At 64.8% G+C, this 373017-nt stretch carries 325 protein-coding genes, 2 tRNA genes, 4 pseudogenes and 1 riboswitch (1 of these 332 cut by a window edge); of the genes and pseudogenes, 133 read left to right on the top strand and 198 right to left on the bottom strand.

All coding sequences use genetic code 11. The annotated features are described in order from the left end of the window. On the top strand, positions 1-263 hold the 3' portion of the coding sequence (locus BMY71_RS07300) for an ArsR/SmtB family transcription factor (RefSeq protein ID WP_011503812.1). Its footprint begins 55 nt before the window's first position; 263 of the gene's 318 nt are visible here — the last part of the coding sequence; the start codon falls outside the window, past its left edge; it ends in the stop codon at positions 261-263. A gap of 96 nt (positions 264-359) precedes the next feature. Beyond that, a complete protein-coding gene (locus BMY71_RS07305) occupies positions 360-1175 on the top strand; it encodes an arsenite methyltransferase (protein ID WP_011503813.1) in 816 nt (271 codons plus the stop codon). A 70-nt stretch (positions 1176-1245) separates the two neighbouring features. Here the strand turns inward: BMY71_RS07305 and BMY71_RS07310 are convergent, their stop codons facing one another. Further along, a complete protein-coding gene (locus BMY71_RS07310) occupies positions 1246-2694 on the bottom strand; it encodes a tryptophanase (RefSeq protein WP_092682742.1) in 1449 nt (482 codons plus the stop codon). A 271-nt stretch (positions 2695-2965) separates the two neighbouring features. Here BMY71_RS07310 and BMY71_RS07315 point away from each other — a divergent pair, with 271 nt between their 5' ends. Beyond that, positions 2966-3664, top strand: a complete 699-nt coding sequence (locus BMY71_RS07315) for a L,D-transpeptidase (RefSeq protein WP_011503815.1) — start codon at positions 2966-2968, stop codon at positions 3662-3664. Positions 3665-3874: 210 nt separating this feature from the next. Continuing rightward, positions 3875-5410 (top strand): DUF4403 family protein, encoded by a 1536-nt coding sequence (locus BMY71_RS07320; protein WP_092682744.1) that lies wholly within the window; start codon positions 3875-3877, stop codon positions 5408-5410. Positions 5411-5545: 135 nt separating this feature from the next. Here the strand turns inward: BMY71_RS07320 and BMY71_RS07325 are convergent, their stop codons facing one another. Together BMY71_RS07325 and BMY71_RS07330 are read right to left on the bottom strand one after the other, a co-directional pair. Further along, a complete protein-coding gene (locus tag BMY71_RS07325) occupies positions 5546-6079 on the bottom strand; it encodes a PRC-barrel domain-containing protein (protein WP_092682746.1) in 534 nt (177 codons plus the stop codon). Between the two features lie 359 nt (positions 6080-6438). Next, positions 6439-7926, bottom strand: coding sequence for a hypothetical protein (locus BMY71_RS07330; RefSeq protein ID WP_092682748.1), 1488 nt, complete (start codon positions 7924-7926; stop codon positions 6439-6441). Between the two features lie 212 nt (positions 7927-8138). Next, a riboswitch (TPP riboswitch) is annotated at positions 8139-8279 on the top strand. Here BMY71_RS07330 and BMY71_RS07335 point away from each other — a divergent pair. The 6 genes from BMY71_RS07335 (at position 8268) to BMY71_RS07360 (ending at position 14136) form a co-directional block, all read left to right on the top strand. Next, on the top strand, positions 8268-9377 hold the full coding sequence (locus BMY71_RS07335; protein ID WP_244526004.1) for an FAD-dependent oxidoreductase: 1110 nt from the start codon (positions 8268-8270) through the stop codon (positions 9375-9377). It overlaps the preceding riboswitch by 12 nt. Continuing rightward, a complete protein-coding gene (gene thiS, locus BMY71_RS07340) occupies positions 9368-9565 on the top strand; it encodes a sulfur carrier protein ThiS (protein WP_041805403.1) in 198 nt (65 codons plus the stop codon). The genes BMY71_RS07335 and thiS overlap by 10 nt, the downstream gene beginning before the upstream one ends. 294 nt (positions 9566-9859) lie before the next feature. Next, the gene (locus BMY71_RS07345) at positions 9860-10642 is read left to right on the top strand and encodes a thiazole synthase (protein WP_092682752.1); all 783 of its coding nucleotides are present in this window, start codon (positions 9860-9862) and stop codon (positions 10640-10642) included. Then, on the top strand, positions 10629-11237 hold the full coding sequence (locus BMY71_RS07350) for a thiamine phosphate synthase (protein WP_092682754.1): 609 nt from the start codon (positions 10629-10631) through the stop codon (positions 11235-11237). Before BMY71_RS07345 ends, BMY71_RS07350 begins: the two co-directional genes overlap by 14 nt. A gap of 261 nt (positions 11238-11498) precedes the next feature. Continuing rightward, positions 11499-13424, top strand: a complete 1926-nt coding sequence (gene thiC, locus BMY71_RS07355) for a phosphomethylpyrimidine synthase ThiC (protein WP_092682756.1) — start codon at positions 11499-11501, stop codon at positions 13422-13424. A 208-nt stretch (positions 13425-13632) separates the two neighbouring features. Continuing rightward, positions 13633-14136: a hypothetical protein gene (locus BMY71_RS07360; RefSeq protein WP_092682758.1), complete on the top strand. Its 504-nt coding sequence runs from the start codon at positions 13633-13635 to the stop codon at positions 14134-14136. A 1218-nt stretch (positions 14137-15354) separates the two neighbouring features. Here the strand turns inward: BMY71_RS07360 and BMY71_RS07365 are convergent. After that, on the bottom strand, positions 15355-15780 hold the full coding sequence (locus BMY71_RS07365) for a hypothetical protein (RefSeq protein ID WP_092682761.1): 426 nt from the start codon (positions 15778-15780) through the stop codon (positions 15355-15357). Positions 15781-15980: 200 nt separating this feature from the next. Here BMY71_RS07365 and BMY71_RS07370 point away from each other — a divergent pair, with 200 nt between their 5' ends. The 3 genes from BMY71_RS07370 (at position 15981) to BMY71_RS25215 (ending at position 19168) form a co-directional block, all read left to right on the top strand. Next, positions 15981-16364: a RidA family protein gene (locus tag BMY71_RS07370; RefSeq protein WP_092682763.1), complete on the top strand. Its 384-nt coding sequence runs from the start codon at positions 15981-15983 to the stop codon at positions 16362-16364. A gap of 380 nt (positions 16365-16744) precedes the next feature. Then, complete coding sequence (locus tag BMY71_RS07375) at positions 16745-17755, top strand: hypothetical protein (RefSeq protein ID WP_244526005.1); 1011 nt, start codon at positions 16745-16747, stop codon at positions 17753-17755. Positions 17756-17986: 231 nt separating this feature from the next. Beyond that, positions 17987-19168 (top strand): cytochrome P450, encoded by a 1182-nt coding sequence (locus BMY71_RS25215; RefSeq protein ID WP_092682765.1) that lies wholly within the window; start codon positions 17987-17989, stop codon positions 19166-19168. Here BMY71_RS25215 and BMY71_RS25220 read toward each other — a convergent pair. After that, positions 19162-19242 (bottom strand): annotated as a pseudogene (locus BMY71_RS25220) (DUF2277 family protein); the annotation flags it as partial. The gene BMY71_RS25215 and the pseudogene BMY71_RS25220 sit on opposite strands and share 7 nt — an antisense overlap. A 146-nt stretch (positions 19243-19388) precedes the next feature. On the opposite strand from BMY71_RS25220, the gene BMY71_RS07385 reads away from it, so the two are divergent. The 4 genes from BMY71_RS07385 (at position 19389) to BMY71_RS07400 (ending at position 21607) form a co-directional block, all read left to right on the top strand. Continuing rightward, the gene (locus BMY71_RS07385; RefSeq protein ID WP_092682767.1) at positions 19389-20015 is read left to right on the top strand and encodes an SOUL family heme-binding protein; all 627 of its coding nucleotides are present in this window, start codon (positions 19389-19391) and stop codon (positions 20013-20015) included. Between the two features lie 67 nt (positions 20016-20082). Further along, complete coding sequence (locus tag BMY71_RS07390; protein ID WP_092682769.1) at positions 20083-20328, top strand: DUF2188 domain-containing protein; 246 nt, start codon at positions 20083-20085, stop codon at positions 20326-20328. Between the two features lie 156 nt (positions 20329-20484). Then, positions 20485-20943: a DoxX family protein gene (locus BMY71_RS07395; protein WP_092682771.1), complete on the top strand. Its 459-nt coding sequence runs from the start codon at positions 20485-20487 to the stop codon at positions 20941-20943. Between the two features lie 205 nt (positions 20944-21148). Further along, positions 21149-21607 carry a hypothetical protein gene (locus BMY71_RS07400; RefSeq protein ID WP_244526006.1) on the top strand — a complete coding sequence of 153 codons (459 nt, stop codon included), beginning with the start codon at positions 21149-21151 and terminating at the stop codon, positions 21605-21607. Positions 21608-21649: 42 nt separating this feature from the next. Here BMY71_RS07400 and bfr read toward each other — a convergent pair whose 3' ends face one another. Continuing rightward, positions 21650-22132 (bottom strand): bacterioferritin, encoded by a 483-nt coding sequence (gene bfr, locus BMY71_RS07405; protein WP_092682775.1) that lies wholly within the window; start codon positions 22130-22132, stop codon positions 21650-21652. A gap of 140 nt (positions 22133-22272) precedes the next feature. Next, positions 22273-22677: a (2Fe-2S)-binding protein gene (locus tag BMY71_RS25500; protein WP_347336023.1), complete on the bottom strand. Its 405-nt coding sequence runs from the start codon at positions 22675-22677 to the stop codon at positions 22273-22275. 249 nt (positions 22678-22926) lie between these two features. Here BMY71_RS25500 and BMY71_RS07415 point away from each other — a divergent pair, with 249 nt between their 5' ends. Further along, positions 22927-23235 carry a hypothetical protein gene (locus tag BMY71_RS07415; RefSeq protein WP_092682779.1) on the top strand — a complete coding sequence of 103 codons (309 nt, stop codon included), beginning with the start codon at positions 22927-22929 and terminating at the stop codon, positions 23233-23235. Positions 23236-23455: 220 nt separating this feature from the next. Beyond that, complete coding sequence (locus BMY71_RS07420) at positions 23456-23740, top strand: hypothetical protein (RefSeq protein ID WP_092682781.1); 285 nt, start codon at positions 23456-23458, stop codon at positions 23738-23740. Positions 23741-23858: 118 nt separating this feature from the next. Here the strand turns inward: BMY71_RS07420 and BMY71_RS07425 are convergent, their stop codons facing one another. The 4 genes from BMY71_RS07425 to ettA form a co-directional block, all read right to left on the bottom strand. Next, complete coding sequence (locus BMY71_RS07425; protein WP_244526012.1) at positions 23859-25124, bottom strand: lytic murein transglycosylase; 1266 nt, start codon at positions 25122-25124, stop codon at positions 23859-23861. A 43-nt stretch (positions 25125-25167) separates the two neighbouring features. Continuing rightward, positions 25168-25761, bottom strand: coding sequence for a TIGR00645 family protein (locus BMY71_RS07430; RefSeq protein WP_011503840.1), 594 nt, complete (start codon positions 25759-25761; stop codon positions 25168-25170). Between the two features lie 119 nt (positions 25762-25880). Beyond that, the gene (tam, locus tag BMY71_RS07435; protein WP_092682783.1) at positions 25881-26651 is read right to left on the bottom strand and encodes a trans-aconitate 2-methyltransferase; all 771 of its coding nucleotides are present in this window, start codon (positions 26649-26651) and stop codon (positions 25881-25883) included. Positions 26652-26946: 295 nt separating this feature from the next. Next, the gene (ettA, locus tag BMY71_RS07440; RefSeq protein WP_011503842.1) at positions 26947-28596 is read right to left on the bottom strand and encodes an energy-dependent translational throttle protein EttA; all 1650 of its coding nucleotides are present in this window, start codon (positions 28594-28596) and stop codon (positions 26947-26949) included. Between the two features lie 233 nt (positions 28597-28829). On the opposite strand from ettA, the gene BMY71_RS07445 reads away from it, so the two are divergent. After that, a complete protein-coding gene (locus tag BMY71_RS07445; protein ID WP_011503843.1) occupies positions 28830-29036 on the top strand; it encodes a hypothetical protein in 207 nt (68 codons plus the stop codon). Positions 29037-29131: 95 nt separating this feature from the next. Here BMY71_RS07445 and BMY71_RS07450 read toward each other — a convergent pair whose 3' ends face one another. After that, entirely contained in the window at positions 29132-30364 is a 1233-nt protein-coding gene (locus BMY71_RS07450; RefSeq protein WP_092683145.1) for a L,D-transpeptidase family protein, read from the bottom strand. A 483-nt stretch (positions 30365-30847) separates the two neighbouring features. On the opposite strand from BMY71_RS07450, the gene BMY71_RS07455 reads away from it, so the two are divergent. Next, the gene (locus tag BMY71_RS07455; RefSeq protein WP_092682785.1) at positions 30848-31798 is read left to right on the top strand and encodes a hypothetical protein; all 951 of its coding nucleotides are present in this window, start codon (positions 30848-30850) and stop codon (positions 31796-31798) included. A 57-nt stretch (positions 31799-31855) separates the two neighbouring features. On the opposite strand, the gene sseA is transcribed toward BMY71_RS07455, so the two are convergent. The 3 genes from sseA to BMY71_RS07470 all read right to left on the bottom strand — a co-directional run bounded on the left by sseA (position 31856) and on the right by BMY71_RS07470 (position 34471). Further along, a complete protein-coding gene (gene sseA, locus BMY71_RS07460; protein ID WP_092682787.1) occupies positions 31856-32713 on the bottom strand; it encodes a 3-mercaptopyruvate sulfurtransferase in 858 nt (285 codons plus the stop codon). Between the two features lie 113 nt (positions 32714-32826). Beyond that, positions 32827-33249: a rhodanese-like domain-containing protein gene (locus tag BMY71_RS07465; protein WP_092682789.1), complete on the bottom strand. Its 423-nt coding sequence runs from the start codon at positions 33247-33249 to the stop codon at positions 32827-32829. Positions 33250-33295: 46 nt separating this feature from the next. Further along, a complete protein-coding gene (locus BMY71_RS07470; protein ID WP_092682791.1) occupies positions 33296-34471 on the bottom strand; it encodes a vWA domain-containing protein in 1176 nt (391 codons plus the stop codon). 166 nt (positions 34472-34637) lie between these two features. On the opposite strand from BMY71_RS07470, the gene BMY71_RS07475 reads away from it, so the two are divergent. The 3 genes from BMY71_RS07475 (at position 34638) to BMY71_RS07485 (ending at position 37876) form a co-directional block, all read left to right on the top strand. Beyond that, entirely contained in the window at positions 34638-36572 is a 1935-nt protein-coding gene (locus BMY71_RS07475) for a sensor domain-containing diguanylate cyclase (RefSeq protein WP_092682793.1), read from the top strand. Positions 36573-36674: 102 nt separating this feature from the next. Further along, positions 36675-36929, top strand: coding sequence for a GlsB/YeaQ/YmgE family stress response membrane protein (locus tag BMY71_RS07480; RefSeq protein ID WP_011503851.1), 255 nt, complete (start codon positions 36675-36677; stop codon positions 36927-36929). Positions 36930-37033: 104 nt separating this feature from the next. Beyond that, positions 37034-37876, top strand: coding sequence for an AAA family ATPase (locus BMY71_RS07485; RefSeq protein ID WP_011503852.1), 843 nt, complete (start codon positions 37034-37036; stop codon positions 37874-37876). Positions 37877-37975: 99 nt separating this feature from the next. Here the strand turns inward: BMY71_RS07485 and BMY71_RS07490 are convergent, their stop codons facing one another. From BMY71_RS07490 to BMY71_RS07505, 4 genes are all read right to left on the bottom strand, one after another. Beyond that, positions 37976-38308 (bottom strand): hypothetical protein, encoded by a 333-nt coding sequence (locus BMY71_RS07490; RefSeq protein WP_244526007.1) that lies wholly within the window; start codon positions 38306-38308, stop codon positions 37976-37978. Between the two features lie 67 nt (positions 38309-38375). Next, positions 38376-38990 carry a GNAT family N-acetyltransferase gene (locus tag BMY71_RS07495; RefSeq protein WP_092682795.1) on the bottom strand — a complete coding sequence of 205 codons (615 nt, stop codon included), beginning with the start codon at positions 38988-38990 and terminating at the stop codon, positions 38376-38378. A 166-nt stretch (positions 38991-39156) separates the two neighbouring features. Beyond that, entirely contained in the window at positions 39157-40086 is a 930-nt protein-coding gene (locus tag BMY71_RS07500; protein WP_092682797.1) for an SMP-30/gluconolactonase/LRE family protein, read from the bottom strand. Positions 40087-40238: 152 nt separating this feature from the next. Continuing rightward, entirely contained in the window at positions 40239-40589 is a 351-nt protein-coding gene (locus BMY71_RS07505) for a hypothetical protein (RefSeq protein WP_092683147.1), read from the bottom strand. A 116-nt stretch (positions 40590-40705) separates the two neighbouring features. Between BMY71_RS07505 and BMY71_RS07510 the strand changes: the two genes are divergently transcribed. After that, on the top strand, positions 40706-40987 hold the full coding sequence (locus tag BMY71_RS07510; RefSeq protein ID WP_092682799.1) for a GIY-YIG nuclease family protein: 282 nt from the start codon (positions 40706-40708) through the stop codon (positions 40985-40987). A gap of 647 nt (positions 40988-41634) precedes the next feature. On the opposite strand, the gene BMY71_RS07515 is transcribed toward BMY71_RS07510, so the two are convergent. The 6 genes from BMY71_RS07515 to BMY71_RS07535 all read right to left on the bottom strand — a co-directional run bounded on the left by BMY71_RS07515 (position 41635) and on the right by BMY71_RS07535 (position 46167). Next, entirely contained in the window at positions 41635-43413 is a 1779-nt protein-coding gene (locus BMY71_RS07515) for a B12-binding domain-containing radical SAM protein (RefSeq protein WP_092682801.1), read from the bottom strand. Between the two features lie 57 nt (positions 43414-43470). Beyond that, positions 43471-43611: a hypothetical protein gene (locus BMY71_RS24850; protein WP_175557629.1), complete on the bottom strand. Its 141-nt coding sequence runs from the start codon at positions 43609-43611 to the stop codon at positions 43471-43473. Between the two features lie 74 nt (positions 43612-43685). Further along, positions 43686-43955: a DUF3297 family protein gene (locus BMY71_RS07520; protein WP_011503859.1), complete on the bottom strand. Its 270-nt coding sequence runs from the start codon at positions 43953-43955 to the stop codon at positions 43686-43688. Continuing rightward, positions 43952-44428: a glutathione peroxidase gene (locus BMY71_RS07525; RefSeq protein ID WP_011503860.1), complete on the bottom strand. Its 477-nt coding sequence runs from the start codon at positions 44426-44428 to the stop codon at positions 43952-43954. Before BMY71_RS07525 ends, BMY71_RS07520 begins: the two co-directional genes overlap by 4 nt. Before the next feature lie 16 nt (positions 44429-44444). Then, positions 44445-45842, bottom strand: coding sequence for an amidase family protein (locus BMY71_RS07530; protein ID WP_092682803.1), 1398 nt, complete (start codon positions 45840-45842; stop codon positions 44445-44447). A 67-nt stretch (positions 45843-45909) separates the two neighbouring features. Beyond that, positions 45910-46167, bottom strand: coding sequence for a DUF6894 family protein (locus BMY71_RS07535; protein WP_011503862.1), 258 nt, complete (start codon positions 46165-46167; stop codon positions 45910-45912). Between the two features lie 122 nt (positions 46168-46289). Here BMY71_RS07535 and pip point away from each other — a divergent pair, with 122 nt between their 5' ends. From pip to BMY71_RS07570, 7 genes are all read left to right on the top strand, one after another. After that, positions 46290-47279 (top strand): prolyl aminopeptidase, encoded by a 990-nt coding sequence (pip, locus tag BMY71_RS07540; RefSeq protein WP_092682805.1) that lies wholly within the window; start codon positions 46290-46292, stop codon positions 47277-47279. A gap of 385 nt (positions 47280-47664) precedes the next feature. Further along, complete coding sequence (locus BMY71_RS07545) at positions 47665-50517, top strand: bifunctional transaldolase/phosoglucose isomerase (RefSeq protein WP_092682807.1); 2853 nt, start codon at positions 47665-47667, stop codon at positions 50515-50517. A 63-nt stretch (positions 50518-50580) separates the two neighbouring features. Next, positions 50581-51621 (top strand): phosphogluconate dehydrogenase (NAD(+)-dependent, decarboxylating), encoded by a 1041-nt coding sequence (gnd, locus tag BMY71_RS07550; protein ID WP_092682809.1) that lies wholly within the window; start codon positions 50581-50583, stop codon positions 51619-51621. Then, positions 51618-53129 (top strand): glucose-6-phosphate dehydrogenase, encoded by a 1512-nt coding sequence (gene zwf / locus BMY71_RS07555; protein WP_011503866.1) that lies wholly within the window; start codon positions 51618-51620, stop codon positions 53127-53129. Before gnd ends, zwf begins: the two co-directional genes overlap by 4 nt. After that, the gene (gene pgl / locus BMY71_RS07560) at positions 53130-53876 is read left to right on the top strand and encodes a 6-phosphogluconolactonase (protein ID WP_092682811.1); all 747 of its coding nucleotides are present in this window, start codon (positions 53130-53132) and stop codon (positions 53874-53876) included. Positions 53877-53901: 25 nt separating this feature from the next. Then, complete coding sequence (locus BMY71_RS07565) at positions 53902-54405, top strand: gluconokinase (protein ID WP_092682813.1); 504 nt, start codon at positions 53902-53904, stop codon at positions 54403-54405. Beyond that, positions 54405-55217, top strand: coding sequence for a Cof-type HAD-IIB family hydrolase (locus BMY71_RS07570; RefSeq protein ID WP_092682815.1), 813 nt, complete (start codon positions 54405-54407; stop codon positions 55215-55217). The genes BMY71_RS07565 and BMY71_RS07570 overlap by 1 nt, the downstream gene beginning before the upstream one ends. A 118-nt stretch (positions 55218-55335) precedes the next feature. Here BMY71_RS07570 and BMY71_RS07575 read toward each other — a convergent pair whose 3' ends face one another. Next, positions 55336-57141, bottom strand: coding sequence for a glycoside hydrolase family 15 protein (locus BMY71_RS07575; RefSeq protein WP_092682817.1), 1806 nt, complete (start codon positions 57139-57141; stop codon positions 55336-55338). Continuing rightward, complete coding sequence (gene malQ / locus BMY71_RS07580) at positions 57131-59104, bottom strand: 4-alpha-glucanotransferase (protein ID WP_092683149.1); 1974 nt, start codon at positions 59102-59104, stop codon at positions 57131-57133. Before malQ ends, BMY71_RS07575 begins: the two co-directional genes overlap by 11 nt. A 188-nt stretch (positions 59105-59292) precedes the next feature. Here malQ and BMY71_RS07585 point away from each other — a divergent pair, with 188 nt between their 5' ends. From BMY71_RS07585 to treY, 6 genes are read left to right on the top strand one after another with little or no spacing between them, the layout of a single operon-like run. Then, positions 59293-61248, top strand: a complete 1956-nt coding sequence (locus BMY71_RS07585) for an alpha-1,4-glucan--maltose-1-phosphate maltosyltransferase (protein ID WP_092682819.1) — start codon at positions 59293-59295, stop codon at positions 61246-61248. A gap of 11 nt (positions 61249-61259) precedes the next feature. After that, the gene (gene treS / locus BMY71_RS07590; RefSeq protein WP_092682821.1) at positions 61260-64562 is read left to right on the top strand and encodes a maltose alpha-D-glucosyltransferase; all 3303 of its coding nucleotides are present in this window, start codon (positions 61260-61262) and stop codon (positions 64560-64562) included. After that, the gene (glgB, locus tag BMY71_RS07595) at positions 64559-66709 is read left to right on the top strand and encodes a 1,4-alpha-glucan branching protein GlgB (protein WP_092682823.1); all 2151 of its coding nucleotides are present in this window, start codon (positions 64559-64561) and stop codon (positions 66707-66709) included. The genes treS and glgB overlap by 4 nt, the downstream gene beginning before the upstream one ends. Positions 66710-66711: 2 nt before the next feature. Beyond that, entirely contained in the window at positions 66712-68790 is a 2079-nt protein-coding gene (gene glgX / locus BMY71_RS07600; RefSeq protein WP_092682825.1) for a glycogen debranching protein GlgX, read from the top strand. Continuing rightward, positions 68787-70550: a malto-oligosyltrehalose trehalohydrolase gene (gene treZ, locus BMY71_RS07605; RefSeq protein WP_092682827.1), complete on the top strand. Its 1764-nt coding sequence runs from the start codon at positions 68787-68789 to the stop codon at positions 70548-70550. Before glgX ends, treZ begins: the two co-directional genes overlap by 4 nt. Further along, the gene (gene treY, locus BMY71_RS07610) at positions 70550-73339 is read left to right on the top strand and encodes a malto-oligosyltrehalose synthase (RefSeq protein WP_092682829.1); all 2790 of its coding nucleotides are present in this window, start codon (positions 70550-70552) and stop codon (positions 73337-73339) included. The genes treZ and treY overlap by 1 nt, the downstream gene beginning before the upstream one ends. A gap of 207 nt (positions 73340-73546) precedes the next feature. Here the strand turns inward: treY and BMY71_RS07615 are convergent, their stop codons facing one another. Continuing rightward, the gene (locus tag BMY71_RS07615) at positions 73547-73855 is read right to left on the bottom strand and encodes a polyhydroxyalkanoic acid system family protein (RefSeq protein ID WP_011503878.1); all 309 of its coding nucleotides are present in this window, start codon (positions 73853-73855) and stop codon (positions 73547-73549) included. A 176-nt stretch (positions 73856-74031) separates the two neighbouring features. Here BMY71_RS07615 and BMY71_RS07620 point away from each other — a divergent pair, with 176 nt between their 5' ends. Further along, positions 74032-74196, top strand: coding sequence for a DUF3309 family protein (locus tag BMY71_RS07620; protein WP_011503879.1), 165 nt, complete (start codon positions 74032-74034; stop codon positions 74194-74196). Positions 74197-74213: 17 nt separating this feature from the next. Here the strand turns inward: BMY71_RS07620 and ligD are convergent, their stop codons facing one another. After that, positions 74214-77021, bottom strand: coding sequence for a DNA ligase D (gene ligD, locus BMY71_RS07625; protein ID WP_092682831.1), 2808 nt, complete (start codon positions 77019-77021; stop codon positions 74214-74216). A gap of 140 nt (positions 77022-77161) precedes the next feature. Between ligD and ku the strand changes: the two genes are divergently transcribed. After that, a complete protein-coding gene (gene ku, locus BMY71_RS07630) occupies positions 77162-78046 on the top strand; it encodes a non-homologous end joining protein Ku (protein WP_092682833.1) in 885 nt (294 codons plus the stop codon). Positions 78047-78287: 241 nt separating this feature from the next. Here the strand turns inward: ku and BMY71_RS07635 are convergent, their stop codons facing one another. Both BMY71_RS07635 and BMY71_RS07640 read right to left on the bottom strand, forming a co-directional pair. Beyond that, the gene (locus BMY71_RS07635; RefSeq protein WP_092682835.1) at positions 78288-78614 is read right to left on the bottom strand and encodes a DUF6496 domain-containing protein; all 327 of its coding nucleotides are present in this window, start codon (positions 78612-78614) and stop codon (positions 78288-78290) included. A gap of 63 nt (positions 78615-78677) precedes the next feature. After that, a complete protein-coding gene (locus BMY71_RS07640; protein WP_092682837.1) occupies positions 78678-78926 on the bottom strand; it encodes a sulfurtransferase TusA family protein in 249 nt (82 codons plus the stop codon). Positions 78927-79034: 108 nt separating this feature from the next. Between BMY71_RS07640 and mobA the strand changes: the two genes are divergently transcribed. Beyond that, positions 79035-79667 (top strand): molybdenum cofactor guanylyltransferase MobA, encoded by a 633-nt coding sequence (gene mobA, locus BMY71_RS07645; protein ID WP_092682838.1) that lies wholly within the window; start codon positions 79035-79037, stop codon positions 79665-79667. On the opposite strand, the gene BMY71_RS07650 is transcribed toward mobA, so the two are convergent. The 18 genes from BMY71_RS07650 to BMY71_RS24330 form a co-directional block, all read right to left on the bottom strand. Continuing rightward, positions 79668-80720, bottom strand: a complete 1053-nt coding sequence (locus tag BMY71_RS07650) for an alcohol dehydrogenase (RefSeq protein ID WP_011503885.1) — start codon at positions 80718-80720, stop codon at positions 79668-79670. A gap of 78 nt (positions 80721-80798) precedes the next feature. Continuing rightward, entirely contained in the window at positions 80799-81764 is a 966-nt protein-coding gene (locus tag BMY71_RS07655) for an NAD(P)H-dependent flavin oxidoreductase (RefSeq protein WP_092683151.1), read from the bottom strand. 200 nt (positions 81765-81964) lie between these two features. Continuing rightward, positions 81965-82696, bottom strand: coding sequence for an urease accessory protein UreF (locus BMY71_RS07660; protein ID WP_092682840.1), 732 nt, complete (start codon positions 82694-82696; stop codon positions 81965-81967). Further along, positions 82683-83330 (bottom strand): urease accessory protein UreE, encoded by a 648-nt coding sequence (locus BMY71_RS07665; RefSeq protein ID WP_092682842.1) that lies wholly within the window; start codon positions 83328-83330, stop codon positions 82683-82685. Before BMY71_RS07665 ends, BMY71_RS07660 begins: the two co-directional genes overlap by 14 nt. Before the next feature lie 141 nt (positions 83331-83471). Next, a complete protein-coding gene (locus BMY71_RS07670; RefSeq protein ID WP_092682844.1) occupies positions 83472-83771 on the bottom strand; it encodes a putative quinol monooxygenase in 300 nt (99 codons plus the stop codon). Between the two features lie 27 nt (positions 83772-83798). Then, positions 83799-84098 carry a putative quinol monooxygenase gene (locus BMY71_RS07675; protein ID WP_011503889.1) on the bottom strand — a complete coding sequence of 100 codons (300 nt, stop codon included), beginning with the start codon at positions 84096-84098 and terminating at the stop codon, positions 83799-83801. A 352-nt stretch (positions 84099-84450) separates the two neighbouring features. Beyond that, on the bottom strand, positions 84451-86163 hold the full coding sequence (gene ureC / locus BMY71_RS07680; protein WP_011503890.1) for an urease subunit alpha: 1713 nt from the start codon (positions 86161-86163) through the stop codon (positions 84451-84453). A gap of 13 nt (positions 86164-86176) precedes the next feature. Beyond that, positions 86177-86569, bottom strand: a complete 393-nt coding sequence (locus tag BMY71_RS07685) for a type II toxin-antitoxin system VapC family toxin (protein ID WP_011503891.1) — start codon at positions 86567-86569, stop codon at positions 86177-86179. Next, the gene (locus BMY71_RS07690) at positions 86566-86850 is read right to left on the bottom strand and encodes an AbrB/MazE/SpoVT family DNA-binding domain-containing protein (RefSeq protein ID WP_011503892.1); all 285 of its coding nucleotides are present in this window, start codon (positions 86848-86850) and stop codon (positions 86566-86568) included. Before BMY71_RS07690 ends, BMY71_RS07685 begins: the two co-directional genes overlap by 4 nt. Positions 86851-86895: 45 nt before the next feature. Continuing rightward, on the bottom strand, positions 86896-87210 hold the full coding sequence (locus BMY71_RS07695) for an urease subunit beta (RefSeq protein ID WP_092682846.1): 315 nt from the start codon (positions 87208-87210) through the stop codon (positions 86896-86898). 9 nt (positions 87211-87219) lie between these two features. Beyond that, positions 87220-87522: an urease subunit gamma gene (locus BMY71_RS07700; protein WP_092682848.1), complete on the bottom strand. Its 303-nt coding sequence runs from the start codon at positions 87520-87522 to the stop codon at positions 87220-87222. 65 nt (positions 87523-87587) lie between these two features. Further along, positions 87588-88439 (bottom strand): urease accessory protein UreD, encoded by an 852-nt coding sequence (locus tag BMY71_RS07705; protein WP_092682850.1) that lies wholly within the window; start codon positions 88437-88439, stop codon positions 87588-87590. Positions 88440-88475: 36 nt separating this feature from the next. Beyond that, positions 88476-89171 carry an urea ABC transporter ATP-binding subunit UrtE gene (urtE, locus tag BMY71_RS07710; protein ID WP_092682852.1) on the bottom strand — a complete coding sequence of 232 codons (696 nt, stop codon included), beginning with the start codon at positions 89169-89171 and terminating at the stop codon, positions 88476-88478. A gap of 193 nt (positions 89172-89364) precedes the next feature. Further along, entirely contained in the window at positions 89365-90129 is a 765-nt protein-coding gene (gene urtD / locus BMY71_RS07715) for an urea ABC transporter ATP-binding protein UrtD (protein ID WP_092682854.1), read from the bottom strand. Next, a complete protein-coding gene (urtC, locus tag BMY71_RS07720; RefSeq protein WP_092682856.1) occupies positions 90126-91319 on the bottom strand; it encodes an urea ABC transporter permease subunit UrtC in 1194 nt (397 codons plus the stop codon). Before urtC ends, urtD begins: the two co-directional genes overlap by 4 nt. Before the next feature lie 238 nt (positions 91320-91557). Beyond that, the gene (urtB, locus tag BMY71_RS07730) at positions 91558-93186 is read right to left on the bottom strand and encodes an urea ABC transporter permease subunit UrtB (protein ID WP_092682860.1); all 1629 of its coding nucleotides are present in this window, start codon (positions 93184-93186) and stop codon (positions 91558-91560) included. A gap of 154 nt (positions 93187-93340) precedes the next feature. Then, complete coding sequence (gene urtA, locus BMY71_RS07735) at positions 93341-94663, bottom strand: urea ABC transporter substrate-binding protein (protein ID WP_092682862.1); 1323 nt, start codon at positions 94661-94663, stop codon at positions 93341-93343. Between the two features lie 155 nt (positions 94664-94818). Then, the gene (locus tag BMY71_RS24330) at positions 94819-95043 is read right to left on the bottom strand and encodes a hypothetical protein (RefSeq protein ID WP_139202612.1); all 225 of its coding nucleotides are present in this window, start codon (positions 95041-95043) and stop codon (positions 94819-94821) included. A 121-nt stretch (positions 95044-95164) separates the two neighbouring features. On the opposite strand from BMY71_RS24330, the gene BMY71_RS07740 reads away from it, so the two are divergent. From BMY71_RS07740 to BMY71_RS07750, 3 genes are all read left to right on the top strand, one after another. Further along, positions 95165-96613 carry a DEAD/DEAH box helicase gene (locus BMY71_RS07740; protein WP_092682864.1) on the top strand — a complete coding sequence of 483 codons (1449 nt, stop codon included), beginning with the start codon at positions 95165-95167 and terminating at the stop codon, positions 96611-96613. A 23-nt stretch (positions 96614-96636) separates the two neighbouring features. Next, entirely contained in the window at positions 96637-96921 is a 285-nt protein-coding gene (gene infA, locus BMY71_RS07745) for a translation initiation factor IF-1 (RefSeq protein ID WP_011503902.1), read from the top strand. Positions 96922-97205: 284 nt separating this feature from the next. Further along, complete coding sequence (locus tag BMY71_RS07750) at positions 97206-97418, top strand: cold-shock protein (protein ID WP_011440687.1); 213 nt, start codon at positions 97206-97208, stop codon at positions 97416-97418. A 139-nt stretch (positions 97419-97557) separates the two neighbouring features. Here the strand turns inward: BMY71_RS07750 and BMY71_RS07755 are convergent, their stop codons facing one another. From BMY71_RS07755 to BMY71_RS07765, 3 genes and pseudogenes are all read right to left on the bottom strand, one after another. Beyond that, positions 97558-98181, bottom strand: a complete 624-nt coding sequence (locus BMY71_RS07755; RefSeq protein ID WP_092682866.1) for a TadE/TadG family type IV pilus assembly protein — start codon at positions 98179-98181, stop codon at positions 97558-97560. An 8-nt stretch (positions 98182-98189) separates the two neighbouring features. Beyond that, positions 98190-98735, bottom strand: coding sequence for a TadE/TadG family type IV pilus assembly protein (locus tag BMY71_RS07760; protein WP_092682868.1), 546 nt, complete (start codon positions 98733-98735; stop codon positions 98190-98192). 190 nt (positions 98736-98925) lie between these two features. After that, positions 98926-99353 (bottom strand): annotated as a pseudogene (locus BMY71_RS07765) (pilus assembly protein N-terminal domain-containing protein). 442 nt (positions 99354-99795) lie between these two features. On the opposite strand from BMY71_RS07765, the gene BMY71_RS07770 reads away from it, so the two are divergent. From BMY71_RS07770 to BMY71_RS07810, 10 genes are all read left to right on the top strand, one after another. Next, positions 99796-99960, top strand: coding sequence for a Flp family type IVb pilin (locus tag BMY71_RS07770; protein ID WP_092682870.1), 165 nt, complete (start codon positions 99796-99798; stop codon positions 99958-99960). Positions 99961-100055: 95 nt separating this feature from the next. Continuing rightward, positions 100056-100193 (top strand): hypothetical protein, encoded by a 138-nt coding sequence (locus BMY71_RS24855; protein ID WP_175557630.1) that lies wholly within the window; start codon positions 100056-100058, stop codon positions 100191-100193. A 95-nt stretch (positions 100194-100288) separates the two neighbouring features. Further along, entirely contained in the window at positions 100289-100813 is a 525-nt protein-coding gene (locus BMY71_RS07775) for an A24 family peptidase (protein ID WP_011503907.1), read from the top strand. A gap of 124 nt (positions 100814-100937) precedes the next feature. Then, entirely contained in the window at positions 100938-101738 is an 801-nt protein-coding gene (gene cpaB / locus BMY71_RS07780) for a Flp pilus assembly protein CpaB (protein WP_092682872.1), read from the top strand. Positions 101739-101751: 13 nt separating this feature from the next. Then, the gene (locus BMY71_RS07785; protein ID WP_092682874.1) at positions 101752-103194 is read left to right on the top strand and encodes a type II and III secretion system protein family protein; all 1443 of its coding nucleotides are present in this window, start codon (positions 101752-101754) and stop codon (positions 103192-103194) included. 19 nt (positions 103195-103213) lie between these two features. Beyond that, entirely contained in the window at positions 103214-103945 is a 732-nt protein-coding gene (locus BMY71_RS07790; protein WP_092682876.1) for a CpaD family pilus assembly protein, read from the top strand. Beyond that, the gene (locus BMY71_RS07795; RefSeq protein WP_092682878.1) at positions 103942-105219 is read left to right on the top strand and encodes a CpaE/TadZ family protein; all 1278 of its coding nucleotides are present in this window, start codon (positions 103942-103944) and stop codon (positions 105217-105219) included. The genes BMY71_RS07790 and BMY71_RS07795 overlap by 4 nt, the downstream gene beginning before the upstream one ends. A gap of 21 nt (positions 105220-105240) precedes the next feature. Further along, positions 105241-106689, top strand: a complete 1449-nt coding sequence (locus BMY71_RS07800) for a TadA family conjugal transfer-associated ATPase (protein ID WP_011503912.1) — start codon at positions 105241-105243, stop codon at positions 106687-106689. 14 nt (positions 106690-106703) lie between these two features. Then, on the top strand, positions 106704-107678 hold the full coding sequence (locus tag BMY71_RS07805) for a type II secretion system F family protein (protein ID WP_011503913.1): 975 nt from the start codon (positions 106704-106706) through the stop codon (positions 107676-107678). Between the two features lie 11 nt (positions 107679-107689). After that, complete coding sequence (locus BMY71_RS07810) at positions 107690-108664, top strand: type II secretion system F family protein (protein WP_011503914.1); 975 nt, start codon at positions 107690-107692, stop codon at positions 108662-108664. A gap of 96 nt (positions 108665-108760) precedes the next feature. Here the strand turns inward: BMY71_RS07810 and BMY71_RS07815 are convergent, their stop codons facing one another. Continuing rightward, a complete protein-coding gene (locus BMY71_RS07815) occupies positions 108761-109555 on the bottom strand; it encodes a tetratricopeptide repeat protein (protein ID WP_092683153.1) in 795 nt (264 codons plus the stop codon). Positions 109556-109679: 124 nt separating this feature from the next. Between BMY71_RS07815 and BMY71_RS07820 the strand changes: the two genes are divergently transcribed. Further along, the gene (locus BMY71_RS07820) at positions 109680-111062 is read left to right on the top strand and encodes a leucyl aminopeptidase family protein (protein WP_092682880.1); all 1383 of its coding nucleotides are present in this window, start codon (positions 109680-109682) and stop codon (positions 111060-111062) included. Beyond that, a complete protein-coding gene (locus tag BMY71_RS07825) occupies positions 111055-111906 on the top strand; it encodes a C40 family peptidase (protein WP_092682882.1) in 852 nt (283 codons plus the stop codon). Before BMY71_RS07820 ends, BMY71_RS07825 begins: the two co-directional genes overlap by 8 nt. On the opposite strand, the gene BMY71_RS07830 is transcribed toward BMY71_RS07825, so the two are convergent. The 8 genes from BMY71_RS07830 to BMY71_RS07860 all read right to left on the bottom strand — a co-directional run bounded on the left by BMY71_RS07830 (position 111890) and on the right by BMY71_RS07860 (position 121220). Continuing rightward, positions 111890-112528 (bottom strand): NUDIX domain-containing protein, encoded by a 639-nt coding sequence (locus BMY71_RS07830; RefSeq protein ID WP_092683155.1) that lies wholly within the window; start codon positions 112526-112528, stop codon positions 111890-111892. The two genes, BMY71_RS07825 and BMY71_RS07830, sit on opposite strands and share 17 nt — an antisense overlap. A gap of 7 nt (positions 112529-112535) precedes the next feature. Next, on the bottom strand, positions 112536-114173 hold the full coding sequence (locus tag BMY71_RS07835; protein WP_092682884.1) for an ABC transporter ATP-binding protein: 1638 nt from the start codon (positions 114171-114173) through the stop codon (positions 112536-112538). Beyond that, positions 114174-114338 carry a hypothetical protein gene (locus tag BMY71_RS24860; protein ID WP_175557631.1) on the bottom strand — a complete coding sequence of 55 codons (165 nt, stop codon included), beginning with the start codon at positions 114336-114338 and terminating at the stop codon, positions 114174-114176. Between the two features lie 38 nt (positions 114339-114376). After that, positions 114377-115555 carry an ABC transporter permease gene (locus tag BMY71_RS07840; protein ID WP_011503921.1) on the bottom strand — a complete coding sequence of 393 codons (1179 nt, stop codon included), beginning with the start codon at positions 115553-115555 and terminating at the stop codon, positions 114377-114379. Then, entirely contained in the window at positions 115555-116664 is a 1110-nt protein-coding gene (locus tag BMY71_RS07845) for a microcin C ABC transporter permease YejB (protein WP_092682886.1), read from the bottom strand. The genes BMY71_RS07840 and BMY71_RS07845 overlap by 1 nt, the downstream gene beginning before the upstream one ends. Next, a complete protein-coding gene (locus tag BMY71_RS07850) occupies positions 116665-118545 on the bottom strand; it encodes an extracellular solute-binding protein (protein WP_092682888.1) in 1881 nt (626 codons plus the stop codon). Between the two features lie 14 nt (positions 118546-118559). Next, positions 118560-120455, bottom strand: a complete 1896-nt coding sequence (locus tag BMY71_RS07855; protein ID WP_092682890.1) for an extracellular solute-binding protein — start codon at positions 120453-120455, stop codon at positions 118560-118562. A 213-nt stretch (positions 120456-120668) separates the two neighbouring features. Continuing rightward, complete coding sequence (locus tag BMY71_RS07860; protein WP_092682892.1) at positions 120669-121220, bottom strand: c-type cytochrome; 552 nt, start codon at positions 121218-121220, stop codon at positions 120669-120671. A gap of 213 nt (positions 121221-121433) precedes the next feature. Here BMY71_RS07860 and BMY71_RS07865 point away from each other — a divergent pair, with 213 nt between their 5' ends. Both BMY71_RS07865 and BMY71_RS07870 read left to right on the top strand, forming a co-directional pair. Next, a complete protein-coding gene (locus tag BMY71_RS07865; protein WP_092682894.1) occupies positions 121434-122171 on the top strand; it encodes a 3-deoxy-manno-octulosonate cytidylyltransferase in 738 nt (245 codons plus the stop codon). Between the two features lie 69 nt (positions 122172-122240). Next, positions 122241-123095, top strand: coding sequence for a prephenate dehydratase (locus BMY71_RS07870; protein ID WP_011503927.1), 855 nt, complete (start codon positions 122241-122243; stop codon positions 123093-123095). Positions 123096-123307: 212 nt separating this feature from the next. On the opposite strand, the gene BMY71_RS07875 is transcribed toward BMY71_RS07870, so the two are convergent. Then, positions 123308-124324, bottom strand: coding sequence for an LLM class flavin-dependent oxidoreductase (locus BMY71_RS07875; RefSeq protein ID WP_011503928.1), 1017 nt, complete (start codon positions 124322-124324; stop codon positions 123308-123310). Between the two features lie 420 nt (positions 124325-124744). Between BMY71_RS07875 and metF the strand changes: the two genes are divergently transcribed. The 3 genes from metF to BMY71_RS07890 all read left to right on the top strand — a co-directional run bounded on the left by metF (position 124745) and on the right by BMY71_RS07890 (position 130078). Next, the gene (gene metF, locus BMY71_RS07880; RefSeq protein WP_092682896.1) at positions 124745-125632 is read left to right on the top strand and encodes a methylenetetrahydrofolate reductase [NAD(P)H]; all 888 of its coding nucleotides are present in this window, start codon (positions 124745-124747) and stop codon (positions 125630-125632) included. Between the two features lie 4 nt (positions 125633-125636). Then, a complete protein-coding gene (metH, locus tag BMY71_RS07885; RefSeq protein ID WP_092682898.1) occupies positions 125637-129518 on the top strand; it encodes a methionine synthase in 3882 nt (1293 codons plus the stop codon). A gap of 170 nt (positions 129519-129688) precedes the next feature. Beyond that, positions 129689-130078 (top strand): hypothetical protein, encoded by a 390-nt coding sequence (locus BMY71_RS07890; protein WP_092682900.1) that lies wholly within the window; start codon positions 129689-129691, stop codon positions 130076-130078. A gap of 479 nt (positions 130079-130557) precedes the next feature. Here BMY71_RS07890 and BMY71_RS07895 read toward each other — a convergent pair whose 3' ends face one another. The 5 genes from BMY71_RS07895 to BMY71_RS07910 form a co-directional block, all read right to left on the bottom strand. Further along, positions 130558-131151 (bottom strand): GNAT family N-acetyltransferase, encoded by a 594-nt coding sequence (locus BMY71_RS07895; protein ID WP_092682902.1) that lies wholly within the window; start codon positions 131149-131151, stop codon positions 130558-130560. A 21-nt stretch (positions 131152-131172) separates the two neighbouring features. Further along, complete coding sequence (gene glpK / locus BMY71_RS07900; protein ID WP_092682904.1) at positions 131173-132675, bottom strand: glycerol kinase GlpK; 1503 nt, start codon at positions 132673-132675, stop codon at positions 131173-131175. A gap of 25 nt (positions 132676-132700) precedes the next feature. Next, on the bottom strand, positions 132701-132898 hold the full coding sequence (locus BMY71_RS24335; RefSeq protein ID WP_139202613.1) for a hypothetical protein: 198 nt from the start codon (positions 132896-132898) through the stop codon (positions 132701-132703). A gap of 121 nt (positions 132899-133019) precedes the next feature. Continuing rightward, positions 133020-133730, bottom strand: coding sequence for a response regulator transcription factor (locus BMY71_RS07905; RefSeq protein ID WP_011503934.1), 711 nt, complete (start codon positions 133728-133730; stop codon positions 133020-133022). Between the two features lie 168 nt (positions 133731-133898). Then, positions 133899-134810: an HD-GYP domain-containing protein gene (locus BMY71_RS07910; protein WP_175557632.1), complete on the bottom strand. Its 912-nt coding sequence runs from the start codon at positions 134808-134810 to the stop codon at positions 133899-133901. A 632-nt stretch (positions 134811-135442) separates the two neighbouring features. Here BMY71_RS07910 and BMY71_RS07915 point away from each other — a divergent pair. Beyond that, the gene (locus BMY71_RS07915) at positions 135443-137143 is read left to right on the top strand and encodes a methyl-accepting chemotaxis protein (protein WP_092682908.1); all 1701 of its coding nucleotides are present in this window, start codon (positions 135443-135445) and stop codon (positions 137141-137143) included. Between the two features lie 199 nt (positions 137144-137342). Here the strand turns inward: BMY71_RS07915 and BMY71_RS07920 are convergent, their stop codons facing one another. The 6 genes from BMY71_RS07920 to BMY71_RS07945 form a co-directional block, all read right to left on the bottom strand. After that, positions 137343-138116 carry an SDR family NAD(P)-dependent oxidoreductase gene (locus BMY71_RS07920; protein WP_092682910.1) on the bottom strand — a complete coding sequence of 258 codons (774 nt, stop codon included), beginning with the start codon at positions 138114-138116 and terminating at the stop codon, positions 137343-137345. A gap of 179 nt (positions 138117-138295) precedes the next feature. Next, positions 138296-139438 carry a pimeloyl-CoA dehydrogenase small subunit gene (pimD, locus tag BMY71_RS07925; protein ID WP_092682912.1) on the bottom strand — a complete coding sequence of 381 codons (1143 nt, stop codon included), beginning with the start codon at positions 139436-139438 and terminating at the stop codon, positions 138296-138298. Positions 139439-139633: 195 nt separating this feature from the next. Continuing rightward, positions 139634-140824, bottom strand: coding sequence for a pimeloyl-CoA dehydrogenase large subunit (pimC, locus tag BMY71_RS07930; protein ID WP_092682914.1), 1191 nt, complete (start codon positions 140822-140824; stop codon positions 139634-139636). A gap of 152 nt (positions 140825-140976) precedes the next feature. Next, the gene (locus BMY71_RS07935; protein WP_092682916.1) at positions 140977-142164 is read right to left on the bottom strand and encodes an acetyl-CoA C-acyltransferase; all 1188 of its coding nucleotides are present in this window, start codon (positions 142162-142164) and stop codon (positions 140977-140979) included. Positions 142165-142188: 24 nt separating this feature from the next. Beyond that, positions 142189-143841, bottom strand: a complete 1653-nt coding sequence (gene pimA, locus BMY71_RS07940) for a dicarboxylate--CoA ligase PimA (protein WP_092682917.1) — start codon at positions 143839-143841, stop codon at positions 142189-142191. 181 nt (positions 143842-144022) lie between these two features. Beyond that, positions 144023-146122, bottom strand: coding sequence for a 3-hydroxyacyl-CoA dehydrogenase NAD-binding domain-containing protein (locus BMY71_RS07945; protein WP_092682919.1), 2100 nt, complete (start codon positions 146120-146122; stop codon positions 144023-144025). A 141-nt stretch (positions 146123-146263) separates the two neighbouring features. Between BMY71_RS07945 and BMY71_RS07950 the strand changes: the two genes are divergently transcribed. The 9 genes from BMY71_RS07950 (at position 146264) to BMY71_RS07990 (ending at position 156385) form a co-directional block, all read left to right on the top strand. After that, entirely contained in the window at positions 146264-147142 is an 879-nt protein-coding gene (locus BMY71_RS07950) for an IclR family transcriptional regulator (RefSeq protein WP_011503943.1), read from the top strand. Between the two features lie 63 nt (positions 147143-147205). Then, positions 147206-148003, top strand: coding sequence for an ABC transporter ATP-binding protein (locus BMY71_RS07955; protein ID WP_092682921.1), 798 nt, complete (start codon positions 147206-147208; stop codon positions 148001-148003). Next, positions 148000-148713, top strand: a complete 714-nt coding sequence (locus BMY71_RS07960; protein ID WP_011503945.1) for an ABC transporter ATP-binding protein — start codon at positions 148000-148002, stop codon at positions 148711-148713. Before BMY71_RS07955 ends, BMY71_RS07960 begins: the two co-directional genes overlap by 4 nt. An 11-nt stretch (positions 148714-148724) precedes the next feature. Continuing rightward, a complete protein-coding gene (locus BMY71_RS07965) occupies positions 148725-149603 on the top strand; it encodes a branched-chain amino acid ABC transporter permease (protein WP_011503946.1) in 879 nt (292 codons plus the stop codon). A gap of 2 nt (positions 149604-149605) precedes the next feature. Beyond that, on the top strand, positions 149606-150616 hold the full coding sequence (locus BMY71_RS07970) for a branched-chain amino acid ABC transporter permease (RefSeq protein WP_092682923.1): 1011 nt from the start codon (positions 149606-149608) through the stop codon (positions 150614-150616). Positions 150617-150840: 224 nt separating this feature from the next. After that, complete coding sequence (locus BMY71_RS07975) at positions 150841-152082, top strand: ABC transporter substrate-binding protein (RefSeq protein WP_175557633.1); 1242 nt, start codon at positions 150841-150843, stop codon at positions 152080-152082. A 181-nt stretch (positions 152083-152263) separates the two neighbouring features. Beyond that, positions 152264-153499 carry an ABC transporter substrate-binding protein gene (locus BMY71_RS07980; protein ID WP_011503949.1) on the top strand — a complete coding sequence of 412 codons (1236 nt, stop codon included), beginning with the start codon at positions 152264-152266 and terminating at the stop codon, positions 153497-153499. Positions 153500-153761: 262 nt separating this feature from the next. After that, a complete protein-coding gene (locus BMY71_RS07985) occupies positions 153762-154991 on the top strand; it encodes an ABC transporter substrate-binding protein (RefSeq protein WP_430715316.1) in 1230 nt (409 codons plus the stop codon). 164 nt (positions 154992-155155) lie between these two features. After that, on the top strand, positions 155156-156385 hold the full coding sequence (locus tag BMY71_RS07990; RefSeq protein ID WP_011503951.1) for an ABC transporter substrate-binding protein: 1230 nt from the start codon (positions 155156-155158) through the stop codon (positions 156383-156385). Between the two features lie 120 nt (positions 156386-156505). Here BMY71_RS07990 and BMY71_RS07995 read toward each other — a convergent pair whose 3' ends face one another. Next, positions 156506-157006, bottom strand: a complete 501-nt coding sequence (locus BMY71_RS07995) for a YciE/YciF ferroxidase family protein (RefSeq protein ID WP_011503952.1) — start codon at positions 157004-157006, stop codon at positions 156506-156508. A gap of 371 nt (positions 157007-157377) precedes the next feature. On the opposite strand from BMY71_RS07995, the gene BMY71_RS08000 reads away from it, so the two are divergent. After that, positions 157378-159369, top strand: a complete 1992-nt coding sequence (locus BMY71_RS08000) for a carbohydrate porin (protein WP_430715321.1) — start codon at positions 157378-157380, stop codon at positions 159367-159369. Between the two features lie 78 nt (positions 159370-159447). On the opposite strand, the gene BMY71_RS08005 is transcribed toward BMY71_RS08000, so the two are convergent. Then, complete coding sequence (locus BMY71_RS08005; RefSeq protein WP_092682931.1) at positions 159448-160620, bottom strand: M20 aminoacylase family protein; 1173 nt, start codon at positions 160618-160620, stop codon at positions 159448-159450. Between the two features lie 154 nt (positions 160621-160774). Between BMY71_RS08005 and BMY71_RS08010 the strand changes: the two genes are divergently transcribed. Then, entirely contained in the window at positions 160775-162394 is a 1620-nt protein-coding gene (locus BMY71_RS08010) for a GMC family oxidoreductase (protein ID WP_092683157.1), read from the top strand. Positions 162395-162586: 192 nt separating this feature from the next. Here the strand turns inward: BMY71_RS08010 and BMY71_RS08015 are convergent, their stop codons facing one another. The 3 genes from BMY71_RS08015 to hpnN form a co-directional block, all read right to left on the bottom strand. Beyond that, positions 162587-163429 carry a universal stress protein gene (locus BMY71_RS08015; protein ID WP_041805418.1) on the bottom strand — a complete coding sequence of 281 codons (843 nt, stop codon included), beginning with the start codon at positions 163427-163429 and terminating at the stop codon, positions 162587-162589. A 154-nt stretch (positions 163430-163583) separates the two neighbouring features. Next, the gene (gene hpnO, locus BMY71_RS08020; protein ID WP_092682933.1) at positions 163584-164975 is read right to left on the bottom strand and encodes an aminobacteriohopanetriol synthase HpnO; all 1392 of its coding nucleotides are present in this window, start codon (positions 164973-164975) and stop codon (positions 163584-163586) included. Between the two features lie 404 nt (positions 164976-165379). Continuing rightward, complete coding sequence (gene hpnN / locus BMY71_RS08025; protein ID WP_092682935.1) at positions 165380-167986, bottom strand: hopanoid transporter HpnN; 2607 nt, start codon at positions 167984-167986, stop codon at positions 165380-165382. Between the two features lie 300 nt (positions 167987-168286). Between hpnN and ispH the strand changes: the two are divergent. Together ispH and hpnH are read left to right on the top strand one after the other, a co-directional pair. Further along, positions 168287-169232: pseudogene (gene ispH, locus BMY71_RS08030) on the top strand (4-hydroxy-3-methylbut-2-enyl diphosphate reductase). 40 nt (positions 169233-169272) lie between these two features. Beyond that, positions 169273-170433, top strand: a complete 1161-nt coding sequence (hpnH, locus tag BMY71_RS08035; RefSeq protein ID WP_011503960.1) for an adenosyl-hopene transferase HpnH — start codon at positions 169273-169275, stop codon at positions 170431-170433. Here the strand turns inward: hpnH and BMY71_RS08040 are convergent. The 6 genes from BMY71_RS08040 to BMY71_RS08065 all read right to left on the bottom strand — a co-directional run bounded on the left by BMY71_RS08040 (position 170362) and on the right by BMY71_RS08065 (position 176568). Continuing rightward, positions 170362-171102, bottom strand: a complete 741-nt coding sequence (locus tag BMY71_RS08040) for a phosphorylase (RefSeq protein ID WP_092682937.1) — start codon at positions 171100-171102, stop codon at positions 170362-170364. The genes hpnH and BMY71_RS08040 overlap by 72 nt on opposite strands. Next, positions 171099-173063, bottom strand: coding sequence for a squalene--hopene cyclase (gene shc, locus BMY71_RS08045; RefSeq protein ID WP_092682939.1), 1965 nt, complete (start codon positions 173061-173063; stop codon positions 171099-171101). Before shc ends, BMY71_RS08040 begins: the two co-directional genes overlap by 4 nt. Positions 173064-173102: 39 nt before the next feature. Then, positions 173103-174359 (bottom strand): hydroxysqualene dehydroxylase HpnE, encoded by a 1257-nt coding sequence (gene hpnE / locus BMY71_RS08050; RefSeq protein WP_092682941.1) that lies wholly within the window; start codon positions 174357-174359, stop codon positions 173103-173105. Beyond that, a complete protein-coding gene (gene hpnD, locus BMY71_RS08055; RefSeq protein ID WP_092682942.1) occupies positions 174359-175198 on the bottom strand; it encodes a presqualene diphosphate synthase HpnD in 840 nt (279 codons plus the stop codon). Before hpnD ends, hpnE begins: the two co-directional genes overlap by 1 nt. Beyond that, positions 175195-176073, bottom strand: a complete 879-nt coding sequence (hpnC, locus tag BMY71_RS08060) for a squalene synthase HpnC (RefSeq protein WP_011503965.1) — start codon at positions 176071-176073, stop codon at positions 175195-175197. The genes hpnD and hpnC overlap by 4 nt, the downstream gene beginning before the upstream one ends. Before the next feature lie 252 nt (positions 176074-176325). Continuing rightward, entirely contained in the window at positions 176326-176568 is a 243-nt protein-coding gene (locus BMY71_RS08065) for a hypothetical protein (protein WP_011503966.1), read from the bottom strand. 39 nt (positions 176569-176607) lie between these two features. Here BMY71_RS08065 and BMY71_RS24345 point away from each other — a divergent pair, with 39 nt between their 5' ends. Next, positions 176608-176904 (top strand): hypothetical protein, encoded by a 297-nt coding sequence (locus tag BMY71_RS24345; protein ID WP_139202614.1) that lies wholly within the window; start codon positions 176608-176610, stop codon positions 176902-176904. Between the two features lie 81 nt (positions 176905-176985). Further along, the gene (locus BMY71_RS08070; protein ID WP_011503967.1) at positions 176986-177483 is read left to right on the top strand and encodes a hypothetical protein; all 498 of its coding nucleotides are present in this window, start codon (positions 176986-176988) and stop codon (positions 177481-177483) included. Between the two features lie 226 nt (positions 177484-177709). Here BMY71_RS08070 and BMY71_RS08075 read toward each other — a convergent pair whose 3' ends face one another. From BMY71_RS08075 to hpaR, 10 genes are all read right to left on the bottom strand, one after another. Further along, positions 177710-180076 carry an efflux RND transporter permease subunit gene (locus BMY71_RS08075; protein ID WP_092682943.1) on the bottom strand — a complete coding sequence of 789 codons (2367 nt, stop codon included), beginning with the start codon at positions 180074-180076 and terminating at the stop codon, positions 177710-177712. Between the two features lie 411 nt (positions 180077-180487). Continuing rightward, the gene (gene hpnP, locus BMY71_RS08080; protein ID WP_092682945.1) at positions 180488-182071 is read right to left on the bottom strand and encodes a hopanoid C-2 methylase; all 1584 of its coding nucleotides are present in this window, start codon (positions 182069-182071) and stop codon (positions 180488-180490) included. A 318-nt stretch (positions 182072-182389) separates the two neighbouring features. Beyond that, on the bottom strand, positions 182390-184093 hold the full coding sequence (locus BMY71_RS08085; RefSeq protein ID WP_011503970.1) for a methyl-accepting chemotaxis protein: 1704 nt from the start codon (positions 184091-184093) through the stop codon (positions 182390-182392). Between the two features lie 64 nt (positions 184094-184157). Continuing rightward, complete coding sequence (locus tag BMY71_RS08090) at positions 184158-184574, bottom strand: cache domain-containing protein (RefSeq protein ID WP_049760780.1); 417 nt, start codon at positions 184572-184574, stop codon at positions 184158-184160. A gap of 262 nt (positions 184575-184836) precedes the next feature. Further along, positions 184837-185715 carry a transglutaminase family protein gene (locus BMY71_RS08095; protein WP_092682946.1) on the bottom strand — a complete coding sequence of 293 codons (879 nt, stop codon included), beginning with the start codon at positions 185713-185715 and terminating at the stop codon, positions 184837-184839. Further along, the gene (locus BMY71_RS08100) at positions 185712-188213 is read right to left on the bottom strand and encodes a circularly permuted type 2 ATP-grasp protein (RefSeq protein ID WP_092682948.1); all 2502 of its coding nucleotides are present in this window, start codon (positions 188211-188213) and stop codon (positions 185712-185714) included. Before BMY71_RS08100 ends, BMY71_RS08095 begins: the two co-directional genes overlap by 4 nt. 24 nt (positions 188214-188237) lie before the next feature. Beyond that, complete coding sequence (locus BMY71_RS08105) at positions 188238-191561, bottom strand: transglutaminase family protein (RefSeq protein WP_092682950.1); 3324 nt, start codon at positions 191559-191561, stop codon at positions 188238-188240. 224 nt (positions 191562-191785) lie between these two features. Continuing rightward, a complete protein-coding gene (locus BMY71_RS08110; protein ID WP_092682952.1) occupies positions 191786-192562 on the bottom strand; it encodes an HpcH/HpaI aldolase family protein in 777 nt (258 codons plus the stop codon). A gap of 145 nt (positions 192563-192707) precedes the next feature. Further along, the gene (locus BMY71_RS08115; protein ID WP_092683159.1) at positions 192708-193793 is read right to left on the bottom strand and encodes a malate/lactate/ureidoglycolate dehydrogenase; all 1086 of its coding nucleotides are present in this window, start codon (positions 193791-193793) and stop codon (positions 192708-192710) included. Positions 193794-193921: 128 nt separating this feature from the next. Further along, positions 193922-194416, bottom strand: coding sequence for a homoprotocatechuate degradation operon regulator HpaR (gene hpaR, locus BMY71_RS08120; protein WP_092683161.1), 495 nt, complete (start codon positions 194414-194416; stop codon positions 193922-193924). Between the two features lie 210 nt (positions 194417-194626). Here hpaR and hpaH point away from each other — a divergent pair, with 210 nt between their 5' ends. The 6 genes from hpaH to BMY71_RS08150 all read left to right on the top strand — a co-directional run bounded on the left by hpaH (position 194627) and on the right by BMY71_RS08150 (position 201261). Further along, a complete protein-coding gene (gene hpaH / locus BMY71_RS08125; protein WP_092682954.1) occupies positions 194627-195433 on the top strand; it encodes a 2-oxo-hept-4-ene-1,7-dioate hydratase in 807 nt (268 codons plus the stop codon). 19 nt (positions 195434-195452) lie between these two features. Continuing rightward, the gene (locus BMY71_RS08130; RefSeq protein WP_011503979.1) at positions 195453-195851 is read left to right on the top strand and encodes a 5-carboxymethyl-2-hydroxymuconate Delta-isomerase; all 399 of its coding nucleotides are present in this window, start codon (positions 195453-195455) and stop codon (positions 195849-195851) included. Further along, positions 195844-197400, top strand: coding sequence for a 5-carboxymethyl-2-hydroxymuconate semialdehyde dehydrogenase (gene hpaE, locus BMY71_RS08135; RefSeq protein WP_092682956.1), 1557 nt, complete (start codon positions 195844-195846; stop codon positions 197398-197400). The genes BMY71_RS08130 and hpaE overlap by 8 nt, the downstream gene beginning before the upstream one ends. A gap of 194 nt (positions 197401-197594) precedes the next feature. Further along, entirely contained in the window at positions 197595-198572 is a 978-nt protein-coding gene (gene hpaD, locus BMY71_RS08140) for a 3,4-dihydroxyphenylacetate 2,3-dioxygenase (protein WP_011503981.1), read from the top strand. Between the two features lie 157 nt (positions 198573-198729). Further along, complete coding sequence (locus BMY71_RS08145) at positions 198730-199605, top strand: fumarylacetoacetate hydrolase family protein (protein ID WP_011503982.1); 876 nt, start codon at positions 198730-198732, stop codon at positions 199603-199605. 30 nt (positions 199606-199635) lie between these two features. Then, entirely contained in the window at positions 199636-201261 is a 1626-nt protein-coding gene (locus tag BMY71_RS08150; RefSeq protein ID WP_092682958.1) for a thiamine pyrophosphate-dependent enzyme, read from the top strand. 185 nt (positions 201262-201446) lie between these two features. On the opposite strand, the gene BMY71_RS08155 is transcribed toward BMY71_RS08150, so the two are convergent. Together BMY71_RS08155 and alkB are read right to left on the bottom strand one after the other, a co-directional pair. Beyond that, positions 201447-202685, bottom strand: coding sequence for an MFS transporter (locus BMY71_RS08155; protein ID WP_092682960.1), 1239 nt, complete (start codon positions 202683-202685; stop codon positions 201447-201449). A gap of 59 nt (positions 202686-202744) precedes the next feature. Beyond that, positions 202745-203398 (bottom strand): DNA oxidative demethylase AlkB, encoded by a 654-nt coding sequence (gene alkB / locus BMY71_RS08160; RefSeq protein ID WP_092682962.1) that lies wholly within the window; start codon positions 203396-203398, stop codon positions 202745-202747. A gap of 352 nt (positions 203399-203750) precedes the next feature. Between alkB and BMY71_RS08165 the strand changes: the two genes are divergently transcribed. Then, complete coding sequence (locus BMY71_RS08165; RefSeq protein WP_092682964.1) at positions 203751-204077, top strand: YkgJ family cysteine cluster protein; 327 nt, start codon at positions 203751-203753, stop codon at positions 204075-204077. Between the two features lie 13 nt (positions 204078-204090). Here the strand turns inward: BMY71_RS08165 and BMY71_RS08170 are convergent, their stop codons facing one another. Continuing rightward, positions 204091-204501, bottom strand: a complete 411-nt coding sequence (locus BMY71_RS08170) for a hypothetical protein (RefSeq protein ID WP_092682966.1) — start codon at positions 204499-204501, stop codon at positions 204091-204093. Positions 204502-204731: 230 nt separating this feature from the next. Here BMY71_RS08170 and BMY71_RS08175 point away from each other — a divergent pair, with 230 nt between their 5' ends. Further along, positions 204732-205118 (top strand): hypothetical protein, encoded by a 387-nt coding sequence (locus BMY71_RS08175; protein WP_092682968.1) that lies wholly within the window; start codon positions 204732-204734, stop codon positions 205116-205118. Between the two features lie 82 nt (positions 205119-205200). On the opposite strand, the gene BMY71_RS08180 is transcribed toward BMY71_RS08175, so the two are convergent. From BMY71_RS08180 to BMY71_RS08190, 3 genes are all read right to left on the bottom strand, one after another. After that, positions 205201-205605 carry a DUF3307 domain-containing protein gene (locus BMY71_RS08180; protein WP_011503988.1) on the bottom strand — a complete coding sequence of 135 codons (405 nt, stop codon included), beginning with the start codon at positions 205603-205605 and terminating at the stop codon, positions 205201-205203. A gap of 325 nt (positions 205606-205930) precedes the next feature. Then, positions 205931-206818 carry a DUF6537 domain-containing protein gene (locus BMY71_RS08185; protein ID WP_092682970.1) on the bottom strand — a complete coding sequence of 296 codons (888 nt, stop codon included), beginning with the start codon at positions 206816-206818 and terminating at the stop codon, positions 205931-205933. Positions 206819-206838: 20 nt separating this feature from the next. Beyond that, positions 206839-207513, bottom strand: coding sequence for a Crp/Fnr family transcriptional regulator (locus BMY71_RS08190; protein WP_092683163.1), 675 nt, complete (start codon positions 207511-207513; stop codon positions 206839-206841). Between the two features lie 330 nt (positions 207514-207843). Here BMY71_RS08190 and BMY71_RS08195 point away from each other — a divergent pair, with 330 nt between their 5' ends. Then, positions 207844-208626, top strand: coding sequence for an enoyl-CoA hydratase/isomerase family protein (locus BMY71_RS08195; RefSeq protein WP_092682972.1), 783 nt, complete (start codon positions 207844-207846; stop codon positions 208624-208626). A 25-nt stretch (positions 208627-208651) separates the two neighbouring features. Here BMY71_RS08195 and BMY71_RS08200 read toward each other — a convergent pair whose 3' ends face one another. From BMY71_RS08200 to BMY71_RS08235, 9 genes are all read right to left on the bottom strand, one after another. Continuing rightward, a complete protein-coding gene (locus tag BMY71_RS08200; protein ID WP_092682974.1) occupies positions 208652-209350 on the bottom strand; it encodes a nitroreductase in 699 nt (232 codons plus the stop codon). A 166-nt stretch (positions 209351-209516) separates the two neighbouring features. Further along, the gene (locus BMY71_RS08205; RefSeq protein ID WP_092682976.1) at positions 209517-210761 is read right to left on the bottom strand and encodes an acyl-CoA dehydrogenase; all 1245 of its coding nucleotides are present in this window, start codon (positions 210759-210761) and stop codon (positions 209517-209519) included. Between the two features lie 182 nt (positions 210762-210943). Beyond that, positions 210944-212191: an acyl-CoA dehydrogenase gene (locus tag BMY71_RS08210; RefSeq protein WP_011503994.1), complete on the bottom strand. Its 1248-nt coding sequence runs from the start codon at positions 212189-212191 to the stop codon at positions 210944-210946. Positions 212192-212201: 10 nt separating this feature from the next. Continuing rightward, positions 212202-213329 (bottom strand): acyl-CoA dehydrogenase family protein, encoded by a 1128-nt coding sequence (locus BMY71_RS08215; protein ID WP_092682978.1) that lies wholly within the window; start codon positions 213327-213329, stop codon positions 212202-212204. A 155-nt stretch (positions 213330-213484) separates the two neighbouring features. Beyond that, a complete protein-coding gene (locus tag BMY71_RS08220) occupies positions 213485-215359 on the bottom strand; it encodes an AMP-binding protein (RefSeq protein ID WP_092683165.1) in 1875 nt (624 codons plus the stop codon). A 58-nt stretch (positions 215360-215417) separates the two neighbouring features. Beyond that, positions 215418-216224 (bottom strand): enoyl-CoA hydratase/isomerase family protein, encoded by an 807-nt coding sequence (locus tag BMY71_RS08225; protein WP_092682980.1) that lies wholly within the window; start codon positions 216222-216224, stop codon positions 215418-215420. 191 nt (positions 216225-216415) lie between these two features. Continuing rightward, the gene (locus BMY71_RS08230; protein WP_011503998.1) at positions 216416-217174 is read right to left on the bottom strand and encodes an SDR family NAD(P)-dependent oxidoreductase; all 759 of its coding nucleotides are present in this window, start codon (positions 217172-217174) and stop codon (positions 216416-216418) included. Positions 217175-217261: 87 nt separating this feature from the next. After that, the gene (locus BMY71_RS25420; protein WP_283804810.1) at positions 217262-217387 is read right to left on the bottom strand and encodes a hypothetical protein; all 126 of its coding nucleotides are present in this window, start codon (positions 217385-217387) and stop codon (positions 217262-217264) included. A gap of 268 nt (positions 217388-217655) precedes the next feature. Next, positions 217656-218345: a TetR family transcriptional regulator gene (locus BMY71_RS08235; RefSeq protein ID WP_011503999.1), complete on the bottom strand. Its 690-nt coding sequence runs from the start codon at positions 218343-218345 to the stop codon at positions 217656-217658. A 130-nt stretch (positions 218346-218475) separates the two neighbouring features. On the opposite strand from BMY71_RS08235, the gene BMY71_RS08240 reads away from it, so the two are divergent. After that, a complete protein-coding gene (locus BMY71_RS08240; RefSeq protein ID WP_092682982.1) occupies positions 218476-219651 on the top strand; it encodes an acetyl-CoA C-acetyltransferase in 1176 nt (391 codons plus the stop codon). On the opposite strand, the gene BMY71_RS25565 is transcribed toward BMY71_RS08240, so the two are convergent. Beyond that, a complete protein-coding gene (locus BMY71_RS25565) occupies positions 219629-219757 on the bottom strand; it encodes a DUF4880 domain-containing protein (protein WP_430715317.1) in 129 nt (42 codons plus the stop codon). The two genes, BMY71_RS08240 and BMY71_RS25565, sit on opposite strands and share 23 nt — an antisense overlap. 53 nt (positions 219758-219810) lie before the next feature. On the opposite strand from BMY71_RS25565, the gene BMY71_RS08245 reads away from it, so the two are divergent. Further along, positions 219811-221355: an acyl-CoA synthetase gene (locus BMY71_RS08245; protein ID WP_092683167.1), complete on the top strand. Its 1545-nt coding sequence runs from the start codon at positions 219811-219813 to the stop codon at positions 221353-221355. 272 nt (positions 221356-221627) lie between these two features. Beyond that, positions 221628-222488 carry a hypothetical protein gene (locus tag BMY71_RS08250; protein WP_175557634.1) on the top strand — a complete coding sequence of 287 codons (861 nt, stop codon included), beginning with the start codon at positions 221628-221630 and terminating at the stop codon, positions 222486-222488. Positions 222489-222716: 228 nt separating this feature from the next. On the opposite strand, the gene BMY71_RS08255 is transcribed toward BMY71_RS08250, so the two are convergent. The 5 genes from BMY71_RS08255 to BMY71_RS08275 form a co-directional block, all read right to left on the bottom strand. Next, positions 222717-223424 (bottom strand): outer membrane protein, encoded by a 708-nt coding sequence (locus tag BMY71_RS08255; RefSeq protein WP_092682986.1) that lies wholly within the window; start codon positions 223422-223424, stop codon positions 222717-222719. 130 nt (positions 223425-223554) lie between these two features. Further along, positions 223555-225183, bottom strand: coding sequence for a hypothetical protein (locus BMY71_RS08260; RefSeq protein ID WP_092683169.1), 1629 nt, complete (start codon positions 225181-225183; stop codon positions 223555-223557). Positions 225184-225316: 133 nt separating this feature from the next. Then, positions 225317-225604: a high-potential iron-sulfur protein gene (locus BMY71_RS08265; RefSeq protein ID WP_011504005.1), complete on the bottom strand. Its 288-nt coding sequence runs from the start codon at positions 225602-225604 to the stop codon at positions 225317-225319. Positions 225605-226192: 588 nt separating this feature from the next. Then, a complete protein-coding gene (locus BMY71_RS08270; RefSeq protein ID WP_244526008.1) occupies positions 226193-228199 on the bottom strand; it encodes a tyrosine-protein phosphatase in 2007 nt (668 codons plus the stop codon). Positions 228200-228796: 597 nt separating this feature from the next. Further along, positions 228797-230584, bottom strand: a complete 1788-nt coding sequence (locus BMY71_RS08275) for an acyl-CoA dehydrogenase family protein (protein WP_092682990.1) — start codon at positions 230582-230584, stop codon at positions 228797-228799. 155 nt (positions 230585-230739) lie between these two features. On the opposite strand from BMY71_RS08275, the gene BMY71_RS08280 reads away from it, so the two are divergent. Next, on the top strand, positions 230740-231228 hold the full coding sequence (locus tag BMY71_RS08280; protein WP_092682992.1) for a CinA family protein: 489 nt from the start codon (positions 230740-230742) through the stop codon (positions 231226-231228). Positions 231229-231234: 6 nt separating this feature from the next. Here BMY71_RS08280 and crcB read toward each other — a convergent pair whose 3' ends face one another. From crcB to BMY71_RS08295, 3 genes are all read right to left on the bottom strand, one after another. Beyond that, a complete protein-coding gene (gene crcB / locus BMY71_RS08285; RefSeq protein WP_011504009.1) occupies positions 231235-231609 on the bottom strand; it encodes a fluoride efflux transporter CrcB in 375 nt (124 codons plus the stop codon). A 161-nt stretch (positions 231610-231770) separates the two neighbouring features. Beyond that, on the bottom strand, positions 231771-232367 hold the full coding sequence (locus BMY71_RS08290) for a superoxide dismutase (RefSeq protein ID WP_092682994.1): 597 nt from the start codon (positions 232365-232367) through the stop codon (positions 231771-231773). 178 nt (positions 232368-232545) lie between these two features. Continuing rightward, on the bottom strand, positions 232546-233781 hold the full coding sequence (locus BMY71_RS08295; protein WP_092682996.1) for an MFS transporter: 1236 nt from the start codon (positions 233779-233781) through the stop codon (positions 232546-232548). Positions 233782-234038: 257 nt separating this feature from the next. Here BMY71_RS08295 and BMY71_RS08300 point away from each other — a divergent pair, with 257 nt between their 5' ends. Both BMY71_RS08300 and BMY71_RS08305 read left to right on the top strand, forming a co-directional pair. After that, positions 234039-235412, top strand: a complete 1374-nt coding sequence (locus tag BMY71_RS08300; protein WP_092682998.1) for an MATE family efflux transporter — start codon at positions 234039-234041, stop codon at positions 235410-235412. A 121-nt stretch (positions 235413-235533) separates the two neighbouring features. Continuing rightward, on the top strand, positions 235534-235977 hold the full coding sequence (locus tag BMY71_RS08305; RefSeq protein WP_092683000.1) for a DUF2147 domain-containing protein: 444 nt from the start codon (positions 235534-235536) through the stop codon (positions 235975-235977). A 122-nt stretch (positions 235978-236099) separates the two neighbouring features. Here the strand turns inward: BMY71_RS08305 and BMY71_RS08310 are convergent, their stop codons facing one another. Further along, positions 236100-237251, bottom strand: coding sequence for a DUF3095 domain-containing protein (locus tag BMY71_RS08310; protein WP_092683002.1), 1152 nt, complete (start codon positions 237249-237251; stop codon positions 236100-236102). A gap of 77 nt (positions 237252-237328) precedes the next feature. Continuing rightward, positions 237329-237463, bottom strand: a complete 135-nt coding sequence (locus BMY71_RS25425; protein WP_283804811.1) for a hypothetical protein — start codon at positions 237461-237463, stop codon at positions 237329-237331. A gap of 225 nt (positions 237464-237688) precedes the next feature. Here BMY71_RS25425 and BMY71_RS08315 point away from each other — a divergent pair, with 225 nt between their 5' ends. Then, complete coding sequence (locus BMY71_RS08315) at positions 237689-238912, top strand: metallophosphoesterase family protein (RefSeq protein WP_092683004.1); 1224 nt, start codon at positions 237689-237691, stop codon at positions 238910-238912. Continuing rightward, positions 238909-242364, top strand: coding sequence for a YhaN family protein (locus BMY71_RS08320; RefSeq protein ID WP_092683006.1), 3456 nt, complete (start codon positions 238909-238911; stop codon positions 242362-242364). The genes BMY71_RS08315 and BMY71_RS08320 overlap by 4 nt, the downstream gene beginning before the upstream one ends. 78 nt (positions 242365-242442) lie before the next feature. Here BMY71_RS08320 and BMY71_RS08325 read toward each other — a convergent pair. Beyond that, positions 242443-242518, bottom strand: a tRNA-Ile gene (locus tag BMY71_RS08325). Positions 242519-242679: 161 nt separating this feature from the next. Continuing rightward, positions 242680-243927: an MFS transporter gene (locus tag BMY71_RS08330; RefSeq protein ID WP_092683008.1), complete on the bottom strand. Its 1248-nt coding sequence runs from the start codon at positions 243925-243927 to the stop codon at positions 242680-242682. A 261-nt stretch (positions 243928-244188) separates the two neighbouring features. On the opposite strand from BMY71_RS08330, the gene flhA reads away from it, so the two are divergent. Next, the gene (gene flhA, locus BMY71_RS08335; protein ID WP_202190199.1) at positions 244189-246324 is read left to right on the top strand and encodes a flagellar biosynthesis protein FlhA; all 2136 of its coding nucleotides are present in this window, start codon (positions 244189-244191) and stop codon (positions 246322-246324) included. Positions 246325-246649: 325 nt separating this feature from the next. Next, entirely contained in the window at positions 246650-246850 is a 201-nt protein-coding gene (locus tag BMY71_RS08340) for a hypothetical protein (protein ID WP_011504056.1), read from the top strand. Between the two features lie 244 nt (positions 246851-247094). Here the strand turns inward: BMY71_RS08340 and BMY71_RS08345 are convergent, their stop codons facing one another. The 4 genes from BMY71_RS08345 to fliI form a co-directional block, all read right to left on the bottom strand. Further along, entirely contained in the window at positions 247095-247994 is a 900-nt protein-coding gene (locus tag BMY71_RS08345; RefSeq protein WP_092683010.1) for an anti-sigma factor, read from the bottom strand. Continuing rightward, positions 247994-248542 carry a sigma-70 family RNA polymerase sigma factor gene (locus tag BMY71_RS08350; protein WP_011504058.1) on the bottom strand — a complete coding sequence of 183 codons (549 nt, stop codon included), beginning with the start codon at positions 248540-248542 and terminating at the stop codon, positions 247994-247996. The genes BMY71_RS08345 and BMY71_RS08350 overlap by 1 nt, the downstream gene beginning before the upstream one ends. Positions 248543-248726: 184 nt before the next feature. Then, positions 248727-249146 carry a flagellar export protein FliJ gene (gene fliJ / locus BMY71_RS08355; RefSeq protein WP_092683012.1) on the bottom strand — a complete coding sequence of 140 codons (420 nt, stop codon included), beginning with the start codon at positions 249144-249146 and terminating at the stop codon, positions 248727-248729. 108 nt (positions 249147-249254) lie between these two features. After that, entirely contained in the window at positions 249255-250580 is a 1326-nt protein-coding gene (fliI, locus tag BMY71_RS08360; protein ID WP_011504060.1) for a flagellar protein export ATPase FliI, read from the bottom strand. A 369-nt stretch (positions 250581-250949) separates the two neighbouring features. Here fliI and ctrA point away from each other — a divergent pair, with 369 nt between their 5' ends. Further along, positions 250950-251651 (top strand): response regulator transcription factor CtrA, encoded by a 702-nt coding sequence (ctrA, locus tag BMY71_RS08365; RefSeq protein ID WP_011442789.1) that lies wholly within the window; start codon positions 250950-250952, stop codon positions 251649-251651. 263 nt (positions 251652-251914) lie between these two features. Here ctrA and BMY71_RS08370 read toward each other — a convergent pair whose 3' ends face one another. The 6 genes from BMY71_RS08370 to chpT form a co-directional block, all read right to left on the bottom strand. Beyond that, positions 251915-252793 (bottom strand): CheR family methyltransferase, encoded by an 879-nt coding sequence (locus BMY71_RS08370; RefSeq protein ID WP_092683014.1) that lies wholly within the window; start codon positions 252791-252793, stop codon positions 251915-251917. Further along, on the bottom strand, positions 252790-253947 hold the full coding sequence (locus BMY71_RS08375) for a protein-glutamate methylesterase/protein-glutamine glutaminase (RefSeq protein WP_011504062.1): 1158 nt from the start codon (positions 253945-253947) through the stop codon (positions 252790-252792). Before BMY71_RS08375 ends, BMY71_RS08370 begins: the two co-directional genes overlap by 4 nt. A 72-nt stretch (positions 253948-254019) precedes the next feature. Continuing rightward, positions 254020-254385, bottom strand: a complete 366-nt coding sequence (locus BMY71_RS08380) for a response regulator (RefSeq protein ID WP_011504063.1) — start codon at positions 254383-254385, stop codon at positions 254020-254022. Positions 254386-254440: 55 nt separating this feature from the next. Then, the gene (locus tag BMY71_RS08385) at positions 254441-254911 is read right to left on the bottom strand and encodes a chemotaxis protein CheW (protein WP_011504064.1); all 471 of its coding nucleotides are present in this window, start codon (positions 254909-254911) and stop codon (positions 254441-254443) included. 23 nt (positions 254912-254934) lie between these two features. Continuing rightward, positions 254935-257712 (bottom strand): hybrid sensor histidine kinase/response regulator, encoded by a 2778-nt coding sequence (locus BMY71_RS08390; RefSeq protein ID WP_092683016.1) that lies wholly within the window; start codon positions 257710-257712, stop codon positions 254935-254937. A 186-nt stretch (positions 257713-257898) separates the two neighbouring features. After that, a complete protein-coding gene (gene chpT / locus BMY71_RS08395) occupies positions 257899-258552 on the bottom strand; it encodes a histidine phosphotransferase ChpT (protein ID WP_011504066.1) in 654 nt (217 codons plus the stop codon). Between the two features lie 131 nt (positions 258553-258683). On the opposite strand from chpT, the gene BMY71_RS08400 reads away from it, so the two are divergent. Continuing rightward, the gene (locus BMY71_RS08400; protein ID WP_092683018.1) at positions 258684-259520 is read left to right on the top strand and encodes a 3'(2'),5'-bisphosphate nucleotidase CysQ family protein; all 837 of its coding nucleotides are present in this window, start codon (positions 258684-258686) and stop codon (positions 259518-259520) included. A gap of 1 nt (position 259521) precedes the next feature. Here BMY71_RS08400 and BMY71_RS08405 read toward each other — a convergent pair whose 3' ends face one another. After that, entirely contained in the window at positions 259522-260028 is a 507-nt protein-coding gene (locus BMY71_RS08405; RefSeq protein ID WP_011504068.1) for a YHS domain-containing (seleno)protein, read from the bottom strand. A gap of 112 nt (positions 260029-260140) precedes the next feature. On the opposite strand from BMY71_RS08405, the gene BMY71_RS08410 reads away from it, so the two are divergent. The 3 genes from BMY71_RS08410 to BMY71_RS08420 all read left to right on the top strand — a co-directional run bounded on the left by BMY71_RS08410 (position 260141) and on the right by BMY71_RS08420 (position 262519). Beyond that, a complete protein-coding gene (locus tag BMY71_RS08410; RefSeq protein ID WP_011504069.1) occupies positions 260141-260737 on the top strand; it encodes a DUF1134 domain-containing protein in 597 nt (198 codons plus the stop codon). 260 nt (positions 260738-260997) lie between these two features. After that, positions 260998-262293, top strand: coding sequence for a coiled-coil domain-containing protein (locus BMY71_RS08415; protein WP_092683020.1), 1296 nt, complete (start codon positions 260998-261000; stop codon positions 262291-262293). A gap of 151 nt (positions 262294-262444) precedes the next feature. Continuing rightward, positions 262445-262519, top strand: a tRNA-Val gene (locus tag BMY71_RS08420). Positions 262520-262896: 377 nt separating this feature from the next. Here BMY71_RS08420 and BMY71_RS08425 read toward each other — a convergent pair. Together BMY71_RS08425 and BMY71_RS08430 are read right to left on the bottom strand one after the other, a co-directional pair. Further along, the gene (locus BMY71_RS08425) at positions 262897-264357 is read right to left on the bottom strand and encodes a DUF1254 domain-containing protein (protein WP_430715322.1); all 1461 of its coding nucleotides are present in this window, start codon (positions 264355-264357) and stop codon (positions 262897-262899) included. A gap of 371 nt (positions 264358-264728) precedes the next feature. Further along, positions 264729-264941: pseudogene (locus BMY71_RS08430) on the bottom strand (IS3 family transposase); the annotation flags it as partial. 91 nt (positions 264942-265032) lie between these two features. Between BMY71_RS08430 and BMY71_RS08435 the strand changes: the two are divergent. Continuing rightward, positions 265033-265350, top strand: coding sequence for a hypothetical protein (locus BMY71_RS08435; protein ID WP_041805434.1), 318 nt, complete (start codon positions 265033-265035; stop codon positions 265348-265350). A 112-nt stretch (positions 265351-265462) separates the two neighbouring features. Here BMY71_RS08435 and BMY71_RS08440 read toward each other — a convergent pair whose 3' ends face one another. Together BMY71_RS08440 and BMY71_RS08445 are read right to left on the bottom strand one after the other, a co-directional pair. Beyond that, on the bottom strand, positions 265463-265897 hold the full coding sequence (locus BMY71_RS08440; protein ID WP_011504073.1) for a DUF5413 family protein: 435 nt from the start codon (positions 265895-265897) through the stop codon (positions 265463-265465). Between the two features lie 105 nt (positions 265898-266002). Continuing rightward, entirely contained in the window at positions 266003-267547 is a 1545-nt protein-coding gene (locus BMY71_RS08445) for an acetolactate synthase large subunit (RefSeq protein ID WP_092683173.1), read from the bottom strand. Positions 267548-267729: 182 nt separating this feature from the next. On the opposite strand from BMY71_RS08445, the gene BMY71_RS08450 reads away from it, so the two are divergent. Continuing rightward, positions 267730-268308: a L,D-transpeptidase gene (locus BMY71_RS08450; RefSeq protein ID WP_092683024.1), complete on the top strand. Its 579-nt coding sequence runs from the start codon at positions 267730-267732 to the stop codon at positions 268306-268308. A gap of 87 nt (positions 268309-268395) precedes the next feature. Then, the gene (locus tag BMY71_RS08455) at positions 268396-269211 is read left to right on the top strand and encodes a DUF2927 domain-containing protein (RefSeq protein WP_092683026.1); all 816 of its coding nucleotides are present in this window, start codon (positions 268396-268398) and stop codon (positions 269209-269211) included. A 225-nt stretch (positions 269212-269436) separates the two neighbouring features. Here BMY71_RS08455 and BMY71_RS08460 read toward each other — a convergent pair whose 3' ends face one another. Further along, positions 269437-270609 (bottom strand): isovaleryl-CoA dehydrogenase, encoded by a 1173-nt coding sequence (locus tag BMY71_RS08460; protein ID WP_011504079.1) that lies wholly within the window; start codon positions 270607-270609, stop codon positions 269437-269439. Positions 270610-270967: 358 nt separating this feature from the next. Here BMY71_RS08460 and BMY71_RS08465 point away from each other — a divergent pair, with 358 nt between their 5' ends. From BMY71_RS08465 to mdlC, 6 genes are all read left to right on the top strand, one after another. Further along, positions 270968-272233 carry a cytochrome P450 gene (locus BMY71_RS08465; protein WP_011504080.1) on the top strand — a complete coding sequence of 422 codons (1266 nt, stop codon included), beginning with the start codon at positions 270968-270970 and terminating at the stop codon, positions 272231-272233. Between the two features lie 31 nt (positions 272234-272264). Continuing rightward, a complete protein-coding gene (locus BMY71_RS08470; RefSeq protein WP_092683028.1) occupies positions 272265-273440 on the top strand; it encodes an acyl-CoA dehydrogenase family protein in 1176 nt (391 codons plus the stop codon). A 172-nt stretch (positions 273441-273612) separates the two neighbouring features. Next, positions 273613-274707: a CaiB/BaiF CoA transferase family protein gene (locus BMY71_RS08475; protein ID WP_092683029.1), complete on the top strand. Its 1095-nt coding sequence runs from the start codon at positions 273613-273615 to the stop codon at positions 274705-274707. 14 nt (positions 274708-274721) lie between these two features. Further along, positions 274722-275588: an HTD2 family dehydratase gene (locus tag BMY71_RS08480; protein ID WP_092683031.1), complete on the top strand. Its 867-nt coding sequence runs from the start codon at positions 274722-274724 to the stop codon at positions 275586-275588. Next, the gene (locus tag BMY71_RS08485; protein ID WP_092683033.1) at positions 275582-275965 is read left to right on the top strand and encodes a DUF2147 domain-containing protein; all 384 of its coding nucleotides are present in this window, start codon (positions 275582-275584) and stop codon (positions 275963-275965) included. Before BMY71_RS08480 ends, BMY71_RS08485 begins: the two co-directional genes overlap by 7 nt. Before the next feature lie 39 nt (positions 275966-276004). After that, complete coding sequence (gene mdlC / locus BMY71_RS08490; RefSeq protein WP_092683035.1) at positions 276005-277627, top strand: benzoylformate decarboxylase; 1623 nt, start codon at positions 276005-276007, stop codon at positions 277625-277627. A gap of 186 nt (positions 277628-277813) precedes the next feature. Here the strand turns inward: mdlC and BMY71_RS08495 are convergent, their stop codons facing one another. Both BMY71_RS08495 and trhA read right to left on the bottom strand, forming a co-directional pair. Further along, on the bottom strand, positions 277814-278617 hold the full coding sequence (locus tag BMY71_RS08495; RefSeq protein ID WP_092683037.1) for an SDR family oxidoreductase: 804 nt from the start codon (positions 278615-278617) through the stop codon (positions 277814-277816). A gap of 119 nt (positions 278618-278736) precedes the next feature. Then, entirely contained in the window at positions 278737-279435 is a 699-nt protein-coding gene (gene trhA / locus BMY71_RS08500; protein ID WP_011504087.1) for a PAQR family membrane homeostasis protein TrhA, read from the bottom strand. Between the two features lie 225 nt (positions 279436-279660). Between trhA and BMY71_RS08505 the strand changes: the two genes are divergently transcribed. The 4 genes from BMY71_RS08505 (at position 279661) to BMY71_RS08520 (ending at position 284615) form a co-directional block, all read left to right on the top strand. Next, positions 279661-281130, top strand: coding sequence for a YcjX family GTP-binding protein (locus tag BMY71_RS08505; protein ID WP_092683039.1), 1470 nt, complete (start codon positions 279661-279663; stop codon positions 281128-281130). Continuing rightward, on the top strand, positions 281127-282221 hold the full coding sequence (locus tag BMY71_RS08510; protein ID WP_092683041.1) for a YcjF family protein: 1095 nt from the start codon (positions 281127-281129) through the stop codon (positions 282219-282221). The genes BMY71_RS08505 and BMY71_RS08510 overlap by 4 nt, the downstream gene beginning before the upstream one ends. Positions 282222-282425: 204 nt before the next feature. Next, a complete protein-coding gene (locus BMY71_RS08515; protein WP_092683044.1) occupies positions 282426-284204 on the top strand; it encodes an adenylate/guanylate cyclase domain-containing protein in 1779 nt (592 codons plus the stop codon). Positions 284205-284372: 168 nt separating this feature from the next. Further along, positions 284373-284615, top strand: a complete 243-nt coding sequence (locus BMY71_RS08520) for a hypothetical protein (RefSeq protein WP_092683046.1) — start codon at positions 284373-284375, stop codon at positions 284613-284615. A gap of 80 nt (positions 284616-284695) precedes the next feature. Here the strand turns inward: BMY71_RS08520 and BMY71_RS08525 are convergent, their stop codons facing one another. Further along, a complete protein-coding gene (locus BMY71_RS08525) occupies positions 284696-285346 on the bottom strand; it encodes a hypothetical protein (protein ID WP_092683048.1) in 651 nt (216 codons plus the stop codon). A gap of 152 nt (positions 285347-285498) precedes the next feature. On the opposite strand from BMY71_RS08525, the gene putA reads away from it, so the two are divergent. Together putA and BMY71_RS08535 are read left to right on the top strand one after the other, a co-directional pair. Beyond that, a complete protein-coding gene (gene putA, locus BMY71_RS08530; RefSeq protein ID WP_092683175.1) occupies positions 285499-288507 on the top strand; it encodes a bifunctional proline dehydrogenase/L-glutamate gamma-semialdehyde dehydrogenase PutA in 3009 nt (1002 codons plus the stop codon). A 164-nt stretch (positions 288508-288671) separates the two neighbouring features. Further along, complete coding sequence (locus BMY71_RS08535) at positions 288672-289877, top strand: CaiB/BaiF CoA transferase family protein (RefSeq protein ID WP_092683050.1); 1206 nt, start codon at positions 288672-288674, stop codon at positions 289875-289877. 45 nt (positions 289878-289922) lie between these two features. On the opposite strand, the gene BMY71_RS08540 is transcribed toward BMY71_RS08535, so the two are convergent. Continuing rightward, complete coding sequence (locus BMY71_RS08540) at positions 289923-291425, bottom strand: hypothetical protein (protein ID WP_092683052.1); 1503 nt, start codon at positions 291423-291425, stop codon at positions 289923-289925. Positions 291426-291540: 115 nt separating this feature from the next. Then, positions 291541-292512: a hypothetical protein gene (locus tag BMY71_RS08545; protein ID WP_092683054.1), complete on the bottom strand. Its 972-nt coding sequence runs from the start codon at positions 292510-292512 to the stop codon at positions 291541-291543. 197 nt (positions 292513-292709) lie between these two features. Between BMY71_RS08545 and BMY71_RS08550 the strand changes: the two genes are divergently transcribed. Beyond that, positions 292710-293321: a glutathione S-transferase family protein gene (locus tag BMY71_RS08550; protein ID WP_011504097.1), complete on the top strand. Its 612-nt coding sequence runs from the start codon at positions 292710-292712 to the stop codon at positions 293319-293321. 121 nt (positions 293322-293442) lie between these two features. Here BMY71_RS08550 and BMY71_RS08555 read toward each other — a convergent pair whose 3' ends face one another. From BMY71_RS08555 to BMY71_RS08575, 5 genes are all read right to left on the bottom strand, one after another. Next, positions 293443-293940 carry a TPM domain-containing protein gene (locus tag BMY71_RS08555; RefSeq protein WP_092683056.1) on the bottom strand — a complete coding sequence of 166 codons (498 nt, stop codon included), beginning with the start codon at positions 293938-293940 and terminating at the stop codon, positions 293443-293445. Positions 293941-293953: 13 nt separating this feature from the next. Then, positions 293954-294850, bottom strand: a complete 897-nt coding sequence (locus BMY71_RS08560; protein WP_092683177.1) for a TPM domain-containing protein — start codon at positions 294848-294850, stop codon at positions 293954-293956. 24 nt (positions 294851-294874) lie between these two features. After that, positions 294875-295489 carry a LemA family protein gene (locus tag BMY71_RS08565; protein WP_011504100.1) on the bottom strand — a complete coding sequence of 205 codons (615 nt, stop codon included), beginning with the start codon at positions 295487-295489 and terminating at the stop codon, positions 294875-294877. 75 nt (positions 295490-295564) lie between these two features. After that, positions 295565-297895, bottom strand: a complete 2331-nt coding sequence (locus tag BMY71_RS08570) for a xanthine dehydrogenase family protein molybdopterin-binding subunit (protein ID WP_092683058.1) — start codon at positions 297893-297895, stop codon at positions 295565-295567. 187 nt (positions 297896-298082) lie between these two features. Continuing rightward, a complete protein-coding gene (locus BMY71_RS08575) occupies positions 298083-298958 on the bottom strand; it encodes a dihydrodipicolinate synthase family protein (RefSeq protein ID WP_092683060.1) in 876 nt (291 codons plus the stop codon). A gap of 128 nt (positions 298959-299086) precedes the next feature. Between BMY71_RS08575 and BMY71_RS08580 the strand changes: the two genes are divergently transcribed. The 3 genes from BMY71_RS08580 to BMY71_RS08590 all read left to right on the top strand — a co-directional run bounded on the left by BMY71_RS08580 (position 299087) and on the right by BMY71_RS08590 (position 303415). Beyond that, positions 299087-301210: a S9 family peptidase gene (locus tag BMY71_RS08580; RefSeq protein ID WP_092683062.1), complete on the top strand. Its 2124-nt coding sequence runs from the start codon at positions 299087-299089 to the stop codon at positions 301208-301210. A gap of 123 nt (positions 301211-301333) precedes the next feature. Further along, positions 301334-302629, top strand: a complete 1296-nt coding sequence (locus BMY71_RS08585) for an O-acetylhomoserine aminocarboxypropyltransferase (RefSeq protein ID WP_092683064.1) — start codon at positions 301334-301336, stop codon at positions 302627-302629. A gap of 3 nt (positions 302630-302632) precedes the next feature. Then, a complete protein-coding gene (locus tag BMY71_RS08590; RefSeq protein WP_092683066.1) occupies positions 302633-303415 on the top strand; it encodes an alpha/beta fold hydrolase in 783 nt (260 codons plus the stop codon). A gap of 156 nt (positions 303416-303571) precedes the next feature. Here the strand turns inward: BMY71_RS08590 and cbbX are convergent, their stop codons facing one another. The 3 genes from cbbX to BMY71_RS08605 are packed head-to-tail and all read right to left on the bottom strand — an operon-like array spanning position 303572 to position 306393. Then, entirely contained in the window at positions 303572-304495 is a 924-nt protein-coding gene (gene cbbX, locus BMY71_RS08595) for a CbbX protein (protein WP_092683068.1), read from the bottom strand. 2 nt (positions 304496-304497) lie between these two features. Next, on the bottom strand, positions 304498-304923 hold the full coding sequence (locus BMY71_RS08600) for a ribulose bisphosphate carboxylase small subunit (RefSeq protein WP_011504107.1): 426 nt from the start codon (positions 304921-304923) through the stop codon (positions 304498-304500). Between the two features lie 12 nt (positions 304924-304935). Further along, positions 304936-306393 carry a form I ribulose bisphosphate carboxylase large subunit gene (locus BMY71_RS08605; RefSeq protein WP_011504108.1) on the bottom strand — a complete coding sequence of 486 codons (1458 nt, stop codon included), beginning with the start codon at positions 306391-306393 and terminating at the stop codon, positions 304936-304938. A gap of 171 nt (positions 306394-306564) precedes the next feature. Between BMY71_RS08605 and BMY71_RS08610 the strand changes: the two genes are divergently transcribed. Continuing rightward, entirely contained in the window at positions 306565-307533 is a 969-nt protein-coding gene (locus BMY71_RS08610) for a LysR family transcriptional regulator (RefSeq protein ID WP_011504109.1), read from the top strand. A gap of 100 nt (positions 307534-307633) precedes the next feature. Here the strand turns inward: BMY71_RS08610 and hemA are convergent, their stop codons facing one another. The 14 genes from hemA to bchF are packed head-to-tail and all read right to left on the bottom strand — an operon-like array spanning position 307634 to position 323483. Then, on the bottom strand, positions 307634-308845 hold the full coding sequence (hemA, locus tag BMY71_RS08615; RefSeq protein ID WP_011504110.1) for a 5-aminolevulinate synthase: 1212 nt from the start codon (positions 308843-308845) through the stop codon (positions 307634-307636). After that, on the bottom strand, positions 308842-309927 hold the full coding sequence (gene puhE / locus BMY71_RS08620) for a putative photosynthetic complex assembly protein PuhE (RefSeq protein WP_092683070.1): 1086 nt from the start codon (positions 309925-309927) through the stop codon (positions 308842-308844). Before puhE ends, hemA begins: the two co-directional genes overlap by 4 nt. 13 nt (positions 309928-309940) lie before the next feature. Next, positions 309941-311044, bottom strand: a complete 1104-nt coding sequence (acsF, locus tag BMY71_RS08625) for a magnesium-protoporphyrin IX monomethyl ester (oxidative) cyclase (protein WP_430715318.1) — start codon at positions 311042-311044, stop codon at positions 309941-309943. After that, positions 311041-311346: a hypothetical protein gene (locus BMY71_RS08630; RefSeq protein ID WP_092683072.1), complete on the bottom strand. Its 306-nt coding sequence runs from the start codon at positions 311344-311346 to the stop codon at positions 311041-311043. Before BMY71_RS08630 ends, acsF begins: the two co-directional genes overlap by 4 nt. After that, the gene (gene puhC / locus BMY71_RS08635) at positions 311343-311834 is read right to left on the bottom strand and encodes a photosynthetic complex assembly protein PuhC (RefSeq protein ID WP_011504114.1); all 492 of its coding nucleotides are present in this window, start codon (positions 311832-311834) and stop codon (positions 311343-311345) included. The genes BMY71_RS08630 and puhC overlap by 4 nt, the downstream gene beginning before the upstream one ends. A gap of 13 nt (positions 311835-311847) precedes the next feature. Continuing rightward, positions 311848-312510 carry a photosynthetic complex putative assembly protein PuhB gene (gene puhB / locus BMY71_RS08640; RefSeq protein ID WP_092683074.1) on the bottom strand — a complete coding sequence of 221 codons (663 nt, stop codon included), beginning with the start codon at positions 312508-312510 and terminating at the stop codon, positions 311848-311850. Further along, positions 312507-313271, bottom strand: coding sequence for a photosynthetic reaction center subunit H (gene puhA, locus BMY71_RS08645; RefSeq protein ID WP_011504116.1), 765 nt, complete (start codon positions 313269-313271; stop codon positions 312507-312509). Before puhA ends, puhB begins: the two co-directional genes overlap by 4 nt. Before the next feature lie 22 nt (positions 313272-313293). Continuing rightward, entirely contained in the window at positions 313294-314727 is a 1434-nt protein-coding gene (locus BMY71_RS08650) for a BCD family MFS transporter (RefSeq protein ID WP_011504117.1), read from the bottom strand. Further along, complete coding sequence (bchM, locus tag BMY71_RS08655) at positions 314724-315425, bottom strand: magnesium protoporphyrin IX methyltransferase (protein WP_011504118.1); 702 nt, start codon at positions 315423-315425, stop codon at positions 314724-314726. The genes BMY71_RS08650 and bchM overlap by 4 nt, the downstream gene beginning before the upstream one ends. Next, positions 315425-316363 (bottom strand): ferredoxin:protochlorophyllide reductase (ATP-dependent) iron-sulfur ATP-binding protein, encoded by a 939-nt coding sequence (gene bchL, locus BMY71_RS08660; RefSeq protein WP_011504119.1) that lies wholly within the window; start codon positions 316361-316363, stop codon positions 315425-315427. The genes bchM and bchL overlap by 1 nt, the downstream gene beginning before the upstream one ends. Continuing rightward, entirely contained in the window at positions 316360-320106 is a 3747-nt protein-coding gene (locus BMY71_RS08665; protein WP_092683076.1) for a magnesium chelatase subunit H, read from the bottom strand. The genes bchL and BMY71_RS08665 overlap by 4 nt, the downstream gene beginning before the upstream one ends. Further along, the gene (gene bchB, locus BMY71_RS08670; protein WP_011504121.1) at positions 320081-321688 is read right to left on the bottom strand and encodes a ferredoxin:protochlorophyllide reductase (ATP-dependent) subunit B; all 1608 of its coding nucleotides are present in this window, start codon (positions 321686-321688) and stop codon (positions 320081-320083) included. Before bchB ends, BMY71_RS08665 begins: the two co-directional genes overlap by 26 nt. 2 nt (positions 321689-321690) lie before the next feature. Continuing rightward, the gene (locus BMY71_RS08675) at positions 321691-322977 is read right to left on the bottom strand and encodes a ferredoxin:protochlorophyllide reductase (ATP-dependent) subunit N (protein WP_011504122.1); all 1287 of its coding nucleotides are present in this window, start codon (positions 322975-322977) and stop codon (positions 321691-321693) included. Then, entirely contained in the window at positions 322974-323483 is a 510-nt protein-coding gene (gene bchF, locus BMY71_RS08680; protein WP_041805437.1) for a 2-vinyl bacteriochlorophyllide hydratase, read from the bottom strand. The genes BMY71_RS08675 and bchF overlap by 4 nt, the downstream gene beginning before the upstream one ends. A gap of 313 nt (positions 323484-323796) precedes the next feature. Between bchF and BMY71_RS08685 the strand changes: the two genes are divergently transcribed. After that, positions 323797-324684 carry a cobalamin B12-binding domain-containing protein gene (locus BMY71_RS08685; protein ID WP_092683079.1) on the top strand — a complete coding sequence of 296 codons (888 nt, stop codon included), beginning with the start codon at positions 323797-323799 and terminating at the stop codon, positions 324682-324684. 68 nt (positions 324685-324752) lie between these two features. Further along, positions 324753-325436, top strand: coding sequence for a biliverdin-producing heme oxygenase (locus tag BMY71_RS08690; protein WP_092683081.1), 684 nt, complete (start codon positions 324753-324755; stop codon positions 325434-325436). A 101-nt stretch (positions 325437-325537) separates the two neighbouring features. On the opposite strand, the gene BMY71_RS08695 is transcribed toward BMY71_RS08690, so the two are convergent. Together BMY71_RS08695 and ppsR (BMY71_RS08700) are read right to left on the bottom strand one after the other, a co-directional pair. Further along, complete coding sequence (locus BMY71_RS08695) at positions 325538-327736, bottom strand: GAF domain-containing protein (protein ID WP_011504126.1); 2199 nt, start codon at positions 327734-327736, stop codon at positions 325538-325540. A 1-nt stretch (position 327737) separates the two neighbouring features. Further along, the gene (gene ppsR / locus BMY71_RS08700) at positions 327738-329105 is read right to left on the bottom strand and encodes a transcriptional regulator PpsR (protein ID WP_092683083.1); all 1368 of its coding nucleotides are present in this window, start codon (positions 329103-329105) and stop codon (positions 327738-327740) included. A gap of 315 nt (positions 329106-329420) precedes the next feature. On the opposite strand from ppsR (BMY71_RS08700), the gene BMY71_RS08705 reads away from it, so the two are divergent. After that, positions 329421-329840, top strand: coding sequence for a c-type cytochrome (locus BMY71_RS08705; RefSeq protein WP_011504128.1), 420 nt, complete (start codon positions 329421-329423; stop codon positions 329838-329840). Positions 329841-329965: 125 nt separating this feature from the next. On the opposite strand, the gene BMY71_RS08710 is transcribed toward BMY71_RS08705, so the two are convergent. From BMY71_RS08710 to BMY71_RS08790, 17 genes are all read right to left on the bottom strand, one after another. Continuing rightward, on the bottom strand, positions 329966-330241 hold the full coding sequence (locus BMY71_RS08710) for a hypothetical protein (protein ID WP_092683181.1): 276 nt from the start codon (positions 330239-330241) through the stop codon (positions 329966-329968). A gap of 41 nt (positions 330242-330282) precedes the next feature. Beyond that, positions 330283-330750 carry a TspO/MBR family protein gene (locus BMY71_RS08715; protein ID WP_092683085.1) on the bottom strand — a complete coding sequence of 156 codons (468 nt, stop codon included), beginning with the start codon at positions 330748-330750 and terminating at the stop codon, positions 330283-330285. 16 nt (positions 330751-330766) lie between these two features. Beyond that, a complete protein-coding gene (locus BMY71_RS08720; protein WP_092683087.1) occupies positions 330767-331969 on the bottom strand; it encodes a geranylgeranyl diphosphate reductase in 1203 nt (400 codons plus the stop codon). A 1-nt stretch (position 331970) separates the two neighbouring features. Continuing rightward, positions 331971-333314 (bottom strand): BCD family MFS transporter, encoded by a 1344-nt coding sequence (locus tag BMY71_RS08725; RefSeq protein WP_092683183.1) that lies wholly within the window; start codon positions 333312-333314, stop codon positions 331971-331973. Positions 333315-333316: 2 nt separating this feature from the next. Beyond that, on the bottom strand, positions 333317-334210 hold the full coding sequence (chlG, locus tag BMY71_RS08730; RefSeq protein ID WP_011504133.1) for a chlorophyll synthase ChlG: 894 nt from the start codon (positions 334208-334210) through the stop codon (positions 333317-333319). Next, the gene (gene ppsR / locus BMY71_RS08735; RefSeq protein ID WP_092683091.1) at positions 334203-335636 is read right to left on the bottom strand and encodes a transcriptional regulator PpsR; all 1434 of its coding nucleotides are present in this window, start codon (positions 335634-335636) and stop codon (positions 334203-334205) included. The genes chlG and ppsR (BMY71_RS08735) overlap by 8 nt, the downstream gene beginning before the upstream one ends. Before the next feature lie 323 nt (positions 335637-335959). Further along, positions 335960-336883: a photosynthetic reaction center subunit M gene (gene pufM, locus BMY71_RS08740; RefSeq protein WP_011504135.1), complete on the bottom strand. Its 924-nt coding sequence runs from the start codon at positions 336881-336883 to the stop codon at positions 335960-335962. 27 nt (positions 336884-336910) lie between these two features. Then, positions 336911-337744, bottom strand: a complete 834-nt coding sequence (gene pufL, locus BMY71_RS08745; RefSeq protein ID WP_011504136.1) for a photosynthetic reaction center subunit L — start codon at positions 337742-337744, stop codon at positions 336911-336913. Positions 337745-337876: 132 nt separating this feature from the next. Further along, complete coding sequence (pufA, locus tag BMY71_RS08750; RefSeq protein WP_011442873.1) at positions 337877-338056, bottom strand: light-harvesting antenna LH1, alpha subunit; 180 nt, start codon at positions 338054-338056, stop codon at positions 337877-337879. Between the two features lie 12 nt (positions 338057-338068). Further along, a complete protein-coding gene (gene pufB, locus BMY71_RS08755) occupies positions 338069-338272 on the bottom strand; it encodes a light-harvesting antenna LH1, beta subunit (protein WP_041805439.1) in 204 nt (67 codons plus the stop codon). 152 nt (positions 338273-338424) lie between these two features. After that, the gene (locus BMY71_RS08760; protein WP_011504138.1) at positions 338425-338649 is read right to left on the bottom strand and encodes a hypothetical protein; all 225 of its coding nucleotides are present in this window, start codon (positions 338647-338649) and stop codon (positions 338425-338427) included. Positions 338650-338725: 76 nt separating this feature from the next. Then, complete coding sequence (gene bchZ, locus BMY71_RS08765; protein ID WP_011504139.1) at positions 338726-340177, bottom strand: chlorophyllide a reductase subunit Z; 1452 nt, start codon at positions 340175-340177, stop codon at positions 338726-338728. Further along, entirely contained in the window at positions 340177-341799 is a 1623-nt protein-coding gene (bchY, locus tag BMY71_RS08770; protein WP_092683093.1) for a chlorophyllide a reductase subunit Y, read from the bottom strand. The genes bchZ and bchY overlap by 1 nt, the downstream gene beginning before the upstream one ends. A gap of 25 nt (positions 341800-341824) precedes the next feature. Beyond that, the gene (locus tag BMY71_RS08775) at positions 341825-342823 is read right to left on the bottom strand and encodes a chlorophyllide a reductase iron protein subunit X (RefSeq protein ID WP_011504141.1); all 999 of its coding nucleotides are present in this window, start codon (positions 342821-342823) and stop codon (positions 341825-341827) included. Then, positions 342823-343761, bottom strand: a complete 939-nt coding sequence (bchC, locus tag BMY71_RS08780) for a chlorophyll synthesis pathway protein BchC (RefSeq protein WP_011504142.1) — start codon at positions 343759-343761, stop codon at positions 342823-342825. The genes BMY71_RS08775 and bchC overlap by 1 nt, the downstream gene beginning before the upstream one ends. A 68-nt stretch (positions 343762-343829) precedes the next feature. Further along, positions 343830-344972, bottom strand: coding sequence for a methyltransferase (locus tag BMY71_RS08785; RefSeq protein ID WP_092683095.1), 1143 nt, complete (start codon positions 344970-344972; stop codon positions 343830-343832). Positions 344973-345112: 140 nt separating this feature from the next. After that, positions 345113-345979: a polyprenyl synthetase family protein gene (locus BMY71_RS08790; protein ID WP_011504144.1), complete on the bottom strand. Its 867-nt coding sequence runs from the start codon at positions 345977-345979 to the stop codon at positions 345113-345115. A gap of 121 nt (positions 345980-346100) precedes the next feature. On the opposite strand from BMY71_RS08790, the gene crtD reads away from it, so the two are divergent. Then, positions 346101-347675: a 1-hydroxycarotenoid 3,4-desaturase CrtD gene (gene crtD / locus BMY71_RS08795; RefSeq protein ID WP_092683097.1), complete on the top strand. Its 1575-nt coding sequence runs from the start codon at positions 346101-346103 to the stop codon at positions 347673-347675. Positions 347676-347681: 6 nt separating this feature from the next. Continuing rightward, positions 347682-348635, top strand: coding sequence for a carotenoid 1,2-hydratase (locus tag BMY71_RS08800; protein WP_011504146.1), 954 nt, complete (start codon positions 347682-347684; stop codon positions 348633-348635). 55 nt (positions 348636-348690) lie between these two features. Here BMY71_RS08800 and BMY71_RS24865 read toward each other — a convergent pair whose 3' ends face one another. The 7 genes from BMY71_RS24865 to BMY71_RS08825 form a co-directional block, all read right to left on the bottom strand. After that, positions 348691-348843 (bottom strand): hypothetical protein, encoded by a 153-nt coding sequence (locus BMY71_RS24865; RefSeq protein ID WP_011504147.1) that lies wholly within the window; start codon positions 348841-348843, stop codon positions 348691-348693. Next, a complete protein-coding gene (locus BMY71_RS25430; RefSeq protein ID WP_011504148.1) occupies positions 348840-348974 on the bottom strand; it encodes a hypothetical protein in 135 nt (44 codons plus the stop codon). Before BMY71_RS25430 ends, BMY71_RS24865 begins: the two co-directional genes overlap by 4 nt. Before the next feature lie 21 nt (positions 348975-348995). Further along, positions 348996-349898: an oxygen-dependent coproporphyrinogen oxidase gene (gene hemF, locus BMY71_RS08805; RefSeq protein WP_092683185.1), complete on the bottom strand. Its 903-nt coding sequence runs from the start codon at positions 349896-349898 to the stop codon at positions 348996-348998. 228 nt (positions 349899-350126) lie between these two features. Then, positions 350127-351176 carry a phytoene/squalene synthase family protein gene (locus tag BMY71_RS08810; protein WP_011504150.1) on the bottom strand — a complete coding sequence of 350 codons (1050 nt, stop codon included), beginning with the start codon at positions 351174-351176 and terminating at the stop codon, positions 350127-350129. After that, positions 351173-352708 carry a phytoene desaturase gene (locus tag BMY71_RS08815; protein WP_011504151.1) on the bottom strand — a complete coding sequence of 512 codons (1536 nt, stop codon included), beginning with the start codon at positions 352706-352708 and terminating at the stop codon, positions 351173-351175. The genes BMY71_RS08810 and BMY71_RS08815 overlap by 4 nt, the downstream gene beginning before the upstream one ends. A gap of 77 nt (positions 352709-352785) precedes the next feature. After that, positions 352786-353676, bottom strand: a complete 891-nt coding sequence (gene bchO / locus BMY71_RS08820; RefSeq protein WP_092683099.1) for an alpha/beta fold hydrolase BchO — start codon at positions 353674-353676, stop codon at positions 352786-352788. 10 nt (positions 353677-353686) lie between these two features. Then, positions 353687-354640: an alpha/beta fold hydrolase gene (locus tag BMY71_RS08825; RefSeq protein ID WP_092683101.1), complete on the bottom strand. Its 954-nt coding sequence runs from the start codon at positions 354638-354640 to the stop codon at positions 353687-353689. A gap of 111 nt (positions 354641-354751) precedes the next feature. Here BMY71_RS08825 and hemE point away from each other — a divergent pair, with 111 nt between their 5' ends. Then, positions 354752-355798, top strand: coding sequence for a uroporphyrinogen decarboxylase (gene hemE / locus BMY71_RS08830; RefSeq protein WP_175557635.1), 1047 nt, complete (start codon positions 354752-354754; stop codon positions 355796-355798). A gap of 161 nt (positions 355799-355959) precedes the next feature. On the opposite strand, the gene BMY71_RS08835 is transcribed toward hemE, so the two are convergent. Genes BMY71_RS08835 through hemC form a run of 3 tightly spaced genes read right to left on the bottom strand, consistent with a single transcriptional unit; the run spans position 355960 to position 359734 of the window. Next, positions 355960-357726: a magnesium chelatase subunit D gene (locus tag BMY71_RS08835; RefSeq protein WP_092683103.1), complete on the bottom strand. Its 1767-nt coding sequence runs from the start codon at positions 357724-357726 to the stop codon at positions 355960-355962. Then, positions 357723-358745 (bottom strand): magnesium chelatase ATPase subunit I, encoded by a 1023-nt coding sequence (gene bchI / locus BMY71_RS08840; RefSeq protein ID WP_092683105.1) that lies wholly within the window; start codon positions 358743-358745, stop codon positions 357723-357725. The genes BMY71_RS08835 and bchI overlap by 4 nt, the downstream gene beginning before the upstream one ends. An 8-nt stretch (positions 358746-358753) precedes the next feature. Next, a complete protein-coding gene (gene hemC / locus BMY71_RS08845) occupies positions 358754-359734 on the bottom strand; it encodes a hydroxymethylbilane synthase (RefSeq protein ID WP_092683189.1) in 981 nt (326 codons plus the stop codon). Between the two features lie 260 nt (positions 359735-359994). Between hemC and BMY71_RS08850 the strand changes: the two genes are divergently transcribed. The 6 genes from BMY71_RS08850 (at position 359995) to BMY71_RS08875 (ending at position 365755) form a co-directional block, all read left to right on the top strand. Further along, positions 359995-361308: a DUF3422 family protein gene (locus tag BMY71_RS08850; protein ID WP_011504158.1), complete on the top strand. Its 1314-nt coding sequence runs from the start codon at positions 359995-359997 to the stop codon at positions 361306-361308. Further along, positions 361308-362909 (top strand): dienelactone hydrolase family protein, encoded by a 1602-nt coding sequence (locus tag BMY71_RS08855; protein ID WP_011504159.1) that lies wholly within the window; start codon positions 361308-361310, stop codon positions 362907-362909. Before BMY71_RS08850 ends, BMY71_RS08855 begins: the two co-directional genes overlap by 1 nt. Then, entirely contained in the window at positions 362909-363397 is a 489-nt protein-coding gene (locus BMY71_RS08860; RefSeq protein WP_011504160.1) for a CIA30 family protein, read from the top strand. The genes BMY71_RS08855 and BMY71_RS08860 overlap by 1 nt, the downstream gene beginning before the upstream one ends. A 63-nt stretch (positions 363398-363460) precedes the next feature. After that, positions 363461-363958: a DUF427 domain-containing protein gene (locus BMY71_RS08865; protein WP_011504161.1), complete on the top strand. Its 498-nt coding sequence runs from the start codon at positions 363461-363463 to the stop codon at positions 363956-363958. Beyond that, the gene (locus BMY71_RS08870; protein ID WP_011504162.1) at positions 363952-365184 is read left to right on the top strand and encodes a Coenzyme F420 hydrogenase/dehydrogenase, beta subunit C-terminal domain; all 1233 of its coding nucleotides are present in this window, start codon (positions 363952-363954) and stop codon (positions 365182-365184) included. Before BMY71_RS08865 ends, BMY71_RS08870 begins: the two co-directional genes overlap by 7 nt. A 106-nt stretch (positions 365185-365290) precedes the next feature. After that, entirely contained in the window at positions 365291-365755 is a 465-nt protein-coding gene (locus BMY71_RS08875) for a PA2169 family four-helix-bundle protein (RefSeq protein WP_011504163.1), read from the top strand. A gap of 79 nt (positions 365756-365834) precedes the next feature. On the opposite strand, the gene BMY71_RS08880 is transcribed toward BMY71_RS08875, so the two are convergent. From BMY71_RS08880 to BMY71_RS08895, 4 genes are all read right to left on the bottom strand, one after another. After that, positions 365835-366272 (bottom strand): hypothetical protein, encoded by a 438-nt coding sequence (locus BMY71_RS08880; protein WP_011504164.1) that lies wholly within the window; start codon positions 366270-366272, stop codon positions 365835-365837. Positions 366273-366377: 105 nt separating this feature from the next. Beyond that, positions 366378-369542, bottom strand: coding sequence for a multidrug efflux RND transporter permease subunit (locus BMY71_RS08885; protein ID WP_092683107.1), 3165 nt, complete (start codon positions 369540-369542; stop codon positions 366378-366380). An 8-nt stretch (positions 369543-369550) separates the two neighbouring features. Further along, positions 369551-370747: an efflux RND transporter periplasmic adaptor subunit gene (locus BMY71_RS08890; RefSeq protein ID WP_092683109.1), complete on the bottom strand. Its 1197-nt coding sequence runs from the start codon at positions 370745-370747 to the stop codon at positions 369551-369553. 323 nt (positions 370748-371070) lie between these two features. Further along, entirely contained in the window at positions 371071-372615 is a 1545-nt protein-coding gene (locus tag BMY71_RS08895; protein ID WP_092683111.1) for a flavin-containing monooxygenase, read from the bottom strand. Positions 372616-373017 lie beyond the last annotated feature (402 nt).

A 373017-nucleotide genomic window follows, 5' to 3' on the forward strand; every position in this document is an offset into this window, starting at 1 on the left:
TCAAGATCTACCGGACGCTGGTGCGCGCCGGTGAGGCCGGAACGCCGGTCGGCCGGCTGCAGGAGCGGCTCAAAATAGCGCCCTCGACGTTGTCGCATCATCTGAAGACGCTGGTTTCCGCTGGACTGATCCGCCAGGTGCGCGACGCAACGACACTGAACTGTCACGCGAATTACGACGTGATGCGCGGCCTGATGGACTTCATGGTGGCGGAATGCTGCGCCGACGCTGTCGAACTGAAGGATACCAAGTCGGCCGCCTGAATTTCTCGGGCGCATTTATTTGATATTTCTAGTTATATCGAAATAAAGACCGCCGCAGTTCGTCGTCTTGCAAAGTCAACCGAGAGGAGACCTCTGATGCCGACCACCGAGATTACCGAAATCGTCCGCGAGAAATATGCCGCGGCCGCCACCCGCGCCGGATCGTGCTGCGGCGCCCCTGCCCTCGACAATGTCAGTCCGATCACCAGCAATCTCTACGACGCTGCGGAGGCCGAGGGACTGCCCGCCGAAGCGATGCTGGCCTCGCTCGGCTGCGGCAATCCCACCGCGCTGGCGGAGCTGAAACCGGGCGAGACCGTGCTTGATCTCGGCTCCGGCGGCGGCATCGACGTGCTGCTGTCGGCGCGCCGGGTCGGCCCGACCGGCAGGGCCTACGGCCTCGACATGACCGACGAGATGCTGGCGCTGGCGCGCGAGAACCAGCGCAAGGCCGGCGCAGAGAACGTCGAGTTTCTCAAAGGCCAGATCGAACAAATCCCGCTTCCGGACAATTCCGTCGACGTGATCATCTCGAACTGCGTGATCAACCTGTCCGGCGACAAGGACCGCGTGCTGCGCGAGGCCTTCCGTGTATTGAAGCCCGGCGGACGCTTCGCCGTCTCCGACGTGGTGACGCGCGGCGAGATTCCGGAGGCGCTGCGCAGCGACATCCTGCTCTGGGTCGGCTGCCTCGCCGGCGCGCTGGACGAGAAGGACTACGCGGCAAAGCTCACAGCGGCCGGCTTCGACGCCGTCTCGATCGAGCCGACCCGGATCTACCAGGTCGAGGATGCCCGCGAGTTCCTCACCGGCAAGGGCATCGACGTCGACGCGGTCGCGCCGCAGATCGACGGCAAGTTCTTCAGCGCCTTCGTCCGCGCGACCAAGCCAGCGTCGCGCTGCTGCGGCTGACAGATCGCCGAAATCATTCGCGCGGGCGCCGGACACAAATCCCGGCGCCCGATGTTGAAATCGCCAGCCCTTACAGGCTGTCGCCGAAGTCCTCGCGGAACTTGGCCACCAGCTTGTTCTGCCAGTCCGACACCGGCTTCAGCAGCCCGTAGAAGAACCGCAGCACTTCCGGCTCCTCGACGAAGGTCAGGCCGCCGATCAGCTTGCGGTTGTCGTACAGCCAGGCGATGCGGTCGACCGCGTATTTGACCTGCGACAGCGTGAACACGCGGCGCGGCAGCGCCAGCCGCACCAGCTCCATATTGGCGAAGATCTCGGTGCCGTCCGGCTCGCGCTGTTCCGACAGCGTGCCGCGTTCCATGCCGCGGATGCCCGAGGCGATATACAGCGCCGCGGCCAGTGCACCGGCCGGATATTGCGACTGCGGGATGTGGTCGACGAAGCGCTTGGCGTCGACGTGGCAGCCGAGGCCGCCGGCCGGGGTGATCACCGGAACGCCGCGCTCGGTGAGCTGATCGACCATGTAGCCGATGAATTGCGGCCCCTGGTTGATCATCTCCTCGTCCATGGTCTCGTCCAGACCGACGGTGAGCGCTTCCATCTCGCGCACCGACATGCCGCCATAGGTGAGGAAGCCCTCATACAGCGGCACCAGCGGCCGCATCTTCTGATAGGTCGCCTGGTCGCGAATACAGATGCCGCCACCGCGGGCGCAGCCGAGTTTTCGCGCGGAGAAGTAAATGATATCGCAGAGGTCGGCGGTACGGCGGGTGATCTCGCGGATCGACAGCGCCTTGCAGTGATCCTCACGGGTCTTGTTGAAGTAGAGGTTGTCGGCCAAAAGGCTGGCGTCGAGCACCAGCGGAATGCCGTGCTCCTTGCAGACGTTGCTGACGTCGGCGAGGTTGGCCAGCGAGAACGGCTGGCCGCCGATCAGATTGGTGCCGCTCTCCATCCGGACGAACGCGATCTTGTCGGCGCCGTGCTTCTCGATCACCGCGCGCAGCTTGGCGATGTCCATATTGCCTTTGAACGGGTTGACGCTGACCACTTCGAGGCCGGCGTCGGTCACCAGTTCTTCGACCGTACCGCCCTGCAGCGTGATGTGCGCCTTGGTGGTGGTGAAGTGATAGTTCATCGGCACCACTTTGCCGGGCGACACCAGCACCTTGGCGAGGATGTGCTCGCAGGCCCGGCCCTGATGCGTCGGCAGGAAGTAGTGCATCCCGAAGATTTCGCGCAGCTTGTCCTCGAGGCGGGTATAGGTCGCGCTGCCGGCATAGGAATCGTCGGCGATCAGCATCGCCGCCTGCTGGCGGTCGCTCATCGCGTTGACGCCGGAGTCGGTGAGCATGTCGAGGAAGACGTCGTCGTTCTTCAGCAGGAAGGTGTTGTTGCCGGCTTCGGTGATCTTCTCGAGGCGGCGCTCGACCGGCGGCAGGCTGAGCTTCTGCACGATCCGCACCTTGTGCATCTCGAGCGGCACCGTTTCATTGCCGTAGAACTTCACTGTCGCCATGTCACACATCCTCCCCCGACCCGCACCACGCGGGGGCTTCGGCTTATCGAGCGGGCCGGGAAACCGAATTGAGCCCGATCAAACGAGCGGCGGGCAGCGTTAACAAATCGGTGCAGGGAGACCGCAGGCGAAACAAATCCCTACCGCGACGAAACCAAATTCGAGGATCGACGAAAACGTCCTGAAACGGATCCCAAGGTACTGATAACGCCAACAAGTCGCCGAACAGGCGCTGGCGAACACAACAGGGCGTTCAAACAGGGGACCGACCATGACCCATTTCAGGCTCTCTCGCCGTGCCGCAGCGATCGCCGCCTTGGCGATCGGCGCGGTCGCATTCTCCGGCGCGGCCGAGGCGACCCAGCCGCTTCCCTTCCCGTTTTTGCCGCTGCTGCCGCAGCCGGCCGCGCTGCAGCCGGCGCCGTTCGTGCCGCAGGTCCAGGCCCTGCCGCAGAGGGACGAAGACGCTGCGCCCGCCGAACTGCCGGCCCGGCTGAAGCGCCAGACCGTCAGTTACGCCACCCATGAGGCGCCGGGCACGATCATCATCGATACGCCGAACACCCATCTCTATTACGTCCTCGGCGGCGGCCGGGCGATCCGCTACGGCATCGGCGTCGGCCGCGACGGCTTCACCTGGTCGGGCACGCAATCGATCACCAAGAAGGCGGAATGGCCGGACTGGACCCCGCCGCCGGAGATGATCGCGCGCCAGCCTTATCTGCCGCGCCACATGGCCGGCGGCCCCGGCAACCCGCTCGGCGCCCGCGCGATGTATCTCGGCGGCACGATCTACCGCATCCACGGCACCAACGCGCCATCGACGATCGGGACGCATGTCTCATCCGGCTGCATCCGGCTGACCAATGAGGATGTGAGCGACCTGTATTCGCGGGTCAGCGTCGGCGCCAAGGTGATCGTGTTGCCGGACAGCCGCCGCGCCGACAACAGCAGCGGCCGCCGCGGTTAGCAGCCGGCGAAAGATCCGATTGGAAATGGCGCGGGTGACCGCGCCATTCTGCTTTTCCGGCCGTTGCCGGCGTGGCCCGTGCGACACAGCGGCGATGCCGAATGGCAAGGTTACCACAATTTCATGGGCGTCTCTTGGTCCGAACCGCCGCGCTGCTGGCGCCTCATGGCGGGCGCCTGTATGGTCCGGCTCGTTTGAACCGGGGAATTGATGCGTTTCAAGCCTGTCCTGATCGCGTTGGCGATCGTCGTGATTTCATTCGTCGTGACGCTGAAGGCGTTCGACTGGTTGTCGCCCCGTGCGCTCAGCCCGCCGACGCTGCAGGCGCTCGCCCCGCTTCCGGCGATCCGTCCGTCCTCGGTGGTGGTGCCGGTGTCGATTCCGCTGACCGCGATCCGCGATCTGGTCGATCGGACAGCGCCGCGCAATTTCGCCGGCAAGGCCGACAACCCGATGCCGCAGCTGGTGCAGAACGCCGACATCAACTGGACCGTGGCGCGCGGCGCCGTTGCCGTGAGGGGCGCATCCGAGCAGGTCTCGGTGACCGCGCCACTGACCGGCACGCTGTCCGCCAAGGGCTCGCTCTCGACCAGCGCGCAGGGGCAGGTCGGCGATGCGCTCGGCAAGCTGTTCGGCGACAAGGTCGCCAAGCAGGTCGGCGTCAATATCAAGTCGTTCAGCGCCAATGGCGAGATCAAGGGTACGATCGCGATCACGGCGAAGCCGAAGGTGCTGCCGGACTGGCATGTCGATCCGAATCTCAGCGCGCAGGTGATCCTGTCCGACTCCAACGTCGCGATCGGCGGCGCGCGCATCAACGTGCCGGCGCAGGTCAAGCCGGTGATCGACAAGGCGGTCAACGACCAAGTCAGCCAGTTGCAGCAGACCATCCGCAACGACGGTGCGCTCGAGCGCAGCGCGCGACGCGAATGGGCCCGGATCTGCCGCTCGATTCCGTTGCAGGGCGCCGGCGTGCCGAACGGCTTCTGGCTCGAACTGCGTCCGACCAAGGCGCTCGCGGCTCAGCCGCAGATCGACGCCGCCACCGTGGCGCTGACGCTCGGCATCGTCGCGGAAAGCCGGATCACCACCGCGCCCACCAAGCCGGAGTGCCCGTTCCCGGCGGCGCTGGAGATGGTCGCGCCCAACAGCACCGGCGTGAAGGTGGCGGTGCCGATCGATATTCCGTTCCAGGAGCTCGATCGCGTCATCGAGCCACAATTCGTCGGGCGCACCTTTCCGGAAAACGGCAGCGGCAATGCCGCCATTACAGTCAAGCGCGTCAAGGTCGCCGCCAGCGGCGACCGGCTGCTGGTGTCGATGCTGGTCGACGCGAAAGAGAAGAGCTGGTTCGGCTTCGGCGGCGAAGCCACGCTGCACATCTGGGGCCGCCCGGTGCTCAACCAGGAGGATCAGACGTTGCGGCTGTCCGACATGCAACTCGCGGTCGAATCCGAGGCGGCGTTCGGCCTGCTCGGCGAAGCGGCCCGCGCCGCTGTCCCCTATCTGCAAAAGGCGATCTCCGATCGCGCCGTGTTCGATCTCAAGGCGGACTCCGCGAACGTGCAGCGCCGGATCGGGGCGGTGATCGCGACCTATCAACGCAACGAGGATGGCCTGCGGATTTCGTCGGAGATTTCCAGCCTGCGGCTGACCGATCTCGCCTTCGACTCCAACATGCTGCGGGTCACGGCCGAGGCCAACGGCATCCTCGAAGTGACGGTCACCAAGCTCAAGGCCCCCTGATCCGACCGCGCGACGCGGCGATCATAGATCAGTCGAAAAGAAACGCCGAGCGGCGGAGAGCCACTCGGCGAAGTCGTCTCTCAAACGGGGCGTCCGGACGCGCAAGGCGTCCGGACGCTTTCTTATGACTTGTTATTACGACTTGCCGTAGGTGAACTCCGGCATCCCCTTCAGCTCGTCCTTGGTGGCGTTGAACACCGCGTGGTCCGGATACCAGCGATCGGCCGTGGTGCTGGTGTTCGCTGCCGAGCCCGTGGTTGTCGTCGTCGTTGCGGTGCCCGACGGAGTCGTGGTGGTCGACTTGTTCATCGCAGTGTTCGACGAGACCGGGGTGTCGACGAACTTGATCTTGTCGAACGCGATCGCGACGTCACGCTGGCCGACGCCGAGGAAACCGCCGACGCCGATCACAACCGCCTGAACGCGGCCGGAATTGTCGAGCAGCACTTCGCTGATGTCGCCGAGCTTCTCATTGGCCTGGTTGTAGACGTTCAAGCCGACGAGCTTCGACGCGCGCCACTGCCCCGCATGCGAGGAGGCTGCAGCCGACGTGGTCGTCGACTTCGACATCGTGGCCGAATTGTCGGTCGCGGCCGGCGACTGCGCGAAAGCGGCGGTCGCGAGCAGCGTGGTGCCGAGCAAGCCGGCCAGAACGGATTTGGTATTCATTTTGTAGTGCCCTCCATGTTTATCGAATGGTCCCTCTCAAACGAGCTGGTCTGCGCACAGTTCCATGGGCGGATCGTTTTATTGGTGTTCGATTCAGCAGGGTGTTTGCGCTCGGCGTCGAAAAGACAAAGCAAATTCCGAACGCAACGCGACCACACGACGCGGCAAAACATCCCCCGCCACGATGTGACGAGGATGCCGGCGTTCTCAACAGCGTCACGCAATCAGTTTGTTAGTTGAGGACAATCGCGAAAAGCGATGCCGGGATACAGGTTCCGCTGGAAATTGTGACTTCACGACGACAATTGTTCGCGTCGCAGAGCTTCGGGAACTGCAGCGCATCGACGTGACGTGCCGTCTCAATTGGTCGAATCGACCTTCGGTTCGGCGGCCTGCGCAGCGCCCGGCTTGCGCACATGGATGGTCGCGATGTCGTCGGCATAGACCTTCCGCCAGCCGTCGAGGTGGTCGAGCAGCCTGGTGGCTGCGTCCCCGGTCCGCAGCAATGTGGCGTCGATCCTGTAATCGTCCAGCATCCGGAACAGCTTGTCCGGCGGCCTCAGCCGCACCGCGGCGTTCTGCTCGACCACGAATTTCTCGCCATAGAGTTCGGTGCGGCCGTCGATGAACGGCGCGACGCCGTTGGCGATCAGATAGCCGCCGAAATCATAATCGTTGAACACACGTTGCCCGCCGAGCTTCTTCAGTTCGGTGACCGCCGCCGCGGGCGAGTTCGCGCGTTGCGGGGCAAACCGATGCAGCGATGTGAACGCCAGCGTACCGCCGATCATCAGCGCCATCGCCGCCGCCACCGCGCCATACGCCGAGCGGGACGCACCGTCGGCGCGGGTCTCGGCGCCGCCGATCTGCCGCGCCAGCGGGGCTGCGATGATCAGCGGCGCGAGCAGCGCCAGCAATTCGAGATTGCGGGCGTGGCTCAGCGCCATGTGGATGAGGCCGAGCAACATCAGAATGCGCAGCGGCGGCAGCGTCACGCCGCGCAACAACGCCAGGCCGAGGCCGCCGAGCAGCGTGATCTCCAGCGCGCCGATGCGGGAGAAATCCGCCGGCGCCCATTCGGTGATCGTCGCAAGCGCCTGGCCGAGCGACAGGATGCGCTGCGATGCGAGGATCGCGTTCCAGCCATAGGGGTTGGCGCAGCTCGCGATCAACGCCAGCACGCCGAACAAAACCCATCGCATCAGCAGCGGGAGGCGGCGTGTCGGCGACGCCGACAGCGCGGCGTCGAGGCCGAGCGGCGCCACCAGCGCGATGCCGAGCACGAAGCCGCCGTGCAGATTCGCCCACAAGGCGATCAGCGGCAGCAGCCACAGCGACGGCGCCTCGCGCCGGTCGGCGGCCGCAATCAGCGCGCCCGCCCAAGCGACCATCACCGGCATCGCCAGCACGTGCGGTCGCGCCAGCATGTGCGGCGCCATCAGCGCGATCGCAACGGTGACGAACACCAGCGTCGTGCCGTCGTTCAGCCGTCGGCCGAGGAACCACGCGCAGAGCCCGAAGGTCAACGCCAGCGCACCGGCCGACAGCACCACCGGCCCGGCCCAACCGGCAAGCGCAGTGCTGCCGGCGGGCAACATCTGGGCCAGCCATTGCGTCGAGATCCATGGCTGGCCGGCCATCGTGAAGGAATAGACGTCGACCTGCGGCACCGCGCCGTTGTCGATGATCCACTGCCCGATCGTCACCTGCCAAAGCGTATCCGGATCGTTCAGCAGACGATCGCCGGCCATCAGCAGGAAGGCGTAGACGGCGGTCGCGATCCACAGCGGCAACAGACGACGCCGCGGACTGCTGAGCGCACGCGAATCGGCAGTGAGGATCGTCATCGGTGCTGTCCGGCCGAAGGTGAGTTCCCGCGATCAGACACGCTGCCGGATAATTTGAAGTAAACCCGATGTCGCACCAAGGCCGCGACAGAAATGCCCACACCACCGCGCAAAGCGCAGTGGTGCGCGCATTCGCGCGGGTTGTGTCAGCCCAACGGAACAAGCCCTCGCCGAAAGGCACGTTGACACCGGGGGCTATCGGCTTACATTGAGCCCGTTCCGAGGGGGGCTCCGACGAGGAGCTGAGATACCGCACGCTCGCTGCTTCGCTTGTCGAAGATCATGCGGGACCGCGGTGACCCTTTGAACCTGATCCGGGTCATGCCGGCGAAGGGACAGGGATGTATCAGACGATCCAAGGCCAAGGCGGGGCCGATTCCGCCGCTCATCAAGCCGCAATTGCACCTGTTGCGCCGGCCCCGGCTGACGCGACCTTGACCGGCGCCAAGCCCGATCTGCGCAAGGACGCGCCGGTCTCGGTGATCGGCGCCGGCATCGCCGGCGCCTGGCAGGCGCTGCTCCTGGCGCGCGCCGGCCGGCAGGTGACGCTGTACGAGCGCGGCGACCGAGAGATGACCCAGGCCACCAGCCATTGGGCCGGCGGCATGCTCGCGCCCTATTGCGAAGCCGAGGCCGCCGAGCCGATGGTCGGCCAGATGGGCCTGCGCTCGCTGGAAATGTGGCGCAAGGAATTCCCGGAGACCGCGTTCAACGGCTCGCTGGTCGTGGCCCATCCACGCGACCGCGCCGATTTCGAACGCTTCGCCAAGATGACCGCGGGCCACCGGCGGCTCGACGCCGATGGCGTCGCCGAGCTGGAGCCTGCGCTCGCCGGCCGCTTCCGCGAGGGCCTGTACTTCCCCGACGAAGGCCATGTCGAGCCGCGGCTGGTTTTGGCGCGACTGCATGAGCGCCTCGTCGAGGCCGGCGGCGCGATCCATTTTGAATCCGAAATGACGCCGGAAGAACTCGACGGGCTGGTGATCGATTGCCGTGGTCTGGCGGCCCGCGACAAGGCGCCGGAGCTGCGCGGCGTCAAGGGCGAGATGGTGGTGATCAAGGCCACCGAAGTGACGCTGTCGCGCCCGGTCCGGCTGATGCACCCGCGCTGGCCGCTGTATGTCATCCCGCGCGAGAACAATCACTTCATGCTGGGCGCGACCTCGATCGAGAGCGAGGACGAACTCGTCACGGTGCGCTCGGCGCTCGAACTGCTCAGCGCCGCCTATGCGGTGCATCCGGCGTTCGGCGAAGCGCATATCGTCGAGATCGGCGCCGGGCTGCGCCCCGCTTTTCCCGACAATCTTCCGCGCATTTCCATCGGCAACCGCCGCGTCGCGACCAACGGCCTGTACCGCCACGGCTTCCTGATGGCGCCGTCGCTCGCCGAGAAGGTGGTGGCCTATGTCGAGCGCGGCGAGATCGACAATCAGGTGATGCGATGCTTGTGACCATCAACGGCGAACAGCGCGACGTCGCCGCCAGCAGCGTTGCCGCGCTGATGAGCGAACTCGACTGCACCGGCGGCCACTACGCGGTCGCGATCAACTACGACGTCGTGCCGCGCGGCAAATGGGACGAAACCCCCCTCGCCGCCGGCGACGAAATCGAGATCCTGACACCCCGCCAGGGAGGGTGATGTGGCGGCCTCGACACCCCCCACATCGTCATCGCCCGGCTTGACCGGGCGACCCAGTATCCCGGAGCGCCTGCGTACAGCATCGATGGCTCTGCAATACGGGATCCCCGCTTTCGCGGGGATGACGAAGGCGCGGACGATGATGGCGGGGATGACGATGAGTGCCCCTTCTCCCCTCCCCCTTGCGGGGAGGGGACGGGGGTGGGGGGCCCCGGGCACCGTGCTCGGCTCGCCCTCACCCCAGCCCTCTCCCGCAAGCGGGAGAGGGAGCGATCAGTGCTCGGAGCGATACGCATGGTGAAATTCTACGACCGCGAGATCTCCTCCCGTCTGCTGATCGGCAGCGCGCTGTATCCGTCGCCGGCGATCATGCAGGACGCGATCCGCGACAGCGGCGCGGAGATCGTCACCGTGTCGCTGCGCCGCGAGACCGCGGGCGGCAAGGCCGGCGATCAGTTCTGGTCGCTGATCCGCGAACTCGGCGTCACCGTGCTGCCGAACACCGCCGGCTGCCGCAGCGTGCGCGAGGCGGTGACCACCGCCAAGCTGGCGCGCGAATTGTTCGCGACGTCCTGGATCAAGCTCGAAGTGATCGCCGACAACGACACGCTGCAGCCGGACGTCGTGGGCCTCGTCGAAGCCGCGCAGATCCTGATCAAGGACGGCTTCGAGGTGTTCCCCTATTGCACCGAGGATCTCAGCGTCGCGCTGCGGCTGGTCGACGCCGGCTGCCGCGTGATCATGCCGTGGGCCGCGCCGATCGGCAGCGCGCGCGGCATCACCAATCGCGACGCCTTGAAGCTGCTGCGCGACCGCCTGCCCGATATCACGCTGGTGGTCGACGCCGGGCTCGGCGCGCCGAGCCACGCCGCCGAGGCGATGGAGCTCGGCTACGACGCCGTGCTGCTCAACACCGCAATCGCCAAAGCCGAAGACCCGGTGGCGATGGCGCGCGCCTTCCGGCTCGCGGTCGACGCCGGCCGTCTGGGCTATCAGGCCGGGCTGATGGGCGCCCGCGATTTCGCCTCCCCCTCAACCCCTGTGATTGGGACACCGTTCTGGCATGCCGTATCCTGATCGCTTCTATCCCGTCGTCGACAGCATCGCGTGGGTGAAACGCCTCGCCGCGCTCGGCGTCGGCACCGTGCAGCTCCGCGCCAAGGACCTCGACGACGGCGCAGCCTTGCAGCTCGTCACCGACGCGCTCGAGGCGCTGCAGGGCACCGACACTAAGCTCGTCGTCAACGACTATTGGCGCGCGGCGATCGTCGCCGGCGCGCAGCATCTGCATCTCGGTCAGGAAGACCTCGCCGAGGCCGACCTTCACGAAATCCGCAGCGCCGGGCTGACGCTCGGCCTCTCCACGCATGACGACGCCGAACTCGAAACCGCGCTGGCCGCAAGGCCCGACTACATCGCGCTCGGCCCGATCTTCCCGACCACGCTGAAGTCGATGCGCTTCGCGCCGCAGGGCATTCCGAAGATCACCGAATGGAAGAAGCGCGCAGGCCGCATCCCGCTGGTGGCGATCGGCGGCATCAAGCTCGAACAGGCCGAGGAGATCTTCGCGGCCGGCGCGGATTCGATCGCGGTGGTCAGCGACGTGACGCAGAACCCCGACCCGGATGCGCGGGTGCGCGCCTGGCTCGACGCCGTCGCGGAGAAAGCGTGATGATTGCCATTGCTGCGACGCGCGGCTTCCCTCACCCCAGCCCTCTCCCGCAAGCGGGAAAGGGAGCGCGCTGCGCTGCGGGGCGAGCGTTCGCGCTTCAATGCAAATCCAGCTCGCTGATCGGCACGGCGCCCTCTTCCCCCTCTCCCGCTTGCGGGGGAGGGTCGGGGTGGGGGCGACGCGCGCCTCAGCGCCCGCGTTGAACACCGTCCGCATAAGTAACAAGCAACGACTCCCGACAACAACACACAGGAGGATCGCATGAACATCAGGTCGAACCCCGACACGACGCGCCCCGCCGTCACCACCGGCGGCCTGCCCTCCTCGAAGAAGATCTACGCGACGCCCGCTGCCGCGCCGGATCTGCGCGTGCCGCTGCGCGAGATCATTCTGTCGGAAGGCGCCGGCGAGCCGAACCTGCCGATCTACGACACGTCGGGCCCCTACACCGACCCGAGCGTCACCATCGACGTCAATGCCGGGCTGTCGCGCGCCCGCACGCAATGGGTCAAGGAGCGCGGCGGCGTCGAAGAATATCAGGGCCGCGACGTCAAGCCGGAAGACAACGGCAATGTCGGCGCCGCGCATGCGGCGAAGTCGTTCACCGCCTATCACAAGCCGCTGCGCGGCATCGGCGACGCGCCGATCACCCAGTACGAATTCGCCCGCAAGGGCATCATCACCAAGGAGATGATCTACGTCGCCGAGCGCGAGAATCTCGGCCGCAAGCAGCAACTCGAGCGCGCCGAGGCGGCGCTGGCCGACGGCGAGAGCTTCGGCGCCAGCGTGCCGGCGTTCATCACGCCGGAATTCGTCCGCGATGAAATTGCCCGTGGACGCGCCATCATCCCGGCCAATATCAACCACGGCGAACTCGAGCCGATGATCATCGGCCGCAACTTCCTGACCAAGATCAACGCCAATATCGGCAACTCGGCCGTGACGTCGTCGGTGGAAGAAGAAGTCGACAAGATGGTGTGGGCGATCCGCTGGGGCGCCGACACCGTGATGGACCTCTCCACCGGCCGCAACATCCACACCACCCGGGAATGGATCCTGCGCAACGCGCCGGTGCCGATCGGCACGGTGCCGATCTATCAGGCGCTGGAGAAGTGCGAAGGCGATCCCGTCAAGCTGACCTGGGAGCTGTACAAGGACACGCTGATCGAGCAGTGCGAACAGGGCGTCGATTACTTCACGATCCACGCCGGCGTGCGGCTGCAATACATCCACCTCACTGCCAATCGCGTCACCGGCATCGTCTCGCGCGGCGGCTCGATCATGGCGAAGTGGTGCCTCGCGCATCACAAGGAGAGCTTCCTCTACACGCATTTCGACGAGATCTGCGACCTGATGCGGAAGTACGACGTGTCGTTCTCGCTCGGCGACGGCCTGCGCCCGGGCTCGATCGCCGACGCCAACGACCGCGCCCAGTTCGCCGAACTGGAGACGCTCGGCGAACTCACCAAGATCGCCTGGGCCAAGGGCTGCCAGGTGATGATCGAAGGCCCCGGCCACGTGCCGATGCACAAGATCAAGATCAACATGGACAAGCAGCTCAAGGAATGCGGCGAGGCGCCGTTCTACACGCTCGGGCCGCTGACCACCGACATCGCGCCGGGCTATGATCACATCACCAGCGGCATCGGCGCTGCGATGATCGGCTGGTTCGGCTGCGCGATGCTGTGCTACGTCACGCCGAAGGAGCATCTCGGCCTGCCCGATCGCAACGACGTCAAGGTCGGCGTGATCACCTACAAGATCGCCGCCCACGCCGCCGATCTGGCCAAGGGCCACCCCGCAGCGCAACTGCGCGACGACGCGGTGTCCCGCGCCAGATTCGATTTCCGCTGGCAGGACCAGTTCAACCTCGGCCTCGACCCCGACACCGCGCAGGCGTTCCACGACGAAACCCTGCCCAAGGACGCCCACAAGGTCGCGCATTTCTGCTCGATGTGCGGGCCGAAGTTCTGCTCGATGAAGATCACGCAAGATGTGCGCGACTACGCGGCGGGATTGGGCGACAACGAGAAGGCGGCGCTGTATCCGGCCGGAAGCGTCGGGATGAGCATCAGCGGTGTGATCGAGGACGGCATGGCGCAAATGAGCGCGAAGTTCAGGGATATGGGCGAGCAGCTGTATCTCGACGCCGAGAAGGTGAAGGAGAGCAACAAGGCGCTGTCGTAAGGCGGCGCGGGCTCCACGCGCACAGCGTCATCGGAAACAAAGCGGCCGGGCGAAAGCCCGGCCGTTTCGTTAGTGGCACCTGTAGGGCGGGTTAGCCGAAGGCGTAACCCGCCTCTTCCGCGCAAGCAGCCGGCGGATTACGCTGCGAATCCGCCCCGGGCTGATCTTTGCGCTTCGCTATCGCATTGGGGTCCGATGGAATGTTGTCATGAGATTTAGCCGCGCCTTGACCATCGGGGCAACCATCATCTTCGTTGGCTCAATTGCTGTCGTGTTATTGGCAGTGGCGTTATTGATATGGGGGCCGGACGATATCACCGACGAAGACAAAAAGTTTACCAGCCGGATCCTGCAAACACGCGATGCTGTGGTCATGTTTAGAGATGTTCATCCCGACCTTTGGGATTATGTCTGCTATATCGAACCATACGCTCTTACGTCAGAAACTCTCAGAAGCAGACTGCCTTTGGCAGGCGTCAAACTCAATTTTTCCCCGTATGACCGCGGGGTCGACGAAGAGCGCTGGGGTGTAGCATTCGTGACCCTCCACACCTCTCAAGCCCGAGTATATCTCATCGCCAAACGAGAGGTCGACCGAATCGAAGGTCCCGCGTGCCTGGCGCGAGAAACCGCCAGTTTCATGGTGGAAACCATTGTGGCAGAAAATATAGCCTACACCCAGCTAACCACGGCGGCAGATCACCCGAGATAGTTCCCGCCGCGATGTCTCTGCAAATCCTTTGGAGTTGTAAATATGAACGCGTTTGTAAACCCTTGAACCGGTGTGCTACGATTTATCGGTCGACACGCTGACGCAGTTTCAAACGGAAATGGCATTACTAATAATCCCGCAAGAAACGCAATTGGTCATACGTTGACCAGCCCGTAGGGCGGGTGAGCGCAGCGTAATCGGCGATTGCGCCGATACAAGCACTGTCGCCGCCCGGCGGGTTACGCCTTTGGCTAACCCGCCCTACGGGCTAAGGGCTCATCCGCCGCATCCCATGCAATCGCTTCCCGGCCGGTACGCCTTTAACTAACTCCGCCCTATGCGACTGCGGCAGCCGAAGAGCAAGCGTAGCCCGCATGAGCGAAGCGACATGCGGGGCATTGCAAGAACCCGCATCTCGCTTCGCTCATGCGGGCTACCAGATGCTACCAGCGCGCCTCCGCCCCGTTTCCGCAGTATCCGGCATTGACTTTATTCCTAACCGATGTATCCTCCGCCCGTCCTGTCCGTGAGGGGCGCTTCGCGAGGCGTCGTTGAGCGGGACAGATCATCTGGCTGGGCAACCAGCCGGATCAATGGCTCGGCGAAACCGGCGCAAGCTGGCGGAGACGGGTTGGATGCGGCGCCCGCGTCTCACGCCTCGCACGCGTGATCCCGGGCGGCTTCGGGCGAGCGGTCCGGGCCCACTACGGGGCTCCGCCACTCCACGATGGCTGTACGCATCCCAGGCGAACGGCGGGAAACCGTCGGGATGGCGAGCGGAACGCTCGCGCCTGGGAGCGGAAGAACCGTCCCGAAGCCGAACAAACGCCGCGGTGGGCGCGCCGAACGAGGCGTTGCGCGCTGACTTCATCTGAAGTCATCGCGAGCACCACCACCATCCGCGCCTTGGCGGCGCGCCCCCGCCCCTCGCTGCGACAGCGACGGGCGCACAGCTCGGGCGCGCTCGGCGCCGCGAGATCAATTCGGCGTGGCTGTTTGACAATCTAGTCCGGCGGGACGCGGCGACGAGCGTCGCTTGCGGCGGAGCTGTTTCCAGGAGTGCGCGATGACGCCGCCCGACACGCGACGAAGGCAAACCGCTCTGTCCACCGGCTTTGGCCGGCGCCTCGGGTCTTGATGGAATCAGAACCGAGGCGCTCGATTGATGTTCTGGGGCGTCGTCCGCGCGAACCGGCGTCCGCTTTGCTCAAAAACGCGCTATCTCAGCCCGATCGCCAAGCCGCTGAGGTCGAGGTCCGCGATTAGGCCGACCTGCCGGCCGGAGAGTTCGAGCACCGCGCCCTTTTCGTTGCGCAGCACGATGGCGCGGGCGCCGACGCCGATCGCAGCGCCCGCGCCGACCGCGCCATAGACGCCGGCGACGTCGCGGGGCGAGCGGATGTTGCTGACGCGCCCATAGAGATCGGCCTTCGAGCCGCCGAACACCAGGCCGTAGGACAGCCCGCCGATCGACAGCGGGTAGCGCCGGCCGTTGAACGTCAGCGTGCCCGAGCCGCCGGAGCCGCCGATGATCCAGCCGCCCTTGAAGATCGTGAGCGAGATGCGGCCTTCGTCGGCACGCGCGGCGGTCGCGCCCGCCATCGCAAGCATCAGCACGAACGCAACTCCGAACAATCGACGCATCGGTCTCTCCTTGGCAACGGCGGCGCGGGATCGCGGACCGGCTGTTTCGCGCGTCGCCGAAGGGCGGGGCGATTCGTGACTTCGACCATAGCAGAGCGCGGGCCGGCGCGGCGGCCATTGCAAGCTCACGGCATGCGGATGTCGATCCACTTTCCGCGTGCTATGCTGCGATCCAAACGACAATCACCAGGAGGAACGCCATGCCGATCCAGCACTTCGCGCCGCCCGCGCATATCCAGGCGCCGCCTTTGTCATTCGCGGCGCGGACCGGCGATCTGCTGTTCATCTCCGGCATTCCCGGCTACGATGACAACCGCCAGTTGCCCGACGATTTCGAAGCGCAGTTCGGCTTTGTCGTCGTCAATATCACCCGCGTCCTCACCGAGGCCGGCGCGAGCCTGCGCGATCTCGTCAAGCTCAACGTGCTGCTGACCCGCGCGGCCGACGTTGCGCCGATGAACAAGCTCTACGCCCAGGCGTTCGGCCCGGCGCCCTACCCTGCCCGCACCACCTGCGTGGTCCAGGCGCTGCCCGACCCGAAGATGCTGATCGAAATCGAAGGCATCGCGTCACTGGCGAAGTAAGCGGTCGACGCTTCGTCGCGGGAGCGAAGTGATTGCGCGGTCCCGATAGGGTGCGAGACTCAGGGGCGCGTTCGCCGCGCCCCTGAGTCCGAGACTGGCTTTTCGCGGCGATCCGGCAAAGCAAGCGTAAGGTTGACGCAGGGGCCAATCGATCGCATGCTGAAGGCCTGTTCCGCCGTCCTGACCGGCGCCTACCCGCTGCGACCCTTTTCCCGCGCCCTGCGTCGTTGATACAGGTCAAAGCCGCGCCGGTGCTCGCGGGAATTTGTAGGCGCTTTGCACCCATGATCGATGGGTAAAACCCGCGTCCAGACGCAGGTCCGGCTTTGAGCGGCGCAGAATTGGCGATAGGTTGCTTATCCATAGTTTCGGGGACCCGCGTGCTGCGCAAAGCTTTCATGAAAGTGTTTTCGGCCCATCCGGTCGAAACCATCGCCGCCTGCACCGGTCTGTTCATGATCGTGCTCGGCTTTGCGCTCGGCACCCAGACCGGCTGGGTCTGGTTCTGGGGCCAGGTTTCGGCGATCTTCGGCGCCAGCCTCGCCACCCTCGCGGTGGTGTGGACCGTCCGTCAGCGCGCCGCCGAGGCGCGGATGGCGGCCAATCTCAACGTGCTGGCCCGCCAGCTCGAAACCTCGATCAGCCAGATCCACAAATCGATCAAGGGCGGTCGCGACGAGTCGCTTCCCGCCGCGGTGTATCTCGCCCAGATCGAGCAGTGCATCGACAATCTGATCGGCGTCACCCATGAGATCGGCGAGATCACCGGGCGGCAATTGCCGTTCGACGTGATCGAGATGCTGACCGCGCGTGAAACGCTGCACATCGAGGCGCATATCACCGACGCCCGCGCCCCCGAGCGCAAGCTCGCCACCGAGACCGAGAATTGCCCGGCCTGCAAGAAGGCGGTCGAATTCCAGATCGGCAGCCTGCCCGGCGACAGCGCCAAGCCGACCTGCCCGCATTGCGGCCAGCGCTTCCACGCCCACCGCTCCACCACCGGCAACATCTTTCTGCGGATGCCCGGCGCTTCGCAATTCACCCGCGCGGTATCGGTCAATTGCCCGGCCTGCGCCAGCAAGATCCCGGCGAATATCGATCAGGGCAAGCAGCAATCGGAGACCCGGTTCTGCTTCTCCTGCGGGGCCAAGGTCAGCATCGATCCGCTCGGGCAGGAATGCACGCTGATCAGCAAGCAGGAGCGCCTGCCCGGTCATCTCAATGGCGCCGGCACGCTGGTCTGCGAGAAGTGCAGCGAGACGGCGATCGTGCTGACCTCGAACAGCGCCGGCACTTACGGCATCTGCCGCAAGGACGATGGCTTGGTGTTCCTCCCCGCCACCACCGCCCCGCAAGCGCAGGCCGCGCCGCGCAGCGACGCCGCCGAGTAGCGCTGCCGCGGAATTTCAGGACTGGAGCAAGATGACTTATCTTCGAGTCGTCATCCTGCTCCAGGTTCTTGTTTGAGCGTGATCTTTTCCGAAAAGCGGTGTCCACTTTTCGGGATCATGCTCTGACAGTGCGGCGCCGAGCCGCGCTGTTTTCAATTTGACAGGCGCGCCGCGCTTGATCACGCTTGCAGTTGCCTCGCAATTTCCTCCCGCACTGCAGCAGATCACCGCATGAGCAACGCTCCGCATTTCGAGATCGACGTCGCTTCGTTCTGGGCCGATCCTTATCCCGCGCTTGCGAGGATGCGCGCCGAGGCGCCGATCGCCTTTGTGCCGCAACTCGGCTCGACCATCTTCACCCGGCGCGACGACATCTTCGTCACCGAGAAGCGCATCGACGTGTTCTCGTCGCACCAGCCGGCCGGCCTGATGAACCGGCTGATGGGCCACAACATGATGCGCAAGGACGGCGACGCGCATATCGCCGAGCGCAGCGCCTTGTTTCCAGCGGTGTCGCCGCGCACCGTGAAGGACGTCTGGCGCGCGCAGTTTCAGGCCCATGCCGATCGGATCCTCGACGAACTCGCGCCGCAGGGTCACGCCGATCTGGTCAAGGCTTTCGCGCTGCCGCTGTCGGGTGAGTGCCTGAAGCACATCACCGGCCTCACCAATATCAGCTATCACGAGATGGATTCGTGGTCGCAGGCGATGATCGACGGCATCGCCAACTACACCGGCGACAAGGCGGTCGAGGATCGTTGCCATGCGGCGACCGCGGGCATCGACGCCGCGATCGACGACATGGCCCCGGTGGTGAGCAAGCATTCCAACCACTCGATGCTGAGCGTGCTGCTCGCCTCGGGCATGGCGATGGACAGTATCCGCGCCAACATCAAGCTCGCGATTTCGGGCGGGCAGAACGAGCCGCGCGACGCGATCGCGGGCTGCATCTGGGCGCTGCTGACGCATCCCGCAGAATACGCCAAGGTCGTTGCGGGGGATGCGAGCTGGCTCGCCGTGTTCGAGGAATACGCCCGCTGGATCGCACCGATCGGAATGTCGCCGCGCCGCGTCGCGCAGCCGTTCCATTATCGCGGCGTCGATTTCGAGCCGGAGGATCGGGTGTTCTTCATGTTCGGCTCGGCCAATCGCGACGAGGCCTGTTTCACTGATCCGGACGCGTTCGACGTCAGCCGCGATCATGCCAAAAGCATCGCCTTCGGCGCAGGTCCGCATTACTGCGCGGGCGCCTTCGCCTCGCGCGCGATGGTCGCCGACGTCGCGCTGCCGAGTGTGTTCGCACGGCTGAAAGCGCTGCGGCTCGACGAAGGCGAGCCGGTGCGGATCGGCGGCTGGGCGTTTCGCGGGCTGCTCAATCTGCCGGTCGCATGGAGCAGCGCCGCGCCGAATTGAGGCGCCGAGGCTCGGATGTCATGCTCGGTCGCCGGCGGTTCGAGATCGAACAGCGTTTCGATATTCCGGCACATGACGCGCCTCCTGATCGTCGTCGGCATTGCGGCCGATGGACACGCCGATCGCACGGCGCATCGCGGAGCTCCCAAACGCACGGCTCTTGTGATCGCCGGCCCAGTGACTAGCTGAGGCTGACGTTCGAACGGCTGCGAGGGTGTCGATGTCGACGATCTGGTACTACACCGTGCTGATATTCGAATCGGCGCTCGGCGTGTTCGGGCTGCGGCTGTACGAACAGCCGGCCTATGCGGTTCTCGACAGCCCCGCCGACAACATCGAGATCCGCCGCTATGCGCCGCGGCTGGCCGCCGAAGTCGCGCTCGACCGCGAAGGCGGCGCCGACGGCCGCGCCTTCACCTTGTTGTTCAACTACATCGCCGGCGCCAATCGCAACACGTCGGGTCAATCGGAGCGCGTCGCGATGACCGCGCCGGTCGACGTCGCCCGGCCGGAGAAAATCGCCATGACCGCGCCGGTGCAGACCGATCGCCGCGACGGCGCGATCCGGATGCGGTTTTTCCTGCCCACGCAACTCACAGCCGACACCGCGCCGGTGCCCGCCGACGATCGGGTCAGGATCGTCAAGGTGCCCGAGGAAACCGTCGCCACGCTGCGCTTCACCTGGACCGGCCGCGACCTCGCCGAACGCCAGCAGCAACTCATCGCAGCGCTCGAGAACTCGCGCTGGCAGCCCACCGCCGCGCCCTACGGCCTGTTCTACGATGCTCCCTTCACCATTCCCTTCCTGCGCCGCAACGAGGCGGCGGTGACGGTCACGCCGCGCTGAGCGCACGCGTGGAACCGCGATCGGGCGCGAACGTTGGCTGCGAGACATCACAACGCGCGAGGCACAGATGACCGAGATCACGTACACCATCGTCGAGCACGACGGCGGCTGGGCCTACAAGGTCAAGGACAGCTTCTCCGAGACCTTCCCGACCCACAAGGCCGCGGCGGCGGCCGCAGCGCGCGCCGCCAACGAACAGCGCGTCCCGGGCCGCACCGAGGTGATCCAATACGAGGACGAAGCCGGCCAATGGCGCGAGGAAACCGCGCGCGGCAACGACCGACCGAACACCTTGATCGTCGACAAGGGTTGAGCCGCGACGACTCTCACGATCACCGGCCGGAGCGACTGGTTGATGTGACACAGATAATAAGACCAGAACGACGAACCGACCGTGGGCGCGTCACGGGCCTTGTCGTCGTCGCAGGTCGTCACCACGGAATTCACCGGATCACAGCACGCATACCCCATGACTGAAGCGCACAGCACTGAAACTCACGCCACTGTCATTTCCACCGACCCCGCGTCCGCTTTGCATCGTGTCGTGATCCGCTGGGTGCTCGCGGCATTCTTCGTCGCTGCCGGCGTCGCGCATCTCGCGGTGCCCGATAAGCTGCTGGCGATGACGCCGGCCTGGGTGCCGTTCGCGCCGCAGGTGATCCTGGTCACCGGCCTGTGCGAATTCGCCGGCGCCATCGCGCTGGTGACGCGGCCGCTGCGCTGGTGGGCCGGCGTAGCGCTCGCGCTGTATGCGCTGGGCGTCTGGCCGGCGAACATCAAGCACGCGATCGACGGCATCGACATTCCCGGGATGCCGAGTAGCTGGTGGTATCATGGCCCGAGGCTGGCGGCGCAGCCGTTGATCATCTGGGCGAGCCTCTACGCTGCCAATGTGATCGACTGGCCGTTCCGTCGCCGCACCAGCTGACGTCCCGCGCCTGGGCCAACCCTTTCGGGCACGCCCCGAACGCCACTGTCCGTAAGTTCGCTTGCGTAACACGCGCCATGGTTGCAGAATGGAACCATGGCGGGAGGCTGCGTTGCGGGGCTTGTTGCGTATCCTGGCGTGTGGTGCGACTGCGATGCTGGCCGGTTGCGTGACCGATGCCGGCAGCATCCGGTCCGGAAGCTGGATGATTGATCAGAAGCCCGACAGGATCACCGGCACGCCGGTCGCGGGCGCGGTCACCAGGACCTGGGGCGCCACCAACAGCAACAACCCGGCGATCCGGAACGCTCTGTTGCAACTCACCTGTTTCGAGAACCGGCCGATTGCGAAGATCGCCTTGGATTTCAAGATCGGCAGCGACCGCAACACCAGCCTCGGCTACCGGTTCGACGACAAGCCCGGGCGCGACTCGGTCGAGTCACGCGTGCTGCTCGGCTACCAAGTGATCGTCATTGAGGATGCCGCGGCGCTGCAGCAATTCGTCGACGACCTGCGCGGATCGAACAGACTGTTCGTCCGGTTTCGCTCGCTCAACGCGGGCAACAGCGCCGTGGAGTTCAAGGTCGACGGGTCGGAGACGGCGATCGAGGCGGCCTATGCGGCCTGCCCGTTGTCGCCGGCGACTTCGCGCCGGACGACCTGACGGCGCGTATCCGCAATCAGGGATACGAGCCGTCATTTTCAATCAGTCGTGGTCGAGTTCGCCGATGTGGTGCTGCTGATACAGCTCGACGCCGATCCGGTTGACCAGATCGATCTGGGTCTCGAGGAAATCGATATGATGCTCCTCGTCCTTCATCAGCTTTTCGAACAGGTCGCGTGACACGTAGTCCTTCACGCTGTGGCAGTAGGTCGCCGCTTCCTGGTAGAGCGCGCGGGCGTCGATCTCGGCCTGCAGGTCGGAGTTCAGCACTTCCTTGACGTTCTGGCCGATCCGAAGCGGATCAAGCACCTGCATGTTCGGGAAGCCGTCGAGGAAAATGATGCGATCGGTGAGCTTGTCGGCGTGTTCCATCTCTTCGATGGATTCCTTGCGCCAGGTCTTGGCGAGGTCCTTCAGCCCCCAATTGTCGAGCAGGCGATAATGCAGCCAATACTGGCTGATAGCCGTCAGCTCGCTGCGCAGACCGCGGTTGAGATATTCGATGACCTTGGCATCGCCCTTCATGACTTCTCCTGTCGCCTTCCGGCGCAAACCGGCAACGCGCCGGCGCCCCGTTTTAGAATTAGAATTGGAATAGTTCTAGATCATAAGTCGGACCGATCGCAATCCCGCGCAAGCGCGCAGGCATCGATCCCTCTCGGGGCTCAGGAGACGTGCGCGTGAGCGTGTCCGGGGGTGCAAGCCGCGTCGGTCATGATCTTTCGAATGGTGTGCATACAACGGCCGCACTGACGGCTGCAGCCGAGGCAACGATGAACCTCGCCGGCGCTGCGCGCATTCCCACCATCGGGATGCAGCGCGCTGCGGACGTCGTGGTCGGTGAGGACGTTGCAGGAACAGACAATCATGGAATTTCGATAGTCCCAATGATGACGATGCGAGTTTTGGAATAGTGAAGAGATAGGATCGACGCAAAAGGAAAAGCGTTGTTTTGAAGCTATTCCAAACTCGACTGGCGGGCTTGATCTCGCGCAAGCGCGCGTCCTGCCGCCTTTTTCGACGCGGCGGCCGCTTGCGCTGCTAGTTTCCGTCAGGTCCGTGAGGCACATCACGGCGGCCGAGCCGCAATCTTCATGCGGCGGCAGACGAGATCGCCCGGATCGGCGAGGCTTCGGAAGCGGTTTCGGCCCATCGGGCCCGGCGCCTGCCGAAGCCGAAACATGGCCACTAGCCGAAACATGGCCACTCTACGAGCCACCCATTCATTATTCGTTCAAGAGAAACGTGGAACCTAGTGGCCTGCGACATTGGCGCACGGACCCGTCGGGGATCGGACGGGAGATCGAAAGGGTGAAGCCATGATGAAACCATTGATGGCGCTGGCTGCAGCGGCGACGCTGGGGATCGCGGCGGTCGGCTTGCCGGCCCCCGCGCAGGCTCATGACGGCTTGGGCGTGGGGCTCGCAGCCGGGCTGCTCGGCGGCGCAATCGTCGGCGGCGCGATGGCCGGCGGCCCGGGTTACTACGGGTACGGACCCGGCTATTATCACAGACCCGCCCCCGCCTATGTGGTCGGCCCGGGCTATTACGGCGACTGCTACTTGCAGCGCCAGCGCTTTTGGGACGGCTATGGCTGGCGAATCCGCACAGTTCGCGTCTGTGAGTGACAGTGAACCTTCGAGTGGCTTCGAACGACTAATCGTTCTCCTCGAACCGCAGCGGATCCGGGGAGCTGGCGCCGTGTGTGCCCGAAAAACACCGTTTTTCAGGCACAGAGATCCGCGGCTGATCTGCGACGATTGACGGCATTGCATTTTTTTGATGCTGTGCGGATGGGTCGAATTTTCGTCAACAAGCGCCGGTCGCGGCGCCACTCTGGAGAGACAAATGAAGAAGACTGTTTCGGTCCTGCTTGCGGTCGCGACCATTGCCGGCTCGCTGGTCACCGCGGTTCCGGGCGCGAAGGCCGATGGCGGCCGGATCGCGGCTGGCGTCGCCGGCGGCCTGATCGGCGGCGCCCTGCTCGGCGGCGCGATTGCCGCCAGCCGGCCGGCCTATGCCGCCCCCGCCCCGGTCTATGTCGAAGAGCCGGAGTGCCGGGTGGTGCGCGAGCGCTTCTGGGACGAGTATCGCGGCGTCTGGCGCTCGCGCCCGGTCCAGGTCTGCGATTGATCGCGATCGCCGATCCTTCCGGATTGCGCGACCGCATTTGCTGAAATTCGAAACCCGGCCGAGCGATCGGCCGGGTTTTCATCTTTCAGGACTACATTCCTGCAGCTTAGTCGAGCGATCAGCGCGCCGCTTCGATCGAGCGCAACACGGCTTCGCTCGGCCAGCAATCGAGCTTCAGCCGAGCTGATTTTTGATAGGCGCCCAAAGCCGACCGGGTCATCATGCCGGCCTTGCCGTCGATCTTGTCGTTGTAGAGGCCGAGCCGCGTCAGCCCGCGCTGCATCGCCTCGACATCGGCGGTGCGGAGCTGCTTTGTCGCCGCCCACGGCGTCGCGAACGGCTGCGGGTTGGTCATCCGGTCGGCGAGATGTCCGACGAACAGCACGTAGAGATCGGAGAAATTGTATTCCTTAATAACGAAGTAGTTCTTCGTGGTCAGGAACGCCGGGCCGTAGATACCTTCCGGCTGCAGCAGCGACGCCGGCTCGGCCAGTTCGCTGGCGCTGAGTTTGTCGTTGCGCGCCAGCGTGAAGCCTTCGCGCAGCCATTGCCCGATCGGCTGGCTGAGCTCCGGTACGCCACGCGTGCAATCGGCATTGCCAGGCGCGCGCACCTCATAGGCCCAGCGCACGCTTGGCTTCCAGCCCTTGTTGACGAGCTGCTGCGCGGCCGAGGCGAGTGCATCCGGCACCGAATTCCAGATGTCGACCTTGCCGTCGCCGTCGAAATCGACGCCGTGCTTGTAATACTCCGACGGCAGAAACTGCGTCAGTCCGGTCGCGCCGGCCCATGACGAGCGCATCCCCTGGCGCGTCACCGCGCCCTCGTCGATGATCTTCATCGCCATGATGAATTCGGTGCGATACTGATCCTTGCGGCGGCCGACATAGGCCTGCGTCGCCATCACGCGGACTGCATCATAGGGCAGCCGGTAGCGACCGTAGTCGGTCTCGCGCCCCCAGATTGCCAGCACCACCGTCGCCGGAACGCCGAAGCGCTGCTCGATACCGCGCAGCGTCGGCTGATACTGCTGGAAGAGCTTCTGGCCGGCCGCGGCGAGACGCGCGATGCTCGCTTCCTTGAGATAGTCGGCCGGCACCTGGACGAACTCGGCCTGCGCCGGCGCGCCGGTTTTCGGCCGCCCCGGCAGGATCAGATCGGGCAGCTTGTAGTCCGGCTCGAGGCCAACCGTGACCGCGTCGAATGTGGCGCGCGAAATGCCGGCCTCTCGGGCCTGCGGCCACAGTTCGGCAAGGAATCTAGCGAAGCCAGGATCGGCCGCGGCCGCCACGCCCGACCACCAGCCGGGCGCCACGCATAAGACCAATGCGAGGATGACGATGTGCAGTTGACGGACCATCACCGGCCAAGGCGTCAGAAGCATTTTCCGCAAGCTAGCACCTGAGCCGAAATCTGTGAACGCCGCCTCAATGATGAGACCCGCCATGTGCTTCCCGCGCCACGGCGTCGTTGGAAAGCTTGTCCACATAAGCGATGCCGATCGCCGACAGGATGAACACGGTGTGGATGATGGTCTGCCACATCACGCCCTCCGCGGTGTAGTTGGTGGTGCGCGTGGCCGAGCCGATGCTGCCGGCCTCGATGAAGGTGCGCAGCAGATGGATCGAGGAGATGCCGATGATCGCCATCGCCAGCTTGATCTTCAGCACGCTGGCGTTGACGTGGCCGAGCCACTCCGGCTCGTCGGGATGTCCCTTGAGATTGAGCCGCGACACGAAGGTCTCGTAACCGCCGACGATCACCATCACCAACAGGTTGGAGATCATCACCACGTCGATCAGGCCGAGCACCACCAGCATGATCTGCTGCTCGCTGAAATCGAACGAATGCGAGATCAGATGCCACAGCTCCTTCAGGAACAGCACCACATAGACCGCCTGGGCCACGATCAGCCCGACATAGAGCGGCAGTTGCAGCCAGCGTGAGCCGAAGATCAGCATCGGGATCGGGCGTAGCCCCAGCCGCTTCGGCGGCTGGGGCGTCTCGGGCGTGATCGACATCAGGAATGCTCCAGGCTGCGTGGATTCGGGATATTCTCAAGTGAGAAAAGCATGTGATTCTGTCGAGACTCCGAGCAGCGACGATTGAGCGCAGCCGGAGACATTGAATGCGCGGACCGCTACTTGATCGCGACGAAGAAGATCCGCGGAAAGCGTAGCAGCACCTTTCCGTCAGCCTGCGGCGGATATGCAGCCGCAACCCGCGCAGTATAGGCGGCGAGATAGGCCTTGCGCTCGTGCAGGTCGAGCGGATCGATGAACGGCCGCAAGCCGGTGCCCTTGACCCATTCGACGATGGCGGTCGCGTCGTCGAGCACGTGGTTGTAGACCGTGTGCCAGATCTCCAGCCGGCTGCACAGCGGCCGCAGCGCGTCGTAATAGACGCCCGGCTTCGGCAGCATGTCGCGCGACTCGGCGGCCTTCGAGAGCTGGTGGCGCCACGGCTCCTCGAACGCCACCTCGCGCATCAGGATGTGCGACGGCTCGTCGAGATTGTCCGGCATCTGCACCGCAAGAGCGCCGCCACTCTCCAGGCCCGACACAAGCCGCTTCAGATGCTTCAGATGATCCGGCACCCACTGAAACACCGCATTGGCGAACAGAACGTCGGTGTCCGGCGGAGGCGCCCAATGCGCGACATTGGCCTCGATGAATTTCTGCTGGGGCAGCCGCTCGCGGGCCTGGCGCAGCATGTCGGCGGAAGTGTCGACGCCGATCACCGCGGCCTGCGGCCACCGCTCGACCAGCAGTTCGGTCGAGTTGCCCGGACCGCAGCCGATGTCGGCGACCTTGCGCGGCGCCAGAACCGGCACCTGCGCCAGGAGCTCACGCGCCGGCCGGGTGCGCTCGTCCTCGAATTTCAGATATTGCTCGGCACTCCAGTCGGCCATCCAACTCCACCCTTACGCCCCCAGGTCGGGTGGAAACCTATTGATCCGTGGGGATTTTGCAATATCCCGCATGGAATCGCCTCCCCTTCAAATCGCCGCGAAGTCGGCAATGGAAGAAGACGCCGATATTGACCTGGTCGCCGCGTATCGCAAGAAGGCCGCGTTCCAACCTGCTCGCCGACTTTGTCGTCGGCGCGCAGGCACTGGTCGCAGGGATCGCGATCTGACCCGCGATCCTCATCGATATCGAACCTATTTCCCAGAGGTCGAGCTGATCACTCCGGAACGACGCGGCTCACCGCGTCAGCTTCTTGTACTTCGCCCGGTGCGGGATCACCGAGTCCTGACCGAGCCGGCGCATCTTGTCCTTCTCGTAATCCTGGAAGTTGCCTTCGAACCATTCGACGTGGCTGTCGTCCTCGAAGGCGAGGATATGCGTGGCGATACGGTCGAGGAACCAGCGGTCATGGCTGATGATCACGGCGCAGCCGGCGAAATCCTCGAGCGCCTCTTCCAGCGCCCGCAGCGTATCGACGTCGAGGTCGTTGGTCGGTTCGTCGAGCAGCAGCACGTTGGAGCCGGACTTCAGCATCTTGGCGAGGTGGACGCGGTTACGCTCGCCGCCTGACAGCGAACCAACCTTCTTCTGCTGGTCACCGCCCTTGAAGTTGAAGGACGAGCAATAGCCGCGTGAATTGACTTCCTTCTTGCCGAGCAGGATCTGCTCATTGCCGCCGGAAATCTCTTCCCAAACGGTCTTCTTGGCGTCGAGGCTGTCGCGCGACTGATCGACATAGCCGAGATGCACGGTCTCGCCGACCGTGATGGTGCCCTGGTCGGGCTTTTCCTGCCCGGTGATCATCCGGAACAGCGTGGTCTTGCCGGCGCCGTTCGGGCCGATCACGCCGACGATGCCGCCGGGCGGCAGCTTGAAGGTCAGGTCGTCGATCAGCAGCTTGTCGCCGAAGCCCTTGGTCAGGTGATCAAATTCGACCACATTGTTACCGAGACGCTCGGCCACCGGAATGATGATCTGCGCGGCCTGGGTCTGCTTCTCGCTGGCCTTGGCAAGCAGTTCATCGTAGCGCTGGTAGCGCGCCTTGGACTTGGCCTGGCGTGCCTTCGGCGACGACGCGATCCACTCCTGCTCACGCTCGAGCGTCTTCTGGTGGGCAGCATCCTCGCGCCCCTCCTGCAGCAGCCGCTTCTGCTTCTGCACCAGCCAGGACGAGTAGTTGCCCTCGTAGGGAATTCCCTTGCCGCGGTCGAGCTCGAGGATCCAGGAGGTGACGTTGTCGAGGAAGTATCGATCGTGGGTGACGATCAGGATCGCGCCCGGATAGTTGCGCAGATGATTTTCGAGCCACGACACCGACTCGGCGTCGAGATGGTTGGTCGGTTCGTCGAGCAGCAACAATTCAGGCTGGTCGAGCAGCAGCTTGCACAGCGCGACGCGACGGCGCTCGCCGCCGGACAGCTTGGTCACGTCGGCGTCATCGGGCGGGCAGCGCAGCGCGTCCATCGCCTGATCGACCTTGCTGTCGAGATCCCACAGCCCCGCGGACTCGATCTGGTCCTGGAGCGCGGTCATCTCGTCGGCGGTTTCCTCGGAATAGTTCATCGCCAGCTCGTTGTAGCGATCGAGGATCGCCTTCTGCTTGGCAACGCCGAGCATGACGTTCTCGCGCACGTTCAGCGCGGCATCGAGCTGCGGTTCCTGTTCGAGATAGCCGACGCGGGCGCCTTCGGCGACCCAGGCCTCGCCGGTGTATTCCTTGTCGATCCCGGCCATGATCTTGAGCAGCGTCGACTTGCCGGCGCCGTTGACGCCGAGCACGCCGATCTTGGCGTCGGGGTAGAACGACAGATGGACGTTATCCAGCACCTTGCGGGTCGGATAGGCCTTGGTCAGGCCCTGCATGAAATAGACGAACTGGCGAGCCATCGTGGTCCTTGAAAGCCGGAGCGTGGGGGGATTGTTGTCGCTGATGTAGCGGTGCGTCCGGCAAAGGGCAACCCGAGCGAGCGCATCGTTAAGCGATCGTTAAGCCTGCCCCCGTACGGCGCCTAGGACCGAACCATTTGCACAAAGTTTTAACGACCTAGGCCAACACTCTCTGCGAAGGCCGCGGCAATGCGCGGTTCGCGTCCGAATGGCGCCGAACACGGAGCAGACCTATGGCAAGCCTCATCTCGACCACGACTGTCCAGCCCGAAGCTGCCAATACGCGCGGCCGTTCCGGACTGATCAATGAGATCCGCGAGTTCTGGAGCCAGTTCTTCGTTCAGGCGTTCAGCCCTTACCGGCCCGAGCTGTACTATATGCGTGGTCCAGGACCGGCCTGGCGTGCAAAGCACGGCCGCAAGCCGGCCCGAAAGGACTGAGATTTCTGCAGCGACAGGCTTGCTCAAAGCCAAGCAAAGCAAAATGCCCGCGCAGATCGCTCTACGCGGGCATTTTCTGATCGAGGATCGCTGCGTCAGCGGATCGTGACGGGCGCCGGCAGCGGCGCGACCATGGTTGGCTGGCTTCCAGGCACCGCGGACATCTGCGGCGGCTGCGACACCGGCGCGGCGGACGCCACCGGCTGCGGCTGCGCACTCGCGGTCGGCGTGGGCGGCGCGCCGCCCGGCAGCACCACAACGCGTGTGCCGACCTTGACCCGTTCAAACAGGTCGCTGACGTCGTCGTTCAGCATGCCGATGCAACCCGACGACACGAACTTGCCGATCGTCGAAGGCTGATTGGTGCCATGGATGCGATACACCGTGGAGCCGAGATACATCGCCCGCGCGCCCATCGGGTTGCCGGGGCCGCCCGCCATGAAGCGCGGCAGATAAGGCTGGCGTTCGATCATCTCGGCCGGCGGATGCCAATCCGGCCATTCCGCCTTGCGGCTGACCTTCTGCACGCCGTTCCAGGTGAATCCGTCGCGCCCGACACGGACGCCGTAACGCATCGCTCGGCCATTGCCGAGAACGTAATAAAGATACGTGTGGCTGGTATCGACAACGATGGTGCCGGCTGGCTCCTTGGTCTGGAACGCAACCTCCTGACGGCGCAGGTTCGGTGGCAGTTGGAAGCTCTGATCGGCCTCCGGCTGCTCTTCCGGCGGCAAGGCGGCCACCTGCAGCGGCCGGCCATCCGCGCCGAGCTGGGGCGCCAACGGCACCGAGCCGGTGGCCTGCTGCGGAACACCGGGCTGTCCGGTGCCGACAACTTCGGGCGGACGCGGCGAACCATCGCCGCGGTTGGAATAGATCACCGATGGCGGACCTGCCGGGCGGCCGTAGCGCGGATCGTCGGGCGACAGCACCGGTCCCTGCGGCATGGGAGCGCGATCGGAATAGACCGGCGGAGCACCCATCGGACGGCCATAGCGCGGATCATCGGGCGACAGCACGGGGCCCTGCGGGGCCGGAGCGCGGTCCGAATAGACTGGCGGCGCGCCGATCGTGCGGCCATAGCGCGGATCGTCCGGCGTCATCACCGGGCCGGGCGGCGGCAGCGCCGCAGACGGCCCGGCCGAAGGACCATCTTCGTCGTCGAGATTATCGAAATCCGGCATTTCCGAGCCGCGGCGATAGTCGCCCGGCGTCGCCGTCGCATAGGAGCCCGGAGCGGAAGGATAGCTCTGCGCGTGCGCCAGGGAGGTTCCAGCCGAGATCGCCGCAACTGTCGCCAACAACGTCAAGATTCGATTGTTCATCATCGCCCGTTTATAAACCGAAGCCGAGACTGCATCGTTAACGGGCAGATGCCGCAGGATCACGGCGCATTCAAGACAAGTCCTGCACAATCACGCCTAAATCGACGATATTCGAGGACTTGTGCTGCATTTGTCTCGCTTTCACAGGACAAGCCCAGACTTCTCAAGACGCCAACGCGGGGTGTTCCCTCGGTCAGATCAATTCCGCTGCGCCGGCCGAGGCGCGGGCCAATCAGCGCCGCGCTCCTTGCTCCGACATCGTCCGCTCCGACATCGTCTGTATCCGCAGCGCAACTGATCGCGCAACGCATCGACGGCTCCGAAAGTTTTCGCGCGGTACTGCGAATCCATTGCGCTATTCTCAACGAGCTCTGATTCGCAGCGCGCGTCGCGTTTTTGCCCGTCGAACAAAGCTCGTGTGATCGCCGCGTTGTTGTTGCTCAAAGGTCTTCGCGCACTCGCCGCCGAAGACGGAATGAACCCGAGATGCTTCCCGGAGTCCGGTTCCTGTTCGCGGCGGTTGCGCTTGCGGTGTCGATGCTGGTGTTTGGGCTTGGCGCCGCGGCGTTGCTGCGCGCAGCTCACGAACAATTCGCCAATGTCAGATCAATCCGGCCTGCACCGGTCTCGCTCGCCATACGACCGGTCGAACCGACAATGCCGACGCTGAGCATGTTGAGGGTCGAGCCGCCCGCGCCCGCGCCCGAACCGAAAATGCAGGACGGCGAGCCCATGGCGCAGCCGCCGTTGCAATCAGCGGATCTCAGCTCCGACAGACGTGTTGACGCGCCTGAGGCAACGCTCGCGGAGGCGAACAGCGCTGAGCCGAAGCTGGTGGCGGAAACGGCCCCTGAAGTGAAATCCACCGAGCCTAAAGCGGCCGAGCCGAGCGAGACGCCAGATGCCAGGCCGCAGCCCGCTCCGGCGCTGAAGTCGGAAGCGCCTCCATCCTCGATCAGTCCCGCCGTCGCCGAGACCGCAACCACGCCCGGGCCCGCCAAGTCGGACGCCCAAACGATGGAAATCGCAAAGCCGGACGGGACGAAAGCCGACGCGTCGACCCCGGAGCGGATGCCGACCGGCCAGTCCCCGGCGGGGCCAACCTCAGACCCGCCAAAACCGGAGCAGGGCAACAGTGCGAACGCAGCGCCCGAGCCCGTGACTGAGGTCGCGGCGCTGACCGGCCCGATCCCGACGCCGAAGCCCAATCCGCGCGCGCGCGCCAAAATCGTGGCGCCCGCCGGCGACCAACCGGTCGCACCCGATGCAGCGGCAGCCACGGATCAGGCCGCCAAGCCGAACGGTTCAGAAGCGACCGCGTCGGTCAGTGAGACAGCGCCGAAAGCGGAACGTCCGTCCGTCGAGAAGCCAAAGGTCACCAAGCGGACGCAAGCGAAGCGCAAGGGCAAGCGCCGCCGTCAGGTCGAAGCGCAGTAGCGGCGGCCGGTTTCGACGCCCTTACCGCTCCGGTTGCACCCGACCTGAAGGACTGGCTTACGCCGGGCCGGTCGCGACCGGCGGGCCGTCCTGCATCCCCCATTCCGACCATGAGCCGTCATACAGCGCGGTGCGACGGACGCCGAGGCGATACAGCGCCAGGGTCAGCACCAGCGCAGACACGCCGGAGCCGCAGCTCGTGACGATCGGACGATCGAGATCGACGCCGGCTCGGGCGAAGGCTTCACGCAACGCGTCGCGCGATTTCATCAAGCCGGTCGCGGCGTCGAACAGCTCGTTGTACGGCAGGTTGCGGCTGCCGGGGATGTGCCCCGCACGCAAGCCGAGGCGCGGCTCCGGGACACGCCCCTCGAAACGGTCGGCGGCGCGGGCGTCGATCACCTGCTCGGCGCCGTTATCGAGATTGGCGACCAGCTGGTACTTGCTGCGCAGGTAGTTCGGGTCGAGCTTCGCGGTGAAAGAGCCGGGCTTCGGCGACGGCTTGCCGGACTCGATCGGCCGGCCTTCCGCCTGCCACTTCTTCAAGCCGCCTTCGAGGATACGGACATTGTGGTGGCCAAACGACAAGAACATCCACCACGCCCGGGGCGCCGCGACCCAGCCGCCGGCATCGTAGACGACCACGGTGTCGCCGGAGGAAACACCCATCGCCGCGACGTCGCCCGCGAACTGCGCGGCGTCCGGATACATATGCGGCCGCGTATCGGTTCGATCGCAGACCTCCTCGACGTCGAAATACACCGCGCCGGGAATATGCGCCGCGAGATAGTCTTCGCTAGGCCGCGGTATGACGCCCGGCATCTTGAACGATGCGTCGAGGAGCTTGACCTGCGGATCGCCCAGATGGGCAGCGAGCCATTCCGTGGAAACCAGCGGGTCGTCGGTGGCGGTCATCGGGTTGTCTCCGGCGCAGCCGAATGAACGGCGGGGACGCCGGAACCGGTCCGGCAGGCCATCGTCATTGAGAAAACCGCGGCGCTGGTCAAGTGCGCACGCCTTGTTACGGATCAGCCTTTCGGCTTCTTCGGCTGCCAGGCCTCGACTGGACCGCCGGCGTCGCGCCAGGCGGCGAAGCCGCCTTCGATATGCGCGACCGGCTTCAGCCCCATGTCCTGCGCGGTCTTGGCCGCCAGCGCCGAGCGCAGCCCGCCGGCGCAATAGAACACGAAAGTCTTGTCGTCCTGAAAGATCGGCTTGGCGTAGGGACTCTGCGGATCGATCCAGAACTCCAACATGCCGCGGGTGCAAGCGAACGAGCCGGGGATTCTGCCATCACGCTCGATTTCGCGCGGGTCGCGGATGTCGACGATCACCACGTCGCCGGAGCCCGCCTGTTGAAGCGCGATCGCGTCGGCGGTGCTCAGGGTCTCGATCGTCGCGTTGGCTTCGTCGAGCAGCGCCTTGATCCCACGGGTGATGGTCTGCGGCATTCCCTTGATTCCCTGATGCTACTTGTTCGTCGAAAGCATGCGCAGGCTAGCGGACCAGTTCCCGCATCGCGCCTTCCAATCCTTCGAGCGTGAGCGGAAACATCCTTTCCGAAAACAGCCGGCGAATGATCGTCGTGGACTCCGAGTAGTCCCAATGCCGCTGCGCCACCGGGTTGAGCCACACCGCATGCGGGTAAGTACGCAGCACGCGATCGAGCCAGACCGAGCCGGCCTCCTCGTTGACGTGCTCCACAGACCCGCCGGGGACCATGATCTCGTAAGGCGACATCGACGCGTCGCCGACGAGCACGATCTTGTAGTCGTGCGGAAACTTGTGCAGCACGTCCCAGGTCGGCGTGCGGTCGGTGAAGCGCCGCTTGTTCTGCTTCCATACGCCTTCGTAGAGGCAATTGTGGAAGTAGAAATATTCCATGTGCTTGAATTCGGTCTTCGCCGCCGAGAACAGTTCCTCGACCTGGGCGATATGCGAATCCATCGAGCCGCCGATATCGAAAAACACCAGAACCTTGACGGCGTTGCGCCGCTCCGGTCGCATATGGACGTCAAGATAGCCGTGATTGGCGGTCTCGCGGATCGTGGTGTCGAGATCGAGTTCGTCCGGCGCACCGGTGCGCGCAAACTTGCGTAGACGACGGAGGGCAACCTTGATGTTGCGGATGCCGAGTTCGACATTGCCGTCGAGATCCTTGAACTCCCGCTTGTCCCAGACCTTCACCGCGCGCTGGTGGCGGCTCTTCTCCTGGCCGATCCGAACGCCTTCAGGATTATAGCCCTCGGCGCCGAACGGCGAGGTTCCGGCCGTGCCGATCCACTTGTTGCCGCCCTGGTGCCGCTTCTTCTGCTCCTTCAGGCGCTCGCGCAGCGTCTCCATGAGCTTGTCCCAGCCCATCGCCTCGATCTGCTTCTTCTCCTCCTCGGTGAGATACTTCTCGGCGAGCTTCTTGAGCCATTCCGCCGGAATATCGGCCTTCTCCATCGCGTCCAGCAGGCTTTCCAGCCCCTTGAAAACGCTGCCGAACACCCGGTCGAACTTGTCGAGGTTGCGCTCGTCCTTCACCAGCGCGGCACGCGACAGATAGTAGAAATTCTCGACGCTCTGATCGGCGAGGTCGGCGTCGAGCGCCTCCATCAGCGTCAGATATTCGCGAAGTGTGACCGGGACCTGTGCGTCGCGCAGCGACGTGAAGAACTGAAGGAACATGCCCGACAGATTGCCCGACCCGTTGCCCCCGTCAAGAGCGGAAACCGCCTCGTTCGCACCTGCGAGATCCCCGGCGCGACGGAACCATGCAAATCTGCCAGCCTGTTATCGGTCGGTAAAACAATTCAACGCAATATCAAGACTCGACCTCAGGCCCGCACGCAAGATGACAGCCAAAACACCCTCCGCACCGAGCCTGATTGGACGCCTGTCCACGCCGTCGCTGATCGTCACGATGTTCCTGCTGGGTATGAGCGCCTGCGTGCTCGGATTGGTGGTCTGGAAGGCGTATGACGCGCGCCGCATCGCATTGGTGCAGAGCGAAACGGAAATCCGAAACCTCGTGCGATCCCTGACGGAGCACGCGTCGCATACGATTCAGTCCGTCGATGTCGTCGTCGACGATCTCGTGGCGCTGTTGCGGTTTCGCGGCACGCCGACCACCGTTTTCAACGATCGGCTGCGTGAGATCGTCGACAATCTCCCACACCTGAGACGATTGGCGGTTCTGGACGAACGGGGCGATTTGCGGTTCGCCTCGATAGCGCAAGTCCCGCACATCAACTATGCCGATCGCAGCTACTTCAATCACCACCGCGACAATCCGCATCGCGAGCTGTTGATCACCGGCCCGCTCCTGCCCCGAACCTCCAGCCAGCCAGTGATCGCTCTGACGCGGCGCATCGAGACGCCCGAGGGACAATTCGCCGGCGTCGTGGTCGCGACGATCGAGAGCGACTATTTTCTCGAATTTTACAAGATGTTCAAACTCGGCACCAATGGCAGCATCAATCTGATCAATGGCGACGGCAACGTGCTGATCCGGTGGCCGGCGCTGTCGACTCAGGTGCGGGACCTGTCCAGGGGCAATCTGTTTCAGAAACGGCTCAAGGACAGCCCGACCGGATATCATCGCATCGTTTCGCCGTTCGATGGCCTCGTCAAATACTACGCTTACGAGAAGAGTGGCCGCTACCCGTTGATCGTCACGGTGTCGCGTAGCGAGGCTTCGGTTCTGTCCGGCTGGTACGAGGAGCTACGTTCCGATATCCTGGTCGCGATCGCGCTGCTCGCCTGCATCGTGCTGCTGGCGACCCTGCTCGGCAGCCAGTTGCGCTATCGCCAACGCGTCGAAAACATCCTGCGCGAGCGTGAGGCGCGCTTCCGCCTGATCGACGCCAACATCGCCGACGTCGTGCTGCTTCTCGACAACAAGGGCGTGCTGGTCTTCGTGTCGCAATCCAGCAAAGCCGTGCTCGGCTTCACGCCCGAGCAACTGATCGGCCAGTCCTGCTTCGATCTGGTGCATCCCGACGACGCAAGCTCTCTGCGTTTGCACAATCTCCAACTTGACCAACCATCAGGGAGCGAACGTCGCGAGTTCCGTCTGGTGCGCCCCGACGGCACTATGATCTGGCTCGAGGCGAATTTCAGGTTTACCAAAAGCGAGCGGACCCGGCGGTGCGACATCGTCTGCACGCTGCGCGACGTCACCCAGCGCAAGCGGATGGAGGACGAAGTCGAGGCGCTCAATTTCCGTCTGGCAGAAATGGCCAAAACCGATGGTCTCACAGGGCTACCCAATCGCCGTTCGCTCGACGACTTCATCAACAACGTTTTCGCCACCCATGCAGATCTCGCGGTGCTGATGATCGACATCGACTATTTCAAGGGGCTCAACGACTGCCTCGGCCATCAGGCGGGCGACGAAGGACTTCGGCAGATCGGCAAGCTGCTGGGCGACGTCGTCGCCAACACCGGCGGCCTCGCAGCTCGCTACGGCGGCGAGGAGTTCGCCGTTATCCTGCCTGGATCCGACGCCAAAGCCGCGATGGCGCTGGCGGAGACCGCGCGGATCAAGATCCGCGACTTGGCCCTCGCCAATCCCGCCGCGCCGAACCAACGCCTCACCGTGAGCATCGGAGTCGCCAGCCGGACCGCAGCAACCCCCGACGCGAGCACGCTGTTTCGCGAAGCCGACATTGCGCTCTACGAAGCCAAGCGCCGCAGTCGCGACTGCAGCGTGGCGGCGCCTGTCTATCTCGGCGATGCCGGGTCGCTGGTCCCGGAGGTTGAGGCCAGGAGCGGCACACCGGCCTGACCCCACTTCTGCGAGTTCCACCGCCTAGACCTCACGGGTTTTTGCACTACACTGCGGTGCCGAACCACAACAGGCAGGTTGGACGGAATTAAGAGGGGCGTCATGGGGATCGATTCCATTATCGTTTGGCTGCTGGTCGGCGCGATCGCCGGCTGGCTCGCAGGCTTGCTCGTTCGCGGCGGCGGCTTCGGCCTAATCGGCAACATCGCCATCGGCATCGTCGGTGCAGTTGTCGCGGGCTGGCTGCTGCCGTTCCTCGGCGTCAATCTCGGCGCCGGCATCTTTCGCGCGATCATCAACTCGGCGATCGGCGCGGTGATCGTGCTGGTGCTGCTGGCCATGATCCGCAGAGCCTGATACGCAGGAACACAGCGATGTGCGGCCGCCGTCTGCGGCCGCGCGCTCACGATAAAAGCAACAAGAATGGCGCGCGCGCCTGATCACGGACGAGGCAGAAACGCATGAAGTTTACCGGCACCAAGGACTACGTGGCGACCGACGATCTCAAGGTCGCCGTCAATGCGGCGATCGTACTCGAGCGGCCGCTCTTGGTGAAAGGCGAACCCGGCACCGGCAAGACCGTGCTGGCCGAGGAAGTCGCCAAGGCGCTCGATGCCCCGCTGCTGACCTGGCACATCAAGTCGACCACCAAGGCGCAGCAGGGGCTGTACGAATACGACGCCGTGTCACGGCTGCGCGACAGCCAGCTCGGCGATCCGCGCGTCTCCGACATTTCCAACTACATCAGGCGCGGCAAGCTCTGGGAAGCGTTCACCCACGGCCAGCGCCCGGTGCTTTTGATCGACGAGATCGACAAGGCCGACATCGAATTCCCGAACGACCTTTTGCTCGAACTCGACCGCATGGAATTTCACGTCTACGAGACCGGCGAGACCATCAAGGCCGAGAAGCGCCCGATCGTGATGATCACCTCGAACAACGAGAAGGAGCTACCCGACGCGTTCCTGCGCCGTTGCTTCTTCCACTATATCAAGTTTCCCGACGCCGACACCATGCAGCAGATCGTCGACGTCCACTTCCCCGGTATCAAGCAGCGGCTGGTGCAGGAGGCGCTCAAGATCTTCTTCGAAGTGCGCGACGTTCCGGGCTTGAAGAAGAAACCTTCGACCTCGGAGCTGCTCGATTGGCTCAAGCTCCTGCTCAACGAGGACATGAGTCCGGAGACGCTGCGCGAACGCGACCCGCGCAAGCTGATCCCGCCGCTGCACGGCGCGCTGCTCAAGAACGAACAGGATGTCCACCTGTTCGAGCGGCTGGCGTTCCTCAGCCGCCGCGAGGTGTGAGGCCGGCGGGTGCGGGTTCCGGTGATCGATACCCGCACCGGGCCGATCAACTCGGCATCCGGGTGGGGTGATGGATCGGGCCGGGCGTGAACGCTGCGCTCAGCGCCAGCCTTCGTGCACGTCGGTCGGCTGGTCGCAAACCCACTCCGGCCGCAGCATCACCTGGCAGCCCTTTTCGAACGGAAGCGCGCAGACTCGACGCTGGTCTTGCATGATCTCGATCGCCCAGGTCAGCGGCACGGTGGGTTGCAACTGCACCAGCCGCTGAATCACGCCAGCCGCGAACAGCGTGGCGTCGATGTCGTCGGCCAGCGCCGCCCCGTCGTGGCCCGGGCCATCGACGCGGTTGATCGGATCGCGAACGTGAAAGCGGTAAAACGGCATTGCAGCAGGATGGCGGCACTGGTCGGTCCGCAAAATGATGTAAATCAAACAGCGGTTGCTGAGCGGATAATTCTTTCGATCAGCAAGCTGGTAGCAATCCCGACCTTGATCGATATCAAATGGAACCAGGTGTTTCCGCCCGTAGTTTACCGGAGAGCTGATAGTTAAGGTGCGCTTTCACCGTCGGCCATTCAGCGGCGATGATCGAATACACCACGGTATCGCGCAGCGTGCCGTTCGGCGCAATCTGATGATTGCGCAGGATACCATCCTGCTTGGCGCCGAGCCGTTCGATCCCGCGCCGCGACTGATGATTGAAGAAATGCGTGCGGAATTCGACGGCGATGCAGTCGAGCGCCTCGAACGCGTGCTGAAGCAGCAACAGCTTGCATTGCGTGTTGAGCCCGGTGCGCTGCACGCGTTGCGCGTACCAGGTCGAGCCGATCTCCACCCGGCGGCTGGCGGCATCGACATTCATGTAGGTGGTCATGCCGGCGATCCGGCCCGCCGCATCCTTCACCGTCCATGGCAGCATCGCACCCTGCGCCTGCAGCGCGAGCCGGCGGGCGATCTCGGCCTCGACCCGGTCCGGCGCCGGCACGGCCGTGTACCACAGCTTCCACAACTCGCCGTCCTGCACCGCCTCGATCAGTCCATCGCGATGCGCCGGCGCCAACGGCTCCAACGTCGCATGGGGACCGCTGAGGGTGATGGGTTCGAGCCAGGGCATTATTGTGCTTCCTTGATAGGTCCTGCAGACAGACGTCCTTACTCCGTGACGAGGCGGCTTGTCCCGACCATCGACGACGAAATGCAGACGCGCAGCTCAAAAACAATCGGTCCGCCCGGGACATGGCCCGGGCGCGATGTCGAACTCTTCGAAGACCAACCGAACACTATTTGTTCAGGAAGTTCAGCGGCAGGCCGGGCCGCGGCCAGTCCATCGCGATCAGCTCGCCCTTGCCGGACAAGGTGATGTAGGCGGTCTTCAGCTCAGGGCCGCCGAACGCGATGTTGGTGGTGACGCGGTCGCCGGTCGGCACCTGCTCGACCAGCGAACCATCCGGCGCGATCACCGAAATGCAGCCCGACACCAGCGTCGCGACGCACACATTGCCGCCCGCCTCGACCGCGAGCGAATCGAACATCTGATAGCCGCCGAGGCCGGCAATCGGCTTGCCCTTCTCGCCGCGATAGATCACATCGCGCGGCTTGATCTCGCCGGGCGCGACGATGTCGTAGGCCCACAACCGCGCCGTCGGCGTCTCGGCGGCATACATTGTGGTCTCGTCCGGCGACAGGCCGATGCCGTTCAGCGGCAGCGTACCGAACACCTGCTCGCTGATCTCTTTCATGCCTGGCTTGATGTAATAGGCGGCGCCGACATCCAAGTCGCGGGCGCGGCGCTTGCCGAGGTCGGTGAACCACAGGCCGCCGTGCCTATCGAACACCAGATCGTTCGGGCCTTTCAGCGGGTGCTCGCCGCATTTGTCGAACAGCGTCTCGACTTTGCCGCTGGTCAGGTCGATCCGCTGGATCGAACCACCGATATATTCGTGGGGCTCCGGCGCGCCGGGCATCATCGTCCCGCGCGACGGAAACCAGCCGAAGCCGCCATTGTTGCAGATGTACATCTTGCCGTCGGGGCCGAGCGCCGCGCCGTTGGGGCCGCCCGGCACCTTGGCGACGACTTCCTTGCGGCCGTCCGGCCAGATCCGCGTGAGCTGCTGCGCGCGGATTTCGACCAGCACAACCGAGCCGTCAGGCATCACCACCGGGCCTTCGGGAAATGCCAGATCGGTTGCGAGAACGCGAATGTTGGACATGGATCCTCCTATGTTTTGTTATTTTTGCAGAGCGGATCGAAGTCCCGCATGCGCAGCGTGTTGATGCGGTGATGTTAGGGCATGTCGGCGCGCATTGCCAAGCCGAGGTACGCGGCGAAATTCCGCGAACCGGCATGCGCGTTCGTTGTCTGCTACTTCGCGTCGGTCTTTGGCGGCGTGGAGTCCTTGGCAGGCGCGGCCGCGGCGGGGTCCGGCTTCTTCTGCGCTGCCTGCACTTGCTCGATGGACTTCTGCATCGCCACCAATGCGCCTTTCAGCGCCTCGATCTGGCGGTTCGCAGAGTCGATCTTCTGCTGCTGATCGAGCCGCGTCTTGTCGAGCGACTTCTGCAAAAAGTCGACATTGCTCTGCAGGCAACTGGTGCGACGCTCCATCGTCTTCTCGACCGTGCAGATCTCGATGCCGGGCACGTCTTGCGCAGCCGCGGCGCCGCCCCAGCCGAGCGCCATCAGCATCGCTATCGTCATCGTTCTGCCGGTCATCGTGATCTCCATTGGCGTTTGATCGAGCCCCAGCCAAGCGGCTTTGGCCTCGGACTGTCAACGCGCGGAAGCCGCGGCGGATTGCCGGACCAAGCGCCGCGTGCAAATTTCGCACGATGCAAGATCATCCCGTCGAAGAATGCTTCGTCTATGTGCTGGGCTGCGTCGGTCCGGGCCGTTATCTGACCTATGTCGGCTGGACGCTCGACCTCGACCGCCGCCTGACGCAGCACAATGCCGGCGCCGGCGCACGCTCGACCCGCGGACGGACCTGGGTGCTGATCCACAGCGAGCGCTTTACCCGAAGGCAGGACGCAATGAGCCGCGAATGGCACTTGAAGCGCGACCGCGCCTTCCGTCGTCGCCTCGCCGCCAAAGCTCAGGGCCTCGGGGTCTGAGCCGGGTGCCAATGCATCGCGTGTCCTAAATTGCGACAACGTTACTGACGTATCTTAACCTTCAGAACGCGACTGGAACGAACAGGGGTCGAATCACTGGCAACCGTTTGTTCCAGGCGTTCACGCACGACATGTCGTGAGTTGCAGCCGCGAGACCCACAAGGAATGCGAGGAGCGTTCTTAGGTGTCCGGCGCGCGGCCTCAAAATGATTAATCCGCCGCCCTGAGCCAGGAGATCAGCGCGGCTTTCGGCGTCATGAACGCCGACGCGCCGTCGAGTCGAGGGATTTCGTGTCGGTTGCCGGATGTGTCCCGCGATGTGACAAGATTGCTGACCGATCTTAACTTCTGGAACGCGGGTGGAACGAAGCGCAGACGAATCACTGCGAATCACCCGCCCCGGCAGTTCAGGCTCTACATATCGACGGTTCTGGCGCGCAAGACACAACACCTGCGGACGGGGCGTCCTCGGATTCGCTGCCAAATCGCCGAAATCGTTAACATGAGGGCGTCCGACAATCGCTGCGGTCAGGCATGGGGCCGCACAGCGAGAGATTGAAGCAGAACCGGGAAGTTCGCGATCGGAGCTGGTTTCTTCAGCGCCGCCGCGCCACCTGCGGATCGCCGCGCGTCGACAGGGCTCCGAGCTAGGCCGCGCCGCGGGTCAGATTCAGCACTTTGTTGCGATGCGCCACCGCCTGTTTCGCCGCGGCTGTATGGGTGAACATCTCGAGCTCGGACTCGTCCTCATCCGAAACCGGCGTCAGCGCCGCGTCGGTGTAGTCGTAGCGCTTCGGATCGCGCGCCACCCGGAATGCAACCTTGCTCAGTCCCCATGCCGTCGACAGGATCACGGTGGTCTTGTGAGCGAGTTCGAAGGCCAGTCGCGGCCAGAATGCGATGGCATTCTCACGCGGCAGGCCGGGCCGCCGCTCCGACGGATGCCGGAGCCGGAACACGCCGCTCTGCAGCGGGTGGACGTTCTCCAGCGACACCGCCAGCGAGAAGGTCAGCAAGAGCTTCACCATGCTGTCCAGCTTGATGCCGGTCTTCGCGGCGCGGCGCAACAATGTCTCAATGTGCGCCGGCGAATAGTAGTGCCGCCAGACCTGCTGATAGACGTCCTCCCACGCCTGCTGCGACATCTTCTGATGCGCGGTGCAGACGTGCTCGATGTCGTATCGGTTGAGGTCGGCGTCCATCGCGATCCCGGCCTTCCACAGCTTCTGGTGATCCTCCGAGCCTGGCAGCGGCGTCAGGCAGAAGAACTCCAGAATGTCGATCGGCAGTTCGCGCTTGATGATGTCGATGTCGGCAAGAATGCTCTCCGGCGTGTCGGCGGGAAAGCCGAGGATGTAGCCGGCCAAGGTGATGATGCCCTGCGCCTTCCACGCCAGCAGCATCGCGCGATACTCGGTGATCTTGTTCTGCCGCTTATTCGCCAGCAGCAAGGTCTCCGGATTGATGCTCTCGAGCCCGAGGAACACCCGGGTGACGCCCGCGCGTTTGGCCTTCTCGATGAAATTCGGGATCTTGTGACACAGCGTGTCGACCTGGATCAGCAAGCCGAGCGGGATGCCCTGCTCTTCCTTCAGCCAGATCAAGCGGTCGAGGATCGCTTCCCAATCCTTGTTGCGCGCGAAATTGTCGTCGGTGATGAAGAATTTCGAGACGCCCTGCTTCCAGTTGGCGCGCACCAGCGCCTCGACATCGTCCGGCGTGCGGTAGCGCGACTTGCGCCCCTGAACGTTGATGATGGTGCAGAACGAGCACTGATACGGACAGCCGCGACCGGCATCGAACGAGGTCGACAGGCCCAGCGTGCGCTTGACGTTGGCGAGCGGCAGAAACGGCACCGGCGTGCCTTCGATGCCGGGCAGATCGTCGAGATAGTTGTACAGCGGCTGCAGACTCCCCTTCGCCGCATCCTGCAGCAGCCGATCGATCCGCCCCTCAGCCTCGCCGGCGAAAATCGAGACGCCGAGGTCGCGGCAGGCGTCGAGATCGACCGCTTGGCCGTCGAGCATCGACAGACAGCCCGAGACGTGAAAGCCGCCGATGACGACCTGCACACCGGCGGCGCGAAACGGCCGGGCAATGTCGAGCGCGCGCGGATACTGATTCGACTGTACGCCGATCAGCCCGACCATGCCGAAATTGCCATGCGCGGCGAGCCGCTTCAACAGCTTGGGAATGTCGATCCTGGTGTTGAACTCGTCGATCGCTTCGATGTCGATCTCGACATCCGGACCGAGCACTTGCCGCGCGGCGCTTTCCTGCGCAATCCCGTAAAGGCTCGCCAGCGAGTTGGACGGGATCATCGCCCGCCACCACCGGATCACGTAGCCATCGTCGCCGTAATGCGACGGCTTGATCAGCAGCAGCTGAAAGCGGCGGCGCTTCGGCCGGTCCTCGGCAATCGACACCAGCCATCCTCCTGCAATCGAAGTCGTGAAACGAAGTCAGATCAGACGGAGAAAAAATCAATTTCGACTGAGATGCTGCCGGGAATGCCGCGCTGCCGCAAGCTCAAACGGCAGGCATTCGAGCCCGGCTCGCGTTGCTGCGGTGACCAGTTGCGGAAATGCCGCAATTTTTCGACCAAAACAGAACACAATCGTCATCGCGGCGTCACCCGGACACGAGGTCAACAGATGCAATCAGCGATATCGCGTTGCGCTCAGCGAAGTTGTGCGGGTCAGCTTCGCGGGCGGATGTAAGGTTCGACGGGTCCGTGAACCTTGATCGCGAGCTGATTGCCGAAGCGGTCCTTCGCCGTGCCGGCGGCCACGCGGACCCAGCCCTCGCTGACGCAATACTCGATCACGTTGTTCTTTTCCTGGCCCTTGAACCGGATCCCGACGTCGAGATCCAGCAGAGCCTCGTTGAAATAGGGGCTGTTCGGCTCGATCGACAGCCGGTCCGGCAGTTCGATGGCGTTGGCGGTGGTCGCAGTCTTGTCGGTCATAGCAGCGTCTCGATATCCTTTGCGAGCGACTCCGGCGTGGTCGTCGGCGCGTGTCGCGATACCACATGGCCGGCGCGATCGACCAGGAATTTGGTGAAATTCCATTTGATCGCCGAACCGAGCAGGCCGGATTTCTCATCCTTCAGAAACTTGTACAGCGGATGCGCGTTCGCGCCATTGACGTCGATCTTCGCAAACATCGGAAAGCTGACGCCGTAGTTGGTCGAGCAGAATTGCGCAATCTCGGTTTCGTTTCCGGATTCCTGCGCGCCGAACTGGTTGCAGGGAAAGCCCAGCACCGAAAAGCCGCGTGGTCCGTAGGTTTTCTGCAGCGCTTCGAGGCCCTTGTATTGCGGAGTGAATCCGCAGGCGCTGGCGGTGTTGACGATCAGCAGCACCTGGCCTTCGAACCGCTTCAACGGAAGCTCCTCGCCCGCGAGTGTCTTGGCCGTGAAGTCTTGAATCGATGTCATTATCGGACGCCCCTGTTCAACGCAGCGGATCGATTGGCGACGCCGGCGTGCCGCCGGCCTCGATCGCCTCGCCGGCCAGCAGGCACAGATCCTCGCGATAGCGGCCGGCAACAATCTGTACGCCAACCGGCGTGCGGCCGACCAGCCCGGTCGACACTGTCAGCCCGGGCAGCCCCATCAACGGGATTGCGACCTGCGGCATCTGCGCCGCCCACACCCGCTCGAACGACGCCTCGTCCTTCAGATCGAGCCGCTGCGGAAACGGCAGTTCGCCCGACACCGGCATCAGCAGCACCGCGTAGCGTTCGAAGAACAGCTGCCAATCGCGCGTCAGTGTCGCGCGGCGGGTCAGGATCTTCGAATAAGCGGCCTGATCGTCGATCGCCTTGTCGCGATTGCCGCCAAGGCAGGCCAGCGCGCCGGGGTCGCCCTCTCGCTCGGCGGCTTCACGCATGGCCTGATAACCGTCGCCGAGCCAGAGCCTGGTCTGCAGGTCGGCGGCTTCGCGCAGCGGCGGCGCGTTCTGCAATTCCTCGACGGTCCAGCCGGCCTTCTCGAGCCGGCGCGCGGCGTCGATGACAGCGTCACGCACCTCGGGAACGACATGGAGGCCATCGGGCGCGATGCACAGCGCCGCCCGCTTCGGCATTGCGGGACCTACCAGCGGCGCCGGCACCCACCACGGGTCGCGCGCGTCCGGCTGCGACATCGCGGCGAGCGCGATCCGAAGATCGCCGATCGTGCGCGCCAACGGTCCCGACACCGCGCTGATCTGCGGACAGATCGATCGCTCCGGCGACGACGCGTTGTAGGCGGCGACCCGGCCGAGCGTCGGCCGCAGGCCGTGCACGCCGCAAGCATAGGCCGGATAGCGCACCGAGCCGGCGATATCGGTGCCATGCGCGATATGGCCGATGCCGGCTGCGACCGCCGCTGCGGCGCCGCCCGACGACCCCCCGGGCGTGATCGAGGGATCGCGTGGGTTCAGCGTCTCGCCGTGTAGTTTGTTGGAAGTGAACCAGCGATAGGAGAACGCCGGCGTATTGGTGCGGCCGACGATCACTGCGCCGGCCTTGCGCAGATTGTCGACCACCGGGCTGTTGGATGCCGCTATCAGGTCGCGCTGCAGCGTCACGCCGTTGGTGGTCGCGAAACCTTGCTGATCGATGTTGACCTTGACGGTGACCGGCACGCCCGCGAGCGGACCCGCGCCATCGCCGCGCTTCAGCGACGCATCGACGGCATCGGCCTGCGCCAGCGCATCGTCCGGGCGATGATCGATCACCGCGTTGATCGCCGGATTGACGGCGTCGAGTCGATCCAGCGCAGCCTGCGTCGCTTCGCGCGCCGAGACCTCGCGTTTGCGGATCAAGCCGGCCAGGTCGGCCGCGGACAGTCGCCAGATGTCTTGCATGGTCCCCCCGGTTGACAATGACGTGATAGCGCGGTGAACGATGCCACGCCACCGCGAATCCAGGGAGTCAGTGCCTGTTCCGCGGCAGCGCCGGCATGTCGACAAGCGCTTCGCTGAATGGGAAATCCAGCACCACGTCACCCTCTTCGTCGGTGACTTCGAGGCTCGCGCGGATCAGGTCTACCTGCGCGGCCTCGGTCTTGATGATTTCCTTGATGGTGGCGCGGGCGACTTGCCAGGCGTGATCGGCATCGCGCAAATCTTCGCCTTCCGGGTCCGGGATCAGCTCTTCACCGATCCGCGTGTTGAAATAATATCTCGGCATTCCAAGGTTTCCGTTTTGCTCCTCTCAAGGTGAGGGCAAGGCACCCGATGCGCAACCCTGTTACCCGCATGACCGATCTTCGTGCGCTCGCATTCGACGCCATTTCACTGTAACCAAATGTGATGGCACCCGACGCGAAGTCCGAGATTCGTTCCGACAGCAACGGCAAATCCACGGCGCCGCTCACCGCGCAGATGCTCGCGGTCGGCGACGGTCACGAGTTGTATGTCGAAACCAACGGCAACCCCGACGGTCTCGCCGCGATCTACCTGCACGGCGGCCCCGGCAGCGGCTGCCAGCCCGATCATCGGCGGCTGTTCGATGCGCAGCGGTTTCACGCCGTGTTGTTCGATCAGCGCGGCGCGGGACGCAGCCGGCCGAAAGGCGGGCGTTCCGCGAACACGCTGCCGCATATGATCGCCGACATGGAAATGATCCGCACCACGCTCGGCATCGAACGCTGGCTCGTAGTCGGCGGATCGTGGGGCGCGACGCTGGCGCTGGCCTATGCGCAGTCGCATCCGCAGCGCGTCAGCGGCATCGTTCTGCGTGCGGCTTTTCTCGGCACGCGCGCGGAACTCGAGGGTGCATTCATGTCGAGCCTGCCGCGGTTCTATCCGGAACTGCACGCGGATTTTCTCGGCGTCCTTCCCGCGGCGGAGCGCAGCGCGCCGCTCGACGCCTATTGGCGGCGCATCCTCGATCCCGATCCGGAGGTGCACGGCCCCGCGGCGCGGGCCTGGGGCGAAACCGAGGCGATCATGTCGCAAATCGGGCCAAAGCGGTCACGGCTCGAAATCTTCAATGAAAACAATACCCGGCCGATCCCGTCGACGCCGTTCATGGAAGCGCATTACTTCGTCCACGACTGCTTCATGCGCCCCGATCAATTGCTGCATGATGCGCCGGCGCTCGCGGGCATTCCCGGCGTCATCGTGCAAGGCCGCTACGATCTGCTCTGCCCGCCGGCCACCGCGCATCGGCTCGGCGCGGTGTGGCCGGACGCCGAACTACGCGTCATCGATGCCGCCGGACATCTGTTGTACGATCCGGGAATCCGCGACGCGGTGATCGCCGCGATCAACGACGTCGCGACCAAGATCAAAGCGTGAGGACTTCGTCGATGCCGCTCGCCGGGCGCCGGACCAGGAGTGCCTCCCCGGCGTCACCAGCCCCGGCCCCCTCAGCGCGACCGGCTCGGAGCTGATCGCGGCCGGCGTCTACACCCTGCTTTGGGATCTGGCCAAGAGCGACCTCGACGGTTGAAGCGCCAACGGATCGGATCGCGTGCCGGCCGTTCTCATGACGGCGGCCGACATCTGCTCATCACATGGTTGGAATAGGTCTTAAGGGGAACCCTTTGGCCGCTTGCGCGTCAATCCGCATTCGGCGACATCGGCCCCGCGCCTGCGGCGGCCAACGACGTGTTGACAAGGCTCCGCTCCCGGACGGAAATGCCCGCGAGGCCTCATCGCACCGAATGAACAGACAAGGCACATGAACCCCGTCAAAGCGCTCGAACAACACGGCCAGGCTGTCTGGCTGGATTTCCTGGCCCGCGGCTTTATCGCCAAGGGTGACCTGAAGAAGCTGATCGACGGCGACGGCGTGAAGGGTGTCACCTCCAATCCGTCGATCTTCGAGAAGGCGATCGGCTCGTCGGACGAATATGACGGTGCGATCGGGGCCGCCCTGAAGCAGGGCGACCGTTCGGTCGGCGAACTGTACGAGGCGGTGGCGGTCGAGGACATTCAGCACGCGGCCGACGTGCTGCGCCCGACCTACGACAAGCTCGAAGGCCGCGACGGCTTCGTCAGCCTCGAAGTTTCACCCTATCTGGCGCTCGACACCAAGGCGACCATCGTCGAGGCCGAGCGGCTGTGGGGCGCGGTCAAGCGCGAGAACCTGATGGTCAAGGTGCCGGCGACCCGGCAGGGCCTGCCCGCGATCAAGCACCTGATCTCGAAGGGCATCAGCGTCAACATCACGCTGCTGTTTTCGCAGAAAGTCTATGTCGAGGTCGCGGAAGCCTATCTCTCGGGGCTCGAAGCCCTGATCGCGAGCGGGGGCGACCCGTCGCATGTCGCCAGCGTCGCCAGCTTCTTCGTCAGCCGGATCGACAGTGCGGTCGACAAAGAACTCGACGACAAGATTGCCAAGGCCAACGACCCCGCCGAGAAGGCGCGATTGGAAAAGCTGAAGGGCAAGATCGCGATCGCCAACGCCAAGCTCGCTTATCAGGACTACAAGCGGCTGTTCTCCGGCGACCGCTGGAAGAAGCTCGAGATTTGCGGCGCCAAGCCGCAGCGGCTGCTGTGGGCCTCGACCGGCACCAAGAACAAGGCCTACAGCGACGTGCTGTATATCGAGGAGCTGATCGGACCCGACACGGTCAACACCGTGCCGCCGTCGACGCTCGATGCGTTCCGCGATCACGGCAAGGCCCGCGCCAGCCTCGAAGAAAACGTCGACGACGCCCGCGCGGCGTTGAAGGACCTCGACGGCGTCGGCATCTCGCTCGACAAGATCACCGACAGGCTGGTGACCGAGGGCGTGCAGCTGTTCGCCGACGCGTTCGACAAGCTGCTCGGCGCGGTCGCATCCAAGCGCGAGACCGTGCTCGCCGGCGGCGTCAATACGCAGAAGCTCGCGCTCGCGGCCGACCTCGCCAACTCCGTCAAGGAGCACAGCGAGGAGTGGCGCAACACCGGCAAGATTCGCAAGCTGTGGGACCAGGACAAATCGGTGTGGACCGGCGCCGACGAGGACAAATGGCTCGGCTGGCTGAATTCCGCCGCAGCGGAAAAGGCCAAGCTCGCCGACTACGCGGAGTTCGCGAAATGGGTGAAGGCGCGCGGCTTCACCGATGCCGTCGTGCTCGGCATGGGCGGGTCGAGCCTCGGCCCGGAAGTGCTGGCCAAGACCTTCGCACAGCAGCCGGGCTTTCCAAGGCTGCATGTACTCGACTCCACGGATCCGGCGCAGGTGCGCTCGCTTGAGAGCAGCGTCACATTGGCGACCACGCTGTTCATCGTGTCGTCGAAATCCGGCGGCACCACCGAGCCGAACGCGATGAAGGACTACTTCGTCGCGCGCGTCGGCGAGACCGTCGGCGTCGACAAGGCCGGCCAACATTTCGTCGCGGTGACCGATCCCGGCTCGTCGATGGAGAAGGTCGCGACCGCAGCGAAATTCGCCCGGATCTTCCACGGCAATCCGACGATCGGCGGTCGCTATTCGGTGCTGTCGCCGTTCGGCATGGCGCCGGCCGCCGCCGCCGGCCTCGATCTCGGAAAGTTCCTCGATCTGACACTCGCAATGGTGCGCTCCTGCGGGCCGGACGTGCCGCCGCAGGAAAATCCCGGCGTGCAGCTCGGACTTGCGATGGGCTGCGCTGGCCTGCAAGGCCGCGACAAGGTGACGATCACCTCCTCCAGGGCGATCGCCGATTTCGGCGCCTGGGCCGAGCAACTGATCGCCGAGTCGACCGGCAAGGACGGCAAGGGACTGATCCCGATCGACGGCGAGCCGCTGGCCGAGCCCTCGACCTACGGCAACGACCGGCTGTTCATCGATCTGCGTATCGAGAGCGAAAGCGACGCCGCGCATGACGGCAAGCTCGCGGCGCTGGAGCAAGCAGGACATCCGGTGGTGCGGATCGTGCTGAAATCGCCCGACGCCATCGGCCAGGAGTTCTTCCGCTTCGAACTCGCCACCGCGGTCGCGGGCGCGATCCTCGGCATCAATCCGTTCAATCAGCCGGATGTGGAATCCGCCAAGATCAAGACCCGCGAACTGACCGCGGCGTTCGAGACATCCGGCGCACTGCCCGCGGAGAAGCCGGCGCTGGCCACCGCGCAAGCCGATCTCTACACCGACGAGTCCAACGCCGCCGCGCTACGCAAGGCCGGCGCCGACGGCACGCTCGGCTCGTGGATCAAGGCGCATCTGTCGCGCTCGCAGGCCGGCGACTACGTCGCGCTGCTCGCCTATATCGAGCGGAATGCCGCGCATATCGAGGCGTTGCAGACGATGCGGCTCGCGGTGCGCGACGCCAGGCATCTGGCGACCTGCGCCGAGTTCGGTCCGCGCTTCCTGCACTCGACCGGCCAGGCCTACAAAGGCGGACCGGACAGCGGCGTGTTTCTGCAGATCACCGCCGACGACGCCGAGGATCTTCCCGTCCCCGGCCAGACCGCCAGCTTCGGCGTGATCAAGGCGGCGCAGGCCCGCGGCGATTTCGACGTGCTGACCGAACGCGGCCGCCGCGCGCTTCGGGTCCACATCAAAGGCGATCTCGGCGCCGGACTGAAAGCGCTCGACGCCGCGATCCGCGACGCCTTGAACTGACGACAACGACGACAACGAGGCTCCGCACCCAAGCGGAGCCCGGCAACATCGGAGATCCTGCGCATGCAACTCGGCATGGTCGGCCTCGGACGAATGGGCGGCAACATCGTTCGTCGGCTCATGAACGGTGGCCACCATGCCGTGGTGTATGATCGGGATCCCAACGTCGTCGAAGCGCTGACGCGCGAGGGCGCGGCGGGCGCGGCCAGCCTGGACGATCTGGTCGGCAAGCTCGACGCGCCGCGCGCGGTGTGGGTGATGCTGCCCGCCGGTCAGATCACCGAGACCACGATCGAAACGCTCGGCAAGCTGCTCTCGCCCGGCGACGTCATCATCGACGGCGGCAACACCTTCTGGCAGGACGACATCCGCCGCGCCAGGACCCTCAAAGAGAACAACCTGCACTACGTCGATGTCGGCACCTCCGGCGGCATCTGGGGCTATGAGCGCGGTTACTGCATGATGATCGGCGGCGACAAACAGATCGTCGACCGGCTCGATCCGATCTTCGCCACGCTCGCGCCGGGCATCGGCGAGATACCTCGCACGCCGGGCCGCGACGGCCGCGATCCGCGCGTCGAGCGCGGCTACCTCCATGCCGGGCCGGTCGGCGCCGGACATTTCGTCAAGATGGTCCACAACGGCATCGAATACGGCCTAATGCAGGCCTATGCCGAAGGCTTCGACATTCTCAAGAACGCCAATATCGACGCGCTGCCGAGCGAGCATCGCTTCGATCTCGACATCGCCGACATCGCCGAGGTGTGGCGGCGCGGCAGCGTGATCCCGTCCTGGCTGCTGGATCTCACCGCATCGGCGCTCGCCAGCAATGCCACGCTCGACACTTACTCCGGCTTCGTCGAGGATTCCGGGGAAGGCCGCTGGACCATCAACGCCGCGATCGAGGAGGCCGTGCCCGCCGAGGTGCTGACATCGGCGCTGTTCGCACGCTTCCGTTCGCGCAAGGAACATACCTTCGCTGAAAAAATTCTCTCGGCGATGCGGGCGGGCTTTGGCGGCCACAAGGAGCCGCAGCAGCACCCCGACCCGGCGCAGCAGGCGGCGCCGGATCATCTCCTGAAACCGAAAGCGGAGCGCGCGTGACCACCCAAGCCAATGCGCAGGTGCCGGATGGCTGCGCTTTCGTCATCTTCGGCGTCACCGGCGACCTCACTCACCGCCTGGTCATCCCGGCGCTGTACAATCTCGCCGAGGCCAATCTCCTGCCGGAGAAATTCTGCGTCGTCGGCATCACCCGCAAGGACATGTCGAGCGAGGATCTGCGCGCCAGCCTGATGCAGGGCTTGCAGAAATTCGCCACGCGCCCGGTGGACCAGGAGATCGCCGACAAGCTGTTGTACTGCGTGACCTCGGTCAGCGCCGATCCGTCCGATCCGGCGTCGTTCGACCGGCTGCGCGAGCGGTTGGAAAAGCTGGAATCCAGCCGCAACACCGGCGGCAACCGGCTGTTCTATCTGGCGACGCCGCCCGACGCTTTCGCGCCGATCTCGGCCGAACTCGGCCGCGCCGGATTGCTCAAAGAAGACGGCAGCGCATGGCGGCGGCTGGTGGTCGAAAAACCGTTCGGCACCGATCTCGCCTCGGCCAAGGCGCTGAACGATCACCTGCTCAGCATCGTCACCGAGCACGAGTTGTATCGGATCGATCATTATCTCGGCAAGGAGACGGTGCAGAACATTCTGGTGCTGCGCTTTTCCAACGGCATGTTCGAGCCGATCTGGAATCGCGATCATATCGATCACGTCCAGATCACCGTCGACGAAAAGCTCGGCGTCGGCCATCGCGGCAGCTTTTACGACAAGACCGGCGCGCTGCGCGACATGGTCCCGAACCATCTGTTCCAATTGCTGTCGCTGGTCGCGATGGAGCCGCCGGCGCATTTCAACGCACATTCGGTACGCTCGGCCAAAGCCGACGTGCTGGCCGCGATTCAGGTCCAGCGCGAAGACGAGGCGCTGCGCAATTCGGTGCGCGGCCAGTATATCGCCGGCAAGGTCGACGACACCGAAATTCCCGATTATCGCAGCGTCAAGGACGTGGCGCAGGGCAGCACCACCGAGACCTATGCGGCGCTGAAGCTGACGATCGACAATTGGCGCTGGGCCGGCGTGCCGTTCTATCTGCGCACCGGCAAGGCGCTCGGCACCAAGCGCACCGAGGTGGCGATCAAGTTCAAGCAGGCGCCGTTCGCGATGTTCCGCTGCACCCCGGTGGAAGAGCTGTCGCAGAACTATCTGGTGATCGGGATCGAGCCGGTCGAAGGCATTGCGCTGCAGTTCAACACCAAGATTCCGGGACCGACGATCGCCATCGACGGCGTCGAGATGACCTTCCGCTACAAGGATTACTTCAAGGTGGCGCCGAGCAACGGCTACGAGACGCTGCTGCACGACTGCATGATCGGCGACAACATCCTGTTCCAGCGCGCCGACGGCGTCGAGGCCGGCTGGCGCGCGGTGCAACCGTTCATCGATGCCTGGGCCAAAGCAGGCGCGCAGGGGCTGCAGAGCTACAAGGCCGGCAGCGAAGGCCCGGAGGACGCCGACGCTCTGCTGACCCGCGACGGCCGCAACTGGCGGGAGCCCGGCTAGATGCGGACCGCTGACGGTCGCCAGATCGTCGTCGCCGCCGACGCCGAGGCGCTGGCGCGGCTCGCGGCGCAGCGCCTGATCGCGCGCATCGAGCTGCATCGCGAGCGCCCGGCGATCTGCCTGACCGGCGGCTCCGGACCGCAGCGGATGTTCGAACTGCTCGCCACCGAATTCGCCGACCGGATTCCGTGGCCGCGCGTGCACTGGTTCATCAGCGACGAACGCTTCGTGCCGTTCGGCGACCCGCTGAGCAACATGGGAACGATCAAGCGCGTGCTGCTCGACGGACGCGCGCCGCCCGAAAATGTTCACGCTATTCCGGCCGGCGACAGCGCCACGCCGGACGAGGCGGCGCGGCGCTATCAACACGAACTACAATCGTTCTACGGCGCGGCGACGCTCGATCGGGCGCGGCCGCTGTTCGATCTGGTGCTCGGCGGCGTCGGACCCGACGGCCACACCGCGTCGCTGTTCCCCGGCTGGCCGCAACTCGGCATCCGCGACCGCTGGGCCGCGGGCGTCGACAACGCGCATGTCGAACCGTTGGTGCCGCGCGTCACCCTCACCTTCCCGGCGCTGGCGTCGTGCGCCGAGATGCTGTTTCTCGTCCATGGCGCGAGCAAGCGCGATATCGTCGGCCGCGTCTTCGCGGGCGACGATCTTCCGGCCGGCCACGCGCGCTCGATCGGCGAGACGGTGTGGCTGATCACGGCGGACGCGCTGCCGGAGACGCTTCGTGACCGATGACCCCGCGCCTCAGGTTCTGATCGTCATGGGCGTGTCCGGCTCCGGCAAAAGCACGATCGGCGAACAGCTCGCGGAGCGGCTCGGCTGGGCCTATCGGGACGCCGACGATTTTCATCCTCCCAGCAATGTCGAGAAGATGAGCGCGGGCCAGCCGCTCACCGACGACGACCGCTGGCCCTGGCTGCGCGCCATCGCCGCCGAGATCGATCGGATTGCCGACAGCGGGGACCATGCCGTGTTCGGATGCTCGGCGCTGAAGCGGGCCTATCGCGACATTCTCGTGCACGGCCGTGACGACGTCAGGATCGTGTATCTCGACGGCAGCCGCGCGCTGATCGCCGAGCGGGTGGCGGCGCGCAAGAACCATTTCATGCCGCCCGGGCTGCTCGACAGCCAGTTCGCGACGCTGGAGAAGCCCGGCCCGGACGAGCGTCCGTTCGTCGTCAGTATCGACGCCTCGGTCGGGCAGATCGTCGACGCCATCGTCGAACAGCTTCCCCGGCCTTTTCCTCAGCAGAGTCTTATCTAATGGGCCGCATCGCACTGGTGGTTTCCGACGTCGACGGCACGTTGGTGACGTCCGACAAACGGCTGACCGACAGGTCCCGCGCCGCGGTGGCGAAGCTCGAACAGGCCGGCATCGGCTTCACCCTGACGTCGAGCCGCCCGCCGGTCGGGATGCGGATGTTCAGCGATCCGCTCGGCATCACGCTGCCGCTCGGGCCGTTCAATGGCAGCTCGATCGTCGCGCCGTCGCTCGAGGTGATCGAGCAGCATCTGATCCCCACCGCCGCGGTGGAGACCAGCCTCGCATTGCTCGATCGCCACGGCATCGATGGCTGGATCTTCACCAACGACAATTGGTACATCCGCCGCGACGACGGCAGATACGTGGCGCACGAGAAGCTCGCCATCCGGTTCGATCCGACGCAAATCGACGACTTCGCGCCGCTGGCCGACAAGGCCTGCAAGATCGTCGGCGCCAGCGCCGATTTCGCGCTGCTCGAACGCTGCGAAACGGAATTGCAGACGATGCTCGGCGACAGCGCGCTGGCGATCCGATCGCAGGACTACTATCTCGACGTCACGCCGCCGGGCCGGAACAAGGGCACCTTCGTGCAGGCGATGGCGAAGCGGCTCGGCATTCCGTGCGCGGCGATCGCCACGCTGGGCGACATGCAGAACGATCTCGCGATGTTCCGGGTCAGCGGGCTGCCGATCGCGATGGGCAACGCCACCGACGACGTCAAGCGGCTCGCCGCGCACGTCACCGCCTCGAACGACGACGACGGCTTCGCCGCCGCGATCGACTTCATCCTCGCGCACAACGACAAGGGCTGACGTTCCGCCTGGAGCTTTTTCGGTTCTGATTGAGTCAGAACCGAAGCTCCAACTTGATGTTCTGACGCGTTTTCTTGACGCGAACCGGCATCCACTTCGCTCGAAAACGCTATCGCATCTATTTCGAGCGCTGCATCGCCGGCTTTTCGGCCGGGGCCTGCGCCGCGCCGAGATTGTTGGCGGTGTTGATCAGTGCGATATGGGTCAGCGCCTGCGGGAAATTGCCGGTCTGCCGCCGCGCCTCGGGGTCGTATTCCTCGGCGAGAAGGCCGACGTCATTGGCGATGCCGACGACGCGATCGAACAGCGCCTTCGCCTTGTCGATGTCCCCGGCCAACATATGCGCATCGGCCAGCCACAGGCTGCATGCGAGGAACGCGCCCTCGGTCGGCAGCGGCTCGTCGGGGGTTTCGCGCGGGTCGTGGCGCAGCACGAAGCCACGATGCATCAGATGCGTCTCGACCGCTTCGAGCGTGCCGCGGACCCGCGGATCGTCGGACGGCAGGAAGCCGACCGCCGGAATCAGCAGCGCGCTGGCGTCCAAGACGTCGGCGCCATAGTGCTCGACGAAGGCATTCTGCCGGGCGTCGAAGCCCCTGGCGCAGACGTCGCGATGAATCGTGTCGCGCAGCGCTCGCCATTTCGCGAGCGGCGCCTTCAGACCGAACGTCTCGGCGCTCTTGATGCCGCGATCGAACGCGACCCAACTCATCACCTTGGAAAAGACGTAGTGCTTGCCGGGTCCGCGGCGCTCCCAGATGCCGCTGTCCGGCTGATCCCAGATCGTCGCCAGATGCTCGAGGACGGCGCATTCCATCGCCCAGGACTCGCCGTCGAGCTCGACGCCTGCCACCCGCCACTGATGGAAGGCGTCGATCAGCTCGCCATAGACATCGAGCTGCATCTGCGCGTGCGCGGCGTTGCCGATCCGCACCGGCTGCGCGCCCTCGTAGCCCGGCAGCCAGTCCGCCTGCCACTCCAGCAGTCGCCGATGACCATAGATCGAATACATGATCTGCAATTTGGCCGGCGCGCCGGCCGCGGCGCGCAGCAGCCAGTCGTGCCAGTCGGAGGCTTCCGCCGAGTAGCCGTTGTTCATCAGCGCAAACAGCGTGAAGGTCGCATCGCGCAGCCAGCAGAAGCGATAGTCCCAATTGCGGGAGCCACCGAGTTTTTCCGGCAGCGACGTGGTCGGCGCCGCGACGATGCCGCCGCTCGGCGCGAAGGTCAGCGCTTTCAGGGTGATCAGCGAGCGCATCACCAAAGCGCGATAGGCGCCGTCATAGGTGCAGCGGCCGGACCAGTCGGTCCAGAACCGCTCGGTGTCGCGCAGCGCGGCGACCGGATCGATCGCCGCAGGCACCGGCAGATGCGACGGGCCGTAGGTCATCACGAACGGGATCGTCTCGCCCTCGCTCACTGAAAACTCTGCGACCGTGGTCATGCCCTCGCCATGGGTCTCGACCGGCGAGCGCAGCACCGTCATGTCCGGCCCGCAGATCGCGAGTAATTCGCCGGGCGTCTGCCCGCGCTTGACCCAGGGAATGTCGACGCCGAAGCCGAACCGCAGCACGAGATGCATCCGCATCTCGACACGGCCGGAATCGCCGCGCACCAGCCGCACGAGGTCGGAGGCCTTGCCGCGCAGCGGCATGAAGTCGATCAGCGTGACGACACCGGTTTCGGTCTCGAACCGGGTCTCGAGAATCAGGCTGTCGCCGCGATAGCACCGGGTCGTCGCGAGGATCGCTGCGGCCGGGCAGATCTGCCAGTGGCCGTGGTTTTCGTCGCCCAGCAGTGCGGCGAAGCAGGCTTCGGAGTCGAACGACGGCCAGCACAGCCAATCGATCGAGCCGTCGCGTCCGACCAAAGCCGATGTCTCGCAGTCGCCGATCAGTGCGTAGTCTTCGATCTTACCCGGCAACGGTCTTGACCGTTGGCCGGCGCGCTGACGTGGCCCCCTGCAGCGCCTGCTGATTGATCAACGAGACGAGCTCGTCGAGCACGTGCGGCAGGCGTCGGCGCCAGTTCGGATGTTCGAACACGGTGCCGGGCACGTTCGGCTGATCGGTCACGCCGAGCAGATCCTCGAGCGAAATCGCCAGCAATCGCGAGCGGGTGCGCGCGAGAAACGTCAGCACGGCATAGATGTCCTCTTGTTCGATGCCGTGATGCCGAAGCGCATCGCCGAGCATCGCCAGCGCGTGACGCCGCGCATCGTCGCTCTCGCCGGGATCGATGCCGACCGAACGCTTGAACTGCAGATCGGTGAAGCTGCGCCAGCCCGAATAGGTGGCGAGGTCGTGGGTGTTGAAGGTGACCAGCGCCTCCGGCAGATAGTGATCTATTCCGTAGAACCAACCCTGGTGGAAATCGCGCTCGAACATCATCACGCGATACGACCACACGCCCCACGCCGCGAGGCGCTCGCGGAAGCCCTCCGGCACGGTGCCGAGGTCCTCGCCGATCACCACGCAGCGATTGGCGACGCTCTCCTGCGCGGTCACCGCCAGCAAAGCCTCGAACGGCATCGTGACATAGACGCCGCTGTTCGCGGCGAAGCCGTGCGGCACGAGATAGAGCCGGTTCAGACCGAGCACGTGGTCGAGCCGGATCGCGCCGGCATAGCGCATCGACGCCCGCAGCATGTCGCGGAACGGCGCGAACCCCGTCAGCTCCAGCCCTGCGGCGTTGAATCCGGCCAGGCCCCAGTTCTGTCCCGCCGAGTTCAACTGGTCGGGCGGCGCGCCGACCGACAGATGGCGCGAGATCGCGACCTGTTCGTTCCAGGCGTCGAAGCCGTCGCTCTGCACGCCGACCGCGACGTCGAGATAGAGGCCGACGTCCATGCCGCACGCCGCGGCAAGGTCGTAACAAGCACGCAACTGATCATCGGCGCACCATTGCACGTATTCGATGAATTCGATCTCGGCGCCGTCCGGCCCGTCGCGCAGTTGCGCGCAGCGGTCATCCTCGGGATGCTGCCATTCGTCCGGCCATTCCCACCACGGCGCGCCGAACCGATGACGCAGCACCTCGAAACAGGCGAACCGTGTGAGCAGCGGCGCGCGCTCTCGCCGGAACGCCTCGAAGGCGGCGCGACGATCGGGCTGCGGCGCGGTGCGAAACCCTTGATAGGCGAGCCGCAGCGCGCGCCATTTCAGCTCGGCCACGGCGCGGTAATCGATCAGCTCGAGATCCCGCAGCGACGCAATCGCCTCGGATGCGCCGGGCAGATCGGCGAGCTTGAATTCGGGCAGTTGTTCGACGTCGATATAGAGCGGGTTCAGAAACAGCCGGCTGTTCGGCGAATAGGGCGAGCAATCGCCCGGCCGGTCGTCGAACAACGCGTGGAGCGGGTTCAGTCCGATCCCGCCGGCGCCCAATCCGGCGGCGATTTCGATCAGGCTCGCCAGATCGGTGAAGTCGCCGATGCCCCAATTGCGCGAGGTGCGCAGCCCGTAGAGCTGGACCGCGACGATCCAGGAGCGCTCGAACGCGCCACCAAACGCGCCCGGCGGGGCGACCAGCAGCGGCGCGTCCTCGGTCCGGCCGTCCGCGTCGGCGAGATGCAGCCGATAGCTGCCGACCGGCAGATGCGACGGCCAGTCGATGCCGCGCTCATGCGCCGCCCCCTCCGCGACGCTGGAATTGCCCGCGACGATTTTCCACGCCACCGGGAGCGCCGCCGCGGCGGTCAATTCCGAGCGGCATGGCTCTCCTGCGCGCAAAACCGCGATCCTGTCGAGCAGCCGATGCGTGGAGCGCGCCGGCATTGCGTCGAGAATGATCTGGAGGGCGGCGGGTGGGGTGACATGTCGACACCCCTGGCCATCGAAGAATTCGGTTTGAATTCCGAGTTCTGCAGCTTTGGTAAATAAATCCATCAGGCACGCTGTCTGCACCGCCGCGCGCTGTGCGCCGCGAATCCGCCAATCCGAACAGGATAGTCGTGTGCAACGCGATTGCGTAGGGTGGGTTCCCGGAACTTTGGCTTTCCAGAAGCTTTGTAAGGGGACCAACGCCCGTTGTTCGATTTCCAGGGAATGGGACTATCGTCCTATACTGCATCACCGTGAACAGATCGACCCAAGTGTTCCAGACCGTCGCGGCAGGCGGTGCTTTCCACATTGAAGATATCTTCCCGATCATCGATAGCGGCCGTTTCCCCGTCAAAAGGGTCGTCGGCGAGCCGATCGAGGTCTGGGCGGATATCTATCGCGACGGCCATGAGGTGATCGCAGCGGCGCTGATCTGGCGGCGCGAGCAGGATCAGGACTGGCAGCGCGCGCCGCTGCGGCATGTCGTCAACGACCGCTGGACGGCCACCTTCACGCCCGACCAGATTGGACGATATGTCTATGCGATCGAGGCCTGGACCGACGAATTCGCGACTTGGCGACATGGCGTCGAGCTGAAGCTGAAGGCCGGCCAGGACGTCACGCTCGACGCGCTGGAAGGCGCAGGCCTGCTGACCAAGGCGCAGCACGGCGGAGCGGAGGCGCTCGCGATCGTCCACCGCCAATGCGACGAATATCTGCAGACCGGCGAGGTCGGCCCCCTGCTCGCGCCCGAGCTGCGCGACGCGATGGGCGAAAGCCAGGCGCGGCTTGATGTCACGCGGTCGGCTCTGCTGCCGCTGATGATCGACCGCGAGCGCGCCCGCAACGGCGCCTGGTACGAGATGATGCCGCGCAGCCAGAGCACCGTCCCCGGCCAGCACGGCACCTTCCGCGATTGCATCGCCCGGCTGCCGGACATCGCCGCGATGGGCTTCGACGTGCTGTATTTCACGCCGATCCATCCGATCGGGCGCGTCAACCGCAAGGGGCGCAACAATTCGCTCAAGGCCGAGGCCGGCGATCCCGGCAGCCCCTATGCGATCGGCGCAGAGGAAGGCGGCCACGACGCGGTGCATCCCGAGCTCGGCACGCTCGACGACTTCCACGCCTTGCTGAAGGCGTGCAAGCTCGTCAATCTCGAGATCGCGCTCGACATCGCCGTGCAATGCTCGCCGGATCATCCCTGGCTGAAGCAGCATCCGGACTGGTTCAAGCGCCGGCCCGACGGCTCGATGAAATATGCCGAGAACCCGCCGAAGAAATACGAGGACATCGTCAATCCGGACTTCACCTGCGAGGACGCCGGCTCGCTGTGGAATGCGCTGCGCGACGTCATCCTGTTCTGGGTCGACCAGGGCGTGAAGATCTTCCGGGTCGACAATCCGCACACCAAACCGCTGCGGTTCTGGGAATGGATGATCCGCGAGGTGCAGCTCCGCCATCCCGACGTGCTGTTCCTGGCCGAAGCCTTCACCCGGCCGAAGCTGATGAAGGGCCTGGCCAAGCTCGGCTTCAGCCAGTCCTACACCTATTTCACCTGGCGGACCCAGAAATGGGAAATCGAGGAATACCTGCGCGAGCTGACCGGATATCCGGAGCGCAACTTCTATCGGCCGAACTTCTTCGTCAACACCCCGGACATCCTGCCCTTCCATTTGCAGGGCGGCGAACCGTGGATGTTCAGGTCGCGCGTGGCGCTCGCCGCAACGCTGTCATCGACCTATGGCATCTATAGCGGCTTCGAACTGCTCGAACACGAGCCGATTCCCGGCAAGGAGGAGTATCTCGATTCCGAAAAATACGAGATCAGGGTGCGTGACTGGGACAAGCCAGGCAACATCAAGCCCTATATCCGCGCGATCAACAGCGCCCGCCGCGCCAATCCGGCGCTTCAGCAGACCAGCAATCTGCGCTTCGTCGACATTCAAGACGCAAACGTGACCGGCTTCATCAAACAATCGCCCGATTTGAGCAACGTCGTAGCTGTCGCCATCGCCTTGTCGCGCGACTTCCACGAATTCTGGTTTCCGCTCGGCGATGTTCAGGTCGAAATCGGCGGCGAGCGGCGCCCGGTCGCGGCCGTCGAGAACCTGCTCACCGGCGAACGGCACGCCGTCGAATGGGGTGGACTTAACCTGCGGATCGACCCGCAACGCGATCCGGCGCTGCTTTTCCGCTGCCTGGCGTGAAGGACGCAGCCATGAATCTGATGTCAACGATCGATGCGACCAATTCCAAGCCCGAGCTCGAGGCGACCGACGAGCTGTGGTACAAGGACGCGATCATCTACCAGCTCCACGTCAAGGCGTTTGCCGACAGCAACAATGACGGCATCGGCGATTTCGCCGGCCTGACCGAGAAGCTGGACTATCTGCAGGACCTCGGCGTCACCACGCTGTGGCTGCTGCCGTTCTATCCCTCGCCGCAGCGCGACGACGGCTACGACATCGGCGATTACGGCTCGATCAATCCCGACTTCGGCACGATGAAGGATTTCCGCCGCTTCATCGTCGAGGCGAAGAAGCGCAATCTGCGCGTCATCACCGAGCTGGTCATCAACCACACGTCCGACCAGCACGACTGGTTCAAGCGCGCCCGGCGCAGCGAAAAGGGCTCGAGCGCGCGCAACTGGTATGTCTGGAGCGACACCGACCAGAAATATCAGGGCACCCGGATCATCTTCACCGACACCGAGAAGTCGAACTGGACCTGGGATCCCGAGGCCGGCCAATACTATTGGCACCGCTTCTTTTCGCATCAGCCCGACCTGAATTTCGACAATCCGCATGTCGTCAGCGCCCTCGTCAAGGTGATGAAGCGCTGGCTCGACACCGGCGTCGACGGCTTCCGGCTCGACGCGATCCCCTATCTGTGCGAGCGCGACGGCACCAACAACGAGAACCTTCCCGAGACCCACGCCGTCATCAAGCAGTTGCGCGCCGAACTCGATGCTTACGCCAAGGGCAAGGTGCTGCTGGCGGAGGCCAATCAATGGCCGGAGGACGTCCAGGAATATTTCGGCCAGAGCGACGAATGTCACATGGCCTATCACTTCCCGCTGATGCCGCGGATCTACATGGCGATCGCCCAGGAAGATCGCTTTCCGATCACCGACATCATGCGGCAGACGCCGGAAATCCCGGCCAATTGCCAATGGGCGATGTTCCTGCGCAATCATGACGAGCTGACGCTGGAGATGGTCACCGACGTCGAGCGCGACTATCTGTGGAAGACCTATGCGGCCGATCCGCGCGCCCGCATCAATGTCGGCATCCGCCGCCGCCTTGCGCCCTTGATGGACAATGACCGCCGCAAGATCGAGCTGATGAACTCGCTGCTGCTGTCGTTCCCCGGCACGCCGATCATCTATTACGGCGACGAAATCGGCATGGGCGACAACATCTATCTCGGCGACCGCAACGGCGTCCGCACGCCGATGCAATGGTCTTCGGATCGCAATGGCGGCTTCTCACGCGCCGACCCGGCGCGACTCTATGCCCCGACCATCATGGACCCGGTCTACGGCTACGCCTCGGTCAATGTCGAGGCGCAGGCGCGCAGCCTGTCGTCGCTGCTGAGCGCGACCAAGCGGCTGATTTCGGTCCGCAAATCCACCTTCGCCTTCGGCCGCGGCACGATGACGTTCATCCGGCCCGCGAACCGCTCGGTGCTCGCTTATGTCCGGCAGTACGAAGACGAAGTGATCCTCTGCGTCGCCAATCTGTCGCGCTCGGCGCAGGCCACCGAACTCGATCTGTCGCCGTGGAAGGACCGCGTGCCGCAGGAAATGCTCGGACGCACGCGTTTTCCGGCGATCGGCGAACTGCCCTACATGATCACGCTGGCGCCCTACGGCTTCTACTGGTTCAAGCTGGAGGAGCGCGATACATCCCAGCACGTCGCGCCCGCAGCCGCCGTGCCCGAGTTCGAAACCCTGGTGGTGCCTGTCGGCGCAACCTGGATGTCACTCGCCCGCACCCGCGGCGTGTTCGAGCGCGACGTGCTGCCGGCGCATCTGTCGCGCACCCGGTGGTTTCCGGAGCGTTCGCCGCGTTCGATCCATCCGCGCGTTACCTCGGCCATTCCATTCTCGAACACCCATGAGAACCGCCCGTGGCTGGCGTTCTTCGAGGCGACCGTGCGCGGCGTCAGTGAGCGCTATGTGCTGCCGATGCAGATCGACTGGGTGCGGTTCGATCGCGAGCGCTACAATCCGCACGCCTTCGCCGCCGTGCGCCAGGGCGCACGCGAGGGCACGCTGCTCGATGTCGCCACCGATGTCGAATTCGTCACCCTGCTGCTCGACAATTTGCGCGAGTCGGTCGTGGTCGAGAATGAGGGCGTCCGACTGCAATTCCGCCCCGGCTCGCGTCTGGCCGAGAAGCCCGCCGTCGCGTATCACGACATCCGTGCGGTCGAGACCGAGCAGTCGAATTCCACGGCGCTGGTCGGCGAACACTACGTCATCAAGCTGTATCGCCGGCTGCAAAGCGGCATCAATCCGGAAATCGAAATGGGCCGCTTCCTCACCGAGGTCGCGGGCTATACCAACACCCCGTCTCTGCTCGGCAGCGTCGAACTGGTCGAGGGCGACAAGGTCAGCGCGATCGCGGTGGTGCATGATTTCGTCGCCAACCAGGGCGACGGCTGGATCGTGACATCGGGTTATCTCGACCGCTATGTCGACGACCAGCGGCTGCTGATCAATTCCGAAGAACAGCACGTCAGCGAGGAGCTGGCGCCGTACCGGCACTACATGCAGCAGACCGGCAAACGCGTCGCCGAAATGCACATCGCGCTGTCAAGCCATCCGGAGCAGCCCGACTTCGCTCCCGCGCCGATCAGCAGCGACGACGCCGAGCGCTGGACCGGTATCGTCACCGAGAACGCCAAGCGGGTGCTCGACGAGTTGCAGCACAAGCGCGAGAGCCTGAAAGACGCCGAACGGGCCATGGTGGACGAGCTGCTGGCGCAACGCGACGGGATTTTCGAGCGGCTGCGCGGACTGTTCGGCAGCGACGGCGGCCTGAACATCCGCCATCATGGCGACTTCCATCTCGGCCAGATGCTGATCGTCAAGGACGACGTCTTCATCATCGATTTCGAAGGCGAGCCGCGGCGGTCGCAGGCCGAGCGCCGCGCCAAGGCGCCCGCCGCGCGCGACGTCGCCGGGCTGGTGCGCTCGATCGACTATTCCACCACCGCAGCGCTGGAGCGCGCGCTGAAAGTCTCGACCGACGAAACCGGCAAGATCGCCGCGGCACTCGATGGCTGGCGGATTCGGTCGACCGAAGCTTTCCTCACCGCCTACCGCGAAACGATGGGCGACAGCCCGGTCTGGCCCGCCGATCGCGCCGCCGCCGATCGGTTGCTGGACTTTTTCCTGATCGAGAAGGCATTGTATGAGATCGAATACGAACTCGCCCACCGTCCCGACTGGCTCCGCGTGCCGCTGGCTGGCATCCTTCGTATCCTGACCCGGCAGCCCGAGGAGATTTCATGACCGTGCAACTGACCGACGAGGCTTACGCGGTCCTGGAAGGCCGCCATGCCGACCCGTTTCAATATCTGGGCCCGCATTCGGAAGATAACCGCGTCGTTGTGCGTGCGTTGCTGCCGGACGCAACGGCGGTCGAGGCCGTCGGCGAACACGGCGAGACGGCGCACCTCGAACGCGTCCACGAATCCGGGCTGTTCGCGGGATCGCTGCCGAACGGATCGCACCGCTACCAGCTTCGCGCCCGGTTCGGCGATACCACCGTCGACCTTGAGGATCCCTATCGCTTTCCGCCGATCCTGACCGACTTCGACCTGTATCTACTCGGCGAGGGCACCGACCAGCGGCTCTACGACAAGCTCGGCGCGCACCCGATGGCGCTTGAAGGCGTCAACGGCGTCGCCTTCGTGGTGCTCGCGCCGAACGCGCGCCGCGTCAGCGTGGTCGGCGATTTCAATTTCTGGAATCCGCGCCGGCATCAGATGCGGGTGCGCGGCAACGGATATTGGGAGCTGTTCGTCCCCGGCGCCGCCGCCGGCGATCACTACAAGTTCGATGTCGTCGGCCCGCATGGCGAGCAACTGCCGCAGAAGTCCGACCCGATGGCGTTCGCCGCCGAGCTGCGGCCCAAGACCGCCTCGATCGTGGTCGATCAGACCCGGCTGCCGCAACCGCGGCCCGCGCCGGCCCAGATCAACGCGCTCGGCTCGCCGATGTCGATCTACGAGGTGCATCTCGGCTCGTGGCGGCGCAAGGACGGCGAGCAATGGCTGAGCTATCGCGAGCTCGCCGAGACGTTGCCGGCCTATGTGCGCGAGATGGGCTTCACCCATGTCGAATTCCTTCCGGTCAGCGAACATCCGTTCGACGGCTCCTGGGGCTATCAACCGACCGGGCTTTACGCGCCGACCAGCCGGTTCGGCACGCCGGAGGATTTCTGTGCGCTGATCGACGCCTTCCACGCGCAGGGCATCGGCGTGCTGCTCGACTGGGTGCCCGGCCACTTCCCCGACGACCCGCACGGCCTCGGCGATTTCGACGGCACAGCGCTGTACGAGCACGCCAACCCGCTGCAGGGCCGGCATCTCGACTGGGGCACGCTGATCTACAATTACGGCCGCACCGAAGTGGTGAACTTCCTCGTGTCGAACGCACTGTTCTGGCTGGAGCGTTACGGCATCGACGGCCTGCGGGTCGATGCGGTGGCGTCGATGCTGTATCTCGACTACAGCCGACCGGCCGACGGCTGGGTCCCGAACAAGTTCGGCGGCCGCGAGAACATCGAGGCGATCGATTTCCTGCGCCGTTTCAACGCTGAAGTGTTCGCCAAATTTCCGCACGCCACCACCGCGGCCGAAGAGTCGACCGCCTGGCCGCAGGTGTCGCGGCCGGTCGAGTTCGGCGGGCTCGGCTTCGGCTACAAGTGGAACATGGGCTGGATGCACGACACGCTGAACTACATCAGCAAGGATCCGATCCACCGCAAGTTCCACCACGGCCAGATCCTGTTCGGGTTGCACTACGCGTTCTCGGAGAACTTCATCCTGCCGCTGTCGCACGACGAGGTCGTGCACGGCAAACGTTCGATCCTCGGCCGGATGCCGGGCGACGAGTGGCAGCGCTTCGCCAATCTGCGCGCGTACTACGCCTTCATGTTCGCCCACCCCGGCAAGAAGCTCATGTTCATGGGCAGCGAGTTCGGCCAGGAGCGGGAGTGGAATCACGACCGTTCGCTGGACTGGCATCTGCTGGACACCCCGAAATACGCCGGCATCCAGGCGCTGGTCCGCGACCTCAACAGGCTGTATCGCACGCTGCCGGCGCTGCATCAGCTCGACTGCGATCCATTCGGGTTCGAATGGCTCGTCACCGACGACGCCGACCGCAACGTGTTCGCCTGGATGCGCAAGGGCGACGACCCCCGCGCGCGCTGCCTGGTGATCGCCAATTTCTCACCCAATGTCTATGAGGACTACCGCGTTCGGGTGCCGTTCCCCGGCCGATGGCGCGAGGCGCTCAACTCCGATTCCGCAGTCTACGGCGGCAGCAACGTCGGCAATGCCGGCGAAGTTCACACCCTTGACGGCTTGGTGCCCGAGCTTAGTTTGACCATTCCGCCGCTCGCCGCGATCTTTCTCACGCCGGAAGACTGAGTATGCGCCTCACTGCCGGAACTTCCTCCCGACTCGGGGCCACCTGGGACGGGCGCGGAACTAATTTTGCATTGTTCTCAGCCAATGCGCACAAGGTCGAACTCTGCCTGTTCGACGCCCAAGGCCGCCGCGAGCTCGAGCGCATCGAATTACCAGAGCGAACCGAAGAGGTCTGGCACGGTTATCTCAACGACGTCTCTCCCGGCCAGCTCTACGGCTATCGCGTGCACGGCCCCTACGATCCCGAACGCGGCCACCGGTTCAACGCCCACAAGCTTTTGCTCGATCCCTACGCCAAGCGGCTGTTCGGTCGGCTGGTATGGAGCGACGCGCATTTCGCCTATCGTCCCGGAAGTCCGCGCGAGGATTTGTCGTTCGACCGCCGCGACAATGCGCGCGGAATGCCGAAGGCCGTGGTGGTCGACGAGACTGGCGGATTCTCGCGCTACGAGAGCCGGCCCGGCATCCCGTGGGAAGACACCATCATCTACGAGGCCCATGTCAAAGGCCTGACGCAGTTGCACCAAGACGTGCCACCGGGCCTGCGCGGCACCTTCGGCGGCCTCGCTTCGCCGACGATGATCGATCATTTCAAGCGGCTCGGCGTCACCGCGATTGAACTTCTCCCGGTCCAAGCGCTTATCGATGACCGAATTCTGGTCGAGAACAAGCTGGTGAATTACTGGGGCTACAATACGATCTCTTTCTTCGCGCCGGAGCCGCGCTACGCGCCGGACAATCCGCTCGACGCGTTCCGCACCACGGTGGCGCGGCTGCACGACGCCGGCATCGAAGTGATCCTCGACGTGGTCTACAACCACACCGCCGAGGGCAATCATCTCGGCCCGACGCTGTCGTTCCGCGGCATCGACAACGCCTCGTATTATTGGCTGATGCCGGACAATCCCCGCTATTACGACGACTTCACCGGCTGCGGCAGCTCGGTCAATCTCAGCCACCCGCGCGTCTTGCAGATGGTGATGGATAGCTTGCGCTACTGGGTCGAGGTCTGCCATGTCGACGGCTTCCGCTTCGACCTCGCCACCACGCTGGCGCGCGGCCCGAACGGCTTCGAGCGCAACTCCGGGTTTTTCACGGCGATCCGACAGGATCCGGTGCTCGCCTCGGTGAAGCTGATCGCCGAGCCGTGGGACCTCGGCATGGGCGGTTACCAGGTCGGCGCTTTTCCGTCGCAATGGTCGGAGTGGAACGACCGCTATCGCAGCGCGATGCGGCGCTATTGGAGCGGCGAAGGCAGCCTGATCGGCGAAGTGTCGCGGCGGATGACCGGCTCCTCGGACATCTTCAATCATGACGGCCGGATGCCGCGCGCAAGCATCAACCACGTCACCGTCCATGACGGCTTCACGCTGGCCGACCTGTTCAGCTACAACGAGAAACACAACCTCGCCAATGGCGAGGATAATCGCGACGGCTCCAACGACAATCACAGCAATAATTGCGGCCATGAAGGCCCGACCGACGATCCGGAGATCGTTGCACTGCGCCGTCAGCTCCGCAAGAATCAGCTCGCCTGTCTGTTTCTCGCCCAGGGCGTTCCGCTGATGCTCGCCGGCGACGAGGTGGGGAATTCGCAGAACGGCAACAACAACGCTTACTGCCAGGACAACGAGATCGGATGGGTCAAATGGGACGGGCTCAATCGCGAAGGTGACGACCTGGTCGACTTCATCGGGCTGATGACCGACGTGCGCAGCCGCTTTCCGCAATTGCGCACGCGTCGCTGGCTGGATGGCCGCCGCGCCGACGGCTCCTACGGCGTGCTGTGGCTGACGCCGTCCGCCGCCGAGATGACCGAGCAGGATTGGGCATTTCCCGACGGCCGTTTCCTCGCTTACGTGCTGAGCCCTTCCGAGCCTTCGGCCGACGCGATCTTCATCGTGCTGAATTCCGGTGTGGAGACGATCCCGTTTCATCTGCCGAGACTGCCCGAATATCAGATCTGGCATCAGTTGTTCGACACCAGCCGGGACACCGTCCAGGTCGCCCCATTGCCATCCGGCAGCCAGACCTCCGCGCCGCCGCGCTCGGTGATGGCGTTCTCCGGAGCGGGCGTATGAGCGGCGGCAGCTTCGGCCCGCGCCTCACCGCGAATGGCGTGGAATTCCGGCTATGGGCGCCGAACGCCAAGCGCGTCGACGTCTTGCTCGACCGCGCGCATCCGATGCAGCGGGAGAACGACGGCTGGTTTAAGGCAGACATCGACGGCGCGCGCGCGGGCGCGCGCTATCGCTTCCGCATCGACGGCGCCGCCGACGTCCCGGACCCCGCCTCCGCCTTTCAGCCCGAGGACATCGCTGGCCCGAGCGAAGTGATCGATCACGCGGCCTACCCGTGGCTCGCCGCCGACTGGCGCGGGCGGCCGTGGCACGAGACGGTGCTGCTCGAGGCGCATGTCGGCAGCTTCACGCCGCAGGGGACCTTCCGCGCCATGATCGACCGGCTCGATCATCTGGTCGAGACCGGCATCACCGCGCTGGAGCTGATGCCGCTCGCGGATTTTCCAGGCCAACGCAATTGGGGCTATGACGGCGTGCTGTGGTACGCGCCCGACAGCGCCTATGGCCGGCCCGAAGACCTCAAGGCCCTGATCGACGCCGCGCATCAGCGCGGGCTGATGATGTTTCTCGACGTCGTCTACAATCATTTCGGCCCCGAGGGAAATTTCATCGGGCAGTATGCGCCGCCGTTCTTCTCCGAATCGCAGACCCCGTGGGGAAATGCGATCAACTACCGTGTCGATCAGGTGCGCGCCTTCGCGATCGAAAACGCGTTGTACTGGCTGCGGGAGTACCATTTCGACGGGCTGCGGCTCGACGCCGTGCACGCCATCCCCGATCAGGGCGAAATCCCGATGCTGTACGAACTCAGCAGACAGGCCGGCAAGCTCGCAGAGGAGACTGGCCGCCACATTCACCTGGTTCTCGAGAACGACGACAACATCGCCGCTGTGCTCGATCCGCTGATCCATCCGCCGCGCGGGCAATATCGCGCGCAGTGGAACGACGACTATCACCACGCCTGGCACGTGGCCCTGACCGGTGAGCGACAGGGCTATTACTCCGACTATGCGGATGCGCCGCTGAAGCACATCGCCCGCGCGCTCGGCTCCGGCTTCGTCTACCAGGGCGAGCCCTCGGAACATCGCGGCGGGCAGCCGCGGGGCGAGCCGAGCGGCGAATTGCCGCCGCTCGCCTTCGTCAATTTTCTGCAGAACCACGATCAGATCGGCAATCGCGCGCTCGGCGACCGTCTGGAGAGCCTCGTCTCTCCGCAGGCGATCGAGGCCGCGCTGGCGATCACGCTGCTGACGCCGACCGTCCCGATGCTGTTCATGGGCGAAGAATGGGGCTCGCAAGCGCCGTTCCCGTTCTTCTGCGATTTCCACGGCGAGCTCGCCGACGCGGTCCGCCAGGGCCGCCGCAAGGAATTCGCCGGCGCCTATGAGAAGTTTGGCGACGAGGTCCCCGATCCGCTGAGCGAGGCGACTTTCAAGAGCGCGACGCTGGATTGGAGCGAGCGCGACGGCGGCCCCGGCGCCAAGCGTCTGGCGCTGGTGAAGCGGCTGCTCGACATCCGCCGCAACGCCATCGTGCCGCGCCTCTCCGGCGCCCGCTTCGGGAACGCGGACGTCGCCGACGACGGCCTGCTTCGCGCCCGCTGGCGGCTCAGCGAAGGCGCAACGCTCGAGCTCGTCGCGAACCTTTCGGATCGCGGCCTCGCATCCAAGGGTCCCCCCCAGGGAACAAATTTGTGGGGCGACGATTGGGACGGCATCATGCCGCCTTGGGCGGTCACCTGGCGCCTCGAAGAGTCCTGATGCCCCCTGCGATCCCGACTGCGACCTACCGCATTCAGCTCACCGCCGATTTCGGCTTCGACGATGCGGCCGCGATCGTGCCGTATCTGAAAGCGCTCGGCATTTCGCATCTCTACGCCTCGCCCTTCACCAAAGCGCGCAAGGGCTCGACCCACGGCTACGACATCGTCGATCACACCCAACTCAATCCCGAGTTGGGCGGCGAAGAAGCATTCGCGCGCCTGTCCGCAGCGTTGAAGAGCCACGATATTGGTCTGATCCTCGACTTCGTGCCCAACCATGTCGGCGTGCACTTCGCCGACAATCCGTGGTGGCTGGATGTGCTGGAATGGGGCCCGGCGTCGCCACATGCGGCGTCGTTCGACATCGACTGGGACATCCTGCCGTTTCGCACCCGCGGCGGCGTGCTGCTGCCGATCATCGGCTCCTCTTACGGCAAGGCGCTGGAAAGCGGCGAGATCGAGCTGCGCTACGATCCCGGCGAAGGCAGCTTTTCGGCCTGGTACTTCGAACACCGGCTGCCGATCGCGCCGCAGCGCTACAGCGAGATTCTGCGCGCCGTCGTGCGCGAGGCCGACGCCGCCGATGATCCTGCCGGCAAGGCGATTCTCGACCTCGCCGCACGCTATCGCGGGCTGCGCCATCCCGACCGCAACGAAGCCCCTGCGTTCAAGGCGGCGCTGAAAGCGATCCCCGGCAGCGCGGCGCTGATCGACAAGGGTCTGCTCGCCTATCGCGCGGGCGAAGGCCGGACCGCGCAGATCCAGGCGCTGCACAATCTGCTGGAGCGCCAGCACTACAAGCTCGGCCATTGGCAACTCGCGGCGAGCGAGATCAACTATCGGCGCTTCTTCGACGTCAATACCCTCGCCGGCCTGCGCGTCGAGGACGGCGGCACGTTCGAGGCGATCCACCGGCTGGTGAAGCGGCTGATCGCGGACGGTCAGCTGCAGGGGCTGCGGCTCGATCACATCGACGGCCTGCGCGACCCCGCGCAATATTTCCAGCGGCTGCGCCGGCTCGCCCGCGATGCGCAGGGAAAAGCCGCCGCGCCGCTCTACATGGTGATCGAAAAGATTCTCGGCGAAGGCGAAGCGCTGCCGCGCTTCGCCGGCGTGCATGGCACCACCGGCTACGAATGGCTGAACGTGATCACCCATGCGCTGGTCGACGGCGCCGGTCTGCAGCCTCTCGATGAAGTCTGGCGGCAGGTGAGCAACACCTCGCCGGATTTCGCGCCGGTGCTGAAGGAAGCCAAGCGCCGCGTACTGCAGACGTTGCTGCTCAGCGAATTCACCGTGCTGACCCGGCTGCTGGCGCGGATCGCCGGCGGCCATTATTCGACGCGGGATTTTTCCGCCGACAATCTGCGCCAGGTGTTCGAACTCTACGTGCTGCACTTCCCGGTGTATCGCACCTACCTCACCGCATCGGGCCCGACCGCACTCGACCGCGAGCTGATCGCGCAAACCATCGAGAAGGCGCGCGCCGACTGGTTCGGCGCCGACGATGGCATCTTCGACTTCCTGCAGGACGCGCTGACGATGGACCTGCTGAAGCCGGGCCGCGCCGCGCACAGCAAGCCGCGGGTGCGCCGCTTCGCGCTCAAGGTCCAGCAATTCACCGGGCCGACCATGGCGAAGTCGCTCGAGGACACCTCGTTCTATCGCTACCACCGCCTGCTCGCGCTCAACGAAGTCGGCGGCGAGGCCTCCGCGCACGCGCTGCCCCCCGACGCGTTCCACCGACAGATGACGCAGCGCGCCAGGGATTGGCCGCACGGCATGACCGCGACGATGACGCACGACGCCAAGCGCGGCGAGGACGCGCGGACGCGGCTGCTGGCGCTGGCGGAAATGCCGGGCGAATGGGCGAGCCTGGTCGCCAAATGGAAGCTGCTCAACGCGCCGCATCTGGTGACCGACGGCGAGAGGCGCGCGCCGTCCGCGACGTTCGAATACATGTTGTATCAGGCCCTGATCGGCGCATGGCCGCTGCAGCCCGACGCGGATTTCACCGACCGGATGCAGGGCTATGCGCTGAAGGCGGCGCGCGAGGGCAAGCAGCAAACCAACTGGATCAACCCGGACCTCGCCTATGAGGAAGGTATCCGCACCTTCATCGACCGCATTCTCGACCCGGCGCAATCCGGGCCGTTTCTGGAATCGCTGCAGAACTTGTCACAGCGCGTCTCGGTGATCGGCGCGCTGAATTCGCTGAGCCAGATGACGTTGAAAGCGACGATGCCCGGCGTGCCGGACTTCTATCAGGGTACCGAGTTCTGGGACTTCTCGCTGGTCGACCCGGATAACCGACGCAAGGTCGATTTCGCCGCACGCGAAACCTCGCTTGCGGCGCTCGCCGAACCGGACTGGGACGCGTTGCTGACGACCTGGAGCGACGGCCGGCTGAAGCTGGCCTGGACGCGGCAACTGCTGAAGTTGCGGTCCGAGCTGCGCGACGTCTTCACCGACGGCGACTACCGGCCGCTTGCCGTCAATGGCCCGCATCGCGACCACGCGATCGCCTTCGCCCGCAGCCGCGGCGCGGACGCCGCGATCATCGTCGTCGGAAAGAACTTTGCGCCGCTGTCCGATCAGGGCCGGCAATGGCCGCGCGGCGACGCATTCGACGCAACGGTGGAGATTTCGGGCCTTGTCATCGATGGCGACGACCGCACCGAGCTGCCTCTCAGCGAGCTGTTTTGCGATTTGCCGGTCGCTATCCGCCGGGCGCGTGTTGTAAACGCGAAGCGGACAGTCAGGACACGCCGCAAGAGCGACGCCTAGCAACATCAAACAGCAGGAAAATAGCAAGGCCGCCCGGGATCTTGGGCCGGACGGCCTGGCGGGTCTCGTGCCGACCAACGCGTCGGTTCCCTCCCCCGCATTGCTATTGTGTTCAGCGAACGGTTACTTGGCGCTTAAGGCGCAACTGCAAAAGAATCAGGTGGCGATACTGTTGCACAGCAACACGCGGCGTCAGCGATGGACGTGTTACTTCTTTTCCAGCAACAGATGACCGCGATTGCGGATCGCATGTTGAGCGACATCGGCGAATTTCTGCAGCAGCCACGGCAGCCGCACTTCCAGCATCACGTGATCGTCGGCGACATCGACATGACCGGCTGCGACCTGACCCAGCGCGCGCACGCGAAACATCATGCGATCGCCCTGCCAGTTTTCTTCCTCCACCTTCAGCACCGGCACATTGACCGCCGCGCGGCTCAGCCCGGCCTTCAAACGACGCGTCGCCTCGTCACGGCCAAGCCGGTGGGGTATCGATACGACAAGCGGAGCTGACATCCGGTATCCTTCCGTCCTGCGTTCATTGCATTCGTTCTCATGTAAGCCGGCCCGGCGGAAATAACAGGGGGCTACGCGGCAACGCGGGTTCAAAAGATGGAACCTTCACTGCTGCAACGTGTTTTTGCACCGACAGGCGGAGCATTCAGGCGACCCGTCGCGACAAGGAGAGCGAGATGTCTATCGGCACAATCATCCTGATCATTCTGATCATTGCCTTGCTGGGCGGGTTCAGCGGCGTCGGCGGCGGTCCGTTCTACGGCACCGGTTACTACGGCGGTGGCGGCCTTGGACTGATCATCATCATCCTGGTGATCCTGCTCCTCCTCGGCAAGATCTGACCGTTTTCTGACCGACCTCAAGCCCTGCTGAACGCGAGCTTCTTGATCGCCGCTTTCAGCGGGGCCGCGGCTTTGTCGTAGTCCGCCCAGGCCTTGGTCTTTGCCAGCAGCGCTGGAACTGTCTCGACCGTGTATCGCTTGGGATCGAGCCCGGCTTTCACCTGCGTCCACGTCAACGGCATCGACACCGTCGCGCCCTCGCGTGCGCGAGGCGACAGCACAGCGACCGCGGTCGACATCCGGTCGTTGCGCAGATAGTCCAGGAAGATCTTTCCCTTCCTCTGCTGCTTCGACATGTTGAGCAGATAGCGATCGGGGCTGTCGTCGGCCATCCCGGCGCACACCGTCTGCGCGAAGATTTTGGCCTGCTTCCAGTCGATATCGTCGCTGGGGACCAGCGGCGTCACCACGTGCAGCCCCTTGCCGCCGGTGGTCTTGCAGAAGCTCGGCAGGCCGATCGCCTCGAGCCGGTCCTTCATTTCACGCGCCGCCACGATCACCGCGTCGAACCCGACTTCGGGCGCCGGATCGAGATCGAACACCAGCCGCCCGGGGACCTCGTACCGACCCGGCGCACAATTCCACGGATGCAGTTCAAGGCCGCCGATCTGCGCCGCAGCGATCAATCCCTCGACCCGGTCGATCTGCACGTAAGGTTTGCGGTCGCCCGCCACTTTCGCAAGCTCGATCAGGTTCGACATCCCCGGCATTGCGTGTCGCTGGAAGAAGTGTTCGCCGCCGATCCCGTCGGGCGCGCGGACGATCGAACACGGCCGCCCCTCGAGATGCCGGATCATCCAATCGCCGACCGCTTCGTAGTAGTGCGCGAGATCGCGCTTGTTGACCGCATCGCCGATCCGGCTCGCGGGCCACAGCTCCTTGTCCGGCTTGGAGATCACCACGCCCATCACCTCGGCGCGACTGGCATGGGTCGCGCGGGTCTTGCTGCGTCCCGCATTCGGCGTTGCGGTTTTTGGCTTGGCCGACTTGGCGTTGGATGAGGGCTTGGCGCGGCGTCCGGGCTTCGGCCGGGCGATATCGACCTTCGCAGGCTCCTCCGCTTCGACCTCCCCGGCCGGCTTGTCCGCGCGCAGTCCCTTGAATGCGGCCTGCCGCACCATGCCGGCGCCGGTGAAGCCGGCGAACTCGATCTCGGCCACAAGCTCCGGCGCCAGCCAATGCACATCGGCGGTCTTGCGCGGCGCGTTCTCGCCGGCAAATGGATTGTCCTTGGCGGCGTGGGCTTTCAATTCCGGCAGCAGTCGCTTCACCACATCCTGCCCGAAGCCGGTGCCGACGATGCCGACATAAGCGAGATGATCGCCGCGATGCACGCCGACCAGCAGCGAACGAAACTTGCCCGCATTGGTCTTCCAGCCGCCGATCACCACCTCGTGCCCGGCCCGGCACTTCGCCTTGGTCCAGTTGTCGCTGCGGCCGGATCGATAGGGCGCATCGAGCTTCTTCGAGACGATGCCTTCGAGCGACAGCTTGCAGGCGGATTGCAGGATCGCGTCGCCGCCGGTGTCGAAATGCTCGACATAGCGGATCAGGCCTTGCTTGCGCCGGCCGCGCGCGGCGGCGAGCAGATCCAGCAGCCGCCGCTTGCGTTCGGATAGCGGCAGCGCGCGCAGATCCTCGCCATCGGCATGGAGCAGATCGAACGCAAAGCAGATCAGATTGTCCGTGTCGCCGTCCGACAGCGCCGCCTGCAGCGCCGCGAAATCCGGGTGGCCGTGCTGATCGAGCGCGACGATCTCGGTGTCGATCAGCGCATCGGGCAGGCCCGCAGCCTGGTCGGCGATCGCCTGAAATCTGGCGGTCCAGTCCAATCCCTTGCGGGTCTTCAGCGTCGCCTCGCCGGCGTCGACGCGTAGCTGCATCCGGTAGCCGTCGAATTTGATCTCGTGACCCCAGCCATCGCCGCCGGGCGGCCGCTCGACCGAGGTGCAGAGCTGCGGCGGAACGAAATCCGGCATCGCCGCGCGCTTCGCCGCAGCCTTGCGCACCGGCTTCGGTTTCGCGACCTTGGCCGTCTTTGGCTTTGCCGTCTTGGACTTTGCAGTCTTCAGGCTGGCGGTGGTCGCCTTCGCCTTGTTCGGCGGCGCCGGCTTCGACGCGGCCGCCCCGCCCGCGCCATTGGCCGCGCGCTCGTCTGCGGCCAGCCCCTCCTTCGAATTCCATACCGCGTCGGCCTTCACGCGCGCCGCCTTGCCGGTCATGAACGGTTTTGGCGCGCGGCCTTTCCCCTGTGCGATCTCTGTCATCGCGCGGCCGGACGCCACCGAGCGGTCCTGATCGAGAATGTCGTTGGCCTTTCCCTCGCGGGCGTCATCGTCGCGATGCTTGATCAGCAACCAGTTGGTGCGTTTGCCGCCGTTGCGATCATGGCGCATCCGCACCAGCACCCAGCTTCCCTGCAGCTTCTCGCCGTCCAGCGAAAATTTGAGGTCACCCTTCTTGAAACCGCGCTCCGGATCGTCGCACTCCCAATAGCCGCGATCCCAGAGCTGCACGGTGCCGCCGCCATATTGGCCCTTGGGAATCGTGCCTTCGAAGTCGCCATAGTCGAGCGGATGGTCCTCGACCTCGACCGCGAGCCGCTTGTCGTGCGGATCGAGCGACGGCCCGCGCGTCACCGCCCACGACTTGAACACGCCGTTATATTCCAGCCGCAGGTCGTAGTGCAGCCGCGTGGCGTCGTGCTTCTGGATCACGAAACGCCGCCGCTTCGACGGCGCGACCTTGCCATCGCCGCGCGGCTCGGCGGTCTGCTCGAAGTCGCGCTTGTTGCGATACAGCGTGAGAGTCTTGCCTGCTGCCATCGTCGTCTCCGCCTCGCGTCACCCGCTGCGCCGGAACCAAAACCCGGCGCCCTGGTTGAAGTTCCCGACCGGCCTCCCGCGCCGGCTATCCGCTCGTCGCATCAACAACACCGGTCGCATCAACAAGATTGGAGAGCATCATGGCTCCGCCCCGCGCTTACTGGAAGGGCTCGCTCAAACTGTCCTTGGTGAGTTGTCCGGTGGCGTTGTATCCGGCCTCGACCAGCGTCGAGAAGACGCGCTTCCACATGATCAACACCGAAACCGGCAACCGGCTGAAGCAGCAGATGGTCGACGAGGGGACCGGCGAAGTCGTCGAGAAAGATCAGAAAGGCCGCGGCTACGAAGTCCGCAAGGGCAAGTATGTCGAGATCGAGAAGGACGAACTCGAGGCGGTGCAGATCGAAAGCACCCACACCATCGAGATCGACAGCTTCGTGCCGGCGGAGGAGATCGACAAGCGCTATCTCAACAATCCCTATTACATCGCGCCGGAAGGCAAAGCCGGCATCGACGCCTTCGCGGTGATCCGCGACGCGATGAAGGACAAGGATCGCGTTGCGCTGGCGCGGATCGTGCTGTCGAACCGCGAGCACGTGATCGCGATCGAACCGCTCGGCAAGGGCCTGCTCGCCACCACGCTGCGCTACCCTTACGAATTGCGGGAGCCGGACGATTATTTCGACGGCATCAAGAGCCCCAAGATCTCGAAGGACATGGTCGAACTCGCCGGGCACATCCTCGATACCAAGGCCGCGCATTTCGATCCGTCCAAATTCAAGGACGACTACGAGACCGCCCTGAAGGCGCTGGTGAAACGCAAGGCCGCCGGGAAGTCGATCAAGGTCGCCGAGCCGGAGGAAAAGTCCGACAACGTCGTCAGCCTGATGGACGCGCTGAAGCAGAGCCTTGAAGGCAAGAAGAGCGGAAAGTCAGCGCCGCGCCGCGCACCGGCCGCCCGTGGCCGCGGTCGTTCCGCTAAAAAGGCACACCGATCGTCGGCGCGTGCCCGCAAGGCGAGTTGATAGATACTCCCCTTTGCCCGAGGAACATTGCACTCGTTGTCATTCCGGGGGCGCGCGACGCGCCAACCCGGAATCGATATCCCACTGTCGTCGGTTGGAGCTTAGGCGTCGCAGGCTGTTCGTCGCAGCCAACTCAACAGTCAGGATTCCCGGCTCTCGCCTGCGCGCCCACCCGGCATGACGAACGTTGTGTTCGCGCTACTGAATGAGCGAACGCACGAACCGTCCGACTGCCGGCAACTCAGGTTTTCTTCGCAGCCTTGCGCTTGGTCGTCCGGCCCGACGCGGTCTTGCGTGACGTCGTCTTCCCGGCCGAGTTTTTCTTCGCTGTCTTCTTCGTTGCTTTTTTCGTTGTCTTCTTGGCCGGCTGCTTCGCCGATTTCTTCGCTGCCGTCTTGCGCGGCGCCTTGTTGCCTTCGGCGCGGGCCTCCGAGAGGCCGATTGCGATTGCTTGCTTGCGGCTCTTCACCGTCTTGCCGGAGCCGCCGCTCTTCAGCGTGCCGGCCTTGCGCTTCTTCATCGCGCGCTCGACCTTGGCCGACGCTGTCTTGGAATATTTCCGGGCCATGAACTCCTCCCTTGGTAACAGGACGAACAATGGTTCCGGGCGATAATTAGTTCCCCGCCGCTTTCAGGCGTCGCCCCGATCCGCCGCGCTCGCCTTCTCGATCACGAACACGATCGTGCCCTCGGGACGTGCGGTGCTCTCGAGGCGGTCGCCGGTCTCCTGGATCATCACCGGAATATCGATCAGCGACATCGGATCGGTGCAATGCACTTCCAGCCGATCGCCGACGCGCAACGTCGTCAGCGCCTTGCGCGCCTTGAGCACCGGCATCGGGCATTTCAGCCCCGTCAGATCGAGAACAATCGTGGTCATGCGGCGGACGATGGCGAAGCGGGACCGCGCCGTCAATCGTCCCGCCCTTCGCCTTATTGCGCAGCAGCGCCGCCGCGGGTTAACGAAGGTGTCCCGAGTTCGTGGATCATGCCGATGGCCGATCATCCCGCCACACCCGCAGTCGTTCTCGCTGGTGGCCTCGCGCAGCGGATGGGCGGCGGCGACAAGCCGCTGCGTGAGATCGCCGGCAGGAGCCTGCTGGCGCGGGTGATCGATCGCCTCGCGCCGCAATGCGACGCGCTGGCGCTCAACGCCAATGGCGATCCGGCGCGGTTCGCGGGGTTTGGTCTTCCTGTGATCGCCGATCCGGTCGACGGTTTTCCCGGTCCGCTCGCCGGCGTCCTCGCCGGGCTCGACTGGATCGCCGCACACAGGCCCGACGCCGAGTGGATGCTCAGCGCGCCGGCGGATTGTCCGTTTCTGCCGAGCGATCTGGTTGTGCGGCTGCATCAGGCCAGACTGGATCAGCAGGCGGACATCGCCGTTGCGGCGTCGGCGGGCCGCTCGCATCCGGTGATCGCGTTGTGGCCTTGCAGCCTGCAGATCGATCTGCGCCGCGCTCTGCTGGCTGACGACATCCGCAAGGTCGATCGCTTCACCGCGCGCTATCCGCGCGCGATCGTCGAGTGGCCGGTGCAGCCGTTCGATCCGTTCTTCAATGCCAACACCCCAGAGGACGTCGCCGAAGCCGAACGGATCGCCTTGCGCGATTCGAGCTGACTACGGCGTCAACACCGCGCGGCCGACCAACCTGCCGTTCTGCAGGTCGATCAACGCGTCGTTCGCCTTCTGGAGCGGCAGCGGCGTCACCGGAATCGGCGCGATCTTCTTGGTGCGCACGAGGTCGAGCAATTCCTGCGTCTCGCGCAGATTGCCGACATAGCTGCCCTGGATTGTGATCGCGCGCATCGGGATGAACGGCAGCGCCCATGGCGCGCCGCCGCCGAACAGCCCGACGATCACCAGCTTGCCGCCCTTGGTGAGACAGTCGAAGCCGAGCTGCGCGGTCTGGGCGTTGCCGACCAGATCGAGCGCACCGCGCACCGGAGCGCCGGCTTTGGCGGCGATCTGCTCCAGCGCATCCGGCGCCGCGCCATCGACCGTCGCCATCGCGCCGGCCTTTTCGGCGGCTTCGCGCTTGCTGGCGTCGATATCGACCATGATTGCGCCCTTGCCGCCCATCGCCTTGAGCAGCGACAGCGCCATCAGGCCGAGCCCGCCGGCGCCGAACATCACGATCGGACCGGCGAACGCGAATTCGAGTTTCTTCAGCGCGCTGTAGGTGGTGACGCCCGAACAGGCGTAGGGCGCGGCCGTCACCGGATCGAGACCTTCGAGGCTGAGCAGATAGCGCGGATGCGGAACGATCAGTTCGTCCGAATAGCCGCCGTCGCAATACACGCCGAGGAAGCGCGGCTTCAGGCACATGTTCTCGTCACCGGCGCGGCAGACCTCGCATTGGCCGCAGCCGATCCACGGATAGACCAGCGCGACGTCGCCGATCTTGGCATCCTTCGCATCCGGACCGGCGGCGACCACTTCGCCGACGGTCTCGTGGCCCATCGTCAGCGGCAGCGATACGCCGCGATCGGCGAGCGACAATTTCTTGCGGCCGTGGCCGAGTTCGTAGCCGCCTTCCCAGATGTGCAGATCGCTGTGGCAGATGCCGGCGGCCTTGACGCGGACCAGCACCTGCGTGCCGGTCAATTCCGGCGTCGGCCGGTTGTCTTCGCTGAGCGGCTGACCGAAGCCGGAGACGCGAAAGCTCTTCATGGCGAGTTCTCCCGATTTTTTCGTTACGTGCAGATATGCCACGGCATCGCATGGCCGTCAACCGGCGTGACGACGCGGTTATCCTGCTGAGCGGAATTCGGATACGGTCTGCTTGACCAGATCCGCGATCGGCACGATGCCGCCGACGCCCGAGGTCGAATGCCCCGCGCTCCAGATATCGCGCCAGCGTTGCGGCCGGCTTTCGCGTGCGCCGATGTCGATGTCCTTGCCGATGTCGATCGCCCCGCGCTGCGGCAGATCATCGGGATCGAGCCCGGCGGCGACAATCGACGGCCGCAACATGCTGGTCTGCAATCCGGTGAACGCTTTCGTCAGCAGGATGTCGTCGGCGGAACTATCCACCAGCATCGCCTTGTAGCGCGGATCGGCCGCGCTCTCCTGCGTCGCGATGAATTTGGTGCCCATGTAAGCGAGGTCGCAGCCGAGCGTCATCGCCGCGCGCAGCGCGACGCCGTCGCTGACGCCGCCGGCCAGCACGACGACGCCGTCGAAGAACTGCCGCACGGCGCGGACGAAGGCGAACGGATTGAGCCAGCCGGTCTGGCCGCCCGCGCCTGCGGTCAACAGCACCAGCCCGTCTGCTCCCGCCGCAACGGCGCGCTCGGCGTGGCGGATGCTGGCGACGTCGGCCAGCACCATGGTTCCGATATCATGCAATTGTTTGATCACCGGCTCCGGCGAGCCGACGCTGGTGATCACGATCTCCGGCCTGTGCATCAGCAGCACTGCGAGATCGTCGGCGAGCCGCGCATTAGAGCGATGCACGATCAGATTCGGGCACCACGGCGCGGCCGCTTTGCCGCTGGTCTGCTCGAGCGTCGCCAATCGTTGCGCGATCGAGGTGAGCCACGCTTCAAGCTGTTCCGTCGTGCGGCAATTCACCGTCGGAAACGACCCGATCACTCCGTTCGCGCAGGCCGCCGCGACCAGATCGACGCCGGACACCAGAAACATCGGAGCCGCGATCAGCGGCAGCTCGAGCCGGCCGCGAAATCGGGTGAGTCGATCGGCTGCACGCGACATCATTCCTCCCTACTTCTGGAAAGGCCGCGACCGGATGGTCGGGTCGTTCGCTATCCCTCTATTCGTCATTCCGGGGCGTGCGACGCGCGAACCCGGAATCTCCCTTCGCCACAACTGCGAGATTCCGGGTTCGCGCAGCGCCGCTGCGCGCCCCGGAATGACACTGTAGATGTTCCGCGCGCTGCGAGCCGGCAAGCAGGCTACGACCGGAACAGCCGCGTGTACTGCGTCTCGTGGCGCAGGCTGGCGAGGTCGGCGCGGAAGGTGGCGCTGCCGAGATCATCGAGTGACGCCTTGAGCGCGCGGTCGCCGGCGGCGATCACCGCGGGCTCCAATGCCGCGAGCACGCGCTGGCTGTCGGTCTGGCCGAGCGGGACCAGCCGCGCGCCGGCGGAGATCCAGTTCGACACCACCGCATGCAGGAAGGCGTGCAGCGTCGCGGCGAGCGGCACGCCATGCGTGGCGCTGACGAGGCCGACGGCGACCGGATAGGCCAGCGCACCGGCGCAGGCGTCGACCGCGCATGCGAGCCCGTCGCTCGGCCAGGCGTTGCGCACGATCTCGATGAAGGCCTTGCCCTGCGCGGTGGTTTCGAGATGACGCTCGGCCGAAGGCACGAACGCAGTCGCCAGTTCGGCGACGTGGCGCAGCGCCGTCTCGTCGGCGGCGGCGACGGCGCGATAGGCATGCGCGAGAAACACGCCGTCGCAGAAGCCAGCGCCATGTTCGAGCATTGCGGTGAGCCAGTCACGCAGGCTCGGTGCGTCGATGACGTCGCCGGCTTCGACCGCCCATTCGAGGCCGCTCGAATAGGAAAACGCGCCGACCGGAAACGCCGGTGACAGCCAGGTCATCAGCCGATACAGCGACGCGCTTTGCTGCGCCGACAGCGGCGCGGCCGAGGTCGTCTCCGGCGCGTTACTTGTGCTCATGCTTGTGCGCATGGCCGTGCGCGTGGTCGTGGGCGCAATGCTCGTCGTGGACATGGTGATCGTGGCCGTGATCATGCTGGCTGTGATCATGGCCGTGATGAGCATGGTCATGACCAGCGTGGCCATGCTGATCATGATCGTGATGGGCGTGCGCGTGTTGCGCGTGATCGTGAGGCCCGTGATGATGCCCGCCGCCCTCGTGCGCAGGCGCATAGGCGCCGCCTTCCGGATCGAACGGCGCTTCGATCTCGATCGCCTTGCCGCCGAGGCCTGCCACCATCTCGGCGATCACGTGGTCGCGGCGGATGCGCAAGGCCTTGGCCATGATCTGGGTCGGCAGATGCCGGTTGCCGAGGTGCCAGGCGAGCCGCACCAGATGCAGCGGGTCCCGGCCACGGATTTCCAGCAGTGGCTCCGGCGCCGCGACCACTTCGACCAGCCGTCCGTCGTCGAGCACCAGCGCATCGCCGCCGCGCAACGCGACGGCGTGCTCCAGATCGAGCAGGAACGACAGCCCGCGGGTGCCGGTCATCGCCATGCGACGGCGGTGGCGATCGTCGAAATCGAGCACGACGGTGTCGGCCGCCGGCTCCTTCCAGTGATATTGCCCGTGGACTTTGCCGGCTCGAATCATGGCGTCTCTCGTTCAGCTTTCAGCGCGTGATAAGCGCTCCTATAGCGTTTTCGAACGAAATGGGCATCGGTTCGTGTCAAGAAAACACGTCAAAAGAACAATTCGAGCTCCGGTTCTGATTCGATCAGAACCGGAAAAGCTCTAGAATGTCTCGACCTTGCCGTCACTGATGATCTCGATCACCGTCGGCGAGGCTTTCAGCGGGGCCGATAGTTCGCGCCACACCTTCATGTGCGGGGCGCGGGCGTGGGCGTTGAGATCCTCTCGGCTTTCCCAGCGCTCGACCACCACGAAAGTGTTCTCATCGTTGATGCTGGTGTGACTGTCATAGGCGATGCAGCCCTTTTCCTTGCGGGTCTCGGCGATGCAGGCCTTGGCGCCCTGAATGAAAGCCTCCCGCGCGTCCGGCTTCACCTGCGTGGTGGCGACGACGTAGATCATGGCGGTCTTCCCTTTTTTTGTTGTTGATTACTTCACGTCGACCTTCTCGGGCGTGATGATCTCGATCTTCGGCGGCGCGGACAGGCACTTCGCAGCGATCCGCCCGAATGCCTTGAAATGCTCCGCCTTGCCGTGCGGGCCGAGCGCCTCGGCGTTTTCCCACTGCTCGACGAACACCATCTTGGTCGGATCGCTGACGCTCTCGTGCATGTCGTAGGCGATGTTGCCGGGCTCCTTGCGGGTCTCGGCGATGCAGTCCTTGGCTCCGGCAATCAGTTCGGCACGCATGTCCGGCTTCACGGTCAAAGTGGCGACGACATAGATCACGAATATTCCTCCCGATGGTTTTTTCTATAGCGTTTTCGAGCGAAGTGGATACCGGTTCGCGTGAAGAAAACGCGTCAAAAATAAAAAGTGAGAGCTCCGGTTCCGATTCGATCAGAACCGGAACCGGAGCTCTGGCGCAAGCGCCGCGCGGACAATAGGCGCTGGGCGCGCGCGATGCAAAGGCTCCCGCGCCGCTGACCACCCGTCATTCCGGGGCGCTCGCGACAGCGAGCGAACCCGGAAGCGAGAGGTTTTTGCGACGGCACGATCAACAGATCGGGATTCCGGGTTCGCGCTACGCGCGCCCCGGAATGACCGGCGAGAAGATTGATGCGCTCGTGGTCTCGCCGTCTCAATACATGAAATAGCGCTGCGCCATCGGCAGCACCTCGGCCGGGGCGCAGGTCAGCAATTCGCCGTCGGCTCGGACTTCGTAGGTTTCGGGATCGACCTCGATGTTCGGCGTGGCGTCGTTGTGAATCATGCTCTTCTTCGAGATGCCGCCCCGGACATTGCTGACCGGATACAGCGCCTTGGCGATGCCGAGGTCACGGGCGAGATGGCCGGCTGCGGCAGCCTGCGAGGTGAACACCACCGACGACGCGGTGAGCGCGCGGCCGTAGGCGCCGAACATCGGCTGGTAGTGCACCGGCTGCGGCGTCGGGATCGAGGCATTCGGATCGCCCATCGGCGCCGCCACGATCATGCCCGCCTTGACGATGCAATCCGGCTTGACGCCGAAGAACGCCGGCGACCACAGCACGAGGTCGGCCATCTTGCCGGTCTCGACCGAACCGATCAGCTTCGACACGCCATGCGCGATCGCCGGATTGATGGTGTATTTGGCGATGTAGCGCTTGACGCGGAAATTGTCGTTGCGGGCGGAATCCTGCGACAGCGAACCGCGCTGCTTCTTCATCTTGTCGGCGGTCTGCCAGGTGCGGATGATGACTTCGCCGAGCCGGCCCATCGCCTGGCTGTCCGACGACATCATCGACAGCGCGCCGAGATCGTGCAGGATGTCTTCCGCCGCGATCGTCTCCTTGCGGATGCGGCTTTCGGCAAACGCCAGATCCTCGGCGATCGACGGATCGAGATGATGGCACACCATCAGCATGTCGAGATGCTCGTCGATGGTGTTGCGGGTGAACGGCCGGGTCGGATTGGTCGAGGACGGCAGCACGTTCTCCAGGCCGGCAACTTTGATGATGTCCGGCGCGTGGCCGCCGCCGGCGCCCTCGGTGTGGAAAGCGTGGATGGTGCGGCCCTTGAACGCCTTGATGGTGTCCTCGACGAAGCCACTCTCGTTCAGCGTGTCGGAATGGATCATCACCTGCACGTCGTGATCGTCGGCGACGGTGAGGCAATTGTCGATCGCCGCCGGCGTCGTGCCCCAGTCCTCGTGCAGCTTCAGCGCGCAGGCGCCGCCCTCCACCATCTCGATCAGCGCGCCGGGCAGCGCCGCGTTGCCCTTGCCGGAAATGCCGAGATTGACCGGGAAGGCATCGAACGACTGAATCATCCGGCCGATATGCCACGGCCCCGGCGTGCAGGTGGTCGCAAAGGTCCCGTGCGATGGCCCGGTGCCGCCGCCGAGCATGGTGGTGACGCCGCTCATCAAGGCATGTTCGATCTGCTGCGGGCAGATGAAATGGATGTGACTGTCGAAGCCGCCGGCGGTGAGGATCTTGCCCTCGCCCGCGATCACGTCGGTGCCCGGGCCGATGATGATATCGACGCCCGGCTGGATGTCCGGATTGCCGGCCTTGCCGATCGCGCTGATCATCCCGGCCTTGATTGCGACGTCGGCCTTGACGATGCCCCAGTGATCGACGATCAGCGCGTTGGTGATGACCGTGTCGGCGGCGCCGTCCTTGTTGGTCACCTGCGACTGCCCCATGCCGTCGCGGATCACCTTGCCGCCGCCGAACTTCACCTCCTCGCCGTAGGTCGTGAAGTCCTTCTCGACCTCGATGATCAGATCGGTGTCGGCAAGCCGGACGCGATCGCCGGTGGTCGGGCCGAACATGTCGGCATAGACGGACCGCGAGATTTTCACCGACATAGCTCGCCCCTTGCTAGGTTTTCAACGACCGGAACGGGAGGGTCCTGGCGGCCTTCTTGTCGAACGTCATGGTCGCATCGCAGCCGAAGGCGAGGTTGAGTTCGCCGATCACACAGTCGGCAAAGTCGGCAAGCCCTTGGCCGTAATGTTCCACCGCGCGTTCGATCGACGCAGGAAACGGCAGGACGAATTCGGGAGCCGCAACGATGCGCTGCAATCGCGCATAAATCGCCCCTCGATCGAGCCCGAACGACGCGCGCAACGCCCAGACGAATTCCACCAGCACCACCGGATTGATGAAGACGCTGCCTTGCGACCGAACGATATCGCGCGCCGCCGCGGTCTGGGCGGCGTTGTCGTCCGCCTCGAAAAACCGCAGCAGCACGTTGGTGTCGACCGCGATCATCCCCGCCGCCTGCCCGCTCGCGGAAATTTCTCGGCGACGGTCGCGGCGATCGCGTCGTCGATATCCTTCCGGGTGCGCGCTCGTCCGCGCGACGGCAATCGCACCTCGTCGAAATTCTCGAAGATGCTGCGCCGCTTGACCGCCGTGACGGTGAGCTTGCCGGACGCCGACAGGTCGAAGTCGAGCCGATCCCCGGCCGTGACCCCGAGCCGCTCGCGGATCGGGGCCGGCAAGGTGACCTGTCCTTTCGATGTCAGGGTCGCGGACGCTTTGTAAGACATCGTTTGATCTCCTTACTTCCAGGGTAATCCTTACCTGGCGGACACTCAAGCCTTGTCCAGCTTGCCCATCACGTCGCCGCGGAAGCCGTAGACGACGCGCTTGCCGGCGAGTGCGACGAGCTGCACCTCGCGGGTCTGGCCGGGCTCGAACCGCACCGCGGTTCCGGCCGCGATGTCGAGACGCATTCCGCGGGCTTTCTTGCGATCGAATTTCAGCGCCGGATTGGTTTCGAAGAAATGATAATGCGAGCCGACCTGGATCGGCCGGTCGCCGGCGTTGGCGACGCTCAGCGTCACAGTGGCGCGGCCGGCATTGAGTTCGATCTCGCCGTCTTCGATCAACATTTCACCGGGGATCATGATAGCACCTCATCGAATCGGCTGGTGCACGGTGACGAGCTTGGTGCCGTCGGGGAATGTCGCTTCGACCTGGATGTCGTGGATCATCTCGGCGATGCCGTCCATGCACTGTTCGCGGGTGAGCACCTCGGCGCCCGCCTGCATCAGCTCGGCGACGGTGCGGCCATCACGCGCGCCCTCGACGATGAAATCTGAAATGATCGCGATCGCCTCGGGATGATTGAGCCTGACGCCGCGCTCGAGCCTGCGGCGCGCCACCATCGCCGCCATCGAGATCAGCAGCCTGTCCTTTTCGCGGGGGGAGAGATTCATAAAAGCACTCGATCGATGACAGAGGACGTTGGGCGATTGAACGACACCTAACTTAGCCGGCGTACCTAACTCAACCAGAGCCGAGGCAGCGCGCGGCCCGCGGCGCGGCGTAGCACCGCCATCATGTCGGCGCGTAGCCGCGCCGCATCTTGGGCGCAGAACCGCGCCATTGCAATTCCATTCCAGGCGGTGATGCCGACCTCGGCGCCGAACAAGTCCGCGTTTTCGCGCAACCGCTCGACGAGTTCGGAATCGCCCGGCGCGATCAGCGCGGTGCCGACCGCGACGCCGCCTTTCGCCACCGCCGGGCGATCCAGCAACGGGCCGATCTCGCCGTCGAGCCGCACGGTCTCGGCGAAAACGAGCTTGCCGCCGACGCGCAGCCGCCAGCGGTCGATGAAGCGGCCGTGCCGCATCGTCTCGCCCATCGCCGAGCGGCCGAAGATCACGGATTCGCACAACAGCAGCGACGCGCGCGGGGCGAGTTCGATGTCGATCCGCCGTTCGACGCGGGCCTGATCGAACAGGATGGTCTCCTGCGGCAGCCAGCCGAGATGGCCATCATCGGCGACCTTCAGCGTGATATCGAGCTGTGCCGACGGCCCGTGCGAGCGATAGATCTTCTCGGCGGCGGCGGTGGTGAGGGTCAGACGCGCGCTTTCGCCGACTGCGATGTCGATGCTGAACCGATCGCCGCCGGCGACGCCGCCCGCGGTGTTGACCAGCACAGCGGACAGGCCCTGCTGCTCCGGCGAGGGAAAGCGCACCCGCAACGATCCGGACTCGTGCAACTTGCCACGTCGCGTCACGTCGTCGACCGAACGCACGTCGAACTGCACAGAGCCCTGCGCGCGATTGGCGGCGAACAGTTGCTCAGTTGCGGCAGCGGCCTCGCGCCGTGACGATTCGGTCTGCATCAATGCCCCCGGGCGAGGCCGCTCGGCCACAAATGATCAGAGCGCCATTTGCCGGCTGATCTCCGCGGGGTCAAGCGTCGCCCGATCGCAGCTGAACTTCACCGCGCCGCGATCCATCACCGCAAAGCTGTCGCCGAGCTCGCAAGCGAAATCGAGATATTGCTCGACCAGCACAATGGCGATGTTGCCGAGGCTGCGCAAATAGGAAATCGCCCGGCCGATGTCCTTGATGATCGACGGCTGAATGCCTTCGGTCGGCTCGTCGAGCAGCAGCAGCTTCGGCCGCATCACCAGCGCGCGGCCGATCGCCAATTGCTGTTGCTGGCCGCCGCTCAGATCGCCGCCGCGCCGGCGCAGCATCGAGTTGAGCACCGGAAACAGCGAGAACACATCGTCGGGGATCGATTTGTCGGCGCGCTTCAGCGGCGCGTAGCCGGTCTTGAGATTCTCCTCGACCGTGAGCAGCGGAAAAATCTCGCGGCCCTGCGGCACCAGCGAGATGCCGCGCCGCGCCCGCTCATAGGGCTTCAGATGCGAGATGTCGGCGCCGTCGAATTGGATCGACCCGGACGCGATCGGCTGCTGGCCGACCATCGCGCGCAGCAGGCTGGTCTTGCCGACTCCGTTGCGGCCGAGCACGCAAGTGACCTTGCCGGGCTCCGCGGCAATCGAAACCCCGCGCAACGCCTGCGCCGCGCCGTAGTACAGGCTGATGTTGTCGACGGTCAGCATGGGACTACCTCAGACTGTGTTGAGCGGACGGCGGCAATCCCATCACCGTTGTCATCCCCCGCGAAAGCGGGGGATCCAGTACGCCGTAGCGTCTCGGCGAGCGTGGAGCGCTCTGGAATACTGGGTCGCCTGCGCGGGCGATGACGGGGGGCGTGTGCGGCAGCCGCGTGAAACATCCTGGGAATACTCATCCTCATCGCCCCAGATACACTTCGACGACGCGTTCGTTGGCCGAGACGTCGTCGATACTTCCTTCGGCCAGCACCGTGCCCTCGTGCAGGCACGTCACCTTGACACCGAGTTCGCGCACGAAGGTCATGTCGTGCTCGACAACGACCACGGTCTTGTCGTGGCTGTTGATCTCTTTCAACAGCTCGGCGGTCTGATGAGTTTCGACGTCGGTCATGCCGGCGACCGGCTCGTCGACCAGCAACAACTTGGGGTCCTGTGCCAGCAACATACCGATTTCGAGCCATTGCTTCTGGCCGTGCGACAGCGAGCCTGCGAGCCTTTCGCGCGCCTCGGTGAGACGGATGATGTCGAGGACGCGGTCGATCCGCTTGCTCTCCGGTTCGCTCCGCCGCCAGAACAGCGTGCCGCGAACGCGATGGTCGACGTTGAGCGCGAGCAGCAGATTGTCCTCGATGGTCTGGCTTTCGAACACCGTCGGCTTCTGGAATTTGCGGCCGATGCCGAGCTTGGCGATCTGCGTCTCGTCGAGCTTGGTGAGATCGGTGGTGCCATCGAACACCACCTCGCCTTTGTCGGGCTTGGTCTTGCCGGTGATGATGTCCATCATCGTGGTCTTGCCGGCGCCGTTCGGGCCGATGATGGCGCGCATCTCGCCGGGCTCGAGCGTCAACGACAGATTGTTGATCGCACGGAAGCCGTCGAACGAGACGTGGACGCCGTCGAGATACAGCATCGCCGAGGTGGTACGGGTCTCCAGTAGGCTCATCGCTTCACCATGGTCGGTTCGATCACGCCGTCCTCGCGCGCGGCGCTTTCGGCCGCGGCGGCGATCGCGCTGTCGCGCTGCGCTTGTCCTCTCTCCTTGCGGCCCTCCCACCAGGCGTTGAAGGTGCCGATGATGCCCTTCGGCAGCAGCAGCGTCACCAGCACGAACAACGCGCCGAGCATGAACAGCCAATACGGCGCCAGCGGCCCGGAGGTGAACACGGTCTTGGCGTAGTTGACGACGACGGCGCCGAGTGCTGCGCCGACCAGCGTGCCGCGACCGCCGACCGCGACCCAGATCACCGCCTCGATCGAATTCGCCGGAGCGAATTCGCCGGGATTGATGATGCCCACTTGCGGCACGTACAGCGCGCCGGCGACGCCGGCCATGCAGGCCGACAGCGTGAACACGAACAGTTTATAGGTCTCGACGCGGTAGCCGAGGAACCGGGTGCGGCTCTCGGCGTCGCGGATCGCGATCAGCACCTTGCCGAGCTTGGAGGTCACCACCGCGCGGCAGATCAGGAAGCCGATCGCCAGCGCCAGACAGCTCAGCACGAACAGCGCGGCGCGGGTGCCGTCGGCCTGGATGTTGAAACCGAGAATGTCCTTGAAGTCGGTCAGACCGTTGTTGCCGCCGAACCCGAAATCGTTGCGGAAGAACGCCAGCAGCAGCGCGTAGGTCATCGCCTGGGTGATGATCGACAGATACACCCCGGTGACGCGCGAGCGGAACGCCAGCCAGCCGAAGCAGAAGGCGAGCAGGCCCGGCACCACCAGCACCATCAGCGCCGCGAACCAGAACATGTCGAATCCGGTCCAGTACCACGGCAATTCCTTGTAGTTCAGGAACACCATGAAATCCGGCAGCACCGGATTGGCATAGACGCCGCGATCCCCGATCTGGCGCATCAGATACATCCCCATCGCGTATCCGCCGAGCGCGAAGAACGCGCCGTGGCCGAGCGAGAGAATGCCGCAATAGCCCCAGATCAAGTCGATCGAGAGTGCGAGGATGGCGTAGCAGACATATTTGCCGAACAGCGAGATCAGATAGGTCGGCACGTGCAGGAACGAGCTTTCGGGAAGCAGCAGGTTCGACAGCGGCAGCAGAATGCCGAGCGCGGCGAGCACCAGCAGGAAGATCGTCGCGCTGCGATTGAGCGAGCGGCTGAGGATGTGCGGGGTCATAGGAGCCTCTCCCGCACCGTGACGCCGCGCGCGTCCCTCACCCATACGGGCAAAGCAATCGCATCGAGAGTTTCGAAAGCCATTGCGCCGGCGCCTTCTTCACCCTCCCCCTCCAGGGGAGGGTGATCCTCGGCCGCGAGCACTGAGCTTGTGGCAAGTGCCCCCACCCCGGCCCTCCCCCGCAAGCGGGAGAGGGAGTTGGGCTGCGGCTCGGAGCAGATTCGATACACAACGCTCCTCATGCTTCCACCGCCCGGCCCTTCAGCGCGAACAGGCCGCGCGGGCGCTTCTGGATGAACAGGATGATCAGCACCAGGATCGCGATCTTGGCCAGCACCGCGCCGGCCACCGGCTCCAGGAACTTGTTGGCGATGCCGAGCGAGAACGCGCCGACCAGCGTGCCCCACAGATTGCCGACGCCGCCGAACACCACGACCATGAAAGAGTCGATGATGTAACTCTGGCCGAGGTTCGGAGAAACGTTGTCGATCTGTGACAGCGCCACGCCGGCGATGCCGGCGATGCCGCTTCCGAGCCCGAAGGTCAGCGCGTCGACCCGCGAGGTGGCGATGCCCATCGACGCCGCCATCCGGCGGTTCTGCGTCACCGCGCGCATCTCGAGGCCGAGGGCGGTGTAGCGCAGCATCGCCAGCAGGATCGCGAACACCGCCAGTGTGAAGCACAGGATCCACAGCCGATTGTAGGTGATGGTGATCTGGCCGAGTTCGAACGCGCCGCTCATCCAGGAGGGATTGCCGACTTCGCGATTGGTCGGGCCGAACAGCGTGCGCACCGCCTGCTGCAGGATCAGCGACAGCCCCCAGGTCGCCAGCAGCGTTTCCAGCGGCCGGCCGTAGAGGAAGCGGATCACGCTGCGCTCGATCAGCACGCCGATCGCCCCCGCAACGAGGAAGGCCAGCGGCACCGCGATCAGCAGCGAATAGTCGAACAGCGCCGGATAGCTGGTGCGGATCACCTCCTGCACCACGAAGGTGGTGTAGGCGCCGAGCATCACCATCTCGCCATGCGCCATATTGATGACCCCCATCACGCCGAAGGTGATGGCGAGCCCGATCGCGGCCAGCAGCAGCACCGAGCCGAGCGACAGCCCGTACCAAGCGTTCTGCACCATCGACCACAGCGACAGATTGCGCTCGATTGCCGCTTTGGCACTTGCGATGCCGCTCGCCACCGCCGCGCTCTGCTCGCCCGGCACGCCGATCAGGAGCGCCATCGCCTCCTGATCGCCGCGGGCCTTGAGGGTGGCGATGGCGTCGAGCTTGTCGACGTCGGAGGCGTCCTGCTTGAACAGCAGGATCGACGCGCGCGCCTCGGCGAAGGCCTGTCTGGCGGCGGCGTTTTTCTCCGCCTTCAGCGCGGCCTCGACCGTCGCCAGCATGGTCTCGTCGTGGGTCTTGAACACCGACTGCGCCGCCTGGATGCGCTTGTTCAGGTCCGGCGACAGCAGCGTCAAGCCCGCCATCGCGCCCGACACGGCGCGGCGCAGCTTGTTGTTGAGGCGGACCGCCTCGGCCCTCGCCGGCAACGCGGCGACGGTTTCGCCGGTCACCGCATTGCTGATCTTGCCGTCGTCGGCCTTGATGAACACGGTCTTCGCGTCGGTGTCGGCGAACAGCCGGCCGTCCTGCAGCGCGACGATGATGGTAGCGGCGCGCGGATTGCCGCTGGCGACCAGCCTGCCGATCGCCTCCTCGGTGTCGGAGAACGAGCCCGCGGAAAACTGCGCCACGGCGTCCTCATAGGGACCGGCCAGCGCCGGCTGGGGCGCGAGATGGACGACAGCGAGTACCACGGCGGCGAACAACAGGCGCGACAGCAAGGCGCGCAGCAAACGGATCAGCGGCACTGAAATGTCCCGACAAGGATGAAGGTGCGGTGCGTAGCTTCGAAGGCGGAGAGGGCGGCGCGCAACCGGCGTCGTCGCCCTCTCCTGTTGGGACGTCAGCGGGTGATCAGGCGCCCTATCAGGTGCCTGATCAAGTGCCTGATCAAGTGCCTGATCAAGTGCCCTGGCCGCCGCACTTCTTGGTCACGGTGTTGTAGTTGCCGCACTTCAGCGTCACCCAATCACCGATCAGGTCCTTGGAGCCGTCAAGTTCCTTGGACCATGCGTCGCCCGGCACCAGACCCGGGGTCTTCCAGACCACGTCGAACTGACCGTCGCCCTTGATCTCGCCGATGAACACCGGCTTGGTGATGTGATGGTTCGGCAGCATTTCCGAGACGCCGCCGGTCAGGTTCGGCGCCTTGGTGCCCGGCAGCGCATCGATCACCTTGTCGGCCTCGACCGACTTGGCCTTTTCGACCGCCTTGACCCACATGTCGAAGCCGATCACATGGGCTTCCATCGGGTCGTTGGTCACGCGCTTGGGGTTCTTGGTGTAGGCCTGCCAAGCCTTGATGAACTCGGCGTTCTTCGGGTCCTTGATCGACTGGAAGTAGTTCCACGCGGCGAGATGGCCGAGCAGCGGCTTGGTGTCGATGCCGGCGAGCTCTTCTTCGCCGACCGAGAACGCCACCACCGGAATGTCGGTGGCCTTGATGCCCTGGTTGCCGAGTTCCTTGTAGAACGGCACGTTGGCGTCGCCATTGATGGTCGACACCACCGCGGTCTTCTTGCCCGCCGAACCGAACTTCTTGATGTCGGCGACGATGGTCTGCCAGTCGCTGTGACCGAACGGGGTGTAGTTGATCATGATGTCTTCGGACTTGACGCCCTTCGACTTCAGATAGGCTTCCAGAATCTTATTGGTGGTGCGGGGATAGACGTAGTCGGTGCCGGCCAGAACCCAGCGCTGCACCTTCTCTTCCTTGGCGAGATAGTCGACCGCCGGGATCGCCTGCTGGTTCGGCGCGGCGCCGGTGTAGAACACGTTGCGCTCGCTCTCCTCGCCCTCGTACTGCACGGGATAGAACAGGATCGAGTTCAGTTCCTTGAACACCGGCAGCACCGATTTGCGCGAAACCGAGGTCCAGCAGCCGAACACCACGGAAACCTTGTCCTTGGTGATCAGTTCGCGCGCCTTCTCGGCGAAGAGCGGCCAGTTCGACGCCGGGTCGACCACGACCGCCTCGAGCTTCTTGCCGAGCACGCCGCCCTTCTTGTTCTGCTCGTCGATCAGGAACAGCACGGTGTCCTTCAACGTGGTTTCGCTGATTGCCATGGTGCCGGACAGAGAGTGCAGAACGCCGACCTTAATGGTGTCGTCGGCAGCTTTCGCGGGCGCAAAGGTCGACAGGCCGATCGCCAGACCGGCGGCGGCGGCCAGCCAGCTGCGACGGCTCATTGGCGTCCTGATTTGAGATTTGGATTCGATACGCATGCGTTGTCATCTCCCTGACGCAGAATGATGTCCGACCACACGGCCGTCTGCGGCAAAGGAATCGCAAGAAGTGTGCCATGCCCGCGAAGGCACTTAACTAACTGATAGAAAAAGGATAACGAGCGTTACTCGAAAACCGCGCCAGACCTACCTGCTTAAAATATGTGCGCTGGAATTGCATCGACGTTGGACACGCAGCCCACGTCGTAGGCAGCGAAATCGCGACTGACGAGAAACTGTCCGGCATATGCGTCGATGCGGCGATGCACTTCGTCCTTGAAAGCGCCGCTTTGATGTTCCATATATGTTTCAAGACCTTGAGAATCATCAGGTCGCCGCGAGCCGCGTGTTCTGATCCCCGCGTTCTCGATATCGTACATTTCGATATCGGATAGCGGTCTCTGGCTCGTCTTTCAGCCGATTAGAGCCGACGCTCCAAACACGCGAGCGTCCCGGTTTGTGCGCGCACCCGACGGAATTCGTCGGGCGCTTGCTTTCACAATGGAAAGAACCAATCTTTTGACCTCGTTTCAGGATTTCGGCCTCGCCGATCCCATCTCCCGTGCGCTTCAGGAAGAAAACTACACCATCCCCACGCCGATCCAGGCGCAGACCATTCCTCTCGCCCTCGCCGGCCGCGACGTCGTCGGCATTGCCCAGACCGGCACCGGCAAGACCGCCTCTTTCGCGCTGCCGATCCTGCACCGCATCCTCGCGGACCGCATCAAGCCGCAGCCGAAGAACTGCCGCGTTCTGGTGCTGAGCCCGACCCGCGAACTCTCCGGGCAGATCCTCGACAGCTTCAACGCCTATGGCCGCCACATCCGCCTCAGCTCCACGCTGGCGATCGGCGGCGTGCCAATGGGCCGCCAGGTCCGCTCCCTGATGCAGGGCGTGGAAGTTCTGGTCGCAACCCCGGGCCGCCTGCTCGACCTCGTGCAGAGCAACGCGCTGCGGCTCGGCCAGGTCGAGTTCCTGGTGCTCGACGAAGCCGACCGTATGCTCGACATGGGCTTCATCAACGACATCCGGAAGATCGTCGCCAAGCTGCCGATCAAGCGCCAGACGCTGTTCTTCTCGGCCACCATGCCGAAGGACATCGCCGATCTCGCCGAGCAGATGCTGCGCGATCCGGCCCGTGTCGCAGTGACGCCGGTGGCGTCGACCGTGGAGCGCATCAACCAGCGCGTGATCCATCTCGATCACTCCGCCAAGCCGGCGATGCTCGCCCAGATCCTGCAGCAGGACGGGGTCAACCAGGCGCTGGTGTTCACGCGCACCAAGCATGGCGCCGACAAGGTGGTGAAGGGCCTGCAGCGCGCCGGCATCACCGCTGACGCCATCCACGGCAACAAGTCGCAGAACTATCGCGAGCGGGTGCTCGCGGCGTTCCGCACCGGTGAGCTGCGCACGCTGGTCGCGACCGATATCGCCGCGCGCGGCATCGACGTCGACGGCGTCTCGCACGTCGTCAATTTCGACCTGCCGAACATCCCCGAGACCTATGTCCACCGCATCGGCCGCACCGCGCGCGCCGGCGCCGAGGGCACCGCGATCTCGCTGTGCGCCGGCGGCGAAGAGGTCGGCTATCTGCGCGACATCGAGAAGCTGATCCGTGTCGCACTGCCGAAGGAAGACCATCGCACGCCGGGCGCCAAGCCGGCCCCGTCGACGGCGCCGCAACGCGGCGGCCAGCGCAATGGCGGCTCGCCCTATCCGGCCCGCGGCGGCGACGCTGCGCCCGGATCGAACGGCCCGCGGCGCCGACGTCGCGCCGGCGGCCCGACGACCGGACGCCATCCGGACGCCCGCCATCCCGAAGCCGCCCGCCACGAACCCGCGGCGCGGGCCCAGCACGGCGGCCAGGCCGAAGGCTTGCAGAGCGTCGCGTTTTTGCAGCGCAAAAATCGTCCCGCCCAAAAGACCACCACTCAACGACCGCAACGCTGATCAAGACCGATCTGGAGATCACGATGGCTAAAGAAGAGCTGATCCAGTTCGAAGGACTGGTGACCGAAATCCTTCCCGACGCGCGGTATCGTGTCCAGCTGGACGCCGGACACGAGATCGTTGCCTACACCGCAGGCAAGATGAAGAAGAATCGTATCAAGACGCTGGCCGGCGACCGGGTGACGATCGAGATGTCGCCCTACGATCTCGAGAAGGGCCGCCTGATCTTCCGGCACAAGGACGAGCGTCCGGGCGGGACCGGCGCGCCGCGCGGCGCGCCGCCGCGGGGTCAGTTCCGGCGCAGGTAAGTCATCTACCGGATACCACACGACATGCGCTTTGCCGTTCCACGGCAAAGCGCCCTCCGTCAAGTTGCGGACCCGCCCCCCGTCCAAAAAATCACGCATGTCAGGATTGTTTTGAGCGCAGGCTTCGCATAATATCGGTTAATCGATTTTCGGCCGGACGACATTAGCTACTACCGGTACAGCCGGTTCAGACGCTGACGACCCTTCCAAAAATTCGATCTCACCAGCCCGCCTGGCAACCAAGTGGGCTCCGACCGTGTCTATATTGAGAAGGGACTACCCCCGTGAGCATGGGAACCGTGAAGTGGTTCAACGCGACCAAGGGCTACGGCTTCATCCAGCCGGATGATGGCGGCAACGACGTGTTCGTTCACATCAGCGCCGTCGAGCGCGCGGGCCTCGGCACGCTGCGCGAAGGCCAGAAGATCAGCTACGAAATCGTCGCCGATCGCCGTTCTGGCAAGTCGTCCGCCGACAATCTGCGCGCTGCCAGCTAAGCAGATCGTCTGGTTGAGGATACCGAGGCCGCGCCGACAGCGCGGCCTTTTTTTGTTTCTGATGCCAGATCAGCGCATCTGATGCCGAGACGACTCGACCGGCGCAATCGCGCAGCGGCGCAAACCCACTTCCATCAGATCATAACGTCGGACAAATTTGGGTGTCGTACAGGACGCAGAGCGACTGGCGCGGCCGGGTGTACGATTCATCGGCCAGCTTGACTCCGGTTTTCGCCAAAAAATAACCGACCGCAGGCGTATACTGATAGTTCACTTCGCTCAGGATCAGATAGGTGTCCTTGACCTTGAGCCCGTCCGGAAGGGTCGTCAACGTATCGCCCGGCTTGCGCTTCGGTGCGGCGAACTTAGCGGTAGGGTTGCCGCCGCTCTGCGCAACGGTCGCTGTCTTGCTCCATTGCACCTTGGCCACGCCGGCCTGGTTCACGTAGATTTCGGAAATCGTCGCCTCCGCCGTATCCGTCGGATAGGGCGCCAGCACGCCATAGCTCGCCAGGAACACGTTCGGCAAATCTTTGTCCGTGACCGAGGTCGCCTGCGATACAAGGTCCGACAGGGTGCGGGACACCAGCGTCACCTTGCGGTCGACCGCCACCCACGTGGAAATTTCGACCGTGGCGAAGAACATCAGCAACATCAGCGGGACGATGAAGGCGAATTCCGTCGCCGCAAGGCCGCTGCGGTCTCTCGCCAGCCGCTCGCCGCAGCGGCGCGCATCGACCCAGATCTTTACCAGCGCTCTCATCGTCGATCCTAATTGCTGTAAGGCTCGTTGCGGAAAGCCGCCGTCGCGGTCAGCAGCCGCTTGCTGCCGGACAGATTGGCAACGTTGTAGCCGAGCCCGGTGACGAACAGCGGCCATTGATAAAACGCGCGCACCACTACGACGTCGCCGGCCTGTCCGGGGGCGTACTTCATGTTGTCGACGAAATTCTTGTTGGCGTCGATCGGCGGCGATATGTCCACTTTCGAGAAGTCAGTTCCGTAGCTCTGCACGTCGACGAAGACACCGCTGCAAGTGAACAATCCACCGAGCCGGCCGCAGACATCGTCGCGAAACTTGGACTGCGAAAAGGAACCGCCCTGCGCCTGTCCGGTGAGGATCAATCGCGCAGAGTCCTGTACCGCGGTCTCCAGCACCTGGCCGGCAAAGAACATCAGCGCGACTTCGATGATCGCGAACAACAGGCCGAAGAAGATCGGCGCGATCAGCGCGAACTCGATCGCCGCTGATCCTCGTCGGTTGCGGCCGAACCGGCGCATCAAAACCGCAGCGCGCGAAACAAACAACGACATCATTGGCGGGTTCTCGGCACCAAGCGGGTTTCTCTCGCCGGAAACCTAATCGAAACTGATTGTGGAAGTGTTTCGCCGGATCGAAACAAAGTCACTCGCGCCGTTGACGTCGGGTTAACCATGATGCAACGCGGCACCGCCCCCGGCGCGCAACCGTGCGCCGACGCCGAGCCCCGTGAGGACCGACGGCTTGTCAGTTGCCCTTGGCGGCCGCGCCCGTCGCCTGGGTGTTGAGCGTGCCGGCTTGATCAATCGTCGATTTGAAGTAGCCCTCCGAGTCGCCGAGCGTGATCCGGCGCTGGCATACGGGCATACAGCTATAGGACTCGCGTTCGACGCCTCGATACACCGTGACGACGTTATCCATCGGGCCTTCGACCTGGATCAGCCGGTCGGCAATCACCGCTCCCTTGCGATCCTGCGATCCATCGCGATCACATTGGTCGCGCCATATCCCTTTCCGGTGACCACGACCATGCCGCCGGGCTGCAACGTGACATCGGCAATCAGCGGATTGCCAACCACCAGCGTCGAGATGTTCTGCGGCAGCCTGATCAGCTTGGCCTGATCGACATTGACGGAAACCGTGTCTTCGCCCGCCGCCATCGCGGCCGACGACATCAGACCGATCACGAATGAAGAGACAACGAGCGCTGCGCGCACCGGGCGCGAGGGGCGGATCAACATACTTTACTCCGGGGCATCAACAGGCCGGCAAAAGCAGATACGCAGCGGAGCCGGCGCCCGACATGGCAAAGGTGCCGTTAATTGATGAATGAACCGCAAACACAGACCATCGAATTCGAGACAGCCTGTCCGATCACGGCGCAACTCGCTCGAAACATGATCAGGATTGGTAACTGATTGCCGCGATCGGTAGAGTTTTCAGCAGTTTAATCCCGCATTTACCGTACCCAAGAAGTGGCCGTTGCCCCCGTGTTTCAGCAATCGAATTAACTGCGCTGCAATTTCCCGACCTTAGGGTGACGCCATGGTCACGGTGCTGAGAACGCCGCCAAGACCACAGTTAGTTCGACAGCCACGTGTACATGGAGCTACCCCGATGAAGAACATCCTCGCACGTTTCGTTAAGGACGAGTCCGGCGCCACCGCGATCGAGTACGGTCCGATCGCCGCCGGCATCGCGCTGGCCATCATTGCCGCCGTCAACGGCCTCGGCACCGCCCTGAACACCCGCTTCGGCAGCGTCACGACTTCGCTCAAGTAAGCGGCGTTTAAGCCTTCAATCAAGGCCTCGGCGAACCGGGGCCTTTTTTGATTCCCGTGGCGGCCGTCGATCGCGACTGATCCGAGAATCCTGTCATGCGTAAACTCGATCCTGCTTCGGCGGCCGACGCGACCAGACCTGAAATTCCGGAGCTCGCGGCCCGACAGGCCGTCTGCGCAGCGCTTGCGCTCGGCATCCTGGCGATTGCGGCCCGTCTCGCGATGATCTGGTGAACGGCCGTCCGCGTTTTCCGATCGTTCACTTCTGCCGGCTAAGCTGACCGCCGCATTCGCATCAGATTTGCCCACCGTCCCGGCGAGATTCGATCATGGTCGCTGACCTCTTGCGCTTGTCGCTGTTCCCGGCCCTGATGGCTTTCGCGGCGGCGAGCGATCTGTTCACCATGACGATTTCCAACCGGGTCTCGCTGCTGCTGGTGGCGGGGTTCATCGTGCTCGCCCCGCTCACCGGAATGGGCCTCTATGAGATCGCGTCCCATTTCGGCGCAGGCCTCGCCGTGCTCGCGGTCGCGTTCGGATGCTTCGCGATGGGCTGGGTCGGCGGCGGCGACGCCAAGGTCGCGGCGGCCGCGGCGCTGTGGTTCGGCTTCGGCCATCTGCTCGACTATCTGGTCTATGCCTCGCTGTTCGGCGGCGCGCTGACGCTGCTGCTGCTGAGCTTCCGGCAATGGCCGCTGCCTTACCAGCTCGCCGGCCAAGGCTGGCTGATGCGTCTCCACGCCAAGGAGACGGGCATCCCCTACGGCATTGCGCTGGCGATGGGCGCCCTTGCGGTTTATCCGCAGACCGAATGGATTCAGGCGGTCGATCTGGCGCGGTTTGCAGCGCATTGAGGCGCGAGAAACAACGCGTTAACGCGATTTAGATACGCCTCATTAACCATGCTTTGACGAATAGCTGTTCAACTCCCGGTACTGCGGCGGGGTGTATCGCCGAGTGATCCGGGAAGTAAAGCGTATGAACACCGCGCGCATCGTCGTCCTGACCATTGCTATCGGCGCTGGCGCCGTTGCCGCCTATCTGGCGAGTGGCGGCGGCAACCAGGAGGCCGCAGGTCCGGCCGCGCCCGTCGCAGAATTGCCGACCGTCGAAGTGCTGGTTGCGAAATCCGATATTCCGCTCGGCCAGCCGGTCGGGCCCGGCGACATGCAGTGGCAGACCTGGCCGGCAGCGACCGCGAGCGCCAACTTCATTCGCCGCAACGAGCGCCCCGAAGCGACCACGCAGCTGGCCGGTTCGATCGCGCGTTCGCAATTCATCGCCGGCGAGCCGATCCGCGAACAGAAGCTGGTCAAGGCGAACGGCTCCGGCTTCATGGCTGCGATCCTTCCGACCGGAATGCGGGCGGTCTCGACTGAGATCTCGCCGGAGACCGGCGCAGGCGGCTTCATCCTGCCCAACGACAGGGTCGACGTCATTCTGTCGAAGCGCGACAAGAATCCCGACCGCGCCGGCGGCGGCGGCGACGTGGTCAATTCCGAGATCATCCTGAGCAACGTGCGTGTTCTCGCCATCGATCAGGCGATCGAGGAGAAGAACGGGCAAAAGGTCGTGGTCGGCAAGACCGCCACGCTCGAACTGAAGCCCGAACAGGCGGAATTCCTGGCGCGCGCGCGGCAGAGCGGCACGCTGTCGCTCGCGCTTCGCAGCCTCGTCGATGCCAACGCTCCGACCGCCACCGAGGAGATCGGGGGCAAACGCGACAGCGTCAACGTCGTTCGCTACGGCGTGTCCACGCCAACGACGATGCAGAAGTGATCAGAGGTCGGATATGAGCTACGGCGCCAATCACCGATTCATTCGGACTCTGAAGGGCACGGCGATGGCGTTGTCCGCCGTCGTCGCGCTGACGCTGTTTCCGACCTTTGCGCCGGTACAGGCCAGCGACTATCGCGAAACGCCGGCTCGAATGGGCAACTCCGGCCTCAACGCGCGGCCGCTCGCGCTGGGAATCGGCAAGTCGGTCGTGATCGACCTGCCGCGCGACATCAAGGATGTGCTCGTCGCCGATCCGAAGATCGCCAACGCGGTGGTGCGTTCGGCGCAGCGCGCCTACATCATCGGCGCCGCCGTCGGCCAGACCAACATCGTGTTCTTCGACTCCACCGGCCAGCAGATCGCCGCCTACGACATCGCGGTGACCCGTGACCTCAACGGCATCCGCACCGCGCTGCGGCAGTCGATCCCCAATGCGGACATCCAGGTCGAGGGCCTCGGCGACGGCGTGATGCTGATGGGTTCGGTGTCGACGCCGATCGAGGCGCAGCAGGCCGCTGATCTCGCCGCGCGGCTCGCAGGCGACGCGAGCAAGGTGGTCAACAACATCGCGGTCCGCGGCCGCGACCAGGTGATGCTGAAGATCACCGTGGCCGAGGTGCAGCGCGACATCGTCAAGCAGCTCGGCGTCGATCTGACCGCCAGCATGAACTACGGCACGTCCGTGGTGAAGTTCAGCAACACCAATCCGTTCACCCAATCCGGTGGGCCGCTGGTGGCGAACAACGCGCTGACGACGTCATTCGGCTCGGGGCCGTCGGTGTCAGCGACGCTGCGCGCGATGGAGAGTGCCGGGGTCGTGCGGACGCTGGCCGAACCGAACCTCACGGCGATCTCCGGCGAGCCGGCGAGCTTCCTCGCCGGCGGCGAGTTTCCAGTGCCGAGCGGCGTGACCTGCACCAACAGCCTCTGCACGCCGTCGGTGACGTTCAAGAAATTCGGTGTTCTGCTCAACTTCACCCCGGTGGTTCTGACCGAGGGCCGGATCAGCCTGAAGGTCTCGACCGAGGTCTCCGAGGTCTCGAGCGACAACTCGATCGTCATCGGCGGCCTGTCGGTGCCCTCGATCAAGACCCGCCGTATCGAAAGCACCGTGGAAATCCCGTCCGGCGGTTCGCTGGCGATGGCCGGTTTGATCCAGGAACAGACCAAGCAGGCGATCAACGGCCTGCCCGGCATGACCCAATTGCCGATCCTCGGCACCCTGTTCCGCAGCCGCGACTACATCAACCGGCAGACCGAACTGATGGTGATGGTGACGCCCTATGTGGTGCGCGCGGTGGCGCAGAAGGATCTGTCGCGGCCCGACGACGGCTTCGCCGACGCCTCCGATCCACAGTCGGATCTGCTCGGCAATATCAACCGGATCTACGGCGTCCCCGGACGCACCGGGCCCGCACAAACCTACCGGGGCCGGTTCGGCTTTATCACCGACTGAGCGGGACGAGGACAGCACGATGACATCCATGAAACCCGCCCGCGCAACCCGCGGCTTCGTCTTCGGGGCCGCGTTGACCTGTGTGTCGCTGTCGCTGGGCGCCTGCACCCACACCCGCGGCGCCGGCGACGACGTGACCGCGAGCATTTCAACCGACTACCGACAGCGCCACCCCATCGCGATCCAGGAAGGCGATCACACCATCGTGGTGTTCGTCGGCAACGGCCGCGGCGGCCTGACGACGACGCAGCGCGCCGACGTCGCCGCGTTCGGACAAGGTTGGCTGCGCGAAGGCACCGGCTCGATCATCGCCGAAGTACCCGCGGATACGCCGAACGCGCGCGCCGCCGGGGAAACGCTGCGGGAGATCCAGTCGCTGCTGGCCGCCGGCGGCGTGCCGCAGCGGGGTGTCATCGTCAAGCCCTATCGTCCGACCGATCCGCGCGCCTTCGCGGCGATCCGCCTGATCTACCCGAAAGTCTCCGCCGTCGCCGGCCCCTGCGGGCTGTGGCCCGAGGACATCGGCCCGTCGATCAAGAACAAGGGCTATCTGGACAACAAGCCTTACTGGAATTTCGGCTGCGCCTACCAGCGCAACCTCGCAGCCATGGTCGAGAATCCGTCGGATCTGGTGCAGCCGCGTCCGGAGACGCCGCCTTACGCCGCGCGGCGTGCGACCACCTTCGAGGCCTATCGGACCACCAAGCCCGAGTCTACCGACAAGGCTAAAGTGAGTAACGTCGGACCATGATCAGCTACGCACGCCAGAACCAGGAAGAGCCCGCGGCCGGCGCCTCGTCGTCCGCCACGACGCAGGACGAGCACATCGCGCCGGCGCCGCGTGTATCAGTGCAGGCGTTCTGCGAATCGGTCGAGACCGCGGCGGCCGTGCAGGCCGCCGGCGAAGACCGCCGTCTCACCAAGGCGCATCTGAAGATCCAGATGGGCGGCATGATCGCGGCGATCGAAGCCTATCGCTCGGCGCCGACCCCGAACGTCATCATCCTCGAGACCGATCCGCGCAACGACGTACTCGCCGGCCTCGATCAGCTCGCCACGGTCTGCGACCCGGGAACCCGCGTCATCGTGATCGGCAAGGTCAACGACGTCACGCTGTATCGCGAGCTGGTTCGCCGCGGCGTCAGCGACTACGCGATCGCGCCGGTCGATCCGATCGACGTCGTGCGCTCGATCTGCAATCTGTTCTCCTCGGCGGAAGCCAAGGCGGTCGGCCGCATCATCGCGGTCGTCGGCGCCAAGGGCGGTGTCGGCGCGTCCACCATCGCGCATAACGTCGCCTGGGCGATTGCTCGCGACCTGGCGCTCGACTCCGTCGTCGCCGACCTCGATCTCGCTTTCGGCACCGCCGGCCTCGACTACAACCAGGACCCGCCGCAGGGCATCGCCGAGGCGGTGTTCTCGCCGGACCGCGTCGACACCGCCTTCGTCGATCGTCTGCTGTCGAAATGCACCGATCATCTCAGCCTGCTGGCCGCGCCGGCGACGCTCGATCGGGTCTATGATTTCGGCGCCGACGCGTTCGACTCGATCTTCGACACGCTACGCGCGACGATGCCCTGCATCGTGCTCGACGTGCCGCATCAATGGACCGGTTGGGCGAAACGCGCGCTGATCAACGCCGACGACATCCTGATCGTCGCCGCGCCGGACCTCGCCAATTTGCGCAATGCCAAGAATCTGTACGATCTGCTGAAGGCGTCGCGGCCGAACGATCGACCGCCGTTATACTGCCTGAACCAGGTCGGCGTGCCGAAGCGGCCCGAGATCAATGCCAGCGAGTTCGCCAAGGCGATCGAGAGTCAGCCGATCGTCAGCATCCCGTTCGATCCGCAGATGTTCGGTTCGGCCGCCAATAACGGGCAGATGATCGCGGAGATCGCGGCGTCTCACAAGACCACCGAGATGTTCCTGCAGATCGCCCAGCGACTGACGGGACGCGGTGAAGCCAAGAAGCCGAAAGGCGGCTTCCTGTCGCCGATTCTGGAGAAGCTGCGGGCCAGATAAGTCGCCCACTGGAGTAACGTCGTGTTCGGTAAGCGTAGCGGTTCAGATCAAGAGGTCCGTATTCCGAAGCCGGCCGGTCCGGCTCCGGAGCCGGCGGCGCGCGCGCCCGAGCCCTCCGCGAAGGTGGCGTCGCCTCCGCTCGCGCCGGCCCGCGCCGCGCCTCCGCCGATCGAGGCGCGCCGTTCCGATGTCTATTACCAGGTCAAGGCGACGATCTTCGGCGCGCTGATCGAGGCGATCGATCTGGCGCAGCTCGCCAAGCTCGACGCTGAATCGGCGCGCGAGGAAATCCGCGACATCGTCAACGAAATCATCGCGATCAAGAACATCGTGATGTCGATCGCCGAGCAGGAAGAGCTGCTCGACGACATCTGCAACGACGTGCTCGGCTATGGACCGCTCGAACCGCTGCTGTCGCGAGACGACATCTCCGACATCATGGTCAACGGGTCCGGCACGGTCTATATCGAAGTCGCGGGCCGGATCCAGCGCACCGGCATCCGCTTCCGCGACAACCAGCAGCTCCTCAACATCTGCCAGCGGATCGTCAGCCAGGTCGGCCGGCGCGTCGACGAATCCTCGCCGATCTGCGACGCTCGCCTCGCCGACGGCAGCCGCGTCAACGCCATCGTTCCGCCGCTGGCGATCGACGGCCCCGCACTCACCATTCGTAAGTTCAAGAAGGACAAGCTGACGCTCGACCAACTGGTCAAGTTCGGCGCGATCACGCCGGAGGGAGCGCAGATCCTGCAGATCATCGGCCGCTGCCGCGCCAACGTGCTGATCTCCGGCGGCACCGGCTCCGGCAAGACCACACTGCTGAACTGCCTCACCCAGTATATCGACGACGACGAACGCATCATCACCTGCGAAGACGCGGCCGAACTGCAACTGCAGCAGCCGCACGTGGTCCGCCTCGAAACCCGTCCGCCGAACATCGAAGGCGAAGGTCAGGTCACGATGCGCGAACTGGTGCGCAACTGCCTGCGTATGCGGCCGGAGCGGATCATCGTCGGCGAAGTCCGCGGACCCGAGGCGTTCGACCTGTTGCAGGCGATGAACACCGGCCACGACGGCTCGATGGGCACGCTGCACGCCAACAACCCGCGCGAGGCGCTGTCACGATGCGAATCGATGATCACGATGGGCGGCTTCTCGCTGCCCTCGCGCACCATCCGCGAGATGATCTGCGCCTCGATCGATGTGGTGATCCAGGCCGCGCGCCTGCGCGACGGTTCGCGCCGCATCACCCACATCACCGAAGTGATCGGGATGGAAGGCGACACCATCATCACCCAGGATTTGTTCATCTACGACATGGTCGGTGAGGACGTGAACGGCAACATCATCGGCCGCCATCGCTCCACCGGCATCGGGCGCCCCAAATTCTGGGAGCGCGCGCGTTACTACGGCGAGGAGAAGCGGCTCGCCGCGGCGCTCGACGCCGCCGAAATCGAAGTCGACGTCTAAAAGGAGCGGAGACCATGCAGATGCAAGCGCTCTCGCTCGGGTTCTTTGCCGCCGTGGCCGTCGGCGGGCTGGCGTGGGTTTTCCTCTATCCGATGTTGTCCGGCGAAAAGCAGGCCGAAAAGCGCCGCTCATCGGTCGCGCGCGTGACGCCCGCCGTGCGGCAGGTCGAAAGAACGCAGCGCTCGCGCCGCGAGCAGGTCGAAGGATCGCTGCGGGACATCGAGGCGCGCAAACAGAAGCAGAAGAACGTCGCACTGAGCACGCGGCTGACCCAGGCGGGGCTCGACTGGACACCGAAGAAATTCATCACAATTTCGGCGGTGCTCGGCGTGTTCGTGTTCGCCGTGACCATGCTGTTCGGCGGCGGACTGACGGCGGCGGCGGGGCTCGCCTTCGCCGCCGGCTTCGGCCTGCCCCGCTGGATGCTCGGCTTCCTGAAGAAGCGTCGGGAAAAGCGATTCCTCAACGCCCTGCCCGACGCCGTCGACGTGATCGTGCGCGGCATCAAGGCCGGCCTGCCGCTGTTCGACTCGATCAAGGTGGTGGCGGCGGACTCGCCGGAGCCTCTGAAGACCGAGTTCAACGCCATCATCGAGACCCAGACGATCGGCATGCCGATCGGCGAAGCCTGCGCGCGCCTCTATGACCGGATGCCCGTGCCGGAGGCCAACTTCTTCGGCATCGTCATCGCGATCCAGCAGAAATCCGGCGGCAATCTGTCGGAAGCGCTCGGCAATTTGTCGAAGGTGCTGCGCGATCGCAAGCGGATGGCCGAGAAAATCCAGGCGATGTCGATGGAGGCGAAGGCCTCGGCGGCGATCATCGGCTCGTTGCCGCCGATCGTGATGCTGCTGGTCTACATGTCGACGCCCGACTACATCGCGCTGCTGTGGACACATCCGACCGGCCGCCTGATGCTGGCCGGCTGCGTGGTGTGGATGGCGGCGGGAATTCTGGTGATGAAGAAGATGATCAATTTCGACTTCTGACGAGGTGACGCATGATCGATTTTCTCGTTGCGAAGCTGCACGACGCCCGCTTCATGACCATGTTTCTGGCGGCGATCGCCGCCAGCGCCACGGTCTACACGCTGGTCATACCGCTGTTCGTCGGCGAGACGTTGGCCAAGCGCATGAAGGCGGTCGGCAGCGAGCGTGAGCGGATCCGCCAGCGCGAGCGCGACCGTATAGCGAAGGCCGAACGTGTGTCGCTGCGGCAAGCGCCGAAGCAGTTCGTCGCCAAGGTCGTCGAGGATCTCAACCTCGGCAAATGGGTCGCCCAGGAAACCGCACGCGACAAGCTGGTGATGGCCGGCTATCGCGGCCAGGCGCCCTATGTCACCTTCCTTTTCTTCCGCATGGTGATGCCGATCGCGTTCGGCATCGCATCGGCCCTCTACGTCTTCCTGCTGTCGAACATGCAGCAATCGACCTCGATCAAGATCGGCATGTGCATCGCCGGCGTGTTTCTCGGTATGCAGGCGCCGATGCTGTTCCTGAAGAACGCCATCAGCAAGCGCCAACTCTCGATCAAGCGCGCCTTTCCCGACGCGCTTGACCTGCTACTGATCTGCATCGAGTCCGGCATGTCGATCGAAGCCGCATTCCGCAAGGTCTCGATCGAAATCGGCACGCAGTCGATCCCGCTGGCGGAGGAGCTGACGCTGACGACGGCGGAGCTGTCCTATCTGCCCGACCGCAAGCAGGCCTACGAAAACCTCGCGATCCGCACCGGCCTCGAGGGCGTCAAGTCGGTCTGCCTGGCGCTGCAGCAATCGGAACGCTACGGCACGCCGCTCAGCCAGAGCCTCCGCGTGATGGCGCAGGAAAATCGCGACATGCGCATGAACGAGGCCGAGAAGAAGGCCGCCGCGCTGCCGCCGAAGCTGACGGTGCCGATGATCGTGTTCTTCCTGCCGGTTCTGTTCGTCGTGATCCTCGGGCCGACCGGGATCAGGGTTTCGGCCATGCAGTGATCGCCGCGCCGCACGGCGCGGCGTAGCGCGATCAGGTTGCGGCGCCCCTCGGAACCGTAACCGCGACCTTTGGACCCGTGATCCCGGATGTGATGATCAGTGGCCGGAGGCCAATACGCCACGGCCGCGACCGCGGGTGTCGGTCTTGCCGTCCAGCATCTGCTTGAGATAGGCGACGTTGGCGGCCGCCTCCTCCGGCGGGAGATCAGCCTGCACGATGCTTTCCGCCTCGGCGAAGCGGCCTTGCAATCCGACGACCAGCGCCAGATTCTGCCGCACCCGCGCATCGGCACGGCCGTTGGCATAGGCCTGCCGCAGCGACTCCTCCGCTTTCGGCAATTCCTTGGTGAGCATGTAGGACAGGCCGAGATTGGAGAGCACGGAAGGCTCGCCCGGCGCAAGCTTCAACGCGCTGGCGTAATAGCGCCGCGCTTCGTCGCTGCGGCCGAGCTGATCGAGCGCCGTGCCCTGTACCGACAAAATTCGCCAATCCGGGTTGTCCGGACTATGCGCATGAGTCAGCGTGTCGAACGCCGCTTTGAAATTGCCGTTGTCGGCGAGCGCGCGGCCATAGGCAGCGAGCACGGTCTTGTTGCTGGGATTGGCCAGCGATGCCTTCTCCAGCATCGCCACCGCCTGAGCGCGCTGGCCGATGGCGCGCAGCGCCTGGCCATAAGCGAGAGCGGCGCCGGCATCCTTGGGATTGGCGCGATAGCGCTCGCCGGCGATCTCGGCGACGCGGTTCGGATCGGCCGGCGCCTCGGCCCGCGCGCCGAGCGCGCCGGTGATGCCGGACATCCCGGCGGTCTGGCAGCCGGCAAGCGCCGTTGCCAGGGCCGCGGTCACGGCCGCGGATGCGAGAAACCGGGCGAGACAAGACAGCTGGCGCATGGCAACTTTACTCACGAAGCCGACCGGAACGAACGAATACGGCTTCAGCAATAGAGCGTTAACCCTAATGTTGGGTTAATCAACGTGGCCCTCGCCGCTCCCGCTTCGATTCGAAAGACCCTGCATGTCCTCGCTGTTCGCCACTGCCCCGGAACCGACCGCGGTTCCGATTTCCTTCGTTACCAAAACCGGCTGGGAGGCGCTGTGCGCGACGCTGCCGGAGGCCGCGCAGCGGTTCGCGCGCGCCAATGGCTACAGCGGCAAGCCGGGACAATTCCTCGCGCTCCCGACGCCTGAAGGCGATGTGAGCCACATTCTGTTTGGCCTCGACGAACCGGACGCGCGCGCTTGCGATCCGTTTCGCGCCGGGCAATTGCCGAGCCTGCTGCCGCCCGGCGTATACCGTTTCGCCAATGCGCCGCACGACACCCGGCTCGCGGTGCTGGCGTTCGCGCTCGGCGCCTACAAATTCGGCCGCTATCGCAAGGCCGAGCCGCCGGCCGTCAAACTGGTCGTGCCGGAGGGCGTCGATGTCGCTGCGATCGAGCGCGCCGTCGCGGCCGCCACACTGGCGCGCGATCTGATCAACACGCCCTCGAACGATATGGGCCCTGCCGAACTCGCCGATGCCGCCCAGGCGCTGGCGCAGCGCTTCGACGGGACGTTCGACTGCATCGTGGGCGAGGAACTGACGAAACAGAATTTCCCGCTGATCCACGCCGTCGGCATGGCGTCGGCGCGTGCGCCGCGGCTGATCGATATCGGCTGGGGCAATCCTTCGCATCCGAAGGTGACGCTGGTCGGCAAGGGGGTCTGCTTCGACACCGGCGGGCTTGATCTCAAGCCGTCGAGCGCGATGCTGATCATGAAGAAGGACATGGGCGGCGCCGCCAATGCGCTGGCGCTGGCCTCGATGGTGATGGACGCGAAGTTGAAGGTCCGGCTGCGGGTGCTGATCCCCGCGGTCGAGAACGCCGTTGCCGGCAATGCGATGCGGCCGCTCGACATCTTCCCGTCGCGCAAGGGGCCGACGGTGGAGATCGGCAACACCGACGCCGAGGGCCGGCTGGTGCTGGCCGACGCGCTGGCGCTCGCCGACGAGGAAGCGCCCGATCTCCTGATCGATCTCGGCACGCTGACCGGCGCCGCGCGCGTCGCGCTCGGACCCGATCTGCCGCCCTACTACACCAACGACGAGACGCTCGCGCTCGATCTGGCGCGCTGCGCCAGGGCCGAGAACGATCCGCTGTGGCGGCTGCCGCTGTGGGCGCCTTACGATTCCTGGCTCGATTCCAAGGTCGCGAACATCAACAACGCGCCGTCCGGCGGCTTCGCCGGATCGATCACCTGCGCGCTGTTCCTGCAGCGCTTCGTCGAGGCGGCGAAGAGCTGGCTGCATGTCGACATCTACGGCTGGACGCCGAAGGCCAAGCCCGCGCGCCCCGAAGGCGGCGAGTGCCAGGCCGCGCGCGCGATCTTCGCGCTGCTGAGCGAACGCTATGGCTGATCCACGGTTGACCCCTGCGCGGCCGGACCTCGCCGCGAAGTATCTCGAAGGCCAGGTGACGGCGACGCGCTTCGTCGAAGGAGAAATCTCCGAGATCAGCTACGGCGTGGCGCCCATGCGGCGCGAGCCGTTTTCCGGCGCGATGCTGCAGACCGAGGCGCTGAAGGGCGAACGCGTCACCGTCTACGACCGCACCGAAGACGGCTGGGCCTGGGGGCAACTCGTCAGCGATGGCTATGTCGGTTGGCTGCCTGATCTTGCTCTGTACAAGCCCGGGGCGGAACCGACCCACACGGTGACGGCGCTGCGCACTTTCGCCTTCCCCGGCCCCTCGATCAAACTGCCGCCGGCGGAGACGCTGCCGCTCGGCGCGCGGCTTGCGGTCGTGCGCGAAGATGCGGGCTTCGCGGTGACGCAGGAAGGATGGTACGTGCCGCGCCGGCACGTCGCTGCCCTCGACATCGGGGAGCCCGATTTCGTCGCGGTCGCCGAGCGCTTCGTCGGCACGCCGTATCTGTGGGGCGGCCGCACCAGCCTCGGCATCGACTGCTCCGGACTGCTGCAGACCGCGCTCGCTGCCTGCGGCATCGCTGCTCCGCGCGACAGCGACATGCAGGAGGTGGCGCTCGGCGCGTCGGTGCCGATCTCCGAACAGGCACAGCTTCGGCGCGGCGATCTGTTGTTCTGGAAGGGCCATGTTGCGATCGCGTGCGGTGCCGACAGCATCGTCCACGCCAACGCGTATCACATGGCCACCGCGATCGAGTCTGCGCGCGAGGCGATCGCGCGCATCGCGGCGAGCGGCAGCGGCAGCGAGCTGACGACGATCAGGCGGCTCGGTTGAAGACGTTCTGCAGCGCGCCGCGATTGAGCGCCAGCCATTGCAGCGCGCTGTAGAGCAACGCGTTGGCGATCTCTCCGCTTGCGAGCGCCGCAAGCGCCGCGTCGATCGGGACGACGAACGGCTGGGTGTCCTCATCCTCGTCGGCGACGCCGCCCCGCGGCGGCACCACAGTGGAGTCGACAAATCCCGCGAAGAAGATGATCTGCTCGTCGGTGAAGCCGGGCGTCGCCAGCACGCTGTACAGCTCGACAAGCCGGTCCGGCGCGATGCCGATTTCCTCGATGCATTCGCGCCGCGCAGCATCCACCGCCGCCTCGTCGGCCTCGACGCGCCCCGCAACAACCTCGACCATGTCGCCGCGCCCTGTGGCCAAGTGAGCCGGCAACCTGAACTGGCGGATCAGTACCACCGCGTCGCGCGCCAGATCGATCGGGATGACCGCTGCGACCCGGCTGGCGCGCAGCACATCCCGCCGCTGCAGCAGCGGCGGCTCGCCGTCGCGCCGCAGCGAGACTTCGTACCGCTCATAGGTCATGAAGCCCCGGCCGATCATCTCGGGCGCGGACACGGTGACATCGGCCTCGCGATCCGCGAGCTGATCAGTCCAGTCGATCTCACTCATCAGACACCTATTGCGCGGCGGCGCCGCCCGGAGCGGTTTCGAGCCGGAACGCGGCGGCAAACAGCGCCCGCGTATAGTCCGTCTTCGGGTGCTTGAACAGCTCCGCCGCTGGGCCTTCCTCCACGACCTTGCCCTGTTTCATCACGATCAGATGACTTGCGAGTGACGCGACGACCCGCAAATCGTGCGAGATGAACATGTAAGTTAGATCGCGCTTGCGCTGCAGCTCGCGCAACAGGTCGACCATCTGCGCCTGAAACAACATGTCGAGCGCGCTGGTCGGCTCGTCGAGCACGACGAAATTCGGCTCCAGCACCACCGCACGCGCGATGCTGATGCGCTGGCGCTGGCCGCCGGAGAATTCGTGCGGATAGCGGAAGCGCGTCGCCGGATCGAGACCGACCTCCTTCAGCGCCTTGATCACCCTCGCCTCGCGCTCTTCTTCCGACAGATGCGGCTGATGCACGCTGAGACCCTCGGCGATGATATCGCCGACCGACATGCGCGGGCTGAGCGCGCCGAACGGATCCTGAAACACGATCTGCATGTCGCGGCGGAACGGCAGCATCTCCTTGAACTTCAGGCCCTGAATGTTGCTGCTGAGGAACACGATCGGACCTTCAGACGAGATCAGCCGCAACAGCGCCAGCCCGAGCGTGGTCTTGCCGGAGCCCGACTCGCCGACGACGCCGAGGGTTTCGCCCTTGCGCACCGCGAGCGTGACACCGTCGACCGCCTTGATGTGGCCCACCGTCTTGCGCATCAGGCCGCGCTTGATCGGAAACCAGACTTTCAGATCGTCGGTGGAGATCACCACCGGCGCGTCCGGCCGTGGCGGCGCCGGATCCGGCTTCGGCTCAGCGGCGAGCAGCGCCTTGGTGTAGGCGTGGGTCGGCGCGGTGAACACCTGCTCGACCGGCCCCTGCTCGACGATCTTGCCGTTGTTCATCACGCAGACGACGTCGGCGATGCGCCGCACGATGCCGAGATCGTGGGTGATGAACAATAGGCTCATGCCGAGCCGGGCGCGGATGTCGGCGAGCAGCGCCAGGATCTGCGCCTGCACGGTGACGTCGAGCGCGGTGGTCGGCTCGTCGGCGATCAAGAGATCAGGCTCGTTGGCGAGCGCCATCGCGATCATCACGCGCTGGCGCTGGCCGCCGGACAATTGGTGCGGATAGCTGGCGAGCCGCGTCTCCGGCTCGGGGATGCCGACCTGCGTCAGCAATTCCAGAATGCGCGCCCGCCCCTTGGTGCCGCGCGGGCCGCCGTGCAGTTGCAGGATCTCGCCGATCTGCGCCTCGATCGTGTGCAGCGGATTGAGCGAGGTCATCGGCTCCTGGAAGATGATCGAGATCTCGTTGCCGCGGATAGCGCGGATGTCGTTCTCCGACATGCCGAGCAGTTCGCGGCCCTTGAACCGGATCTGCCCGGTCGGATGCGACGCCGTCGGATACGGCAGCAACTTCAGGATCGACAGCGCGCTGACCGATTTGCCCGACCCGGACTCGCCGACCAATGCCACGCACTCGCCGCGCCTGATCTGATACGAGATGCGATCCACCGCGAGCGTGGTGCCGCTCTGCTGATGGAAGGCAACGGAGAGATCGGCGACGGAGAGCAAGGGCTGGTTGAGGGCGTCCATTCAGTCTTTTTCCGCGTTGTCTTTTTCGAGCCAGTCGGGAAGCACTTCTTCGTGCTCGACAATGACCGCAACGATAGCGGTCGGATCGAGGTCTTCCCGTAGATCAGGCGGTAACCGGGAAACTGGATAGTTCGTCGTCGTGATCCTGATGAGTTTTGTTCTCATGGCACGTCTCCAAAACCACTAACGACCCTACCACATCCTCACCTGAACGTCTTGCGGGGGTCGAAGGCATCACGGACGGCTTCGCCGACGAAGATCAACAGCGACAGCATGATCGCGACCGCGAAGAAGCCGGTGAAGCCGAGCCACGGCGCCTGGACGTTGGCCTTGCCCTGCGCCAGCAATTCGCCGAGCGAGGGCGAGCCGGGCGGCAGGCCGAAGCCGAGGAAATCCAGCGCGGTCAACGTCATCACCGACGACGACACGATGAACGGCAGGAACGTCATGGTCGCGACCATCGCGTTCGGCAGCAGATGCCGCACCATGATCTTGGCGTTGGAGACGCCGAGCGCGCGCGCCGCCATGATGTATTCGAAATTGCGTCCGCGCAAAAACTCGGCGCGCACCAGACCGACCAGCGACACCCATGAGAACAGCAGCAGGATGCCGAGCAGAACAAAGAATCCGGGCACCAGCACCGAGGACAGGATCAACAACAGATACAGCGACGGAATCGCGGTCCAGACCTCGATGAAGCGCTGGAAGCCGAGATCGACCCAACCGCCGAAATAGCCCTGGATGCCGCCGGCGGCGACGCCGATTACCGAGGAGATGATCGTCAGGCTGAGGCCGAACAGCACCGAAATGCGGAAGCCGTAGATCAGCCGGGCGACGACGTCGCGGCCCTGATCGTCCGTGCCGAGCCAGTTGTATTCGAGATCGCTGCAGCCCTTCACGCCCTTCTTGTCGACCACCGTCTTGCATTCGGCCTCGGTCAGCATCCAGGTCGGCTTCGATGGCGCGGGCGTCGGCAGATCGAGATTGTGCGTGCCGTAGGAATAGCGGATCGGCGCCCAGATCACCGTGCCGTTCTTGTCCGCGATCAGCTTCTGCAGGAACGGATCGCGATAATCGGCGGCGGTCTCGAAATCGCCACCGAACGTGGTCTCGGCATAGTTGACGACGGCCGGGAAGTAATAATGGCCGTCGAATTTAATCAGCAGCGGGCGATCATTGGCGATCAATTCGGCGAACAATGACACCACGAACAGCACCAGGAAAAGCCAGAACGACCAGTAGCCGCGCCGGTTGGCCTTGAAATTCTGCCAGCGCCGCTTGTTCAGCGGCGAGAAGCCGAGGCGGTGGCGGGCGGGCGGCACCGCCTCGCCGAGCGGCGCCTGAATCGTGCTCTCGATCGGCTCGCGTGCGATCAGCGTCATCAGACTTCCCGCGCCTCGAAATCGATCCGCGGATCGATCCACATATAGGTGAGATCAGAGGCCAGATTGACCACGAGGCCGACCAGCGAAAAAATGAACAGCGTGCCGAACACCACCGGGTAATCGCGGTTCAGCACGCTTTCAAAGCCGAGCAGGCCGAGCCCGTCGAGCGAGAAGATGGTCTCGATCAACAGCGAGCCGGAAAAGAACGCGTGGATGAAAGCGCCCGGGAAGCCGGCGATCACGATCAGCATCGCGTTGCGGAAGATGTGGCCGTACAGCACCTGCGTTTCGCTACAGCCCTTGGCGCGGGCGGTCATCACATATTGCTTGCGGATCTCGTCCAGGAACGAGTTCTTTGTCAGCAGCGTCATGGTCGCGAAGGCGCCGAGCACCATCGCGGTCAGCGGCAGCGCCAGATGCCAGAAATAGTCGATGATCTTCCAGTACCAGGGGAACTGGCTCCAGCCGTCGGATGTCAGCCCGCGCAGCGGGAACCAGCTGAAGAACGATCCGCCGGCGAACAGGATGATCAGCAGGATCGCGAACAGGAAGCCCGGGATCGCAAATCCGACGATGATCACCGCCGATGTCCAGGTGTCGAACTTCGAGCCGTCCTTCACCGCCTTGCGGATGCCGAGCGGGATCGAGATCAGATAGGTCAGCAGCGTCATCCAGATCCCGAGCGACATCGAGACCGGCAGCTTCTCCTTGATCAATTGCAGCACGCTGACGTCGCGGAAATAGCTCTTTCCGAAGTCGAACCGCGCGAAATTCCACAGCATGATCGCAAAGCGCTCGGGCGCCGGTTTGTCGAACCCGAACTGTTTCTCCAGGCTCTTGACGAATTCCGGGTCGAGCCCTTGCGCGCCGCGATATTTCGAATTGACCGCATCGGCGGAGGCGCCGGCCTGCGGCCGTCCGCCGAAGTCGCCGCCGGACGACCCGGAGACGCGCGAGGCCGCGCCGGTGTCGGCGCCTGACAGTTGCGCGATCACCCGCTCGACCGGTCCGCCCGGCGCGAACTGCACCACAACGAAGGACACGAACAGAATGCCGAGCAGGGTCGGAAACATCAGCAGGATGCGGCGGGCGATATAGGCGGACATCTATTTTCCCTCGCCTTTGACGTCGCCGCCGGCGGCGGCCGCGGCTTTCGGCTCCGACCACCACAGATCCGGCGCGCCGACGCCGATATATTTCGGCAGGTTCGGCGGATGGCCGAACACGTCCCAATAGGCCAGCCGGTGCGAGGCGGAGTACCATTGCGGCACCCAATAGCGGCCGGCGCGGATCAGCCGGTCGAGCGCCCGCGCGGCGACGACCAGCTTCGCCCGGGTGTCGGCAGCGATCACCTGATCCATCATCGCATCGATCGCGGGATCGGCGATGCCGGCGAGATTGTTCGAGCCCTTGGTCGCGGCCGATTGCGACGAGAAGAAACTGCGCAGCGCATCGCCCGGCACGGTCGAGAAGCCGAAGCGCTCGATCGCCATGTCGAAATCGAAATCGTCACGTCGGGCGCGAAACTGCACCGGGTCGACCAGCCGCAACGTCGCCTCGATCCCCAGGGTGCCGAGGTTCTTGATGAACGGCATGTGGTGCGGCTGGAACGACGGCTCGTCGAGCAGAAACTCGATCCGCATCGGCTCGCCCTGCGGCGTCAGCCGCTGGCGATCCTTGATCGCGAAGCCGGCCTCGGTCAGCAACTGTCCGCCTCTGCGCAGCAGCGCGCGGTCCTGTCCCGAGCCATCGGACGCCGGCGGCAGAAACGGCGCGCCGAACACCTCGTCCTGCACCTTGCCGCGGTACGGTGCGAGCAGCGCCAGTTCGTCGGGCGACGGCGGCCCCACCGCCATCAGATCGGAATTCTGGAACGGCGACACCGTGCGTTGATAGGCGCCGTACATGATGGTCTTGTTGGTCCATTCGAAATCGAACGCGCAGCCGATCGCCTCGCGCACCCGCGGGTCCTTGAACTTGTCGCGCCGCGTGTTGATGAACCAGCCCTGCGAGCCGGACGGGGTCCCGTCAGGAAGCTGCTCGCGCTTGACCCGGCCGTCATGGACCGCGGGGAAATCGTAGCGCGTACTCCAGATCCGCGAGGTGAACTCCTCGCGATACAGATAATTGCGGCCGGAGAAGCCCTCGAAAGCGACGTCGCGATCGCGATAGAACTCGAACCGGACGGTGTCGAAATTGTTCGACCCGACATTGACCGGCAGCTTCGCGCCCCACCAGTCCTTGACGCGATCGAATGTGATGGAGCGGCCGGATTCGAAATGGCCCACCTTGTAGGGGCCGCTGCCGAGCGGCACCTCCATGGTCGATTCGTCGAACGGCCGTTTCGCGTAGTAGGCCTCGGAGAACAGCGGCAGGGAGGCCGTGAACAGCGGTACGTCGCGACCGCGCTTCGGCGCGAACGTCACGACCAGCGTGGCGTCGTCGGTCGCTTCCGCCTTGATGAAGTCGCGCATCTGCTGGGTGATCAGCGGATGGCCCTTGGCCTTCAGGATGTTCAGCGAGAACGCGGCGTCTCGCGCGGTGAGCTTGCTGCCGTCGTGGAAGCGCGCCTCCGGGCGCATGGTGAAGCGATAGGTCAGACCGTCGCGAGAGATCGCCACCGACGACGCCGCGAGGCCGTACATCGCGTCGGGCTCGTCGCCGGCCCGCGCCATCAGCGTCGCGAAAGTGAGGCCCATGCCCTGAGCGCCATCGCCCTTCAGGACGTAGGCATTGAGCGAATTGAACGTGTGAAACGACTGGTTGAAGGCGCGCACCGACGGAATGGTCGAGAACAGCCCGCCCTTCGGCGCCCGAGGATTGACGTAGTCGAAATGCGGAAAATCGGCCCGGTACTTCAGGTCGCCGAAGGCGGACATGCCGTGGGCGACCGTCTCTCCCTCGGCCGCAGCCGCGGGGCAAAGATGCGCCGCGGCCAGCGCGCCGATTCCGAGGCCGAGCACATTGCGGCGGTTGAGCTGCACCATGCGCGGGCGCTTCCTCAAGAACGTCTGCCGATCTTGGCGGCCTTCTCGGCGTCGTACCACCACAGCATCGGCAGGCCGGAGCGCGCGTATTTAGGCAGATCGGCGTGGCTGAAGCGGTCCCAGCGGGCGTAGCGGATGAAGCCGTAGGTGAATTGCGGCACGACGTAGAAATTCCACAGCAGCACGCGGTCGAGCGCGCGGGTCGCGGCGACCAGCGTCGCGCGGTCCTTGGCGAAGATCACCTTGTCGATCAGCGCGTCGATCGCCGGGTTTTTGATGCCGATGGTGTTGCGCGAGCCGGGCTGATCGGCGGCCTGTGAGCCCCAATAATCGCGCTGCTCGTTGCCGGGCGACAGCGACTGGCCCCACAGATCGGTGATGATGTCGAAATCGAAGGCGCGGATGCGGTTCTGATACTGAGCATCGTCGACGACGCGGATCGAGACGGTGACGCCGAGCCGCTCAAGCGACGGCTTGTAGAACAGCGTGATGCGCTCGGCCGACGGATCCTGCACCAGCATCTCGACCGTGACCGGCTTGCCGGACGGGTCGACCAGCTTGCGATCCTTGATGTCGAAGCCGGCTTCCTTCACCAGCTTCATCGCCTCGCGCAGATTGCCGCGAACCGATTCCGGATTGCCGCCGACCGGATTGCTGTAGGGGGTGGTGAACAGCTCGGCCGGCACCTTGTCGCGCACGGTCTCGAGGATCGCGAGTTCATCGCCCTGCGGGAGCCCGCTGGAGGCGAGCTCGGTGCCTTCGAAGTAGCTGTTGATCCGCTTGTACTGGCCGTAGAACAACTGCTTGTTCATTTCCTCGAAGTCGAACGCGTAGTTGAAGGCGCGCCGGATCCGGGCATCCTTGAACATGTCGCGACGGAGGTTGAGGACGAAGCCCTGCATCCGGCCGGAATCGTTGATCGGGAATTCCTCCTTGACCACCCGCTTGTCGGTGACCGCGGGGAAGTCGTAGGCCGTCGCCCATTGCTTGGCAGAGTTCTCGGCGATCCAGTCGGCCTGGTCGGCCTTGAAGGCTTCGAGCGCGACGGTGTTGTCGCGAAAGAATTCGAAGCGCAGCTCGTCGAAATTGTTCTCGCCGATGCGCACCGGCAACTTCTCGCCCCAATAGTCCTTGACGCGCTCCAGCACGATCGCGCGGCCGGCGACGAACTCCTTGATCCGGTAGGGGCCGGAGCCGAGCGGCTTTTCCAGCGTGGTGGCGGAAATGTCGCGCGTGCGCCCGGCGCTGTCGACGCCTTCCCACCAATGCTTCGGCAGGATCATCAGTTCGCCGACAATGGTCGGCAATTCGCGATTGCCGGGCCCATCGAAGGTGAAGCGGATGTCGCGCTCGCCGGTCTTCTCGGCCTTGAGGACGTGGCGGTAATACGACGCGTAGCGCGGGCTGAATTTCTTCAGCGAGTCGAACGAAAAGATCACGTCATCGGCGGTCACCGGCTTGCCGTCGTGCCAGCGGGCGCCGGCGCGCAGCCGATACGCCACCCAGGAAAAATCGTCGGGATGGGTCGCGCTTTCGGCGAGCAGTCCGTAGACGACGCCGACCTCGTCCTGCGAGGCGGTCATCAGCGTCTCGTAGAGGTAGCCGACCGCCGGCGCGATGTTGCCCTTCACCCCGGCGACCGCAATGTTGAAATTGTCGAAGGTGCCGAGCGAGATCTGGCGCGCCGCGCCGCCTTTGGGCGCATCCGGGTTGACGTAATCGAACCGCCTGAAATCGGGCGGGTACTTGACCTCGCCGAACAGCGACAGGCCGTGCCGCCATGCCGGCCCACCCGCCGCGCCCTGCGCTGCGGCGGGGCCTGCCGCCAGCAGGCCGGAGCCGAGACCGAGGGCCGGGGTGGCAGCCGCCCATGCGCCGGCTTGCAGAAGATGTCGTCGGGTCAAATTCACGGTGTCGAATTCCTGTTGGCGTCGGGGCCCAGCACTCAAGCCGCAATATAAGGCGAGGATTCGGCCGATTATGCCGGATTTTCCAAACGATAGCACCCCGCGGCCGACTTCGTTGCGGCGAAACGTCCCGATCAGGACAGAGTGATGACGCGCACAAAAACGGCCGGGAAATCCCGGCCGTTGGTCGACGTGACGTGCTGAAGGGGCGGACCGCTATTTGGCGGCGGTCGGCAGCGCCTCGGGCTTATCGGAATTCTTGTTGAGGTAGGCGATCAGATCGGCGCGTTCACGCTCGTTACCGATCCCGGCGAAGCCCATCGCGGTGCCCGGGATATAGCCCTTCGGGCTGGCGATGAACTTGTCGAGTTCTTCGAAGGTCCATTCGCCGCCCTTGGCCTTCATCGCCGCCGAGAAGTTGAAGCCGCGGCCTTCACCGCGCTTTTCGCCGACGATGCCGTAGAGATTGGGGCCGACGCGATTCGGGCCGTCCTTTTCGAAAGTGTGGCAGGCGGCGCATTTTTTGGCTGCGGCGGTGCCCTTCTCGACGGAGGCGGTCTGCAGCAGCTTCTCGATCGGCTCAGCGGCCGCGGCCGGCGCAGCGTCCTTGCCCTTGGCCGGCTCGGCTTCCTTCACGGCGATGGCGTAGCCCTGCTTCTCGACCTTGCCGGGCGAAAACACCGCCTGCGCGGCGAAGTTCGACAGCAGCAGTACGAGGCAGGTCGCGAGAACTGCGCCGAGAATTTTGTTGAGCTCGAAGGAATCCATGATGCGCTCGCGTTTCCCGTCAGACTCGAGTCTGAAATTGTTTATCGTTGGCATTCGCAAATAGATTTAGCTGTGATGAGATAACGGTTTGCCCCCGCTCTGGCAACCCGTATAAGTGTCGCTATCCGTGACCTTCCAACAGCCTGGTACCGCCCTGGTCGAGGCTCTCGGTCGGCCTGTTGACCATCGCACAGGACTGATCCTGCACGCCCGATGACCGCACCCCTCACGCTCGTTCTGATCCCCGCGCGAATGGCCGCGACGCGGCTGCCCGGCAAGCCTCTGCTCGATATCGGCGGCGTCCCGATGATCGTGCATGTGCTGCGGCGCGCGCTGGCGGCTTCGATCGGCCGGGTCGCGGTCGCGACCGATACGCCGGAGATCGCCGAGGCCGTGATCGCCCATGGCGGCGAGGTGGTGATGACCCGGGCCGACCACCCGTCCGGCTCGGACCGGATTCACGAGGCACTGCAGACTCTCGATCCGGAACGCAAGATCGAGACGGTGATCAATCTGCAGGGCGACTTCCCGACCATCCGGCCGGAGCAGATCGGCGCGGTGCTGGCGCCGCTGGCCGATCCGGCGGTCGATATCGCCACGCTCGCGGCCGAAATCCACACCGAGGAAGAGAGCACCAACCCGAACGTTGTGAAGGTGGTCGGCTCGCCGATCCGAAACAATTTGCTACGCGCGCTGTATTTCACCCGCGCCACCGCGCCCTATGGGGACGGGCCGCGCTATCATCATATCGGTCTCTACGCCTATCGCCGCGCCGCGCTGGAGCGCTTCGTGTCACTGCCGCCCTCGCCGCTCGAGCAGCGCGAGAAACTCGAACAATTGCGCGCGCTGGAGGCCGGGATGCGGATCGACGTCGGCATCGTCGACAGCGTGCCGCGCGGCGTCGACACACCCGCCGATCTGGAAACCGCACGGCGGGCGCTCGGCTTCTGAGGCGATCGCCGATCCCCTCTGGCGAAAACCGCTGCGGCTGATAGAACGCGCGCCAACAGTTTGGAACCGATGACCAAGACCATGAAAATAGCATTTCAGGGCGAGCCCGGCGCCAACTCGCACATCGCGATCGGCGACGCCTACCCCAGCGCCGAAGCGCTGCCTTGCGCCACCTTCGAGGACGCGCTCGCCGCGATCTCCTCGGGTGAGGCCGATCTCGGCATGATCCCGATCGAGAACTCGGTCGCTGGCCGCGTCGCCGACATTCATCATCTGCTGCCGCAATCCGGCTTGTACATCGTCGGCGAATGGTTTTTGCCGATCCGGCATCAACTGGTCGCCGTGCCGGGCGCGAAGCTCGAGGAGATCAGGACGGTCGAGAGCCACGTCCATGCACTCGGTCAGTGCCGTCGTATCATCCGCAAGTTCGGCCTCCGGCCGATCGTCGCCGGCGACACCGCCGGTTCGGCGCGGATCGTCGCCGAGCGTGGCGACAAGAGTTGCGCGGCGATCTCGTCGCGGCTGGCGGCGAAGATCTACGGCCTCGACATTCTTGCCGAAGACATCGAGGACGAAACCCACAACACCACCCGCTTCGTGATGCTGGCGCGCGAGCCGCGCTGGGCGGCGCAGGGGTCGGGCGCGCTGGTCACCACTTTTGTATTCCGGGTGCGCAACCTGCCGGCCGCTCTGTACAAGGCGATGGGCGGCTTCGCGACCAACGGCGTCAACATGACCAAGCTGGAAAGCTACATGGTCGACGGCAATTTCTTCGCCACGCAGTTCTACGCCGATGTCGACGGCCACCCCGAAGACCGCAACCTCGCTTTCGCGCTCGACGAGCTGAAATTCTTCTCGCGCGAATTCCGCATCGTCGGCGTCTATCCGGGCCACCCGTTCCGGGCGACGTTTACCGAGCGGTGAGCGCGACTAATCGACTTGTGACATCCTGAGAGCCTGCCCCCGGACTTGATCCGGAGTGCGTGCCACTTGCGCGCCTTGAAGGATGGGCCGTGCAGCTGTTCGCGGCGGTTACTTGCGGCCGCATCCTTCGAGGCCGCCGCGTCGCGGCGGCGCCTCAGGATGACGACTTTGTCATACGTTGCACGGCTCGCACGTCCCGATAGCGGCGCTCACTACGCCGCAACCCTCTGCCGCTTGAACGCATCCGCGAGCAAACTATACGAGCGCTTGCGGGCGTCGTGATCGTGGGTCGCGGTGATCACCATCAACTCATCGGCCTGGCTGGCGCGGATCAGCGGCTGCAGCGCCTGCATCACCGTCGACGGGCTGCCGACGAACAGCCGCGAGCGGTTGCGCGCGATCGAGGCGCGGTCGGCGTCGGTCAACGGATAGGCCTGCGCCTCCTCGACGCTCGGCAGCGGCACGTAGCGACCGCGATCACGCAGCAGCCGGCTGACGTCCATCGAGAGCGCGAGCCGCTCGGCCTCTTCGTCGGTGTCGGCGATCACCGCCGCCACAGCGAGAATGCCGTGCGGCGTGCTACGCCAGCGGGTCGGCCGGAAACTGGCGCGATAATGCGTCAGCGCTTCGGCGGCGTCGTAGGACGCGAAGTGGTGCGCGAACGCGAAGCCCATCCCGACCTGAGCGGCGAGTTCCGAGCTGTAGTCGCTGGAGCCGAGCAGCCAGATCGGCGGCAGCGGCGCGTCATCCGGCATCGCCACGACGTTGTTGTAGGGATGGCCGGCCGGGAAGCCGCGAGTCTCCCACAGCGTCAGTTCCTGCAGCCGCTCGAGGAAATCATCACCCTCGCGGACATCAAGCCGGCGCCGCAGCGCATGGGCGGTGGCCTGATCGGTACCCGGCGCGCGACCGATGCCGAGATCGATGCGGCCGGGGAACAGCGCCTCCAGCATCTTGAAGCGCTCGGCGACCATCAGCGGCGCGTGGTTCGGCAACATCACGCCGCCGGAACCGACGCGGATGCGCTCGGTCACCGCAGCGATCTGCCCGATCATGATCTCCGGCGCCGGGCTCGCGACCGACGGCAGATTATGGTGTTCGGCCAGCCAATAACGGACATAGCCGAGTTTGTCGGCATGCCGGGCGAGGTCGATCGAGTTGCGCAAGGCCGCCGCCGGCGGCGTGCCGGTGGTGACGACGGAAAGATCGAGGATGGAGAGCGGTAACATCCCATTAAGCTAGCGCTCAACCGAAGGTCGCGCAAAGGTAATTGGCTAGGAAATTCGCCGTAGAGGGTAGCTACGGTTTGCTGGTGGGCAAACCTCGGGGAGGCCCGAGGTCACCCACTCCGCCATCGAGGGAAGGATGCGGAATATTCCAACTTTTCGAGCACATTCTGCGGTAAATGCCTACGAAATGCCCCAGAATGATTGCCTTCCTGCCCACGATCCTTGAGACAACATCAATATTTCTGACGTTGAATTGCGTTGATGGGCAATTTCCCATCGTCATTTCATCCTGAGTGGGCTGGATTGGCAGAACCGATCAGCTTAATTTGTGCAGCCAGGCTGACCGCCTCGCGCCCCAGCGCGGCCGGCGGAAGCGACGACTGCGTCCGGCCTTCGACCTTCCAGCGTGGATGACGTGATATGAGCGACGTGCTGCAGCACATTCCGGCGATCTCCTTCGAGTTCTTTCCGCCGAAGACCGACGAGATGGAGCGCACTCTGTGGCAGGCGATCAGCCGGCTCGCGCCGCTGACGCCACGCTTCGTCTCGGTCACCTACGGCGCCGGCGGCTCGACCCGCGAGCGCACCCACTCCACCATCGCCCGCATCCTGCGCGAAACCCATCTCACGCCGGCGGCCCACCTCACCTGCGTCGATGCGCCTTGCGCGGATGTCGACGAGGTGGTGGAGCGCTACTACGACATCGGCGTTCGCCACATCGTCGCATTGCGCGGCGATCCGTCGAGCGGACTCGGCGGCGCCTACACGCCGCATCCGCAGGGCTATCGCAGCTCCGCCGATCTGGTCGCCTCGATCAAGCGCCGGCATCCCGATATCGAGGTGACGGTGTCGGCCTATCCCGAGAAACATCCGGAAAGCACCGGCTTCGACGCCGACCTCGACATGCTGCAAGCCAAGGTCGATGCCGGCGCGACCCGCGCCATCACCCAGTTTTTCTTCGACAACGATCTGTACTTCCGCTACCTCGATCGCGTCCGCGCCCGGGGCATCGACATTCCGATCGTGCCCGGCATCCTGCCGGTGCAGAACTTCAAGCAGGCCTCGAACTTCGCCACGCGCGCCGGCGCCAGCGTGCCGGACTGGCTGGCAAAGCAGTTCGAAGGGCTCGACGACGATCCCGACACCCGCAAGCTGGTGGCGGCGACGGTCGCCGCCGGCCAGGTCCACAAGCTCGCCAAGCACGGCGTCGACACCTTCCACTTCTACACGATGAACCGCGCGGACCTCGTGTTCGCGATCAGCCATCTGCTCGGCCTTCGGCCGCAGGTCGCACAGAAAGCCGCGTGAATTCATGACCAAGCCGATCTCTCCGAAGCGGACCGAACTGCTGGCGCTGGCCGCCGAGCGCATCCTCGTGCTGGACGGCGCGATGGGCACGATGATCCAGCAATTGCAGTTCGACGAAGCTGCGTTCCGCGGCGACCGCTACAAGGATTTCCACCGCGACCTGCGCGGCAACAACGACCTGCTGATCCTGACCCAACCGCAGGCGATCGAGGACATCCACGCCGCCTACCTGCGCGCCGGGGCCGACATCGTCGCCACCAACACTTTCTCCTCGACCTCGATCGCGCAGGCCGATTACGACCTGTCCGAGATCGCCTACGAGATGAGTTTCGAGGGCGCCCGCCTCGCCCGCAACGCCGCCGCAACAGTGGCAGCCGAGGACGGCAAACCCCGCTTCGTCGCGGGCGCGATCGGCCCGACCAACCGCACCGCCTCGATTTCGCCGGACGTCGCCAATCCGGGCTATCGCGCGGTGACCTTCGACGATCTGCGGATCGCCTATGGCGAGCAGATCAACGGCCTGCTCGACGGCGGCGCCGATCTGTTGCTGCTCGAAACCATCTTCGACACGCTCAACGCCAAGGCGGCGCTCTACGCCATCGCCGAAATCACCGAAGCGCGCGGCATCGACGTGCCGGTGATGATCTCCGGCACCATCACCGACAAATCCGGCCGCCTGCTCTCAGGGCAAATGCCGGAAGCCTTCTGGAATTCGGTGCGGCACGCCAGGCCGATCACGATCGGCTTCAACTGCGCCCTCGGCGCCGAGGACATGCGCGCGCATGTCGCCGATCTCAGCCGCGTCGCCGACGCGCTGGTCTGCGCCTACCCGAACGCCGGCCTGCCCAACGAATTCGGCCAGTACGACGAGACGCCGGCGCAGATGGCGCGCATCGTCGGCGAATTCGCCCGCGACGGCCTCGTCAACATCGTCGGCGGCTGCTGCGGCACCACGCCGGACCACATCGCCGCGATCGCGCAGGCGGTCGCCCCGCACAAACCGCGCGTCGTGCCGGAGATCGCGCCGCGGCTGCGGCTGTCCGGACTCGAGCCGTTCGAACTGACCCCCGACATTCCCTTCGTCAATGTCGGCGAGCGCACCAACGTCACCGGCTCGGCGAAATTCCGCAAGCTGATCACCGCCGGCGACTACGCCGCGGCGCTGCAGGTCGCGCGCGACCAGGTCGAGAACGGCGCGCAGATCATCGACGTCAACATGGACGAAGGGCTGCTCGATTCCGAAGCCGCGATGGTCACCTTCCTGAACCTCGTCGCCGCCGAACCGGACATCGCCAAGGTGCCGGTGATGGTCGATAGTTCGAAATTCGCGGTGATCGAGGCGGGGTTGAAGTGCCTGCAGGGCAAGCCGGTGGTGAACTCGATCTCGCTGAAGGAAGGCGAAGAGAAGTTCCTGCACGAGGCCAATATCGCGCGCCGCCATGGCGCCGCGGTGGTGGTGATGGCGTTCGACGAAAAGGGCCAGGCCGACACCTACGCGCGCAAGACCGAGATCTGCAAGCGCGCTTACGATATCCTGGTCGATCAGATCGGTTTCCCGCCGGAAGACATCATCTTCGACCCGAACATTTTCGCGATCGCGACCGGGCTCGAAGAGCATAATAACTACGGCGTCGACTTCATCGAGGCGACGCGCTGGATCCGCAAGAACCTGCCGCACGCGCATGTCTCGGGCGGCGTCTCCAACCTGTCGTTCTCGTTCCGCGGCAACGAGCCGGTGCGCGAGGCGATGCATTCGGTGTTCCTGTATCACGCGATTCACGCGGGCATGGACATGGGCATCGTCAATGCCGGGCAGATGATCGTCTATGACGACATCGACGCAGAACTGCGCCAGGTCTGCGAGGACGTCATCCTCAACCGCGATCCGGGCGCTTCGGAGCGGTTGCTCGCGCTCGCCGAGAAATATCGCGGCCAGGGCAAGGCGGCGAAGGAGCAGGACCTCGCCTGGCGCGGCTGGCCGGTGGAACAGCGGCTGAGCCACGCGCTGGTGCACGGCATCACCGAATATATCGAGACCGACACCGAGGAAGCCCGCGCGAAAGCGGAACGCCCGCTGCATGTGATCGAAGGCCCGCTGATGGCCGGCATGAACGTGGTCGGCGACCTGTTCGGCGACGGCAAGATGTTTCTGCCGCAGGTGGTGAAATCCGCCCGCGTGATGAAACAGGCGGTCGCCTATCTGATGCCGTTCATGGAGGCCGAGAAGGCCGCGCAGCTTGCCGCCGGCACCCACACCGGCGAGCGCGCCACCGCCGGCAAGATCGTGCTCGCGACCGTGAAGGGCGACGTCCACGACATCGGCAAGAACATCGTCGGCATCGTGCTCCAGTGCAACAATTTCGAGGTGATCGACCTCGGCGTGATGGTGCCCGCCGCGAAGATCATCGAGACCGCGAAGGCCGAGGGCGCCGACATCATCGGGCTGTCCGGCCTGATCACGCCGTCGCTGGATGAAATGAGCTTCCTCGCCGGCGAGATGCAGCGCAACGGCCTCGACATGCCGCTGTTGATCGGCGGCGCCACCACCAGCCGCGTCCACACCGCGGTGAAGATCGACCCCGCTTATCCGGCCGGCAGCGTGGTGCATGTCAATGACGCCAGCCGCGCGGTCGGCGTCGCTTCGTCGCTGCTGTCGCGCGAGCGCGGCCCGGCCTATGCGGCCGAGATCCGCGCCGACTACGCCAAGATCACCGCCGCGCATCTGCGCGCGCAGGCCGACAAGAAGCGGCTGCCGCTCGAGGCCGCGCGCGCCAATGCGACGAAGATCGACTGGTCGGCTGCGAAGCCGGTGAAGCCGTCGTTCCTCGGCGTGCGCAGCTTCACCAACTATCCGCTGGCGGAGCTGGTCGACACCATCGACTGGACGCCGTTCTTCCAGAGCTGGGAGCTCGCCGGGCGTTTCCCCGCGATTCTCGACGACAAGGTCGTCGGCGAGGCCGCGCGGTCGCTCTATGCCGACGCCCGTAAGATGCTGGAGCGCATCGTCGCCGGGAACTGGTTCACTGCAAAAGCGGCGATCGGGTTCTGGCCGGCGAATGCGGTCGGCGATGACATCATCCTGTATGCCGACGACAAGCGGGACAGTTCGATCGGCGCGCTGCACACGCTGCGCCAGCAGCTCGTCAAGCGCGAGGGCCGCGCCAATGCGGCGCTGTCGGACTTCATCGCGCCGCGCGGCGTGCCGGACTATATCGGCGCCTTCGTCGTCACCGCCGGGATCGGCGAGGACGTGATCGCCGACAAGTTCAAGGCCGACAACGACGACTATTCCTCGATCCTGGTCAAGGCGCTGGCCGACCGCCTCGCCGAAGCCTTCGCCGAGCGGATGCACGCCCGCGTCCGCCGCGAATTCTGGGGCTATGCGCCGGACGAGGCGCTGTCGGTCGATGATCTGATCCTCGAAAAGTATCAGGGCATCCGCCCGGCGCCCGGCTATCCGGCGCAGCCCGATCACACCGAGAAGGCGACGCTGTTCAGGCTGCTCGACGCCGAGGTCAATGCCGGCGTGACGCTGACCGAGTCATATGCGATGTGGCCGGGCTCGTCGGTGTCGGGGCTGTATTTCAGCCACCCCGAGAGCGCCTATTTCGGCGTCGGCAAGATCGAGCGCGATCAGGTCGAGGACTACGCGCGGCGCAAGGGCTGGAGCACAGCCGAGGCCGAACGCTGGCTCGCCCCGGTGCTGAACTACATCCCCGAGCCGCAGCCCGCCGGCGCAGCGCAGGAAGCGATGCCGCCGCTGGCGCCGTCGGGCGAATTGCTGCCGGCCGCGAACGACGCCGACACCGAACTCCCCTCACACCCGCCCGGCTGCAACTGCGCGGTGCATCTCGCCTGGCGGAAGCAGAAAGTCGCGGCAAAGTAAGCGCTTCGGTGAGTCCGTCGCGTATAGATCGAATGCCGCGCCGCGGTTGACAGGGTCATGACAAGTCGCGCGTGATGCCCTAGTGTTCGGTCGCCAGAGCGCGCCCAACGAGAAGCGGCTAACAACCGACCTGTGCCGAGCGCTCTGCGCTTGCTCATGGGAGGATCGCGATGTCGATGCGACGATCGGGACTCATTGCGCTGGCGGCGCTGCTGCTGTCGGGGTCTACCGCGCTGGCCCAGCAGCCGGGAAAGCCTTGCGCGGCCGACGTCAAGGCATTGTGCGCCGGGATCGCGCCGGGCCAGGGTCGCATCAAGGCCTGCATCAAGAAGCAGCTGATCGGCCTGTCGCAGACCTGCGAGGAGCGCGTGTTCTCGGTGGCGGTGAGCAGCAAGGTGTGCCGCGACGATGTCACCCGGCTGTGCGCCAGCGCCAAGCGCGGCACCGGCGGCGTCAGGGCCTGCATGAAAGCCAACATCGCCGACGTCAGCGAGCCCTGCAAGGATGCGATGTCCCGCGCCGCCAGCGGCCGCAAACTGCTCCGCGGCGGCGACCTGTGAGCGTGCGATCGTCGCTTGCGGACCGTCGGGAAGATCAGCGCAAAGCGCTTCATCCGCCGACGCGCGCGAAGAAATGGCGGACGACGCTTCGCTGAGCCGCCCTCCGCTCGCTCGTCGTCCGAGCAGACTCTCAGCATGATTGCGCAGCGTCATCCTGAGGTGCACGCGAATAGGCTGGAGCGACATCGATCAGTCGAAAAAACTCACGTTCGTCATTCCGGGGCGCGTAGCGGAGCTACGCAAACCCGGAATCCATACTCCCTGGCCTTGGTGGTTGCCGTGGCGTAGCAACGCTATGGCTCGACGCAAGTCCAGGGATATGGATTCCGGGCCTGCGCTGCTGCGCAGCACATCCCGGAATGACGACGGAGAGGGCTTTGATACGCGCTGAACTCGCGGGGAAGCGAGTGAAGCGTGCCCGCCGCACCGCAAGTCGGCGCGGGCACGGAGCTACGCGCCTTTGCCCACCCTGCGGCTGATCAACCGATAATCGGAATATGCCTGGCCTTGGCGCGCGGGACGGCGCCATCGAGGCGGGGATCGTCTGCAATCTCGATCTGACGGCGGAACGGGACGAAGCCCGCGCGTTGGTAGAAGGCCAGCGCCTTGGGATGATCGAATGTGCAGGTGTGGAGCCAGAGCCGATCGATCGGATGCGACCATGCCGCCTGCAACGCACGGTTCATCAGCCAACGACCGGCGCCGCTGTCGACCAGACCAGCGGTCACGCCGAAGAATGCGATTTCGCACTCGTTTGGCTTTCGAAAGTCCAGTTCGATCAGACCTTCGTCACTGCCCTCACAACCGAGCGCATAGATCTCCACCAGAGGCGAATGAATGGTCCCACGGAGTTCGTCGTCGGACATCCGAACGCGCGAGAACCACAGCCATTCGCTGCCGACGCGATCGAACAGATCGCGGAACCAGCCGACATCCGGATCAGCAACGCGACGCAGCGTCCACGGACCCGCCCGCTCCGGAAGCAAGGATGGTCGCGTCGTCATCTGCAGATGCGTGACCACAGCCGCAATCTTTCCCGGAGGAACGTCGGAATAGCCGTCTGGAAGCAGCATCTGCAACTCCTGCTCGCTCTCCTACTCCCCCTCGTCGCTCGCCAGCAACCCCTTCACCGCCCGTCCCCACCCCGCCAGCTTGCGCTCGCGCGTGGCCGCGCTCATCGCCGGCTTGAAGCGGCGATCGAGCCGCCAGTTGTCGGCGAATTTTTGCGGTTCGGGATAGACGCCGGCGCTGAGGCCGGCGAGATAGGCCGCGCCCAACGCCGTGGTCTCCTGGATCACCGGGCGATCGACCGGGGCGTCGAGCAGATCGGCGAGGCGTTGCATGGTCCAGTCCGACGCGGTCATGCCGCCGTCGACGCGCAGCACCGGAGGGGCCGCATCGGCGTCGGGCCAATCGGCGCGCATTGCCGCCCACAGATCGTAGGTCTGGTAGCAGACGCTCTCCAGCGTGGCGTGGGCGAGTTCGGCCGGCCCGGTGTTGCGCGTCATGCCGAACAGCGCACCGCGCACCCGCGGATTCCAGTACGGCGCGCCGAGGCCGACGAAGGCCGGCACCAGATAGACGCTCTGCATCGAATCGGATTTGTCGGCGAGCGGACCGGTTTCGCTGGCGTGCTTGATGATGCCGAGCCCGTCGCGTAGCCACTGCACCGCGCTGCCTGCGACGAAGATCGAGCCTTCGAGCGCGTAGGAGCGCTTGCCGTCGAGCTGATAGGCGATTGTGGTGAGCAACTTGTTGTTCGAGCGCACCGGCGTCGCGCCGGTGTTGAGCAGCGCGAAGCAGCCGGTGCCGTAGGTCGATTTGATCATGCCGGGGGTGAAGCAGGCCTGGCCGATGGTCGCGGCCTGCTGGTCGCCGGCGATGCCGCGGATCGCGATGCTGCCGCCGAACAGCTCATAGGCGCTGTCGCCGAAATGCGCCGAAGAATCCTTGACCTCCGGCAACATCGAGCGCGGCACCCGCAGCAGCTTCAGCAGTTCGTCGTCCCACTCGCCGGTGTGGATGTTGAACAGCAGGGTGCGCGAGGCGTTGGTGGCGTCGGTGGCGTGAACCGTGCCGCCGCTCAGCCGCCACAACAGATAGCAATCGATGGTGTCGAACATCAGCTCGCCGCGCTCGGCGCGGGCGCGCGCGCCAGGCACGTTGTCGAGCAGCCACGCAACCTTGGTGCCGGAGAAATATGGATCGACGATCAGGCCGGTCTTGTCGGTGATCATCGGCTCATAGCCGTCGGCCTTGAGCCGGGTGCAGACATCCGCGGTGCGCCGGTCCTGCCAGACGATGGCGCGGTGGATCGCCTGACCGGAGACGCGGTCCCACACCACCACGGTCTCGCGCTGGTTGGTGATGCCGATCCCGGCGATATCGCTGGCCCTGGCGCCGGCCTTCTCCATCGCAGCGCGGCAGGTCGACAGCGTCGAATTCCAGATGTCCTCCGGCTCGTGCTCGACCCAGCCCGAGGCCGGAAAATGCTGCGGAAACTCTTGCTGCGCGGACGCCGCGATCGAGATGTCGCCGCGGAACAGGATCGCGCGCGACGAGGTGGTGCCCTGATCGATGGCCATCACGAAAGGCATGAGCGTTGGTCCCGAATTGCGGATGTCAAGGTGGTTGCGCCGCACACCACCCGATCACGGCCGCGCCGTCAATATCGGCAATGCCGCTTGTGTGCCGCACAACCGATGGTTTTCGCCCCACCATCGGAAGCGGCTTGTCCTTGGGATCCGCTCGACCTTCGATGCGCCGGGCTGAGGCGCCGCCGTCGACAGAGAAACTCGTCGCGGCGAATGCGGTGTTCACTCCCAAGCTCTACGACGCCGGGTTGGCACGGCGCCAATGCTGCAGATCGCTCCTGGCGAGGGCATCGGCGAATGCATCGGCACTCATTTCGATCCAGAAATCCCGGGCTATCTGTCGGCGCTCATGAATCGGCGCGAGACGTGCGATCGGCTGAACCCGCATCGCCGCATCGGCGACGCTCGCATTCGCAACACTCATGGCGTGAACCGACGCGACAGCCCGGATTGAGGCCGTTGCCAGTCAAGATGATACGAACCAAATCCGGTAGACTTTTCGCGTGGAACTTTTTGATCAATCGCGACCGGAAAAACTCGATCGTTCGGACGCTGAGACCGAGATGCTCACTGGCTTCCCAGTTCGAATTGCCGGCCACGAACTCCCGCAGCACATCGATTTCGCGACGGGTGAGAGGCCGTTCCAGCAGCGAAACGTCGACCGCACCGGCAGCGATCCGCCACCGCTTGGAATCCGTCGCGACTGCCTCGCCAATCCGCCGAACGACATCGTCGACGATGAAGGGCTTCTCGATGAAATCCACCGCTCCGCCTTTCATCGCCCTGACGGCGACCTCAATACTTCCAGCTTCCGACGTGCAAATGATCGGAACGAGATAGTCAGCCGTGTGCATCCGTTGCAGAACCGACCAGGCCGCGATCTCTTCGACTAATATGCAGGCGGGGCGCTGCGCACGCGCTGTCTTCAGCAGAGCGTGGTCGTCCGCAAAACAGACCGCCCGATAACCGGACCGAAGGAGTGCGGTCGATAGCAAGGCACGCAGGCGACGATCGCGATCGATAATGAAAATATCGCCCCTGGCAAGATCCGCTGTCATGCGCTGCCCCGTTGAAAATCGATACTCGTCTCACCGCAATGAATTTTTCAAATAGTACGATGACTTATCTTCGAATCGTCATCCTGCCGCAGCCTGTTGCTTGAGCATGATCTCGTCAAAGAGGCGGCATCCACCTTTCGAGATCATGATCTAATCGCGCGTTCGCGTTCAACCAACGAAGACTGCCTTTTGGAACTCGTCCAGAATGTCATGATCAAGCTTTCCATTCATGCGACGCATCTCGGCAATCGCATCCGGAACACTCAAGGGACTCTTGTAGGGCCTTCGTTCGATCAGAGCCGATCCGATGTCGCAAATCGTCAACAACCGTATCAGGTCCGGGATCTGGTCTCCCCGGAGGCCTGACGGATAGCCCGTACCATCGAGAAATTCGTGATGATTGCGGACGGCACTTCGAAGTTCGTCGTCCAGCGTGTCCTGTCCCTTAAGCATATCGTAGCCAATCTGGGTGTGCGTTCGCACGACTGCCATCTCCTCACTGCTGAGCCGACTCGGCTTGTTCAGAATCGCCTGAGGGATTAGCGCCTTTCCGATATCATGGAGCAACGCAGCGCCCGTGACACGCCCCCGATCCTTCGAATGAAAGCCCAGCGATACGGAAACTGCGGCCGCAAAACCTGCGACAAGCAAGCAGTGTTGATAAGTATTGTCGTCGTGCTGCAACACCAGATCTAGCCATTGGCGAACACCTGCGCTCTGGATTGCTTCCAGAACGAATTCAGCTCCTTCGAGAAGCAGTCGCTTGTCCAGCGGATGGCCATCACGCACTGCGTCCATCATTTCGACCAGGACCAATCCTGCGCGCGCAGCAAGCTCCCGGGTGTCGTCGCACGCCATCCCAGCCCCACTTGGGCCTGCCTCTTGCAGTAATCGGAGGGCTGTACTGACGAGTTGTTCACGCGAAGCATCGATAGGCAGCACCGCGGTTGCACCCAGGGCGTTGGCCTGCTGGAGCGCGCGATGGGTGACCTCGTGCAGAAGACACAGAAACGGCTGCCCGGATTGTCGGTATTGCGATAGCGCTGATCGCAACAACGACACCTGGACGAAATTATCCAACCTCAAATCACTCACGATGAGTGCATGGTCGGCGCCCCGGCGGAATGGCGCGTGAGGCGTGACAACACGACACCTCCGAACCAGGCCGAGATCTCGTTTGATTCGACCCTCGTCCTGACACCGGTCAGTTAGCAGGAGCATTGCACGTCTCCGGAAAAAGCACTTTCCTAGGAGTCCACTGCGTCTCGACTACTCAGCAATCAACGAATCAATGGCGTGGATTTGACACCTCCTGGATTGCAGCGTCCATGATCACAATCAAAGATTGCCGCGCGCCAGCGCGCTGCACCTCTTAGACACGATCACTACCAAAACGCCTCGTCTCGCCCTACTGAACGGAGGCATATGTCGGGTAGTCGACATATCAATTACTCGACGTGGCTGTCGACATCGGTTTTGCCATCCTGGCGGGACTCTCTTGAAATGAATCTACTGATATCGTTATCGCCACTCATTGGCGAATTGTCTGTACCAGTTACTCTCCGGAACCCGAGGCTTCGTAGTTTTACTCAATCGCCCCTTAACTCCGAACAGAGAGTTGCGGTCGCATCGATGTGTGTACCGGTCCGTCCCGCCGAACAACATTTCGACTCCACCAGCATTTCTTTCATTTAGGCTTCGGAGTACGCAAGATGAATTGGCTCAACAACGTAACAATCTCTCTAAAAATTGCGATCATCGTCGGCTTGTTAGCGATCGTTTGCCTGGGATCGATAAGTTTCGCGACGCTCCAGATGAAACGCATTGATGATTCGTACTCCGATCTTGTCGGTCGCATCGATAAGGGCACGGTCAGCCAGGTCCGCGCCGCCCGGCAAGCAGAGGCCTTCGTATCGGCGGCCTTTCAAATGGCGACTGAAACAACCGATGACGGCGTGTCGCGACTCGCGGCGAGAGTCGCCGAAACCCAACGAGATCTCGAGGCGCGCATGGCGGACATCCTCGTCAAGCTGCCGGAAAAATCAGCCGCGTATGAGCCGATTCTCGCTCAATACAAGCAAGCGTTTCTGGCTTGCGGGCCCGCGGTCGCATTCGCGATGTCGACGCGCTCGCCCGAAGACAATATGAAGGCCGCCGAACGCCTGAAACTCGAGTGTGTACCGAGAATCGAAGCCGCGACCCGTTCGCACGTAAAGATCAATGACGGCATCATTGCGTATGCCGAGAAGGCCTCAGGCGACCTGACGGATGCGACCGATTCGACCATTCAGAATTGCCTGCTGTTCTCGATCGCGGGCCTTTTGTTCGGCCTCATCGTCTCACTGTGGATTGGCGTCAGGGGGCTATCGAAACCGATCGGCAAGCTGAAGGAAGTAATGGAACTGTTCGCCAAGAACGATCTCAATGCCGATATTCCGGGCATCAAACGCGGCGACGAATTGGGCGAGATGGCCCGCGCCGTTGGAGTATTCAAGGCAAGCGCCCTTGAAGTCGAGCGGCTGCGCTGCGGACAGCAAGAAAGCGAACGCCGCATTGCGGAAGAGCGCAAGACGGAGATGCGAAAGCTCGCCGATGAATTCGAAGCAGCGGTCGGTCAGATCGTCGAAACCGTGTCTTCCGCATCGACCGAGTTGGAGGCTTCTGCGAGCACGCTGACCAAGTCAGCGGAACGCACACAGGAGGTCACAACCACCGTTGCAGCGGCGTCCGAAGAAGCCTCGGCCAACGTTCAATCAGTGGCCTCCGCGACCGAGGAAATGGCGTCGTCCATCAATGAGATCAGCCGCCAGGTTCAGGAGTCGGCCCGGATTGCGAATGAAGCCGTTGACCAGGCCCGCAAGACGAACGATCGGGTCGGCGATCTGGCCAAGGCGGCCAGCCGGATCGGGGACGTGGTCGATCTGATCAACAGCATTGCCGGTCAAACGAATCTGCTGGCGCTGAACGCAACGATCGAAGCCGCACGCGCCGGCGAAGCAGGTCGAGGATTCGCGGTGGTTGCATCCGAGGTGAAGGCGCTTGCCGAGCAGACCGCGAAAGCCACCGGGGAGATCGGCCAGCAGATCACCGGAATGCAGGTGGCGACCGACGACTCCGTCAGTGCGATCAAGGAGATTAGCGGGACGATCGCACGCATGTCGGAGATCTCGTCAACGATTGCTTCTGCGGTCGAGGAGCAGGGCGCGGCGACACAGGAGATTTCGCGCAACGTCCAACAGGCCGCACGGGGCACGTCCGAGGTGTCGTCGAACATCAGCGACGTGCGGAGTGGCGCCAGCGAGACAGGCTCGGCCTCTTCGCAAGTTCTTTCGGCCGCGCAATCCTTGTCGCGCGACAGCAACCAATTGAAACTGCAGGTCGGCAATTTCCTGAACAAGGTACGCGCCGCCTAGAGCATGATCCCGAAAAGTGGATACCGGTTTTCGGAAAAGATCATGCTCTAACAAGAACCTAGAGCGGGATGACGATTCGAAGATGAGTCATCCTGCTCTAGGTCCGTCGCACCGATTTGAAAAACCAACCGGTCCAAATTCCGTTTCGTTTGCGCCAGGGCAGGATCTTTTCCGAAAGCCGGCGTCCACTTGACGCCGGCTACACCGACGCGGTGGTGACGCCGCCGTCGATCACGATGGTCTGGCCGGTCATGAAGGTCGATGCGTCGGAGCCCAGATAGGCGACCGCGCCGGCGATCTCGTGCGGTTCGCCGATCCGGCGCAGCGGCGTGCTGGCGGTGCGTCGCTTCAACACCGCCTCGTCCTCCCACAGCGCGCGGGCGAAATCGGTCTTGACCAGGCCCGGCGCGACGCAATTGACCCGCACGCCCCGCTCGCCCCATTCGCCGGCGAGGCTGCGGCACAACGCGAAATCCGCCGCCTTGGAAATCCCGTAGGCGCCGATCACGGTCGAGCCGCGCAGCCCGCCGATCGACGAGATGATCACCACCGAGCCGCCGCCGCGCGCCGCCATCTGCGGCATCGTCAGCGCGCACAGCCACAGATTGCTCTTCACGTTCGAATTCATGATCTTGTCGAACGCCTCGTCGGGGATGTCGAGCAGCGGCCCGTAATAAGGGTTCACCGCAGCGTTGCAGACCAGGATATCGATCTTGCCGTATTTGGCGTTGGCGCCTTCGATCAGCGCCTCGACTTCGGCGCGGCGCGAAATGTTGCAGGCGATCACATGCGCATCGCCGCCCTCCTTGCGGATGCCTTCGGCGACCTCCTCGCAGGCGTCGGCCTTGCGGCTCGAGATCACCACCCTGGCGCCGAGCTTCGCCAGCAATTCCGCCGATGCGCGACCGATGCCGCGCGACGAGCCGGTGATCACGGCGACCTTGCCGGTGAGATCGAACGGGTTGGCAGTCATGGGCGGGGCTCCCTGATTGTTTCTTGTTGTTGGTTGCGTGCCCCGGATGCTGCGCAGCGCGCCGCGCTTGCGGCGTGGTGCGCTGCTGATCCGGGGCCCCGGTTCTGGCGAACCGTAGACCGGGGTCCCGGATCTGCGCAGCGGCATGAAGAATGCCGCAGCGCGTCCGGGACACCAGTTCAGATCAGCCCGCCGGATTCGCTGACGCGGGCGAGGTGATAGTCGGTGTCGCCGAAGCTGCTCTCGATCATGGTCAGCCGCTTGAAGTAATGGCCGATCTTGGCTTCCATCGTCATGCCGATGCCGCCATGGAGCTGGATCGACTGCTGGCCGACGAATTTGGCGGATTTGCCGATCTGCACCTTGGCCGCGGCGATCGCGTTGGCGCGTTCCTTCGCGTCGTCGAAATCCGCCGCCATGGTGGCGAACATCGCCATCGAGCGGGCCTGCTCGGCGGCCACGAACATGTCGGCGGCGCGATGCTGCAGTACCTGGAAGCTGCCGATCGGCACGCCGAACTGCTTGCGGGTCTTGATGTACTCGACCGTGGTGGTGAGCGATTCATCCATCGCGCCGACCGCCTCGGCGCACAGCGCCGAGCGGGCGTCGTCGACCACCTGCTCGATCAGCGGCAGGCCGTTGGCCGGATCGCCGATCGCCGCGTCGGCGCCGACCTCGACGCCGGTGAAGGTGATGTCGGCGGCGCGCTGGCCGTCCTGGGTCGGGTAGCCCTTGCGCGAGACGCCCTTGGCGTTCGCCGGCACCAGAAACACGCCGATTCCGTCGCGGTCACGCTGGCCGCCCGAGGTGCGCGCGGTGACCACCAGCGTATCGGCCGCCTCGCCGTTCAGCACCACAAACTTCTCGCCGTCGATGATCCAGCCGTCGCCCTTCTTCTTGGCGGTGGCGGCGACGTCGCCGAGGTCCCAGCGCGAGTTCTTCTCGAGCTGCGCGAACGCAAACGTCTTCGAGCCATCGATGATGCCGGGCAGATGCGCGGCCTTCTGCTCGGCCGAGCCTGCGCGGCGCAGGAAGCCGCCGGCGAGAATGACCGTCGGCAGATACGGCTCGAGCACCAGCGAATGGCCGAGTGCCTCCATCACGATCATGGTCTCGACCGCGCCGGCGCCGAAGCCGCCGTCCTCTTCCGAGAACGGCAGGCCGAGCAGACCCTGCTCGGCGAACTTGCCCCAGACGTCGCGGCTCCAGCCGTCCTTTTCCTTCGCGTATTTCTTGCGGCTGTCGAAATCGTACGAGGTCTTCAACAGGCCCTCGACGCTCTCCTTGAGCAGCCGCTGCTCTTCCGACAAATCAAAATCCATGGTGATGGCTTTCCTTCAAAGTCCGAAACTGATCTCGCGCGAAACGCGCAAACTTAGTCATTCCGGGATGCGCCCCGTTTGGGGCGCAGGCCCGGAATCCATATCCACCGTCAGGGGTTATGGATTCCGGGTTCGCTCGCTTTGCTCGCGCCCCGGAATGACGGCCGCGGAGTTTTTCGACGTATGCCCCGCGCCTTACAGCCCGAGCACCGCCTTGGTGATGATATTGCGCTGGATCTCGTTCGAGCCGCCGTAGATCGACACTTTGCGGTTGTTGAAGTAGCTCGGCGCGATCTGCGCGGTCCAGTCCATCGTCTCGTTGGAATCGTCGTCGCCATGCGCGTCGTAAGGCGCGGCGAACGGGCCGATCACTTCCATCAGCAGCTCGGTGGTCGCCTGCTGGATCTCGGAGCCCTTGATCTTCAGCACCGACGACGCCGGATTCGGCTTGCCCTTGCCGTGCTTGCCTTCATCGGCGACGACGCGCAGCTGGGTCAGCTCGAGCGCCTTCAGCTCGATCTCGACCGCAGCCAGCTTCTCGCGGAACTTGACGTCCTCGATCACCGGCTTGCCGCCGGACTCGACCTGCGACGCGAGCTCCTTGATGCGGCGGATGCGCTCCTTCGACATGCCGACGCGGGCGATGCCGGTGCGCTCGTTGCCGAGCAGGAACTTGGCGTAGTCCCAGCCCTTGTTCTCCTCGCCGACCAGATTCTCGACCGGCACCTCGACGTCATCGAAGAACACTTCGTTGACCTCGAAGCCGCCGTCGATGGTCTGGATCGGGCGCACGGTGATGCCCTTCGACTTCATGTCGACCAGAATGAAGGAAATGCCCGACTGCTTCTTCGCCGTGGGATCGGTGCGGCACAGGCAGAAGATCCAGTCGGCGTATTGCGCCAGCGTGGTCCAGGTTTTCTGGCCGTTGATGATGTATTTGTCGCCCTTCTTCTCGGCCTTGGTCTTGAGCGAGGCGAGATCGGAGCCCGAGCCCGGCTCCGAGAAGCCCTGGCACCACCAATCCTCGACATTGGCGATGCGCGGCAGGAAGTGCTGCTTCTGCGCGTCGTTGCCGAAGGTGTAGATCACCGGGCCGACCATCGACACGCCGAAGGCGAGCGGCTGCGGCGCCGGCGCGGCCTGCAGTTCCTCGTTGAAGATGTAGTGCTGCACCGAGCTCCAGCCGGTGCCGCCGAATTCCTTCGGCCAATGGGTGACGCCCCAGCCCTTCTTGTGGAGGATGCGATACCACTCCACCATCTCGTCCTTGCTGGGGTGCCGGCCCTCGACCAGCTTCTGCCGCGTCTTCGCCGGCACGTTCTCCTTGAAGAACGCCCGCACCTCGTCGCGAAACGCGATTTCTTCCTTGCTGAAGTTCAGATCCATCGGATCCTCCTTGTGAATACCAATGTCGCTTGCCGTGTCATTCCGGGGCGTGCGGAGCGCGAACCCGGAATCTCGAGCTGTTCATCCGGCCTGAATCTCGGGATTCCGGGTTCGCGAGCTGCGCTCGCGCCCCGGAATGACGTTGTTGGTCGTCAGTGCACGATCTCGAACAGACCCGCCGAGCCCATGCCGCCGCCGACGCACATCGTTACCACCGCGTACTTCGCCTTGCGGCGGCGGCCTTCGATCAGCGCGTGGCCGGTCAGGCGCGCGCCCGACATGCCGTAAGGATGTCCGACCGAGATCGCGCCGCCATTGACGTTGAGCTTCTCCGGATCGATGCCGAGCTTGTCGCGGCAATACAGCACCTGCACGGCGAACGCCTCGTTCAGCTCCCAAAGGTCGATGTCCTCGACCTTGAGACCGTGGCGCTTCAACAGCCGCGGCACCGCGAACACCGGACCGATGCCCATCTCGTCCGGCTCGCAGCCGGCCGAGACGAAGCCGCGGAAGATGCCGAGCGGCTTGAGGCCCTTCTGCGCCGCGAGCTTGTCGCTCATCACCACGGTGGCGGAGGCGCCGTCCGACAACTGGCTGGCGTTGCCGGCGGTGATGGCGAAGCCCTCGCCACGAACCGGCTTCAGGCCTGCGAGGCCTTCGGCGGTGGTCTCCGGACGCGGACCTTCATCCTGCGACAACGTCACGTCCTTCATCGACACCGCGCCGGTGGCCTTGTCGACGACGCCCATCCGGGTCGCGATCGGCGCGATCTCGTCGTTGAACTTGCCGCCCTGCTGCGCCGCCGCGGTGCGGCGCTGGCTCTCCAGCGCGTAGACGTCCTGCGCCTCGCGGGAGATGCCGTAGCGCTTCGCGACGATTTCGGCGGTGTCGATCATCGCCATGTAGACGTCGCCCTTGATCGCCTGCAATTCGGGATCGACGGCGTGGAAGGTGTTCATCTTGTCGTTCTGCACCAAGCTGATCGACTCGCCGCCGCCGCCGACTGCGATCTCGACACCGTCGAAGATCACCGAGCGCGCCGCGAGCGCGATCGCCTGCAGGCCGGACGCGCACTGCCGATCGATCGTGGTGCCGGCGGTGGTCACGGGCAGGCCGGCGCGCAGCAGCGCCTTGCGGGCGATGTTGCCGCCGGTGGAGCCCTGCTGCATCGCAGAGCCCATCACCACGTCCTCGATCTCCTTGGGATCGAGATTGGCGCGCTTGACCGCTTCGCCGATCGCATGGCCGAGCAGTGTTGCGCCTTCGGTGGCGTTGAGCGCGCCGCGATAGGCCTTGCCGATCGGTGTGCGCGCGGTGGAAACGATAACGGCGTCGGTCATGAGCGGGGCTCCCTGTGCGGTTTGCTATTGGCTCTGGTTGGTGGATTTGGAAAGCTGGTTGCGTAGTTCGTGGCGAGACAATTTGCCGACCGGGGTGCGCGGCAATTCGGTGACGAATTCCACAGCGGCCGGATACTCGTGCTTGCCGAGCTTGCCGGCGAGGGCGTCGCGCAATTCCTCGACCGTGAACGGGGCCGCACCGGCGCGCAGCGTGATGAACGCCTTCGCCGCCTCGCCGCGATAAGCGTCGGGGATGCCGATCACGATCACTTCCTGCACCGCGGGGTGTTCATAGATCGCCTGTTCGATCATCTGCGGATAGACGTTGAAACCGCCGGAGATGATCATGTCCTTCTTGCGGTCGACCAGAAAGAAATAGCCGTCCGGGTCCATATAGCCGATATCGCCGGTGAGGAAACGGTCGCCGACAAACGACTCCGCGGTTTCCTGCGGCCGGTTCCAGTACCCTTTGGTGACGTTCGGGCCGCGGATCCTGAGCTCGCCGACTGCGCCCGGCGGAAGTACCTTTTTCGAATCCTCGAGCGCGACGACGTCGATCTCGATTCCCGGCAGCATCAATCCGATCGAGCCGGGCTTATCCGGGCCTTCCGGCGGATGGCCGGTGCCGGGCGAGCAGGTCTCGGTCATGCCCCAGCCGCTCTTGAGTTTGAGCTTGGTCTTGCGCTCGAACAGCCGCGCGACTTCGACCGGTAGCGGCGCGCCGCCGGAGCCCGCCATCGTCAGCGACGACAGATCGCGACTCTCCAGCGACGGATCGTTGGCGAGCGCGATCCACATCGTCGGCACGCCGGGAAACGCGGTGGCGCGCTTCTCCTCGATGTCGCGGAACACCGCGGCGACCTCGAAGCGCTGATGCAGCGAGATCAGGTCGCCCATCTTCAGGCAGCGCAGCAGAATCACCGTCAGCGCGTAGATGTGGAACAGCGGCAACACGCAGATCACGCGCTGGACGCCCTCGCCGCGTACCAGAGTCCAGACATCGTAGATCGACACTGCCGAGGTCAGGTTGGCGTGGGTAAGCATCGCCCCCTTCGGCAGGCCGGTGGTGCCGCCGGTGTATTGCAGCAGCGCGATGTCGTCGGGCGAGACCTCCGGCCAACTGGCGGGCTGCTGCGCGTCCCTGACGAAATCCGCATAGCGCACGACGCGCGGATCGACCGGCAGCGCGGCGTGCGGATTGCCGACCGCGCCCCAATCGTCGTCGGCGCAGACGATCAGGCGGTCGAGCAGACCCTTGTCGAGGAACTTCAGCGCCATCGGCAGCAGCGCCGCGGAGTCGGTGGTGATCAGCACGCGCGCGCCGGAATCGGTGAGCTTGTGCGACAGCGCGCGCTCGCCGTCGAGCGGCGACAGATGCACGATGCGGGCGCCCGCCTTCAGCGCACCGAAGAAATTGATCGGGTGGTCGGGCGTGTTGCCGAGAAACAGCGCGACCGAGGAGCCGGGGCCATAGCCGGCGCGGAGCAGCGCCGCAGCGGCTGTCCCGGCCAGATCGTGGAGCTTCGTGTAGCTGATCTGCCGATCGCGGAACTCCAGCGCCGGCCGCGGCCCGAATTGCTGCGCCGCCTCCGCCAACAGATCCGGCAATGTGCCCTTCGCGATCGGCGCATCCCAACGCACGCCTTCAGGATAGAACTGCTCGCCGGGATGGGTCATGCGGTCACATTCTGCGTTAGAATGAAACGATCAGTTCGTCATTCCGGGGCGCGGATGACGGTGGCGTCGTCTGCTCCCCTCCCCCTTGCGGGGAGGGGTCGGGGGTGGGAGTCCACGAGTCGCAGTGCTTGTGGCGACCCCCGCCCCGACCCTCCCCCGCAAGGGGAAGGGAGAACAAAGATCACGCCGCCGCCTTGGACTGCTGCGCCAGCGACGCGAAGGTCTTGCCCTCCCCGGCGAGACGCTTCAGCAGCGGCGCCGGCTCAAGCGACGGATCGTTGGTGGCCTTGGCGTAGAATGCAAGGCGCTCGGCGATGTGCTTCAGGCCGACCGAGTCGGCGTAGTGCATTGGGCCGCCGCGATAGATCGGCCAGCCGTAGCCGTAAAGCCAGACCACGTCGATGTCGCTCGGCCGCGCCGCGATCTTCTCCTCGAGGATACGCGCGCCCTCGTTGATCATCGGATAGACCATGCGTTCGAGGATTTCCTCGTCGCTGACCTCGCGGCGCTTCAGGCCGAGCTTGGTCAGCGTGTCGTTGATCAGGGCCTCGACCTCGGGATCCGGCAGCGGCGAGCGCGAGCCCTGCTCGTATTTGTAGTAACCCTTGCCGGTCTTCTGGCCGAAGCGGCCCGCCTCGCACAGCGCATCGGCGATTTCCGACTTGATGCCGCGGTCCTGGCGCGAGCGCCAGCCGATGTCGAGGCCGGCGAGATCGCCCATCGCGAACGGGCCCATCGGCATCCCGAATTTGGTGACGACGGCGTCGACCTGCTGCGGCAGCGCGCCCTCGAACAACAGCTTCTCGGACTGCTTGCTGCGGGCCGCGAGCATCCGGTTGCCGATGAAGCCGTCGCAAACGCCGGCCACCACAGGCACCTTGGCGATCTTCTTGGCGATCGACACCGCCGTGAGCAGCGCGTCCGGCGCGGTCTTGGCGCCGCGGACGATTTCGCACAGCTTCATCACATTGGCCGGCGAGAAGAAGTGCATCCCGAGCACGTCCTGCGGGCGCTTGGTGGTCGCGGCGATCTCGTCGACATTGAGATAGGAGGTGTTGGAAGCGAGCACCGCACCGGGCTTGGCGTAGGCGTCGAGCGCGGTGAAGACTTCCTTCTTCACCGCCATCGTCTCGAACACCGCCTCGATGATCAAATCGGCGTCCTTGACGTTCTCGAGGCCGACAACGCCGGTGATCAGACCCATGCGCTTCGCCGGCGCGTCGGCCGGGATGCCGCCGCGCGCCGCCGTGGCTTCGTAGTTCTTCTGCATGATGCCCATGCCGCGATCGAGCTGTTCCTTGCCGGTCTCGATCAGCGTCACCGGAATGCCGGCATTGGCGAACGACATCGCGATGCCGCCGCCCATCGTGCCGGCGCCGATGATCGCGACGCGCGCCACCGGACGCGGCTTGGCGCCGTCCGGCACGCCGTCGACCTTGGCGGCTTCGCGCTCGGCGAAGAACGCGTAGCGCTGCGCCTTCGACTGATCGCTGACCACGAGCTTGAGGAACCCCTCGCGCTCCTTCGCCAGACCCTGATCGAACGGCAGGTCGATCGCTGCGCCGATCGCATCGGCACAGGCGAACGGCGCCTCGAGGCCCCTCGCCTTCTTGGTCATCGACGCGACCGCATTGGTGAAGATCGAACGATCGGCTCGGGCGGCAGCGAGCTTGCTGTCGTCGTCGCGCAGCCGGCGCGTCGGACGCTTCTCGACCAGCACCTTTCGCGCGAAGGCTACGCCGCCGGCGACGCGGTCCTCGACGACCTCCTCGATCAACCCGTGCTTCAACGCATCAGCGGCGCCGATCGGATTGCCGCCGACGATCATCTGCACTGCGAGTTCGGGACCGACCGCGCGCGGCAGCCGCTGGGTTCCGCCAGCGCCGGGCAGCAGGCCGAGTTTCACCTCCGGCAGGCCGAGCCTGGCGTCCTTGACCGCCACGCGGAAATGGCAACCCAGCGCGACCTCAAGACCGCCGCCCAGCGCGGTGCCGTGGATCGCGGCGATCGTCGGCTTCGGCGAATTCTCCAGCGCGGCGATGACGTCGTTGAGGCTCGGCGGCTGCGCCGGCTTGCCGAATTCGGTGATGTCGGCGCCGGCGATGAAGGTGCGCCCCGCACAGGTCAGCACGATCGCCTGTACTTCCGGATCGGCGACGGCGGCGTTGACGTTGTCCAAAATGCCGCGGCGAACAGCCGCACTCAGCGCGTTGACCGGCGGGCTGTCGACAGTGACGACCGCAATCACATCATGCCGCTCGCGCGTGACGACTTCGCTCATTCCAATCTCCTCGGGCTACGTTTCTTGATTGATCCGGATTGATTTCGCACTGCGAAATTTAATTCCACATCTTGACAGCGAGGGTTATTTTGAAGAGCGTCGCTTGTCAACGACGACCATCATCAATCAGTCGTGCAGGGAATGAAACGTCCGACCAAAAAGACAGCGACCGATCGCAGTTTCGTCGTCGCTCTGTCGCGCGGCCTCGAAGTGCTGCGCGCGTTCGGCCCGAACGACGGGTTGCTCGGCAATCAGGAAATCGCGGCCCGGACCAAGCTGCCGAAGCCGACTATCTCGCGGCTGACCTACACCTTGACCAAGCTCGGCTACCTCACCCAGGTGCCGCGATTCGAGAAGTATCAGCTCGCGCCGGCGGCGATGTCGCTCGGCTATGCGGCGCTCGCCAATCTCGGCGTCCGTCACTTGTCACAGCCGTTCCGCGACGAATTGATGCAGCAGACCGGCGGCGCGGTCGCGGTCGGCGCGCGTGACCGGACCAGCATGATCTATGTCGGACAGGCGCGTTCCAGCCTCACCGTCGGCGTGCAGCTCGACGTCGGCTCGCGAATCCCAATTGCAACAACCGCGATGGGCCGTGCTTACTTGTGTGCGCTGCACGGCGAGGAACGCACGTCTTTGCTGCGCGAACTTCGAGAGTACTATGGCAGCCGCTGGCCGCGCATCAAGGATGGAATAGAACGCTCGGAGGAGATGGTTGCGAAATACGGCTTCGCGATTTCCGTCGGCGAATGGCAGGACGATGTACACGCCGCGGCCGTCGCATTGACGCTGAACGACGGTACCGGACCCTACGCGTTCAACTGCGGCGCGCCGGCTTTCCGTTTCACGGAAGATCGACTGATCAACGACATTGGACCTCGTCTCGTGGCGATGGTAAGGAAAATCGAAGCGGTGCTCGGCGGGACAGCGGCGCCGCAAACAAGAAGAACCGAAAAATCCGACAACAAGAAACCAAAAACAGGAGGGAGAGTTGCCCGTGTCATCGAGGGGATCAAGTAGCATGCGCCATCGCGAATATTCGCCGATGAGAATGCTCAGCCGCCCGGATCAGGGCCGCAGCAAATGATGCAGGCACATTCGGGACAACACGGGTCGCCGCTGCTCGCGGTGCGCGATGTCAGCGTCGTGTTCGGCGGCATCGTCGCCTTGAACGGCATTTCATTTGATATGAAGAAGGGGCAGATCCTAGGACTGATCGGCCCGAACGGCGCCGGCAAGACCACGCTGTTCAACTGCCTGTCGCGGCTGTACCAGCCGAGCAAGGGCGACATCCTGCTCGAAGGCGACAGCATCCTCACCCGGCCGGCGCACCGCATCGCGGAATTCGGCATCGGCCGCACGTTCCAGAACGTCGCGCTGTTTCCGAACCTGACGGTGCTCGACAACGTCCGCGTCGGCGCGCATTCGCGCACCAACAGCGACATCGTCTCCGACTCGTTGCGCCTGCCGTGGGTTCGTAACGGCGAAAAGGCGATGAACAAGCGCGTCGACGATATCCTCGGCTATCTCGAACTACGCGACTTCGCTCACACCGTCGTTTCGGGCCTGCCGTTCGGCACCCAGAAGCGGGTCGAGCTGGCGCGCGCGCTCGCGACCGAGCCGAAGATCCTGCTGCTCGACGAGCCCGCCGGCGGTCTTAACCACGAGGAGGTCTACATCCTCGGCGACCTGATCCGGAAGATCCGCGACGATCGCGGCATCACCGTGCTTCTGGTCGAACACCACATGGGTCTGGTGATGTCGATCGCCGACCACGTCGTCGCGCTGAATTTCGGCCGCAAGCTCGCAGAGGGAACGCCTACCGAGGTGCAGAACGACCCGGATGTGATCAAGGCCTATCTGGGGAGCAAGGACCAATGACGGCGATGCTCAACGTTCGCGACCTGCGCGCCTATTACGGCCAGGTCCAGGCACTGCACGGGCTCGAATTCGAGCTGCAGGAAGGCAGCCTGACCACCCTGCTCGGCGCCAACGGCGCGGGCAAGACCACGACGCTGCGGGCGATCTGCAACATGGTGCGCTCCACCGGCTCGATCGAATTCGAGGGCAACAAGCTCGCCAGCCGCTCGACCGAGTCCATCGTCCGGCTCGGCATCGCCCATGTGCCGCAGGGCCGCGGCACCTTCACCACGCTGACCGTGCACGAGAATCTCGAGCTCGGCGCGATCAGCCGCAAGGACCGCAAGGCGATCGCGAGCGACGTCGAGCGGATGTACGCGCACTTCCCGGTGCTGAAGCAGCGTCACACCCAGCAGGCCGGCACGCTGAGCGGCGGCGAACAGCAGATGCTCGCGGTCGCCCGCGCGCTGATGCTGCGGCCGCGGCTGATGCTGCTCGACGAACCGTCGTTCGGTCTCGCGCCTCTGGTGGTGCGCGACCTGTTCAAGATCCTCGGCAAGATCAATCGTGAGGACAAGGTCACCATCCTGGTGGTCGAGCAGAACGCGCAGCTCGCGCTGGAACTCGCCGACCGGGCGCATGTGATCGAAACCGGACGCATCGTGATGTCCGGCAGCGCGGAGGAGATCGCCACCAACGAAGACATCCGTAAATCGTATCTCGGCTACTGAGGAGACCGGCCATGGAACTTCTACTGAATCAGGTTCTGGCAGGCATCGCCACGGGCGCCATTTACGCATGTATGGCGTTGGCCGTGGTGATGATCTATCAGGCGATCGACCACCTCAATTTCGCCCAGGGCGAAATGGCGATGTTCTCCACCTTCATCGCCTGGCAATTGTTGCAATGGGGCGTACCGTATTGGGGCGCCTTCGTACTGACGCTGGCGTTGTCCTTCGCCGGCGGCATCGTCATCGAGCGGGCGTTGTTCAAGCCGCTCGGCAATGCGCCGGTGCTGACCCACGTCGCCGGCTTCATTGCGCTGTTCGCGATCATCAATTCGATCGCGGGCCTGACCTGGGACTTCACCATCAAGCAGTTCCCGTCGCCGTTCGGCTCGTCGCCCTTCCTGGGCAGCCAGCTGATCTCGACGCATCAGGCCGGCATGATCGGCGTCACGCTGGTGCTGCTGCTGCTGCTCTACTTCTTCTTCCAGTTCACCCGGATCGGGCTCGCGATGCGGGCGGCTGCGGCGCAGCCGGAATCCGCCCGGCTGGTCGGCGTCAACACCTCGTGGATGGTGGCGCTGGGCTGGGGCATGGCGGCGGCGATCGGCGCGATCGCCGGGATGCTGATCGCTCCTGTGGTGTTCCTGGAGCCCAACATGATGGGCGGCGTGCTGATCTACGGTTTCGCGGCTGCGGTGCTCGGCGGGCTGTCGAGCCCGTTCGGCGCGGTGGTCGGCGGCTTCCTGGTCGGCATCTTCGAGAACCTCGCCGGGACCTACATCCCCGGCGTCGGCAACGAGCTGAAGCTACCGATCGCGCTGGCGCTGATCATCACCGTCCTGGTCGTCAAACCCACGGGCCTGTTCGGCCGTGCCATCGTGAAGCGAGTCTGATCATGAGCGCCTTGCAGGAAATCGTCGACACCCCGCCGATCGAGACCACGCCGAAGAAGTATATGGCGCTGGGCAACTACGCCTCGGTCGTGGTGGTCATATTGCTGTGCGTCGCACCGCTGATCGCAAAGAACTTCGTCATCTTCCAGATGACGATGGTTCTGATCTACGCCATCGCCGTTCTGGCGCTGAACATCCTGACCGGCGGCAGCGGTCAGTTCTCACTCGGCCAGAGCGCGTTCTACGCGCTCGGGGCCTACACATCGGCGATCCTGATGGAGGTCGGCGGCGTCAACTACGCTTTGACGCTACCGGTCGCCGGCGGGATCTGCTTCATCGCAGGCTATTTGTTCGGACTGCCGGCGTTGCGGCTCAGCGGCATCTATCTGGCGCTCGCGACCTTCGCGCTCGCCACCGCGATGCCACAGCTCCTCAAGCTGCATTATTTCGAAGCCTGGACCGGCGGCGTGCAGGGCCTGGTCATCACCAAGCCCGACGCGCCGTTCGGCCTGCCGCTGTCGCAGGACATGTGGCTGTACTACTTCGTGCTCGCCGTCTCGATGGTGATCTACGTCGCCTCGGTCAACCTGCTGAAGTCGCGCTCCGGCCGAGCCATGATGGCGATCCGCGATAACGAGATCGCCGCCTCGGCGATGGGCGTCGACGTGGCGCTGTACAAGACGCTGGCGTTCGGCGTCTCGGCCGGCATCACCGGCGTCGCCGGCGGTCTCGGCGCCATCGCGGTGCAGTTCGTGGCGCCGGACAGCTACACGATCCAGCTCGCGATCGCGCTGTTCCTCGGCATGGTGGTCGGCGGTGTCGGCTGGCTGCCGGGCTCGATCATCGGCGCGGCGTTCATCGTGTTCGTGCCGAACATCGCCGAGCAGTTCTCCAAGGGCCTGTCCGGCGCGGTCTTCGGCCTGATCCTGATCCTGATCATCTTCCTGCTGCCGCACGGCTCGCGACAGGTCGCCTACACGGTCCAGAGCTGGATCCACAAATTGAGAAAATGATCCGTCATACCTGACGGACGCGACGACAAAGGCCCCCTGCGAATTCTCGCCGGGGGCTTTTTTCGTTTCGGCTCAGTCTCCGGCGCCGAAATACCGCCGATCCAGCCCCTCTGCCGCCGGTGCGGGGCTGCCCCACGATCGCATCATGTGTCGCGCCGCGCGATCGGGCGTATGGAGGGCGGGTTCCGCGCCGCCGGGCGCGGCCCTTCATGCGAGACCCACCAATGCCTTTCTGCTTTTCACGCCGCGCGCTGTTGTTCGCGACGCTCGCCGCACTTTCCGCCGTAGCCCCGATTGCCGTTGCGCCGCCGGCGCTGGCGCAGAAGACCTACGACCCAGGCGCAAGTGACAGCGCGATCCGGATCGGAAATCTGATGCCCTATTCGGGACCCGCCTCCGCCTACGCCATCGTCGGCCGGATCGAGCAGGCCTATTTCAGGATGATCAACGACCAGGGCGGCATCAACGGCCGCAAGATCGAGTTCATTTCCTATGACGACGCCTACAGCCCGGCGAAGGCGGTCGAGCAGACCCGCAAGCTGGTCGAGAGCGACGAGGTGCTGCTGGTGTTCAGCGCGATGGGCACGCCCTCGAACGCCGCGATCCAGAAATATCTCAATGCCAAGCAAGTGCCGCAATTATTCGCCGCCAGCGGCGCGACGCGGTTCGGCGAGCCCAAGGCGTTCCCCTGGACGATGGGCTGGCAACCGCCCTATCAGGTCGAAGGCCGGGTCTACGCCAAGCATATTCTGGCGACCAAGCCCGAAGCCCGCATCGCGGTGCTGTATCAGAACGATGATCTCGGCCGCGATCTGCTGAAGGGCCTGAAGGATGGGCTCGGCGAACAGGCATCGCGGATCATCGCCGAGGAAAGCTATGAGGTGACCGAGCCCTCCGCCGACAATCACATCGCGCGGTTGAAAGCCTCGGGCGCCGATGTGTTCGTCAGCATCACCACGCCGCGGTTCGCTGCGCAGAGCATCCGCAAGGCCGCCGAGATGGCGTGGCGTCCGCTCTATGTGCAGGCGCTGGTGTCGGCCTCGATCGGCGCGGTGATCCGGCCCGCCGGCATCGAGAACGCGCAGGGACTGGTCTCCGCGGCCTACAACAAGGACGCCGCCGATCCGCAATGGATCGGCGATCCCGGCATCAAGCGGTTCCACGCCTTCCTCGATGCCTACGCCCCGGACGTCAATCGCGGCGACAATTCGGTGGTCTACGGATACGGTGCGGCGCAATGCCTCGTCGAAGTGCTGCGCCGCGCGGGCGACACGCTGACGCGCGCCAATGTGATGCGCGAGGCCGCCAACCTCAAAGGCTACGCGCCCGACACGCTGCTGCCGGGCATCGCCATCACCACCGCACCCGACGATTTCCACCCGATCGAACAGCTGCGCATGATGCGCTTCGAAGGCGACCACTGGCAATTGTTCGGGCCGGTGATCGACGCGCAGCTGCGCAACTAAGCGAAACGAACAATCCGCCTTGCGGGATATTTGACGGCATACCGGCGAGACTCTGGAACACGCCCCGGCGACTCTGTCGCCGGGGCTTTTTGTTGCTGCAAGCGCGAGAACCGTGTTCAACTGAATTCGAACTCGACGAAGTTCGAACAAGAAACCACCCACGACCAAGGAGTCTTCCGTAATGCCGACTTTCCGTTCGCGCGCGCTCGTCTTTTCAGCAGCCGTCGCGGTCAGCTTCGCAGCGTTCAACGGCGCTGCCCATGCTCAAAAGAAATACGACACCGGCGCGTCCGATACCGAGATCAAGATCGGCAACGTCATTCCCTACTCAGGCCCGGCGTCGGCCTACGGCACGATCGGCAAGACCGAAGAAGCCTATTTCAGGATGGTCAACGACAAGGGCGGCATCAACGGCCGCAAGGTCACCTTCATCAGCTATGACGACGCCTATTCGCCGCCGAAAGCCGTCGAGCAGGTCCGCAAGCTGGTGGAGAGCGACGAGGTGCTCGTGGTGTTCAACCCGCTCGGCACGCCGTCCAACACCGCGGTTCAGAAATATCTCAACGCCAAGAAGGTGCCGCAGCTGTTCGTCGCCTCCGGCGCGACCAAGTGGAACGACCCGAAGAACTTCCCCTGGACGATCGGCTGGCAGCCGTCCTACCAGAGCGAAGCGCAGATCTACACCAAGTATCTGCTCAAGGAGAAGCCGGACGCCAAGATCGGCATCCTCTATCAGAACGACGATTTCGGCAAAGACTACCTGAAGGGCACCAAAGACGGGCTCGGCGCCAAGGCCGCCTCGATGATCGTCGCCGAGGAAAGCTACGAAATCTCCGCGCCGACCATCGACACCAACATCGTCAAGCTGAAGTCGGCCAATCCCGACGTCGTGCTGATCTACACCACGCCGAAATTCGGCGCGCAGACCATCAAGAAGATCGCCGAGCTGAGCTGGAAGCCGATGATCATCATCACCAACGTCTCGGCCTCGGTCGGCAGCGTGATGCGGCCCGCCGGCTTCGAGAACGCCCAGGGCGTGCTGTCGGCCAACTACGTCAAGGACGCCACCGACGCGCAATGGGACAACGACCCCAAGTTCAAGAACTGGCACGCCTTCGTCGAGACCTACATGCCGGGCGCGGCCAAGACCGACAGCAACATGGTGTACGGCTACGGCGCCGCCCAGACGCTGCACAAGGTGCTCGAGATGTGCGGCGACGACCTGACCCGCGCCAATGTGATGAAGCAGGCTGCCAACCTGAAAAACTTCGAGACCGACACCCTGCTGCCCGCCATCAAGATCAACACCTCGGCGACCGACTTCGCCCCGATCAGCCAGCTCCAGATGATGCGCTTCAAAGGCGAGCGCTGGGAACGGTTTGGCGAGATCATCTCGGGCGACGTCGCCGTCGACTAACCGCCTTCGCGCAAGGGGGACCGCGTTTGCGTCGAGACTCGCTTCCAGGCGTCCAAGGCTTCAGCTCTGATCGCATTGGAACTGAAGCGCTGATCGCATAGCGTCTAAACGCAAGTTCGGACGGCTATCGCCTAAATAATCGGCCCCCGGCAACGCTGTTGCCGGGGGTTCTTTGTTGCTGGTTCCGGACAAACATTGTTCAATCTCCTCACGCCACCCGATCAACGAGGTGGTGATGAAACCGCTCAGGAGACGATCCAAGATGTCCTTTTCCAGTTCGAGACTGGCTGTTCTCTCGGCCGCCGCAATGCTGTTTGCGGCGTCCAGCCACGGCGCCCTTGCCCAGAAGAAATACGACCCCGGTGTCAGCGACACCGAAATCAAGATCGGCAATGTCGAGGCCTATAGCGGTCCGGCCTCGGCTTACGGCGTCATCGGCAAGACCGAGGACGCCTATTTCAAGATGATCAACGATCAGGGCGGCATCAACGGCCGCAAGATCAAATTCATCAGCTATGACGACGCCTACTCGCCGCCAAAGACGGTGGAACAGGTCCGCAAGCTGATCGAGAGTGACGAAGTGTTCCTGGTGTTCAACGCGCTCGGCACGCCGACCCAGACCGCGGTTCAGAAGTATCACAACGTCAAGAAGGTCCCGCAATTGTTCGTTGCAACCGGCGCGAGCAAATGGAACGACCCGAAGGACTTCCCCTGGTCTATGGGCTTCCAGCCGAGCTACCGCGTCGAAGCGCGAGTCTTCGCCAAATACATTCTCAAGGAGAAACCGAACGCCAAGGTCGCGGTGTTCTACGCCAATGACGATTTCGGCAAGGACTATCTGATCGGGCTCAAGGACGTGTTCGGCGCCAACAGCTCGAAACTCATCGTCGCCGAGGAAAGCTACGAGACCTCCGAGCCGTCGATCGACGCCCATATCGTCAAGCTGAAGGGCACCGGCGCCGACGTGTTCGTCAACATCTCGACGCCGAAATTCGCCGCCCAGGCGATCAAGAAGATGGCCGAGCTCGACTGGAAGCCGATGCACCTGATGACCGACGTGTCGATTTCGATCGGCGCGGTGATGAAGCCCGCCGGCCTCGACGCCTCGGAGGGCGTGCTGTCCGCAGGCTACCTCAAGGACGCCTCGGATTCGCAGTGGGACAACGACGAGGGCATGAAGAAATTCAAGGCCTTCCTCGACAAGAACATGCCCGGCGCCAATATCGCCGATACCAACCTCGTCTACGGCTATACCGCAGCGCAAACCATGGTGCAGGTGCTGAAGCAGGCCGGCGACAATCTGACCCGCGAGAACGTGATGAAGCAGGCGGCCAGCATCAAGGACTTCGCCGCCGACACCCTGCTGCCTGGGATCAAGATCAATACCTCGGCGACCGACTTCGCACCGATCGAGCAACTGCAGATGATGCGGTTCACCAAGGGAAAGTGGGAGATGTTCGGCGAGATCATCAGCGCCGAAACCGGCGGCTGATCCAGACAGGCAGTTACTTCGCACCGCAACAAAGCCCCCTGCGACCTCGTCGCCGGGGGCTTTTTCTTGCTGCTCATCGCCGAAAGGTGTTGAATGCCTCCAGGAGCCGCCAAGAGCTCTGCAATCAGACACAACAATCACAGATCAAGAAAAGGGAGTTCGAAATGCCTTCACTCCGTTCGTACGCGGCCGCCCTCTCGGCTGCGCTCGCGGTGACGCTCGCAGCCTCGAGCGGCGCGGTCGCGCAAAAGAAGTACGATCCCGGCGTCAGTGACACCGAAATCAAGATCGGCAACATCATGCCCTATAGCGGACCGGCTTCCGCCTATGGCGTGATCGGCCGCACCGAAGCCGCCTACTTCAAGAAGATCAACGATGCCGGCGGCATCAACGGGCGCAAGATCAATTTCATCAGCTACGACGATGCCTATTCGCCGCCGAAGACGGTCGAGCAGGCGCGCAAGCTGGTCGAGAGCGACGAGGTGCTGCTGATCTTCAACTCGCTCGGCACCCCGCCGAACTCGGCGATCCACAAGTACATGAACAGCAAGAAGGTCCCGCAACTGTTCGTCGCCACCGGTGCGACCAAGTGGAACGATCCGAAGGATTTCCCCTGGACGATGGGCTGGCAGCCCAATTACCAGAGCGAGACCCAGATCTACGCCAAGTACATCATGAAGGAGATGCCCAACGCCAAGATCGCCGTGCTGTATCAGAACGACGATTACGGCAAGGACTATCTGAAGGGGCTCGAGGACGGGCTCGGCGCCAAGGCGTCGTCGATGATCGTCCTGAAGGAGAGCTATGAAATCTCCGAGCCGACGATCGACAGCCACATCGTCAAGCTGAAGTCGACCGGCGCGGACGTGTTCATCAACATCACCACGCCGAAGTTCGCCGCGCAGGCGATCAAGAAGCTGGGCGAGATCGGCTGGAAGCCGACGCACTTCCTCAACAACGTCTCGGCCTCGGTCGGCAGTGTGATCAAGCCGGCCGGTTTCGACAACGCCCAGGGCATCATCTCGGCGGCCTATCTCAAGGACGTGTCCGACGATCAGTGGAAGGACGACGCCGGCATGAAGGAATTCCTCGCCTTCATGGACAAGGAATTTCCGGACGGCAACAAGCTCGACGGCGCCACCGTCGTCGGCTACGGCGTGGCGCAGACGCTGGTCGAAGTGCTGAAGAAGTGCGGCGACGAACTGACCCGCGCCAATGTGATGAAGCAGGCCGCGAGCCTGAAGGGCTTCCGCACCGAAGTGCTGCTGCCGGGCATCACCATCACCACCGCGGCGACCGACTTCGCCCCGATCAGCCAGTTGCAGCTTCAGCGGTTCAAGGGCGAGAAGTGGGAGCTGTTCGGCGACGTGATCAGCGCCGACGTCGGCGGCTGACGTCCGCCTCGTTCACGCGGATACGCGATCTCACTCGAGAGCCCCGGACGCTTGCGCGCCCGGGGCTTTTTCTTGATCAACGCTGTCGCTGGGCCTGACGCCAGGCGACACGCGCGACGATCAGGCTGCGGCGGCGAGGTTGACCGCGCTCTCGGCGAGTTTGGACAGAGTCTGGTCCGTGGTCTTTTCCTGCTGCAGGGTCTGGTCGATCAGCTTGGCGGCGTCCTTCATGCCGAGCTGGGTCGCCCACTGCTTCAGCGTGCCGTAGCGCGAGATCTCGTAGTGCTCGACCGCCTGCGCCGCGGCCAGCAGACCGGCATCGAGCGCCGCCGAGCCCTTGTACTCGTCCATGATCTCCTTGCCCTCGTCGATGATGCCGAGAATGGCGTCGCAGGTCTTGCCGCGCGCCGGCTTGTCGAGTAGTTCGAAAATCTGCTCCAGCCGCTCGATCTGGCCTTCGGTCTCGTCGAGATGTTTCTCGAACGCCGCGCGGAGCTGGTCGGAATTGGCAGCCTTAGCCATTTTCGGCAGCGCTTTCACAATCTGCTTTTCGGCGAAATAGATGTCCTTGAGGGTGTCGAGGAACAGGTCGTTGAGGTGCTTTTCCTTGGCGGCAGCCATGCTGGTCTCCATCCGTCCGTTGTGAATCAATCTCGAATACTGCGGTCGATCCTGCGCCCAACGCCGCCTTGGGTTGATTGTTCCTGCAGCGCCGGCTGTCATTCGATTGTCAAACCGCTGCGGCAGAACACTCGGCAGCGATCGGCGCGGGTCGTGGCGGCCGTGCCGGCGATCGCCCACGATCGACAATGTTGCGCGGGTTCGCGCCGGCCTTTCCCTCGGCTTCGAACCGGCCACGATTTGTGGTTTTGTCGCTACGTTGTGGGGAAATCCTGCCCTGACCGCTCGCTGCGGCCGCTAACGGTCCGACATTGTGTTACGGGACCGCCAATTCGAGTGCTGGAGTGATTGGTCGCGTGCGAAAGACAGTCATCATCGGAATCCTGGCCGGCGTCGTGACGACGCCGGCAGCGGGTGGCGGGATTGTCGTGAAGGCGCCCGCCGCCGGCGGTCCGGCCGTGTTCGATTGGAACGGATTCTACATCGGCGGCCATTTCAGCTACGTCGCCGGCCGTTCCGATTGGACGGCTCAGCCGGCCGGCGTCAGTGGCACGATCGACCTGTTCGATGCGTTCGATGCGTTCAAGGGCACCGGTAGCTACACGCTCGGTCTGCAAGCCGGCTACAATGTGCTGCTGCCGTCGCGCTGGCTGCTCGGCCTCGAAGCCGATCTGACCTCACCGAACCGGATCGGAGGCAACGCCAGCATCAGCCCGCCGACAGGCACGATCGGAGGACACGACCACCAGACCCAGCTGGCCGGAACGGTGCGCGGCCGGCTCGGCTACGCGCTGGACGGCTGGCTGCCCTACGCCACCGCCGGCTTCGCCTGGAGCTATGACCGGCTGCGATGGCCGTCCGAGGCGGCGGCGACCGAGGAAACCGCGCTGCTGTGGCGGCTCGGATGGGCCGCCGGAGCGGGCGTGGAGCTGCCGTTGTCGCCGGCCTGGACGGCGCGCGTGGAATATCTTGCGACCGGCTTTGGACGCGACACCGCCCGCTTCCCGATCGCCGGTCATCAAATCGAATCCGACGCGCTGATCCACGCCGTCCGGCTCGGCCTGAACTATCGGCTGGGCGAGGACCTCGCCAAGTCCGACGTGTTCACCAAGGGCATCGACGCGCTGGAGCTCGACCGCTTCGCCGTCCACGGCCAGGCCACGCTGACCTGGCAATATGCGCCGCCGTTCCGTTCGCCCTATCGCGGGCAGAACAGCCTCTTGCCGAACCAGGCGCGGGAAACCTTCGACATGACGTTCTATGTCGGCACGAAATTGTGGGACGGCGCGGAATTCTGGGTCAATCCGGAAATCGACCAGGGCTTCGGACTGAGCGGCACCTTCGGCGTGGCGGCGTTTCCGAGCGCAGAATCCTACAAGGTCGGCTCCGACTATCCCTATGCGCGGCTGCCGCGCTATTTCGTCCGCCAGACCCTCGACCTCGGCGGCGCGACCGAGACGATCCAGGGCGGCCCCAACCAGTTTGCCGGCAAACAGTCCTCCGAGCGGGTGGTGATCACCGCCGGCAAGTTTTCGGTCGGCGACATTTTCGACGTCAACCGCTACGCCCACGATCCCCGCGTCGACTTCCTCAATTGGGGCCTGGCCGACGCTACCACCTTCGACTATGCCGCCGACGCTTGGGCTTTCACGTATGGCACCGCGGTCGAGTGGTACACCGGTCCATGGACGGTGCGCGGCGGCGTGTTCGATCTGCCGGTGACGCCGAACAACACCGACCTCGATCCGAGCTTCGGCCAGTTCCAGATGGTCGGCGAGCTCGAACACCGGCACCAGTTCTGGGGTCTTTCCGGCAAGCTGCTCGTCACCGGCTTTCTCAACCGTGCCCGGCTCGGTCGGTTCGACGAGGCGGTGCGGCGGGGGCAAGCGACCGGGACGACGCCCGAGATCGCCGACGTGCGGCGCTACACCAGCAAGACCGGCGTGTCGGCCAGCCTGGAGCAGCAACTCACGCCCGACATCGGGCTGTTCGCCCGCGCCGGCCTCAGCAGCCCGAACCTCGAAACCAACGCCTTCACCGATTCCGACCGGGCGCTGTCCGCCGGCCTGTCGGTGTCCGGGCGGATGTGGGGACGTGCGGACGACACCCTCGGACTCGGCGGCCTGATCAACCACATCTCGGCGGCGCGGATCGCCTATCTCGACGCCGGCGGCCTGACCGCGATCATCGGTGACGGCCGGCTGCCCAATTCCGGCAATGAGCGGGTGATCGAGGCCTATTACAGCCTTCCGGTGCTGTCCTGGCGGCTCACCGCGGACTATCAATTCATCGCCAACCCGGCGTTCAACCGCGACCGCGGTCCGGTTCACGCCATCGCCACCCGGCTGCGAACGCAGTTTTGAGTGCCGCGCCAGCGTTCGGGGCGGTCGCCGCCGCCCGCCGGCCCGGCTTTCGCCCGGCGTAGCGCCGGGCGCCGCGGATCACGCCGCGAGCTGGGTCTCGACCAGCTTGATCCAGTACGAGGTGCCGTAGACGATGGCGTCGTCGTTGAAATTGTAGGCGGGGTGATGCAGCCCTGCGCTGTCGCCATTGCCGAGGAAGATGAAGGCGCCGGGCCGCGCCTCCAGCATGTAGGCAAAATCCTCCGCGCCCATCAGCGGCGGCATCGACGTCACATTGGCGTCGCCGGCGATGTCGCGGGCGATCCGTTGCGCCACCTTGGTCTGCTCGGCGTGGTTCACCACCACCGGGTAGCCGCGCTCATACACGATGTCGATTTTGGCGCCGGTCATCTGCGCGACGCCGGCCGCAACCTCGTGGATGCGCTTCTCGACCAGATCGCGGGCCTCGGGCGTCAGCGTCCGGATCGTGCCCTTCAGCTCCGCCACCTGCGGGATGACGTTACGGGCGTTGCCGGCGTGAAATTCGCAGATCGAGATCACCGCGGAATCCAGCGGATCGACGGTGCGCGACACGATCGACTGCAGCGCGGCGACGAGCTGCGCGCCGACCAGCACCGAATCGATACACATATGCGGCCGCGCGGCATGGCCGCCGACGCCCTCGATCCGGATGTCGACCGCGTCGGTCGAGGCCATGATCGGGCCCGGGCTGATCGCGAAGGCGCCGACCGGAATGCCGGGGCCGTTGTGCATGCCATAGACCTGCTCGATGCCGAAGCGGTCCATCAGGCCGTCTTCGATCATCGCGGCAGCGCCTGCGCCACCCTCCTCGGCCGGCTGGAAGATCACCACGGCGTCGCCGGCGAAGTTACGGGTCTCGGCGAGATAGCGCGCGGCGCCCAGCAGCATCGCGGTATGGCCGTCATGGCCGCAGGCGTGCATCTTGCCGGGCGTCTTGGAGGCATAGGGCAGATTGGTCGCCTCCTCGATCGGCAGCGCGTCCATGTCGGCGCGCAGCCCGATCACCTTGATGTCGCCGCCATTGGCCGGTTTGCGGCCGCGGATCACGCCGACCACGCCGGTCCGGCCGAGCCCGGTGACGACCTCGTCGCAGCCGAATTCGCGCAGCCGCTCGGCGACGAAGTCCGCGGTGCGGTCGACATCGTACATCAGCTCGGGGTGCTGATGGATATCGTGGCGCCAGGCCATGATGTCGGGTTGCAGGTCGGCGACGCGGTTGATCACGGGCATGAGGCTGACGGGGCTCCGAACGGCGGTTTCGTACTCAGATACGGCAGGCTAGCCGGCCTGCCGCTTCACAGCAACTGTACAGAGCCCCTTTGCGGGGCTAAGCGTCTGGACAATCACGAAGTCGTGGCGAGCCGGGCGTAGAACGGGACGGATGATGACGGCGCAGGTCGAGGGTGAATTCGACTACATCGTGGTCGGCGCAGGCACCGCCGGCTGCATCGTCGCCAACCGGCTGTCGGCCAACCCGAACTGCCGGGTGCTGCTGCTCGAAGCCGGCGGCCGCGACAACTGGATCTGGTTTCACATTCCGGTCGGCTATCTGTTCGCGATCGGCAATCCGCGCTCGGACTGGATGTTCAAGACCGAGCCGGAGCCCGGCCTCAATGGTCGGTCATTGGCCTATCCGCGCGGCAAGGTGATCGGCGGCTCCTCGGCGATCAACGCGATGATCTCGATGCGCGGCCAGGCCGCCGACTATGATCACTGGCGCCAGCTCGGCATGAGCGGCTGGGGCTGGGACGACGTCCGGCAGGTGTTCCGGCGGCTGGAGGATCATTTCCTCGGCGACAGCGAGCATCATGGCGCCGGCGGCGGCTGGCGGATCGAGGCGGCGCGGCTGTCCTGGCCGATCCTCGACGCGGTCGCCAACGCCGCCGGCGAGATGGGCATCCCGCGCAGCGCCGATTTCAACACCGGCGACAATGAGGGCGTCGGCTATTTCCATGTCAACCAGAAGCGCGGCCGGCGCTGGTCGTCGGCGCGCGGCTTCCTCAAGCCGGCGCTGCACCGGCGAAACCTCCGGGTCGAGACCGACGTCCTGACCGACCGCGTGCTCGTCGAGAACGGCCGCGTGGCCGGCGTGCGCTTCCTGCATAACGGTGTCACCGTCGAGGCCCGCGCGCGGCGCGAGGTGGTGCTGTGCGCCGGCTCGATCGGTTCGATCCAGGTGCTGCAGCGCTCCGGTATCGGCCCGGCGGAATGGCTGACGCCGCTCGGCATCGCGCCGGTGCTCGACCGTCCCGGCATCGGCCGCAATCTGCAGGACCATCTGCAACAGCGCGCGATCTACCGGGTCACCGGCGGCCGCACGCTGAACGAGATCTATCACTCGCTGCCGCGGCGCGCCTGGATGGGCCTCGACTACGCGCTGCGTCGGCGCGGCCCGCTGACGATGGCGCCGTCGCAGCTCGGCATCTTTACCCGCTCCGATCCGCATCAGGAGCGCGCCAACATCCAGTTCCACGTCCAGCCGCTGTCGCTCGACAAATTCGGCGACCCGCTCCACCGCTTCCCGGCGATCACCGTCAGCGCCTGCAATTTGCGTCCGACATCGCGCGGCGAGATCAGGATCAAGTCCACCGCGCTCGACGCAGCGCCCTCGATCGCGCCGCATTATCTCGAAACCGACGAGGACCGCCGCGTCGCCGCGGATGCGATCCGCACCACGCGCCGGCTGATGCGGCAACAGGCGCTGGCGCAGTTTCAGCCGGAGGAGTATCTGCCCGGCCGCGCCGTCGGCGACGACGACGCGTCGCTGGCGAAAGCCGCGGGCGACATCGGCACCACGATCTTCCACCCCGTCGGCACCGCGAAGATGGGGCTCGAAAGCGATCCGATGGCCGTGGTCGACGAACGGCTGCGGCTGCACGGCCTTCAAGGCCTGCGCGTCGTCGACGCCTCGGTGATGCCGACGATCACGTCAGGCAACACCAACACCCCGACCGCGATGATCGCCGAAAAAGGCGCGCAGATGATCGTGGAAGACGGCAAGTAAGCGCTGCAGTACGCCTACGCTTCAACAAGCACGACGCCACCTCGAGCACGCCGCCGCCTCAATTACCACGTCATCCTGAGGCGCGAGCGCAGCGAGCCTCGAAGGATGGCCGCTTGCACTTGTCTCCGCATCCTTCGAGGCGCGTAAAAGCGCGCAACCTCAGGATCACGGCGTTGGGCTACTCTCTTGATATCAATGCGCGATCAGCGTCGGGACGGTGACCGTGCTCAACAATGACTGCGTCACGCCGCCGAACAGCAGTTCGCGGCGGCGGGAGTGGCCATAGGCGCCGAGCACGATCAGGTCCGACTGATCTTCGGCGGCGAAGCGGCGGATCGTGTCCGCGACCGACGTCCCCTTGGATTGCAATTGTTCGACGCGCACCGCGACGCCGTGGCGGCTCAGAAGATGCGCGATATCCGCGCCGGGCTCATGACCATGCAGCGGGTTCTTTTCGGCGTCGACGACGACGACCGCCACCGAGTCCGCCGCCTTCAGGATCGGCAGCGAATCGGTGATCGCGCGCCGCGCTTCGCGACTCGCGTTCCAGGCCAACAGCACGTTGTTCGCGATCGGTCCGTCGGACCAGCCTTGCGGAACGATAAGAAGCGGAACGCCGGCCGAGAGCAGCATCTGCTCCGGCAACCAAGTCGACGGCAACCCTCCCGGCGCGGGATGGCCCACCACGACCAGATCCGTATGTAGACAATGCAGTCGCGCGAGATTGCCGATGTCGTCGTCGCGAAGCACGCGAAATTCGAATGAAGAGTTTTCCCGTCCGGCCAATGCCTCGAAGCGTTGCGTCGCGTCCTGCAGCGCCTTGCGCTCAGCGAGGCCGTGGCGTTCCAACATCTCCCGGATCGCGCCGCCGCCCTGGATGAAGCCATCGGAGCGATCGTTACGCCACGCGTTCTTCAGGACGAAAGCGCCGATCAGATGCGCGTCGTGCCGCAGCGCCAGCCGCGCGGCATAGCGAATGCGCGCCTCGCAGGCATCCGTCGACTCGACGAAGACGACCAATGATTTGAGTGACATTCCGCTCGCCATTGTTTGAGGGCGGTCGCCGTAGCGCGAGGGCGGTCGCCGGACGACGTTGGACCCAGCCTCGGCCGATCAGGCCGCAAGGTCTTGCTGCAAATCAAACTCATCCGCAACGCGAGCGCGGCGCGCTGATGCGCCCGACGTCAGATCACGCCGACTTGCGCACCGCGTTGTCGACCAGTGTCTTGCCGAGCGACCAGATCGCGCCGGGGACCTTGTGGCTGGCGGCGATGGTCTCGTCGAAGCCGCGCTCGATCCAGGCGCAGTCGTCCTCGGTGATGGTCAGCGGCGGCAGCAGCTTGATGGTGTGCAGACCGTGGCCGGCGACCTGGGTGAGGATCTTGTGATCCTTGAACAGCGGCACCGTGATGAGCTGACAGAACAGGCCCTTGTTGGCAGTCTCCAGCATGGTCCAGGACGCCTTCAGGCGCATCGATTTCGGCGGACCGAATTCGACGCCGATCATCAGCCCCTTGCCGCGGACTTCCTTCAACAGCTCGTAGCCCGGCACCATCCGGGTCAGCGCCAGCCGCAGCTCTGCGCCGCGCTTGGCGGCGGCCTCGATCAGCTTCTCGTGCTTCAGCACGTCGAGCGTGGCGATGCCGGCGGCCATCGCCAGATCGTTCTTGGCGAAGGTCGAGCCGTGCACCACGGCGCGATCCATCCGGTTGAAAATCTTGTCGAAGATCGACTTGCGCGTCAGCACCGCGCCGACCGGCACATGGCCGCCGCTCAAAGCCTTCGACAACAACACCATGTCGGGCTCGACGTTCCAGTGCTCGACCGCGAGGAAACGGCCGGTGCGGCCCATGCCGGTCTGGATCTCGTCGGCGACGAACAACGTGCCGTAGCGCTTGCACAACGCGGCTGCGCCCGGCAGGAACTCGTCGGTGGGCATGTTGACGCCCTTGCCCTGGATCGGCTCGACGATGAAGGCGGCGACCTCGCGGGTCGACAGCGCCTTCTCCAGCGCTTCGAGATCGTTGAACGGGATGGTGGTGACGCCCGGCAGCAGTTGCCCGAAGCCGCTCTGGAAATTCGGGTCGTCGGTCAGCGACAGCGCGCCGTAGGTCAGCCCGTGATAGCTGTGGTCGCAATTGATGATGCCGTCGCGCCCGGTCGCGCCGCGGGCAAATTTGATCGCGGCCTCGACGCATTCGGCGCCCGAATTGGCGAAGAACACCTTGTCGAGATACGGCACGTGATCGAGCAGCCGCTCGGCCAGCACGCCGGCCAGCGTCGAGACGTCGAGCTGCACGAGGTTCGGCAGCTCGCTGTCGAGCACGCTCTTCAACGCATCGCGTAGCACCGGATGGTTGCGACCGAGTGCGAATACGCCGAATCCGCTGAGCAGATCGAGGTATCGTGCGCCGTCGCGATCGAACAGATATTGCCCGCTACCCTTCTGGAACCCGACGTCATAGCCAATCGTCTTCAGGACGCGCACGAGCTGCTCGTTGAGATGGCGCGTATGCATCGCACTGCGCTGCGACTGGCGATCGGCGAAGACCTCGGAGGCGTCTACATTCGGGTAAGGCATGATCCACTTACGTCGGTTGTTGGGTGCGTCGTCAACTCAAAACGCAGCTTGCGGCGCTTTGCCCCGCTCGCACTGGTGAAGACCGAGATGTCGGCTGAAAACACATAGCAAAGCCGGGATGAATGACAGCACAACGCCCGCCGTCAGCGGTATAGTCCTTTCCGCCATCGCAGCGCCAGCGTTGCTTCAACAGGCTGAAAACAGCCCCTGATCGCAACGCCGATCAGACGTTTTTCCTCTGAAGCGGCCCCGCCACGAAACCGGGCCGCCATCTCTCACGCACCTAGCCATGAAGCGGCCGGGCCAACCGACCCGCGTCGCCCCTAGAGCTTTTCCGGTTCTGATCGAATCAGAACCGGAGCTCTCACTTTTTGTTCTGACGCGTCCACTTCGCCCAAAACGCTCTAATGATCGGTATCGCCGGTTTCGTCGATGTGGCGCGGCTTGCCCATCAGCGCCGGCTGGAACAGCAGCACCGCGGCCAGCGTGGTGAGCAGCGACAGCGCCAGCAGCTTGCCCATGCTCGCGGTCCCCGGGTGGCTCGACAGCCACAGGCTGCCGAACGCGGTCGCCGTGGTCAGCGCGCTGAAGAAGATCGCCCGCGTCAGCGCCGATTGCAGCAGATTGGTCCGCCCCGACCGCCATGCGGTGACGTAGTAGATCTTGAACGCAACGCCGACGCCGAGCAGCAGCGGCAGCGCGACGATGTTGGCGAAGTTGAGCGGCAGGCCGATCAGCACGCAGATTTCGAGCGTCACCGCGCCGGCCACCAGCAGCGGAACCAGCGTCAGCAGGACGTCGGTGATCCGCCGCAGCGTGATCCACAGCAGCAGCGAGATCGATAGCAGCGCCCACAGGCCCGCCTGAATGAACGACGCCACGATGGTATCGCCGGACTTCAGGATCGACACCGGCCCGCCGATCGCATTCGGCTCGGCCTGAAGCACCGCAGCGGCGAATTTGCGCAGCGTGTCGTTGTCGTTCGGATCGCCCTTCGGCAGCGCCTCGACGCGGAGCTGACCATCCTTGGTCTTCCACGACGACACGATGTCCTCGGGCAGATTGGCCAGCGTCACCTGTTGGGCCTGCAACATGCTGCGAAGCTGGTCGAAGGCGAGCTTCAGCGGCCTGACGAACACATCCTGCGCCTTGTCACGCGTGGCCTGATCGGCGCCGGCGAGCGAACTCAGGGCCACGGCCAGGCGACGCGCGGCGTCGGGACCCGGGCCGCTGGCTTCGCCGGCGACCTTGCGCAGGGCCTCGGCCGAGCCGTTCAGCGCCTCGGCGTTCTCCTGATCGGTCGGCGGGGCGTCGATCTGATCGGGGTTGAGCGCCGGCTGAAGCACCTTGGCGCCGGCCTGGATCAGCTTCAGCTTCGCCGGCTGGTCGCCGGGCACGAAAGTGTCGAGCGACAATGTCCGCGAGACCTCCGGCAGCTTCGAGAGCCTGGCCTCGACCTCCTTGGCCGCTTGCTCCGAGGGCGCCATCACGTTGACGGCGTTGGCGCCCGTGTTCGGGTCCCGGCGCAGGTCGAGGAAGGTGGCGATCGACTCGACCTTCGGATTGCGCAGATTGATCGGGTTGAAGTCGAAATGCATGAAGTAGAGCAGCGGCAGGCCGGCCAGCGCGACGCCGATCGTGCCGGCGATGATGCCGATGCGGTGATCTTCCAAAAAGCGGTCGAGCGGCGCCAGGAAGGCGTAGCCCAGCGGCTCCTTTTCGCCGGCCGGGTTGAGCAGCTTGATCAGCGCCGGCAGCACCGTGATGCTCGACAGGAACGCCACCACCATGCCGGCGCCGGCGATCTCGCCAAGCTCGGAAATACCCCGGTAGGAGGTCGGCAGGAACGACAGGAAGCCGGCGGCGGTGGACATCGCCGCCAGCGACAGCGGCACCGCGGAGTACTCCGCGGCTTGCACCAGCGCCTTGTCGAGATCGTTGGTCTTGAAGCGCTCGGACCGGTACCGGACGCTGTACTGGATGCCGAAATCCACGCCGAGGCCGACGAACAAAACGGCGAAGGCAATCGACAGCAGGTTGAGCGAATCGACCAGCAGCAATCCGACGGCGGTCGTGATCGCAAGGCCGACGAACAGGTTCGCGGCGACCGCGAAGATGATCTTGGACGAGTGCAGCGCCATCCACAGGATGAACAGCACCACCACGACGGTGCCGATGCCGTTGACAATGGCGCCCTCCTTGACCGTGGAGAACTCCTCGTTGGCGATCGCCACCGGGCCGGTTAACCGCACCCGGGCGCCGAATTGCTGCTCGAGCTTGAGGTCGACCGCAGCCGCCCGAATCGCGTCGGTGGCCGCCCTGCCCGGCTCGAGCTCCTTGAAGTCGAGAATCGGCTTGATCTCGATGAAGGCCCGCTTGTCTCCGTCGGTCAGCGGCTCGGGGCTGGTCAGCCCGCGCCAGGAGAAGAACGCATTGCGCTTGGCAAGGACGTCCTCGACAGTCTGGCTGATGGTGTTGAACGGCGCAGCGGCGCCGTCGAGCGTGACCTGGCCGCGCTTCACCCCGGCCAACCCGGTCTCCAGAGCGCCGGTCAGGCCGCGAATGCTGGGGTCGCCGGCCATGATTTCGATCAGGGGAACTGCCGACTGGAACTGGCTGGTCACCTTGGCGAGTTCTTCGGTGGGCAGGAACAACAGCCCGTGCTTGTCGAAGAACGGTCCGCCGCCGAGCCGTTTGACCGAGTCGAAGTTATTGCTATTGCTGGATAATTTCTCGGTCAACGCAGCCGCGGCGGCATTCGCGAATTCCGGCGTCGGGGCCTCGACCACCGCCAGGATCAATCTTTCCTGATCAAACGCCTTTTCGAACGCAATATCGCGTTTACGCCAATCGAGATCAGACGAGATCAAATGACTGATATCGGTATTGATCGCGAAGTGTTTGAAAGTATAGAAGCCGCTGGCGATCGCGAGAATTACGCCGATCAGCACAGTAATAGACGCAAAGCGGGTGCTGGCTTTGACAACGGAAACGACGGCACTTTTCAGCACTTTTGCTCTTTCTATTGCTATTGGCTTGCCTAGAATGCGTCGGCTCCGCCGGGTACCGTGTCGGTCGAACTGGTTTCTACTTTCCAGCGACCAAAGACTGCGAAATAACCCATGAAGCCCGCGGGGTGTCTTGGCCGGAAGTAATCTCACCAGGCTGGATTGCCAAGGGCGTTTTGCAAGTCGCCCATGGGAACCCTGCGCCTAAGGCCCTTGCGGGTGCTCTCATACCAGCTAGATGATGGGTACGGGAATTGCCGATAATGTCGCCAGGAGACGGAACAATCATGAGCGTGGTGCCCCTTGTCTGACGTTCGCCCCCTCGAAGTGTTTCTTGCCCAGCCTCGTGGTTTTTGTGCCGGCGTCGTCCGCGCGATCGAGATCGTCGAGCGTGCGCTGGAGAAATATGGCCCCCCCGGTCTATGTGCGGCACGAGATCGTGCACAACAAATACGTCGTCGAGAGCCTTAAAGCGAAAGGCGCAATCTTCGTCGAGGATCTGTCCGAGGTGCCGCCGAAAGCAGTGACCGTGTTCAGCGCCCACGGCGTCGCCCGCAGCGTCGAGGAAGAAGCCGCGGCGCGCGGCCTTCCGGTGTTGAACGCCACCTGTCCCCTGGTGACCAAGGTGCACAATCAGGGCAAGCGCTATACGTCCAAGGGCCGCACCCTGATCCTGATCGGCCATGCCGGCCATCCCGAGGTCGAAGGCACGATGGGGCAGGTTCCCGGACCGGTGCTGCTGGTGCAGAACCTCGAGGACGTCGCGGCGCTGACGCTGCCGGCCGACACTCAGGTCGCCTACATTACCCAGACCACCCTCAGCGTCGACGACACCAAGGACATCATCGCCGCGCTTTCAAAGCGATTCTCAGACATCCAGGGTCCGGATACGCGCGATATCTGCTATGCGACGCAGAATAGGCAATCTGCGGTCCGCACCATGAGCAAGCTGGTCGATCTGATCCTGGTGGTGGGAGCCAACAACAGTTCCAATTCCAACCGGCTGCGGGAGATCGGCACCGAAGCCGGGATTCCGAGTTATCTTATTGCCGACGGCAGCGAGCTCAACCCGGATTGGCTCGTCGGCAAGAAGGCGGTGGGCATCACCGCCGGCGCGTCCGCCCCGGAAGTGCTGGTGGACGACGTGATCGAGGCGCTGCGCCGGATCGTTCCGGTCAGCGTGTCGGTGCTGCCGGGCCGCGAAGAAAACATCGAGTTCGTTCTGCCTGCGGAGCTGGCAACGGCCTGATCCGCATATTGATGATTTGTACGAAAAGAGAAGAACCGTAATGGCAATACCGTTTCACAAGGAGATCCGGATCGGCGGCTATCTGCTCAAGCAGAAGCTGCTGGGCCGCAAGCACTATCCGCTGGTGCTGATGCTCGAGCCGCTGTTCCGTTGCAATCTGGCCTGCGTCGGCTGCGGCAAGATCGATTATCCCGATGCGATCCTGAACCGCCGGATGTCCGCGCAGGAATGCTGGGACGCCGCCGAGGAATGCGGCGCGCCGATGGTTGCGATCCCGGGCGGCGAGCCGCTGATCCACAAGGAGATCGGCGAGATCGTGCGCGGCCTGGTGGCCCGCAAGAAGTTCGTGTCGCTGTGCACCAACGCGCTGCTGCTCGAGAAGAAGCTGCATCTGTTCGAGCCGTCGCCCTTCCTGTTCTTCTCGGTGCATCTCGACGGCCTGAAGGATCATCACGACAAGGCGGTGTCGCAGGCCGGCGTGTTCGATCGCGCGGTGTCGGCGATCAAGGCGGCGAAGGCCAAGGGCTTCACCGTCAACGTCAACGCGACGATCTTCGACAACCATCCGGCCGAGGAGATCGCCAAGTTCCTCGACTTCACGACCGAACTCGGCGTCGGCGTCTCGATGTCACCGGGCTATGCTTATGAGCGAGCGCCCGATCAGGAGCACTTCCTGAACCGGACCAAGACGAAGAAACTGTTCCGCGACGTTTTCGCCCTCGGCAAGGGCAAGAAGTGGAACTTCATGCATTCCGGCCTGTTCCTGGACTTCCTCGCCGGAAATCAGGAGTTCGAATGCACCCCGTGGGGAATGCCCGCGCGCAATATCTTCGGCTGGCAGAAGCCGTGCTACCTGCTCGGTGAAGGCTACACCAAGACCTTCAAGGAGCTGATGGAGACCACCAACTGGGATTCCTACGGCACCGGCAAGTACGAGAAGTGCGCGGACTGCATGGCGCATTGCGGCTACGAGCCGACCGCGGCGACGGCGTCGCTGAACAATCCGCTGAAGGCGGCCTGGGTCGCGTTGCGCGGGATCCGGACCTCGGGTCCGATGGCGCCCGAGATCGATCTGTCGAACCAGCGTCCGGCTCAGTACATCTTCGCCGAGCAGGTGCAGAAGACGCTGTCAGAGATCCGCCGCGACGAGGCTGCCGCTGCCAATCACGGCGCCAAGCACGAAGCTTCGACAGCCGCGTAGGCTGCGAAGCGCCCGATTGAAGTCGATTCCGGTCGAAATCAGCGACCGGATCGACGTCGGGTGGCGGGCCAGCCCGCGCAGCACCTTCCGCAAATCGATGTCGCCGTTCGGCTTGATCGCGGTCGACACCATCTGCGGCAGGCTGCGGTTGGCGGGATCGCTGATCACGCGCAGCGCCGCGAAAGGCAGATTGGCCATGGCTGCGAAATCGGCGGCGATGTGGCTTTCCATATCGACCGCGGCTGCGCCGGTTTCGGAGCGCAGCGCCGCTTTCGAGTCGCGCGCCGCCACCACCTGCTCGACGCCGACCAGCCCGCCGCGCACCACGCGCTGACGGCCGAGGCCAGCGCTGCTCACCAGTTCATCGCTCAGCGCGATTTCCGACTGCCAACGGCGGTCGCCCGCCATCACCTCGGTCGCGATCACGATATCGCCGGAGCGAAGCGAGGGGTCGAGCCCGCCGGCCACGCCGAAGCTGATCACGCCGCGGATCGACGACGAATCGAAATCCGCCATCATCATCCGCAATTGCTTCGGATCGCTGCTGCTGCAGATGACGGTGAAGCCCGGCCCCGCTGCGATCCGCGCTTCCTGGATGAGCCCCGTCACAATCAGAACCGGCCGCGGATCAAAACCCGCGGCCGCGTCGCCCCTAGCCCCCAGAATCACATTCCGACCCCTACGACCTTGCTGTTCGTGGCTCTCAAATTTCGATACCGCGCCAGCGCCCAGAGCGGAAAGAACTTTGAGTAGCCATGATACCGCAGATAAAACACGCGCGGAAAGCCTGTAGCGGTGTGGCGCTGCTCGTCCCACAGTCCTTTTTCGGTCTGTGTGCCTTTTAGGTACTCAATCCCGCGCGCTACCGCCGGATGATCGACTTCCCCGGCAGCCATGATCGAAAGCAAGGCCCATGCCGTTTGCGACGCCGTGGACGGCGCAGTTTCGTAGCCCCGGTAGTCCAACCGGTAGCTGACCCCGTCCTCGCCCCAGCCGCCATCGGCGTTCTGAATCGACGCCAGCCAGGCGACCGCCTTGCGGATCGCCGGGTCCTGATGATCGACGCCGGCGGCGTTCAGCGCGCACAGCACCGCCCAGGTGCCATAGATGTAGTTCATGCCCCATCGGCCGTACCACGAGCCATCCGGAAGCTGGGTCTTGCGCAGATAGGCAACGCCCCGCGCCACCGCCTTGCTGGTCTGCTCGGTCTCGCCGAGTTGCGCCAACATCGAAACGCAACGCGCGGTTACGTCCTCGGTCGGCGGATCGAGCATCGCGCCATGGTCCGAGAACGGGATGTTGTTCAAATAATATTCGGTGTTGTTCACATCGAAGGCAGCCCAGCCGCCGTCGTCGCTCTGCATCCCCTCGATCCATTCGCGGCCGCGGGCGATGGCATTGTCGTAGGCCGCGCTCGGCTGATCGCGGCGGGCGCGGTCGAGCGCCATCACCACAACCGCGGTGTCGTCGAGATCGGGATAGTGGGCGTTGTTGTACTGGAACGCCCAGCCGCCGGGGCGGACATTGGGGGCCTTCACCGCCCAGTCGCCCTTGAGGTCGAGCACCTGCTTCGGCAGCAGCCAGTCCAAGCCCTCGCGCACCGGCTGCGCGGCCTCGGCGCCGCCCGCCTCGAGCAGCGCGTGGCAGGTCAGCGAAGTGTCCCAGATCGGCGAGACGCAGGGCTGGCAATAGGCCTCCTCCTCGCCGATCACCAGCAGCAGATCGATGCCGCGCCGGGTGATCGCCCGCGGCGGATGGTCCTCGGGATAGCCGAGCACCTTGTACATCATCACGGTGTTGGCCATCGGCGGATAGATCGCGCCGAGACCGTCCTCGCCGTTCAGCCGCTCCTCGACGAAGGCGACGGCGCGGTCGATCGCGTGTTTCCGCAGCTTCTTCGGGATCAGTGGTTCGATCACCCGCAGCACCGCGTCGATCGCACCGAACAGCGCGAACAGGCCGCGATTCTGATGCGGCGCCCTGGCGGGCATCCCGATCGATTTCGGGTCCTGCAGGAACAGCTCGTCGAGCCCGACGCCGAGCCGGTTGACCGCGCGCGGCTTCAGCGCCGCCAGCACCATCAGCGGCACGATCGTGGTGCGCGCCCAATACGAGATCTTGTTGAGATGGAACGGCGACCACATCGGCAGCAGCATGATCTCGACCGGCAGCACCGGAACGGCGCGCCAGGTCAGGATGCCGAACATCGCCAGCAGGAATCGCGTGAACACGTTGGCGTGGACCGCGCCGCCGCGCGACAGGATCGCCTCGCGCGCCTTGGCCATATGCGGCGCGTCGATGCTGTCGCCGATCATCTTGAGCGCGAAATAGCCCTTCACGGTGGCGCTCATGTCGAATTCGCCGTCATACACCAGCGGCCAGCCGCCATGTGCGCCCTGGGTCCGGCGCAGATAAACGGCGATCTTGGCTTCCAGCGCGGCGTCGATCGGTTCACCAAGATAGTGCCGGAGCAGCACGTACTCGGCCGGAATGGTGCAGTCGGCCTCGAGTTCGAACACCCAATGGCCGTCGTCACGACGATAACCCAGCAGCGCGGCGCGCGCCGCGTCGATCGAGGCGTCGAGCGTGTTGCCGCGCTCTCCACCCGGATTGAAAGTTCCGGAATCCATGTCTTTGCTAGTCTCCGTGCTTGTCGGCCGGCGTATCGCTCAGGCCTGACTCAGCGCCAGTACCAAGTCCGCAGCCCGGTTCCCTGACCGGACCGACCCCTCGATGGTGGCGGGCAACCCCGTATCAGTCCAATCACCCGCGAGGAATAGGTTTTTCCACTGGGTGACCGGCCCAGGACGCAGGGCGTTCTGCGCCGGTGTAGCCTCGAAGGTTGCCCGACGCTCGCGGACAATTTGCCACGGCGGCAAATTTGCCCTGATCCCCGCAACTTGACAGATTTCGGCCCAGATCGCGGCCGCAAGCTGGTCGCGTGGGGCATCGACCAGTCGGTCGCCGTTGCTGATGGTCACCGAGAGCCGGTTCGGGAAGGCGAACAGCCATTCCACCTCGCCGCCGATGACACCCGTCAGCGCCGGCATCCCGGCCGGCGGCGCGTAATTGAAATGGGCGTTGACGATCGCCCGGTAATTTTGCGGCGCCTTCAGGCCGGGCAGCAGCGCAGCCGCCGGCCGCGGCGGCACGGCCAGCACCACGACGTCATCGGGGCCGACCGCGACCACATCCTCGCCGCCGAAATTCAGACCGCCGACGCGATCGCCGGCGTGCGTCAGCGATCGCAGCTCGTGGCCGAACTGCACGCCCGGGCCGCTGCGCTTCAACAGCTCGACGGCCGGCTCGACCAGCACCGCGCTGAGGCCGTCGCGGGCGATCAGCGGGCGGCACGCCTTGCCGCCGGCCAGCAGCGTCTCGCGCACCACCGCGCCGGCGAGCCCCGCAGAGCCCTCCGCCGGTTCGACGTTGAGGGCAGCGAGCAGCAACGGCCGCACCAGCCGGTCGTACAGCGGGCCATTGCACGGAATGGTGTCGCCGATCAGTTTGCTTGTCGGCGCCCACAGCAGCGGCATCAGCGCCAGATAGTCGCGCAGGCTGGTGTCGGGCACCCGGCTGTTGGCGTCGAGCACCCACAGCGGCAGCCGGCCGCTGCCGAGGTTGATCCGCCAGCGCGCGTTCGATTTCAGGTCCATGAAGTCGAATTCGGCGCGCTCCGGCCCGACCAGCCCGGCCTCGGTGCCGATCGCGCGCGCATAGTCGAGCGCGGCCTGGTTGCCCGACAGCAGCAGATGATTGCCGTTGTCGATCACGAGGTTGGTCTGCGCGTCGAAATAGGAGCGGCAGCGCCCGCCGGCCTGCTGCATCGCCTCGTAGACGTGCACGACGAAGCCCTGGCGGGAGAGCTTGATCGCGGCCGCAAGGCCGGAAATTCCGGCGCCGATGACGTGAACTGTTGTTGGCATCAGACCACCGCGTATTGCAGCAGGATGGCGATCTTCGACGCCTTGCCGAGTTTGACCGGCGCCCGCGGCGGCGCGAAGCCGCGCGCGATCAGCAGTTGAAGGATCGAATAATAGTATTTGCCCATGATCCGCGGCGCCTTCACCAGCCGGCGCGGATTGCGGCTCATCACCACATCGGCGGCGTCGAAATGCTTCAGCGCGCGCGCGACCAGCGGCGCGCAGACGTTCGGCAACGCGGGGTCCCTGGCGACAAGCATCGGATCGATGCTGGTGATGCCCGCCGCGACCAGGCCCTCGCGCGGCAGATACAGCCGGCCGAGTTCGGCGTCTTCGTCGATGTCGCGAAGGATGTTGGTGAGTTGCAGCGCGCGGCCGAGATGATGCGCGAGCAGGATGCCGTCCTGTTCCGGCAGGCCGAAGATCCGCACCGACAGCCGGCCGACCGCGCTGGCGACCCGATCGCAGTACAGATCGAGCGTCGCATCGTTCGGGGCGCGGATGTCGGCGGTGACGTCCATTTCCATGCCGTCGATGATCGCGAGAAAATCCTCGCGCTTCAGGCCGAATGCGCGCACCGAGCCTTGGTAGTCCGCAAGCCGCGGCGGCGGCGCGCCGCGATACAGCGCCTCGATATCGTCGCGCCAGCGCTGCAATCCGGCCCGCCGCAGATCGCGCGGCTCGTCGGAATCGGCGATGTCGTCGACATAGCGGCAGAAGCTGTAGACCTGAAACATCGCCTCGCGCTGCGGGCGCGGCAGGATGCGCATCGCCGCGTAGAACGAGCTGCCCAGCGCGACGCCCTGGTGCTCGGCCGGTTCGGTGGTGGTCTGGAGGGTCATGCGCGCGGCGCCGGGTTCGACACCGGTCCCTTTCGGAAGGTGCGGCGGGTGATCTCGGATCCGACCGCGCCGATCGTGGAGAACAGAAACTCGATCGGCTTCAGATGCACGCGCTCGCTGAGCGGATCGCGCACCTTGAGCATCCGGACGATGCGATCGGCGAACGCCTGGATCACCGAGACTTCGAGGCCGAGCCGGAAATCCTTGACCTCGGCCGCGAGCGGACGGCCTTCGCCGAGCAGCACGTCGGTGCGCGCGGCGAGGCTCTGCAGACAGTGCAGCAGCGCCGGCGAGGATTTCAACTGGCCGAGTTCCTCGACCTGGGCGCCGACCGCGTCCAGCGCATCGCGCGGCAGGTAGACGCGGTTGAGATTGCGATAGTCCTTGCCGCAATCCTGCAGGTGATTGTTGACCTGCAGCCCGGCGCACAGCGCGTCGGACGCCGGCCAGGTCGAGGTGCTCTCGCCATGGACGTCGAGCATGAAGCGACCCACCGGCATCGCCGAATAGCGGCAATAGTGGATCACCTCGTCCCAGTCCTCGTAGCGCAGCTTGGTGACGTCCATCCGGAACGCGATCAGCACGTCGAGGGCGTGGCGCGGCGGCATCCCGCGCTCCGCCAGCGCGCGGCGCAGATTGACCGCCTCGGGCTGGGTTTCGCCGCGGCCGAGCAATTCGGCCTCGAGCAGATCAAGGTAGCTCAGCTTGGTCGGGGCATCGAGCATCGCATGGTCGGCGATGTCGTCGGCGGTACGGACGAAATTGTAGAACGCCAGAATCAGATCGCGATGCCGCGGATGGATGATCCACGACGCAACCGGGAAATTCTCGTCCCGGTGGGTCTTGCCGGATCGCAGTTCGCTCGCAGACGTCATCGGCTCTGGCTAACGCTTGTTACGGACATCGGATTGAAGACAAGGAAAAACGTCGCGAACGGACCCGCCCGGCATCCCGGGCAGCTCCGTTCGCGACGCCATATAAGGGAAATTCTCCGGTTAAACCAACGATATTGACGCGGTTTTTCCAGAGGGCCGAAAGTCCCGGTCTACATCGTTACCGGTCCCTGGTCAGGACCTCGGTCCGAGCCTGGGCAGGCGGTAGAAACCCGCCCCGGCCGATCCGCCGCCTTACTGGCCGTGATTGACCAGCACCTGGTTGCAGGCGCGGCTGATCTTCGGACGGTTCTCTTTCAGGCAGGCCAGGATGGCGAAATCGCCCTGATCCATCAGCTTGCGGCAGTGTCGCTGCACGTCGCGCGAGCAGGCGGCTTGCTCCTCGGGCGTACCGCTGCGCTGTTGCTGCTGTTGGGCGAAGGCGCCGGTCGATATCGGAACGAGCAGCAGCGTGAGCGCAAACAAGGTCTTCTGCATTGTCTTCCTTCGAGATGATGCGGGGAAATCCGGAATCCATTGTCGATCAGCGTCAACGCGACGCCCGGGACGGTCTGTCAACCCTCGATCGACACGGATGTGCAAGCCGCCATCTGGCCGCGCAAATGCGGCCAAATTTGCGCAGATATTGCGACAGTTGCGATGATGTTTCAAATCTCGCCAAGTCAGTCAGCCATTTCTTGGCGCAGCGTTGCGAATTTGCGACAATTGCGCGAAGTTCCGACCATTCTGCGCGTGTCCGGCGCGCCACAATCGCGCGCCCTCGGAAGCGCCCCGGTGTTTGCGCGGAACCAACCGGTATATGATTTGATTTGAACCAGTCGTTACGCAAAAACACTAACAGGCTGATGCGGCGGAGCGTCGTCTCGGCACGAATTTCTCAGGGGTAGACAAGAAATGAGACTGCTTCGTTCATCCACTTCGCTTCATGGCTTGAAGGCGGCCGGAATCGCCGCGGCGATGCTGCTGTCGGCCTCGGCGAGTTACGCCGATGGGCCGTTCGCCGGCTTCAATGGTTCGTGGTCCGGCACCGGCACCGTCGCCCTGTCCGATGGAACGAAGGAGCGGATTCGCTGCCGGGCGACCTACAAGGTCGGCGGCGGCGGCAACGAACTCGCCCAGACGCTGCGCTGCGCCAGCGACAGCTACAAGTTCGACCTGACCGCCAACGTCATCAGTAACGGCGAACGGATCTCCGGAAACTGGAGCGAAGCCAGCCGCAACATCAACGGCAACCTTCAGGGTAAGGCCGGCGGCGGCAACATCGAAGTGTTCGTCGAGGCCGCGGGCTTCGCCGCCAGCATCTCGCTGGCCACGCGCGGCAACAAGCAGTCGGTCGCGATCAGCTCCAAGGGCGACATCCGCGGCGTCAACATCAGCATGACGCGCGGCTGATCCTCAATTCCAGGCCGGAGCGGGATGACGTTTCGAAGATCGTTCATCCTGCTCCAGCCGAATCAAAACCCCTCGGACCCGGCGGTCCGAGGGGTTTCTGTTAGAGCGTTTTCGAGCGAAGTGGAAACCGTTCGCGTGAAGAAAACGCGTCAGAACAAAAAGTTAGAGCTCCGGTTCTGATTCTATCAGAACCGGAAAAGCTCTAGCGAGCGCTTGAGGCGCCGTCCTACATGGCCGCCTTGGGCTTGCGGTTGCCGCGCAGACGCTCCGCCATGCCGATCAGCCACATCGCGGTCGGGCGCAGGATGAACAAATCGGCGACCAGCGCGGCGACCATCGCAAATGCGCTGAGCCAGCCGAACAGCCGCAGCGACGGCAGGTCGGAGAACACCGTGACGCCGAGGCCGCAGGCCAGCACCACGGTGGTGAGGATCAGCGCCGGCCCGACCAGCACGGTGGCGCGCTCGACCGCGACCGCGGCGCTGGCGCCGGGCGGACTTTCCAGCCGCAGCCGGTTGAGGAAGTGGATCGTCGCGCTGAGGCCGAGACCGAACGACACCGTCAGCGCCACCACGCTGGCGAATTGCAGCCCCTCCCCCATTACCCAGAGCAGCGTGCCCGACAGCACCACCGGGAAGATGCCCGGCAGGATGCAGGCCAGCATCACCACCACCGAGCGGAACGCGAGCCCGATGAACACCGCCACCAGAAGGAATTCGATGGTGAGGCCGTGGTTGAGCTTCGAGATCATGTCGGCGCTGTTGCGCGCGGCGATCGCCGACAGGCCGGTGACCGCGACCTCGTAGCCGGGGTGTTTCTGCCGCACGGCGTCGAGCGCCTTGTCGAGCTTCTGCACCACCGGCAGGATCTCGCTGGAATCCAGATCCGGCACCCGGCCGGACACCACCACCGCGGCCTGGTCGGCGGAGATGAAGCGCCGCACCAGATGCTCGGGAATGACGTCGACATATTCCTTGAGCGTCGCGACGTCGTCGGTCCGCGCCTTTTCGGCGAGCCAGCGGCGCAGCGTCTCCAGCGACCAGACATTGCCGACGCCGGCCTGTTTCTCGACCATGGCGTGGACGTCGGCGATGGTCTGCAAAGTCTCGGGCGAATACAGCGTCTGGCCCTTGGGCAGCTCGATCAGAACGTCGATCGGATTGGCGCCGGTCAGCTTGGCGTCGAGCCGGTCGCTGGCCTGCACCGCCTGCTGCTTGTCGGGCACCTGATCGGCAAGCCGGTAGCGCGGTTCGAGATTGGCGTAGATCACGCCGAGGCCGCCGACGAGCAGCAGCGCCAGCAGGCTGAACAGGCCGGGACGCCCGACCATCCGCACCGCGATGAAGGCGCAGAACCGGCGCAGCGCATTGACGCCGAGATCGCCGCTCTGAAACTTCGCGGCGAACGCCTGCTCGTTGCGCACCAGCAGCACGCCGAACACCGGCACCAGCGACAGCACCGCGACCAGCGCGATCACGGTGGCAACGAGACCGGCCTCGCCGAAAGCGCGGATCAGATCGGAATCGGAGAACTGCAGCGCGATGAAGGAAATGCCAGCGGTGGCATGGGTCAGCACACAGGCCGGGCCGACCACCAGCACGGCGTTGCGGAATGCGGTGTATTTGTCTTCGCCGGCGATCAGCCTGTCTCTGGCGGCAAAGGTGAGCTGCATCGAATCCGCGAAGCTGATCACCATGATCAGCGGCGTCATCACATTCAGGAACATGTTGAGGCTGAAGCCGGCCCAGCCGAGCACGCCGAGCGACAGCAGGATCGCCAGCAGCGGCGGGAACGCCGCGACCACCATGAACGAGATCTTGCGGAAGAACAGGATCGCGATCACGCAGCCGGCGAGGATTCCAGCGATGTTGTAGATCAAGCCGTCGCGCTCGACCGCGTTGCGGATTTCGAGCTGCATCACCGGAACGCCGGACAATTGCCGCGACAGGTCTGCGCCTGCGAGGTCCTCGGCCATCACCTTGCGGATTTCGCCGATGGTGCTGGCGAGCTTGTTGTTGCCGACGATCTCCGGGTCCAGCGACAGCACGACCAGCGCCAGCGTGCCATCCTCCGACAACAGCTTGCCGCGGATGATCTCGTTCGCCTTCACCGTCTCGATGAACTTGTCGTAGGCGTCGCCTTCCGGCAGTTCATTGGGAAACAGCGCCGCCGGCAGCCTGCCCGGCTCCGGCGCCTGCCGCGCCGAGAACAGCGAGATCAGCCCGCGGACGCCGTCGACGAGCTGCATGTCGGTGACGAGATCGCGCAGCTTCTCGAGATTGTCGCGCGCGAGCAGCGTCTTGCCTTCGACCACCACCAGCACGTCGAATTCGGTCGAGGGGAAACGCTTGGTGACCTGCTCGTATTGCTGGAACTCCTTGGAGTCGGAGCGGAACAGCTGACTCAGCGAATCATCGATCTTGATCCGCTGGATGCCGAAGATCGCGGCGACGATCAGGATTGCGAGAATCACGCAGGAGAGGATCGGCGCGCGCACCGCGATCAGCCCCATCCGCTCCAGCCCGAAAGCAATGCTGAGCCGGCGCCGGTTGGTCTCGTCGATGTCGGCGTCGTTGATGTTCTTGTGCAGCATGCGCTGTTCCGTTCTGGCGATCGTTCAATAACCAAGATGTTCGGCACGATGACGACATCGCAGCGCTGCTGAAGCGCGAGACTTCGACAACATGCGATGAATGCATCGTGCGCAGGATTTACAGGCTCCGGAGCCCCCCCGGGTGGAGCACCGGGGGCACAGTCGAACAGATTCGCTCGGCCGGCGCGATCCAGCATTCCGCCGCGCGTCATGCCGGCCTCGTCGCCCCCTCGTACAACCCCTTGGCCGGTCGCGACGGCCGCCGGGCCGACGCCGATACCGGTCGCGGCGACCCGCGCCGGGGCAGTCGCGGCAGATCGCCGAAGCGACGCGCCGTCCGCGCCGATCGGTCATCGTCCGGCCTCACCCGGCCGCGCGCGAACGACGCCCGGAACGGCGGCCGCCAGGGCCCTACTCCGCCGGCACCGAGGCTTCGCGCAGCCGGATCGAATAGTTCGACGCGTTAGCCTGGCCGCGCGAGGCCTCGCGGGCGTAGATGATCAGATGATGCGCGACCACCATGACGCCGAGCAGGTTCTCGATGTCGCCACGAAGGATCCGCGGCACCGCGAATTTCCAGAAGGCGAGCTTGTAGTCGCCGCGAATGCCGATCTGCCAGATGATGTTGCGCAGCATGATCAGCCCGCGCTTGATGTTGGCCTTCGAGGAGCGCTGCGGCGTGTCCGGATGCAGGCGCGTCGCGTAGGCGTTGCGGATCTGGTACTCATAGCGCGCCAGCAGCGCTTCGGGCTCGTAGGCGCGCGCCATGCAATCCTTCCACATCGCCACCACCTGATCGTGGGGCAGCAGGAAGTCGACATTGGACTCGCGGCCGTCGTCATGGATCAGCCGGCCCTCGCTCTCCAGCCGGTCCCACAGCGGCGTCTTCGGCAGCGCCTGCAGCAGGTTGATGGTGAGCAGCGGGATCTGCGACTGCGCGATGAACTGCATCAGGAATTCGCCGGTCTCCGGCGTATCGGTGTCGAGGCCGAGGATGATGCCCGACACCACTTCGATGCCGTAGCTTGAGATCGTGCGAACGCCCTCGAGGATCGGGACCATCATGTTGTGGTCCTTCTGCATCGCCTTGAGCGCAACCGGATCCGGCGTTTCGATGCCGCAGAAGATGGTGGTGAAATACGCCTCGCGCATCAAACTGAGGATTTCAGGCCGCTTGGCAATGTTCAGCGTCGCCTCGCAGGCGAGCTGCAGCGCGAAGCCGGTGCGCTTCTGCCATCCCACCAGATGTGGCAACAGATCGAGCGCCGCCTTGCGGTTGCCGATGAAATTGTCGTCGACGAAATACACCGAGCCGCGGATGCCGCATTCGACCATCCGGTCGAGCTCGACGATGATCTGCTCCGGCGTCTTCAGCCGCGGGTTGCGGCCGTACAGGCCCGGAATGTCGCAGAATTCGCACTGATACGGGCAGCCCGAGGAATACTGGATGCTGCCGAGCAGATATTTGCTGCATTCCGCCAGCTCATAGGCCGGGACCGGAAACAGCGTCATGTCGAGGCGATCTTCGGTGGTGAAGATGATCTGCCGCTTCGGCCGCGTGACGTCGTGCGCCAGCTTCGCGATCAGCTGGTCGGTGGCGTCGCCGAGTTCGCCGACATGCAGATAGTCGAAGCTCGGGTAATGATCCGGGCAGGCGCTGACCGACGGCCCGCCGATCGCTACCGGCAGATCATAGGTGTGGGCGCGTTTGCAGATGTCGTTCATCTGCTGGCGCTGGATGTGCATGCCGCTCACGAACACCGCATCGGCCCAGCCGAAATCCTCGGGCGTCGCCGCACGGATGTTTTCGTCGATGAAGCGAACCGACCAGTCTTCCGGCAGATAGGCGGCGATCACCAGCAGGCCTTGCGGCGGCATGAACGCCGCCACGCCGTCCATCAGCGGATAGGAGTTTTGAAACGTGCCGAATGACTTGGTGTAACGCGGGAAGACGCACAGAATGCGACGGCTGGTTTGGCCGGATTCAGCTCTCATCAGACTTCCTCAGGGAACAATTCTCGAAACCCGTCTTTGATCTGTTGCCCGAACCCTTGGTACGGTTCGAACGACGAGCCAAATGCAAGCGCTCGGGCATAACCTTTCGATGCCAGAACTGGTTCCAGAATCTTCCGCACAATATCGATTGCGGCGCATTATGCCGATCTAATCACGGCGAAATCTGCGCAGCCACCGATTTATTTGAAGATGTCTTCTGCACCGCACTGGTCCAGCAGCACACCCCCGGGCGATCACCCGAAGCGAGACGGCGTCGCCCTGGCGAGCAAGTCGCGCAGGCGGGGAGCAGGTGGAGCGCTACGCGACCCGGACGGTCGCGAGAAATTTTTGCACCTCGGTGCGCAAACGGCCGTTTTCACTGGACAATGATTGCGCGGAGGTCAGCACATGCGACGACGCCTTGCCGGTGTCGGCGGCGCCGCGGTTGACTTCGGCGATGCTGCCCGCGACCTGACTGGTGCCGATCGCCGCCTTCTGAACGCTGCGGGCAATCTCCTGGGTCGCTGATCCCTGCTCGTCGACAGAGGCGGCGATGGTCGAGGCGATATGCGCAATGCGTCCGATCGTGCCGCCGATCTCCTTGATGGCGACGGCCGATTCCCGTGTCGCGGACTGGATCTCGGAGATCTGCGAGCTGATCTCCTCGGTCGCCTTGGAGGTCTGCTCGGCCAGCGCCTTGACCTCCTGCGCCACGACGGCGAAGCCGCGGCCGGCCGCGCCGGCGCGGGCGGATTCGATGGTGGCGTTGAGCGCCAGCAAATTGGTCTGCCCGGCGATGGTGGTGATCAGCTCGGTGACGTCGCCGATCCGGTTGGCGGCCTGCAACAGCTTGCTGATCCGCGCATCGGTCTGCTCGGCCTGAGACACAGCCTCAGTGGCGATGGCGCGCGACTCGCGGACCTGGCGGCCGATTTCATCGACCGACGCCGTCATCTCTTCGGTCGCGGAGGCTACCGACTGGACGTGGTTCGACGTCTCGGTCGAGACCGAGGCGGCCACGTTGGAGAGCTGCTGCGTCGTGGCGCTGCCCTTGGCCAGCGCATCGGCGGAGTGTTCGAGTTCGCGCGAGGCCGAGCCGACCGCCTCGACGATCTGGCCGACCGCAGCTTCGAAACCGTCGGCGAGTTGATGCAATTCGGCACGGCGCGCCTCGGCGGCTGCGTGCTCTTCCCGTTCGCGGGCGACGTGATCCCGCTCCGCCTTCTCGATCGCCTGCCGCTTGAAGTCCTCGACCGCACGCGCCATCCGGCCGACTTCGTCGCCGCGATCGAGTCCCGGCAGCTGCACCGCGAAATTGCCTTGCGCGAGCTGATGCATCGCGCCCGACATCGCCACCACAGGCCGGGAAATTCCGCGGCCGATCAGGAACGACATCACGATGCCGGCGAGTGACACCGCGAGCAGGACCGCGCCCAACGTCCACTGTTGGCGATCGATCGCGATCTTGGCGTTCGCGATCGCGCGATCGCGGCCGTCTTTGCTGGATTCGGCGAGGTCTCCGACCAGAGCATCGATATCGGTGAAGCTCTTCTCCGCGCTCTTGATGAACAGCATCGCCGAGCCGGCGTCGCCATCGGCCATCTCGATCGCGTTCTTCGCCTGCTTCTGATAGCCGGTCACAGCGGCCTTCAGCTTCTGGAACTCCGGCCGCGAGGCGGCAGCGCCGAGGGTCTTGTCGACCTCGGCGAGCGCTTCCGGGATCTTGGCGATCGCCGCATTGGCTTCTGTCGAAATCTTGGTGAGCTTGGCCTGGTCGGTTTCGTTGGCCGCGGTCGCCGCCAGCCGGTAGAGCTTCGCGTGCGCGGTCCAGGCGGCATTGTTGAGATCGCCGGCGAGTTCCGACAGCCGCACCGGCCCGGACACCAGCACGTCAACGCCCTGCTGATTGATCCGCAGCACCTCCAACGCGTAGGCGCCGATGCCGAGCAGCGCCACGACCAGCAGCGCTGGAGCGAGCTGAACTTTCCAGGATAGCCCGATGTTCTTGATCAAACGCCCCATGTCGAACGACATCCCATGTCAGCCGCCATCGCACGGTCCCCACCAGCGATGGCGGCGCGCCGCGCTACAGTTTGTAAATGCCCGCGCACACCGCGGTGTTGTCGAGTCGCTCGCAATACATCGCTTTAGGCTCGACCTTTTTGCTGACGGGATTGACGAACTTGTAGTCCTGCCAGAACGACGGCTGCTTGGCGGCCAGCTCGACGCGCTCCTTGACATAGAGCTTGCCGTCGACGTCCTGCGCTTCGATCATATCCTTGCCGATGAACTTGGCGTTGGCGCCATGGGCGAGCACCTTGCCGTCGAGCTGATAGACGACGACATAGAGGTCGTCCTTGATGAACGGCCCGGCCTTGTCGCTGATCAGCGGATAGGTCTTGTCGGCGCCGTCGGCTTTGATCGCTTCGACCGCCTTCTTGACCATTGCGATCGCGTCGTCCTTGCTGGCTTCGGCGAAGGCCGGAACTGCAGCGGCGGCCATCGCCGCAGCGGCGGTGGCGAACAACAACTTCCTGAGCACGAGTGTATCTCCTGCGATGATTGAAGGATGGGGAGCAGCGCAGTGAGCATCTCATCCAAGCGCGAACACAACGTTAAGGCGCAACTCAGGATTGTTACGAGGTAAACGATCTGCGGCGAAATTTAGTTGCAAATGACCTTCACTGGAGCGCAATCGAGCGACCAGATGAGCCTCCTTTTCGCGCGACGCGACCGCGTCGAGCTGTAAAGGAACCGCCGGCGAGCTATTCGACCGGGATGACGTCGACCGCGACGGAGAGCTTCTGCCTGCGCGAGCCGACGATCACGCCGTCGACCGGCGAGACGTCTGAGAAATCGCGACCCACCGCGAGCACGATGTGGTCGTTGCCGATCAACAGATCGTTGGTCGGATCGAACCCGACCCAGCCGCTCTCGTTGCCGCACCACACCGACACCCAGGCGTGGGTGGCGTCCGCGCCTTGCAGCCGCGGCTGTCCCGCCGGCGGATAGGTGCGCAAATAACCGCTGACATAGGCGGCAGGCAGGCCGAGCCCGCGCAGCCCCGCGATCATCACATGGGCGAAATCCTGGCAGACGCCGTGGCGCTTCTCGAATACTTCGGCGAGCGGCGTCGAGATCACCGTCGCCTTCGGATCGTATTTGAACTCGCGGCGGATCCGGCGCATCAAATCCGCCGCGCCGGCGAGAACGCCGCGCGCCGGCGGAAAGCTCTCGGCGGCGTAACGAGTCACGGCACGCTGAACCGGCGCCAGCGAACTCGGGAACACGTAGCCGACCGGCGCATCGGCGCCGAGGCTCGCGCAATCCAGCGCCGCCTCGCCGACGCGCTCCCACGCGGTGCTGCCGCTGTCGCGCGCCGGCGGAATGCGGTTGACCTCGACGCGCGAGCGGCTGTCGATCCGCAGCACCTTGTGCGGCGTCTCGATCACGATGCTTTCGGTCGGGATGCCGAAGAAATCCACCCGTGTCGCCCGCGTCGCCGGACGCGGCTTGATCTCGATGCTATGCGATATCAGTTTCTGGCTGGCGTCGCTGAGCGGCTTCAGCCGCAGCGAGCAGCGCGCGAAGCTGACCTGGCTGCCGTAGCTGTAGCTGGTGACGTGGCGGATATCGTAGATCAAGCCAGCCCCGTCAGCTTTTCCGGGCGCGTCGCGCTGGCGCCGTGCGGAAAGTATTGCGCGCCGATCGCGTCGGCCAGCGACAGCAGATCCTGCTCCAGCGCGAACAGCCAGCGTGCGTCGAGCGCCGAGGCCTCCGCGGTGGTCAGCGTCGCCCGCAGCGCGACTGCGAGCCGCTGCGGCCGTTCGATCAGCCCGCCCTCGTTCAGCGACGGCAGGCTGGCGATCTGTTCGTTGAGCTCTTCGACCTGGAACATCACCGACCGCGGATTGTACGGATCGAGCACCGCGAGATCACGCACCGGCGCGAGCAGCGGCGCGACCAGATAGCGCGACCGATAGGTGATCTGGCAATCGACCAGCGTCAGCAGCAGGTCGAGATCCTCGGCGGTGGCTTCGTCGTAGGCGAATTGCCGGGCGAACCGCGCGGTGTTGACGGCGCGCTCGACCCGCCGCCCCATCCGCAGGAAGCGCCAGCCGACGGCGCGGTTCATGTTCTCCTGCGACAGCCCCGAGAAGCTCGCCAACTCCTGCAACGTGATCTCGGCGAGGCGGATCGCCGCTTCCTCGTCTTCGGCCGGCCGGGCCAGCCGGTTTGCGGTCTGGGTGATGACCTGCCAGGCGTCCGGCGACAGCCGCTCACGCAGCGACGAGGCGTTGCGCTGCGCCGCGCGGATCAGCGACAGCGCCGAGCCGAATTCCTCCTCGCTCTGCAGCGCGTCGGCGGCGATCTTCGTGGTCTGCGCGCGGGCGCCGAGCGAGGTCGCGCCCCAGCTGATCAGCAGCCGCTGAATGCGTTCGATCGCCAGATGCAGCGGCCCCTTGCCGGGGTCGCGCTGCGGCGCGTTGAGCGAGCGCACCAGCCGCAACGTCGCCTCGGCGCGCTCGAGATAGCGCCCGAGCCAGAACAGATTGTCTGCGGCGCGGCTCGGCAGCAGACCGGTGATACGCCGGATCCGCACATTATCGACGGCGGGCAGCAGCGAGGCGTGCGACACCGCACGGTCCGACATCACCCAGACGTCGGCGGCGCGGGCGCCCTCGCCCATCGACACCGCGCGCGAGTCGAGCCGCTCGGCGATCCGGCAGAAGCCGCCGGGCATGATCGTCCAGCCCTGCTCGGTCGCAGCGGCGAACACGCGGAGCACGAACGGTCGCGGCGCCAGCTTGCCGTTGTCCCACACCGGCGTGGTCGACAACCGCACCTGCTCCTGCGCGACATAGTCGATGCCGCGGGCGGCGATCGCGTCGCGCAGCCGGTCGCGCACCGTCGGCGGCAGCTCCGCCGGCAACACCGCGCCGCTGTTCGGAAATCCCGGAACGGTCGGACCGTAAGCGCCTTCGATGACGAAATCGTCGAGCCGCGCCAGCACCTCTTCGCGCGCCGACCTCTGTCCGCACCACCAGGTGGCGATATGCGGCATCATCAGATCCTCGCCGAGCAGGCGGCGACTGAGGCTCGGCAGAAAGCCGAGCAGCGACCGCGCCTCGATCACCCCGGCGCCCGGCATGTTGGCGACGACGACGCCGTTCTTGCGCAGCACGTCGATCAGCCCCGGCACGCCGAGCTGCGACGAGGCGTCGAGTTCGAGCGGATCGAGCGAGTTGGAGTCGACCCGGCGCAGCAGCACGTCGAGCCGCTTCAGCCCGGCGACGGTGCGGATGTGAACGCGATCGCCGGAGACCGCGAGGTCGTCGCCCTCGACCAGCAGGAAGCCGAGATAGCGCGCCAGCGTCGCGTGCTCGAAATAGGTCTCGCTGAACGGCCCCGGCGTCAGCACGCCGATCCGCGGCTCGTCGCGATCGGCGCTGGCGCGCAGTGAGTCGCGGAACGCCTCGAAGAACGGCGCGACGCGCTCGACATTCATCGACTTGTAGAGATCGGTGAAGGCGCGCGACAGCACCAGCCGGTTTTCCAGCGCATAGCCCGCGCCCGAGGGCGCCTGCGTGCGATCGCCGAGCACCCACCAGCGGCCGTCCGGGCCGCGGCCGATATCGGCGGCGTAGAGATGCAGATAGCGCCCGCCCGGCGGCTTCACGCCGGCGACCGCGCGCAGATATTCCGGGCTGCCGGCGATCGCGGCGGCAGGCACCGCGCCGTCGGCGATCAGCCGTCCGTCGCCGTAGAGATCCTGCAGCAGATGTTCATGCAACGTCGCGCGTTGCGCGATGCCGGCGGCGATCTGCTGCCACTCGGCGTCATCGATCAGCAGCGGGACGTGGCTCAGCGGCCAGCCGCGCTCGGCGGCGTCGCCCGGCGCCCGATAGGTGACGCCGGCGTCGCGCAGATGCCGGTCGGCGGTGCGAAAACGGCGTTCGATTTCGTCGGGCGCCAGACCCGCGAAGGCGTCGAAGTAACGGCTCCACACCGCGCGCGGCTCGCCGTCCTCGCCGATGAATTCGTCGGGAATGCCGGGCAGCCGTGCATAATCGCGGATCCATTGCGCGACCTTGCGATCACGCGGACGGACGCGTTTCGCCTGACTGCTCTCTTGCGCCAATCCCGGAACTCCTTGCAATCCGCATCAATGCAGCAGCGGCGTGCGCAAGTCGAGGGTCAGGGGGAATTCTAATGTGCGTTCTTCAGGGGGCGGATCGATCCGCCCCGGCGTGTGGCCGTGGTCCTGGAAGCGCGCCAGCCGGCGCGCCTCGGCCTCGTAGGAATTGACCGGCTTGGTCTCGTAGGAGCGCCCGCCCGGATGGGCGACATGATAGACGCAGCCGCCGAGCGAGCGGCCGTTCCAGCTGTCGACGATGTCGAACACCAGCGGCGAATGCACCGGTATCGTGGGGTGCAGGCCAGAGGCCGGCTGCCAGGCCTTGAACCGCACCGCCGCCACCGCCTCGCCGGAGCGCGCGGTCGGCGTCATCGGCAGACGGCGGCCGTTGCAGGTGATGACGTGGCGGCCCTCGACGAAGCCCTCGGCCTTGACCTGCAACCGCTCGACCGAACTATCGACATAGCGCACCGTGCCGCCGGCGCTGCCTTCTTCGCCGAGCACGTGCCACGGCTCCAGCGCCTGCCGCAGCTCCAGCGTGACGCCGCCGTGATAGACGCTGCCGAATACCGGAAAGCGGAATTCGAGCTGCGCGCTGAACCATTCCGGCTCGAACGCGTAGCCGGCGCGGCCGAGTTCGGCGAGCACGTCGCGGAAATCCTCCCAGAGGAAATGCGGCAGCATGAAACGATCGTGCAGCGTAGTGCCCCAGCGGACGAACTTGCCGTCGAGCGGCTCGCGCCACAGCTTCGCGGTCAGCGCGCGGATCAACAATTGCTGCGCCAGCGACATCCGCGGATCGGGCGGCATCTCGAGCGCGCGGAATTCAACGAGACCGAGGCGGCCGGTCGGGCTGTCCGGCGAATACAGCTTGTCGATGCACAGCTCGGCGCGGTGGGTGTTGCCGGTGATGTCGACCAGGATGTGCCGGAACAGCCGGTCGACCAGCCACAACGGGCCTTTGACGCCCGGCGGCGGCACATGCGCCAGCGCGATCTCCAGCTCGTAAAGCGAGTCGTGACGCGCTTCGTCGATCCGCGGCGCCTGGCTGGTCGGGCCGATGAACATGCCGGAGAACAGATAGGATAGCGACGGATGCCGCTGCCAGAACAGCACCAGGCTCTTGAGCAGATCAGGCCGGCGCAGGAATGGCGAATCCGCGGGCTTCGCTCCGCCGATCACCACATGATTGCCGCCGCCGGTGCCGGTGTGGCGGCCGTCGATCAGGAAGCGGTTGGCGCCGAGCCGCACCTGTGCGGCTTCTTCATACAGGCCGAAAGTGGTCGTCACCGCCTCGCGCCAATTCCGCGCCGGATGGATGTTGACCTCGATCACGCCGGGATCGGGCGTCACCTTGATGACTTCGATGCGCGGATCGAACGGCGGCGGGTAGCCTTCGACATGGACCTGAAGCTGCATCTCCTCCGCGGTCGCTTCCACCGCGGAGACCAGCTCGAGATAGTCCTCGATGGTCTCGGTGGGCGGCATGAACGCGCACAGCACGCCCTCGCGAATCTCGATCGACATCGCGGTGCGGACGCCGCCGCTGCGCAGCTTCTGCTCCGCGACGGCCTGGTTCGCCGCGCCCGACGGCGCCGGCGTCTGCTCGTACACGGGCATCGGTTCGGCCGCGGGCGGCGGCGCGAACGCCGGCAGCGCGCCGCGCGGATCGAGCGGATCGCGCTCGACGATGAAGGGATAATCCTCTTCCGGAATATGCGGCAGCGACGCGATCGGCAGCCGCAAGCCCATCGGCGAGTCGCCCGGCATCAGAAACAGATTGCCGCGGCGCAGCTTCCAGCGCTCGCTGCGCCAGCGCTTGTGCTGCTTCGGAACCTCGGCGTTCCACGCCTGAATCGGCAGCACGAATCCTTTCGGCGTGGTCAGCCCCTGGTCGAACACCCGCGCCATCCGCGCGCGCTCTTCGGGGTCGGCGAGCTTGCTGTCGGAGGGATCGACATTCGGAGGCAGTCCCGCCTCCTTCTGCAGCCAGTGGTTCGGGTCCTCGAACGCCGGCAGCACGTAGTCGGTGTCGATGCCGAGCCGCTTGGCGGTGCCGATCGCGAACTGCTCGGCTTCCTCCACCTTCGCCGGGCGCTGGCCGACCACCGGCGCGATCAGGTCGGCATTCTTCCAGATCGGCACGCCGTCCTTGCGCCAGTACAGGCCGAACGCCCAGCGCGGCAGGCTTTCGCCCGGGTACCATTTGCCCTGGCCGAAATGCAGCAGCCCGCCCGGCGCGAACCGCGTGCGCAGCCGGCGGATCAGATCGTCGGCGAGCATCCGCTTGGCGCCGCCGACCGCGGCGACATTCCATTCCGGCGATTCCATGTCGTCGATCGACACGAAGGTCGGCTCACCGCCCATCGTCAGCCGCACGTCGGAGGCCGCGAGATCGGCGTCGACCTTGTCGCCGAGCGCATCGAGCCGCGCCCAGGATTCGTCGGAAAACGGCCGGGTGATGCGCGGCGCCTCGTGGATGCGCTTGACGCTCATCTCGAAATTGAAATCGACATTGGCGAAGCCGACCACGCCGGAGATCGGCGCCGCGGTCCGATAGTGCGGCGTGGCGGCGACCGGGATATGGCCCTCGCCCGCCAGCATCCCCGAAGTGACGTCGAAGCCGATCCAGCCGGCGCCCGGCAGATAGACTTCGCACCACGCATGCAGATCGGTGAAGTCGTTCTCGACCTCCCGCGGGCCTTCGACCGGATCGATGTCGGGCCGCAACTGCACCAGATAACCGGACACGAAGCGCGCCGCGAGGCCTATATGGCGCAGCGTCTGGATCAGCAGCCATGCCGAATCGCGGCACGAGCCGGCGCCGGCCGCGAGCGTTTCCTCCGGCGTCTGCACCCCCGGCTCCATCCGGATGATGTAGCGGATGCGCTCGCGCAATTTCGCATTGAGGTCGACCAGAAAATTGACGGTGCTGTCCGCCTCGCGCGGAATGCTCGCGAGATAGTCGCGCAACAGCGGCCCCGGCTCGGTCGTCGCCAGATACGGCGCAAGCTCGACCATCAGATCGTTGCTGTAGGCGAACGGGAAGGTCTCGGCATAACTTTCGACGAAGAAGTCGAACGGATTGATCACCGTCATCGCCGCGGTGAAATCGACCTCGATCTTGAGTTCGTTGGCCTTCTCCGGAAACACGAACCGCGCCAGCCAGTTGCCCTGCGGGTCCTGCTGCCAGTTGATGAAGTGGTTCGCCGGCGTGACCTTCAGCGAATACGACAGAATCGGCGTGCGGGTGTGCGGCGCGGGGCGAAGCCGGATGGTCTGGGGGCCGATATCGACCGGACGGTCATATTTATAATGCGTGACGTGATGAAGGGCGACGAAGATCGACACAGGACAACTCCAGCATTCTTTTTGAGCAGAACACCGGGGCAGCACGCAATCAAGCGCTAACAAAGGGCAAGGGATGCACAGCGATGCGGCGCTTTGCATCGCCCAGAACCGTGATCGCCCGGTAAGCCGGGCGCCCCACTGTCCCGGAGCGCTCGTCAATCGAACGCGATCACGCTGGATGACTGGACCCGCTGTCGCGAAGGATGCCAGTTGCGAAGGCGCAGTTACGCCTTCCCGCCCGAATTCTTGCGCGTCTCGCCGACCCACGCTTTCGCCGCCGTCGCCATGATGCCGCTGTCGTTGAGCAGCGTCACCAGCTTGAAGCCCATCGCGAGGTTTTTGGCGGCGCCCGCCGGCCCCGAACAATGGATGCCGGGATAGATGCCGCGCTTGTCGCATTCCTTCAGGAGCTTGTCGTAGATCTTGAGAATCTCAGGCTCCTCGCGATCGAGCTTCGGGACCAGACCATAGGAGTAGCCGAGGTCGCTCGGCCCGACATAGACGCCGGCGACGCCCTCGACATCGAGAATCGCTTCCATGTTCTCGACCGCCGTGCGGGTCTCGATCATCGGGATGCACAACGTCTCGTCGTTCGCCGTGTCCTGATAGCTGCCGCCGGCGCCGTACATCCCGGCGCGGATCGGGCCGTTGCTGCGGGTGCCGCGCGGCGGGTATTTGCAGTATTGGACGAAATTCTCCGCCTCTTCCTTGGTGTTGACCATCGGGCAGATCACCCCATAGGCGCCGCCGTCCAGCACCTTGCCGATGATCCCCGGCTCGTTCCACGGCACCCGCACCATCGGGGTCACCGGATGGCCGTTCATCGCCTGAAAGCAGGCGACCATCGACTGATAGTCCTGCACGCCGTGCTGGATGTCGACCGTGACGCTGTCGAAGCCGCATTGCGCCATCACTTCGGCGGAAAAGCCCGACGGGATCGCCAGCCACGCATTCACCACCGCCCGGCCGGAGGCCCAGATCTCTTTCACCTTGTTCGCCATGTCGTTCCTCGAGCGCTGTGTTGGTGGATGATGTTGTCGGCGCGTTCGTCATTGCCGGGCTCGCCCCGGCAATCCATCGTTCTTCGCAAGATGATGGATGCGCGGGTCACGCCCGCGCATGACGGTTTGATGTGTCGCAGCCGCCTCACGCCGTCGCCGCCGCGATCGCGCGTTCGCCGACGCCGACCTCGCGGGCGGTGGCGACGATGGCGGCCCAGGTGTCGTCGGAGAGCGGCACCCCGTTCTTGGTCCGGTCGGCGCGCGTCTTCAGTTCCGGATCGCCGGGGATCAGCACCTGATCGACGCCCGCGACCGTCTTCGCGCTCTTGAAGTAATCGACATAGCGCGTGACCTCGGCGTCGAACACATGCGCGGGATCGATCCGCTGCGGATCGACATAGATCGAGAACATGCCGTTGGCGAACGGCCGGTCCGGCCCGGTGGCGCCGTTGCCGGACAACGCGCCGCCGAGCAGCTCGCAGATCAGCGCCAGCCCCGAGCCCTTGTGCTCGCCGAAGGCGCGGATCGCGCCGACGCCGTTGACGTGGTTGATCGGGCCGTCTTTCTCGAACGCGCCATACAGCGTCGCCGGGTCTTCGCTGAAGGTGCCATCCGGATTGATCAGCGCGCCCTGCGGCAGGGTCTTGCCGCCGCGCGCCGCGACCAGCACCTTGCCCTCGGCGACGATCGAGGTCGCGAAATCGAGCACCACCGGCGGGGCGCCCGGGCGCGGCACGCCGACGCAATACGGGGCGGTCGACAACCGCCGCTCGACGCCGCCATAGGGCGCGACAAGAATCGAGCCGGCCGCGGTGACGAAGTGAATCGACACCAGACCTTCGGCCGCCGCCATCTCGGCCCAGTCGCCGATCCGGCCGATATGCCCGGCATTCTTCAGGCCGACCGCCGACAGCCCCTGCGCCTTGCACTTCTCGATGCCGATCCGCACCGCCTGCGGCCCGACGGTCTGGCCGTAGCCGAACTTGCCGTCGACCACCGCGAGCGACGGCAGATCGACCGGCACATCCACCGTCTGATCCGGATGCACGGCGCCGGCGTTGCGCCAGCGGATATACACCGGCACGCGGATCACGCCGTGGCTGTCGTGGCCGGTGAGATTCGCGGTGGTGAGGTAACTGCCGATCCGGCGCGCCTCGGCTTTGGACGATCCTGCGCGCTCGAACACCTGGGCGACGAAATCGATCAGCCTGTCCGCCTGCACCGTCACCATGTCGGCGCACACCATGTCGGCGCAAACCGTATCGGCGCAAGCTTGCCGCGGCCGGCGGCGCGCGCGGCGCTGCCCTGCATCACATCCATCATTGTCCTCCCATGCGGCCGGGCCAATGGCCTCGATCGTCATTTAGTCTTGCGAGTTGAGCGAAAATCCTTCGGGCTGTCTACCGCCTCCACGGCATGACGCACCGGCAGCGCCGACAGGCTGGCTTCCAGCACGCGCAGCATCTCCTGCAGTTCGGCGAGTTTCGCAGCGCCGTAACGGCGCGCGATCTCGGCGTAGATCGCCTCGGAAAACGGCGCCACCGCCGCGATCAGGGTCAGCCCCTTGCGTGTGATCGACACCATGCTGCGGCGCTGATCGTCCTTCGCCGGTTTCCGCGCGATCAGCTTGCGGGCCTCGAGGTCGCGCAGAATCCGCGACAGGCTCGGCCCCAGCAAATAAGCGCTGTGCGCCAGCTCGGTGACTTCGGTGGTGTCGACCGCCGTCAGCGCACGCAATATCCGCCATTGCTGTTCGCTGAGGCCGTGGGCGCGCAGCAGCGGCCGGAATTGGCGCATCACCGCCTCGCGGCTGCGCAGCAACTGCATCGGCAGCGAACGTGAAAAATCCCGCATCGGCGCGCCGGTCGCGGATCGCTGCGCTTCTTCGCTTTTGCGAGGCTTCGGCTTCGGCGCAGGATTGTTTCGCTTCGCTCGCAACGGCGTCGAGTCTTTTTGCATTGCAGCACGCGCGGTTTGGGTTTGAGCCGGATCATTTAACATGTTAATCAGTTGCCGCGCGACAGCTTTGTTGAAACGATCACGCGCGGGGATGGAAGTCGGGCGATGGCATTGACGTCGAGCGAGATCCGCGCCGCAGCCGGGCGGCTGCATCAGGCAGAGAAGACCAGGGTCCAGATCCGCCAGCTTTCGCTCGATCATCCGGCGATCAGCATCGCCGACGCCTACGCGATCCAGAAGGCATGGATCGACATCAAGCTCGCCGAGGGCCGGGTGCTGCGTGGCCACAAGATCGGGCTGACCTCGAAGGCGATGCAGAGCCAGTTGGCGATCGACGAGCCGGATTCCGGCGTGCTGCTCGACGACATGTTTTTCGACGACGGCGGCGTGGTGCCGACCGACCGGTTCATCGCCACACGGATCGAGGCCGAGCTCGCCTTCGTCATCAAGCATCGGCTCAGCGGCCCGCATTGCACGATCTTCGACGTGCTCAACGCCACCGACTTCGTGACGCCGGCGCTGGAAATTCTCGACACCCGCGTGCAGCGCGTCGACCCGGACACCCAGTCCACGCGCAAGATTTTCGACACCATCGCCGACAACGCCGCAAATGCCGGCATCGTGCTCGGCGGCCGACCGATCCGGCCGCTCGACGCCGATCTGCGCTGGATCGGCGCGCTGATCACCAAGAACGGCCAGCTCGAGGAAACCGGCCTCGCCGCCGGCGTCCTCAACCACCCGGCCACCGCGGTGGCGTGGCTGGCCAATACGATCGCGCCGCAGGGTCTCGCGCTGGAGCCGGGGCAGATCGTATTGGCGGGGTCGTTCATCCGCGCCATCGAATGCCGCAAGGGCGACACGATTCAGGCCGACTACGGCCCCTACGGCACCGTGAGTTGTTACTTCGGCTGATCATCGAGCGAGCCCACCCATGCCGCATTTCACCATCGAATATTCCGCCAATCTCGACGACCGCGTCGACATCGCCGCCGTCGTCGATCTGGTCCGCACCACCGCGATCGAAACGGGGATTTTCCCGGTCGGCGGCATCCGCGTCCGCGCCATCCGGTGCGAGCACTACGCCATCGCCGACGGCCGCGACGGCTTCGCCTTCATGGCGATGCTGCTGCGGCTCGGCGAAGGCCGCGACCTGCCCGCGCGCAAGCGCGCCGGCGACCACATCTTCACCAAGCTGTCGCAAGAGCTCGACCCGCTGTTCGCCGACGAAGGTTTCGCGTTGTCGTTCGACATCCAGGTCATCGACAAGGAAACCTCCTGGAAGCGCAACTCGATCCACGACCTCCTGATTGCCGAGGCCCGCCATGGCTGAGGCCGCCCCCGCCGGGACGAACGATCCGGCCTCTGCGTTTCAGGCCAATCAGGAGCGCGCTGCGCCGCTGTTGAAGCGATTGAACGCCGACGGCATCGGCCACCTGATCGACGGCGAGATCGTGCCGTCGTCATCGGGCGACGTGTTCGAGACACATTCGCCGATCGACAACACGGTGCTGGCGCAGGTCTCGCGCGGCACAATTGAGGACATCGACCGCGCCGCGCAGGCGGCGAAGCGGGCGTTTCCGGCGTGGCGCGACATGCCGGCGCCGGCGCGGCGCAAGCTGCTGCACAGGGTCGCGGACGCGATCGAGGCGCGCGCAGACGACATCGCCGTGCTGGAATGCATCGACACCGGGCAAGCTCACCGCTTCATGGCGAAGGCCGCGATCCGCGCCGCCGAGAATTTCCGTTTCTTCGCCGACAAATGCACCGAGGCGCGCGACGGCCTCAACACGCCGAGCGACGAGCATTGGAACGTTTCGACCCGGGTGCCGATCGGCCCGGTCGGGGTGATCACGCCGTGGAATACGCCGTTCATGCTGTCGACCTGGAAGATCGCGCCGGCGCTCGCGGCCGGCTGCACTGTGGTGCACAAGCCGGCGGAATGGTCGCCGGTGACCGCCGATCTGTTGTCGCAACTCTGCAGGCAGGCCGGCCTGCCCGACGGCGTGCTCAACACCGTGCACGGCTTCGGCGAGGAAGCCGGCAAGACCTTGACCGAGCATCCCGCCATCAAGGCGATCGCCTTCGTCGGCGAAACCGCCACGGGCGCTGCGATCATGGCGCAGGGCGCGCCGACGCTGAAGCGCGTGCATTTCGAACTCGGCGGCAAGAACCCGGTGATCGTGTTCGACGACGCCGATCTCGACCGCGCGCTCGACGCCGTGGTGTTCATGATCTACTCGCTGAACGGTGAGCGCTGCACCTCGTCGAGCCGGCTGCTGATCCAGCAATCGATCGCCGACACCTTCATCGACAGGCTCGCGGCCCGCGTGCGCGCGCTGAAGGTCGGCCATCCGCTCGATCCCGCGACCGAGATCGGCCCGCTGATCCATCAGCGTCATCTCGACAAGGTCTGCTCCTATTTCGATATCGCCAGACAGGACGGCGCGACCATCGCGGTCGGCGGCGCGCGGCATCACGGGCCGGGCGGCGGCCATTATGTGCAGCCGACGCTGGTGACCGGGGCGCGCAGCGACATGCAGGTCGCGCAGGAGGAAGTGTTCGGGCCGTTCCTCACCGTGATCCCGTTCCGCGACGAGGCGGACGCGATCCGTATCGCCAATGATGTCCGCTACGGCCTCGCCGGCTATGTCTGGACCGCCGACATCGGCCGCGCGCTCCGCGTCGCCGACGCGCTGGAGGCCGGGATGATCTGGCTGAACTCGGAGAACGTCCGCCATCTGCCGACCCCGTTCGGCGGCATGAAGCAATCCGGCATCGGCCGAGACGGCGGCGACTACTCGTTCGAGTTCTACATGGAGACCAAACACGTCTCGCTCGCGCGCGGCACGCACAAGATCCAGAGACTGGGGGCGGTGTAGTGCATGACTTTCGCGTCTGTCATTCCGGGGCGCTCGCACAGCGAGCGAACCCGGAATCCATACTCCCGGCGCGTGCGTTCGTGCACGGCCGCAGACACAGGGGCTATGGATTCCGGGTTCGCGCCTGACGGCGCGCCCCGGAATGACGAACTTTGATGCTGTGAACTAACCACGCTTTCCTGGGGACCCTCGCCATGCCAGTACCGCAGCACGTATTCGATCCGCCGTTCAACATCATCCGTTGCAGCCATGTCGTGCTCGACGTCACCGACCTTGCGGCGAGCGTGGATTTCTACGCCGAGATCATCGGGCTGCATGTCGAGGATCGCGACGACGCGACCGCGTATCTGCGCGGCAGCGAGGAGCATCAGCATCATTCACTGGTGCTGCGACAGGCCGACAGACCGGCCGCCGCGCGGCTCGGCTTCCGCGTCGGCGGCGAGGCGGATCTCGACAAGGCCGGGAGCTTCTTCGCCGAGAACGGGCTGATCTACAGCTTCGTCGATCGGCCGTTCCAGGGCCGCACGCTGCATGTCACCGATCCGTTCGGCTTCCGGCTCGAACTCACCGCAAGCATCGAAAAGCGGCCGCATCTGTTGCGTCGCTACGAACTGTACAAGGGCTGCCACCCGCAGCGGCTCGACCATTTCAACGTATTCGCCGCCGAGACCCAGGACACCATCGACTTCTATGCCCGGCTCGGCTTCCGCCTCACCGAATATGCCGAGGAAGACGGCGAGAACGGCCGGATCGCCGCGGCCTGGATGCACCGCAAGGGCAATGTCCATGATTTCGCGATCACCAACGGCCGCGGTCCGCGGCTGCATCATTTCGCCTATTGGGTGCCCGGCCCGCTGAACATCATTCACCTGTGCGACGTGATGGCATCACGCGGGCTCGGCCTCGAGCGCGGCCCCGGCCGCCACGGCATCTCGAATGCGTTCTTTCTCTACGTCCGCGATCCCGACGGCCACCGCATCGAGCTGTATTGCAGCGACTACCAGACCATGGACCACGACCACGAGCCGCTGCGCTGGTCGCTGCGCGATCCGCGCCGCCAGACGCTGTGGGGCGCGCCCGCGCCGCGCTCCTGGTTCGAGCAGGGCTCGGAATTCCTCGGCGAAACGGTTCGCGAGCCGGCCTTCGTGGCCGATGTGATGATTGCGGATTGACCCGCGGATGCGCACACTCGTAGCACGCAACTTCGTCATTCCGGGGCGCGCGAAGCGCGAGCCCGGAATCCATAACCCCTGTCAGTGAGTATGGATTCCGGGCCTGCGCCGCTGGCGCGGCGCATCCCGGAATGACACCTTCAAAGGCTGATCATCCATGACCACTCCCCGTCTCGCCACCTTCACCGTCAACGGCCTCACGCGCTACGGCGCGGTGTGCGACAATGGCGTCGTCGATCTGTCGGCGCGCCACGCCAACGACTATCCCACCCTGCGCGAGGTGATCGCCGCCGGCGCGCTGACGCGGATCGTCGACGAGGCCGCCGGCCTCGCGCCGGATTTCGCCCGCGACGCGATGGTGTATCATCCGCCGATCCCGCAACCCGAAAAGATCATCTGCGTCGGCGTCAACTATCCGGATCGCACCGCCGAATACAAAGACGGCAGCGAGGCGCCGAAATTCCCCAGCATGTTCATGCGCACCGCGCGCTCCTTCGTCGGCCACGGCGCGTCCTTGGTGCGGCCGCGCACCTCGAAGCTGCTCGATTATGAGGGCGAGCTGACGCTGGTGATCGGCAAGCCAGGCCGTCATATCGCGGAAGCCGATGCGCTCGACCATGTCGCCGCGATCACGCTGTGCAACGAGGGCACGATCCGCGACTGGGTCCGCCACGCCAAGTTCAACGTTACGCAGGGCAAGAATTTCGACCACACCGGCAGCCTCGGCCCGTGGCTGGTACCGTTCACCGGCGAAGCGCAGATCGCCGACATCCGCCTCACCACCCGCGTCAACGGCGACACCCGGCAGGACGACCGCACCTCGCGGATGATCTTCGGCTTCCGCTATCTCATCCACTACATCTCCACCTTCACCACGCTGGTGCCGGGCGATCTGATCGTCACCGGCACCCCGGCGGGCGCCGGCGCGCGCTCCGATCCGCCGGTGTATCTCGCGCCCGGCGACATCATCGAGGTCGAGGCCGACGGCATCGGGACCTTGCGCAACGGCGTGATCGACGAAGCGGCAGCGTAGTTACCTGTTCAACAGCAACGGACATCAAGCATGAGCATCATGACCGGCGGCGAAGCGATCGTACAAGGCCTCGTCGCGCACGGCGTCGACACCGTGTTCGGCCTGCCCGGCGCGCAGATCTACGGCCTGTTCGACGGCTTCGCCAAGGCGCAGTTGCGGGTGATCGGGGCGCGGCACGAGCAGGCCTGCGGCTATATGGCGTTCGGCTATGCGCGCGCCTCGGGCCGCCCCGGCGTGTTCAGCGTCGTGCCCGGCCCCGGCGTGCTCAATGCGGGCGCCGCGATGCTCACCGCGTTCGGCTGCAACGAGCCGGTGCTGTGTCTCACCGGGCAGGTGCCGAGCGCCTATCTCGGCCGCGGCCGCGGCCATCTGCACGAGATGCCGGACCAGCTCGCGACGCTGCGCAGCTTCATCAAATGGGCGGAGCGGATCGAATATCCCGGCAGCGCGCCGGCGCTGGTGGCCCGCGCGTTTCAGGAAATGATGTCCGGCCGGCGCGGCCCGGTGGCGCTGGAAATGCCGTGGGACGTGTTCACGCAACGCGCCGAGACCGCGGCCGCGATCAAGCTCGATCTGGTCGCGCCGCCGCTGCCCGATCCCGACCGGATCGACGCGGCGGCCAGGCTGATCGCCGCGAGCAGGACGCCGATGATCTTCGTCGGCTCCGGCGCGCTCGACGCCGGCGACGAGATTCTCGAACTCGCCGAAGCGATCGACGCGCCGGTCGTGGCGTTCCGCTCCGGCCGCGGCATCGTCAGCAACGCGCATGAGCTGGGCCTCACCTTCGCCGCCGCCTATCAGCTCTGGCCGCAGACCGATCTGATCATCGGCATCGGCACGCGGATGGAGTTGCCGACCACGTTCCGCTGGCCGTTCCGCCCGGCGGGGCAAACCTCAGTGCGGATCGACATCGATCCCGCCGAGATGCGCCGTTTCTCGCCGGACGCAGCCGTCGTCGCCGATGCGAAAGCCGGCGCGCGGGCGCTGGTCGACGCGGTGAGCAAGCGCGGCTACAGCAAGACCCAGGGCCGCCGCGACACCATCCGCGACGCGACCGCGCGCACGCTGGAAGCGATCCAGTCGGTGCAGCCGCAGATGGCGCATCTGAAGATCCTGCGCGAGGTGCTGCCGGACGACGCCATCGTCACCGACGAGCTCTCGCAGGTCGGCTTCGCCTCCTGGTACGGCTTCCCGGTGTACCAGCCGCGCACCTTCCTCACCTCGGGCTATCAGGGCACGCTCGGCTCCGGCTTCCCGACCGCGCTCGGCGCCAAGGTCGCCTTCCCTGACAGGCCCGTGGTGGCGATCACCGGCGACGGCGGTTTCATGTTCGCGGTACAGGAGCTCGCCACCGCGGTGCAGTTCAACATCGGCGTGGTCACGCTGGTGTTCGACAATTCGGCCTACGGCAACGTCCGGCGCGATCAGGTCACCCAGTTCGAGGGCCGCGTGGTGGCGTCCGATCTGGTCAACCCGGATTTCGTCAAGCTCGCGGAATCGTTCGGCGTCGGCGCCGCGCGCGTCACCGCGCCCGATCACTTCCGTCCCGCGCTGGAAAAAGCGCTGGCGCATGGCGGTCCGTATTTGATCGCGATCGACGTGGCGCGCGACAGCGAGGCCAGCCCGTGGCCGTTCATCCATCCGGCGAAGCCGTAATTACTGCGCGACAAACCTCTCGTTCGTCATTCCGGGGCGTCGCGAAGCGGCGAACCCGGAATCCATAACCCCTGGACTCGCGGAAGACAAAAGGCGTCACGCGCGGTGTAACAACATCACCACAGGGCGTGTGGATTCCGGGTTCGCGCTGCGCGCGCCCCGGAATGACGAACTCTGGTTGCGTGCTACGGCGTCTCGGTATCGCCCGTCCGCAGCCGCGATGCCGCCAGCACCAGCAGTCCCGCGCCCGCGACCGACCAGCACGCCACCGGCGCCCAGTGCAGCAGCGGCGCGTAGTCCGGCAGCTTCTGCAGGCCGCCGGCAACGGCGGCCATGCGCGCGAAGGTGGCGAGCGCCAGCGCCGAGAACACCAGCCCGGTGAGCCTGCCCTCGGCGCCGGTCTGTCCGATCGCGAGCGCCGCCGACACTGCGCTCATCAGCATGCAGCCCCACGCCGCGCCGGCGAGGAATTGCGCCGCAATCAGCACGTTCAGATTGCCGGCATATTCCGCGCCGACCACCGCCAAGGCGCCGAGCAGCCCCGCGGCGCCCATCACGATCAGGCCGCCGCGATGCTTCACCACCATGCTCGCCGGAAACAGCGCGACGTTGAAGCCGATCCAGAACACCGGCATCAGCCATTGCAGATCGTCGGGCCTGGCGAAGCGCAGAAAGAACGGCGCGCTGTTCAGGCTGAAATGCATCTGATAGCCGAGCGCGAGCAGCACCATCGCGGCGATGAACAGCACCGGCAGGCGGCCCGGCGCTCTGGCCGGCGCAGGCGTCTTCGGCGCAGCCTGCGCGGTCGCAACGCCGCGCTCGACCTTCGACAACGCCAGCGTCGTGATCAGCAGCACCACGCTCGAGATCACGAACGGCAGCCGCGGGTCGACGTTCTTCAGCACCACGCCGAGATAGGGCGACACGGCCCCGGCCAATCCATATCCGAGCATGGTCAGCGCCGACAGCCACGGCAGCGACGGCCGCGCGCCGTATTTGCCGAGCAGCGTCAACGGCGGCGCGCGCAGCGCCGACGACGTCGCCGCCCACACCACGATCAACGCGATGAACGCGATCTGCGCCGACGATCCGACGGTGGCGACGAAAGGCAGCGCCACGAAGGCGGCGCAGGAGAACGCCGCGGCGATGCCGACGAACAGGCCGAGCCGACCGACGAGCGTTGTGATCCGGTCGGCGGCGATGCCCATCGCGGTGTCGGCGATGGTGAAAATGGCCTGGTCGAGCATCAGGATCAGGATCACCGCCCCGGGCGCGATTCCGACCTCGGCGGCGAGCTTCGGCAGATAGACCACGTAAATGGTCCAGCACAGCGTGAACAGCAATTGCAGCAAAGCGATATAGAGGCCAATGCGGTTCACACCGCCGGCGCGCGCAGCCGCGTCATCGATCGCCCGCTCGGCCATCGTCCCTCTCTTCGGGAACCAGCATAGACCGGAGTTCCATCGGCAGGGAAGCCGGGCCCCTACAGCGCCTTGCGGAAGGTCAGATTGATGCGCTGGCGGCCGAGCAGCTCGTGGTCGCCGTCCTTCAACGCCAGCACGCCGTGATACACCAGCCGGCTCTCGCCGCCCCACACCAGCACATCGCCATGGCGTAGCTCGAAGCGGCGCGGCTTGTCGCTGCGCGCCATCCCGCCGAACTGGAAGATCGCCGGCAGGCCGAGCGACACCGAGACGATCGGCGCGGAAAAATCCTGCTCGTCTCTGTCCTGATGCAGCGCCATCCTGGCGCCGGGCGCGTAGCGGTTGATCAGGCAGGCATCCGGATCGAAACCGGCGAAGCCCGCTTCCGCCGCCGCACCGATCGCGAGATCGCGCAGCACCGACGGCATTTCCGGCCACGGTCGATCGCCCTGCGGATCATGCGTCGCGTAGCGATAGCCGCTTCGGTCGGTGACCCAGCCGACGCGGCCGCAACTCGTCATCGCCACGCTCATGGCGTGGCCGCCCGGCGTCATCATGTGGCGGAACGGCGCGCGCCCGACGATGGCCTCGATCGCCCCAATCAGATCGCGCTCCTGCGGGCGGGCAAAGCCGTGCAGCAGCGCCGCGCCCGGCGCGATCTCCTCGCGTCGCGGTCCATCGAACACACCTTCGAACAGATCGGCTGTGGCCATCAGCCATGGTTCCTTCTCATCGTGGCGCGCGCAGTTCTGAACTGGCCCGAAACGCGCGCGCTCGCAAGCCGCCGCGCTTCATCCGAAGCCCCCCCGTCGCTGGTCTCCATGGCGAGATCGACGAAGGCGCGCACCTTGGCCGACAGCAGCCGCGACGTCGGATAGCGGCGGCCAACGCACCAGACCGGGTCATCGGCTCAAGCTCTTTCGGTCCCGATTGAATCAGAACCGAATCTCTCACTGGTTGGTCCACGCATTTCTTTAACGCGAACCGGGATCCGCTTCGCTCGAAAACGCCATCATCCGTCGACCCGCTGTTTCGCACGCGGCTGCATCAGGCTAAAGCGAACCGATGAACAGCCCGACCCCGATCGATACCGTGAGTCCGTGCCAGAGCTGCGGCGCCTGTTGCGCCTATTCGGCGAACTGGCCGCGTTTCACGGTGGAGGAAGACGCAGCGCTCGATGCTATACCGGCGGAACTCGTCAATGCGCGACTGAGCGGGATGCGCTGCGACGGCGAGCGCTGCTGCGCGCTCAGCGGGACGATCGGCGAAGCGACCGCCTGCACGATCTACGCGCTGCGGCCGGAGGTTTGCCGTGAGTGCCAGCCGGGCGATCCGGAATGCGGCATGGCGCGGCGCAGATACAATCTGCCGCCGCTGGCGACGGCCGGCTGATCAGCACACCAGATCAGCTCGCCGTGGGCGCGATCTCGTCGTCGTCGACCTCGTCCTGATCGAGCGGCGCAAAGCTCGACAGCGGCTTGGTCGAGAGTGTGATCGCCTTGCGGTTCCCGTAGGTCGGCGCCGGCGGGCGAGGCCGCGGCGCCGCCAATTCGCGCGACAGCGCGACCAGCACGGAACCGACCCGACCGCCATGGTGGATCAGATCGCGCTCATCGCAGCTCGCGGCGATCGTCAGCGCCAGCGCGTGCAGATGGGCGCGGCGATAACAGAACAGCGCGAGCTGGGCACGCACGTCGGACGACACACTCTCCACCAGCGCCGGCAGACCGCTCTCATTGGCGCGATACATCGCGCCGAGGAGATCGTCCCGGACCGGGCAGTGGTCATTTTCGAAGTTTTCACGGCTCGACAACATCGGCGTTTCTCCGAGGCGATTTCGACAATGAGGATGCGGCCGAATTTGCTAACGAGAGCTTAACTATGCCTTCCGATACCTCCGAAAGGACTTGCGCGAATCGCATGGAACGATTTGCGATCACGTTTTTTTGGATCGCTCGGATTTGATCACTCCGCCGCTGCGATCGGGAGTAACCTTTTAATCACCATCCGGCAATTGAAGTTCATCAGTAACGGCGGAGATTTCAGATGAGTGATCCCGTGACGTTGTTGTTCCCGAACCTGTTGCAGCCCGCGGCTGGCACCTACGCACCGGTCGGGGTCAAATTCTGGGAGAATGAGGAAACCGTCCTCGCCGGCATGAAGGAATTCGCCGATGGCTGGTTCGAGCGCCGGCGGATTGGAACCCATGCGGCGTTGGAAACGGCGCGCCGAATGGGCGAAGCGGCGACGCCGCTCGACAGCATCCGCGAGTATCAGGACTGGCTCGGCGGCGCGATGGCGCGTCTGCTGGAAGACGGCATCGCCTTTCAACAACAAGTGATCAAGGCCAACGCCCGTCTGGCGCCGCATCTGCCGGGCGCCGGCAATTCGGCGGCGCCTTCGGCGGAGAAGGACGAACGCATCAGCGCCTGACCCGCGCCGGGAACCTCGTTCCTGATTTATTCGATCAGCAGCCGCGGGGTTCCGGTGGATTCGCCGGAACCGGCGCGATCGGCTACGGATTGGCGGCGAGCACGACCGCAAGGGCGAAGCTGGTGAGATGGTGCAACGCCTGATCGGTGCCGATCAGCCACCAGAACCAGCGGCTTTCCGAGGTGATGTTGAACGTCGCAACGGAAAATCCCTTGGCGCGATCGATCGCCAGATGGATGGCGCAGTCGATCAGCCCGATGAACCAGAAACGCGGCGCGAGGATCAGCATTATCGCGGTGGTCAGCACCAGATGCACCGCGCAATGCGCGAACAGCGGCAACGCCCAGCCGGTCTTCTTGTCCTTGCCGATCGCCATCCAGGCGTTCTGCAGATAGAAATCGGCGAACACGTGCTTCAGCGTGAGCACGAGCATCCATCCGGTGAGCGCACCAACGGAGACCGCCGACGACAATTGGGGAAGGATCAAACTCACGCCCTTTGCCTGGGCCCGACGGGTCCATCACGACATGAACAGACGGTGGACGCCGTTGTCTTTCGTGCGGATGTTCCGTGCGAGCGCTGAGCATCGCAACAGGTCAGGGACTGACCAGCGGTCCCATTATGACATTTCTGGTTCCGGAATGCACGTGGGGGAAACCGCCGGGCGAATGCTCGACCACTTGACCCCTTTCCCGGTATCCAACCTGGAGCAAGTCCGGTTCCGATCAAATCAGACAGGAGGCCCGGTTACTTGGTCCGGCGCGTTGTCTTCACGCGACCCGGGATCCACATCGCTCGAAAACGCGATCGCCTCACGGCATTGCGGAGGCCGGCACCGTGCCGGCGCTGGCGCGGGTGCGGATCGCCGCGATGGCGCTTTTCAGCGCGGTCTGCCGGCGGTCGGGCAGCGCCGCCGTCCGCGCTTCGGCGATCGCCGCGGACAGATCGGGAAGCGTCAGCGCGCCGGCGAACACCGGCTTGACCAGGCTGTCGATGATCAGCGTCCAATTCGCCATGCCGTAGAGATACGGGTCGCCATAGCCGCGGATCATGGTGGCGCTCTGCACGATGGTCCAGACCGCCTCCGGCCGTTTCGCGAGGCAGCGGTCGATCATGTGCAGCCAGCGCTCGACCCAGATCCGCTCTTTGGCATAACGGATCGACAGCATCCGCCAGCGCCGCAACCACGACTCGATCCGCAGCCTTCGAATGCCGAGCCAGCCGGTCGCGTTGAAGCGCATCTTCACCGGCAGGCGCTGCCAGCCGAGAGCGCCGATGACGTCGAGCATCGGATCGGCCACCACGATCGGTAGCGCCGACACCAGCTCGTCGATGCGAAAACGGCATTTGCGGTCGACCCGGTTGGTCGCCACGCCGTCCGGCCCGATCGCCGCCTCGGCCAGCGCGAGTTGCGCGATCCGGATCGGGTCCTCATAGGCCATCCGCATCGCCAGCAGCTGCGCGATCTCGATCAGCAGCGCGTCGCCGACATCGCGGCGATGCGCGAAGCGGCCGATGCGGTCGAGATACAGCCGCGCGTAGCGCCGGCCCTGAAAGGCGATCAGCTGCTCCACGGCGTCGCTCACCACCGGCGCCACCGCCGGCGACAGATTGTCCGGCAGGGCCAGCGCGACGACGCGGTCACGCTCGCCGATGATTTCGGCGAGCGTGGAGCGCATTGCGTCGAGATAGCCTGTCACCGCCCTGCCCTCGTCGCGGGTTACGCTGTATCGCTCGCGACCTGCGCCGGCACCGGGACATGGGCCTGCGCCAGCCGCGCTTCGAGCACCTCGATATTCTGGAACAGCCGCGCGCTGGCGAGCCGCAGGAAGTAGAAGCCGAACTCCGGGTTCTGGACGTAAAGCTCCTCGACCTGCCGATAGCTGACGCTGAGGACGACGCCGGATTCGACGCATTCCAGCGTCTGCGTCCGGGTGTTCGACGGCGACAGCATCCCGAGCTCGCCGACGATTGCGCCGACCGGAAGCTCGATGCCGGATTCGACCAGGCGGAAGCGGCCGCTGACGATGTAGAACATGTGCTCGGCCTTCTCGTCCTTGTAGAACAGCTCCTCCCCGGCCTCGCATTTGCGCTCGGTCATGAATGGCTTCAGCCATTCCATCGACAGATCGCTGTTGACCGACTTCTTGACGTCGCGCACGAGCTGCAGCATCTGGTGCAGCCGATAGGCGTTGAGCGGCAGCAGCACGGCGTGCAGCGCCAACGTCGGATAGTTGTGGGTCGGGATCGACACCGCGATCATCAGCAGATTGGTCAGCATCCCGAACACCCGCAGCGGGATCATCGTCCGCATCGTATAGGTCGCGACCACGAAGATCGTCGCGAACAGGCTGCCCGCGGTGCCGGCATGCTGAGCGATGTGAGACATATCCATGGGGCCAACCTGTCTCGAGAAACGGATCGTGACGCCGAAATGCGCAGCGAACACCCGCGGCGTGGCGGTGATCGCGCCGCCGCGTGGCGCCTGGAATACACGTTGATGCAAACCGGATTATAAACAATCCGGCGCAGGGAACGCCACCGGCCCCGCGGCGCGTCCGCGCGGCTGCGCGGCGATTGACGGCCGGGGCCGGCGCAGGCAGTTTGCGCGCCCGATCGCAACCCACCGCGGGCCGGACTCCCGCGCCGCAGACCGGCCTCGGAGACGTCTCGTTCGGCCCTCACGCCTCTTCCCACGCCCACAGCTTTTCTGGAGATCAACACCATGTCGGACACGGACAGCATGAGCACGCCGGTTCTCACCATCGAGGGCCCGCGCGCCACCATCCGGCTGAACCGGCCGGAGCACCTCAACCGGCTGCAGCCGGACGACCTCGAGGCGCTGCTCGAGCATTTCGCGCAGATCGAGAGCGACGCCTCGGTGCGCGTGCTGGTCCTGACCGGCACCGGCCGGGCGTTTTCGGCGGGCTTCGACCTCGGCAAGGTCGCCGAGCGCGCCGCCAGCGAGGTCGAGGGCGAGTCCTCGGGCGCGGCCTTCGAAGTCGTCGCCGACCGGCTCGAGAATCTGCGGGTGCCGACGATCTGCCGGTTGAACGGCGGCGTCTATGGCGGTTCGACCGATCTGGCGCTGGCCTGCGATTTCCGCATCGGCGTCGACACCGCCGAGATGTTCATGCCGGCGGCGCGGCTCGGGCTGCATTACTACCCGTCGGGCATCAAGCGTTACGTCACGCGGCTCGGCGTCAACAACGCCAAGACGCTGTTCCTGACCGGGCAGCGGCTCGACGCCGCCGAGATGCTGCGGATCGGTTACTTGACCGCGATGGCGCCGATGGAACGGCTCGACCGCGAGGTCGACGCGCTGGCCGCGACCCTCGCCGGCAACGCGCCGAATGCGGTGGCCGGCATGAAGCGCGCCATCAACGAATTCGCCCGCCAGGCGCTCGACGAGCCGGCCGCCGACGCTCGCGCCCGCGCCTCGATGCGCGGCGCCGAAATCAAGGAAGGCATCGCCGCCTTCGCGGAGAAACGCACGCCGAAGTTTTAAGGCTTAAAGCGGCTCGTCGCCCTGGCTACTGCTCCACGAACGTCGCGACATCCCCGAGCGCGGCGCGGCTGGTGCGGTAGCTGTTGGCTTTGTGCTCGCGGTCGGCGTAGCCGAACGAGATGCCGCACACCACGCGGCGGTCGTCGCCGAGCCCGAAATGCTTGCGCACGACGCCCGAATGGAACGCCAGCGCCGCCTGCGGGACGGTGGCGAGGCCGAGCGCCTGCGCCGCCAGCATCAAGGAGGTGACGTAGCCGCCGCAGTCGATCGCGCCGTAGACGCCGAGCGCCTCGTCGGTGGTGATGATCGCGACATGCGGCGCGCCGAAGAAGTTGAAATTCTCCAGCGCCTGTTTGGCGTAGGCCATCTTGTCGCCCTTGGCGATCCCGAGCGTGTTGTAGAGCTGGAAGCCGCTCTCGCGGCGGCGCTCGAGATACACGCCGCGATACTCGCGCGGGAATTCGAAATCCCCGCTCGCCGGCGCGCCGCTCGCGGCGACGTTGTAGATCACGTCGCGAAACTTTCGGGTCGCCTCGCCGGACGTGATCAGCACCTGCCAGGGCTGGCTGTTGCACCACGACGCCGTCTTCTGCGCGGCGGCGAGCATCCGGTCGATGGTCTCGCGCGGCACCGGATCGGGCCTGAACGCCCGACACGAATAGCGCGCGGCCATCAGCTCTTCGAGCACATCGATCGGGGCAGTGGTCGCGGCAGCGTCGGTCATAGTGGCCTCATTGCTCGATGGTCGTCATTCCGGGGCGCTCACGGCAGTGAGCGAACCCGGAATCTGAAACGCACACTGCGGCGCCGGCAATCGAATAACTTCGGGATTCCGGGTTCGCGAGCTTTGCTCGCGCCCCGGAATGACGGCCCGTGGTTGATGATCGCCGTCACCGCCCCTTGGTCGGGATCTTGTTGAACGGCAGATCCTTGTCGACACGGATGTCGCCCGGAAGGCCCAGCACGCGTTCGGCGATGATGTTGCGCAGGATCTCATCGGTGCCGCCCGCGATGCGCATCGCCGGCGCGCCCAGCAGCATCGCCTGGAAGCTGCCGCCGGCCTCGGCTTCAGCCGGATCGCTGAACACCCCGGCGGCGCCTTCGAGCTCCATCGCGAACGCGGCGATGTCCTGCAGCATCGGCCCCGCAACCAGCTTGCCGATCGAGTTTTCGGGGCCCGGCCGATCGCCTTTCGACAGCGCCGAGATCGATCGATACGAGGTGTATTTCAGCCCGCTCGCCTTCACCGCCCAGTTCGCCAGCTTCGAACGCACCGCGGGGTCGTCGATCGCCGGGCCATCGGCGGTGACGTAATCGTTGCAGAATGCGAAGATCTCCGGAAAGCCGGTGGCGAGCCGCGCGCCGATCGACATCCGCTCGTTCATCAGCGTGGTCAGCGACACGTTCCAGCCATCGCCGACGGCGCCGAGGCGCTGGCTGTCCGGAATCCGCACATTGGTGAAAAACACCTCGTTGAATTCCTGCATCCCGTTGGCCTGCTTGATCGGCTTCACCTCGACGCCCTCGCTCTTCATGTCGAGGAAGAACATGGTGAGGCCCTTGTGCTTGGGCACGTTGGGGTCGGTGCGGGTGATCAGCAGGCCGTAGTCGGAATAATGCGCGCCGGAGGTCCAGATTTTCTGGCCGTTGATGATCCAGTCGTCGCCGTCCTTCTCCGCGCGGGTGCGCAGCCCCGCGACGTCGGAGCCGCCGGCGGGCTCGGAGAACAGCTGGCACCAGATGTTCTCGCCGGAAGCGAGCTTCGGCAGATAGCGGCGCTTGTCGTCCTCGCCGCCATAGGCCATCACGGTCGGGCCGCACATGCCCTCGCCGATCTGGAACGGCTGCGTCAGCTTGCCGTAGACGCCCTCTTCCTGCTGCCAGATCACCTTTTCGATCGGCGTCGCGCCGCGCCCGCCATAATCCTTCGGCCAGGTCAGGCAGGCCCAGCCGCCCTCGGCCTTCTTCTTCTGCCACGCCTTGCCGACCTCGACGATGTCGGCGTTCTTCAGGCTGATGCGGCCGAGGCCGGACTTCGTCAGCTCCTGCTCGAACTCCTTCGGCGCATTGGCGTCGATCCATGCCCGCGCCCTGGCGCGGAAGTCGGCTTCCTGCGGGGTGTCGTCGAAATTCATGTCAGCCTCTCGTCTCGTTCGTATGACTTTGTATCCGTGCCCCGGACGCTGCGCAGCGCGCCGCCCTTGCGGCGTGGTGCGCTGCTGATCCGGGGCCCCGGTGTCTTCTTCGGCGCCCAACCGGGGTCCCGGATCTGCGGAGCGGCATGAAGAATGCCGCACCGCGTCCGGGACACGTGATACTAAGCCCGCCCTCGCGTCGGGATCTGGTTGAACGGCACGTCCTTGTCGACACGGATGTCGCCCGGCAGGCCAAGTACGCGCTCGGCGATGATGTTGCGCAGGATCTCGTCGGTGCCGCCTTCGACGCGGGTCGCGGGGGAACGCAGCAGCATCGCCTGGAACTTGCCGGCGACCTCCGCATCCTGCGGCCCGCTCAGCACGCCGCTCGCGCCCTGCAGATCGAGCGCGTAGGTCGCGACGTCCTGGATCATGCTGCCTGCGACCAGCTTGCCGATCGAATTCTCCGGCCCCGGCCGCTCGCCCTTCGACAGCGCCGAGATCGCACGGAACGAGGTGTATTTCAGCCCGCTCGCGCGTACCGCCCAGTTCGCGAGCTTCGAGCGCACGGCGCGATCGTCGAGCGCCGGCGCGCCATCGAGCGTCAGCGAATTGCAATACTCGAACAATTCGGGAAAGCCGGTCGCCACATTGGCGCCGATCGACATCCGCTCGTTCATCAGCGTGGTCAGCGACACGTTCCAGCCGTCGCCGACGGCGCCGAGCCGCTGGCTGTCCGGAATCCGCACGTCGGTGAAGTACACTTCGTTGAAGTCGGAATTGCCGTTGGCCTGCTTGATCGGCTTGATCTCGACGCCCTTGCTCTTCATGTCGAGGAAGAACATCGTCAGGCCCTTGTGCTTGGGCACAGTCGGATCGGTGCGTGTGATCAGGATGCCGTAGTCCGAATAATGCGCGCCCGAGGTCCAGATCTTCTGACCGTTGATCACCCAGTCGTCGCCGTCCTTCTCCGCCCGCGTGCGCAGCCCCGCGACGTCGGAGCCGCCGGCGGGTTCGGAGAACAGCTGGCACCACACCGTCTCGCCGGAGCCGAGCGGCGGCAGATAGTGCCGCTTCTGCTGTTCCGAGGCGTAGGCCATCATCGTCGGTCCGCACATACCCTGGCCGATGATGAACATCGCGGTGAGCTTGCCGAACGCACCCTCTTCCTGCTGCCAGATCACGCGCTCGATCGGCGTCGCGCCGCGGCCGCCATACTCCTTCGGCCAGTGCGGCACCGCCCAGCCGGCCTCGGCTTTCTTCTTCTGCCACGCCTTGGCGACGTCGAGGATATTGGCGCCCTTGAGCTGGACGCGGCCGAGCGAGGCCTTCTTGAGTTCGGCCTCGTATTGCTTCGGCGCGTTGGCGTCGATCCAGGCCCGCGCCTGAGCGCGAAACTCGGCTTCCTGCGGGGTGTCGTCGAAATTCATCTTGCGCCCCTCACGCCGCGTTCTTCTGGCGCATCCGGTCGATCAGTTGATCTTCCCAGTACGACTGGCTGCCGAGCGCCAGCGCCAGCGCGTTGGAGCGGCGATAGTACAGATGGCAGTCGAACTCCCAGGTGAAGCCCATGCCGCCATGGACCTGGATGTTCTGCTTGGAGCAATGCTGGAACGCCTGCGTGGCGCTGATCCGCGCCGCGGCGGCGGCCTCGGACAGTTCGGCGGCGTCGGTCGAAAGCGCCCAGGCGCCGTAATAGCAATTCGAACGCGCCAGCGTCGCCGAGACGTACATGTCGGCGAGGATGTGCTTGACGGCCTGGAACGAGCCGATCGGCCGTCCGAAGGCGATGCGGTCGAGCGCGTAGTCGCGGCCCATCTCCAGCGCGCGGTCGGAGCCGCCGACCTGTTCGAACGCGATCAGCACCGCGGCGCGGTCGAGCACGCGCGACAGAATGCTCCAGCCTTCATTGGCGGCGCCGAGCGGCTCGGCCTTGGCCCCGTTGAAGGTGAGTTCGGCCTGCTGCCGCGACGGATCGACGCTCGAAAGCGCCTTGGCGTCGACGCCGCCGGCCTTGAGATCGACCAGGAACAGCGAGATGTCGGTCTCACGCCCGCTGGTCCCGGTGCGCGCTGCGACGATCGCAAAATCCGCGATCGCGCCGTCGGCGACCGGCTTCTTGACGCCGCTGATCGTGCCGCCATTGGCGGCGACCTTGATCGCCTGCGGCGACGGATTGCCGGCGCCTTCGAACAGCGCCAGCGTGCCGATCGCCTCGCCCGAGGAAATCTTCGGCAACCATGTCTGCTTCTGCTCGTCGGAGCCCGCGATCAGCAGCGCTTCGGCGGCGAGATACACGGTCGAGGCGAACGGCACCGGCGCCAGCACGCGGCCGAGTTCTTCGGCGATCACGCAGAGTTCGAGATGGCCGGCGCCCGCGCCGCCGAACTCCTCGGGGATCGCGACGCCGAGAAATCCCATTTCGGCGAGGCCCTTCCACAGCTCGCGGTCGTAATCCGCCTTGCCTTCGAGCACGGCGCGCACCGCCTTCGGCGAGCACTTCTCGGCGAGAAACCGCCTCGCCTGATCACGCAGTTGCTTCTGGTCGTCGGAGAAATCGAAATTCATGGGCGTGGTCTCGTTGTTGTTAGTTGTTCGAGATTGTCATTCCGGGGCGCGCGCAGCGAAGCTGCGTGCGAACCCGGAATCTGAAGCCGGCACGTCGAGATTCCGGGGTCGCGCTGCGCGCGCCCCGGAATGACGGAGAGTGTGTTTGTGCATCGTCACTGCAGCACCATCACATCCGGATCCGGATGCTGGGCGTAGAGCCGCTCGACCAGTGCGGCGCGGCGCTCCAGGCCGGCGCGCTGGTTGATGTAGCCCTTGTCGGTGAGTTCGTTGCCGTCGATCGACGGCGGCTCGCTCATCAGCATCGCGCGGGCGATCCGCATCGAACTCACGCCACGCACCTCGGCATTGTGCTTCTCGAGGCCCGCCTTCAGCGCCGCGAGCACCGCGGGATGCTTCACCACGTCTTCATAGGTCGCGTCCGGATTGCCGACGATCTGGCGGCAGGCGTGCAGATTGGGCCACGCCAGAAGGCCGATGAAGGCGCGGTCCTGCCCGGCGACCAGCGCATCGTGAACCACCGGCGTGGCGGCGGCGATCGCGTCGGTGCGCAGCGAGCCGACATGCACGAAGGTGCCGGTCATCAGCTTGAAGTCCTCGACGACGCGGCCGGCGAAGATGATGCCCTTCACCGGGTCCTGCGGATCGACGAACACGCCGGCGTCGCCGATCTTGTAGAAGCCCTCCTCGTCGAACGCGGCTTCGGTCAGATCGGGCCGGCCGTAGTAGCCCGGCATCACATTGACGCCGCGCAGCCGCAGTTCGTATTTGTCGCCGATCGGCAGCATCTTCAGCTCGACGCCCGGGAACGGCAGGCCGATCAGGCCGACGCGCTCGGTGTCCCAATAGGTGCCGGTCGAGGTCGGCGCGGTCTCGGTCGAGCCCCAGCCGGTGTAGAACACCAGCCGCTCGCCGGTGGCGCGCACCGCCAGCGCCTGCATCCGCTCGTACAGATCGTCCGGCAGCCGCGCGCCGCCATAGGCCATCAGCGCGAGATTCTTGAAGAACGAACGGCACAGCGCGTCGTCCTTCTCCATCGCGGAGGCCAGCGCGGCGTAGCCCGCCGGCACGTTCGCGTAGTAGGTCGGCGAAATCTCGCGCAGATTGCGCAGCGTCTCCTCGATCAGGCCCGGCATCGGCCGGCCGTCGTCGATATACATCGTGCCGCCTTCGATCAGCAGCGGATTGAACGAGGCGTTGCCGCCCATCGTATGATTCCACGGCATCCAGTCGAGATTGACCGGCAGCGGCCCGTTGGGATCGCGCGGCCGCACCTGCAGCATCATCGCGGCGTTGGCGCACATCATCCGCTGGGTGTTGATCACCGCCTTCGGCATTCCGGTCGAGCCGGAGGTGAACAGCAACTTGCCGACGGTGTCGGGCGTGATCTGCGCGATCGATTGTTCGACGGCGTCGGTCACCGGCGTCGCCGCCATGTCGGCGAACGCCACGCTGGCGATGCCGTCGGCGGGGTTGCCGACATGCACCACCCTGACGCCGGACAGATCGAGCGCGTGCAGCGCCTTGGTGAAGGCGGCGCCGTCCTGCACCAGCACCACCGCCGGCTTCACCAGGTCGAATAGATATTTCAGTTTCTGATGATCGTGGCTCATCAGCGAATAGGCCGGCGACACCGGCGCGGTCGGAATCCGCGCCTGCATCGCTGCCATCATCATCAGCGCGTGTTCGATCGAATTGCCGGACAGGATCGCGACCGGGCGGCCTTCGGGCAGCTTCAGATCGAGCAGCGCCTGCGTCAGCCCGTCGACGGTGCGCTTGGCCTCGGCGTAGGACACTTTGCGCCACTGCCGTTCCGGGCCCGCGCGCTGCGCCAGCCAGATGTGATCGGGGCGCTGCCTGGCCCATTTCGCCAGCGCCATCGGCAGATGCGGATCGTGGTCGTTCAGCGGAAACCGCGACTTCATCACGACGACGCCGTCGGCGCGGCGATCGACCTCGATCTCGCGCGGCAACCAATTGACCTTGCGGAAGGCCGGCTTGGTCAGCACTGCGGCTGCGCTTGAAGTCATGGTGGCGTCTCCCATTGTGCTGGCCTCTTGCCGGGCCGCGTTGGTCGTCGTCGAGCAGTCAGCGCCGAACATAGACCGGCTTGCGCTTTTCCAGAAAGGCGCTGATGCCCTCGTCGAAATCCTCCGAGCGCGAGCACAGCACCTGATTGCGATCTTCCATGGCGATCACGGATTCGATCGATCCGGCATCGACCGCCATGTTGAGACATTCCTTCGACAGCCGCAGGCCGACCGGCGACGCCGCCAGCATCGCATCGACATAAGGCTGCGCGGCGGCCTCGAGCTGATCGTCCTCGACCAATTCCGACACGAGGCCGGTCATCAGCGCGCGTTCGGCTTCGATGAATCGGCCGGTGAGGATCAGTTCGGAGGCGACCGAGACGCCGACGAGGCGCGGCAAGAAGTAGCTGGTGCCGATGTCGCAACCGCCGAGCCCGAGCTTGATGAAGGCGCAGTTCATCCGCGCGCTGCGGCCGGCGATGCGAATGTCGCTGGCGAGCGCCAGCGCGAAGCCGCCGCCGGCGGCGGCGCCGTGGACCAGCGCGATGATCGGCTGCGGACAGCGCCGCATCAGCATCACGATGTCGGCGATCCGCCGCTGCGAATCCAGCGATTCAGTGACGCCCGGCGGCTCCTGTCGTTCGCCGCGGCGGGCCATCGCCTGTTTGAGATCGAGGCCGGCGCAGAACGCGCGGCCGGCGCCCTTCAGCACCACCACACGGGTGTCGCGGTTGCGCTGCAACTGGCCGAAATAGGCGTTCAGCGCGTCGATCAGTTCGGGGTCGAGCGCGTTCAGACTGTCGGGGCGATTGAGCGTGACCCAATCGACGCCATCGGCATGGTCGACCAGCAGGACCTCGGTCACGCGCTCACTCCCGGATTATTGTTCTTGTCCCGCAGTTCTCCGCGGTCGTTCGTGCGCCCTCTCCCCTTGTGGGAGAGGGCAGGATTGCATCGGCGGCGCGTGCTGCCCGGTGAGGGGTCCGGACTCGCCACCCTCACCCGGCAGCCTTCGGCTGCCACCCTCTCCCACAAGGGGAGAGGATCAAGTCAGTGCTAGCGCGGCGCCATGCGGATAGCGCCGTCGAGACGGATGGTCTCGCCGTTCAGCATCGGGTTCTCGACGATCTGCACCGCGAGCGAAGCGTATTCGGACGGATCGCCGAGACGCGCCGGATGCGGCACCTGGGCGCCGAGGCTCTTGCGCGCTTCTTCCGACAGACCCATCAGCAGCGGCGTCAGGAACAGGCCCGGCGCGATGGTCATGACGCGGATGTTCAGCGACGCGAGGTCGCGCGCCACCGGCAGGGTCATGCCGACGATGCCGCCCTTCGACGCCGAATACGCCGCCTGGCCGATCTGGCCGTCGAACGCCGCGACCGACGCGGTGTTGATGCAGACGCCGCGCTCTTCGCCGATGGTCGGCGCGCTCTGCATCCGCTCGGCGACGAGCCGGATGCAGTTGAAGCTGCCGATCAGGTTGACGTTGATGATGCGCGAGAAATGATCGAGCGGATAGGCGCCCTGCTTGCCGACGGTCTTCACCGCGCCGCCGATGCCCGCGCAGTTCACCAGCACGCGAACGATGCCGTGCGCGGCTTCGGCCTTGGCGATCGCTTCCTTGACCGGGGCCTCCTGCGACACGTCGCCGACGCAGGCGACGCCGCCGATTTCAGCAGCGACCTTCTCGGCGTTGTCCTTGTTCATGTCGAGCACTGCGACCTTGGCGCCCTTGGCGGCCATCGCTTGCGCTGTCGCGGCGCCGAGCCCCGACCCTCCGCCGGTGATGAGAACGGAGACGTCTTTCAACTGCATCGTAACTTCCCTTTCCTTGGGCGCTTCCTGAAGCTTTTGTTGGAAGCGGAACCTGCGTAGCCGGACCCTGGGCGTTTCCTGAACTTTTCAACGGACCTCGAACGGATCCTTCGTCGTGTTCTTCTTGCGCTTTTGCGCCTGTTTGTTCAACGGCCCCTTGGGCGTTTCCCCGATCGTCGTCTGCCGGACGCACTCACACACGAGGCGCGTCATGGTTCTTATCCGTCATCCTGAGGAGCATCCGCAGGGCGCGTCGCGAAGGATTTGGGCGTTTCCTGATTGTTTTCTTGGTATTGTCGAAACAGTTTCAAACGATGTCCCGGGGGTGCCTGCAGCTCCATTCCGCCTGCCTCTTCCGGGCAGTTTCCGTGAGCTGATCCTTGGGCGTTTTTGTTGTTGTTCGGATTCTCTTTGGCGTGTCCCGGGTCTTGATTGAAAGTCTCTCAGTTGCTTGGGGTCGTTTCTTCTTGTTGTTAGCTCGTTATCCGGCGATGGCCTGCTGCGGCTGCGACTTCGAGTCGCTTAACCGCAGCAACAGGCCGCCGAGGATGATCTGTTCGACGTGGCCGATATAGGCGCGGCAGACCTCGTCGGTGACAGGACCGACGCCGGCCGCGCGCGTCATGGTCTGCCGTCCGAAGAACAGATGATCGCAGGCACCGATCAGCGTCGTGTAGAAGAACACCGGATCGACGTTGCGGAATTCGCCGGCGGCGACGCCTTCGGCGAGCAGCCGGCGATGGAAGTCGAGCAAGGGACCGACGAAGAACTTGGTGACCTCGTCTGCGGCGTCGCGATTTTGGCCGTGCAGCAGATAGTGGATCAGCCGGTTCATATAGGGGAACTGGTAGTAGGCCTTGATGATGCCGGCGATGTGCAGCTTCATCTTGATGCTCGGCGCCAGCGGCTGCGCCAGCAGATAATCGAGATTGGTCATCTCGTTGGCGGCGTCGCGCGCCAGCAGCGCGAGCAGCAGGCCGTCCTTGTTGCCGAAATGATATTTCACCAGCGCGGCGTTGACGCCGGATTTGTGCGCGATGTCCGACAGCGAGATTTCGACCGAGTTGCGCTCGATCATCAATTCGCCGGCCGCGACCAACAGCTTGTCGGCGGTGGAATTCTTCACCGCCGGTATTCTGGTCGCCAGAGCTGGGATCGGATGCGCTGCCATGGATGTCGCAATTAGCCCATCGCGAGCGCCGGCTCAAGCGTTAATTGATTGATTGACTAAATCCGTCCCCACCCATTAAATCGCGCCCTGTCAGCCCCGCCAAACAACACGCATCAGGGAGAAGAAACGCATGGCCGAGGCCTATATCGTCGCCGCCGCACGCACCGCCGGTGGCCGCAAGGGAGGCCGCCTCGCCGGCTGGCATCCGGCCGATCTCGCAGCTTCCGTGCTGAATGCGCTGGTCGAGCGCTCCGGCGCGGCGCCGGACCAGATCGAGGACGTCATCATGGGTTGCGTCGGCCAGGCCGGCGAACAGGCGGTCAACATCGCCCGCAACGCGGTGCTGGCGTCGAAGCTGCCGGAGAGCGTTCCCGCCACCTCGATCGACCGGCAGTGCGGCTCGTCGCAGCAGGCGCTGCATTTTGCCGCACAGGCGGTGATGTCGGGCTCGATGGACATCGTGATCGCCGCCGGCGTCGAGAGCATGACGCGGGTGCCGATGGGCACGCCGAGCATTCTCGCCGCCAAGGCGGGGCTCGGCAGCTACAAGAGCCCGAACATGGAGCAGCGCTACCCGAACATCCAGTTCAACCAGTTCACCGGCGCCGAGATGGTGGCGCACAAATACGATCTGTCGAAGGACCAGCTCGACGAATACGCCTATCAGAGCCACCAGCGCGCGATCGCGGCGACCCAGGCCGGCAAGTTCAAGGACGAGATCGTGCCGCTCACGATCACCCGCGCCGACGGCTCGACCGACACCCACCATATCGATGAAGGCATCCGCTTCGACGTGACGCTCGACGGCATCAAGGGCGTCAAGCTGATCAACGAGAACGGCGGCCGGCTGACGGCGGCGACCGCGAGCCAGATCTGCGACGGCGCTTCCGGCGTCGTGGTGGTCAACGAGAACGGCCTGAAGCAGCTCGGCGTCAAGCCGCTGGCGCGGATCCATCACATGACGATGATGGGCGGCGACCCGGTGATCATGCTGGAAGCGCCGCTGCCGGCGACCGAACGCGCGCTGAAGAAGGCCGGCATGAAGATCGACGACATCGATCTGTTCGAGGTCAATGAGGCGTTCGCCTCGATCCCGACCGCGTGGCTGAAGTCGACCGGCGCCGATCCGGCCCGGCTCAACGTCAATGGCGGCGCGATCGCGCTCGGGCATCCGCTCGGCGGCTCCGGCACCAAGCTGATGACCACGCTGGTCCACGCTCTGCAGCAATCCGGCAAGCGCTACGGCCTGCAGACAATGTGCGAAGGCGGCGGCATGGCCAACGTCACCATCGTCGAGCGGTTGTAAGCCGCAAGGCCGCACGGGCGGCACCGACTGAGTATCTGTGTCCCGGATCAGCAGCGCACCACGCCGCAAGTGCGGCGCGCTGCGCAGCATCCGGGGCACAAGACAACTGAATTCATCAGAGCGGACGCAATCCGCCGCATCACCTCCGAGGACCTGGCCATGACCCATCCGTCGATCCACGCCCGCACCCAGCCCGACAAGATCGCCTATCAGATGGCCGGCACCGGCAAGGCGATCACCTATCGCGAGCTGGACGAGCTGTCGAACCAGGGTGCGCAGATGTTCCGCGCGCTCGGGCTCAAGGCCGGAGACCACGTCGCGCTGCTGATGGAAAATCGGCTGGCGTTCATGGAGATCTGCTGGGCGGCGCAGCGCGCCGGGCTCTACTACACCGCGATCAGCCGCTATCTGAAGAAGGACGAGATCGCCTATATCGTGCAGGATTGCGGCGCCAAAGTCGTGATCACCTCGCCGCAAGGCGCCGATTCGATCGCGCCGTTGCTCGGCGCCCTGCCCGGCGTCGAATTCTTCATGATCGACGAGCCGGCTCCGGGCTTCCGCTCCTGGGACAAGGAGGCCGGCGCGCAGCCGGTGACGCCGATCGCCGACGAGGTCGCCGGCTACGACATGCTGTACTCGTCCGGCACGACCGGACGCCCCAAGGGCATCAAGCGCGAGTTCGAAGGCAACGCCATCGACGTGCCGAGCCCGTTCCTCAGGCTGCTGTGCGAGCGGATGTGCGGTATGAATCAGGACAGCATCTATCTGTCGCCGGCGCCGCTGTATCACGCCGCTCCCTTACGCTTCAACATGATGGCCACCACGCTCGGCGGCACCTCGGTGATCATGGAGAATTTCGACGCCGAGCAGTTTCTGGCGCTGGTCGAGAAGTACAAGGTGACGCAGTCGCAGCTGGTGCCGACGATGTTCGTGCGAATGCTGAAGCTGCCCGACGACATCCGCGCGCGCTACGACGTGTCGACGCTGAAGGGCGCGATCCATGCCGCCGCGCCCTGCCCGGTCGACGTCAAGGCGAAGATGATCGAATGGTGGGGCCCGATCCTGATCGAGTACTACGCCGGCTCCGAGGGCAACGGCGTCACGGTGTCGACCTCGCAGCAATGGCTGACGCATCGCGGCACGGTCGGCAAGGCGGTGGTCGGCATCATCAAGATTCTCGACGACGCCGGCGAGGAGATGCCGACCGGCGAGATCGGCACGGTGTATTTCGCCGACGCGCCGGCGTTCAGCTATCACAACGATCCGGACAAGACCAAGCGCGCCTATAACGCGAAAGGCTGGTCGACGCTCGGCGATGTCGGCTATCTCGACGCCGAGGGCTTCCTCTATCTCACCGACCGCAAGAGCTACATGATCATCTCCGGCGGCGTGAACATCTATCCGCAGGAAACCGAGGACGTGCTGCTGACGCATCCCGACGTCGCCGACGTCGCGGTGTTCGGCGTGCCGAACGAGGAGATGGGCGAAGAGGTCAAGGCCGTGGTGCAGACGCGCGACGGCGTCAAGCCGGGCAAGGAGCTGGAGGCGAAGCTGATCGGCTTCTGCCGCGAGCATTTGTCGGCGATCAAGTGCCCGCGCTCGATCGATTTCGAAGCCGAACTGCCGCGCACGCCGACCGGCAAGCTGGTCAAGCGACACCTCAAGGATCGCTACTGGCCGAAGAAGGAAGCGACGACCGCGTGAACGGACATCATCCGGAGCGCCTGCGCGGAGCCGTCATGTTGAGGCGCGCGCCGGCTTCGGCGCGCCTCGAAGCTCGAAGGATGACCGCCACGCCTAGCCGGGGCCATCCTTCGAGGCCGCCGCTACGCGGCGGCGCCTCGGGATCACGGCAGGCATGGCGCGCCCGACGGGTCGCCAGCGGGTGCGTCCTGCGACCAAGATAACGGGTCCCTCCGGCGGGATGGCGCGCTATGTTGCGGGCTCGCTTGGTCAATCCCCTCGCTCCCGGTTCCATGACGTCTCGCTTCCAGATCCGCGCCGGCATTGCCGTGTCCGTCCTGGCTCATCTCGGGCTGGTCGGCATCGTGCTGCTGCTCGCCGAAGTGCGGCCGTTCGCCGACGTTCCGGAGCAGCGCATCGAGGTCGAGGTGGTGACCGCCGACGAGGCCCCGCCGCCGCCGCTGCCGGAGCCCAAACCTGAAACCAAGCCCGCGCTCGATCTGCCTGAGATCAAGCCGGAGTCAGAGACCAAGCCGGCCGCGCCGCCGCCGGAACCGGCCGCGCCACAGCCGCCGCTCAAGCCCGAGCCCGTGAAGCCTGAACCGAAGCAGCAAAAGGCCGAAGCACCCAAGCCCGACCTCAAGCCCGAGCCGGCGAAACCCGAAGCTGCGCCCCCGCAACCGACACCGGCCGCCTCTCCCGCTCCGACGTCCGCGCCCCAGGCGCAGCAGCCGGCGCCGTTTCCGCCGGCGATTCCGCAGGAGCCGGACATCACGGTGCGATATTCCGTAGCGCTCGGGCTTCCCGCCGACCCCACCTTCGACGCCCCGGCGGAGACCGTCGCCGATATCAGCGCCGAAGCAGTCGCGGCGCTGCGGCGGCGCTTGAAGTCGTGCGCGGCGCTGCCGGCGTCGGTGGCGCCGTCCGACAATGTCAAAATCGTGCTGCGGGTGGCGCTGCAGCCCGACGGCCGGCTGGCGCAGGAGCCGGTGCTGATCGAGGCCAGCGCCTCGGCGAAAGGCCCGGCGCTGATGAAGGGCGCGATCGACGCGCTGACCGCGTGTCAGCCCTACACCATGCTGCCGGTCGAGAAATACAAAGAGTGGAAGGTGCTCGACCTCGGCTTCACCCCGCAGGATTTCCGCGGCGGCTAGAGCGTTTTCAAGCGAAGTGGAAACCGGTTCGCGCGAAGAAAACGCGTCAGAACAAAATGTTAGAGCTCCGGTTCTGATTCTATCAGAGCCGGAAAAGCTCCAGGCGATGCAGCGCGCAAATCCGTCGACGCTCCGCCGACATAAAAAGAAGCTCCGGCCGAGACCGGAGCTTCAAGTCAAGGGAGAGACCGTCCGGCCGGCTGGCCGGACACGACTCCTGGAAACGAACTATCGGCCGTTGAAGCGATAGTTGAGCTTCAGCGCCAACACGTCGAGATCCTGCCGGATCCGGTAGATATCGCCGGTCAGCGCGAAGGCGACGTCGCGGCTGCCGAGGAAAACGTGATTGTACTCGGCGGCGACCGATATGTGCTCCGAGAACGCCAGTTCGAGGCCGGCGCCGACCGTCGATCCCCAGCGGGTTTCCGAGGCGTTGGTGAAAGTGATGCCGGTGTCGGTGGCGAACACGTCGTATTTCTCCTGCACCACGCCGGCGCCGCCCTTGACGTAGAGCAGCGCGTTGTTCGGCGCGTAGCCGAACCGGCCGTTGATCAGACCGAAGGCGTCGATCAGCGTGCGGTTGGTCTGGTTGGCGAACAACAGGCTGTCGCTCGTACCGCGCGCCCGTCCCCAGTCGCCCTGCGCCTCGACGCCGAACACCCAGCTTCCGACCTGATAGTCGAAGCCGACCTGCACGCCGCCGAACAGGCCGGTGAAATTGTGTGCGCCGTCGTCGCCGGTCGGCAGCAGCGGGCCGAAATAATCCCAACGCTTGTCGGAGAGCACGGCGCTGCCGTTGATGCCGATATAGACGCCGGTCCAATTATAGAGTGCCGGCACCGGCGGCGCCGCCTTGAGCGGCAGATCCGCGGCGAACGCCGGCGACGCCGCAGCCAGCGCCAACAGCCCGACCGACCCGAACAACCATGATTTCATCGTCAATCCCCTGCCCGCGCCACCCCGGACGCCCGATCAATATGACTACGAAGACCTCGTCGGCTTCGTCACTCCCGGCGCCGCGCAATGATCGCGGCGCCGCAGGCCTGCGCCCATCCGGACAGACCCGTCAGAACAGAATCGTCGAGTAGACGATGAAGGTGTTCTTGTCGTGCGGCGTCGCCGTGTCGCCGTCGAACTTGGTGTAATAGAAGTACTGCACGCCGACGCGCGTGTTGAACCACGGCCAGTATGGCGACTTGCTGGTGCCGAACGGCAGATAAGCGAGTTCAGCCATGAAGCCGGTGGTGTCCGGCACGTTGCCGGCATTGGCCGCATAGAGTCCGATGTCGGGCGTGCCCCAGGTCCGGAAATACTGCCCGGTCGCCACCACGCGATTGTCGCCGCCGATCGCGACCGTCGAGCTCACCCGCAGCGTGTTCAACCCGTTGGTGAGGTTGGCGGGCTGCACCGCCGAGGTCCATCCCGCATCGTAGCGCTGATCTTCGCGGATATAGGCCGCCTTCATGATGACCCAGTAGTCGGCGCCGCGATATTGGTACTGCGTATCGACGCCGTAGTCGGTGTATTTGTTGGTCATGCCGTAGGACGATTCCCCGACGATCGTCGGATCGCCGTTGAACGCCCAGGGATAGACTTCGAACCGGCTGGCGAAACCGCCGACCATCAGATTGTGGTCGCCGAAGCGCTGTTCGAGCGCGATGCGCCCATAGGGCGCGATGCCGGCGATCTGGCCCGGGCCGCCGAGCGGATCCGCGCCGAGACGCTTGGTGGCGTTGAAGCCGAGCGTCTTGTAGCCGGTGGCCTCGAGATACAGCATGTCGTTGATGAACAGATAGCCGCCGACGCCCCCGACGCGTTGGCCGTAGGGTCCGTCGATGACCGTGGCGGCAGCAGGCCCGGTGAAGCCGAGCTGGGTGGTGAAATAAGGATGCGTCCAGGCCGGCGCGGTGTTCCAGACGTCCTGCACTGTCGGATTGTTGTGCGCGGTGATGCCGAACAGCACATCCACGCCGGCAATCTGCCCGGCGGTGGCATAGCGCACGTCGACATTGTCCCAGGTCCAGACCCCCGCCGGATCGGCGATCCCCGGGAAGGCGTAGGTGAGCTGCGCAAAGACGCCGACATTGTCGCTCATCGCGCCGCCGGCGAACAGGCTGGCCTGGGCCATTCCGACGTTGTCGTTCGCCTTCCACTGATTGACGCCCGGGGTCCAGCCCGGATCAGGCGCCTGGGTATGGGTGGAGCCGGCGATCAGCATCACCGCGAGCGGCGGCAACCAGCCGGGATCTTCTTCGGCCTGCGGTTGAACGGCCGCGAATGAACTGTTGATCGCCTGCTGCGCGCTGCCCTGCGGCGGCTTCCTGAGCTGATCGCCAGAGCCGGACGTCGTCTCGGCGTAGGAGCGCAGCTCGGCGACGGCATCCTTCGGGGCGCTCCCCGGCGCGAGCACGCTGTTGAAGTCGCTGACGGTCGGGAACACCTTGCCCGACGGCGGGATCGGAAACAGCGTCTTGCGGAACGGACCGCCGCCCAGCGTGTAGCCGCCAAGCTTGAAGCGCCGCCCGAACGGCGTCAGTCCGAGCACGTCGGTGTGGCAATTGCCGCAGGGCTGTCCCGTCTGCCGGGCGAATAGCGGCAGCGCCTGAGCGGACGGCGTCGTCGTCAGGAAAGCGACCCAGACGGCCACGCTCGCCGCCGCAAACGCCAGCACTCCGGAGATCGTCCCGGTCTTCATCCTGATCTTCAAATGCGCTACGTATGTCAAATTCCGCCCCGATAAAATATAGTGTTCAATCACCAGCTGCGGGCTCGCAGCCCCGTAGGGCTACGGCCGCAACGTTTGGTCGTCCTCGCGCGAGGCGACGAGCTTAGGCCTTCGCGACAAACAGCGAACACCAGCCGTTGGCGCTCACCGTCCCGTCGATCACCTTGCAGGTGCTCGATGCCACAATGTAGTTCGTGCACTTTCCGCAGGTCTGGCCGCTGCGCGGCGAGGCCTGATATTGCGCGGCGGTCTTGGCCATTCTGCTCTGGGCCAGAACCTCACTGCCAGTCAGCCCGACGATCGCGGCGGCGCCGACAGCCCCCGCAGCGACCTTGAACATGTCGCGGCGAGATACTTCCAGAGAACACACTTCACGCGTTGTTTTGGTCACATCTTCCTCCCAGTATGGTCAGGTCTTTTTTATGTGGATTTGTTGTTGGACGACCGGCCGCTCGTTGGCAGACGATAATCGTTGTCAGTCCATACCAGTCGCCGATCTGGCGAAGAGCGCGCGTTAGTTTCTTGTACGGCTTACTAATCAGCGCGCATGGCGATCAGATCATTCACAACTACTCATCATCAATGATTCAGACCAAACGTCAATGGAATTGTCACCATTTCACCACTTTGTTGCCAAAGTGCTTCACATCACTTCCTCTCTGATACTTACGTAGTGCCGCCCGATGCAATTGCGATTTATTCGCACTCGCATGGCGTCATGAAGATGGATGAATCAGTCACTACGAACTCGCGGCTCACCCGGGTCAAGGCGCTCACAGCATCGAGATGCAGGTTCTGATCTGATAGTGGACACTGCTCACAGCGACGAACCGCACGACCGCACTGAACCGCGAGCGCTGATGGTTCACACTCGAAGACGCCCAGAACTAATCGCAAGCATCCGGATCAACGCAGGCTCGATCGACCTGAGCATCGCCCAGGTCGACCGAGCCTGCGCTTTATCAGAACCGGAAAAGCTCTAGAACTGATAGCCGATCGATACGCGGGCGTCGAAGCCGGCGCTGGCGTTGTCGCCGCGGATGGCATTGATGCCGGCCTTGAAGGTCGCGGCGTCCTGACGGGCCGCAATGGCGAAGCCGGCCCTGACGAGGTTGCGGCTGTCATAGGCCGAGACCTGGCTCACGGTGTAGCCGTAAAGCGCGGCGGTGGTTTCGACGCTCGGGTTCGACAGCGCGCGTTCGTAGCCGAGCGAGAGAGACGGCGCGATCTGCCAGCCGTAGACCTGACGCGGATCGAGCGCGACGTCGAGCCCGGCGATCGCGCTCGTCGCCGTGTAGCCGATGCGATCCACCGCCAGCGCCAACTCGCTGCCGCGCTCCTCGATACGGCCGAGCCCGACGCGGGTGGCGCGCAGGCCGAGCTGCGGGGTGAACGTCCACTGCGCCGCGCGGATCACGCTGCCGATATCGGCGCGGCCGCTGACGACGCCGCCCGACGCATCGCCGCTGGTTCCGCCGAGACCGCCGCCGAGGATTCGGCTGCTGTGATCGGTGAACCAGCCGACGCTGGCCCGCGCCTCTGCAAACGGGCCGGCGTCGAGGCTGGAGAGCCCGTAGCGGCCGCCGAAGGTCGCCAGCATGGTGTCGAGATCGGCCCTGCCGCCGGCGCTGCTGACCGAACCCGCATTGTAGCCGACGCCGACAAAGGCGCTGCTCTGCGCATCGATCCGCCAGGTGACGCCCGCCAGCGGCCCGCCGCTTCGTTCGATGCTCCGCGACACCCCGCTTCCGCCATCGGAGCTGAAGTAACCGCCGACGCCGGCCAGCCAAGCTTTGGTCTCGCCGACGCCGAGGTCGCGACCGCTGGCGTTGGGCGCCAACGCGGCGTCGATCCACAACGGCTGGCGCGCCAGGAAGGCGACCGTGTCGGCATGGAGTTGCCCGCCGACCAGGCTCTCGACGCCGCCGAGCGTGCCTGCGTCGACCGCCGACTGTAGATAATAATTGAAGGCGGTGTAGCGGCCCGACAGCGGCGAGTTCTGCAGCGCATTGAGCAGTGCGGCGCCGGACGCCGCGTTGCCGGTCATACCGTCCTGCCCCGGCAGGTTCGCGAAGTACACCATCTTGGCGCGCAGCACGTAGATGTCGGCCTGGGTGAGCCCGAGGCCTTGTATCAGATACGCCTGCATCGATCCGTATTGCGCGACGATCTGCGCAAGCCCGGCATGGAGATAGCTCTCCTGCACGCCGAGCATCGTCGCCGCAGTCGCCACCGCCAGATCACCCGCGGGACCGTTGCCGACCGCCGCACGGATCTGCGCCAGAGCGGCGCTGATCGACTCCGCCATATAGATATTCGAGGCGAGATAGGCCGTCAGAATGGTCTCGGGCGCGACTCCGGCGATGCTCTGCAGCAGCATCGAAGTCCAACCGGTGCGATCCTTGCCCGCGGCGCAATGGAACAGCGCAGCCGAGGGCTCGTTGGCGAGCGCGAGCAACGCCGAGCGGAAGCCTCCGCGCTGCGTCGCGTCGCTGACAAAATTCTGATAGGTCGCGATCAGATAGGCCGACGCTTCGCCAGGAGTCGCGACCGACGCGCTCGAAGGCGGCGCGTAGGTTCCGTAGATGTTGACGTTGATGTAACGCGCTCCGGCCGGCAACCAATCGTGACCGGCATTCGGAGCCGTGATGCTGGTCGGCCCGTCGATCTCCGACGGAGTCCGCAGATCGACGTCGAGTCCGATCCGAAGCGACGACAGCGTGCGCCAATCGGTCGTGGACAGCGTCGTCAACGCCTCGGAGCGATAGAACACGCCGGTCCGCATCGCGCCGCCATGCGTGGTCGGATCGACGAAGCCGCTGCCGCCGGCGTTCTCGGAAATTCCGGCGAGGTCGCGGAAATTCTGATCGGTGGCCAGAATCGGCGTCGTGATCGCCTGCTGCGCCAAGGCCGGCGAAGCCGACGCGCTCAGCGCCAGCGCGGCGCTCCACAGCATCGCGATCCGCCTGGACGGGGCAAGAGTCATGCGCTGCATCGACCGAATCTCCAGCTCCCGGCATCGCCGGATGCAGACCCCAGGCAGCGGCGAATACAATCGACACCTTTGTCGCGAGGTCTTCCGTCCGACCGTCGAACCGATGGAGCGCGCTGGCGACCAACGGACATTGCGGTCGCGTCACTGATAATCGTGCGTCGATCGATTCGGCTAGCGTCGAATGAAAGCCGCGCGCCGCCATTGACGACGCCTCATACAAGCACCACGAGGCCCATTGCGGATCGTTATCACTTTCATCCTGGCATCGCGCAATCCAACGCGGCGGATCGCGGAAGCCCATCGGCGGATCGACGACGAGAACTAATCGTCACGCCGCACATCGCGCCGCGACGGACCGGCCAACTAATCGCCCCCCCCCCCCGCGCGTCGCTGTTCGCGTCGATGATCGCCACACTCAGCGCGTAACACGCGCGGCAACCACGCGACGCGCACTGCGGACCCTCGCCAATCAACGAGCATCCGCACCGCGCCGGAAACGCTGCTGGTTCAATCGCTTAGCTGACAATGCCGCGAACCCGCCGCATTCGCCACAGCTTCGCCTCAGGGTTTTCCAAGTAGCTGGAGATACTACGCCGCCAGCAGCGGCGCCACTTCCTTCATATCGGCGGCGCGGTCGCCGAGCAGATGCTCTGCGATGGCGAATTCATTGCCGCCATTGGTGAGAGCGAAAGCATCTGGGGCGTTGAGGCGATGGTCGATGACGAGGCGCGACAGCAGCACGCGTCGCGCGTCGCCGCGCATCGCCTCGATCCGTGCGCCTTCCCACGCCAGCGCCACCGCGCTGGCGACGTGATACAACGAACTGGTAGCGCGCCGCGCATCCGCCTCGTACTCAGCGCAGCTTGCGACTTCGCGCGCGTAGCCGATCGCGCGATCGATCAGACCGTGGAGCTTGTCGCGCCAGTGCTGCGGCACGCGCGACGCGTCGTCGAGCCGCGCGTGCAGATCGGCGCCGAGTGCGGACTCCGCGCCGTGCCGGCCGATCGCGCGCTTCAGCGCGTCGAGCGCGACGATGTTGCCGGTGCCTTCCCAGATCGATCCGAGATGCGCATCACGTAGCAGCCGCGCGGTCGCGAACTCTTCGACATAGCCGATGCCGCCGCGCATCTCGAGCGCATCGCCGCACACCTTGCGCGCGTCACGCGTCGCGCGAAACTTCAAGGTCGGCGTGAGGATGCGTAGCAGCGCCGCTGCATCCTGGCTGCCGGCCTCGGCGCGATCGAGCGCATCGGCGGTGAGGAAGCTGATCGACATCCCCTGCTCGGTCGGCAGCAGGATCTTCATGAGTTGCCGCCGCGCCAGCGGCAGATCGACGATGCGTTGACCGAACACCACGCGATGCTTCGCCACCGTGATCGCGTCATGCCAGGCGCGGCGCATCAGCGCCGTCGACTTCACGCCGTTCGACAGGCGCGATGAATTGACCATCTCGGCCATCTGCACGAAGCCGCGATCGAGCCTGCCGACCGCATAGGCAATCGCGCCCTCGAGCTTGATCTCGCCCGACGCCATCGACCGGGTGCCGAGTTTGTCCTTCAAACGGACGATGCGGTAGTGATTGGGCGAGCCGTCGTCGAGGAAGCGCGGCATCAGAAACAGCCCGACGCCGCGCGTCCCCCGCCCCGCGCCTTCCGGCCGCGCCAGCAGCATCACAATTTTCGCATCGGTGTTGGAGCAGAACCATTTCTCGCCCGTCAGCCGCCAATGATCGCCATCGCGAGTTGCGACGGTTGTGAGCGTGCCGACGTCGGACCCGCCCTCTTTCTCGGTCATGAATTGACCGCCTTGGGTCAGCCTGGCCATGTCGGTTTGCGTCAGGCCGTCGAGATACTTGGCCTTCAGCGCGTCGTCGCCGAACTTCGACAACAGCTTGGCGCAGCCGTCGGTGACGTTGATCGGACAGCCCATGCCGAATTCGGCTTCATTGAACAGCAACGTGAAGGCGTGCTTCGCCGTCACCGGATAGACATCCGGCCATCCCATAATTCCCTGGCGGTGCGACAGCGCGTGAATGCCGAACGCGCCGAACGCCGCATTCTCCAGTTCACGATAGGCCGGGTGATACTCGACATATTGCGCGTCTCGGCCGAAGCGATCACGCTGGTGCAGGATCGGCGTATGCCGGTCGGCGGCACGCGCGCATTCGTCGAGCACGGAGCCTGCGAGACCGCCGAGCCGATCGAGATGCGGCTCGATATGGCGGACCAGCGCATCAGGCAGATGGATGCGCAAGAGATCGGCGAGCGATGGATCCGCGCGATAGAAATTCAGCCCCGTGGTGTCGGGCGCGATCAGATTCGCGGCATTGCCGGGCTTCGCCGCGGCCACGGCGACTTGACTGTTTCCTGCCAACATCTGCGTCTCTTTTTGTCGGAGTCTTCGGGCGCGTTGGGATGCTATAGAAAGCGACACGGATTGAGCCACAAAGCGAGCCGCAAAAGCAATCGAAGGATGTCGGCGATGAGGGTCGATCGAAACCGCGACGTTTGGTAATTCTGGAGACAGCGACGATGAAGGATCTCGTCACCCTGGCCGAAAAGGTCGCCGTTCGGCTGATCGCGCGGAAGCAGACGATCGCAGTCGCAGAATCGTCGACCGGCGGACTGATCGCGGCGGCACTGCTCGCCGTACCCGGCGCCTCGGCCTACTTTCTCGGCTCTGCTGTGGTCTACACCCGCGAGGCGCGGCGCACCCTGATGGACATCCCCGATCCGCAGATGAAGGGGCTGCGCTCGTCTTCCGAGCCCTATGCGGAGTTGCTGGCGAAGCAGATGCGGGCGCGGCTCTCCTGCGACTGGGCGCTGTCGGAGACCGGCGCGGCCGGCCCCGGCGGCAATCACTACGGCGACGCCGCCGGCCACACCTGCATTGCGGTCGCCGGTCCCTCACAAGCGGCGATGACGCTGGAGACGGGGAGCGCCGACCGGCTCGACAACATGCAGATGTTCGCCAGCACGGCGCTGACGTTTCTGCTGCACAATCTGGCAAAGCAGACGTAAGGCAAGTCAGGTAATGGCGCGGATCAGTGCGAGGCCGGCGAACAGCCCGGCGATCGCGAGCGCCACCGAGCCGAGCACGTAGAGAGCCGCGAGGCCAACCGCGCCGCGCTCGTACAACAGCGCGGCATCGAGCGAGAATGCCGAGAAGGTCGTGTAACCGCCGAGGATGCCGGTCATCAGGAACAACCGGACATGCTGCGACGAGCCGCCCTTGAAGGCGAAATAGCCGGCGATCAGGCCCATCACCAGCGAGCCGCTGACGTTGATGAAAAACGTGTGATACGGGAACGCGGTGCCCAGCATCCGCCCGCTGACGGTGTTGATGAAGTGGCGAAACATCGCCCCGAGCCCGCCACCGAGGAACACCAGCAGATACGTCATTCCAATTTCTCCGCGTCGCGCGAGGCCGGCGGGTCGTTGTGCCGCAGCACGGCAAGTCCTGCAAGGCTGCGGGCACGAAAAAGGCGGCCGTTGCGCGGCCGCCTTTCGATTACCCATCGTGAACGCGAGAGCCCGATCAGGCCCCGCGATCGGCCCGTTGATCAGACCTTGGAGTACAACTCCTCGACGTATTCCCAGTTGATGAGATTGTCGACGAAGGCCTTGAGATAGTCGGGACGGCGGTTGCGATAGTCGATGTAGTAGGAATGCTCCCAGACGTCGACGCCGAGGATCGGCGTGGCGCCGTGCACCAGCGGATTCTCACCGTTCGCGGTCTTGGAGATTTCGAGCTTGCCGTCCTTGACCGAAAGCCAGGCCCAGCCCGAACCGAACTGGCCAGCGCCGGCTGCGGCAAAATCGGCCTTGAACTTCTCGAGCCCGCCAAGGTCCTCGTTGATTTTCTTCTCGAGCGCGCCCGGCAGCTTGGTGCCGCCGCCATTCGGCTTCATCCATTTCCAGAAATGGATGTGGTTGAAGTGCTGGCCGGCGTTGTTGAACAGCGCGGCGTTCTTGCCGAACGAGCCCTTGACGATCTCCTCGAGCGACTTGCCCTCGAATTCGGTGCCCTTCAGCAGGTTGTTGCCGTTGGTGACATAGGCCTGATGATGCTTGTCGTGGTGATATTCGAGCGTCTCCTTCGACATATAGGGCTGGAGCGCGTCGTAGGCATACGGCAGTTCAGGAAGCGTGAAGGTCATGGGTCATCATTTCCACAATGGTGGGGGACTTCGTCTTAACGAGCCCCCTTATATTAGGTTCCGACTCCGGACCCAATATCTATTCTGAATTGCAACAGAGTGTCACACAGCGGCGACGCCGCCGATCCCGCGCGCGCATGAACGCGTTACCGGAAATGGCGCAATCGTACCGTTAGACTCAGGCGGTCGCAGGCACCGCCAATTCCTCGCGCCGCCGCGGCGGGCGGACATTCATCATCATCTGCGCGGTGCCGGCGATCAGCCCGATCAACACCGCGGCCTGCCAGGCGCGATCGTAATTGCCGAGGTGATCGTAGATCATACCGCCGCCCCACGCCCCCAGGAACGAACCGACCTGATGGCTGAAGAAAGCGATGCCGGTCAGCGTCGCCATGTAGCGCAGTCCGAACAGTTGCGCGACCAGGCCGTTGACCAGCGGGATCACGCCGAGCCACAGCGCGCCCATCACCGCGGCGAACACCAGCGTCGTGGTCGCCGAGGCCGGGAAGTAGAAATACGCCGCGATCGTCAGCGAGCGCACGATATAGATGCCGCCGAGCAGATATTGCTTCGGATAGCGACCGCCCAGCCAACCGCAGGCGTAAGAGCCGATCACGTTGAACAGCCCGATCACCGCCAGCGCGGTGGCGCCGAGCGACGGGTCGAGACCGCAGATCGCGAGATAGTTCGGCAGATGCGTGGTGATGAAGACGAGCTGCAGCCCGCAGACGAAGAACGCGATCGCCATCACCATGAAGCCGGAATGGCCGAGCGCAGTCTGCACCACCTGACCCGCCGACTGATCCAGATCGTCGGCCTTGTCGATCTCGATATCGTCGGAGCGACCCGCGAAGAATGCGGATGGCAGCATCACCGCGGCGAGGCCGAGGAAGCCGATCAGCGCCATCTGCCAGCCCGAGGTGGTGATCAAGGTTTGCGCCAACGGCGAGGCCAGCACCAGGCCGAGCGATCCCGCGGCCGAGACCGCGCCCATCGCCACGCTGCGCTTGGCGGCCGACACCGTGCGCGAGGTCGCCGTCATCGTCATGCTGGAGGCGGTGCAGGACAGCGCGATGCCGACGCAGACGCCGCAGCCGAGCGTAAACACCAACGCCGATTCGGCGATCATCATCAGCACCAGACCGGCGGCATAGATCAGCACGCCGCCGAGCATCACCCAGCGCGAGCCGTAACGGTCGGCGATCAGCCCGACCATCGGCTGCGTCACGCCCCAGATGATGTTCTGCAGAGCCGTCGCCAGCGAGAAGTCGGCGCTGGTGATGCCGACGTCGCGGATCACGGAAGGTTGAAACAGTCCGAAGCTCTGCCGCATCCCCATCGCGAGGCTGAGCAGCACCGAGGCGCCGATCAGGATCGACCAGCGCTGAAACGGGCTGAGCTGAGCTGCCTTCATAGGACGTTTTCCTCTCGCGTTGCGATTTTGAGGGTATTCATGCCCTGAAATACGATGCTTGGCTATCCGTGCTCCCGGTATCGTGGTTCTGCATGGGACGCAGGGGTGAATGTCGCCGATCGCGCGCGACCTCTGCCGGCGACGGTGGCGGCGCCTGCGCCGGGTGCAGACCCCGCGGGCTTGCGCACCCATGGCATGTCGACCATAATTCAATGATCGACAGCCGCCGGAGAGCGGTGAGCAAGGGCAGAAAACGCATGACCATCGACGCGCCGGCCGATACGCCCCTGCCCGCTGCTTCGGCCAACCGGCTGCTGACCGCGCCGATCCTGCCGACGTTGATCCGGCTGGCGATCCCGAATGTGATCGCGATGGTCGGCACCGCCGTGGTCGCGGTCGCCGAGACCTCCTATATCGGCCGGCTCGGCACCGAGCCGCTGGCGGCGATCGCGCTGGTGTTCCCGTTCGCGATGCTGACGCAAATGATGTCGGCCGGCGCGATGGGCGGCGGCGTGTCGTCGGCGGTCAGTCGCGCGCTCGGCGCCGGCGACCGCACGCGCGCCGAGGTGCTGGCGCTGCACGCCATCATCATCGGCGTCTGCGGTGGCCTCGTCTTCACGCTGATCATGCTGGTGTTCGGCCGGTCGTTGTATTCGCTGCTCGGCGGCCGTGGCGAGGTGCTAGAGCAGGCGTGCAGCTATTCGGTCGTGCTGTTCTCGGGCGCGGTGTCGATCTGGCTGGTCAACACGCTGGCCTCGGTGCTGCGCGGCACCGGCGACATGATCCTGCCTGCGGCCACGCTGCTCGGCGTCGCCGCGCTCCAGATCGTGATCGGCGGCACGTTCGGGCTCGGCCTGTTCGGCCTGCCGCGGCTCGGGATGGCGGGCGTCGCCTCCGGTCAATTGATCGCGTTCTCGCTCGGCGCGGTGTTTCTGCTCCTCTACATGGCGAGCGGACGCGGCCGGTTGCGCCTGCGGGTGAAGTCGTTTGCGTTTCAGCGCGTGATGTTCATCGATATTCTCAAGGTCGGCGCGATGGCCTGCCTCGCGCCGCTGCAGTCGGTGCTGACGATCCTGATCTTCACCAAGATTCTCGCGACGTTCGGCACCGCGACGCTGGCCGGCTACGGCATCGGCTCGCGTCTCGAGTTCCTGCTGATTCCGATCGCTTTCGCGTTCGGCGTCGCCTCGATCCCGATGGTCGGAATGGCCGTCGGCGCGGGCATGATCGCGCGGGCGCGCCGCGTTGCCTGGACTGCCGGCGCAGTGTCGGCGCTGATCATCGGCCTGGTCGGCGTAGCGCTGGCGATCCAGCCGTCGCTGTGGGTGTCGCTGTTCACCAGCGATCCTGCCGTGGCCGCCGCGGCGCATTCCTATTTTGGCTGGGCCGGCCCCGGCTTCGCCTTCTTTGGGCTCGGCGTGACGCTGTATTTCGCCTCGCAGGGCGCCGCGAAGGTCGGCGGTCCGGTGCTCGCTGCGACCGCGCGGCTGCTGCTGGTCGCGGTCGGCGGCACGGCGCTGGTCGCGGCCGACGCGCCGGCCTCGGCGCTGTTCGCACTGGTTGGCGCCGCGATGGTGGTCTACGGTCTCGGCACCGCCGGCGCGATACGGATGACACGCTGGGTCAAGTGAATCCAGCGGCCTCGCGCCGCTGCGTCAGTCATTGATCTGGCGCGAATCCCCTGCTCTGCTATTCAGCGCGCTGCGACGCACAATCAGTCGCGCCGCGCCGAATGATCTTTCTGGAGGACGAATGACTGCCCGAACTGCTCTCGTTGCCGCTGCGTTGCTCGCTGTGCTGGCGCCCGCTGTCGCGAACGCGCAATCGGCGTCCGGTCCGCAAGGCACCTGGCTGACCCAAGCCGGCGACGCCAAGGTGCGGATCAAGAGCTGCGGCGCGGCGCTGTGCGGCACAATCGTCTGGCTGAAACAACCGATCGACCCGAACACCGGCAAGCCGCAGATCGACGACAAGAATCCGGACCCGGCCCGCGCCTCGCGACCGGTGATCGGACTGCAGATTTTCGGCGACATGCGGCCGGTCTCGCAGGGCAAATGGTCGGGACACATCTACAATGCCGATGACGGCAAGACCTATGAGAGCAGCATCTCCCACACCGGGCCGACGACGCTGAAGGTCGAGGGATGCGTCGGCGCGCTGTGCGGCGGCGAGGCCTGGACGCTCACCGGTCGCTAGAGCGTTTTCGAGCGAAGTGGAAACCGGTTCGCGTGAAGAAAACGCGTCAGAACAGAAAGTTAGAGCTCCGGTTCTGATTCTATCAGAACCGGAAAAGCTCTAGGCAGACGGCCCGTAGCGCCTCAGGCTTTCATCGCCTTCAACGTCATCGCCGCGGAGGCATAGCCGCCGCGGGCGCCGTCGATGAAGTGCACGTGATCGCTGCGCATCGCCGAGGGCGTGAAGCAGGTCATCATTGCAGCGTCCTGGCGAAACAGGCCGTAGCGCGCAATGCCGGCTGACGATGCCTCCACGAGCAACTGCTCCAGCGCATCCGCCAATTCGGGGGTGCAGTCCAGGATCATCCGCAGGCCGTCGTCGTATTTGCGGAAGTCTGAATTCTCCACCACCTGCGCGACATAGGTTTGCGGAGCGAAGCCGCCGACCTTGATGCCGAAGCGCATGATCAGATACGCGAACAAGGTGTAGAACAGGACGAAGACGCGGCGCATGATCAGCGGACCGCCACGCGTGGCGCGTGCTTCGAGATCGAACCCGGCGGGCGGCCATCGCAATCCGGGACCCTGCGACGGCACCGGCCGGCCCGCGTCGGGACTACGCTCGGTTCGCGCCACCGCCTCCTCGATCAGACTGCGAAACGCCGCCGGATCGGCATTGGCCGCGGGCACGATCAGGACCGACAGGATCACGCCCTGCGCCGAGGGGATTTCCTCGAACCGGCACGACAGGCCGGTGAGATCCGGCGTGGCGCCGGGCGGCCCCGGCGCGATGGCAAATTCGCCGCGCTTCATCGCGGCCTCGGCCCAGCCCAAACCGCCGCCCGAGAACATCGCGTAGGACACATGAGGCGACGGCGCGAACCGGGCGACACGAACGTCCAGGCCCTGCGCCCGGACGACCGCCACCGGCACCAGCGCAATGCGCATCGTGAGATCGAGTTCGTCCCGGACCCAGGCAGCGGCGGCCGACAACGCCTCGCGCGCCCGATCGAGATCGTCCGGCCCGACGGCAAAACTCGCGCCGTCGCCGCCGAACACGAACGGAAACTCGCGTCCTTCGAGCGCATTGGCCACCGCGGCGATCACCGATGCGCCAGCCATGTTGACGGCCTTGTAGCGCTGCGCGGCGATCGCCTTGGTCGAATCAACGACATCTGCCGTGCCGATCGACCAGTCGTCGGGCACCGCCGAATACAGCGCGGGGTCCATCAGACTGCGAAAGCCGCGAAACACCGCCACGCTGTCATAGAATGCGCCGCTGCCGCGTCCGCCCATGATGGCCAACCCTTATGCCGATCGCCGGACAAGATACGACGGCGATGGATTTGAGTTTGCAAGCGCGCCAGGAAAGTTCAGTCGCCGTTGGCGCACATGCCCAGCATCGCCGTCACCGTGCCCCGCACGCAGCGCGTCAAAGTGATGTCGGTATACAGGCCGTAGGCGAAAACCGCCAAGGCCAACAGGATGATGATGCCGAGCGACTTCAAGCGATGCACTTCCAACTGGCGGAGCCGTCGAGCTTGAGCTTAGCTGATCCGATCGTCCGCCCGAAAGGATCCCAAGCTGCGATCATTGCGATATCGCGGCCTTGATCGCAAGCCTGGATTGAATTCTAAGGAAGGTCGACCCGTTGCGTGCGTTGATCCGTGGCTTCGCTGCCGGTTTCGCGCAATGCCCATGATCGTTGCACTCTGATTCGAAGACCGACCACGATGCGCTTCACTTTCATTCATGCCGCCGATCTTCATATCGACAGCCCGCTCGCGGGGCTTCGCGCAAAGAACGAAAACATCGCGCGCAGTTTCGCGGACGCCGGGCGAAAGGCCGTGCAGGCGCTGATCGACGAGACGATCGCCAGCAAGGCGGCGTTCCTGATCATTGCCGGCGACATCTTCGACGGCGACTGGAAAGATGTCACCACGGGATTGTTCTTCATCGGCGCCATCAGCGCGCTGCATCGCGCAGGGATTCCGGTCTTCATCGTCAAGGGCAATCACGACGCCGAAAATCTGATGTCGCGGGATTTGCCCTATCCGGGCAGCGTGACCGTGTTTCCGACGCGAGCGTCGACGGTCATGCTCGAAGAGCATCGCGTGGCGCTTCATGGCCGCAGCTTTCCCGATCGCCTGACCGCGGACTTCGTCGCGACCTACCCCACACGTCGCGAGGGCTGGCTCAACATCGGCGTCTTGCACACGTCGCTCGACGGAAGTCGCGGCCACGAGGGATATGCGCCGTGCAGTTTGGACGACCTCAAGAGGTTTGGTTACGATTACTGGGCGCTTGGACATGTTCATGCCGCGGAAATCGTCAGCCGTGACCCATGGATCGTGTTCCCCGGCAATCTGCAGGGACGCAGCGTCCGCGAAACCGGACCGAAGGGCGCTATGCGGGTCACCGTCGAGGATGGCCGCATCGTCGACGTCTCGCCGCTGACGCTCGACAGCGCACGCTGGGCGCACCTGACGATCGATCTCGCCGGCTGCGCCGACGAAGCGCAAATCCTGCCCCGCGTCACTGCGGAGCTCTCCGACGTCCATGCGCAAAGCAAGGGGCGCGCGCTTGCCGTCCGGGTCACGCTGACTGGAACGACGACACTGCATAACCACCTGATAGCCCGTCGCGAAATGTTGCAGGACGAACTACGCGCCAGCGCGCTGCATCTCGCCGACGATTGCTGGGTCGAACAACTCAAGATCAGGACGACGCTTCCCGCGCAGCCGGTCGTCGCAGGCCCCGACACCGCGAACATCGATGTCGCTGCCCTGCTCGGCGAAGCCGCGCAGGATCCGAGTTTTGCGGCCGCATTGGCCGAGCTGACCGAGACCATCAGGGCGAAGCTGCCGCGAGACTTGCAGGACGAGTTATCAGCATCGGACACCGTCGCGTCCCTGACCGAGGACGCCCGCGCGTTGCTGGTCGGAGAGCTGTCGTGAGAATCGAAGAACTCGCGCTGGAGCGCTACGGCATCTTCACCGACCGCAAAGTCTCTTTCGATCCGCAGGCGTCGCTGCATGTGGTGTTCGGCGCCAATGAAGCGGGCAAGACGTCGGCGCTGTCGGCGATCGCCGATCTGCTGTTCGGCTTCGGCGCGCGGACCGACTACGATTTCAGGCACGATAGCAAACTGCTGCGACTGGGCGGCACCTTCCGTCACTCCGACGGCCGCGTGATCGAGGCGCGGCGGCGCAAGGGCAACAAGAACACGCTGCTGGACGCCGACGATCAGCCGTTGCCCGACGATCATTTCGCCGCACTTCTCGGAGGCGTTTCGCGCACCGCCTTCAACAGCGAGTTCGGGATGACCGCGCAGACGCTGCGGGAAGGCGGCGAAGAGCTGCTCAGCGCAGGCGGCCGTCTCGCCGAAACACTGGCGGCGAGTTCAGCAGGCATGGCCGAATTATCGCGCACCAAGGACCGCTTGCAGGAGCAGGCCGACCAGTTGTTCAGCGCGCGCAAATCCGCCAGCAAGCCGTTCTATCTGGCGGCCGAACGCCGGGAGGCTTCCGAGAAGGACCTTCGCGAGGCCATCGTCACCCGCGAGGCACTGCGACAACTGCAGGCCTCGGTGCAGGACGCGGCCTCCGAGCTGGAGAAGCTCAAGGTCGCTCATGCGGCCTGCGGCAGCACGTTGGCGCGCTGGCAACGAATGTTGCGGGTGCGATCGCAGCTGACGCGGCTGGACCGCATCGAGGCTGAACTGACGGGGCTTGCCGACCTGCCGGTCGTCGCCGAGCAGACGCTCGCGGATTGGCGCGCCGCGATCGATCGGCGGGCCGCGCTTGAAGCCGAGATCGCCGCGCTTGACGAGGCGGCGGCGACGGATGCCGCCGAGATCGCCACTCTGGACGTCGATGACGCGCTGCTGTCGGAGGACGCCGCGATCGAGATGCTGCGCGAACGGCTGGGCGCGGTGCGCAAGGCGGCAGCCGACCTGCCGCGACGCCGTCAAGACCGCGCCAGCGCCGAGGCGACGCTTGATGATTGCGCGCGGCGGCTCGGGCTGGTCTCGCATGTCGAGCTTCTGGCGAAGCTGCCGACGGACCCGGCGCTCGCAGATGCGCGCGATCGCATCGAAATGATGCGGCGCGCGACGCAGGAATTGGCCGAAATCGAAGCCCGGCACGGTCGCGCGCGACGAGACCTCGAGGCATTCGCCGCGCGGGAGGGCGAAGAGCTGCACGTCAGCGACATCGAGCCGCTGCGCCAACGCTTCGAGGCGCTTGGCGACATTCCTGCGCAGGACGAGCGCCTGTACCGCGATCGCGCCGTGTATGCACGCGAGATCGAAGCCATCAGGGATGCCGTCGCAGCGCTCGATCCAGCGCCGGGACCGCTCGACCGGGTGCGCGCCTTGCCCGCGCCGGACCGCGCCACGATCACCAAACACGCCGCCGCCGTCGAGCTCAGCGAAGCGGAGCTGAAGCGGCTCGATGCGGAGATTTCGAAACTCGACGATTCAATCGCGGCGACCGAAGCCGAGCTGGCGCGGCTGTCGAGCTCTGGTGCGGTGCCGACCCGGGCCGATCTGATCGCGGCACGACACGCGCGCGACGCGAAGCTCGACGCACTCTGCGCCGGCCTCGACGGCGACCGTGACAATCGCCTCGCCCGCTTCGACGAGGTCACCGATACGTCGCGCAAGATCGACGGCATCACCGACTCTCTGCTGACCGACACCGAGCGCGCGACCCGCCACGAAGACGCACAGCGGCGGATCGTCGACGCGCGCAACGAACGCGCGCGCGCGGAGACCAAACGCGCCAGCCTGACGACCGGGCTGGCGGAAATCGCCGCGCGCTGGACCAAGGCCTGGGCCGCTTCGGGCCTGCAGCCTCGGGGCGCGGCCGAGATGCTGCGCTGGCGCGAGCGGCTCGACGATGTCGTCGCGCGGCTCGACAAATGCGATCTGCAGCGCGCCGGCATCGACGCGCTGGCCGCCGCCCTCGAAGACGGCAAGGCGGCGATCATCGCGTTTCTCGACAGCGTCGGACGCCGGCCCACTCCCGACGCGCCGGCCGGGGTGCTGTATCGCGAAGCCAAGGGTCGGTTCGACCAATTGCAGGCGGCGTGGAGCGAGACCAAGGCCCGTGCGGTGGAGAAAGCCCGCCTCGAACGCGACCTGACCGAGGCCGATGCAGCCCGTGCGCAGATCGAGATTCGCCTTGCGGATCTTCGGCAGCATTGGCCGCGGACGATGAGCGCGATCGGGCTCGCCACCGATGCGACGCCGGTGCAGGCCGAAGCGGCGCTGTCGATCTGGAACGCGGTGGGCGTGCCGCGCGCCAGCTTCGAGCGCGAGGGGCGCAGCGTCGATACCATCATGTCCGATCTGCAGGATTTCGAGACGGAGGTGACCGCGCTGATCGATCGGGTCGCGCCGGACCTGCGCGGCGTTTCCGCCCAGGAGGCAATGCCGCGCCTCGCGGAACGTTTGGGCGACGCCCGCCGCGGCAGCGAAGCGCGCAGGCGGTTGCAGGGAAATGCGGCGAAGCGTGCGGCCAATCGAAATACATCGGTCGCGCAGCTGGCTGCAAGCACCAGCGTACTGGAAGACGCCAGCCGGTCGCTGCGCACCGATATCGCCGCACTGCCGGAGCTGCTGTCGCGTCTCGCCACGCGGCTGGCATTGCAAGCCGAGCAGTTGGCGTTGCGGAGCCATCTGCTCGAGATCGCCGACGGTCACAACGAAAGCGCGCTGCGCCAGGAGCGCGACGGAATCGACCTCGACCGCTTGCCGGCCGACATTGCCAGCGCGACGGTGCAACAAGACCAACTGCTGAAGGACATCTCGGACGCGGCGGCCAACCACAACCAGCGGCAGCGCGAATTGGACGAGCTGACAAAGGGCCGCGATGCCGCGGGCGCCGCCAGTCGGCGCCGCGAGGCGGCTGCCGAGATGCTGTCGATCGCGGAAGACTGGCTGCTGCGCTCGGCGGCTTCGCTGCTGGCCCGCCGTGCCATCGAGCTTCATCGCGCCAAGGTGCAGGATCCGATGGTCGCGCGCGCCGGCGACTTGTTAGCGCTCGCGACCGCAGGCGCGTTCGCGGGGCTCGGCATCGACTATGGCGACGATGACCAGCCGACTCTGGTGGCCCGGCGCGCGTCGGGCGAACGGGTGCCGCTCTCGGGACTGAGCGAGGGAACGCGCGATCAGTTGTTCCTGGCGCTGCGCCTCGCCTTGCTCGAGCGCCGAACCTCAGAGCCGATGCCGTTCATCGGCGACGACCTGCTGGCGAGCTTCGACGACAGACGCACGCTGGCAACGCTGCGATTGCTGGCCGCAGCCGGAGCGCAGCGCCAGATGCTGCTCTTCACGCATCACCAGCACGTGGCCGATCTCGCGTTGTCACTCGCAGATTATCGCGTCGATCTCATCCATCTGTAGATCGAGCGAGGAGTGTCGCCGGACGTCGTTTCCGCTCCGGTGACTTCGTTATCAAGCTTCAAAGCGAGCTGCAAAAAATGGTGGGCCCGGCAGGACTCGAACCTGCAACCAGACCGTTATGAGCGGCCGGCTCTAACCATTGAGCTACAGGCCCCGCCGGGCGCCGCGGGTGGCGGACGGTGCGGTCTCCCCTTACAATGGCGGGGGAGGCGCGGCAATCTCTACCTTCTGGAAGGCTTTGCGCGGGGCCGGCGCAGCATCTGCGCACGATCGCGGAGACCGTCGCCTTCGCCCAGCCCTTGCCGCCTCGCCCGTCTACGCCATCGCGACCCGCGACCGGCCGCGGCGGCGCGTGCGCAGCAGCAACGCTACCATGATGGCGATGTTGAGCGCGTTCCATGCGATGCCGTTGAGGAAGGCGGCGGCGTAGGAGCCGGTCGCATCGAAGATCGCGCCTGAGATCCAGCCGCCCAGCGACATCCCCATCACCGACGCCAGGATCACGATGCCGACCCTGGTCGCGGCTTCGCGCGCCGGCATCGCCTCGCGCACGATGATCGCGTAGCAGGGCACGATGCCGCCCTGGAACAGGCCGAACATCGCCGAGATCAGATACAGCGAAGCAAGGCTGTCGAAGAACAGATAGAACAGCAGCGCCGCGCCCTGCGCCACCGAGCCGATCAGCAGCGTCGCGATGCCGCCGATGCGGTCGGCGAGAAAGCCCGAGCCGATCCGGCTGATGATGCCGAACGCCAGCATCAGCGACAGCATCTCGGCGCCGCGCGCGACGCCGTAGCCGAGATCGCCGCAATAGGCGACGATGTGGACCTGCGGCATCGCCATCGCCACGCAGCAGGCGATCGCGGCGATGCACAGCAGCGCCGTCAGCGTATTGGTGGGAAGCTGCAGGTCGATCCTCGGCGCCGGCGCTGCGGCATGGCCCGCGGCGACATGCCCGCCCATCCGGGCGCGCAGCAGCGCCAGCACCAGCGCCATCGACACCACGCAGAACGCGCCGATTGCGATGTGGGTGGCGCGCCAGCCGTAGCTCTGCGTGGCCCAGTTCACCAGCGGCGGCCAGATCGTGCCGCCGAGATAATTGCCGGTGGCGGCGATCGAAACCGCGACGCCGCGATAGCGCAGAAACCAGTGCGAGGCTTCCGCCATCAGCGGCCCGAACGTCGCCGAGGCGCCGGCGCCGATCACGAAATGCACCAGCGTGAATTGCCACAGCGAGGTCGACAGCCCCGCTCCCGCATAACCGAACCCGAGTAGTCCGATGCCCGCGCCGATCGCGGCGACGATGCCGAAGCGGTCGGTCAATCTGCCGGTTGCGACACCGCCGAGGCCGAAGCCGAGCATCGCCAAGGTGAAGGCTAGAGACGCAGCGCCGCGGGTCGCGGCGAATTCCGCCTGCACCACAGGCAGCACCACCACCACCGACCACATCCCGACGCTGCCGATCGAGCCTATGACGAGCGCCAGCGCCAGCCTGATCCAGGCTTGGCGCGAGTCGAGCATGAACGCCGGCATTTTGCCGGTCTGTTGTGCAGGCGTTTCCACTTGCCCAGCTTCACCGCGAGGCCGCTTGGGGTCAAGGCCCCGCCCGGCCCCCTGCCAAGACGCCGCAGGTTAACCTCCGTTAACGCTTTCCTAACCATAAACTGGGCAAATTTTGCCGAGTGATCGGAAGTGTCGTCAGCCGCGAACACCGGGGGAATGCCCGTGGACGCCAGTGCGGTGCCTCATGTTGGAGCCAGCGACCCTGCGGTCGCGGCGCGGGCGTTCGGCAGACGCAAACGACAGCGGAACAAGGCGGCGGACATGACGGATACGACGGTCGGCCAGGGCCCAGGCAGCAAGCTGCCCAGCCTGCGCGACATCGGCACAATGCTGAAGCGCGGTGACCTCGCGCTCGCCTTCGGGGTGCTCACCATCCTGGTCGTGCTGATCCTGCCGCTGCCGGCGATCGTGCTCGACCTGTTCCTGGCGATCTCGATCACGCTGTCGATCCTGATCCTGATGACCGCGCTGTTCATCCAGGCGCCGCTGGAATTCTCGTCATTCCCGACCGTGCTGCTGATCTCGACCATGCTGCGGCTGTCGCTGAACATGGCCTCGACCCGGCTGATCCTGTCGCACGGCCACGAAGGCACCGCCGCCGCCGGCCACGTCATCGAGGCCTTCGGCAACTTCGTGATGGGCGGCAATTTCGTGATCGGGATCATCGTGTTCACGATCCTGATCATCGTCAACTTCGTGGTCATCACCAAGGGCTCGGGCCGCATCGCCGAAGTCGCGGCGCGCTTCCAGCTCGATTCGATGCCCGGCAAGCAGATGGCGATCGACGCCGACCTCTCCGCCGGCCTGATCGACGAAGCCACCGCGAAGAAGCGGCGCAAGGACCTCGAGGACGAGAGCGGCTTCTTCGGCGCGATGGACGGCGCCTCGAAATTCGTCCGCGGCGACGCGATCGCGGGCCTGCTGGTGGTGTTCATCAATGTGATCGGCGGCATCATCATCGGCGTCGCGCAGCAAGGGCTGAGCTTCGCCGAGGCCGGCCACACCTATACGCTGTTGACCGTGGGCGACGGCCTGGTGACCCAGGTGCCGGCGCTGATCGTCTCGACGGCAGCGGGCCTCCTGGTCTCGAAGGCCGGCATCTCGGGCTCTGCCGACAAGGCGCTGATGAGCCAGCTCTCCGGCTATCCGCAGGCGCTCGGCATGTCGGCCGGCGTGATGTTGGTGCTGGCCACCCTGCCCGGCATTCCGACGCTGCCGTTCCTGTTTCTCGGCGGCGGCGCCGCCTGGCTGGCGGTGTCGGCCAGCAAGCGCAAGACGGCGGGCAAGGCGGCGGCGGATTCCGCAGCGGCGCGGCAGCCGGAAGCGGTCGCGGCCGCTGCGGCCGCCGCTGCAGCAGCCGAGGAGCCGATCAGCGCGGCGTTGAAGATCGATGACCTCAAAATCGAGCTCGGCTACGCGCTGCTGCCGCTGGTCAACGGCCCCGACGGCACCGACCGCCTTACCGAGCAGATCAAGGCGCTGCGCCGTTCGCTGGCGATCGAGATGGGCTTCGTGATGCCGGCGGTGCGCATCCTCGACAACGTCCAGCTCGAGGCCAACACCTACGTCATCAAGATCAAGGAAGTCGACGCCGGGACCGGCCGGATCTGGCCGAACCAGTTCATGGTGATGGACCCGGCGGGCGAACGGGTGACGGTGCCGGGCATCCATACCACCGAGCCGACCTTCGGCCTGCCCGCGACCTGGGTCGACGCTGCGTTCAAGGAGGAGGCGTCGCTGAAGGGCTACACGGTGGTCGACGCCGCCACCGTGCTGTCGACGCATCTGACCGAATTGCTGAAGGGCAACATGTCGGACTTGCTGTCCTACGGCGAAACCCAGAAGCTGTTGAAGGATCTGCCGGCGGAGCAGTCCGAACTGGTCAAGGATATCGTGCCCGGCCAGATCACCGTTTCGGGCATCCAGCGCGTGCTGCAGTTGCTGCTCGCCGAACGGATCTCGATCCGCGACCTGTCGACCATCCTCGAAGGCATCGCCGATGCGCTCGCATTCTCGCGCAGTCCATCGACCATCGTCGAGCACGTCCGCGCCCGGCTGGCGCGACAGATCTGCGCGCAGAACACCTCGTACAACGGCTACCTGCCGCTGATCGCGCTGTCGGCGAAGTGGGAGCAGGCGTTCGCGGAATCGATCATCGGCCAGGGCGACGAGCGCAGCCTGGCGATGGCGCCGTCGAAGCTGTCGGAATTCATGACCGCGGTGCGCGACCGCTTCGAGCAGGCCGCGCGCGAAGGCGAAGCGCCGGTGCTGGTAACGTCCGCGTCGATCCGCCCGTTTGTGCGCTCACTGGTGGAGCGCTTCCGGGCGCAGACCACCGTGCTGTCGCAGGCGGAAATTCATCCGCGAGCCCGGCTGAAGACGGTCGGCAGCGTCTGATCCGCTGCGGAACACCTCTCTCCCGGCAACGGAACGGTGCGACAATTCTATCACAGACAAGCGCGACGATTGATGCTTCGTTAAGCGACGTCAGATCACCGGATCACTGCACTGCAGTGCGAAGTCGATTCAAGTCATTGAAATAGTTATTTTTTTACACATTTCGCAACTGCGTCCTCGCGGCGCCTCAAGTCTTATCACGGACTTGTGATCCGCTACTTGGAACGTCGAGGCGATGAACTAAGTTGATGTGGCGAGTTGTTTGAACCTGCTTCGAGATCGCAGCTACCAATTCTCGAAGGTGGAGAAACACCGGGAGGCTCACATGAACCATTCGATCTACAGCGCTGATCGGTCGACCCACCTCAAGGTGGTCGTGGTTGCATTGGTCGCGGGTATCAGTGTGGCCGGATTTGGCATCTCGGCGCGCCTCGGCGCAAATGACGGCTACACTCAGACGGCGCGCGTGATTAAGGCCGATAGGCCCGTAATGGTCACGACGTCGACAAACACCGCCATTCGCTAGGAACCGCATTCGCTAGGAATTGCATTCACGCGACGCCTGATAAGCCCCCAGGTTCACCGCGTGGGTATGCAGAGGTCCACTCGCCCCAAGTGGATCAAACGGAAAGCGCCCGCTCCCCACGGGCGTTTTCTTTTTGCGTTGACGCGAAGTTTCCGCCGAGGCGACAAATTGCGATGTAGCTGGCGAGCGAATCGCGCGCGCGTACAATCACAACATCGGACTCACACATTCAACTCATCGGCTCTCAGCGTCGCGGCGTCATCGGCACAGACGGCACGCTTTCGACCAGTTTGCCGGTGTAGACGATCGGACCCGTCGCGACGCCAGTCGGCGAGCCGCCTTCCGGCTCGATCGTCACCGCATAGGTCGCCTTGCTGACGATGTCGGAATCATAGGACGCCAGCGACGGGTTGACGGTGAAGTCGCGGCCGCCGATCACTCCGAGGGAGCGCGGCTTCTGCAACTTGTCCGACACCAGCCACAATTCGTAGCTCTTGCCGGGCTCCGGGGTCGCCGCCACGCGCCGCACGGTGAAGCTCTTGCTACCCGCATCAACAGTGAGGATGAAGGCCGGGGAATTGCCGTCTTGCTGCAACACCGCGACGTATTGCGCCGGAATCGCCGGCGGCGGCGTTTCGACCTTGACGATCTGGGTGCGGACCGGGGGCCGCAACGCATCCGGCAACACGTCGGGTTTGTAGAGCTGCACGCCGAGCACCAGCAGCAGCGACGCGGCAAGCGCACCGGCCGACGCCGCGACGCGCTTCCAGACATAGGTCTGCTTGGCGAACCGGACGACGCGCATGGATTCCGGGCTGAGCCCGGAGCCGCTGTCGTTGGCGGGCGCCGGCGGCGCCATCGTGGGCGCGGGCTTCGGCGCCTCGGCGGGGGTCGGCAGCGCAAAGGCCTGCTGCTCGCCGGACATCCCAATCGCAGCTTTGATCCGCTCCCACACCTGCGGCGACGGTTCGACCAGGCCGACCATCTGGTTGAGCGCGCCGAGCTTGAGCTCCCAGGCCTCGACCAGTGCCGCGTAGTTCGCGTCAGCGGATATCGTGGCCTGGACCTGCGCGCGCTCGTCGGCGTCGAGGGTGCCGAGCGCGTATTCTGCGGCGAGCGCGATATGGTCTTCGTTGTAGGCCATTATACGAGTCCCAGACACTCCCGAACGTCGAGCAGGCTGCGTCGAAGCCACGTCTTGACCGTGTTTACCGGCGCATCGAACTTCGCCGCGAGCTGTTCGCGGCTCCAACCATTGTAGTAAGCGAGCAGCACCAATTTCTGACGGTCCGGCTCCAGCCGGCCGACGCATTCGAGCAGTCGCTTCAATTCTTCGGTCATCTCCCGGCGCGCCAGCGGATCCGGCGAATCTGCCGCCGCTTCCTGTGCCGAGGGCTCATCCTCGATCGAGACCTCGCTGCGCTTGCGCGCCACGTCGATCGCCCGATTCCGCGCAATCGAGACCATCCAGGTGATCGGAGACGCCACGCCGGGATTGAACTGTCCGGCGCTATTCCAGATCTTGACGTAAGCTTCCTGGACGACCTCTTCTGCGAGATCCTGACGTCTCAATATACGGAGAACCACGCCGTAGAGTTTCGCGCGCGTCGCATTGTAAAGCCGCTCGAAAGCCGCCTGATCCCCTTTGGCCACAGCGGCAAGCAGCCAGACCAACTCAGCCGACGTCAGCATTCAGTCCCCGCCCCGCAATCGCGCGCCGCCTTCGGATATTCCGGCCAAATCGCCTCGGCCGTTTGTAGCATATCTCGCGATTCCGCGATCCGCCATGGCAGGCACGCCACTGTTGTGGATTCACCGGCACACAAAAAACCCGGGCGGCGGCCCGGGCTTCGAACTTTCCAGTCTGATCGATCGATCAGGCGATCGCGCCCAGGCGGGCCCGCATCAGACCGATGCTGTCGAGATCGGCCTGCTCGCGCGCGCTTTCCTCGGCGCGCTCGCGCGCCTGGTCGCGCTCGTCCAGCAGTTCGACCTTCTTCAGCTCGTCGTACGCCTCGGACAATTGCGCCCGCGCGTCCTCGAGCTGCACCCGCAGCTCGTCGGCGGAGCGGGTGAGGTTCTCACGGCGCTGGATCGCGGCCTTCGCATAGGTCGGATAGGCGAAATGGGTCGGATCGGTGATGCCGGCGCGGTCCTGCTCGGTCTGGATTTCGCGCTCCAGATCGTTCGACATCCGCTGGAAGTCCGCAATCATGCCTTCGATCTGGGCAACCCGCCTGCGCCGCTCGTCGACCTGAAATTTCTTCAAGCGGATCAGCGTATCACGTGACTTCATCGACTCGTACTCCCCAGAAGTCCCGATTCAACGCGGGACAGTGCCGGCCTCCTGCGAGGGGCCAACCGGCAAATCGATTGACGTGCCAAGCATGATGGCTGGACAAAGTTAGCGTTCCGTTTCCACGGTCTTCAGGATTTGTTCAAGTTGGGCATAACCTGAGGAAAGGCTGGTGGCCTCGTCTTTCGCCTGCCGCAGGAACTCCTCGAGCGGCTCGTGAAGCCGGACCGCCTCGTCGACTTCGACGCTCGAACCCGGCCGATAGGCCCCGAGACGGATCAGCTCCTCCATGTCGGCGTAGGTCGCCATCACCTGCCGCGCGCGCTTGATCACCGGCAGATAGGCCGGATCGGCGGAACGCGGCATGGTTCGCGACACCGATTTGAGCACGTTGATCGCCGGATAGCGGCCGCGCTCGGCGATCGAGCGCTGCATCACGATGTGGCCGTCGAGAATGCCGCGCACTGCGTCCGCGACCGGCTCGTTGTGATCGTCGCCGTCGACCAGGACGGTGAAGATGCCGCTGATCGTTCCTTCGCGGAGTCCAGGCCCGGCGCGCTCCAGCAGCTTCGGCAGTTCCGTGAACACGGTCGGCGTGTAGCCCTTCGCGGTCGGCGGCTCGCCGGCGGACAAGCCGATCTCGCGCTGCGCCATCGCGAAACGCGTGACCGAATCCATCAGGCACAGCACGTCCTTGCCCTCGTCGCGAAAATACTCGGCGATCGACAGCGTGAGATAAGCGGCCTGGCGGCGCATCAGCGCTGGCTCGTCGGAGGTCGCCACCACCACGACCGAGCGCGCAAGCCCCTCCTCGCCGAGATCGTCCTGCAGGAACTCCTGCACTTCGCGGCCGCGTTCGCCGATCAGCCCGATCACCGAGACCGCCGCATCGACGTTGCGCGCCAGCATCGACAGCAGCACCGACTTGCCGACGCCGGAACCGGCGAAGATGCCCATCCGCTGCCCCCGGCAGCAGGTGAGAAAGGTGTTGAGCGCACGGACGCCGAGATCGAGCGGCGCGCCGACCCGTTTGCGCGAATGCGCCGGCGGCGGCGAATTGCGAAACGGCATCGGCGACGCCCCCTGCGGCAGCGGCCCCTTGCCGTCGATCGGCTCGCCGAGAGCGTTAATGACGCGGCCGAGCCAGGCCGGCGACGGCCGCACCTGCGCTGCGGAATTGGCGATCACCGCGCGACAGCCGCGCCGCACGCCCTCGAGCCCGGCGAACGGCATCACCATCGCATTGTTGCCGGTGAACCCGATCACCTCGCAGGGGATTGTCCTGCTTGCCCCTGTTTCTACAACGATTCTGGCGCCGACCGACATCGCGTGGATCGGGCCGGCAATCTCGACCATCAGGCCGCGGACGCCAACGACCCGACCATAAATGTTGACGCCGTCGATATCGCCGATCTGCTCGGCCAAGGCCTTCATTGCGAAACCCTTAAGTTTGTGAGGCCCGCCGCCCTCCCCTTAACTTCGTGTTTACCCGCATCGTTAATCATTGCGTCACTGTCTTTGTTGGCTGAAGGCGTTCGCCCATCAGAACGAAGGTGCGAGTCGCGAGAGTCGGTTGATACTGACTCTTAATGTGGAACTTGAAGAGATCGGATAACAAAAAACTGCTTCCTCGCAACATCTTACGGCGATTCTGCAAAAATTGCACGAACAGAGCTTGCGGACCAGAATCAGGATTTGTTAACCATACCTCGTCAGGATCCGAATCAGTTGTTCAGAGGCGTTTCCAGTGCCGCAGGTAGTGCGGACGCCTGACGCCCGGAGCGGCGCTATAAGGGGACTGGCATGCGCGTATTGCTGATTGAAGATGACAGCGCGACCGCGCAGTCGATCGAATTGATGCTCAAATCCGAGAGTTTCAATGTCTACACGACGGATCTCGGTGAAGAAGGCGTCGACCTCGGCAAACTGTACGACTACGACATCATCCTGCTCGATCTGAACCTGCCGGACATGTCCGGTTATGACGTTCTCAAGCAGCTGCGCGTTTCCAAGATCAAAACTCCGATCCTGATCCTGTCCGGCCTCGCCGGCATCGAGGACAAGGTGAAGGGCCTCGGCGTCGGCGCCGATGACTACATGACCAAGCCGTTCCACAAGGACGAGCTGGTCGCCCGCATCCACGCCATCGTCCGCCGCTCGAAGGGCCATGCCCAGTCGGTGATCCAGACCGGCGATCTCGTCGTCAATCTCGACACCAAGACCGTCGAAGTCGGCGGCCAGCGCGTGCATCTGACCGGCAAGGAATATCAGATGCTGGAGCTGCTCTCGCTGCGCAAGGGCACCACGCTGACCAAGGAAATGTTCCTGAACCATCTCTATGGCGGGATGGACGAGCCGGAACTGAAGATCATCGATGTCTTCATCTGCAAGCTGCGCAAGAAGCTCGCCAACGCATCCGACGGCCGCAACTTCATCGAGACGGTGTGGGGCCGCGGCTACGTGCTGCGCGAACCGACCGAAGACGACGTCCGTATCCCGGCCTGATCGCCGACGCCTTTCCAAGGAGCGCCTGGTCAGGCGCTCACCTCCCGACTGGACCCCGCCGCAAATGGCGGGGTTTTTGTTTGTCTGGAGGACGAACCGACCGGTTTCAGCGCCTGACGACGGTCCTTCCGGGGCGCGAGCAAGGCTCGCAAATCCGAATCCAAAACTTGGTGCGATGATGTGATCGACACATCGAGAGTACGGGTCTGCGCGCTGTCGCGCATCCCGAAATGACGGAAACAAAGAGGGGCCGCTCGGCGGCCTCAGCCGGTGCGGGCGGCGGAAAGGCCCAGCGCCGGCTTCATCGCCGGCACGATCGACGGTGCGGCGCGAACGGTGTTGGGCAGATAGACGCCGCGCCGCGTGGCGTGCGGCTTGAAGGTGTCCGTCAACCCGACCACCGTCTCGGCGGCCCCGAGCGTGAGGTAGCCGTCGGGCTCGAGCCGCTTGGCGAGCCGCTCGAAGATCGAGATCTTGGTCGCCTGGTCGAAATAGATCAGCACGTTGCGGCAGAAGATCACGTCGAACATGCCGAGCTGGGTATAGTCCTGCAGCAGGTTGAACTGCCGGTGCTGGATCATCGCGCGCAGCTCGGGGTTGATCTCCCAAAGCTCCCCGGTCTGCTTGAAGTATTTCACCAGCAGCTGAATCGGCAATCCACGCTGCACCTCGAACCGGCTGAACAGGCCGGACTTCGACTTCTCGAGCACAGATTGCGAAAGGTCCGTCGCGACAATCTCGAAACGCCAGCCCGACACCGCCGGACCGAGTTCCTTCAGGCACATCGCAATCGAATACGGCTCCTGGCCGGTCGAGGACGCCGCACACCAGATCCGCAACGACCGCCGCGCAGCGCGAGCTTGCAGAAGCGCCGGCAGCATCTCCTCGCGCAAATGGTCGAACGGCATCTTGTCGCGGAAAAAGAACGTCTCGTTGGTCGTCATCGCCTCGACAACGTCGGCGGTGACCGCCTCGGCGCCGCTTTTCATCTTCTGCACGAGATCGCTGATGCCAGTGAGCCCGAGCCGACGCGCCATCGGCAGCAGCCTGCTCTCGACCAGATACTGCTTGTCGATCGACAGATCGAGACCGGAACGATCCTTCAACGCCTTGCGAAGATAGTCGTAGTCCAGCGGCGTCACGACCGATCTCCAGAAAATAACCTCACAAGTTTCGGCCCGATCTGATTGAGCGGCAAAACCGCGGCGCAGATGCCGGCATTCGCCGCGGCGCCGGGCATTCCCCATACCACGCTGCTCGCTTCGTCCTGCGCGATCACGCTGCCGCCGGCCGCGACGATGTCCTTGCCGCCGCGCATGCCGTCCGAGCCCATGCCGGTCAGCACCACGGCGAGAATTCCGCTCTGCCAAACATCGATCGCCGAGTTGAACAGAGGGTCGACCGCGGGCTTGCAGAAGTTCACCGGCGGGCCGTCGTCGAGCGCGATCACGGCCTGTCCGCCCTGCCGCACCACCCGCATATGGCGACCGCCTGGCGCGAGATAGATCTGACCGGACTTGACGACTTCACCATCGACGCCTTCGTGCGCAGGCCGCCGTGCGGAGCGCATCAAATGTTCGGCGAGAATGGTGGTAAAGGTCGGCGGCATATGCTGGGTGATCAGCACCGGATAGTGGTCGATGACCGACCCGATCTCGCTCACCAACGACATCAGCGCCTGCGGGCCGCCGGTCGAGGAGCCGATCAGCAGCACGCGCGGCGCCGTCACGCCGAACGGGCGCTTCACCAGCGCAGCCTGACTTGCGACGCTGTGCGCCGGCGCGGCCGGCTCGCGCATAAGCGCGGGTGCAGCGGTGGAGCTCGCGGCCGACGCCTTGCGCCGAACCTTGCCGCCGAGATGCCGGATCTTCTGCAGCAGATCGTGCTTGAAGATATCGGCGGCCGACGCCTCGCGGGTCGATTCGGGCTTCGGAATGTAGTCGGCGGCGCCGAGCGACAGCGCCTTGAAGCTGATCTCCGCATTGCGGCGCGTCAGCGTCGAAGCCATGATGATGATCAGATCGCGCTTCTTGGCGAGCAGCTTCGGCAACGCCGAAATGCCGTCGAGTTCGGGCATCTCGATGTCGAGCACTGCGACATCGGGTTTGATGCGCTCGACCTGATTGACGGCATCGAGCCCCGTGCGTAGCGAGGCCGCGACCACCATGTCCGGCTCCGCCTCGATCCAGCGCGAGATCAAACCGCGGATGACGACGGAGTCGTCGACGATCATCACGCGCAGAGGCTCATACTGCGTCGAAGTCGAGGCCGGATTACCTGCCAATGCTACACTCATCACTCACCGACGCAACGCAACAGCCTCGCCACCCCGGATGAGGCGGCGTCGATCGCAATCCGTCCGACCCAGTCAGATAAGGCCGACTTCCTGGAACTTCGCCGTCACGATGTCTTTGTCGAACGGCTTCATGATGTATTCGTTGGCGCCGGCGTGCAGCGCCCGCGCGATGTGCGCGACGTCGTTTTCAGTGGTGCAGAAAACGACTTTTGGCTGATCGCCGCCCGGCATCCGGCGCAGATTGCGGAGGAATTCGTAGCCGTCCATGACCGGCATGTTCCAGTCGAGGAGCACCGCGTCCGGAAGGCCGTGCTTACAGACCTCGAGCGCTTTCTCGCCGTCTTCAGCCTCGACGATTTCGAAGTCGAGCCCCTCGAGAATTCGCCTTGCGACTTTTCGAATGACGCTCGAGTCGTCGACCACCAAACATGTCTTCATTTTCTGCCTCTATCAGTCGGCGCCCGGAGGGGCGATCGGTCGTTGCCGTAGCGGCCTACGCAGCCATCCGCGCATTCGCGATTTCAAGAACCTTGTCGACGTCGAGAACGACCATCAGCTGGCCGTCGAGACGATGAACCCCGTTGGCGAACGAAGCCATCCGCGGATCGAGATTGACCGGATTGACCTCGCGGCCTTCGTCAGGAAGCGTCAGCACCTCGCCGATCGTATCGATCAGCAGGCCGTAGGACTCGCCGCGCAGATCGACGCCCATCGCCATCGGAGGTTTGTTCTCGCTGTTTTTCGGCAGACCGAGACGGGCACGCATATCGATCGCGGTGACGATGCGGCCGCGCAGATTAAGCACGCCGGCGACGTCGTCCGGCGCCAGCGGCACCCGCGTCAGACGCTCCGGCATGAACACGTCCTGGACACGCGAGATCGGCAGCCCGAAAAGCTGTCCGCCGATCATCGCAGTGGCGAATTGGGTGGTGTTGCCGCTGATGGCATCAACCTGCCGGCTCATGATGTTGTCCTTTCTGGTATCCGTCACGCCGCTTGTTGCTGCAACGCCCTGACCGGCTCATTGTCCACGGTCTGCTCCTTGAGCGCCGCGATCAGGCCAGGACGGTCGAACTTGGCGACGTAGTCGGTAAGACCGGCCTGACGGCCCCGCTCGATCGCCGCCGGCGACACCAGCGACGACAGCGCGATCACCGGCGTCGGCGCGAGCTTGGCATCGGCGCGGATCGCCTCGGCGAATTCGAAGCCGTTCATCTCCGGCATTTCGATGTCGGTCAGGATCGCGTCGAACTGCACACCTGTGCGCAGCACTCCGAGCGCCTCGATTGCCGAAGTCGCCAGCCGAACCCTGTAGCCGGCCGCCTTCAGCACGGGGCCGAGCATGTTGCGGAAGAAGGCGGAGTCGTCGACCAGCAACACCGAGCGGCTGGCGATCGACTGCTTCATTTCCTTGCGGGAGAGCCAGTCGGCAAAAGCCATCGGCAGGAAGTGAGCAACGTCGATCACTTCCGTCGCGAGCCCCTTGATCACTGCCGAGCCGAGAATTCCTTCGCGGCTGGAGCCGACCTGGATCTGCAGATGCTCTTCGACGATATCGACGATCTCATCGACCACGAGCCCCATGCTGCGATCGTCATCGACGAACACCAGGATCGGCTGCACGCCGGTGGTGGCGACATTAACGCCCTCCATCAGCACCAGCGGCATCAGTTGATCGCGATACTGCACCATATGCCGGCCGTTCGAGTACTCGATCTTCTCGGCGGCGATTTCCTCGAGGCGCGTCACCAGCGACAGCGGCACCGCCTTCGGATGCGCCGAGCCGGCGCGGAACACCAGAAGCGAGGTGAGCTGCTCGGTCGAGGCCGCGCGGGTCGCCGCGTTCTGCTCCGACAGATCGTGCTGCGCCGAAACCGAAGTGCCGAGCGCCTGCGCGATACCGTTCGGATCGACGATCATGATCACCGCGCCGTCGCCCAGAATGGTGTTGCCCGAGAACATCCCGATGTGGCGCAGCTTGGTCGACATCGGCTTGACCACGATTTCCTCGGTGTGGAAAACCGCGTCGACCACGATGCCGAAGGTCTGGCTACCGACCTGCGTCACCACGATGAAGCCGTTCTCCGGCTCGGAAAGCGCAGTGCCGTCGTCGATATGCAGCAGCTTCTTCAGATGCATCAGCGGCAGCAGCTTGTCGCGCAAGCGCAGCACCGGCGTATCCTTGATCCGCTCGATCCGGTGCTCGGAATTGGCGCGCGCCCGCACCAGCTCGACGACCGCGAGCTGCGGGATCGCGAAGCGGTCGCCGCCGGCTTCGACGATCAGCGCCGAGACGATCGCGAGTGTCAGCGGAATCTTGATGGTGACGCTCGAGCCCTCGCCGGCCACCGACTTGATCTCGATGGTGCCGCCGATCTGGTCGATGTTGGTGCGCACCACATCCATGCCGACGCCGCGGCCGGACACGCTGGTCACCTGCGCGGCGGTCGAGAAGCCGGGCGCGAAAATGAATTTGTGGATCTGCGCCTCGGTCATCTTCTCGACCTCGGCCTCGGTGACGAGGCCGTTGGCGATCGCCTTGGCCTTGATCCGATCGGTGTCGAGCCCGCGGCCGTTATCGGCGATGCAGATCACGATGTGGCCGCCTTCATGATAGGCGGACAGACGGATGGTGCCCTGCTCAGGCTTGCCGTTGCGCACCCGATCCTCGGGCCGCTCCAGCCCATGATCGGCGGAGTTGCGCACCATGTGGGTGAGCGGATCCTTGATCAGGTCGAGCACCTGCCGATCGAGCTCGGTGTCGGCGCCGTGCATCTCGAGCTCGATATGCTTGCCGAGTTCGGAGGCGAGATCGCGCACGATGCGCGGCAGCTTCTGCCAGGCGTTGCCGATCGGCTGCATCCGGGTCTTCATCACGCCGTCCTGCAACTCGGCGGTGACGGTCGAGAGCCGCTGCAACGGCACCTTGAATTCGGTGTCCTCGTGGCGGCGGCTGATTTCGAGCAGCTGATTGCGGGTCAACACCAGCTCGGACACCATCGTCATCAGGTGCTCGAGCGTATCGACATTGACGCGAATCGATTGATTGGCGATCCGGTCGCCTTCCGCCGGCGCCGGGTCCTGTTCACCCTTCTTGGCGGCCTTGACGGCGGGCTTCGCCGCCGGCTTGGCGGCCACCTCGGCCACCTCGGCCACCGCAGCGGGCGCCACGACCGTCTCGAGCGCCGGTGAGGCGGCCTCGATCGCGGTCTCCTGGAATGCCCGTTCCAATTCGTCGAGCGAGACCTCGCCCGGCCGGAGCGGACGCTCCAGCGTCTGCGCTACCAAGGTGCCTTCGGTCTGTTCGGGCTCGGGAGCAGCCTCCGGAACATCCGGAGCAGCTTCCGCGACCGCTGCGGACTCGCCGAGTTCGAGTGCGATCTGTTCGGGCGTGCGCATCGAGAGCCGCTCCAGTTCGCCGATCAGGTCGCCGTCCTCGCCCGGGGGTTCTGCTTCGCTTGCCTCGAGACCGCCGAGAATGTCCTTGATCCGATCGAGCGTGGTCAGGATCAGCGTGACGGCCTCGCCGGTGACCGGCATGCCGTCGCGGAATTTACCCATCAGGGTTTCCGCCGCGTGCGCCAGCGCTTCCAGGCGCGGCAGGCCGAGGAATCCGCAGGTGCCCTTGATGGTGTGAACAAGCCTGAAGATATTGTCCAATATCTTTGCGTTATTGGGCTCCTGCTCGAAGCGGACAAGCTGATTGTCAACCGTGTCCAGACTCTCGAAAGTTTCCGTCAAGAACTCACGCAGAAGATCGTCCATGTGCGCTGGCCTCGTTACGCGGGCGCACGGCAACAGCCGTGGCCGAAAGCTATGCGGCCACTGTCTGCGGAAAGCGTTTAATATTGGTTGCGTAATCGGACGCGCTGGCCCGATTAAAGAAATAGTCGAACGCGTACTAATACCAGGGGGCGCGTCGTAACCTGACCTTTACCATGCCCGCTCTGCTCAATTCGCGCTGACGACCATGGTGTCGCCCTCGGGCGCGAGCGTGACGGCAAGCCCGCAGGCCTGCGCCAGAAGCCGCGTGTAGTAGGGCTGTACGCCGTGCGACTCGATCGGGCCGGCGTGGCTGCCGCTGAGCATCTCGGCGATATTCTGCGGCATCCGGGCATTGAGACCCGCGGCGATCACGCGGAACGACAGATTGTCTCCCTCGCCGACCGGATCGATCGTCAGCGTGCCTCCGCGCGGAATCGTCTGCTGCGCGATGATCAGCATGTTGAGCAGTAGCTTCACCCTGTTCTTGGCGAGCAGCAAGCGAGGCAGATTCCAGGCGATCTTGGTTTTCTCGTCCTCGAGATGGCCGCGCGCCATGTTCTGGGCGTCGCCGAGGTCGATCTGGGCGCCGGCGGAGCCCGCAGCGCCGAACGCCAGCCGGCAGAATTGCAGCCGGGCCGAGGCCGTCCTGGCGCTCTTGCGGATCAGATCGAGGGCGAAATCGCGATCTTCCTGCTTGGAACTGTCGTCCAGCACTTCGAGGCCATTGACGATCGCGCCGACCGGACTGATGAGATCATGGCAGACGCGCGAGCACAGCAGCGCCGCCAATTCGAGCGCGTCCGGGGCGGGGGCCTGGACGGGAGGGGTATTGCCGGACATTTGTCTGCTCCTCGGAACCGCTCGGCTCGTTCAAGACGAATCAGCCATGGTGAATGGCTTGATACACTGCGGCCGGTTGCGCTGCCAACATCACGGACCGGCGTCAACCGGCCAGACGAGGAAGACAGCTCATGGCGACGGGTCAGGCATTGGGACAAGGACCGGCCGTTTCGAACGATGCCGCCGCCGCCCTGATGCAGTCGCTGACCGACCTGGTGCTGCGGGCCGGCGCTGCGATCCTGGCGGTCGACCGCTCCGCGCCGGTCGAGCAAAAGCCCGACGGCTCGCCGGTGACGATCGCGGATCTCGCCGCCGACCGGATCATTGCCGAAGGGCTGACGCAACTTGCGCTGGGGATTCCCGCGCTGTCAGAAGAACGGTGCGCGCTCGGTCGCGCCGCCTCGGGCAGCTTCTTCCTGATCGACCCGCTCGACGGCACCAAGGATTATGTCGCGGGCCGCGACGAATTCACCGTCAATCTGGCACTGGTGACCGACGGCAAACCGCTGCTCGGCATCGTCGGCGCGCCGGCGCTCGGGCTCGTGTGGCGCGGACTGGTCGGCCATGGCGCCGAGCGCCTGACAATCGGCGCCGACGGCAAGGTCGCCACCGCCGCGCCGATCCACACCCGACCGATGCCGTCCACCGGCGACCCCTGGATCGTGGCGATCAGCCGGCTGCACCTCGACGACCGTACCGTGGCTTTCATCGAGAGCCGGCCAGGCGCGGTGCGAGCGCCGATGGGCTCGGCGCTCAAATTCTGCCGGATCGCCGAAGGCGAGGCCGACATCTATCCGCGGCTGGCGCCGACCTGCGAATGGGATATCGCCGCGGGCGCTGCGGTGGTGATCGCAGCCGGCGGCCGCCTGACCGACGGCAGCGGCGCCTCGCTGCGGTTCGACGAGCCGCGGCCGAATTTCATTGTGCCGGAATTCATTGCCTGGGGCGATCCCCGAGCGGCAGGCTGAGCTATTTGGCAAGCGTGGTGAGCAGCGCCGGCCATTGCCGCCGGGCCTCGCGCAGGTAACGCTCCGGGTCGGCGGCGAAAACATCCCGGTCTTGCTCGGTGCTGAACAGATACAGCCGCTGGCCGCTGACCAGCCAGACCAGCGCATTGCCCTGCAACGGAACGCCGCGCGAGACGCCGACCGGATCATAACCGCCGAACTGCGGCGCGTAGATGTCGGGACGGGCGGCGAAGGCGGCCCGGTTTGACGAGTTCGCGAACCGCCAGATCGCGCCGCTCGACGCGACTTCGAATTCGGCGTCGCCGCGGCGCGGCGCATGATCGGTGAAATAGGCCACGGGATCGAAACCGTCGATCGCCAAGCCCGAATGCCGGTCGACCACCACCCGCTCGGTGGTCGTCGCCTGCGCCGGCTGCGTCGCCCCGACCGGCAACATCAGCAGCGCGGCGAGCCCGATCGTGGCGAATCCGGGGCGCAGTCCGTTTCTTTCCTGCCGTTGTGCCGTCATAGTTGAACCCGATAAAGTTCGAATCGCGGGGCAGAGGCCGCCACCATATTGGGATGCGAGTCAGCGTCCGGTTAAAGTGGCGCCGGGGATCGAAGACCCAGGGGTGAGTTTGATGACCATCGTTTCACGTCGTGCCGCGCTGGCGCTGTTTGCGTCGGCGGCCTTCATCGTGCCGGCTGCAGCCCAGCAGCAGCAACCGCTGCCGCCCAGGGCGCAAGCGAGCCCGAGTACCTACGGGCCTGAAGAACTGACGAACGCCGGCCACCGATTCTTCGGCAACGTTTCGCGGGGATTAGCCTCGGTGATCGAGCGTGCGGTCAGCCAATGGGGGCTGCCCAACGGTTACGTGCTGGGCGAGGAAGGCTCGGGCGCCTTTGTCGCTGGGTTGCGCTACGGCGAGGGCACACTCTACACCAAGAACGCCGGCGATCTGCGGGTGTACTGGCAGGGCCCATCGGTCGGCTTCGACTGGGGCGGCAACGGCGCGCGCACCATGACGCTGGTCTACAACCTGCCCTCGACCAATGCGATCTACCAGCGCTTCGGCGGCATCGACGGCTCGGCCTATGTGGTCGGCGGCTTCGGCATGACCGCGCTCGCCGCCAACGGCATCGTGCTGGTGCCGATCCAGTCCGGAATCGGACTGCGGCTCGGCGCCAATATCGGCTATCTGAAGTTCACCCCGACCGCGACCTGGAATCCATTCTGATCCCGCTTCGCCACCGCACCGCCCTTCCCGTTCGCCGCCGATATTCACGTTAACGCGGCAACGGGCTGGCGTTGCGGCGCCGCCGCGTGGCATTGTGCGGCCGAACTTTCCGGCCGGAGGGCGGCGTTTGCCCGGGCTAATGGTCCGGGCCGTGGCCCGCCGCGACCATCGGCTCGCAATCAGACCTCGCGCAGGCGCAATCCGCCACCTCAGCCGGATCGCGGAGCGTGGGCTCTCGGTTTCTCGTGAGGGAGAACGTCATGGTCGAACAGATCATGTATCTGGCGATCGGATTTCTGGTGGCGATGATGCTCGCGCTGATGATCGCGCCGCTGGTGCATCATCGCGCGGTGCGGCTCACGACCAAACGGCTGGAGGCGGCGACGCCGCTGTCGATGGCCGAGATCCAGGCCGACAAGGACCAGCTCCGCGCCGAATTCGCGATGTCGGCGCGGCGGCTCGAGATGAGCGTCGAACAGCTCAAGAACAAGACGACCAGCCAGTTCGCTGAACTCGGCCGCAAGACCGACGCTGTCAATCGCCTCAAGGTCGAGCTCGCCGAGAAAAACGCTGCGATCTTCACGCTCGAAGCGCGCGAGAAGGCGGTGAAGGAGCAGCTCCGCACCACCGAAGAGGAGTTCGCCGCCAAGACCCAGGCGCTGCGCAGCGCCGAGACGGCGCTGGCCGAGAAGCAGGCCGAACTGGCACGGATCAACACCGAGCTGGCCGACCGCTCGATGCTGGCCGACACGAGGCAGGTCGAACTGGTGGCGGTGCGTACCCAGATCGAGGAACTGCGCGCCCGCGTCGGCGACGCCGAGAAGGAATTCACCGCGACCCAGACCCGGCTTGAAGCTCAGCGCGGCGAATCCGTCAGCGCGACTCGCGAGCTGGACGACGCACGCGGCCGCGTCGACAACCTCAGCCACCGCGTCGCCGATCTCGACCGGCAACTGCTCGCGCAGGTCAAGGAAGCCGAGACGCTCGGCAGCCGCGTCGCCGCGCTCGAGGCCGAGAACGCCGAGCTGCGGGCCGCGAGGGAGGCCGCCGAAGCCGCCCTGCAACAGCTTCGCGGCGGCGCCGGAGGCAACGCCAAGGGCAATGCCAAGACCAACGCCAAGGCCGCCGTCGCATCGCCGGACCTCGCCCGGCTGCGCGACGAGAACGCTGCGCTCGAAGTGCAGCTCCGCCAGGCCCGCGATGAAGGCGCCAAGGCGCAGCGCGAGCTGGCGGCAATCCAGCAGCAGACCGAAAACACCTGGGCCACCGAGCGGATGGAAAACGCCTTGCTGCGCGAGCGGATCAACGACATCGCCGCCGAGGTTGCCAAGCTCGCGATGACCCTGGAAGGCCCGGATTCGCCGATCCAGGCGATTCTGTCCGGCCAGAGCACGCCGTCGCCCGCCGCCCCCGCACCGACCGCTCAGCCCGCCGCAGCTGCCCGCGCCAACGGCGCCGAAGCCCCGCTCGCACCGCCGGCAGTCGCCGGCGGCACGCTGGCCGAACGCATCCGCGCGCTGCAATCGCATGCCTCGCGGGCGCGCCAGATCGGCTGACGCGTCAGATCGGCCGAGGGTCTGCGGCAAATGGGGGAAGCCAGAGCCAAAACTCGGGCTTGGCGCTTGACACCCCCGCCCCGCACTCCGTAAATCGCGCGATCAACGATCGTCGGACCGGCCACCTCGCGGCCCCGTCCTGATCGGTCCCGGGCGCATAGCTCAGCGGGAGAGCGTTCCCTTCACACGGGAGAGGTCCAAGGTTCGATCCCTTGTGCGCCCACCATTAAACCCCCTTGAAACACTCAAATTTTTCGATTGCTCTCTGGTGACTAGAGAGCACCAAGGGGCACTGAAGACCAGAACATAGTGGGAACATTCGTGCATGGGCCGGCTATCCCGTTCTCGGCTCGTTCGCTCATGGGAATACGAATGGGGATGACCTCCCCTTCGACCTACCACGCCGAGGCCGCCAAGCGGCGCAATCCCGCCAAACTGTCGGCACCAAGCAGAATGCCGCCCCGACGATCGAAGTTCGGCGCGTGTTCGAGAAGAACTTCCAAGTCTACGGCGTGCGCCAGGTAGCGCATCGAGCACGTTCGTGAGGGCCCGCCGGCCGACGATCCGGCGGGCACAGGCGTCGATGACGAAGGAGCTGTTGAACTATTCCGACTTCGCAGGATTCGCGCTCGATTCCAGCTTGACGGGCTGGACCACAGGCGGTTTCCACGCGCCATTCAAGGCTGTCGGCTCCGGCCAATAGATCCGCATCACGATGTAGGCCGGTCCGTTCGGCGCCGGCAGCCAGTTCGAGGTCTTGTCCGGCCCCGGGGACTCTTTCTGCAGTAACAGCGTCAGAGAGCCGTCCGGGTTCTTCTTGAGGTCGGGCAGCATCGGCGAGTTGATCAGATATCGATTGATCGGATTGTCGATCAGGAGTTGCGTCTTGCCGTCATACATCGTCACCGACCAGAACGCCTTTGTGGGCGGCAGCGATCCCGCCGGGAACGTCAGAGCGTAGTTGGCAACGCCCGTGTCCGGCTTCTTACCCTCGCTATCCGCGGCGAGCATCGGATAAAGCGCCTCGCTGGCGTCGTTGCCGTAAATGCCGGCCATCGCCGCCGCCGCGCGGCGCGCATAATCTGCGCCATACATCGCCCGATCGCCGAATGCGCTGGTGGCGACGCGCCAACCATTCTCGACCCGGCCGAGCGTGTCGATGGTCGCCTTGATCTTCTCCAGCCCGCTCTTGACCCCCGCCTCGAGTTCTTCCTTCTGCGCAGCGCTCAATGCCCTGACGTTGAACGGCTTGCCCGGCAGGATTCCGATCTTCGCAAAACGCGCGCGCATTGGCGCCTCGACGGCCGCAGGCCCGGTCGCCGGCGTGAAGGTGAGCAGGAAATTCAGATAGGTGAACGGGTCCTTGGCCGCGAGCTCTTTGTCAATCATCGGCCACTGGACCGCCGGCGCGGCCGCGGGTGCGGCGCGCCCGAGGAATTTCGACAGTGGTACCGCTCGGTATCCGGCCTGAATTTTCTTAACGTTGTCGAGATCCGCACCGTTGAACAACTGGGTCCGGATCAAGCCGAGCGAAAACGCGGTCTCGCTGCGAAACACCTTGGCAATGCCGTCCGGCGCCTTGCCCTTCCAGCGCGGCCCGGCGATGAGCGCGCATTGCGCGGCGTTGCCGCTGGTCCGGGTGCCCATGTAACCGTAGTTGAAAGTGTACATGTCAATCAGTTGAAGGGAGAAGTAGCGCGATTTCTCGATTTCCGGATTGCAGATGACCACCGGTTCGGCGCGCAGGTCCATGCCGATGAAGGAATACGGCGTGTCGCTGTTCGGCGTCACCACCGCGGTATCGGCCGGCGTATAAACGCGCGCGGTGTTGTACAGCTGATTGAACGGCGCCTTGTATTGCGAGGACTTGGTATCGACGAACGATTCGTAATAAATGGCGTAGCTCATCACCATTGGAAAGCCGTAGACGAACGCTTCCTCTGCGATCACCTTGACCTCGCCTGCTGCGAGTCTGTCCTTGGCGGTGGCGCTTTCCAGACCGAGCGTTCCGACCGCCATCGCGGCTATTGCCGCTGGTGCCAACGCCTTCATCGACGCGAACATCTTCATGCAAGCCTCCCTGAGAACACATTGGTCTCGTGCAATTCTTTTAAGGGGCAGTCAGGACTGCATTGATTTCGCGCAAAGCGCTGCTTTGTTCAAGTCCTGGGCAATCGGAAGTACCCCACCGTCTTGACCAGGCTGGCCGCTTTGCCTCGCGCTTCGGACGTCACGCGTTGAACAGTCTCCCCAAAGCTCGGTCGTTCCGGGCAACTGAAGGTCTTCCAAGTCCGTGAAGCGAACTTGGGTGGTTAAACCTGCTGCTTGCGTGATTGCTGGTAATCAATCGCTCCGAAACGGATGAACAAACTGTAGCCTGACGGGGGCCGCAGGACGGCAGTCGCGTACCGGACCTGAGTAAGACCAGTGACGGTTCAGTGGACGGGCAATTGAGCTAATCCCAGCTTCCGCGCGAACTCAACGGGGCTGAGATATCCGATCGTCGAATGACGTCGGGTCGGATCGTAGAACCGCTCGATGTAGTCAGACACATCGGCTTTGGCCTCGTTCCTGGTGCGATAATTCTTGCGGGCGATCCGCTCGGTCTTGAGCCAGGAGAAAAAGCTCTCTATCGCCGCATTGCACCAATTGATCCGGCACAAAGCGAGGGCGCCAGCGCTCGGTTACGCGAATCTGCAGATGGCCATCAGACCATCGGCGGGATGCGGAACGGACACCATGGCTCACACCCTTGAACAGAAGATCATCGGCTTGCTCGAGCAGGAGACAGCGCTGCGGCAATGGCTGGAGCAGATGCGCGCGCTGATCAAGGATGCGCGCGGCGCCACCTTGATCGCCGGGCTGACGGCGGAGGAAACCGAGGAATTCCTGCGGCTCGATCCGCGGGTCCGCTCGCATCGCGGCGGCATGACCGATGCCGAGCTCGAGGCGGCGAGCGAACGGCACTCCGAACTCAAGCACAAGATCGACGCCGCGCTGCAGGACAACGTAATCGAAAGCCTGAGCGACTGGGGCGGCGTCGCCGCGCGGGGTTGATCAGGGGCCGCGACGAAGTGCTTCGACCGCGAGCCGCGTCCCGTGGGCGTGACGGATCCCGGTTCTGTGGCGCAGCGCTGCGCGCTGCACCGAACCAGCACGCGGACCAGCCTTACGCCGACGCCTGCTCCGTCGCCTTCGGGGCGACCGGGGCGCAGAATTTTTGGGCGAGCCAGGACGACAGCATCGCCGGCACCAGGCCGACCAGACCGTAGAGCACGAGTTGCTCAGAACCCATGTCGGCGCCGCGGTTGCTGTACATGAAGGCGGCGGCGGCGAAACCGATGATTCCGACGATCAGCATCCGCACCACCGGGCCGATCCGGCCGATGTGGCAGATGATCTCGTCGATCGCGGCCATCATCAGCGCCGGCAGCAGGCCGAACAAATAGCTGTACTGCAGCGACTTGAACAGGACGATGAAGAACTTCTTCACTTCCATCAGGTTGGTGTGGTGCCAGTATCCGGAGAGATAGCTCGTCGTGAACAGCAGCAGCAGTCCGCCGACAAAGGGACTGAGCGCGCCAAAGATCAGATATCGCTTCATGCCTGCTCCACCACCGACGCCCGCGCCGCCGCGGGCGTAAGCTACGCCCGAAGCGGGCGCTTCGACAACCGGGCCATCGGGCGCACGCCTTCGGGCCGCTGCGTCTTACATTTGAACTTCGATCAGATTCGGTCCGCTGCCGCCGGTGCCGGCATCCAGAGCCTTGTTCAGCTCGTCAGCGCTCGAGACGGCGCGGGCCGGAACTCCCATGCCCCTGGCGAGCGACACCCAGTCGAGCGCCGGCCGATCGAGCGTCAGCATGTCCTGCGCGCGCTGGCCGGGCTCCCCGGCGCCGACGCCGTCGAATTCGCCGCGCAGGATCTGGTACTTGCGGTTGGCGAACACCACCGTGGTCACGTCGAGGTTTTCGCGCGCCTGCGTCCACAGCGCTTGCAGCGTGTACATCGCGCTGCCGTCGCCGACCAAGCAGATCACCTTGCGATCCGGGCACGCCACCGCGGCGCCGACCGCGACCGGCGGCGAGAAGCCGATCGAACCGCCCATATTCTGCAGCCAGTCGTGCGGCGGCGCCGCAGCCGTCGGCGGAAAGAACCCGCGGCCGGTAGTGATCGATTCGTCGATCACGATGGCGTTCTCCGGGATTGCCATCGCAATCGCCTGCGCGATCGAGGCATGGGTCAGCGCGCCGGTCGGCCGCGCGATCTCGGCGAGCGTTTGCGGCTGCGCGTCCTGCGCCTTGGCGCCGAGCGCGCCGGCGAGCGCTTCCAGCGCGGCAACTGAATTCTCGCCGCCCTCGGTCATGCGATGCACCTCGCAGCCCTCAGGCTTCAGCAGGCTCGGCTTGTTCGGATAGGCGAAGAACGCCACCGGGTCGTTGGCCTCGACCAGCACGATATGGCGGAAGTCCTTGAGGATCGGCAGCGCGGATTCGATCACATAGGGAATCCGCTCGATCGAATAGCGACCCCGGCCGCGCGCCATCCGCGGATTGTAGGTCTGGCCCATCACACGGCAGCCGCTCTTGCCGGCGATCCGCGCCGCGAGGTCGAGGCCGTGCTCGGTGAGCGCACCGCCGGTCAGCAGCAGCAGCGTCGGCTCGCCGGAGCGCAGTACCCGCGCCGCCGCCTCGACGGCATGCGGCGAGTAGCTCGGGCGCTGCGCGTCTGCCGGCACGTCGGCGATGCCATCGGCCTCGTTCCAGGCGGTGTCGGCCGGCAGGATCAGCGTAGCGATCTGCGGCAGCGCACTTTTTGCCGCGGCGATCGCGGCGGCGCCGTCGCGCGCCACCGATTGGGCGTCCGGAGAGGTGCGAACCCACGCCGACATCGGCCGCGCCAGTCCCTCGATGTCGGAGGTCAGCGGCGCGTTGTAATCGATGTGGTAGGTGGCATGTTGGCCGACGATATTGACGATGCCGGAATTCGCCTTCTTGGCGTTGTGCAGATTGGCGAGGCCGTTGGCGAGGCCGGGGCCGAGATGCAGCAAGGTCGACGCCGGCGTGCGCTTCATCCGGAAATAGCCGTCGGCGGCGCCGGTGACGACGCCCTCGAACAGCCCGAGCACGCAGCGCATCCCCTCGACGCGGTCGAGCGCCGCCACGAAGTGCATTTCCGAGGTGCCGGGGTTGGCGAAACAAACATCGACGCCGCCATGAACAAGCGTCCGCACCAGGCTCTCGGCACCGTTCATCATAGCTCTCCCCGGTTGTGACGTTTCTTCGACCGATCAACCATTGTTCCGCGATTTCGTCAAAGGGCTGCATCGCGGATCAGAATTGCGCGAGGCGGCAGCCCGCCCCAAGGCCACGGCTTGCGCAATCGCCACGATTGTGGCCTGTCTCTGGTCAGATTCCGACGATTGCGAGGTTCACGATGGTTCGTTCCGCCCGCTTGTTTGTATTTGCAATCGCCTTTGCGACGGCAGGGGCCTCCCAGGCGTCGGCGCAGGAAGACCTGCGCGACGCGATGGGATTCGGGTCCTTCTTCCGCTCCGGCCCGGCGAGCGCCAATCCGGTTCCGCGCGAGCGCGTCAACTTCATGGGCAGATATGCTCCGGGAACGATCGTGATCAGCACCGCGGAGCGGCGGCTTTATCTGGTCGAACCCGACGGCACGGCGCTGCGCTACGGCATCGGCGTCGGCCGCGACGGCTTCCGCTGGGCGGGCACCCACCGCATCACCGCCAAGAAGGAATGGCCGAGCTGGACGCCTCCGGCCCAGATGCTGCGCCGCCGCCCCGACCTGCCGCGCCACATGGCCGGCGGCGAGGACAACCCGCTCGGTGCCCGCGCAATGTATCTCGGCTCGACACTGTACCGCATCCACGGCTCCAATGAGCCGGAGACGATCGGCCAGGCGGTATCGTCCGGCTGCTTCCGGATGACCAACGAGGACGTCGTCGACCTGTATCAGCGGGTCCGCGTCGGCACCACGGTGGTGGTCAAAAACTAACACAATCGCGTGCGCGGGTCGCGCGCGCGACCCAGGCGCGTCGAATTTCAGGTTGTGCACCGGCCGGGATTGCGGCAGCGTTCCGCAATGCAATGCGGCTTCCGCCCCCGGCCCTCCCGACGCGCGCTCGCGGCGACCTTCGCCGCCGCGCTGGCGGTGTTCGCCGCGGTCCCGGCCGACGCCGCCGACAACACCGACATCTCGGCGAACCAGCGCGCCGAGAAGAAGGACTTCACCGACAGCCAGATATTTGACGGTTTCTTCAAGACCGCGTTCGGTGCCGAGTACCACCTCGCCGGCCGGGTCGACCGCATCCGCAAGTTCGATGGGCCGGTGCGGATTCATGCCGAGGGCGAGACCCGGCCCGACCGCCGCGACCAGCTCGAGCGGGTGGTCGCCGACATCGCCAAGCGGGTGCGCAATCTCGACATCGCGATGACCGACGACAGCAACGAGGCCAACGTCACCGTTCACCTGGTCCGCGACAGGAACCTCGGCAAGACCATCTCGACGTTCTACGGCGCCGAGCGCGCGCGCGAAATCAATGACTCGCTCGACCCGCAATGCCTGTCAGGCTTCCGCAAGAACGAAAAATTCGAGATCGAGCACGCCGACGTCATCCTGACCATCGACAACGGCGACTTCGTCTTCCTTGATTGCGCCTATGAGGAACTGCTGCAGTCGCTCGGCCCGATCAACGACACCGACAAGGTGCCGTGGACGATGTTCAACGACAACGTCCAGAAGGGCTATTTCGACGTCTACGATCAGTATCTGATGAACATCCTGTACCACCCCGAGGTCAAGCCCGGGATGACGGTGCAGGAGGTCAAGGCCGTGCTGCCGCAGGTGATGAGCGACGTGCGCAGCTTCGTCGGCAAGACCAACGGGCTGAGCCCTTAAGCGCGGGAACGAAGGCCCCGCGCAAGGCCTCGCTGCAAGAGCCACCGGAAGCGGGCCGCCTCGCAGCAACCACGGCGAGCCCCCGTCATTCCGGGGCGCGCTCGAAGTGAGCGAACCCGGAATCCAGAGGTTGTCGCGAACGATCGATGAACAGATCGAGATTCCGGGTTCGCGAGCTACGCTCGCGCCCCGGAATGACGTCGCGAGAATAACGCGCGACCGCCGCTATGCGGTCTTGGCGAACAGCTCACGCCCGATCAGCATGCGGCGGATTTCCGAGGTGCCGGCGCCGATCTCGTACAGCTTGGCGTCGCGTAGCAGCCGTCCGGTCGGATAGTCGTTGATGTAGCCGTTGCCGCCGAGCAACTGGATCGCGTCGAGCGCGCATTGCGTCGCCTTTTCGGCGGCAAACAGGATTGCGCCGGCGGCGTCCTCTCGCGTCGTCTCGCCGCGGTCGCAGGCCTTGGCCACCGCATAGACGTAAGCGCGCGAGGCATTCATCGTCACATACATGTCGGCGACCTTGCCCTGCACCAGCTGGAAGGTGCCGATCGGCTCGCCGAACTGCTTGCGCTCGTGCACGTAAGGCAGCACCACATCGAGACAGGCCTGCATGATGCCGAGCGGACCTGCGGCAAGCACAGCGCGCTCGTAATCGAGGCCGCTCATCAGCACATTGACGCCGCGGCCGACCTCCCCGAGCACGTTCTCTTCCGGTACTTCGCAATCCTGAAACACCAGCTCGCCGGTGTCCGAGCCGCGCATTCCGAGCTTGTCGAGCTTCTGCGCGGTGCTGAAACCCTTCATGCCCTTCTCGACCAGAAACGCGGTCATTCCGCGCGGCCCGGCGTTGGGATCCGTCTTGGCGTAGACCACCAGAGTCTCGGCGATCGGCCCGTTGGTGATCCACATCTTGTTGCCGTTGAGAACGTAGCGGTCGCCCTTCTTCTCGGCGCGGGTCTTCATCGACACCACGTCGGAGCCGGCGCCGGGTTCGGACATCGCCAGCGCGCCGACATGTTCGCCTGAGATCAGCTTCGGTAGATATTTACGCTTCTGCGCATCGTTGCCGTTGCGGGAGATCTGATTGACGCAAAGGTTGGAATGCGCGCCGTAGGACAACCCGACCGACGCCGAGGCGCGGGAGATCTCCTCGACCGCAAGGCAATGCTCGAGATAGCCGAGGCCAGCGCCACCGTACTCCTCATCGACCGTGATTCCGTGCAGCCCGAGCGCGCCGAGCTTCGGCCATAAATCGCGTGGAAACGTGTTGGTCTTGTCGATCGCGTCGGCGCGCGGGGCGATTTCATTGGAGGCGAAATCCCGCACCGTTTCGCGGATCGCATCCGCGGTCTCGCCGAGATCGAAATTAAACATGCCTTGCGCGTTGGGAATCATGGTCGGGCTGTCTCCACTCGGGGCGCGCGGCTAGAAGCGGCGCGCCGGTCTTCTGGTTGCGGCCACCATGTCATGGCGCCGCAGGGCTGAGAAGGCTCCATTGGTCGTCCCGACCGGCCTTTCCAGAACCTTCGCCAGCGCCTCGACGCAAGTCTCCGCCGGACGGAAAATCGGCAGTCAAATCAATTTGTTCGATCCCATGCCGGCGTGTGTCCGGGATACTTGCGCTGGCCGTGACAACCGGTTGTAATCGACGCTGATCCGCCACAGGCAACAAGGCGGACGATGGAGAACGGCCGATCGCCGTAACGGCAAATCGGGAAGAAACGCCAACGAACACTCAAACCGAGGGACACCCATGCACGGCACCATCGAGATCGACAAAGCCGCCCGTCAGCGCGCCGCGCGCGAGGAAGCCTATTCGACGCCGCTGGCGCAATTCCATCCCGGCGCGCCGCGGCACTTTCGCGACGACACGCTATGGCCGTGGTTCGAGCGGCTTCGCGCCGAGGAGCCGGTGCACTACTGCACCAATGCGCCGATCGAGCCTTATTGGAGCGTGACCAAGTACAACGACATCATGCATGTCGACACCCACCACGGCATCTTCTCGTCGGACTCGACGCTTGGCGGCATCGCGATCCGCGACGCGCCGGTCGGCTACGACTGGCCGAGCTTCATCGCGATGGACGAGCCGCGGCATTCGGCGCAGCGCAAGACGGTGTCGCCGATGTTCACGCCGCAACATCTCGACGAGCTCGCGGTGCTGATCCGCGGCCGGACCGAGAAGGTTCTCGACGCCCTGCCCCGCAATGAGACCTTCAATTTCGTGGAGCGGGTCTCGATCGAGCTGACCACGCAGATGCTGGCGACGCTGTTCGACTTTCCGTTCGAGGAGCGGCGCAAGCTGACGCGTTGGTCGGACGTCGCCACCGCGCTGCCGAAGAGCTTGATTGTCGCATCCGAAGAGGAGCGCCGCACCGTGCTGAACGAATGCGCGGCCACGTTCATCAAGCTATGGAATGAGCGGGTCAATTCCGAGCCGCGCAACGACCTGCTATCAATGATGGCGCATCACGACGCGACGCGGCAGATGGACCGCGACAATCTGATCGGCAACATCCTGCTGCTGATTGTCGGCGGCAACGACACCACCCGCAACACCATGTCGGGCTCGGTGCTGGCGTTGAACGAAAATCCCGACCAGTTCGCGAAATTGCGGGCGAATCCGGCACTGATCGACACCATGGTACCGGAGGTGATCCGCTGGCAGACGCCGCTGGCGCATATGCGCCGGACCGCGCTGGAGGACACCGAACTCGGCGGCAAGACCATCAAGAAGGGCGACCGGGTCGTGATGTGGTACGTCTCCGGCAATCGCGATGACGAGGTGATCGAGCGGCCGAACGAATTCATCATCGACCGCAAGCGGCCGAAGATCCATCTGTCGTTCGGCTTCGGCATCCACCGCTGCGTCGGGATGCGGCTCGCGGAGTTGCAGCTCAAGATCGTCTGGGAAGAAATGCTCAAGCGGTTCGACCGCATTGAAGTTGTCGGGGAGCCGAAGCGGGTGTATTCGAGCTTCGTCAAGGGCTACGAGTCCTTGCCGGTTCGCATATCCTGACCCTCCCAAGAAAAAGAAAACAGCTTCAACAATGAAACATCATGCCGCCGCGGAGCAGGACGAATTCCATGACATCCGCGACGCCGTCGCCAAATTGTGTGCGCAATTTCCAGGCGAGTACTGGCGAAAACTCGACCGTGAGATGGCCTACCCCAAGGCCTTCGTCGACGCGCTGACCGAGGCCGGTTACCTGTCGGTGCTGATCCCCGAGGAATATGGCGGCGCCGGGCTGAAGCTTTCTGCGGCGGCGGCGATCCTCGAGGAAATCCAGCGCGCCGGTTGCAACGGCGGCGGCTGCCATGCGCAGATGTACACCATGGGCACGGTGCTGCGGCACGGCAGCGACGAACAGAAAGCGAAGTGGCTGCCGAAGATCGCCTCCGGCGAGTTGCGGCTGCAGGCGTTCGGCGTCACCGAGCCGACCTCAGGCACCGACACGACATCTTTGAAGACCTTCGCCAAAAAGGACGACAATGGCGACTACGTCGTCAACGGCCAGAAGATCTGGACCAGCCGCGCCGAATACTCCGACCTGATGGTGCTGCTGGCGCGGACCACGGCGAAGGATCAGACCGCCAAGAAGACCGAAGGTCTGTCGGTGTTCCTGGTCGACATGCGTGAGGCGCGCGGCCACGGCCTGGAGATCCGCCCGATCCGCACCATGATGAACCACGCCACCACCGAGGTGTTCTTCACCGACCTCAAGGTGCCGAAGGAGAATCTGATCGGCGAGGAAGGCAAGGGCTTCCGCTACATCCTCTCCGGCATGAACGCCGAGCGCATCCTGATCGCCGCCGAGTGCATCGGCGACGCCAAATGGTTCATCGCGAAAGCGACCAACTACGCCAAGGATCGCGTGGTGTTCGGCAGGCCGATCGGCCAGAACCAAGGCATCCAGTTCCCGATCGCCAAGGCCTATGCGCAAATGCGCGCCGCCGAGCTGATGGTGAAGGAAGCCACCCGCAAATACGAAGCCGGGCTCGATTGCGGCGCCGAGGCCAACATGGCCAAGATGCTCGCGGCTGACGCCTCGTTCGAGGCGGCCAATGCCTGCATCCAGACACATGGCGGCTTCGGCTTCGCCGAGGAATACGACGTCGAGCGAAAGTTCCGCGAGACGAGGCTGTACCAGGTCGCGCCGATCTCGACCAATCTGATCCTGTCGCATCTCGCCGAGCACGTGCTCGGGATGCCGCGGTCGTATTGAACCGACTCCGTCGCGTGCATGCGCCATCACCATCAAACCGTCATTCCGGGTCGCCGCGCAGCGGCGAACCCGGAATCCCGAACTGTTGACCCGACGTCGGCAAGACACCTCGAGATCCCGGGTTCGCAAGCGATCGCTTGGGCCCCGGAATGACCATGGCAAGGATTGAGCAGTGCTTCCACTTGAAGGATTGACCGTCATCGCCGTCGAACAAGCCGTCGCAGCGCCGTTTTGCAGCTCGCGACTTGCCGACGCCGGCGCCCATGTCGTCAAGGTCGAACGCCCCGAAGGCGATTTCGCCCGCGGCTACGACCACGCCGCCAAGGGCCAGAGCAGCTACTTCGTCTGGCTCAATCGCGGCAAGGAATCCGCGGTGGTCGATCTGTCGACCAAACAAGGCCGCGACGAACTCGAGAGCCTGATCGCCTCGGCTGACGTGCTGCTGCAGAATCTCAAGCCCGGCTCGATGGACAAGCTCGGCTTCGCCCGCGAGCGGTTGCGCCGCGACTATCCGAAGCTGATCATCTGCACCATCTCCGGCTACGGCGACGACGGCCCTTACGCGCACCGCAAGGCTTATGACCTGCTAATTCAGGCCGAAAGCGGCCTCGCCTCGATCACCGGTGGCCCGGAAAGCGCTTCGCGCGTCGGCATGTCGATCGTCGATGTCGCCACCGGCGCGACCGCACACGCTGCGATCCTCGAAGCGCTGATCGGGCGCGGACGCACCGGACAAGGCGCCGACATCCGGATATCGATGTTCGACGTGATGGCGGACTGGCTGACCGTGCCACTGCTCAACGCCGAAGCCGGCAATCCGCCGCGGCGGCTCGGCCTTGCGCATCCCTCGATCGCGCCCTACGGCGTGTTCACCTCAAAGGACGGCAAGGACATCCTGATCTCGATCCAGAGCGAGCGAGAGTGGAAGAAGCTGTGCGCCGAAGTGCTGCGCCAGCCCGAACTCGCGGCCGATCCCAGACTATGCAACGGCGTCGAGCGCGTGCGCAATCGCGCCTTCACCGACAAAGTGGTGGCCGATATCTTCGGCAGCCTGACACGCGACGATCTGCTCGAACACCTCGCCAGCGCCGACATCGCGTTCGCCGAGGTCAATGCGATGGAAGACCTCTCGCATCATCCGCATCTGCGCCGGATCGAAGTGGCGACGCCGAACGGGCCGGTCACCTATCCCGCGCCGGCCGCGATCGTTCTCGGCGACGACCGCCGTTACGGCGCGGTGCCGGGAATCGGGGACAAACGCAAGTAACAAGGGCAAACACCATGACCCATGCCGCGACCACGACCGAAACGCTCGACCTCGATCATCTGCGGCAATGGATCGGCCGCAGCGAGCAAGCCACCGACACTGTCACCGCTCAGCTCGTCAGGGGCCTGCGCGCGACGCTGTTTCTCGACATCGGCAAGCCGCAGGCCGGCGACGCCGCGCCGTTCACCGCGCATTGGTGTCTCGGCCAGCCGGTCTATCCGATGGACCAGCTCGGGCCCGACGGCCACCCGACCCGCGGCGGCTTCCTGCCGCCGGTGCCGCTGCCGCGACGGATGTGGGCGGGCGGCGAACTGCAGTTCCTCGACGCGCTCAAGGTCGGCGACGAGGTAACGCGGACCTCCACGATCGGCGAGGTGACGGTGAAGCAGGGCTCGACCGGCACGCTGTGCTTCGTCACCGTCAACCACGAGATCACCACGCCGCGCGGCGTCGCGATCCGCGACCGCCAGGACATCGTCTATCGCGACGTGCCGCCGCCGTCTGCGGCGCCGGCCAAGCCTGCCGCGCCCGCGCCGGCCGCGCAGCACCGCGAGAGCCATCTCGCCGACCCTGTGCTGCTGTTCCGCTATTCGGCGCTGACCTTCAATGGCCACCGCATCCATTACGACCGCGACTACGTCACCAAGGTCGAGGGCTATCCCGGCCTCATCGTCCATGGCCCGATGCAGGCGGCGCTGCAGGTCGAGTTTGCCGCGAAGCTGAAGGGCTCCGCACCGAAGAGCTTCAGCTATCGGGGGGTGCAGCCGCTGTTCGACGGCGCCGATTTCAGCGTCAACGCCAATGAAACAGCGGGCGGGTTGGAGCTCTGGACCGCCAATGCGGACGGCGTGCCGACCATGAAGGGCACCGCGACATGGTAGCCGGGCGCGTTGTTGTCGCCGCCCTGCTGACGCTGCTCGGCGCGTCGGCGGCGGTCGCAGACACCGGCGCGATCATGGGCGCGTGGCAGCGCGACGACGGCATCGCGCGCGTGAAGGTGGCGCCCTGTGGCAAGGTCATCTGCATGACCAACACCTATATCCGGCCCGATGTCACCGACGAGAAGGTCGGCGAGCGCCTCGAATTCGATCTCAGGCAGGGCGGCGGCGACGCGCCGCTCACGGGCTCGGTGCTCGATCCCAAGACCGGTAAGAGCTATTCGGCCACGATCACCGTCCGGGGCGATCAGATGACCACCAAAGGCTGCGTGCTCGGCGGCATCATCTGCAAGAGTACCAACTGGAGCCGTCTTCGCTGACCGATCCCGCATTTCGCTGATCATCGAAGGATCGTCGCCGTGCCCGCCAAGAACAAAGCCGCGCCGCGCGCGGTCAGCGTGAAGGAGGCGACGCTCGATTTGCTGCGCGCCTTGGGGATCGACAAGGTGTTCGGCAATCCCGGATCGACCGAGCTGCCGTTTCTCAGCGACTGGCCCGGCGATATCGACTACGTCCTCGCGCTGCAGGAGGCGAGTGCGGTGGCGATGGCGGACGGCTATGCGCAGGCCACGCGCAACGCCGGCTTCGTCAATCTGCATTCGGCGGCCGGCGTCGGCAACGCGCTCGGCAACATCTACACGGCGTTCAAGAACCAGACGCCGTTGGTGATCACCGCCGGACAGCAGGCGCGCAGCCTGCTTCCCTTGCAGCCGTTTCTCGGCGCCGAGCGCGCCAGCGAATTTCCGCGGCCTTACGTGAAGTACAGCGTCGAACCGGCGCGCGCCGAAGATGTCCCGGCCGCGATCGCGCGCGCCTACGCCGTGGCGATGCAGCCGCCATGCGGACCGACCTTTGTGTCGGTGCCGATCGACGACTGGGCGCGGCCCGCGTCGCCGGTCGCGCCCAGAATGTTGACCCGCGAGCGCGGCCCGGAGCGCGCGGCAATGCAGGCTCTGGCCGAGGCGTTGGCCTCTGCCAAGAAGCCCGCGCTGGTGGTCGGCCCTTCGGTCGATCGCGCCGCAGCGGTCGATCTGATGGTGAAGGTCGCCGAGCGCACCAATGCGCCGGTGTGGGTGAGCCCGTTCTCGGCGCGCTGCAGCTTCCCGGAGCGGCACAGGCTGTTCGCCGGATTCCTGCACGCCTCGCCCGGACAACTCTCCGAGGCGCTCAGCAGACACGACGTCGTTGTGGTGATCGGCGCGCCGGTGTTCACCTTCCACGTCGAGGGCCATGCGTCGATCTTCGACGGCGCGGCGACGCTGTTCCAGATCACCGAGGACGCCGACGCCGCGTCGGTGACGCCGTTCGGCGCCAGCATTGTTGCGACGATGAAGCCGGCGCTGGATTTGCTGTTGGAGCTGTTGCCGGAAACCAACCGCGCCGCGCCTCCGGCACGTACATTGCCCCCTGCGCCGCGAGCCGCCGATCCGATGCCGGCGGAAGTCGTGCTGCACGAACTCGCGACGACGATGCCGGCCGACGCGATGCTGGTGGAGGAAGCGCCGTCGCATCGTCTGGCCATGCAAAAATACTTGCCGATGCCCGGCCAGGACAGCTTTGCGACGATGGCGAGCGGCGGGCTCGGCTGGTCGCTGCCGGCCGCGGTCGGCTTCGCGCTGGCGCTTCGAAAGCGCCGCACCATCTGCCTGATCGGCGACGGCTCGGCGATGTATTCGATCCAGGCGCTGTGGACGGCGGCGCGGCGTAAGCTGCCGCTGACGGTGGTGGTGCTGAACAATGGCGGCTACGGCGCGATGCGCTCGTTCAGCCAGGTGATGCAGGTTCGCGACGTGCCGGGACTCGCGCTGCCGGGAATCGATTTCGTGCAACTCGCACAATCGATGGGCTGCGACGCCGAGCGCGTGTCACGCTGCGACGACCTCGCGCCGGCGCTGGCTCGCGCGCTGTCATACGATGGCGTGTTCGTGGTGGAGGCCATGCTGGATCGTTCGGTGCCGCTGCTCTACGCGAAGAACGGTTAGCAAAACTCCGTCATTCCGGGGCGCCGCGTAGCGGCGAACCCGGAATCCATAATCCCTGAACTATCGAATCAGAATTGCAATCGTCCTCTGTGCTTCACCGAGAGCAAAGGGAGTATGGATTCCGGGTTCGCGCTACGCGCGCCCCGGAATGACGAACGATGGTTTGTGGGTCGAGGTTACGAAGGCTCAGTTCGCCTTCGTCCCGAAGGTCTCGCGCAGCGAGGCCTGGATCTTGGCCATGCCGCCGATCCAGCGGTCGTAGTTCTCGGTCTTCTTGCGCATGTAGTCAATCACCTGCTTGTGCGGCAGGATCAGGAAGCTCTCTTCCGCGAGGCCGGCCAGCACGTCCTGCGCGACCTGCTCGGGCGACAGATTGCCGTCGGCGGATTGCGGGCCTTTGGGGATTCCGCGCAGCATGTTGGTGTCGACGCCCTGCGGGCAGAGAATCGAGACCTTGATGTTGTGCGCCTTGTGCGAGATCGCCAGATTTTCCGCAAAGCCCACCGCGCCGTGCTTGGTCGCCGAATAGGCCGGGCTGCCGACCTGCGACAGCAGGCCCGCCGCCGAAATCGTGTTGAGGAAATAGCCGCCGCCGCGCGCTCTGTAGAGCGGCACCAGATGCCGCGCGGCGTAGACATGCGCCATCACATGGATCATCCAGCTCTTCATGAACGGCTCGTCCAATGCGCCCCCGGCATTTTCTGACATCGGATCAAAGCCGCCGCCGATCCCCGCATTGGAGCAGAACAGCGCGATCGGCCCGAATTGCCGCTCGGTCTGGTCGATCACATGTTTGATGTCGGCCTCAACGGCGACGTCACACTTGAACGCCGCGCCGCCGACCGAAGCGGCCACCGCCTCGGCGCGGGCCTGATCGAGATCGGCGACCACGACCTTGGCGGCGCCCGCTTTGGCAAACGCCTCGCACATCGCCTGACCGATTCCATTGCCGCCGCCGGTGACGACGACGACCTTGCCCGCAACCTGCATGGATTTTCCCCCGAATGGTTGTTGTTGGGGTGTCTTAGCGCGTATCCGGCCAAAGTGGCACCCGGTTTTGCAACCGGGATATGCGCAACGGGAACAGGGGCATAACGCCGCCCGCGGCGCTAGGCGGCCAGCACCAGGTCCATCACCGCCACATAGTGGCAGGCGGCGGCGATCAGCACGAAGCTGTGCCAGATCGCGTTCTGGAATCGCAGCCGGCGCCAAGCGTGGAAGATCACGCCGAGCGTGTACAGCGCGCCGCCGGCGGCGAGGAACCACATCGCCAGATTGGGCAGCGTTTCGATGACATGCTCATAGGCGATCAAGCCACTCCAGCCCATCGCCAGATACAGCCCGACCGACAGCTTGTCGAACTTGCCGGGCTTGAACAGCTTCAGCAGAATGCCGACCAACGCCACGCCCCAGACGCCGGCGAGCAGCGCCAGCGCGAACATCTGGTCCTTGATCTGGCTGATAATCGGTGTGTAGGTTGCGGCGATCAGGATGTAGATCGCGGAATGGTCGAACCGCCGCAGCAGCCATTTGCGCGGCGACACCGGCCACAGATTATACGCCGCCGACAAACCCAGCATAGCCAGCAGGCCGGCGGCATATACTGTTACCGAGACGAATGTGGACGTATCCGCAAACACCCCGGTCAGCGTGATCAGCGCGGTCACGGCGATCAGGCCGGCGACGAGGCCCAGCACATGGACCACGCCATCCGCAATCAGCTCGGCGCGATCGTAATTCCAGTGAACCGATCCCCTGGAGTCGATCCTGGAATGCGAATCGATTTGCTTCATCCGAAAGATCGTCATAAGCGGAGGCGACACCCTGTTTCGAATTGATCTGGCGCATTCATGGTTGACGGCGGCGATGCAATACAATTCGCGGCGCGTCCTACCGTTCCTGACCGATTTTATCTCCTTGAAAGGCGGCGAAGCCAAGGCCCCGGGGCCTGTCGGCATCAGGTCGGATTGTCGCATCGCTCGTTTTGCGGCCAACTTCGCCGGTATCCGCCTCTTGATTGAACATTAGCGCTCATGGCCTTCCGTTTTTCCAATCTGGTCGAGGAAGCGCTGCTGTCGGCGCGGGCGCTGAAAGACTACAGCGAGAACATCTTCAATCCGACCATCCGGCTCGGCGTCACAGGATTGTCACGCGCCGGCAAGACGGTGTTCATCACCGCGCTGGTGCATGGCCTGTCTCGTGGCGGGCGGTTTCCGATCTTCGAATCGATGTCGACCGGGCGGATCGCCAAGGCCCGGCTGGCGCCGCAGCCCGACGATGCGGTGCCGCGATTCGGCTACGAGGGCTTCCTCGCCACGCTGATGGAGCAGCGCAACTGGCCGAGTTCGACGGTGGATATCAGCGAGCTGCGTCTGGTGATCGACTATCAGCGCAAGAACGGCGCCGAGCGGACCCTGACGCTGGATATCGTCGACTATCCCGGCGAGTGGCTGCTCGACCTGCCGCTCCTGAACAAAAGCTACGAGCGCTGGGCGGCGGAGAGTCTGGCGCTGTCGCGGCAGGACCCCCGGCGGCGGGTCGCTCTGGACTGGCATGCGCATCTCGCCACCCTCGACCCCAACGGCCGCGAGAACGAGCAGGAGACGCTGACCGCCGCGCGGCTGTTCACCACCTATCTGCGCGACTGCCGCAACGAGCAGTTCGCGATGAGCCTGTTGCCGCCGGGCCGTTTCCTGATGCCGGGCAATCTCGCCGGCTCGCCGGCGCTGACCTTTGCGCCGCTGGATGTGCCGATCGACGGCGCGCCGCCGGAGCGCTCGCTATGGGCGATGATGCGGCGGCGCTACGAGGCCTATAAGGACGTCGTGGTGCGGCCGTTCTTCCGCGATCACTTCGCCAGGCTCGACCGCCAGATCGTGCTGGCGGACGCGTTGTCCGCGTTCAACGCGGGTCCCGAGGCGCTGCAGGACCTTGAAGCGGCGCTCGCCGGCATCCTCGATTGCTTCCGGGTCGGGCGGTCGTCGATGCTCTCGACGATGTTCCGGCCGCGGATCGATCGCATCCTGTTCGCCGCGACCAAGGCCGACCATCTGCACCATTCCAGCCACGACCGGCTCGAGGCAATCCTGCGCAAGCTGGTCGAGCGGGCGATGCAGCGCGCCGAATTCGCCGGCGCAACCGTCGACGTGGTCGCGCTGGCCGCGGTGCGCGCGACCCGCGAGGCCCAGGTGCAGCGCGGCCGCGACCGGCTGCCGTCGATCGTCGGCACCCCGATCAAGGGCGAAATGGCCGACGGCGAGATCTTCGACGGCGAGACCGAAGTCGCCACCTTCCCCGGCGACCTGCCGACCAATCTGCAGGGCCTGTTCAAGGGCGAGGACACCTTCCGCGGCCTTGCGGCAGGGTCGCACGAGGACGCCGATTTCCGCTTCCTGCGCTTCCGGCCGCCGCGGCTCGACAATCGCGATCCGGACGGCCCGGCACTGCCTCACATCCGCCTCGACCGCACGCTCCAGTTCCTGATCGGAGACAAATTGCAATGACCGAGCGGGTCCCTCCCCGAAGGCCGGCGACCTTCAAACTGACCGACCCCAGCGTCGTGCTGATCGATTCCGACGAGAGCAGCGCCAGCAGTAGCAGCAGCGCTGCTCACGCGACCGCATCGGCTTCGTCAGCCTCCTCGTCCGCGCCGCCGCCGCGCGCGCGAGTCCAGCTTGCGCAGGAGAAGGAGCCGCCGATCGTCGCGCCGAAGCCGCCGGCCAGCATCATCAACCCGAAGAAGGGTTTTCGCTGGGGCACGCTGTTCTGGTCTGCGGCGACCGGTTTGGTGACGCTGGCGTTCTGGCTGTGGGTCAGCAAGCTGATCGAGGATCTGTTCGCGCAGAGCCAGACGCTCGGCACCGTCGGCATGGTGCTGGCGGTGCTCGCCGGCGGCTCGCTCGCGATCATCGTCGGCCGCGAGGCGTTCGGGCTCATTCGACTCGCCCGGATCGAGCAATTGCACGCCCGCGCCGCCAAGGTGCTGGAAACCGACAACCGCGCCGAGGCCCGCGCCATCATCCGCGAGCTGTTGAAGTTCGAGCATCCCAATCCGCAGCTCGCACGGGCCCGCCATACGCTCGAGAAGCATCTCGACGACATCATCGACGGCGCCGACCTGATCCGGCTGGCCGAGCGCGAACTGATGACGCCGCTCGACATCGAGGCGCGCGTGCTGATCTCGAAGGCCGCGCAGCGCGTCTCGGTGGTCACCGCGATCAGCCCGAAGGCCCTGATCGACGTGCTGTTCGTGGCGATCGCCGCGACACGGCTGATCGGCCAGCTTGCGCGGCTCTATGGCGGCCGCCCCGGCGCGCTCGGCATGTTCAAGCTGATGCGGCAGACGGTGTCGCACCTCGCCATCACCGGCGGCATCGCGCTCGGCGACAGCGTGGTGCAATCCGTGTTCGGCCACGGCCTCGCCTCGCGCCTGTCCTCGAAGCTCGGCGAAGGCGTGCTGAACGGCATGTTGACGGCGCGACTCGGCCTCGCCGCGATCGACCTGACCAGACCGCTGCCGTTCAACGCGCTGCCCCGGCCGCAGCTCGGCGATCTGGTCAAGGACCTGATGAAGAAGCGCGAGAAGGAAGAATAGCGGAAGCGCCGACCGGAAAGTCACGCGTCATTCCGGGACGACGCGCAGCGGCGAACCCGGAATCTCGAGCTGTTGATCCGGCCTGTGCGCAACAACCTCTGGATTCCGGGTTCGCGAGCTCCGCTCGCGCCCCGGAATGACGGTACGCGGACGAGAGGTGCGCAGCGTGTTGACCGCGGCGGGAATTCCTTCGACAACCCGTCGATGCACGCCAAGCGAACGACGACCGACCGAACCCGCGACGCCGACGAGCAGCGCCCGCGCCGTCTCGCCTTTCTGCGCGGCATCGGCCTGCGCCAGGTCCGGATGTTCACCGGGCTGGTGCTGTTCGCCTATCTACTCAGCCATTTCCTCAATCATGCGCTCGGCAACATCTCACCCGAGGCGCTGCAGGCCGGCGTGGAATGGCATCTCGAAATCTGGCAGTTCCTGCCGGTGGCGATCCTGTTCTACGGCTCGGTGGCAACTCACGCGGGACTCGGGCTGTGGGCGCTGTATCAGCGCCGCCGGTTTCGCTGGCGGACGATCGAGCCGCTGCAGCTCTTGCTCGGCCTCAGCGTGCCGCTGCTGATCTACGGCCATGTGATCGGGCTGCGGCTCAGCAACGCGCTCTACGACATCGACAAGCTCTATCCGCAGGTGTTCTACGCCTATTGGGTCGCGGCGCCGCCCTACCGGGTGTGGCTGATGGTGCTGGTGATGCTGGTCGCGTGGACCCATGGCTGCATCGGTCTTTACGTCTGGCTGCGGATCAAGCCGATGGCCCGCAAGGCGATGCCGTGGCTACTCGCCGTCGCGGTGCTGGTTCCGACGCTGGCGCTGCTCGGCTTCTACCAAGGCGGCCGCGAGACGATCCGCGATTCGTCTTCGCGGGGATGGCAGGAAAAAAACCTGTCGGTGAAGCAGCTCGGCACCCTGGCGCAGCAGGCAACGCTCGACCGGGTCGGCGAAGCGTTCGTGATCGGCTATCTCGGGCTGATCGGGCTCGCGCTGATCGCCCGCGCCGCGCGCGGACTGAACGAGCGGCGCGGCGGAATGATCCGGCTGACCTACGGCGCCGACCGCATGATCCGGGTGCCGAAGGGGCTGAGCGTGCTCGAGGCGAGCCTGCGTCACAACATTCCGCACGCCAGCATCTGCGGCGGCCGCGCCCGCTGCTCGACCTGCCGCATCCGGGTGATCGGTAATCCCGCCGACCTGCCCCCGCCGTCGAGCCGCGAGGCGTTCGTGCTGGACAGCGTCGGCGCCGGCGACGATCCCACCATCCGCCTCGCCTGCCAGCTGCGCCCGACCCACGATCTCGCCTTTCTGCCGGTTTTTCCCCCGCGCAACGCCGCGGCGGCGCGGCTCGCGGCGCGTGCGGCGCGGGTTGGCGAGGAGCGCTACCTCGTCAGCATGTTCGTCGATCTACGCGGCTCGACCAAGATCGCCGAGACGCGGCTGCCGTTCGACACCGTGTTCATCGTCAACCGCTTCCTCGGTGCGGTGTCGCGCGCCGTGATCGCCAGCGGCGGACAGCCCAACCAGTTCATCGGCGACGGCGTGCTGGCGTTGTTCGGCCTTGACGACACGCCGCGCGAAGCCTGCCGCAATGCGATCCGCGCCGCCGCGGCGATCGCCGCCTCGGTCGACGAACTCAACGGCTTCATCGGCCACGACCTCCCCGAGCCGATCCGCTTCGGCATCGGCCTCCATGGCGGCGAAGTCATCCTCGGCGAGATCGGCTATCGCGATCACATGGTGTTCACCGCGCTCGGCGACTCGGTCAACGTCGCAGCGAGGCTGCAGGACATGACCAAAGCGCTCGGCTGCGAGACATTGTTGTCCGACGAACTGCGCGCGACCGCGGGCATCGCCGCCGACCAACTGCCGACCCAGCAAGTCGAGATCCGCGGCCGCGTCGAACCGATGCTGGTCTGCCCGATCGTGCAATCGCGCGACCTCGCCGCGGCGCTCGACCAAAGCGAGCTGATGTTCGCCTGAGGCTGCGCGGTGCGCGGCAGCGCTTGGTGATCCAGCGCACACTTCGGACCATGCGGCCTGAACCCGCGCGATTTCGATCGCGACGAACGGGTGATGGGCAGGTCCAGATCATCAGGACCGGGATGAACTGACAACAGCGCCGCGCGCGCATCTCGAAGGAGAACGACCATGTTTCGCAAGATCGCAATTGGACTGTTCGCAGCCGCTTCGCTCAGCGTCGTCGCACTGGCGCCGACGTCCGCTTCCGCCGGGGGCGGCGGCTGGGGCTGGCATCATCCGCACCATCATCATTGGCACGGCCCCGCCTTCGGCGTCGGCTACATCGGCGCCGGCTACGGAAGCTGCACCGTCACCCGCCGCGTCGCGACGCCTTATGGCTGGCGCTGGCGCACCTTCAACATCTGCTACTGACGCGTTCCCATTGCAGGTAGCAGGTGTGGAGGTCCCGGCCGCCGGCGCGGCCGGGATTTCCCGTTTGATCCGAGCTGGGATCAGTCCCGCTTGACCCACTGATCGACCGGCATCACTTCCGGCGTCTGCGCATAGGCGCGGGTCCACATGTCGACGACCCATTCAGCGCCGGAGCCGCGCTCGACCAGCACCGCTGTGTTGTGCGGCGTCTGCAGCACCAGCACGTTGCCGCGATACTTCGGATCGCCCACCGTGTGATACTTCAACAGCCCCCACTCCTGCATCACCAGCAGCAGGCTGGTGGTGTTGCGGGTGGTGTCCCAGCAGTCGAAATTGTGCTTATCGTCAAAATAGCGAAAATCCGCGCGCGCGATCCGCTTGTCGGTGCCGAGCACCGGGCCCAGCCGACGGTCGAGCCACACCACCGCCTTCTGCACCGCCGCGCGTTCGGCTGCGGCCGAGGCCTTGCCGGAGGCCATGATCTTCACCAGTGCGGCGCGATCGGCGGGGCCGAAAAAGAACTCGTGGCGGCGGCGGCAGACGAAGCCATAGCACACCGTCATGCCGCTCGCCGACGGCGGAAAGATCGAGACCGAACTGTAAAGATACGACACCTGCGAACTGAGCGGGCCGGCGCGCGCTGGCAGCAGGCCGACACCAGCCACAGCGAGCGCCGCAACAACCAGCGCCATCCCGCGCCGCGTCAGCCACCCGCCGCTCTCCGATCGCATCTTCGTGCCCCGTCCGCGTCACATCTGCGCAGGGACGCTAGCGTGACCGGCCGGCGGTGCCAATATTGGAATCGGGCGGCGGCGCATTTGCCCGGCAGGCTGATGCGGGCCGCACACACCGCCGCGCCGCGGGCCTCGCACAAGGACAGATCATGTCGCCTAATTCGCCCGATCCTGCCTTCATGGCTCCCTATGCGCCGGACGACGCTGTGCTGGCGGCGGCGTTGCTCGGCTCGGTGCCGCCCGACGCGGGGCGCGAAGCACGGATCGACCGCACGGCGACCGAGCTGATCGAAGCGATCCGCGCCAGCGACGATCGCCTCGGTAGCGTCGAGCAGATGCTTCGCGAATTTGCACTGTCGACCAAAGAGGGGCTGGCGCTGATGGTGCTGGCCGAAGCGCTGCTGCGGGTGCCGGATGCTGCGACTGCCGACGCTTTCATCGAAGACAAGCTCGCGCAGGGCGACTTCGCGCACCACCGCATCAAGTCCGAAGCGCTGCTGGTCAACGCCTCGGCCTGGGCGCTGGGCCTCTCGGCGCGCGTGGTGGGGTCGGGCGACACGCCGCAGGGGACGCTGGCGGCGCTGGCGAAGCGGATCGGAGCGCCAGCGGTGCGCGCCGCGACGCGGCAGGCGATGCGGCTGATCGGCAATCACTTCGTACTCGGGGAAACGATCGACGCAGCGCTGCACCGTGCGCAGGCGGATGCGGCCGATGGCGTGCGCTATTCCTACGACATGCTCGGCGAAGGTGCACGCACGCAAGCCGATGCCGAGCGCTATTTCGATTCCTATACACGGGCGATCGAGGCGATCGGCAGCAAAGCCGGCAACGCATCGCTGCCGTCACGGCCGGGCATTTCGGTGAAACTGTCGGCATTGCATCCGCGCTTCGAGGCGGTGAGCCGCGACCGCGTGCAGGCCGAGTTGACACCGCTTCTGATCGACCTGGCGCGCAAGGCCAAGGCCCACGACCTCGCCTTCACAATCGACGCCGAAGAGGCCGACCGGCTCGAACTCTCGCTCGACATCTTCGCCGCCTGCTGCGCCGATCCTTCGCTCGCCGGGTGGGACGGCTACGGGCTCGCCGTCCAAGCCTATCAGAAGCGCGCGGCGGCCGTCATCGACTACGTCGACACGCTCGCGCAGCGACTGAACCGCCGTCTGATGCTGCGGCTGGTGAAGGGCGCCTATTGGGACACCGAGATCAAGCGCGCGCAGGAGCGCGGGCTCGACGACTATCCGGTGTTCACGCGCAAGGCGATGACCGACCTCAACTACATGCATTGCGCGGACAAGCTGCTCCGCTTGCGGCCGCGGCTATTCCCGCAATTCGCCAGCCACAATGCGCTGACGGTCGCGACCGTGCTCGAGCTCGCCGGCAATGGCGAGGGCTATGAATTCCAGCGCCTGCACGGCATGGGCGAGGCGCTGTATGTGCGGCTTCTCGCCGAACATCCCGATTTGGTGTGCCGGATCTATGCGCCGGTCGGCGGCCACCGCGACCTGCTCGCCTATCTGGTGCGGCGGCTGCTGGAGAACGGCGCCAATTCGTCGTTCGTGGCGCAGGCCGGCGACGAGCGCGTAACGGTCGCGGAATTGCTCCGACGGCCCGCCGAACTCATCGGGCGGCCCGAGCAGGCGCGACACCCGCGCCTTCCTTTGCCGCGCGACCTGTATCGGCCGCAGCGTGAGAATTCGCGCGGCATCGAGTTAGGCGATCGCGCGGCGCTGCAACGGCTGGTGAGTGAGATCGCCACAACGCGACAAGCGCTGCCAAAGATCACATCCGCAACACCAGAGAACGCCGCAGCAGCCGTTGCAACCGCGCGAACCGGCTTCGTGGAGTGGAGCCGCACGCCGGCGGCGACGCGGGCAAGCGTGCTCGAGCGCGCGGCAGATCTGCTGGACCGCCGACGTGCGCGTTTCATCGCTCTGCTGCAGGACGAAGGCCCCAAGACGCTCGACGATTGCATCTCGGAAGTGCGCGAGGCGATCGATTACTGCCGATACTATGCGGCCGAGGGCCGCCGCCTGTTCGGCGACGGCATGGCAATGCCGGGACCGACCGGCGAGAGCAACACACTGCGTCTGCGCGGACGCGGCGTCGTCGTCGCAATCTCGCCGTGGAATTTTCCGCTGGCGATCTTTGTGGGCCAGATCGCCGCGGCGCTGATGGCCGGCAACTCGGTGGTCGCCAAGCCGGCCGAGCAGACGCCGGTGATCGCCGACGCCGCCGTGCGACTGTTGCACGAGGCCGGCGTGCCGCACGCGGCGCTGCAACTCGTACAGGGCGACGGCGCGATCGGCGCAGCGCTGGTCGCGCATCGCGACGTCTCCGGCGTGGTATTCACCGGGTCGACCGAGGCGGCGCGGGCGATCAACCGGACGCTCGCCGCCAAGGACGGCCCGATCGTGCCGCTGATCGCCGAGACCGGCGGCATCAATGCGATGATCGTGGATGCGACGGCTCTGCCCGAGCAGGTCGCCGACGACGTGGTGACATCCGCGTTCCGCTCCGCCGGCCAACGCTGCTCGGCGCTGCGGCTGTTGTTCGTGCAGGACGATGTCGCGGACCGGATGATCGAGATGATCGCCGGCAGCGCCCGCGAACTACGCATCGGCGACCCGCGCGATCCCGCGACGCAGATCGGCCCTGTGATCGACGCCGAGGCGAAGGCGAAGCTCGACGCGCATATCGCCCGAATGACGCGCGAGGCGCGGGTTCATTTGGCCGGCACCCCCCCGGTAGACGGCAATTACGTCGCGCCGCAGATTTTCGAACTGCGCGACGCGGCGCAGCTCAGCGAAGAAGTCTTCGGCCCGATCCTGCATGTCGTGCGCTATCCGGCGTCCGGTCTCGACGACATGCTCGGAACGATCGCACGCAGCGGCTACGCACTGACGCTCGGCATCCATTCGCGGATCGACGACACCATCGCACGCATCATCGATCGGCTCGCGATCGGGAATGTCTATGTCAACCGCAACATGATCGGCGCCGTCGTCGGCGTGCAGCCATTTGGCGGCTCGGGACTCTCCGGCACAGGCCCGAAGGCCGGCGGCCCGCATTATCTGCCGCGCTTCGCGCTGGAGCAAACGGTGTCGATCAACACGGCCGCAGCCGGCGGCAACGCTGCGCTGCTGTCGGGCGGCGAGTGAGCCGTCATCTGCGAAGCTGCATCGTTCGCCTTCGGGACGACGCCCCTCACCGGTTCCAATATTGCATCGTCCGACGAACACGGTTCTTATGCATGAGGCTGGAAATGCGCGCTGGCGCAAATTCCGGGCCACGAAAAACAACAAGAGCCAGGGAGCAATTCGCCATGGACGACGGCATTTTCAGCGGCCTCAAGGTGCTCGACTGCGCCAGCTTCATCGCAGCGCCCGCGGCGGCCACCGTGCTGTCGGACTTCGGCGCCGACGTCATCAAGATCGAACCGCCGGGCGCCGGCGATCCCTATCGGAACCTGCCGAATTTGCCGGGCTATCCGCGCAGCGAGCACAACTACGCGTGGATGATGGAATCCCGCAACAAGCGCAGCCTCGCGCTCGACCTCGCCAAGCCGGAGGGCCAGGCCGTGCTGCGCAGGCTCGTCGCCGAGGCCGACGTATTCATCACCAACTTTCCGCCGCCGGTGCGCGCGCGTCTCGGCATCGCCTACCCTGACCTGGCGCCGCTGAATGACCGACTGATCTATGCGAGCTTCACCGGCTACGGCGAGCGCGGCGAGGAGGCCAACAAGCCCGGCTTCGACAGCAACGCATGGTGGGCGCGATCCGGCATGATGGATCTGGTGCGCGCCGACGAGGACACCACGCCGGCGCGGTCGCTGGCGGGGATGGGCGATCACCCCTGCGCGATGGCGCTGTATGGTGCGATCGTCACGGCGCTGTACAAGCGCGAACGCAGTGGCAAGGGCAGCGAGGTGAAATCCAACTTGATGGCCAACGGCGTGTGGTCGTCGAGCGTGTTGGCGCAGGCCAAGCTGGTCGGCGCCGAATTTCAACCGCGGATGCCGCGCGAACGCGCGCTCAACGCCGTGGCCAATCACTACCGCTGCCGCGACGGCCGCTGGTTGATCCTGTCGCTGCTCAACGAGGAGAAGCAGTGGCCGACGCTGATGCGGTGCCTCGACCGCGAGGACCTGACCGACGATCCGCGCTTCGCAACCAAGCCCGACCGCCACGCCCGCTCGATCGAACTGATCGGGATCTTCGACGGGATCTTCGCAACGCGCGATCTCGCGGACTGGCGCAAGACGCTCGATGGCAACGGGTTGGTTTTCGGCGTGGTCGGCATCCTCGACGACATTCCGAACGACCAGCAGATGATCGACAACGATGTGCTGGTGCCGTTCGAGAACAACACGATTCTCACCGTCAACAGCCCGATCTGGGTCGAAGGCAGCGCCAAGATCCGGCCGCGGCTGCCGCCCGCCGTCGGTGAGCACAGCGACGAGGTGCTCCGCAGCGCCGGCTACGACAACGAAGCGATCCGCGCGCTTCGTGCGTCCGGCGCGGTGGGATAATTTATCGGCCGAAGAACGCCCAACCAACGGCGGCAAGCACTCATATCAGCGAGTGCCGACCAAGCACATGCCGATCGGAAACGACGTTGCCTTGCGCGCCGGCTGGCAGGTCAGCCCCTCGGCGCAACGCCAGTCGCGAAAACTCGGGTCCACCACGCCGCCCTCGCCTGCGAGACCGCAGGCCGCGCCCCAACCGTCGAGATATTCCGTGCCGGCCAGCGCTGTTGCGCCGCGCAGTTGCGGCCGGTCGGTGAAGCCGCGCGTATAGTCCGGTTTCCGGCCGTCTCGGATCGAAGCGACAATGTCGCGTCGGCGGATCTGGTCGCCGATGAAATGCGGCGATCCCGGCATAGCGGAGCGTTGGGTTCGCTCCGCGGTCCAGTCGACGCCGGGAAAATGGAAACCTCCGATGCCGAGCGTCTGATGACAGCCGGAACAGGTGATGTCGTTGAGCCGCCGCACGAAGCCCGCCGGCGAACGGATGTTCTGCAACGCGACGCCGCTTTCGGTCGCGCGCTGCAACGCCGCGACGACGTCCGCGTCGCTGAACAGCGGCTCGCTGCGGCCCGGCCCGGCGAGCCCGGATGCGGGGCGCAGCTCCGAATACGTGAAGGCGGTGGGCGTCGCGGCGATCACGCGGCGCGCGAGATACGGTTCGGGAATGATCAGCGTGCCGCGATCGAACGCCGCAATCGTCTCGGGCTGGAGCAGCCAGCGCTTGAACTGCTTGCCGAGATCGCGGTCGGCGACCAGCCTGTCGCGATCGATCTGGTTCTCCATCGGCGCGGCTTGATAGCGCCCGCTCGCCGCGTCGAAGCGGAATACCATCATCAGATAGTCCGCACGGAATTCACCGCCGCCGGCGCTCGACATCGTCGCGATCTGCAGGTTGATTTCGATCCGGTCGATGGCGGCAGGGCCGAGCGGCGCCAACGGGCCGTCCGCAGCGATCAGCCGGCGCGCGCGAGTTGCGCCGGCATCGGGCGATTCCCCGGCCGTAAGCCAACGCCGGGCAAGCTCGCTGCAAGCGAACGCCGCGGCGGCGCCTGCGCGGAGCACGATGTTCAACGTCATCGGCAATCGCTGCGTCGCGTCGCCAGCGTCGTTCACCGGGCGATAAATCAGCCGGATCTCGCCGCAACCGTCGGCCGCGACATAGCCGCGGTCCATCCGGTTGATGATGCCCACCAGCACGAAGCGCGAGGTCGAGGCAACCAGCCGGTCGCGATCGAACAGTTTCGGCGCCTCGGACTGATGCGCTTTCCCATAGCGCGCGATTTCATCGTCGATCGCTGCGTGCAGCGCGGCCATCGACGGCAGCGCGAACAGCTCATCATTGCGCAATGGGGTTGGCGAGGACGGATCGAGCATCTGCCGCAGCCCGAAACCGGGATGCAGCGCAGCATCGTCGCGATGCTCGCGCAGATCGAGTTCGCGCAGCGCCAGCGGATCTGTGATCGCAAGCCCGCGCGAAAACTCCTCAGCCAACCCGACGGCAGGCTGGACGAGGCTGCAGATCAGCAATGCCACACCGAGTAAGCGTCGCAAGCGTGCCGTGTTCCCGAGCGGCCGAGCCGCGATGACGCAGCAAGGTGCCGGGAAATCTAACGCAAAGGGCGCGACCTGTCTCGGCAGGCCGCGCCCTTTGTGATTGCGTGTCGGATCAGCGGGAGACGATCAGGCCGCGGCTCGTGACAACCACCCAGCGTCCATCCTGGCGGCGGATCGCATCGACGCGGCCGAGGCCCGGCACCGGGTCGCCGGCATAAACCTCGAAAGTGCCCTGGCGGCCGACGATCACCGCGCCGCCGTCATACACGTCGCGCACCACCCAGCCCTCGACCGTCGGCAGCCGGCCGACATCGTTCTGCTTCGTCGCAGGCTTCGGCGACACCGAGCCGGTGACGTCCGGCGGAGCAGCGGACGCGACCTGCGCGGGGGCCGGAGCAGGCGCCGGCTTCTCGGCTTGCGCGGTGCGCAGCTTCTCGACGGTCTCGCTCAACTTGGCGATCTTCTGCGCGGGCTCGGCCTGCGCCTTCTCGATCTTGTCGAGGCGATCGCTCGCCTTGCTGATCTGGGCAACCGCGGCCTTGTCGGCCCGATCGACGCTCGCCTTCAGCGCGGCGAGTTCGGTTTGCAGCTTCGTGACCTGCTCGTCCAGCGCGCGCGCCTGCGACTGCGCCTGCGAGGCGGCATTCGCATTGTCGCCGTAATGTACAAAGCCGGCGCTCGTCAGCGCGCCACCGGCAGCGCCGGCGATCGCGGCCAGGATCACCGCGACTGCGACCACCGCGAGCTGGCGCTTGCCATGGGGCTTTGCCGCCTGCTCGTTCGGCTCGTCCGGAGCTTCGACCTCGATCTCGTCGTCCCAATGGCGGTACAAGTTCTCATTGCGCGCCGGCGCCATGATCGTGACCTTGCCGACTCGCATATGACGCCCGGCATCGCTGTCCGGCTTCGCGTCGTCCTTGGCGGTCTCGGCAGCCGGCTCGGCGGACGCCGCGGCCTCACCGCTCGCGTTCTCAGCCCGCGTCTCGTTGGTTTCAGCAGAAACCTTGGAAACATCCGACGCGGCTGACGCAGCGCCGGCGCCCGCCTGATCTTCGCTGATGGGCTTTTTGCGATGCTCGTCCACGTCAATTCCTCCAGATACACTTGACCATTCGGTAACTTTGATTACTTGCGAATTCGTTACTTCCACCGATGCTTACCAAAATTTCAGAAATCGCATGGCTGCGCATCGGTCCGCGCAGGCTTTACGCCGCGCGCTGTCCCGCGCTAGGACAGGTGGTTACACAGGCGCACGAAGCCGCCGACCCAAGGGAGACGACCATGAAGCTTTACGATTCGATCGGGCCCAATCCGCGCCTGGTGCGGATGTTCATCGCCGAGAAGGGCCTGACGATCCCGACCCAAGCCGTCGACATTCGGGCTGGCGAAAACCGCAAGCCCGAGCATGTGGCGCGCAATCCGCACGGGCAGACGCCCACTCTCGAACTCGACGATGGCAGCTTTTTGTCGGAAATTACCGCGATTTGCGAATATCTCGAGGAGAAACATCCCGCCCCGCCGCTGATCGGCAGCACCGCCGAGGAGCGCGCGGAATGTCGGATGTGGACGCGGCGGATCGACCTCACGATCTGCGAGCCGCTGGCCAATGGCTTCCGATTCAGCGAAGGGCTGAAGATGTTTCAGAACCGCGTGCTGTGCTTCCCCGAAGCCGCGCCGGGTCTGAAGAAGATCGCCGCGGACCGGCTGCAGTGGATGAACACGCAGATGCAAGGCAAGGAGTTCGTCTGCGGTTCGCGCTTCACGCTCGCCGATCTGCTGCTGTACGGCTGGATCGATTTCGGCGCGCAGGTCGGGCAGCCGCTCGACCCCGCCAACACCGTGCTCGCCGATTGGCACAAGCGCATTGCCGCGCGCCCCTCGGCGAAGGCGTAATTCACCAGCTCCTCTTGGTTGTTACTTATCGCTTCTGAACATCTCGTTCGTCATTCCGGATCTGCGCGCAACCTCGTGCATCCCGGATTGACGAACGATCAGGAGCGTCGCGCTTGCGACATCAGACCACGACTGGCGCGTCGGGGAGTTCGTTCTCGCCGGGGTCTTCTTTCGGGAAATGCGCCGCCAGATGCGTGCTGATCAGATCGATGCCGCGCAGCACGCCGGCTTCGAAGCGGCCTTCGCGAAAGGAGCTTTCCATCTCGCGGCAGATGTCTTCCCATGCGGTAACCCCGACCCGCGCGTCGATGCCGCGGTCGGCGACGATCTCGACGTCGCGGTCGGCGAGCAAGAGATAGATCAGCACGCCGTTATTGTGCTCGGTGTCCCAGATCCGCAGTTGCGAAAACACATCGAGAGCGCGCTCCCGCGCCGGCTGGTCGCGGAACAGCGGCGCGCCGTCGAGCGCGCCTTCCACCACGAAGCGGATCTGCCCGGCGTGCTGCGCTTCGCTGGCGCTGATCGCGCGCTCGATCGCATCGAGCGCGGTCGGGGGAAACGCCTTCTGCACCAGCCTGCGGCTGGTGATCAGATGCTTGCCGATACGCCGGATGCCCATTTCCGCCTCCCGCTCACCAGCTTCCGGAGGCGCCGCCGCCCCCGAAGGAACCGCCGCCGCCGCTGAAGCCGCCACCGCTCGATCCGCCGGACCACGAGCCGCCGGGGAAAACCCCGCCGCCGCGGCGCCGACCCGAACCGAAGCCGGATCCGCCCCCGCTGAACAGATCGACGAACATCGCGAACAGGAACGCCGCAAAGCCGGCGAACAGCGCGATCATCCAGCCGAGCCCGAAGATCCATGCGACGCCGCCGATGACGCCGCCGGTCACCGCCGAAGCCGCCATCCGGCCGAACAGGCTCTGCAGAAAGCCGTTCACGAACAGCGTGCCGAAGATCAGCGGGATCGCCCAGCCGCTCAATTGATCGAACGACTCCGGCGACCATTCGTGCTGCGGCTCGGGCTCGGGCAGCGGCTCGCCGTCGATCACGCTGACCATGCGGTCGACGCCGGCCTCGATGCCGCCCTCGAAATCGCCGGTCTTGAACTTCGGCGTGATGATCTCGTCGATGATGCGCTTGGCGGTGACGTCGGGCAGCGCGCCTTCGAGGCCGTAGCCGACCTCGATCCGCAGCTTGCGATCGCCTTTCGCGACCAGCAGGATCGCGCCGTCATCGACCTTCTTGCGGCCGATCTTCCAGGCCTCGGCGACGCGAATCGAAAACTGCTCGATCGCCTCCGGCTGCGTCGTCGGTACGATCAATACCGCGATCTGACTGCCCTTCTTCGCCTCGAAGGCTTTCAGTTTCTGATCGAGCCGCGCAATCGCGTCGGCGGACAGCGTGCCGGTCTGATCGACCACGCGGCCGGTGAGCTGCGGCACCGCGAGCTGCGCCTGCGCGATCGCGGCGAAGGCCGCGACCGCCAAGCACAGCAGCGCCGCGAGCATCGACGCCCGCGCCACCCGCATCAACGCCGCGGCTCCTGCGCGCACTTACTTCGCCGGCGCTGGGGCCGGGGTCGGATTGAAATCGACCTTGGGCGCGGTCGAGATGTCCTTCTCATTCTCGACGGTGAAGTTCGGCTTCTCCTTGTAGCCGAACATCATCGCGGTGAAATTGGTCGGGACCGATCGCACCGTCACGTTGTAGGCCTGCACCGCCTTGATGTAGCGGTTGCGCGCCACGGTGATGCGGTTCTCGGTGCCTTCGAGCTGCGCCATCAGATTGCTGAACAGCGCGTCCGACTTGAGCTGCGGATAATTCTCGGTCACCACCAGGAGGCGCGACAGCGCACTGGAAAGCTCGCCCTGCGCCGCCTGGAACTTCTGGAAAGCCGCCGGATCGTTCAGCACCTCGGGCGTGGCCTGCACGCTGCCGACCTTGGCGCGTGCGTTGGTGACGCCGAGCAGAACGTCCTTCTCCTGCTGCGCGAAACCTTTCACCGAATTCACCAGATTGGGGACCAGATCGGCGCGGCGCTGATACTGGTTGACCACCTCCGACCAGGTCGACTTCACCTCCTGGTCTTCGCTCTGGATGGTGTTGTAGCCGCAATTGGTCAGGCTGAGTGTGGCGAGCGCCGCCAGCACCGTCAGAAGTCTGCGCATCGATGTCTCCTCACGCGAACCGGCGTACCCTAGCACACGTCGGCTCGCATGAGTCGGTATTGCGCGCGAACCGGTTCAGGCCGCCTGCGCAGCTTTGGCTTCCTGAATTGCGCGCCACACCTTTTCCGGCGTCAGCGGCGTGTTCAGCGCGGTGACGCCGAGCGGTGCCAGCGCATCGAGCACGCCATGGACCACGCAAGGGGGGCCGCCGATCGCGCCGGATTCGCCGCAGCCCTTGGCGCCGAGCGGATTGGTCCGGCACGGCGCCGAAGGATCGAGCGTCACGGAGATCGTCGGCAGATTGTCAGCGCGCGGGACGCAGTAATCCTGATAGCTCGCGGTCACCAACTGGCCGTCGTCATTGTAGGACGCGCCTTCGTACAGCGCTTGTCCAACCCCCTGCGCGACGCCACCGTGGATCTGGCCGGCCACCAACATCGGATTGACCGCATTGCCGACGTCATCGACCGTGGTGTAGCGCACCACGCGCGACACACCCGTCTCTGGATCGACCTCGACCTCGCAGATATGCGCGCCGTTCGGCCAGCTCGGGCCGTCCACTTCGCCGGTGCTGTCGACGCTGAGCTTGGCGCCGTTCTCCTTGGCGGCGATCTCGAACAGGCTGATCTTGCGATCGGTGCCGGCGATCGTCAGCGTGCCGCCGGAATACTCGATGTCCTCGACCGAGGCTTCGAGGATGTTCGCCGCCTTCTCGCGCGCCTTGGCGATCATGTCGACGGTCGACACCGCGACCGCAGTGCCGCCGACGAACAGCGAGCGCGAACCGACGCTGCCGAAACCCTGCGCCAGATCAGTGTTGCCCTGCACCACGTCGATCTGATCCATCGGAATGTCGAGCGCCTGCGCGATCATCTGGGTGTAGGTGGTCTCGAGCCCCTGCCCCATCGCCTGCGTGCCGGAATGCAGCACGATGCGGCCTTCCGCCGTGGCGTGCAGGCTCACCTTTTCGGTATGCGCGCGGCCGCCGGTCCATTCGATGTAGCTTGTGACGCCGCGGCCGTAGAGCAGGCCCTTCTTCGCGGCTTCCTTCTTGCGCGCCTTGAAGCCGTCCCAGTCGGACAGTTCGGCGGCGCGCTGCATCATATGGGCGAAGGCGCCGCTATCGTACACCTGCCCGACCGCGTTGGTGTACGGCAGCTGCGACGGCTTGATGTAATTGACCTTGCGGATCGCGCGCGGGTCCATGCCGAGCTGTCGCGCAGCGGCGTCCATCAGCCGCTCTATGATGTACACCGCCTCTGGGCGACCGGCCCCGCGATAGGCTCCGACCGGCGCGGTGTGGGTCAACACCGCCTTGATGTCGAAATGCACCAGCGGCAGATCGTAGACGCCGGTCTGCACGAACGGGCCGAGCACCAGCGGAATGATCACGCCGGCGCCAGCGAGATAGGCACCGGTTCCGCCGATCGACGACACCCGATAGGCCAGCACGCGGCCCTTGGCGTCGAGCGCGATCGACGCGGTCGATGTCAGGTCGCGGCCATGGGTGCCGCCGACGAATTCATCGGTTCGGTCGCCGCGCCATCGCACCTTGCGGTTGAGCTTGACCGCTGCGTAGGCGACGAGACCATCCTCCGGATAGAGGCCGGTCTTCTGGCCGAAACCGCCGCCGATGTCGCCGACCAGAACCTGAATACTGCCCTTCGGCCGCTTCAGGATGGCGTCGGCGAGCGTGTCGCGCGTCGTCGCCGGCGTCTGCGACTGCACGTGCAGGATCAGCCGGCCGGTCTTCTTCTCGATCTCGGCGATGGTCGCGCGCGGCTCCATCGCGGAAGGGATCAGCCGCTGGCTGACGATATCGAGCGAGACCGTGTGCGCGGCTTTGGCGAAGGCCTCATCGACCTTGGCGGCGTCGCCATAGCTCATCGCCGCGACGATGTTGTCGGGAGCGGTGTCGTACACGACCGGCGCGCCCGGCTCGATCGCCGCGGTCGGATCGGTCACGGCGGGAAGCTCTTGGTATTCGACGACGACAGCCTCGGCCGCCGCTTGCGCCGCGGCTTGCGACGACGCGATCACGGCGGCGACCGGCTCGCCGACGAAACGGACGATCTCGTGCGCGAGCAGACGCCGGGGCGGCAGCGTCATTGGCGAGCCGTCCGGCCGCTTGAAGATCGGCAGAGTCGGGATCGTGCCGACCGCGTCGGCGACCAGATCGGCTCCGGTCAGCACGGCCTCGACGCCCGGCATCGCCCGCGCCGCCGCGCTGTCGATCGCAACGATCTTCGCGTGCGCATGCGGCGAGCGCAGCACCACCAGCCACAGCGCTCCGTCGGCGGGCTTATCGTCGAGATAGAGGCCGTGCCCGGTGAGCAGGCGCTGATCCTCGAGACGCTTGACGGGCTGACCCGCACCGAACCGCATGGAGCCGGGGAGAATGTTCATGCCGCTTCCTCTTGTTGCTTTCTTGAGAGCAGTTTTAGCGGAGAAGCGAGTGGTACGCCAAGAGGGCGTCCCCCCTGGCAACGTCATTCGGGGCGCGAGCGCAGCTCGCGAACCCGGAATCTCTCTTCGCGACGATCTCGGGATTCCGGGTTCGCGCTACGCGCGCCCCGGAATGACGGTGGAGCATCTACGCAATCTCCGCCAGCACCGCCTCGACCGCCTTGCGCTCGTCTGCGGTGAGCGCGGCTTGCGGTGGCACGGGATCGCCGACGTCGTAGCCCTGGATCGCAAGGCCGGCCTTGATACAAGCGGCCAGATTGAAACGCGCGAACGCCTCATTGACGCGCCACAGCCTGCGCTGAAGCGTGAGCGCCTCGTCCCATTTCTTCGCCTTGCACAGCTCGTAGAGCTGCACGCTCTGGCGCGGCGCGATGCAGGCGGGGCCGGCCATCCAGCCGACGCCGCCGATCAGCATCACCGCCGTGGGAATATGCGCCGAGGCCGAGAACACGCGCAGACTGTCGCCGCAGCGATTGATGATCGACAGCAGCCGCCCGGTATTGGTCGAAGCGTCCTTGATGTAGCGGATGCGCGGATGCTCAGCGAGCCGCGCGATCACGTCGAGGGTGAGATCGGAGCGCTGGAATTGCGGATTGGTGTAGATCACAACGGGAATGCCGACCGCGTCCGCGATCGCGCGAAAGTAACTCTCGATCTGCGCGTCCTTCAGCGGGAAATACGCCTCCAGGATCGCAAGGATGCCGTCGGCGCCCCGCTTCTCGTAGATCTTGGCCTGCGCAACCGCATCCGCCGTCGACGTCGAGGCAACGCCGGCCACGACCGGCACGCGGCCCGCAGCGGCCTCGATCGTCGCCTGCACAACCGCCTCGCGCTGCGTCGCGTTGAGATAGGCGAATTCGCCGGTCGAGCCGAGCGGCGTCAGCCCGTGCACGCCGGCCTTGACCAGATCGTCGCAGAGCCGGCCGAGCACATCGCCGCGGAGGCGACCGTCGGCCTCGACGGGAGACACCAGATAGGGAAAAACGCCTCGAAAATCAGTCATTTGCAGAACCGCGCGCTAAACCGCCGGGAGTTCGGAACCGGCCGTGGCCTATCGACATCAATCCGGCGCGCGCCGCAAGGGTGAAACTCTGCTAAGCCAACCGCTCCGGAATGCAACGAGATCTGTCCATGACCCAGTCCCCACCTCGCGACGCCCTCACGCCGCCCGCAGCGCCGCGTCGTCCGCACGCCTTCACCACCCACGGCATCACGCTGAATGACGACTATGCCTGGCTGAAGGACCCGAACTGGCAGGACGTGTTGCGCGATCCGTCGCTCCTCGATCCCGACATCCGCAGTTATCTCGAAGCCGAGAACAGTTACACAGACGGCCTCCTCGGCCATACCGGCGCGCTGCAGAAGAAGCTCGTCGCGGAGATGCGCGGGCGGATCAAGGAAGACGATTCCAGCGTACCGCTGCCGGACGGACCCTATGCGTATTTGCGGAAGTATCGCGAAGGCGGCCAGCATCCGTTGTATGGGCGCACGCCGCGCGACGGCGATGAGGTCGACGTCATCCTCGACGGCGACGAGCTGGCGAAGGGAACCGAGTACTTCCAGTTCGGCGGGCGGCGGCATTCGCTCGACCATAAACTCGAAGCGTGGAGCGCCGACACCGCCGGCTCGGAATATTACACCATCCGGGTGCGCGACTGGGCGACCAAGCAGGACCTGCCGGATGTGGTCGAGGAGACCGACGGCGGCGTGGTGTGGACGCTGGACTCGCGCGCCTTCTTCTACGTCAAGCTCGACGACAACCACCGGCCGATGCAAGTCTGGAAGCACACGCTCGGGACTGCGCAGGCAGACGACGTCCTGGTGTTTCAGGAACAGGATGCCGGCTGGTTCACCCACATCCACGAGAGTTCCAGCGGCCGGTTCTGTGTGATCGCGGGCGGCGACCACGAAACCTCCGAACAACGGCTGATCGATCTCGCCGCACCCGACGCGGAGCCGCGGTTGGTCGCCGCGCGCGAGCCCGGCGTGCAGTACTCACTCGCCGACCGCGGCGACGAGCTGTTCATCCTCACCAATGCGGACGACGCCATCGACTTCAAGATCGTCACCGCGCCGCTGGCCGCGCCGACACGCGACAACTGGCGCGACTTGATCCCGCATCGCGAAGGCATCTACATCATCGACTTCGATCTGTTCGCCGGCCACATGATGCGGCTGGAGCGCGCCAACGCGCTGCCGTCGGTGACAATCCGCGATCTCGCCACCGGAAGCGAGCACGCCATCGCTTTCGACGAGGCCGCCTATTCGCTCTCCGCCTCCGGCGGCTACGAGTTCGACACCACCAACATGCGGTTTTCCTATTCGTCGATGACGACGCCGTCGGAAGTCTACGACTACGACATGGCGACGCGCGCGCGCGTGTTGCGCAAGCGCCAGGAAATCCCCTCGGGCCACAACCCGGCAGACTACGTCACCACGCGGATCATGGCGAAAGCCGACGACGGCGCCGAGGTGCCGGTGTCGCTGCTGCATCGCAAGGGTTTGAAACTGGACGGCGCTGCGCCGCTGTTGCTCTACGGCTATGGCTCCTACGGCCACGCGATGCCGGCGGGCTTTTCCGCTAACGCATTGTCGCTGGTCGATCGCGGCTTCGTCTACGCCATCGCTCATATCCGCGGTGGCGCCGACAAGGGCTGGGGCTGGTATCTGGACGGCAAACGCGACAAGAAGACCAACTCGTTCGACGATTTCGCCGCCTGCGCCCGCGCGCTGATCGCAGCCCGTTACACATCGGCGAAACGCATCGTCGCTCACGGCGGAAGCGCCGGCGGCATGCTGATGGGCGCGGTCGCCAACCGCGCCGGCGAATTGTTCGCCGGCATCGTCGCCGAAGTGCCGTTCGTCGACGTGCTGAACACCATGCTCGACGACACACTGCCGCTGACGCCGCCGGAATGGCCCGAATGGGGCAATCCGATCAAGAGCGAAGCCGACTTCAAGACCATCCTGTCGTATTCGCCTTACGACAACGTCGCGGCCAAGGACTATCCGGCGATCCTGGCGATGGGCGGCCTGACCGATCCGCGCGTGACCTATTGGGAGCCGGCGAAATGGGTGGCGCGGCTGCGCGCCTCCATGACCGGCGGCGGCCCGGTTGCGCTGCGCATCAACATGGGCGCCGGCCATGGCGGCGCGTCCGGCCGATTCAGCCGGCTCGACGAGGTGGCGATCGTTTATGCGTTCGCGCTGTGGGCGGTCGGGCTGGCTGACGCGCCGCGCGAAAACGTGGCATAAGGGCCGAGGCTTCCACCCTCGTCATTGCGAGCGAAGCGAAACAATCCAGTGCGCCAACTCTGGATTGTTTCGTCGCTTGGCTCCTCGCAGTGACGACAGACTAATCCAACGCACAGGCAGACCATGGCCGCACCCAAACCGCCCGGATTCGAAACGCTCAGCCTGCACGCCGGGCAACAGCCCGACCCGCTGACCGGCTCGCGCGCAGTGCCGATCTATCAGACCACATCCTACGTGTTTCAGGACACCGACCATGCGGCCGCGCTGTTCAACATGGAGCGCGCCGGGCATCTGTATACGCGGATCTCGAACCCGACGATCGCCGTGCTGGAAGAGCGTGTCGCCGCGCTGGAGAACGGCGTCGGCGCGGTGGCGACCGCGAGCGGCATGGCGGCGTTACATCTGGCGATCGCGACGCTACTCAACGCCGGCGACCACATCGTCGCCTCCAGCTCGCTCTATGGCGGCACCATCAATCTCTTGACGCACACGCTGCCGCGTTTCGGCATCACGACCAGTTTCGTCAAGCCGCGCGATCACGCCGGGCTCAAAGCCGCGATCAAGCCGAACACCAGACTGGTGATCGGCGAGACGATCGGCAATCCCGGGCTCGAAGTGCTCGACATTCCGAAGGTCGCGGCGATCGCCCACGACGCGAAGATCCCGCTGTTGATCGACAACACGTTTGCGACGCCCTATTTGAGCAGACCGATCGAGCTCGGCGCCGACATTGTGATGCATTCGGCGACCAAATGGCTCGGCGGCCACGGTATCGCGATCGGCGGCGTATTGGTCGATGGCGGCCGATTCGACTGGCGCGGCTCCGGCAAATTCCCGACACTGACCGAGCCCTATGCCGGCTATCACGACATCGTCTTCGACGAACAGTTCGGGCCACCGGCCTTTATCATCCGCGCGCGGATGGAAGGCTTGCGTGATTTCGGCGCCTGTCTGTCGCCGACCAACGCGTTCCAGCTCATTCAAGGCGTCGAGACGCTCCCGGTGCGAATGGACCGCCATCTCGCGAATACCAAGGCGGTGCTCGACTTCCTCGGCGGCAACAAGGCAGTCGAGTGGGTGCTGCATCCGACGCTGGAGAACCATCCGGACTACGCGCTGGCGAAGGAGCTGCTGCCGAAGGGCGCCGGTTCGATCATATCGTTCGGCATCAAAGGCGGCCGCGCCGCGGGGCGGAAGTTCATCGAGGCGCTGCGGCTGACCAGCCATCTCGCCAATGTCGGCGACGCCAAGACGCTGGTGATCCATCCGGCTTCGACCACGCATCAGCAGATGGACGCCGCGCAACTCGCGACCGCCGGCATCGGCGAGGAATTGATCCGGCTGTCGGTCGGCATCGAGACCGCCGACGACATCATCGCCGACCTTGCGCAGGCGCTGCGCGTTTCGCAGAAGGTGTAAGCCATGCAGCTCGACGTGAACGGGATCGACACCTTCGTCGCGACCGGCGGCAAGCCGTTCGACAAATCTCTCCCGGCGGCCGTGTTCCTCCACGGCGCCGGCTTCGACCATTCGGTGTGGGCGCTGCAGACGCGATGGTTCGCGCATCACGGCTACGCGGTGCTGGCGCCGGACCTGCCGGGCCACGGCCGCTCGGGTGGCGCGCCGCTCAAGACCATCGCCGAAATGGCGGACTGGGTGGCCGCGCTGCTCGACGCCGCCGGCGCACAGCCGGCGAAGCTGATCGGGCATTCGATGGGCTCGCTGATCGCGCTGGAAGCCGCCGCACGGCATCCGGCCAAGGTCGCCTCGCTGGCGCTGATCGGCACCACATCGGTGATGACGGTCGGCCCCGACCTGTTGAAGGCCGCGGAGGCCAACGATTCCGCTGCGATCGACATGATGACGATCTGGGGCCTCGGCCCCGACGCCGAAATCGGCGGCAACCTTGCGCCAGGGCTGTGGATGCACGGCGGCTCGGTGCGGGTGCTGGAAGCCAACCAGCCCGGCGTGATCTTCAACGATCTGTCGGCCTGCAACGACTACAAGGATGCGCTCGTGGCGGCGGCGAAGGTTGTTGTGCCGACCGTATTCATCCTCGGCGAACGCGACATGATGACCCCGACGCGCAACGGCAAGACGCTAGCCGCGGCTGTGAACAGCGCACGCACGATCGTGCTGAAGGGCGCCGGCCACACCATGATGGTCGAGCGGCCGGACGAAGTATTGAAGGCGTTGCAGGATTAGCTGATAAATTTAGAGTTCGTCATTCCGGGACGCTCGCACGAGCGAGCGACCCCGGAATCCCGAGCTGTTGAGCACCCGGCGTCGCACCAACCTCTGGATTCCGGGTTCGCGCTTCGCGCGCCCCGGAATGACGGCGCTGGTCGGGAGAGGTGACGATTACGTCCCTCTCCCACTGCCCTCGCCCATTTCGAACACCCGGCTCGCCAGCACATCCTTGGCCTCGATCGTCATCAGATCATCTGCCGTGAGCTTGCGGTCGAGGTCGGCGATCAGGCGGTTGGCCTGGCGCAGACGGATACGGTCCAGCGCGTTGCGGATCGAGCGGGCGTTGGCGAACAGCGGCTGGGTCTTGCGCGTCGCGATGTAGCGCTCGAACGCCTGCCGGGCATCGGCGTCGAAGTGATAATTCTGCTCCCGCAGCATCCCCTCCCCGATCGACAGCAACTCGTCGTCGCCGTAGTCGGGGAAGTCGATGTGATGCGCGATCCGGGAGCGGAAGCCCGGATTGCTGGCGAAGAATTTCTCCATTCGGTCGGCATAGCCGGCGAGGATCACCACCAAATCGTCGCGCTGGTTCTCCATCACCTGCAGCAGAATTTCGATCGCCTCCTGGCCGTAGTCCCGCTCGTTTTCGGGGCGATACAGATAGTAGGCCTCGTCGATGAACAGCACGCCGCCCATCGCCTTTTTCAGCACTTCCTTGGTCTTCGGCGCGGTGTGGCCGATGTATTGGCCGACCAACTCGTCGCGCGTCACCGAGACGACGTGGCCGCGGCGAACGAAGCCGAGCCTGTGCAGGATCGATGCGATCCGCAGCGCCACCGTCGTCTTGCCGGTGCCGGGATTGCCGGTGAACGACATGTGCAGCGTCGGGTTGCCGGTGGCGAGGCCCATCCGCTTGCGCAGCCGTTCGACCAGAAGCAGCGCCGCGATCTCGCGGATCCGCGTCTTCACCGGCTTGAGCCCGATCAGCTCGCGATCGAGCTGATCGAGCACCTCACCGATTCCGACCTCGTTGAACTCCTTGCGGAGGTCAATCTGCTCGGGCAGTGCTGCTTCGTTGTCGGCCGAGGTGGTCAAGCTCACTCCCCTCCGTAACGCCGGCCCTCGGGCTTGTCAGCCGCATAGGCCTTGGTGGTGTAGCGGATGTTGCGTCCGTCGACTTCCTGGCGGTCGAGCCGGAAGCCGGGCTCGTCCTTCGGACGGTGGACGATGAAGGACAGCCGTACCGATTCCCAGCCGTGGCTGGAGTCGAAAGCCGACAGCCGGATGTAGCGATCGCCATAGACCTTGCGGCATTCGGTGAGTTCCATCAGCACGCCGGCGGCATCCTGAAGGTCGAACATCGGCAAGGCCCACATCTCCCAATAAGTGTTGCGGGGATGCGGGTCGTCGGTGAATTCGAGGTTCACCGCCCAGCCCTTGCCGAGCGCGTATTGCACCTGCGCGGAGATTTGCTCGTCGGTGAGGTCGGGCAGGTATGAGAAACAGCCTTGGGTCATTCGCATCGGTCCTGCTCCTTACATCGAGACGCTGGGTGTCGGCGCATAGTCGGGGGTATCGGTGGATTCGTAGTTGAAGGAGACGTTCTTCCAGGTGTCGAGCGCCGCCTTCAACGGCGTGCAGGTCTGCGCCGCCTTGGCGAGAATTTCCGGGCCTTCGTGCACATAGTCGCGGCCCTCGTTGCGAGCGAGGATCATGGCTTCGAGCGCGACGCGGTTGGCGGTGGCACCGGCTGCGATGCCCATCGGATGGCCGATCGTGCCGCCGCCGAACTGCAGCACGACGTCCTCGCCGAGCAGATCGAGCAACTGGTGCATCTGGCCGGCATGGATGCCGCCGGAAGCGACCGGCATCAGCTTGTTCAGGCTCGCCCAGGGCTGGTCGAAGAACAGGCCGTGCTCGAGATTGGCCGGGTTGTAGTCTTCGCGGCAGATGTCGTAGTAGCCCTTGGTGGTCGACGGATCGCCCTCCAGCTTGCCGACCACGGTGCCGGCATGGATGTGATCGACACCGGCGAGCCGCATCCACTTGGCGATAACGCGGAACGACACGCCATGATTGCGCTGGCGGGTGTAGGTGGAATGACCGGCGCGGTGCAGATGCAGGATCATGTCGTTCCTGCGGGCCCACTTCGCCATCGACTGGATCGCGGTGTAGCCGATCACCAGATCGATCATGATGATGACCGAGCCGAGCTGCTTGGCGAATTCAGCGCGCTCGTACATCTCCTCCATGGTGCCGGCGGTGACGTTGAGATAGGTGCCCTTGATCTCGCCCGACGCTGCCTGCGCCTTGTTGACCGCCTCCATGCAGTACAGGAAGCGCTCGCGCCAATGCATGAACGGCTGCGAGTTGATGTTCTCGTCGTCCTTGGTGAAGTCGAGGCCGCCCTTCAGCGCTTCATAGACCACGCGGCCGTAGTTGCGACCGGAGAGGCCGAGCTTCGGTTTGACGGTGGCGCCGAGCAGCGGCCGGCCAAACTTGTCCATGCGCTCACGCTCGACCACGATGCCGGTGGCCGGGCCCTGGAACGTCTTGACGTAAGCGATCGGCAGCCGCATGTCCTCGAGCCGCAACGCCTTCAGCGGCTTGAAGCCGAACACGTTGCCGATGATCGACGCCGACAGATTGGCGATCGAGCCGTTCTCGAACAGGTCGAGATCGTAGGCGATGTAAGCAAAATACTGGCCGGGCGAATTCGGCACGGGATCGACGCGATAACACTTCGCACGATACTTCTCGGCCGCGGTCAAGCGATCGGTCCACACCACGGTCCAGGTGGCGGTCGAGGATTCGCCCGCGACGGCAGCGGAAGCTTCGATCGGATCGACGCCGTCCTGCGGGGTGACGCGGAACAGAGCGATGACGTCGGTGTCTTTGGGCACGTAGTCGGGCTCCCAATAGCCCATCTTCTTGTATTCCATCACGCCGGATTTGTAGCGATCCTTGCCGCGGACCGTGATTGAGTCGTTCATATCGTCCTCCTTGGAGAATGTTGACGCGGGCTGGACCGGCGTAATCGGGCGACTTCGAAGGGGAGCAGCCCGCCGCGGACGCGACGCAGTTGCTTGTCTCCGCGGATATTGACTGAGGACGCAAAATAAGAGAAATTTCTTTATCTTCATTCTGTTCAAAGTTTTACTTATATGACCCGACAGTTCAAAGCGGTTTCGATCCGGCAATTGCGAGCGCTTGCGGCGTTGGCTGAGACCGGCAGCATCACTGCCGCAGCGAACAAGCTGCACCTGACCCAGCCTGCCGTCACGTTGCAGCTCCGTAATCTGCAGGACTTGGCCGGCATTCCGTTGATCCAGCGGCGAAGCGACGGGATGCAGCTCACCGACGCGGGGCTCGAAGTGCTCGCATTGAGCGAACGGATCGAAGCTGCGATCACCGCATGCGAGACCTCGCTGGAAATGATCGCCGGCAAGACCGCCGGACGGATCTCGATCGGCGCGGTGTCGACGGCGAAGTATTTCGTGCCATTCGCGATTTCGGGATTCCTGAAGCGCAATCCGAAGATCGACGTCAGGCTGGTCATCGGCAACCGCCAGGAAATTGGCGCCGCGCTGCGCGGCTACAACCTCGACATTGCGATCATGGGTCGGCCGCCGGTCGATCTCGAAGTCGAGACCCATCTGATCGGCGACCATCCCCACGTCATCATCGCGCCGACCGCGCATCGCTTGGCGCGCACGCAGGACATCGCGCTGACCGAGCTCGCCTGCGAAACGTTCGTGACCCGCGAGCCGGGATCGGGCACCCGCAGCCTGATGGAGCAATTGTTCGACACTGCCGGCATCCAGCCGACCATCGGCATGGAGATGGGCAGCAACGAGACCATCAAGCAAGCGGTGATCGCCGGTCTCGGCATCGCCTTTCTATCCGCGCACACGGTGGCGACCGAGCTGGACGAGCGGCGGCTGGTGATTCTCGACGTGGTCGGGCTGCCGGTGGTGCGGCAATGGTTCGTGGTGACTCGCAAGGACAAGGTGCTACTGCCGCCGGCCCGCGCAATGCTGGAATTTCTCAAGGTCGAGGGACCGCTATTCCTGCCGCGAACAGACCGCCGGATTCGGCTGACCCGGCCGTCGGCACGCGGCAAACGCAACTGAGGCGTTGGACTCTCTGCCACATGTCGTCATCGCATCAGAAAAAGCAGAGCGGGCGCCTTGCGGCGCGCGCTCGCGTTCTGACGCGACTTCGCGTGGACCGTCAGGCCGCCTTGGCGAGACCGACGCGGGTCCAGATTTCGCTGAGCGCCTGCACCAGATGCTCGATGTCGGCATCGGTGTGCTGCGGTGACGGCGTGATCCGAAGGCGCTCGGTGCCGCGCGGCACGGTCGGATAGTTGATCGGCTGCACATAGATGCCGTACCGGCTGATCAACTCGTCGCTGATCTGCTTGCACAGCGCTGCATCGCCGACCATGACCGGAACGATATGGCTCGGGTTCGGCATGTGGGCCACGCCGGCCTGATCGAGCCTGGCGCGCAGCCGCGCCACCCGATCCTGATGACGCTCGCGCTCCGCCGAACTGGCGCGCAGATGCCGGATGCTGGCCAGCGCGCCTGCGGCGACCGCCGGAGGCGGCGAGGTGCTGAAGATGAAGCCCGAGGCGAAGCTGCGGACGAAATCGCAGACGGCCGAGGAGCCGGCGATGTAGCCGCCGACCACGCCGAACGCTTTCGCCAGCGTGCCTTCGATGATGGTGAGGCGATGGCTGATGCCCTCGCGATCGGCAATGCCGCCGCCATTCGGGCCGTACAGGCCGACGCCGTGGACTTCGTCGAGATACGTCATCGCGTTATGCGCGTCGGCGACGTCGCAGATTTCGGCGATCGGCGCGATGTCGCCGTCCATCGAATACACCGACTCGAAGGCGACCAGCTTCGGCGCGTGCGGGTCGAGATCGGCGAGCTTGCGCTCGAGGTCGCGCGGATCATTGTGCGCGAAAATTCGTGTCTCGCTGCGGCTGTGGCGAATGCCCTCGATCATCGAAGCATGATTGAGTTCGTCCGACAGGATCACGCAGCCGGGCATGCGCGACGCCAGCGTCGACAAGGACGCCCAGTTCGAAACGTAACCGGAGGTGAACAGCAGGGCGGATTCCTTGCCATGCAGAGCGGCGAGCTCCTGCTCCAGCAGCACGTGATAGTGGTTGGTACCCGCGATGTTGCGGGTGCCGCCGGCGCCGGCGCCGCAGCTGTCCAGCGCCTCGTGCATGGCCGTCAGCACCGCCGGGTGCTGGCCCATGCCGAGATAATCGTTGGAGCACCACACCGTCACATCGCCGGCGCCCTCAGGCCGGTGGTGCGTGGCGCGCGGGAACGAGCCGGCATGACGTTCCAGATCAGCGAAAACCCGATACCGGCCTTCACGATGGAGGCCGTCAAGTTGACGGCGGAAATAGGCTTCGTAATTCATGACGTCCTCCCGTTGATGGTGGCGGCTGGTTCGGCGGCAATGCCGACCCGGGCAGGCGCCAGACCACTGCGCGGATGCTGTTCGAGGAAAGTCTGGCGGAATTGATCTTCGAGACGTTGCCGGGCGCAGCTCGAGCGTGCCTTGGGCTGCGCCTCTTCCTTTTCCTTGCGGACGGTCGGAACCACGACGAGCTGCGGCGCGGCGGCGTTGCGGGGCTCCGGACTCGCTTGCGGCGAATCGGACGCTTGGGTCGGCGCGGCATGCAAGGACGTAGCAGCGATATTGGCGGACGGATTCTGTTCCATGTTGATGTTCTCCGGCGAGAAACCTGGACGGATACCCCAGCTCCACAACGTGATGGCAGGCAGCGGTAGCAGCATGAACCAATGCTCAACGACGCCAAGCGCGAACAAAGTCGATACCAGCGTCAGGCCAACGACTTCGAACGGCGTTTCGGCGACTTCGACGATGCGCTGGATCATCACCACCAGAACGGCGGTGGCCAGCGTCACCGAAATCGGGAAGAACGAACTCACCGGCTTGCGAGCGAAGTACGTCTTGAGGAACTGAACAGCGTCCGGCATCAGCTCGTCATTGGTGACGGGCACACCGAGGAACAGATTGATCTTGGCGCTCTGACGCAGCACCCACAGCGCGAGATAGGTCCAGCGACCGACCTCGTTCTCACCGCCCATCGTGACCCACACCACCACAGCGCCGCAGCACAGCAGGCATATCTCGTGGTAGATGATCGCCTGCAGGGCGTAGCTCAGGCGTGCGAACCCCCTGGCGCCGGGCGGACAGGGCTCGGCGCGCGGGCCAGTCAGCCAACCAGACAGAAACGCAATCTCCTGTGCCCCCCACAGGAAGATGATGCAACTGAAGGCCATGTAGGCCGCGCCGACACTGGTGTCGTGCGCGGTCACGAACAGGCCGCACAGCGCGATGGTGATCATTCCACCGGCGCAAACCACCCGCAGCATGCCTGAACGGCCGACGCTGCCGACCAACAGCAGCACCGCACCGGTGGAAAACCACCAGACGAAGGCCGCGAAGATCGGTGGGCCCAGATATGAGGCCATCGGGCTACTCCCCTCACCAAGCCGGCCGAAGGCCGATCACGCGAGGCAGTTCGTTGCGTTTCGCGGGAAGCAGGAATAGGCGACCGAAGGCGATCGCGGCGGACGCTGCATAAAACGGCCGCTTCAGCTTGCCGACGAAACCTTGGCTGCGGGATTCGGCGATCTTTTCCGACACCTTGCGCAGCCGCTCGAGGCCCGCCAGGAACCGCGGATCGTCGAGATTGATCATCACCGGGAAGACCTGCTTGGAGATCTCGGTGGTGACGCGGAACACCTGCATGTCGTAGTCGGTGGCGTCGACGCCGAGCGCGTCGTAGAACGCCGGCCGCATGTGATCGCGCACATACATCGTGGCAAACACCGCGAGCAGGAAGAACCGGATCCACAGCTTGTTGACGCCGCGCAGCAGTGAGGGATCGGCGCGCATCAACAGCGCGAACGCCTCGCCGTGGCGGAACTCGTCGTTGCACCAGCGCTCGAACCATTTGAAGATCGGATGGAAGCGGCGCTCGGGATGGCGCTCCATCTGCCGGTAGATGGTGATGTAGCGGGCGTAGCCGATCTTCTCCGACAGATAGGTCGCGTAGAAAATGAACTTCGGCCGGAAGTAGGTGTACTTCTTGACCTTGGTCAGGAACGACAGGTCGACGCCGATGCCGTGATCCTTGAGGATCTCGTTGATGAAGCCGGCGTGGCGGGCTTCATCGCGGCTGAGCAGTCCGAACAGCTCACGAATCTCGGGATTCTTGATCCGCTTCTTGATCTCGGAATACAGCACGCAGCCGGAGAACTCTGCGGTCAACGACGACACCAGGAAGTCCTTGAACTCGATAAGCAGTTCCGGCGGAAGCTTGTCGAGGTCGCTTTCGAGGAACTCGTCGGTCTTCTTGAAGTGCGCCTTGTTATAGTCGGCGCGCATCTCGTTCATCATCGCGTTCCACTCGGAACGAACCAGGCTGACGTCGAGCTTGTCCATCGCGGCATAGTCGGTCGTATAGAACCGCGGCGTGAGGATCGTATCCTCCTTCGCGATGTTCAGACTGTCGACGCTGCCCTTGATCGCGGGCCGGGAATTGGTTCGAAGCGCGCCTTGGGCGCCGCCCTCCATCGGAATCATGAAACCCTCCCATCTGAGAAGCTGACTTCGTAAAGTTCGGTCAGTTCGCGATATCCTTCCAGCCGCGCGCGGATCTTGTCGAGAAGACCGGCTCGGATCACGGTCGCGGTGCGGCGAACGACCAGTCGTTCGCCGAACTCGATTTGGGTCGGCGCGTCGTGAACCATCACTTCGTCGCCGGGCCCGATCTCGACGTCGCCATCGAGGATCACGTGGGCATGAAGGGTCTCCGACGTCTGCTCGATCTCAACCGTGCAGGGGACGTCGAAGCTTGTGCGTTTCCCAAACTGGAACGTGCTCATTCCGAGCCGCCCTTTTGCTTGTTGGTATTTTGGTCGTTGACCTGATTGCTGGCCATCAATTGAGAGAAGGCGCGGAGATTGTCGGCTCCGAAAGCGTTCAGGTCGATCACTTTCTTGGTCGCGGAATCGGTCAGTGTGTACTGGCCGTTGACGTGACGGGCGAGCTGGAACGGCGGGGCCGATCCGACGCTCGCCAGCATCCGCTCGCGCGCAAGTCCGCGCATCGCCACGCGGACGAAACCGGACTCGCCGGGGTGGATCGCGCGCACCAGCGTGTGATCGCTGGCGCGATAGATGTTGACCACGCCATCCGGGCTGTCTTCGAAGGTGAGATCCATGCTCTCCACGATCGCCGGCGGCGTCATGTGAGAGTGGCCGTATCCCGTCAGGCGGACGGTCGCTCCCGCCCCGATCGCAAACAGCACGATCGCGGCGGCACCGATCAACGCGCCTTTGGGAACGGAGAGATTGTGTGCGGCCTCGCTCATTTAAATCTCCGGTTCAGGCTACTGCGGTTGCCGTCGAATTCGACAACGGGCCTTGTTTCGGTCCGCTGGTAGCCGTTTGAACGAGAGACACTGCGGAGGAATCGAGCTGAGCCTTCACCGCTTCGGTAAGCTTGGCGGCGACGACGGCGACGTCGGGGACCGACGTCATCATCGGCTCGGGCTCGCGCAGGCGCCACGGCCGGATGTGCGGCCACAGCAGGACATAGGAGGTGCGTTTACTATCGATGATCCGGAGCGGAATATCGCCGCTGCCGTCGCTACGCTGGCTCAGATCGGCATTGGCGATCTTGCTGAGCGGAATGTTCAGGGTGACCGGCAGCGCCACGCCGGTCTGGATCAGGACGCGCTTGCTGGTGATCGTGTAACAGCTCGCCCGCCTGAACAGATAGGTGAGAAGCGCTAACAGCGCGAGACCGCCGATCGCCGGGATCAGGAGCGTTGACGCGGACGCCAACGCTTCCCCGGGCGACTGGCCGTTCGACCAGTTCGACCAGGCCTTCCACATGATCAGCAGCACGAAATAGATCGCGACTGCCCGCATGTGGAAGGACCTGATGGCCAAACCTTTGTAGGTCGGCTTCCCCTGCCAGAGAACGCGCTCTCCCTCCGGCAAGGGCGACGGAAGCTCACGAAACTGGCTGGGGTCGTTCGTCATACGATGGGCTCCTGACGCAACGGCGTGGCGTAGAGGGTGCCGGCGCCATAATACGCGCAGATCTTGTCTTCTTCGAGCTTGGTCACCTGGTCCGGCTTCGCCGTGGTCGGGACGCCAGCGAACTGGTCGCCACGGATGGCGTCGACGGAGACCTTGCCGCTCGGGCTGTTGATCAGCGCGAACGGGACCGGGAGAAGCACGCGCTTCTTGGTCTTGGCGACTTCGACTTCGAGGTAGCGAGCGAGCACTTCAGCCCGATCGACCCACACTTCAGTCACGGTACCGCCGACCTGGCCGTCACAGCCAACCACTGCCATGCCGACTGGGTTCGGGTCACGGTGATCGAGGAACATGCCCTTGGCCGCGCGCAGCGGCGCGATCACCGGCAGGTTGTCGAGGGTGAGTTCCGGCACGTCCTGACGCTGGGCGTAGGAGCCCGGGCCGACGCCGTCGGCGAACGGGTCACCGGTCGGCGCGAAGGCCGCACCCGGCCACGGCGCAACCGGGGCCAAAGCGACGTTCGGGCGATCGTTGCTGGCGTTCGGCACGGTCCTGGTCGCACCGCCACGCAGCAGATAGGTCTTCGGATCCGGCGGATTCGGAATGCCGATCTGCTTCAGACGGCCGCCACCCGTGTCGGAGTAGAGCGGATATCCTTCGCGCTTATCTTCCCGGCGAAGATAGAAAATCAAGCCGGCGAAGAAGATCCAAAATACGTACAGGGTAACCTGTGCTAAGTCCAAATACGCTCCGGGTTGCATGGGACCGACCCCTTCCTCTTTGTTAACCTGGAAATTCGGCTAGGCCGAACTTGGATGAAGGCTGCGCGTAGCTCGTCCGTGCAGTGCGCACGAGCGGACCCACCGCAACCAACGTTGCGAACAGCAACGCGATTTCGATATTGTAGACAAAGCCGTAACCAATCGCGGGACCCGACAGCACACTGCCGAGCGCGCCGCTGTCGGCGAGCGAGGCGACCAGGTCGCGAATGCCGCCGCCGAGCAGAATTCCGCCGCCCGCCGCCGTCGCCTGCACTGCGCCCCAGGTGCCGAGCGCCAGACCCGTATCACTGTTGGACGCCACCGCCATCGCAGCAGTAAGCGTGCCGGCAGCGAACAGACCGCCGCCGAGGCCGATCAGCGCGGTACCGATCCGGAACAGCAGGACCGACTGCGCCGGCGCGGAGATCGCAACCGCCGCGAAGGCGAAGATCCCGATCAGTGCGCCGAAACCCGCCAGCCGATAGGCATCGCCGCCGCGGCCGAGCGTGCGCGCAGCGAGGCCGAAGCCGGCGAGCGTGCCGAGCGCGAAGAACGCAGTCAGCGCCGTGGTCTGACCGACCGACAGTCGCAACACCTCGGCGCCATACGGCTCAAGCAGGATGTCCTGCATCGAGAATCCCGCAGTGCCGAGCGCAACCGCGACCAGCATCCGCGGCGAACCGCCGGCGGCGCGGAAGCGCGCCCAGGATTGATTGAATTGAGGCCGGACGCGGCTAGCGGACGTGAGTGTGGGATTGCGCGCTTCCTGCTTCCACAGCGCGACGATGTTGAGCAGGAGCTGGGTGACCGCAACGCCCTGGATCACCTGGATCAGACGAAGCTCGTTGAAGTCGCGCAGCAGCTCGCTGAAGATCAGCGCGCTGCCGGTCATCCCGACCAGCAGCATGACGTAGAGGAACGCGACCACGCGCGGGCGCGAGTCCGCCGGCGCCAGATCGGTCGCGAGCGCGAGACCCGCGGTCTGCGTCGTGTGCAACCCGGCACCAACCAGCAGGAACGCCAAAGCGGCGCCGATCTGGCCATAGACCGCCGGATATTCGCCGCCGCCGGACAGCACCAGCAGCGCGAAAGGCATGATCGCGAAGCCGCCGAACTGCAGCAGCGTGCCCATCCAGATATACGGAACGCGGCGCCAGCCGAGCACAGAACGGTGATTGTCAGACTTGAAGCCGATCAGCACGCGGAACGGCGCGAACACCAACGGCAGAGACACCATCAGCGAGACGAGCACGGTCGAAACGCCGAGCTCAACGATCATCACCCGGTTCAGCGTGCCATTGAGCAACACCACCGAAGCGCCGACCGAAACCTGGAACAGCGACAGGCGCAGCAGACGGCCGAGCGGAAGCTCTTTCGTCGCCGCGTCGGCAAACGGCAGGAAGCGCGTACCGAGACGCATCCAGCCTTTCGCCAATGTCGCTGCCACTTGGCTCATCGCCGAATCATCTCCAGCGCCTGCGAGGTGTAGAAACCGGACGACACCCGATGGGTGCGGCCGGGCTGCCATTGCTGCAGCGCCTGATCTTCGGAGATCAGCTTGAGCAACGTCTTTTCGCTCACCGGTTCGATCGCGGGCGCGCGATCGGCGCGCGGGAAGAAACCACCGACGAAGTGCATCAGCGCCAGCGCCGGCGTCTTCGGCGCGAAGGTCACCGCCATCGATTGACGGGTGCGTGACGCCAGCGTCGCGAGGATCCGGCAGATATCGTGCGGCAGATAGTGGATCAGCGAATCCATCGCGACGACGAAGTCGAATTCGCCGAGCTGCGGATCCAGCATGTCGCCGGAGCGGAAGTCGATCGCTGCCGGATCGATGTCCTCCGGCAGACGTTCGCGCGCGACCCCGACCAGCGTCGGCGACAGATCGATCGCCAGCACCTTGGCGCCGCGCCGCGCCGCCGCGATCGACAGCGCGCCGGTGCCGCAGCCGGCGTCAAGCAGCCGGGTGCCGGTCATATCGGCCGGCAGCCACGACAACAGCGTGTTGCGCATTTCGTCACGCCCGGCACGCACGGTCGCGCGAATGCCGCTGACCGGTGCATCAGACGTCAGCTTGGCCCATGTATCGGCCGCGGTGCGGTCGAAATAGGTCTCAAGCTCCCCACGTCGCTCGATATAGCTGCCCAACGCCATCAATCAAATCCCAAGAGATCAAAGATGTCGCGATCCTTCAGCGGCTTGCCCTCGATCGGGGGCTCCTTCGCCTCCCACATCTCGGTAGCGAGCCGAAGATACTCTTGTTGCACAGCCAGGATTTCGTCGGTGTGATCCATCTCAAAAAGTGTCATCTTTTTAAGGCGGCTCTTGCGAATGACATCGAGGTCCGGGAGATGGGCGATGCGCCGGATCCCGGTGCGCTCGCCGAACTTGTCGATCTGGTCAGTATCTTTCGACCGGTTCGCGATGATGCCGCCGAGCCGCACCCCATAGTTCTTCGATTTGGCGGCGATCGCCGCGGCGATGCGATTGGCGGCGAAGATCGAGTCGAAATCGTTGGCGGCGACGATCATCGCGCGCTCGGAATGCTGCAGCGGCGCTGCGAAGCCGCCGCACACCACGTCGCCGAGCACGTCGAAGATCACCACGTCGGTGTCTTCGAGCAGGTGATGCTCCTTCAACAGCTTGACGGTCTGGCCGACGACATAGCCGCCGCACCCGGTGCCGGCCGGCGGTCCGCCCGCCTCGAGGCACATCACGCCGTTGTAGCCTTCGAACACGAAGTCCTCGGGACGCAGCTCCTCGGAGTGGAAGTTCACCTCTTCCAGCACGTCGATCACGGTCGGGATCAACCGCTTGGTCAGCGTGAAGGTGGAATCGTGCTTCGGATCGCAACCGATCTGCAGCACGCGCTTGCCGAGCTTGGAGAAGGCGACCGACAGGTTCGACGACGTCGTGCTCTTGCCGATGCCGCCCTTGCCGTAGATCGAGAACACCTTGGCGCTGCCGATCTTCACATTCGGGTCGAGCTGAACCTGAACGCTGCCCTCGCCGTCGCCTTCGGCGCATTTCGATGCGTTCGCGTCGGCGCAGCCAGAGGTCTTCAGCTTGAGGGGATCTGTCAGGATGTTCATGCAGCAACTCCTACGCCTTCAAGGCGATCCTCTAGCTCTTCGCCTGCCTTGCGCAGGACCTCGAGCATTTCAGGGTCGGGAGACCAGTAATTACGTTCGTGTGCCTCGATCAGGCGGTTGGCGACCTTCGCGGACGCCACCGGATTGAGCTCGGCAAGGCGTGCCCGCATTTCCGGATCGAGCACGAAGGTTTCAGTGAGCTGGCGATAGACCCACGGCGCAACTTCGCCGGTGGTCGCCGACCAACCCATGGTGTTAGTGACGTGCTCCTCGATCTGGCGCACGCCCTCGTAGCCATGCTTGAGCATGCCCTCGTACCATTTCGGATTGAGCATCCGGGTACGGGTTTCGAGCGCGACCTGCTCCGACAGCGTGCGGACAGTGCCGGCGCCGCGGGTCTGGTCGCCGATATAGACGGGAGCCGCCTGCCCGCCCTTGGCGCGCCGCACCGCGCGGCTGATGCCGCCCAGCGTGTCGAAATAGTGATCGACCGTGGTGACGCCGAGTTCGACCGAGTCGAGGTTCTGATAGGCGAGATCGACGTCGGCGAGCGCGCTCTTGAGCAGATCGGCGCGCTGCACCGGCTGGCCTTTCAGGCCATAAGCGAAGCTCTTGCGCCGCGTGTAGGTCTCTGCGAGTTCGTCCTCGTCTTCCCAGCGGCTGTTCTCGACCAGATGGTTGACGTTGGAGCCGTAGGCGCCGTCGGCATTGCCGAACACCCGCAGCGACGCGGTCTCCATGTCGCATTTGTGCTCGGCCTGATAGGCCAGCGAATGCTTGCGGACGAAGTTCAGCTCCGCCGGTTCGTCGGCGCTCGCGGCCATGAACGCGGCCTCAGCGAGCAGCTTGATCTGCAGCGGAAGCAGATCGCGGAAGATGCCCGACATGGTGATGATCACGTCGATGCGCGGCCGATTCAGCTCGTCGAGCGGAATGAGATCGGCACCGGCGAGACGGCCATAGCTGTCGAACCGCGGCCGCGCGCCCATCAACGCCAAGGCCTGGCCAATCGGCGCGCCTTCATTCTTGAGGTTGTCGGTGCCCCACAGCACGATCGCGACGGTCTCGGGCAACGGGTTGCCCTCGGCGACGTGTTTGTCGATCAGCCGCTGCGCCTGCTTGGCACCGTCCTGCAGCGCAAAGGCCGACGGGATGCGGAACGGATCGAAGCCGTGCAGGTTGCGGCCGGTCGGCAGGATTGCCGGCGTGCGCAGAAGATCGCCACCCGGCGCCGGCCGGATGAACTTGCCGTCGAGCGCGCGCAGCAGGCTCGGGATCTCGTGATCTTCAGCGAGGATCCGATCGATACCGGCGAGTTCACGCAGCATGTCGAGATTGGCCTCGGCCTCGGGGCCGTTGCCGGACAGGTGCTCGGGATGGCCTCCGCGCACCAGGCTTTCGAGCATCGATTTATCCAGACGCTTGCCGTGCATCGCATCGGCGACCGCTTCCAGCGTCTCGACGCGCTCCTCTTCGGAGGGAACGCCGCCGACCACATGCAGGCCGTGCGGGATCAGCGCGTACTCCATCTCGAGCACTGCGTCGGCGAGCTTGGCGATGGTCGCGCCGGCTTCTTCCTCGGTCCAGGCTGGTTCGGCCGGGGCGAGGTCGAGCGCGGAGGCCTGCGCCTGAACCAGCACTGCGAGATTGGCACGCTCGGTCTCTTCCTCCGGCGTGAGGCCGCGCCAGCGCTCGATCGAGGATTTCAGTTCGATCAGGCCGCGATACAGGCCGGCATGGGCCACCGGCGGCGTCAGATAGCTGATCAGGGTCGCGGCCGAGCGCCGCTTGGCGATCGCGCCTTCGGACGGGTTGTTCGAGGCGTAGAGATACATGTTCGGCATGTCGCCGATCATGCGGTCCGGCCAGCAGGTGCCGGACAGACCGGTCTGTTTACCCGGCATGAATTCGAGCGCGCCGTGGGTGCCGAAATGCAGCACCGCATGAGCGCCGAACTCCTGCTTGATCCAGCGATAGAACGCCGAGAAGGCGTGGGTCGGCGCAAAGCCCTTCTCGAACAGCAACCGCATCGGATCGCCTTCGTAGCCGAACGCAGGCTGCACGCCGACGAAGACGTTGCCGAAGCGCTCGCCGAGCACGAAGATCGAGCTGCCGTCGCTCTGCTGTTTGCCGGGCGCCGGACCCCACTGCCCTTCAATCTCGCGCAGCCAGCGTTCGTTCTTGACGTGATCGCCGGCCAGCACGCGGGCATGGACGTTGGCTTGGGCGCCGAAGCGCGACGCGTTGCCGTTGATGATGGATTCGCGCAGTTCGTCGACCGTCGCCGGCACCTCGACCTGGTAACCCTCGCGCTTCATCGCATGCAGGGTGTTGAAAAGCGATTCGAACACGCCGAGGAACGCCGCGGTGCCGGTGTTGCCGGCATTCGGCGGGAAGTTGAACAGCACGATCGCGACCTTGCGATCCTTGCGCTCACCTCGGCGAAGGGTCACGAGCCGCGCCGTGCGCGACGCCAGCATCTCCGCGCGCTCGACGCAGACATTCATGTCGCCGCCGGCTTCGTTGCGATCGAACTTGCAGAACTTGTCGCAACCCGGGCAAGCGACGTTGCCGCCGTCGGAGCGGCCGCCATACACCATCGGGCCCGACGAGCCGTCGAGTTCGGGGATCGCCACCATGATGGTGCTTTCCACCGGCATCAGACCGCGGTCCGAGGCGGCCCACTGCTCGAGCGTCTGGAATTCGACGGGATGGGCCGACAGATACGGCACGTCAAGATCAGCGAGGATGTTCTCCGCCGCCTTGGAGTCGTTATAAGCGGGGCCGCCGACCAGAGAGAAGCCGGTGAGCGAGACCACCGCATCGACCGTCGGACGGCCGTTCTTCATGAAAAAGCGCTCGATCGCCGGACGCTGATCGAGACCCGCGGCGAACACCGGGATAACGCGAAGGCCCTTGGCCTCGAACGCTTCCAACATGCCGTCGTAATGGCCGGAATTGCCGGCGAGCAGATAAGAGCGCAGCAACAGGACGCCAACGGTGCCCTTGGCGTCGGCGGGACCAGCCGGAAGCTTGTCGACCGACTCGGCGATCCGCCCCTTCATCTTCGGATGGTAGACGCCAATATCGGCGTACTCGACCGGCGACTCGACCTTGGCAACGCCGCGCAGCACTTTTCGCGGGCCGCTGGCGTACCGATCGATCAGCAGCCGCACCATGTTGGCGATGTTCTGCTCGGAACCGGCCAGCCAATATTGCAGTGTCAGGAAATAAGCGCGCATGTCCTGCGCTGTGCCCGGGATGAAGCGAAGCAGCTTCGGCAATTGCCGCAGCATCTTCATCTCACCCTTGCCGGCGCCGCCTTCGGTCTTCTTGCCGCGCAGCTTCTTCAGCCAGTTGATCATTCCGAGCGCCTCGGCGCTCATATCGAACTTGCCGACTCGGGTCAGCTTCACCACTTCGCCCGCGGACATGCAGCACACCAGCGCGTCGCAGTCGTTGCGGCGAGCCTGCAGCGCCGGCATCACCGCGCGGACGTGGTCGTCGAGGAACAGCATCGTGGCGATGACGATGTCGCTGGTGCCGATGTCGGCGATGCAGCGCGACAGCGCGGCGTCATCGGCGCCCCATTCGTCGGCGGAGTGCACCGTCAGTTCCAAACCGGGGTAGTCTCGACGCAACAGATTCCGCGCGCGCGCGGCGGCGCCGGACAGATGACTGTCCATAGTAACGATGACGACTCGAACCGGTGTCTTGTCAGCGTGCGAAGTGCGCTTTGGCATCGTACAAGGTCTCGACGGTGATGGTTGCGACGCCATTCTCGTTGGCGAATCGCTCGGTATTCCGGCGGGCTTTTCCGCGAACAAAGAACGGTATCTTCTGCAGTTCCTTCTCGGCTTCAGGCGCCCAAACGGCAGCAGATGCGGCCGCATTGGCGACTGACACAATTTCGGGCGCAGTCGCGGCAACCGCAGGCGGTGCCGACTCCGCGATCACTTCCGCGACCGGCGCGGCGTGGCCGGTGCCGAGATGCGACGGCATCGCGCCGTCCTTGAATTCGAAATCGTCCTTGAACATCGTCAGCAGATGTTCTTCGAGGCCCATCATCAGCGGGTGGACCCAGGTATCGAAGATCACGTTGGCGCCTTCGAAGCCCATCTGCGGCGCGTACCGCGCCGGGAAGTCCTGGACGTGCACCGGCGCCGAAATCACCGCACAGGGGACGCCAAGCCGTTTGGCGATGTGGCGCTCCATCTGGGTGCCGAGCACCAATTCGGGATGCAGTTCCGCGACCTTGGCCTCGACCTCGAGATAATCGTCGGTGATCAGCGGCTCGACGTCGTAGTGCTTGGCGGCCTCGCGCAGCTCGCGGCCGAACTCCCGGCTGTAGCTGCCGAGCCCGACCACCTTGAAGCCGAGCTCCTCCGATGCGATCCGCGCCGCGGCGATCGCATGCGTCGCGTCGCCGAAGATGAACACGCGCTTGTTGGTCAGATAAGTCGAGTCGACCGAATGCGAGTACCACGGCAATCGGGTCGACGCCGCCTCCAGCACCGCCGTTGCATCGACGCCGGCGAGTTGAGCGACTTCCTTGATGAAGTCGCGAGTCGCGGAGACGCCGATCGGCACCGTCTTGGTGAACGGCTGATGAAAGATGCGGTGCAACCAGGACGCCGCCTGCCCGGCGATCTCCGGATACATCACGACGTTGAAGTCCGCGTCGCCGAGCCGCGCAATATCCGCCGGCGTTGCGCCCATCGGAGCGACGACGTTGACGTCGATGCCGAGCTTGCCGAGCAGTCCGGTGATCTCGGTGATGTCATCGCGATGGCGGAAGCCGAGCGCGGTGGGTCCGAGCAGATTGCAGGTCGGGCGGACGCCCGGTGCGCGCTCAGGCCGCTTGGCGCCGGGCGCCGGCGCCTTCGGGCCGGCCAGCGCGCGAACGAGCTGGTACAAGGTCTCGGCCGCGCCCCAGTTTTCCTTGCGCTGATAGGCCGGCAGATCGATCGCGACCACCGGGATCGGGAAGCCCAGCGATTTCGCAAGCCCGCCCGGATCGTCCTGGATCAGCGAACCGGTGCACGATGCGCCCACAATCATCGCCTGCGGCTTGAAGCGCTCATAGGCGTCGCGCGCGGCCTTCATGAACAGTTCGGCGGTGTCCTTGCCGAGATCTCGCGCGGCGAACGTGGTGTAGGTCACCGGCGGCCGCTTGTTGCGACGCTCGATCATGGTGAACAGCAGATCGGCGTAGGTGTCGCCCTGCGGGGCGTGCAGCACGTAATGCAGCCCTTCCATGCCGGTGGCGACGCGCATCGCGCCGACATGGGGAGGTCCTTCATAGGTCCAGACGGTGAGCTGCATGATCAGGCCACCAGCTTGGCGCGGCGCACGAGCGGACGCGCGAACAATTCAGCGAGGTCGGCCGCCTGCTCGTACCCCTGGATCGGGGTGAACACGAGTTCGATCGACCATTTGGTCGTGATGCCTTCGGCTTCGAGCGGATTGGCAAGGCCGAGACCGCACACCACGATGTCGGGACGCGCGAGCCGGCAGCGGTCGAGCTGAAGGTCGACGTCCTGACCTTCTGTTATCGCGACGCCGGCGGGCAGCAGCTTCAACTCTTCCGCGAGATGCTCGCGATGCAGATAGGGCGTGCCGACTTCGACCAGCTTCATCGACAGCTCGCGCGACAGGAAACGCGCCAGCGGAATCTCGAGCTGGGAGTCGGGGAAGAAGAAGATACGACGATCTGCGAGTTCGGTCCGGTAAGCCGCAAGCGCGCGTTCGGCGCGAGCGCGGTTCGGACCGGTGACCTTGTCGAAATGCGCAGGATCGACTCCGAACGCGTCGGCCGCGGCACGCAGCCAGCCGGTGGTGCCTTCAACCCCGAGCGGGAACGGCGCGGCCAGCCGCTTGGCGCCGCGTTCCTGCAGCGCACGCACCGTATCCGGCAGGAACGGCTGCGCCATCAGGATCTTGGTATTCGGACCGACGCTCGGCAGCGCGGTCGATTTGCGCGGCGGGAAGAACTGCACGGGACCGATGCCGAGCGCATCGAACATCCGCATGAACTGATCTTCGACGACGTCGGCGAGCGAGCCGACCACCAGGAGCGACGACTTCTCGTCCTGCGCGGCGGGCAACTCCGGCACCAGTGACGCGAGGCAGGCATCCTCGCCCTGGGTGAAGGTGGTCTCGATGCCACTGCCCGAGTAGTTCAGGATACGCACGCCGGGCGAGAAGCGCTGTGACAGCCGCAGCGCCGCCCGCGACAAATCGAGCTTGATCACTTCGGACGGGCAAGAGCCGACCAGAAACAGCAACTTGATGTCGGGCCGCCGCGTCAGCAATTGTGTGACGATCCGGTCGAGCTCGATATTGGCGTCGGTGAGACCGGCGAGATCCTTCTCTTCCATGATCGCAGTGCCGAACCGCGGCTCGGCAAAAATCATCACGCCGGCAGCCGACTGGATCAGATGCGCGCAGGTGCGCGAGCCGACCACGAGGAAGAACGCGTCCTGAATCTTGCGATGCAGCCAGACGATTCCGGTGAGGCCGCAGAACACTTCGCGCTGGCCGCTCTCGGTGCGGATTTCGCGCGAGACGGGGTCTTCCGCTGTCGCGGCGCAATTGGAGACATGAACAGTCATGCGCGGCTCCCGGAGACGCTGGGACCGCTCATCGCGGCGATCCGTTCGTCACGGCGCGCGGCGCGGAGCTTGAGGACGAACTGAATCGCGTTGACGACGTAGGTCGCGTAGGCCGCGAGCGCCACCAGCATCTGCTGGCGGGGATCGCCAATACCGGCAAACAGCATCACCAAATACGCCGTGTGGAGCGCCAGAACGAGGAAACTGAAGACATCTTCCCAGAAGAACGCCGGCGCAAACAGATAGCAGCCGAAGACCTCGCGCTCCCAGATCGCGCCGGTGACCATGATGGTGTAGAGCACCAGCGTCTTGATCACGACGGACGCGGTTGCGACGGTGTAACCGTCGCCGATCCAGAGATATCGCAGCACGAGCGCAAGACTGATCAGGAAGACCAGAAACTGCACCGGCGCCAGGATGCCCTGCACCAGCGTCCACTTGGTTGCATCGCGGCGAGCCCGCTCTTCAGGGGTGTATAGGGTCTTGAGGCGTTGCGACGAGGACATATCGTGCGCGCAATCCGTTTCTACATCGTGCCGCACTGCGGAAGATGTTTTGACGCTGTCTATGTAAAGAATGTTTGACACATCCCGGTCGCGGTGATGCGATACCGATGAATGTGAGGAGTGAGGCACCTTTGCACCGAGACCCTCATTTTCTTGATCTGATGCTGTTCGATGCTGCACCGGGCCACTCCCTAGGGGCGGGCTGATCCTCAAAGGCTAGTCTCCGATGAGAATACTGTCAACCAAACCATACGTAAATTAAACTTGACGGTCATGAGCCTAGCCGGGTTATCTGGTGACGAGGGAGTATTCAATGACCGACTGGAACGAACTCTCGCCCCCGAAGGTCAGCGACATCGACCGGAGCCAGGTACCGGCAAATCCCCGGGATTTTTCGCCACCCGAGCCGATCTGGCGGTATCGGCGGCCGCTGGATGGCTGCGGTATCGCCCGCTCGGTCCAGACCCAGATACTTCCCGAGATTGGTTTTGCGCTGCGCTCCATGTCATCTCCAGCCACTCCCGCTCCAGCCGACCCGGCCGCGCCGTTCGAGGTGCAGCAGTTCACGCTTCTGATCATCGGCGCCGACGAGAGTGCCGCCTCCGCCTATGTCGAGAGTCTTATCGCGCGAGGCGCCCCAACTGATTTGATCTTCCTCAACCTGCTTGCGCCGGCTGCACGACGTCTCGGCGAGATGTGGGAAGCCGACACCGCAGACTTCGCCAATGTCACGCTCGGCGTCAGTCGCCTGCAGAGAATTCTTCGCCACCTCGGAGAGAACTATTCCGCTACCGAGAGCGTTCAACGCATCGGCGCGGTGCTGCTAACAACCATTACCGGCGAGCAGCACAGTTTCGGGTTGGCCATGATCGCGGAGTTCTTCCGTCACAACGGATGGGACATCTGCACCGGCCCGTTCGCCTCGCATCGCGAATTGTCAGCGCTGGTCGCAGAGCGCTGGTTCGATGTCGTCGGCTTCTCGGTGAGCAGCGATCGGCGGCTCGACGAGCTGAAGCGCGACATTCACGACGTCCGACGGGCCTCCCGCAATCGCCGAATCGGCATCATGGTTGGTGGGCCGTTGCTGGTGCATCGGCCGGAACTATCCGCTTCGCTCGATGCCGATCTGATTGCTAACGAAGGCGCGAGCGCGCCGCAGCTCGCCCGCGATCTCGTCGCCGCGCTGAAGGGTCGCACCTGACTCTACCAGGCCGTCGCGACCCAGCTTCAGCTCTGCTATAAGGCGGCGGCAAACCGGGGGACGGAGAAATGGTCGCAATTTTCGCGGATAATGATGCGCCGAGCATCGTGACCGCCCTCTATGCTCGCACCAAAGCGCTGCATCTCGAAGCAGAGAAGACTGGATTCATCAACGAAATGCTGCACGGGAGGGCAAGCCGCCACGGCTACGCCCTGCTGCTGCGCAATCTGCATCCGCCCTATCGCGAGATCGAGGGCGGGCTCGAACGCCATCGCAACAGCGCGATCCTCGCCCCGATGGCCCGCTACCGCCTGGCGCGAACCCAAGCGATCGAGGCGGACCTGATCGCCCTCTGCGGGCCGAACTGGGCGGACCAACTGCCGTTGTTGCCGGAAGGCGAAGCCTATGCCCGCACCATCGCACGATCCGCGGACGGCGACGGCAGCCGGCTGATCGCTCATGCCTATACGCGCTATCTCGGAGACCTCAATGGCGGTCAGATCGTGCGCCGGCTGCTTGAAAAATCACTCGGCTTGGGCCCGCGCGAACTGACGCATTACGACTTCTCCGCGATCGCTGAACCAACGGCGCTGAAAACAGACTATCGTCGGGCTATCGAGGCGGCGGGCGCTGCGGCGCCCGATCCGAGCGCGATCATCGCGGAGGGCGCGGTCGCGTTCGAGTGCAACATCGCGCTGTCGGTCGCGGTGCAGCTGCATCTGGCGAGCGAAGCGGCAACGCGAGCGCAATGAAGCATGATCCCGAAAAGTGGATAATGTTTCGGAAAAGAACTCGCTCACAAGAAACTAAAGCAGGATGACGATTCGAAGATGCATCAGCCTGCTTTAACTTCTTACTTTCTGGTCTTCTGAGTTCTGCTCGTGCTGTCGTCGACCGCGGTGCGCGACGCGTGCAACATCAGATGCTCGAGGACTTCCGCGGTGCGCAGCGTCGAGTTGCGAACGCCCTCGAGCATATCTGCGATTCGCCCGGTTTCGACACCGTAGGTGATTTCCAGCGCGGCGAGCTGAGCGTTCTCGACCAGCGCCGACAACAGATTCTGGTGGACGAGGTCCGATTTCGAATCGAGGCGCAAGCTGCTCACGCGGGTGCTCTTGATAACGCCTTCCTGAAACCGGCCGCGCGCCGCGTCAGCGGCCCGGCGATCGGCGTTGTCGGTGAAGATGAGCACGAAACCAAGCGCCCGATCTCGCGCCGGCATCACCGGATCGGCGCGCACCATCATCGGACGCACCGCATTGCCGGGGCCGCGCAACAGCAGTTCGCCGCGCCAACCGCGCTGGTGATTGATAAGCTCGCCGACGCTGCGCATGAAGTCGTAGGGTTCGAGAAAGGCCGATGCCAGATCGTCGAGCCGGCGGATCGGCGTACATTCCTTCGGCAGCAGCGCGGTGAAGGCTTCGTTCACCAGCAGGATCTTGCCTTCGATGTCCGCGATCACGACCGGATGGTCGGACGTCAGCACCTGACGGGAGAACTGGTCGAGCCGCTCCTGCGCGATCAGCGTGCGCACTGCGCGGAATTGCAGCACGATGTCGGCGACCGACTGTCCGATCGTCCGCACCGCAGCGAGATCCGCGGGCGTCCACGGATCGGACGTACCTTCCACCACCTGATTCCACTTCGCGAAGGAGCGCCGCGGCGATAGATCGGCGGGGGTATTGCCGATCACGAACGGCTTTTTCGGATCGCCGCCCCAGGTAACGGTGCGCACGCGCTCGGGGCGAAACCAGATCAGGAATTCGCCCGGCTGGTTGGACACAGGCGCGCCGGCGACGCCGCTCGCAACGCTGATCAGCGACGCGAATTCCGGCGCGTCGAGTGTGAACGACGACGTCGAGATGACCGAGGCATTCGGTTGGCGGCCGAGCCATGCGGCGATCTCACGGATGTCCTGGGTGGCGGGAACTTCACCGGAAGTCGTCACCTGGCCTTCGTAAATCAGCGCGCAACCGGCCGCGCCGGTCGGCTGCAGGATCGATTGCGCAGCATCGAAGATCGCCGCGCGCCAGTCGCCTTCGCGCGAGATCGCCTCGATCATGCGCTGCTCGAGACGCTGAACGAACAATTCGGACTGGCTCTGCGCGAAGCTCTCGAGCGCAGTGATGCGGGTGGCGATCGCTTCGGCAAGCAGCTCGCAAACTGCGCGAAGTTCGAAATGGATGAAGCGCGGTTGATAGTGATGGCAGGCGATCAACCCCCATAGCTTGCCGCCGACCACCAGCGACACCACCAGCGTGGCGCGAACGCCCATGTTCTTCAAATATTGCAGATGAATCGGCGACATGCTGCGCAGGAAACAGCTCGACATGTCGAGATCCTGCCCGGTGAACGGCGACAGCCTCGGCTGCAGCGGCACCGGCTGATAGTTCACGTCGACCAGCACGCGAACGCGGATGCGCTCGTACAAACGTCGTGCCATCTGCGGAATGTCGGAGGAGGGGTAACGGTTGCCGAAATAGGACTCGAGACCGGGCACGTGGCGTTCGCAAAACACCTCGCCGTGGCCCTCCTCGTCGAAGCGATAGACCATCACCCGGTCGTAGCCGGTGCGATCCTGAAACAGTTGCGCGGTCACTTCGCACAGCGCCCGGATCGAATTGGCGGTGCGGATCTTCTCGAGCGCCGGTCCGACCATTTGCGCCAGATCGATCGCAGGCCCGGCACGTTCCAGTTCGACGATCAGGCCGCCTTCCGCCGGCCGATGAATCAGGCCGTCGAAATCGGCCCCCGGATTGCCGATCCTGCAGCGTACTGCGATCGGCGTGCCCTCTGAGGGCGGGTCGAGATGCGGCAGGATCCGCATCAGCAGATCGCCGTCAAGCTCGGCCAGCGGCAGGCCCAGCAGACACTCGAGGTTGAGGAACTCGGCGGCGTTGGCGCTGGCCTGAATGACGCGGTGATCCGGCTCGCTGATCACCAATAGAGCGCCGTGCGGCTGTATCGAACCAGCGAGGTGAATCTGCTCCTGCTCGCAATTCGAAAGATCGGCGGTTCCAAATGCGGGGGAGCTTGGCGTTTCAGCCGTCAACTCAGTCCTCAGTATCGTCTTGGGAGGCGGCTCCCTTGTCGTCGAGCGCATAGCGCGCGAGCTTGGCATAGAGACTCTGTCGGCTCAACCCTAGCAAATCCGCGGTTGCTGTGCGGTTGCCGTTGGTGAGTTCGAGTGCTTCCTTGACGTAGTGTCGCTCGACAATACTCACGGTATTTTTCACCAGCTTGCGCAGCGATGAGCGACCGAGTTGCTTGCTGATCGGGCCCAGCGCGGCACGAAGCGCATCAGTCTCGCCGGCGCCAAGACGACGCGAGACGTTGCGGATCAACACGCCGACGTAGTTCTGGTCGTCGCCGTCGACCGCCGAAATCTCGACGTCGGTCTCGCTGCCGAGTTCACCGCGGATGGTGGTCTGGAACAGCCGCACCGTCTTGTAGCGTTGCAGATGCGATAGCAGAGCCGTCAGATCGGCGCCGGGTTGACTGAGCCAGCGACCGAGCGACTCGCCGATCGCAGATCCTTTCGAGCCGATCTGCACGATATCGAGAAATGCCTGGTTGGCGTGGCGGATCACGCCGCCGGCGTCGAGTGCGACAAAGCCATCCGGCACCCTGTCGATCAGGGCCTTGAGGACCGTCGGCTCCGCGCGGTCGTCGCCGCGCGGCATGGCGCCCGCCACAGGAGCGAATTGCAGCAGAAACACCTGTCCCTGCTCCGAGGACACCAGCGACCCGCGCAGCATCCAGGATCGCGCATCGCGGCCGACATGGACCAGGATGCTGAGCGCCTTGCCGCGATCACGGATGCGCAGAAGCATCTCACGTACGGCTTCCCGATCGACCGGTGCGATCTCGCGCAGGATCTCGCGGCCGGTCACATCGTCGTTGCCGCGATCAATCCCGCTCAGCGCCTGGACTGCCGCACGATTGGCTTCGACGATACGCAGATCGTTCGCCGCGACGATCATCACCGCCTCGGTCGCCGCGTCGAACACCAGACGGTAGCGCGTCTCCATTTCGCGGAGCCGCCAATAGTCGCGCTCGATGGTCTGCTGCGCCGCGATCAAACGCGAATGCAGTTCGGCAACCGCCTGCAAATTCTTGCCGACCGCCAGCATGCCGGTGCGATCACCCAGCAGCATGGTGGTGAATTCGATCGGGATCTCAGCGCCTGAAGGGAACCGCTGGTTGATTTGACGGAAGGCAGAAATGCCGCTGGTCCGGGCGTCCTCAACGATCCGCCGGATCTTGTCGCCTCCATTGTCGCCGGCGATCTCGGTCCAAGAGCGGCCGAGCCAGGCCTCGACACTTTCCCCCGACATCGCGGGCGAAACGGTCGCGTCCCGAATCACACCGTCCATATCAAGGAGGAGAGTGATGTCAGGCTGGACGGGTTTTGCAGACATCTTGCCACTCGTCGGCGGTTCCAGCGTCAGGGAGACACAATTGAACGTTCACGCCTAGAAGGAATTATGCAGACTACATGCCAATGACAAGTGCAAGTGCTTGTGGAAGGCGGCAAAAATCCGCCGAATTGCCTATTTTGCAATATAATTGCGCGGAATCAAGGCGATAACCGGAGAAATCTCACTGTTGGTCCACGGTCAATGTGTCAGAATTGCTTTACAGGCAACATTAGAACGGGTTTGGATAGGGTTGTTGTCCGGCCCGTAGAGGGCCTGATTCCGTTGGGCGTAACGACGAGATCTATGGAGAGAGACGTGGTCCGAAAACTTCTCGCAATTGTCACCATCACCGCTGCCGCAGGATCTCTGTCGACAGGTACCGCCTCGGCGCAGGACGCCGCCAAGGGCGAAGCCGTGTTCAAGCAGTGCATGACCTGCCATCGCGCCGACAAGAACATGGTTGGTCCGGCACTCGGGGGCGTCGTCGGCCGTAAGGCAGGCACCGCTGCCGGCTTCACCTACTCGCCTCTGAACCACAATTCCGGCGAGGCCGGTCTGGTCTGGACCCAGGAAAACATCATCGCCTACCTCCCGGATCCGAATGCCTATCTGAAAAAGTTCCTGACCGACAAGGGCCAGGCCGACAAGGCCACGGGTTCTACCAAGATGACCTTCAAGCTGGCCAACGATCAGCAGCGCAAGGACGTCGCGGCATATCTTGCCACGCTCAAGTAAGCCGGTCCGACCTCTCTGAACTGATTGATGCCGACGCGAAAGCTCTGGTTCTGATCCATCAGAACCAGAGCTTTTGCTTTTCAGCCCCAGCGCCGCACCTCTCACGCGACCTGCGCCGAAGACGTTCAGTTCCGCCAGCGTCGCAGGACGTCGATCAGGTGGGCTCCTCCTGCCGCCATCAGACACAGGGTCGGCGTGAACCAGCCGGCGCCGGCGAGCACGGCGCGCAGCGCCAGCAGCATTAGGGCGCCCGAGACCATGCCTGGCAAGAAGTCGGCCGGCGCGATGCCCCGCTTCCTCCAAAGCCAATAGCCGACGACCGCGAATGCCTCGACGATCAGCACGATCAGCACGGCATCGACAAAGACCCCGCTCGTGAAAAGATCGGACATCATCGACATGGCGGGCACCGGCAGGAGAGCGACTTCAAGAAGTCAGGCGATCATGAGAACGGGGCGTTGAGCCGCACCACCGTCCAGTTCAGATATGTCGCGAACGTCACCCAGACCAGATAAGGTATCAGATAGTAGCTTGCGGTCCGCGCACCGCGCCAGAACACCACGATCCCGATCAGCACCGATAGCCACAGCAGCGGCACTTCGATCAATGCCCAATCCGGCCGCTGCACCGTGAAGAACAGCATGCTCCACATCACGTTGAAGAAGCCGTTGGCGGCGAACAGTCCGATCACCCATTCGCGTTGCGCCCGCGTTCGCGCGCCGCGCCAGGCATAGGCCGCCGCCATCGCGGCGAGCGCGAAGATCACTGTCCAGGCAGGCCCGAACAGCCAGTCGGGCGGCTGCCACCATGGCTTGATCAGGCTTTGATACCATATGCCGGTATCGGTCAGAGAGCCGCCGAGCAATCCCACGAGAATCGCGACGACGGCAGCAACGAAAATCGGATTCAAGTCGAACCTGCAGCAATTACACTGAAGCCAGGCCCGTCATGTGGGCGAGGTTCTTGAAGAATATCCGGACATGGGCAATCGGCTTGGCTCGCACCAGCTTTTTGTTCATGTAGGCGTCCCAGGTCAGCTTCTGCACGTCGCGATCCCGGCAGATGCTAACGAATTGTTCACGGCGCTTGTCGCTCGCGTACCAGTACCACTGCATCAGGCCGAGAATCCTGAACACCGAGCCGTTCGCCCGCATGAAGCGCTTGCGCGCCAGCTTCAGCACCTTGGCGTCCGCAGTATCGAGGAATTCGCCGACGGCTTCAGCCGCGAGACGGCCACCGACCAGCGCGTAGTAGATCCCCTCACCCGAGGCCGGCGCCACAACGCCGGCGGCGTCGCCGGCAAGCAGCACGCTGTGGCCATCGTCCCAGCGCGGAAGAGGGTGAAGCGGAATCGGCGCGCCTTCCTTACGGATGGTCTCGACTTCGTCGAGCCCGGTCGCCTTGCGCAGTTCGGCCACAGAATCGCGAAGCGAAAAACCTTTGTGCATCGAGCCGGTGCCGACGCTCACAGTGTCACCATGCGGAAACACCCAGCCGTAGAAGTCAGGTGACACCTTGCCCTGATAGTACACGTCGCAGCGCCGGCTCTCGTAAGCGGCCTGGCCCGGCTGCGGCGCCTTGATGATCTCATGATAGGCGAACACGAACGGCGCCCGATCGGCATCAGGCAGGAACTGCCGCGCCACCGCCGACACGGCGCCGTCGGCGCCAATGATCGCCCGCGCCCGCACCGTTTGATCCAGCATGGAGCCGTCGGGCTGACGCTCCTCGTAGTGAACGGTGTTGACGCCGCTTTCGTCTCGCGTGAAACTTCGGAACAGCCCCGTGCGGCGCTCGGCGCCGACACTCGCGGCGCGTTTGCGCAGCCACTCGTCGAAATGCTCGCGGTCGACCATGCCGACGAAGCCATCGCCGATCGGCATGTCGACTTCGACATCGCTCGGCGAAACCATTCGCGCGGCATTGATCTTCGCCACCAGCATGCTGTCAGGGATCGCGAAATCGCGGATCGCTCGCGGCGGGATCGCGCCGCCGCACGGCTTGATGCGACCGGCGCGGTCGAGCAGGACCACTCGCTTGCCGGCCCTCGCCAGATCACAGGCTGCGGTGGCGCCGGACGGACCGCCTCCGACGACAATGACGTCATAGATCGCGGAGTTCTCGCTCATCTCAACCTCCCGCAACTGCTGCAGTTGACAAATCGACGACTTCGCCGCGGCTTTGATCAGAGCGCTTCTGGGCGCGATGCACCCACACCGCCATCACCGCGGAGACGATGAACAGGCCGGCTTCGGCCGCGAACACTGAAGCATAAGACAGCGCCGGCGACGACAGGAGGAAGCGCGCGACATCGCTGGCAAGCGTCCCGACGAAGCCCCCAATGCCGAACGCGATAGCCTGCGCTGCGCCCCACAGCCCCATGCGAACCCCTTCGCGTTTTTCACCGCCGGCGCTGACCAGCGCCATCATCGAGCCGATCGCCGCCACCGCGTAAGCGCCGTTGGTGACGCCGAGCACGAACACGGTCTCTCGCAGCGGCCAGGTCGGGCCGACCAGCGCCGCCGAGGACAAGCACAGCAAAGCGATCGCCGAAGTGACGCAGCCGCCTACGGTCCAGACCTGGAGATTGCCGCGTGTCTTCGGAAACAATGCGCCGATCAGCGGCACCAGCGCCATGCCGAGCAGCGTGCCGGCGTGCTGCACGCTCGACAGCTTTGTGGTCTCGCCCGGGGTGAAGCCGAACACTGCGCCGGCGAAGGGCTCCAGAATGAGATCCTGGGCGCTGTAGGCGAGCATCGAGACGAACACGAAGATCGCAAACCGGCGCGCCTGCGGCTCGGCCCAGACTTCCTTGATCGCGGCCCTGAAAGAGCCCTTGTCGACCTGCGTCTGAGCGGCGGGCGCCGCGGCGCCGGCCCTGCCCTCGACGCCCCAGACGCCGATGAAGGTGAGCAGCATCGCGATCAGCGAGACGCCCCCCGAGACCGCGACCAGCCGCGACGGTGAAAACGGATCGAGCAAATGGCCGGCGAAGCCGGTGGTGACGATGAAGCCCGCGATCATCATCACCCAGACGATGGTAGCGGCCGCGGCGCGGCGGCGCTCATCGGTGCGCTTCGCCAGAAGCACCAGCAGCGATGTGCCGGCAGCGCCGACGCCGCCGCCGATCAGACAAAACGCGACGATCGCCAGCGCCACGCCGAACAGCGGCTGCGTGCTCATCCATGCGGTTGCGACCGCGGCGAGGAAACCGCCGAGCGCGAGCACCGCCATGCCGCCGATGATCCACGGCGTGCGGCGTGCGCCGCGATCGGAGCCGTGGCCCCAGGCCGGACGGAACACTTGCAGCGCGTAATGAATCGCGACCAGCGCGCCAGGCAGCATCGCCGGCAACGCCAGCTCCACCACCATCACCCGATTGAGGGTCGAGGTGGTGAGCACGACGATGGCGCCGAGGCCGGTTTGCACCAGCCCCATCCGCACGATGCCGAGCCAGGATAGCGGTCGAAGCATGATCATGACCCTCCGATCGAGGACAGCGCGAAGGCGCTGACCAGCATACCGAGCACATAGCTCGATACTCCGGTCCCATTATACCACGGCGCGCGCTCGCGTGGGGCCTTCAGCAGGTGCGACATGAAGCCGAGCTGCAGCACCAGCAGCGCGGACACAGCGATCGCGTAATATGGCCGGTCCCAGGCGAACAGCAGCGCCACCACGACGAGCTGCGGCACCGCCATGACTACGCAGGCCAACCGGGCGGCGTTCTCGGCGCCGAGCAGCACCGGCAGCGAATTGACGCCCATCTTTTTGTCGCCATCGATCGCCTTGAAGTCGTTCAGCGTCATGATGCCGTGAGCGCCAATGCCGTAGAGCAGCGCGACGACGATGATGCGCCAGTCCGGTATCGAAGCCGACATCACGGCGGCGCCGGTGAACCAAGGCAGGCTCTCGTAAGCCAGGCCGCAGGCCGCGTTACCGAACCATCCGTTCTGCTTCAAACGGACCGGCGGCATGCTGTAGGCCCACGCCATCACCAGGCCGAGCGCCGCTGCGACGAACACCCACGGCCCCAGCGTGGCCGCGAGCATCATTGACAGCACCGACCATGCGACCGCGATGTAGAAGCCCCAACTGCCCGGGATCCGTCCCGACGGGATCGGACGATTCGGCTCGTTGATGGCGTCGACATGCCGGTCGTACCAGTCGTTCACCGCCTGGCTCATGCCGCACAGCATCGGACCGGCGAGGATGATGCCGGCGATCACCAGCGGCCAGCGCTGCGACAGCGGCTCGCCCGACGACACCACGCCGCACCCGAACGCCCACATCGGCGGAAACCAGGTGATCGGCTTCAGCAATTCGAGCACGTCGGTCGCGGCCGGACGTACGACCAGGGTGTTACTCATCAGCAGCCTCTCCTTCCGGCGCATGCTCTGCAAGGCCGTAGCGGCGCAACTTCACGTAAAGACTTTGACGGCTGAGGCCGAGCATATCGGCGGCCGATGCGCGGTTGTCGCCGGTGAGTTCGAGCGCCGCTTCGATCGATAGCTTTTCAATGACATCGGTGGTTTCCCGCACCAGATCCCGCAGCGGCACCCGGCCGATCAACTCCGTGAGCTGCGCCACCGAACGCGGAAGCTCGCGTTTAGAGCTCGGCGCAGTCGGCAGGCGTTTCTCGACATTGCGGATCGCGAAGCCGAAGCACGGTTTGTCCTCGACGTCGTTGAGCGCCACCGCCGAGACCTCGACCTCGGCCGAGGCGCCGTACTCGCCCCGCAGCACTGTGGCGAACAACTTGATCGCGCCGCTTTGACGCAGATTGGCGAGCGCCACACTGAGATCGACACCGGTGCGGCCGAGCCAGCGGTCGAGCGATTCGCCGCGCGCCTGCTCGGCATTGCCAAGCTGCGTCATTTCCAGAAACGCGAGATTGGCCCGAACCACCCGTCCGTCGTAGTGGGTGATCACCATCGCGTCAGCGGCGACCTCGAAATACTTCAGCAGCAGCGCGACACTCTTCGCTGCGCCGGTTTCCGGAATCGCGGATTGCGAAGTCAGGCGCATCAGAAACAGCGAGGCGTTCTCCTGCCGAAACAGCGACGCCGACAATTCGCATTCACGCCCGCTATTGGCGAGGCGCACGCGCGCGCGTCCGTCACGGCCGGTGGAACGAACGTCAGCCAACGTGTTCAGCACCGCCTGCTGGTGGGCGTCGTCAAAATAGGCTGCAACCGCTGAATTCAGCGTCTGCGCCGCAGGCGTTTCGAAAAGCGCCAGCGTCGCCGGGTTGGCGTCGACGATCAATTCGCTGTTGGCATCGACGATCATGACAGCTTCCGAAGAGACCTGAAACAGCAGCCGGTAGCGGGTTTCTGCGTGCCGCAGCCGGATGTAATCCCGCTCCATGGACTGCTGAGCATTGATTAGGCGCTGTTGCATCATCGCGAGTTGACGCAGATCACGTCCCACGACCAGCAGCCGGTCGTCGCGCCCGAGGCTGATCGCCGAGTACAGCACCGGAACATCCTCACCGCCGGGTGAGGGATGATTGACCTGACGCCAAGTCGGAACGTCGCGGACAGTGGCATCCAGCAGGAGCTCCCGGATTTTCGCCTGGGTGTCGGCCGTGACGATGTCCATCAGCCGCGAGCCGAGCCAACGGCCCTGCCCGTCCAGTTCCAGTGCCAGCTCGTCCTTGTTGAACGCCACATCCCGGATGACGCCTTGCGTATCGACCACCAGCGCGACGTCGGTCGCGGCAGCGATCAGCTTCGCAGCAGCAAGAGCACCGAGATCCCCCAGCGACTCCTTCGGAGATTTGAACACTTGCACCAGGGCAAATATCCTCCAGCAAAAACTCGTCCTCCACCTCGGCGTCTGCGTCCTACAAGTCGAGTCTTCTTGTTTTTCTCGCGCCTTCTGAGCGGCTCCGAGTCTCTTTTTCGATCTTGTGTCTGGCCTTCAAGGCGCGTGGGAGGCGTCCTTTACCGCACGTCGCCTCACACGTCATTATCCAACTAGGGAAACGCTGCTCTGACGAGACGAAATGACGGGGTCTAATAACGGGGTCGGTCTAAATGTAACAGCGCGCGCCTGACCGGTATTCATCAATCAGGCGCGCGCATTGTCTTTGTCGGGTTTGACGTCGGGTTGCGTTACCGCGGCGGCGCCAGCCCGTGCTTCACACCCCAGTCGAACCAATTGTCGACCACCGGGCCACTGAGGATGATGCCGATCGCGCCGGTCAGCGGGCAGAGCACTGCAAACCACCAAGCCCAACGATGGATCGATTCGGCCGTCGCATTGAAGCCCATCGTCCAGCGCCAGAACAGAGCAGCGCGTTCAAGTGCGGTACCGCGGTCCAGCATCTGCTCGATTTCGCGCTCGCCGCCGTAGCGGCTCACAGCGAGGATGGTCGCACCGTGCATGGCGAACAGCAGTGCCGAGCCATACAGGAAGGCGATCGAGAGACAGTGGAAGGGGTTGTAGTAGAGATTGCCGTACTTGATCGAGAAGTTGTTGGTCCAGTCGAGATGCGGGAAGATGCCGAACGGAGGAGCTTCACTGAAGGAGCCCATCAGAACGGGCTGGATGAAGCCGATCGAAAAGTACAGCAGGATCGCGGAAGCGAACGCCCACGACACGTGAGTACCCATCCCGAGCGCCCGCGAGCGGCGATAGGTCCGAACCCACCACAGCGCGATGGACACGGTCAGGAAGAAGCCGGTCATCAGCCACCAGCCGCCTTCCTTCAACGGCGGGATCGAGAGGCCGTATTCCGGCTTCGGCGGCTCTAGCGCCAGCCAGCAGAACTGCCGCAGGAACTCGATCGGGCTCCAATCGACCTGCGCCAGCATGTTGAGACCAATGATCTCGAATGCTACGAGGCCGCACAACAACGAGGCAACACCAGTGAAGCCGAGATAGACAGGACCTACCTGAGCGTCACCGATCTTACCAAGCCAGTAGCTGAACGTGGTCTTGGTCTCACGGGGGGAGCTGCCGGGTCGTAGCGGCACCCCCGCATAGGCAGGTCCTTCAACCTGGACCTGTGTGAAGATGTTCTGATATTGGGCCATGACAAGACTCTCTTGTGACCGGTTGAATTACTGTTTCCAGATCGGAAGATTCCGCCACCAATTCCACCAATCGGGCCACGAGCCACCCTCGGCGAGAACCGGACCGCTGATGATCATGCAAACTGCACTGAAGAACACAGCCGCCAGCGCAAGGAACAGACCGAGGCGGTGAATGCCGATCGTGCCGATCGAATAGCCAACCAGATCGCGGAAGATCGTATTCTCATGCTCCGGAGACTTCACCGGCTCGCCACGGTCCGGATTGAGGGCCGAGAGAACCAGACCGCCATGCAGCGCCAGCGCCAGACAGGTCGTGAAGAAGAACGTGATCGCAATCATATGCGCGGGATTGTAGTGGAACTGGCCGTAGGCGTAGCCGGTGTTCGAGACCCAATCCAGATGCGTGAAGATGCCGTAGGGGAAGCCATAGCTCCAGGAGCCCATCAGCACCGGACGGATCACCACCAGCGTCACATAGGCGAAAATCGCGAAGCTGAAAGCGAACGGCACATGATAGCCGATGCCAAGCTTGCGGCAAATTTCCACTTCACGCAGCGCCCAAGCAACAAATGCGCCGGTTGCGAAGATCGTCACCCACTGCCAGATTCCGCCTTCAGTGAGCGGGGCGAAACCCAAGCCGTACTTGGCGTCCGGCGGATTGACGCTGATCTGCCACAGATTCCAGGTCGGGCCGAGAGCCGTATTCCAGATGATCAGCGCGATCCCCATGAGCGCGCAGAAGACCGTCGCGATCCCGAAGAACCCGACATAAAACGGGCCAACCCAAAAATCGAACAGGTCGCCCCCGATTAGCGTTCCGCCACGAACGCGGTATTTTTTCTCAAAACTGAGCATTGCCATCGATCGTTCCTCCGCGAGCGCGCCAGGGAAAATCCATCGTAGTGATCCAGTCCAGGTAGCTTCCCGGAAGCGGACGAGCCCGGCAGCTCAGTCCGTTTCCCGTCCGTTCCGGTAAGCAGAGCGTCATGCCATTTAGACGGGCATGCTGGTGTAGGTCTGAGAGATCTCAGCCGTCTTCTTCGGGCCGTCCAGCCAGTTGAACCGGCTGGTGCTCAGCAGGATGAAGTGGATGATGATGGCCAGGCCGAACAGGAACACGAACAGCAGGACCAGCGCGCGACGCGGATCAAACAGAAGCCAAATTCGCCACATAGTAGTCTCCCCTTAGCACAGATACGAAGCGATTTGCTGGACGCTATCGAGCGCAGTCTTGTAGCCGGTCGCGCTCGGCAGCCACGGACGCCACATCCAAGCAAGGATGTGAGCAACCACAGCGACGACGATGAAGAGGAAGAAGCTCGTCACGAAGATCGAGTGGAATTCCTTGGCTTCCGCTTCGGAAAGTCCCGAGATGGAACCGTCACTCATTTGGTACACCTCCTAGTGATGGCCTTTCGGCCGACTCGCCGCCCGAGCGTGGGCGGCAAATGATTGCCGTATCGTTTCCGAAACGACAGCGAGTTACCGTTTCGTTTCCGAGAACGGCAGTGTTCCGTCCGGCAAGCCGGACGAAATTCGAATTACATCCCCATGAACGACGAGGTGACCAGAACGCTTGCAGCGTTGTGCGCTTCACCAAACACCGATTCACGTTGCTCCGTCGTCTTGCGCCACGGCATCGCACGCGTCACGACAGCTCGGATCAGAAACAGCGCGTAGCACGCACCGAACATCAGCCGGCATTCGACAGCAGCGTTATCGTGAAGCACCCTCGAGCGACGGCCGGTGTGAACGTAGTCGGACATCGATCAACTCCTCACCCTTGGATTGCGCATATTTGGTCGCGCGATTGTGAAGCGCATTGTTCTAGCTCAAATCATCTCACGCCGACTGCCCATCCAAGAGCGCCGCACGTGCTTTACTGACAAATTCTTTCGTCACCTGCTCTTGGCCGGCACGGCGCGCGCTGTTTTCAGCTGCGTCGCGCAAACGCTTTGCTGCGCTAATCCGCACCAGCACCGGATGCGCCTCGAGCACTTCGTCGAGCAGCGCCTTGGCTTCGTCGCTCCAGAGCAGCTCTTCGTGACGACGCGCCGGAGTCGGATCGACGCGATCGAGATCGCTGCCGAGCGGCAGGATGTTGAACAGCGCATCGAACAGCGCGTTGCACACTTCCTGCACCAGATAGGTCGCGCCCGAGTAGCCCATGAACGGCGTACCGAGATGGCGGCGGATCACCGCGCCCGGAAACGACGCCGGGATGTAGATCGCGCGCGAGCCCGATTCGGCGAGGTACATTCTTTCGTTGTAGCTACCGAACATAATCAGCGGCGGAGTCTGCCGAATCGCGGTGCGAACCGCGTCGTTGTCCGGCTTCACGCCGGCCTTGCGCGACACTGCGAAGGTGCACGGCAGGCCCATTTCCGTCTCGAGGAAATTTCGCACGCCGCGGGCATAAGTATCAGTGGCGACGACCGCAAAGCTCGCAGTGCCGAAGAAGTCCTGGGTCACCGAGCGCCACAGGTCCCACAGCGGCTTGATCGTGGTGTTCTTCTCACGCTCGATGAACGGCTCCGGATCGAGACCCGTGAGCTCGCCGAGCTTGCGCAGGAAGCGCGTGGTCGAATGCAGCCCGATCGGCGCCTGCAGATAGGGCCGCTCCAGCGCCTCGCACAGCAGGCGGCCGAATTCGCGGTACATGCAGACGTTGACATCGGCATTCACCAGCTTCGGAATATCGGCGAGGTGCGAGCCGAGCGGAAACACCATGTTGACTTCGGCGCCGATGCCTTCGATCAGGCGGCGGATTTCCGCGAGGTCGGACGGCATGTTGAAGGTGCCGTAGATCGGGCCGATGATGTTGACCCGCGGCTTGACGTCCGGCGACAGCGGCTTGCGCTCCGGAATCTTCTTCGGGCCGTATTCTTTCCACAGCCAGACGATGGCGCGGTCAGCACTCTGCCACTGGTCTTCGTCGATGGTGCGCGGCAGGAAGCGCTTGATGTTGGTGCCTTCGGGCGTGACGCCGCCGCCGATCATTTCGGCGATCGAACCTGTCACCACCACGGCTGGCAGGAACGGGTCGAGCGTGCGGTGCGCGCGCTTCATCGCGCCTTCGGTGCCGAGCTTGCCGAGTTCGTCTTCGCCGAGACCGGTGACGACGATCGGCAATTCGTGCGGCGGCAGCGCGTCGGTGTAATGCAGCACCGAGGTCACCGGCAGGTTCTCGCAGCCGACTGGGCCGTCGATGATCACCTGCAGGCCCTTCACCGCGGTGAAGGCATAGACGGCGCCCCAATAGCCGCCGGCGCGATCATGATCCAGGACAAGCATCAGATCATCTCCTCAGCTTTGCGCTTCTTGGCTGCGGCTTCGATCTGCTTCCTGTATTTCTCGCGGAACGCCGGATTGTCTTTCGGGGTGTCTTCCCAGACGCCTGCCGCAAAGCCCTGCCCGACCTCGCCGAAAAATTCCTTCATCTCGTCGAAGCGCGCCTGATTTCCGAGCGCGGCGTTGACCACCTGCGCCAGCGAGCCGGCGCCAGCGACGCCGAACAGCGGCCGCGCCGAGATCAGGTTGGTGAAATACAAAGCCGGGATCGCCATGGTCTTGGCCTTCTGCACCACGGGCGTAGTGCCGATCGCCAGGTCCGGCTTGAACTCGTCGATCGCCGCATAGTCATGCTGGAGCGAAGCGCGGTACTGAACCTGAACGCCCTTGGCCTCGAGCCATTCGCGATCCGGATCCGACCATTGCGTGCGCGGAGCCGCAGTTCCGACATAAGGCACCTGCGCGCCGCTCTCGATCAGCAGCCGCGCGACCAGCAATTCCGAACCTTCATAGCCCGACACGGTGATACGAGCGTTGATCGGCTTGGCGGCGAGCGCCGCCTTGATCGCGGGCAGGAAACGGTTCTTGGCGGCGTCGATCTTGGCGCGCTCGACGTTGCAAGCCGTGCCGATCGCCTCGAGCCAGGCTTCGGTGCCGTCATGGCCGACAGGCGCCGAGCCGACGGTCTTGCGGCCGGCGAGACCGAACTGACGGATGCAAGCGGTGTAGAACGGATGGATCGCCGCGACCACCTGACAGTCGAGCGCAGCATAGAGTTCGCGCCATTCGCGGGTCGGCACGACCGGACCGGCAGCAAGACCGAGCGGCTCCAGCATCATGTTGATGCCGACCGGATCGGCCGGGAACATCTCGCCGAGCAGCGTCACGGTCGGCCGCTCACTGCGGCCGCCGCGGGGCGCCTGCACAGGGCCCTGCTCCGCTTCCTTGCGGGCGTATTCCAGCATCGCCGCGGACAGCACGTCCTTGGCTTCGGCATGGGTCGGCACGCCAAAGCCCGGCACGTCGATGCCGATGATACGCACGCCGTTGATTTCATTCGGCAGCAGATCGAGCGGCACGCCGGAAGCGGTCGGCACGCAAAGATTGGTGATAATGATGGTGTCGTAGTGCTCGGGATCAGCGAGCTTGAACACCGCCTCGCGGATGTCCTCGAACAGCTTGCCGGTGACCAGCGTTTCCGAACTGAACGGCACGTAGCCGACGGTACGGCGCGCGCCGTAGAAGTGCGACGTGAAGGTCAGGCCGTAGACGCAGCAGGCCGAGCCGGACAGGATCGTCGCGGTGCGACGCATCCGCAGGCCGACGCGCAGCGACCCGAACGCCGGACACATGCTCTGCGGCTGATCGTGCGGCCCCTTCGGATAGTCTTCGGCGTAGCGATCGAGAATTTCACTCTTACCGGCGCTCTCGGCGGCAGCTTTCATTTCGGCGGCGCCGGCGTGGCAACCGAGACCATCGGCCTTGGTCGCCGCCGCATTGATAGCGGGCGTCGTGCCGGCAGCAGCAGGCACAGCGCCGTCAGCATCCGCCGAAACGTCCATGTCGGTCGGATCGCTGACGATCGATTCGCCGATCGGGCCGGAATAGCGGGGCATGACGGTCATCTCGAACTCCGGGACACGCTGTGACTCAAACCGCGTCGTAGATGACTTCGAGCGACGGCTTGTTCAGCACCGAGGCGCCGCACATGTCTTCGATCGTGGCCGGCAGCAGCACGACGTCACGGCCGGTGATGTCGCTCGTGAACAGACCGAGCAGACCGTCCTGCGTGAGCGGATTGGGACGAACCGGCGGTGCGGTGGCGACATTCGCGGCCAGGGTCTCGAACAGCGACCCCCATTCGCCATCGGGCTTGCCGATGATCTCGTAGTTGGCGCTCTTCTTGCGGATGTCGTCGTCGGCCGGAATTGCCGAAAGAACCGGAATGCCCACCGCAGTGGCGAAGGCCTGCGCCTCGCCGGTGCCGTCGTCCTTGTTGATCACCATACCGGCGACGCCGACATTGCCGCCGAGCTTGCGGAAATACTCGACCGCGGAGCAGACGTTGTTGGCGACATACAACGACTGCAAGTCGTTGGATGCGACCACGATCACCTTCTGACACATGTCGCGCGCGATCGGCAGACCGAAGCCGCCGCATACCACGTCGCCGAGGAAATCGAGCAGCACGTAGTCGAAGCCCCACTCGTGGAAGCCGAGCTTCTCGAGCAGTTCGAAACCGTGGATGATGCCGCGACCGCCGCAGCCGCGACCGACTTCAGGGCCGCCGAGCTCCATCGCGAACACGCCGTCGCGCTTGAAGCAGACGTCGCCGATCTTCACTTCCTCGCCGGCGAGCTTTTTCTTCGACGAGGTCTCGATAATGGTCGGACAGGCCTTGCCACCGAACAGCAGAGACGTGGTGTCGCTCTTCGGATCGCAGCCGATCAGCAACACCTTCTTGCCCTGTTGCGCCATCATGTAGGACAGGTTGGCGAGCGTGAAGCTCTTGCCGATGCCACCCTTGCCGTAGATCGCGATAATCTGGGTTTCCTTGGTGACAGGAGTCGTCACCGGGGCGTCGGGCTCGATCGACGCCTCGGCCCGGAGTTGCGCGTCTTGCAGGTTGATCGTCGGAACGACGTTCATCAGGACAATCTCCAGTTCAGAACCATTTTGAGGCAGGCGGGATCTTCGAACGCGATGCGGTAGGCGTCAGGCGCGGAAGCCGCTTCCTGATGGTGAGTAATCAATCCGTCCAGCGAGAGCTTGCCGGTGTCGATCAGCGCCTTGGTGGCGCCGATATCCGCCGGCTGCCATTCCGCCGCGATCCGGATCCGGGCTTCGCGCATGAAGGCCGGAGGGAACGCGAACGACAAAGGCTCGCTGTAGAAGCCAGCGAGCACGATCTCTCCGGTCGCCGCGATGCGACAGATCAAAGAATCGAGCAATTTTGGATCGCCGCTGACATCGTAGATGCTCTTGTAGTCGCGGCGCTCGTCGGTCTCGGGATCGACCACGGCGTAGCCATCGGCCCCGCCGCTGCGGATCGGGTTCTTCTCCCACACCACCGGCGGCGGATTGCCGAGCGCGATCGAGATCCGCGCCAGCAGGCGTCCGAGCACGCCGTGACCGACGATGCAGTCCGGCGGCGCAGCATTGCGGGCGGCAATGGCGTGATAGGCAGTGGCGGCGAGCGCGATCAGGATGCCGCGCTCACCGAGCTGCTGATCGAGCGGCACCACGCGCTTGGCCGGAACGACGAGACGCGACGCCGAGGCGCCGAACAGACCGCGGACTTCGCCGAAGCATTTCGCCCCGGGCACGAACACCATTTGGCCGGGCTTCAGATCGGTTGCCGATCCGGCCTCGACCACTTCGCCGACGGACTCATAGCCAGGCACAAGCGGGTACCCCATTCCGGGGAACGCCGGCATCCGGCCGGACCACAACAGCCGCTCGGTACCGGTGCTGACACCGCTCCATGCAACATCGACAACAACGTCGTCAGCAGTCGGCGGGGTGAGAGCCAGGCGACTGAGTTCGACGTGTTGCGGCTGCTTGAGGACGACCGCGATGGTATCCATCGCCTACTCCAAATTCGCGCGGCAGAGACCCGCCGCCGAGTGTCATGCTAAACTGACGGACGACAGTGTCAAGCCAGATTAACACATTTGGAGCGCTTGATTGCGGTAATCACGGATGCCACCAGGGGCATCGGCACAGAATGGAGCTCGATCTGGGTGAATCCGGCTGTTTCCAGCAGGTCGCGCAGCCGCTCGAACGTCCTGGCTTTACCGGTTCCCATCGCCCTCAGATAAAAGGCGAAATAGGCATCCGAGATCGATTCCGTGCCCGGCAGGCCGGCGATCGGCTCGGCGATCAGCAATTTCCCCTGATCCGGGAGGGCGTTATGGACGGCGTCCAGCAGCTCGGCCACGACCTCGTCGTCGTGGTCGTGAATGACCCTCACCAGCGAAACGATGTCGGCGCCTTCGGGCAGCCGATCGGTGCGGAAGCTGCCGCCGACCGCGGTCGCCCGGTCCGCCAGTCCAGTGACCCGAAACCGCTCTGCCGCCTTCTCGGCGACCGCCGGTAAGTCGAACAGGATGCAGCGGAGCTCTGGATTCTGCGCGGCGACAGCCGACAAAAACGATCCGTCGCCGCCGCCGACGTCGAGCAGGCAGCGATACGCCCGGAAAGAGAAGGCATGTAGCACTTCGCGGGCAATCATCGGCTGCGACGCCGCCATCAGCGCGGTGTAGGACGAGACCTGCTCCGATCCGAGGTCGGCCGGTCGCTCGCCGCGGACATAGGCCCAATACGCCGCGAGTTCGCCACCGCCGCGCGGCCCGCGCAGCAGGGCCAAAGGATCGGCGAGGTCGCGGTATAGCATCGCATGGTGCTCGACCAGCGCCAGCACGCCTTGATTGCCGCATAGCTCAGCGCCGAGCTGGCCGAGGCCGTAGCGGCCCTGGCTACGCGGCTGCACCAGCTTGAGCGCCGTCGCTCCGTCGAGCAGCATCTGCATCGATTCCCGCGGCAATGACAGTCGCGTGGCGAGCTCGTCGACGCTGGCAGGACGCTCCGCAAGCAAATCGAACAGCCGCAACTGCACGCAGGCCAGCAGGATTTGGGAATAGACGAAGCCAGCGACGAGATCGAACATCGCGGCGGCGCGGCGCCGCGCGACACGCCGCGTCAATGGAAACACCGCGGCAAAGCGCTGAAAGCGCGGATTCGACAGAATCGAATCGCGCCAACCGAGCAGCCGATCGCGCAGGCTCGAGGAAATCATTGTCACTGCTACCACCGGCCGGCCTCGCAGGCCAAGCCGTGGCTGGGCTCCAGAAGCTTCGGTCTGATGAGATCCGAAGCTTTAGATTGTTGTTTGACGCGTCGCGTTCACGCGAATCGGCATGGCTCGCCAGCGCCGCATCACGCCGCGGATTGCGCCAGCTTCGCCGGCACCAGGCGCGTGGCCTCCGACATGATCAGCGAGCGAAGTTCGTTGCCGTTGGCGCAGGGCGGCATCGCCTCGATTGCGCCGCGGACCAGCGACTTCAGATAGAACACCGCGCCGTCAATGCCCATTTCGCGCACCGCGCTCGGGCGATCATGGGCGATATCCTGACCGACCGGCTTGCCGATTTCGTCCTCGTCAGCGGCGGCGTCGCGCAGATCGTCGGCGACCTGATAGGCTTCGCCGATCTTCTCGCCTACCAGCCGCCACGGCTCCGGATCGGCGCCGGCCGAGGCCGCACCCGCCGCAGTCGCGGCGACGAACAACGCGCCGGTCTTGGAGCGGTGATAATGTGCGAGATTGATTTCGGATTCGCATTCCCACGCCTGACCGGCGACGATGCCGAGCGGCACGCCGACGGCGCCGCCGACGACCTGAGTGAGCTTCAGCAGCCGGTCCGGCGCGCAATTGACGCGGGCAATGGTCTGGAACGCCAGCACGATCAGCGCGTCTCCCGTCAGCACAGCGAGCGGCTCGCCGAACGCCTTGTGCACCGAGGGACGGCCGCGGCGGATATCAGCGCCATCGAAGCAGGGCAGATCGTCGTGAACCAGCGAGGCGCAATGCATCAATTCAAGTGCCGCGCCGGCGGCTTCTGTTGCGGCGGGATTGTCCTCGCCGCAGGCCAAAGCCACGCTGTGGCAGAGCCGGGGCCGGACACGAGCGCCGCGCGGGAACACCGCACTGCGCATTGCAGCCGCCAAGCGAGGCGGGCATCCTGCCAGATCTGCCTGGCTGAGCGCTTCGGTAAGAGCACGCTCGATCCGATTGGTCACATCCATGGCAGACTCCCGCTCTGAGGCAGCAAGTGTCAATTTAACTTGTCATGCGCAACTGTAAGTTATTATGGACACCTGTCAATGACATGGCGCAATGACACTTAAGGCGGAGTCGAGAGCTGGAATGAGAGATCAGACCGGAAAGAATCGCGTGGTGGTGATCGGCGCGGGCGTGGCCGGACTGACCTCCGCCCTCGCCTTGTCCGCCCGCGGTCTGGACGTGACCGTGGTCGAGCGCGCGGCTGCTCCCGGCGGCAAGATCCGCGAGGTCGGAATCGGCGCCTCGCGGATCGACAGCGGCCCGACCGTTTTCACCATGCGCTGGGTGTTTGAGGAGCTGTTCGCCTCTGCCGGGCTGGACTTCGCCGATCACGTCCGGCTACGCCCCCTCTCCGTGCTGGCACGCCACGCCTGGGATGCGACAACACGGCTCGATCTGTTCGCCGACGAGGCGCGTTCGACGGATGCGATCGGCGATTTCGCGGGAAGCGCCGAGGCCAAACGCTATCGGCAATTTTGCGCCGACAGCCGGCGAATCTATCAGATCCTCGAACGGCCATTCTTGCGCGCCACCGCACCGAGCCTGTTCGGACTGGTCACCGGAAACGGGCTCGGCGGCCTGATCGAACTGCGCAAGATCCGTCCCTTCACCACGATGTGGAATGCGCTGGGTGATTACTTCCACGACCCGCGACTGCGCCAATTGTTTGGGCGGTATTCGACTTATTGTGGATCATCGCCGTTTCAGGCGCCGGCAACGCTGATGCTGGTCGCCCATGTCGAACAGCAGGGCGTCTGGATCATCGAAGGCGGCATGCACGCGCTGGCCCGCGCGCTCGCCGACTGCGCGACTTCGCTCGGCGCCACCATCCGCTACGAACAGGAAGTCCGTGAGATCATGGTGTCGGGCGGCCACGCCGCCGGCGTGATTCTCGCGAATGGCGAGCGGATCGAAGCGCAGTCGGTGATCGTCAACGCCGATGTCGGCGCGCTGCCCGGCGGCCTGTTCGGCGAATCGGTGCAACGCGCGGTCGCGCCGATCGCTCCGAAGGTTCGGTCGCTGTCGGCGATGACGTGGAGCATGGTCGCGAAGACCGATGGGTTTCCGCTCAGCCGGCACACGGTGTTCTTCTCGCGCGACTATGCGCGTGAGTTCACCGACATCTTCAAGCGCGGCGAAATGCCAAGCGAGCCGACCGTCTATGTCTGCGGCCAGGATCGCATCGACGACGAAGCAATGCTCGACCAGGGCGGCGAGGAAGAACTGCTGGTGCTGGTCAACGCGCCGCCGGTCGGCGATCGCAAATCATTCGACGAAACAGAGATCGCACGCTATGCAGAGCGGACCTTCGGCGTCTTGGAGCGCTGCGGGCTACGTATCCAACAGAAGCCCGGCAAAACCGAGGTGACGACGCCGGCGGATTTCAACCGCTTGTTTCCCGCGACCGGCGGCGCGCTTTACGGCCGCGCCTCCCATGGCTGGACCGCATCTTTCGAGCGCCCCGGTGCTCGCACCAAGATTCCGGGCCTGTATCTCGCGGGCGGCAGCACCCATCCCGGCCCCGGCGTGCCGATGGCCGGCCTCTCCGGCCGCGCCGCCGCGGCGAGCCTGATCGCCGATATCGAGACCGAGCTGCAGGGGCTGAAGCCGTTGCTGCGGCCGGTCGCCACCTCAACCGAAGCGAACAACCAAACGTAACAATCAATGATTGCCTGGCCCAACGAGACCGACGAACGCCGCGCCGGATTCAACCTCGACGTCCCGCCCAACGGCTATGCCTGGTGGTATGTCGACGCGATCAGTGACGATGGCAGCGAAGGCCTCACCATCATCGCCTTCATCGGCAGCGTATTTTCGCCCTACTACGCGTTCGCACGCCGCGGCGCTGCAGCCGACCCGCTCAATCATTGCGCGCTGAACGTCGGGCTGTATCACAGCGCCGGCAAGCGCTGGACGATGACGGAGCGCGCGCGCGGCCGCGTTGCCCGCAATCTCAGCTCCCTGCTGATCGGACCGAGCGACCTCGCCTGGGACGGCAAGGCGCTGACCATCAACATCAACGAAGTCTGCGCACCGATCCCGGGGCGCATCAGGGGACGCGTCCGGGTCATTCCGACGACCGTCACCAAACAGTGCTTCGTGCTCAACGAAGACGGCAATCATCGCTGGTGGCCGATCGCACCACGCTCGCGAATCGAAGTGACGCTGGACCAGCCGAAGCTGAACTGGCAGGGCGAAGCCTATATCGACACCAATGCCGGCGACGCGCCGATCGAGACCGGCTTCAGCCATTGGGAATGGGCGCGCGGCGCGCTCCGCGACAAAACCGCGATCCTCTACGAAGCCGAGCGCCGCGACGGCAGCCGCCTCGATCTTGCGGTCACTTTCGACGCCCAGGGCAACATGGAACGCTTTGCTCAGCCGCCCCTCATGACGCTGCCGCGCTCAGGCTGGAAGGTCAGCCGCAGCGCGCGCAGCGAGCGCGACGCCAAAGTGCTGCGCACCCTCGAAGACACTCCGTTCTACGCCCGCTCGATGGTGGCGACGACGTTGCTCGGCGAACCGGTGACGCTGGTGCACGAGAGCCTCTCCCTCGACCGCTTCCGCATGCCGATCGTGCAGGCGATGCTGCCGTTCCGGATGCCGCGGAGGAAGTAAGGGCGGCCGCGGCCGCATCCTTGGATGGCCGGGACAAAGCCCGGCCAAAGTGGCATCAATTGCTTTTGGGGGGTGTTTCGCTCTTCGCCTTCTCCGCCTCGCGCTTTTTATCCAGCCTTTTGCCTTGCCATTCGAGGATGAGCCAGCTTGCGGCGAACATTCCGAGCATCAGGATCTCGAAATAGTTGAACGCGCTGTCGCTGGTCATGGCGCGTCTTTCTTCTCCCGCTCGGCGCGGGCGCGGTCGAGGCGTTTGCCTTGATGCTCGAGGATGAACCAGCCGGCGATCAGGCAGAAGAACACGACGCCGAGTTCGATCAGCCCGTAATAGTTCTCCATCGTCCGCCTCCGTCGTGCGACTCAGCTCCAACTGACCAGCGGCGGCATCGAACTCATGATGGTCTCGGTGTTGCCGCCGGTCTGCAGCCCGAACATCGTGCCGCGATCGTACAAGAGATTGAACTCGACATAGAGCCCGCGGCAGGCGAGCTGCTGGGCGCGCTCCTCGTCGGTCCACGATTCCTGCATCCGCTGGCGCACGATCTTCGGATAGACCGCGAGCAGCGCCAGCCCGACGTCGCGGGTGAAGGCAAAGTCGCGGTCGAAATCGCCGCTGTTGAGGTGATCGTAGAAGATGCCGCCGACGCCGCGCGCCGTGCCGCGATGCGGCAGAAAGAAGTAGGTGTCCGCCCAAGGTTTGAACTTGCCGTAGTAGCCCGGATCATGGGCGTCGCAAGCGCGCTTCATCGCGGCATGGAATGTCACAGCATCTTCGGCGTCCTGGCTGCGTTGCTCAGGCAGCATCGGCGTCAGATCCGCGCCGCCGCCGAACCAGCCCTGCGCGGTCGAGAGAAACCGCGTGTTCATGTGGACGGTCGGGACCCGCGGACTGCGCGGATGCATGATCAGGCTGATACTCGTCGAGACGTAATCCAGGCTCTGGCCGTCGCCCGGCACAGTCTTCGCCATTTCAGGCGTGAGCCGGCCGTTGGCCGACGACGTGTGGATGCCGATCTTCTCGAACAGCCGGCCATTCGACAGAAATCCGCCAACACCGCCGCCGGCGCCAGTCTTCCGCTGCCACGGTTTGTAGGTGAAGGTCGCGGGCGTGCCGGGGAACAGCTCGGCCGGCGCTTCGCGCTCCAGCGCCTCGACCTCCGCGCAGATCCTGTCGCGCAGGCTTTCGAACCAGGTGCGGGCCTGCGCCCGCTGGTGTTCGACGCGGCTCGTTGTCGCGGTGTCGAGTTCAGTGTCGATCGTCATGGCCATGATCCGTTGCGCTTTCGACGCCATCGGTATCACGCAAGCTGACCGCCTTCGAGGATTTTTGCAAATCACTGGCAGTTGTCGGCGGCACACTTGAATTTAGGAGGGCAGCGTCACCAACCCCATGGCATCAGGGCCGGGCTTGCCCCCGGCCAACTGCGAAAACAGGCACTCGACCGGCTGAAGGCGCGAATGCCCGGGTCGAACCCGGGCATGACGACGCAACTACACCCGGCTGCGTTGCAGCATCTGGTCGCGGCGTTCGAGCCGCGTGAACAGGTCGACCAGCCAGGCGACCTTCTGCTCGATCGGCTTTACCTGCGGCATCGGCTGCAAGTCGCGGACCGGATGGGCGATCACCGCATCGATCAGGAAGCGGGTTTCTTCCATGTCGCCCAACTTGGCCGGCAGATTCTTCGCGGGCGCCCATTGGGTTTCCTGGAACGCCAGCATCCGCGACAGCACAGCGAGCTTGCGCCCGGTCGAGACCACCGCACGAGCCGACACCGAATCGAGCGCGGAGCGTTCGACCTCGCGGCCGATCTCGGCATATAGCGCACGCGCGGCGAAGATACCGGGACGGCACGAGCGCGGCAGGTTCGCGATGCCGAGCGTGGCGCGATCGTACAGCGCATCCGCGGTGTCGATCAGCCGCTTGACGATGCCGGCGATCTCCGGCGTGAATTTCGGGTCGGCGAGCCACTTTTCCGGATCGAGCCCGGCTTCGCGCATCCACGACAGCGGCATGTAAATGCGGCCGTTGCGCGCGTCCTCGCCGATGTCGCGGGCGATGTTGGTGAGTTGCATCGCGCAGCCGAGATCGCAGGCACGCGCGACAATGTCCGGTCTGCGCTGCCCCATCACCAGCGTCATCATCACGCCGACGGTGCCGGCGACGCGCGCGGCATAGCCGTAGAGATCAGACAACGTCTCGAAGCGGCGGCCCTGCGAGTCCCATTCGAGACCTTCGATCAGCGCCTCGGGAATCGCCGGCGGAATCGAGAAGCGCGCGATCACGTCGGCGAAGGCGCGATCCGACGGATATGGCCGGGGCAGACCGCGACAGGCGCGGTCGAGTCGGTCCTTCAGCACTTCGACCGCATTGCTGCGATCGAGGCCGAGATCGACGGCGTCGTCGGCGACGCGACAAAACGCGTACAGCGCAATCGCCGGATCGCTGATCCGGCGCGGCAGCACCTTCGACGCGGCGTGAAACGTGCGCGAACCTTCCTTGATCATCACGCGGCAGGCCAGCATATCGGAATGTACGGTCATGAATTCACCAGACTGTCAGCCTCGGGGACCAGGGAATCGAGCACGCGTGCCGAGGACAACACCCCGGGGAGACCAGCGCCGGGATGCGTTCCCGCGCCGACGAGATACAGATTCTTGACGTCTTCGCTCTGGTTGTGCGGCCGGAACCAGGCGCTCTGCCACAACACCGGCTCGAGCCCGAACGCAGCACCGCGGAACGACGACAGCCGGTCGCGGAAATCCAGCGGCGTGGTGAGCTTCGAGGTCACCACCTGATTTTCGAGATCGGGCAGCACGGTGGCGCCGAGCATCTTGGCGATCGATGCGCGATAGCTCTCGGCCTTGGTGGTCCAGTCGATGTCGCCGAGCAGGTTCGGCACCGGCGACAGCACGTAGAACGTATCGCAGCCGGGCGGCGCCAGCGACGGATCGGTCGCGGTCGGGCGGTGCAGATACAGGCTGAAATCATCGGCGACGATCTTGCGCGAGAAGATGTCGGTGATCAGCTCGCGGTAGCGCGGGCCGAGCAGGATGGTGTGGTGTTTGACGTCCTCGTACCGCCGCTTCGTGCCGAAGTACCAGACGAACAGGCTCATCGAGTAACGGGACTTCTCGATCTTGGCGTCGGTCCAACGGCTGCGCGTCTCCGGCGCCAGTAGATAACGATAGGTCGAGGCCGAATCCGCATTCGACACCACGATGTCGGCCTTGATCACTTCGCCGTCGGCGAGCTTGACGCCGCAGGCGGCGCCGTTCTCGACGACGATCTGGCGAACGTCCTGATTGTAGCGGATCTCGTTGCCCTGCCCTTCGATCAGCTTCACCAGCCCGGTCACCAGGCTGCCGGTGCCGCCCATCGCCGAGTGCACGCCCCACTGCTTCTCCAGATAGGTGATCAGGCAGTACACCGAACTCGACATGAACGGGTTGCCGCCGATCAGCAGCGGATGGAAGCTGAACACCTGACGCAGCTTCGGATCCTTGAAGTGCTTCGCGACCAGCCCGTAGACGCTGCGATAGCTCTCCAGCTTGATCATGTCCGGCGCGATCTTCAGCATGTCGGTGAAGCGGCTGAACGCCTGATCGCCGAGTTGCTCGAAGCCGACCTTGAAGATCGCCTGCGACGCCGCCATGAAGCGGTCGTAGGCCGGCACGTCGTCCGGGCAGAACTTCGCGATCTGATCCAGCACCGCATCGCGGTCGTCGGAATAATCGAAATGCGTGCCGTCGTCGAAGCGGATGCGATAGAACGGCGCCATCGGCTTCAGCGTGACGTCGTCGGACATTCGCTTACCGCAGAGCTTCCACAGCTCTTCGAACAGATAAGGCGCGGTGACGATGGTCGGACCTGCGTCGAAGGTGAAGCCGTCCTGCTTGTGGACGTAGGCGCGGCCGCCCGGCTTATCGAGCTTCTCCAAGACGGTGACACGGTACCCTTTGGCACCGAGCCGGACCGCGGCGGCGAGACCGCCAAAGCCGGAGCCGATCACCACCGCGTGCGGTGCGTGATCACGAGGGAGACGAGGAGCGGTTTTGGGACCTGGATCGAGCATGGGGACCACTGTAACGAAAAATTGACAGCTGAACCAGTCCAAATGTGTAATGTAAGCCTTACACCGCTGTCTTTGATCTATTCGACATTTGAAGCGCCCGCGAGCGAATATCGCTCGATAAGGTCAGCGACAAGTTGCGGCCGCTCCTCATGGGCCAGATGGCCGAGACCTGGAATCCGCTCGATGACGGCTTTCGGCTGAATTTCCTGGACCTTACGGGCAACCGAGGGCGGAATGGCGCGGTCGCCTTCCGCTGCGACCAACAAGAGCTGCGGTTTCAGCCCGGGCAACGCCCTCAGCAACGGCTCGAGATCCCAATTCGCCATCATCCGCAGTGCTGCAGCGACGTGGCCCGAGTTCCCCACCAGCTTGCCATAGAGCTTGATTCCCGCCGGATCGATCGACGAGCCGGTATTGCCGATCAATCGCTCGACAGCGCCGCGGCCGCCGGCCTGCCAGGCAAACAATCCAGGCACCAGCGGATTGAGCACCAGCATCTTGGCCAATGGCGAGAAGAAATTCGCGGCCGGCCCACCATAGGGCAGAAATGCACCATTGAGGCTGACCAGAAGCCGCGGCGAGATTGCACCGTCGAGGCACATCCGCGCCGCGATCGCGGCGCCTGCAGAGTGCCCGACGACGATCTTCGGGGATACGTTCAGCACCTGCAGCAGCGCGCCGAGATCAGCGGCCATGCCCGGCAATGACAGCCGATGCGCGCGTGGCGATTGCGTGAAGCCATGGCCGGGCAGGTCCGGCGCGGTCACCCTGAAATGCCGCACCAGCAAGGGCGCGAGCCCACGCCAGGAATGCGAAGCCGCGCCGGTACCGTGGACCAGCAACAGCGCCGGCGCATCGACCGGACCCATCTGCTGGATGTGCCAGCGGAAGCCGCCGGCCTCCACGAACCGGCTGGATTCCCGGTGCGGCCAGTCGGCGCCATCCCTGCTCCAGTCGAGTCCGCTCATCGCAACTGCCTCAGGCGGCAGACCTCGCGACCCGCGCGAGGAATTCGTCGTAGCTGCGGAGGAATTCGTCGGGGATCTCGAAATGCGGCATTGCGCCGGTCTGGAACACGGTCACCGTCCAGTTCGGTCGGCCTTCCACCGTGCTCTTGTTGGCGTAGTCGACGAAGTCGCCGCGCACGCCGTGCGATAGCCATGCCGGCATCTTCAGGTCCTGATAGAGCCGCAGCACGTCCTGGCTGAACAGATAGCCGGTGACGAAGTAATAAGGCGCGTGCTGCGCACCGGGCTGATGCGTCGTCAGATAGTCGTAGTCGAGCAGGCCGCGATCGATGTTCGGCGAGCCGAACGTCTTGCGCAGGAACCAGGCGATCACCGACTTCTTCGTCAGCAGACCGAACACTCCCTCGCTCCACAGCGGATTTTCGAAGAACGCATGCAACCACGGAATCGCGCGCGATCCCTTCACCCAGCGCAACTGCCTGCGATCGAAGCCGGTCGGACTGACCAGAGCGACGCTGCGGAAGGCCTTCGGCGTCTCGGCGGCTGCGCGCCCGAGAAACTCACTGCTGAGCGACAATGCGATCGCGTCGATCGGCGTGTCGCCATGCGCCTTCTGGATTTCGCCGACGACGGAATGAATCGCATCCGTCATCATCCGAATTGTGTATTGACGCTTGGCGCGCGACGAATGACCAAAGCCGGGCAGCTCGATCGCATAGACCGGGCGGCTCCTGGCGTAGTGCTCGTAGATCGGTTTCATCTCATAGGCCGATCCCGCGGCATTGATGCTGTGGATGAGGAGCATCGGCGGTTCCGACGTCGATGCTTCAGGCGACGCGGCCCAATAGGTCAGCCGGCCGCCGAAACTGTCGATGTCATGGCGTTCTCCGGAGACCGGTGCAGGAAGATCCGGTCCTTCGCGGCGCGTCGCGGACGATCCGGGGGTGGGTGCGGTGGCGTTCATCTCGAAAATCCTGTTCACGGCCGCTCCGGCCGCATCTCGACGTGGTCAAGACGGTGTTGGCAGTGTATCAGACCGTCAAGAGCGCTTGTCGTATAACAATGGGTATCTCTCTTGACACAGAAACTGGTGACAAAACCTTTCATTGAGGTCATTTCCGGAAATCGGCAAGCCTCGCCCCCGATGTGGATGATGCGACAGGCAGGCCGTTACCTGCCGGAGTACCGCGCCACCCGCACCGAAGCCGGAAGCTTCCTCGATCTGTGCTTCAACCCCAAACTCGCCGCCGAGGTGACGTTGCAGCCGATCCGGCGCTTCGGTTTCGACGCCGCGATCATCTTTTCCGACATTCTGGTAGTGCCGTACGCGCTCGGGCGCGCGGTCCGCTTCGAGGTCGGCGAGGGTCCGAGGCTCGATCCGCTGAACTCGCCGGACCTGGTCGGCACGCTCAACGGCGCGATCGACCTCGGCAAGCTCGAGCCGGTGTTCGAAGCGCTGCGAATTGTGCGCAGCGAGCTCGCGCCCGAGACGACGCTGATCGGCTTCTGCGGCGCGCCGTTCACGGTCGCGACCTACATGGTCGCCGGCCAGGGCACGTCGGATCAACATCCGGCGCGGCTGATGGCGTATCAGCACCCCGGCGCCTTCGCCAAGATCATCGATGTACTGGTCGAGAGTTCGATTCAGTATCTGCTGAAGCAGCTCGAAGCCGGCGCCGACGTGCTGCAGATCTTCGACACCTGGGGCGGCATCCTGCCGCCGCGCGAATTCGAAAAGTGGTGCATCGAGCCGACCCGCCGCATCGTCGAAGGCGTCCGCAAGGTGAAGCCCGACGCCAAGATCATCGGCTTCCCGCGCGGCGCCGGCGCGCTGCTGCCGGCCTTCATCGAGCGCACCGGCGTTGACGCCGTCAGCATCGACTGGACGGCGGAGCCAAAGATGGTGCGTGACCAGGTGCAGACCAAGGTCGCCGTGCAGGGCAACCTCGACCCGCTTTTGCTGATCGCCGGCGGCTCGGCGCTCGACCAAGGGGTGGACGACGTGCTGAAGAACTTCTCGGCCGGTCGCCACATCTTCAATCTCGGCCACGGCATCACGCCGGACGCCTCGATCGCGCATGTCGAGCAGATGGTGAAGCGGGTCCGCGCCTTCAAAGGCTGAGACTGACGTCCCGATCAATGATCAAAGCCGGTGCGAAAGCACCGGCTTTTTTCATGCTGATTGGATCGAGCTGAGAACGGGACAAATCTTCGAATCGTCATCCCGCTCCAGATTGTTACGCGAGCATGATTTTCGCGCGTCAGGCGCGGGCGCAGAACCGATCAGCCGGCGCGCGTCGCTGCGGTCACCGCTTTCGCCAAGACGGTGGCGTCGGCGTGGGGCATCGGCAAATAGCGTGCGTCCATTTCCTTGGCGAAGGACTCGGCCTGCGGCCCCGGCCGCGGCGACATGTCGATCACCACCGAATTGATCGCCGCGACACGGAATTGCCGCGCTGACGCCTTGGCGTCTTCCTCGGCCTGCGGCCGGCCCGGCGCGCCGTCGCGCGCGATGTTGGCGCGGCCGTCGGTCAGCACGATCACGGTCGGCGTCTGACCTTTGCGCTTGATCGAATCGGCCAGCATGAACGCTGCGTCGAGTCCGGCTGCGAGCGGCGTGCCGCCGCCGCCCGGCAGACCCGCGAGGCTGCGCTTGGCGCGCGCCAACGACCGCGTCGGCGGCAGCAGGATTTCGGCGATGCTGCCGCGGAACGCGATCATGGCCACCTGATCGCGGCGCACATAGCAGTCGGCAAGTAACAATTCGACCGCGCCCTTGGCTTCGGCGAGACGATGCAGCGCCGCCGAGCCCGAGGCGTCGACCACGAAGATGGTGATGGTCTCGGTGCGCTGCTTGAAGCGCGCGATGCGGAAATCGTCCTTCTCGACGAGAATACGCGGCGCGCTGCCGGGGCGGCCTTCCGCCTGACGCCGGCGCAGCGGCTGCCACGGCGCCGCGGCGCGCAGCGTCTCGATGACGTTGAGCTTGGAGCCGTCGCGCAATTCGCCGCGCACGCTGCCGGTGGGGCGGCCGCGCTTCTTCGACTTCTGCAACTCGCCGGCCTTGCCGGCCGAGCGGGCCCGCGCGCGGCCGGCGGAAGCGCGCAGCGCTTCCAGCACGCCGGGCGGCATCGCCGCCTTGACTGCCGCGAGGATCACCTCGTCGAGCGCGCGGTCGATATCCGGCGTCTGCTGTTCCTGGTCGTTGTTGTCCTCGGAATTGTCTTCCGGCGGAGGCTCGGGCGGAGGCGGTTCGGCCTCGTCCGGCTGATCGGACTGCGGAAAAACCATCGCGCGTGGCGCCAGCACCAGCCGCGCGGCAAGCGTGATGTCGTCCTGCTCGATGTTGACCCGGTCGAACAGCGCCGCGCTCGCCCGCGCCGCGCGGATCGCCAGCAGCGGCGCACGCAGCGAGATGATGCCGAGCGCCGCAGCGGCGGTGCAGATCGCTTCGATCTGCTCACGACCGACTTTAATTCCAGCAAGACGGGCACGGGCCGCGATGATGTCGTCGAGCTGCACCGGGAAATCCTCGGTGTCACGCCAGGCGAACTGATCGAGATCGAGGTGGAATCCGAGCCGGTCGCGCAGGCCGGCCGGCGAGAACTCGTCCTCGAGGCCTTCATCAAGCGCCACGACGCCAAACCGCGCCGGCATCCGCAGCGACAGGCCGTCACGCTCCACCGCGGTCTCCTGCGCGTCCATCGCCGCGGTGAGATACACGTTGGTCGAGGCCTGCATTCGCTCCGCCATCGCCACGACCAGCACGCCGCCATCGGCTTCCGCCAGCAGACCGCGCTCGGCGACCGGGCGGCCGGCAAGCAGCGTCGCCGACAGATCGAGGCCGCCGAGCAGGCGACCGTCGGCAATATGCAGCGGCAGGTTTCTGTAGGGTTGATCAGGCGGCAGCGCGGCGCGCAGCGTCGCAAGCCAGCGGTCGCGCACCGGCCCCGCGCGCGAGCGCAGCAGCACGCCGCCGGTGCCGACCGGGTCGACCGCGAACAACTGCGCCGCGGTCACCGCATCGGACCATGCGAGCGAGATGCTCATCCGAAGATTTCAGCGAGCGCCCGATCGACACGAACGCTCGAGCCTGCGTCGTCCAGAGGATTGCGGCGCAGCCGATGCCGCAGCGCCGACGGCGCAATCCGCTTCAGATGATCGTCGGTGACAATCTTGTCGTGCTCCAGCGCTGCGAGCGCGCGGGCGGCGCGCATCAGCGTCAATTCGCCGCGTAGGCCGTCGGTGCCGAGCGTCATGCACAGCCTGGCGGCGCGTTCCAGCGCCGCGTCGGGAACGCTCACGTCGGGCAACCGGTCCTTGGCCTGGGTGATCTTGCGCCGCAGCTTGGCCTCTTCCTTCGACCAGTCTTCGAGGAAGGCGGTGGAATCGCTCTCGAACGCATCGCGGCGGCGCACCACTTCGATGCGCTCCGGCAGCGTGTCGGGCGTCTTGACCTCGACCGACATGCCGAACCGGTCGAGCAATTGCGGACGCAACTCGCCTTCTTCGGGGTTGCCGGTGCCGACCAGCACGAAGCGCGCCGGATGGCGGATGCTGAGGCCTTCGCGTTCGACCACGTTCTCGCCGGAGGCGGCGACGTCGAGCAGCAGATCAACCAGATGATCTTCGAGCAGATTGGCTTCGTCGATGTAGAGGAAGCCGCGATGCGCCCGCGCCAGCAGGCCCGGCTCAAATGCCTTCTCGCCCTTGGCCAACGCACGTTCGAGATCGAGCGCGCCGACGACCCGGTCTTCGGTGGCGCCGAGCGGCAGATCGACCACCGGCACCAGCACCTGCGCGGTCTTGACCTTGCCGTGCTTGGCCTTCTCCTTGCACTCTTCGCAGAAGCGTTCGGGCAGGTCGGGATCGCAATTATAGCGGCAGCCGACCACGACCTTCATCTTGGGCAACAGCGCCGCCAGCGCGCGCACCGCGGTGGACTTGCCGGCGCCGCGATCGCCGAACGCCAGCACGCCGCCGACCTTCTGATCGATCGCCGCGATCAGCAAGGCGAGTTTCATCTCTTCCTGGCCGACGATGGCGGAGAACGGGAACACTGTCGCCATGGGATGGGTTACTCCGGCCGCGTTTTTTCAATGACCGCGGCGGCGCCCTTGTCCAGAAGATCAAGGCCAACCGCACGGCCGAGTTCGCGGGGCCGATTGGCCGGACCCGAGCGCGTGGTCTCGATGAACAGACCACCTTCCTCATCGAGAACCGAGGCGTGCAAGGTCATTTCCGCGCCGTTGACCGTCGAATGCGCCGCCATCGGCGAATTGCAGTGGCCGTTCAGCACCCAAAGCACCTCGCGTTCAGCGTCGCAGCACAGCCGCGACTTTGGATCGTCGATCATCGCCAGATAGCGGCGGGTCTGCCAATCGTCGACCGCGCATTCGACCGCGACGATGCCCTGACCTGCGGACGGCAGCATTTCCTGCGGCGTGAAGTCATGCACGATGCGGTCGACGAAGCCGACTCGCTCCAGCCCCGCGCGCGCCATGATCAGCGCGTCGGCCGGGCCGACCTCGCCGCCATCGGGCAGCCGCTGCTTCTCGCGGGCGTCGAGCTTGCGGATCCGGGTGTCGGCCGCGCCGCGGAAGTGAATCACATTGACCTCGGGAAACAGCCGCTTGGCATAGGCGGCGCGCCGCACCGCATTGGTGCCGATGGTGTAGCCCTTGCCACGCGATTTCTTCAGCTCGTCGAGCGTCAGACCCTCGCGGAGCACCAGCGCGTCGGTTGCCGGATCGCGGGCCAGCGTGGCGCCGATCACCAGACCCGGGGTGTCTTCGTTGCCCGGCATGTCCTTCAGCGAGTGCATCGCGGCCTGAAGCTGGCCGGCGATCACCGCGGCACGGATTTCCGCGACAAAAGCGCCGCCCTTGCCGCCATGCGGCAACAGCTTGCTGATCTGGTCGCTGTCGCCGACGGTCTCGAACTTGACGATTTCGACGTCGAGTTCGCTCGCGGCTGCACGCAGCTGCTTGGCGATGTCCTCAGTCTGGGCAAGCGCCATCACGCTCTTGCGCGTACCAATACGGACTGGAATTTTCACCACATGCTCCATTCGACAACCGCGAAGGGCCCGCGGCGACTTAACGGTCGAACCATACCAGTCCGAGCCAGATTGCAAACAGATGACAACCGGATTTTTCTTAAGAACTCGGCTGGGAGCCGAGGTCGTTGATTTCGAGCAACTCCGGTGCCGCGACGGTCTTGCGCTGCCAGCGCGGGCGAAACCTTTCGGCTTCTGTCCATCGCGCTGCAATGCTACTCAAGTCAACCGGCGCAATGTTGAGCAAGGTCAAAACACCTATGACGGCTGAAGTTCTGATTGGCGACGGCGACGTAAGACTTTCGCCGCATCCCTTGCGGGCCGTCGTGCTCGGCGAAGTCCACGCCCGTCCCTTCACCGCGCTCGCGGTTCCGGCGCGTGTGCTGCACTTTGCCTTCGACACGTCCAGCGACAAGGGCGGCGCCGACCGCGCCGCGATGACGAGCTTCTGCGAATCGCGCGGGCTTCTGCCTCCGGCGCAGGGTGAAAAGCATCACCGCGCCAGCTTCGGCACGACGATGCTGCGTTGGGAGCAGCATTCGGAGTTCACGACCTACACCTGGGAATTCACCGCCGATCCCACGGCGACGCCGTTTCACCCCGAAGCCTCCTCGCTCGCCTCCCCGATGCGGCTGCTGCCGCAGCCCGGGCCGCTGCTGGTCGCGGTCGATCTGCATATTCTGCCCGACGATCCGCCCCGCACCTCGCCGGAGCGGCTGTTCGATCGCGCCAGCCTCGCGGTCGCCGAGAATTCCGATGGCGCGGCGGTGTACGCGACCGATTTTCAGCCCGGCCCATCCGGATTCGTGCGGGTGCTGGTGATCGATCGCGGCATGGCGCCGGAGCGCGCCGGCGCATTGGTCCAGCGGGTGCTGGAAATCGAAACCTATCGCACGCTTGCGCTGCTCGGCCTGCCCGAAGCGCAGCGGTTGGGGCCGTCGATCAGCAACGGCGAACGCCGCCTCGCAGAAGTCACCGCGGAGATGCGCACCGCCGGCGATCTCGCCATGAACAACAAGCACCTGCAGGAATTGACCGAAATCGCCGCCGAAGTCGAGGCCGGCGCCGCCGCGAGCCTCGGCCGGTTCAGCGCCAGCCGCGCCTATGAAGAGATCATGACGGGCCGGCTGGCGACGCTCGGCGAACGCAAGGTCGGCGGGCTGCCGACCTGGTCGTCGTTCCTCGCACGCCGGATGAAGCCCGCGATGCGCACCTGCGCGACCACCGAGGCGCGGCAGTCGGACCTGTCGCTGAAACTCGCACGCGCCGCCAACCTGCTGCGCACCCGCGTCGACGTCGAAGTCGAACAGCAGAACCAGGACCTTCTGAAATCGATGAACGCGCGGACGCGGCTGCAATTGCGGCTGCAGGCCACCGTCGAAGGCCTCTCCACCGCGGCGATCACCTACTACGTCGTCGGACTGTTCGGCTATCTGGTGAAGGGCCTGTACGACAGCGGCCAGATCAAGGCCGAGCCGAGCCTCGTCACTGCGGGATTCGTGCCGATCGCAGCGCTCTCGATCTGGTGGACAGTTCGTCGCGTCCGCAAGCGGCACATTCCGGACGTCGACTGATGGCGCGAGCCCGGGTGAAGCCGCTCCGCCTCGTCGTTGCCTTCGCCGCGGTGATCGCGATCGCGGTCGCGCTGTGGCAATTGCAGCGCGCCACCGACGATCTGATCATCACGCATACGAGCGTCGGCGAGACTCCGGTCACAGTGTTCCGGCCGCCCTCGACCGCGCCGGCGCCAGTGGTCGTGATCGCGCACGGCTTCGCCGGTTCGCAGCAATTGATGCAGCCCTTCGCCCAGACCCTGGCGCGCAACGGCTACATCGCCGTGACGTTCGACTGCACCGGTCATGGCCGCAATCCGGTGACGATGGTGGGCGACGTCGACGAGCCGACCAAAATCACCGGCGTCTTGGTGGATGAACTCGGCCGCGTCACCGACTACGCCCGGGCATTGCCGCAGAGCGACGGCCGCGCCGCCGTGCTCGGCCATTCGATGGCGTCCGACATCGTGGTGCGCTACGGCGTGACGCATCCGGAGATCACCGCCACCGTCGCGGTCTCTGTGTTCAGCAAAGTCGCGACCGCGACCGGCCCGCGCAATCTGTTGGTGATCGTCGGCGCGGTCGAGCCCCAGATGCTGATCGACGAAGGCCTGCGCATCGTCAATCTCGCGACCGGGGGCGGCGCAGCGGCTGGCCGAACCTATGGCGATTTCAGCGCGGGCACCGCGCGGCGACTGGCGCTGTCGTCCGGCGTCGAACATATCGGCGTGCTGTACAGCCAGGACAGCATGCGTGAAACGCTGCAATGGATGAACGAGTCGTTCGGCCGGCAAGGCGCGGGCTGGATCGATCGTCGCCCGATGTGGCTGGCGCTGTTGTTCGGGGGCCTGATCGCGCTGGCGTGGCCGCTGTCGAAGCTGCTGCCGCAGGCAGCACCTGTGCCGATGGGCGCGAGCCTGACCTGGAAGCCGCTGCTGATCGCCGCAATTCTACCCGCGGTGCTGACGCCGCTGATACTGTGGAAGGCGCCGACCGACTTCCTGATCATCCTGCTCGGCGACTATCTCACGCTGCATTTCCTGCTGTACGGCGCACTCACCGCCGCGATCCTGCTGCTGATCCGCGCGCGCGGCCGCAAGGCGCACGCTTACGCCGCCAAGCATCCCACACACGGGTTGGAGAAGCTGGAGTCGCTGCCCGATCCAGTCCATCCGCGGATCTCGATCGCCGCATTGGCGATCGCGTCGGTGGCGGCGATCGCCTACAACATCATCGGCTTCGGTCTGCCGCTCGACAGCTATGTTTTCTCCTTCATGCCGATCGAGCCGCGGTTGTATCTGATCGCCGCGATCGCCTGCGGCACCATTCCATATTTTATCACCGCGGAATGGATGGCGCATGGCGCGGGCGCCAAGCGCGGCGCCTATGCGCTGGCGAAGTTCTGCTTCCTCGCCTCGCTCGCGTTCGCCGTTGCGCTCAATCTGCAGAAGCTGTTCTTTCTGATCATCATCGTGCCGGCGATCCTGCTGTTGTTCATCGCCTTCGGGGTGATCAGCAACTGGACCTACAAGGCCACCAATCATCCTTTGCCCGGCGCTCTGGCCAATGCCATCCTGTTCGCCTGGGCGATCGCGGTGACGTTCCCGATGGTGATCCGCTGATGGACATCGAACTCTGGCCGGCAGGCGGCGAACGGCGCTGGCGCCTCGTCACCGACACTGTGATGGGCGGGGTCTCACAAGGCACGCTGCTGGCGACCGAGATTAACCGCCGTCCGGCGGCGCGGATGCGCGGTGCGGTCTCGACAGAAAACAACGGCGGTTTCATCCAGATCGCGATGGACCTCGCGCCCGACGGCGGCGCTTACGACGCCAGCGGCTTCGCAGGCGTCGGCATCGAGGTGTCCGGCAACGGCGAGACCTACGGCGTGCATCTGCGCACCACCGATATGGTCCGCCCGCAGCAATCCTATCGCGAAGCATTCGCCGCGCCTCCGCTATGGACCGTCATAAGGCTGCCGTTCGCGCAGTTCGTTCCGCACCGCATCGAGACGCCGCTGAACATCATGCGGCTACGGCGGATCGGGCTGGTCGCGATCGGCCGCGCCTTTGATGCAGATCTATCCGTCGCCCGGCTTTGGCTCTATTGATCGATCGAGCCGACTTATGGCGAATGGCGACGACCGCCGCCGCTTTTTAGAGAACAGGGAACGATGTTCGGACCCAGGCGCGACAAGCCCGCGAGCGGCCAGGAATCGGTGTGGGACTATCCGCGCCCGCCGCGGCTGGAACGGACGGATGCGCGACTGCGCGTGGTGTTCAACGGCGAGATGATCGCCGATAGCAGTTCGGGATTTCGCGTGCTCGAGACCAGTCACCCGCCGGTCTATTACATTCCGCAGGCCGACATCCGGATCGACCTGATGCGCCCGGCGCCGGGCCGATCCTGGTGCGAATTCAAGGGCGAGGCAGGCTACTGGTCGATCGAAGCCGGCGGCCGGCGGTCCGACAACGCCGCCTGGAGTTATGCGGCGCCCTCCCCGGCCTTCGCGGCGATCGCAGGCCACCTCGCTTTTTACGCTTCGCGGGTCGACGAATGTTTCGTCGGCGACGAACGCGTGCAGCCGCAGCCCGGCGATTTCTACGGCGGCTGGATCACCTCGACAATCGCCGGCCCGTTCAAGGGCGGCGCAGGAACGCGCGGATGGTAGAGCAGATCGAACCGACCTCACCCCTTTGGTCGCCGCCGCTCAACGACCCCGCGCCGCGCGAATTGTGCACCGACTGCGGCGTGTCGCGGATGAGCGATCCCAAGCAGTGCGGGCAGGCCTGCCAGTTCATCAAGCCGGACTATCCGGCGATGGAACTGCAGGTGCACGGCCGCAACCGCGATCCGTCGCGGCCGGACGAATTCTTCTTCGGCCCGTTTCGGCGGATGTTGCAGGCGGCAATGAAGGAGCCGCGCGACGGCGCGCAATGGACCGGCATCACCACCCGGATCGGCGAGCGCCTGCTTGAAACGGGAGCGGTCGATGCGGTGCTGACGATGGCGCAGGATCCGGCCGACAAATGGAAACCGATGCCGGTTCTGGTGACCAAGCCGGAGGGCATGGCGCAATGCCGCGGCATGCGGATGGGCTATGCGCCTTCGCTGGCGCTGCTGGAACCAGCGCGCGCCGCCGGCTACAAGCGGATCGCAGTGATCGGCATCCCCTGCCAGGTCTACGCGCTGCGCTCGCTGGAACAGAAGCTCGGCTTCGAGCGGTTGTACGTGATCGGCACGCCTTGTTCCGACAACACCACGACGGAGAACTTCCACGGCTTCCTCGATCTGCTGTCGGACAAGCCGGAGACGATCACCTATCTCGAATTTCGTGCCGACTATCACGTCGAGCTTCGCTTCACTGACGGCCGGGTGCAGGAAATCCCGTTCCTGCTGCTGCCGATTTCGAAGCTGAAGCCGGACTTCTTCCCGATCACCTGCCGCACCTGTGTCGACTACACCAACACCCTCGCCGACATCACCGTCGGCTATATGGCCGGGCGCGGCGAGCAGTGGTTGCTGGTGCGCAACGAACGCGGCGAGGAACTGCTGAATCTGCTGGGCGACGAGGTGCGGCTGAGCGAGCCGACCAGCGCCGGCAACCGTACTGCGCCGGTGAAAGGCTTCCTCAAGAACACCGAGCTCGCCGCCGGCGGTCTGCCGGTGCGCGGAATGCCGAATTGGCTGCGCCCGTTCATGGGCTGGCTGATGCCGAAGGTCGGCCCGCGCGGGCTCGAATTCGGCCGCGCCCGCGTCGAGATGAAGGCGGTCGAAACCGTTCTGCATTTGCGCCGGAACTACAAACAGAAAATCAAGAATATGGTACCGGCGCACGTCTGGGCACTGGTGAAGCCTTACGGGATCGAACCGGACGATTCCGAGCGTCGCAACTAACAACTCCTCACGAATCGGTTCCGGTCGGGAACTGGTCTGCCTGCTCCAAGTTAGCGCGAAAGGATGCGGCCCGCCCTGCGGCCGGTCGCGGATTCCTGAACCCAGCATGGAGGCTCATGTGGACAAGGACATTCTCGATCACCTGAAGACGCTGCACACCAGCGCGATCGATGCCCGCAACGGCTATGAGGAAGCCCTCGAAGACGCCGAAGGCAAAGGATTGACGTCGCTGTTTCGTGACATGATCGCGCTGCATCACGCCAATTCCGAAGAGCTCGGCGGGCTGCTGATCAACGCCGGCGAGGAAGCCGACGACAGCGGCTCGTTCATGAGCGTGGTTCATCGCACCATCATGAGCGTCCGTTCGCTGTTCGACGGGCTCGACGGCAGCGTGCTGCCCGGTCTGATCGACGGCGAGAAGCGCAACATCGAAAGATACGACACGGCCATTCAGGCTTCCAGCAGCACGCCGGCGATCGTCGGCACCCTGACCGCGCAGCGCAACAAGATCCGCGAGAAGATCGAGCTGATGCAGCAGCAGAACGCTGCCTACGAGGCGGCGCAATCCTGATTTTCAGTCATCGCGTCGACATAAAAATCGGGGGCCTTTTGGGCCCCCGATTTCGTTTCAAGTCTAATGCGACCTGGCGTTACTTGGTCAGCGTTCCGGTCGAACCGGGCGAATTGCCGACGCCCGCATCAGAAGCGGTCGGCGCAGTGCGCGTATCGGTGCCGGGATTGTTCGGCTGATAGCGCTTCGGCTCGTTCTGAATATTCTTGGGCTGAGCCATGCCGGTCGTTCCACTTGCCGCAGGCGGCGCAACCTCGGCGGTCTGTGTATTGCGAGAGTTCACGCCGGTCGCCAGAAGAGCCATCGCGACCAGGGCAAACACGGCGATTCCCGCCAGTTCAGGCAGCGCACCGTCGGGCGCAGCGCCGCGCCCGGTGCCGTTCCCTTCCAGAGTGTCGGCCGCAACGGCGCGGTTCGAGCGCGACCGGATGAAGTTGAGGAACACGAATCCGACAATCACGGCGCCGGCGGCCAATGTGAAGAACATCAGCCAGCTAATGGGTTGGTCTCCGTCCATGAAATCCTCCGAGGATGTGTCGATGAGTAGTCGTTTGCACCTGTCGACAACCAACGGAAGTTTCCCAGAAAGGTTCCTGGAGCAGCGTAATCGCGAACCGAAGAGTTAGCGGGCATCTCTTGGCTGGATCTCCGCTGGCACCTCGTGCTTCACGCCGGCTTTGACCGGATCGTCCGACCGGTCGCCGGCGAACAGCCGCTGCACCACGACGAAGAATACCGGAACCATCAACAGCGCCAGCACCACCACGGCGATCATGCCGCCCATCACGCCGGAACCGAGCGCCTGCTGGCTCTTGCCGCCAGCGCCAGTGGCGATCGCCATCGGCAGAACGCCGCTGACGAACGCGAGCCCGGTCATCAGGATCGGCCGAAATCGCAGATGACAGGCCTCCATCGTCGCCTCACGCAGCGACTTGCCTTCCTTACGCAGGTCCTTGGCGAATTCGACGATCAGAATGGCGTCCTTAGCGGCCAATCCGATGATCGTGATCAGCCCGACGGTGAAATACACGTCGTTCGGTAGAGAACGTATCGTCGCGGCGATAACCGATCCGGTGATGCCGAGCGGCACGGCAAGCAGCACCGTCAGCGGAATCGTCCAGCTTTCGTACAGCGCGGCGAGCACCAGGAACACCATCAGCGCCGACAGCAAGAGGATGAACGGCGCCTGCGAACCTGACAGCTTCTCCTGTAGCGACTGGCCGGTCCAATCGTAACCGAAGCCGCGCGGCAGCTGCCCGGCGAGCCGCTCCATCTCACCGATCGCATCGCCCGAGGTGTAGCCGGGCCGCGCCTCGCCGCTGATGCGAACGGCTGGATAGTAATTGAAGCCGACGATCTGCGTCGGCCCCTTCGACCACTCGATCGTCGCAAAGGACGACAGCGGCACGAGCTGACCGCGGCTGTTCTTCACCGAATAAGCGAGGATTTCCTCGGCCTTCATGCGGTCCGAGATATCGGCCTGCACGATGACGCGTTGCATACGGCCGCGATTGGGGAAGTCGTTGATGTAGGCCGAGCCGAGATTGGTCGAGATGGTGTTGTTGATGTCTTCGAAGGTGACGCCGAAGGCGCCGGCCTTCTCACGGTCGATCATCAGATTTACGACCGGCGCCGGGGGCAGGCCTTCGACGTAGACCTTGTGCAGAATCGGGCTCTTGTTGGCGGCGGCGACGAGCTGTTCGCTGGCGCGTACCAACGCGGCGTTGCCCTTCTGGCCACGATCCTGCAGGCGGAAGCTGAAGCCCGACGAGTTGCCGAGGTTGTCGACCGGCGGCGGCTGTTGCGCGGCGATACGGGCGTCGCGAATCGAACTGAGCGATTTGTTGGCGTCGTCGACGATCGCAGAAGCGCTGTCTTTTGCGCCGCGGTCCGACCAGTGCTTGAGGGTGACGAAGGCTTGCGCCGCGTTCATGCCCTGGCCGAGAAAGCTGAAGCCGGTGAGGAAGGTGACGTTGTCGACGCCGTCGCGCTTGAGCAGATACTCCTCGACCTGCTTCACCACATCGTAGGTTCGGTTGTAGGACGAGTCCGACGGCGTCTGCAGATCGACGGTGACGAAGCCCTGGTCGTCCACCGGCAAAAAGCCGCCGGGCATCTTGACCAGCGCCCATCCAAGAACGCCGACGAGCACCGCGTAGATGACCATCAGCCGGCCGGTTCGCCCGAGATTCCACCGGACGATACTGGAATAACGCTCGCGCGTGCCGTCGAGAATGCGATTGAACCGGCCGAAGAAGCCGCGTTCAGCGTGGGCATGGCCCTTCACCACCGGCTTCAGCAGCGTGGCGCACAGCGCCGGCGTCAGCGATAGCGCCAGCAACGCCGAAAACGCGATCGCCGACACCATCGTCACCGAGAACTGCCGATAGATGATGCCGACCGAGCCGGGGAAGAACGCCATCGGCACGAACACCGCGATCAGCACCAGCGTGATGCCGATGATCGCGCTGGTGATCTGCGTCATCGCCTTGCGGGTCGCTTCCTTCGGCGGCAGCCCCTCCTCGGCCATGATGCGTTCGACGTTTTCGACCACGACGATCGCGTCGTCGACCAGAATGCCGATCGCCAGCACCATGCCGAACATCGTCAGCATGTTGATCGAATAGCCGAACAGCAGCAGCGACAGGCAGGTGCCCAGCAGCGCCACAGGCACCACAATGGTCGGAATGATTGTGTAACGGATGTTCTGCAGGAATATGAACATCACGATGAAAACCAGCACCACCGCTTCGATCAGCGTGTACAGCACTTTGGTGATCGAGGCTTCGACCACCGGGGTGATATTGTAGGGAATCTGGTAGCTGATGTTCGCCGGGAAGAAGCGCGACAGCTCCTTCATCTTTTCTTCGACCGCGCTGGCGGTGGCGAGCGCATTGCCAGTCGGCGCTAACAATACCGACAGGCCTGCCGTCGCCTTGCCGTTGAGGCGGGTGTTAAACTGATAGCTGAAGCCGCCGACCTCGACCCGGCCGACGTCGCGCAGCCGCACAGTCGAGCCATCCGGATTGGCGCGCAGCACGATCGCGCCGAACTCATCCGGCGATGTGAGCTGGCCCTTGACCAGCACGAGCGCGGAAATCTTCTGGCCCTTGCTGCTGGGTTCGGCGCCGATGCTTCCCGAGGCGACCTGGGCGTTCTGCGCCTGGATCGCCTTGGTGACGTCGTCGGCGGTCAGGTTGTAACCGACCAGCTTGTCCGGATCGATCCAGATCCGCATCGCGCGTTCCGTCGAGTACAACGTGGCACGGCCGACGCCCGGGATGCGGCGAACTTCGCCCAGCACGTTGCGGATCATGAAGTCGCCGAGGCCGACTTCGTCGAGCGAGCCGTCGGTCGAACTCAGCGTGATGATCTGCAGCACCGCGCTCGAGGCTTCCTCGACCAAGATGCCCTGCTGCAGCACCGCCCGCGGCAATCGCGCCTCGACGCGCTTGATTCGGTTCTGCACGTCGACCGACGCCATGCCGGTGTCGGTGCCGGGCACGAAATTGGCGATGATCTCGACCTGACCGAGCGAGTCGCTGGTCGATTCGAAGTTCAGAATGCCATTGGCGCCGTTGAGCTCTTCTTCGATCAGCCGGGTGACGCTGTTGTACAGGTTCTCGGGCGATGCGCCGGGATACTGCGTCGACACCGAAATCGACGGCGGCGCGATGATCGGATACTGCGCGACCGGCAGGAACGGAATCGAAATCGCGCCGATCAAACAGATGAACAGCGCGATGACCCAGGCGAAGACCGGCCTGTCGATAAAGAATGAGGGCATGCCGGCGCCTATTGCACCTTCTTGGGGCTACCCGCCGTATGGTGCACGGTCGCCGCCTTGGGTTCATCCGCATTCACCGGAGTGACCGCATCACCGGCCGCGAACTTCTGGAACCCTTCGACCACGACTTGCGCGCCGGGCTTCAGGCCGTCGAGCACCAACCACTGACCGTCCTGCTGGGAGCCGACCCGCACCGGCTGCACCGCGACGCGGTTGTCGTCCTTGACCACGAAGACCTCGCTGCCGCCGCCGCCATTGCGCTGAATCGCCTGTTCAGGAACCGAGATGGCGTCCGGGTCGTATCCCTGCTCGATCCGGACGCGGACATACATCCCGGGCAGCAGCTCGCGGTTCGGATTTTCAAACTCGGCGCGCAGCGTCACCTGTCCGGTATAGGCATCGACCTTAGCTTCGGAGAACAGCAGCTTGCCCGGCAGCGGATACAATGTTCCCTCATCAAGGACGAGCCGGGCGCGCGCCGCATCCGGTGCGATCTGGTCGAGCTCTCCGGATTCGAACGCACGGCGCAAACGGACCATTTCGGCGACCGGCTGGGTGAAGTCGGCATAGACGCGGTCAAGTTGCTGGATGGTGGCGAGGCTGTTCTGCTCGTTTTGCACCACCAGCGCGCCCTCGCTGACCAGCGCCGCGCCAATTCGGCCACTGATCGGCGCCCGAATGGTGGCGTATTCCAGATTGAGCCGGGCGCGGGCGACATCGGCCTCGCGCGCCGCGACCTCGGCCTCGGCCTGGCGCGAATTGCTCGCCGCGACTTCGTTTTGTGCCTTCGAGGCCGCCTGCTCGTTCGCCAGCATCGCGACCCGCTTGGCTTGCAGCGTCGCCTGCTCGCGCGCCGCATGCGCCTTGGCCAGCGCTGCTTCAGCCGCCTTCAACTCGACTTCGAACGGGCGCGGATCGATCTTGTACAGAGGATCGCCCACGGCAACCTCGCTGCCCTGCTGGAATGGGCGCTGCACGACGATGCCGGAAACACGCGGACGCACGTCGGCGACCCGGATCGGGGCAATACGGCCAGGCAGTTCGCGAACGATCGACCGCGCATACGCCTTGACGGTGATGATGCTGACTTCAGGCTTTTCGGTCGTGGCGGCGTTGGCCACCTTTGAATCGCTGCAGCCGCCCAACACCAGCCCGAGACACGCAAGCGCCACCGCCGTGAAGGCAAAACTGGTCGATCCCCGCATTCGAAAACCTCTTAAAAATCTAAACCTCGCAAGACCCGACGGCTCACGCGGCGCAATCGCCCACAGCCGCAGCCACGCCATCAACAACGCAGCCACGCCATGGACAGACAGCGATGAACGGAAATTAAGCGCGATTTTGTGCGGTACAACATAATGACGCGGCGACCCAATGTCACAGGCCCGGGAACCGCCTGACGGCGCGGTAGTTTTACGGGGTCACGCTGTCGTGAAATCGCTCACTGACGAATCCCGCCGCGGCTCTTCGCGTCGCGGCGGCATTCCAACGTCAGCAGAAAGCTGACAAGGGCGGAGTCCTGGAACGATCAGGTTGTGTAGACGAAGGCAGGATCGTCGAGGTCGATGTTCGGCAGCTCATCCTTTTCCGCCCAATAGTCCTGGCTGTGCTGCCATTCCGGTTTGGCGCCGCGTTTCGGCAACAGGCTCATGCCACGCATCAGGTAGCCCGGATTGAAGTTCTCGGGGTCGATCCAGGGCAGCAAAGCCATATCGGCGTCTTCCGGGCGTAGCGCAGGGGCCACGCTGCGATAGCCGTGCTGCTTCATGTGAGCGAGCAAACGGCAGACGAAATCGGCGACGAGATCGGCGCGCAGCGTCCAGCTCGCGCGGAAATAGCCGAACACCCAGACCATGTTCGGCACGCCGGTAAACATCATGCCCCGATAGGTGACGGTGTCGGCGAAATCGAGCGGTTCGTCATCAATGCTGAAGGCGATATCGCCCAAAACGTTGAGGTTGAAGCCCGTAGCGGTGACCACAATGTCGGCGGCGAGCGTCTCGCCGGACTTCAGCTTGATCCCGGATTCTGTAAAGCGCTCGATCTCGTCGGTGACCACAGATGCCTTGCCGGAGGCGATCCCCTTGAACAGATCGCCGTCCGGTACGAAAGCAATGCGCTGGCGCCATGGTCGATAGGTCGGCGTGAAATGCGGATCGAGATCGTAATGGGGCCCAAGAAAGGCGCGCACGCCCGACAACAGCTCCTGCTTCACCACCTCCGGCTCGGTCATTGAGCGCCGGGTGAAAGCGGCCTGGTCGAACAGGATCTTGCGGCGAACAATCTCGTGGATCCAGTCCTCGGAGATGCCGAGTTCCCGCAGCGTGTCGGCGATCTCGATCTTGTTGCGGCCCGGAATGAAGTAGGTCGGCGAGCGCTGCAGCACCGTGACGTGATCGCAGGCCGGCGCGATCGACGGCACCAGCGTCGCCGCGGTGGCCCCGGAGCCGATCACCACCACCTTCTTGCCGGCATAATCGAGATCGTCAGGCCAGGTCTGCGGATGCACGATGCGGCCCTTGAAATCCGCCATGCCCTCCCATTCCGGCGTATAGCCCTCGCTGTGGCGATAATAACCCTGGCACATCCAGAGGAAATTGGCGGTGAAGCGGACCGTCTCGCCAGTGTCGGTGCGCTCGGCCACGATGGTCCAGCGCTTCGCAGCGCTCGACCAGCTCGCAGACACGATGCGATGGCGATAGCGGATGTGGCGGTCGAGATCGTTATCGGTGATCACCTCGCCGATATATTCGCGAATTTCGGCCGCGGTCGCGATCGGCTTGCCGGTCCACGGCTTGAAGCGGTAACCGAAAGTGTAGAGATCGCTGTCGGAGCGGATGCCGGGATAGCGGTGGGTCAGCCAGGTGCCCCCGAAGGAGTCCTGCGTCTCGAGCACGACGAAGCTGGTGCCGGCGCATTGCGACGTCAGATGATAGGCTCCGCCGATGCCGGAGATGCCGGCGCCGACGATCAGGACGTCGAAATGTTCGGGGGACGATTGGACTTCGGGGGACGATTGGGCGGTGACGTCGTGTGCGACGCGTGACGAGTCGGTTTCGGCTATTCGGATCATGTTTCCTCGACGTTTCTTCTGTCGTTGAAACCAGATTGCCGTCTGCGCCGCGCTTTGCCCAGCATTTTTTGCAACTGGAGGTTCGGTCTGGCTGGATCAGAACCGACCCTTCGAGTCCCGTTTGGCGGGTTTCTTGAAGCGAGCCGACGCCCATTTCGCTCGAAAGCGCAACAAAACGCAAAACGCCGCGGACATTGCTGCCCGCGGCGCGTTGTGGCCTTGCGGCCGCCGGCTGGCTCAGACGTTGAGCAGCAGCGGATAGCCGGAGAAGGACTTGTACTCGCCTTCCTGCTTGAGCAGCAGCGGAGTGCCGGAGAACGACTTGTACTCGCCTTCCTGCTTCAGCAGCAGCGGAGTGCCGGAGAAGCTCTGGTACTCACCCTTCTGCTCGAGGATCAGCGG

The sequence above is a fragment of the Rhodopseudomonas pseudopalustris genome (genome assembly GCF_900110435.1).
Taxonomy (GTDB): domain Bacteria; phylum Pseudomonadota; class Alphaproteobacteria; order Rhizobiales; family Xanthobacteraceae; genus Rhodopseudomonas; species Rhodopseudomonas pseudopalustris.

Coding starts and splice junctions, on each gene's coding strand:
- BMY71_RS07305 (WP_011503813.1), top strand. CDS start 360: ATGCCGACCACCGAGATTACCGAAATCGTCCGCGAGAAATATGCCGCG.
- BMY71_RS07310 (WP_092682742.1), bottom strand. CDS start 2,694: ATGGCGACAGTGAAGTTCTACGGCAATGAAACGGTGCCGCTCGAGATG.
- BMY71_RS07315 (WP_011503815.1), top strand. CDS start 2,966: ATGACCCATTTCAGGCTCTCTCGCCGTGCCGCAGCGATCGCCGCCTTG.
- BMY71_RS07320 (WP_092682744.1), top strand. CDS start 3,875: ATGCGTTTCAAGCCTGTCCTGATCGCGTTGGCGATCGTCGTGATTTCA.
- BMY71_RS07325 (WP_092682746.1), bottom strand. CDS start 6,079: ATGAATACCAAATCCGTTCTGGCCGGCTTGCTCGGCACCACGCTGCTC.
- BMY71_RS07330 (WP_092682748.1), bottom strand. CDS start 7,926: ATGACGATCCTCACTGCCGATTCGCGTGCGCTCAGCAGTCCGCGGCGT.
- BMY71_RS07335 (WP_244526004.1), top strand. CDS start 8,268: ATGTATCAGACGATCCAAGGCCAAGGCGGGGCCGATTCCGCCGCTCAT.
- thiS (WP_041805403.1), top strand. CDS start 9,368: ATGCTTGTGACCATCAACGGCGAACAGCGCGACGTCGCCGCCAGCAGC.
- BMY71_RS07345 (WP_092682752.1), top strand. CDS start 9,860: ATGGTGAAATTCTACGACCGCGAGATCTCCTCCCGTCTGCTGATCGGC.
- BMY71_RS07350 (WP_092682754.1), top strand. CDS start 10,629: ATGCCGTATCCTGATCGCTTCTATCCCGTCGTCGACAGCATCGCGTGG.
- thiC (WP_092682756.1), top strand. CDS start 11,499: ATGAACATCAGGTCGAACCCCGACACGACGCGCCCCGCCGTCACCACC.
- BMY71_RS07360 (WP_092682758.1), top strand. CDS start 13,633: ATGAGATTTAGCCGCGCCTTGACCATCGGGGCAACCATCATCTTCGTT.
- BMY71_RS07365 (WP_092682761.1), bottom strand. CDS start 15,780: ATGCGTCGATTGTTCGGAGTTGCGTTCGTGCTGATGCTTGCGATGGCG.
- BMY71_RS07370 (WP_092682763.1), top strand. CDS start 15,981: ATGCCGATCCAGCACTTCGCGCCGCCCGCGCATATCCAGGCGCCGCCT.
- BMY71_RS25215 (WP_092682765.1), top strand. CDS start 17,987: ATGAGCAACGCTCCGCATTTCGAGATCGACGTCGCTTCGTTCTGGGCC.
- BMY71_RS07385 (WP_092682767.1), top strand. CDS start 19,389: ATGTCGACGATCTGGTACTACACCGTGCTGATATTCGAATCGGCGCTC.
- BMY71_RS07390 (WP_092682769.1), top strand. CDS start 20,083: ATGACCGAGATCACGTACACCATCGTCGAGCACGACGGCGGCTGGGCC.
- BMY71_RS07395 (WP_092682771.1), top strand. CDS start 20,485: ATGACTGAAGCGCACAGCACTGAAACTCACGCCACTGTCATTTCCACC.
- BMY71_RS07400 (WP_244526006.1), top strand. CDS start 21,149: ATGATTGATCAGAAGCCCGACAGGATCACCGGCACGCCGGTCGCGGGC.
- bfr (WP_092682775.1), bottom strand. CDS start 22,132: ATGAAGGGCGATGCCAAGGTCATCGAATATCTCAACCGCGGTCTGCGC.
- BMY71_RS25500 (WP_347336023.1), bottom strand. CDS start 22,677: ATGTGCCTCACGGACCTGACGGAAACTAGCAGCGCAAGCGGCCGCCGC.
- BMY71_RS07415 (WP_092682779.1), top strand. CDS start 22,927: ATGATGAAACCATTGATGGCGCTGGCTGCAGCGGCGACGCTGGGGATC.
- BMY71_RS07420 (WP_092682781.1), top strand. CDS start 23,456: ATGAAGAAGACTGTTTCGGTCCTGCTTGCGGTCGCGACCATTGCCGGC.
- BMY71_RS07425 (WP_244526012.1), bottom strand. CDS start 25,124: ATGCTTCTGACGCCTTGGCCGGTGATGGTCCGTCAACTGCACATCGTC.
- BMY71_RS07430 (WP_011503840.1), bottom strand. CDS start 25,761: ATGTCGATCACGCCCGAGACGCCCCAGCCGCCGAAGCGGCTGGGGCTA.
- tam (WP_092682783.1), bottom strand. CDS start 26,651: ATGGCCGACTGGAGTGCCGAGCAATATCTGAAATTCGAGGACGAGCGC.
- ettA (WP_011503842.1), bottom strand. CDS start 28,596: ATGGCTCGCCAGTTCGTCTATTTCATGCAGGGCCTGACCAAGGCCTAT.
- BMY71_RS07445 (WP_011503843.1), top strand. CDS start 28,830: ATGGCAAGCCTCATCTCGACCACGACTGTCCAGCCCGAAGCTGCCAAT.
- BMY71_RS07450 (WP_092683145.1), bottom strand. CDS start 30,364: ATGATGAACAATCGAATCTTGACGTTGTTGGCGACAGTTGCGGCGATC.
- BMY71_RS07455 (WP_092682785.1), top strand. CDS start 30,848: ATGCTTCCCGGAGTCCGGTTCCTGTTCGCGGCGGTTGCGCTTGCGGTG.
- sseA (WP_092682787.1), bottom strand. CDS start 32,713: ATGACCGCCACCGACGACCCGCTGGTTTCCACGGAATGGCTCGCTGCC.
- BMY71_RS07465 (WP_092682789.1), bottom strand. CDS start 33,249: ATGCCGCAGACCATCACCCGTGGGATCAAGGCGCTGCTCGACGAAGCC.
- BMY71_RS07470 (WP_092682791.1), bottom strand. CDS start 34,471: ATGTTCCTTCAGTTCTTCACGTCGCTGCGCGACGCACAGGTCCCGGTC.
- BMY71_RS07475 (WP_092682793.1), top strand. CDS start 34,638: ATGACAGCCAAAACACCCTCCGCACCGAGCCTGATTGGACGCCTGTCC.
- BMY71_RS07480 (WP_011503851.1), top strand. CDS start 36,675: ATGGGGATCGATTCCATTATCGTTTGGCTGCTGGTCGGCGCGATCGCC.
- BMY71_RS07485 (WP_011503852.1), top strand. CDS start 37,034: ATGAAGTTTACCGGCACCAAGGACTACGTGGCGACCGACGATCTCAAG.
- BMY71_RS07495 (WP_092682795.1), bottom strand. CDS start 38,990: ATGCCCTGGCTCGAACCCATCACCCTCAGCGGTCCCCATGCGACGTTG.
- BMY71_RS07500 (WP_092682797.1), bottom strand. CDS start 40,086: ATGTCCAACATTCGCGTTCTCGCAACCGATCTGGCATTTCCCGAAGGC.
- BMY71_RS07505 (WP_092683147.1), bottom strand. CDS start 40,589: ATGACCGGCAGAACGATGACGATAGCGATGCTGATGGCGCTCGGCTGG.
- BMY71_RS07510 (WP_092682799.1), top strand. CDS start 40,706: ATGCAAGATCATCCCGTCGAAGAATGCTTCGTCTATGTGCTGGGCTGC.
- BMY71_RS24850 (WP_175557629.1), bottom strand. CDS start 43,611: ATGACGATTGTGTTCTGTTTTGGTCGAAAAATTGCGGCATTTCCGCAA.
- BMY71_RS07520 (WP_011503859.1), bottom strand. CDS start 43,955: ATGACCGACAAGACTGCGACCACCGCCAACGCCATCGAACTGCCGGAC.
- BMY71_RS07525 (WP_011503860.1), bottom strand. CDS start 44,428: ATGACATCGATTCAAGACTTCACGGCCAAGACACTCGCGGGCGAGGAG.
- BMY71_RS07530 (WP_092682803.1), bottom strand. CDS start 45,842: ATGCAAGACATCTGGCGACTGTCCGCGGCCGACCTGGCCGGCTTGATC.
- BMY71_RS07535 (WP_011503862.1), bottom strand. CDS start 46,167: ATGCCGAGATATTATTTCAACACGCGGATCGGTGAAGAGCTGATCCCG.
- pip (WP_092682805.1), top strand. CDS start 46,290: ATGGCACCCGACGCGAAGTCCGAGATTCGTTCCGACAGCAACGGCAAA.
- BMY71_RS07545 (WP_092682807.1), top strand. CDS start 47,665: ATGAACCCCGTCAAAGCGCTCGAACAACACGGCCAGGCTGTCTGGCTG.
- gnd (WP_092682809.1), top strand. CDS start 50,581: ATGCAACTCGGCATGGTCGGCCTCGGACGAATGGGCGGCAACATCGTT.
- pgl (WP_092682811.1), top strand. CDS start 53,130: ATGCGGACCGCTGACGGTCGCCAGATCGTCGTCGCCGCCGACGCCGAG.
- BMY71_RS07565 (WP_092682813.1), top strand. CDS start 53,902: ATGGGCGTGTCCGGCTCCGGCAAAAGCACGATCGGCGAACAGCTCGCG.
- BMY71_RS07570 (WP_092682815.1), top strand. CDS start 54,405: ATGGGCCGCATCGCACTGGTGGTTTCCGACGTCGACGGCACGTTGGTG.
- malQ (WP_092683149.1), bottom strand. CDS start 59,104: ATGGATTTATTTACCAAAGCTGCAGAACTCGGAATTCAAACCGAATTC.
- treS (WP_092682821.1), top strand. CDS start 61,260: ATGAATCTGATGTCAACGATCGATGCGACCAATTCCAAGCCCGAGCTC.
- glgB (WP_092682823.1), top strand. CDS start 64,559: ATGACCGTGCAACTGACCGACGAGGCTTACGCGGTCCTGGAAGGCCGC.
- glgX (WP_092682825.1), top strand. CDS start 66,712: ATGCGCCTCACTGCCGGAACTTCCTCCCGACTCGGGGCCACCTGGGAC.
- treZ (WP_092682827.1), top strand. CDS start 68,787: ATGAGCGGCGGCAGCTTCGGCCCGCGCCTCACCGCGAATGGCGTGGAA.
- treY (WP_092682829.1), top strand. CDS start 70,550: ATGCCCCCTGCGATCCCGACTGCGACCTACCGCATTCAGCTCACCGCC.
- BMY71_RS07615 (WP_011503878.1), bottom strand. CDS start 73,855: ATGTCAGCTCCGCTTGTCGTATCGATACCCCACCGGCTTGGCCGTGAC.
- BMY71_RS07620 (WP_011503879.1), top strand. CDS start 74,032: ATGTCTATCGGCACAATCATCCTGATCATTCTGATCATTGCCTTGCTG.
- ligD (WP_092682831.1), bottom strand. CDS start 77,021: ATGGCAGCAGGCAAGACTCTCACGCTGTATCGCAACAAGCGCGACTTC.
- ku (WP_092682833.1), top strand. CDS start 77,162: ATGGCTCCGCCCCGCGCTTACTGGAAGGGCTCGCTCAAACTGTCCTTG.
- BMY71_RS07635 (WP_092682835.1), bottom strand. CDS start 78,614: ATGGCCCGGAAATATTCCAAGACAGCGTCGGCCAAGGTCGAGCGCGCG.
- BMY71_RS07640 (WP_092682837.1), bottom strand. CDS start 78,926: ATGACCACGATTGTTCTCGATCTGACGGGGCTGAAATGCCCGATGCCG.
- mobA (WP_092682838.1), top strand. CDS start 79,035: ATGCCGATGGCCGATCATCCCGCCACACCCGCAGTCGTTCTCGCTGGT.
- BMY71_RS07650 (WP_011503885.1), bottom strand. CDS start 80,720: ATGAAGAGCTTTCGCGTCTCCGGCTTCGGTCAGCCGCTCAGCGAAGAC.
- BMY71_RS07655 (WP_092683151.1), bottom strand. CDS start 81,764: ATGTCGCGTGCAGCCGATCGACTCACCCGATTTCGCGGCCGGCTCGAG.
- BMY71_RS07660 (WP_092682840.1), bottom strand. CDS start 82,696: ATGAGCACAAGTAACGCGCCGGAGACGACCTCGGCCGCGCCGCTGTCG.
- BMY71_RS07665 (WP_092682842.1), bottom strand. CDS start 83,330: ATGATTCGAGCCGGCAAAGTCCACGGGCAATATCACTGGAAGGAGCCG.
- BMY71_RS07670 (WP_092682844.1), bottom strand. CDS start 83,771: ATGATCTACGTCGTCGCCACCACGCAGGTGAAGCCGGACGCGCGGGAG.
- ureC (WP_011503890.1), bottom strand. CDS start 86,163: ATGTCGGTGAAAATCTCGCGGTCCGTCTATGCCGACATGTTCGGCCCG.
- BMY71_RS07685 (WP_011503891.1), bottom strand. CDS start 86,569: ATGATCGCGGTCGACACCAACGTGCTGCTGCGGTTTTTCGAGGCGGAC.
- BMY71_RS07690 (WP_011503892.1), bottom strand. CDS start 86,850: ATGTCTTACAAAGCGTCCGCGACCCTGACATCGAAAGGACAGGTCACC.
- BMY71_RS07695 (WP_092682846.1), bottom strand. CDS start 87,210: ATGATCCCCGGTGAAATGTTGATCGAAGACGGCGAGATCGAACTCAAT.
- BMY71_RS07700 (WP_092682848.1), bottom strand. CDS start 87,522: ATGAATCTCTCCCCCCGCGAAAAGGACAGGCTGCTGATCTCGATGGCG.
- BMY71_RS07705 (WP_092682850.1), bottom strand. CDS start 88,439: ATGCAGACCGAATCGTCACGGCGCGAGGCCGCTGCCGCAACTGAGCAA.
- urtE (WP_092682852.1), bottom strand. CDS start 89,171: ATGCTGACCGTCGACAACATCAGCCTGTACTACGGCGCGGCGCAGGCG.
- urtD (WP_092682854.1), bottom strand. CDS start 90,129: ATGAGCCTACTGGAGACCCGTACCACCTCGGCGATGCTGTATCTCGAC.
- urtC (WP_092682856.1), bottom strand. CDS start 91,319: ATGACCCCGCACATCCTCAGCCGCTCGCTCAATCGCAGCGCGACGATC.
- urtA (WP_092682862.1), bottom strand. CDS start 94,663: ATGCGTATCGAATCCAAATCTCAAATCAGGACGCCAATGAGCCGTCGC.
- BMY71_RS24330 (WP_139202612.1), bottom strand. CDS start 95,043: ATGTACGATATCGAGAACGCGGGGATCAGAACACGCGGCTCGCGGCGA.
- BMY71_RS07740 (WP_092682864.1), top strand. CDS start 95,165: ATGGAAAGAACCAATCTTTTGACCTCGTTTCAGGATTTCGGCCTCGCC.
- infA (WP_011503902.1), top strand. CDS start 96,637: ATGGCTAAAGAAGAGCTGATCCAGTTCGAAGGACTGGTGACCGAAATC.
- BMY71_RS07755 (WP_092682866.1), bottom strand. CDS start 98,181: ATGAGAGCGCTGGTAAAGATCTGGGTCGATGCGCGCCGCTGCGGCGAG.
- BMY71_RS07760 (WP_092682868.1), bottom strand. CDS start 98,735: ATGATGTCGTTGTTTGTTTCGCGCGCTGCGGTTTTGATGCGCCGGTTC.
- BMY71_RS07770 (WP_092682870.1), top strand. CDS start 99,796: ATGAAGAACATCCTCGCACGTTTCGTTAAGGACGAGTCCGGCGCCACC.
- BMY71_RS24855 (WP_175557630.1), top strand. CDS start 100,056: ATGCGTAAACTCGATCCTGCTTCGGCGGCCGACGCGACCAGACCTGAA.
- BMY71_RS07775 (WP_011503907.1), top strand. CDS start 100,289: ATGGTCGCTGACCTCTTGCGCTTGTCGCTGTTCCCGGCCCTGATGGCT.
- cpaB (WP_092682872.1), top strand. CDS start 100,938: ATGAACACCGCGCGCATCGTCGTCCTGACCATTGCTATCGGCGCTGGC.
- BMY71_RS07785 (WP_092682874.1), top strand. CDS start 101,752: ATGAGCTACGGCGCCAATCACCGATTCATTCGGACTCTGAAGGGCACG.
- BMY71_RS07790 (WP_092682876.1), top strand. CDS start 103,214: ATGACATCCATGAAACCCGCCCGCGCAACCCGCGGCTTCGTCTTCGGG.
- BMY71_RS07795 (WP_092682878.1), top strand. CDS start 103,942: ATGATCAGCTACGCACGCCAGAACCAGGAAGAGCCCGCGGCCGGCGCC.
- BMY71_RS07805 (WP_011503913.1), top strand. CDS start 106,704: ATGCAGATGCAAGCGCTCTCGCTCGGGTTCTTTGCCGCCGTGGCCGTC.
- BMY71_RS07810 (WP_011503914.1), top strand. CDS start 107,690: ATGATCGATTTTCTCGTTGCGAAGCTGCACGACGCCCGCTTCATGACC.
- BMY71_RS07815 (WP_092683153.1), bottom strand. CDS start 109,555: ATGCGCCAGCTGTCTTGTCTCGCCCGGTTTCTCGCATCCGCGGCCGTG.
- BMY71_RS07820 (WP_092682880.1), top strand. CDS start 109,680: ATGTCCTCGCTGTTCGCCACTGCCCCGGAACCGACCGCGGTTCCGATT.
- BMY71_RS07825 (WP_092682882.1), top strand. CDS start 111,055: ATGGCTGATCCACGGTTGACCCCTGCGCGGCCGGACCTCGCCGCGAAG.
- BMY71_RS07830 (WP_092683155.1), bottom strand. CDS start 112,528: ATGAGTGAGATCGACTGGACTGATCAGCTCGCGGATCGCGAGGCCGAT.
- BMY71_RS07835 (WP_092682884.1), bottom strand. CDS start 114,173: ATGGACGCCCTCAACCAGCCCTTGCTCTCCGTCGCCGATCTCTCCGTT.
- BMY71_RS24860 (WP_175557631.1), bottom strand. CDS start 114,338: ATGAGAACAAAACTCATCAGGATCACGACGACGAACTATCCAGTTTCC.
- BMY71_RS07840 (WP_011503921.1), bottom strand. CDS start 115,555: ATGACGCTGATCGCACGCGAGCCGATCGAGAGCACGATTCAGGCGCCG.
- BMY71_RS07845 (WP_092682886.1), bottom strand. CDS start 116,664: ATGTCCGCCTATATCGCCCGCCGCATCCTGCTGATGTTTCCGACCCTG.
- BMY71_RS07850 (WP_092682888.1), bottom strand. CDS start 118,545: ATGGTGCAGCTCAACCGCCGCAATGTGCTCGGCCTCGGAATCGGCGCG.
- BMY71_RS07860 (WP_092682892.1), bottom strand. CDS start 121,220: ATGGATTCCTTCGAGCTCAACAAAATTCTCGGCGCAGTTCTCGCGACC.
- BMY71_RS07865 (WP_092682894.1), top strand. CDS start 121,434: ATGACCGCACCCCTCACGCTCGTTCTGATCCCCGCGCGAATGGCCGCG.
- BMY71_RS07870 (WP_011503927.1), top strand. CDS start 122,241: ATGACCAAGACCATGAAAATAGCATTTCAGGGCGAGCCCGGCGCCAAC.
- BMY71_RS07875 (WP_011503928.1), bottom strand. CDS start 124,324: ATGTTACCGCTCTCCATCCTCGATCTTTCCGTCGTCACCACCGGCACG.
- metF (WP_092682896.1), top strand. CDS start 124,745: ATGAGCGACGTGCTGCAGCACATTCCGGCGATCTCCTTCGAGTTCTTT.
- metH (WP_092682898.1), top strand. CDS start 125,637: ATGACCAAGCCGATCTCTCCGAAGCGGACCGAACTGCTGGCGCTGGCC.
- BMY71_RS07890 (WP_092682900.1), top strand. CDS start 129,689: ATGTCGATGCGACGATCGGGACTCATTGCGCTGGCGGCGCTGCTGCTG.
- BMY71_RS07895 (WP_092682902.1), bottom strand. CDS start 131,151: ATGCTGCTTCCAGACGGCTATTCCGACGTTCCTCCGGGAAAGATTGCG.
- glpK (WP_092682904.1), bottom strand. CDS start 132,675: ATGCCTTTCGTGATGGCCATCGATCAGGGCACCACCTCGTCGCGCGCG.
- BMY71_RS07905 (WP_011503934.1), bottom strand. CDS start 133,730: ATGACAGCGGATCTTGCCAGGGGCGATATTTTCATTATCGATCGCGAT.
- BMY71_RS07915 (WP_092682908.1), top strand. CDS start 135,443: ATGAATTGGCTCAACAACGTAACAATCTCTCTAAAAATTGCGATCATC.
- BMY71_RS07920 (WP_092682910.1), bottom strand. CDS start 138,116: ATGACTGCCAACCCGTTCGATCTCACCGGCAAGGTCGCCGTGATCACC.
- pimD (WP_092682912.1), bottom strand. CDS start 139,438: ATGGATTTTGATTTGTCGGAAGAGCAGCGGCTGCTCAAGGAGAGCGTC.
- pimC (WP_092682914.1), bottom strand. CDS start 140,824: ATGGATCTGAACTTCAGCAAGGAAGAAATCGCGTTTCGCGACGAGGTG.
- BMY71_RS07935 (WP_092682916.1), bottom strand. CDS start 142,164: ATGACCGACGCCGTTATCGTTTCCACCGCGCGCACACCGATCGGCAAG.
- pimA (WP_092682917.1), bottom strand. CDS start 143,841: ATGACCCATCCCGGCGAGCAGTTCTATCCTGAAGGCGTGCGTTGGGAT.
- BMY71_RS07945 (WP_092682919.1), bottom strand. CDS start 146,122: ATGAGCGAAGTCGTCACGCGCGAGCGGCATGATGTGATTGCGGTCGTC.
- BMY71_RS07950 (WP_011503943.1), top strand. CDS start 146,264: ATGAAACGTCCGACCAAAAAGACAGCGACCGATCGCAGTTTCGTCGTC.
- BMY71_RS07955 (WP_092682921.1), top strand. CDS start 147,206: ATGATGCAGGCACATTCGGGACAACACGGGTCGCCGCTGCTCGCGGTG.
- BMY71_RS07960 (WP_011503945.1), top strand. CDS start 148,000: ATGACGGCGATGCTCAACGTTCGCGACCTGCGCGCCTATTACGGCCAG.
- BMY71_RS07965 (WP_011503946.1), top strand. CDS start 148,725: ATGGAACTTCTACTGAATCAGGTTCTGGCAGGCATCGCCACGGGCGCC.
- BMY71_RS07970 (WP_092682923.1), top strand. CDS start 149,606: ATGAGCGCCTTGCAGGAAATCGTCGACACCCCGCCGATCGAGACCACG.
- BMY71_RS07975 (WP_175557633.1), top strand. CDS start 150,841: ATGCCTTTCTGCTTTTCACGCCGCGCGCTGTTGTTCGCGACGCTCGCC.
- BMY71_RS07980 (WP_011503949.1), top strand. CDS start 152,264: ATGCCGACTTTCCGTTCGCGCGCGCTCGTCTTTTCAGCAGCCGTCGCG.
- BMY71_RS07985 (WP_430715316.1), top strand. CDS start 153,762: ATGTCCTTTTCCAGTTCGAGACTGGCTGTTCTCTCGGCCGCCGCAATG.
- BMY71_RS07990 (WP_011503951.1), top strand. CDS start 155,156: ATGCCTTCACTCCGTTCGTACGCGGCCGCCCTCTCGGCTGCGCTCGCG.
- BMY71_RS07995 (WP_011503952.1), bottom strand. CDS start 157,006: ATGGCTGCCGCCAAGGAAAAGCACCTCAACGACCTGTTCCTCGACACC.
- BMY71_RS08005 (WP_092682931.1), bottom strand. CDS start 160,620: ATGCCCGTGATCAACCGCGTCGCCGACCTGCAACCCGACATCATGGCC.
- BMY71_RS08010 (WP_092683157.1), top strand. CDS start 160,775: ATGACGGCGCAGGTCGAGGGTGAATTCGACTACATCGTGGTCGGCGCA.
- BMY71_RS08015 (WP_041805418.1), bottom strand. CDS start 163,429: ATGTCACTCAAATCATTGGTCGTCTTCGTCGAGTCGACGGATGCCTGC.
- hpnO (WP_092682933.1), bottom strand. CDS start 164,975: ATGCCTTACCCGAATGTAGACGCCTCCGAGGTCTTCGCCGATCGCCAG.
- hpnH (WP_011503960.1), top strand. CDS start 169,273: ATGGCAATACCGTTTCACAAGGAGATCCGGATCGGCGGCTATCTGCTC.
- shc (WP_092682939.1), bottom strand. CDS start 173,063: ATGGATTCCGGAACTTTCAATCCGGGTGGAGAGCGCGGCAACACGCTC.
- hpnE (WP_092682941.1), bottom strand. CDS start 174,359: ATGCCAACAACAGTTCACGTCATCGGCGCCGGAATTTCCGGCCTTGCG.
- hpnD (WP_092682942.1), bottom strand. CDS start 175,198: ATGACCCTCCAGACCACCACCGAACCGGCCGAGCACCAGGGCGTCGCG.
- hpnC (WP_011503965.1), bottom strand. CDS start 176,073: ATGACGTCTGCGAGCGAACTGCGATCCGGCAAGACCCACCGGGACGAG.
- BMY71_RS08065 (WP_011503966.1), bottom strand. CDS start 176,568: ATGCAGAAGACCTTGTTTGCGCTCACGCTGCTGCTCGTTCCGATATCG.
- BMY71_RS08070 (WP_011503967.1), top strand. CDS start 176,986: ATGAGACTGCTTCGTTCATCCACTTCGCTTCATGGCTTGAAGGCGGCC.
- BMY71_RS08075 (WP_092682943.1), bottom strand. CDS start 180,076: ATGCTGCACAAGAACATCAACGACGCCGACATCGACGAGACCAACCGG.
- hpnP (WP_092682945.1), bottom strand. CDS start 182,071: ATGAGAGCTGAATCCGGCCAAACCAGCCGTCGCATTCTGTGCGTCTTC.
- BMY71_RS08085 (WP_011503970.1), bottom strand. CDS start 184,093: ATGGGGCGTTTGATCAAGAACATCGGGCTATCCTGGAAAGTTCAGCTC.
- BMY71_RS08090 (WP_049760780.1), bottom strand. CDS start 184,574: ATGGCCGCCGCTGCAGTTCCGGCCTTCGCCGAAGCCAGCAAGGACGAC.
- BMY71_RS08110 (WP_092682952.1), bottom strand. CDS start 192,562: ATGGCGAACAAGGTGAAAGAGATCTGGGCCTCCGGCCGGGCGGTGGTG.
- BMY71_RS08115 (WP_092683159.1), bottom strand. CDS start 193,793: ATGGTGACGGTGCAGGCGGACAGGCTGATCGATTTCGTCGCCCAGGTG.
- hpaR (WP_092683161.1), bottom strand. CDS start 194,416: ATGCGGGATTTTTCACGTTCGCTGCCGATGCAGTTGCTGCGCAGCCGC.
- hpaH (WP_092682954.1), top strand. CDS start 194,627: ATGGCATTGACGTCGAGCGAGATCCGCGCCGCAGCCGGGCGGCTGCAT.
- BMY71_RS08130 (WP_011503979.1), top strand. CDS start 195,453: ATGCCGCATTTCACCATCGAATATTCCGCCAATCTCGACGACCGCGTC.
- hpaE (WP_092682956.1), top strand. CDS start 195,844: ATGGCTGAGGCCGCCCCCGCCGGGACGAACGATCCGGCCTCTGCGTTT.
- hpaD (WP_011503981.1), top strand. CDS start 197,595: ATGCCAGTACCGCAGCACGTATTCGATCCGCCGTTCAACATCATCCGT.
- BMY71_RS08145 (WP_011503982.1), top strand. CDS start 198,730: ATGACCACTCCCCGTCTCGCCACCTTCACCGTCAACGGCCTCACGCGC.
- BMY71_RS08150 (WP_092682958.1), top strand. CDS start 199,636: ATGAGCATCATGACCGGCGGCGAAGCGATCGTACAAGGCCTCGTCGCG.
- BMY71_RS08155 (WP_092682960.1), bottom strand. CDS start 202,685: ATGGCCGAGCGGGCGATCGATGACGCGGCTGCGCGCGCCGGCGGTGTG.
- alkB (WP_092682962.1), bottom strand. CDS start 203,398: ATGGCCACAGCCGATCTGTTCGAAGGTGTGTTCGATGGACCGCGACGC.
- BMY71_RS08165 (WP_092682964.1), top strand. CDS start 203,751: ATGAACAGCCCGACCCCGATCGATACCGTGAGTCCGTGCCAGAGCTGC.
- BMY71_RS08170 (WP_092682966.1), bottom strand. CDS start 204,501: ATGTTGTCGAGCCGTGAAAACTTCGAAAATGACCACTGCCCGGTCCGG.
- BMY71_RS08175 (WP_092682968.1), top strand. CDS start 204,732: ATGAGTGATCCCGTGACGTTGTTGTTCCCGAACCTGTTGCAGCCCGCG.
- BMY71_RS08190 (WP_092683163.1), bottom strand. CDS start 207,513: ATGGATATGTCTCACATCGCTCAGCATGCCGGCACCGCGGGCAGCCTG.
- BMY71_RS08195 (WP_092682972.1), top strand. CDS start 207,844: ATGTCGGACACGGACAGCATGAGCACGCCGGTTCTCACCATCGAGGGC.
- BMY71_RS08200 (WP_092682974.1), bottom strand. CDS start 209,350: ATGACCGACGCTGCCGCGACCACTGCCCCGATCGATGTGCTCGAAGAG.
- BMY71_RS08205 (WP_092682976.1), bottom strand. CDS start 210,761: ATGAATTTCGACGACACCCCGCAGGAAGCCGACTTCCGCGCCAGGGCG.
- BMY71_RS08210 (WP_011503994.1), bottom strand. CDS start 212,191: ATGAATTTCGACGACACCCCGCAGGAAGCCGAGTTTCGCGCTCAGGCG.
- BMY71_RS08215 (WP_092682978.1), bottom strand. CDS start 213,329: ATGAATTTCGATTTCTCCGACGACCAGAAGCAACTGCGTGATCAGGCG.
- BMY71_RS08220 (WP_092683165.1), bottom strand. CDS start 215,359: ATGACTTCAAGCGCAGCCGCAGTGCTGACCAAGCCGGCCTTCCGCAAG.
- BMY71_RS08230 (WP_011503998.1), bottom strand. CDS start 217,174: ATGCAGTTGAAAGACGTCTCCGTTCTCATCACCGGCGGAGGGTCGGGG.
- BMY71_RS25420 (WP_283804810.1), bottom strand. CDS start 217,387: ATGACGCGCCTCGTGTGTGAGTGCGTCCGGCAGACGACGATCGGGGAA.
- BMY71_RS08235 (WP_011503999.1), bottom strand. CDS start 218,345: ATGGCAGCGCATCCGATCCCAGCTCTGGCGACCAGAATACCGGCGGTG.
- BMY71_RS08240 (WP_092682982.1), top strand. CDS start 218,476: ATGGCCGAGGCCTATATCGTCGCCGCCGCACGCACCGCCGGTGGCCGC.
- BMY71_RS08245 (WP_092683167.1), top strand. CDS start 219,811: ATGACCCATCCGTCGATCCACGCCCGCACCCAGCCCGACAAGATCGCC.
- BMY71_RS08250 (WP_175557634.1), top strand. CDS start 221,628: ATGACGTCTCGCTTCCAGATCCGCGCCGGCATTGCCGTGTCCGTCCTG.
- BMY71_RS08255 (WP_092682986.1), bottom strand. CDS start 223,424: ATGAAATCATGGTTGTTCGGGTCGGTCGGGCTGTTGGCGCTGGCTGCG.
- BMY71_RS08260 (WP_092683169.1), bottom strand. CDS start 225,183: ATGAAGACCGGGACGATCTCCGGAGTGCTGGCGTTTGCGGCGGCGAGC.
- BMY71_RS08270 (WP_244526008.1), bottom strand. CDS start 228,199: ATGACTCTTGCCCCGTCCAGGCGGATCGCGATGCTGTGGAGCGCCGCG.
- BMY71_RS08275 (WP_092682990.1), bottom strand. CDS start 230,584: ATGTTGGCAGGAAACAGTCAAGTCGCCGTGGCCGCGGCGAAGCCCGGC.
- BMY71_RS08280 (WP_092682992.1), top strand. CDS start 230,740: ATGAAGGATCTCGTCACCCTGGCCGAAAAGGTCGCCGTTCGGCTGATC.
- crcB (WP_011504009.1), bottom strand. CDS start 231,609: ATGACGTATCTGCTGGTGTTCCTCGGTGGCGGGCTCGGGGCGATGTTT.
- BMY71_RS08290 (WP_092682994.1), bottom strand. CDS start 232,367: ATGACCTTCACGCTTCCTGAACTGCCGTATGCCTACGACGCGCTCCAG.
- BMY71_RS08295 (WP_092682996.1), bottom strand. CDS start 233,781: ATGAAGGCAGCTCAGCTCAGCCCGTTTCAGCGCTGGTCGATCCTGATC.
- BMY71_RS08300 (WP_092682998.1), top strand. CDS start 234,039: ATGACCATCGACGCGCCGGCCGATACGCCCCTGCCCGCTGCTTCGGCC.
- BMY71_RS08305 (WP_092683000.1), top strand. CDS start 235,534: ATGACTGCCCGAACTGCTCTCGTTGCCGCTGCGTTGCTCGCTGTGCTG.
- BMY71_RS08310 (WP_092683002.1), bottom strand. CDS start 237,251: ATGGGCGGACGCGGCAGCGGCGCATTCTATGACAGCGTGGCGGTGTTT.
- BMY71_RS08315 (WP_092683004.1), top strand. CDS start 237,689: ATGCGCTTCACTTTCATTCATGCCGCCGATCTTCATATCGACAGCCCG.
- flhA (WP_202190199.1), top strand. CDS start 244,189: ATGACGGATACGACGGTCGGCCAGGGCCCAGGCAGCAAGCTGCCCAGC.
- BMY71_RS08340 (WP_011504056.1), top strand. CDS start 246,650: ATGAACCATTCGATCTACAGCGCTGATCGGTCGACCCACCTCAAGGTG.
- BMY71_RS08345 (WP_092683010.1), bottom strand. CDS start 247,994: ATGGCCTACAACGAAGACCATATCGCGCTCGCCGCAGAATACGCGCTC.
- BMY71_RS08350 (WP_011504058.1), bottom strand. CDS start 248,542: ATGCTGACGTCGGCTGAGTTGGTCTGGCTGCTTGCCGCTGTGGCCAAA.
- fliJ (WP_092683012.1), bottom strand. CDS start 249,146: ATGAAGTCACGTGATACGCTGATCCGCTTGAAGAAATTTCAGGTCGAC.
- fliI (WP_011504060.1), bottom strand. CDS start 250,580: ATGAAGGCCTTGGCCGAGCAGATCGGCGATATCGACGGCGTCAACATT.
- ctrA (WP_011442789.1), top strand. CDS start 250,950: ATGCGCGTATTGCTGATTGAAGATGACAGCGCGACCGCGCAGTCGATC.
- BMY71_RS08375 (WP_011504062.1), bottom strand. CDS start 253,947: ATGAGTGTAGCATTGGCAGGTAATCCGGCCTCGACTTCGACGCAGTAT.
- BMY71_RS08380 (WP_011504063.1), bottom strand. CDS start 254,385: ATGAAGACATGTTTGGTGGTCGACGACTCGAGCGTCATTCGAAAAGTC.
- BMY71_RS08385 (WP_011504064.1), bottom strand. CDS start 254,911: ATGAGCCGGCAGGTTGATGCCATCAGCGGCAACACCACCCAATTCGCC.
- BMY71_RS08390 (WP_092683016.1), bottom strand. CDS start 257,712: ATGGACGATCTTCTGCGTGAGTTCTTGACGGAAACTTTCGAGAGTCTG.
- chpT (WP_011504066.1), bottom strand. CDS start 258,552: ATGTCCGGCAATACCCCTCCCGTCCAGGCCCCCGCCCCGGACGCGCTC.
- BMY71_RS08400 (WP_092683018.1), top strand. CDS start 258,684: ATGGCGACGGGTCAGGCATTGGGACAAGGACCGGCCGTTTCGAACGAT.
- BMY71_RS08405 (WP_011504068.1), bottom strand. CDS start 260,028: ATGACGGCACAACGGCAGGAAAGAAACGGACTGCGCCCCGGATTCGCC.
- BMY71_RS08410 (WP_011504069.1), top strand. CDS start 260,141: ATGACCATCGTTTCACGTCGTGCCGCGCTGGCGCTGTTTGCGTCGGCG.
- BMY71_RS08415 (WP_092683020.1), top strand. CDS start 260,998: ATGGTCGAACAGATCATGTATCTGGCGATCGGATTTCTGGTGGCGATG.
- BMY71_RS08425 (WP_430715322.1), bottom strand. CDS start 264,357: ATGTTCGCGTCGATGAAGGCGTTGGCACCAGCGGCAATAGCCGCGATG.
- BMY71_RS08435 (WP_041805434.1), top strand. CDS start 265,033: ATGGCTCACACCCTTGAACAGAAGATCATCGGCTTGCTCGAGCAGGAG.
- BMY71_RS08440 (WP_011504073.1), bottom strand. CDS start 265,897: ATGAAGCGATATCTGATCTTTGGCGCGCTCAGTCCCTTTGTCGGCGGA.
- BMY71_RS08445 (WP_092683173.1), bottom strand. CDS start 267,547: ATGAACGGTGCCGAGAGCCTGGTGCGGACGCTTGTTCATGGCGGCGTC.
- BMY71_RS08450 (WP_092683024.1), top strand. CDS start 267,730: ATGGTTCGTTCCGCCCGCTTGTTTGTATTTGCAATCGCCTTTGCGACG.
- BMY71_RS08455 (WP_092683026.1), top strand. CDS start 268,396: ATGCAATGCGGCTTCCGCCCCCGGCCCTCCCGACGCGCGCTCGCGGCG.
- BMY71_RS08460 (WP_011504079.1), bottom strand. CDS start 270,609: ATGATTCCCAACGCGCAAGGCATGTTTAATTTCGATCTCGGCGAGACC.
- BMY71_RS08465 (WP_011504080.1), top strand. CDS start 270,968: ATGCACGGCACCATCGAGATCGACAAAGCCGCCCGTCAGCGCGCCGCG.
- BMY71_RS08470 (WP_092683028.1), top strand. CDS start 272,265: ATGAAACATCATGCCGCCGCGGAGCAGGACGAATTCCATGACATCCGC.
- BMY71_RS08480 (WP_092683031.1), top strand. CDS start 274,722: ATGACCCATGCCGCGACCACGACCGAAACGCTCGACCTCGATCATCTG.
- BMY71_RS08485 (WP_092683033.1), top strand. CDS start 275,582: ATGGTAGCCGGGCGCGTTGTTGTCGCCGCCCTGCTGACGCTGCTCGGC.
- BMY71_RS08495 (WP_092683037.1), bottom strand. CDS start 278,617: ATGCAGGTTGCGGGCAAGGTCGTCGTCGTCACCGGCGGCGGCAATGGA.
- trhA (WP_011504087.1), bottom strand. CDS start 279,435: ATGACGATCTTTCGGATGAAGCAAATCGATTCGCATTCCAGGATCGAC.
- BMY71_RS08505 (WP_092683039.1), top strand. CDS start 279,661: ATGGCCTTCCGTTTTTCCAATCTGGTCGAGGAAGCGCTGCTGTCGGCG.
- BMY71_RS08510 (WP_092683041.1), top strand. CDS start 281,127: ATGACCGAGCGGGTCCCTCCCCGAAGGCCGGCGACCTTCAAACTGACC.
- BMY71_RS08515 (WP_092683044.1), top strand. CDS start 282,426: ATGCACGCCAAGCGAACGACGACCGACCGAACCCGCGACGCCGACGAG.
- BMY71_RS08520 (WP_092683046.1), top strand. CDS start 284,373: ATGTTTCGCAAGATCGCAATTGGACTGTTCGCAGCCGCTTCGCTCAGC.
- BMY71_RS08525 (WP_092683048.1), bottom strand. CDS start 285,346: ATGCGATCGGAGAGCGGCGGGTGGCTGACGCGGCGCGGGATGGCGCTG.
- putA (WP_092683175.1), top strand. CDS start 285,499: ATGTCGCCTAATTCGCCCGATCCTGCCTTCATGGCTCCCTATGCGCCG.
- BMY71_RS08535 (WP_092683050.1), top strand. CDS start 288,672: ATGGACGACGGCATTTTCAGCGGCCTCAAGGTGCTCGACTGCGCCAGC.
- BMY71_RS08550 (WP_011504097.1), top strand. CDS start 292,710: ATGAAGCTTTACGATTCGATCGGGCCCAATCCGCGCCTGGTGCGGATG.
- BMY71_RS08555 (WP_092683056.1), bottom strand. CDS start 293,940: ATGGGCATCCGGCGTATCGGCAAGCATCTGATCACCAGCCGCAGGCTG.
- BMY71_RS08560 (WP_092683177.1), bottom strand. CDS start 294,850: ATGCGGGTGGCGCGGGCGTCGATGCTCGCGGCGCTGCTGTGCTTGGCG.
- BMY71_RS08565 (WP_011504100.1), bottom strand. CDS start 295,489: ATGCGCAGACTTCTGACGGTGCTGGCGGCGCTCGCCACACTCAGCCTG.
- BMY71_RS08570 (WP_092683058.1), bottom strand. CDS start 297,895: ATGAACATTCTCCCCGGCTCCATGCGGTTCGGTGCGGGTCAGCCCGTC.
- BMY71_RS08575 (WP_092683060.1), bottom strand. CDS start 298,958: ATGACTGATTTTCGAGGCGTTTTTCCCTATCTGGTGTCTCCCGTCGAG.
- BMY71_RS08580 (WP_092683062.1), top strand. CDS start 299,087: ATGACCCAGTCCCCACCTCGCGACGCCCTCACGCCGCCCGCAGCGCCG.
- BMY71_RS08585 (WP_092683064.1), top strand. CDS start 301,334: ATGGCCGCACCCAAACCGCCCGGATTCGAAACGCTCAGCCTGCACGCC.
- BMY71_RS08590 (WP_092683066.1), top strand. CDS start 302,633: ATGCAGCTCGACGTGAACGGGATCGACACCTTCGTCGCGACCGGCGGC.
- BMY71_RS08600 (WP_011504107.1), bottom strand. CDS start 304,923: ATGCGAATGACCCAAGGCTGTTTCTCATACCTGCCCGACCTCACCGAC.
- BMY71_RS08605 (WP_011504108.1), bottom strand. CDS start 306,393: ATGAACGACTCAATCACGGTCCGCGGCAAGGATCGCTACAAATCCGGC.
- BMY71_RS08610 (WP_011504109.1), top strand. CDS start 306,565: ATGACCCGACAGTTCAAAGCGGTTTCGATCCGGCAATTGCGAGCGCTT.
- hemA (WP_011504110.1), bottom strand. CDS start 308,845: ATGAATTACGAAGCCTATTTCCGCCGTCAACTTGACGGCCTCCATCGT.
- puhE (WP_092683070.1), bottom strand. CDS start 309,927: ATGGCCTCATATCTGGGCCCACCGATCTTCGCGGCCTTCGTCTGGTGG.
- acsF (WP_430715318.1), bottom strand. CDS start 311,044: ATGATTCCGATGGAGGGCGGCGCCCAAGGCGCGCTTCGAACCAATTCC.
- BMY71_RS08630 (WP_092683072.1), bottom strand. CDS start 311,346: ATGAGCACGTTCCAGTTTGGGAAACGCACAAGCTTCGACGTCCCCTGC.
- puhC (WP_011504114.1), bottom strand. CDS start 311,834: ATGAGCGAGGCCGCACACAATCTCTCCGTTCCCAAAGGCGCGTTGATC.
- puhB (WP_092683074.1), bottom strand. CDS start 312,510: ATGACGAACGACCCCAGCCAGTTTCGTGAGCTTCCGTCGCCCTTGCCG.
- puhA (WP_011504116.1), bottom strand. CDS start 313,271: ATGCAACCCGGAGCGTATTTGGACTTAGCACAGGTTACCCTGTACGTA.
- BMY71_RS08650 (WP_011504117.1), bottom strand. CDS start 314,727: ATGAGCCAAGTGGCAGCGACATTGGCGAAAGGCTGGATGCGTCTCGGT.
- bchM (WP_011504118.1), bottom strand. CDS start 315,425: ATGGCGTTGGGCAGCTATATCGAGCGACGTGGGGAGCTTGAGACCTAT.
- bchL (WP_011504119.1), bottom strand. CDS start 316,363: ATGAACATCCTGACAGATCCCCTCAAGCTGAAGACCTCTGGCTGCGCC.
- BMY71_RS08665 (WP_092683076.1), bottom strand. CDS start 320,106: ATGCCAAAGCGCACTTCGCACGCTGACAAGACACCGGTTCGAGTCGTC.
- bchB (WP_011504121.1), bottom strand. CDS start 321,688: ATGCAGCTCACCGTCTGGACCTATGAAGGACCTCCCCATGTCGGCGCG.
- BMY71_RS08675 (WP_011504122.1), bottom strand. CDS start 322,977: ATGACTGTTCATGTCTCCAATTGCGCCGCGACAGCGGAAGACCCCGTC.
- bchF (WP_041805437.1), bottom strand. CDS start 323,483: ATGTCCTCGTCGCAACGCCTCAAGACCCTATACACCCCTGAAGAGCGG.
- BMY71_RS08685 (WP_092683079.1), top strand. CDS start 323,797: ATGACCGACTGGAACGAACTCTCGCCCCCGAAGGTCAGCGACATCGAC.
- BMY71_RS08690 (WP_092683081.1), top strand. CDS start 324,753: ATGGTCGCAATTTTCGCGGATAATGATGCGCCGAGCATCGTGACCGCC.
- ppsR (WP_092683083.1), bottom strand. CDS start 329,105: ATGTCTGCAAAACCCGTCCAGCCTGACATCACTCTCCTCCTTGATATG.
- BMY71_RS08710 (WP_092683181.1), bottom strand. CDS start 330,241: ATGTCGATGATGTCCGATCTTTTCACGAGCGGGGTCTTTGTCGATGCC.
- BMY71_RS08720 (WP_092683087.1), bottom strand. CDS start 331,969: ATGAGCGAGAACTCCGCGATCTATGACGTCATTGTCGTCGGAGGCGGT.
- BMY71_RS08725 (WP_092683183.1), bottom strand. CDS start 333,314: ATGCTTCGACCGCTATCCTGGCTCGGCATCGTGCGGATGGGGCTGGTG.
- chlG (WP_011504133.1), bottom strand. CDS start 334,210: ATGAGTAACACCCTGGTCGTACGTCCGGCCGCGACCGACGTGCTCGAA.
- pufM (WP_011504135.1), bottom strand. CDS start 336,883: ATGGCCCAATATCAGAACATCTTCACACAGGTCCAGGTTGAAGGACCT.
- pufL (WP_011504136.1), bottom strand. CDS start 337,744: ATGGCAATGCTCAGTTTTGAGAAAAAATACCGCGTTCGTGGCGGAACG.
- pufA (WP_011442873.1), bottom strand. CDS start 338,056: ATGTGGCGAATTTGGCTTCTGTTTGATCCGCGTCGCGCGCTGGTCCTG.
- pufB (WP_041805439.1), bottom strand. CDS start 338,272: ATGAGTGACGGTTCCATCTCGGGACTTTCCGAAGCGGAAGCCAAGGAA.
- BMY71_RS08760 (WP_011504138.1), bottom strand. CDS start 338,649: ATGTCCGACTACGTTCACACCGGCCGTCGCTCGAGGGTGCTTCACGAT.
- bchZ (WP_011504139.1), bottom strand. CDS start 340,177: ATGCTTGTCCTGGATCATGATCGCGCCGGCGGCTATTGGGGCGCCGTC.
- bchY (WP_092683093.1), bottom strand. CDS start 341,799: ATGACCGTCATGCCCCGCTATTCCGGCCCGATCGGCGAATCGATCGTC.
- BMY71_RS08775 (WP_011504141.1), bottom strand. CDS start 342,823: ATGAACGTCGTTCCGACGATCAACCTGCAAGACGCGCAACTCCGGGCC.
- bchC (WP_011504142.1), bottom strand. CDS start 343,761: ATGGATACCATCGCGGTCGTCCTCAAGCAGCCGCAACACGTCGAACTC.
- BMY71_RS08785 (WP_092683095.1), bottom strand. CDS start 344,972: ATGATTTCCTCGAGCCTGCGCGATCGGCTGCTCGGTTGGCGCGATTCG.
- BMY71_RS08790 (WP_011504144.1), bottom strand. CDS start 345,979: ATGGATGTGACCAATCGGATCGAGCGTGCTCTTACCGAAGCGCTCAGC.
- crtD (WP_092683097.1), top strand. CDS start 346,101: ATGAGAGATCAGACCGGAAAGAATCGCGTGGTGGTGATCGGCGCGGGC.
- BMY71_RS08800 (WP_011504146.1), top strand. CDS start 347,682: ATGATTGCCTGGCCCAACGAGACCGACGAACGCCGCGCCGGATTCAAC.
- BMY71_RS24865 (WP_011504147.1), bottom strand. CDS start 348,843: ATGACCAGCGACAGCGCGTTCAACTATTTCGAGATCCTGATGCTCGGA.
- BMY71_RS25430 (WP_011504148.1), bottom strand. CDS start 348,974: ATGGAGAACTATTACGGGCTGATCGAACTCGGCGTCGTGTTCTTCTGC.
- hemF (WP_092683185.1), bottom strand. CDS start 349,898: ATGACGATCGACACTGAACTCGACACCGCGACAACGAGCCGCGTCGAA.
- BMY71_RS08810 (WP_011504150.1), bottom strand. CDS start 351,176: ATGACCGTACATTCCGATATGCTGGCCTGCCGCGTGATGATCAAGGAA.
- BMY71_RS08815 (WP_011504151.1), bottom strand. CDS start 352,708: ATGCTCGATCCAGGTCCCAAAACCGCTCCTCGTCTCCCTCGTGATCAC.
- bchO (WP_092683099.1), bottom strand. CDS start 353,676: ATGAGCGGACTCGACTGGAGCAGGGATGGCGCCGACTGGCCGCACCGG.
- BMY71_RS08825 (WP_092683101.1), bottom strand. CDS start 354,640: ATGAACGCCACCGCACCCACCCCCGGATCGTCCGCGACGCGCCGCGAA.
- BMY71_RS08835 (WP_092683103.1), bottom strand. CDS start 357,726: ATGAGCATCTCGCTCGCATGGTCCGATGCGGTGACCGCGGCGCAGTTG.
- bchI (WP_092683105.1), bottom strand. CDS start 358,745: ATGGCGACAGTGTTCCCGTTCTCCGCCATCGTCGGCCAGGAAGAGATG.
- BMY71_RS08850 (WP_011504158.1), top strand. CDS start 359,995: ATGACGGCTGAAGTTCTGATTGGCGACGGCGACGTAAGACTTTCGCCG.
- BMY71_RS08855 (WP_011504159.1), top strand. CDS start 361,308: ATGGCGCGAGCCCGGGTGAAGCCGCTCCGCCTCGTCGTTGCCTTCGCC.
- BMY71_RS08860 (WP_011504160.1), top strand. CDS start 362,909: ATGGACATCGAACTCTGGCCGGCAGGCGGCGAACGGCGCTGGCGCCTC.
- BMY71_RS08865 (WP_011504161.1), top strand. CDS start 363,461: ATGTTCGGACCCAGGCGCGACAAGCCCGCGAGCGGCCAGGAATCGGTG.
- BMY71_RS08870 (WP_011504162.1), top strand. CDS start 363,952: ATGGTAGAGCAGATCGAACCGACCTCACCCCTTTGGTCGCCGCCGCTC.
- BMY71_RS08875 (WP_011504163.1), top strand. CDS start 365,291: ATGGAGGCTCATGTGGACAAGGACATTCTCGATCACCTGAAGACGCTG.
- BMY71_RS08880 (WP_011504164.1), bottom strand. CDS start 366,272: ATGGACGGAGACCAACCCATTAGCTGGCTGATGTTCTTCACATTGGCC.
- BMY71_RS08885 (WP_092683107.1), bottom strand. CDS start 369,542: ATGCCCTCATTCTTTATCGACAGGCCGGTCTTCGCCTGGGTCATCGCG.
- BMY71_RS08890 (WP_092683109.1), bottom strand. CDS start 370,747: ATGCGGGGATCGACCAGTTTTGCCTTCACGGCGGTGGCGCTTGCGTGT.
- BMY71_RS08895 (WP_092683111.1), bottom strand. CDS start 372,615: ATGATCCGAATAGCCGAAACCGACTCGTCACGCGTCGCACACGACGTC.